At 46.5% G+C, this 461,373-nt stretch carries 364 protein-coding genes, 4 tRNA genes and 3 rRNA genes (1 of these 371 only partly in view); 118 read left to right on the top strand and 253 right to left on the bottom strand.

What is annotated here, in order from left to right:
- From ACH3Y6_RS07340 to ACH3Y6_RS07310, 7 genes are all read right to left on the bottom strand, one after another.
- Positions 1–376 carry the 5' portion of a DUF2851 family protein gene (locus ACH3Y6_RS07340; RefSeq protein ID WP_490834945.1) on the bottom strand. It extends 902 nt beyond the left edge of the window, so 376 of the gene's 1,278 nt are visible here — the first part of the coding sequence; it begins with the start codon at positions 374–376; its stop codon lies off the left edge, out of view.
- Positions 377–448: 72 nt separating this feature from the next.
- Positions 449–1,036 (bottom strand): Maf family protein, encoded by a 588-nt coding sequence (locus ACH3Y6_RS07335; RefSeq protein ID WP_490834944.1) that lies wholly within the window; start codon positions 1,034–1,036, stop codon positions 449–451.
- Between the two features lie 15 nt (positions 1,037–1,051).
- On the bottom strand, positions 1,052–1,996 hold the full coding sequence (locus ACH3Y6_RS07330) for a geranylgeranylglycerol-phosphate geranylgeranyltransferase (RefSeq protein WP_490834943.1): 945 nt from the start codon (positions 1,994–1,996) through the stop codon (positions 1,052–1,054).
- A 46-nt stretch (positions 1,997–2,042) separates the two neighbouring features.
- Entirely contained in the window at positions 2,043–2,558 is a 516-nt protein-coding gene (locus ACH3Y6_RS07325) for a KdsC family phosphatase (protein ID WP_490834942.1), read from the bottom strand.
- Between the two features lie 90 nt (positions 2,559–2,648).
- Positions 2,649–2,888 (bottom strand): Fe-S cluster assembly protein IscX, encoded by a 240-nt coding sequence (gene iscX / locus ACH3Y6_RS07320; RefSeq protein ID WP_490834941.1) that lies wholly within the window; start codon positions 2,886–2,888, stop codon positions 2,649–2,651.
- Between the two features lie 50 nt (positions 2,889–2,938).
- Positions 2,939–3,274: a 2Fe-2S iron-sulfur cluster-binding protein gene (locus ACH3Y6_RS07315; protein WP_490834940.1), complete on the bottom strand. Its 336-nt coding sequence runs from the start codon at positions 3,272–3,274 to the stop codon at positions 2,939–2,941.
- A 336-nt stretch (positions 3,275–3,610) separates the two neighbouring features.
- Complete coding sequence (locus ACH3Y6_RS07310) at positions 3,611–4,375, bottom strand: Rossmann-like and DUF2520 domain-containing protein (RefSeq protein ID WP_490834939.1); 765 nt, start codon at positions 4,373–4,375, stop codon at positions 3,611–3,613.
- Positions 4,376–4,387: 12 nt separating this feature from the next.
- Between ACH3Y6_RS07310 and ACH3Y6_RS07305 the strand changes: the two genes are divergently transcribed.
- Positions 4,388–5,260 (top strand): alpha/beta hydrolase, encoded by an 873-nt coding sequence (locus ACH3Y6_RS07305; RefSeq protein WP_490834938.1) that lies wholly within the window; start codon positions 4,388–4,390, stop codon positions 5,258–5,260.
- Positions 5,261–5,403: 143 nt separating this feature from the next.
- The gene (gene topA / locus ACH3Y6_RS07300) at positions 5,404–8,007 is read left to right on the top strand and encodes a type I DNA topoisomerase (RefSeq protein WP_490834937.1); all 2,604 of its coding nucleotides are present in this window, start codon (positions 5,404–5,406) and stop codon (positions 8,005–8,007) included.
- A 139-nt stretch (positions 8,008–8,146) separates the two neighbouring features.
- On the opposite strand, the gene ACH3Y6_RS07295 is transcribed toward topA, so the two are convergent.
- Entirely contained in the window at positions 8,147–9,229 is a 1,083-nt protein-coding gene (locus ACH3Y6_RS07295) for a fatty acid desaturase family protein (RefSeq protein ID WP_490834936.1), read from the bottom strand.
- Positions 9,230–9,469: 240 nt separating this feature from the next.
- Here ACH3Y6_RS07295 and ACH3Y6_RS07290 point away from each other — a divergent pair, with 240 nt between their 5' ends.
- Positions 9,470–10,357: a transglutaminase family protein gene (locus ACH3Y6_RS07290; RefSeq protein ID WP_490834935.1), complete on the top strand. Its 888-nt coding sequence runs from the start codon at positions 9,470–9,472 to the stop codon at positions 10,355–10,357.
- Here the strand turns inward: ACH3Y6_RS07290 and ACH3Y6_RS07285 are convergent.
- On the bottom strand, positions 10,351–10,791 hold the full coding sequence (locus ACH3Y6_RS07285) for a GNAT family N-acetyltransferase (protein ID WP_490834934.1): 441 nt from the start codon (positions 10,789–10,791) through the stop codon (positions 10,351–10,353). The genes ACH3Y6_RS07290 and ACH3Y6_RS07285 overlap by 7 nt on opposite strands.
- Before the next feature lie 116 nt (positions 10,792–10,907).
- The gene (locus ACH3Y6_RS07280; protein ID WP_490834933.1) at positions 10,908–11,318 is read right to left on the bottom strand and encodes an OsmC family protein; all 411 of its coding nucleotides are present in this window, start codon (positions 11,316–11,318) and stop codon (positions 10,908–10,910) included.
- Positions 11,319–11,446: 128 nt separating this feature from the next.
- On the opposite strand from ACH3Y6_RS07280, the gene ACH3Y6_RS07275 reads away from it, so the two are divergent.
- From ACH3Y6_RS07275 to ACH3Y6_RS07265, 3 genes are all read left to right on the top strand, one after another.
- On the top strand, positions 11,447–11,776 hold the full coding sequence (locus tag ACH3Y6_RS07275) for a tRNA-binding protein (RefSeq protein WP_490834932.1): 330 nt from the start codon (positions 11,447–11,449) through the stop codon (positions 11,774–11,776).
- Between the two features lie 2 nt (positions 11,777–11,778).
- A complete protein-coding gene (locus ACH3Y6_RS07270) occupies positions 11,779–12,276 on the top strand; it encodes a methylated-DNA--[protein]-cysteine S-methyltransferase (protein WP_490834931.1) in 498 nt (165 codons plus the stop codon).
- Between the two features lie 145 nt (positions 12,277–12,421).
- Positions 12,422–14,479, top strand: a complete 2,058-nt coding sequence (locus ACH3Y6_RS07265) for a T9SS type B sorting domain-containing protein (protein ID WP_490834930.1) — start codon at positions 12,422–12,424, stop codon at positions 14,477–14,479.
- A 38-nt stretch (positions 14,480–14,517) separates the two neighbouring features.
- Here ACH3Y6_RS07265 and ACH3Y6_RS07260 read toward each other — a convergent pair whose 3' ends face one another.
- From ACH3Y6_RS07260 to ACH3Y6_RS07235, 6 genes are all read right to left on the bottom strand, one after another.
- Positions 14,518–15,003: a cytidine deaminase gene (locus ACH3Y6_RS07260; protein ID WP_490834929.1), complete on the bottom strand. Its 486-nt coding sequence runs from the start codon at positions 15,001–15,003 to the stop codon at positions 14,518–14,520.
- A 72-nt stretch (positions 15,004–15,075) separates the two neighbouring features.
- Entirely contained in the window at positions 15,076–16,584 is a 1,509-nt protein-coding gene (lepB, locus tag ACH3Y6_RS07255; protein ID WP_490834928.1) for a signal peptidase I, read from the bottom strand.
- A 229-nt stretch (positions 16,585–16,813) separates the two neighbouring features.
- Positions 16,814–17,974, bottom strand: coding sequence for a sigma-54-dependent transcriptional regulator (locus tag ACH3Y6_RS07250; RefSeq protein WP_490834927.1), 1,161 nt, complete (start codon positions 17,972–17,974; stop codon positions 16,814–16,816).
- A gap of 77 nt (positions 17,975–18,051) precedes the next feature.
- Positions 18,052–20,130 (bottom strand): TonB-dependent receptor, encoded by a 2,079-nt coding sequence (locus ACH3Y6_RS07245; protein ID WP_490834926.1) that lies wholly within the window; start codon positions 20,128–20,130, stop codon positions 18,052–18,054.
- A gap of 75 nt (positions 20,131–20,205) precedes the next feature.
- Positions 20,206–21,192 carry a pyruvate dehydrogenase complex E1 component subunit beta gene (locus ACH3Y6_RS07240; RefSeq protein ID WP_490834925.1) on the bottom strand — a complete coding sequence of 329 codons (987 nt, stop codon included), beginning with the start codon at positions 21,190–21,192 and terminating at the stop codon, positions 20,206–20,208.
- Between the two features lie 257 nt (positions 21,193–21,449).
- Positions 21,450–24,371, bottom strand: coding sequence for a TonB-dependent receptor domain-containing protein (locus tag ACH3Y6_RS07235; protein ID WP_490834924.1), 2,922 nt, complete (start codon positions 24,369–24,371; stop codon positions 21,450–21,452).
- Positions 24,372–24,518: 147 nt separating this feature from the next.
- Between ACH3Y6_RS07235 and ACH3Y6_RS07230 the strand changes: the two genes are divergently transcribed.
- Positions 24,519–25,451 (top strand): phosphoribosylaminoimidazolesuccinocarboxamide synthase, encoded by a 933-nt coding sequence (locus tag ACH3Y6_RS07230; RefSeq protein WP_490834923.1) that lies wholly within the window; start codon positions 24,519–24,521, stop codon positions 25,449–25,451.
- 46 nt (positions 25,452–25,497) lie between these two features.
- Here the strand turns inward: ACH3Y6_RS07230 and ACH3Y6_RS07225 are convergent, their stop codons facing one another.
- The 6 genes from ACH3Y6_RS07225 to ACH3Y6_RS07200 form a co-directional block, all read right to left on the bottom strand.
- The gene (locus ACH3Y6_RS07225; protein ID WP_490834922.1) at positions 25,498–27,708 is read right to left on the bottom strand and encodes a TonB-dependent receptor plug domain-containing protein; all 2,211 of its coding nucleotides are present in this window, start codon (positions 27,706–27,708) and stop codon (positions 25,498–25,500) included.
- A gap of 48 nt (positions 27,709–27,756) precedes the next feature.
- Positions 27,757–28,290 carry a hypothetical protein gene (locus ACH3Y6_RS07220; protein WP_490834921.1) on the bottom strand — a complete coding sequence of 178 codons (534 nt, stop codon included), beginning with the start codon at positions 28,288–28,290 and terminating at the stop codon, positions 27,757–27,759.
- 103 nt (positions 28,291–28,393) lie between these two features.
- Positions 28,394–29,437, bottom strand: coding sequence for an oxygen-dependent tRNA uridine(34) hydroxylase TrhO (gene trhO, locus ACH3Y6_RS07215; RefSeq protein WP_490834920.1), 1,044 nt, complete (start codon positions 29,435–29,437; stop codon positions 28,394–28,396).
- Positions 29,438–29,635: 198 nt separating this feature from the next.
- The gene (locus tag ACH3Y6_RS07210; RefSeq protein WP_490834919.1) at positions 29,636–32,077 is read right to left on the bottom strand and encodes a DUF5686 and carboxypeptidase regulatory-like domain-containing protein; all 2,442 of its coding nucleotides are present in this window, start codon (positions 32,075–32,077) and stop codon (positions 29,636–29,638) included.
- Between the two features lie 205 nt (positions 32,078–32,282).
- Positions 32,283–32,630 carry a hypothetical protein gene (locus ACH3Y6_RS07205; protein ID WP_490834918.1) on the bottom strand — a complete coding sequence of 116 codons (348 nt, stop codon included), beginning with the start codon at positions 32,628–32,630 and terminating at the stop codon, positions 32,283–32,285.
- A gap of 9 nt (positions 32,631–32,639) precedes the next feature.
- Positions 32,640–35,105: a penicillin acylase family protein gene (locus ACH3Y6_RS07200; protein ID WP_490834917.1), complete on the bottom strand. Its 2,466-nt coding sequence runs from the start codon at positions 35,103–35,105 to the stop codon at positions 32,640–32,642.
- 142 nt (positions 35,106–35,247) lie between these two features.
- On the opposite strand from ACH3Y6_RS07200, the gene ACH3Y6_RS07195 reads away from it, so the two are divergent.
- From ACH3Y6_RS07195 to ACH3Y6_RS07165, 7 genes are all read left to right on the top strand, one after another.
- Complete coding sequence (locus ACH3Y6_RS07195) at positions 35,248–36,471, top strand: 4-hydroxy-3-methylbut-2-enyl diphosphate reductase (RefSeq protein WP_490834916.1); 1,224 nt, start codon at positions 35,248–35,250, stop codon at positions 36,469–36,471.
- 291 nt (positions 36,472–36,762) lie between these two features.
- Positions 36,763–39,261 (top strand): cation-translocating P-type ATPase, encoded by a 2,499-nt coding sequence (locus tag ACH3Y6_RS07190; protein ID WP_490834915.1) that lies wholly within the window; start codon positions 36,763–36,765, stop codon positions 39,259–39,261.
- 150 nt (positions 39,262–39,411) lie between these two features.
- Positions 39,412–39,942, top strand: coding sequence for an SRPBCC family protein (locus ACH3Y6_RS07185; RefSeq protein WP_490834914.1), 531 nt, complete (start codon positions 39,412–39,414; stop codon positions 39,940–39,942).
- 22 nt (positions 39,943–39,964) lie between these two features.
- Positions 39,965–40,174, top strand: coding sequence for a hypothetical protein (locus ACH3Y6_RS07180; protein ID WP_490834913.1), 210 nt, complete (start codon positions 39,965–39,967; stop codon positions 40,172–40,174).
- A 98-nt stretch (positions 40,175–40,272) separates the two neighbouring features.
- On the top strand, positions 40,273–41,412 hold the full coding sequence (locus ACH3Y6_RS07175; protein ID WP_490834912.1) for a Gfo/Idh/MocA family protein: 1,140 nt from the start codon (positions 40,273–40,275) through the stop codon (positions 41,410–41,412).
- A 186-nt stretch (positions 41,413–41,598) separates the two neighbouring features.
- Positions 41,599–42,453: a ChaN family lipoprotein gene (locus tag ACH3Y6_RS07170; protein WP_490834911.1), complete on the top strand. Its 855-nt coding sequence runs from the start codon at positions 41,599–41,601 to the stop codon at positions 42,451–42,453.
- A 50-nt stretch (positions 42,454–42,503) separates the two neighbouring features.
- Entirely contained in the window at positions 42,504–43,109 is a 606-nt protein-coding gene (locus ACH3Y6_RS07165) for a hypothetical protein (RefSeq protein WP_490834910.1), read from the top strand.
- Between the two features lie 10 nt (positions 43,110–43,119).
- Here the strand turns inward: ACH3Y6_RS07165 and cmk are convergent, their stop codons facing one another.
- On the bottom strand, positions 43,120–43,800 hold the full coding sequence (gene cmk / locus ACH3Y6_RS07160) for a (d)CMP kinase (RefSeq protein ID WP_490834909.1): 681 nt from the start codon (positions 43,798–43,800) through the stop codon (positions 43,120–43,122).
- Between the two features lie 487 nt (positions 43,801–44,287).
- Between cmk and katG the strand changes: the two genes are divergently transcribed.
- Positions 44,288–46,522: a catalase/peroxidase HPI gene (gene katG, locus ACH3Y6_RS07155; RefSeq protein ID WP_490834908.1), complete on the top strand. Its 2,235-nt coding sequence runs from the start codon at positions 44,288–44,290 to the stop codon at positions 46,520–46,522.
- Between the two features lie 72 nt (positions 46,523–46,594).
- On the opposite strand, the gene ACH3Y6_RS07150 is transcribed toward katG, so the two are convergent.
- The 5 genes from ACH3Y6_RS07150 to ACH3Y6_RS07130 form a co-directional block, all read right to left on the bottom strand.
- Positions 46,595–47,473: a pirin family protein gene (locus ACH3Y6_RS07150; RefSeq protein WP_490834907.1), complete on the bottom strand. Its 879-nt coding sequence runs from the start codon at positions 47,471–47,473 to the stop codon at positions 46,595–46,597.
- A gap of 96 nt (positions 47,474–47,569) precedes the next feature.
- Positions 47,570–48,139, bottom strand: a complete 570-nt coding sequence (locus ACH3Y6_RS07145) for a DUF4256 domain-containing protein (RefSeq protein ID WP_490834906.1) — start codon at positions 48,137–48,139, stop codon at positions 47,570–47,572.
- A gap of 456 nt (positions 48,140–48,595) precedes the next feature.
- Positions 48,596–49,420 carry a glycerophosphodiester phosphodiesterase gene (locus ACH3Y6_RS07140; protein WP_490835454.1) on the bottom strand — a complete coding sequence of 275 codons (825 nt, stop codon included), beginning with the start codon at positions 49,418–49,420 and terminating at the stop codon, positions 48,596–48,598.
- 77 nt (positions 49,421–49,497) lie between these two features.
- Entirely contained in the window at positions 49,498–50,127 is a 630-nt protein-coding gene (locus tag ACH3Y6_RS07135) for an FMN-binding negative transcriptional regulator (RefSeq protein WP_490834905.1), read from the bottom strand.
- A gap of 163 nt (positions 50,128–50,290) precedes the next feature.
- Positions 50,291–51,385 (bottom strand): Mrp/NBP35 family ATP-binding protein, encoded by a 1,095-nt coding sequence (locus ACH3Y6_RS07130; RefSeq protein WP_490834904.1) that lies wholly within the window; start codon positions 51,383–51,385, stop codon positions 50,291–50,293.
- A gap of 142 nt (positions 51,386–51,527) precedes the next feature.
- On the opposite strand from ACH3Y6_RS07130, the gene ACH3Y6_RS07125 reads away from it, so the two are divergent.
- The 3 genes from ACH3Y6_RS07125 (at position 51,528) to ACH3Y6_RS07115 (ending at position 54,065) form a co-directional block, all read left to right on the top strand.
- Positions 51,528–52,175, top strand: a complete 648-nt coding sequence (locus tag ACH3Y6_RS07125) for a carboxypeptidase-like regulatory domain-containing protein (RefSeq protein ID WP_490834903.1) — start codon at positions 51,528–51,530, stop codon at positions 52,173–52,175.
- A gap of 130 nt (positions 52,176–52,305) precedes the next feature.
- Positions 52,306–53,202: a 3-hydroxybutyryl-CoA dehydrogenase gene (locus ACH3Y6_RS07120; RefSeq protein WP_490834902.1), complete on the top strand. Its 897-nt coding sequence runs from the start codon at positions 52,306–52,308 to the stop codon at positions 53,200–53,202.
- A gap of 104 nt (positions 53,203–53,306) precedes the next feature.
- Positions 53,307–54,065: a YdcF family protein gene (locus tag ACH3Y6_RS07115; RefSeq protein WP_490834901.1), complete on the top strand. Its 759-nt coding sequence runs from the start codon at positions 53,307–53,309 to the stop codon at positions 54,063–54,065.
- Between the two features lie 7 nt (positions 54,066–54,072).
- On the opposite strand, the gene ACH3Y6_RS07110 is transcribed toward ACH3Y6_RS07115, so the two are convergent.
- The 3 genes from ACH3Y6_RS07110 to ribD are packed head-to-tail and all read right to left on the bottom strand — an operon-like array spanning position 54,073 to position 56,677.
- The gene (locus ACH3Y6_RS07110) at positions 54,073–54,687 is read right to left on the bottom strand and encodes an IMPACT family protein (RefSeq protein WP_490834900.1); all 615 of its coding nucleotides are present in this window, start codon (positions 54,685–54,687) and stop codon (positions 54,073–54,075) included.
- Positions 54,684–55,577 (bottom strand): EamA family transporter, encoded by an 894-nt coding sequence (locus ACH3Y6_RS07105; RefSeq protein ID WP_490834899.1) that lies wholly within the window; start codon positions 55,575–55,577, stop codon positions 54,684–54,686. Before ACH3Y6_RS07105 ends, ACH3Y6_RS07110 begins: the two co-directional genes overlap by 4 nt.
- Positions 55,578–55,588: 11 nt before the next feature.
- Positions 55,589–56,677: a bifunctional diaminohydroxyphosphoribosylaminopyrimidine deaminase/5-amino-6-(5-phosphoribosylamino)uracil reductase RibD gene (ribD, locus tag ACH3Y6_RS07100; protein ID WP_490834898.1), complete on the bottom strand. Its 1,089-nt coding sequence runs from the start codon at positions 56,675–56,677 to the stop codon at positions 55,589–55,591.
- A gap of 42 nt (positions 56,678–56,719) precedes the next feature.
- Here ribD and prmC point away from each other — a divergent pair, with 42 nt between their 5' ends.
- Positions 56,720–57,580: a peptide chain release factor N(5)-glutamine methyltransferase gene (gene prmC, locus ACH3Y6_RS07095; protein ID WP_490834897.1), complete on the top strand. Its 861-nt coding sequence runs from the start codon at positions 56,720–56,722 to the stop codon at positions 57,578–57,580.
- Positions 57,581–57,634: 54 nt separating this feature from the next.
- Here the strand turns inward: prmC and ACH3Y6_RS07090 are convergent, their stop codons facing one another.
- From ACH3Y6_RS07090 to pepT, 4 genes are all read right to left on the bottom strand, one after another.
- Positions 57,635–58,039, bottom strand: coding sequence for an ExbD/TolR family protein (locus ACH3Y6_RS07090; protein WP_490834896.1), 405 nt, complete (start codon positions 58,037–58,039; stop codon positions 57,635–57,637).
- A gap of 11 nt (positions 58,040–58,050) precedes the next feature.
- Positions 58,051–58,734 carry a MotA/TolQ/ExbB proton channel family protein gene (locus tag ACH3Y6_RS07085; RefSeq protein ID WP_490834895.1) on the bottom strand — a complete coding sequence of 228 codons (684 nt, stop codon included), beginning with the start codon at positions 58,732–58,734 and terminating at the stop codon, positions 58,051–58,053.
- Between the two features lie 193 nt (positions 58,735–58,927).
- Positions 58,928–59,857: an SPFH domain-containing protein gene (locus ACH3Y6_RS07080; protein WP_490834894.1), complete on the bottom strand. Its 930-nt coding sequence runs from the start codon at positions 59,855–59,857 to the stop codon at positions 58,928–58,930.
- A 124-nt stretch (positions 59,858–59,981) separates the two neighbouring features.
- Positions 59,982–61,232: a peptidase T gene (pepT, locus tag ACH3Y6_RS07075; protein ID WP_490834893.1), complete on the bottom strand. Its 1,251-nt coding sequence runs from the start codon at positions 61,230–61,232 to the stop codon at positions 59,982–59,984.
- Positions 61,233–61,457: 225 nt separating this feature from the next.
- Here pepT and ACH3Y6_RS07070 point away from each other — a divergent pair, with 225 nt between their 5' ends.
- Positions 61,458–62,009, top strand: coding sequence for a hypothetical protein (locus tag ACH3Y6_RS07070; RefSeq protein ID WP_490834892.1), 552 nt, complete (start codon positions 61,458–61,460; stop codon positions 62,007–62,009).
- Between the two features lie 115 nt (positions 62,010–62,124).
- Here the strand turns inward: ACH3Y6_RS07070 and ACH3Y6_RS07065 are convergent, their stop codons facing one another.
- A complete protein-coding gene (locus tag ACH3Y6_RS07065) occupies positions 62,125–62,580 on the bottom strand; it encodes an FKBP-type peptidyl-prolyl cis-trans isomerase (RefSeq protein WP_490834891.1) in 456 nt (151 codons plus the stop codon).
- Between the two features lie 213 nt (positions 62,581–62,793).
- Here ACH3Y6_RS07065 and ACH3Y6_RS07060 point away from each other — a divergent pair, with 213 nt between their 5' ends.
- Together ACH3Y6_RS07060 and fmt are read left to right on the top strand one after the other, a co-directional pair.
- Entirely contained in the window at positions 62,794–64,080 is a 1,287-nt protein-coding gene (locus ACH3Y6_RS07060; RefSeq protein WP_490834890.1) for an exo-beta-N-acetylmuramidase NamZ family protein, read from the top strand.
- Positions 64,081–64,202: 122 nt separating this feature from the next.
- A complete protein-coding gene (fmt, locus tag ACH3Y6_RS07055; protein WP_490834889.1) occupies positions 64,203–65,144 on the top strand; it encodes a methionyl-tRNA formyltransferase in 942 nt (313 codons plus the stop codon).
- An 88-nt stretch (positions 65,145–65,232) separates the two neighbouring features.
- Here the strand turns inward: fmt and ACH3Y6_RS07050 are convergent, their stop codons facing one another.
- The 8 genes from ACH3Y6_RS07050 to ACH3Y6_RS07015 all read right to left on the bottom strand — a co-directional run bounded on the left by ACH3Y6_RS07050 (position 65,233) and on the right by ACH3Y6_RS07015 (position 72,368).
- A complete protein-coding gene (locus tag ACH3Y6_RS07050) occupies positions 65,233–65,925 on the bottom strand; it encodes a rhodanese-like domain-containing protein (protein ID WP_490834888.1) in 693 nt (230 codons plus the stop codon).
- Positions 65,926–65,940: 15 nt separating this feature from the next.
- On the bottom strand, positions 65,941–66,981 hold the full coding sequence (locus tag ACH3Y6_RS07045; protein WP_490834887.1) for a LysM peptidoglycan-binding domain-containing protein: 1,041 nt from the start codon (positions 66,979–66,981) through the stop codon (positions 65,941–65,943).
- Between the two features lie 14 nt (positions 66,982–66,995).
- The gene (locus ACH3Y6_RS07040; protein WP_490834886.1) at positions 66,996–68,351 is read right to left on the bottom strand and encodes a methyltransferase RsmF C-terminal domain-like protein; all 1,356 of its coding nucleotides are present in this window, start codon (positions 68,349–68,351) and stop codon (positions 66,996–66,998) included.
- A gap of 114 nt (positions 68,352–68,465) precedes the next feature.
- A complete protein-coding gene (locus ACH3Y6_RS07035; RefSeq protein ID WP_490834885.1) occupies positions 68,466–69,263 on the bottom strand; it encodes an O-methyltransferase in 798 nt (265 codons plus the stop codon).
- A complete protein-coding gene (locus ACH3Y6_RS07030) occupies positions 69,264–69,728 on the bottom strand; it encodes a hypothetical protein (protein ID WP_490834884.1) in 465 nt (154 codons plus the stop codon).
- 9 nt (positions 69,729–69,737) lie between these two features.
- Complete coding sequence (locus tag ACH3Y6_RS07025; RefSeq protein ID WP_490834883.1) at positions 69,738–70,235, bottom strand: dihydrofolate reductase; 498 nt, start codon at positions 70,233–70,235, stop codon at positions 69,738–69,740.
- A 79-nt stretch (positions 70,236–70,314) separates the two neighbouring features.
- Positions 70,315–71,109: a thymidylate synthase gene (locus ACH3Y6_RS07020; RefSeq protein WP_490834882.1), complete on the bottom strand. Its 795-nt coding sequence runs from the start codon at positions 71,107–71,109 to the stop codon at positions 70,315–70,317.
- 71 nt (positions 71,110–71,180) lie between these two features.
- Positions 71,181–72,368 (bottom strand): proline dehydrogenase family protein, encoded by a 1,188-nt coding sequence (locus tag ACH3Y6_RS07015; protein WP_490834881.1) that lies wholly within the window; start codon positions 72,366–72,368, stop codon positions 71,181–71,183.
- Positions 72,369–72,766: 398 nt separating this feature from the next.
- Here ACH3Y6_RS07015 and ACH3Y6_RS07010 point away from each other — a divergent pair, with 398 nt between their 5' ends.
- Positions 72,767–73,864 (top strand): mandelate racemase/muconate lactonizing enzyme family protein, encoded by a 1,098-nt coding sequence (locus ACH3Y6_RS07010; RefSeq protein ID WP_490834880.1) that lies wholly within the window; start codon positions 72,767–72,769, stop codon positions 73,862–73,864.
- 34 nt (positions 73,865–73,898) lie between these two features.
- On the top strand, positions 73,899–74,414 hold the full coding sequence (locus tag ACH3Y6_RS07005) for an acyl-CoA thioesterase (RefSeq protein ID WP_490834879.1): 516 nt from the start codon (positions 73,899–73,901) through the stop codon (positions 74,412–74,414).
- A gap of 85 nt (positions 74,415–74,499) precedes the next feature.
- On the opposite strand, the gene ACH3Y6_RS07000 is transcribed toward ACH3Y6_RS07005, so the two are convergent.
- Positions 74,500–75,267, bottom strand: coding sequence for a lysophospholipid acyltransferase family protein (locus ACH3Y6_RS07000; RefSeq protein WP_490834878.1), 768 nt, complete (start codon positions 75,265–75,267; stop codon positions 74,500–74,502).
- Positions 75,268–75,395: 128 nt separating this feature from the next.
- Between ACH3Y6_RS07000 and hxpB the strand changes: the two genes are divergently transcribed.
- Entirely contained in the window at positions 75,396–76,058 is a 663-nt protein-coding gene (gene hxpB, locus ACH3Y6_RS06995) for a hexitol phosphatase HxpB (protein WP_490834877.1), read from the top strand.
- A 98-nt stretch (positions 76,059–76,156) separates the two neighbouring features.
- Here hxpB and ACH3Y6_RS06990 read toward each other — a convergent pair whose 3' ends face one another.
- Positions 76,157–77,686 carry an OmpA family protein gene (locus tag ACH3Y6_RS06990; RefSeq protein ID WP_490834876.1) on the bottom strand — a complete coding sequence of 510 codons (1,530 nt, stop codon included), beginning with the start codon at positions 77,684–77,686 and terminating at the stop codon, positions 76,157–76,159.
- A 203-nt stretch (positions 77,687–77,889) separates the two neighbouring features.
- On the opposite strand from ACH3Y6_RS06990, the gene ACH3Y6_RS06985 reads away from it, so the two are divergent.
- Positions 77,890–78,852 (top strand): polyprenyl synthetase family protein, encoded by a 963-nt coding sequence (locus ACH3Y6_RS06985; RefSeq protein WP_490834875.1) that lies wholly within the window; start codon positions 77,890–77,892, stop codon positions 78,850–78,852.
- A complete protein-coding gene (recJ, locus tag ACH3Y6_RS06980) occupies positions 78,852–80,549 on the top strand; it encodes a single-stranded-DNA-specific exonuclease RecJ (protein ID WP_490834874.1) in 1,698 nt (565 codons plus the stop codon). The genes ACH3Y6_RS06985 and recJ overlap by 1 nt, the downstream gene beginning before the upstream one ends.
- 118 nt (positions 80,550–80,667) lie before the next feature.
- On the opposite strand, the gene htpG is transcribed toward recJ, so the two are convergent.
- The 3 genes from htpG to ACH3Y6_RS06965 all read right to left on the bottom strand — a co-directional run bounded on the left by htpG (position 80,668) and on the right by ACH3Y6_RS06965 (position 86,547).
- Positions 80,668–82,518, bottom strand: a complete 1,851-nt coding sequence (gene htpG, locus ACH3Y6_RS06975) for a molecular chaperone HtpG (protein ID WP_490834873.1) — start codon at positions 82,516–82,518, stop codon at positions 80,668–80,670.
- A gap of 124 nt (positions 82,519–82,642) precedes the next feature.
- Positions 82,643–83,983, bottom strand: a complete 1,341-nt coding sequence (locus tag ACH3Y6_RS06970) for a DUF5689 domain-containing protein (RefSeq protein ID WP_490834872.1) — start codon at positions 83,981–83,983, stop codon at positions 82,643–82,645.
- The gene (locus ACH3Y6_RS06965; RefSeq protein WP_490834871.1) at positions 83,980–86,547 is read right to left on the bottom strand and encodes a TonB-dependent receptor; all 2,568 of its coding nucleotides are present in this window, start codon (positions 86,545–86,547) and stop codon (positions 83,980–83,982) included. Before ACH3Y6_RS06965 ends, ACH3Y6_RS06970 begins: the two co-directional genes overlap by 4 nt.
- A gap of 162 nt (positions 86,548–86,709) precedes the next feature.
- Between ACH3Y6_RS06965 and ACH3Y6_RS06960 the strand changes: the two genes are divergently transcribed.
- The 6 genes from ACH3Y6_RS06960 (at position 86,710) to ACH3Y6_RS06935 (ending at position 91,059) form a co-directional block, all read left to right on the top strand.
- Positions 86,710–87,741, top strand: coding sequence for an endonuclease/exonuclease/phosphatase family protein (locus tag ACH3Y6_RS06960; RefSeq protein ID WP_490834870.1), 1,032 nt, complete (start codon positions 86,710–86,712; stop codon positions 87,739–87,741).
- Between the two features lie 170 nt (positions 87,742–87,911).
- Positions 87,912–88,265 carry a 30S ribosomal protein S6 gene (gene rpsF / locus ACH3Y6_RS06955; protein WP_490834869.1) on the top strand — a complete coding sequence of 118 codons (354 nt, stop codon included), beginning with the start codon at positions 87,912–87,914 and terminating at the stop codon, positions 88,263–88,265.
- Between the two features lie 2 nt (positions 88,266–88,267).
- On the top strand, positions 88,268–88,531 hold the full coding sequence (gene rpsR, locus ACH3Y6_RS06950; protein WP_161819566.1) for a 30S ribosomal protein S18: 264 nt from the start codon (positions 88,268–88,270) through the stop codon (positions 88,529–88,531).
- A gap of 82 nt (positions 88,532–88,613) precedes the next feature.
- The gene (gene rplI, locus ACH3Y6_RS06945) at positions 88,614–89,060 is read left to right on the top strand and encodes a 50S ribosomal protein L9 (protein ID WP_490834868.1); all 447 of its coding nucleotides are present in this window, start codon (positions 88,614–88,616) and stop codon (positions 89,058–89,060) included.
- A gap of 393 nt (positions 89,061–89,453) precedes the next feature.
- The gene (gene rbp / locus ACH3Y6_RS06940; RefSeq protein ID WP_490834867.1) at positions 89,454–89,852 is read left to right on the top strand and encodes an RNA-binding regulator; all 399 of its coding nucleotides are present in this window, start codon (positions 89,454–89,456) and stop codon (positions 89,850–89,852) included.
- A 325-nt stretch (positions 89,853–90,177) separates the two neighbouring features.
- Complete coding sequence (locus ACH3Y6_RS06935) at positions 90,178–91,059, top strand: aldo/keto reductase (protein WP_490834866.1); 882 nt, start codon at positions 90,178–90,180, stop codon at positions 91,057–91,059.
- A 17-nt stretch (positions 91,060–91,076) separates the two neighbouring features.
- Here the strand turns inward: ACH3Y6_RS06935 and ACH3Y6_RS06930 are convergent, their stop codons facing one another.
- From ACH3Y6_RS06930 to ACH3Y6_RS06895, 8 genes are all read right to left on the bottom strand, one after another.
- Entirely contained in the window at positions 91,077–92,354 is a 1,278-nt protein-coding gene (locus ACH3Y6_RS06930; RefSeq protein ID WP_490834865.1) for a sensor histidine kinase, read from the bottom strand.
- Positions 92,355–92,668: 314 nt separating this feature from the next.
- Positions 92,669–92,779 (bottom strand): 5S ribosomal RNA (gene rrf, locus ACH3Y6_RS06925).
- A gap of 79 nt (positions 92,780–92,858) precedes the next feature.
- A 23S ribosomal RNA gene (locus ACH3Y6_RS06920) occupies positions 92,859–95,657 on the bottom strand.
- 264 nt (positions 95,658–95,921) lie between these two features.
- Positions 95,922–95,995 (bottom strand) — tRNA-Ala (locus ACH3Y6_RS06915).
- Between the two features lie 15 nt (positions 95,996–96,010).
- Positions 96,011–96,084: transfer RNA gene (locus ACH3Y6_RS06910), tRNA-Ile, on the bottom strand.
- 82 nt (positions 96,085–96,166) lie between these two features.
- A 16S ribosomal RNA gene (locus tag ACH3Y6_RS06905) occupies positions 96,167–97,693 on the bottom strand.
- Together the 16S, 23S and 5S rRNA genes with 2 tRNA genes alongside form the textbook arrangement of a ribosomal RNA operon.
- Positions 97,694–98,391: 698 nt before the next feature.
- Positions 98,392–99,153 (bottom strand): tRNA pseudouridine(38-40) synthase TruA, encoded by a 762-nt coding sequence (gene truA / locus ACH3Y6_RS06900; RefSeq protein WP_490834864.1) that lies wholly within the window; start codon positions 99,151–99,153, stop codon positions 98,392–98,394.
- Between the two features lie 10 nt (positions 99,154–99,163).
- Positions 99,164–99,910 (bottom strand): hypothetical protein, encoded by a 747-nt coding sequence (locus ACH3Y6_RS06895; protein WP_490834863.1) that lies wholly within the window; start codon positions 99,908–99,910, stop codon positions 99,164–99,166.
- Positions 99,911–100,049: 139 nt separating this feature from the next.
- On the opposite strand from ACH3Y6_RS06895, the gene ACH3Y6_RS06890 reads away from it, so the two are divergent.
- The gene (locus tag ACH3Y6_RS06890) at positions 100,050–102,512 is read left to right on the top strand and encodes a M1 family aminopeptidase (RefSeq protein ID WP_490834862.1); all 2,463 of its coding nucleotides are present in this window, start codon (positions 100,050–100,052) and stop codon (positions 102,510–102,512) included.
- Positions 102,513–102,659: 147 nt separating this feature from the next.
- On the opposite strand, the gene ACH3Y6_RS06885 is transcribed toward ACH3Y6_RS06890, so the two are convergent.
- The 5 genes from ACH3Y6_RS06885 to gap all read right to left on the bottom strand — a co-directional run bounded on the left by ACH3Y6_RS06885 (position 102,660) and on the right by gap (position 107,155).
- Positions 102,660–103,442: a TPM domain-containing protein gene (locus ACH3Y6_RS06885; protein WP_490834861.1), complete on the bottom strand. Its 783-nt coding sequence runs from the start codon at positions 103,440–103,442 to the stop codon at positions 102,660–102,662.
- Between the two features lie 92 nt (positions 103,443–103,534).
- On the bottom strand, positions 103,535–103,996 hold the full coding sequence (locus tag ACH3Y6_RS06880; protein ID WP_490834860.1) for a TPM domain-containing protein: 462 nt from the start codon (positions 103,994–103,996) through the stop codon (positions 103,535–103,537).
- Between the two features lie 9 nt (positions 103,997–104,005).
- Positions 104,006–104,596, bottom strand: a complete 591-nt coding sequence (locus tag ACH3Y6_RS06875; RefSeq protein WP_490834859.1) for a LemA family protein — start codon at positions 104,594–104,596, stop codon at positions 104,006–104,008.
- 226 nt (positions 104,597–104,822) lie between these two features.
- Entirely contained in the window at positions 104,823–106,022 is a 1,200-nt protein-coding gene (locus tag ACH3Y6_RS06870) for a phosphoglycerate kinase (protein ID WP_490834858.1), read from the bottom strand.
- Between the two features lie 116 nt (positions 106,023–106,138).
- Positions 106,139–107,155 carry a type I glyceraldehyde-3-phosphate dehydrogenase gene (gap, locus tag ACH3Y6_RS06865; protein ID WP_490834857.1) on the bottom strand — a complete coding sequence of 339 codons (1,017 nt, stop codon included), beginning with the start codon at positions 107,153–107,155 and terminating at the stop codon, positions 106,139–106,141.
- Positions 107,156–107,512: 357 nt separating this feature from the next.
- On the opposite strand from gap, the gene ACH3Y6_RS06860 reads away from it, so the two are divergent.
- A tRNA-Glu gene (locus ACH3Y6_RS06860) sits at positions 107,513–107,584 on the top strand.
- A 96-nt stretch (positions 107,585–107,680) separates the two neighbouring features.
- Here ACH3Y6_RS06860 and ACH3Y6_RS06855 read toward each other — a convergent pair.
- From ACH3Y6_RS06855 to ACH3Y6_RS06765, 19 genes are all read right to left on the bottom strand, one after another.
- Positions 107,681–107,989, bottom strand: a complete 309-nt coding sequence (locus tag ACH3Y6_RS06855; protein ID WP_490834856.1) for a helix-turn-helix domain-containing protein — start codon at positions 107,987–107,989, stop codon at positions 107,681–107,683.
- Positions 107,990–108,141: 152 nt separating this feature from the next.
- Complete coding sequence (locus ACH3Y6_RS06850; RefSeq protein WP_490834855.1) at positions 108,142–108,888, bottom strand: hypothetical protein; 747 nt, start codon at positions 108,886–108,888, stop codon at positions 108,142–108,144.
- Positions 108,889–109,080: 192 nt separating this feature from the next.
- Complete coding sequence (locus tag ACH3Y6_RS06845) at positions 109,081–109,653, bottom strand: hypothetical protein (RefSeq protein ID WP_490834854.1); 573 nt, start codon at positions 109,651–109,653, stop codon at positions 109,081–109,083.
- A 180-nt stretch (positions 109,654–109,833) separates the two neighbouring features.
- Complete coding sequence (locus ACH3Y6_RS06840) at positions 109,834–110,433, bottom strand: DUF4145 domain-containing protein (RefSeq protein ID WP_490834853.1); 600 nt, start codon at positions 110,431–110,433, stop codon at positions 109,834–109,836.
- Positions 110,434–110,765: 332 nt separating this feature from the next.
- A complete protein-coding gene (locus ACH3Y6_RS06835) occupies positions 110,766–111,113 on the bottom strand; it encodes a hypothetical protein (RefSeq protein ID WP_490834852.1) in 348 nt (115 codons plus the stop codon).
- A 9-nt stretch (positions 111,114–111,122) separates the two neighbouring features.
- The gene (locus tag ACH3Y6_RS06830) at positions 111,123–112,007 is read right to left on the bottom strand and encodes a rolling circle replication-associated protein (protein WP_490834851.1); all 885 of its coding nucleotides are present in this window, start codon (positions 112,005–112,007) and stop codon (positions 111,123–111,125) included.
- Positions 112,008–112,349: 342 nt separating this feature from the next.
- Entirely contained in the window at positions 112,350–112,661 is a 312-nt protein-coding gene (locus ACH3Y6_RS06825) for a helix-turn-helix domain-containing protein (protein ID WP_490834850.1), read from the bottom strand.
- 93 nt (positions 112,662–112,754) lie between these two features.
- Positions 112,755–113,726 (bottom strand): hypothetical protein, encoded by a 972-nt coding sequence (locus ACH3Y6_RS06820; protein WP_490834849.1) that lies wholly within the window; start codon positions 113,724–113,726, stop codon positions 112,755–112,757.
- A gap of 3 nt (positions 113,727–113,729) precedes the next feature.
- A complete protein-coding gene (locus ACH3Y6_RS06815) occupies positions 113,730–114,953 on the bottom strand; it encodes a site-specific integrase (protein ID WP_490834848.1) in 1,224 nt (407 codons plus the stop codon).
- Between the two features lie 272 nt (positions 114,954–115,225).
- A complete protein-coding gene (locus ACH3Y6_RS06810; RefSeq protein ID WP_490834847.1) occupies positions 115,226–116,275 on the bottom strand; it encodes an LLM class flavin-dependent oxidoreductase in 1,050 nt (349 codons plus the stop codon).
- Positions 116,276–116,308: 33 nt separating this feature from the next.
- On the bottom strand, positions 116,309–117,649 hold the full coding sequence (locus ACH3Y6_RS06805) for an alpha-L-fucosidase (protein ID WP_490834846.1): 1,341 nt from the start codon (positions 117,647–117,649) through the stop codon (positions 116,309–116,311).
- A 145-nt stretch (positions 117,650–117,794) separates the two neighbouring features.
- Positions 117,795–118,976: an AGE family epimerase/isomerase gene (locus ACH3Y6_RS06800; protein ID WP_490834845.1), complete on the bottom strand. Its 1,182-nt coding sequence runs from the start codon at positions 118,974–118,976 to the stop codon at positions 117,795–117,797.
- Between the two features lie 26 nt (positions 118,977–119,002).
- The gene (locus tag ACH3Y6_RS06795; RefSeq protein ID WP_490835453.1) at positions 119,003–120,145 is read right to left on the bottom strand and encodes an MFS transporter; all 1,143 of its coding nucleotides are present in this window, start codon (positions 120,143–120,145) and stop codon (positions 119,003–119,005) included.
- Positions 120,146–120,183: 38 nt separating this feature from the next.
- Positions 120,184–120,246, bottom strand: coding sequence for a hypothetical protein (locus ACH3Y6_RS06790; protein ID WP_490835452.1), 63 nt, complete (start codon positions 120,244–120,246; stop codon positions 120,184–120,186).
- A gap of 16 nt (positions 120,247–120,262) precedes the next feature.
- On the bottom strand, positions 120,263–121,438 hold the full coding sequence (locus tag ACH3Y6_RS06785; protein ID WP_490834844.1) for a hypothetical protein: 1,176 nt from the start codon (positions 121,436–121,438) through the stop codon (positions 120,263–120,265).
- Positions 121,439–121,447: 9 nt separating this feature from the next.
- Positions 121,448–122,389, bottom strand: coding sequence for a dihydrodipicolinate synthase family protein (locus ACH3Y6_RS06780; RefSeq protein ID WP_490834843.1), 942 nt, complete (start codon positions 122,387–122,389; stop codon positions 121,448–121,450).
- Positions 122,390–122,526: 137 nt separating this feature from the next.
- On the bottom strand, positions 122,527–124,059 hold the full coding sequence (gene nanU, locus ACH3Y6_RS06775; protein ID WP_490834842.1) for a SusD family outer membrane lipoprotein NanU: 1,533 nt from the start codon (positions 124,057–124,059) through the stop codon (positions 122,527–122,529).
- 20 nt (positions 124,060–124,079) lie between these two features.
- The gene (locus ACH3Y6_RS06770; RefSeq protein WP_490834841.1) at positions 124,080–127,379 is read right to left on the bottom strand and encodes a SusC/RagA family TonB-linked outer membrane protein; all 3,300 of its coding nucleotides are present in this window, start codon (positions 127,377–127,379) and stop codon (positions 124,080–124,082) included.
- A gap of 183 nt (positions 127,380–127,562) precedes the next feature.
- Complete coding sequence (locus ACH3Y6_RS06765) at positions 127,563–129,134, bottom strand: exo-alpha-sialidase (RefSeq protein WP_490834840.1); 1,572 nt, start codon at positions 129,132–129,134, stop codon at positions 127,563–127,565.
- Positions 129,135–129,232: 98 nt separating this feature from the next.
- Between ACH3Y6_RS06765 and ACH3Y6_RS06760 the strand changes: the two genes are divergently transcribed.
- Genes ACH3Y6_RS06760 through ACH3Y6_RS06750 form a run of 3 tightly spaced genes read left to right on the top strand, consistent with a single transcriptional unit; the run spans position 129,233 to position 134,133 of the window.
- Positions 129,233–129,967 (top strand): FadR/GntR family transcriptional regulator, encoded by a 735-nt coding sequence (locus ACH3Y6_RS06760; protein ID WP_490834839.1) that lies wholly within the window; start codon positions 129,233–129,235, stop codon positions 129,965–129,967.
- 9 nt (positions 129,968–129,976) lie between these two features.
- Complete coding sequence (locus ACH3Y6_RS06755) at positions 129,977–131,500, top strand: sialate O-acetylesterase (RefSeq protein WP_490834838.1); 1,524 nt, start codon at positions 129,977–129,979, stop codon at positions 131,498–131,500.
- A 29-nt stretch (positions 131,501–131,529) separates the two neighbouring features.
- The gene (locus tag ACH3Y6_RS06750) at positions 131,530–134,133 is read left to right on the top strand and encodes a family 20 glycosylhydrolase (RefSeq protein WP_490834837.1); all 2,604 of its coding nucleotides are present in this window, start codon (positions 131,530–131,532) and stop codon (positions 134,131–134,133) included.
- A gap of 21 nt (positions 134,134–134,154) precedes the next feature.
- Here ACH3Y6_RS06750 and ACH3Y6_RS06745 read toward each other — a convergent pair whose 3' ends face one another.
- From ACH3Y6_RS06745 to ACH3Y6_RS06700, 10 genes are all read right to left on the bottom strand, one after another.
- Positions 134,155–135,555 carry a PAS domain-containing protein gene (locus ACH3Y6_RS06745; RefSeq protein ID WP_490834836.1) on the bottom strand — a complete coding sequence of 467 codons (1,401 nt, stop codon included), beginning with the start codon at positions 135,553–135,555 and terminating at the stop codon, positions 134,155–134,157.
- A 23-nt stretch (positions 135,556–135,578) separates the two neighbouring features.
- Positions 135,579–137,018, bottom strand: coding sequence for a PAS domain-containing sensor histidine kinase (locus ACH3Y6_RS06740; protein WP_490834835.1), 1,440 nt, complete (start codon positions 137,016–137,018; stop codon positions 135,579–135,581).
- A 6-nt stretch (positions 137,019–137,024) separates the two neighbouring features.
- The gene (locus ACH3Y6_RS06735; RefSeq protein ID WP_490834834.1) at positions 137,025–137,468 is read right to left on the bottom strand and encodes a response regulator; all 444 of its coding nucleotides are present in this window, start codon (positions 137,466–137,468) and stop codon (positions 137,025–137,027) included.
- On the bottom strand, positions 137,465–140,437 hold the full coding sequence (locus ACH3Y6_RS06730) for a PAS domain-containing sensor histidine kinase (protein WP_490834833.1): 2,973 nt from the start codon (positions 140,435–140,437) through the stop codon (positions 137,465–137,467). The genes ACH3Y6_RS06735 and ACH3Y6_RS06730 overlap by 4 nt, the downstream gene beginning before the upstream one ends.
- A 287-nt stretch (positions 140,438–140,724) precedes the next feature.
- The gene (locus ACH3Y6_RS06725; protein ID WP_490834832.1) at positions 140,725–141,150 is read right to left on the bottom strand and encodes a hypothetical protein; all 426 of its coding nucleotides are present in this window, start codon (positions 141,148–141,150) and stop codon (positions 140,725–140,727) included.
- On the bottom strand, positions 141,147–141,368 hold the full coding sequence (locus ACH3Y6_RS06720) for a ferredoxin (protein WP_490834831.1): 222 nt from the start codon (positions 141,366–141,368) through the stop codon (positions 141,147–141,149). The genes ACH3Y6_RS06725 and ACH3Y6_RS06720 overlap by 4 nt, the downstream gene beginning before the upstream one ends.
- Positions 141,361–142,608: a U32 family peptidase gene (locus ACH3Y6_RS06715; protein ID WP_490834830.1), complete on the bottom strand. Its 1,248-nt coding sequence runs from the start codon at positions 142,606–142,608 to the stop codon at positions 141,361–141,363. Before ACH3Y6_RS06715 ends, ACH3Y6_RS06720 begins: the two co-directional genes overlap by 8 nt.
- Positions 142,605–143,102, bottom strand: a complete 498-nt coding sequence (locus ACH3Y6_RS06710) for an acyl-CoA thioesterase (protein WP_490834829.1) — start codon at positions 143,100–143,102, stop codon at positions 142,605–142,607. Before ACH3Y6_RS06710 ends, ACH3Y6_RS06715 begins: the two co-directional genes overlap by 4 nt.
- 4 nt (positions 143,103–143,106) lie before the next feature.
- On the bottom strand, positions 143,107–143,496 hold the full coding sequence (locus ACH3Y6_RS06705; RefSeq protein ID WP_490834828.1) for a putative zinc-binding protein: 390 nt from the start codon (positions 143,494–143,496) through the stop codon (positions 143,107–143,109).
- 60 nt (positions 143,497–143,556) lie between these two features.
- The gene (locus ACH3Y6_RS06700; RefSeq protein WP_490834827.1) at positions 143,557–145,863 is read right to left on the bottom strand and encodes a nitric-oxide reductase large subunit; all 2,307 of its coding nucleotides are present in this window, start codon (positions 145,861–145,863) and stop codon (positions 143,557–143,559) included.
- 179 nt (positions 145,864–146,042) lie between these two features.
- On the opposite strand from ACH3Y6_RS06700, the gene ACH3Y6_RS06695 reads away from it, so the two are divergent.
- Positions 146,043–146,333: a c-type cytochrome gene (locus tag ACH3Y6_RS06695; RefSeq protein WP_490834826.1), complete on the top strand. Its 291-nt coding sequence runs from the start codon at positions 146,043–146,045 to the stop codon at positions 146,331–146,333.
- Positions 146,314–147,714, top strand: coding sequence for a cbb3-type cytochrome c oxidase subunit I (locus tag ACH3Y6_RS06690; RefSeq protein ID WP_490834825.1), 1,401 nt, complete (start codon positions 146,314–146,316; stop codon positions 147,712–147,714). Before ACH3Y6_RS06695 ends, ACH3Y6_RS06690 begins: the two co-directional genes overlap by 20 nt.
- A 243-nt stretch (positions 147,715–147,957) precedes the next feature.
- Here ACH3Y6_RS06690 and ACH3Y6_RS06685 read toward each other — a convergent pair whose 3' ends face one another.
- The 21 genes from ACH3Y6_RS06685 to ACH3Y6_RS06585 all read right to left on the bottom strand — a co-directional run bounded on the left by ACH3Y6_RS06685 (position 147,958) and on the right by ACH3Y6_RS06585 (position 187,594).
- Positions 147,958–148,584: a peptidylprolyl isomerase gene (locus ACH3Y6_RS06685; protein ID WP_490834824.1), complete on the bottom strand. Its 627-nt coding sequence runs from the start codon at positions 148,582–148,584 to the stop codon at positions 147,958–147,960.
- Between the two features lie 123 nt (positions 148,585–148,707).
- The gene (locus ACH3Y6_RS06680) at positions 148,708–150,033 is read right to left on the bottom strand and encodes a Gfo/Idh/MocA family protein (RefSeq protein ID WP_490834823.1); all 1,326 of its coding nucleotides are present in this window, start codon (positions 150,031–150,033) and stop codon (positions 148,708–148,710) included.
- Positions 150,034–150,073: 40 nt separating this feature from the next.
- Positions 150,074–152,347, bottom strand: a complete 2,274-nt coding sequence (locus ACH3Y6_RS06675) for a GH92 family glycosyl hydrolase (RefSeq protein ID WP_490834822.1) — start codon at positions 152,345–152,347, stop codon at positions 150,074–150,076.
- 6 nt (positions 152,348–152,353) lie between these two features.
- A complete protein-coding gene (locus ACH3Y6_RS06670; protein ID WP_490834821.1) occupies positions 152,354–154,672 on the bottom strand; it encodes a family 78 glycoside hydrolase catalytic domain in 2,319 nt (772 codons plus the stop codon).
- Between the two features lie 7 nt (positions 154,673–154,679).
- Positions 154,680–156,050: a 3-keto-disaccharide hydrolase gene (locus ACH3Y6_RS06665; RefSeq protein WP_490834820.1), complete on the bottom strand. Its 1,371-nt coding sequence runs from the start codon at positions 156,048–156,050 to the stop codon at positions 154,680–154,682.
- 92 nt (positions 156,051–156,142) lie between these two features.
- A complete protein-coding gene (locus ACH3Y6_RS06660) occupies positions 156,143–157,861 on the bottom strand; it encodes a prenyltransferase/squalene oxidase repeat-containing protein (RefSeq protein WP_490834819.1) in 1,719 nt (572 codons plus the stop codon).
- A 31-nt stretch (positions 157,862–157,892) separates the two neighbouring features.
- Positions 157,893–159,038: a glycoside hydrolase family 88/105 protein gene (locus ACH3Y6_RS06655; protein ID WP_490834818.1), complete on the bottom strand. Its 1,146-nt coding sequence runs from the start codon at positions 159,036–159,038 to the stop codon at positions 157,893–157,895.
- Between the two features lie 184 nt (positions 159,039–159,222).
- A complete protein-coding gene (locus ACH3Y6_RS06650; protein WP_490834817.1) occupies positions 159,223–161,139 on the bottom strand; it encodes a DUF8769 domain-containing protein in 1,917 nt (638 codons plus the stop codon).
- A 76-nt stretch (positions 161,140–161,215) separates the two neighbouring features.
- A complete protein-coding gene (locus ACH3Y6_RS06645) occupies positions 161,216–163,231 on the bottom strand; it encodes an NPCBM/NEW2 domain-containing protein (RefSeq protein ID WP_490834816.1) in 2,016 nt (671 codons plus the stop codon).
- Positions 163,232–163,233: 2 nt separating this feature from the next.
- On the bottom strand, positions 163,234–165,261 hold the full coding sequence (locus tag ACH3Y6_RS06640) for an NPCBM/NEW2 domain-containing protein (RefSeq protein WP_490834815.1): 2,028 nt from the start codon (positions 165,259–165,261) through the stop codon (positions 163,234–163,236).
- 52 nt (positions 165,262–165,313) lie between these two features.
- Complete coding sequence (locus tag ACH3Y6_RS06635) at positions 165,314–167,473, bottom strand: hypothetical protein (protein ID WP_490834814.1); 2,160 nt, start codon at positions 167,471–167,473, stop codon at positions 165,314–165,316.
- A gap of 20 nt (positions 167,474–167,493) precedes the next feature.
- Positions 167,494–168,996, bottom strand: coding sequence for an alpha/beta hydrolase-fold protein (locus ACH3Y6_RS06630; RefSeq protein WP_490834813.1), 1,503 nt, complete (start codon positions 168,994–168,996; stop codon positions 167,494–167,496).
- A 42-nt stretch (positions 168,997–169,038) separates the two neighbouring features.
- Positions 169,039–170,634, bottom strand: a complete 1,596-nt coding sequence (locus ACH3Y6_RS06625) for a glycoside hydrolase family 28 protein (RefSeq protein WP_490834812.1) — start codon at positions 170,632–170,634, stop codon at positions 169,039–169,041.
- A gap of 9 nt (positions 170,635–170,643) precedes the next feature.
- On the bottom strand, positions 170,644–173,343 hold the full coding sequence (locus tag ACH3Y6_RS06620; RefSeq protein WP_490834811.1) for a glycoside hydrolase family 2 protein: 2,700 nt from the start codon (positions 173,341–173,343) through the stop codon (positions 170,644–170,646).
- Between the two features lie 75 nt (positions 173,344–173,418).
- Positions 173,419–175,593: a hypothetical protein gene (locus ACH3Y6_RS06615; RefSeq protein ID WP_490834810.1), complete on the bottom strand. Its 2,175-nt coding sequence runs from the start codon at positions 175,591–175,593 to the stop codon at positions 173,419–173,421.
- Between the two features lie 9 nt (positions 175,594–175,602).
- Positions 175,603–177,195 carry an arylsulfatase gene (locus ACH3Y6_RS06610; protein ID WP_490834809.1) on the bottom strand — a complete coding sequence of 531 codons (1,593 nt, stop codon included), beginning with the start codon at positions 177,193–177,195 and terminating at the stop codon, positions 175,603–175,605.
- A 62-nt stretch (positions 177,196–177,257) separates the two neighbouring features.
- Positions 177,258–178,829, bottom strand: coding sequence for a sulfatase family protein (locus ACH3Y6_RS06605; protein ID WP_490834808.1), 1,572 nt, complete (start codon positions 178,827–178,829; stop codon positions 177,258–177,260).
- A gap of 235 nt (positions 178,830–179,064) precedes the next feature.
- Positions 179,065–180,114, bottom strand: coding sequence for a LacI family DNA-binding transcriptional regulator (locus ACH3Y6_RS06600; RefSeq protein ID WP_490834807.1), 1,050 nt, complete (start codon positions 180,112–180,114; stop codon positions 179,065–179,067).
- Positions 180,115–180,150: 36 nt separating this feature from the next.
- Entirely contained in the window at positions 180,151–182,538 is a 2,388-nt protein-coding gene (locus ACH3Y6_RS06595; RefSeq protein ID WP_490834806.1) for a GH92 family glycosyl hydrolase, read from the bottom strand.
- 171 nt (positions 182,539–182,709) lie between these two features.
- The gene (locus tag ACH3Y6_RS06590; protein WP_490834805.1) at positions 182,710–184,581 is read right to left on the bottom strand and encodes a RagB/SusD family nutrient uptake outer membrane protein; all 1,872 of its coding nucleotides are present in this window, start codon (positions 184,579–184,581) and stop codon (positions 182,710–182,712) included.
- 22 nt (positions 184,582–184,603) lie between these two features.
- Positions 184,604–187,594 carry a SusC/RagA family TonB-linked outer membrane protein gene (locus ACH3Y6_RS06585; RefSeq protein ID WP_490834804.1) on the bottom strand — a complete coding sequence of 997 codons (2,991 nt, stop codon included), beginning with the start codon at positions 187,592–187,594 and terminating at the stop codon, positions 184,604–184,606.
- A 198-nt stretch (positions 187,595–187,792) separates the two neighbouring features.
- Here ACH3Y6_RS06585 and ACH3Y6_RS06580 point away from each other — a divergent pair, with 198 nt between their 5' ends.
- Entirely contained in the window at positions 187,793–188,587 is a 795-nt protein-coding gene (locus ACH3Y6_RS06580) for a DUF4350 domain-containing protein (RefSeq protein WP_490834803.1), read from the top strand.
- A gap of 139 nt (positions 188,588–188,726) precedes the next feature.
- Here ACH3Y6_RS06580 and ACH3Y6_RS06575 read toward each other — a convergent pair whose 3' ends face one another.
- From ACH3Y6_RS06575 to ACH3Y6_RS06505, 15 genes are all read right to left on the bottom strand, one after another.
- Complete coding sequence (locus ACH3Y6_RS06575; protein WP_490834802.1) at positions 188,727–189,134, bottom strand: hypothetical protein; 408 nt, start codon at positions 189,132–189,134, stop codon at positions 188,727–188,729.
- A 120-nt stretch (positions 189,135–189,254) separates the two neighbouring features.
- The gene (locus ACH3Y6_RS06570) at positions 189,255–189,635 is read right to left on the bottom strand and encodes a hypothetical protein (protein WP_490834801.1); all 381 of its coding nucleotides are present in this window, start codon (positions 189,633–189,635) and stop codon (positions 189,255–189,257) included.
- 11 nt (positions 189,636–189,646) lie between these two features.
- Complete coding sequence (locus tag ACH3Y6_RS06565; RefSeq protein WP_490834800.1) at positions 189,647–191,056, bottom strand: NADH-quinone oxidoreductase subunit N; 1,410 nt, start codon at positions 191,054–191,056, stop codon at positions 189,647–189,649.
- A gap of 9 nt (positions 191,057–191,065) precedes the next feature.
- The gene (locus ACH3Y6_RS06560) at positions 191,066–192,550 is read right to left on the bottom strand and encodes a complex I subunit 4 family protein (protein WP_490834799.1); all 1,485 of its coding nucleotides are present in this window, start codon (positions 192,548–192,550) and stop codon (positions 191,066–191,068) included.
- 7 nt (positions 192,551–192,557) lie between these two features.
- The gene (gene nuoL / locus ACH3Y6_RS06555) at positions 192,558–194,489 is read right to left on the bottom strand and encodes an NADH-quinone oxidoreductase subunit L (protein WP_490834798.1); all 1,932 of its coding nucleotides are present in this window, start codon (positions 194,487–194,489) and stop codon (positions 192,558–192,560) included.
- 4 nt (positions 194,490–194,493) lie between these two features.
- Positions 194,494–194,808, bottom strand: a complete 315-nt coding sequence (gene nuoK / locus ACH3Y6_RS06550; protein ID WP_490834797.1) for an NADH-quinone oxidoreductase subunit NuoK — start codon at positions 194,806–194,808, stop codon at positions 194,494–194,496.
- Between the two features lies 1 nt (position 194,809).
- A complete protein-coding gene (locus ACH3Y6_RS06545; RefSeq protein WP_490834796.1) occupies positions 194,810–195,403 on the bottom strand; it encodes an NADH-quinone oxidoreductase subunit J family protein in 594 nt (197 codons plus the stop codon).
- Positions 195,403–195,879: a 4Fe-4S binding protein gene (locus ACH3Y6_RS06540; protein WP_490834795.1), complete on the bottom strand. Its 477-nt coding sequence runs from the start codon at positions 195,877–195,879 to the stop codon at positions 195,403–195,405. Before ACH3Y6_RS06540 ends, ACH3Y6_RS06545 begins: the two co-directional genes overlap by 1 nt.
- 129 nt (positions 195,880–196,008) lie before the next feature.
- Complete coding sequence (gene nuoH / locus ACH3Y6_RS06535) at positions 196,009–197,085, bottom strand: NADH-quinone oxidoreductase subunit NuoH (RefSeq protein ID WP_490834794.1); 1,077 nt, start codon at positions 197,083–197,085, stop codon at positions 196,009–196,011.
- A 74-nt stretch (positions 197,086–197,159) separates the two neighbouring features.
- Positions 197,160–198,296: an NADH-quinone oxidoreductase subunit D gene (locus ACH3Y6_RS06530; protein WP_490834793.1), complete on the bottom strand. Its 1,137-nt coding sequence runs from the start codon at positions 198,294–198,296 to the stop codon at positions 197,160–197,162.
- Between the two features lie 5 nt (positions 198,297–198,301).
- Complete coding sequence (locus ACH3Y6_RS06525; RefSeq protein WP_490834792.1) at positions 198,302–198,754, bottom strand: NADH-quinone oxidoreductase subunit C; 453 nt, start codon at positions 198,752–198,754, stop codon at positions 198,302–198,304.
- Positions 198,755–198,768: 14 nt separating this feature from the next.
- Positions 198,769–199,314 (bottom strand): NADH-quinone oxidoreductase subunit B, encoded by a 546-nt coding sequence (locus ACH3Y6_RS06520; protein WP_490834791.1) that lies wholly within the window; start codon positions 199,312–199,314, stop codon positions 198,769–198,771.
- Complete coding sequence (locus tag ACH3Y6_RS06515) at positions 199,305–199,655, bottom strand: NADH-quinone oxidoreductase subunit A (RefSeq protein ID WP_490834790.1); 351 nt, start codon at positions 199,653–199,655, stop codon at positions 199,305–199,307. The genes ACH3Y6_RS06520 and ACH3Y6_RS06515 overlap by 10 nt, the downstream gene beginning before the upstream one ends.
- 425 nt (positions 199,656–200,080) lie before the next feature.
- Positions 200,081–200,530, bottom strand: coding sequence for a DinB family protein (locus tag ACH3Y6_RS06510; RefSeq protein ID WP_490834789.1), 450 nt, complete (start codon positions 200,528–200,530; stop codon positions 200,081–200,083).
- An 11-nt stretch (positions 200,531–200,541) separates the two neighbouring features.
- The gene (locus ACH3Y6_RS06505; protein WP_490834788.1) at positions 200,542–201,231 is read right to left on the bottom strand and encodes an SDR family NAD(P)-dependent oxidoreductase; all 690 of its coding nucleotides are present in this window, start codon (positions 201,229–201,231) and stop codon (positions 200,542–200,544) included.
- A 209-nt stretch (positions 201,232–201,440) separates the two neighbouring features.
- Between ACH3Y6_RS06505 and ACH3Y6_RS06500 the strand changes: the two genes are divergently transcribed.
- Positions 201,441–203,852: a hypothetical protein gene (locus tag ACH3Y6_RS06500; RefSeq protein WP_490834787.1), complete on the top strand. Its 2,412-nt coding sequence runs from the start codon at positions 201,441–201,443 to the stop codon at positions 203,850–203,852.
- Between the two features lie 3 nt (positions 203,853–203,855).
- On the opposite strand, the gene ACH3Y6_RS06495 is transcribed toward ACH3Y6_RS06500, so the two are convergent.
- The 12 genes from ACH3Y6_RS06495 to secA all read right to left on the bottom strand — a co-directional run bounded on the left by ACH3Y6_RS06495 (position 203,856) and on the right by secA (position 218,948).
- Positions 203,856–205,634 (bottom strand): MutS-related protein, encoded by a 1,779-nt coding sequence (locus tag ACH3Y6_RS06495; protein ID WP_490834786.1) that lies wholly within the window; start codon positions 205,632–205,634, stop codon positions 203,856–203,858.
- On the bottom strand, positions 205,631–206,800 hold the full coding sequence (gene galK / locus ACH3Y6_RS06490) for a galactokinase (RefSeq protein WP_490834785.1): 1,170 nt from the start codon (positions 206,798–206,800) through the stop codon (positions 205,631–205,633). Before galK ends, ACH3Y6_RS06495 begins: the two co-directional genes overlap by 4 nt.
- A 36-nt stretch (positions 206,801–206,836) precedes the next feature.
- Positions 206,837–208,237 carry an MBL fold metallo-hydrolase gene (locus tag ACH3Y6_RS06485; RefSeq protein WP_490834784.1) on the bottom strand — a complete coding sequence of 467 codons (1,401 nt, stop codon included), beginning with the start codon at positions 208,235–208,237 and terminating at the stop codon, positions 206,837–206,839.
- A 72-nt stretch (positions 208,238–208,309) separates the two neighbouring features.
- Positions 208,310–208,738, bottom strand: a complete 429-nt coding sequence (locus ACH3Y6_RS06480) for a DUF4442 domain-containing protein (RefSeq protein ID WP_490834783.1) — start codon at positions 208,736–208,738, stop codon at positions 208,310–208,312.
- 162 nt (positions 208,739–208,900) lie between these two features.
- Complete coding sequence (locus ACH3Y6_RS06475; RefSeq protein WP_490834782.1) at positions 208,901–209,638, bottom strand: MlaE family ABC transporter permease; 738 nt, start codon at positions 209,636–209,638, stop codon at positions 208,901–208,903.
- Between the two features lie 100 nt (positions 209,639–209,738).
- Complete coding sequence (locus tag ACH3Y6_RS06470) at positions 209,739–212,081, bottom strand: NADP-dependent malic enzyme (protein WP_490834781.1); 2,343 nt, start codon at positions 212,079–212,081, stop codon at positions 209,739–209,741.
- Positions 212,082–212,368: 287 nt separating this feature from the next.
- Positions 212,369–212,746 (bottom strand): ORF6N domain-containing protein, encoded by a 378-nt coding sequence (locus ACH3Y6_RS06465; protein WP_490834780.1) that lies wholly within the window; start codon positions 212,744–212,746, stop codon positions 212,369–212,371.
- Between the two features lie 79 nt (positions 212,747–212,825).
- Complete coding sequence (locus ACH3Y6_RS06460; RefSeq protein ID WP_490834779.1) at positions 212,826–214,001, bottom strand: M20 metallopeptidase family protein; 1,176 nt, start codon at positions 213,999–214,001, stop codon at positions 212,826–212,828.
- 6 nt (positions 214,002–214,007) lie between these two features.
- Positions 214,008–214,442 (bottom strand): SPOR domain-containing protein, encoded by a 435-nt coding sequence (locus ACH3Y6_RS06455; RefSeq protein WP_490834778.1) that lies wholly within the window; start codon positions 214,440–214,442, stop codon positions 214,008–214,010.
- Positions 214,443–214,469: 27 nt separating this feature from the next.
- Positions 214,470–215,141: a deoxyribose-phosphate aldolase gene (deoC, locus tag ACH3Y6_RS06450; protein ID WP_490834777.1), complete on the bottom strand. Its 672-nt coding sequence runs from the start codon at positions 215,139–215,141 to the stop codon at positions 214,470–214,472.
- Between the two features lie 51 nt (positions 215,142–215,192).
- Positions 215,193–215,549, bottom strand: a complete 357-nt coding sequence (locus ACH3Y6_RS06445) for a four helix bundle protein (RefSeq protein WP_490834776.1) — start codon at positions 215,547–215,549, stop codon at positions 215,193–215,195.
- A gap of 93 nt (positions 215,550–215,642) precedes the next feature.
- Positions 215,643–218,948 (bottom strand): preprotein translocase subunit SecA, encoded by a 3,306-nt coding sequence (gene secA / locus ACH3Y6_RS06440; protein WP_490834775.1) that lies wholly within the window; start codon positions 218,946–218,948, stop codon positions 215,643–215,645.
- 177 nt (positions 218,949–219,125) lie between these two features.
- Between secA and ACH3Y6_RS06435 the strand changes: the two genes are divergently transcribed.
- From ACH3Y6_RS06435 to ACH3Y6_RS06400, 8 genes are all read left to right on the top strand, one after another.
- Positions 219,126–219,734 (top strand): DUF6992 family protein, encoded by a 609-nt coding sequence (locus ACH3Y6_RS06435; protein WP_490834774.1) that lies wholly within the window; start codon positions 219,126–219,128, stop codon positions 219,732–219,734.
- Between the two features lie 247 nt (positions 219,735–219,981).
- Positions 219,982–220,863: an ATP synthase F1 subunit gamma gene (gene atpG / locus ACH3Y6_RS06430; RefSeq protein WP_490834773.1), complete on the top strand. Its 882-nt coding sequence runs from the start codon at positions 219,982–219,984 to the stop codon at positions 220,861–220,863.
- Between the two features lie 123 nt (positions 220,864–220,986).
- Complete coding sequence (scpB, locus tag ACH3Y6_RS06425; RefSeq protein ID WP_490834772.1) at positions 220,987–221,766, top strand: SMC-Scp complex subunit ScpB; 780 nt, start codon at positions 220,987–220,989, stop codon at positions 221,764–221,766.
- 143 nt (positions 221,767–221,909) lie between these two features.
- On the top strand, positions 221,910–223,124 hold the full coding sequence (gene lysA / locus ACH3Y6_RS06420) for a diaminopimelate decarboxylase (RefSeq protein WP_490834771.1): 1,215 nt from the start codon (positions 221,910–221,912) through the stop codon (positions 223,122–223,124).
- Between the two features lie 56 nt (positions 223,125–223,180).
- Positions 223,181–223,966 (top strand): ABC transporter ATP-binding protein, encoded by a 786-nt coding sequence (locus ACH3Y6_RS06415; RefSeq protein ID WP_490834770.1) that lies wholly within the window; start codon positions 223,181–223,183, stop codon positions 223,964–223,966.
- A 27-nt stretch (positions 223,967–223,993) separates the two neighbouring features.
- Positions 223,994–224,509 (top strand): TlpA family protein disulfide reductase, encoded by a 516-nt coding sequence (locus tag ACH3Y6_RS06410; protein ID WP_490834769.1) that lies wholly within the window; start codon positions 223,994–223,996, stop codon positions 224,507–224,509.
- Between the two features lie 78 nt (positions 224,510–224,587).
- Positions 224,588–225,517, top strand: coding sequence for a malate dehydrogenase (gene mdh / locus ACH3Y6_RS06405; RefSeq protein WP_490834768.1), 930 nt, complete (start codon positions 224,588–224,590; stop codon positions 225,515–225,517).
- Positions 225,518–225,710: 193 nt separating this feature from the next.
- Positions 225,711–228,134, top strand: coding sequence for a TonB-dependent receptor domain-containing protein (locus tag ACH3Y6_RS06400; RefSeq protein WP_490834767.1), 2,424 nt, complete (start codon positions 225,711–225,713; stop codon positions 228,132–228,134).
- A 100-nt stretch (positions 228,135–228,234) separates the two neighbouring features.
- Here the strand turns inward: ACH3Y6_RS06400 and ACH3Y6_RS06395 are convergent, their stop codons facing one another.
- The 4 genes from ACH3Y6_RS06395 to ACH3Y6_RS06380 all read right to left on the bottom strand — a co-directional run bounded on the left by ACH3Y6_RS06395 (position 228,235) and on the right by ACH3Y6_RS06380 (position 232,594).
- A complete protein-coding gene (locus tag ACH3Y6_RS06395) occupies positions 228,235–229,284 on the bottom strand; it encodes a glycosyltransferase family 9 protein (protein ID WP_490834766.1) in 1,050 nt (349 codons plus the stop codon).
- Positions 229,285–229,320: 36 nt separating this feature from the next.
- Positions 229,321–230,583 carry an MFS transporter gene (locus tag ACH3Y6_RS06390; RefSeq protein WP_490834765.1) on the bottom strand — a complete coding sequence of 421 codons (1,263 nt, stop codon included), beginning with the start codon at positions 230,581–230,583 and terminating at the stop codon, positions 229,321–229,323.
- A 61-nt stretch (positions 230,584–230,644) separates the two neighbouring features.
- Entirely contained in the window at positions 230,645–231,331 is a 687-nt protein-coding gene (locus ACH3Y6_RS06385) for a DedA family protein (protein WP_490834764.1), read from the bottom strand.
- Positions 231,332–231,340: 9 nt separating this feature from the next.
- Positions 231,341–232,594, bottom strand: coding sequence for a dicarboxylate/amino acid:cation symporter (locus ACH3Y6_RS06380; RefSeq protein WP_490834763.1), 1,254 nt, complete (start codon positions 232,592–232,594; stop codon positions 231,341–231,343).
- A 151-nt stretch (positions 232,595–232,745) separates the two neighbouring features.
- On the opposite strand from ACH3Y6_RS06380, the gene ACH3Y6_RS06375 reads away from it, so the two are divergent.
- The 3 genes from ACH3Y6_RS06375 (at position 232,746) to ACH3Y6_RS06365 (ending at position 235,700) form a co-directional block, all read left to right on the top strand.
- Positions 232,746–234,362 carry an amino acid permease gene (locus ACH3Y6_RS06375; protein WP_490834762.1) on the top strand — a complete coding sequence of 539 codons (1,617 nt, stop codon included), beginning with the start codon at positions 232,746–232,748 and terminating at the stop codon, positions 234,360–234,362.
- 120 nt (positions 234,363–234,482) lie between these two features.
- Positions 234,483–235,205, top strand: coding sequence for a YebC/PmpR family DNA-binding transcriptional regulator (locus ACH3Y6_RS06370; RefSeq protein WP_490834761.1), 723 nt, complete (start codon positions 234,483–234,485; stop codon positions 235,203–235,205).
- A gap of 93 nt (positions 235,206–235,298) precedes the next feature.
- Complete coding sequence (locus tag ACH3Y6_RS06365; protein WP_490834760.1) at positions 235,299–235,700, top strand: thiol-disulfide oxidoreductase DCC family protein; 402 nt, start codon at positions 235,299–235,301, stop codon at positions 235,698–235,700.
- Positions 235,701–235,702: 2 nt separating this feature from the next.
- Here the strand turns inward: ACH3Y6_RS06365 and ACH3Y6_RS06360 are convergent, their stop codons facing one another.
- Both ACH3Y6_RS06360 and ACH3Y6_RS06355 read right to left on the bottom strand, forming a co-directional pair.
- Positions 235,703–236,125, bottom strand: a complete 423-nt coding sequence (locus ACH3Y6_RS06360; RefSeq protein ID WP_490834759.1) for a DUF1801 domain-containing protein — start codon at positions 236,123–236,125, stop codon at positions 235,703–235,705.
- A gap of 39 nt (positions 236,126–236,164) precedes the next feature.
- The gene (locus ACH3Y6_RS06355) at positions 236,165–238,555 is read right to left on the bottom strand and encodes an alpha-ketoacid dehydrogenase subunit alpha/beta (RefSeq protein ID WP_490834758.1); all 2,391 of its coding nucleotides are present in this window, start codon (positions 238,553–238,555) and stop codon (positions 236,165–236,167) included.
- A 181-nt stretch (positions 238,556–238,736) separates the two neighbouring features.
- Between ACH3Y6_RS06355 and ACH3Y6_RS06350 the strand changes: the two genes are divergently transcribed.
- Together ACH3Y6_RS06350 and ACH3Y6_RS06345 are read left to right on the top strand one after the other, a co-directional pair.
- Positions 238,737–239,129, top strand: a complete 393-nt coding sequence (locus ACH3Y6_RS06350; protein ID WP_490834757.1) for a DUF1573 domain-containing protein — start codon at positions 238,737–238,739, stop codon at positions 239,127–239,129.
- A 90-nt stretch (positions 239,130–239,219) separates the two neighbouring features.
- Complete coding sequence (locus ACH3Y6_RS06345; RefSeq protein WP_490834756.1) at positions 239,220–240,413, top strand: pyridoxal phosphate-dependent aminotransferase; 1,194 nt, start codon at positions 239,220–239,222, stop codon at positions 240,411–240,413.
- A 305-nt stretch (positions 240,414–240,718) separates the two neighbouring features.
- Here the strand turns inward: ACH3Y6_RS06345 and ACH3Y6_RS06340 are convergent, their stop codons facing one another.
- From ACH3Y6_RS06340 to ACH3Y6_RS06310, 7 genes are all read right to left on the bottom strand, one after another.
- Positions 240,719–241,333 (bottom strand): toxin-antitoxin system YwqK family antitoxin, encoded by a 615-nt coding sequence (locus tag ACH3Y6_RS06340; RefSeq protein ID WP_490834755.1) that lies wholly within the window; start codon positions 241,331–241,333, stop codon positions 240,719–240,721.
- On the bottom strand, positions 241,330–241,992 hold the full coding sequence (locus tag ACH3Y6_RS06335) for an SCO family protein (RefSeq protein WP_490834754.1): 663 nt from the start codon (positions 241,990–241,992) through the stop codon (positions 241,330–241,332). The genes ACH3Y6_RS06340 and ACH3Y6_RS06335 overlap by 4 nt, the downstream gene beginning before the upstream one ends.
- Positions 241,993–241,994: 2 nt before the next feature.
- On the bottom strand, positions 241,995–242,417 hold the full coding sequence (locus ACH3Y6_RS06330) for a hypothetical protein (RefSeq protein WP_490834753.1): 423 nt from the start codon (positions 242,415–242,417) through the stop codon (positions 241,995–241,997).
- Positions 242,418–242,517: 100 nt separating this feature from the next.
- Complete coding sequence (locus ACH3Y6_RS06325) at positions 242,518–243,279, bottom strand: YHYH protein (RefSeq protein WP_490834752.1); 762 nt, start codon at positions 243,277–243,279, stop codon at positions 242,518–242,520.
- Positions 243,280–243,334: 55 nt separating this feature from the next.
- A complete protein-coding gene (locus tag ACH3Y6_RS06320; RefSeq protein WP_490834751.1) occupies positions 243,335–243,907 on the bottom strand; it encodes a Spy/CpxP family protein refolding chaperone in 573 nt (190 codons plus the stop codon).
- On the bottom strand, positions 243,904–244,242 hold the full coding sequence (locus tag ACH3Y6_RS06315) for a hypothetical protein (protein WP_490834750.1): 339 nt from the start codon (positions 244,240–244,242) through the stop codon (positions 243,904–243,906). The genes ACH3Y6_RS06320 and ACH3Y6_RS06315 overlap by 4 nt, the downstream gene beginning before the upstream one ends.
- 6 nt (positions 244,243–244,248) lie before the next feature.
- Positions 244,249–244,818 (bottom strand): RNA polymerase sigma factor, encoded by a 570-nt coding sequence (locus ACH3Y6_RS06310; protein ID WP_490834749.1) that lies wholly within the window; start codon positions 244,816–244,818, stop codon positions 244,249–244,251.
- A 211-nt stretch (positions 244,819–245,029) separates the two neighbouring features.
- Here ACH3Y6_RS06310 and ACH3Y6_RS06305 point away from each other — a divergent pair, with 211 nt between their 5' ends.
- On the top strand, positions 245,030–246,391 hold the full coding sequence (locus ACH3Y6_RS06305) for a hypothetical protein (protein ID WP_490834748.1): 1,362 nt from the start codon (positions 245,030–245,032) through the stop codon (positions 246,389–246,391).
- Between the two features lie 115 nt (positions 246,392–246,506).
- Here ACH3Y6_RS06305 and ACH3Y6_RS06300 read toward each other — a convergent pair whose 3' ends face one another.
- A complete protein-coding gene (locus tag ACH3Y6_RS06300) occupies positions 246,507–246,713 on the bottom strand; it encodes a cold-shock protein (RefSeq protein WP_490834747.1) in 207 nt (68 codons plus the stop codon).
- 204 nt (positions 246,714–246,917) lie between these two features.
- Positions 246,918–247,760 carry a sugar phosphate isomerase/epimerase family protein gene (locus ACH3Y6_RS06295; protein ID WP_490834746.1) on the bottom strand — a complete coding sequence of 281 codons (843 nt, stop codon included), beginning with the start codon at positions 247,758–247,760 and terminating at the stop codon, positions 246,918–246,920.
- 235 nt (positions 247,761–247,995) lie between these two features.
- Here ACH3Y6_RS06295 and ACH3Y6_RS06290 point away from each other — a divergent pair, with 235 nt between their 5' ends.
- Genes ACH3Y6_RS06290 through ACH3Y6_RS06280 form a run of 3 tightly spaced genes read left to right on the top strand, consistent with a single transcriptional unit; the run spans position 247,996 to position 253,256 of the window.
- On the top strand, positions 247,996–249,021 hold the full coding sequence (locus ACH3Y6_RS06290; RefSeq protein ID WP_490834745.1) for a Gfo/Idh/MocA family protein: 1,026 nt from the start codon (positions 247,996–247,998) through the stop codon (positions 249,019–249,021).
- 9 nt (positions 249,022–249,030) lie between these two features.
- On the top strand, positions 249,031–249,960 hold the full coding sequence (locus ACH3Y6_RS06285; RefSeq protein ID WP_490834744.1) for a sugar phosphate isomerase/epimerase family protein: 930 nt from the start codon (positions 249,031–249,033) through the stop codon (positions 249,958–249,960).
- 35 nt (positions 249,961–249,995) lie between these two features.
- Positions 249,996–253,256: an alkaline phosphatase family protein gene (locus ACH3Y6_RS06280; RefSeq protein ID WP_490834743.1), complete on the top strand. Its 3,261-nt coding sequence runs from the start codon at positions 249,996–249,998 to the stop codon at positions 253,254–253,256.
- A 56-nt stretch (positions 253,257–253,312) separates the two neighbouring features.
- Here the strand turns inward: ACH3Y6_RS06280 and ACH3Y6_RS06275 are convergent, their stop codons facing one another.
- From ACH3Y6_RS06275 to ACH3Y6_RS06265, 3 genes are all read right to left on the bottom strand, one after another.
- Positions 253,313–254,821 carry an arylsulfatase gene (locus tag ACH3Y6_RS06275; RefSeq protein WP_490834742.1) on the bottom strand — a complete coding sequence of 503 codons (1,509 nt, stop codon included), beginning with the start codon at positions 254,819–254,821 and terminating at the stop codon, positions 253,313–253,315.
- A gap of 501 nt (positions 254,822–255,322) precedes the next feature.
- On the bottom strand, positions 255,323–256,489 hold the full coding sequence (locus ACH3Y6_RS06270; RefSeq protein WP_490834741.1) for a sialidase family protein: 1,167 nt from the start codon (positions 256,487–256,489) through the stop codon (positions 255,323–255,325).
- A gap of 24 nt (positions 256,490–256,513) precedes the next feature.
- On the bottom strand, positions 256,514–257,455 hold the full coding sequence (locus ACH3Y6_RS06265) for a 3-keto-disaccharide hydrolase (protein ID WP_490834740.1): 942 nt from the start codon (positions 257,453–257,455) through the stop codon (positions 256,514–256,516).
- 433 nt (positions 257,456–257,888) lie between these two features.
- Between ACH3Y6_RS06265 and ACH3Y6_RS06260 the strand changes: the two genes are divergently transcribed.
- Positions 257,889–258,995 carry a serine hydrolase domain-containing protein gene (locus ACH3Y6_RS06260; protein ID WP_490834739.1) on the top strand — a complete coding sequence of 369 codons (1,107 nt, stop codon included), beginning with the start codon at positions 257,889–257,891 and terminating at the stop codon, positions 258,993–258,995.
- Between the two features lie 3 nt (positions 258,996–258,998).
- Here the strand turns inward: ACH3Y6_RS06260 and ACH3Y6_RS06255 are convergent, their stop codons facing one another.
- The gene (locus ACH3Y6_RS06255; protein WP_490834738.1) at positions 258,999–259,403 is read right to left on the bottom strand and encodes a hypothetical protein; all 405 of its coding nucleotides are present in this window, start codon (positions 259,401–259,403) and stop codon (positions 258,999–259,001) included.
- Positions 259,404–259,539: 136 nt separating this feature from the next.
- Positions 259,540–260,226 (bottom strand): PEGA domain-containing protein, encoded by a 687-nt coding sequence (locus ACH3Y6_RS06250; protein ID WP_490834737.1) that lies wholly within the window; start codon positions 260,224–260,226, stop codon positions 259,540–259,542.
- 271 nt (positions 260,227–260,497) lie between these two features.
- Between ACH3Y6_RS06250 and ACH3Y6_RS06245 the strand changes: the two genes are divergently transcribed.
- Positions 260,498–261,685, top strand: coding sequence for a phospholipase D-like domain-containing protein (locus ACH3Y6_RS06245; RefSeq protein WP_490834736.1), 1,188 nt, complete (start codon positions 260,498–260,500; stop codon positions 261,683–261,685).
- On the opposite strand, the gene ACH3Y6_RS06240 is transcribed toward ACH3Y6_RS06245, so the two are convergent.
- A complete protein-coding gene (locus ACH3Y6_RS06240; RefSeq protein WP_490834735.1) occupies positions 261,682–262,692 on the bottom strand; it encodes a metal-dependent hydrolase in 1,011 nt (336 codons plus the stop codon). The two genes, ACH3Y6_RS06245 and ACH3Y6_RS06240, sit on opposite strands and share 4 nt — an antisense overlap.
- A gap of 463 nt (positions 262,693–263,155) precedes the next feature.
- Between ACH3Y6_RS06240 and ACH3Y6_RS06235 the strand changes: the two genes are divergently transcribed.
- The 4 genes from ACH3Y6_RS06235 (at position 263,156) to ACH3Y6_RS06220 (ending at position 267,033) form a co-directional block, all read left to right on the top strand.
- Entirely contained in the window at positions 263,156–264,529 is a 1,374-nt protein-coding gene (locus ACH3Y6_RS06235; protein ID WP_490834734.1) for an alginate export family protein, read from the top strand.
- Between the two features lie 65 nt (positions 264,530–264,594).
- Positions 264,595–265,590: a copper-containing nitrite reductase gene (gene nirK, locus ACH3Y6_RS06230; protein WP_490834733.1), complete on the top strand. Its 996-nt coding sequence runs from the start codon at positions 264,595–264,597 to the stop codon at positions 265,588–265,590.
- Positions 265,591–265,627: 37 nt separating this feature from the next.
- Entirely contained in the window at positions 265,628–266,458 is an 831-nt protein-coding gene (locus ACH3Y6_RS06225) for a formylglycine-generating enzyme family protein (protein WP_490834732.1), read from the top strand.
- A complete protein-coding gene (locus tag ACH3Y6_RS06220) occupies positions 266,455–267,033 on the top strand; it encodes an SCO family protein (RefSeq protein ID WP_490834731.1) in 579 nt (192 codons plus the stop codon). Before ACH3Y6_RS06225 ends, ACH3Y6_RS06220 begins: the two co-directional genes overlap by 4 nt.
- Positions 267,034–267,382: 349 nt before the next feature.
- Here the strand turns inward: ACH3Y6_RS06220 and ACH3Y6_RS06215 are convergent.
- The 4 genes from ACH3Y6_RS06215 to pth form a co-directional block, all read right to left on the bottom strand.
- Positions 267,383–267,459, bottom strand: a tRNA-Met gene (locus ACH3Y6_RS06215).
- Positions 267,460–267,528: 69 nt separating this feature from the next.
- On the bottom strand, positions 267,529–269,595 hold the full coding sequence (locus ACH3Y6_RS06210) for an alpha-ketoacid dehydrogenase subunit alpha/beta (RefSeq protein WP_490834730.1): 2,067 nt from the start codon (positions 269,593–269,595) through the stop codon (positions 267,529–267,531).
- 41 nt (positions 269,596–269,636) lie between these two features.
- Entirely contained in the window at positions 269,637–270,248 is a 612-nt protein-coding gene (locus tag ACH3Y6_RS06205; protein WP_490834729.1) for a fumarylacetoacetate hydrolase family protein, read from the bottom strand.
- A 105-nt stretch (positions 270,249–270,353) separates the two neighbouring features.
- Complete coding sequence (pth, locus tag ACH3Y6_RS06200) at positions 270,354–270,932, bottom strand: aminoacyl-tRNA hydrolase (RefSeq protein ID WP_490834728.1); 579 nt, start codon at positions 270,930–270,932, stop codon at positions 270,354–270,356.
- A 164-nt stretch (positions 270,933–271,096) separates the two neighbouring features.
- Here pth and ACH3Y6_RS06195 point away from each other — a divergent pair, with 164 nt between their 5' ends.
- Positions 271,097–272,383, top strand: coding sequence for a sensor histidine kinase (locus ACH3Y6_RS06195; RefSeq protein ID WP_490834727.1), 1,287 nt, complete (start codon positions 271,097–271,099; stop codon positions 272,381–272,383).
- A 47-nt stretch (positions 272,384–272,430) separates the two neighbouring features.
- Here ACH3Y6_RS06195 and ACH3Y6_RS06190 read toward each other — a convergent pair whose 3' ends face one another.
- Entirely contained in the window at positions 272,431–273,021 is a 591-nt protein-coding gene (locus ACH3Y6_RS06190; RefSeq protein ID WP_490834726.1) for a 50S ribosomal protein L25, read from the bottom strand.
- A gap of 148 nt (positions 273,022–273,169) precedes the next feature.
- Positions 273,170–274,126, bottom strand: coding sequence for a ribose-phosphate pyrophosphokinase (locus ACH3Y6_RS06185; RefSeq protein WP_490834725.1), 957 nt, complete (start codon positions 274,124–274,126; stop codon positions 273,170–273,172).
- Between the two features lie 75 nt (positions 274,127–274,201).
- On the opposite strand from ACH3Y6_RS06185, the gene radC reads away from it, so the two are divergent.
- Positions 274,202–274,891, top strand: coding sequence for a RadC family protein (radC, locus tag ACH3Y6_RS06180; protein WP_490834724.1), 690 nt, complete (start codon positions 274,202–274,204; stop codon positions 274,889–274,891).
- Positions 274,892–275,170: 279 nt separating this feature from the next.
- A complete protein-coding gene (locus tag ACH3Y6_RS06175; protein WP_490834723.1) occupies positions 275,171–275,545 on the top strand; it encodes a four helix bundle protein in 375 nt (124 codons plus the stop codon).
- A gap of 104 nt (positions 275,546–275,649) precedes the next feature.
- Here ACH3Y6_RS06175 and ACH3Y6_RS06170 read toward each other — a convergent pair whose 3' ends face one another.
- The 3 genes from ACH3Y6_RS06170 to ACH3Y6_RS06160 form a co-directional block, all read right to left on the bottom strand.
- Entirely contained in the window at positions 275,650–275,955 is a 306-nt protein-coding gene (locus ACH3Y6_RS06170; protein WP_490834722.1) for a DUF3467 domain-containing protein, read from the bottom strand.
- 116 nt (positions 275,956–276,071) lie between these two features.
- The gene (locus tag ACH3Y6_RS06165) at positions 276,072–277,601 is read right to left on the bottom strand and encodes a SusD/RagB family nutrient-binding outer membrane lipoprotein (protein ID WP_490834721.1); all 1,530 of its coding nucleotides are present in this window, start codon (positions 277,599–277,601) and stop codon (positions 276,072–276,074) included.
- A gap of 29 nt (positions 277,602–277,630) precedes the next feature.
- The gene (locus ACH3Y6_RS06160; protein WP_490834720.1) at positions 277,631–280,813 is read right to left on the bottom strand and encodes a SusC/RagA family TonB-linked outer membrane protein; all 3,183 of its coding nucleotides are present in this window, start codon (positions 280,811–280,813) and stop codon (positions 277,631–277,633) included.
- Positions 280,814–281,192: 379 nt separating this feature from the next.
- On the opposite strand from ACH3Y6_RS06160, the gene ACH3Y6_RS06155 reads away from it, so the two are divergent.
- The 4 genes from ACH3Y6_RS06155 to dprA all read left to right on the top strand — a co-directional run bounded on the left by ACH3Y6_RS06155 (position 281,193) and on the right by dprA (position 285,926).
- Positions 281,193–282,074 carry a bifunctional 5,10-methylenetetrahydrofolate dehydrogenase/5,10-methenyltetrahydrofolate cyclohydrolase gene (locus ACH3Y6_RS06155; RefSeq protein ID WP_490834719.1) on the top strand — a complete coding sequence of 294 codons (882 nt, stop codon included), beginning with the start codon at positions 281,193–281,195 and terminating at the stop codon, positions 282,072–282,074.
- 126 nt (positions 282,075–282,200) lie between these two features.
- A complete protein-coding gene (locus tag ACH3Y6_RS06150) occupies positions 282,201–282,782 on the top strand; it encodes a 7-carboxy-7-deazaguanine synthase QueE (RefSeq protein WP_490834718.1) in 582 nt (193 codons plus the stop codon).
- Between the two features lie 72 nt (positions 282,783–282,854).
- Positions 282,855–284,765 (top strand): OmpA family protein, encoded by a 1,911-nt coding sequence (locus ACH3Y6_RS06145; RefSeq protein ID WP_490834717.1) that lies wholly within the window; start codon positions 282,855–282,857, stop codon positions 284,763–284,765.
- A 60-nt stretch (positions 284,766–284,825) separates the two neighbouring features.
- Entirely contained in the window at positions 284,826–285,926 is a 1,101-nt protein-coding gene (gene dprA, locus ACH3Y6_RS06140; protein ID WP_490834716.1) for a DNA-processing protein DprA, read from the top strand.
- 28 nt (positions 285,927–285,954) lie between these two features.
- Here dprA and ACH3Y6_RS06135 read toward each other — a convergent pair whose 3' ends face one another.
- Positions 285,955–287,175, bottom strand: coding sequence for an MFS transporter (locus ACH3Y6_RS06135; RefSeq protein ID WP_490834715.1), 1,221 nt, complete (start codon positions 287,173–287,175; stop codon positions 285,955–285,957).
- Positions 287,176–287,621: 446 nt separating this feature from the next.
- Here ACH3Y6_RS06135 and ACH3Y6_RS06130 point away from each other — a divergent pair, with 446 nt between their 5' ends.
- The 5 genes from ACH3Y6_RS06130 to ACH3Y6_RS06110 all read left to right on the top strand — a co-directional run bounded on the left by ACH3Y6_RS06130 (position 287,622) and on the right by ACH3Y6_RS06110 (position 294,776).
- Positions 287,622–288,185, top strand: coding sequence for an ORF6N domain-containing protein (locus ACH3Y6_RS06130; RefSeq protein WP_490834714.1), 564 nt, complete (start codon positions 287,622–287,624; stop codon positions 288,183–288,185).
- Positions 288,186–288,370: 185 nt separating this feature from the next.
- On the top strand, positions 288,371–289,870 hold the full coding sequence (gene guaB, locus ACH3Y6_RS06125; RefSeq protein ID WP_490834713.1) for an IMP dehydrogenase: 1,500 nt from the start codon (positions 288,371–288,373) through the stop codon (positions 289,868–289,870).
- A 285-nt stretch (positions 289,871–290,155) separates the two neighbouring features.
- Positions 290,156–291,301, top strand: coding sequence for an Lnb N-terminal periplasmic domain-containing protein (locus ACH3Y6_RS06120; RefSeq protein ID WP_490834712.1), 1,146 nt, complete (start codon positions 290,156–290,158; stop codon positions 291,299–291,301).
- A 36-nt stretch (positions 291,302–291,337) separates the two neighbouring features.
- Positions 291,338–292,159 (top strand): alpha/beta fold hydrolase, encoded by an 822-nt coding sequence (locus ACH3Y6_RS06115; RefSeq protein WP_490834711.1) that lies wholly within the window; start codon positions 291,338–291,340, stop codon positions 292,157–292,159.
- A 16-nt stretch (positions 292,160–292,175) separates the two neighbouring features.
- Positions 292,176–294,776, top strand: coding sequence for a PKD domain-containing protein (locus ACH3Y6_RS06110; RefSeq protein WP_490834710.1), 2,601 nt, complete (start codon positions 292,176–292,178; stop codon positions 294,774–294,776).
- 224 nt (positions 294,777–295,000) lie between these two features.
- Here ACH3Y6_RS06110 and ACH3Y6_RS06105 read toward each other — a convergent pair whose 3' ends face one another.
- On the bottom strand, positions 295,001–295,576 hold the full coding sequence (locus tag ACH3Y6_RS06105) for a dihydrofolate reductase family protein (protein ID WP_490834709.1): 576 nt from the start codon (positions 295,574–295,576) through the stop codon (positions 295,001–295,003).
- An 840-nt stretch (positions 295,577–296,416) separates the two neighbouring features.
- Here ACH3Y6_RS06105 and ACH3Y6_RS06100 point away from each other — a divergent pair.
- The 3 genes from ACH3Y6_RS06100 to ACH3Y6_RS06090 all read left to right on the top strand — a co-directional run bounded on the left by ACH3Y6_RS06100 (position 296,417) and on the right by ACH3Y6_RS06090 (position 300,395).
- Positions 296,417–299,056 (top strand): T9SS type B sorting domain-containing protein, encoded by a 2,640-nt coding sequence (locus ACH3Y6_RS06100; RefSeq protein ID WP_490834708.1) that lies wholly within the window; start codon positions 296,417–296,419, stop codon positions 299,054–299,056.
- A gap of 82 nt (positions 299,057–299,138) precedes the next feature.
- A complete protein-coding gene (locus ACH3Y6_RS06095) occupies positions 299,139–299,894 on the top strand; it encodes an SDR family NAD(P)-dependent oxidoreductase (protein ID WP_490834707.1) in 756 nt (251 codons plus the stop codon).
- Between the two features lie 9 nt (positions 299,895–299,903).
- A complete protein-coding gene (locus tag ACH3Y6_RS06090; protein WP_490834706.1) occupies positions 299,904–300,395 on the top strand; it encodes a DinB family protein in 492 nt (163 codons plus the stop codon).
- Between the two features lie 112 nt (positions 300,396–300,507).
- Here ACH3Y6_RS06090 and ACH3Y6_RS06085 read toward each other — a convergent pair whose 3' ends face one another.
- Both ACH3Y6_RS06085 and ACH3Y6_RS06080 read right to left on the bottom strand, forming a co-directional pair.
- The gene (locus tag ACH3Y6_RS06085) at positions 300,508–301,455 is read right to left on the bottom strand and encodes an NAD(P)H-dependent flavin oxidoreductase (RefSeq protein WP_490834705.1); all 948 of its coding nucleotides are present in this window, start codon (positions 301,453–301,455) and stop codon (positions 300,508–300,510) included.
- Between the two features lie 147 nt (positions 301,456–301,602).
- On the bottom strand, positions 301,603–302,595 hold the full coding sequence (locus tag ACH3Y6_RS06080) for a sugar phosphate nucleotidyltransferase (RefSeq protein WP_490834704.1): 993 nt from the start codon (positions 302,593–302,595) through the stop codon (positions 301,603–301,605).
- A 271-nt stretch (positions 302,596–302,866) separates the two neighbouring features.
- Between ACH3Y6_RS06080 and glyA the strand changes: the two genes are divergently transcribed.
- Together glyA and ACH3Y6_RS06070 are read left to right on the top strand one after the other, a co-directional pair.
- Positions 302,867–304,147: a serine hydroxymethyltransferase gene (gene glyA / locus ACH3Y6_RS06075; protein WP_490834703.1), complete on the top strand. Its 1,281-nt coding sequence runs from the start codon at positions 302,867–302,869 to the stop codon at positions 304,145–304,147.
- Positions 304,148–304,221: 74 nt separating this feature from the next.
- On the top strand, positions 304,222–304,644 hold the full coding sequence (locus ACH3Y6_RS06070; RefSeq protein ID WP_490834702.1) for a DUF4293 domain-containing protein: 423 nt from the start codon (positions 304,222–304,224) through the stop codon (positions 304,642–304,644).
- Between the two features lie 167 nt (positions 304,645–304,811).
- Here ACH3Y6_RS06070 and uvrA read toward each other — a convergent pair whose 3' ends face one another.
- Complete coding sequence (gene uvrA / locus ACH3Y6_RS06065) at positions 304,812–307,646, bottom strand: excinuclease ABC subunit UvrA (protein WP_490834701.1); 2,835 nt, start codon at positions 307,644–307,646, stop codon at positions 304,812–304,814.
- A gap of 282 nt (positions 307,647–307,928) precedes the next feature.
- Here uvrA and ACH3Y6_RS06060 point away from each other — a divergent pair, with 282 nt between their 5' ends.
- Positions 307,929–308,510 (top strand): RNA polymerase sigma factor, encoded by a 582-nt coding sequence (locus tag ACH3Y6_RS06060; protein WP_490834700.1) that lies wholly within the window; start codon positions 307,929–307,931, stop codon positions 308,508–308,510.
- Between the two features lie 66 nt (positions 308,511–308,576).
- Here the strand turns inward: ACH3Y6_RS06060 and ACH3Y6_RS06055 are convergent, their stop codons facing one another.
- The 5 genes from ACH3Y6_RS06055 to ACH3Y6_RS06035 all read right to left on the bottom strand — a co-directional run bounded on the left by ACH3Y6_RS06055 (position 308,577) and on the right by ACH3Y6_RS06035 (position 314,328).
- Positions 308,577–310,523: a protein-disulfide reductase DsbD family protein gene (locus ACH3Y6_RS06055; RefSeq protein WP_490834699.1), complete on the bottom strand. Its 1,947-nt coding sequence runs from the start codon at positions 310,521–310,523 to the stop codon at positions 308,577–308,579.
- 13 nt (positions 310,524–310,536) lie between these two features.
- Entirely contained in the window at positions 310,537–310,995 is a 459-nt protein-coding gene (locus ACH3Y6_RS06050) for a protein-disulfide reductase DsbD domain-containing protein (protein ID WP_490834698.1), read from the bottom strand.
- Between the two features lie 56 nt (positions 310,996–311,051).
- Positions 311,052–311,711 carry a phosphoribosylformylglycinamidine synthase subunit PurQ gene (gene purQ, locus ACH3Y6_RS06045; protein ID WP_490834697.1) on the bottom strand — a complete coding sequence of 220 codons (660 nt, stop codon included), beginning with the start codon at positions 311,709–311,711 and terminating at the stop codon, positions 311,052–311,054.
- 90 nt (positions 311,712–311,801) lie between these two features.
- Positions 311,802–312,788 (bottom strand): hypothetical protein, encoded by a 987-nt coding sequence (locus ACH3Y6_RS06040; RefSeq protein WP_490834696.1) that lies wholly within the window; start codon positions 312,786–312,788, stop codon positions 311,802–311,804.
- Between the two features lie 10 nt (positions 312,789–312,798).
- Positions 312,799–314,328: a hypothetical protein gene (locus tag ACH3Y6_RS06035; protein WP_490834695.1), complete on the bottom strand. Its 1,530-nt coding sequence runs from the start codon at positions 314,326–314,328 to the stop codon at positions 312,799–312,801.
- Between the two features lie 170 nt (positions 314,329–314,498).
- Between ACH3Y6_RS06035 and ACH3Y6_RS06030 the strand changes: the two genes are divergently transcribed.
- The 3 genes from ACH3Y6_RS06030 to ACH3Y6_RS06020 are packed head-to-tail and all read left to right on the top strand — an operon-like array spanning position 314,499 to position 318,168.
- The gene (locus tag ACH3Y6_RS06030) at positions 314,499–316,499 is read left to right on the top strand and encodes a KUP/HAK/KT family potassium transporter (protein WP_490834694.1); all 2,001 of its coding nucleotides are present in this window, start codon (positions 314,499–314,501) and stop codon (positions 316,497–316,499) included.
- 55 nt (positions 316,500–316,554) lie between these two features.
- The gene (locus ACH3Y6_RS06025) at positions 316,555–317,343 is read left to right on the top strand and encodes an alpha/beta hydrolase (RefSeq protein ID WP_490834693.1); all 789 of its coding nucleotides are present in this window, start codon (positions 316,555–316,557) and stop codon (positions 317,341–317,343) included.
- 15 nt (positions 317,344–317,358) lie between these two features.
- A complete protein-coding gene (locus ACH3Y6_RS06020) occupies positions 317,359–318,168 on the top strand; it encodes an alpha/beta hydrolase (protein WP_490834692.1) in 810 nt (269 codons plus the stop codon).
- 33 nt (positions 318,169–318,201) lie between these two features.
- Here the strand turns inward: ACH3Y6_RS06020 and ACH3Y6_RS06015 are convergent, their stop codons facing one another.
- Positions 318,202–318,720 (bottom strand): hypothetical protein, encoded by a 519-nt coding sequence (locus tag ACH3Y6_RS06015; RefSeq protein ID WP_490834691.1) that lies wholly within the window; start codon positions 318,718–318,720, stop codon positions 318,202–318,204.
- 155 nt (positions 318,721–318,875) lie between these two features.
- Here ACH3Y6_RS06015 and ACH3Y6_RS06010 point away from each other — a divergent pair, with 155 nt between their 5' ends.
- From ACH3Y6_RS06010 to ACH3Y6_RS06000, 3 genes are all read left to right on the top strand, one after another.
- Entirely contained in the window at positions 318,876–319,337 is a 462-nt protein-coding gene (locus tag ACH3Y6_RS06010) for a RidA family protein (protein ID WP_490834690.1), read from the top strand.
- 119 nt (positions 319,338–319,456) lie between these two features.
- A complete protein-coding gene (locus tag ACH3Y6_RS06005) occupies positions 319,457–320,563 on the top strand; it encodes a D-TA family PLP-dependent enzyme (protein ID WP_490834689.1) in 1,107 nt (368 codons plus the stop codon).
- 102 nt (positions 320,564–320,665) lie between these two features.
- Positions 320,666–321,736: a dipeptidase gene (locus ACH3Y6_RS06000; RefSeq protein ID WP_490834688.1), complete on the top strand. Its 1,071-nt coding sequence runs from the start codon at positions 320,666–320,668 to the stop codon at positions 321,734–321,736.
- A 26-nt stretch (positions 321,737–321,762) separates the two neighbouring features.
- On the opposite strand, the gene ACH3Y6_RS05995 is transcribed toward ACH3Y6_RS06000, so the two are convergent.
- On the bottom strand, positions 321,763–322,674 hold the full coding sequence (locus ACH3Y6_RS05995) for a S66 peptidase family protein (RefSeq protein WP_490834687.1): 912 nt from the start codon (positions 322,672–322,674) through the stop codon (positions 321,763–321,765).
- A gap of 232 nt (positions 322,675–322,906) precedes the next feature.
- On the opposite strand from ACH3Y6_RS05995, the gene metG reads away from it, so the two are divergent.
- A complete protein-coding gene (gene metG, locus ACH3Y6_RS05990) occupies positions 322,907–325,054 on the top strand; it encodes a methionine--tRNA ligase (protein WP_490834686.1) in 2,148 nt (715 codons plus the stop codon).
- A 135-nt stretch (positions 325,055–325,189) separates the two neighbouring features.
- Here metG and ACH3Y6_RS05985 read toward each other — a convergent pair whose 3' ends face one another.
- The 4 genes from ACH3Y6_RS05985 to ACH3Y6_RS05970 all read right to left on the bottom strand — a co-directional run bounded on the left by ACH3Y6_RS05985 (position 325,190) and on the right by ACH3Y6_RS05970 (position 332,166).
- The gene (locus ACH3Y6_RS05985) at positions 325,190–325,759 is read right to left on the bottom strand and encodes a hypothetical protein (RefSeq protein WP_490834685.1); all 570 of its coding nucleotides are present in this window, start codon (positions 325,757–325,759) and stop codon (positions 325,190–325,192) included.
- A gap of 247 nt (positions 325,760–326,006) precedes the next feature.
- Positions 326,007–326,699, bottom strand: coding sequence for a gluconate 2-dehydrogenase subunit 3 family protein (locus ACH3Y6_RS05980; protein ID WP_490834684.1), 693 nt, complete (start codon positions 326,697–326,699; stop codon positions 326,007–326,009).
- A 113-nt stretch (positions 326,700–326,812) separates the two neighbouring features.
- A complete protein-coding gene (locus tag ACH3Y6_RS05975; protein ID WP_490834683.1) occupies positions 326,813–328,555 on the bottom strand; it encodes a GMC oxidoreductase in 1,743 nt (580 codons plus the stop codon).
- Positions 328,556–328,788: 233 nt separating this feature from the next.
- A complete protein-coding gene (locus ACH3Y6_RS05970) occupies positions 328,789–332,166 on the bottom strand; it encodes a vitamin B12-dependent ribonucleotide reductase (protein ID WP_490834682.1) in 3,378 nt (1,125 codons plus the stop codon).
- 405 nt (positions 332,167–332,571) lie between these two features.
- Here ACH3Y6_RS05970 and ACH3Y6_RS05965 point away from each other — a divergent pair, with 405 nt between their 5' ends.
- Positions 332,572–333,327 (top strand): phosphoglycerol geranylgeranyltransferase, encoded by a 756-nt coding sequence (locus ACH3Y6_RS05965; protein ID WP_490834681.1) that lies wholly within the window; start codon positions 332,572–332,574, stop codon positions 333,325–333,327.
- 157 nt (positions 333,328–333,484) lie between these two features.
- Here the strand turns inward: ACH3Y6_RS05965 and ACH3Y6_RS05960 are convergent, their stop codons facing one another.
- The 3 genes from ACH3Y6_RS05960 to ACH3Y6_RS05950 all read right to left on the bottom strand — a co-directional run bounded on the left by ACH3Y6_RS05960 (position 333,485) and on the right by ACH3Y6_RS05950 (position 336,706).
- Positions 333,485–334,783, bottom strand: a complete 1,299-nt coding sequence (locus ACH3Y6_RS05960) for a M28 family metallopeptidase (protein WP_490834680.1) — start codon at positions 334,781–334,783, stop codon at positions 333,485–333,487.
- Between the two features lie 116 nt (positions 334,784–334,899).
- Entirely contained in the window at positions 334,900–335,631 is a 732-nt protein-coding gene (locus ACH3Y6_RS05955; RefSeq protein ID WP_490834679.1) for a LytR/AlgR family response regulator transcription factor, read from the bottom strand.
- Positions 335,632–335,653: 22 nt separating this feature from the next.
- A complete protein-coding gene (locus tag ACH3Y6_RS05950; RefSeq protein ID WP_490834678.1) occupies positions 335,654–336,706 on the bottom strand; it encodes a sensor histidine kinase in 1,053 nt (350 codons plus the stop codon).
- A 191-nt stretch (positions 336,707–336,897) separates the two neighbouring features.
- Between ACH3Y6_RS05950 and dxs the strand changes: the two genes are divergently transcribed.
- Positions 336,898–338,832, top strand: a complete 1,935-nt coding sequence (dxs, locus tag ACH3Y6_RS05945; protein ID WP_490834677.1) for a 1-deoxy-D-xylulose-5-phosphate synthase — start codon at positions 336,898–336,900, stop codon at positions 338,830–338,832.
- 72 nt (positions 338,833–338,904) lie between these two features.
- Here the strand turns inward: dxs and ACH3Y6_RS05940 are convergent, their stop codons facing one another.
- From ACH3Y6_RS05940 to ACH3Y6_RS05930, 3 genes are all read right to left on the bottom strand, one after another.
- Positions 338,905–339,747: a segregation and condensation protein A gene (locus ACH3Y6_RS05940; RefSeq protein ID WP_490834676.1), complete on the bottom strand. Its 843-nt coding sequence runs from the start codon at positions 339,745–339,747 to the stop codon at positions 338,905–338,907.
- A 160-nt stretch (positions 339,748–339,907) separates the two neighbouring features.
- Positions 339,908–340,357 carry a large-conductance mechanosensitive channel protein MscL gene (gene mscL, locus ACH3Y6_RS05935; protein WP_490834675.1) on the bottom strand — a complete coding sequence of 150 codons (450 nt, stop codon included), beginning with the start codon at positions 340,355–340,357 and terminating at the stop codon, positions 339,908–339,910.
- Between the two features lie 52 nt (positions 340,358–340,409).
- Complete coding sequence (locus ACH3Y6_RS05930) at positions 340,410–341,156, bottom strand: PPK2 family polyphosphate kinase (RefSeq protein WP_490834674.1); 747 nt, start codon at positions 341,154–341,156, stop codon at positions 340,410–340,412.
- 70 nt (positions 341,157–341,226) lie between these two features.
- On the opposite strand from ACH3Y6_RS05930, the gene ACH3Y6_RS05925 reads away from it, so the two are divergent.
- Together ACH3Y6_RS05925 and ACH3Y6_RS05920 are read left to right on the top strand one after the other, a co-directional pair.
- Positions 341,227–342,093, top strand: a complete 867-nt coding sequence (locus tag ACH3Y6_RS05925) for a DMT family transporter (protein WP_490834673.1) — start codon at positions 341,227–341,229, stop codon at positions 342,091–342,093.
- 25 nt (positions 342,094–342,118) lie between these two features.
- The gene (locus ACH3Y6_RS05920) at positions 342,119–342,490 is read left to right on the top strand and encodes a nucleoside triphosphate pyrophosphohydrolase family protein (RefSeq protein ID WP_490834672.1); all 372 of its coding nucleotides are present in this window, start codon (positions 342,119–342,121) and stop codon (positions 342,488–342,490) included.
- Positions 342,491–342,613: 123 nt separating this feature from the next.
- Here ACH3Y6_RS05920 and frr read toward each other — a convergent pair whose 3' ends face one another.
- Positions 342,614–343,177: a ribosome recycling factor gene (frr, locus tag ACH3Y6_RS05915; protein ID WP_490834671.1), complete on the bottom strand. Its 564-nt coding sequence runs from the start codon at positions 343,175–343,177 to the stop codon at positions 342,614–342,616.
- A gap of 154 nt (positions 343,178–343,331) precedes the next feature.
- Here frr and ACH3Y6_RS05910 point away from each other — a divergent pair, with 154 nt between their 5' ends.
- Positions 343,332–344,174, top strand: a complete 843-nt coding sequence (locus tag ACH3Y6_RS05910) for a transketolase (protein ID WP_490834670.1) — start codon at positions 343,332–343,334, stop codon at positions 344,172–344,174.
- Between the two features lie 105 nt (positions 344,175–344,279).
- Here ACH3Y6_RS05910 and ACH3Y6_RS05905 read toward each other — a convergent pair whose 3' ends face one another.
- Together ACH3Y6_RS05905 and rbfA are read right to left on the bottom strand one after the other, a co-directional pair.
- Complete coding sequence (locus tag ACH3Y6_RS05905; protein WP_490834669.1) at positions 344,280–345,494, bottom strand: FtsX-like permease family protein; 1,215 nt, start codon at positions 345,492–345,494, stop codon at positions 344,280–344,282.
- A gap of 40 nt (positions 345,495–345,534) precedes the next feature.
- Positions 345,535–345,909: a 30S ribosome-binding factor RbfA gene (gene rbfA / locus ACH3Y6_RS05900; protein WP_490834668.1), complete on the bottom strand. Its 375-nt coding sequence runs from the start codon at positions 345,907–345,909 to the stop codon at positions 345,535–345,537.
- 63 nt (positions 345,910–345,972) lie between these two features.
- Here rbfA and ACH3Y6_RS05895 point away from each other — a divergent pair, with 63 nt between their 5' ends.
- Positions 345,973–347,793 carry an ABC transporter ATP-binding protein gene (locus ACH3Y6_RS05895; protein ID WP_490834667.1) on the top strand — a complete coding sequence of 607 codons (1,821 nt, stop codon included), beginning with the start codon at positions 345,973–345,975 and terminating at the stop codon, positions 347,791–347,793.
- 260 nt (positions 347,794–348,053) lie between these two features.
- Here ACH3Y6_RS05895 and ACH3Y6_RS05890 read toward each other — a convergent pair whose 3' ends face one another.
- The 4 genes from ACH3Y6_RS05890 to hemH all read right to left on the bottom strand — a co-directional run bounded on the left by ACH3Y6_RS05890 (position 348,054) and on the right by hemH (position 354,349).
- Positions 348,054–349,043 (bottom strand): TraR/DksA family transcriptional regulator, encoded by a 990-nt coding sequence (locus tag ACH3Y6_RS05890; RefSeq protein WP_490834666.1) that lies wholly within the window; start codon positions 349,041–349,043, stop codon positions 348,054–348,056.
- A 6-nt stretch (positions 349,044–349,049) separates the two neighbouring features.
- Positions 349,050–352,403 (bottom strand): isoleucine--tRNA ligase, encoded by a 3,354-nt coding sequence (gene ileS / locus ACH3Y6_RS05885; protein ID WP_490834665.1) that lies wholly within the window; start codon positions 352,401–352,403, stop codon positions 349,050–349,052.
- Positions 352,404–352,612: 209 nt separating this feature from the next.
- Positions 352,613–353,161 carry a CopD family protein gene (locus ACH3Y6_RS05880; RefSeq protein ID WP_490834664.1) on the bottom strand — a complete coding sequence of 183 codons (549 nt, stop codon included), beginning with the start codon at positions 353,159–353,161 and terminating at the stop codon, positions 352,613–352,615.
- A 129-nt stretch (positions 353,162–353,290) separates the two neighbouring features.
- Entirely contained in the window at positions 353,291–354,349 is a 1,059-nt protein-coding gene (gene hemH / locus ACH3Y6_RS05875; protein WP_490834663.1) for a ferrochelatase, read from the bottom strand.
- 232 nt (positions 354,350–354,581) lie between these two features.
- Between hemH and hemA the strand changes: the two genes are divergently transcribed.
- The 10 genes from hemA (at position 354,582) to ACH3Y6_RS05825 (ending at position 364,502) form a co-directional block, all read left to right on the top strand.
- A complete protein-coding gene (gene hemA / locus ACH3Y6_RS05870; RefSeq protein ID WP_490834662.1) occupies positions 354,582–355,784 on the top strand; it encodes a glutamyl-tRNA reductase in 1,203 nt (400 codons plus the stop codon).
- Between the two features lie 3 nt (positions 355,785–355,787).
- Positions 355,788–356,765, top strand: a complete 978-nt coding sequence (hemC, locus tag ACH3Y6_RS05865; protein ID WP_490834661.1) for a hydroxymethylbilane synthase — start codon at positions 355,788–355,790, stop codon at positions 356,763–356,765.
- Positions 356,758–357,486 (top strand): uroporphyrinogen-III synthase, encoded by a 729-nt coding sequence (locus tag ACH3Y6_RS05860; protein WP_490834660.1) that lies wholly within the window; start codon positions 356,758–356,760, stop codon positions 357,484–357,486. The genes hemC and ACH3Y6_RS05860 overlap by 8 nt, the downstream gene beginning before the upstream one ends.
- Before the next feature lie 61 nt (positions 357,487–357,547).
- Positions 357,548–358,579: a uroporphyrinogen decarboxylase gene (gene hemE / locus ACH3Y6_RS05855; protein WP_490834659.1), complete on the top strand. Its 1,032-nt coding sequence runs from the start codon at positions 357,548–357,550 to the stop codon at positions 358,577–358,579.
- 15 nt (positions 358,580–358,594) lie between these two features.
- Positions 358,595–359,512 (top strand): oxygen-dependent coproporphyrinogen oxidase, encoded by a 918-nt coding sequence (gene hemF / locus ACH3Y6_RS05850; RefSeq protein WP_490834658.1) that lies wholly within the window; start codon positions 358,595–358,597, stop codon positions 359,510–359,512.
- Between the two features lie 6 nt (positions 359,513–359,518).
- Complete coding sequence (gene hemB / locus ACH3Y6_RS05845) at positions 359,519–360,493, top strand: porphobilinogen synthase (protein ID WP_490834657.1); 975 nt, start codon at positions 359,519–359,521, stop codon at positions 360,491–360,493.
- A 129-nt stretch (positions 360,494–360,622) separates the two neighbouring features.
- Positions 360,623–360,991: a four helix bundle protein gene (locus tag ACH3Y6_RS05840; protein WP_490834656.1), complete on the top strand. Its 369-nt coding sequence runs from the start codon at positions 360,623–360,625 to the stop codon at positions 360,989–360,991.
- A 32-nt stretch (positions 360,992–361,023) separates the two neighbouring features.
- Positions 361,024–362,310, top strand: coding sequence for a glutamate-1-semialdehyde 2,1-aminomutase (gene hemL / locus ACH3Y6_RS05835; protein WP_490834655.1), 1,287 nt, complete (start codon positions 361,024–361,026; stop codon positions 362,308–362,310).
- Between the two features lie 109 nt (positions 362,311–362,419).
- Complete coding sequence (locus tag ACH3Y6_RS05830) at positions 362,420–363,415, top strand: 2-hydroxyacid dehydrogenase (protein WP_490834654.1); 996 nt, start codon at positions 362,420–362,422, stop codon at positions 363,413–363,415.
- Positions 363,416–363,461: 46 nt separating this feature from the next.
- Complete coding sequence (locus ACH3Y6_RS05825) at positions 363,462–364,502, top strand: hypothetical protein (protein ID WP_490834653.1); 1,041 nt, start codon at positions 363,462–363,464, stop codon at positions 364,500–364,502.
- Positions 364,503–364,577: 75 nt separating this feature from the next.
- Here the strand turns inward: ACH3Y6_RS05825 and ACH3Y6_RS05820 are convergent, their stop codons facing one another.
- The 5 genes from ACH3Y6_RS05820 to gldF all read right to left on the bottom strand — a co-directional run bounded on the left by ACH3Y6_RS05820 (position 364,578) and on the right by gldF (position 371,417).
- Positions 364,578–365,255, bottom strand: coding sequence for a lipoprotein signal peptidase (locus tag ACH3Y6_RS05820; RefSeq protein ID WP_490834652.1), 678 nt, complete (start codon positions 365,253–365,255; stop codon positions 364,578–364,580).
- A gap of 110 nt (positions 365,256–365,365) precedes the next feature.
- Entirely contained in the window at positions 365,366–367,861 is a 2,496-nt protein-coding gene (locus ACH3Y6_RS05815; RefSeq protein ID WP_490834651.1) for a bifunctional UDP-N-acetylmuramoyl-tripeptide:D-alanyl-D-alanine ligase/alanine racemase, read from the bottom strand.
- 15 nt (positions 367,862–367,876) lie between these two features.
- Complete coding sequence (locus tag ACH3Y6_RS05810) at positions 367,877–368,893, bottom strand: TerC/Alx family metal homeostasis membrane protein (protein ID WP_490834650.1); 1,017 nt, start codon at positions 368,891–368,893, stop codon at positions 367,877–367,879.
- A 44-nt stretch (positions 368,894–368,937) separates the two neighbouring features.
- Entirely contained in the window at positions 368,938–370,686 is a 1,749-nt protein-coding gene (gene gldG, locus ACH3Y6_RS05805) for a gliding motility-associated ABC transporter substrate-binding protein GldG (protein ID WP_490834649.1), read from the bottom strand.
- 8 nt (positions 370,687–370,694) lie between these two features.
- Positions 370,695–371,417, bottom strand: a complete 723-nt coding sequence (gene gldF / locus ACH3Y6_RS05800; protein ID WP_490834648.1) for a gliding motility-associated ABC transporter permease subunit GldF — start codon at positions 371,415–371,417, stop codon at positions 370,695–370,697.
- A 104-nt stretch (positions 371,418–371,521) separates the two neighbouring features.
- Here gldF and ACH3Y6_RS05795 point away from each other — a divergent pair, with 104 nt between their 5' ends.
- A complete protein-coding gene (locus tag ACH3Y6_RS05795) occupies positions 371,522–371,857 on the top strand; it encodes a hypothetical protein (protein ID WP_490834647.1) in 336 nt (111 codons plus the stop codon).
- 97 nt (positions 371,858–371,954) lie between these two features.
- On the opposite strand, the gene ACH3Y6_RS05790 is transcribed toward ACH3Y6_RS05795, so the two are convergent.
- The 3 genes from ACH3Y6_RS05790 to ACH3Y6_RS05780 all read right to left on the bottom strand — a co-directional run bounded on the left by ACH3Y6_RS05790 (position 371,955) and on the right by ACH3Y6_RS05780 (position 374,129).
- Entirely contained in the window at positions 371,955–372,305 is a 351-nt protein-coding gene (locus ACH3Y6_RS05790) for a HesB/IscA family protein (protein ID WP_490834646.1), read from the bottom strand.
- Between the two features lie 67 nt (positions 372,306–372,372).
- Positions 372,373–372,789: a Fe-S cluster assembly scaffold IscU gene (iscU, locus tag ACH3Y6_RS05785; protein ID WP_490834645.1), complete on the bottom strand. Its 417-nt coding sequence runs from the start codon at positions 372,787–372,789 to the stop codon at positions 372,373–372,375.
- A 122-nt stretch (positions 372,790–372,911) separates the two neighbouring features.
- Complete coding sequence (locus ACH3Y6_RS05780) at positions 372,912–374,129, bottom strand: IscS subfamily cysteine desulfurase (RefSeq protein WP_490834644.1); 1,218 nt, start codon at positions 374,127–374,129, stop codon at positions 372,912–372,914.
- 127 nt (positions 374,130–374,256) lie between these two features.
- On the opposite strand from ACH3Y6_RS05780, the gene mce reads away from it, so the two are divergent.
- Positions 374,257–374,658, top strand: coding sequence for a methylmalonyl-CoA epimerase (mce, locus tag ACH3Y6_RS05775; RefSeq protein ID WP_490834643.1), 402 nt, complete (start codon positions 374,257–374,259; stop codon positions 374,656–374,658).
- A gap of 119 nt (positions 374,659–374,777) precedes the next feature.
- Here mce and rnc read toward each other — a convergent pair whose 3' ends face one another.
- The 3 genes from rnc to ACH3Y6_RS05760 form a co-directional block, all read right to left on the bottom strand.
- Complete coding sequence (gene rnc, locus ACH3Y6_RS05770; protein ID WP_490834642.1) at positions 374,778–375,488, bottom strand: ribonuclease III; 711 nt, start codon at positions 375,486–375,488, stop codon at positions 374,778–374,780.
- A gap of 4 nt (positions 375,489–375,492) precedes the next feature.
- Complete coding sequence (gene fabF / locus ACH3Y6_RS05765) at positions 375,493–376,746, bottom strand: beta-ketoacyl-ACP synthase II (protein WP_490834641.1); 1,254 nt, start codon at positions 376,744–376,746, stop codon at positions 375,493–375,495.
- Between the two features lie 95 nt (positions 376,747–376,841).
- Entirely contained in the window at positions 376,842–377,078 is a 237-nt protein-coding gene (locus ACH3Y6_RS05760; RefSeq protein ID WP_026751146.1) for an acyl carrier protein, read from the bottom strand.
- 167 nt (positions 377,079–377,245) lie between these two features.
- Between ACH3Y6_RS05760 and ACH3Y6_RS05755 the strand changes: the two genes are divergently transcribed.
- Entirely contained in the window at positions 377,246–377,674 is a 429-nt protein-coding gene (locus tag ACH3Y6_RS05755; protein ID WP_490834640.1) for a GNAT family N-acetyltransferase, read from the top strand.
- A 147-nt stretch (positions 377,675–377,821) separates the two neighbouring features.
- Here the strand turns inward: ACH3Y6_RS05755 and ACH3Y6_RS05750 are convergent, their stop codons facing one another.
- From ACH3Y6_RS05750 to ACH3Y6_RS05735, 4 genes are all read right to left on the bottom strand, one after another.
- A complete protein-coding gene (locus tag ACH3Y6_RS05750; RefSeq protein ID WP_490834639.1) occupies positions 377,822–378,298 on the bottom strand; it encodes a YcxB family protein in 477 nt (158 codons plus the stop codon).
- A gap of 132 nt (positions 378,299–378,430) precedes the next feature.
- Positions 378,431–379,471, bottom strand: coding sequence for a DUF6807 domain-containing protein (locus ACH3Y6_RS05745; RefSeq protein ID WP_490834638.1), 1,041 nt, complete (start codon positions 379,469–379,471; stop codon positions 378,431–378,433).
- A 39-nt stretch (positions 379,472–379,510) separates the two neighbouring features.
- Positions 379,511–381,094, bottom strand: a complete 1,584-nt coding sequence (locus tag ACH3Y6_RS05740) for an MFS transporter (RefSeq protein WP_490834637.1) — start codon at positions 381,092–381,094, stop codon at positions 379,511–379,513.
- Between the two features lie 2 nt (positions 381,095–381,096).
- Positions 381,097–381,759, bottom strand: coding sequence for a beta/alpha barrel domain-containing protein (locus ACH3Y6_RS05735; RefSeq protein WP_490834636.1), 663 nt, complete (start codon positions 381,757–381,759; stop codon positions 381,097–381,099).
- A gap of 204 nt (positions 381,760–381,963) precedes the next feature.
- Here ACH3Y6_RS05735 and ACH3Y6_RS05730 point away from each other — a divergent pair, with 204 nt between their 5' ends.
- On the top strand, positions 381,964–382,989 hold the full coding sequence (locus ACH3Y6_RS05730) for a PfkB family carbohydrate kinase (RefSeq protein WP_490834635.1): 1,026 nt from the start codon (positions 381,964–381,966) through the stop codon (positions 382,987–382,989).
- A 42-nt stretch (positions 382,990–383,031) separates the two neighbouring features.
- Entirely contained in the window at positions 383,032–383,484 is a 453-nt protein-coding gene (locus ACH3Y6_RS05725; RefSeq protein ID WP_490834634.1) for a NanQ anomerase/TabA/YiaL family protein, read from the top strand.
- 74 nt (positions 383,485–383,558) lie between these two features.
- Here the strand turns inward: ACH3Y6_RS05725 and kduI are convergent, their stop codons facing one another.
- The 5 genes from kduI to ACH3Y6_RS05700 all read right to left on the bottom strand — a co-directional run bounded on the left by kduI (position 383,559) and on the right by ACH3Y6_RS05700 (position 389,251).
- Entirely contained in the window at positions 383,559–384,389 is an 831-nt protein-coding gene (gene kduI, locus ACH3Y6_RS05720; protein WP_490834633.1) for a 5-dehydro-4-deoxy-D-glucuronate isomerase, read from the bottom strand.
- 67 nt (positions 384,390–384,456) lie between these two features.
- Entirely contained in the window at positions 384,457–385,224 is a 768-nt protein-coding gene (locus tag ACH3Y6_RS05715; RefSeq protein ID WP_490834632.1) for an SDR family NAD(P)-dependent oxidoreductase, read from the bottom strand.
- A gap of 159 nt (positions 385,225–385,383) precedes the next feature.
- Entirely contained in the window at positions 385,384–387,033 is a 1,650-nt protein-coding gene (locus ACH3Y6_RS05710) for a UxaA family hydrolase (protein ID WP_490834631.1), read from the bottom strand.
- A 5-nt stretch (positions 387,034–387,038) separates the two neighbouring features.
- A complete protein-coding gene (locus tag ACH3Y6_RS05705; RefSeq protein WP_490834630.1) occupies positions 387,039–388,556 on the bottom strand; it encodes a tagaturonate reductase in 1,518 nt (505 codons plus the stop codon).
- A gap of 263 nt (positions 388,557–388,819) precedes the next feature.
- Positions 388,820–389,251: a nuclear transport factor 2 family protein gene (locus tag ACH3Y6_RS05700; RefSeq protein ID WP_490834629.1), complete on the bottom strand. Its 432-nt coding sequence runs from the start codon at positions 389,249–389,251 to the stop codon at positions 388,820–388,822.
- A 301-nt stretch (positions 389,252–389,552) separates the two neighbouring features.
- Between ACH3Y6_RS05700 and ACH3Y6_RS05695 the strand changes: the two genes are divergently transcribed.
- The 3 genes from ACH3Y6_RS05695 to ACH3Y6_RS05685 all read left to right on the top strand — a co-directional run bounded on the left by ACH3Y6_RS05695 (position 389,553) and on the right by ACH3Y6_RS05685 (position 393,890).
- Entirely contained in the window at positions 389,553–390,893 is a 1,341-nt protein-coding gene (locus tag ACH3Y6_RS05695) for an MFS transporter (protein WP_490834628.1), read from the top strand.
- Between the two features lie 81 nt (positions 390,894–390,974).
- The gene (locus ACH3Y6_RS05690) at positions 390,975–391,925 is read left to right on the top strand and encodes a carbohydrate kinase family protein (RefSeq protein WP_490834627.1); all 951 of its coding nucleotides are present in this window, start codon (positions 390,975–390,977) and stop codon (positions 391,923–391,925) included.
- Between the two features lie 15 nt (positions 391,926–391,940).
- Positions 391,941–393,890, top strand: a complete 1,950-nt coding sequence (locus tag ACH3Y6_RS05685) for an alpha-amylase family protein (RefSeq protein ID WP_490834626.1) — start codon at positions 391,941–391,943, stop codon at positions 393,888–393,890.
- A 28-nt stretch (positions 393,891–393,918) separates the two neighbouring features.
- On the opposite strand, the gene ACH3Y6_RS05680 is transcribed toward ACH3Y6_RS05685, so the two are convergent.
- The 14 genes from ACH3Y6_RS05680 to ACH3Y6_RS05615 all read right to left on the bottom strand — a co-directional run bounded on the left by ACH3Y6_RS05680 (position 393,919) and on the right by ACH3Y6_RS05615 (position 415,718).
- A complete protein-coding gene (locus ACH3Y6_RS05680) occupies positions 393,919–395,040 on the bottom strand; it encodes a porin (RefSeq protein ID WP_490834625.1) in 1,122 nt (373 codons plus the stop codon).
- A gap of 285 nt (positions 395,041–395,325) precedes the next feature.
- Entirely contained in the window at positions 395,326–397,293 is a 1,968-nt protein-coding gene (locus ACH3Y6_RS05675; RefSeq protein WP_490834624.1) for a KUP/HAK/KT family potassium transporter, read from the bottom strand.
- 92 nt (positions 397,294–397,385) lie between these two features.
- Positions 397,386–398,063, bottom strand: a complete 678-nt coding sequence (locus tag ACH3Y6_RS05670) for a response regulator (protein WP_490834623.1) — start codon at positions 398,061–398,063, stop codon at positions 397,386–397,388.
- Positions 398,056–399,102: a sensor histidine kinase gene (locus ACH3Y6_RS05665; RefSeq protein ID WP_490834622.1), complete on the bottom strand. Its 1,047-nt coding sequence runs from the start codon at positions 399,100–399,102 to the stop codon at positions 398,056–398,058. Before ACH3Y6_RS05665 ends, ACH3Y6_RS05670 begins: the two co-directional genes overlap by 8 nt.
- Before the next feature lie 444 nt (positions 399,103–399,546).
- A complete protein-coding gene (locus tag ACH3Y6_RS05660; RefSeq protein ID WP_490834621.1) occupies positions 399,547–401,241 on the bottom strand; it encodes a glucoamylase family protein in 1,695 nt (564 codons plus the stop codon).
- An 83-nt stretch (positions 401,242–401,324) separates the two neighbouring features.
- Positions 401,325–402,275 (bottom strand): LacI family DNA-binding transcriptional regulator, encoded by a 951-nt coding sequence (locus ACH3Y6_RS05655; RefSeq protein ID WP_490834620.1) that lies wholly within the window; start codon positions 402,273–402,275, stop codon positions 401,325–401,327.
- Positions 402,276–402,450: 175 nt separating this feature from the next.
- Positions 402,451–404,643, bottom strand: a complete 2,193-nt coding sequence (locus ACH3Y6_RS05650; RefSeq protein WP_490834619.1) for a TonB-dependent receptor family protein — start codon at positions 404,641–404,643, stop codon at positions 402,451–402,453.
- A gap of 90 nt (positions 404,644–404,733) precedes the next feature.
- The gene (locus tag ACH3Y6_RS05645) at positions 404,734–406,287 is read right to left on the bottom strand and encodes a phosphatase PAP2 family protein (RefSeq protein WP_490834618.1); all 1,554 of its coding nucleotides are present in this window, start codon (positions 406,285–406,287) and stop codon (positions 404,734–404,736) included.
- A complete protein-coding gene (locus ACH3Y6_RS05640) occupies positions 406,284–407,261 on the bottom strand; it encodes a hypothetical protein (RefSeq protein ID WP_490834617.1) in 978 nt (325 codons plus the stop codon). Before ACH3Y6_RS05640 ends, ACH3Y6_RS05645 begins: the two co-directional genes overlap by 4 nt.
- Positions 407,262–407,338: 77 nt before the next feature.
- Positions 407,339–408,421: a hypothetical protein gene (locus ACH3Y6_RS05635; RefSeq protein WP_490834616.1), complete on the bottom strand. Its 1,083-nt coding sequence runs from the start codon at positions 408,419–408,421 to the stop codon at positions 407,339–407,341.
- A 41-nt stretch (positions 408,422–408,462) separates the two neighbouring features.
- A complete protein-coding gene (locus ACH3Y6_RS05630) occupies positions 408,463–409,791 on the bottom strand; it encodes a vanadium-dependent haloperoxidase (RefSeq protein ID WP_490834615.1) in 1,329 nt (442 codons plus the stop codon).
- 57 nt (positions 409,792–409,848) lie between these two features.
- Entirely contained in the window at positions 409,849–410,412 is a 564-nt protein-coding gene (locus ACH3Y6_RS05625) for a hypothetical protein (protein ID WP_490834614.1), read from the bottom strand.
- Positions 410,413–410,431: 19 nt separating this feature from the next.
- Positions 410,432–412,468 (bottom strand): kojibiose hydrolase, encoded by a 2,037-nt coding sequence (locus ACH3Y6_RS05620; protein ID WP_490834613.1) that lies wholly within the window; start codon positions 412,466–412,468, stop codon positions 410,432–410,434.
- A gap of 25 nt (positions 412,469–412,493) precedes the next feature.
- A complete protein-coding gene (locus ACH3Y6_RS05615; RefSeq protein WP_490834612.1) occupies positions 412,494–415,718 on the bottom strand; it encodes a VCBS repeat-containing protein in 3,225 nt (1,074 codons plus the stop codon).
- A 293-nt stretch (positions 415,719–416,011) separates the two neighbouring features.
- On the opposite strand from ACH3Y6_RS05615, the gene ACH3Y6_RS05610 reads away from it, so the two are divergent.
- A complete protein-coding gene (locus ACH3Y6_RS05610; protein ID WP_490834611.1) occupies positions 416,012–416,956 on the top strand; it encodes a hypothetical protein in 945 nt (314 codons plus the stop codon).
- A gap of 75 nt (positions 416,957–417,031) precedes the next feature.
- Here the strand turns inward: ACH3Y6_RS05610 and ACH3Y6_RS05605 are convergent, their stop codons facing one another.
- The 4 genes from ACH3Y6_RS05605 to ACH3Y6_RS05590 form a co-directional block, all read right to left on the bottom strand.
- Positions 417,032–420,355 (bottom strand): VCBS repeat-containing protein, encoded by a 3,324-nt coding sequence (locus ACH3Y6_RS05605; RefSeq protein WP_490834610.1) that lies wholly within the window; start codon positions 420,353–420,355, stop codon positions 417,032–417,034.
- A 6-nt stretch (positions 420,356–420,361) separates the two neighbouring features.
- A complete protein-coding gene (locus tag ACH3Y6_RS05600; RefSeq protein ID WP_490834609.1) occupies positions 420,362–423,712 on the bottom strand; it encodes a VCBS repeat-containing protein in 3,351 nt (1,116 codons plus the stop codon).
- 199 nt (positions 423,713–423,911) lie between these two features.
- The gene (locus ACH3Y6_RS05595; RefSeq protein WP_490834608.1) at positions 423,912–425,528 is read right to left on the bottom strand and encodes a RagB/SusD family nutrient uptake outer membrane protein; all 1,617 of its coding nucleotides are present in this window, start codon (positions 425,526–425,528) and stop codon (positions 423,912–423,914) included.
- Between the two features lie 47 nt (positions 425,529–425,575).
- Complete coding sequence (locus ACH3Y6_RS05590; protein WP_490834607.1) at positions 425,576–428,566, bottom strand: SusC/RagA family TonB-linked outer membrane protein; 2,991 nt, start codon at positions 428,564–428,566, stop codon at positions 425,576–425,578.
- A gap of 325 nt (positions 428,567–428,891) precedes the next feature.
- Between ACH3Y6_RS05590 and ACH3Y6_RS05585 the strand changes: the two genes are divergently transcribed.
- Entirely contained in the window at positions 428,892–429,887 is a 996-nt protein-coding gene (locus ACH3Y6_RS05585; protein WP_490834606.1) for a LacI family DNA-binding transcriptional regulator, read from the top strand.
- An 11-nt stretch (positions 429,888–429,898) separates the two neighbouring features.
- Here ACH3Y6_RS05585 and ACH3Y6_RS05580 read toward each other — a convergent pair whose 3' ends face one another.
- The 10 genes from ACH3Y6_RS05580 to ACH3Y6_RS05535 all read right to left on the bottom strand — a co-directional run bounded on the left by ACH3Y6_RS05580 (position 429,899) and on the right by ACH3Y6_RS05535 (position 448,144).
- Positions 429,899–430,762, bottom strand: a complete 864-nt coding sequence (locus ACH3Y6_RS05580; RefSeq protein ID WP_490834605.1) for a serine hydrolase — start codon at positions 430,760–430,762, stop codon at positions 429,899–429,901.
- A 67-nt stretch (positions 430,763–430,829) separates the two neighbouring features.
- Positions 430,830–432,347, bottom strand: a complete 1,518-nt coding sequence (locus ACH3Y6_RS05575; RefSeq protein ID WP_490834604.1) for an NAD(P)H-hydrate dehydratase — start codon at positions 432,345–432,347, stop codon at positions 430,830–430,832.
- Positions 432,348–432,410: 63 nt separating this feature from the next.
- Positions 432,411–433,040, bottom strand: coding sequence for a PepSY-associated TM helix domain-containing protein (locus tag ACH3Y6_RS05570; RefSeq protein ID WP_490834603.1), 630 nt, complete (start codon positions 433,038–433,040; stop codon positions 432,411–432,413).
- A 7-nt stretch (positions 433,041–433,047) separates the two neighbouring features.
- A complete protein-coding gene (locus ACH3Y6_RS05565) occupies positions 433,048–434,565 on the bottom strand; it encodes a DUF2271 domain-containing protein (RefSeq protein WP_490834602.1) in 1,518 nt (505 codons plus the stop codon).
- A 327-nt stretch (positions 434,566–434,892) separates the two neighbouring features.
- Positions 434,893–437,340, bottom strand: coding sequence for a bifunctional YncE family protein/alkaline phosphatase family protein (locus ACH3Y6_RS05560; RefSeq protein ID WP_490834601.1), 2,448 nt, complete (start codon positions 437,338–437,340; stop codon positions 434,893–434,895).
- Between the two features lie 31 nt (positions 437,341–437,371).
- The gene (locus tag ACH3Y6_RS05555; RefSeq protein WP_490834600.1) at positions 437,372–439,111 is read right to left on the bottom strand and encodes a RagB/SusD family nutrient uptake outer membrane protein; all 1,740 of its coding nucleotides are present in this window, start codon (positions 439,109–439,111) and stop codon (positions 437,372–437,374) included.
- A 19-nt stretch (positions 439,112–439,130) separates the two neighbouring features.
- Positions 439,131–442,412 carry a SusC/RagA family TonB-linked outer membrane protein gene (locus tag ACH3Y6_RS05550; protein WP_490834599.1) on the bottom strand — a complete coding sequence of 1,094 codons (3,282 nt, stop codon included), beginning with the start codon at positions 442,410–442,412 and terminating at the stop codon, positions 439,131–439,133.
- A 280-nt stretch (positions 442,413–442,692) separates the two neighbouring features.
- On the bottom strand, positions 442,693–443,601 hold the full coding sequence (locus tag ACH3Y6_RS05545) for a metallophosphoesterase (protein WP_490834598.1): 909 nt from the start codon (positions 443,599–443,601) through the stop codon (positions 442,693–442,695).
- A 10-nt stretch (positions 443,602–443,611) separates the two neighbouring features.
- The gene (locus ACH3Y6_RS05540; protein WP_490834597.1) at positions 443,612–445,105 is read right to left on the bottom strand and encodes a RagB/SusD family nutrient uptake outer membrane protein; all 1,494 of its coding nucleotides are present in this window, start codon (positions 445,103–445,105) and stop codon (positions 443,612–443,614) included.
- 18 nt (positions 445,106–445,123) lie between these two features.
- A complete protein-coding gene (locus ACH3Y6_RS05535) occupies positions 445,124–448,144 on the bottom strand; it encodes a SusC/RagA family TonB-linked outer membrane protein (RefSeq protein ID WP_490835451.1) in 3,021 nt (1,006 codons plus the stop codon).
- On the opposite strand from ACH3Y6_RS05535, the gene ACH3Y6_RS05530 reads away from it, so the two are divergent.
- Complete coding sequence (locus ACH3Y6_RS05530) at positions 448,068–448,307, top strand: hypothetical protein (RefSeq protein WP_490835458.1); 240 nt, start codon at positions 448,068–448,070, stop codon at positions 448,305–448,307. The genes ACH3Y6_RS05535 and ACH3Y6_RS05530 overlap by 77 nt on opposite strands.
- 60 nt (positions 448,308–448,367) lie before the next feature.
- Here the strand turns inward: ACH3Y6_RS05530 and ACH3Y6_RS05525 are convergent, their stop codons facing one another.
- The 3 genes from ACH3Y6_RS05525 to ACH3Y6_RS05515 all read right to left on the bottom strand — a co-directional run bounded on the left by ACH3Y6_RS05525 (position 448,368) and on the right by ACH3Y6_RS05515 (position 450,648).
- Positions 448,368–449,372 (bottom strand): FecR family protein, encoded by a 1,005-nt coding sequence (locus tag ACH3Y6_RS05525; RefSeq protein WP_490834596.1) that lies wholly within the window; start codon positions 449,370–449,372, stop codon positions 448,368–448,370.
- Positions 449,373–449,440: 68 nt separating this feature from the next.
- Positions 449,441–450,043, bottom strand: a complete 603-nt coding sequence (locus tag ACH3Y6_RS05520) for an RNA polymerase sigma factor (protein ID WP_490834595.1) — start codon at positions 450,041–450,043, stop codon at positions 449,441–449,443.
- 341 nt (positions 450,044–450,384) lie between these two features.
- The gene (locus tag ACH3Y6_RS05515) at positions 450,385–450,648 is read right to left on the bottom strand and encodes a hypothetical protein (RefSeq protein ID WP_490834594.1); all 264 of its coding nucleotides are present in this window, start codon (positions 450,646–450,648) and stop codon (positions 450,385–450,387) included.
- Positions 450,649–451,110: 462 nt separating this feature from the next.
- Between ACH3Y6_RS05515 and ACH3Y6_RS05510 the strand changes: the two genes are divergently transcribed.
- A complete protein-coding gene (locus tag ACH3Y6_RS05510; RefSeq protein WP_490834593.1) occupies positions 451,111–452,370 on the top strand; it encodes an aminotransferase class V-fold PLP-dependent enzyme in 1,260 nt (419 codons plus the stop codon).
- Between the two features lie 100 nt (positions 452,371–452,470).
- Here the strand turns inward: ACH3Y6_RS05510 and ACH3Y6_RS05505 are convergent, their stop codons facing one another.
- The 4 genes from ACH3Y6_RS05505 to ACH3Y6_RS05490 are packed head-to-tail and all read right to left on the bottom strand — an operon-like array spanning position 452,471 to position 461,360.
- Positions 452,471–453,055, bottom strand: a complete 585-nt coding sequence (locus ACH3Y6_RS05505; protein ID WP_490834592.1) for a hypothetical protein — start codon at positions 453,053–453,055, stop codon at positions 452,471–452,473.
- 23 nt (positions 453,056–453,078) lie between these two features.
- Positions 453,079–455,196 carry an OmpA family protein gene (locus ACH3Y6_RS05500; RefSeq protein WP_490834591.1) on the bottom strand — a complete coding sequence of 706 codons (2,118 nt, stop codon included), beginning with the start codon at positions 455,194–455,196 and terminating at the stop codon, positions 453,079–453,081.
- Positions 455,197–455,210: 14 nt separating this feature from the next.
- The gene (locus ACH3Y6_RS05495; RefSeq protein ID WP_490834590.1) at positions 455,211–456,188 is read right to left on the bottom strand and encodes a PorP/SprF family type IX secretion system membrane protein; all 978 of its coding nucleotides are present in this window, start codon (positions 456,186–456,188) and stop codon (positions 455,211–455,213) included.
- 3 nt (positions 456,189–456,191) lie between these two features.
- A complete protein-coding gene (locus tag ACH3Y6_RS05490; RefSeq protein ID WP_490835450.1) occupies positions 456,192–461,360 on the bottom strand; it encodes a DUF8696 domain-containing protein in 5,169 nt (1,722 codons plus the stop codon).
- Between the last annotated feature and the right edge of the window lie 13 nt (positions 461,361–461,373).

Here is a 461,373-nt window from a genome sequence, read left to right as displayed (position 1 = left end):
TTTCCATCATCTGCCTGTACCGTTCAAGGAAAAGTTTAGGGACCAGCGGCTGTAACACCAATGTGGCCACACGGTTACCTCCGTTATCATACAAGGGAAAGTCATCTTCCCAAACCACATGCAGAATGATATTTCCGTAATTGCGATCTGCCCCATGCCTGTGTTTATGCCAGTCTGAAGACCGGATATGTATTTCCACATTACCCACCCACCGGGTATTGCCTATCCGGATATCCGCTTCTGAAAAATCGGGCCCCTGATGCTGGTTCCGGATGCCTGGTTTACCCACCAGGAGTACCTCACCGGCCGTGGTCAGTAAAAACTGCTTCTGGAAATATTGGAACTGCCAGATGAACTGAAGTAATCTTTCATTCATAGCTAACCGCTTTTGTTGCGGCCAACCGAAAAATTACAAAGGATACCAACGGTATAAATACCTGATTTTTGCTTAAGAATTTATCGTATCTAAGGCTTTCACCACCCGACTGACAGGCAGCCCCATTACGTTGTAGAAATCGCCGTTGATGGACTCGATACCCACCACTCCGATCCATTCCTGGATGGCATAGGCGCCGGCTTTGTCGTAGGGTTCATATTTGTCTACATAAAAGCAGATCTGCTCTTCCGTTAACACATGAAAGCTCACTTCAGTGCAATCCGCAAAAGCAATCTCTCCTGTTTTGTGCAGTAATACAACACCTGTAATAACCTGGTGTTTCTGGCCCGACAGAGAACGAAGTATGTTAATGGCATCTTCCCTGTTCACGGGTTTGCCAATCACTTGATTGTCCAGTACCACGATCGTATCCGCCGCAAGAATGGTTTTACCTATATATTCATGATGATAGGCTTCTTTTACATGTGCCTGTACCGACAGGGCTTTATTACGGGCGATATGAATAGCAGTGTCTGTGAGACTCAACCCTTCAGGATAAGATTCATCCGTAACCTGAACTATCACTTCAAAAGGAATCTCAGCCCATTCCAATAACATTTTACGTCGTGGTGATTGAGATGCTAGTATGATATGCTGCATAAATAAAGAATTGAATTAATGCACCAGGTAGATCCTGAAAAAGAACATAGAAACAATACCGGTAAACATCACCAGTTTGACCACCGTGCTGAGTTGATGAAAATCTTCTGCCGAATGGGCCCTGTACAATTGGCGCAGCACCCATAACAAGGGAAGAATGATGAATAACAGGCAATACAGGGCACTATGCCACCAGCCAAAGGGAATTACATATACCTGCAGAATACCGAGTACGGCCACCAGCACAATTACCCATACCGCCACAAATACCTTACTGGCATTCAGGCCCCATACGATGGGCATGGTGCGACATCCATATTTTCTGTCGCCTTCCCTGTCTTCCATATCCTTGACCACTTCGCGGATCAATGAGATCACGAATGCAAAAGAGGCATACAGGATGGCATAGCGGAAAAACCTGACTTCATTTTTATCTGCCAGTAAAAGGGAATGAATGGAGAGCGGGTATTTGGAAAAAAAGATCACCAGGATCACCCAGGCCGTCAATACAGAGATCAGCACATTACCGATCAGCAATTGTTTTTTGAGGTTGGTTGAATAGAACCACAATAAAATGATGCTTGCCAGGTTGGCAAGTACCAGGTGCCAGTAATCCTGCATGGGTAATGCAGAGAACGTAAAGAATAATCCCAGTAAACTCAGGAACATATGCCAAAAGATCACCCATCTGCGACTGATGATCGTGTTCACCACCACTTTATCAGGTTTATTTACCTGGTCTATGTTCAGGTCAAAATAATCGTTGATGATATAACCGGCCGCTGCAATCAGCACAGATGCCAGCATCAGAAGAATGAAGCGGGAGGTTTCCGTGCCAACTGTATTCACTGGCGGATAAATACTACGGTAGATACAAAACTCGAACAGCACCTGCGTAAGTGCAATAAAGACCAGGTTGGGCCAGCGTATCAGTCTGAAAAATGCCGCGAGTACTTTCAAGTTCTGAATTTATACATACAAGATCCTGCCCTAAACAGCAGTATGGTTATTGTGCACGCACCGTAGTGTCTTCGCCCCAGTCGTGGCGCAGTTTCATCACTTTCTCTATCACATCCCTTACGCAACCCGCACCGCCGGAGAAAGGAGAAATATACACCGAAATCGTTTTAATTTCCCGTACAGCATCTGAAGGACAGCAGGGTAATCCAGCCAGTTGCATCACCTGCCAATCGGGGATATCATCTCCCATATACAGCACAGATTCTTTGGGTATCCCGTTATCCTGCAGGTATTGTGACAGTATTGCTGTTTTATCCGTTACCTGCATCCACACATCTGTAACACCCAGCTTGCGCAAACGCTCTTTTACTTCGGGCGAGTTTCCGCCGGAGATTACCAGTACCCGGTAGCCTCTTTTCACAGCCAGCTGCAACGCATACCCGTCTTTGATGTTCATGGTCCGGGCCATTACACCATCAGGTAATACCAGCAGGTTACCATCCGTAAGCACGCCATCTACATCAAAGACCAATGTGGTGATATGTTTGAATTTGTCGAGCAATGGATGGGGATTACCTGTTTATGGGTTGATTCGTTTATGGGATTATCGGCAGGTTAACAGTTGGTATGTGCCCTCACAAAAGTATGGTGATTATTTCTGGTTATCCCTCCACTCATATACCCAGGCACTCTGGATCATTTCCAGGTGTCCTTCGGTACTCTGTTCCCGGGTACCTGCAAAGTTGGGGATTTCCAGTATCCACTCCAGCAGTTCCGTAAAACGGATGCGGTAGATCCTGCCTTCGTTAAACTCATCGCCAAAACGTTCGTATAATTTCATGGCAATGTCTTCGTGATCGTTCCAGTGAATCGGCGGTTCAAAATGGCTCATCTCTTGTTCGGGATTTGTGGTTTGTATTTGGGAAGCTGCATTAGGCAAAGTTATTCACCTAAGAATTGGGTCTGATCGGGAAGGGTGATCTCCACTTCCCCTGAACCGGCCTGCAAGATACACTGGCAGCCCAGGCGGGAATTGATGCGGGGGTTAACGGCCCGGTCAATAAAATCTTCCTCCTTATCACCCAGCTCTTCCAGGTGGTCCATGCCTTTGTCAACATAAAGATGACAGGTACTGCAGGCACAAACTGCTCCGCAGTTATGGTGAAGTTCGATATTATTGTCCAAACAAACTTCCAGCAGGCTTTGATCGTCTGCAATATTGGTCAGGGTCACAGGTTCGAGCCCTTTTTGCTCAAATTTGATCTTGATCGTGTACATAGGTTGACAAAAGTATCTTAGAATACTTATTTAACCATTCGAGTTACGGAAAAGTTTGCGATGGCTGAAACAAAAGAAAATACAGGCCAAAAAGAGCGTGGCGATAACATATTTTAATTTTAAACTATATTTAAAGTTTATATTATTCTTTCTTCTGCCCCCGGAAAATGACCTTTGGCAGAATATAGTGCTTCGTTCGAAGAATCTGTTAGGGGGATACCCCTTGATCTAGGCAATTTTACATTGCTCACCATACAAAAAGAGATATTAAAAAGTTTTTCGGATAAAGCAGGTTGAATAGTTCGGTGCCGGTTTCTACCGGCACTTCTTTTTGTATTAACCCCTGAAACGTTTCCGGATACTTTCACTCATCATTTCATAGATCTGTTTCGCCTGGGGATAAGGCCCCAGCAGTTCCAGGTGTTTTGCCTCCGTTTGACGATCACCCCTAAAAGCCGGTCCTGCCTGTACAGAAGCCGGATGCTGCTGCTGCAGGTTCTGCACGGTTGCTTCAATGATGGGATAGAACAAACGGAAATCGATCTGCTCTGCCTCGCAGAAATCTGCCGCCAGGTGGTACAGATGATTGCTGAAATTAGAAGTAAATGCCGCCACCAGGTGCATTTTTGCCCGCAGTGCGTCATCAGCCCTAACGATATCCGCCTCAAAAACCTGTGCCAGCGTGTCAATCTCTCTTATCGCTTCTTCCGTATTGCCATCGGTGACGATCGTAACCGGTGCCAGGGTGTGCATGGACTTCCGAATCATTTTCATCGGCCACAATACCCCGTAACGGGAACTGGCTTTGGCCAACACCTGCTTGTCAACCGAGCCTGCCGTATGCACCAATAACTGGTCACCCAATGACAATTGAGCTGCGATTTCCGCCACAGCCCCATCTGATACGGCCAGCAGGTAGGTTCCCGCATGCACCTGCATCGCTGAAAGATCATTCACAACTGTTGCCTGTAACTGTTCGGCCAATGCATGGGTGGCAACCGGGTTCCTCCCAACAACCTGGCGGATGGTATGCCCTTTCCTGAAAAGTATGGTACCGATAACTGTGGCAACATTGCCAGAACCTATGATGGTAACCTGCATATCTTTGATCTTATGAAGATGAAATTAGCACAAAGACTGTTGCTGGGATATTATAAAACAAAGTTGAAGGCCATTGGCCTGGTTTCTCCCCAAAAAGCCGCAGAAATGGCTTATCGCATCTTCTGTACCCCATATGCCGGAAAAACGCCCAGGAAGATACCCCCGGTGTTCCATAAGGCCGAAAAGATCCATTTACAGTTGGATGGACTTACGATCAGGGGATTCCGCTGGGTACCGGAACATCCAAATGGAAAAAAGATACTGATCGCCCACGGGTTCAGCAGTAATGCTTACAAGTTTGAGAAATATGTTCAGCCCCTGAAAAAAGAAGGTTTTGAAGTGCTGGTGTTTGATGCACCCGCCCACGGCCAAAGCGAGGGTAAACTCATCAATGCTTATATATATAAGCAAGCCCTGTTGCAGGCAGAAGCAGCTTTTGGCCCAATCTATGGGTTCATGGGACACTCGCTGGGCGGACTGGCTGCCTCATTGGCATTTGAGGCATTACCGGATAACCAGAACCGTAAGCTGGTATTGGTGGCTCCCGCTACGGAAACCACCCGTGCCATTGACAATTTCTTCCGGATGATACCGGTTACCCCAAATGTGAAACAGGCATTCACCGGTTTGATCAATGAACTCACCGAACACCCTGTAAGTTATTATTCTGTTAGCAGAGTGGTCAAATCCCTGCAATCACCTGTATTATGGATACATGACCGGCAAGACAGCATCTGCCCTTTTGAGGATGTAAAACCTTTACTGACAAAGGATTTGCCGCATGTCCGCTTCCTGGTAACCGAAGGATTGGGGCATAGCCAGGTGTATAAGGACAACCAAATCTGTAGCGGTATTGTGCGTTTTTTTGCGGGTAACATTTCCTGATATTTTTTGTGATTTAATGGTTTCACCTAATATTGCAGGGCCAGATACCTGCTTTTCTCCCCCCAACGGGGAGAATTTTTTAGGAGGTCTGATATTTCGCAAAACCATATAAAAGAACCGTCAGAGGCGGATGAGAAGGCTGTATGGCAAAGAACTTATTGATCGTTGAGTCGCCGGCAAAGGCCAAAACCATAGAGAAGATCCTCGGCAAAGATTTCGAGGTGAAAAGCTGTTATGGTCATATTCGAGACCTGGAAAAGGATGACATGGGCATTGACGTAAACAATCATTACCAACCCAGGTACAAGGTACCCGACGACAAGGAGCGTGTGGTAAAAGAACTGCGCCAGCTTGCCAAAAAATCTGAGGAAGTATGGCTGGCATCGGATGAGGACCGTGAAGGGGAAAGCATCAGCTGGCACCTGGCGGAGGTATTGGGCCTGGATCCCAAAACCACCAAGAGAATTGTTTTTCATGAGATCACGGCTCCCGCAATCCGCAAAGCGGTAGATAATCCGCGCCGCATCAATATGGACCTGGTAAATGCCCAGCAGGCACGCCGGGTTTTGGACAGGCTGGTGGGCTTTGAACTGAGTCCCGTACTCTGGCGCAAGATCGGCATGCAGCGCAGCCTTAGCGCCGGACGCGTGCAGAGTGTAGCGGTACGCCTGATCGTAGAGAGAGAAAGAGAGATCAATCAGTTCATTCCTGAAAGCAGCTATAAAGTAGAAGCGTATTTCACCGCACCGGATATCAACGGAAAAACCGTTACATTTAAAGCGGAAGGTCCCAATAAAATGCAGACCGAGAAAGATGCCAAAGCATTTCTCGAAACCTGTAAGGACGCCCGATATTCCATAACAGACATCCAGGTAAAACCTGCCAAACGTACGCCTGCCGCACCTTTCACCACTTCTACCCTGCAGCAGGAAGCATCGCGTAAAATGGGTTACAGCGTAAGTAAGACCATGTTGCTGGCTCAAAAACTGTACGAGAGCGGTAAGATCACCTATATGCGTACCGACAGCATCAACCTGAGCGATACCGCACTGGAAGATATCCGCAATCAGGTCACCAAAGCTTACGGCAGCGAATACCACCAGCCACGAAAGTTCAAGAACAAGAACGAAAGTGCGCAGGAAGCCCACGAAGCCATCAGGCCCACTTACATGAGTAATACCACTGTGGATGATGAAGATACACGCCGCTTATACGAACTGATCTGGAAACGTACCATTGCTTCACAGATGAGCGATGCCGAGTTTGAGAAGACCACCGCTAAGATCAATGTCAGCAGCAACCAGGAAACCCTGACCGCCAATGGCGAAGTGATGAAATTCGACGGTTTCCTGAAAGTGTACCTGGAAGGAAAGGACGAAGAGGATGAAGAGAATACCGATGGTATGCTACCTCCATTGACCGTGGGTCAGCAGCTGGATTTTGCACGCATGACGGCTACGGAAAAGTTCACCCGCCCGGCAGCCCGTTATACGGAAGCTTCACTGGTGAAAAAACTGGAAGAGTTGGGAATTGGCCGGCCTTCCACTTATGCACCTACCATCTCCACCATTATGAAACGTAACTATGTGGAGAAACGCGATAAGGAAGGCGTAAAAAGAGCAATGGCTTTGCTGACACTAACCAGGAATAACCAGGTAGAAAAAGAGATCCTGCAGGAAAATACCGGGGCGGAAAAAAACAAACTGTTCCCTACCGACCTGGGTGCTGTAGTAACCGACTTCCTGAAACAATACTTTACCAAAGTGATGGATTTCGGTTTTACCGCCAAGATAGAAGAAGAATTTGACCTCATCGCCGAAGGAAAGATCGCCTGGAGCAATATGATCGACGGGTTCTATAAACCCTTCCATGAAACCATTGAACATACCCTCGAAAATGCAGAACGTGCCAAAGGCGAAAGAGAACTGGGTATCGATCCGGAATCGGGTAAAAGGGTGATCGCTAGAATGGGACGGTATGGTCCCATGGTGCAGATCGGCGATACTTCCAACGAAGAGGAAAAACCCCGTTTCGCCAAACTGAAGCAGGACCAGAGTATTGAGACCATTACCCTGGAAGAAGCCATGCACCTGTTCTCATTACCACGTACCCTCGGTGAATACCAAGGGCAGGAACTATCCGTGAACGTGGGACGTTTTGGTCCGTACATCAAACTGGGAGATCAGTTCATCTCCATCCCCAAGGGGGAGGACCTGCATACCATCGAGCTCGACAGGGCCATACAGCTGATCAACGAAAAACAGCTGGCCGACGCCCCTATCGCCTATTATAATGAGTTACCGGTAACCAAGGGCAAAGGACGCTTCGGTCCCTTTATCAAGTGGAACGATATGTACATCAATATCCCGCGGGCTTACAATTTTGATGCACTCAGCCAAAGCGATATCAATGAACTCATCGGGAAAAAGATTGATAAGGAAGCCAACCGCTTCATCAAACAATGGCCCGAAGCAAAGATCTCCATCGAGAATGGCCGCTGGGGTCCATTCATCCGCTTTAATAAAAAGATGCTGAAACTGGGTCGCAAAGCAGACTCTGACAAATACACCGCTGAAGACCTGGCCGGAATTGAGCTGGAAGAAGTGAAGAAGATGATCGAAGCCCAGGTACCCAACGCTTTTGCCAAAAAGAGCGCTGCAAAAAAAACAGCCACCAAAACGGCCACGAAGACCGTAAAGAAAGCCGCTAAGAAAGCGGCCCCAAAAAAAGCAGCGAAGAAAAAGTAAAAATTAAAAAGTCAAAAGTCAAAATCATTATAGATAAAGAGCCCGATAGCTAGCTATCGGGCTCTTTATCTATAAACCTCTTTTATTTTTGACTTTTGAATTTTTAATTTTGAATTTTTAATTTTGAATTTTTAATTCGCTAATCATATTTCCCCATCTGACGTAAGAAACGAACATGCGCCACAACAGCCCTGCGCATGGTTGGATACTCGATGTATTGCAACTGGTATTCACGGCAAACATTTCTTACGATCTCACTGATGGCAGGATAATGCACATGGGATATTTTCGGGAACAAGTGGTGCTCGATCTGGAAATTCAGACCGCCTACCAGCCAGCTGATCAGCTTATTCTTGGTGGCAAAATTGGCGGTTGTCTTGATCTGGTGAGCAGCAAATTCATCGGGCATTTTATTGGTGTCAACACTGGCCACAGGAAACTCCGTATGTTCTACGGTATGCGCCAGCTGAAAAACGATACTCAGCACAAAACCGGCGAACAGGCTCATGGTCAGGAAACCGATGATCCAGTTAACCCAACCCACTGCTGCAATCGGGATCACAATAAATACCGCAGCATGGTAAACTTTTACGCTCCAGAATTCGAAATGATCGGCAAAACTCATTTTCTTCAAAGGCACAGAACCGATCTTTTTGGAGAAATATTTCTGGTAATCGGTAAAGAAGATCCAGAACACATACAGCATCATGTACAGGAACCAGAAATAGAAATGCTGGAAACGATGCATTTTATAGCGTTTCTGGGTGGGTGCCATACGCATGAGGATACCGATCTCGATATCATCATCCACGCCATCAATATTGGTGAAACTGTGGTGGATCATGTTGTGCTTCATATTCCACATAAAATGGTTGGCGCCCAGTAAACTGATCGAAGAGGCCGCAATACGGTTCATGATCTTATTGTTACTGAAACTTCCATGGCTTCCGTCGTGCATTACGTTGAAACCGATGGCCGCAACCAGTCCGCCCAGTACCACACATTCGGCCAGGGCAAAATACCACACGGGGGTCCATACCAGCAGGTGAATATACACCAGCACAAAGCCGATGACCATGATAATGGCTTTGGTGAATAACTTGGGATTTCCGGTCGAGTCGATTCCTCTCTCATCAAAATAAGCCTGTACTCTTTTTTTCAGATCGGTGTGCAAAGATTGATGGGGAGTGGCAGGGAACTTGGGGGTGGCAAACTGTGACATAGATGACTTTAGTGATAAAATGCAAAAATACCTATTATCGGTCTTCACAAGCTGTTAATTCTCACTTTTTTACCAGCCTGACCAGCAGAACGATGTAAAACAGGGTTTATTATGTTAAAGCTTCGCCATATTTCCACACCTGTGGGATAACTTAACAGGCCTAGATCCGGAAAAATGAATTTAGTTTGAGTTTGAAACACATGGGGATCAACAGGATGTAACTGTGTTAACAGTCCCCGAATGCTGTTACCATCTATGCAGGAAACCAGAGAGATCAATGCGCTGTTCACGTTAATAGATGATCCGGATGAAGAGGTATATTCTACCGTTTCAGAGAAGATCGTAGCGTATGGCAAAAACATCATTCCCAACCTGGAACATCTCTGGGAGACCACGCTCAGTGAAGATGTACAGGAGCGTATCGAAATGATCATTCATCACCTGCATTTTACCGACCTGCAGAACGACCTGTCCGAATGGCGGGATAGCGCTTATCATGACCTGTTATTCGGGGCCTTGCTGGTGGCCAAATACCAGTATCCAGACCTGCAGACCACACCGGTTTTACAGGACGTGGAAAAGATCCGGCGGAATGTATGGCTGGAACTGAACAGTTTTTTAACACCACTGGAACAGGCCAATGTTTTATCGAGCATCATCTACAATTATTATAAGCTGAAAGGGGTAGAACTGAACTACGAACATCCCGACGAATTTTTCATCCACAAAGTACTGGAAAGTAAAAAAGGGAATGCCATCAGCAATGGTATCCTGTACCAGGTAATGTGCGACCTCCTGGAGATTAATGCGCGCATCATCAATATTCCCAGGCAGTGTATCATTGCCTTCTATCATTCAGATTATGACCCAGCCACGTATGCCGGGCATCCGCAGGACAAGATTCATTTTTATGTGGATGCCACTACCGGTCAGGCTTTCTCACATAAGGATGTAGAGAATTATTTCAAACGTTTATCCGTAGAACCGTCTCCCTCCTATTTTAAACCCAAGACACATGTTCGTATCATCCAGGTTTTACTGGAGGAACTGGCCAAATGTTTTAACAGGCCATCCAACGAATACAAACAACAGGAGTTACTGAAACTGGCCGACCTGCTGGATCAGTAGCGGTAGTAATAGGTTAAGAATTCTTCGTCTTTCTCCCATTGGTTTCGCTCATATACCCGTTGCGCGCGGTGGTTGTGACAGGCCGTCTGTAAAACCAGCCAATGACTAGAAGTATCGGCGCCCAGGTTCTGTGCCGCTTTCAGCAAAGCATCTGCAGCACCGGAACCGCGCGACTCTGTAACCACATACAGATCGTTCAGCACCCATGACCGTTTCAGGCCGATCGAAGAAAATACGGGATAGAGTTGTGTAAAACCCACCAGTTTACCATCCAGAAAAGCCAGAAAGATCTCTGACTCTTTATTCCGGATCCTGTCGGTGAGGAATTGTTTGGCAGCTTCAATGTCGGAAGGCTGTTGATAAAAGATTCTGTACTGGTCAAATAATCCGGCCAATGCATCAACATCTTCCAGCTGCGCTTTACGGATATTCATAAAATTGGTTTTAGCAACGTCGTTTCGGATACAGCTAAGCTATAGAGAAAATTACCGCCAAAGCATGAGATTTCTCATGCTTTTCTGCCCCGAAACAACGTTGGACCTTTCAGTAACTATACCAAAGCAGCTTCCAGCGTGATCTCCATCTGGTAGGCCTTGCTAACGGGACAGTTTGCCTTGGCATCTGCCGCACATTCCTGAAATTTTTCTGCACTGATACCAGGCACTTTTGCTTTTACCGAAAGAGCTGACCGGGTGATCACACCTTCTTCCAGTGAAATAACGCAGCTGGTCTCCAGACTATCGGGTGTAAAACCGGCAGCACCCAGAACAAAAGCTAATTTCATGGTAAAGCAGCCGGCATGGGCAGCGGCCATGAGTTCTTCGGGATTGGTACCCACACCTTGTTCAAAACGGGAGAGATAAGAGTATTGTGTATTGCTCAAAACCGTGCTTTGGGTAGAGAGCGTACCCTTACCTTCTTTTCCCGATCCATTCCAGATGGCAGTTGCTGTGCGTTTCATGTGTACTTGATTTTAGATGTAAAAGAGTAATTTAAAAATGTGTTAATTTGAGAATTTGAAAATGAGAATCCTTCTGTTCATTCGTCTTATTTTCAAATTTACACATTTTCAAATTTTCAAATTGACTTATGATCAACTGGGATGATTTTGAAAAAATAGAGATCCGCAGCGGAACCATACTTGAAGTTACTGATTTTCCGAAGGCAAAAAAACCTGCCTACCAGTTACGCATTGATTTCGGACCTCTGGGTGTCAAAAATTCCTCTGCCCAGGTCACCCATCATTATACCAAGGAACAATTGATTAACAGGCAGGTAATTGCGGTGGTGAACTTTCCGCCCAAACAGATCGCCAATTTTTTCAGCGAATGTTTGGTACTGGGTGTTTATGATGAGAATAATCAGGTAATTTTATTGCAGCCGGACAAACCGGTCCGGAACGGACAACGTATTGGTTAGCCATGAACGAACTGCATTACACCTATTATGAGAGCCCGATCGGCCTGCTGCAGATCGGTGGCACAGATCAGTATATTGGTGAGCTGACTTTTGTAGACAATCCAGACCAGCTGGCCCATGGAGAGCCGGGTATCACCGAAATCATGCACCAGTGTACCGAACAGCTGATCGAATACTTTCATGGTACCCGCCGGGACTTTGACATTCCTGTACACCAGGAAGGCACTGAATTCCAGACAAGGGTCTGGAGCGAACTGATGGAGATCGCCTATGGTAAAACCATCAGTTATATGGACCTCGCCAAACGACTGGGCGATCCTAAAGTGATCCGAGCGGCAGCCAGCACCAATGGCAAGAACCATGTGGCCATCATCGTTCCCTGCCACCGCGTTATCGGCAGCGACCGTTCCCTGACCGGCTACTCGGGTGGCATGTGGCGCAAGAAATGGTTACTGGGACATGAATTCAAGATTGCGCATGGGGTGCAGACGCTGTTTTGAACAGATGAACAGACGATTAAAGAACAGATGAGCAAGGAATGTATGAGATAAGTTCTGATTGCACCTGCTACCACCCACTCATTCATCAGTTCCTTGCTCATCTGTTCTTCTGTTCTTCTCCTTCGAATGCAATAATTTTACATTTATGCGCCAGGTTAGCAGAATCCTATATCTTTTATTATTGGTTTCCGGTTTCAAAATAACAAGTCATGCACAGGCATGCACGGCACTTGGGCAATTACCCACTACCGCTTTCCCTGTTTGCGGGGCAACCACTTTTACACAAAAAACAGTACCCCTTTGCAGCAATGGGAATGTTCCGGCTAAAGGCTGCGGCAACAGCAGTTTCTCTACTGCCAATCCTTACTGGTATAAGTTTACCTGTTATACCTCCGGCACACTGGGTTTTGTGATCACGCCCCTGAATACCATTCCGGAAGATTACGACTGGCAACTCTTCGATATCACCGGACACGACCCGATGGACGTGTTCAAGGATCCCTCCCTGATCATTACAGCGAACTGGGTAGGCACTTATGGCCCCACCGGTGCATCAGCAACTGGAACTTCTGTATTTTCCTGTGCTTCAGATCCGTCACAAAACTTGTCGGCATTTGCTAAAATGCCCGATCTGATCGCCGGGCATGAATACCTACTATTGGTAAGTCATTTTCTTGCCTCCGGCCAAACCAGCGAAGTAGGTTACACACTTGCGTTTTCAAACGGACAGCCTGGAGGCGGTACTGCCAGCATTGTTAACCCGGTGATACCCAAAGTTGCCAACGCCTATGCCATCTGTGATGGTACACAGGTAATGATCAAACTATCCAGCCGCGTAAACTGTAATTCCATAGCACCCAATGGTTCTGATTTTACCATCAGCGGAGCGGCATCCAGAAATATCATTGCCGCTTCAGGTGTAGGTTGCTCCCGTGGGTTTGATTCGGATTCTATCCTGGTTACACTAGACAATCCCTTATCACCCGGGACCTACACCATCACTGCCAAAACAGGAACGGACGGGAATACACTCACAGACAATTGCGAGAATGCACTGGCCCCCGGCGACAATGCGACCCTGCGTTTTATTGCGCTGGTACCAACACCCATGGACAGCATCACGCCTGTTATATGCAATAAAGACACCCTGCAACTGGTATTCAGCAAACCCATGGCCTGCAGTTCCATAGCAGCCGATGGCAGTGATTTCAGTATTACAGGTCCTGCCGCTGTGACCGTAAAAAGCGCTTCGGGTATTTGCAGCAATGGGGTCAGTACCGTGGTTCGCATCGTATTGACCGCCCCTATCCGTACCAATGGAACGTTCACCATCCTCCTGAAAAACGGATCCGATGGCAATCCGCTGATAGATGAGTGTGGTCTCATCACACCCGCCGGATCTACCCTTTCCTTTACCACTAAAAATATCACTACGGCAGATCACCAGGCCCTGGTTGCCACCGGTTGCAAATCAGACACCCTGTACCTTACCCACAATGGCTATGGTGGAACCACACAATGGCGCTGGAGCATTGACAGCCTTTCCTTCAGTAACCTGCAGAACCCGGTATACATATCAAAAGCATTCGGCACCCACCAACTGCAACTGTCCGTAAGCAATGGCTTTTGCAGCGATAGCGTACGCAGCAGTTTCCTGTTCGAAGACCATACGGTTAAAGCAGGATTTGCGGTGGCCGATACGTTATGTCCAACCGATACCCTGCATTTTACAGACAGGAGTTCAGCCAATACCACGGGCTGGTACTGGACCTTTGGTAATGGCGTTACCAGTACACTGCAGGTTCCCGGACCACAATCCTATCCCTTGACCGGAAGGCGCAATAACTACCCTGTGCGACTGGTAGCTACCAACGCATACAATTGTTCCGACACTGCCTATAAAATGATTACTGTACTGGCCAGCTGTTATATTGCAGTGCCTTCGGCCTTTACACCGAATGGGGATGGACTAAATGATTATCTCTACCCTTTGAATGCCTTTAAGGCAGATAACCTGGTATTCAGGATCTACAACCGTTTTGGACAGGTGATCTTTGAAAGCAGGGACTGGACCCGTAAATGGGACGGACGCGTAAACAGTCAACCGCAATCCAGCGGCACCTATGTATGGACGTTGGATTATACAGACCGCGATTCACAGCAGAAAATATCACTCAAAGGAACAACCGTACTGATCAGATAATTAAATCAGCAATTATTAATTACCAATTTCTAATTACGCTAGCCCAGGTCTTCTCCTGTAAAACCAAACGGCAGCAACAAGCTTGATTTAGGAAATATCCAGACCTTTCCTTCCTTGCCGCCTAGTATCAAACGGATAGGATGCTGGAAGCGGTTCTCGTACTCTGCCAATGTCTGCCGGCAGATACCGCAGGGCGAAATGGGCCGGTCACTTTTACCTGATTCAGCCTGGTAACTGATGGCGATGGTTTCAACAGGAACACCGGGATATAAAGAGGATACCGCTGACAACAGCACCCTTTCTGCACAGATGCCCACCGGATAACTTGCATTTTCCTGGTTGCTGCCCGCTACTTTCTGTCCATTGGCCAACAGGGCCATGGCACCTACCCTGAAATGCGAGTAAGGAACATAGGCAATGGCTGTGGCGGCCTGTGCATCGCGCAGTAAAGCCGCATCGGCCGCCGTAAGATCATCGATGGAGGCATACACTTCAAAATCAAAACTGAATTTCTCCTGGCTCATAACGAAACATATTTAGACAAAAAAGTCCTCACAGCGCAATGCTCTGAGGACCCTTCCGTGTTTTAAAGATAGTTATTTTATCCCATTGAACAAACGCTTCCAGCGGGGGCCTTTATCCCAGCTGAACCAGATCAGTGAAGCTTTCCCAACTACATGTGTTTCGGGAACAAAACCCCAGAAACGGCTGTCCTGGCTGCGGTGGCGGTTATCTCCCATCATCCAGTAGTAATTGTATTTGATGGTATAGGTGTTCGTCTCTTTTCCGTTGATGATGAATTTTCCGTTGGTCTCTTCCAGCTGGTTGTTTTCATAGTTAGAGATCAGACGGCGGTACAGAGCGATATTCTGCGGGCTTAGTGTGATCACGTCTCCTTTCTTGGGAACGGTGAGTGGACCATAATTATCAACCGTCCACGGGAAATTGGTTTCGTCATTGGGGAAAGTGACACCGATCTGGTTATCGGAATACGGGGCCACTGCTTTTACATTGGGTTGTTTCTTTACTTTCTGTACCTCTTCCGGAGTAAGGTTAAAGATCAGGGTTCCGGGTTTATCGATGGTACGCACCTGGTCGCCGGGATTGTCGATATCTATGCCCAGTTCCTCCCGCAGAAACTCTTCTGAAAAATTGGTACCGTTGGTCTCCACCAGGTAATCACTTTGCGATGCCGGGGGCAGGTATGCGGGCTGGTTATTTACGAAGAGGGTACCATTTTTCACCTGCAACACATCGCCACTGATCGCCACGCAACGTTTGATATAATTGTCCGTTTTATCCATCGGGTGCACCAGTAAGGGCAGACCTGATTGCGCAAAAGCTTCACGGTCTCCCCGGTAGGTGAACCGAAGCACATCATAATAAGGATTGGCACTGCCATACTCGGGCAGGTTGATGATGGTATCTCCCGCAGGGAAATTGAATACCACCACATCATTCCTTTTTACTTCGGTGAATGCCGGTAACCGTTTATACGGAAGCTGGACCTCTTTGATGTACGAAGGAACCGTTTTGGTGAAAGGCATGGTATTGTGTACAAACGGAAAAGATACCGGCGTTTGCGGTATGCGTGCCCCGTAACTCATCTTATTCACAAAAAGAAAATCATTGATGAGCAGGGTTTTCTCCATACTGCCTGTCGGGATCACATAGGCTTCAAACACAAAGGTCCGGATGATGGTGGCTGCAACAACGGCAAACACGCCCGCATCGATCCACTCGCGCGAAGCGGGTTTGTGGTAATGCTTCAGTATCTCTCCACCATACCATTTCTCCTTTTCAGAAAAACCGAGATAAGGGAAATAAATAAAAGGAAAGAAAACGGTCAGCGTATGGGCGATCAGGTCCACTTTCTTGAAGTGCATCACAAAAATGATCGTGATCCAGATGGTGATAAACTGGCCCGCTATAGGGATCAGCTGCAACCAGAACCAATATTTGCGAATGGCTGTTTTTTCAACGATCAGCCAGGTATTGTAAAAAGGCACCAACGCTTTCCAGGGCTCGATACCCGCTTTTTTGAACATCCCATACATACCCACATGCCAGCCAATAACTCCGATAATGAATACAAGTAAACCCATAGTTTGTGATTAAGTGTAACAAAAATATCCTTTTAGGGGAAAAGTAGTTAAAATGGTTAAAAGGGTTAAAGTAGTTAAAATAGTTAAAGGGGGTGAAACGAAGGGAAATCGTTGGAGGGGTAGATAAACAGGGTTGTATCGTGCCAATTAACAGTCCGCCTTTAACCCACTTTAACCATTTTAACCTCTTTAACGATTCTAACCCACTTTAACCCTTTTAACTACCCCCCTACCTCGGCAGCACATACGCCTCCACATCACTCAGGCTGATCTCTTTGCCGGAAAGGATCACCAGGCGCTCCACCACATTCCTGAGTTCACGGATATTGCCTGTCCAGTTATGTTGCTGCAGGGCTTCCAGTGCTTTTTGCTCGATGGATTTTACCGCCTGCCCGTATTCTTCGGCTATATCTGATAAAAATTTCTCTACCAGCAGCGGTATGTCCTCCCTGCGCTGATTCAGTGAAGGTACATGGATCAGGATCACGCCCAGACGATGATAGAGGTCAAGACGGAAATTTTTTGCATTGACTTCTTCCAGCAGGTCCTTATTGGTAGCGGCGATCACACGCACATCCACAGAGATCTCTTTATCGCCACCCACACGGGTGATCTTACCTTCCTGCAGGGCGCGCAACACTTTGGCCTGTGCAGACAAGCTCATATCCCCTATCTCGTCCAGGAAAAGGGTTCCGCCATGAGCCTGCTCAAACTTGCCGATGCGTTGTTTGATGGCAGATGTAAAAGATCCTTTTTCATGACCGAACAATTCACTCTCAATCAGTTCGCCCGGTATGGCCGCGCAGTTCACTTCCACAATAGGCGCCCCTGCCCGGTTACTTTTCTCATGCAGCCAGCGGGCCACGAGCTCTTTACCGCTACCATTCTCTCCGGTCACCAACACCCGCGCATCAGTGGGCGCCACTTTTTCAATAGTGTCTTTTACTTTCAGTATCCCTTCACTGGCACCGATGATCTCCTGCACGCGGGATACTTTCCGCTTCAGTACTTTGGTCTCTTTCACCAGCGTGGTCTTGTCCAGCGCATTGCGGATGGTGATGAGCAGCCTGTTCAGATCCGGTGGTTTGGAAATATAATCAAATGCACCTTTTTTCACTGCATCCACAGCTGTTTCAATATTACCGTGCCCGCTGATCATGATCACCGGGGTTTCCGACTGGGATTCGATCACTTTCTGCAGGAATTCAATCCCGTCCAGTTTAGGCATTTTGATGTCGCAAAGCACCACATCATAACTGCCGGAATTGAATTTCTTCCAGCCCTCTTCCCCGTCAGTGGCTTCCTCTACAGAAAAGCCCTCATTGCCCAGGATCTCCTTTAATACGTTCCGGATGGCTTTTTCGTCGTCGATGATCAGAATATTCGGCATATCGCTCCTATTTACTGCTAAGATAAGTGTTCATGGCTGCGGATTCATTACAGCCAAAATGTTAAGCTTTTGTTGCATCAGAACCGACATCGGACCCCGGCAAAGAAATTTCTGTCCGGGGCTGGGTTATAATACCTTTTTCCCAAGGCATTGATATCATTACCCAGGCTGTATCGCTGGTTCAGCAGGTTATCTATCCCGATGAACCAGTCGAACTGCTGTTTTTTTTGTCCGGTCCTGTATCCCAATTTCAACTGTACCAGCTGGTAAGCATCTGCCAGCACATCATTCCCATCTGTCAGGGGCAGACTACCCGTAGCATTAACGGATGCATTAAGGTACACCCCATTTCGGATTTCAATATCCATGCCAGTTACCCAGATCGTACGGGGTACACCTGTCAGATTTTTTCCGGAATAATTGATACCTGACTGCTGGTATTCTTCAAAACGGTAGGGTTGATAGCTATAACTGCTCCACAGGTTCCAATCGCGTACCAGACGTTTTCCGTCGCGTATCAAGCGGTATTTCAGCCAGGTTTCCAGGCCGTTCTGCCGGGTGCTGCCCGCATTGACAAAATACTCTGCACCAATGGCATTGGTCCGGCGGACAATGGCATTCTGCAGTCGGAAGAAATAGGCCGCTACATCAAACTGCCAACGGTTATCTGCACTGGCTCCCTTAATACCGGCTTCTATGTTCCAGCCATATTCTGCCTCCAGATTGCCATAATAGTTGCCGTCAGAAGGTCTTACTTCGGCAAGAGCGGGTGGTGAAAACCCTTTGGCAGCCAGCAGGTACACGGATACTGCTTTACTTACCCGATAGGCGATCGCCAGTCTGGGAGTTATCACGCCGCTGATCTTTTTCTGGACAAAACCGGTACTGGCCGGATCTGTTGTTCTTTGGTAACGATAGGATGAGTTGTTGATACTGACACCTGCAGTCAGTATCCATTTATCAGCCAGACTCAGCTGTGCCTGCGAAAAAGCGAACCATTGCACCGCATAGATATCATCCCGGAACTGAACGGTATCCCTATTACCGGAACGATTACCAAAATTGTCGATAAGAGAATGGTTGTGCAGGTATTCTGCCCCATTGATCCACTGAAAACGAAAGGCAGCATTGGATATAGTGTACACCAGTTGTGAACCGGCACTCAAATTTGCCTCAGCCCTTTTTTCATAATTGGTAATGAAAGGATTGGCAATGGAGGAATGATGCGCACTGAGAAAGTTCTTCCATGTCCATTGTTCACCCAACCGGATCTCCTGCTGTATGGCTGCCAGCAGGGTTTTGTTATAGATGGCCGTTTTTTGCTGAACAGCACCGGGTAAACTGCCGGCAGGTTGCCTTGCCAGTTTGGGGTTCAGCTGCATCTGTGCCAGTGTAATACCGCCGGGTGTCTGGTAATACAGGTCGGTATACCATGCCATGAACCGGATCTGCTGCCCGGCTGTTTGCCAGCTGAGTTGCCATTTCACCATATCTTTCCGGGAAGCAGATTGTTCACGGTAACCATCCGCCTGTTGGTGGCTTTGCTGTATGGAGGAGCTGATCTTCGCATGACTGTACTCCCAACCCAGGTGTTGCTGAAAAAGCCCATAGGACCCTCCCAAGATACCTGCCGTAAACCGGTGTTCCTTTTGCCGGCTATACGGAGGATCGGAACGTAACAATACAGCCCCGCCTGTACCGGCTCCATATACACTGGCGGCCGGCCCTTTGATGATCTCCACTGCCGTTAGCTGTGTCAGGTCTACCAGGTTCAGGTAAGTATTACCACCACCATCGGTAAGGGGAATACCATTCCAATATACTTTCACATTACGCACGCCAAAAGGAGAGCGTAACAGACTTCCGCGGATGGATAAACGGTAGCTGGCAGGCGATCGCTCCTCTACACGGATTCCCGGCACCATATTCATCACAGGTACCAGTGAAGCTGAGCCATATCGTACCAGCTCATTACGGCCCAGCAGTGCCACGGCAGCCGGAACAGCTTTCCATTGCAGGTTAGATTGAAAAGCCTGTACGGCCACTTCAGGTAATGCAGTATCCGTAACCGGCACTAACCGGGCAGAATCAGACCGCTGCGAAAAAAGCAACAGGGGAAAAAAAGCTACAGGCAAAAGGGGTAAGAGACGTTTCATAAAGTATCCAAAAATCGGCCGGAAAATAAAAACCCGGAGCTTTTGGTTCCGGGTCTGTGGTTGTATTGAATATCGTTATTTTTTCAGGTACATGACTTCTTTCACCAGTTTCACGGTCCTGGTCACATCTGGTATGGCCAGTGCCGCCAGGTTGGGAGCGTAGTGCATAGGTGCATCTGCACTGGTGATACGACGGATAGGTGCATCCAGGTAATCAAATCCTTCTTTCTGGATCCGGTAGCTGATCTCTGAAGAGACAGAAGCGAAGGGCCACTGCTCTTCTACAATCACCAGACGGTTGGTCTTTTTCACGCTTTCCAGGATGGTATGCCAGTCAAGCGGACGGATGGTCCTGAGATCGATCACTTCTGCGCTGATCCCTTCTTTTTCCAGTTCAGCAGCAGCAGCAAGCGCCACTTTCATCATTTTATTAAAGGACACAATGGTCACATCACGACCCTGTTTCTTCACATCCGCCTTACCGAGCGGGATATAATATTCTTCATCAGGAACATCAGACTTGTCGCCATACATCACTTCACTTTCCATGAACATAACCGGGTCCTGCTCATAACGGATAGCTTGTTTCAGCAATCCTTTGGCATCATATCCATTGGAGGGAGATACCACTTTGATACCGGGAATATTGGCGTAATAGCTTTCAAAAGCGGTAGAGTGTTGCGCCCCCAGCTGACCGGCACTTCCGTTAGGTCCGCGGAACACGATGGGGCAACCGATCTGGCCACCACTCATGGCCAGCATTTTAGATGCGGTATTCAGGATCTGGTCCATGGCCAGTACGGCAAAGTTCCAGGTCATGAATTCCACCACAGGGCGCAGACCATTTTGAGCAGCACCTACAGCTACAGCAGTAAAACCCAGTTCAGCAATCGGGGTATCAATCACACGTTTACTTCCAAATTCTGCCAGCATTCCCTGGCTTACTTTATAAGCACCATTGTATTCGGCAACTTCTTCACCCATTAAAAAGACCCTTTCGTCTCTTCTCATTTCTTCACTCATGGCTTCACGCAAAGCCTCTCTGAAAGCAATAGAACGCATTTGATCGGTTTTAAAATGAGCAGCAAAAATATAAGATTATCGGGTACAAAACCAAAAATGCTTGCAGGCATTGGCTATGAGCCGTGAGCTGATAGCTGCGAGGCGCTTATTTCTGAACTTCAGGAATAAGGATGCATAGGCCACAATAAAGATCCCCCGCCATTTCCGGCAGGGGATCCATTTGTATATTCATAGCTTAATTTACTGTGTCGCTCGTAGCTCATGGCTAACGGCTCACAGCCACCTAAGCTTCTCCCTTAAAACACATTATATCCAAAACTAATATAATACAGACCGCCGATCTGGGGATTACCCCATCCAGTACGGTAGTATTTGTTGAAGATATTGGTGCCACCGATCTTGATCAGGGATTTGGTGGAAGGCAGTTTGTAGCTTACCGATGCATCTACTGTACGGATCCAAGGCACCATACCGGCTCCGAAAGTTCCTTCGTAGTAGAAGCTGTTAGCCCACCTGTATACGATATTGAATCCGAAACGCTCGCCTTTTCCAAATCCTGAATTTGCCAGGGTTGCATTGATCCTGTATTTGGGGGTGTTGAAATAAGACACGAAACCAGCAGGCAGCGATCCGATCTCATCGTGGTAGATATTACCACTTACTGAGAAGTTTTTGGGCAACAGGTATTCTGCAGAAGCTCCCCAACCGGAAGTTTTTACATCACCCGGTGTATTCACAGAAATACTGTAGGCAATACGTTTATTGGCATCCAGTACATCATAGAAACTGGCAGGACCACTGGGTGCATTTCTTGCCTGTATTACGGTTACGCCGCTCAGGAAGTCTTTGTACCTGGCCCAGTAGGCATATACATCAATCAGTAATCGCTGAGCAATCAGGCCTTTGTAACCCACTTCAAAAGACTGGCTGGATTCTGGTTTGAATTCGCCAAACTGCTGCTGTTGTAACAGACCTGTATTAGGAGCTCCGGCTACTACGCTGGCGCCAAATGCCTGTACACTTGCCAAAGTATAGGCCGGGTTGGTGCTGAATTTATAGTAGTCACGCAGTTGTGGCAAACCACCCATCAAACGGGTGCCACCACCCACCAGCAGGTTGATCCACTGATTCTGGGTAGTTGGGAAACGATATGCCTGCTGATAAGAGAAACGCAGGTTATGGTCTTTCGCCAGTTTCAATACGGCTGAAGCCCTTGGTGTAAAGCGGCCTTTGAAATTGGAGTTCTTATCGTAACGGGAAGAAACGGTCAGTTTCAGCACGTCGTTAAACAATTTCTGGGATAACTGTGCATAAGCACCAAATTCATTGATCTTGATCGGTGAAGTGGTATCTGCAAACAGTGTACCCTGTGAATTCAGTTGGTACTGGCGTGCGCTCAGGCCAATCAGCAGGTCGGTTCCGCTTTTGGTCAGGCCAAGGTCTTCGCTCAGGTTGTACTGTCCTTCAAATACATTCAGCCTTGACCTGTCGAGGAACAGACCACCACCCTGCGAAATGGGCTTACCTGCTACACTTTTAAACAGATCGGTAGCACCGATATAACCGGTGGGTCTTCCCTGGTCTGCCACACCCCTCGCTGCATTATGGGCATCAATATTGGCAAGACCTGCATCAAGATAAGAAGAGTATGCTGCCATGTATTGAGGATACCATGAAGAACTTGCCTTCCAGGCTTCGTTGAATAAACGGGTGGTGATGGTAGCGTTGAAAGAGCTACCGGAGTTCTCATGCGTGGTATACGCTCTCATATACCAGTTCTTGCTCTTCAGTTCCAGTTTGAACTGGGCCATTTTCAGGTCTTTCAGAGAGTAGCGGTCACTACCGGTATACACGCTGTTACCGGTTCCGAAATTGGTCTGGAAGATAGCTTCCGTCCTGTCGGACAGTTTATAGTGAAGTGCACCTGACAGTTTAAAATTAACCGTATTGGGATCTACCACATCGATCTCGTTGTAACCGGTTCTGCTCACAGACTGGTTATTATAAAAATTACGGCTGGGAGATGCTCCGTATAAAAGCGGAGAAACTCCGGCTGTTACCAACGCACCGGCACCGGCAGCACTCAGGAAAGTATTAAAATTCGCAAGTCTGGCAGCAGGATTAGCGGCCAACCAACCATTGAATGCACCCAACTGGGCACTGCTTAAACCTGCTGCAGCAAACACCTGGCTCGCTATGGTGCTGATGTTCTGAGATGTTTCGTCACCATACACGTTTACGCCATCATAGTTAGGATCAGAGGTTCTCCAACCGGGAATCGCAAATCCGTTGGCTGAACCTGTACGGCTGTAGTTTTCTGTTTGGTTAGCCAGCCAGTCCTGTGCCTGTGTAAACTGAGCACCAATCTTGAAGGCGAATTTCTCTGATACTTTCTGTGCCCAGCGAACAGTCCAGTCGTAGAAAGGAGATTTAGGACGCTGGTAAGCATCAATATCCTTAATACCCTGTTTGATCTGGAAGCTCAGGCCCTGGTATTTGAAAGGGCTCTTGCTATTAATCAGCACGGTACCATTCATACCGCCTGATCCATACAGCGCTGAAGATGCACCCGGCAGCAGTTCAATATTCTCTACGTCCAGTTCCGTTAAACCTACGATGCTACCTACAGAGAAGTTCAGACCTGGGGCCTGGTTGTCCATACCGTCCACGATCTGGTTCAACCGAACGTTACCGCTGTTGTTGAATCCGCGGGTACCTACACTACGGAAAGTTAAACTGGCCGATACCACATCCACTCCTTTCAGGTTGGTGATCATATCGTAGTAGTTGGTAGCCGGTGAGTTCCGGATAGCAGCTGTACCAATTCTTTCAATGGATACGGGTGACTCAAGAATTCTTTCCGGAACCCTTGAAGCCGCTACCACCACTTCATCACCCAGGGTGAAGGAGGCATCTATATCTACATTCACTACTTCATTGTTGTTCTTAACAATTACTTCCTTGTTAAGATATCCGACAGAAGAAAATACCAGTGTAAATGGCAGCTTCTGTACGGTAGAAAACTTGAAATTACCCTTGTCATCGGTAAAGGTTCCTGTAGTCGCTCCTTTGATCGTAACCGAAACAGCTGATATGGCCTCTTTCGATTTACTGTTTTTTACACTACCGGAGACAGTAGTCGATTGCTGGGCCGTTGCTGATACACAGATCATAGCACCCACAGCCAACAACCCGTAATGGGTTAATAGTCTTCTCATATTAGGCAAGTTTTAAATGAATTGTAACTAAAAATAGCATTTGTTAGTTTTACTTGAAAATTTAATTTGTTCACAAATAACGGTCTTCTGTTGAGAAAAATTATGTTCACTACCCCTTATTTATCAAGGCACTAACTAATTTTGGGCATGTCTTCTTACCAATTTCCCTTTCAGACCAACGTATACCACGGCAAAGTCAGAGACGTATACAGCATCAAGAACGACTGGCTGGTGATGATTGCCAGTAACCGTATCTCCGCTTTTGATGTGATCCTGCCCCGCCCCATCCCTTATAAAGGACAGGTTTTAAACCAAATAGCTGCCTATATGCTGGAAGCTACGCGCGATATCTGTCCCAACTGGCTGGTAGAAGTCCCCACACCCAACGCTTCCATCGGAAAACGTTGCACCCCTTTCAAGATCGAAATGGTGGTCAGGGGTAACGTGGTAGGACATGCCTGGCGCACTTACAGCAGCGGCAAAAGAGCACTTTGCGGCGTAAGCATGCCGGAAGGACTGAGAGAGAACGATTTCTTTCCCACTCCCATCATTACCCCCTCTACCAAGGCAGATGCGGGCCATGACGAAGACATCTCTAAAGAAGAAATCATTGCTAAAGGACTGGCAACAGAAGCTGAGTGGGCCCTACTGGAAGACTATACCCTGAAACTGTTTGCCCGCGGTAAGGAAATAGCCGCTTCCAGAGGTCTGATACTGGCCGATACCAAGTATGAGTTTGGCAAGATCGGTGACACCATTTACCTGATGGATGAAGTGCATACCCCGGATTCTTCCCGTTATTTTTATGCGGAAGGATTTGAACAAAGGCAGGCCACCGGCGATAAACAAAAACAGCTGAGCAAAGAATTCGTTCGCGAGTGGCTGATTGCTAACAACTTTATGGGCAAAGAGGGACAGACCGTTCCTGAAATGACTGATGAATGGATCGACACCATCAGCAAAAGATATATTGAACTCTACGAAAAAGTGATCGGCAAAACATTTGTGCCGGAAGAGATCAGCGAGAAAGAAACTTTTGAGAAAATTCAGATCGCATTGGAGAGACTTCTACTCCCCTAATGTAAGGGATACAAAAAGGCCGGGTTTGAAGCCCGGCCTTTTCATTTTAGAAATTCACTTTCAGGCTCATGATAAAATTTCTTCCCGGAGCAGATATGCCGCTGGAAAAATAACGGTAGTTCCTGTCGAGCAGGTTTTCTACCAACAGTTGTGCACTGATGGCCCCGCCCAGTTTTACCTGTCCGCGTAAATTCAGACTGTACCAGGAAGGCATCCCTTCCGGTGTAGCATACTGCTGGTTATCTTCCCCATTGGGATTATAATCGGCTATACGTTTCCAGCCATTGAACAACACATAGGTTTCAGCCTGCCAGGTTGTTCGGATATGTTTCAACCCTACCCTGCCAAATACCGGCGGAATATGATCCAAGGGAACCGTAATACCCGCACTGCTAAATTTACCCTTGGTGTAAGTATATACAGCTTCCAGGGTTGTGTTCCTTTCCGGCTTCCATGATGCGTTCAGGCTAAAGCCGGTTACCCAGGCCCTTGCTTTGTTTTGCGGAGCAAATACACCACTGTTCACATTCTGGTAAACAATGCTGTCGCTTCCGTTAAACCGGAATTTATCCACCACAATTGCATTGCGGAACCAGGTATAAAATACAGATCCGCCAAAACTGAAACGTTCTGTGAACTGGTTCCAGTTGATCTCTGCATTATATGTATACTCTGGCTTCAGGTCTTTGTTGGGTACCACCACATAGCCCGTTTTGGTATCAAATACCTTGGTCAGATCATCTACGTTCGGAGACCGGAATCCACTGCTTAGCAGGAATGCCAGCCGGAACCTGTTGGCATTGGCATACACCAAACCCAGATTGCCGGTGACCGCTGCATGATTCTGAACAGCTTTGTTAAAAGGTAAATGCATGAGACTGGTATCTGCAAAACGGGCGTCCATATTTACCAGGTTGAAACGAAGGCCGTCATTCAATGTCCATCCATCATTGATCTTGTAAATATGCTGCGCATACAGGGCATTGGAGCTTATTTTGGTAGGCCCGTCACTGTAGCGGGTAGTGATTCGGCTAACGGCGCCTGTTACCACATTCATCCGCTCGGCAGTGGAACGTACATAATTGGTGTACGATTCAACACCAAAATGCAATTCATGTTTACCACTGTAATGTTTGGCATCCATATTAAAACCCCAGACATTCACACGCTCCCAGCGGGAATCGCGGTTATTATTTTTAAACCTGCGGGTAATGCGGCTTTCTTCAATATCCTGGTAACTGGCCACCAGTCTTATCTCCTTGAAAAATCCATCCTGCTGGTTAGCGGAGAACTGGTAAGACAACAGGTTCCTTACCTGTGGCCCATAATACCATTCGGCATACGCCGGTGTAGTGCCTGCTATTTCCGAGAGCCTGTCGTACCGCTGCACATTCCCAGAATTACTTAGCTGTATGTTCAGCAGGTGCTGGATATTGGCTTTTGGCTGAAACAGGATCTTTTGTGTGATATCCGTTTGCCGGTAATCGCTGCCGGTCTGTTTATTCGGATCAGGATTTACAAAAGCACTGTCGGTATTCCCATAACGCTGAACGATAAAATTCTTCTTGCCAAAATCAGGATACGCTGCCTGGCGACTGGCGCCCTGACGCATATCGCCAAAACTTCCATAAGTGACCGAAGTAAGCGAGGCCCACTTTGTGCCACCGATGCTTAGGTCCACATGGGCTTTGGCTTCTTCCGTTGCCGTAGCATACCGAACCGATGCCGTGCCGCCAACGACTGTTTTTCCTTTTGCGGACAGTACAGGATTCCGGGTATACATATTCACCACACCTCCCAGCGCATCGCTTCCATACAAAGTAGAAGAAGGGCCGTACAACACTTCCACCCGATCAAGGATATTGTTATCCACAGTAATGATGTTTTGCAGGTGACCGGAGCGGTAAATGGCATTGTTCATGCGAACCCCATCCACCATCAACAATACACGGCTGGCTTCAAAACCACGGATCACAGGACTGCTGCCCCCCTGCTGGCTCTTCTGCACAAACAGCGATCCGGTATTGAGCAGGATGTCACCTGTGTTGGCCTGGTTATTCAGAGTATTCTTGTCGATGATGGTTTTTATGGATTGAGTAAGATGTCTTAAAAGTTCCGGAAATTTATTGGCATATACTACCACGCTGCCCAGGTTTACGGGTTCTTTCTGCACCGTATCCTGCCAGCGTGACTGCTGCGCATGTGATATAACAGGTAGTATCATGGCAAATGCCATGATACATGATAGTTGTTTCATTCAATGATTTTTAAATACGGGATATTCTGTCAGTAAGGGTTGCTTAGTTTACACGACTTCTGGAGGTGGTGACAGGATATCGCGAACCTGGCTGATGAGTTTGCTCGGTTGCTGAGGTAATATTTTTTGGGTAAGTACCACTATTGCCGCGTTAACGGAATTCTGTTGTATGTCAAATACTGATAACAGTAGTTTCTGATATCCGGTTTTGGTGCCTGTGGATGATTTTTGTTGCCGCTCGTGCATCCCGCTGATGACAGTGAGCAGTTCTTTCTCCGCATGATCGTTCACACAATATACCGTAGCACGGGAGCCGTGTAATTCAACAGAAATGATATCATACAGGTTGCCTTTGTAACTAAATTCCTTACCGGATTCTTCCCAATGCAGTTCAGGGTCAGCTATTTGTCCGTTGGAAGCTGCAAAACTGAATACGGTATGATATGAACTTTCCCTGTGTGTGCGCAGCCAGGTCTTCATGGCTGTTTTCAGTTCCCAACGGTAACCCATAGCTACCAGCTGGTAACCTCCCATGTAGATCACCATGCAGAATAAAACGAATATGGCGGCAGTTCTCTTCACAGCAGTTAATGTGCGAAAGATAGTAAATAGTTGAAGAGAGCTATGGATAAATTGATGAACGCAGCACTGCCATCAGCAGCACTCCATTCACCGGTTCAAATGATCATTTTACCGGGGGTGATATTCTTGGGCGAAGTCTGACCTGACTTTTGTTAAAGATATTCTGTCCGTTCTCTACGCCTTTTCGGATTTCCTTTTGACGTTCTACCGGCATATGGATGGTTTCCTTGCAGGCGGTACTGCAACAGCCATCCATTGCTTCAGCACATTCCTTACACTGGATGAAAAGCAGGTGACAGCCATCATTCTTACAATTGGTATGGTTATCGCAGGGTTTGCCGCACTGGTGGCAGCTGGCAATCACGTGATCCGTAATGCGTTCTCCCAAACGATCATCAAACACAAAGTTCTTGCCGATGAATTTGCTTTCAAGAGCTGCGGCTTTGGCCTGGCGTGCATAATTGATGATACCGCCTTCGAGATGGAATACGTTCTGAAAACCCTTGTGCAGCATGTAAGCGCTGGCTTTTTCGCAACGGATACCGCCGGTGCAATACATGATGATATTCTTTTCTTCATTACCCCTCATCATATCCACGGCCATAGGTAACTGCTCACGGAAAGTATCGGAAGGGATCTCGAGCGCCTTTTCAAAATGCCCCACTTCATATTCGTAGTGGTTACGCATGTCGATCACGATGGTATCAGGATTCTGCAGCAATTCGTTCATTTGTGCTGCATTCACATACTTGCCTTTTCTTTCCATGCTGAACCCCGGATCATCAATACCATCCGCCACGATCTTCTCACGCACTTTGATCTTCAATACCCAAAAACTCTTACCGTCATCATCCACGGCAATATTCAGCCGTAAACCATTCAGCGGTTCTATAGAGTACAGAAAATTCCTGAAATCCTCAAAACGGTCAGTGGGTACACTCATCTGCGCATTGATCCCCTCTTTCGCCACATAGATCCTTCCGAATGCCTGTAAAGCATGCAGGTTTTTATAGAGGTAATCCCGGAACTCATGTGGGTTCCCGATGGGGAAATAACAGTAAAAACTAATAGTGGTACGTGGGAAAGTTTCTTCCATGAGGCGCTTCTTCAGCTCCTCGTTAGATACACGATTGTGCAGCAATGCCATAATAAATCATTTTAGACATCCCCATTACAGGAATGTTCCGTTATCAATGGAGCCACTTGCAGGGTGGCCAAAATTCGGGGCAAAGATAGGAAATTGTGAATCGTGAGGCGTCAGTCGTAAGTAGAGAGTTCTTTTAGTATTGTTTAAAACGAAGTTGCATCTGATCTCCCCCAAAAGCGCCCACTCACGATTCACGACTCACAAGAATGGCACTGCCACCCTAAACCCGCTCGGACGGGCACCGCCGGGGATAAATCCCTGCACAAAATCAACACGGATCAGCTTACCGATATTTTCAATGCCAAAAAGAAGTTCATAGTACTCCTTTCCGTTCCTGATATGTAGTGCATTGGCGCCGGTAACAAAGAACCAATTCAGTTTTTTAAATCCGGGAATCTTGTTACTCAGCAACCCATTCAGGTGGTACTCGGCATGTGCGGCAACACTGAAGCTGGCGAGATTACTGTACAGATAATACGGCGCCAGTTGAAAACTGCTGAGCTCACGTGAGGCAAAAATGGTCTGGTTACCCAGGTAATGCTGGTAATCAGGTATAAATGTTCTGGCAGCATCAAAGAACCCACTGGCGGCGATATGATAGGAAAACTTACCGGCCAGCTTCAGGTCCAGATCATCACTGATGGTCAGACGCCATTTGGTATAATCCACATCGCTTCCCAGCAGTCTGGGTATCCCCTTTGTAATAGAGGCTGAAAAAGTAGGATAATCAGACCCAAGGCTGATTGTACGATCAGGAAATTCGATGTAATCGGCACCTGGCCGCCAGGTAACCCCGGCAGTGATCACGGTAGCCTGGTTTCTTGGCATGGGTGTTTGGGTAAGATCTACGGGATAATTGGGCGTGAAACTTTTACCTGATCCTTTATTCCAGCTTACCGGATCTGCCAGGTTACCCAGCGCAAACCTGTCCTGGAACTGGAAACCGGCGTTAATGCTAAGACCATTACCGATACCGGTGGTATACACCAGTCTGACATAATTGGCCTCATATATTTTCATATGATTAGCCTGCGATAATAACGTACTTAACGTATTGATCCGGGCAGTGATGGGGTTACTGTTGTTAAATTGAAACACAGTTCTTCCTGCGGAGATATTGATGCCCTGGAAATATTTTTTACCGAAGTTGTACCCCAGGGTCAAGGAAGGATTCAGGTGACGGTTGGTAATGCCATACCTGATATCGGGGTTCACAGATAAAAAATTCCTTCCTTCGAAACGCCGGGTATACCTGGGCGAAAAAGCCACTACAGCACCTTCCACTGTATTGTAATTGAGTGTACTGAGCAGGGAAGGCAATTGTATGGTTTCTTTTCTTTTTCGCACAGTGAACGTCTGCCCGGTAAACAGCAGCCTGGAAAGCCTGATCCTGTTACGTTTGGCATCCAGTGAATCGAGATAACGGGAATCTTTCCGAACCTGCTCCAGGCTGTCTTTCTTTTTGTAATCGCGTAACTCTTCCGAAAGCAGAGGCAGTGGGCGGATACTGTCCCAATAAGCCATTGACTTTTTATTGGAACTGTCGTAGAACTTCAGGATGGTATGGTCGAAGAAGCCGGGTTTGAACTGGGGGTCCATGTTAAACTTATCATACACCTGGACAAAACTGCCAAAAAAATCAAACCCGAAAATCTTTCCGGAAGGATAGATCACCTGGTTTTTGATGACCCAAACTTTACCCGATGGCACATACAGTTGTTGTATCCGCAAGGTATCCAGCAGCTGCATTTGCTGGGCCTTTACCAACAACAGGTCTACACTCTGAATACGCCACTCATTTTCCACGATATGGATATACCCGCTGAACAGGGGTTCGTAGGCCCTTCGGGGAATTACTTTAATCCGGCTTATTTCCCGTCCGTTCTCAAAAAAAGTACCTGCAAACTGATACTTGTAAAAATTGAACGCACCGTTGGCGATCGGGGAAATAAAACCGCGTGGATTCAGGTCCTCTCCCACTGATATATTATTCTCATAAAATGAGATGATCTGTGGTTCGCTTAATCCGAATGCACCACTTCGGCCGCTTACTTTGGTAGAGACCACTTCCACTTTTTCTTTCGCAGGAAGCTGCACCGAATACCTGGCAACGGTTTCTGAAAGGAAGATCATTTTACGCTTGCTGGTATCCCCATCTTCAAAATCGATCTTTCTTCCCATGAAGGAAGCAGGGAAACTGCGTAATTGCATCTGTCCTTTGATATACACTTCGCACTGGAATTTCCTGATCTCATTCAGATGAGCCTCTCTCCTGGCGATGGCTTTCCGGATGATGGCATAAGCAGGATCTTCTGCGCCGCTTTTCACTTCTACATCTTGCAGAGTGTACCGCTGTTCTTCCAGATCAAAATCAATTGTCTGGTCTGCCTGGCTTACCTGGATCTTCTTTTCCGAACTGGCATGACCAATGTACTGGCAAAGGAGGGTATAGGAACCCGTACCTAACTGCAGAGAATAGATTCCTTTACTATTGGCTGAAACACCCTGGGTGGTACCTTTGACCAGAACAGAAGCGAATGCCAATGCCTGCCCTTTATTATCGCGTATGGTTCCGCTGATGGTAGCAGCCCTCAGGTTACTGAGACTGAAAAAGAAACAAATGAGTAGCCTTATTCTCATAACGTACGGTTGTTACGAAATTAGCGGCAAAATCCGGGCTTGAACCTGACGACCAATAAATAAACGTTGAGTTTAACGTATTCTTAAACAGCAAAAGGCTTGTAAAAAACACTCTCCCGAAAAACGGTAAAGGAATAAATGATTTTTCAGCCTGCAGTTCCTGCGGTATCAGTTCCTCGATGATAACGGTTCTGGTACAAATACATTATTTCCTCAGGTAACTACCTGTCAATGCCGCCAATCCGCTTACTAAGCCACCTACGATACCCGTTATCAGGATCAACACCAGGTAAGAACCGCCCAGTGGCAGTATGGCAGCCACTTTTGTAGAAAGGATATGTTCATTGGCCGCATCTTTGATAAAAGCCAGCGCTACCCAGAGAAGAAAAAGCCCCAGAAATCCGGATAAAAAGGATTTTCCCGGCCGCTGGTGTACCGCAGCCGATACCAACAGCGAACTGAACACAAAACACCACCAGGGAACTGTGCTGTAGATACCGAGTACATATGCAAGAAATCCGGTTAATACAATGGCTGTGATGGTCTTCTTCATATCGTTTATTTAGCTGTTAGTAAAAGTCATATGCCATTTCACACGTTCATGTTTGGCGGCAGCGGCCTGTTGCAGAAAAAGGATGCGGTAATATTTTCCGGCAGCCCAGCTGTCAACAAAACTATCATAATACTTACTGCCGGGGTTACCGCTTTGTCCACCGGGATATACACCATAGGCTTCAATCTCATCGGTTAAATGTACAATCATGCGCCAGCTGGGACCATGGGTTTCCTTAGTAGCATTGATGATGTGTTCCCCGCCACCGATAGGCAGGTGCAGCCGGCTCAATGCCGGTATCTTCAACAGGTGGTTCACTTTGGTATCTTTCATAACAGCCCATTCCAGTTTGTTTGCTGCTTCCAGTTCTTTCAGATGAGGAACGGCTTTTTTAAGGGCTTCGGCCAGGTCATCATAAATGGTCTCTACCTTACCCGGAGTATTGATATTGTCAGCAAAGCGGAACGTAGAATCTCGTAGCAGGCTCTCCAATAAGGTAGAAGCATCCGGCTTGGGAAGTGGTAGATTGACTTTTTTGATCTCGTCACCCCAAACCTGGGTTTCCAAGCTATCCCAGATGGATTTAAACACGGTAGCACCCCTGGCCCCGGGATCATTCCGCAGGTCCCAGTTTTTCAGGATATCTATGTATTTTTTTTCATCTGCGCTCAATTTTGTTTCGTCCAGATAACGCATCAATACCGGCCTGGCGTATTCGGCAAATACATTGTAATTATCTGCCTGCAATTGCTGCATATCTTCCGGTGTGATCTGGTTCATCTGTGCCAGTTTCCGGTTGATGATGATCCCCCTGTATAGTGGAAAATTACTGGGAGCACCCAGGTAATAAGGATAGGTGGAATCGGTAGACATCTGGTTGGCGCTGCTCACAAAACCACGGATAGGGTTATACATCATCGGATTCTCTTCAACCGGTATGATGCCCTGCCATGCATAGGAACTGTCTGTGCCAGGCATAATAAAATCGCCCTGCCTTTTCCAGCGTGCTACAAATGCTCCCTGTTGTTTGATGGCAATATCCCCTGTTTTGGAGGCAAAGGCAAAATTCTGCCCGGGACACTCCCATTGAGAAATAGCGCCCAGGTATTCTTCATAGTTACGGGCACGGTTCAGTTTATAGAATGTCTGCAAGCCGGTACCCGCTTTGTGGGCTGTCCATCTAACAGCCAGGTATTTTCCTTCAGTGCTGATATTCTTATATGCATTATCATACATGACAGGACCAAAAACAGTCATAGCAATATTTTCCACCAGGTCTGGCTTGCCTTTGATCCTGATCACTTCCTGGCGATGTTTGGCGGGCACCCATTCGCCATTATACCAATATTCAGATAAGGTAGAGTCCTTGAATTTGATATCGTAATAATCCAGCACATCTCTTCCGGCATTGGTTACCCCCCAGGCAATACTATCGTTAAAGCCAATGATCACAGCAGGCGATCCGGGAAAACTGGCACCATAGGTATTATGTGTGGGCGTGTGTATCTGCACTTCAAACCACAGCGAGGGAAGGTTTAGTCCCAGGTGTGGATCGTTGCTGAGTATGGGCCTGCCACTTTTGGTTTTAGAGCCGCCCACCACCCAGTTGTTACTGCCATTGTCCTTATCCGGCACCATGGGTAAAAGGGCGGTACTGCTGTTGGCTGTTTTTCCGAGGTACAAGGAGTCTTTACTGGCAGGTGCCACGGGCACGATTGCCGGTTTCGGGTAGTCCGTTCCCCTGGGTACAATCGGATCCAGCGAATCCTGCACATTAGGATACAGTTTATCAAAATCATCAAATCCGAAATAATTTTTGGCATTGGTCATCTGCAGGTCGGCAGTGGCGCCGCGTGCAGTAAGGTCATACGACATGAACATCAGGAAAAGATAGGTCTTCAGCGGTGTCCATTTCTCAGGAGTATAATCCAGCAGCTTGTATTCGAACGGGATCTCCTGTGGCTTTAATGAACTGATATAGGCATTAACTCCCTCTGAATACGCTTCCACAGTGGCTTTCATTTCGGGATTCTTTTCCATATTGGCGAGCGTTTGCTCTGCACCATATACCATGCCCAATCTTCTGAACATACGGTCAATAGGCAAACGTTCCTCGCCCAGTATCTCACTGAGTCTTCCTCCTGCCACACGGGTCTGAAACTCCATCTGCCAGAGGCGGAATTTGGCATGGATATACCCCTGCACATAATAAGCATCCAGGTCATTCTCGGCATAGATATGCGGAACCAGCCTGTCATCTACATATACATCCACTTTACCATTCAGGTTAGGTAATTTTACGTTACCGTCAAAACTGGTATTCACAGGTTCTGCATTCTGCCAGAAACCCAATTGCGGAGAAAGAAAATAACCCAGGCGCGGTGTTTTGCTGCTTCCGGCCGGCAACTGTGTATTCAAAGCCACCACCAGCCCTGCGGTGCAGATACCGGAAATCAGGAAAGGAAGAAATCGCATAGCAGTCGTTTAGGCGATGAAAATACTGATTTTTTAAGAACCCAACAGAATCTGTGCGAATAGGTGATGCGCCATTCCCATAATTAATTTTTAATTACCAATTATTCATTCCCCTCACCGAACTCCCTAATTTTGCAGTACCATGAAGCAATTCAAAGTTCCCAATATATACCGCAGCCCGCTGATCAGCGCCATCAAACAGCAAAGAAAACAGGAAGACAAACTGAAAAAGGATTTCACCCCTACTTTGATGAACCTGGGGCCGTTGCATATTTATCTGGCAAGGCATTTTGGCTTTTGTTATGGAGTGGAAAATGCGATCGAGATCGCTTTCAATACAATCGAATCCAATCCCGGCAAACGCATTTTCCTGTTAAGTGAGATGATACACAACCCTCAGGTAAACAAGGACCTCGCAGAACGTGGTGTCCAGTTCCTGCAAGACACTTATGGCAAACAGGTTATCCCTTTTGAAGAGATAACCAGCGAGGATGTGGTCATCATTCCTGCTTTCGGCACTACCCTGGAAATCGAAAAGATGCTGCAGGATAAAGGCATACCCACAGCCCAATACAATACCACCTGCCCCTTCGTGGAGAAAGTGTGGAACCGCAGTGAACAGATCGCAGAAAAAGGCTACAGCATAGTGGTGCATGGCAAACCTAAACACGAAGAGACACGTGCCACTTTTTCACATGCATCCTCGCATACACCTACGGTAGTGGTGAATGATATGGAAGAAACCATCGCGTTGGCCCAATATATTACCGGGGAAAAACCGGCAGAAGATTTTTACATCGAATTCAAGGGCCGTTATTCAAAAGGGTTTGATATTACCCGCGACCTGCAGAAGATCGGTGTTGTGAACCAAACCACGCAACTGGCCAGCGATACACAGGCGATATCCGATTACCTAAAATCTGTGTTCATACGCAAATACCAGCTCACCGCAGAAACCATCAGCGAACGTTTTGCAGACACCAGGGACACCTTATGTTATGCCACCAATGATAATCAGACAGCAGTTACCGGCATGCTGGATACCGATGCCGATATCGCCATCGTGATCGGCGGGCATAACAGCAGTAACAGCTCACACCTGGTAGAGCTTTGCGAGCATCAACTCACCACCTATTTTATCGATTCTGCCGACAGGTTACTCGATGCCACAACCATTGAGCACCGGAATTGGCGTACCAAAGAATTAAGCACCATCAGGTATTACCTGCCGGAGAAAACACCTTTACGCATCCTCATCACCAGCGGGGCCAGTTGCCCGGATGCTGTAGTAGAAAAAGTGATCCGCAAACTGGCCGGCTTTTATGCAGTGGAAGCAGCAGTTGACCTGTTCAGCAGCCAATTGTAAAACTACCATAACAACAAAGAAACCGCCTCAGTACTGAGGCGGTTTCTTTGTTCACTCATCGTTCCGGTTTATCCAAAATCAGTATAGATGAAGTCTGCTGTTATTTGCTGAGTCAAAGTTATTACGGGATACCAGCCTGCCGACTGACATTTGTCATGCCAGATCATGATTTTAAGCACTGATCAGCGCATTTCCGCCGGTCTGTACCACTCGCCTGACAATTGTCATGTACGGCAAACACATATTTCTGTAACTTACCTCCACTGATTCAGTATCACCAATACTATTTGCATGTCTGTCAACAATTTCCAGATCAGCGGTTTAACAGATGAGGAAGTGCTCCGTGCAAGGGAGTTACATGGGCAGAACAAACTGGCTTTCAAAAAAGAGAACGGTTTTACGGATGCGATCAAAAGCCTGGTCAGGGAACCCATGGTGATCCTTTTGCTGGCGGCATCCTCTATTTACCTGATCAGCGGACAAACAGGCGATGCCATTTTTCTTGCTTCTGCTATTGTACTGGTGGCCGCCATTTCCCTATACCAGGATTCCAGAAGCCGTAATGCCCTGGAAAAACTGAAGAGCCTGACACAGCCCAACTCAAAAGTAATCCGCAACGGAGAGATCAGGGAAATACCCACAGAATCATTGGTGATTGGCGATTACCTGCTGATAGAAGAAGGATGCCTGGTAGCTGCGGATGGCACCATCATCCATTCCAATGATTTTTCTGTGAACGAATCGATCCTGACAGGCGAATCCTTACCGGTATATAAGGACGCATCCAGGGAAGACAAGACCGTATACAGCGGCACAACCGTAGCCAGCGGACTTGCCATCATCATCATTCATGCCATTGGCAACGATACAGCGCTGGGCAATATCGGCAAGAGTCTGGATAGTATCGAAGAGGAAGCTACTCCACTGGAAAAACAGATCAGCCATTTTGTAAAAAAAATGGTGGTGGTGGGTGCACTCGTTTTTCTCGTTGTATGGGCTATCAATTTTGTGAAATCGCAACTGCTGCTCGACAGTCTGCTCAAGGCACTTACGCTGGCCATGAGCATCTTACCCGAAGAGATCCCGGTAGCTTTTACCACGTTTATGGCACTGGGTGCCTGGCGACTCATGAAAATGGGCATTCTTGTAAAACAGATGAAAACGGTAGAAACCCTGGGCAGTGCCACCGTGATCTGTACCGATAAAACCGGTACACTTACAGAGAACAAGATGAGCCTGGCCAAAACATTTACGCTGGCCAGTCAACAGATGCTGGACACGGATAACATCACCGAACCGGAACAGAAAGAACTCGTTAGACTGGCTATGTGGGCCAGCGAACCCATTCCGTTCGATCCAATGGAACTGGCCTTACACCAGGCATACGCCAACTTACCGGAAGAGGACGAACGTCCTCTTTTTGGCATCATCCACGAATATCCATTGGATGGAATGCCACCGATGATGACACATATTTTTGAGAACCAGCATGGTCAGCGGATTATTGCGGCAAAAGGTGCACCGGAAGCAGTAACAGCACTTTCCCATCTGTCTGAAGCAGAACAACAGCAGGTGGAGGATGCCATTGAAAAAATGGCAAAAGAGGGCTATCGCATACTGGGTGTTGCGGAAGCTTATTTTTCAGGACCCGATTTTCCGGTTACCCAGCAGGAATTGCGTTTCCAATTCAAAGGATTGGTGGCTTTTCATGATCCTCCCAAAAAGAATATTTCACAAGTGTTGCAGGATTTTTATGCGGCAGGCATATCCGTAAAAATTGTCACCGGCGATAATGCAGCAACCACCTGTTCCATAGCCAGGGAAGTTGGTTTTAAGGGATATGATACCAGCATCAGCGGTGAAGCATTGATGAAACTCAGCAACCGAGAACTGCGTGAGACCGTCATAAACACACAGCTATTCACCCGCATGTTTCCCGAAGCCAAACTCCGGATCATCAATGCCCTGAAAGAACAGCAGGAAATCGTAGCCATGACAGGAGATGGCGTAAATGACGGTCCTGCCCTGAAAGCAGCGCATATCGGTATTGCCATGGGTAAAAAAGGATCGGAGATTGCCAAACAATCGGCATCACTGATCCTGCTGGAAGACGATCTATCCAGTATGGTAAAAGCCATAGCAATGGGACGACGCATTTATACCAACCTGAAAAAAGCGATACAGTACATCATTTCCATACATATTCCCATTGTGCTGACCGTTTTCCTTCCACTTGCATTGGGATGGGTATACCCAAATATTTTTTCGCCGGTACATGTGATCTTCCTGGAACTTATCATGGGACCTACCTGTTCGATCATTTATGAGAATGAACCTATGGAACAGAATACCATGCTGCAAAAACCCAGACCCTTCTCCAACACATTTTTTAACTGGAAAGAACTGACTACCAGTATCCTGCAAGGTCTGATGATCACCGTAGGCACGCTGTTTGTTTACCAATATGCCGTTCGGGAAGGAAGTAGCGAAGCCATCACCCGCTCCATGGTATTCACCGTACTGATCAGCGCCAATATATTCCTGACACTTGTTAACCGTTCTTTCTATTATTCCGTTCTTACCACACTCAGTTATCGAAACAACCTGGTATTCCTTATTATCGGTATTACCGTTGCAGTCACCGGTTCGCTGCTTTTCATACACCCGCTGGCACAGTTTTTCCAATTTGAACCATTGCATACCTCCCAATTGCTCATCAGCATCACCATCGGTTTCATATCCGTAATCTGGTTCGAACTCGTCAAATGGCGCAAAAGAAAAACCGCCTAAACCCCATCCACTCATCCGCTCACCCACTCATTCACTCATTACTCATCGCTCCCTGTCGCATTCAGCCTTCACAAAGTCGTTTTTGCCCCCAATGGCTTCTATTTAAAAAAACTACATTTGAAATACATTTACCACACCTAACCATTACCTATGCTAATCCTCTTAGTGATCCTGGCCATCTTGGCCATACCGCTTAGTGCTGCGGCTTTTATGGACAAAAAATTTACAATCGAAGAAAAAATACTGATCCACAAACCCCTGAACGAAGTATTCACTTACCTGAAACTGCTGAGAAATGCAGAGAACTACAATAAATGGGTGATGACCGATCCCAACCTGCAGAAAGAATTCTCAGGCACTGATGGCACAGCCGGCTTTATCTATCGCTGGAAAAGCGATATGAAACAGGTGGGACAAGGTGAACAGGAGATCAAACAGATCATGGAAGGGGATCGCATCGATTACGAGATCCGCTTCATCAAACCCTTTTCAGGCATTGCTGTTTCTTCGCTGCTGACCCAGACGGCCGGTAGCGGGCAAACGGAAGTTACCTGGACATTCAGCGGCACCAGGAATTATGTGATGTGTCTTTTTCACCTGTTGTTCAATCTCTCCCGGGCGCTGGGCAAAGACCTACAGACCAGTTTACAGAACCTGAAAAAACAGGTCGAGAAATCATGACATACCTGTATCAGATAATTGTATGGTAGAAGTTTTTAAAACCAATGTAGAAGAAACCGGCGAGTCTGCCAGGATCATTGCACGTTTGCGTGACCTCTATCCCAAAGGCAGGATCAACTTTGACCTGTCTGATTGCGACAGGATCTTACGAATAGAGGCCGACCAGGTATGTGTAACAGAGATCATTAACCTGCTGACCTCCATCGGCTACTATTGTGAGGTATTGCTGTAATACATCCGGCATGCTACAACGTTTTCGCAAATAAAACGTGAATAAATAAGGTTCAACACCGTTCATAGACCTAACTTAAATGAACGAAAATGAACCATATGAAACATACTTATGCCAACCGACGCAGGTTCCTGAAAAATACAGCAACAACTGCCAGTGGCCTGTTATTACTTTCTTCCCTGCCCAAAAAAACAATAGCCGGATTCAGCGCCGAGCCGAAGATCCGTTTCTCAGTAATTAATATCAACCACAGCCATATCTTTTCCATGGTGCAGGCGGTGATCAGGGGCGGCGGACAACTGGTATCGGTATATGCCAAGGAAGCCGACCTGCTGGCAGGTTTCACCAAACAGTTTCCTCAGGCCAAAGTGGCGGCTAGTGCTAAAGAGATCCTGGAAGACAATAGCATCCAGGTAATCCTGAGTTCCGGCATACCGGATGAACGGGCACCGCTTGGTGTAGAAGTAATGAAACACGGGAAAGATTATATGGTAGACAAGCCCGGTATCATTACGCTGGAACAACTGGCCGAAGTACGCCGGGTGCAGAAAGAAACCGCGCGTATCTATTCCATCATGTACAGTGAGCGTTTCGAAAACCGGGCCACCATCAAAGCGGGAGAACTGGTGAAAGCCGGAGCCATTGGCAAAGTCATACAGACCATTGGCCTGGGGCCACACCGTATGAACCCAAAATCAAGACCTGATTGGTTCTTCGACAAAAAACGTTTTGGCGGCATCATCACCGATATAGGCTCGCACCAGTTTGATCAATACTTGTTTTTTACAGGAAGCACCCAGGCAGAAATTGTAGCTTCCCAGGTCGGCAATATGAACCACCCACAGTACCCTGCATTCGAGGATTTTGGAGATGTGATGCTGCATGGAAACGGCGGTACGGGATATATACGGGTAGACTGGTTCACACCAGACGGACTGAACAGCTGGGGCGATGGAAGACTTACCATACTCGGGACGGAGGGTTATATTGAGATCCGCAAAAACATAGATATCGCCAGCGGCCACAATGGAGGAAACCACCTGTACCTCGTCACCCAGAAAGAGACGCAATACATCGATTGTAACAAAGAACCCCTGCCTTTTGGCGAACAGTTTGTGAACGATGTGGTGAACCGAACCGAAACCGCCATGTCGCAGCAACATTGTTTCCTGGCCACAGAACTGGCTTTACGGGCCCAGAAACAGGCAAAACTGATCAGCGGTTTACCCACAAAATAACCAAGCCGGTCAGGATAGCTTTAGCCCTGCCATCTGTATATGATGGCAGGGCTAAAGCTTTTAGGCACAATGGTTGGAATCATTTCGCACATATCTTTGTAAAAACAGAATCATCAGTGAATAGTACAGGATGTACACCAGTTACTGATGGTCTGTCAACCCGATTCTAGCCTTCAACTACGCCATATGAAACAACTGTTTATACTGATCGCCTGTGTATGTTTGGGAACCCTGGGTTCCGCTCAGCAGAAACCTGCCTATATCCTTTATAATGCCAAGGGCAAAAAAGTAAGTTACGACAAGATGATCCGGGTATTGGCAGAAAAAGACATCGTTTTGTTCGGAGAATATCATAACAACCCGATTGCCCACTGGCTGCAATTGGAAGTAACCACCTCACTGAAAGAAAAAAGGGATCTGGTACTGGGTGCAGAAATGTTTGAACAGGATAACCAGGAAGCATTGGACCTCTACCTCCAGGGGAAAATCAAGGCAAAAGGACTTGATTCCATGGCACGTTTATGGAAAAATTACAATACCGATTATGCCCCCTTGGTCAATTTTGCCAAAACTAACCAGCTTGCCTTTGCCGCTACCAACGTGCCTCGTAAATATGCATCGATGGTGGCTAAAGGAGGTTTTGAAGCATTAGATACGCTGAGCTCCCGCGAAAAACAATGGATTGCTCCACTTCCGATCGCCTACGATGCAGAACTGCCTGGGTATAAAAAAATGATCGAAATGATGGGTGGTCATGGCGGAGCCAATCTGCCTAAAGCACAAGCTATCAAAGACGCTACCATGGCTTATTTCATCCTGCAATACCACAAAGCCGGCAGCCTGTTCATCCATTACAACGGCTCCTACCACTCCAACAATTACGAAGGCATTGGCTGGTACCTGAAACACAAACAACCAGGACTGAAAATAGGCACTATCACTACCGTATCGCAAAAAGAAGTGGCTACCCTACTTGAGGAGAACAAAGGATTGGCTGATTTTATCATTTGCGTTCCCGAGAATATGACCACGACCTATTGATCGATCCGAAACGGTACCGATCAATCCGGGAAAAGGCTTAATTTGTTTCTGTGAAAACTCCTTTCCGCTTAGCTAAATGTGCAACCATCCTGGTTCTGAGCTGTTTACTGAACAAGGCTGTTCATGCACAGACAAACACCATAAACGGATTCACACAACAACTGTTTTTTAATATTTATACCGGCCAGCCGGATACTTCGGTCACTGCTTTTCTTCAGGACCATATCCCTTCCTTCAACAACAAAGCGTTTACCACAGGCACTACCCACACGGGTACGAATACGGGCAACCGTATTGAAATACATACGTTCGTATTTAACAAACACCCTTATTTTGCTGCTGCTTTTGTAAATGGCAAACTTGAATTTTATTGCCGCCATTTTGCTGATGCCAGGGGCGAACAGGTATTTGATGTAAAACTCTGGTTCGAATTTGAGAACCAGCTGGAAGCTGAGATGGCTTTTTCCAAATTGGTAGAACTGTTCCTGCCCATCAGTCAGGGAAAACGATTTAGCAGCACCAACGGGTCGCAAAGGGCAGAGTTTTCAGATAATCGTCAGAAACAGGGATTCAGCAAAATACAATTCCGGTTAACCGCAGACAACCTGGATCGTAACCGGTTTAAGATCTTATTTGAAACCGGCAATGAGCTGTAAATGACCGTACCTAATTGCCTATTTTTTCTTTGGCCCATTGCAGGGCGATGGCCAGTTGCTCGTCGCGGGTAAGCTTGGTATTATCGAGTTCTACCGCATCTTCGGCCTTTCTCAGCGGACTGAATTCCCGGTTGCTATCGATGTAATCACGCATTTCGAGGTTGGTCTTCACTTCTTCCACGGTAATAGCAGGATTTTTGGCATAGAGTTCCTTGAATCTTCTCTCGACCCGTATGGCCGGATCTGCTGTTACAAATATTTTCAATTCTGCATTGGGGAAAACGGCAGTACCGATATCTCTCCCATCCATTACGATACCTTTTTTGGCCCCCATCTGCTGCTGCTGCGCCACAGCGAATTCGCGCACTTCCTTCAAAGCAGCTACTTCACTTACATGCTCACTCACCAGCATATCCCTGATCAAAGCTTCTACATTCTCATCATTCAGGAACATATCGCTTTGACCTGATTGTTCATTGTATTGAAAATCGAGTGTGATCTCTCCCAATGCTTTGTGTACTTCTTTCTCATGACGCCAGTCAACATGCTGCCGCAGGAAGTATAAAGTAATAGCCCGATACATGGCCCCACTGTCGATAAACACATAATTCAGTTCATTGGCCAGCTGGCGGGCCAGGGTACTTTTTCCGCAGGATGAGTAGCCGTCGAGAGTGATGATGATCTTTTTCATAATGCAACCATTCAGGGTAAGTGGTCGGCCCGGTGATACAGATGAAGCCTGATGAGACAGGCCATAGCCAGGTGCAAAGTTGCAGCAAATAATCGCCAATGCAAAACCTAAGTTGTTAAACAGCTAAGTGAACAACCCTGTTAAAACATCCGGATTACAGGACTGAAGAATACCCATCTGAAAAGCTTTCCAGCATCACTTCCCTGATACAATACTCTTATCATTCTGTTAACTTTTTATTTAAGCCAAGCTGAAATAGGTTATTTACACAAAAAACTCACAGACTAGGCACTCACAGTCAAAAAATGACTGTTGACGAAAACAATCCATTCATATACTTGTTATAGGGTGTTATTCAACTGAATGAAGAAGATCACAATGAAAAGTCTTTGTCTTATCTTTACTCCCCGGTTATGTAACCGCCATTCGGGTCAATCTGAACCTCGATCAATTTCTTTTAGCCATAAAATTCACAAAACAATACAATATGGGAAATAACGAACATCCAAGCACATCAGCGAACAATAATGGCGAAAGCAAGTGCCCGTTCTCTGGTGGCAGCATGAAAAAAACGGCAGGCGGCGGTACCGGTAACCGCGACTGGTGGCCAAACCAGCTGAAACTGAATATTCTCCGGCAGAATTCTTCTCTGTCTAATCCAATGGACAAGTCATTCAACTATGCCAAAGAATTCAAAAGCCTGGATTTGAATGCAGTGAAAAAAGATCTTTTTGACCTAATGACCCATTCGCAGGACTGGTGGCCTGCCGACTATGGTCATTACGGTCCTTTCTTTATCCGTATGGCATGGCACAGTGCGGGAACCTACCGTATCCATGATGGCCGTGGCGGTGCCGGTTCCGGTACACAGCGTTTTGCACCGCTGAACAGCTGGCCCGATAATGCCAATCTTGATAAAGCACGTTTACTGCTTTGGCCCATCAAAAAGAAATATGGCAAGAAGATCTCCTGGGCCGACCTCATGATCCTTGCCGGCAACTGCGCCCTTGAATCGATGGGCTTCAAGACCTTCGGTTTTGGAGGCGGACGTGAAGACGTATGGGAACCTGAAGAAGATATTTACTGGGGTTCTGAGACCGAGTGGCTGGGTGACAAACGTTATACCGGCGACCGAGACCTGGAGAATCCCCTGGCTGCCGTACAAATGGGTTTGATCTATGTGAACCCCGAAGGCCCTAACGGCAATCCCGACCCTTTGGCTGCAGCACGCGATATCCGCGAAACCTTTGGCCGTATGGCAATGAATGATAAAGAGACCGTGGCACTGATTGCCGGTGGTCACACTTTTGGTAAAACACATGGTGCCGCCGATCCCGGCAAGTATGTGGGTCGTGAACCGGCAGCAGCGCCTATTGAAGAGCAGAGCCTTGGCTGGAAGAACAGTTTTGGTACCGGTAATGCCGGCGATACCATCACCAGCGGTCTGGAAGGAGCCTGGACCACCACTCCTACCAAATGGAGTAACAACTTTTTCTGGAACCTGTTCGGCTACGAATGGGAGCTGACCAAAAGTCCTGCCGGCGCGCATCAATGGAAACCCAAACATGGTATGGGAGCCGATTCTGTACCTGATGCGCATGATCCGTCTAAACGTCATGCGCCAACCATGCTGACCACAGACCTGGCATTGCGGGTGGATCCGGTTTACGAACGTATTTCAAGACGTTTCCATGAGAACCCCGACCTGTTTGCAGATGCATTTGCGCGTGCCTGGTACAAACTTACCCATCGCGATATGGGGCCTCGTTCCCGTTACCTCGGACCTGAAGTACCTGCTGAAGAACTGATCTGGCAAGACCCGATCCCGGCTGTAACACATCAGCTGATCGACGAAAAAGATATCGCTGCCCTGAAGGGTAAATTACTGGCCAGCGGATTGTCCGTATCGGAACTGATAACGACCGCCTGGGCTTCTGCATCCACTTTCCGTGGTTCAGACAAACGCGGTGGTGCCAATGGTGCCCGCATCCGACTGGCTCCACAGAAATACTGGGAAGTGAACAATCCTTCGCAACTGTCGAAAGTGCTGGATACACTGGAAAAGATTCAGAAAGAATTCAATAGTGCGCAGAGTGGCAAGCAGGTATCACTCGCCGACCTGATCGTACTGGGTGGCGCTGCCGCCATTGAGCAGGCTGCTAAAAATGCCGGTCATGATGTGAAAGTTCCTTTCACTCCCGGACGTGCAGATGCATCGCAGGAACAAACCGATGTAGAGTCCTTTGCAGTGCTGGAACCCGTAGCCGATGGTTTCCGTAACTATAAAAAGAACCGTTCAGCAGCTTCTGCAGAAGAGATGTTGATAGACAAAGCACAACTGCTTACCCTGACAGCACCGGAAATGACCGTTCTGATCGGAGGTATGCGTGTACTGAATACCAACTATGATCACTCGCAGCACGGTGTGTTCACCAAACGCCCTGAAACATTGACCAATGATTTCTTTTTGAACCTGCTTGACCTTGGCACCAAATGGAGCGCTGTTGCGGGCTCACAGGATATTTTTGAAGGAACAGACCGTAAAAGCGGTGAGCGAAAATGGACAGGTACCCGGGTAGATCTTATCCTGGGCTCAAACTCCGAACTGCGCGCAGTGGCTGAAGTATATGCCTGTGAAGATGCACAAGAGAAGTTTGTACATGACTTTGTTGCGGCCTGGACCAAAGTGATGAACCTGGATCGTTTTGATCTGGCTTTATAAATCATCGATCCAAGGTGAACATAATAAAAAGGTGGTCTTTAGCAGACCACCTTTTTATGTATTGAATACCCCTTAATCTTCCAGGTAACCGAACTTACCGGCGTTATAATCATTGAAAGCCTGCAGCAATTCCTGCTGTGTATTCATTACAAACGGACCATGGGCGGCAATCGGCTCCTGAATGGGCTCTCCGCTTAACACCAACACTACTGCATCTTCATCCGCTATAAGAGTAAACTGTTCCCCTTCATTGGCAAACAATGCAAAGTGATTTGTGGCAACCCGATAAGTATCATTGATAGTGACATTACCTTCCAACACCAGCGCAGCCGTATTGTAGTTGGCCGGAAAACTAAAATCTGCCTGTCCGCCCTGTTTCAGTTTTACATTCAGCAGGTGTACCGGGGTAAAAGTAGCAGCCGCACCTTTCATACCTCCATATGCACCTGCGATCACTTCTATTTCACCCTTATTGTTTTCCAGGAAGACCCTGCCGATGTCTTTGTTGGCCAATGCCTGGTACTTGGGTTTCGACATTTTATCTTTTGCCGGCAGATTTACCCATAACTGAACCATCTGGAACAGTCCGCCTTTTTTACTCCATTCCTTTTCATGAAATTCCTTGTGCAATACTCCCGAAGCCGCGGTCATCCATTGCACATCTCCTTCATCGATCACACCACCGCCACCGCTGCTGTCGTGGTGCGCTACTTTTCCTTTATAAGCAATGGTAACCGTTTCAAAACCACGGTGCGGATGTACCCCAACCCCTCTTGGTATATCGCTGGCCGGAAAATGATAGGGCGAATTATAATCGAGCATGATAAAAGGACTCATCCGTTGCATGCTCAAACCCTGGCTACCCGGAATGATGTTATGTACACGGAAACCATCGCCCACAAAATGCGTTCCTCCGGGTGCAATGACTCTTTCTATTTTTTTAATTGACATGATCTTGATTTTGTATTACAAAGTTAACAATAGCTTCCTCCTCCATACATTAATCTATGTTAAGAATGGGCGGCAAGTGTCATTTCTATGTCATCATCATACAGTGAGCGAACAACGGAATCCCCTGGCGGCATAGTAAGAATCCGCTCCGTTGTGATAGAGAAAGACGGTATCGTATCTGCGATCACAGAAAACAGCGCCACCCAGTTTTCTGATGGCAGATGGCGTCTGTATCCAGCTGGAAGTCTTGGTGTCAAACTTCCCCTTTGTTTGCAGTTCCCCGTATTGTGCTTCGGTTAGTAATGACGCGCCCATTTCGGTTGCCATTTCAACAGCACTGTTTTTGGGTTTGTGTTCTTTCCGCGCTTCCAGTGCGGCAGAGTCATAACAGCAGCTCCGGCGGCCTACAGGACTTTCTGCCGAACAATCGAAAAAAATGTAGACGTCTTCCTTTTTATCATAGCCTACCACATCCGGCTCACCACCGGTATTTTCCATTTCATTCAATGACCATAACTTCTCCTGGCTGGCTTCCAGTTTAGCCTGCACTTTTGCCCAGCTTATACCTTTATGACGATCCATGTTTTTCTCAAAACGGGTTCTGAGTATGTGGAAGAGTTCTTCTCGTTGTGACGACGATAATTCTTTCTTGGTTACTTTAGCCATTTTGATTTTTCGTTTTATGGGGTTATGTGATCCCACTACTTTCAGGAAACTACAAACAGGATGGGATACAGATATTGTCAGGCTATGCAAACAGACAATCCCTGGAAACTAAATGTAGTAAAGTTGCCTCAAAAAACCTGCCACTGTATCTTTCCGGCTCCTGTATTCAGAGCAAACGCATCAATATTTCTGAAGTAGTCGCTTGGCTCCACCGAGTGACGCCTATCCCCAGGCTTCCAGCCTGAAAGTTTACAAGTCTTAAAGCCAGCATCCCCGCAACCACAGTACCGGTTATCTTTCTAGAGAATTGTATAATGCAGTCGTGAGAATTTACCATAGGTTTTTAAATCCTGGTTTACAGTCCGGGCTATAGACAATATCAACTGATACTATTTCTGTGTCATTGCATTCAAAAAATCACAATGTCTGCGCAATTATGTTATTATAAACTATCCACTACCATTGTAGAAATAAATCGGGATAATCTGTTATCACACCTGTAACGCCCATTTTCTTCAACGCCTTGATCCGCGTGAGATCGTTCACGGTCCAGGGTATCAGACCAATACCTGCATCCCTGCATTGTTTTACCAGCAAGGGTGTTACCAGTGTATGCGCCGGACTGTACACTGTTGGTATAAACCCAAGATGCTGTAACTGCCGGGCAAAAGGTTGGGCATCCTCCTCTTCCACCAGTAATGCTGTTTTGATATGAGGATATTTTCCATGGAGGTATTGCAGTGTTCGCGGATCGAAAGACTGGATAATCACCCTGTCGGTAATACCCTTCTGGTTGATCACACCCACCAGCAATTCCACAAATTCGGCAGGTTCAGGATGGTACTGTCCGTCCGTGGCAGGCTGACTCTTGGTTTCTATGTTATACTGGGGAAGTGTTTTTTTATGAATCCGGCAATAGGTTTCTACCGAATCGATCATATCTGACAACAACGGTTTGTGTACCGGCAGTTTCTGTTGCTTCGGAAAACGGGGATGGGGCTTTTGCCCTACATCGTATTTTGTTATCTCAGCATACTGCATCTGATAAATATTGAGACTTTTCTCTTCCCCTTCGCTAACCGGTGTACCATCAGGTTTTGTACTGATCTCGTGATTGAAAAAAGGCTCATGACTGAGTATCACCTGCTTGTCTCTTGTGATCACGGCATCTGTCTCCAGCGTGGTAACTCCCAGGTCAATGGCGTGCAGCATAGCGGGAATGGTATTCTCCGGCATCAGTCCGCGACAGCCACGATGGCCCTGCTTATCGAAATTTTTCACTTCCAAACGTTGTGTTTTCAAACCGCCTGTGCAGGCAGTTAATGAACAAGTCAGTAGTAGTGCTGCAAATGTTTTCATCAATCAAACAGCTGATCTTTTCTTTTACGCATTTCCCGTGCCACGGCCTGCGCACCCGGATCACCTGCTTCCAAGTTAGCCAAAATATTGTCATAGCTTTTCAGATCGCGGTTCTGGCTCAGTTTAAACACATGTTCCAGCCTAGTAACCCTTACCTCGAAAGCAACGATGGCTTTTGCTAACCGCATCACATAAGCCGGTTCCATTTCTTTATACAATGCAGGTGATGCAGGATTATTCTCGTAAAAACTGGTGGTTTCATCGAGTATTTCCAGCAGTTCCGGTTCAGTTAGAAAAACAAGCTCACCATAGGCATGAACCGTCATATAGTTCCAGGTAGAAGCCTGCTGTTTGTTTTCATACCAGCTGGCGCTTACATATGCATGCGGCCCGGTGAACAATACCAACACCTGCTGGTTCTGTTCCAGCGCTTTGTGATGGTCGGTACCTTTCATGATATGACCACGCAAATACAACTGTCCCTCCCTCTCCGCAAATAAAAAAGGGATCTGTGTGGCCTCTGGTTTTTGCGTCGCATCCACGCAGATCAGTGCGGCAAATGAATGCTGTTTCATGAATTGGAGAACTACGGCAGGATCTTTTTCTTTAAAATGAGGAAGGTTATACATAGGTTATATGTTATGGGTTTTCAGTAGTAAGTTTTAACAGGTGACAGATAACACAGTTAGATACTTTATGGGAATTCACTAAGGTATCAAATAAAAAGCTCCGTTCATTACAGGATGATGAACGGAGCGTCGCAAGTATAGATGCACAAAGAAGTGAAGCCGGTTACTGTACCACCTGTATCACTTGTGTTTGCGGCATATTGGCATTACGCATGGCGATATTGCGTACAGCGGCAGATACAAAGGTCCGGAATGCCTGCTGGCTCACCGCATCATCGCCTACCATGGCTGGTACGCCACTATCTCCGCCTTCGCGGATGGATTGCACCAATGGCACCTGACCCAGGAAAGGCAGTTCATATTCTTCAGCCAGGCGTTTGCCGCCTTCTTTACCAAACAGGTAGTATTTGTTTTCCGGTAACTCGGCCGGGGTGAAATAGGCCATATTCTCCACCAGTCCGATAATGGGCACATTGATCTGTGCCTGCCCGAACATGGCGATCGCTTTTTTGGCATCGGCAAGTGCCACGTTCTGTGGTGTGGTAACGATTACTACACCGGTTACAGGTACTGTCTGCATTAAGGTAAGATGAATATCGCCGGTACCTGGGGGCATATCAATCACCAGATAATCCAGCTCGCCCCAATCCACATCGGTAATAAACTGCCGGATAGCGCTGCTGGCCATGGGTCCACGCCAAACCACGGCATTCTTTTCATCTACCAGCAGGCCGATACTGATCAGACTGATACCGTATTTCTGCAGGGGAACGATCATGCCTTTCCCATCTACTTCCTTCATCATCGGCCGCTCACCCCGAACCCCAAACATGATGGGCACACTGGGACCATAAATATCTGCATCCATTAACCCTACTTTGGCGCCACCTTCGGCCAGGGCCAGGGCCAGGTTGGCCGATACGGTACTCTTACCTACCCCTCCTTTACCACTCACCACAGCAATGATATTTTTTACACCCGTAAGCACCTGCTGGTTGTCTTTACGTGTGGTGGATGTATTGGCTGTAAAATTCACCTGCACAACAGCGGCTTTGTTCACCAGTAGTTTAATGGCATTTTCACTGGCCGTACGCATCATATCCTTCATTGGACAGGCGGGGGTGGTTAATACAATGGTAAAACTTACCTCATTACCGTTAATGCTGATGTCTTTTACCATGTTCAGCGTTACGAGATCCTTGCCCAGATCGGGCTCCTGCACGTTACTCAGCGCCTTCAGTATATCTGCTTCTGTCATCACGAAAGTTTTTGTTAAAAAAGAATTCAGGTTGCAAAGTTAACAGTTGGCGCCCTTACTTTGTTGGAAATAGTAAGTCCCCCGGATTAAAGGGGCCCGGATGGTGAATTTTGTGTACAAACGCTTTGTATTTTTGAGCCGAATGAGGAAACCGTTACAATACCTTCTTTTACTGGTAACATTGCTTTTTGCACAGCAGGGCTGGGCCCAGCAGGTCAGCCCCTACCGCGATTCAGTGGTACAGTTGTATGGGGTTGTGATGACGGCAGACAGTCTCCAGGGCATCCCTTCCTGCAGTGTGATCGTGGAAGGAAAGGGTCGGGGTACCATTACCAGCTACGATGGGGTATTCTCCATTGCGGTGCTGAAGGGCGACCGCATCACTTTTTCCAGTATCGGTTTCAAGAACCGGAGCATCCAGATACCGCATAACCTGGATGGTAATCAATACAGTGTGATTCAACTGCTGGTGAGCGACACCGCCTATCTGCCAGCCACCATCCTGAAACCCCGCCCTACCCGCGAACAGTTTGAACGTGATTTCGTCAACAACAAAGTGGCGGATGACCTCTACGAAACCGCCCGTAAGAATACCGATGAGGCTCAGCGCCGGATACTCCTGAACAGTTTGCCGGCCGATGGCAAGGAAGCCATCAATTATCAACTGCGCCAGCAGGCCACCAAAGCCTATTATAGTGGCCAGGTGCCTCCCATGAACATCCTGAACCCTGCCGCATGGGCAGACTTCATCAAAGCCTGGAAACGGGGTGATTTCAAGAGCAAAAAATAAAGTCGATCTGCCGCTATATGGGAGTGGCTGCCAACACGCTACACCTTAAATTCTTTTGGAATAAACCCCCAATATGAATGTCCGGCCTTTTACCTTTGCCTGAAACGATTGCCAAACCAAACCTATCAGCATGTCATTGAAAAATATCACCGTCATCGGTGCGGGCACCATGGGAAATGGAATCGCCCACGTATTTGCCCAGTCAGGATTTACGGTCACCCTGGTGGATGTGAATGTGATGCAGCTTGAAAAAGCGATACAGACCATCGAAAAGAACCTGGAAAGGCAGGTGACCAAGGGTACACTTACCGCTGAACAGAAAAAACAGGCATTGGCCAACCTAACCACCCAAAGCGACCTGACAAGAGGAGTAGCAAATGCCGACCTGGTGGTGGAAGCCGCCACAGAAAATGTGGAGCTGAAACTCAAGATCTTTGCACAACTGGACGAAGCCGCACCAGCGCATACCATACTTGCCACCAATACCTCTTCCATTTCCATCACAAAGATAGCTGCGGCCACACAGCGTCCGGAGAAAGTGATCGGTATGCATTTTATGAACCCAGTCCCGGTCATGAAGCTGGTGGAGATCATCAATGGCTATGCTACCCAAAAAGAAGTGTCGGATAGCATTGTGAGCCTGAGTAAGGAACTGGGGAAGGTTCCCTGTGTGGTGAATGATTACCCCGGCTTTATTGCAAACCGGATATTGATGCCAATGATCAACGAAGCCATTTACAGCCTGTATGAAGGTGTGGCTGGTGTTGAAGCCATCGATACCGTGATGAAACTTGGCATGGCACATCCCATGGGTCCCTTGCAGTTAGCTGATTTTATTGGCCTGGATGTATGCCTGAGTATCCTGAACGTACTATACCAGGGATTCGGCAATCCCAAATACGCCCCCTGCCCTTTGCTCGTGAATATGGTAACTGCCGGTAAACTTGGGGTGAAGAGCGGGGAAGGTTTCTACAGCTATACCGCGGGAAGCAAAGAGCTGGTGGTAAGCAAAGCCTTTACAAAATAAGTTTCATCCGAATAACAGAACCGTGTCTTTGCGATCAGGTGTCACGCAAAGACGCGGTTCTGTTATTCTGGTAAGAATATGCTATCTTTTCCAAAACACGGTGTATGTTTTTTGTCCTGTCCAAAGTTTTGTACTTCCTGCTCATCCCTTTCTGGTGGATCGTGCTGTTGCTGTTACTAAGACTGGTTGTCCGTAATGCAAAATGGAAAAAGAATCTGGGGATCATGGCGATATTGATTGCGGTCGTCTTCACCAATCCTTATTTACACCGGAAAGCCAATCTTGCCTGGCAACCAGCACCGGTGGATCTGCCTGCTAACAAAAGCTATGAAGCAGGTATCTTGTTAGGAGGCATGGCCGGCTACGACAAAAACGACAGGGGCTATTTTGGAACCAGCGCCGACCGTTTTATCCAGACCGCCAATTTGTATCACCAGGGTATCATCAAAAAGATCATCGTCACCGGGGGAACGGGAAGTTTGCTTCAGAAAGAGCCGGCGGAATCCGTTTATCTGCAGGCGCAACTGGTAGCCAATGGTGTGAAAGCCGAAGATATCATCATGGAAAGCCGTTCCAGGAACACCTATGAAAATGCGGTATATACCAAACAACTCACAGATTCTTTGCACTTACAGCCACCCTTTGTATTGATCACTTCTGCCCAGCATATGAAACGTTCTGTGAGTGTATTCAACCATGCCCGGTTCCAGGTGCTGCCCTTCCCATGCGATTACAGAGAAATCCCAGTACGGGAAACAGTTATCAATACTATTGCTCCAGATGCAAGTCTTTTATATGATTGGGCGTTCCTGATCAAAGAAATTGTGGGGTTCTGCGTGTACAAACTCACTGGCAAAGCCTGAGAGGCTTTTATTTTTTTATCACCGGCGATATCTCTACGCCACGGATATCATTGAGTTTATACAAAACCTCATCCAGGCGGGCTTTGGGAACACCGACCCGGAGCAGGCAGAACAACTGCATTTCCTGGGAGGCAATGCTGCAGCCGGTTTGTTTCACCACCATCATCACATCATTCATCAGGGTATAATCAAAATGCAGCTCGTAGAACACCTCTATCGGTTTTTGTACGATCGGGATCAGTTGCAGCGCCATGGCAGTAGCTGATTTGTAAGCCTGTATCAGCCCCGGAACACCCAGTAAAGTGCCTCCGAAATATCTCACTACGATAACCTGGATATTGGTAAGCTGTTTACTATCGATCTGACCTAAAATGGGTCGTCCGGCTGTTCCCGAGGGCTCTCCATCGTCGCTTACCCTGAACTGGTTTCCCTCCCAACCCAGCCGGTAGGCAAAACAGTGATGCACGGCCTTGGGATGTTCTTTTTTCAGCAACAGCAGGTTTTGCTTACAATCTTCCAGCGTCTGTACCGGGTACACAAAGGCCAGGAACTTGCTGCCCCGGTCTTTGTACTCGGCCATTGCCGTTTTTTCGATGGTCAGGAAATAATCAGGTTCACTCATAAGGAATCACCAAATGCGATCAGGTAAATGGCCAGCAAAGATAACGCGATCCCCGCCCAGTTCCATTTGGATAGTTTTTCCTTGAACAGTAACCAGGCCACCACCGAACTGAACAGCACAATACCCATATTGTTCACTGGTATGCTGGCACTGCTTTGCCAGGGGCTCTCTTTCAGGAACCGTACCAGGCACCAGATGGAAAAATAGTTCGGAATACCGATCAGTACACCTGCCAACACGTTCCTGTAAGAGAACACCTGTTTGCCACGGGCATATTGTATCAGCAAAACCGTAATGCCGATCGATCCAGCCGAAACAAATCCACTGATCAGGTAAGCATTGTAGTTCTCATCCGCTACATAGGTCTTCTGTACATGATTGATCAGTGCATCCAGCAAACCGCTGCCGATGAAAAGGATCAATGGCAACAGGTATTCCCATTTTTTATGCGATGGATGCCTGTCACTACCCGATGATTTCCGGGTTGGGTAACAGGTTAGTACCACTGCCACCAACGCCAGTAATACCCCTGCCAGCTTCCATCCGGCCACCGTTTCCCTGTACAGGTAGACCGATAGCACAACGGGTATGATCAATGATAATTTATTGGCCACGGAAGCTACTGCCACACCGATCTTCTGAGCCGTCAGGCCCACCACGTTGAAAATAGACACAAACAATACCCCCATTACCAGGGCCCAGTGGAACCAGGGCGTCTGCACCACTTCTTCATTAATAGGAAAAGACCCATTGAACACGGAGCCCGTGATCACGCAGGTGATGTAATTGAATACGATGGCCTGGAAAATACTTACCCGGTAACGCTCACAGACCTTGAATGCCAAAGTGAGATAACTGGTGAGTATGATACTGCCGATGAGGTATAGCATGATGGAATGGGTTAGTTGTTACTGGATGCTGGGTGCTGGATAGTGGATACTGGATGCTGGATACTGGTATAGGTGGATAGGATATCTATTCCTATCTTTTCTGTTTGTTTGGGTAGATATTCTTTTAATACGGGAGATGGCAGTCCTTTCGTTATGGTAAGTAGTGGGTTGGTAATAACCCGGGCCTCGTCCCAGAGGCCTTTGTCGATAAAAGATTGCAGCAAGCCGGCACCGCCCTCAACCAGGATACTTTGCAGATTTTCCTGAAAAGCTATGGACAATACGGCCTCAACGGTATCCGCTGCGGCAGGGATCTTATGGTAACTAAGATTTTTTTTCTCTTCAGCCTTCACCGTATTGATCACAATCGTCCTTTGCTGCCGATCAAACAGTTTCAGGCTGGCAGGTAAACGCAGGTTTCTGTCTATCACCATTCTAACCGGGCTCCCCCCTGTCCATAACCGGTTGGTCAGTGAAGGATCATCCTGCAGCGCTGTATCGGTTCCAACCAGTATCGCCGCTTCCTCACTGCGCCATTGGTGTACCCGGCGATTAGTATAATCATTACTGATCAGCAAACGGTCTTTGCTATCCCCGGCAATAAATCCGTCGGCAGTTTGCGCCCATTTAAGAATGACATAAGGCCGCCTGGCCATTACAAAAGTGAAGAACCGGCGATTCAGGTTAAGACAGTTCTGTTCCATTATCCCGCAGATCACATCCACCCCTGCCCGGCGCAGTTTGTCAATACCCTTACCATCCACTTCCGGAAAAGGATCTCGGCACCCTACCACTACTTTGGGTATCTTTTTACGTATGATGAGGTCGCTGCAGGGAGGCGTTTTACCAAAATGAGCGCAGGGTTCCAGGGACACATACAGGGTAGATAATGGGATCAGCGACAGATCCTTATCATGTACACTATCGATACAGTTCACTTCTGCATGCGGACCACCATATTGCCGGTGATATCCTTCACCGATGATACGGTTTTCATACACCAGTACAGCCCCCACCATAGGGTTGGGAGCTACGGAACCTGCCCCCATCCTGGCCAGTTCCAGGCAACGGTGCATATATATCTGGTGATTATCCTGCATAGAGAATTGGCAAAAATAACCAAATGGTGCTAACATTGCAGCATGACCCTTATCCAGGCACAAACAGATATCCTTGCCCAACTGGCCTTATTGTACGATAACCGTGAAGCGGCCAATATCTGCGATTGGGTATTGGAACAGGTCACCGGACAAAAAAGGATCGACCGGCTGATCAACAAACAGGCTGCTCTGCCGGAAGAACAGGTGATCCGCCTGCAACAGATCATTGGCGAATTGCAGACCCACCGGCCCGTTCAATATGTACTCGGCGAAGCCTGGTTTGCCGGTATGCGTTTCTTTGTGAACGAGTCCGTATTGATACCCAGACCTGAGACGGAGGAACTCGTAGAATGGATCGTAGCCGAATGCGGGAAGCCAGACAGCAGAAACACAACACGCAACATTCTCGATATCGGCAGTGGCAGCGGTTGTATCCCGATCGCTTTACAAAAGAAACTGCCGCAGTACACTGTCAGTTCCATCGATATCAGCGATTCGGCTTTGAGCGTTGCCAGAAAAAATGCATCCATGCTTGATGCAGGTGTCCATTTTCAACAGTTCGATTTTTTGGAGGAACACAACTGGCCAGAACTGCCGGTGTTCGATGTGATCGTGAGCAATCCCCCCTATGTCAAACAATCAGAGCAATCTTCTATGGCAAAACATGTGCTGGATTTTGAGCCCTCACTTGCCTTGTTCGTACCGGATGAAGATGCGCTGGTATTTTATCGTAAGATAGCCGCTTTCGGCAAAACACACCTTAGCAAGGGCGGCGCCATCTTTTTAGAGATCAATGAAGCGCTGGGAAAAGAGACCGTTTCACTGTACGAACAGGAAGGCTACACAACCGAACTCAGAAAAGACCTGCAGGGAAAAGACCGGATGATCAAAGCCTCACTGTAAAAGGCTACCGATTGAACTGTTGTTACCACATGATAATATGAGGGATACCTGGCTCTATTTCTGACCGCCATTATCCACTGCCATCACCGGCGTTGCGCCTAATTTCTTGATCACCTGCATCACTCGGATAGCGGTACCAAGATGCGCAGTACTATCACCATTGATCACTACCGAAGGTTTATCGGTTTCTTTGGCCAGGTAGTTTTTCAACTCTTCTTCCAGAGCATCAATGGTAATGGGCTTCTGGGCCAGGAACAAATGTTGGTCTTTGTCTACCGTAATGACAACCGTCTGTTTCGATTTGGTGTCACTTTTGGCTTTGGGATTGGAGACCTTGATCACATTGGGATTGGCAAGGGTAGAAACGATCAGGAAGAACAACAGCAGGATGAACAGGATATCATTCAGCGCGCCGGTGTGCACTTCGGGATGAGACTTTAATCGTTTCCTTATATTCATGTGACTATTAATTAGTGTGTAGGTTCCTGCAAAATATCCATAAACTCTGCGCTGGCAGCTTCCATCTTATTGGCCGTCTTATCTATCTGGGTGGTTAATGCATTATGACCGATATACGCCAGCAACCCAATGATCAGGCCGGTACCGGATGTAATCATTTTAACATAGATACCTCCTGCAATGTCATTCAGTGTGAACTGTCCCGAGCTGGCGATACCATAGAACAGCTGTATCATACCAACAATGGTTCCCAGAAAACCGAACATAGGTGCAATACCGGCGATCAGCGAAAGGATGGAGAGGTTTTTCTCCATAGTATACATTTCCAGTTTACCCACGTTCTCCATGCTTTTTTCGATGGCATCGATGGGTTTACCGATACGCTGCAGTCCCTTATCGATCATACGGGCCACCGGGTTATTCGTATTTTTTGCCAGGTTACGGGCCGCCGCCACATTGCCGCTGATGATATTATCGCGGATGATGTTCATGAAATTAGCCTCTATGCGGGAAGCTTTCCGGATGGCGATCAGGCGTTCTATGAATACGAACACGGCACCTACGAACAGCAGGTACAGCGGATACATGATCCATCCGCCTTTTTCCAAAAGTGCCCATAAGGATATTTTTTCCGCCGCTGCCGGTATGGCCGCCGCCGCTTTCTGAAGGGTATCTACCTGGAGCAGATCGAACATCTGTAATAAGTTTAGGTGAAGCTAAAATTAGATGCTTCTACAAAAGAACAGTATGGTTGTGAATAAATATGCCCAAGAGCTGCTTTTTAGGAAAGCTTTTACACATCCCGTCAACAAAAAGTGGCTGTAGTAAACAGCCACCATAACTTTTTAACTATTTTAACCCTTTTAACTATTCTAACCACCCCAATCCTCACCTACCCGCCTCTTTCATCTTCATCATAGCCATGATCTGGCGCATGTTATTCTCCATGCCTTCCGGACTGCCATCCAGGAAGATGATATTGCCCTTGCCCACTTCTGCAAAATTCTTGATGGCTTCTGTCCACATACTGAACAGGATCACATTTGTATCCAGGTTGGCCTGTTTCATCTGTTCAGCGGCCTGGCTCATACCTTTGGCCACTTCCTCACGGAACAAAGCCACACCCTGTCCACGCAAACGGGCCGCTTCTTTTTCGGCATTGGCCGATATCTTGATGGCATTACCCTCTGCTTCAGCAGCTTTGGTCTTGGTAATGAGCAATGCCTGCCCTTCATTCTCTGCAGCGGCTTTCAGGTTATTACTGGCCACCACTTTACTCATACTCTCCATGATGAGCTGGTCGAACGTGATATCATTAATCTGCAGGTCCTGCAAATGGTAGCCCCAGCTTTCCAGCGACTGGTCGATCTGTTCTTTCACAAACTCAACGATCTCCCGGCGCAGTAACAGGATCTCTGCCTGCTTTTTGGTGGCTACGAAGCCCCGGATACTGCCCTCTACGGTCCTGATCAGGGCTTGCATCAGGTCTTTCTCGCTGATGAACTTGAAAGCCACGTTCTTGATGGTCTCTTCTTCCTGGTTGATCACCGAGTACAGTAACATGCTTTTAAAATACACATTGGCCTGGTCAAGCGTAACCGCCTGGAATTCCAGTTCCACCGAACGATTCTGGATACTCACGGTCTTGAACACCTGCTCTATCAAGGGCACTTTAAAATTCAATCCGGGACGTAAAACGCGACGGTATTTGCCAAACATGGTGATCACCGCAATGGTTCCCTGGTTAACCGTAACCAGGCCGGTGAACAGGATCAGCAAGGCTACCAATATCCACCAGTATTCTGCAAGAAAGCTCATAACAATTAATTTTGGGTAAGGTACGTAATATAAAAGGTTAGTAGTAAGAAGAGACCGAATATTACAGAAGGCACCCAAATTTATTGCGCCAGAGCCGGTAATGCCCGTTATACAGCAGTCGCGACTATACAACTGCTTTCTCTTCCCATACCTGGACCAGCGTCACCAGCATTTCTACCGCTTTCTCCATATCCCTCACCCCTATCCATTCATGTTTGCTGTGAATAGCCTGCATACCTGTGAACAGGTTAGGACAGGGCAAACCCATAAAACTCAACCGGCTGCCATCGGTTCCACCCCGGATGGGCTCTTTGATCACGGTCAGTCCCACCCGCCGGTACGCTTCTTCCGCATATTGAATGATGTGCGGATGCTGATCAAGCACTTCTTTCATATTCCGGTATTGTTCCTGAACAGAAAAATGCAGGGTAGCTTTGGGGTAAGCTGTCAATACCTGCTCGGCCAGTTGCTTCAGGCGGTTTTCGTGTACTGAGAGCTGCCGGGTATCAAAATCTCTTACTATGAATTCCAGTACTGCTTTTTCGGCGGATCCGTCTATCCGGAGCGGATGCACAAAACCCTGCTTCTTATCCGTTGTTTCCGGCGACCATTCCGTTTTAGGCAATGCTGACAGTATCTCACCAGCGATTTTCATTGCGTTTACCATTTTTCCTTTGGCATAACCGGGATGTGAGATCACACCCTGTATTGCCATCACTATCCCATCTGCGCTAAAAGTCTCATCTTCCAGTGTACCCAGCTCTCCTCCATCCAATGTGTACGCGTAATCTGCTCCCAGTTTTGCCAGGTCAAGTTTCGCAGTACCTTTTCCAACTTCCTCATCTGGTGTAAACAATAAGCGGATGGTTCCGTGTGCCAGTTCCGGATGCGTTACCAGGTAATGCGCCATATCCATGATCTCAGCCACACCGGCCTTATCATCAGCACCCAGCAGGGTAAGACCACTGGCAGTGATGATACTATTACCTATATGTTCGTTCAGGTATGGGTGATCAGACAAACGGATCACCTGTGTTGTATCATCCGGCAATACAATATCAGCACCATTATATGAGCTGTGCAGTATGGGTTTTACATGGGTGCCGCTGCAATCAGGCGCAGTATCCACATGACTGCAGAAACAGATCACCGGAACGTTTTTAGGAGATGTGGCCGGTATCGTGGCGTACACGTACCCGTATGCATCCATCTGCGCATCGCTGATTCCCATATCGATCAATTCTCGGACCAACAGTGCTGACAAATCTTTCTGCCTGGCCGAACTCGGATGGGTCTCGCTCATCGGATCACTCTGGGTATCCACCTGTACATAACGCATAAAACGGTCTACAACTGTATACGTATAACCTGTCATCGGTAGCTAATTTTCAGCAAGATACGTGCGGAAGAGGAATTGTCGTGAATGGTGAGTCGTCAATGGGCAATTGTTAATTGTGAATTACCCATTTGCGTCCATTGACCAGTCACCATTGCCAACTTCCTACTCACTCCTAATGACTGCCGATTCACGACTCTCTATTCCCCCGCTTGCAAATACAATAAGCATTTTATATTTTGTTCTCAAACCAAACACCTGCATATGAAAAAAAATATTATCGGCGCACTGGTAGGGGGCCTGCTCATATTTGTATGGCAAACGCTTTCCTGGACCGCCCTGGACCTGCACAGACCCTCGCAGGATTATACCGCCAAACAGGATACGATCCTCAGTTTCCTGAACACACAGCTTGAGAAAGAAGGGGGGTATTTATTGCCCACTGTACCCCAGGGCAGTTCTTTTGAGGAAGCCAGCAAACTGGGTGAACAAAGCCAGAACAAACCTTGGGTCACGATTCAATACCACAAATCGCTCAACAGTTCCATGAATGAAATGTACCTGAATATGGCAAGAGGTTTTGTGGCAACCGTGTTCATGGTCTGGTTACTATGCTGGATACTAAGCAAATGGGGGAAGGCAAGTTTTGCGAATATTTTCCTGGCCTGCCTGTTCATCGGGATCATCGTTTTCATCAACGAGCCATACAACCAGTTCATCTGGTACAAAATATTTGATGTACGCGCCCATCTGATCGATGCACTTGCCAGCTGGGGGCTCTGCGGCATCTGGCTGGGATGGTGGATGAGAAAATAATCAGGAATTAGTAATGAACAATTAATAAGGAAGTACTACCTATACGTAAAGAGTCCGATAGTAATCTATCGGACTCTTTAACAATTGCTAATTTTTAATTACTAATTATTAACTATTATGGCATAATGATCAAAGGTGTACCACCACTGATCTCCACCAGTTCCAGGTCGAAGATGAGATCTTCACCAGCCAGCGGATGATTGGCATCCAGGATCACGACTTCTTCCCTCACTTCTACAATCACAACAGGGAAATTCTGTCCCTGACCATTACTCATATTCAGCTGCATACCTGCTTCCGGAGTCATATCAGCAGGGAAACGGTCTTTGGGAAATTCCATGATCATCTCTTCCTGTTTTTGTCCGTATGCCTCATCTGCGGGTATCTGGATAGTTCTTTTTTCGCCAACGGTCATACCGGTAACGCCCTGGTCAAAACCCGGGATCACCATTCCGCCACCTACTTCAAACTCCAGTGGCTCACGTCCTTCAGAGCTGTCGAATGTGGTACCGTCTGTTAACTTACCATGATAATGTACTTTTACAGTATCACCTTTTTTTACTTGTTGCATAATGCATTTTTGAGTGTAAATAATGTGGAGCCAGTTTTAGATTTTCTCAGCATTCGTCGCGCAATTCCCGTTACTGGAGGGATATGGTTATTCCTCTGTGAAAAAGAAACGCAACAAGAAAAAAGAAATACCGATTTCCAGCGTCAAAAGTACAATCCAAATTCAAGAACCGGTAAGTTTTTTGGTTAACTTTCCCCTTGCAAAACCCCTCATATGAAGAAAATAATATCTCTATTACTGATCGGACTGGTATTCAACCTTTTTAACTCCCAACAAGCGATCGCCCAATCTGCTAAATCCGGCGTTTCGCAAGGCGATATATTGCCTGCAGCTTTTCGCACCCAGGTGTACGTTCCACTGTTGAAAGGAAAAAGGGTCGGTGTTTTCGCCAATCATACTGCTACCATCGGACAAAAACATCTGGTAGATAGCTTGTTGTCGCTCGGCATTACCATCACGAAAGCTTTTGGCCCGGAACACGGTTTCCGAGGTACTGCTGATGCAGGTGAAAAGGTAGAGAACTATATTGATCCAGCCACCGGAATACCTGTGGTATCACTTTATGGTAAAAAAAGAAAACCCAGTGCGGAAGATCTTGCGGATGTGGATGTGCTTCTGTTCGATATCCAGGATGTAGGTAGTCGTTTCTATACCTATATTTCCTCTCTCCAGGAATTTATGGAAGCCGCGTTCGAGAACAGCAAACCGTTGATGGTGCTTGACCGTCCTAACCCCAATGGTTTTTATGTTGACGGGCCGGTTCTTGATACTGCCTTCCGAAGTTTTGTGGGTATGCAACCTATCCCCATCGTATATGGCATGACCATGGGCGAATATGCGCTGATGCTGGCCGGTGAACGCTGGTTAACACCTAAAGCCAACGAGAAACACGATTATTACAAACACGCCAAAAACAATTCGGATACCGCTTTTCATTTTCAGGTGATCAAATGTGCCAATTATACGCACAAGAGTAAATACCAGCTGCCCATTGCTCCTTCGCCCAATCTCCCGGATATGGCATCGGTTTACTGGTATGCCAGCACCTGTATTTTTGAAGGCACCGCCCTCAGTGAAGGAAGAGGAACCGATCATCCGTTTGCGATCTTCGGACACCCTTCCCTGCCAAAAAATCTATATGCTTTTACGCCCACCAGCCGGGCAGGTGCCAAAGAGCCCAAACTGAAAGAGCAGCTTTGTTATGGCTGGAATTTATATGCGGATAATAAAAGCATCCTGAAACAACTGAATAACCAGGTACAGATCAAATACCTGCTGGAAGCTTATCAGGCTTTCCCCGACAAAGAGAAATTCTTCCTGGTACCCAAGGCAGGTAACATACAGTTCAGTTCATTCAATCGTCTTGCGGGCGGCAGTGAACTGATGGCTCAGATTAAAGCCGGTAAAACAGAAGCGGAGATCCGCAAGAGCTGGCAACCCAAGCTGGATCAGTTCAAAAAGATCCGAAAGAAATATCTGCTGTATACCGATTTTGAATAAGCTCCTGGTTGATTGTTGATTGGTTTAACCGTTCATGATGGGTTGGCTCAGGAATCTTATGCTGCTTGGAACAGCCATCCGGTAAACGGATAAACCAATCGACAAACATCTATCTTTGTCTCATGACAATGCAAGAACTCCGCATCGTATTCATGGGAACACCCGATTTTGCAGTGGCATCGCTGGATGCTTTGGTGCAGGCGGGATGTACCATTGTGGGTGTAGTTACCGCACCGGATAAACCTGCCGGCAGAGGCATGAAATTAACCGAAAGTGCTGTAAAAAAATATGCGGTTGAAAAAGGATTAAAAATTCTGCAACCTGACAAATTAAAGAACCCTGTTTTTATAGAAGAACTGCGTGCCTTACAGGCTGATCTGCAGATCGTGGTAGCTTTCCGTATGTTACCGGAGCTGGTCTGGAACATGCCGCCCATGGGCACCATTAACCTGCATGGCTCATTACTACCGCAATACCGCGGTGCTGCACCCATTCACTGGGCGGTGATCAATGGTGAAAAGGAGACCGGCGTTACTACCTTTAAGCTCAAGCATGAAATAGATACCGGCGATATCCTGTTGCAGAAAAGTTTTCCGATTGGGGAAGATGAGACCACGGGCGAAGTGCACGACAGAATGAAACTCATCGGGGCTGCTTTACTGGTGGAGACCGTAAAAGGGCTGGCAGAAGGAAGTTTACAGAAGATCGATCAGTCCGCATTGTTACAGGCCACTTCAATGGAATTGAAACACGCGCCAAAATTATTTACGGAACATTCGCAGATCAACTGGAACGATCCGGCTGAAAAAATCCACAACCTTATCCGCGGGCTTTCACCATTTCCTGGCGCACTCAGCACACTGAATGGTAAGATACTCAAGATCTACCGGGCAAAAAAAGAGTTGGTTGTGCACCCTCATCCTACAGGAAAAGTGATTACCGACGGCAAAACTTTCCTAAAGTTTGCCTGTGCCGATGGCTATATTCACCTGTTAGACCTTCAGCTGGAGGGCAAAAAGAGACTGTTGATCGAAGATTTTCTCCGCGGCTACCGGATGCTGTAACAGCTGATCCATAATAATAAAAATCGTTGTTTCTCTATACGAATGTATCGGCATAGAGAAACAACGAAATACCATCAGCAGCCAGCAACTATCTGGCTATTTTATCTTTCAGTTCAGATAATTCAACTAAGCCCTGCTTACGCCAGGTCTCTTTCCCGTTTTTATAGATAATAAATACAGGAAGCGTTTCCACGTTTTGAGATTTCATCACATCAATATCCAGTCCGCCATCTACCTTGACCAATTTAAATTTTCCAGCCAGATCTTTCTGCAGCTGTGCCAACACGGGCTCCATTTTTTTACAGGGAGGGCACCATTCTGCGCCAAAATCGACCAACACCACTTCCGCTGACTGCGTAAGGCCCTGATACTGATCAAGCGTCATTTGCGCAGAACCTGACGGTGCTTCGATTGTTTTTCCTTCCAGTTTCCAGGCAGTAAGTCCGCCTTTCAGGTTCTGCACTTCTTTAAAACCATTGCTCTGCAGGTATTTGGCAGCTGCGGCACTACGTATACCCGAGGCACAATACACCAGCAATGGTTTTGATTTATCCAGGTATTTAATGCGTTCTGCAAACTGCGCTTTATCCAGCCAGTCGGCCTGCAGAGAATTTTTCAGGTGGCCCGATTGAAACTCTCCTGCAGTCCTGACATCCAATAACTGTACCTGTCCTGTCTGAATACGTTTCTCAAAATCTGCAGGTGGCAATCCATCCTGGGCATTGCCCTGACAGGAGATCAGCAAGGCTGAGAGTGCAAAGAATGCAAGTAGTTTTTTCATGTGCTGTATTTTATCTTATTCGAAATAAGTAACGGTTACCGTGAATTTCTGGTCAACCAGACCCAAAGCTGCAGCAGCTGAATTACTGATCCTAACCAATAATCCTGATGCGCCCTTGGTCTCCTGCAACGGTCCCAGTACCATAGCGCAGATGCTTCTGTTGCCCTGACCCGTAACCCGTACAACGGTCTTAGGTGCCACATCATTCATGAGTACGTAAAATTTCCGGTCTGTCCAGCCACTGATGGTTTTGAATGTAGATGCATCTCCCGAACGGAACTGTTGTACCTGTGCTTTTTCGTGTTCGGCATATGCAGCAGCAAAATAACCCTCATCATCATCCCTGGGAACATAGTCACTATTGAGGATGGTCTCTTCTTTCTCTACTGGTTTCACAGGATCCTTGCTTTCTGCTTTTTTCTCCTGAACCAGTGTCCCCATGGTCGCCAGTGTATCGTTTTTTACAATAGGAGAAGTGATCGCTGTATTTTTCTTTCCGGTATTCTTTTTCCCGGTTGCTTCAGCCTGCTGTGCCGGTTGTTGTATTGCAGGAGACACCTCTTTAGCAACAACAGGACTGGTCTCTGATGCCGCCAGCGGTTTTGCATTTACCATATAGCCAATGACCAGTTGCTGCCCCAGTTTTACCACATCTTTTGTAAGATGGTTCCATTGGCGCAGGCTCGACATGGGTACATTGTAGTAAACTTTACTGATCCGGTATATATTTTCCCCTTTGCCGATCACATGAATCACCGGTGCGCTGTTCTCAGTTTGCCGCTGCAACAGGTTATCGTTGGTCAGAGGTATTTTGATCTTTGTTCCTTTGGGCAATACAGCAGAAGCATTGATATTAATGCGATTGTAGTCGCTGAGTTTTTTTACAGAAAATCCGAACTGACTGCTGACTGTCTGCAAGGTCTCTGATCCGCCCAGCACATACAATACATACAGATTAGGAGCTTTCCCTTTTACTTCCAATTTTTCCTGCGCTGCAGAAACCAGTGTCACCAGGCAGGCAAGTATCAAACCATATATCTTCATGTTCTTCTGCATTGAGTGCCGCAAATTTACTCTTTTAATATTCTCCATTCGGCCGGATAGTAGTTATTCAAACGATTTGGCAAAACTTTCACCCAACCCAATGGCAGGTCTTCATATGTTACCAAATGCCATCCTTGGGGAGCATCAGGTAATAACAGGTCTTTCCTGCGCAGGTATGCAAGTGCCTGCTCTTTCGTTAAAGGAATGGGTATAAAATGTCCTTCCCATAAATGGCTCATGGCCAGTTCATGCTCCGGTATCACATCTTTTCCTTTGATGGTGCCGATACCCACCCCTGCTTTTTTGATATACAATGCTTTGGCCAATACCTGCAGGTCTTTATACCAGCGTGCAGGCACTGCCCGGATCTGATCTCCCTGTTTAAATAATGAATAGGTTGCAGGTATCGGCAAAAATGATTGCACCTGCAGTAATTCCTGCCTGGAGGGGACCGGCAGTGCCAGTTCTTTCAGTCTGTGACTATCTGAACCCGGTGATTTTTTCCGAAATACAGCAATAAAGAATCCTTCTCCTTTGATCTGATCAGGATAAAACCGATAACCGCTTACCTTGTTATGTGGCGAAAGAGTTTCCACAATACCCCAGCCTGTTGGTACGGATAACGACAGGTTTTCCATTCCCATCTCTGCTACCAGCCAATCTGCAATAGCCTCATCTTCTTCCCTGGAATAAGAACAGGTCGAGTAGATCAGGACACCTTCCTCTGCAAGAGCGGGCAGCACATCGGCCAATATTCTTTGCTGACGCTGACTGCAGAGCTGTACGGCCTGCTCGCTCCATTCTTCCATAGCAGCCGGATCTTTGCGGAACATACCACTGCCACTGCAGGGAGCATCTACCATCATTACATCAAAATAACCGGACAAGGATTGAAAATGAACGGGATCATTATTGGTAACCACCACATGGTCGCTTCCCCATTTGGTCATATTCTCTACCAGCACGGCAGCTCTTTGTTTGATTACTTCATTGGCTACTACCCATCCGTTAGTGAAATAGGATGCCAGTAAACTGCTCTTACCTCCCGGAGCAGCACAGAGGTCCAGCACTTTTTTTTCGGTGTTTACACCGATCAACTGCTGTAATACATACCAGATAAACATACTGCTGGCTTCCTGCACATAATAAGCCCCGGCATGAAAAAGTGGGTCCAGTGTAAAAGAAGGTCTTTCCGGGAGATAATAACCATAAGGGCACCAGGGTACCTGCTCCCTGCCTGCCGTGTCCAGGCTCCTGTTTTTTTCGGGATTTACCCGGATAGAAGTTACCTGATCACCTGAAGTATGCACGGCTTCGAAAGACGAACGGTTAAAACCCGCCACGCCCATTAATGATTCCAAGAAAGCCTGGGGTAATGCCATCTGACAAATATACAACAGCCCCTTCATTTACTTCTTTGCCTGCCCAAACAGCAGGGTAACTACCCGGTTCTTACCATTATGGGGCAAACTGGCAAATACTGTCAACAAGGCATATCAAAAACGGATTGTGAAATGCTGTTTTACTTTCTGTTCTTTCCGGAAAAAAACAAGGCCGATAAAAAAAAGGTCGATACTTAACGTTACAGCATCATCCTGGCGGATTTCCTCCCAGGCCTGCTCCATTTCACGGCTCCAGTGAATATCATCAAAAATAAGGATTGAGCATTCATGCAGGTTAGGCATCAGTTCGCGGAAATACCGGATAGTGGGTTCGTACCGGTGATTACCATCTATAAAAGCCATATCGATTCTGCCCATACGCTGTAGGGTGGCGGTTAGTGTCTCATCAAAATTTCCCTCCACCAATTCTATATTCCGGAGTTCCAGTTTATCAAAATTATTCCGGGCCACAGATGCCACGGAAGATGCACCTTCCATAGTGACTACCCGTGTATTGCTGTTGGCTGAAGCAAGGTAGGCTGTGGTAATTCCCAAAGATGTGCCCAACTCAAGTACCTGTTTCGGTGCATAATGATCGACCATACGAAACAGCAACTGCCCAAATTTTTTGGGTTTTAAAGAGGATTGGGCAATATCTGCCACCTTACGTACATTATTTTTTTTCACCCTTGATCCTGCACCAAAATCTTCTACTACCAGCTCCTGCCGGTTCAGTAATAATAACTCCCGGAGATTCTCTATCTGCCGGTAAGCATAAAACTGCCTGTCGTCATTCATCACTTGTGTAATCAATTCAAATACAAATGGAGAATGCATGCCATGGCCCTTACCATTGGATGAGGCAAGATAATACCGGACATAACGGGCAACTAGCTGAGCAGGCGAATACATTTATGTGTTTCTGTATTGATAAGGTAATTGATTCTGCAGCCAAAGTAACGCATAACCTGAACAACATGCACTCAGGTAAACAGGTATCTTGGTAAAAAGATCATAATCATTCCAGGAAGACATGGGATCGTTCCAGTATAACAAAAGCAGCATCAACAGGCTATACCAAGGGTTTTGGCGTAAAGGACGACTGAGGAAAAACAAAGGCAAAAAAATCACCAGTAATAACCTGAGGGTTGTGGTATCGGGCCGGAACAACTGTTCCGGTTGTTTCAATTGGAACTGCCTGGATAACCGATACAGGGCAACCAGTTGTCTCACCAGAAAAATCGAATACCCGATCAGTAAGAGATTGGATACTGCCAGTATATTCGTAAATACTTTCCGGATTCTTTCCCCTGCAACCAGCGAACCCATCAACAGTAAGGGTACGGTGGTACAGTAAGCTACCTGTATAAACTGCATATGCCTCGTTTATGCTTTAATTTTCTCCCATACCTGGAAATGATAGGCAAAAGCATGTTTGGCATCGGGCTTAAATGGCTGTTCTGAGGTAAGTTGCCACTGTTCAGGATCAATATCCGGGAAAAAAGTATCGGCCTCCGGAATTGTATCTACCCGGGTAAGATAGATCTTGCTGGCAAGAGGCAATGCCTCTTTGTAAATTTCTCCACCGCCTATAACAAACACTTCTTTGTAATATGCCTTTTTAGCAACTTCCATAGCTTCTGCAAGTGAATGTACCACGATGATTCCTTCAGGCTGCCAGTGATGCTGGCGGGTAATTACGATGTTCAGTCGGCCCTGCAGGGGCTTGCCTAATGATTCATAGGTTTTACGTCCCATCAATACAGGCATGGCCCAGGTTGTGCTTTTAAAGAACTTCATATCGTTCGGTAGCGACCAGAGCAAACGATTGTCTTTACCTATGGCATTGTTTTTTGCTGCAGCTACTACCAACGAAACTTTCATACCTCGCCCCCGGGGGTATTTAAAATTATGATGAATTGAAAAGCAAAATTATACCATTTCAACTTAGGAGGTCGGGACATTATACGGCAACCGGCGCCTTGATAGGTGCATGATGCTGGTAATTTTCCAAGGTAAAATCCTCAAACCGGAAACCAAAAATATCTTTTACTTCCGGATTGATCTTGAGAGTGGGTAATGGGTAAGGCTCACGGGTAAGTTGCAGTTTTGCCTGTTCTATGTGATTGTTGTATAAATGAACATCACCGAAACTGTGCACAAAATCGCCATATTCCAGGTCACAGACCTGCGCCACCATCATTGTCAGCAGCGCATAGGAAGCAATGTTAAACGGAACACCCAGAAATACATCTGCACTGCGCTGGTACAACTGACAGCTGAGTTTACCATCGGCCACATAAAACTGGAACAGGGTATGACAAGGCATCAATGCCATCTTGGGCAGTTCTCCTACATTCCAGGCGCTTACAATCAGTCTTCTGCTGTCCGGCGTTTTTTTGATCTGGCTGATGAGATCCGTTATCTGGTCAATCACAACCCCATTGGCCCCCTGCCAGCTGCGCCATTGTTTTCCATACACAGGCCCCAGGTTCCCGTCGGCATCCGCCCATTCATCCCAGATAGTTACTTTATGCTCGTTGAGGTATTTGATGTTGGTATCCCCCTGTAAAAACCAGAGCAATTCATAAATGATACTTTTCAGGTGCAGCTTTTTTGTGGTTACCATCGGGAAGCCTTTCTGCAAATCGAACCGCATCTGGTAACCAAAACAACTGATGGTGCCGGTACCGGTACGATCGGTCTTCTGGCTGCCATTTTCCATAATATGCCTTAGTAAATCCTGGTATTGCTGCATAAGCTGCAAAATACATCCGAAAAAGGATGTGGGAAAGACAATAGTGCCAAGCTGGGGAGAATCTGTGAATTCTATGCCCTTTTCCTGCGTTTCAACTCCTGGTGGATCAGTGAAAGTTCACGACCTGTCTGGCCGCTTACACTGCTGTTCTCCTGCGCCCTGCGCATCAGGTAGGGGATTACATCCCTGATCGGACCAAAAGGCAGGTACTTGCTCACATTAAAGCCCTCTTTGGCCAGATTGAAAGTGATATTGTCGCTCATCCCATACAACTGAGAAAAATGCACATGTGGATGGTTATGGGGTAAGCCCTTCTCTTCCATCAGTCTGGCAGCAAGCAGGTTGCTCTCATCGTTATGCGATGCAACGATCACAGAGATATCCTCAACATTATTAATACAATACCTTACTGATTCATCATAATCTCTGTCTGTGGATGTTTTGTCTGGCTGGATAGGACTTACATACCCATTATCGCGGGCACGTTCTCTTTCTTTTTCCATATAAGCCCCCCGCACCAGTTTCATACCCAGCTTGAAACCTTGCTGTTGGGCAATCTTATGCGATAGTTTCAGGAAGTTCAGGCGATCATGACGGTACAACTGGATCGTATTATATACGATCACTTTTTCTTTATTGAAGATGCCCATCATTTCAATGGTAAGCCTGTCCACCGGATCCTGTATCCAGCTCTCTTCCGCATCAATCAGTACGCCAATATTTTTTTCAGCAGCAGCTTCACAGATGATATACATACGCTCGCGGACCCTGTCCCACTCAGCAATCTCCGCTTCATGATCATGGATGCCACTACGCAGACGGGGTGCTTCATTCAGGGTTTGCAACAACCCGAAACGTGCCAAACCGGTAACTTTGATACTGATAAAAGGAATATTTTGTTGTGTGGCCGCATAATTGATCACACGGATAAATTCATCGGTTGCATGGTCATAGTTGTCTTCTCCTTCCTTGCCCTCCACACCATAATCCAATATCACCTGCACGCCATATTTTCCCAATACCGAACCCACGGCTGCTGTTTCCTCGAGGGTTTCGCCCCCGACAAACTGTTTGAAAATGGTTTTCCGGATGATGCCATGTACCGGTAAACCGGTCTTCATGATGAACGGTGTTAAACGGGTACCTACCTGTACAAACCAGGGGAATTCCATGGTTTTGAACAGGAAACCAGCAGCCTTCAGTTCCGAATCGGATTTGTAGGCAAATGCATTTTCAGTGTTGTCGAAGGAAATATTCATTACTAACAAGTGTTCGTGATGCGAATATCGGTATGCCAGCGTTAAGGAAAAAAGGTTTTCGGGGAAAGTTCCATTTATTTTTGAAAAATTCACCTGTTTCCGCCGGAGCCCTCCCTGTCCTGATACCCTTTGCAACAGACCTGTCTCCCACAGGTTGGCTCCTGCTTTTTATGCTATTGCTTCTCCCCCATCCGATTCCCTGAAGCAAAATTGAAACAGGTACCAGAAAGTCAGCCATCACTTATCAAAGACCTGATACTAGCAGCTATCGCTGCATGATCTTTCCGCAATCAGGTACTCTTATCAAAACGGAATGGTAGACTGCCGGCAATAACAGTTTCAGAAAAAGAAACGTATCTGGGTGTGGCAGTATTGGCGATAAAAACGGAAATTTGTACATGACTATCACGAAAACGGAGATCTACAAATACACGATCCCCATGGTACCTTTTACGATTGCAACCGGTACTATGGCCAATGCACAGAACTTATTGGTACGCATCCATACCAGCGAAGGCATAGTTGGTGTGGGGGAATGTTCTGCATTCCCGATGATCGTTGGCGAAACCCAGGCTACCTGTTATGAGATGGCCAAAGACTTCGCCACCCAGTGGAAACATAAGGATGCTGCCGATATCAGCGCCAGAATGGAAGAGCTGGACCTGCTGACAGCCGGCAATTTCACAGCCAAAAGCGCTTTTGACCTGGCTCTCTATGATATTGCTGCCAAAGCTGCCAATCAGCCCCTGTATCAATACCTGGGCGGACAAAAAAAAATGATTGAAAGCGACCTAACCATCGGCATTGGCACACCGGAAGAGATGGCGGCTACGGCCATAACCTTCCGGGAGAAAAATGTGAAGATCATCAAGGTAAAACTTGGGAAAAAGCCTGAAGATGATATTGAGCGCATACGCCAGATCAGAAAAGCCATTGGCTACGATATCCGGCTACGCATTGACGCTAACCAGGGCTGGAGTTATGAAGGGGCTGTTACAGCTCTTACTGCTTTAGGAGAGTTTGATATCCAGTTCTGCGAGCAACCCATGCGCCGCTGGAATGATGAACTGTTACCGGACCTATGCAGCATATCTCCCATACCCATTATGGCAGATGAAAGCGTCTTTACCCATCACGATGCAGAACGGATGATCCGCCATAAAGCCTGCGCCTACATCAATATCAAATTTGCCAAAAGCGGGGGCATACACGAAGCCATCCAGATCAATGATGTGGCTGAAAAAAACCATATCCCCTGTATGATGGGCGGCATGCTCGAAAGCAGGGTGGCATTAACTGCCAAAGTGCATTTTGCCATGGCTAAGGACAATATCAAATTCTACGATCTTGACACCTGCCTGCTTGGGCACTTGGCTGATCCCGTTACCGGTGGAGTAACCTACCAGGGTATGCAGCTGCACTTACCTGATGCCATTGGTATTGGCGCCGATGTAGACCCTGCTTATCTCCAAAAACTGGAACAGATGGTTATTTGAGGTTTGTGACTGTATCTTTGTCCAAACTGAATCAATGGAACCCAAAAAAGCAAGCGAGAGTTTTGTGGTCATGAACGAACTGGTACTGCCCAACGATACCAATACTTTTGGTAACCTGATGGGGGGGCGTTTGATGTACTGGATGGATATCGCCGCCGGTATTGCGGCCGGCAGGCATTGTAATACCCCGAGCATGACGGCATCGGTAGATAACCTGAGTTTTAAGAACCCTATCAAACTGGGGAATGTGGTGCGCATAGAAGCCAAAGTGTGCCGGGCATTTAACACCTCCATGGAAATCAACATACGCGTATGGGGGGAGGACCTGCTGCATCAGTATAAGTACGAAAGCAATGAAGCTTTCTTCACTTTTGTGGCTCTGGATCCCAACGGGAAGCCCCGAAAAGTCCCACCCGTGATCCCTGAAACAGAGGAAGAGCAGCGTTTGTATGATGGCGCTATGCGCAGGAGGCAGCTGCGCCTGGTACTGGCCGGTAAAATGGCTCCGCATGATGCCAGTGAGCTGAAAGCAATTTTCTTTAAGGACTAACGGTTCTAAATAAAAAACGCCTTTGTGTATGCTGCAGGGATATTCCCGGGTAACACAAAGGCGTTCGCATATCTGAATACTGCGGCTATTTATCCAGCAAATGCATGATGTGGTGTTTACTGCGAAGCATATAGTTCTTACTCTGTTCTATAGCTTCCATCACTTGTTCCAGTATCTCTTCTACCGGCTTGCCATAATCGATCACCAGGGGTTCTTTAAAACGGATGGATAACTGGGATCCTCTTTTTTTGAAAGACAGTCCTTTTTTATTAAACGCCCGCCAAAAACCATTGATCACAACCGGCACCACCACGGGCTGGTTGTTCTTGATGATATGTGCGGTGCCTTTCCGGCCGGGTGCAAAAGGTTTTGTGGTTCCCTGCGGGAAAGTGATAACCCAGCTTTTATGCAGGGCCTGGTCAATTTTGCAGGTATCCGAATCGTCCCGCTCACGGCTGATATCCTTTCCTTCAGCCCGCCAGGTCCTTTTTACAGTCAATGCACCCGCCAGCTTGAAGAAACGGCTGATCCAGCTGCCGTTCATGGTTTCTTCCGCCGCCACGAAATATACATTGGTAAAAGGGTTCAACAGGTAATACGGAATACCTAACCTGTTCTTTTTCCGCCATTTTACTGCACAGAAAATATGGATGAACGCGATCACATCCGCAAAATAGGTCTGGTGGTTACTTACAAAAAGAACATTTTTCCGGGGAAGCTCCCGCAGGTGCTCTGTTCCTTCAATACGGATCCTATTGAACATGGCCAGGCCTGGATAAGTAATCAGCCCCACCGATCCATAGACCAATGACCGAAGTATCCTGATGTACTTAAGACGTTCAATTATCTTCATAAGGGGGTATTGCAAGCTTTGCAAAATAAGGAATTAGGAAATATACGGGCCGATTGTTTAAAAATAAGCGACCCGAAGGCTGCATACTAAGCACACGGATAATACATTTGCGGTCTGAAAAAAGCTATATGGAACTGAACACGGTGATTTTTGATATTGATGGTTTACTGATCGACAGTGAACCCCTCTGGAATGAAGCAGCAGCGGAAGTGTTCCGCCAATATGGTGTAAACCTTACTGAAGAACAATACAAAACCACAACAGGCCTGCGTACCAAAGAGTTTGTCCACTGGTGGTTCTCTTACTTCAATATCGGTGAAGCAGAGCTGGCCAGAGCTGAAAAACAGATTGTATACAGCGTACTGGATAAAATAGAAAGAAAAGGCACCATCATGCCCGGTGTACCCTATATTTTTGAATTCTTCGCCCGCAAGTCGTTTAAGATCGGATTGGCCACTTCCTCCCCTCCGGCCCTGATAGACCTGGTAGTGAAGATGACCGGTATCGGTAAATACCTGCAGGCCACTGCTTCTGCTGAAAACCTGCCCCACGGTAAACCACATCCGCAGGTATACCTGAATTGCGCGGAGCAGCTGAAGAGTCAGCCAACGGAATGTATCTGTTTCGAAGACTCTTTCAACGGCCTCATCGCCGCTAAATCAGCTCGCATGAAATGCGTGATCGTTCGGCATATTTCACAGGCCAAAGAAGAAAAATGGGGTGCCGCTGACCTGAAACTTTCCTCCCTCCAGAATTTCGGAGAACTGCACTTCAACCTCCTGACCCCCTAACCCATTCACTCATCCTATCATTCACTCATTCACTCATTAAATAAAACGCCCCGCTGAAAAATCAGCGGGGCGTTTTATTATCAAAAGAATGCCAGCAATTAGTGCTTGCTTCTCAGGTTTGGATGTGGAGCAGGTACGGTATTTGGACCTTCTTCTGTAGTTCCCTGTAAGTCTACAGTATTGGCATCGCCATCCTGTGCATACACGAACAACAGTCTGCTTTCAGAAACACCTTGCTTTTCAACCAGGTATTTGATAACAGCGTTTACTCTTTCCCAGCTCAGCTGCTGAGCAGATTTACTGGAAGCACCGTAACCGATCACTTTGATTTTACAAGTAGGGTTAGCGTTCACTTTAGCAGCTACAGAAGCCAGAGCGGTTTGTGCAGCTTTGCTCAGTTTAGCGTTGCCTTTGAACTGGATGCTGGGCAGGTTGCCAATGGCACACTCTTTTTCAGCTGGTTTCCAGTTAGCCATCATGTCTTTGATTTCTTTGCAACATGCTGGTTCAGGACAGCTGCCAACACCATCGTTGTTCACAGGGAAACAAGCTTTCGGAGTCAGTACTTCTTTGTCTTTGAAATCAGGAACACCATCACCGTCGGTATCTTTAGAAACACCATGGCTGTCAACCGGTGCACCTTTCGGAGTGTTTGGCTCCAGGTCGAACTGGTCAGTTACACCATCACCATCTGCGTCAGGCAATACCACTTTAGGCATTTTCATGTGCTTGGGTGAGTTCAGCTCGCTGTAAACAAAGTTGTTTGGATTGAGCCAGTATAAAGGTTCCACTCTCTTAGACTTGTTACCGATATTGATATTCAGTCTTGCACTGGTGTAAGAGTAGAAATCATTGCTGTTACCGCCTTTGTAAGCATCCAGGTAATCATATCCGGGAGCAGTGAAGGTGTATTTCTGCTCAAGGCCGATGTTCACCTTGTTAGACAGTTTGAAAGCAATACCTGCACCCAGGTTGATACCATGGAAGAGTGCATACGCATGGCGGTTATTGATAGTAGCACCACCAAATGTTCCAATAAGTCCTGACTGGCTGTTTTGACCATTCACACCAGTTTGTCCATAGAAATAATTGTAACCTCCCGGTTGTGCGCCTGGTAAACCTTTGTATTGAACAAGGGCTGCATTCAGGCTGTAACCTGTAACGAGGTAAACATTGGTTTTAGGGTTTCCTCTGTAATTGCTAGCGGCGTTCAATGAGGTAAGTACATCAAAACTCAACTGGTAGGTTCTGTTTTTGTAGTCAACCTGTCCTGTAGCAATACCATAGGCATTGGGAGAACCAGAGTTCCATAAACCGGTCAGGCCAGTCCTGATGGAAAACACATGGCTCAGCGCCTTACGAAGGGTAATGTTAGCACCAAAACCTGTTTTACCGTTTACATCGCCCCTGATGGAGCTGATACCTGCACCAAATCCCAGTTCCCACTGGTCACGCGGACGTGCCGGGTAAGGGTATTGGTTGTTTAAAAACTCATTGTGCTGGGGCAGATTTTTCACTGCGATTTTGGAAGTGTCCTTCCAGTCCCAACCCCAATCTGTCTGAGCTAGGCCGACCGACTGTATCAGAACGATCAGCGCTGCAACTAAAATGTACTTTTTGCTTGCCATATAGATATTTATTAGTAAAAGTGAATAATCATTTCTTGGGGGGGAGAAACATAGCAAAATTATGCATTATGAATCATTCATGCAATTTTTAGGCCAAAATTATCAGGTATTAATGCTACGTAAAGACCGCAGCAATTCAATTAACGCTGCTTCAGGGGGTTTTATTGCTGATATCAATCTTATATTGCACCATATTTCGCACCATGAAATTAGCAAAACAGGTTATCGCAGAGGAACTTAATATGTTCGAATCACACTTTAAAGAAGCTGTGAAAAGCAGGGTTGCACTGCTGGATAGGGTCATGCAATATATCGTCAAACGGAAGGGAAAACAGATGCGGCCCATGTTTGTACTATTAAGCGCCAAGCTGGGCGGGCCTGTGAATGAAAGCAGTTACCGGGCAGCCTCCCTGGTGGAACTGGTACATACGGCCACACTTGTGCATGATGATGTGGTGGATGACTCGATGGAAAGAAGGGGGTTTTTCTCGGTAAACGCCCTCTGGAAAAACAAAATTGCCATCCTGGTGGGTGATTACCTGCTTGCCAAAGGGCTGCTGTTATCGCTCAATAATAAGGACCATATGGTGCTCGAGATCCTCACCGAAGCTTTCCGGCTGATGAGCGAAGGTGAGCTGTTACAATTCGAAAAATCAAGGAAACTGAACCTTACAGAAGATATATACTACGAGATCATCAAAGGGAAAACCGCGTCGTTACTGGCTTCAGCCTGTGCTTCCGGAGCCTCCACCACGTTCTACAATGCGGAAGATGTGAACCGGATGAAATTATTCGGCGAAAAAGTGGGCATGGCCTTCCAGATCAAAGACGACCTTTTTGATTATGGTTCGCAGGATGTGGGCAAACCTACCGGCAATGACATCAAAGAGAAGAAATTGACCCTCCCTTTGATCTATACGCTCAATAATACCTCTCCCGAGATGCGGCGGAAACTGATCCATATTGTCAAGAACGACAGTACAGACAAACAGAAGGTACAGTTTGTACTGGATGAAGTCAACAGGTCAGGCGGTATCCGTTACGCTACTGAAAAAATGTATGCCTACCGCGACGAAGCCCTGGCAGTTCTTCACCAGTTCCCCGAATCGGATGTACGCAATGCCCTGGAAGAGCTGGTTCGCTACACAACCGACAGAGCCTACTGATGCAAAAAAGATGGAACATACTACAGGCCAGCGATGAAAAAACGGCTTCACTCAGGGATGCCCTGAAAATCAATCCTGTTTTATGTAAGATACTTGTTCAAAGAGGCATTGATGACTTTGACAAGGCCAAAAGATATTTCCGTCCCCAACTTACCGACCTCCATTCACCCTGGCTGATGAAAGATATGGACAAAGCGGTGGAACGTATCCTTTCGGCATTTGAAAAGGGAGAAAAGATACTCGTGTTCGGGGATTATGACGTGGATGGTACCACTTCGGTAGCGAGTATGTACCAGTTCATCCATGCTATTTACAGCGATACGGATTTTTATATCCCGCACCGTTACCGGGAAGGATATGGGGTCTCAAAAATGGGGATCGATTTTGCCAAAGAAAACGGTTTTACCCTGATCATTTCTCTTGACTGTGGCATCAAGTCAGTAGACCTGATCAGTTATGCAAAAACACTCGGTATAGATTTTATTGTTTGCGACCACCACCTGCCCGATAAGGAACTTCCTCCGGCTGTGGCCATCCTCAATGCCAAGCAGGCCGATTGCCCATATCCCTACAAAGAGCTCTGCGGCTGCGGCGTGGGATTTAAACTGATGATGGCACTCGCTGAAAAACTGGAATTGCCCGATGAATCCTATCTCGCTTACCTGGACCTGGTTGCAACAGCCATTGCAGCAGATATTGTTCCGATCACCGGCGAGAACAGGGCGCTGGCTTATTTTGGTTTACAGAAAGTGAACGAAAACCCCTGTGCCGGCATCAAAGCGCTGATGCAACTGGCCGGTGTGCAAAAACAGATGCACATTACCAATCTCGTATTTGTAATTGCCCCCAGGGTGAATGCCGCCGGCAGGATGGACGATGCCCGCAAAGCAGTACAACTCTTCATCGAAAAAGATTACAGTAAAGCTCTCGCTTTTGCAGAAATGCTGCACAGCGACAATGCCGACCGTAAAGAAGCCGACAGCAGCATTACCCAGGAGGCCCTGGAACTGATCCGCCAGGACCCGCATGCTGATACCCGCAAGACCACCGTGGTTTTCCAGGAACATTGGCACAAAGGCGTGGTTGGCATTGTGGCCAGCCGTTTGATAGAGACCTATTACCGACCTACCATCGTGTTGACCCTGAGCGGGGATTATGTTGCCGGGAGTGCCCGCAGCGTAGCAGGCTTCAATTTGTACGAAGCCATCCATGCCTGTCGTGAACACCTACTGGGCTATGGCGGTCACTTTGCCGCAGCGGGTATGACACTGCTACCCGAAAACGTGGCCAGCTTTGCCGAGGCTTTTGAACGGGAAGTGAACAAACTTATCACCGATGACCTGCTCATACCGGAGATCATCATTGATGCCGAGATCAGTTTTGCAGACATCACCCCTTCTTTTTTCAGCATCCTTTCACAGATGGAGCCATTCGGACCCGACAATATGCGGCCGGTATTCATTGCCCGCAATGTGATCGACACAGGTTTCTCCAAAATTGTGAAGGAACAGCATATCCGTTTTGTGCTGAAGCAAAACAACATCAGTTTTACCGGTATTGGTTTTAATATGGCCGATAAATTCACACTGCTCCAGGAACAAAAACCGCTCAACATCGTCTTCACCATAGATGAAAATGTATGGAACGGCGAAACCAGTTTACAGCTGAAGATGATTGATTTACGGCTCTCAGCCTAAAACCAACATGCGATCGTATTCTCTCGGTAGCATTGATTAGATATAGATACCCAACTATTTACGAGCCAATAAAAAAGCTGCTTACCAAACGATAAGCAGCTTTTACAGTAAGTATCAGTTAAGCATTCTCCTTCATCTCACCCTGCAGCAACTCCACACTTCGGTTGATAAAATTGGTGAGTTCATTTCCTTTCAGCAATCCCTGCGACAACAACGCCAGGTCTGCCAGGTTACGCACCTGCTTCTGCTGCAGATCGGCGTTCTTTTCCTGTAACAGGCTCTGGTAAATGGGATGGTTACCATTTACGGTCAGGGTCACTTCATCCGGCATCTGCGCATAAAAAGCGGTCATACCGCCACCCACAGCACCCATATCTTTCATACGCCGCATGAACTCTGGACGTGTAGCAATCACCGGGGCAGATTCCGGGCTGAGTCCCTTGATCTCCGTAGTCACATGCAGGTTATCAATCTGCAGAACAAACAGGTCTTTCAGCCTGGTTTCGTCATCCTTACTCAATACCGTATCCTGCGTATCCTGCTTGTCAATCAGGTTGTCCACGATATCCGCATCCACGCGGACAAAACTTACGTTCTCCCATTTCATTTCCATGGTATTGATGAATGCCGCGTCTACCAGCGTCTCCATCTTCACTACGGTATATCCCTTCGATTTACATGCCTGGATATAAGCATCCTGCTGAACAGGATGGGTGGTGTAAAGGATCACCTGTTTGCCATCTTTGTTTTTCTGTAAGGTTTCGGTAGCCATTTTGTATTCCTCCAGTGTATGGAACTTACCATCAGTATCTTCCATCACCAGGAACTTGTTGGCTTTCTCCAGGAACTTATCGTCAGTCATCATTCCATACTTAACGAATAAGCCAAGGCTTTCCCATTTTTCTTCGAGCGAATTCCTTTCTGTACGGAAGATCTCATCCAGCTTATCGGCCACTTTTTTGGTGATATGAGCGTTGATCTTTTTCACATTCGGATCGCCCTGCAGGTAGCTTCGGCTCACGTTCAGCGGTATATCCGGACTATCGATCACCCCCTGCAGCAACATCAGGAATTCCGGTACAATGTCTTTTACCTCATCGGTCACAAATACCTGGTTACAGTACAACTGTATCTTATCTTTCTGTATCTCGTAGCTCTGTTTGATCTTGGGGAAATACAATACACCGGTCAGGTTGAACGGATAGTCCACATTCAGGTGTATCCAGAACAATGGTGTTTCATTGAAAGGATATAATTCCTTGTAGAATTTCTCGTAATCCTCTTTTTGTAATTCGGAAGGTTTTTTAACCCAGATTGGATCGGTATTGTTAATCGGCTTCTCTTCGCCTTCTTTTTTCTCTCCTTCCTCGGAGAAATAAATGGCGATGGGCAGGAACTTACAGAACCTTTCCAGGATACTGCGGATCCTTCCGGCTTCCAGGAACTCTTTGCTCTCTTCATTGATGTGTAATACGATCTTGGTACCACGCTGGTTATAATCCACATCGTATAATTCAAATTCGGGACTTCCATCACAACTCCAGTAAACACCACTGCCTTCCTTATGACTCTTGGTGTAGATCTCCACTTTATCACTCACCATAAAAGAACTGTAGAATCCCAGACCAAAATGCCCGATAATATTCGCATCCTTGTATTTCTGCATAAACTCTTCCGCACCGCTGAAAGCAACCTGGTTGATGTATTTGTCCACCTCTTCACCAGTCATACCCACACCACGGTCAATAATGCTGAGGGTTTTCTCTTTGGCATCCAGTACCACATCAATTCTCAATTCCCCCAGTTCTCCTTTGGCTTCACCAATGGACGAAAGGGTCTTCAATTTCTGTGATGCGTCAACCGCATTGCTTACCAGCTCGCGCAGGAAGATCTCATGGTCGCTGTATAGGAATTTCTTGATGATGGGAAAAATGTTCTCGGTCTGAACCCGTATCTGGCCTTTTTGCATAGTACTCGTTTTGGCTGCAAATGAACAAATTAAATACCAAACGACCCCATGCTGACAGGTTGACAAGCCCCTGCTGCCCTGTAAAGGGGATTATTTCGTTCTGGCAGGAAAAAAATGCAGGTATTCAGTTACCCAGTACCCTGACTTCATCCAGCAGGAAGCGGGTGGTACGACGGTCAAAAACGGATACCGGATCGCCCCCTTCGTAGCGGAAAGCCAGATGAACCGTGCCCGAGAAAGCAGAGAGACTGATATCTCCGGAAGACACCCAGCCAGGATTGATCGTTGACACAGATCCTTTGGCCATGAGCGCCCGCAAGGGGGTCCATCGGGCTTTCCAGGGTGTATTGGCCCCGTCATAATTACCCGATACCAGCACCTGCAGGGTGGCCCCGTTATCGTATCCGTCTTTGGTAACAAACCGAAGGATCTCGTTGGCCGAGTTCGACAGGTTCACCGGTGGACTGATCAGCCAGGATATCACGACCGGTTTACCGGTGGCAAAAGCGCTGATTTCGGCATACCGGTTGTTCTGCATCGTATTGATGAGAAAAAGTTGATCCCCCGATTCTGCGATCGTTTTCCAGCCATGATCCTGTACAATACCATTTGCCTGCTGTTCAAAATCCTCTACCAGCAATTCTTTGATACCCGGAGGGCGGCAACGCAAGCCGGTCAGCTGTACATCTGAAGTATCCCGTATCAATAATTGTTTATCATAACGGAATACACTGTATATGGCCGTGATACTTCCATTGCCCCTGGGAACACGGGCAGACGCAAACCTGGCAAAACCACTGGTACGGACATAAGCACTACCACCGCCGCAGGCTTTTACCGTCAGGTTCGAAGACATCCGGTTTACCATATCCGCATAGGTCTTACCGGTATCGTTTACAGCAAACTCAAGCTGATCGATCCTGACCAGGCAACTCTGCAACGAGTCAGCCAGTTCATACAGTCTTACCTGTTTGGGAATAACGGGCTGATTCAATTCCTTTTTTACGAGGAAACGGTTGAACAGAGGCACAGGTATGGGCCTTATTTCCGGATATGCGGGAACGGAACGATCCACACCTGCACCCAACTGCACCATGCCTGCGTAATCGCCCATCCAAAGGTTTTTGAGTTTTACAGCCAGTCTTCTGCCTACAGGATAATCGGTGTACAGGCCAAACCCGTCGAGGCGGATGGTAATGCCTCCTGTGCTATCCTGTATTACCACCGATTTATAAAAATTATCCCGGCTGTCATCTGCCACCACAATACCTTCTATCACCTGGTCTTCGGTAAGGTACTCAAAGTTTCCCGGCGTATGCCTGTTACGCAATTCACGAATGCTTGTATTGGGATGTATATCCGGTCCCTGGTAGACAGGGGGCTCATCGAATTTTTTATTGCACTGCAGGCAAAACAGAACATATGCACTCCAGATATACATCCTATACTGTTGTTTCTTTGTCATAACCGAAAGGAAAGATTTACAGAATAATTCAATCCCATAGCATAAAAATATTTTGGGGGAAATTTGTCCACCTGCTTGGTATCAGTATCAAACCTAAGTTGTTCATACCCGCCGGACAGGATATCTTTTTTATTTAGCAGGTTATTTATTCCAACATATAAAAGGATGGTCTGAAAATGCTGACTACCCGGCAACCGCAAGCGGAAAGAACACCCCCCCGACAGATCCAGGGTCAACTGATCCGGTAATTTCTCCTGTGCGATCATGCGAGACCATTGTTCCGAACCCTCAACCACATTTTCCATTGCCTGATAAGTACGCCGTATAGGGTTGAATGCCAGCCAGTGCTCTCTGAAATAGCTGGCAAACAGGTTCAGATAGCTACTGTTGTGCTGGTAGCTAAGCCCCAAACCATAAGCTTCCTGTGGCGTTCCTTCCACACGGAAATTTTTCATGTACACCTGTCCTTTCTCCAGCACAAAAGCATCGTTATCGGCCGTTACTGAAAAAGCAGGCCGGCTGCTGTAATAGTAACGACCTGTGGAAATACCCAATTGAACCATCCATTTTCCGGTTAGTTTGTATTCAGCTCCCAGTTCGGCTCCATAATGAATTTTACTGATCCCTGATAAAGCATAATTAACCAGATTCCGGTACGCATCGTGGTAGAAAGTAAGCACATTCATACCATCATTCTGTTCGGTGATATAGGTAGAAAACCTGAATTTCAGTTTAGGTGAATTCAGAATAAGCCCTGTTTCAGCAGTAAGTATTGTTTCACTGGTCACCCTTTCCTGTTGGGTATCCCTTGTCCTGGGCGAGATAAAAATATTATCAAAGAAGGGTGCCCTGCTCATTGCCATTGCCTGCAGGTACAGGTATTTACGGCCATTGATCTTATAGTTGATCCCCGTCTTGACAGACAGATTGGTAAATGACAGCGTTGCCGATCTCCCATAAGATTGAAATGGAAATAACCCATTCCGCAGGTTACCTTCCCGTGTATACTCCGTAGTTGACAGGGATACACCGGTAAACCCATCCATTTTTTGCCAGGATGTTGTTACCGTCCCTGTTATTCCGGCCCGGGTAGTGCTCACGAGATAATCGTACCCATACCTGTCCCCCTCCCGCAATACCCGGTTCGGATGATTGAGGTCGTTCTGAATGGCGTTAGCATTTCCCGGGTAATCATTTTCTGCAAATGTGTTCCAGTCAACCGAGTACTCAGCTCCCAGCAGGTCCCGGATCCTGTTATACCGATGCGTTTGCTGCCATTGCAGGTAAGCATCCGCATTGATTGTGACCCAATTGCTGATGCGGGCTGCATAAGCCATACTGAGTTCAGCTTTCCTGGTATCGGTTACCCTTTCCGCCAACAGGTAATGTGCCCGTAAGCCGGAGAATAGATTACCCTTGATACCATCTGCATCCTGCAGCGTCTCCCGGCTGTTCCTGTTCACATCATATAACCGATGCCAGTTAATCTGTAACAATGATGGTTGATCCTGTATCTCTTCTGCCACCAGGCTCCTAAGCAAGGTATCTGTCTGATAAGAGGGCAGGTACCGGTAATAATCAGGCCTTGGATCGGGCGCATTGTACCAATCCAAGGCGGTAGCACTTCTGCTTCCCGACATCAATCCCAAAGAGACTGTATATACAGATTGGTTATCGGGATGATACTCATCCGAGAATATCAGCATCGGCAGGTGCGACCGGTTGCTATTGGCATTTCTTTTTTTATCACCCTGCCATCCCCAGTAAGGATTATAAAAAGCATTACCGTTCAGCTGCATTGACTCTTTCAGTACCGGCCCCTGACGGGCAGTGGTTACCGCATTGCCCAGCATAACCATTGAGAGTAAGTGCCCCTCCCGGGTTTGTTTGTCAAGTGCAAAATAGTAACCACTCCCCTCCTGATCCGTTGCGGGAAAATGGCTTTCTCCCACTCCCCGCCAGTTAACAGAAAAAGCAGATGCCCAGCCTTTTTTATTAAAGCTCCTGTTTCGGGTAAATGAAATGCGCCTGCGGAACATCCGGTTGCTAAAAGTGGTACTGAATAATAACTGTTCTCTTTGCCGCGAAGCGCGCAAATCCATCTGCATGGTATTACCCAGGTTGATAAATCCCAACTCTGCAGTACCCGCACCCAGTATCACACGGTTGTTTTTGGTCACTTCATTCAGTCCTGACCAGACTGTCCACTGTGGGTACCCATCTTCCGGATCGTTCAGGTGAAGACCGTTGATCTGTGCGCCAGACATATCCGAAGTATATCCGCGCAAACGAAAACGCTTCACAGAAAAGTGAAAAGCTGCCATCGTGTACAATACATCCCTGTTTGCCGTCAGGAGACCTGGTACAAAAACACCGTCTCCCGCTGCACGTTCTGTTTCATTCAGGGTGATGATGGGCAGATCGTACCATTGGTTCTCCTTCAACAACGAAGCAGCAGTACTGTCTGTAAACCTGTTTTTTTCTTTGTCTGGCCGATGATACCGCTGCGCATGCATGTTGTTGCCAACACATAGCAACAGTAAGGGCCATAGTAATCGTAACATGGCTGAACTGTTTTACCTATTTCACACGGGGAATGCAATGCAGGAGACAGACAGTGCTAAAATAATTGCCGGTACTAATAAAAGCAAGTGAATAAGTGAAGATTGCGGTAAATACGCTACCAAAGCTGGTAAAGTCACTGTAGGTTTATTAAAAACCATTCCATGAAATATGGTCTCTTCCTGTTATGGCTGATCTGCCAAACACCCGCACCGGCACAGCGATATAAAGCCTGTGTGGTTGCATTTTACAATCTCGAAAATTTATACGACACCATCGATAATCCCTTAGTGAACGATGATGACTTCACCCCTTCGGGTATCAAACATTACACAAGAAATATCTATCTCGACAAACTGGAAAAACTCGCTACCGTTATCAGCCAGATCGGTAAAGAAACCACTCCTTCCGGGCCTGCATTACTGGGCGTGGCTGAGATAGAGAATGATACCGTGCTGTATGATCTTACTCACCACCCTTTGTTGGTACAGCGACATTACCGGGTGATTCATTACGATTCCCGTGATGCCAGGGGCATTGATGTAGCTTTGCTTTACAATCCCTCCATTTTCACGCCTGAAAAAGCAGAGAAATTAGAGATACAGCTTCCCAACAACAGCAAAGAGGCATTTTTTACCAGGGATATCCTGTATGTGACAGGCTGGCTGGCCGGGGAACGGATCCATGTTTATGTAAACCACTGGCCCAGCCGGCGCGGCGGTGAAGAAAGAAGTTCTCCCGCCCGTGAACAGGCGGCACTCACCTGCAGGAAACATATTGATACGCTGCAGCAAAAAACTCCTGAAGCCAAGATCATCCTCATGGGCGACCTGAACGATGACCCCGACAGTCCCAGCATTACCCGTTCATTGGGAGCCCGGTCCGCTATCAACCAGACCCGACCCGGGGAATTGTTCAACCCCTGGGCCGAACTCTATAGCCGGGGCATTGGCACCCTGGCCAACCTGGACAGCTGGGGGCTTTTCGACCAGATTCTGCTCTCCCATTCCTGGCTGCCACCTCAGGCAACCGGTTTTTTCTTCCATAGCCGACAGGTGTTCAGTCCTGGCTACCTGAAAGAGCTTTCCGGGCGTTACAAAGGTTATCCCATGCGTACCTGGGACGGTAACAACTACCGGGGAGGGTATAGTGACCACTTCCCCACCTATATCGTATTACTAAAAAACTTAAAATAAGACGGAAAATTCAGTAAATTAAGACCTCCCGCCCCAAAAAAGCCGGAATTTCCTGCCATAAACTCCCGGTTTTTCACTACTTTTGCAGCCCCAAATCTGTTTTGGCAGATTCTTCCGCCCCGCGGATGACCATTGGGAGAAACCAAATTTAAAACCTAAAAATTCAGGTAATGAACAGTTACGAATTGATGGTGATCTTTACGCCGGTACTGTCTGAAGAAGATTTCAAGGCTTCTCAGAAAAAGTATGCCGACCTGATCGCCGAACTGGGTGGTGCTACCGTGCACAGCAACCCATGGGGCTTAAAATCCCTCGCTTACCCTATCCAGAAGAAGACAACCGGTATCTACTGGGTGTTGGAATTCCAGGGTCCTTCAGAGATCAACGAAAAATTGAAGATCCAGATGTTGCGCGATGAGCAGATCATGCGCCACATGATCACCCGTCTCGATAAATACGCCGTCGAGTACAACCACGTGAAAAGAAATGGCGGATTTGCAATGCAAGACAAACAGGAGGCTTAATCATGGCAAAGAACGAAATCAAATACCTGACCGCCATCAAACAGGAGAAGCCCAAGAAAAAATTCTGCCGCTTCAAAAAATATGGCATCAAATACGTTGACTACAAAGACATCGAGTTCCTGAAGAAATTCATCAACGAGCAGGGTAAACTGTTACCACGCCGTTTGACCGGTAACTCTCTGAAGTATCAGCGTAAAGTTCAGGACGCGGTAAAGAAAGCCCGTCAGATGGCTTTGTTACCTTATGTAACTGACTTATTGAAATAATCATCATTAGTAACCTTCCCTAATCACGCCCGGGCGTGAGACAGTCGGAAAGACTGGGCTCTTGGGGACTAAAACAACAAACATGCAAGTAATCTTAATCCAGGACGTAGATAATCTGGGTGGCCGTAATGAACTGGTAACCGTTAAAAATGGTTATGCCCGTAATTACCTGATCCCTCAGAAATTCGCTATTGAAGCCAGTCCTGCCAACCTGAAACAACACGAAGAGCGTCTGAAAGTGATCGCCAAGAAAGAAGCCCTGATGCTGGCCGAACTCAATAAAGTGATCGAAGTGCTGAAAGCTTCTGCAGTTTCTATCGGTGCTAAAACCGGTACCAGCGGAAAGATTTTCGGTAGCGTTACCTCTTTACAGATCGCACGCGCCATCCGCGACCAGAAAGGTTACGAGATCGACCGCAAGCGTATCTCTATCGTTGACGAAGTAAAAGAACTGGGTACACACAAAGCAAGCATTGATTTTGGCAACGGAAACGTGGTTGAAATTGATTTTGAAGTAGTTGCAGAGTAATTAATCCCACTAAACTGATAAAGCCTGTTCTTCGGAACAGGCTTTTTTTTGTCCATACACCCACACAAACAGCAACTCCGGTTGTGTCACTCCCTTCAGGGTCCCATTCCCTGGTCCACAGAAAAAACAACCAGAACTACCGAAATCTGATCTTATACCAGTTATAAATAAGCGTCCATCCAGGATTTTCCACTACCCAAAAACCTGAATTTGTGCGGAGAAGGCAGTTCCTGGTAAAAAATCAAAAAAAATAGGGCAATTCAACAAAATCCCTATCTTCGGGAGTCCAATGACAGTTCTTCCATATTCCAGAAGGTTTTAAACGTAAATGCTTCGAGGTTTTTGGTTACTGTTTTACTCATTGGTTTTTGATCATTTAATTTTTTTAAGAACATGAACATTTACGTTGGAAATCTGAACTGGAATATGTCCAGCGAAGACCTGCAAAACCTGTTTACCCCGTACGGAGAAGTAACCAGTGCAAAGATCGTTACCGACAAATTCAACAATGACCGCAGCAAAGGTTTCGGTTTTGTTGAAATGGCTGATGATGACGCTGCCAAAGCGGCTATCGCAGCACTGCACGACACAGAAGTTCTGGGTCGTAAGATCGTTGTGAACGAATCTACACCACGCCCAGAAGGCGAAAGAGGCGGCTTCAAGAAGAAGAGCTTCGGTGGTGGCGGCGGAAGCCGTGGCGGTTACGGTGGTGGTGGAAGCCGTGGCGGCAACGGTGGCGGATACAACCGCGATCGTGGTGGTAATGGCGGCGGATACGGTAACAGGTATTAATCCCAAAAAACAACCACAACTAACATAAGTCCGGTACGCCGGACTTTTTTTATGCCTCGCCTTAACTTTGTGTCGGTCATCCACCATAGGTATCCGGAACAGTAAACTGGCTTTGTTTTGTTAGCTTGCTGCGTCTTTTGCCTTTGCCGCGCCCTTCAGGGCGTGGAAAGGATGTTTTCTAAAGAGTAGATTGGACTTTAGTCCTGAAGGGCGCGGCAAAAGGGACTGGTAACAGTATTATACAGAATTTTCTTCCGAACACCGGCGATCATCCATCAGTGATTCGCATCAAAGCCAGCTGATCCCGGTTTCCTATATTTGGTATATGAAAAACACAGCCATCACTTCACCCGTAGCCGGCGTTATGCGCTGGGGTGTCTGGGGTGCCAACTTCAGCACCACACAATACCGCGAAATGATCGAGACCTGCCTCCAGTATGGTATTATTACTTTCGATCATGCCGATATATACGGTGATTACACTACGGAAGCGGAATTTGGTGAAGTCATAAAGGAAAGCCCCTCGCTCCGGCATCATATGAAGCTGATCAGCAAATGTGGGATCCAGATGATCAGTCCCAACCGGCCGGAACACAGCATCAAATCGTACAATACCTCCCGACAGCACATCATCCGTTCCGTTGAACACTCGCTGCAAAATCTGGTTACCGACTACCTTGATGTGCTGCTCATACATCGTCCCGATCCCTTACTCGATCCGTCAGAAATAGCAGAAGCCATTGAAATGCTGAAAGAACAGGGCAAAATACTATCTTTTGGTGTGTCCAATTTCCTGCCACACCAGGTTGATCTATTGGCCAAATACACGCTAATTGAATACAACCAGGTAGAGATCTCACTGATGCAGACCAGGTCACTGACTGATGGTACCCTGGAAAACTGTATGCGGCACCGGATCATCCCCATGGCATGGGCACCACTGGGAGGAGGACTGTTCACAGATGACAGTCACCCCCGTTTTCGGGCCATTTCTCTTGCCGCAAATGAACTGGCAGAAAAATATAATACAGGATTGAATGAAATTTTACTTGCCTGGCTGCACACACATCCTTCCGGTATACAATCGGTTATCGGAACCACCAAAATCGAAAGATTGCTTCAGGCCAAAGCTGCTGCCTCCATCAGGCTGGAAAGGGAAGACTGGTTCCGGTTACTGGCCGCTTCCACCGGAGAAGATGTTGCCTAAGATCAAGCAGAAAGTTTTTAGGATTGTACCAGAGGCAGACGGACAAAAAAACGTGTTCCTTTGTTTACTTCACTTTCCAGGGAAATGGTTCCACCGTGTTGTTCAACGATCCGTTTACAGATAGAGAGGCCGATACCATAACTTACTTCTCCTTCCGTGCCTTTTCTTCGTGCATTTGTAAACATATCAAATATTTTTCCCTGGTCGGCCTTTGCAATACCGATACCTTGGTCTGCAACAACCAGCAAAGCCTCTTTACGGTCTTTCCGTACCAGTACCTCAATAACAGAATCTGCCGGGCTGAATTTGATGGCGTTGTTTATCAGGTTCGTAATTACCCGTTCGATTTTATTCGCATCCATGTTTACAGGCAATTCCTGAGAATCCTTATCAGACTGGATACGGATATTTTTTTTGGCTGCACTTAATTCGAGCAAGGCAACCGTTTGTGCTACCAGTACAGTAAGGTCTATTTGCTGCAACAACATGTTATCATTAAGTGCATCTGTTTTGGTAAGCAGGTCATTAATCAATACCAGTGAACTTTTGGAAGAATGCAGGATCAGTGTCAGCATTTCTTTCTGACCAGCAGACAGTTGTTCATCGCCCAGCATCAGCTGTGAGATCGCAGAAATATTATTGATAGGACTTCGCAGGTCATGTGCTACTGTATTGAGAATTTTCTCTTTCTGTTCTTTTGCTATGGAAAGTTCGGTATTCGATATTTCCAGTTGCGTGTGGTTTTTAAAATAGAGATGTTTGAAATAGTACAGAGACATGATGAACAAACAAAGTGGCACTAATATTTTCAGTCCGGTGGCTATTCTTTCCAGCTTATCCATTCCCTGTACAGGAAGGTGTTCCAGGCGCAGCCATACAAATCCCAAACAAAGTAGAAATGAGAACAGAAAGTATTTCCAGTGAGTATCAAAAAAAATGAGGGCAGCGAGCATCATTACCATCAGGCGGTATTCGCTCCCGGCCTTATAAAAGTAACCGTTAGCAACAGCGATGGCTGCTACAAGTATCAGCAGCTGAGCCCGAAGGTTTCGCCATTTACCGGAATAAGATATATAGAATCCGAAAGTAAAAATGATTATCTGCACTACATTGAACGAAGCGGGTATATACGCCTGCCAGTAGAGGTTAAAGATCAGTGACAGCACAGCAAACGGCCAGGCAATCATACTGAACAGGTTGAACATATAGGTCTTCTGCCCGTCGATGAAAGTACGCTCATGTTCCATTCCCATTTTCAGGAAACGTTGCAGGTTATTACCTAAGAATCTGACCATCAAAAATGAAAAATTGGATTATTTACTAAATTAGCAGCAATCAGTATCACTGGCAAATTATGATAACAAGATACCTGATAAAGCTAATATGGAGACATTGCTCCAGCTATTTTCTAAGCCCTTTCACCGATTCCATAAGCAGTTTGGCAGGTATGGCATCATGCGATGTCATAAAAGAAAAATAAGAAGTTATCCGTAATTTAATTCATGTGCATTTCACCGGCTTTAGTTGCAGTGGCATTAGTGCATCAAGAGAAATTACTTCAATAGTTTGCAAAAAAAAACCCGATCAGTAAACTGATCGGGTTCAATAAATATGGCAGCTACCTACTCTCCCAGCGTAATGCGAGTACCATCGGCCATGGGGGACTTAACTTCTCTGTTCGGAATGGGAAGAGGTGAACACCCCCGGCAAAACCACCATAAGATCTTCATAAGTATGAGTACAAATACTCAACACTTAAATAAGTTACATATTGGGAAGCTAGAAGAATTACAAGAAAAAAAATAAAGCTTACGGGCAATTAGTACTACTTGGCTTTGTTGTTACCAACTTTACACCTATAGCCTATCAACGTCATAGTCTTTGACGACCCTTAAAAGTAAACTCATCTTGTGGAAGGTTTCACGCTTAGATGCTTTCAGCGTTTATCCTTGCCGTGCGTAGCTACTCTGCATTGCACCTGGCGGCACAACAGATACACCAGCGGCACGTACGTCCCGGTCCTCTCGTACTAAGGACATGTCCACTCAATTTACTAGCGCCCACCACAGATAGGGACCGAACTGTCTTGCGACGTTCTGAACCCAGTTCACGTGCCACTTTAATCGGCGAACAGCCGAACCCTTGGGACCTTCTCCAGCCCCAGGATGTGACGAACCGACATCGAGGTGCCAAACCTTACCGTCGATATGAGCTCTTGGGTAAGATCAGCCTGTTATCCCCGGAGTACCTTTTATCCTTTGAGCGATGGCCCTTCCATACAGAACCACCGGATCACTTTAGCCAGCTTTCGCTCCTGCTCGACGTGTTTGTCTCACAGTCAAGCACCCTTTTACTAATGCGCTCTTCGTACGATTACCAACCGTACTGAGGGTACCTTTGCGAGCCTCCGTTACTTTTTAGGAGGCGACCACCCCAGTCAAACTACCCACCATGCAATGTCCCCCGCAAGGGGTTAGGTTCTAAGCAACAAAAGGTTGGTATTTCAACGATGACTCCACAATGCCTGGCGACACTGCTTCAAAGTCTCCCAACTATCCTACACATTTGTTGCTCAAAATCAATGCAAAGTTGTAGTGAAGGTTCACGGGGTCTTTCCGTCCCGTGGCGGGTAACCGGCATCTTCACCGATACTACAATTTCACCGGGCTCGTGGAGGAGACAGTGTTCAACTCATTAGACCATTCGTGCAGGTCGGAACTTACCCGACAAGGAATTTCGCTACCTTAGGACCGTTATAGTTACGGCCGCCGTTTACTGGGGCTTCAGTCAGGAGCTTTGGCTTGCGCCGAACACCCTTCCTTAACCTTCCAGCACCGGGCAGGTTTCAGGCTCTATACGTCAACTTACGTTTTTGCAGGGCCCTGTGTTTTTGTTAAACAGTTGGTTGAACCATTTTACTGTGACCGTATCGCTACGGTACGCTTTATCCCGAAGTTACAGCGTTAATTTGCCTAGTTCCTTCTCCACGGCTCACCCGAGCGCGTTAGAATACTCATCCCGTCTACCTGTGTCGGATTCCGGTACTGGCTGCTATGCTCGCTTTTCTTGGCAGGGATTTTATGATTTCGCTTTGTCCGAAGACTCCACTCAGGCGTACACTTCCGTCCGTACGCAACCACCACGTCCCTGCGTCACTTTTAATGCATAGTAGGTGCTGGAATATTAACCAGCTTTCCATCAGATACCCCTTTCGGGTTTTCCTAAGGACCAGACTAACCCTGATCCGATTAACGTTGATCAGGAAACCTTAGACTTTTCGCGTTAAAGTTTTTCACTTTAATTATCGTTACTTATGCCTACATTTTCTTTTCAAATCGCTCCAGCATACGTCGCCGTACACCTTCTGTGCAGATTTGAATGCTCCCCTACCACTCTAGCAAGCTAGAATTTAGAACTTCGGTTCATGGTTTGATGCCCGATTATTTTCCGTGCAGGATCTCTCGACCAGTGAGCTGTTACGCACTCTTTAAATGAATGGCTGCTTCCAAGCCAACATCCTGGCTGTTATAGAAATCCCACCTCGTTTGATCAACTTAACCATGTATTAGGGACCTTAGTTGCTAATCTGGGTTATTTCCCTCTCGGCCACGGACCTTAGCGCCCGCAGCCTCACTCCCGGAGATATATGATAGCATTCGGAGTTTGTCAGGGTTTGGTAGGCGGTGAAGCCCCCTAGCCCAATCAGTAGCTCTACCTCTATCATACTTCTATATCCGAGGCTGTTCCTAAAAACATTTCGGGGAGAACGAGCTATCTCTCAGTTTGATTGGCCTTTCACCCCTATCCACAGGTCATCCCAAGACTTTTCAACGTCAACGGGTTCGGTCCTCCATTCTGTGTTACCAGAACTTCAACCTGCCCATGGATAGATCACAAAGTTTCGCGTCTACCCCGACTGACTAATCGCCCTATTTGGACTTGCTTTCGCTTCGGCTCCGTTAAATAAGAACTTAACCTCGCCAGTCAGGAGTAACTCGTAGGCTCATTATGCAAAAGGCACGCCGTCACTCATTGCTGAGCTCCGACCGCTTGTAGGCGCACGGTTTCAGGTACTATTTCACTCCCCTGTTCGGGGTGCTTTTCACCTTTCCCTTACGGTACTGGTTCACTATCGGTGTCTGAGGAGTATTTAGCCTTACCAGATGGTGCTGGCAACTTCATGCAAGATTCCTCCGGTCCCGCATTACTCAGGATACCACTCGTCCACGTTAATTTGTATCTACAGGGCTATCACCTGCTATGGCTCAACTTTCCAGTTGATTCGATTTGATAACGCTTTCTAAATGTGGTCCTATAACCCCAGATCGGCACGCCGACCTGGTTTGGGCTTTTCCCTTTTCGCTCGCCACTACTTGGGGAATCACTGTTGTTTTCTTTTCCTCCCGGTACTTAGATGTTTCAGTTCTCGGGGTTGGCTCTCTTTCGAGTGTTACGCCTTCAGCGTAACGGGTTGTCCCATTCGGAAATCTACGGATATAACGATCGTGTGCATCTCCCCGTAGCTTATCGCAGCTTACCACGTCCTTCATCGCCTCTCAGACCCTAGGCATTCACCATGCGCCCTTATTTGCTTTAAAAAATTTGTCAGTTATGATCTTGCATATAATCATAACCTTCTTGTAATTGATTTCGCTTTCCCAATATGTCAAAGAGCTAAATAATTCAAAAGTCAAAAGTGAAAAGTCAAAACGTATTTTGAATTTCGCCTTTTAAATTCTCAATTAAATGGCAGATGTTAAGGTTATGAACCTCCAGGCCTTATGCCTACATCTATTGTTTGAAAGAACTTTACTTTAACTTGTACGCTGCACCCACATCATTGTATACTTAGTACTTAAATGTGGAGGATAACGGATTCGAACCGTTGACCCCCTGCGTGCAAGGCAGGTGCTCTAGCCAGCTGAGCTAATCCCCCCGCTGTTGTTATTAGTAGACCCGACCAGAGTTGAACTGGTGACCTCTACATTATCAGTGTAGCGCTCTAACCAACTGAGCTACGGGTCTGATTCGGGTACTAACAGTACTTGTTAAAGAGCTTAAAAATTGAAAGAGTTGGAAACAACAACAACGATTTACACCGTCTCTAAAAGGAGGTATTCCAGCCGCACCTTCCGGTACGGCTACCTTGTTACGACTTAGCCCCAGTCACCGATTTTACCCTAGGCAGCTCCTTTCGGTTACCGACTTTAGGTACACCCGGCTCCCATGGCTTGACGGGCGGTGTGTGCAAGGTCCGGGAACGTATTCACCGTATCATTGCTGATATACGATTACTAGCGATTCCAGCTTCATGGAGTCGAGTTGCAGACTCCAATCTGAACTGAGAACAGGTTTTTGGGATTGGCTTCATATCGCTATGTTGCAGCCCTTTGTCCTGCCCATTGTAGCACGTGTGTAGCCCTGGGCATAAAGGCCATGATGACTTGACATCATCCCCTCCTTCCTCACGCCTTACGGCGGCAGTTTCAGTAGAGTTCCCAGCATTACCTGTTGGCAACTACTGATAGGGGTTGCGCTCGTTGCGGGACTTAACCCAACACCTCACGGCACGAGCTGACGACAGCCATGCAGCACCTTACTGGCAGTGTATTGCTACAAAAAGAGCTTTCACTCTCGGTCTCCCAGCATTCTAGCCCAGGTAAGGTTCCTCGCGTATCATCGAATTAAACCACATGCTCCACCGCTTGTGCGGACCCCCGCCAATTCCTTTGAGTTTCAACCTTGCGGTCGTACTTCCCAGGTGGATTACTTAATGCTTTCGCTCAGACACTTATAGTGTATCACAAATGTCGAGTAATCATCGTTTAGGGCGTGGACTACCAGGGTATCTAATCCTGTTTGATCCCCACGCTTTCGTGCCTCAGCGTCAATATATGCGTAGTAAGCTGCCTTCGCAATAGGTGTTCTATGTCATATCTAAGCATTTCACCGCTACATGACATATTCCGCTTACCTCCACAATATTCAAGACAGATAGTATCAATGGCAGTTCTAGAGTTAAGCTCTAGGATTTCACCACTGACTTACCTGCCCGCCTACGCACCCTTTAAACCCAGTGAATCCGGATAACGCTTGCACCCTCCGTATTACCGCGGCTGCTGGCACGGAGTTAGCCGGTGCTTATTCATCTGGTACCGTCAAGTGACGAAGAATCGCCTTTTTTCGTCCCAGATAAAAGAAGTTTACAATCCAGAGGACCTTAATCCTTCACGCGGCATGGCTGGTTCAGACTTGCGTCCATTGACCAATATTCCTTACTGCTGCCTCCCGTAGGAGTCGGGCCCGTGTCTCAGTGCCCGTGTGGCTGATCATGCTCTCACATCAGCTACTGATCGTAGACTTGGTGGGCCGTTACCCCGCCAACTATCTAATCAGCCGCACACCCATCAAGAAGCGCCGAAGCTATAATAACAATGTGATGCCACATCGTTATGTTACGGGGTATTAATCCAAATTTCTCTGGGCTATTCCCCACTTCTCGGAAGGTTGTGTACGTGTTCCGCACCCGTTTGCCGGTCGCCGCCCAGTATTGCTACCTGCGCTGCCCCACGACTTGCATGTATTAAGCCTGCCGCTAGCGTTCATCCTGAGCCAGGATCAAACTCTCCATTGTAAATGTTGTTTGATCTGACTATAATCTCAATTAATCGAAATTAACGTCGGATATGTTGTTATTTTTTGATAGCGTAAATCTTACCATAAAATTTCAAATTTTATGCTGCTGTTGTTTCCAAACTTTCAAAGATCTTTTGGCTTTACTTAGCCTCCCTTTTTATTGGGGTTGCAAAGGTAAGAGCCTTTATTTTATCAACCAAAATTATTTGAAGAAATTTCAAACTTTTTTCGTTGTAAAAACCTGTGTAAGAACTTCCGTTTTTTTCAAACGGGTTGCAAAGATAAGAGGCTTTTTTAACTCACCAAATTTTTATTCAAAATTTTTCTTTTTCTCTCCTCGTTTCTTCTTCAATGAACAACCGTTTTGTTGAACGGGCGGCGAAGATATGACTGTTAGTGTAACCACCAAATTTTTCTTCTAAAAAACCAGAAAATTTTTGTTTTCTGTTGTTCGTGAATCCTGCAAAGAACATCCTCTTTTTCTAAAAGCGGGTTGCAAAGATAACCCCGGAATCCTTATCTCCAAATCTTTTTCACAACTTATTTCAGAGCTATTGTTAAAACCCAATGGCAGTAAGGGTTTCGACTGATAAAAAAATTTACGGTTTTCCCCGGCTACATCTCCTTTCCCAAAAATCCTCTATGCCTGTAAACAGATTCAGCTGTAGTGAATATCCCCTATTGATCAAAGGTTTTTTACACAGTAGTGGTCAGTAATAGGCTCAATTGATCATTATAGAAAACGCGGTTCAGAAAAAGTCCCTGTGCAGGTGTAGTGAAATCCGCCTGCGAACAATCCCTGGCTTCTATGATCCTCTCCAGTTCTGCCTCACTGATCTGCCCTCGGCCCAGCTTTAACAGGGTGCCCACCAGCCCCCTTACCATGCCCCTTAAAAAGCGATTGGCCTTCACTTCAAAAACTAACCGATCCTGCTCCCAATACCAGCGAGCCGTTTCGATAGTGCAGTTAAAATTGGTTACCTGGGTGTTCCGCTTGGAAAAACTGGTGAAATCGCGGTAACCACGGATTATATCAGCCCCCCGCTGCAAAACATCCCTATCCAATGGATATGGGTACAACCAGCCCCTATCAGCCAAAAACGGATTCTTATGCTGAAAAATATAGTATTTGTACTCCCTGGCTACCGCATCAAAACGGCAATGGGCTGTTTCAGGCACCGGGTAGATACCCTTTACCGCAATATCCGGGGGTAAAATGGCATTCAGATTATACACGTTCCGGTGCGTGATAGCTAATCCCGTATCAAAATGGAAGAAATTCTGGTTGGCATGTACCCCGGCATCTGTGCGTGAGGAGCCTGTCAGACTGAATGCCTCCCTGAAAAGTACCTGGAGGGCTTTTTCCAGTTCCGATTGCACCGTTGCGGCATTATCCTGTACCTGAAAACCGCTGTATGCCGTGCCTTTGTAGGTAAGTTCCAGAAAATAACGGGGCATGGGATCGGTTTTAAAACGTGATTTCGGGTTTCGTGAACCATTGTCCGCTTACAGAAGGGCTCCCCTTGCCCAGTTTCTCCACCGGCCCTGAAACTGCAGCCATCTGACGATCCGGCTCCTGTAATACGGGGATAAACAGCGCAATGGTATCAGAACGATTACCGGTAATGATAACATATACCTGGTCGATACCCGCAACACTGCCCCTGTCGAATATTTTTTTGATGTCCTGAACTTTTTCCCGCAATGGCTTTCTGACCACAGCGGTTTCCCTGGTCCTGTTTTGGACAAGCGGTAATTCAGAACGTTTCTGTGCCAGAGGCTCAGCCGTTTTCTTCTCCGGTTTTGCCGGTATCCATTCTTCAAAGACCAGCTGGTTATTAGGTGTCGGCAGGATCTCTTTACCTGCAAGCTGACTCAGATCAATCATATCAACCAGGATCCACCGGTTGTTTACAGCCTGGCGGAGGAAGAAAGCCCGGGGTTTGTCGGCCAGGCGGATCGTAAAAGTATATCCATTGCCAAGACTGGAAGGAAAATCGACCTGCAGCAAATGTTCCCCGGCCGGCATCTGCGGAATCACAAGGTGGCCGGTGGATGAGGACTGGTAGGTATTGCCATTCCAGCGTACCTGGCAGGTAGTGTTATTTTCTGTCTGTAGATAGACAAAACCCGTTGGCTGGGCCTCAGCAACAGTTGCGCACAGCAGCCCGAAGCAAATAAAGAGAAGAAGGATAGTCTTTTTGAGGATGGGCATGCTGCAATGATTTGCACGAAATTACTTAATTCAGGCATTACGCCTTTACCCCATCCGCGGTAGTTCTGTTGCCATTGATAAAAATCTGCCTTTTCACTCATTACGTCCCTCTATCTTTATGTCTTATAAAAAATACCTAATGAAGAAAGTTTTATTTGTTTTTGCAGTACTGATCAGCAGTATCGTAAGTGGACAGGATGCCTGGAAAAAAATCTACCGGTCGTTCCCCACCAAGATCAATGACCTGGTGCATACCCGGCTGGATGCCCGGTTCGATTATAACAGGTCTTACCTGAATGGCAAGGTTTGGCTGACGCTGAAACCACATTTTTATGCTACAGATTCTTTACAGCTGGATGCCAAGGGCATGAACATCCATAAAGTAGAACTGGTCAGGGCAGGGAAAAATATCCCCCTGAAATACCAGTATCTTGATAGCCTGGTACTGCAGATCAAATTGGACAGGACTTATAAAAAGGATGAAAATTATGTTGTGTACATAGACTACACAGCTAAACCCGATGAGTTCAAAACGGAAGGTAGTGCGGCCATTTCGGATGCAAAGGGACTGTATTTCATCAATCCGAAAGGAGAAGAAAAAGACAAACCCACCCAGATCTGGACTCAGGGTGAAACGGAGGCAAGTTCTGTATGGATCCCTACCATTGACAAAACCAACCAGAAAACCACACAGGAGTTCATGCTCACGGTTCCCGCAAAATATGTGACTCTTTCGAATGGTAAACTCACCGCGCAGAAAAAGAATACAGACGGTACCCGAACCGATACCTGGGTGATGGAACTGCCGCATGCCCCTTACCTGTTCTTTATCGGGGTAGGTGATTTTGCAGTAGTAAAAGACAATTACAAAGGCAAGGAAGTAAACTACTATGTTGAGAAGTCTTACGAAAAAGTAGCCCGTAAAATATTCGGACTTACCCCTGAAATGATGAGGTTTTTTTCAGAAAAAGTGACCGGTGTGGAATTCCCATGGGTAAAGTATAGCCAGATGGTTGGTCGCGATTATGTGAGTGGCGCCATGGAAAATACCACTGCAACCCTTCACCAGGAAAGCGCCCAGCAGAATGCCCGTGAACTGATAGACGGCAACAGTTGGGAAGGAACCATTGCCCACGAACTGTTTCACCAGTGGTTCGGCGATTATGTAACTGCTGAAAGCTGGAGTAACCTGACGGTAAACGAAAGTTTTGCAGATTACAGTCAACTGTTGTGGCTGGAATACAAATACGGTGCAGACGAAGCCGGTTTTGAGAATTACAAAGAAATGCAGAGTTACCTGGGTAGTGCCGAAAGCCGCAGCAAGGACCTGGTAAGGTTCTTTTATCAGGATAAAGAGGACATGTTCGACCTGGTAAGTTACCAGAAAGGCGGCAGGATCCTGCATATGCTGCGTAACTATGTGGGCGACGAGGCTTTCTTCAAATCGCTCAACAAATACCTGACGACAAACAAATTCGGAAATGGAAGTGCACACAAGCTGCGTCTTGCCTTTGAAGAAGTTACCGGAAAGGACCTGAACTGGTTCTTCAACCAATGGTATTTTGGCAGTGGACATCCCAAACTGGAGATCAGTTATGGATATGATGTACCCACCCAGACAGCCAGTGTATACATCAAACAAACACAAGCGGGAGACAAACTCTTCAAACTGCCGGTATCCATAGAAATCTATCATGGCAGCAGTAAGAAACGTTACATGGTATGGGCTGAGAATGCGGCAGATACTTTCTCATTTTCCGTAGCGTCCAGACCAGACCTGATCAATATAGATGCCGACAAGGTTCTGCTGGCAGAAAAGAAAGATACCAAGACCTTATCTGAATGGATTCACCAGTACACATATGCAGGCAAATACCTGGACAGAAGGGATGCGATCGATTTTGCTGCCAGGAATACCAGCGACCCTGCAGCTTATGACCTATTGGTGAAAGCGCTTGGCGATCCTTTCTACAATATACGTATCCGTGCCATACTGGGATTGGGAAATGCCAAACCGGATGCAGCGACCATCAGCAAAATAGAGACCATCGCCAAATCAGACAAACATGCAGTAGTAAGATCCATTGCCATCGATGCGTTGGCCAAACAGAAAAATGAAGCCTACAAAGATTTCTTTGTCAAAACCACCAATGATTCATCTTACTCAGTGGCCGGTGCGGCGCTGGAAGCTTTGGGACTGCTGGATGGCAAGCAGGCTTTTGCTATTGCGAATACCTTATCCAAAGACGAAAACAAAGGAAGGCTGCTGACCGCGATCACCAATGTGATCATCAAATATGGCGACGAATCTGCTTTTGATTTTGTTACCGGCAATTTTGAAGACATGCCGCTTTCCCAAGCAAAATTCGCTGCTATCAATCCGCTGGCAGATTTCCTGAGTAAGGTTACCGACCTGGAAAGATTCAAGAAAGGGGTGGATATCATCGTAAAATTCAGGGATGAGATACCTGCTTCCATCCGTCCGCAGACCGATGCCTACATCAATGGCATGGCGCTGAAAGGGCTGGCAGATAAAAAAGAAGCCGATGGTGCGAAGGAAATGGCTGATTATGTGAGGGCAAAGATATCGGGAGGGAAATAAGCAATGATAGAATGATAGAATGAGTGGATGAGTGAATGATTTGATACGTGCTGATTAACAAAGGAGCCATCCTGCTGGTTGCGGGATGGCTCTTTTGTTGGTTGATGTTGGAGTCGAAAAAAATATAGAGAAATCGTTATGGTTGTGTTACCAGCTTCCGCCGGCTCCGCCGCCGCCGCTGCTGCCGCCGCCGAAACCACCAAAGCCGCCGCTGCTGCCTCCTCCCCAACCGCCGCCACTGTTACCCCGGCCGCTGTTCAGTAAGGATGAGAGTATAACGGCTTCTGCAATATCGCCAAAACCGCTGCGACGTCCGCCTCCCCAGCCACCGCCACCGCCACGACTGCCCCTGGCAACCACGATGATCACAATGGCCAGTATGATCAGGAATGTGAAGATGGAGCCACCGCCTTTGCCGTCGCTGCCTTTTCTTTCACGTTTCACTTTGTATTCACCAACGGCCGCTTTGGTCAATGCGTTGATGGCATTATCTATACCGCGGTAATAATTCTGCTCGCGGAACTGTGGAACAATTTCGTTCCGGTAAATACTCGAAGCCACTACATCCGGGATGGCTCCCTCCAATCCGTAACCTACTTCGATCCATACTTTCCGGTTATCGATCGCTGCAATGATGAGTACACCGTTATTGGTCTTCTTGTTACCAATGCCCCATTCACGGAATAATTTTACGGCATAGTCCTCTATTGCATAATCGCCAAGATCCTTGATCAGTACTACGGCAATTTGGTTGGAAGTACTGTCGTCCAGTGCCACCAGTTTCCTTTCCAGTATGTCTACCTGTTCGGGAGAGAGTACGCCCGCTGCATCGTTCACCAGTCTTGGCGGGTTGGGTTTAGGCAATACGTTCTGCCCAAAGCCCGCAGACATCGATAAAACAGTGATCAGTATAAATAGTATCCGCTTCATTCAGACCGGTTATACGTTTGGCAGCAAATAGTTCGTGAAATGGTTTTCAGTTGAGCTGGCAGTAAGGGCAGGATACGTCTGCATCCTGCACCCTATCTTCCAAATACGATATCATCGGGCAGTTCATTGGTGTCTGTTTCCCTGTTGAAAGGAAAATGTTTTACCAATGCCTCACCGATCTCGCGAATGATCACGGTGATGCCCTCTGCATAATCATTCCTGTTAAAAAGGGAAAGCATTTTCTGCACTTCGGCGTTCCAGAATGTATGGCCCACTTTTGTGTGTATACCTTCATCACCATAGATAGCCAGTTGCCTGTCTTTCATGGCAACATATACCAACACACCGTTACGTGCTTCGGTCTCATCCATTTTGAGTGCAAAGAAAAGCTCCCTGGCACGCATTACGGGATCCACAAAACGGCAACGGCTTTCTACATAGATCCGTACTTCGCCACTGGTGCGTTGTTCGGCTTCCTGCACTGCCGCCACGATCCGCTGCTTCTCCTCTTCAGAGAAGAAGGCCGCCGGCTTTCTTTTGAACCATCCCAGCATGCTGTAATTTTAGAATTTTACTTCAGGCGCTTTCTCTGATCCGGCTTCAGCCTTGAAGCCTTCCTTGGTTTTAAAGCCGAACATGCCGGCGAAAATATTCATCGGGAATGAACGAACTTTCACATTATAGGCCTGTACCGCATCGTTGAAGTCGTTACGCGCCACTTTGATACGGTTCTCAGTACCCTCCAGCTGCGCCTGTAATCCACGGAAAGCGTCGTTGGCACGCAGGTTAGGATACTGTTCAGACACCACCAGTAAACGGCCCAATGCCTGCGACAACTGTCCCTGGCTTGCCTGAAACTGCTGCAGTTTTTCAGGAGTCAGGTCCTTGGCATCCACTTTCATCTGTGTAGCGCTGGCTCTGGCTTCAATCACCTGGGTTAACGTAGTCTGTTCAAAATTGGCTTCGCCTTTAACGGTATTCACCAGGTTAGGGATCAGGTCAGAACGACGCTGATAGTCGCTCTGTACTTTATTCCAGGCGTTGGTCACTACTTCATCCTGTTTTACCAATCCATTGTAACCATTGCAACCCGACCAACCCAGTATCACCACAATGGCGAGGATAACGATCAGGGTAATGTTTTTTGTACTCATACAAAATTTGATTTAGCTGTAATTTACTTGTTTGTCGTAATAACGTTACAAATATTACAAAACAGGTGCCACCGGTATTGGGATGGCAATTTGGCGGGCTTTGGTTAAAGAATTGTGAAGGAATGAGTTAGCGAGTATATCGTGTAACAAAAATACCATCCAAAAGGATGGCATTCTGACTGATAAATCGATTCACTGTTGACTGATTAAGATCAGTGATTCTGGTTTATGATTGGTTGATAGCGGCAATACCTGGTAATACTTTTCCTTCAAAGTATTCTAGAAGGGCTCCGCCGCCAGTGGAAACATAACTTACCTTATCAGCAAAACCAAATTGGTTTACGGCTGCTACGCTATCGCCACCGCCTACCAGCGAAAATGCGCCGGACTGGGTAGCTGCTGCAATGGCTGTGGCCATCATTTTGGTGCCGTGCTGGAATTTTTCCATCTCGAACACACCCATGGGACCGTTCCATAAAATGGTTTTGGATTGTTTGATACAGTTGGCAAACTGCTCGCAGGCATTTTCGCCAATATCGAGTCCCATCCAGCCATCAGGAATATCGTTGCTGGGGGCTGTTGACACATTGGCATCTGCCGCAAACTTATCGGCGATCACTGAATCAGCAGGCAGATGAATGCATACGCCTTTGGCTTCGGCTTTCTGCAGCAATTCCAATGCCGTATCCAGACGATCCATCTCGCAGAGCGAACTACCGATATTGCCGCCTTTCGCCTTCATGAAAGTGTAGGCCATGCCGCCACCGATGATGATATCGGTGGCACGTTCAAGGAGGTTCTCGATGATCAGGATCTTATCGCTCACTTTGGCGCCTCCGATAATGGCGGTGAAAGGTTTCTGGCTTTGGTTCATCACTTTATCCGCACTGGATACTTCGCCTTCCATTACCAGTCCGAACATTTTCTTTTCACCGGGAAAGAACTGCGCGATCACGGCTGTGGAAGCATGGGCGCGGTGTGCGGTACCGAATGCATCATTCACGTATACATTTCCCAGTTTACTGAGTTTTTCCGCAAAAGAAATATCTCCTTTTTCTTCCTCTTTGTAAAAACGAAGGTTTTCCAGCAACAATACTTCGCCGGGCTGTAAGGCAGCGGATTTATCGTAGGCTTCCGCCCCGATACAATCATTGGCAAACTTTACGGTGGCTCCGTTCAGTAATTTGATGAGGTGATTTACCAGGTGACGCAAAGAATATTTATCCGCAGGCCCGTCTTTCGGGCGGCCCAGGTGGCTCATCAGGATCACGCTGCCACCGTCGGCCAGAATCTTGCTGATGGTTGGGATGGTTGCGCGCATACGCGTATCATCCGTTATCATAAAAGAAGCATCCAGCGGCACATTGAAGTCTACGCGGATCAGGGCTTTCTGGCCTTTGAAGTTGTGTTCGGTAAATCTGCTCATCTGAAAAATTTGAAAATTTGAAAATCCGGGAATTTGAACGTGACAAATAAAAAATGTGGTAATTCAATCATGCTTCCGCATTTTCAAATTACCACATTTTCAAATTATCAGGTTGTTTATTTAGAGATCAGACCAGCGAAATAGTGCACGGTACGTACCAGCTGGCTCACATAGCTCATTTCGTTATCGTACCAGCTTACGGTTTTCACCAACTGGACATCACCTACAGTCATCACCTTGGTTTGCGTTGCATCGAAGAGTGAACCATAGCGGATACCGATGATATCAGAGCTTACGATCTCATCTTCTGTGTAGCCGAAGCTTTCGTTGCTGGCTTCTTTCATTGCCGCATTGATCTCTTCTGCGGTTACTTTTTTAGACAGGATAGAAGTCAGCTCGGTCAATGAACCGGTGATGGTGGGTACACGCTGTGCGCTACCATCCAGTTTCCCTTTCAGTTCGGGCAGTACCAGTCCGATAGCTTTGGCAGCTCCGGTGCTGTTGGGCACAATATTGGAAGCGGCTGCACGTGCCCTGCGGAGGTCTCCTTTGGGGTGTGGTGCATCCAGTGTGTTCTGGTCATTGGTATAGGCGTGAATGGTGGTCATGATACCGGTCTGGATACCATATTTATCGTTCAGCACTTTGGCCATCGGTGCCAGGCAGTTGGTGGTGCAGGAAGCGCAGGAAATAATGGTTTCAGAGCCATCCAGGATCGCGTGGTTCACGTTGAAAACAACAGTCTTCAGGTCGCCGGTGGCCGGAGCAGAGATCACTACCCTTTTGGCACCTGCGGCCAGGTGAGCGGCAGCTTTGTCCTTATCGGTAAAGAAACCAGTTGATTCGATCACCACATCCACACCATGAGCACCCCATGGGATCTGGGAAGGATCTTTCTGAGCGTATATCTTGACGGTCTCACCGTTCACAACGATAGCATCTTCGGTAGCAGTCACGGTTGCGCCTTCAAAACGTCCCTGGGCACTGTCGTATTTTAAGAGATGTGCCAGCACTTTCGGGCTTGTCAGATCATTGATCGCTACTACGTCGATACCTTCCATGTTATAGATCTGGCGAAATACCAAACGGCCGATACGTCCGAAACCGTTGATGGCAACTTTAACTGTACTCATTGAATTCCGTATTTAAAGATGAAAAAATCGAAAACGAGCCGCAATTTACAAGGATTGTCAGGAAATCGAGGATTTTTTTAGTTAACGGTCGTTTGTTTGTAGGGAAGAGAGGGCGATCGCGAGTCGTGAGTGGTCAATAGTGAGTAGATAGTACGGAGCCAGGCAGACTTTGCCTATCGCAGTCTATCCTACCCCCTCCCACTACCTACTCATCACTAACAACTCACTGCTGCCAACTCAGGCTCGCCCACGCCAGTATTGCATTTACGGCAGCCAGGGCCAAATTTTAGCATTAATTTTCAAAAATGTTTGGCAGAAAAGATAGGGACCCCTATTTTTGCGTCCCAATAAACGAACGGCCGGTTCGTCTATCGGCTAGGACAGCCCCCTTTCACGGGGCAAAGACGGGTTCGATTCCCGTACCGGCTACTAATAAAATACGAAAACCCTTGATACCAGTGAGTTTCAAGGGTTTTTTGCTTTCTCAGGGGAACATTTAGGGGAACTGTGAGTAAGTATCTATTCTCAAAACCCACTCCGGGAGTATTTTCTGGTTCTTTGGAGGCTGGCCTCAACCTCATCACTTCGATACAAAACGCGGTTCGCAATTTTATAAGAGGTAAGCCACCCATACTTAGTATAATCGCTCAAAGTAGGTAAGCTGATCTTAAGCATACTTGCCACCTCTGCCCTTGTGAGATATTTGTACCCTTTTTGCGGAGTAGCAGCTTCTTTTAAAGCATTTTCTACCCGTTGGGCAACTATGAGATCAATCTTTTCAAGAAACTCGGCGAAAGTAGCACCGTGTACGATTACTGTTTTTTCCATTTTCATAAAATATAGAAGGTTATTAGAAATATTTCGTAATTACTTCTCGTTTTTCGTTTGGAAAATTTACAGTCTATTTTTTGAAATTATACGGCATGTGATTCCATCGATGAAATACAGATAAGCTACTCAGTTTTTAAGCATGCAAATAAATTAAATTATTCGAGTTGCCGTATAAGATTGATAATACTTATAGCACTAACAGTGCTAATGACACAAACCTCAGCCAAATGTCTTTCGGCGTCTAATTTATGTGTTGTAGTATTCATTAAATCACATGAATTTTCGACAAAATCAATTGCCGACTTTGCAAGTTTTCGAAATTCCTTATTTTTTTCTCCTGAAAGAATAGTGTCAATGTAAGAATGCAATTGATTTTTAAACTTACCGTTATGAACCACCTTTTCATTATTCATTGGCTTATGCTTTTTTAAATCAAAAACCATTCTAGCTACTTTGTCCATTATTATCCTTGCTGAATTTCCAATATTCTGATAATTGGTAGTTGTGGTACTACGTTGTAGGCTTTTTATTAATTCTTGCTGCAATTCATTAATTTCTTGCCACTCTGTCTTAACAGGTATAATTTGAGAATTTACTAGCTCTAGTTTATTGTAATCAGGTAATATTGTAAGACTATCGATAATTAGCTTTGTGGAGTTATTAATTCGTGTTTTTATTATTCGTTCCAGATCCGATATTAAGGAATAATTTTTTGTAAAAATATCAGCAGTAATAAGTATTTCCAGATTATAAGCTTCAGGAAACACATGTGCATTCCAATGAGCTTGAAATTCGAATTTTGAATGTTTTAAAAGTTCTATCAAATAATCTTCGCCACCTTTTTGTTTAGAAATTTCAATCAAAATGTATTTGATTTTATTTTCGTCATTTGCAAATGTCATATTCTAAACTTTTTTATACAGGCAACTATCACAGGCTATGGTTTCAGGAATATACTAATGTCAGCTTAACTACTTATGCGCAAAATAAGTAACATCAAATCAGTAAAAGCCAATCAGAAATAAAATCGAAGATCTATTAATTGCAACATGCAAGTTTTAGCTTTTTATTATTAACATCGATACTTAAAAAAGCTACAATGAAGTTCCTAATAATGCCCCTAATCCGATTCCCAGTGCTACACCTAAAATTATCCAACCAGTATTTTTTTTATTAGACGCAATTATTTCTCCATCTATAGTATAGACAGTAAATCTTTTCCGGTTGTTTGTCAATTTTACATATCCAATTTTATTTTTATCGATATCATAAATTGTAAAACTCCTGTCTGAACCATCAGGAACAATATATCCAATTTCTTTATTTTCATAATTTTTATTTGTATAAGTCTTTGAGAGTTCCATTCCTGAATAATTCGTACCACATAGATTTATTATATAATTGGAATAAGTCTCTGGAGAATAGTCCGAATAAATGTGATAATATCTCTTCAAATATGTATCAGGATTTCCTTTTGCATACTGCCCAGTATAAGGATTATAATTTCCCGGATAACTATAATTATTATATGGATTTCCGTCGGGTGAAGAACGGTAGTAAGGCTGAACGTATGTCCCATTTTTTCTAAAGTAACCACTAACTCTTACTTGACAAGTAGAGGCATATGTAACAGTAAGAAATATTATAAAAATGAGAAACTTTCGCATACGCTTTTTAAAATTGAAGGAAATAAAAGTATCTGAAAAGCGGGGAGATCCTTTCAGTTCCTTGACCTAAGAAACTATTGTTTACCTATCGGTAACATATAAAAGCTTATTAACAAAACTAAACATCGATATTCAAATTCTATAGTACCATTTTTACCTGTATAATTTCCTGAGCTGAGTTTATTGGGTTTTAGCGTCTTCAATTCCTCTCTGAATTCTTGAAGGCATTACAAATAAAAATTGGGCTAAAGCCATTGCAAAATCAACGGTTTTCTGAGCATCCTTTTCATTTGGCAATGTCGAATCATCGTCAGCATGTCTTTCTTCGTTCGCACCAAGCCTTACCTCATGGGCCCAATCGGCCATTTCTTTAGTTATTAAATGGTCTGATGCTGCTTTATTAATTCTACTATTTAATGACCCCTCTTTGTAACCTTTATCTTTAAGCATAGAATCTATACTACTAGCTGCGAGCATTACAGCACCCGAAGGAGCATGCAAGCTATCGATTGCTTGATCGAGATATGCTTTTGCCTTAGGGGGAATAGAACTATCCACAATTATCGGACTTGGAAACATCTGCTGAATCTCTTTATTGCCATTAAATGCCCATGCGGTAGTAACTCCTCCACATCTCTGACAAACATATGCAACCCATGTCCGATGCCTACTATTATCGTAATTAGCTGTATTAAATCTGGCAATTTGAGTCAAATTTGGATTATCGACATTACAATGTGGACATCGTTTAATAATTAGATTAGTTTCTAAACTTGTCATATGGGTGATATTTACGCACGATTCTTAAATATACGAAATATTGATAATAAGAAAGGTTGCAAATCATTCCTAATCAGAACAAAATGCGAACTCTTTCTTAATGAATAACTTATGCTCTATAAAAGGGGCTTTATTTCTTCTAAGGCATCTGGAAGTATCTTATATGTATCGCATAATTTACAATGAAGAAGGAAATGCTCACTCTTATCATAAAAATCAAAATTCACTCTTTGATCCTCCGGCAACTCATCAAATTCGATAATGAAAGAATTTAGTTTGCAGGGTTCACATTTTCTTAATTGATGCGCCAATGCTTCAATGCAATTCATAGGTTAGATATTTAAGTTGAGGTTAGATAATTTTCCCATTTTGATATATTCCAATGCTCTGTATGTAAAATCATGTTCTTCACATGGAATAGCTCTGTTTTTTTCTATGTCTATTATTAAAAGCTTGAAAAAATTAAAGACCTCAATGTTTCTTAAAAGCAGAATTGACATCATCAAAAATTCTTCCTCTCCTAAACCGGAATATAAAAGCCGGAATTCCTGTTTTGCTTCGTTACGAAAAAAAACTATTGCGTTTTTTGCTTCTCGTATAAGGTCAAAAACCTTTTCTAGTTTAACTAGTGATTCAATATTTGTTAATTGTATTCGTGGTAATTGTAATGCCGATCTCATAAGTCGTTTTTATTTAGCTATTGATTCTTGTTTCCAAACAGCTTTATTCTTTTCATCAATCTTATTGTAAAAATTTGTGGTGATTCTGTTTAGTGGGATGATGCAGATATTGCAGTATTCCTTTTTGTAAACTGTAAGCTTTCCGCCTAACTGGTCGGCCTTATCCAATCTTTCCAGATCATTGATAAATCCAATACCGGAATAAAAGGAAGTGTAAAGCCTCGAAATCCCTTTTGAGCAGTTCCAAACCTGACAGGCAAACTGGCTTTCATTCTTGGTGACATACTTGGTCAGGTAGTTACTAAGCTGTTTAATATTGCTTGTTTCCACTTTTCGTACATTCAATGCAGAACCTGGGCGATAACTCTCATCTCTTGGCAGGATGCCAAATTTGGCCTGTAAGTCTAACCAATAAGGCCACCACTTCTCAATCTTCCAAAATTTGTTGGTGATAAGGTGAAAATGGATATTGTCTTTAAATATCTCATTCTTGGTCTGCCGTTCAGCGACCCATAAATACTCAAAACCCGGGAGCCGCTTCTTGGCATTGTCCAGAAATGCCCTCAATACCTTAATAGCGACTTCGTCTTTCACCTTGTTTACGAATGTCAGGGTCAGGAATGTGAGGTTTTTATTAAGCCTAGCAAATGAAATAAGCTTAACCCTGATCTTTGACCTAGTACGTTGAGACATACTCCGCAACTTGGGCGTTGCTGATTTCTTCTCGTCTGCTAGTGGCTTTTTAAGGAGTTCCTTAATCGGATCAATCAGCTTCTCCTTTTTGGGTTTCTTTTTTCTTTCCAAAGAGGAACCACCCATTTTATTCATCATGTCAGGTGTGGTCAGTCTTGGGTTTATTACATAGCTGATGCCATACGTATTTTTAGAGATCATGCCCTAATCCCTCCTCTATGCTGGAATTGGGGTGTCCAAATCGTTGCAGTATTATTAAAATCATTTATAAAGGTGAGGGAAGCGAAGAATGAAGGTATTTTATTAAAGGTTGAATTTAATGAGTTAAGGCCCACCAATAAGATCAGAGCGAGGAAGCCCGGAACTAAATTGCCTTTATAAAATCGTTTCAAAAACCTTGCAGTTCTTCGCTCATAAACATTGAAATAAACCCATGTAGAATGAGACTTATTCAAAAATTGTGAGAATCCCCAAAGGTTGTGAACGTATGTCCATTTTTTAGGCTGCTCACCGGGGAAATAAACAATACAGGTGTAATCATTCTTATGCGCCATGATTACCTCCTTTCTTGTGCTTATTTAAAGCTAACCTGTCTATGCTGGCAATAACCTCAGATTCTTTGTAAAGAACCCTTCTGCCAACTTTGTAACATTCAATCCAGCCAAGTTTTGTCCAGTCGTGGAGAGTGGCAAGCGTAACATTTAGCAGCTTCGCCACATCTTTTCGGGTTATGTACTTGGGTTTGTTTGGTTTTTCGTGGTGGGACAAAGCTTTCTCAAGCTTTTTCTCAATAAGCTGACCAATGTTCTCTAACAGCTCATTCAGATTCATTCCCGATAGGATTATTTGACTCATTTTCTTTGTTAGGAGTGATTTGCACTTCCTGAGTCAAAAATGAACCTGAAACGGAGCTGGAGGGGGTGATGTAGGGACTACAAATTCAGAAGGTTATGATTTAGACATTTTAAAATCCCATTCTACTTCTTTTGTAAATTCTTCTAAATCAGCTTCTTTTAAACGTTTTAATACAGCCGATAAATTTTTCTTAGTCTTTAAAGAGCCTGTATGCACTTTGCCGATAGGGTCATAAGTCCCCTTGAACCCTGCACCAGTAATGGCACTTACTATTCTAGCAATTACGGTATTATCGTACTGGATATTCTGTAAAGCCTGTAAAACGCCGGTGTAATGAAGCATTAATGCAATTTGAGCATTAGTAAGCGGTTCTGATTTTGGAGAGGTTGGAAGAGAAGGATTTACTTTCTTTCTCGTCTTCTCGAATTCATTTTGCAAGTATTCATGATATAGTGCATATTGATAGCCATTATGCACTTTCAAAAGATGATTTATGTGAGGGGGTATTTTAGAATAGTCAGGAGCAAGACTGTACTTTTTATAATTATCAAATACCTCCTTAGAACCTTGAAGCATGTAGACGCTCATTTTTTTATCGAACTCAAGAAGTTCATTTTGAATGAAGCTAGCTGGATTAGAAGTTTCTGAAAACCTAAGTTCGAAATCACTTTTTAAGGTCTCAAAAGAAACAATTTTAGATTTTAGTCTATTTACATGATAAGAATCGTTAGCAACCTGATTTATTCGGTTGGAAATGTATTCTGAAGCTTTAGTGATAAGCCATTCATTTAAAGTTCCCCAATCTGATTCGGGAGCAAACAAGTCAAAATTGTGCAAATTGATTAAGACAATACCATCAAGATATTCAAGATGATAGTAGAAGTAATTTACTCCCAATCTCTTCTCCCAAAACTCAAACTGATTCTCGAAATAAAGAATATCCTTGAATTCAGGTAGATACTTATCATTTAATTTTTCATAAACTCCCCATCCTTTTTTTGAATCTTCCTGCCATTTATTTTGATCCACATAAGGAGTTTCTATCAGGTATTTCAAGTCTTTCATAAATCAATTAAAAAAGGGATGTTCGAGTAATTTGTTAGCATTATCTTCCTGCGAGATTTTTATATATTTCATAAAAGACCGTTCTGTTCTATGCCCTGTGATCTTCATTATAGAAATTGTAGGTATATCACGAAGAAATGCATTGGTAGCAAAGGAACGACGCGCAGTGTGAACAGTAACCAATTCGTGCTTCTTGAAAATCTCAGACTTCCTAACACCACCTTTTGTATATGATATCATGACATCTTCATTCAATTCTGCCGCCTGAGCCAAATCTTTCAAGTACTTATTCATTTTTACATTACTAATTAATTCAGGCACTACTCCCCCATTTTTTTCCAGTATATTTTTGATATAGGTGTTCAATGGAATGACAACCAATTCTCCGGTTTTTTCAGTCTTGATTTTGATCTTAGTCTTATTGTCAGTAAAATTTTCATCACGCAATTGCATCAAATCCGAAAAACGTAATCCGGTATAACAGGCAATGATAAATAAATCTCTGACCCGATCCAATCTTTTGTTATTAGACAGGTCTAAATCGTAAATCTTTTTTATCTCATCTTCAGTCAGGTATATATTTTCTGTCTCCTCTTCGATAATCTTAAACTTCTTATTCCGAAACTCTAAGTTTTTTGTCAGTCCTCTTTCTACTGCTTCGTTCATAAAAACCTTAATATTTTTTACAGAAGTTCCAATCGAGTTGAGACTATAATTCTTCTCCATCATGAACTTAGTAAAATCATTATAGAAATTCAAGTCGATATCGTCAAAGTTCAAATTCTTGTGTGCATGATCCTCATATGACTTCAACCTGTTAAAAGAAGTGTTATACTGTTTTATAGTATTCGGCTTCTTAGTAGATGTAGCAATGAAATCCTTAATAAATTTTTTCAGTGTGATGGAAGATTCATTTTCATCCCGGTTCAGGAAGTCAATAACAGGCTGTTTAAGATTTTGAATGGTCAATTGTCTACCATCATTCAAAAGATCGAGTTCTCTTTTGGCTATGATAGAATCCAGTTTTTTGAGGAGGGCATTAATTTGTTCATGGTTTTGAACTTCCCGGACTTTTTTAACTCTTTGGGTATCTGAGTTCCAAAATTTGGGATTTATTTTAATTCCCGTTGAAATCTTGACCCGGATTCCTTTTGTCCTGTAGAATAGATAAACGAGTGTTTCGTCAGTTGCATTTGGCGTTTTGAGTAAGAACCTTGAATCGGCCATATTTCGTTTTTTTGCCAAATATATACTCACAAAGAATATCTCAGGGGAACGTTTGGGGGAACAAACAACCGAGTCTCGTTATTTTTTAATTTTTGTTAATAACTCATGAAAGCCTTTGCTGCATTGACTTTCAGGAGAAATAAGGTACAATAAAATATACTAAAATATAAGGGAAATCATTCCCGTACCGGCTACAGAGCCCGCTTTAAAAGCGGGTTTTTTGTTTTTTCAGGTATCCGTTAAGTTTTGTTTTATTTCCGGTTATCGAAAACTTACAGGCTGGTTGCAGCCCCACCCAATGCTTTCCGCACCGCCGGCACCACTTTGTTTCCAAACAATTCTATTGAACGCATGGTCAGGGCATGGGGTACAAAACCCAGGCTGGCCTGTGCTAGGAAACGGGTATTACCGAACAGCTCGTGTTCGAACAGGATCTTTTCTACCACCTGTTCCACACTGCCCACCATCAGTGCACCACGGGGTGAACGGGCTGCTTCGTATTGCTGGCGGGTAAGTGGTGGCCAGCCCCTGTCGCGGCCAACACGGTTCATCATGGCCGCATAATAAGGAAAGAACTCATCTGCTGCCTCCTGCGAATCTTCGGCAATGAATACATGGTTATTCACCCCTAACTGCAGTTCGCAGATCTGTTTGCCGCTTTGCACGGCGGTTTGTTTATAGAGGTTCATAAACCCTGCAAACTGTTCCGGCATGCCACCGATGATGGCGAGCATTAACGGTATACCCAGCCTGGCAGCCCTTACTGCAGAAGCCGGGGTGCCTCCTGCTGCCAGCCACACAGGTAGCTGCGACTGTAATGCCCTGGGATATACACCCAGGTTCTGTATGGCAGGCCTGTGTTTACCCTGCCAGGAAACAGTTTCGTTCTGATTGATTTTGAGCAGCAGGTCCAATTTTTCTGTGAACAGCGAATCATAATCATCCAGGTTATACCCGAAAAGGGGGAACGACTCAATAAAGGAACCGCGGCCCGCCATGATCTCTGCGCGGCCTCCGGATAAAAGATCAAGCGTAGCAAATTCCTGGTATACCCTTACCGGGTCATCCGAACTGAGTACGGTAACTGCACTGGTGAGCCGTATCTTTTTAGTGATCATGGCCGCTGCCGCCAGTACGGTTGCCGGTGATGACACTGCATAATCGGGACGGTGGTGCTCGCCTAAACCAAAAACGTCAAGACCCAGCTGATCGGCAAGCTGAATCTCTTCCATCAGATTTTGTATACGCTGCCTGCCATGCGCCCCATTGCTTCCTGCCAGTTCCGGTTCCATATCGGCAAAACTCATCATACCCAGTTCCATAACGAATCGTTTTAGAAGTATTCTGCAAAGATACTACTCAGACAACCCTCCTTTCCCACTGTACAGCTGTATGGGTTTGTTCAGCTTTAGTTTCAACACGGTAACATAAGGATCCTGCACTCCTTCGGGAACATGAATATATACCAGGCCCGGAACGGGACTCCAGGAAATCTTGCCTACGATCTTATGCGAGAGACGGGTATTATTTCCTACTACCGATACCTCCTGTATTTTATTTTTCAATCCCTTGAGGGTAATATCGCCGCTGATCTTTCCCTGCAGGAAGAGAAACAGCGTGGTAGAATCTTTCGACAGTGTTGTGGCACCATAAAAATGTCCTTTGGGAATACCGGCCACTGTATTAAAAATGGCTTCCCCATTTTTGCGGTTCCATTTGCCCAGTTCTTTCAGTACCTGTACCTGTGGTTCCGGAATGGTGCCATCTTCCTTGGGTCCCATATCCAGCAACAGGTTTCCTCCGTTGGATACGGCATCTACAAAAATGGTGATCACTTCATAAGGTGTTTTCCAGTTCTCATCGTTATGAAAACCCCAGTTGTCGTTGGTGGTCATACAAAGTTCCCACCAGTTATATTGTGGTTTGGATACGGGAAAATTCTGTTCCGGTGTTTCATAATCGCCATATCCCTGCAAACGGCCATTGATAATGGCATTGGGGTTGGCAGACAAAATGATGTTGCGTACTTTTTGCGATTCCCATTCTTCTGCGCTGTGCTCCCAATCGCCGTCGAACCACCAGAGATCCGGTTTATACAATGAATTGATCTCCTGTATCTGCGATTGGAAAAAATTCCGGAAACGGTTCCAACGGTTGTAATCATATTTTACCTGGTAACGGGAACTGTCTTTTAGGAAACCCGGATAATCCGGATGCGACCAGTCGATCAGCGAATAATAAGCACCCGTTTTGATATTCCGTTTCCTCAGCTCCTCATAAAAAGGGCGGATCATATCGCGCTTAGCGGGGGTGGCTTTCACGATGCTGAGATCATTTTGACGGGTATCATACATGGATACGCCATCGTGGTGTTTGGTTGTGATGACAGCATACCTTGCACCGGATTCGCGGATCAGCTCTGCCCAATATGCGGGATTGTATTTAGCCAGAGTGAACCCCTGCAGCTGCTGCATATAGTCAGCATAACTGATCTTGCCATTGTGAAAACTCCAGGACTCATCCACTCCTTTGACACTATAGATGCCTGCGTGAATGAATATGCCCAGTTTGGCATCGGCAAACCATTGCATTTTCGGACGGATAGAAGTTGCATCGATCTTTGATTGGGCATTACCCAACCAACTCACAAAGAACAGGAGGAAAACGGAAATACCTCTTTTAACGGACGTTGGCATATGGCAGGTTGTTGTGGTGAATAGAAAAAGACAGTAGGATTTACAGATACGGTATCTGTAAACCCTGCTGCAGTAAATTTCCTGAAAATACGGCATAATCACTTCAGTACCGATTTTGACAGATCAGCGTCTTTGGGGAAAGCAATCAGTGCGTATACTCCTTCAGTACCTGCATGCAGAACCATTCCTGTCGCGGCAGGTGAAAGGGGCCTTTGAAGAGGTTGCCTTTGGCGGCCTGGGCTACGGTTCCGTCGCGGTGAAGATAACCGTACCACTCCCCATGTTCCTTGTCATGAAAATGTGCATAGGCATAGGCATGTACCTGCTGGTGCCAGTCTGCATATTTCTGATCCCCCGTAACCAGGAAGGCCAGCAGGGTTGCTATAATGACCTCATTATGCGGCCACCAGAATTTCATATCCTGCCAGTATTCCTGTACCGGTTTACCGTATACATCCCTGAAATAGAGGATGCCGCCATATTCCTTGTCCCAGCCACGCTCCCACATATAATCCAGCATTCGGCAACCAAGTCCGATCAAGTGCGGGTCATTGTTCCGGTAACGTGCTTCCTGCAGGATAAACCAGGCACCTTCTATGGCATGTCCGGGGTTAAGTGTGCGCCCATCTATATGATCGATAATGAACCCGTCTGGCGCCACCTGTTCCATCACACAACGGATATCATCTTTCACAAAATCCGTTTCTATTTCCCGGATCCATTTGCTGATCCACTCATCACAACGTTCGTCTCCAATAGTATCACGCAATTGTTGCGCGGTATTAATCATGATCATCGGAACCCCGATACCTTTGGCGGGTCTTGTACCTGTATACTTGGGTGGTAATATGCCAGGGGTGGTAGCATACGTGATGCATTTACCGAATAAGTCACGTGCTTCCGCCGCAATGGTTTCATTACCGGTGGCTTTGGCATAGGCCGCAAAAGCAATGACTGCAAATGTTTCAGAAAAAAAATACCGGCGCTTACGGATGGGTCTGCCATCTCTGGTTACGTGAAAGAACATCCGGCCATCTGTATCAAAACAATGTTTCTTCAGGAACTGATAACCAAGTTCCGCGCCTTCCAGCCATTCTTTTTTGGGTTCAACGGTATTGTATAGGGTGGCCAGCAGCCAGGTGGCCCGACCCTGTATCCATACAGCTTTATCATCATCGAGCAGAGAACCGTCTCTGTCGCGCATCAGTAAAAAACCGTCCTGTTCCCGATCAAAACTTCGGGGAAACCAGAAGGGCACCGTATCGTTCAGTAACTGATCTGTATAAAACGCCTGCAATTGATGCAGCTGCTCTTTTGTGTATGCCATTTCTGTATGAGTTTATCAATATGCTATCAATCTGAAATCGAATAGGTTTTGGGCCGGAGAAAATACAGCTGTATACAAAGTATCACCAGTACAATACCGGCCAGCATGGCAAAATCTCTTCCCAAGTTTCCTGCATCCATCGATTTGCCCAGCAGATTGGTGATCAGTGCACCGGCAAAAACACCTGCCATATTCATCAGCCCATAACCTGTAGCTCTGTTCTTGGGAGAAACGAACTGACAAAGTATCGGCATATTATTGGCATCGAACATACCATAACCAAACCCGAAACAGAAAGCCGCAGTAATCACATGTACCAGACTATGGCCAAAACCGATCAGCAATAAAGAAGGTATGGTCAGGAACAAACCGATGGCGCTGGTAAAGATCCTTCCCCTGGGATTTTTTTGCGACCACCTGTCGGATAATACACCACCCACTATCACACCCAGAAAAGAAGCTGCTGCAATGGTGATGGTAGATAAAGGACCTGCCTGTGCCATATCAATATGCAGATTATCGGAAAACAGGGTAGGTAACCAGTTCTTTACAGCCCAACCGGGAATGCTGACAACAGTGAAGTACAGCAGGATGATCCAGAAGGAAATATTGGATAATAATGCACGCAGGTTTTCCCACACAGAAGTTTTTGCGCTACCGGACGCTTGTTGATCAGCGCTTCCCCTTGCACCATTTTTTTCCCTGAGAAAAACAACCAGCACCAGGGCGTACACCATACCGATCAACCCGAAAGAATGAAAAGCAGATTGCCAGGAATAAGTAGCGGCCACTGTAGCCCCGAAACCACCTAATGCCTGTCCCATATACAAACCCGTCATATGGATACCGATGGCGAGTGATCTTGTTTTGTCTGAATGAAAATCTGCGATCAGTGATAAGGCGGCGGGTATGTAAAGAGCTTCACTAATACCCATGATGGCGCGTAACCAGTATAGTTCCTGAAAATGGGTAGCATACCCCATGGTAAATGTGACCCCGGACCAAACGAACAAACTTCCGACAATGATCCACTTACGGTTGAACTTATCTGCAAAGATGCCAGAGACAGGACTCATCAAACCATAAATCCAGAGAAATACTGCCATCAGGTAGCCGAAATTGGTAGCCGAATGCAATTCAGCAATATCTACCTGGATGGAGGGCCGCATGGTGGCCAGCATTTGCCGGTCCATATAATTCAGCAATGCTACTCCCCATAACAATGCCACCACAACCCAGGGATATTTTTTTTTGGTTTCCATGACTGCAATTTGGTTAGCCGCTGTTTATTTCTTCATAACCTGGCCAGCAATTCTTCCGATCCAGATATCCGGCGTACGAACACCTGCCCTAATTTCGCCGGACGGTAATACAATATCTATTCCCCAATTAATCGCCTGGGTGGTTACGGGCGTAGGGAATGGAAGGTCTCCTGCTTTATTCCAGACATCCGTCTCTGTATCGTACTGCAATATTTCCCTGCTGAAACCGGGATGTGTATTCTGCAGTTCATTTTTCTCTTTGATCAACCTGGCTTTGATAACGGGGTCGCTTTCTTTTTCGATGGCGGCCAGCGCTCTTTCTACTTTTCCGAATACCACTCCTTTATCGCCACCCATGACAAGAATATTTTCCGATCCATAGGCCACTCCGGTATGTGCTGACAAGGGATAAGGTAAAGGGGCACAAAGCTCCCATTTATCTGCTTCGATCGAATAGCGGTATACAGCTGCATATAATTCACTGATACCCGAAATATCTTTTCGCCGACCTCCTATCAGGTATAAATATGTCTTATTCCTGTATGATTGTGCTACCAGCAAACTATGTGATACAGCATGGGGAATATCCGCCAGTTTTTTCCATTGAGGAGTATCGCTGGCAAGATCAAGCGTAAGCAATGAACTGACAACCCCTTTTTCATTCTCTCCCCCTGCTACAAACAATCTATTTCCGGCAAATGCGCCTGCAGCGTTAGCAAGACCAGATGGGAGATCGGGCAGGTGTTCGAAAACAAGTAAACCGGGTTGCTCTGATAATTTTGTCAGGAAGACCTTTTCGGAAAATCCTGTTGCAGTTTGTCCGCCAATACAGGCTACTCCATTGGGTACACGAATACTGGTACCATATGCCACGGTAAAAGGCAACCGGCTGCGTTGCGGCAACAAAACAGTTTGCTGACTGTTCCTGTGAAAATAAAAAACAGTATCGTGCAGGACTTTGGTACCACCCTCCCAGGGTAGTCCATTACTGAAATTAGCCCCCCCGGCGATCCACAGATAGGGACCGCAGGCACCAATAAATGCACCAGCCAGTCCTGCATTCTGTCCATTCCCCGGCTGGGGTAATGTACCCAGCAATGACCAGTTAATAGAAACAGAATCCCTGCTTTGAGCAGCAAGTGTGATAGAAGAAGATATCAAAATGAGAAAGGTTGCCGTATGAAAGAATATTTTTTTCATCTGGTTATATCAGGAGCCAGCCATCTGCGGGGTTCTTGACTTGAATGTATGAAAAAGCAGCTTGTCTGCATCATCCCTGAACTTCTCAAAATCCGGAGCGCTCATATTCCGTACAGGCAACCGGAATTCCCCGCAATCGAGCCCCAGCAGTTTCATATAGGCTTTACCCACAGAAATTCCGCCATATTTGCCCAGTAGCCGGATCATATCGATCGATTTCTGCTGGAGTGAACGGGCCTGGTCTAAATCGTTGTTGTTAAAAGCATCTATGAGACGGTAATACAGGGGAGCCGCATAATTAAAGGTGCTGCCTACTGCCCCTTTGGCGCCTACAGCCAGGGCCGACAGCATATTTTCATCCCGTCCCCAAAGCATATCATACTGTCCATTTGCAAAGTTCAAACAGGATTGGAAATCCATGAAATCCTCGTGTGTGTATTTGACTCCTGCAAAATTGGGCTGTTTACCATGCAGGGCATGCAGCAGATCGATCATTGGAAAATCCACGCCATTCAGGACAGGAATATGGTAATAATAAAAGGGCATATCGGGAACGGAGTCTGCCACCGCCATACAGGCAGCTGCAAGCATACCCACGTTAGCCGGTTTAAAATAAAACGGTGCTGTAAAAGCAACTGCATACAGACCAATCTTCTTAGCATGTTGTGCCAGGTGAATACAATCCGCAATACAGGTTCCGCCCACCAAGGGCATCACTTTGAAATCAGGATCATTTTTAATACAGTCTGCCCAGGCTTCCGCCACTTCTTTTTTTTCATTGAGGGTAAGAGAAACACCTTCGCCTGTTGATCCGGTAATAAACGCACCGGTTACACCATTTTCTTTCAGTAATCCATAATAGGCGGGTATGACAGACAGGTTCAGAGAACCATCTTTGTGCATAGGAGTGAAAGGTGCCGCAATCAATCCATGCAAATGTTCAATTTTCATAATGGTAACTTAAAAATTAAAACCGAAAAAACAATAATTTAAGAAACCGGGGATAAAAATCCCCGGTTTTGCAGTCAGCTTAATAACCCAAACTGCTTCCTTGCTATGCTATAACAAACATTTTATACACCGGTATTTTAGAAACTCGGATAACCCGGGTTCTGTACCAATGATCGGTTATTAGTCAGGCTGTTTCTGTCGATCGGCCATAATAACCGGTAAGTTTCATAAGTAGGCATACTGGTATTGGCAAAAACATAACTGTCCCCTGCTCTTCTCAGATCATACCATCTCTTTCCCTCAAAAATGAATTCGAGCAACCGCTCCTGCAGCACTGCATCTTTTGGATTGGCATCTATGGTCTGGTTAGGAAACCCATACACAGCTGCTGAATAATTGCTGCCATAAGCCCTTGCCCGAACCAGGTTTAGTTCTGTTGCCGGACTTTCACCCAGGATCACTTTTGCTTCTGCCAGTAATAACAGCAGGTCAGCATAGCGGTAGATAGGGAAGTCGTTGGTGTATGAACGGGCACCCGCATTCTGTTCGCCCTGGTATTTGCTCACAAAACAACCTGCGATCACGTATTTACCGCTTACCAGATTATAGGCAGGTTGTATAGATGCCCATTTACGACTATCGGCATCGCTAAACTTCCTGAATGTAGCGATCTTGATCGGTGCGCGGAGTAAGCCACCCCAGTTATCGGTAGTTACATTGAACTTGCGGTTGCCTACAGAGTCATAGTAATTCGCGATCAATCCTGATTGTGGCAGGAAGGTTCCGGCAAAGGGAAGCGTACTTTCATTCAGCAGGTTTCTTACCGCAAATATGATCTCGCTATTACCACGATTGGTCGTAGCAAAAATATTGGCATAGTTCGATTGCAAAGTCAATCCGGCTGTATTCGTTTGTATATCGGTCAAAGCGTTTTTGGCAATCGTTGCATCTGCCGCACCGCCACCTTTTGAACTTGTCCAGAGGTATACTTCCGCTTTCAGCATCAGGCTGGCAGGTTTTGACCAGTAAGACTTGGTATTACGGAATGTATAGTTGGTTCCGAAACTGTTGATGGAATTATCAATATCATCCTTGATCAGCTTGATCACTTCTGCCTCGGTAGAAGCTGCTTTGGTCAGGCTTGCAATATCGATAGAAGTGGTGGGTTCTGTCTGAATGATCACTTTACCCCATGTTCTATACATATGGAAGTAGTAATAAGCACGCATACCATAAGCGATACCAAGATAATAACTCTTATTGGCAGGAGTCACGATATTGGTACTATTCAGTTTACTGATCAGCAGATTGATCTGCACGATATTAGAATAAAAACCACCGAATGCAGATACACCGGGATTATCCATATCCAGGTTATTCGTCCACAATCGCTCTACACCCTGTGTTGCTTCCCCTGTAAATGCCGAACTGGAACCCGGATCTGTTCCGAAGATATCGGATCTCATTTCACCCAGGCTTTGGAAAGTACCTACGCTACCTCTGAACCTGTTATGCAGTCCGGATACAAACGCGTCTACCTGCTCAGGCGTTTGCCAGAAATTGGCATCGCTGATACTGCTCACCGGTGCCAGTTCTATTTGTTTGGTACAGGCGCTGAACATCGAAACCAGCGTTAGACCTGTTGCTAATAATATGATATTCTTTTTCATAAAATGATTTGTTAGATATATTAAAAGGAAACCTGAACACCCAATACAAATGATTTAGGAGTGGGATATGTACCTGCATAGATACCGGTAACTGTACCACCTGATACAGGTGGCTCAGGAGAAGGTCCGGTAAACTTGGTGATGTAAAACAGGTTGCTCGCACTTATGTAAACCCTTGCCTGTGAGATGATCTTTGTTCTGGCCAGTAATGACTTTGCAAAATCATATGACAGCGTAATCTCGCGACAAGCCAGGTAATCTCCTTTCTCATAAAAGCGTGAGTTGTTACTCTGCAATACACTTCCGGCATTATTACTCCTGGTGTAGTTTTTCTTACCCAATGGTGCTGCCACCTGGTCTGCATAATACACTTTGGGTATATCCGTGTTTGTATTGGTGGGTGACCAGGCGTTCTTCTGCAGGTCGAAATAGTTGAAGGTACCCTGGTAGTTACCCAGTGTTCTGGCAACAAGGTCGTTGTAGATGGTATGACCCAATGCAAATTCGAAACGGGTATACAGTGAAAAACCTTTGAACGACAGGTTCGTTGTAAAACCACCGGTCCATTTTGGATTGATGTTACCGATATATACCTGGTCTCTCGAGTCAATGGTATCGTTTTTGTCTACATCCAGCCAGTTTACGTCACCGGCAGTGATCTTACCTGAACCGTATGTACTGTTGGGGCCACTGATACCAGCTACCAGATCTTTTCTGGTTCCGGCGATCTTGGCTACTTCCGCATCACTTGCAAAAATGGATACTTGCTTATAGGCATAGATATTACCCAGTGCTTCACCTTCCTGCAGACCGCCTACCCAAATCACTTTTCCGCTGGCGGGGTCATATACCTGTAAACCACCCTGTCTGTTCTTATCATTTCCGTTATTGGGCAGTTGCAGGATCTTATTTTTAACAAAAGAAGCATTCGCACCTACATCCAGGCGAAGTCCGTTGGGCTTATTGAGAATATTGGCATTCACTGAAAACTCATATCCTTTGTTCTGATAAGATCCCAGGTTGGTCCTTACAGAACCAAAGCCGATATAACTTGGTAAAGAAAGATTGGTGATCAGGTCGCTGGTGATCCTGTTGTAGTAATCGAAGGTGAACACAATCCGGTTTCTCAGGATACCCAGGTCGATACCGATATCAGTGGTCTTACTTTTTTCCCAACGAAGGTTGTTATTAATAATAGCGGTATTCAGGAAGCCGGCCGCATTATTGTACAATCCCTGAGAACCATAACCACCCTGAACTTCGTAACGGCCTAAACCAGCCACGTTACCGTTCTGACCATAGCTAAACCTTGGTTTGATGGTATTGATGAAAGAAGACAGGCCACTTTTCTGGAAAAATGATTCCCTGTGCAGGTTCCAACCGGCAGACATACCCGGGAAGAAACCAAACTTATTTCCTGTAGGCAAACTGGAAACACCATCATTCCTGAAAACCAGAGACAGCAAGTATTTCTGGTCAAAATCATAATTCAACCTGCCAAAAGATGATACGATACGATATTCTGATTTGGAGGTATAATTTGAACCTGCAGCAAAAGTGGTAGCTGCATTTACAGTGCTGATATCATCTGTAGGTGCCAATGTTCCCAGCACCTGCATATCAAACTGCCTGGTGCCATAATATTCCGCACCCAGCATGGCATTTACGTTGTGTTTATCTCCGAATGTTTTGGTATAATTCACAATAGCATTGTATTGCTGCTGGAACGAACGGGAGAAAGAAGCGTAAGATTCCCTAGTGGTATTGCTGTATGATTGAGGTGTTGTAAAGATGTTGGTATACAACTGTGTAGCACGGCTAAAGCCCTGGTCCAATCCTTCAAACAGGTATCCGGCGCCTGTGGCTTTGATATACAAGCCTGGCAGCAGGTCCCATTTAACTGAAGTATTAAAGGTAATCCTGTTCACTTCGTTAGTAACATCTCTTTTGCCCAACCAGTACAGGGTATTACCATCGGTATTACCATTGCCCGGGTTGGGTTGTGTTTTAGCAGAATCCAGCCATGGGTTGAATGTAGGCCAGATAGCCATGGTCCTGTACAAGGTATTTACTTCAGAACCGATAACACCCAATTGAGAAGAGGTAGACAGGGTTACACCGCTGCTGACTTCCAGGTTGGGTTTAATCTTGTAAGAACCATTCAGTGTTCCGGAAAAACGCTTGTAACCGGAACCGATGATTACACCATCTTCTTTGTAATAGTCAAAGCTGGCAAAATATTTACCCCTGTCATTCCCACCGGTAACATTCACATAATGATCCTGGGTATAGGTATTCCGGAAAACAAGGTTTTCAACTTCTTTGCTATGGTCCTTGAAAATAAGCGTGCCACCATAAGGATCACCTACGGTATCCCATCCTTTTGTCAGCAGATCAGAAGTTGTAGCATCATACTTGCGTATATCAAAAGAAGCCAGGTCGGCTGCGCCAGTAAGTAATCCATAACCACGTGAGCTGTTTACCTGTGCCAGCGTTCTGCCGGAATTCAGGTTACCCAGCCTGTTGTAATAGATATAATCTTTGGCATTCATATAATTGTAGCCATTTCTTCTCTTGTTATTGCCCCCTGTGAACTTGTATGTCACCTGTGCAGTACCTGCTTTACCCTGACGGGTAGTGATCAGGATAACACCATTGTTGGCACGAGCACCATAAATTGCGGTAGCGGCTGCATCTTTCAACAATTCAACAGATGCAATGTCTTCTGAAGGGATATCATTATACGCACGAATGATTCCATCCACCACTACCAGCGGTGCCCCGGGACTATTGATAGAAGCGCCCCCCCTTAACAGGATCAATGGAGAAGAACCGGGCTGACCGGTACCATTCACCACCTGTAATCCGGCAACCGTACCCTGCAAGGCTGAACCAATATTGGCCCTGGGTACACTGGCTAACACGTCTTTGTCGAGTTTGGTGATAGCGCTGGTCACATTTCTTCTAGATTGTGTTCCATATCCAATGACCACCACATCACCCAGGTTGGCAACATCAGATTTCAATTTCAGGTTCACGATATCGTTGTCAGCAACAACGACCTCTGCATTTACATAACCTGTAAAACTGAAAGTAAGCACATCGCCTTTCTGCGCCAGGATGCTGAATGCTCCATTTGCTTCGGTTTGAGTGACGGCTTTCTTTCCTTTTACGGTAACAACAACACCCTGCATGGGACTACCATCTGTTTCTGACAAAACAGTTCCCGTTATTTTCCGGGATTGTGCAGAGAGGGAAGTGACAATGAATACCGCCGCAAAAGCGAGTATACATTTCATCAGGAAAAGAGTTGATTTCATGGCAATTAATTTTGTATTATGTATGACATATATACAAACATACAAAAAAACATATCCCTTCCAAATTTCTTTTAACAAAAAATTGATATACGCACACTTCCTTGCAAAACGGCAAAAAACAGCATCGGCCGGGCATAAAAAAGCCGGCATACTGCCGGCTTTTTTATGCCCGGATCAGGTCTTTCAACGCTGGAGTATGTCCTTAACAGCCACTTTCTCAAATACCAGGTCTGCCTGGCTACCTTCATAAACAATACCGATATGTTCGTCATCAATCATCGTCAGGCTGGGATAACCGTTCCCGCGTAATTCATCCAGCAGGAGCTGTTTTTGCAGCGGCCAGCTGAGACCTCCGTCCATACTGGCTTTGATGGTCATGTGATGCCTGCCATCAGTCGCATCCGGATTTACAAAAAACAGGATGGGTTTACCCTGGTATATGTGTTTGATGATGGAGGCATTACACACAGGCTCGCGAAGTGCGGAACGGGAAGAGGCATGCTCCGTCCACGTCTCGCCAAAATCACGGGTCGTGCAGACGGTTCGGGATCCTCCCCGGTTATCACGCATGTTCAGCATTAAGGTACCAGGTTCTGATTCTACTACCTGGGCTTCTGTGGTATTGGGGTAGGCCGCTTTACCCATTTTCCAGCTTTGTCCGTGATCCTTACTATATAAAATGGTGGCATGCGGCAAACCGGCCGAATCCTTGTATTGCGCGGGGAAAACGAGGGTACCGTCTGCCATGGTTATACCGCGTCCCGGCCCCTGGAAACATAATCTCCAGGATGGATCTTTTACCTGGCGGGTGATATTGACAGGAGTACTCCATGTTTTACCATCGTCGCTGCTTTTGGACAACATCAGCTGTCCCGTTTCAGCAGGTTCCATCCCTGGTTGCGATGCATTCCATGCACGTTGCTTGGGATACCCATGCAACCAGAGTGCCGCTACCCATATATCACCCGTCTGGCGGTCTACCAATACAGCGGGATCCCCGATACCGTTCTGGTCTTCCGGTTTACCACCATATTTACCCATATCCATGATCACACGCATGGGTTCCCAGCTTTGGCCTCCATCCACACTCCTGCTCATACCCACATCAATATCTTCCTGAAGGTCTACAGCGCTGTTATACCTGATATCATACACCGCAATCAGTGTTCCCGAACGGGTAGTTTCCAGACCGGGTATCCGGTAACTGATCACTTTATCATCGCCTGCATTCCGCAGCGCCGTTCCAATGCGCTGACTGTAGCGGGCAAAATCTGCCTGGGCTGTTTGTATTTTGCCATTCAGCACCAGATTCTTTGGTACCAGATCGATGGTATGCAGCAGATTGGCGCCGGGGTTCAACTCAACTGAAACCCAGAAATAATGGTTACCCTCCTGCAATGTTTGCACACATTTCAAACTGATCTGCCCGGCAGCAGGTGCTGAACTGGCTAGTAGCTGACGGGTAGAAAATGCAGCTGATGAGCCCGTATAATATAACCTTACCTGTTTGAGTTCACGTAATTCTACCGTACCCTTCAGAAGAAGGTTTACTTCCGATAATACCTGCTCAGCCCGGCCATACACAGGTAGGTGCAGACCGATTACAGGATTGTCTTTTTTACCGGTTAAAACGGGAACCCTGTTTTGCAGTACCCCGAAAACGAAACTTCCCGATGGAGATTGAGCGCTCATACGGAAAGGCTGCAAAACCGATAATACCAGTGCGAACAGCAGTATCAGCAATTGTTGTTTCATAAAAAAATTTGCGCTAAAATATAATATGTAATACATAATACATAATTTTAGAGTGGTAATCCGAAAAGAAATATCTTTATTCAACTAAAGATATCCTTATGAGCAAAAGAGAAGGAGCAAGAAATTTACAAAGTAAGCTGAGGCCGATCATCAATTATTCGCTTACTGACCAGGTTGAAACGAAACTGCTGGAGCTTTTTAAAAAAGAAGATCTGCGGAATGGCGATGCTATTCCCAAAGAGAACGAATTGTGTGAAGCGATGGGTGTAAGCCGCACCGTCATCCGCGAGGCGCTGACCCGCTTAAAAACGATCGGACTGATAGAATCGAAGAAGAATAAGGGTATGATCCTAACAGAACCGGATTTGCTGATAGGTCTCGACAAGCTGCTACAGCCAAAAATCCTGAGCGAAGAAACACTGCAGGATATGTTTGAAATGCGCCTGGTGCTGGAAATGGGCATTGCCGAATTGCTGTTCGCCAGGATAAAACCCTCTGATATTGCAGACCTGAAAGCTATCCTCAAAACAGAAAAGGATTATCCCGCTTTGTTTGAGATGGATTTTGAAGCGAGATTTCACGGCAGGATTTATGAAATAGCCCGTAACAATACGCTGGTAAGGTTCCAGTCCATGCTACTGCCTATCTTCAAATATGTACACGACAAAGGTCTGAAACTGAAAGATGAAGAACTGCCCAAAAATTATGTTACGCATGCACTCATAGTAAAAGCTATTGAAACCGGTAATGCGGAGAAATACAGGGATGCCATGAAACGACACCTGAAAATACATTTCGATAAGACCATTAAAATGAGGAAACTCCTCGAATAATCCTTTTCTATGCAAAAAATATCGCGCCTGATTCAGGCACTCGTATTGAGCCTGATCTCTCACCAGGTGATCCTGGCAAATATTACCCTCTCCCCTCTTTTTTCCGATCACATGGTTTTACAGCGCGATGCTCCTGTTCATATATGGGGCAATTGTTCGCCCAATAGTACGATCACAATCAATTTTGCCGGACAAAAAATTCACACCCGCTCCACTCATACAACATGGGAAGCCGTATTGCAACCCATCGCTGCCGGAGGACCCTATACACTGGTCATAGAATCAACCAACCAGATTGTGGTGAAAGATATCCTGATGGGTGATGTATGGATCTGCGCAGGGCAGTCCAATATGCGCTTCAGGGTGAACCAGTCTTTTGATGGCGACATCGCAGCAATGCAGGAGCAGCATCCGAATTTGCGTTTCTCCGATTGGGAAGGCAGCCTGAATCCTATCAATAAACGTTATCCCCTGGATTTCCTGCGGCAGTTAACACCTGCAAATTTTTATACTTCCCGTGAATGGAAAATAGCTGATTCAGCCTCGACCGCCAATTTCTCTGCAGTAGGATATTTTTTTGGACGTACCCTGCAGGAAGCAACACAGGTCCCCATTGGCCTGATCAACAACTCAATCGGTGGCGTACCGCTGGAAACTTATCTGCCCTTAACAGATATTACTAATGACAGTATACTGTATCCTTTGTCAGCCCCTGGTTGGTTACAAAATCCGTTGTACCCTGCTTGGACTGCTGAACGGGTGATGCAAAACCTGGTTGCCTGGAAAGAGGAAAGCCCGCTATCACCCATGCCCATGCATCCTTATCAGCCTGGGTTCCTTTTTGATGCAGCCATTGCCCCCTTACAAAAACTGGCTGTAAAAGGCGTAATCTGGTACCAGGGCGAATCCAACGCCACTTTCACCGCTGACAGCAGTGCCATGGATCCACAGCTCAACAAACACAAACTGTCATTACTGATCCACAGCTGGCGGAAACATTTCAATAATCCCTCCTTACCGTTTGTGATTATACAGCTTCCTGCCATCAAACGAGACTGGGAACTGTACCGGGAAGTACAACTGGCTACAGCCCGCGATATCCCGGCTGTCTCGCTGGTAGTAACGCTGGATCTCGGGCATCCTACAGATGTACATCCCCGCAACAAAAAAACAGTAGGCGAACGCGCAGCAAGAGCTGCATTGGCCAATGTATACAACAGGAAACTGGTTGCAGGCGGACCTCTCTATGAATCGTTCAGAACAGAAGGGAAACATATCATTATCACCTGTAGTAATGCTTCATCAGGACTCAGCACCAGTGATGGCGCTGCATTACGGAGTATCTGGATCTGTGGAATGGATAAAAAATTCTATCCTGCCAGGGCCAGTTTCAAAAAGAACGAGATCTGGTTATCGGCCGAACAGGTGATTCATCCTGTTGCAGCCAGGTATGCCTGGGAAGACAATCCTGTTGACGCCAACCTCATCAACCAGGAAGGTTTACCTGCATCCCCTTTCCGGACAGATTTTTAATTCTTACACCATCATTTTATTCTTCTATTGTGAAAAAGACCTTACTGCTGATTACCTTTCTGTTTACGACAGCCGCTGTCAGCAACACAATTCTGGCACAGGAAACAAATACCTATTACCGGCAACGGGCTTCTCATTTTGAAAGCCTTCCGGATATAAAAGGCAGGATCGTTTTCTGCGGTAACAGCATTACGGATGGTGGTGAATGGCAGGAAATGTTCAATAACACTGAGATCCTGAACCGGGGTATCAGCGGAGATGGTACAACAGGTGTATTGCTCCGCTTGCCAAGCTTGCTGAACATGCAGCCTTCCAAATTTTTTTTGCTGATCGGCGTGAATGACCTGGCTAAAAATATTCCTGTAACACAGGTAGCAGGCAATATCCGGAATATTGTTCAACAGTTTCATGAACAAAGCCCCGTGACAAAAGTCTATTTGCAAAGTGTTTTACCCGTTAACCCGGCATTCACCCAGTTCAGGAACCATGTAAACAAAACAGATTCCATTCTTCAGCTGAACAAAATGATCCGGGACATCTGCCTTGAGGAATCAGCCATTTACGTTGATCTCTTTACGCCATTTTCAGATAAGAACCAGCACCTTGACAGCACCTTGACCAATGATGGTCTGCATCTGACTGGCAAAGGGTATCGCCGTTGGAAATCAGTGGTATTTCCCTCGGTATTCGACCTCTCAACCAAACCCGCGCTGTTACCGGCCCCCAGGGAACTGGTATGGACACCAGCATCCTTCCCGCTGCTGGAAGTGCCGGGCATCAGTACCGACAAACGTTTTACTTCGCAATTAGCGCATTTGAAATCGTTGCTGAACACGAATCACATACCTTATACTGAAGCACAGAATGCCGCTTATAACATCCGCCTCGCCTATAAAAAAATGAAAGATGCCTACCTCGCTGAGGAAGCCTATGAAATTGAAGCCGGAGCTTCGGAGATAGTACTGTATGCCCAGGCAGAAAAAGGCATCTACTACGCGCTGCAAACACTCAGGCAATTGATGCGCGACGGGATCAGTATTCCCGGATGCATCATCAAAGACCAACCCGCTTTTGCGTGGAGAGGATTGATGCACGACGTCGGGCGTAATTTCCAGAGTATCGATCAGTTGAAAATGCAACTCGATATCCTGGCACAATACAAGATGAATATCTTTCATTTTCATCTTACCGAAGATATTGCCTGGCGGCTGGAAAGTAAACGATACCCGCAACTGACAGCAGCTTCGCATATGCAACGTAACCCCGGCGAATATTATACGCTGGAAGAACTGAAAGACCTGATCCAATATTGCAAGGAGCGGTTCATTACGTTGGTACCTGAAATAGACATGCCGGGACACAGCGCTGCCTTTAAACGTGCCATGGGCGTAGATATGCAGAGTACGGAAGGTACCGCTATCTGCAAAAATATCCTGGAAGAACTGTGCCAGGAACTGGATGTGCCCTATATCCATATTGGCGGTGACGAAGTGAAGATCACCAACCGGAATTTTCTTCCGGAGATGGTTGCTACCATCAGACAAACCGGCAAACAGGTGATTGCCTGGGATCCGGGCGGAAACCTGCCACAGGGAACCGTGCTGCAGATGTGGAATGGGCAGACCGTGCCTAAAAAAAGTTACCCTTCGCTCGATTCAAGACATCTTTACCTCAATCATTTTGACCCGATCGATGGTGTTGTCAGTGTGTTCAACCACCAGATCTGTGATGTACCACGGGGCGACAGTAACCTGCTGGGTGCCATTGCCTGCGTTTGGCCCGACAGGCGTGTAAGCAATGAAAAAGACATTCTTACCATGAATCCCGTTTTCCCTGTGTTGCTTACCCTAGCTGAGCGCAGTTGGAAAGGTGGTGGATGGAAAAATTACCGATCAGATATGGACAAACCGGGAACAGAGAGGTACGCCGCATTCACAGAATTCGAGGCACGACTGCTCGATCATAAGAGTACCTATTTTTCTTCGCTTCCCTTTCCCTATGTAAAACAATCAGGCATCCATTGGAAACTGATCGGCCCATTCAACAACGAGGGTAACACCGATGCCGTATTCGCACCCGAACAGGTGATGCTTCCGGACACATCCCTATTATACCCATCGGTTTCCGTATTTGGAGGAACCATCTTCCTGAAACATTTCTGGTCGCCCATGATCGGTTCACACCTGCCGAATACAAAAGAGAACAGCACCTATTATGCATTTACCAGGCTGTATAGCGATCGTGACCAGCAGATAGGTCTTTGGATTGGATTCTATAATATCTCACGAAGTAATCATTCACCAACACCTGTAGCAGGCAAATGGGATAACAGAAACAGCCGCTTATGGCTGAACGGAAAAGAGATACCACCACCCCATTGGAGTAAAGCCGGCAGGATAAACATGGGTATGGAAGAGCCCTTGATTGATGAAGGTTACGAATACAGGCCACCCACAATAGTATGGTTAACAAAAGGCTGGAACAACTTGTTAGTGAAGGCTCCGGTAGCTTCGTTCAAATCATCTGATTGGCAAACACCGGTTAAGTGGATGTTCAGTTGCGTACCGGTAGTTCAGAAAAATGGCATGATGTATTTTCCAGATTCTATCTATACTGATCCGTTGGGAAAATAAATTCCGTTAACCTTATGCATCCTATTCGGGACGTACATTAATCTTACGGGTTTTCTCTGTAATATCAGCAATGATCTGATCCAGTTCGTTGGCCGACTGGACGATATAGTCAAGTATCTGCGTATGATCTTCACGCGGTCCCACCACTCCATCGCTCAGAAGTTTAACCAGGCCCATCAGGCGCGATAGCGGTGCCCGTACTATATGCGACTGTGTCCAGGCGATCTCTTTCAATTGCCGGTTCTGCATTTCCAGTTCCTGCATTACCCGTTTCAGGTCTGTGATATCCTGTACAACAGCTACCAGCTTAGGATGGCCTTGACCTGTTCCCTGCCGGCTGATCTGGCCCTTTGCGAAGACGTATCTTTCGGTTCCATCTTTCCTGATCAGTTTTAATTCGATCGGCTCAGGTTCAGCATTATGCTGTTTTACATAATTGTACCATTCCAGGTAACGCTGTTTTTCTTCATCGGGTAACAGTTCCAGAAACACCTTGATATCGGGTTTGATAGCCCCAGGCTCATAGCCCAGCAACCGGTAAAACTCATCGCTCCATTCTCTTTTTTCTGTTACCAGGTCTATTTCCGTACTTCCCATATGCGCCACCGTTTCGGCCTGGTTCAGGAGATGCTGACTTTTGGCAATTCTTTCCAATGCCTGTTTCCGCTCTGAAATATCTTCCACGATACTGCACTTCATCAGTTCACCATGAAGATCCCTGAAACTGATATTCGTTACCTCACAATCAAACCGGCTGCCATCTTTGCGGATGCCGGTCAATGCTGCTTTTACATCAGGAGTATCCCCAGCCATTGTCAGCTGGTTCATCAATAAAGCAACCTCAGTATCAAATAACTGCTCCCTCTTCAAAGCAAGCAGTTCCTGCTCCGTATAACCGAATAATGCCTGGGCAGCAGGATTAGACTCGATGATATTTCCCTGCGCTGGCGAAATGAATATTCCAAGGATCGCGTTATTGATGATGGCCCGATACTTTTCTTCATTTGCCCTCCGCTGTTGATCGGCCACCCTGATCTCTTGTCGCATACCGACTTCTTTGAGCTCTCTTTCGATCACTTGCCCCAAACGCATGAGATTACCTTTCATCAGGTAATCATTGGCGCCCGCTTTTACCATATTAACGGCCTGCTCTTCGCCTATGGCGCCAGACACGAGGATAAAAGGAATATCCTTTCCCGAGGCATTTACAATTTCTAAAGCCAGCGGACCACCAAAACCAGGGATATGATAATCAGAAATAATGACATCCCAGGCACTGTTTTCCAGTGCCTGGGTAAAATCATATGCATTATCTACCTGTAGACTTTTCAGCTGATAACCCTGCTTTTCCAATTGTCGCAGCAACAGCAGGGTATCTGTTTCATCATCCTCGCAAATCAGCAGTTTCAGTTCGTTCGGCATAACTTGTATTTTGAAACAGCACTTTATTTCCAACGGTTAGGCACCACAACTTCTATCAAAGTGCCCTGGTTCAATCCTGTTGTCAACTTGAGTTCTCCTTTCAATGAATGGGCTCTTTCTCTAAGGCCAATCAGTCCCAGATGGGTGGTTTTCTGGTTGGGATCAAATCCTTTGCCATTGTCTTTGATGACCAGGTGTATATCTCCCTGTTCTTCCCTGATCGATACTTCTACCAGGTTTGCCTGGGCATGACGCATCACATTGGTCATCGATTCCTGGCATATTCTGAAAAATTCTGTTTTAGCTTCAGCAGATAATTTAGTATCATCAAAATCTTCTGTAAAAATGCAGTTGATATGATGGTTTTCCTGCAATTGCTCACACTGCCATCGCAGCGCGTCGTTCAAACCCCGTTGATCCAATGCGATGGGCCTGATAGAAGTGGCGATCCGACGGATTGAAGTGATCATCATATCAGAGAGTTCCATAGAACGGTCAATTTTTTCAAGCGACGCTACACTGATATCCTGTGATTTAAGTTTCAACAGGTGCAGCTGCAGTTGTATAGCCGTTGCCAGCTGTCCGACTTCATCGTGGATCTCCCGGGCGATAAACTTCCTTTCATCCTCCCTTGCATCTTTCAGATGCTGGGAGAGTTGCTGCATTTCTTCCAGTGTATGCCGCAATTTTTGTTCAGCATTTTTCCTTGCCGAAATATCGGCGATCATAGAACAACTTACCTGTTTACCCTCTATATCATGAAATATGACCGAAGCAATCTCACAGGGGAATCTTTCCCCGTTCTTACGAATGCCTGTAAACTCTCCTTTAACACGTCCTTTCCTATCTCGTTCAATGATCTTGGCTTCGAAAAAATCATCAGTGGTATCCAGTAATGAGTAGCGATTCAGCCGGGTAAATTCTTCGCGGGTATAGCCAAACAAAGCAGATGCAGCGGCATTGGATTCCTGTATATACCCGGCGGGAGGGGCCAGAAAGATAGCATACAAAGAATTGTCAATCACCGCCCTATATTTTTCTTCGTTAGCCCTGATGATGCTTTCGGCTTCTTCTTTGGCCTTTCTTACCCTGAACTCCTCCAATTCTCTTTTAACAGCTTCACCTAACCGCTGCAGATTACCTTTCATCAGATAATCACTAGCGCCCTTCTTCATCATCTCCACAGCTGTTTCTTCACCAATAGCGCCCGATACCAAAATGAATGGAATATCCAAACCGGATTTCTTAACGATAGCCAAAGCTTCTACACCTCCAAAACCAGGAATGTTGAAATCAGACAATACTATATCCCAATGTCGTTGAGTCAATGCATCCGTTAATGTATCGGCAGTATCTACCCGCTCACATTCCACATCAAATTCCTCTTTTTCAAGCTGCCTGATCACCAGGGCTGCATCCATTTCATCGTCTTCACAAAGCAATAAACGCAACTTTTTTTTCATAAATCATTATTTAACCGGTGGAGGGGTTTCATTCAGCAATAACCAGTATACACCCAGTTGCTTGATGGCTTCTACAAATTGGTTGAAATCAACAGGTTTCCTGATATAACTGTTCACGCCCAGGTCATATCCTGCTGCCACATCCTGCTCTTCTTTGGATGTGGTTAAAATAACTACGGGAGCCCGCCGGGTAATCACATGCTCTCTTATTCTTTTTAACACTTCCAGCCCATCAATCAATGGTAGTTTCAGATCCAGCAATACCAGGGCAGGGAGGTCTTCTATATCGCGATCGCTGTATTTCCCTTCAGCAAATAAAAAGTCAAGAGCCTCTTGCCCATCTTCCACATGGACAACCGGGTTCAGCAGTTTATTTTTTTCAAATGCCCGCATTGCCAATGCAGCATCACTCGGATTATCTTCTACCAGCAAAATTGTTTTAGAACTCATAACGTATCTTTTATTGTGAAATAAAATGTAGCACCCTTACCCAGTTCAGCTTCAGCCCATACATCACCCTGGTGCAGGCTGATGATCCGTTTGACAATAGCCAGGCCAATCCCTGTTCCGGGAAATTCGCTTTGCCGGTGCATTCGCTGGAATGCACCGAATAATTTTTTTGCGGTCGCCATATCAAAACCCGCACCATTGTCTTTGATAAAAAAGACCGGTTTCCCCTCATATTTCGTTTGTCCGAAAGAGATTTCAGCCATTTCTTTTCTGGAAGTGAATTTGCACGCATTGCTCATCAGGTTGGTGCAGGCAATTTCGAGCAGTTTGGCATCCGCTTTTACCATCAGACCAGGTGCAATGGTAAAGTGAATATTCCGGCCCGGGTTCTCCTCCAACAACCGTTCTGAAATGGTCTTTATGATATCTGAGAGATTTATCCGTGCAGGTTTCAATTCTGTACGGGATATCCTTGACAGTTTTAACAGATCGTCAATCAGGTCTCCCATCCTTTGCGTTTCCGAACGCACTCGGGCAATGTATTGGTTGGCTTTTTCATCCAGCTGAGTTCCGTAATCTTCCTGCAAGGCCAGGCTCCACCCGTCGATACCCCGCAAAGGTGCACGGAGGTCGTGCGACACAGAATAGGAGAATGCCTCCAGTTCCCTATTAGCGGAAATCAGTTGTGCCGTTCTTTCTTCAATAATATGTTCAAGAGAGAGGTTCAGTTTCTTCAACTCTTTTTGCGCCTTTTTCAATTCTGTAACATCAATAATAATCACCATCACCCCATATACCCTATTTCTATCATCTTTCAGTGGAATATAGGATGACATTGTATCACATCCCGCCATACTGTCTTCAATACGCACCTGCTCCCCTGCCAATGCTCTTTTAAATATGCCCAGAATCCTCTCTTCCCGGTCAGGGGTAACAATATCCACAACCTTTTTCCCAAGCAGATCTGTTTTGTGATACCCGAACTTCTCCAGCATATCGCCTTCCAACAGGGTATACACTAGGTTCTCGTCCAGCAAACAGATGGCAGACCCGGGAATATTAGAAGCGATGGTCCGGTAAACCCTTTCACTTTTCTCCAGTAACTGTTCCGATATCTTTCGTTGGGTAATATCCTGCAGATTGGCCACAATCGCTTTTACGGCATCGTCATCCAACAGGTTCGTCAGAAAACCTTCGTGCCATATATAATGACCATCATAATGCCGGAAACGGAAACTGATGGGAATTGGAATACCCTTTTCCTTTTGTACCCGCTCAAAAGAGCGGTTGTAGGAAGGCACATCATCGGGGTGTACCCGTGAAAGCCGGTATTCGGCAGAATTATCTCCCACAAGTCCAACTGCCCTTCTGGCTGAGGGGCTTCGGTAGAAGGTAGCAAGGCTAGCATCCATCAACAGAACTATATCATGGCTGCTTTCGATCACACCACGGAAACGTTTCTCACTCTTGGCAGTAGCTTCGTTGAGCAGGCGGACTTTCTCGTCCACTTCTCTTTTTGCCGTTACATCCGCCGAAAGTACAAATATGCCTTCGGGAACCGGTTGTACACTGATCTCAAACGTCTGAACCGATTGATCCGGAAACTCAAATTTATTTTCAAGATGAATTGGCTGCCTGTCTTTCAGGCATTGCTGGTAAGACTGGTAGATGGGTGACTGTTCTACACCCGGATACAACTCGGGCAGTGTTTTCCCGATCATTTGTTCCTTGGTGAACTTGGCCTGGCTCGCGAGTTTATCATTCACATAAATAATGGTACCATCAAAGCCGATGATCTGCACGCCCTCCATCATGGTATCCAGTGTATGCCGGTAACGGGCTTCACTTCTCTGTAATTTGTCTTCCGCTTCCTTCTGGCTCGTAATATCAAGGCTCATGATAAGCCTTGCTTTTTTACCCTCGAAGTCAATATCACTGGCATTCACACCAACACGGATACGGGTACCATCTTTTTTTATATGCTCCCATATACCCCTGTTGAAAGTCTTGTGAGGATCGATCTCAGGCGATTCACTCTGAAACCGCTCCTTCTCTTTTTCTGTTCGGATATCAGCGGCAGACATACTGAGAAATTCCTCTCTTGAATAACCGTAGTTATCAATAGCAGCCTGGTTCACATCAAGGTAGCGGTAACCGGGGATCTCCACCACGAACATGGGCAATGGACTCTTTGCAAAATAATTCCGGTACTTTTCCGCTGCTTCTGCCAATATCTTCTCTTCCCGTTTCCGTAAGGTAATATCGTGTACAAGCTTGGATATGCCGATCAGCCGTCCGGCCATATCTTTTATGGGCGATAAGGAGATCGTAACCTGGATACGTTTCCCACCCTTGGTTATCCGTTCAGTTTCGTAATTTTCCACTTTTTTCCCTGACCGTATATCGGCTACCAGCTGCGCTTCTTCCATGAGCAGTTCCGGAGGTATGAGTATGGAAATTCTTTTTCCCAATAACTCCTGTTGGCTATATCCGAATAATCTTTCCGCACCGGGATTGCATCCTGTGATCTTCCCCGACAGGTCTTTACTAAGTATCGCATCATCGATGGATTCAATGATCCATTCCTGCAACTGTTGCTTTTCTTCCTTTTCTTTTTTTTCCGTGATATCTACACTGATCGATAATGATTTTGCCAGTTCGCCACTTCCTGAAAACAATGGGATGATGGTAGTGTCCATCCAGAAAAAAGAACCGTCTTTCCGTTTGTTCTTGATCTCTCCCTTCCAGATATATCCGGAATCGCTGGCTTTCCATAAATCATCAAAAAACGCCTGGTCGTGATAACCTGAAGCGAGGATTCTCCGGTTCTCTCCAAGTAGTTCTTCGGCTTGATAACCACAAACCGAACAAAACATATCGTTTACATATAAAAACACGCCCTCTTTGCTGATCAGGGCGATCATTTGTTGGGGATTTTCCAGGATAAGATCAGACAACTGTAACTCCATCTTTCAGCAATGGTTTTATATTCCTATCAAGAACAGGGCTTCCTTAATAAATATAGAATAAAAACAATATCCTTCCTATACCATTCCTGATTTTACCGATAGTTTTTATCGCTGAAACAGCTCATTCAAAACAGGCATTTATCATGGAACATATTGTTTAACAAGCACATAACTATTATCTGCCGACAGAAAGTTATGTTTCAGTCAAGTTAAACTGTTTACCGTTAAAAACATGTAATAAATTCGGCAGTTATTCTTCCACAAAAGTCTGTGTGTGAAGAGCGCTATCAGTGTTCCCGTTGCCAGAAAATCTTCTTACCAAAACCGAGGCTACTGTCTGTCATTTTGATATGATCGATCCGGATTGTCCACACAATTCCAGGCACTGCCACGGCCATTGGGTTCTGTAAATAATATTGGGCAGCTCCATTTTTTGAAAGTATATCATCTTCGGGTAACAATACTCCTTCAAACTGCGCACCTCTTACCAGTAGTTTCTGCAATTTATCGGGCAATATGGTTCCGGCAACATGTGGATTTGCGAGAAGATAATTTGAATGGCGCGTATCTGCTGAAGATTTGTAATACAGGAGATGGTCTTTACTATTGTATGCATAAAAACAGCTGAAACAATAAGGCATACCCTTTTCACCAATGCAACAAATACTGGCAGCTGTTTGTTGCGAAATAAATTTGTCGATATGATCTGTCATACGATCTTAATAATTTTTACCGGGCAGGCTTTGGCCACATCTCCTGATTGCAACAGGGCCGCACCGGTGATGTTTATCATAAAAACTCCTTTCTTATCTGTACTTCTTAACAAAGTTGCCTTACCATCCTTCTTCGACATGCGCCAGAATTCCGGCTGTTGTTCATAACACACGCCGCACCCGATACACTTATTCCTATAATGAATGATCTTAGGCATGGGTAGCATTTACAATCTTGTATAATTTATCATTGGGTGTTACCTTGGTATCAAACAGCAATGTGATTTTATCCCCCTTTACGGCTTTCTCAGCCTCTTCACCGTTGACATATAGTGTTTCTACCTGCTCTTTTACCATGCCACAGGCAGGCCCCGTTACCAGTAAGGTATCTCCCACCTGTAAGGTTCCGGATTCTACCAGGAATTCTCCCACTTTTTTTCTCGGATAATAACGTGATCCTTTACCGATGTATATTTTCTTTTCGGTAGCGGCAGATCCGGCTCCGGTTGCCCATTCACCCGTTTTTCTGCCGAGATAATAGCCTTCCCAGAATCCACGGTTATATACTTTTTCCATCTCTGCTTTCCAGTCAGCGGCTTTCGCCTGCGTAAATTTACCCTGGGCAACAGCGTCTGCCGCTTCCCGGTAACAGCGTGTCACAGTTTGCACATAATCCGGTCCTTTGGGACGGCCTTCAATTTTTAAAACTGCCACTCCGGCTGCGATTACCTGGTCCAGTATTTCAATGGTGCAAAGGTCTTTGGGCGACATGATGTATTCGTTTTCGATCATCAGCTCCTCGCCAGTTTCTGCGTCTTTCACAAGATAGGACCTGCGGCAGTTCTGCACACAAGCTCCCCGGTTGGCGGATGCATTCTGCTGGTGCAGGCTGATATAACATTTCCCCGAAACGGCCATACACAAAGCACCATGTACAAAGATCTCCACTTTTACCAGCTCTCCTGAGGGTCCTAGGATCTTTTTCCTTTTTATCTCACTGATAATATTTGCCACCTGCTTCAGAGTGAGTTCTCTGGCCAATACCACCACATCCGCAAAACGTGCAAAAAACTGTACAGACTCAATATTGCTGATATTGGCCTGCGTTGAAATATGCAAGGGTATCTGCAGCTGCTGACAATATTCGATGACCGAAAAATCAGCGGCAATGACCGCGTCTACGCCGTGTTTCTTAGCTTCCTTCAAAATGGATCGGAGTAACTGCATATCGTGTTCATACATCACCGTGTTTAAAGTAAGGTATGCTTTACAATGGTGTTTCCCGCAAGCTGCTACTATCTTCTTAATATCGCTAATGGCAAATGCGTTGGCAGAGCGACTACGCATATTCAGTTGCTCCACGCCGAAATAAATGGAATCGGCTCCCGCATTAAAAGCGGCCTGCAAACTTTCGAATGAACCCGCCGGCGCCAATACCTCTACAGTTCTTTGCTTCATACAGATTTTTTGTGCTTCTTTTTACTTTGTAATGCCAACAGAGTTTCTTTTCTTACCTGGGCAGATGTATAGGCTTCTTTTTCTTCTGCTGTTACCGGACGCACACCGATCACACTGCTCACTTTTCCTTTTTTATCCAAGGCCACAAAATGAAAATAAGCTTCACTGATCAGGTATTTTTTGGCTTTTAATACCTTACGCGCATATGCCTGAGCCTGAATCTCCATGGAACTGGTAAAAGCCCGGGTAACTTTTGCATGAATGGTTACAATATCACCCACATTGGCAGCGGAATTGAATACTACCTGGTTAATTGCGGCTGTAACACAGATCTTATCGGCATGGGTCTGTGCACATACCGCCGCTGCAATATCCATCCATTCTACCAGGCGGCCTCCCTGTAAAATACCCATTGGGTTGGTATCATTGGGACAAACCACTTCCGTTTTGGTGATGACAGAGGCCGAAGGCGGTTTTGTTTTTATTTGTTTCATATTATCAGATAGCAGAAGGTTCAGCAATGATCATTTCGATTTCTTTCTTAATCAATGATGTAATCTGGCTTGCCTGTTGTTGATCAAAATCTTCGTGTTTTCTTTTACTTACCCCCAGTGCAGAGAGATCGTAATGTGTGTCCGGCTCTACCGAATGATTACGCAGACAGGCTTTGGCACATGCCAGCGGGCATCCATCTATGACTACGATCTTTCTTCCCGACAATGCCGTTCGCACCAGGCTTTTCACATTACCACCCACTCCGGCAATACACGACATTTCTGCAATACCCATCCTGTCTAACTGAACAGCAATATCATTGGCCATTTGTGCAGCACTGGAACAACCGGAACAGGAATAGACCAGGGGTAACTCATCTTGTTTCATTTTCATAAGATTCTGTTTCACATTACGGGTTTCGTTTTCTGAAACCGCTATTGTATCATTCATTTATCAATTGCTTATGGCTGCTACGGGCTTTTCTTTTAAACCGCTACCCAACCTGGTAACAAACCATACCAATGGTATAACACCACCTACTGTAAACAAGGCTCCTCCAATGATACGTAACCAGGTCAGTGTCTGGAACCCTTTACTTCCGATAAAGACCTCACTCCTGGCAAACCACAAACCTTTTTCGGTCACCGTATTGAACTGGTAAATGCCTGCAGGAAAAAGATCGAGAAATACCATCAGCAGTAACCCTACATTAATAGACCAGAAAGCAGTACGCAATAATCGCGGGTTCCACCGCTCAGATTTAGTGATCAGCTGACAACAAAACAAAACGGCTGCAAGGGCCAGGTTTCCATATACCCCCATCAATGCGGCATGCCCGTGGTTCACCGTTAAATACGTACCATGTTCATAATAATTCGCTATTGGCAGGTTGATGATAAAACCGAGTACTCCCGCTCCAAAAAAGTTCCAGAAATTAACTGCTACCAAGAATAGGAATACTTCGGAAAAACCAAAACGTTTACCAGCATCACCGGAAATACCACTGCCATTTTCCAATAACTGTGGCAGTTTGCTGAAACGCCAGGCTTCCAGTGTAAGCAATACCAGCGGAATTACCTGTAAGGTGGAAAATACAGAACCCAGTGCCATGGTAAATACGGGTTTCGCATTCCAGTAAAAATTGTGTGAGATGCCCAGAAGGCCAGAGCCAAGGAATAATAAAGTTGCAAGATAGATGACCCGGATAACGGCCTGTTTACTCACCAATCCCATCACCACCATAAAATAACCGATGAGTACGGTAGTGAACACTTCGAAAAAAGCTTCTGCCCACATATGTACCACCATCCAGCGCCAGAAATCGGCGATCACAAAATTGGTTTTTGGTGTAGCAATGAATCCTGAAATGAGCAACAGGATGATACTGAATGTGGCATAAACCAACCAATTGGGCAATGCCCAGGGCTGTTTCAGTTTCATGACAGGTTTTATACCCTGGTAAATGGTAACGGCCCAGATGATGAAGACCACACCCAGGATGACCTGCCAGAGTTTTCCGATCTCCACATATTCCCATCCCTGGTGACCCAGCCAGTACCAGTTTTTACCGATTAAACCATGTGGCCCCAGTAATATTCCCGTGAATGATCCGCCTACCAAAAGTACCGTAAGCCAAAAAATCAGGTTGATCCGGGAAACCTGTCTGCGTGATTGCTGAGGCGAAACCAGGGACATCATAAAAAAGGAAGCCCCTATCCAGCAGGCCGATATCCAGAGGAGCGACAATTGTACATGCCAGCTTCGGGTTATTGTGATAGGCAGTGGTTCTGAAATATCAAAACCGAAATATGAAACGAAGCCCACAAAATCGTGTACGGTTAAAATACCTGCCAGTACCTGCACTGCAAACAAAAGAATTGCGACAAAGAAATATTTATAGGTTGCCCGCTGCACCGCATCCGGTTGAAATCTGGCGATCTCCCCACTGGTCATGAAGGGCTGGCTGTTTTTGGTATAGGCTTCATCATCCAGCTTTTCCAGTTTGCCATGGTAATACAAAACAATGCCCAATCCGAATATGAGGCCCAAAGAACCGATGATACTCCAGAGTATGATGGCCGGACTGGGTGTATTGCCAGCTGCCGGATCGTAAGGCCAGTTATGGGTATAACTATAGGTTTCACCAGGACGTTCTACTCCGCAAACCCAGGATCCCCAGAAGAAAAATGCCGTCAGCGCTCTTAAAGATGTTTTATCCGTAAGGTATCCGCTAGGTTTAAAAGCGCCGGGAAAACTTTTATCAGTGAATTTCCGATCATAATATTTTACCAGTTCACCGGTTGCGTATACCTGTGCATCGGTCAGTAATACCTTGTTTGTTTCTTTTTGATACCGATTGATTTTGATCTCGGCTTTTACCTGCTCCTTTGCTCCCTGTTGTAACAGAGAAGCATTGGAGTCTGTTATCATATGGGCTGCATAATAATCGTTCATGTATTGTGACACCAGGTGTAAGGCCTCGGCCGTATAATCCGGTCCGCGGTTAGCACCATCACCAAACATGCTTCCATATTCCATCAACGCGTATTTCTGAAATACAGCCTGCCCATCCAGGATCTCTTCTTTTGAAAACACAGTTTTGTTGCCACCTGTTACAAAAGAAGGAATGGGCGGCGCTTCTGTGTACGTATGCACACCAATCATAGTTACGCCTGTAATACTGATCACAAAAATTACCAGTAATGGAAGCCACCAGTTTTTGGGATTAAGTAAATAGGCAATGAAGTTTTTATTTGCCATATCTAAAATTTATTGGCGAATATAATAATAAAGGATAATTTTATCCTTAATTATTTTAACACCTCCCCATGTTCGCAGAAAGGCAAAAGATCGCTGTTCTTTCTTTATTGATAATCAGCTTTTTACTGTATTCTTTTTCCATTTACTTAAATCCCCCGCAAAAAAATCAAACGGCTTCCGTGCTGGCAAACAAGGGCAAACTGGCATGGCAGCAGTACAATTGTGTGGCTTGTCACCAGGTATATGGTCTGGGTGGTTACCTGGGTCCCGATCTTACCAATACTTATTCCCAAAAAGGAGCAGCCTATATTAAAGTATTCCTGGCCAATGGAACCGCCACCATGCCCACCTTTCATTTATCAGATGATGAGATCAGCGCTTTGACAGCGTACCTGCAACAGGTTGATGCATCAGGCTCATCCGATCCAAGAAGTTATACAATCCAACCAGATGGAACCATTCAACAGTAAACAACCTGATATACCCGGATTATTCAGTCTGACAGCCTTATTATTACTGGTTACAGGAATGGCATGGGGTGTAACGGGCGGACTGCAATACCTGATGCCAGGATTGCTGAAAACGTATTTATCCTTTGAAAAAATAAGACCCTTACATGTATCATCAGTAGTGTTCTGGATCATCCTGGGCGCCATGGGTGCCGTATTATCCTATCTGCAACAGCATACAGGAAGGAAAATCTCATCGGTAAAGCTGTTGAAGATCCAGTTTCTACTTTTTGTTGTTAGCGTTATGCTGATACTTGTCTCCTATTGTGCAGGAATATTCGGTGGAAGGGAATATTGGGAGTTCCACCCTTTGCTGTCATTACCGATCACAATCGGCTGGATTTTATTCCTCATCAATTTCCTGAGATCCGCAGGCAGCCTGAAAAATCAACCTGTATATGTATGGATGTGGTTAACCGGCATTATTTTCTTTCTCTTCACCTTCCTGGAATCATATTTATGGGTATTCCCCTATTTCAGAAATCATGTGATCACAGATATGACGATTCAATGGAAATCATACGGATCAATGGTAGGATCCTGGAATATGCTGTTGTATGGCAGTAGTATTTTTCTAATGGATAAGATTAACAACCATAAGAAATACAGCTATTCAAAAATGGCTTTCATATTATACTTCACAGGCTTATTCAATCTCATGTTCAACTGGGGGCACCATATTTATACCTTACCTACACATACCTTTATCAAACATATCAGTTATGCAGTGAGTATGACAGAACTGTTTATCCTGGGCAGGATTATTTATTTATGGAGAGCATCGCTTACAGAAGCCAGAAAGAATTTCTACCACATCAGTTACCGGTTCTTAGCAGCTGCTGACCTGTGGATATTCCTGACATTGATATTGGCTATTGCAATGTCCGTACCCGCCATTAACGTATATACACACGGCACACATATTACCGTAGCCCACACCATGGGAGCAACCATCGGCATCAACAGTTTTATCCTGCTGGCCATTTCATTTGATCTGCTGAACGATACCTGCCAGTCGTTTGAACCCTTCCAAAAACTCTTCAGGCGCGGTTATTGGGTGGCCAATATCTCATTACTGGTATTCTGGCTGAGCCTGATCGGAGCCGGTGTACTGAAAGCCAGGTGGCAAATGAGTCAGGAGCAGGAAGTATTTCAAAGCATGATGCAGCAGCTACGCCCATTTTTTGTATTGTTCTTTGTTTCCGGAACAAGCCTGTTATGCGGTATCCTGATGGTGGTATACCCGTTACTGCGAAACCAATGGGTCTGTTATTTTACAAACAATGCCGAAAAAAAGCAACGCAAGCGGTATTTCTCCGCAACACATTTCAGCATAGAGTAATTGCCCATATCTGCTAAAACTCTTTCTCTGCCATTTCACTTGCCGGCAGACTGATTTTCCGGTTCTTTTTGGTGAGATTGAAATTTACAGAGAACTGCAGCTGGTCGGGTTATAAGTATAAACAACTATTGACAACAGGAAAGTCCGACAAAAGGAAACTGCTTTTCTGGTTATTAACAAGCCGGTATCGGTAAACTGTCATTTAAACCGGTGAAAGTGATTTTGTATTGCATTACCTGGCAATCATTTCCTGATCAGGCGTACTCTTTTGACAGCGTCCAGCAGTGGATATTGTTGCAGAAATGCCTGCTTATTTCGAAGCAAAAGTTCATAGTGAGTAAATACGCTATCACCATAACCGGCATAGAGGCTGTCCACCACATCCATACCGCTGGTTACTTTACCCAGGACGGGATAACCCCTTACACCCAATACCGTAAGCGTATCCAAACGGGGAGCGTTATTCCGCAGATTGATGAACAGGTCATTACCCCTGCTTTCTTTGCCACTTCTGGCAAAACTGATGGTTCCTCTTTCATTGGGCTGTAAAACAGGCTCATCGGGTATTTTTACCAAGTTCCATTTCGCCTGTTTCAGCGAATCATCACCACCTAACTGAGCTACATAATTGGGGCGTATGCGATAAAACAAAGTATGGTCATAATACCGGTGTTTTATCTGGACATACAACCTGTCTACAGCAAGGGGTGACCATTGGCGCGTAAAATCCGCTTCAACATTTCCATGGGATGTTTCAAACAGTACACTAAAATGCTCCGGAGCCTTTTCCCGAAGCCATTTTTCACGGAACATCGGGCGCTGGCAAGCGATGGTCAGGAGACATAGACTAAAGAAAAGGAGGTATCTCATGAGACAGGTATCTTTTACCTGAAATTACACATTCGCTCCATATCAAAAGTGCCCTTGTCCCCTGGCATGAATTTTTTCACACCAGGGTACAAAGGCACGGTTCGCATTAATCAGTAAAACTGCTTATAATTGGATCGCCCATTCATTCAACATGGGTCTGCCCAGTAAAGCATTCGCTTCGGGATCGTTTTGAAACGTTTCTGCTACAGGGTCCCATTTGAGTTTTCGGTTCAGTCGGTAAGCGATATTACCGATATTACAAACAGAAGCCGTGCGATGACCGATCTCTACATCGCAGATAGGTTTACTGCGAAGCCGCATAGCGCTCAGGAAATCCTTATAGTGATCTTCGCTCTTGTAAACATGTTTCTCATTTTCACCAATACCCTTGTCTTTCAGCGAAGCTGGCGTGGTTTGCAGTTTCCCGCGCTGCACTTTCAGTTCTCCTTTTGAACCCAGGAAATGGATGGCATTGTTCCAGTCCCATTTTTCATGCGTCATGGTTATACCATTGGCATAACGGTATGTAAGAAAAAGATGTTCCTTTCCATCAGGCGCCGTCACTTCAACCGGCCCGCTGTTATCCATACCCAATGCCCACTGGACAATATCGAACATGTGCGCACCCCAATCAGTTACCATACCGCCTCCAAACTCCCTGTAATTTCTCCAGTTAGGATATACATCTTTACTGACCGGTGGTGCCAGTTCTGCATTAAAAGCCACAGGTGCGTTAGGTCCCAGCCATTTTACCCAATCCAGTCCATCCGGTATGGGTTCTGCCGGAAGGTCATAAGCTACCGGTGGAGGGCCTACATTTACTTTAATGGATTTGATATCACCGATATACCCATTACGGATCAGTTCCGCCGCTTGTCTGAACTCAGGCCAGGAACGCTGCATACTTCCTGTCTGGAAGACCCTATCGTATTTACGGGCGGCATTGACCATGGCTCGTCCCTCCTTTACGGTAAGTGCCAGGGGTTTTTCGCAGTAGATATCCTTACCGGCTTCTGCAGCACGTACAGCCATTGCAGCATGCCAGTGGTCGGGGGTGGCTATCACTACCGCATCCACATCCTTTCTTGCCAGCAATTCCCGGAAATCGTTATAGACAGGTATCTCTGCATAAGTTCCGTATTTGGGATTTTTGGCATATTCAGATTTGATCTTCTCCAATGTGAGTTCTGCTTTTGCCTGGTACACTTCACTCAATGCTACAAAACGGATCTGCTCTGTTCTCAAAAAATAAGAAGAAAGTATCTTACCTTGTTTGCCTCCACCTATCAAACCCAGGTTGATGATATCACTGGGAGGTGTATACAACATACCTGACTGACTCTTTCCTCCCAATACATATCTTGGCACAATCATGAAACCGGCCAAAGCTTTGGCTGTTGTTCCAACAAAGTCTCTCCGTGAGACGGAATTATTTTTTTCTTTTTTCATACGGGCTGTTTAATGTTATCGAAATGGTTGTAGAGTGTTGTTAGTCTGAAAATGAATACGGTCTTGCTGCTTTTGCAATACCCCTGTTGACAGCAGGTTTATTACCCATCCTGAAATGTAATACCCCTCCCTTCCTAATATCCGCATGTTCCAGGTAGTTTTTGGCATATGCTATCCCACGCAGATCTGCTGATTGAATATACAGGTTTTTATAGCTGTTCTCCGGTGCTGATATAACAAATTTTTTACCATTGGCTAATTGTAATGTGGCTTTGGTAAACAAGGGTGATCCGATCACGTATTGGTTGGTTCCGGGACATACCGGATAAAATCCCAGGGAACTGAATACGTACCAGGCACTGGTTTGACCATTGTCTTCGTCGCCACAATACCCATCAGCTGTTGGTCTGTATAGTTTCTGCATCACATCCCTGACCCGGTATTGCGCTTTCCAGGGAGCCCCGCAATAATTATAGATGTAGATCATGTGTTGAATAGGCTGGTTGCCATGCGCATACTGACCCATATTCATCACCTGCATTTCCGTCATTTCGTGTATCACGCCACCCCGATAAGCAGAACCGTCAAATACGGGCCGCTGATCAAATACACTATCAAGCATCTGCTCCATAACACGATCGCCACCCATTAATTTCGATAACCCGGCAAAATCATGAAAAACACTCCAGCTGTAGTGCCAGGCGTTCCCCTCCACGAATTCACCACCCCATTTCAGGGGGTTGAACCCATTTTGAAAACTGCCATCCTTATTACGGCCACGCATTAATTTATAGTTGGGATCAAAAAGATTTTTATAGTTTGCCAGTCTGCCGGCAAACCTTGCCACCACATCTTTGGGTTTCTTTAGTGCAAGGTTAATACGGTACAGGCAAAAATCGGCATACGCGAACTCTAATGTCTTGGCGGCACTGCCTCCATATATATCTGCCGGAACATATCCCAGCCGATTGTATTCCTGCACTCCATCCCTGCCGAGCGTATTTATTGGACCCACATTCTCTGTATTCTTCATCAATGCTTCATACAGAATATCCATATCATAACCACGGATACCTTTGAGATAGGCATCCGATATCACTGAAGCGGAATTACTGCCGATCATGGTTCTGCGATGTCCCGGACTGGCCCATTCGGGTAACCAGCCACTTTCCCGGTAGGTATTGGCTAAACCCTGCAGTATCCGTGATTCCAGTTCGGGATACATAAGTGTGAGAAACGGGAACAAAGAGCGGAAAGTATCCCAGAAACCGGTATCTGTAAAAAGATACCCCGTGTCTATATTTCCGTTATATGGACTATAATGCACTACACGGCCATGTTCATCGTACTCATAGAATTTCCGGGGAAATTGCAGCATCCTGTACAGGCAGGAATAAAATGTTTTTTGTTGTTCTTCGCTACCTCCTTCTATTTTGATCCTTGAGAGTTCGGTATTCCAGGCCTGCTTGGCTTTGAGTGATACCTGGTTGAAGTTCTGTTGCGCCACTTCCTGCTGCAGATTGCGCTCAGCCTGTTCGTAAGATATGAAGGAGGATGCGATACGGAGATGCACCTGTTCCCCTTTTTGGGTAGAGAAGCCTACCACTGCCTGTGCATGCGTGCTGCTGATCTCGTTTTTACCGGGTATCAGCAGACTGTCATCAACCACATAAGTGATGGCAAATGGTTTATCTGAATAGATCACAAAATAGTTCTTGAAATTGACAGGCACGCCTCCCCGGTTACGGGTGGTATACCCCATGATCTTGTTCTGTTCCGGGATGATTCTCAGATAAGATCCCCTGTCGAATGCATCTACCAACAAAAAAGAACTGTCGGATCTGGGGAAAGTGAGCCTGAACATGGCACAACGTTCCGTAGGTGTTATTTCTGTTAGTACATCATGATCGGCCAGGTACACGTTGTAATAATAAGGTTTGGCGGTTTCTGCCTTATGCGAGAACCAACTGGCTCTTTTTTCTTCGTTCACCTGCAGTTTTCCCGTCATGGGCATAATGGAGAACTGCCCGTAATCTCCCATCCAGGGTGAAGGTTGATGGGTTTGTTTGAATCCACGGATCTTATCGGCGGCATAAGTGTATTGCCAGCCATACCCATTGGTACCAGTCTGTGCTGTCCAGCAATTCATCCCCCATGGTAGGGTGATAGCGGGGTAAGTATTGCCGTTGGAAAAACTGTATTTTGAATCTGTTCCCATCAACGGGTTCACCATTTCTTCCGGCTGGAAAGAAGTTTGGGCCTGCGCCGAGACACAAATACAGAAAGATAAAAACCAGTAATATATTTTCCGCATATTCATTTATTGTAAAAGGATCTGGTATTTACCGGAAGCAAGTATTGGGAAACGGTAATGATCTTTGGAAACGGTGGGTGATATAAGCCTTCCATTCAGCAAGACTCTTTTATTGTCTCTTGTAACCGGTAGTAATAGTTCCGCAGATGTGCCGCCGGGAATATTGATATCATACTGATCAGCGTCTTTACTTCTTTGAAAAGCTACCGCTACTTCTCCCTTGATGGTCCTGGTTCGCAGTCTGGCAAAACGTAGAGAACCAACCTGAGGTTGTATGCGGATCGTATCCGATCCGGGCGTCAAAGGTGTTACGCCCATCAGCCTTCGTACGATAATATTGGCCGGCGCAGCCCCCCAGGCATGGTTCCAGTCGAGATTAGGTTTGTATGCCTTATCCCATGCTTCCAAAGTAACCGTAGAACCCAGCCGGATCATATGGTACCAGCTTCTTTCAGTAGTGGCTGTAAGTAAGGATAATGCATAATCCTGCTCTCCCGCTTCATACAAAGCATCCAGCAAAAACTGTGATCCGTATACGCTGCAGGCCATTTTGCGCGATTTGATAAAACTGGTCACTGCAGGTATATCCTGATCGGGTATCAATCCAAATGCCAGTGCAAACATGTTGCCATGAAGGGATGTGTGAGAAGTTGTATCCCCATCCCTGATGAGACCGGTGACCGGATCACGAAATACTTGTTGAAAGGAACGATAATGCGCTTTTGCTTTGGCCAGGTAATTCGCTGCATCCGCTTCTTTACCAACCGCCAGCGCTATGTGTTGCATCAATACCAATGTACGGTAATAGAATGCATTGACCACGGCATTGTAATCCGTAAATACAAAACCATCTGTTTCGCCACCGTATTCTTTTTCCGGACCGATATAATTACCGCGTTGCGGCCAGTCAACAATATCTTTTAACCCGCGTTTGCCATCGAATATTTTAGAGATGTGTATAGATCGCAGAAAATCATCATCCTGAAATTTAGCCGTTGTACTGATCAGCCCGTTTGGCGCTGCCAGTGGCATCAGCATCTTCTTCTGTAATTCCGGATAATAGTCACGGATAAAACGGTCATCGCCGGTATACAGGTAATCATTCCATGCCAACAGGATGTTCTGCAGACTCCACTCCGTAGGCCAGGTAGGATGAAACAACAGGTAAGCCATAGTGCGCCTGGCAAGACTGTATTCAGCATCCACGGCATAATGCGACAACTGGTTGATCAGCGCATCAGCCTCATAAGGAAGCCGTTCCCTGTCACCATCCACATAGTACCCGGCAAAACTCGTTGCCTTCATGGAATATTTACAGAGTTCCCACACCTGATTCAACACGGTATCGCTGCTTACAAAGTCTGTCGCCGTTTCATCAAAAGGATAAAACACCGCTTTTCGGGTAACAGCAGCAGCTGTAAGGGTACCCGGCAAATGCTGAATACTGACATAGCGGAAAGGAAACACTTCGCCGATATAAGCGGGCATTTGAACAGGGTTTCGTGCGTTGCGCTTGGCATCTGCGGGCCACAATAAGGTATAATCGTGTGTCCCTTGTTTCACAAACAAACCGCGTTTGGCATAACGGATATTACCCCCGTTCTTAAGCAGGTTCGAGGGTGATTGCAGGGCTTCTGCAACTTCAATCCAAACTGAATCATCTTTCTGACTGGTCAAGCGTAATTGCACCTGTCCGAATGCCGCTTTGCCGAAATCAAAGAAATAACTGTCATCTTCTTTTTTGTGCCAGCTAACAGGTTGCTGTATCTCTGTCGTTACAGGATAATGTGAAAAAAGTTCTACGGAATCTGCAGCCTGGTATACAAAAGAGCTGACAGCAGAAAAATCAGATACGGTTTTTCCCGGCCCCCATACCTGTACCCTCCAGTAATAAATGGTTCCGGGCAACAGTAATTTACCGTAATACCTGGTTTGGGTTGCAGCAGAAACTATTTTCTGCGAATCCCAAAGATCTGGTTTACCGGACTGTAGCAGTTCAACAGCAGAAGCCACCTGCACCCGGTAAGCGGTGGTAGTATGCAATGCAGCCGGCAGCTCCCATTGCAACAAGGGTTGTGCCGTACGAACGATAGGATACTGGTATGCCTGTTCTTTTTGTGCAAGAGCCAGGCTGGTATGTACCGGCAGTCCGTTTTCCCATACCTTATCTGTATGTAATAACAGGTCAGTCCTTAACCTGTATGGTTGCAGGGCAGATTGTGCATATACAGAACCTGTGGTAAGTATACATATAAAAAAGGCCAGTAAGCTTTCGCCTACTGACCTGAAACCAAACTGCCTGAAAATTTTTCTCTCGCACTGCATATATGCATTATTTGATCTCTCTGATCTTGATATTCCTGAAGTACACGGAATTATTATGGTCCTGCAACAGGATCGGGGTCTGGTCCATCTTGGCAAAATCCTTGTTCTTCGCATATTTGCTATGTGCCAGCAATACTTTATAAATATTACTATCCTTCTCATATTCCACCACCTTAAACCCATTCAGCCAGTGCTGAACCAGTTTGTTCGGATACACAACAATTTTTCCCTGATTCCATTCTCCGATTTTTTTCTGAAAACGGGGATCTACTTTATTCGAAGGGATAAGATCATACAGACTAGCCAATGTACGGTTACCTTCTGTACCCATTTTGGCATCGGGATGGTGAGCGTCATCCAGTATCTGGTATTCCAGGCCAAGGCCTGCATTCTGAAACGCTTCGGCTACAAAATACTTAACACCCGAATTGGCGCCTTCGGTCAATTTAAAATCAAAGTTCAGTTCAAATGCCTTGTATTGATTTACCGAAACCAGATCGCCATATTTACTACCTGTATTATCACTTGGTAAAATATGCAGTACGCCATCTTCAACCACCCATCCCTGTTCGGGAGGGGCCTGTTTACCTATAGCTCTCCAGCCGGCAAGGTCCTTGCCATTGAACAAAAGCTGAAAACCCTGGCCCTGTTCCTGCAGCGTCAATGTGTTTAAGGTATAGTTGGCTACTGGAGTAGAGAGGTCCAATGGTCTGGGTTTCATGGCAGCGCCGGTTTGTATGCGTATGTTCTTCCATTGGATACTTTCACCACCCTCACCTTTTACGGCATGGACCTGTAGGGCAATGAATCCTTTCAGAGTCATATCATCTACCATATAAGTAACCGGCACATCATTCACCCAGGTCCTGAATACAGGGCCGATAGCTTCTATGCGGTAATGATTCCACCCCTCTTTTTTAAATGCTTTTTTTGCAGCAGGGTTCATTTCTGTCTGATACATCCAACCTCTTCGGGCCTCGTCGTAGATTCCGCCCGACCATGCCCTGTCTGAAGGATCGATCTCTACCTGATAACCATGTACACGGCCATTATTGTATTCCGGTTTCGATAAACTCCTGATCTGGATTCCCGAATTCATATTACCTACTTTCAGATCCAATTCCAGGATAAAATCTCCATATTCCTCATCAGTTGCCAGAAAGGAATTGGGCTCTCCTTTCACAGTAGAACCAATGATGGTCCCATTCACTACTTTATATTTTGCTTTGCCATTCAGCTGATGCCAGCCTTTCAGTGTTTTTCCGTCGAACAGATTTTTCCATCCGTTGTTTTGTGCCCATATGCCGGAAGTCACCAGCAACAGGAGGATGAGGATGCTTTGTTTTTTCATGGTGATGGTTTTATGTATACGCTTCATATTGCAATCTTTTAATACTGTTTTTTTTTAGTTATTATATCTCTTTAAAGATATGTACAGTCCATGTACTCTCATGCGTTATTATACCGCTATCAGGATAATTGTATGGTATGTTTGAATGGGGTAAATCCGGTGAGATACACTGTTGGCACATCTGCCGCCGGTAAAGCCCCCCGTAACTGTACGCCCTTATGTTCCTGTTTACCCGGGCCGAAATGGATCGTGTCATTACCAACTGTATACGTCCCCTGTGCTTCTTTGAACAAATAAGCATCTGCTTTCCCAACATATGGCTGCACCCCGGTGAATTGTCCACCTCTTCGGAAGATCAGTTCCATAGACACAGGAACACCGTCAGTACCTTTCATATCGACCTCTATGCTAATACCGCCTCCCGCTTCTGTAATGGTGACGGTTGTTTCCAGGTATTGTACTTCACTTTGTTTGCGGGCCGACCTGGGCATTTTGGCCATATCGCCATCGGGCGAAATCTTTTCGGGTGGTAGCGGTTGAAAATAGGGGCCTTCCTGTTTGCGTGTCAAGACCCAGACATTGCCTTTCTGTGTGATCGTATCTGACTGGAATTGCCCCTTTCCAAAAAAAGAAGCCGCTACACGCATTGCCTGCAGTACGGCATTGCCTTTATGAAAAGTTAACCAGCCCGGATTATTCGAGAGGATCGTTGTATCCCACTCATTCCTACGGATACGTACCACACCGGAATAAGGGAATGATTTTACATAACTTACAGGAAGTGGCTTACTATCCGGAAGCTCTTTCCAAAGTGAAGGATCCTCCAGAAAATAACTCAGCGAATCGGTCAGTTTCCGGAAGGAAGTTTTTTCGATCAGTCGGCACATGGCTGCCATTTCCCCGTCGTTATCCAGCAATGCAAGATAACGGCAGGCATAATAATAGTTCTCGATAGTACCGATCTGTCCCTTGTCCTGTCGGTTCGACGCTTCCGTCACCACTTCCCCATTTGGGTGAAGGTAATAATGCATCATACGCAGGTTCTTGCGAACAGCATCCAGTAATTCAGGCTTGTGTAGCCCTTTGGAAACAGTAATGAGCACACGATCTATCACTGCAGAATATCCATAAGTACTTTTTTCCGTGTATTGTCCATCAGGGTCAAGGTCGATATGTTCAGCCAGCCACTGGTCGGCCCTATTCACATAACGGGCATCGGGCCATTTTTCATTCAGTTTGGTCAGCGCAGCCGTTACTACCCAACGGTGATTAGGCGTATGGATCCCACCTACGATCAAGGCTTCACCTGCTCTTTGAAGGAACTGCTGCAATAAAACAAGCACCCCGTCTGCGTCCTTATTACCGGAAGCCTGAAGGATATTATATGACTGCACCAATCGCTTCACCATGAAAGCGGTATCCGGTGTAGAATGAAAATTCGTATCCACCAGGTCAATGGTGCCATCGGCATGCTGCATTTTTAACAGCGCATGCAATGCCTGTTTCATATCTGTGATGATCGCTGTCGACTGATAATAAGCCGACTCAGGGCTGGCCACTGCTTCTGCTGCCTTATTAATGAATGCACAGGTACTATGCGGATTGGGGATCGACACTCCTGACATGTAACCACCAAAATATCGGTGAGCATTATCTGTGACCTTGTATTTTCGAAGCTCTGTCAGATCCTGATCATTGAATCTGATCAGGTCTACCAGCCACGGGGGTTTTACTGTTGGAGCCATATATTTTTCCCTTTGCAGCCAGGAAGCTATACCCAGGAACGGCATCAAACAAACGGAGCTGGTACCCAGTGCTACAAATTTTCTTCTATCCATACTGCTTTGAATTACTGATGTAAATGACCCCTTATTTACGTATGCCTTTGTATTGTTCGTAAGCAAGGCCGAACATGATAAATGAGCCATAACCAAAACCAGTTCCTTCGGTGATTTTACGGGTAAGATAATAGTTCTCATCGCCTACGCAGGTTCCGCCGGAAACCCTTGCGGGTATCAGGTAAGCGCCGCCAGCGCTGGCCAGACTCATCTCACGTAACCCTTTATAGGCTTTATCGACCATTGGCGCATATTTTTTAGGATTCAGCAATTTCAGCTGCAAGCCCTTGGTGATGGTATAAGCAAACATGGCCGTACAGGAACTTTCCAGAAAATTCTTTGGGTTTTCCGGCAGTGTGATCAACTGATACCAGTGACCGGATTCTTTGTGCTGCCAGGGGGCAATGCTTTCCACATAATGCAGGAATGCTTTTTCCAGAGGTTTCCGGTAGCGGGAGTTCTTAGCGATGGTTTCCAGCGCATCTGACAGGGCCATGCCCACCCAACCATTCCCTCTTGCCCAGATCTGGCTGCTCTTGCGTGTGGTTTTATCGGGCCAGCCCATGATGCTGCAGCCATCGTTGTAATCGATATTATCTGCATCCCATCCATGCACCCACAAACCGGATGCAGGATCGGTGAGTTTTTCATTATGCGCGTTGAACTGCTCAACAAAATCTGCTATATATTTTTCGTCACCTGTCAGGCGATACATCTCAAGCAGGAACATGTTGAGCATATACACGGTATCATCCCATAACTCAACGGTTTCGGCCCTGTGCGAAACTCCTCCGTTAGGTGAACGCGGCACCTGCAGGTATTGCGCATAGATCTCGTTACTCTTATCAAGGTATTTCTTATCACCGGTGATCCTGGCCAGGAAAGCCATACCATGTGCCGAAGCCACGGCATTCGGATGTTTGCCATTGGCTACTGCATACGTAGCATCCATGGCAGTTTTGATATAATCGAAATATAATTTTTTATCAGCAGGGGTTTTACTGTTGTACAGATGTACCAATGCATTCAGAAAAGTTGCCTGTCCCCAGTCCCATTTGTATTTGTCCGCAGGCATATAAACATCGCGTCCATGTTTATCTACAGAATCAACCCAGGACTGGCTATGGGAAACCGTGCATAAGAATAAAGCAACACAAAAAATAGTCATTCTTTTCATGGCAGTAGGTTTGTTCCTGTAAACGTTATCCGTTACAGTGCAATCTTTATCGGTTAGCATTGGTAAGTTAAAACGTTTTAGTAGGATTAGCAGAAAACACCCGGATGCTTTTTTGCGAAATCGTTTTCGTGTCAAAAGGATCCGGGTATTGTTCTTTCAACGGCAAGGATAAGCCGTTTACTACTTAACGATATTTCGCCATGATGGGCTTACCAAGTTCTACGCCGTCGACCATAAACAGAAAGTCTTGCGGCAATACTGATGGATTTATGTAGGAAACCCGTTTTTTATTCACCAGGTCAGTCTGAACACCCAGTTTTCCGGAAGCGGTCAGCACACAGATTTCAGTAATACCATTGGTTTCCTGTATGGTCACCGGTGCGTTCAACACAGACTGGCGGAATCTGGTAAAGTCTGCATCGGTCCGGATCCCCTCAGCGGTTTTCCACCACATAGCAATCGTGGCTTTCCCATCGTTCGGATGCTGCAGGGTGAGGCGGAGTGCTTTGTTGTGTTTGAGCGTAAACTGCTCACGGCTGGAAGTATAGGCGAAACCATCGTTATACAAGGCAGGTCTTACCCCTTCAGCAGCATTATAATGGAGGTAGCGGAAAGCAATTGCCACATCTTCGAACCTCGCAAAAAAAGTGTTGGTCTCATCCAATACCAGGCTCTCTCCTTTTGCCGGTAGCGGTTTCCTGGTTTTGCCGATCCAGATCTCATCAAATGTATCGGGAAGAATAATCGTTGAATTTAGGTATTCTTTAATGCAGTTATGGTCTTTGGTGCCCGACACCAGCATCACGAACTCTCCCTTGTTCTGTGCCGACTGCATGAAGGGCATCAGGTGTCTAGTCTTGTTCCATCCTCCATTCAACGGATAATTCGCAGGCATCAGCTGTTTCATCTTTTCTCCCATACCTGTTGCGCTCCAGGTTCCGTAGTGATCGTCCCTTCCTTCCAACACATATACGATATTGGGCATGGCCGGCTTTTGGGGACTGCTCAGGTACATCACAAAAGGTTTATCATCCGGACTGTATGCCTGGTTGGTAGATGCGATAGAAACTTTATCACCATGATAGTCGGTGGCATAGGTATGTGCCAGGCTATCCCAACGCTGAACGATGAACCGGTTCTTGCGGGTCATCAGCTCTTTCTGTGCCGGAGACAGTCCCAGCTTCTTCAGTGCATCGGTACAGATCTGGTGAAACAGATGGTTATTGTTATTGCTTCTGCCCAATAAAGGATTGAAATATTTCTCTTCCAGCAGATCCAGTCCGAATACACGGTTGTAGTCGCGGCTATGGGCCCCTTCCAGATAACCGCCACGGGCATTATAGTGTGCACTAAGATCGGTCAGAAAGAAGCGCAGTACATCAGCGGCTTTGCTTTTGATGTCCGGATCAGTGATGAAGGTATGTATCAGTAACAGGGATTCCAGGTCTACACCGCAGTACGTAGGACTATCATATTCCCGGTTCCCATAGCGTGCCACATGTTGCAGCCACAGATCGAAATATTTCCTGCCCTCATTTAAAACAGCCTGGTCTTTATATACCTGTCCGTAGGAAACAAAGTTCCAGATCCGCATCAGGTAGATATTGGTATAAGAAATGCGGATCTCCTGGTTACGGCCTCCTTTCAGGGCAAGTGCAAAAATATCATCCAATTCCTTTTGCGCACCTTCTGACAAACGATCGTTGAACAGCAGTTTTACCAGTATGCCATACTGCATGCAGAACTGTACATTATTACCATCGCCGATGTCAGTTCCTGTTTCGTGCCAGCCCCAGAAAATGTTCCCATAACTTCTGCCTGCTTTCGGGTCTGTGATCATCCGTGTCTTTACCAGTTTGAGTAACCATTCTACCTGCGCCGGCTGCAGGAAGTTAGCATCCATGGCATCTACCAGGAACAGAAAACAATCCCTAACGCCTAATTGCGGGGGTGTTCTTTGCACGGCTGCCCATTCCCGTTCCAGTGTGGCTTTTCTTACCGCCGGATCAGGCATCGACGGGATCGTATAGCCTTTCGGCATCTGCGCAACTGCCGTGAAAGAAATAAGCAGCAGCGATAAAACAATGATATATTTTTTCATTTCTCTGATTTCAATTCTGAGTAATCAATTCAAAAGCCGGTAAACGAACTAATCATCCCATCCCGGGCATTAGCACTTATGGCAACCGTTGCAAACGGAAAAAAGCAACACCATGATGTCTGATGGATGCCGACAGGACCCCATTGGATACCCCCGCATCTTTCTGGCGCCATAGATCACGCAGTTTCCACTTGCCCTGTAAACCTATTTTACCAAGCTGCAGGCGATATTTCTTCTCCTTCTCATTTCCCCACCGGAAAAAATTGCTGGGCGTTGTCCCGTATCCATCAATATTAAAGAGACCCAACGCATAAGAGCCATCAGCCAGCGGTTTCAGCCATGTTTGTACGCCATCCTCATGCAGCACCAGCCTGCCTGCTTTGCCAAGGGTATCCTGGTTCACTTCGATCACTTCGTCGTTGGAAAGCAGGTTAAGGGTGAAATCGTCCAGTCTTTCTATTGGGCAACCGATCAGCATCGGCGCTGCCAGCAGGCTGTAGATGGTAATATGGCTATATTGTTCATCCGGTGTTAGTCTCGTAGGATGCATTTCCGGGCCGATCGATACATCTCCCACGATCATCATATCCGGATCTGCCCAATGACCACGACCGGTATAAGGCGACCATTTATCGAGTGAGAACACATTCGTAAAAAGACTTGTCCAACTGTCTTTGATATCCGGCCCGGTACGATACATATGCGACAGCCGTGCCCAATCGTTCACTTTTTCAAATGGAGCATTGTTGGATAAGCTGAACACGATATCACGTCCCGACTGTTTCAGTGCATTCGACATCGCTTCTGTTGCGGCAACATCAATGCGCCAGTCGTATTTCAGGAAGTCGAAACCCCATTTGGCCCATTGCCGGGCATCATTCCTTTCAAAAAAGTAGGTTCCCTTGCGGGTAGGTTTATTGGTCAGGAAGGTTTCCCGCCGCTCACCGCCTGCAGGAAAAGCTGATGACCCGCCAACATACATACCATAACTGGAGATATAGGGTGTGGAGTAAATACCTGCTTTGAGGCCAAGTGAATGGATATGATCCACCAATCCTTTCATATCAGGGAATTTTGCATTGGGCTGCAGCGCAGTATCTGGCCCTGTGCGAATACCCTGCCAGCTATCATCGATATTGACATAAGACCAGCCATGATCACGTAATCCCTTACTCACCATGGCATTGGCTGAAGCAATGACTTTGGCCTGGTCTATTTTGGCTTCCCACGAGTTCCACCCATTCCATCCGATAGGTGGTGTGAGTGCAATGGTATCACCGATCCGGATGACAACTTTCCGCGTAGCAGTTCCCAATACATTCTTTGCCTGAACTGTGATCACATAATCTCCCCGATGTTTCACTGAACCACTGATGATGCCTGTCCTGCCGTCAACATGCAATCCATCAGGTAAACCCTTTGCCGAAAATGCCATAGGTCTTTTTCCTGTTGCAGCGATGGTATACAGTACGGGGTTACCCGGTGTGGCACCGAAAAGTTTTGGTGAATGAATCGCCGGTATTTGTTTTGCGGGTGGCGTGAGTATGTATTTCTCATCGTGCATAGGTACATGACCTGGTTTGAAATCATCTTTCATCTCCAGTTTCGCCTCCAGCCAGTTGGCGTAAGTACGTTTATTGGCCACACCACCTACCGAATCCGTGATCAACAAACCAAGTTGGCGTACACCTGTCAGGTCTACATCCACTTCCCTGGGAGCATTACCTATCCGCATGGAGGGTGTTTCGAACAATACTCTCTGATCAGCCACTACAAAAAAGCGAACGGCAATATCTTTATTACCCTTATCATCTGGTGCTACCTTGGCTGTGAATCGTGTAGCCTGTCCATCCAGGTAAAAAGACAGTAGACTGATACTGATGGCTCCTAAGCCACGTGTATAAGGCACGCCATTTACCAGAAGTGGTTCCTTACCGTAACCGGTCTTTGCCTGTACGGGACGAATGCCTTCTGAGTATGTCTGAATAGGCAAGTCGTCAAGCCAAAGGTTGTGGGCTATCTGTGCACCAACGGCTGTTGCGGAAAAAATAAATAATCCTGCAGTGATGATTCGTATACAGATCCTATGCATAATCATTTTTTATTTTTTTGTGGGAACAAGCGATACATCACCGAACCATGGTGACGAATTGTGGAACTGACCCGATCTGCTGATAAAACAAGATCCTTTTGCCGCCATACATCCCTGATTTTCCATTTTCCTTTCAAACCGATCCGGGACAGGTCCAACTCATACGTTCGGGGTTGTTCATCACCCCAGCGGAAATAGGATTGTGGTGTTTTTCCAAATCCATTGATATTGAATATGCCCACTGCATAAGAACCGTCTTCCAGCGGTCTTACCCATACCTGCATATCATTTTCTTCCAGCAACAATCTTCCGGGCTTGCCCAGCGGGTCCTGGTCTATCTCTATCACCTCACTATTGGTGAGCAGATTCAGCGTAAAATCATCCAGTTGCTCAATAGGGCAACCGATCAGTAAAGGAGCTGCCAGTAAACTGAATAGCGTAACATGGCTGTATTGTTCATCGGGTGTTAAACGGGTGGCATGCAGTTTAGAGCCCGTGGTAACATTACCCAGGATCATCATATCCGGATCGTTCCAATGCCCCGGTCCGCCATAGGGCATCCATTTATCGAGGGTAAAAGCCGACACATAGAGGCTTAACCAGTTATCGCGGATATCCGGACCCGTTCTCCATGCATTGGCAATACGGGCCCAATCCTTAGCCAGTGCGAACGGCGCTGAATTGGACAAACTGTACAGGATATCCCTTCCTGATTGCTTTAACGCAACAGACATACGTTCTGCAGAATTGAGGTCGATGCGCCAATCATATTTCAAATAATCAACACCCCATTCAGCCATCTGCAAGGCATCTTCTTTTTCAAAACGATATTTTCCCACATACCGGTTGGCTCTTTTATCCTTTTCAATGGAATCGGTATATGTGCCATCCATGAAATTGGAGGAGCCACCTACTTTACCCACATAACTGGAGATCCAGGGTGTGGAATAAAGGCCCAGTTTCAGTCCTTTGGCGTGGATCGTATCCACCATCGCCTTAAAATCAGGGAACTTATTGGGGTTGGGCTGGATGGCATTGTATTTGCCGCCCCGTTGGCCCTGCCAGGCATCATCGATATTGATGTAGGTCCATCCATGACTCTGTAATCCCATTTTCACCATAGCATTGGCAGAAGCCAGCACTTTCTCCTGATCTATATCCCTTGCCCAGGAGTTCCAGCCGTTCCACCCGATGGGAGGTGTCAGTGCAATAGTATCGCCTATTTTGATACGCAGCGTTTTGGATGCGATACCCAGTTTATTTTTGGCTTGTAGCGTAGCCGTGTAAGTACCTCTTTCTTTCACAACACCACTGATGATACCGGTAGCCGGATCCAGTTTTACGCCTTTGGGTAAACCGGATGCCGCATAAACCAGAGGTTTTTCACCGGTAGCCAGTATCGTATATAAAAAAGGGTTCCCCGGTGTAGCACCGAAGATGGCCGGAGAATTGATCTTCGGTTTGGCTGAAGGGCGGGGTGTAAGAATATATCTTTCCCCGTCGTTAGGGATCGGTTTTGGCAGTTCCTTATCCAGCATCACGAACTGTGCATTGGCCCAGTTAGCATATGCACGTTGCGATTCTTCTTTTGGCAGGATCAGCAAACCCAACCTTTTGATACCGGTGAGATCTACGCTGACTTTCCTGGCCGCATCGCCCAATTTCATTTCCCCGCTTTCGAAAAGGATCTTTTTATCACCGATCACATAGAATCGGCTGGTGATGCCTTCTACAGCCTTATCATCAACTCCCACTTCTGCAGTGAATGACCTGGCTTTGCCATCCAGGAAAAAATAAATGGCACTTGTACCGTGTATACCTAATCCACGCTCGTAACGTACCCGGTTGATCTCAATGGTGCCACCACCCGATGTCGTTTTCAGAGATACGGACGGTATGGCTTCATTAAAGGACGGAATACCCAGCTCATCCAGATATACGGCTGTTTGTGTTTGCGCTCCGGCTGATGCCAGCAATGACATTGCCAGTGAACAGGCAACTACTTTTTGAATTAACCTGTTCTTGTTCATGTTCCTTATCATAGGTTGCTTCTCATTGAATGATCTGACTAAAATTGAATCATTATTTTTTTACCGTTACAGATTTACCCGGGTCAGCGATAATGACCTCAGATCCATCTTTACACTTCTGAACAAACACGTCAGCTTCTTTTGTCAGTTCAAATATTTCTTTCCCGTTTTTATGGAGGTAAGAGAACCCGGTCGCCGCCAGTTTTTGCAGGTTCCCATTGGCATCCAGTTTCACAGCTGCCAGCCCTTTATATTGCCCGGTATACAGGTTGCCTTTATATTCGAACCGGAACATAGCGGGCCGATCACTGTCCAATGAAGCTGTATTGGTAAAAGTGAATGAACCCTCTTCGTTCACCACTCCGTCTTCCAGCTTGTTCGGTAATATACCTAACCGGGCCACATTCTCCAATGAATACCCGATGACCGTGGCTTTACCGGCGATCTGTTTCCAGGTTGTTGTAATATCCTTACCCATGAAATCATGCGTAGCATTGCCCTCCAGCAATAACCTGCCGCCTTTTTGCACATACGTCTGGAAAAAACGCGTGGTAGCGGGTTTGGCGTACTGCGGGTTCAGCAGTATGATCGCATCGAATGTATATCCATTCAATTCAGGCTTGCCGGCCGCGTTCAGATGCAGTCGGCCATCTTCTATCAGGTCTGTAGGTACAGATGCATTGAGATATCCTTTCTGCCAGAGCGCCACTGATTTCTTTTCCATTTCAAGCTTATCATTGATATCGTACATGCCCCGTCTTGAAAGATCAGGATACCAGTTATACATGGCTTCCATTCCATACACGACCAATAACCGTATCTGTGGAAAGGGTGGATTAAAGTGGTTCAGCAACCTTGCGGCATTCTCTACCTTATTAATTTTGGCCAATGCTGCAGGATCGTCGATAGAAACGCCCCAACCCTGCACGTCATTGGCAGCATGGTAGTGTGTACGGATACCGTAACGCAGATCGGTCAGGGCTTTTGTCCAGATCCGTGTAAGGTCTTTTCCATAATACATGTTATACATGGCGTTCTTCGGATAACTCATGCCGATACCCACCTGTATGGGTGTGGCCGTTTCTTCATCCGTATGCCCGTAATCCCGTTTAATGCTCCACCAGGTAACGCCGGTTTGCCAAACTTCATCTTTATCCAGGTTGTTATGAAAAGTATTGTGTAATCCAATGAATGTATTTTTGCCATACATTTTTTTACCCAGATCATACATGGCTGCTTCAACAGGCAGCGTAGCAAAGCGAACCAGCTGCATATATTGGTTGATGGCTTTCATCCGTATTTCTGGCCTTCCTTCCGGTGCATACCGCATATCCAGCAAAAATCGGGCGGGCTCTTTGCCGCTCTGGGCTGATATTTTTTTGCCCATACCGATTGAGTACAGCCGTTCCCTGAATACATCTTTTGCGGATTCCAGTACTTTCTGCTGTACGATCCGCAGGCTTTTGTATTCATCTATCCCAATGGCATCAAAGGGGATATCCGCATATGCTTTGAAGGCACCCAGGAGCATGTCCTTGACCTGCTCCGAATAATTACTGCAGGAATTATAATAATGCTGCGTCATGATGAAAGCGGTATATCCTTTCAGCAGGCTGCCTGCATTAATCGAAACAGATACCGTTTCTTTTGTAGTATCTGATTTTGCAAAAGAACTAATGTCTTTCAGACTGGCCGGATCATAGAACCCATCTCCCGTCTTGCGAAAAGCATATATTTTAAACAACTCACTCCTGAGAATAGATTTCATATCACGTGACCCCTTGGCCGCAACTCTATAACTGGCACTGCCGGCAGCATCCAGCGTTACTTCTCCATCCTGTATTAGTCTCTCTGTGTTTTCTATCCTGGTATCAAAATCACGCTTCCAGATCTGGAGACCGATCTGAAGTCCTTTCGTATGTGCATATTTCACCAGTTTCGCGAATACGGGATGCATGGTCGTAACATCATAAAAATTGCACCCATTCCTTTCTGTAAGGAAGATCAGCGTGTATTTGCTGTAGCGTGCAAAACTGTCGATTTTTCCCATCCATGCTTTCTCATCCATCATGTTGGCTGCAAAAAACCAATAAGCTACCTGGGGATGGTTGGTATTCTCAAATACATCCACGTATCTTATCCTGGATGTTTGTGCCACCGAAATGGTGATTGCAGCGAATAGTAACATTAATAATGCAGTGATCTTTTTCATATAGCGAGCTCGTTATTCCTCTAATTGTTTTTACGATCCTGATGGGCTTTTACTTTTTCTGCGACCATTCTCAATACGGCTTTGTCGCTCCATTCCTGGCTATGCCCGGCCATGGGCGTAAAATGGAGCTGCGCATCTGATTTGGGGTTCTCTGTTTTTTCTATAAACTTCTGAAAGAAACGGGCAGCAACATTCGAGTACAATCCGTCCATATCTCCCATCCACATCCATATTTTACCCTGCAGCTTGGGACCAAGCACGGGCCAGTTCTTCTCTAAGACCCTGGTGAGATCATATTTTTCCCATTGCTTTGCGATCGTATGATCGATCTTTCCCGTAACCGGATGGAACATCATCGTAGGCAGACCGTCCGTTCCCTTGGGACCGAATACAGCATTGTAAGTGCCAAACTGGCCGCCAGATATACGGTAATCGCTGGTCCTGCTATTCACATTCTCACCGTGTATCCATTCCTTCATCGAGAAGGTAGGTTCCCCATAAACCGTTCTTCTGCCCGGTTGCAGATAACCCCATTTATTATAAAACACCGAACTGTCCTCATAGATATTGATCAAACCATAATGCGAGAAATTAAGGGGGTCCGGACTATATGACCAGGTACCGTCAAAAAAGTCTGGGTAAAAGACCTGAAGTCCCATGGCCACCCACCCACCGGTGGAAGATCCAGCCAGGAATCGTTCATGACTGGCAGTGTCATAATGAACCATCTTTTCGATCGCAGGAATCAGTTCTTCTGTCAGTGCTTTCCCGCATGGACCATTGTTTTCTGAATCGACCTGGTAGGTATCTCCATAAGGTCCCTGCGAATCTAGGAACACATATACCACCTGGGGAGCTTCTTTGCTGAACCACCAGGTAGTAAAATCTGTATTATTCATCATACCATTGATAGCCGTATACCTCCCATTCAAACCGGGTATGCGATAACAGACAGGATAGGACCTGACTGGAGCATCGAAATATCCCGAAGGAAAGAGTATGGAAGCTCGCAGATAACGCGGATAACCTGAGAAGGCCGATAAGTATTCACTCCGCATCTCTACTTTTCTAACATGGGTATGTGTTATGATACCCGGCTGAGGGATCAGGTATTTGAGGGAAGCCGTTACTTTCAGCTGATCGCCTGCCACGCAGGAATCAACGGCACTGTAAAGATTACCCGGAACATTCTCATTGCCATCATCCCTATTCTGTTTATATACGAACTGATAATACAGTTTTCCTCCGGGATCGTCTTTGATCTTAGCCAACCCATTGGCCAATACCGTTTTCTCAGCGGTATTGAAAACGAAGGGTTCTTGTCCATTCCAGCTATCGGGCGTAGTTACACCAATGGTGATCTCAGACCGGTTCCTGGGCTCTTTTTCTGACTGCCGGGTAATATGCAGTAGTAAACGTCCTCCTGTCCGGAAAACATGCCGCAATGAATCGCTTACAAACAGTTTCGCCTCCACCAGGGGTACTTGCTGACTGAAAACAGCTTCTGATAAACCCAGAAGCAAAAAAATCAGTATGGTCGTTCGTTGTATCAACTGATGACAGTATTATTTATAATTGGTCCTTATAATGGCTTTCTCATCCTTAACAGGAATATTCAACCCTTTGAAGGAAACAGCTTCTGCATTATTGAGTTGTATGACAGGTAACTCCTTCACTGTTGGGATACTCACCCCTACCAGCTCAATCTTTTTTACATCATCAAACACAAAAGCTGGCCTGAAATCTTCTTCGAGATAACTCACTTTGAAATTTTTCAGTGTGATGCCTTCTGCATGGCGCATATACAAACCCCAGGCCGGCAATTCACCGAACATCGAGAACTCAGGATAGGCCGCTTCATTTTCGGGGATCCGGGTGATCTCTGTCAACGGGATATGTGCAATAGCTCTATCCGCTCTTCCCCCATAACTAATCTCAATGTTCTCCAGTGTCACATTCTGTACAGGGTAACCAGGTATCCCTACAATGGAAGAAGGCACCAGGTTATAAGGAAGATAGGGATGCCCATAGATATGATAATGAGAAGGACGCACCGGCATCTTATCAAAACCCGGACGCAAATGATCTGGCGGACCTTCGATCGGATAACCCTGGTCTGGCTTCAGCAATGGTGTCTCCACCTTCACGTTGGCGATATAGATATCTTTCAGTGTTCCCACTTTACCTCCCGTGTTTCTGTGACCACGACGGATGAAAATGGCATTACCGGTATTTTTAGCCTGTACATTCCGGATATCGATATTATCCATGAAACCGCCATCAACCGATTCCAGTGCAATAGCAGAACGATACGTATCAAATACCGTAAGATTGGTGATCTTAAAATTCCGGAACCCTCCATGGTTGGCAGTCCCGAATTTCAAACCGTTGGCACTGGAGCGCAAAATGCAATTGTCTACGTAGACATTCTCACAGGAACCATTCACATTATCTGATTTAAAACAAAGCGCATCATCGGAGGCATTGATGTAACAATTGGTGATACGGACATTCCTGGAATCGGTCACATCCAATCCATCATTGTTCCAGTAAGCAGTGCTTTGCACGGTTATCTTATCGATCACCACACCATCACATCCACGGTAGTCCTGTACCCAATCCGAGGCATTCTTCAATGTAATGCCTGTTACCCGAACGTCCTTACAGTTATTAAATAACAAGACCAGTGCGCGTCCGGGGCCTGGTCGTTTCAGCAACCAGGATGAGTCCGACTTAACTTCCCCACTTCTTAGTTTTTTGAACACATCCATCATCAGTTCCTGTCCCTGGCCATCGATGATACCTTCACCCGAAATAGAAATATTTTTTTGTCCGTCAGCCATTACCAGAGCGGCGGCACGACCACCGACCAGTTTCCGGTAATCATCTGTTACATGTGACCCCAGCAATACGGCGCCCAGGGAAACGTGCAGATCCACTCCTGATTTGAGTTCCAGTGTACCGGTCATGAAATTTCCCGGAGGAACAATCAGTTTACCTCCACCCTTTGCTGACAAGTCATCGATCAGTTTTTGGATGACCCTGGTATTAACCGTTCGCCCGTCTGCGATAGCCCCATATTGGGTGATCAGGACTTCCTGCTGTGCCTGTGTCGTATAAGAAGCAAGCAGGACTAAAAAGACGAAACATATTTTCTTCATGACATTCATTTATTTGAGTTCATAAGTGACCGCAGGAATATTCCAACCTTTTACTACCAGTTTTGCTAAATCAAGATCATCACCAATAGCTGCTGTCTCTATGCTCACGTGTTTGGTTTCACCCGGTAACAGCGAAAAGAAGTTATCGGTATAAAAAGAAGGTCGTACAGGTTTCAATGCCCCATCGAGCAACTGCAATTGTGTAAAAAAGGCGATCTGATTGCTGGTATTTTTCATATCAATGTCGACCACATGCATACTACCCTGCTTCCGAACTGTAACCGTTGACCGCAAACTGGAGGTCTTCATGGTTGCCAATGGTTCTAAACCTGCAGAAGCCGGACCAGTAAGGGTTTGCTTACCCTGATAGGCATTATTGGATCGCCAGTAAAAACTGCTGGTGACAGGTGCTCCTTTTTCGTCAGTAATTGATAATCTGATAAAATGCACAGGTGTTATCTGCTGTCCAAAATCTATGGTGATCAGGTTATTCAGCACGGCATCTTCGGGTATCGAGTCCAGGATGACCGATTTAGAGAAGACCCGCTTACTGTTCAGGTCGTATACTTCCGCTTTGAGCCGGTAGTTAACGAATGACCTGAAATAATCATTGGATACCGATACGGTATTCTTCAGGTAATCGAACTGTGCATGCAAGGGTTCCAATGCCTGTTGTGTGTAATACAAAGCAGAGGTAGGCTCCAGCGACCAATCCCACATTCTGCCACATACCTGCCGGGTAGGTGAGTTATGGTACCAGAACAGCAGGCCGGAACAATATCTGTCGCCATACCCGAATTTATTGGCGTTCCAGACCTCCCATACCGACCTGGCATTGACGGCATTCAGCAATTGTGCTTTTTTGGCGAACTCATCTATCGAATTTGAAGTGCCATAATTATCGACCAGGTCCTTGAACTTACCGGTCATTCCGTGAAAAGCATCCCCATCCAGATAATCCCATACCGCTTTATTGATGGGCCAGAGATCCTTTTCGTCCATCATCTCGCGCAGTGCTTCCACAGTTGGCAGGGATGGCGCACCATATTCAGGATTAAAACCGTCTACCCTGCTGCCCCTGGCAGACGCCGTATTTTCATAATGCTGCATGGGATTGACCTGCTGGTAAGGACTGCCATCGTGCACGCCATCTACTTCAGACTGCATCTGGTAAGGCCTCGTACCATCCAGGCTATTCAATACTTCACGGATACCCGACACTTCTGTACTTTCATTCGATGCCACATAGAAAGCAACAGAAGGGTGATTACGTATCCGTTTGATGGTAGCGGAAAGATTGCTGAAATAGAGATCCTTATCATTCGGGTGTTTGGTATCGCCGGTAAGCCAGAATTCCTGCCATACCAGCAGCCCCAATTCATCACATAGCTGATAGAAATAATCGGACTCTGCAATACCTCCACCCCATAATCGCAGAAGGTTTACACCCGATTGTCTTGTATAACGTAGCTCTGAATAAGTGCGTTCATCAGAAATGCGTAACATGGCTTCCGGTATCCAGTTGGTGCCACGGATAAAGATCTTACGGCCATTTACATAAAATGTCTTGGAACTATCCGGTGTATTCCTGTCGGCTCTGATCTCCCTGATACCAAATCGGGTTTTTACCGAGTCTCCCGGAACACCATCCACATACGCAACCAGTTTCAGTTCATACAATTCAGGTTTGCCTTTATTTACGGGCCACCACAAACGTGGCCTGGATATGCTGAGCTGAGGAAAATCCCTTGCTGTAAAAGTTATGGTCTTATCTTCTCCGCGCAACAGGTCAACGTTTTTTTCGAATTGTATGCCTTCTCCTACGATCTCTCCCTTCACCACACATTTCACCGTTTTCATGGCCACGTTAAACAGTTCTACGGAAACCGTTTCATTTGCTCTGTCATAATGCGGTTTCGCCAGCTCTGAACGCACAAAGGGATGACGCAGGGCTACTTTATTAGTGGCGTATAAGCTGATACTTTTCCAGATACCTGTATTCCTGTCGCGGATACCGTCCTTAAAAGTGAAATCCCAGCCAACAGACATCAGCATCGTTGTGTTCAACCCGATATTACCATCACCTCCGTTCCGGTTCTCTCCCCGGGCACGCCAGGGTTTTGCCTTATTGGTTCCGGGAATGTCAACCGGATATACTCTGATGGCTATGGCATTCATTTCACCCACTTTGGCAAAATCTGCGATATCGACCTGGTCCTGCCGGAACATTCCCGACAGATGCATGACCTGGTCCCCGTTTACCCAGACCTCTGCACGATAATTGATACCATCGACCTGCAACCAGATGTTCTTCTCTTTGAAAGAGGCCGGGATCATTAGTTCCGTGCGAAACCAGTAGGTATAGAAATCTCTGCCTGTTTGAGCAATATCGGGTATCAGTTTACTGGATAACTTATTATTGATACCATAATAAGGTTCCGGGTACAGTTTATTATGGACCAGGGAATTGAGTACTGTTCCGGGAACTATGGCCGGCATCCATCCAACTGTTGCGAAACCAGGCCTGGAGATCTGTTCCGGCGTTACAGTCAGCTCGGCCGACCTCTTCATCACACAGTTGAAATTTCCACCGTGCACTTCACGTGAATCAAGGTAGATCCTCTTTTCATCCTTGGCAAGATTCTTCACCTGCGCCGAAGCAGCAGTGAACAGTAACCCCATCCAGATACTATGTAAAATAATTTTCATCTTAGTTGTCCTTGGTCCTTTTAGTATGGACTTTATCTTAATTCCCTTGATAAACAGTTATGATCATCCTCAAGCCTATAATTTATTAATGACCGGCTTTTTCTTTCCGTTTCTGTCAGCAATGATGAGTTTACTGTCTTTGTCATTTTTCTCTACAAAAATGTCTGCCGGCTCTTCAAAACGCAATATTTCTTCTCCGTTACGGCGCAAGCTGGTGAAACCAGTGGCGCCCATTTTTTGCAGTCCGGTCTTTTTACCTGCCTTAATCACTGCCAGTCCGCGATACTCGCCGGTATATTCATCCCCTTCGAAATTCACGCGAAAAGTGGCTGCCTTACCAGTACGCATAGAGACCAGGTCATTAAATGTATAAGAGCCATCGGCATTACGGCAGCCATCCGGTAACAGGTTCTTCTGCAGGCCCAACTTCGGCAGATCCGCTACTGAATACCCAACCACAGTGGCCTTGTCATAGATGGCTTTAAAACGATTGGCGATCAGGTTACCCTTAAAATCGCGATCGGCCTTACCCTCGATCATCAGCTTGCCACCTTTGCCGGTATACTGTTCCAGGAATCGGATCACCGGCTCCCTGGCGTATTGGGGATTGATATATAATACGGCATCAAACTTGTGACCGTTCAATACAGGTTTTCCATCAGTGCCAACGGTGAGTTGATTATTTACGATCAGGTCTGAAGGAACCAGGGCATTCAGGTAACCTGACTTCCAGATCTCTACCGCCCTTTCTTCCACCTTCATCTTATCATTGATATCATACACACCCCTGTCAGCATAATTCGGATACCAATTGGAAAGCCCTTCCATTCCAAAGATCACGAGCAGGCGGATATCTGGTAAAGAAGGATTGAATTTATTCAACAGTCTGGCGCAATTCTCATTGGCATTAATACCCCCTATGGCATCCGGATCCTCCAGATCAAAACGAAGCGGCCTTTTATCATTCATGGCATGGTAATGCGTTCTCACACCATATCTCAGATCATTGAACGATTTAATCAGTACCGGTTCCAGTACTGCATCGTAATATTGGTTATACATTGCATTTTGGGTATGTGCCATGGCAATACCCATTTGTGTAGGCAGGAAGGTTTTTTCATCTGTCTGTCCATACGCACGCGGTGCACTCCACCAGCCGATTCCATTGGCCCAGATCTCATCATTGATGAGACTATTGTGATAGGTGTTATGGATCCCGCTGAATATATGCTTCCCATAAATTTCACGAGACGCATGGTAAACAGCTGTTTCAACCCGTAATGCTCCTCTGCGCATGAACTCCATGTATTCGTTGACGGCTCTGATACGCAGTTCGGGTTTCCCGGTGGGTGCATAACGGCCTTCGAACAGCGTTTTCTCCAATGAATTTCCGGTGGCTTTGGCATACTCCCTGGCCATTGCATTAGAATACCAGCGCCCCCTGAACGGGTTGGGAGTATTCTGGTCAAAAATGCGTTCTATGAACTTATTACCGTATTCATCCAACGAGAAACCATCGAAAGGGATATCCGCATAGGCTTTCATGGCTTCTATAAAACCATTGACCTCCACATCGTCCCAATTACTGCTCTGGCTGCAGTATTGTTGTGTCATAATGCAGGCCGTCAGACCTTTCATAGATTCCCCTGCCTTAACCTTCACTTCAACAGTGGCCTTGTCCGGCAGAACGGTTTCGCAATTCCTGGTAATATCCTTCCATGTGGCCGGGTCATAAAAGCCATCACCGGTCTTTTTGAATGCATAAACTTTAAACAGATCCGATTTCAGCAGCCGGTGTTCAAAGCGTATAAACTTAGCTTTGATCGTGGCAGATGCATTCCCTGACTGATCTAACGGAACTTCCGTTTCAATGATCATCCGTTGGGAACCTTCTATAGTTTTGTCCTTATAATTACCCCATAACTGCAATCCCACCTTCAATCCCTTTTTGTGCGCCGCTGCCACGAGGTTCTTGAACACAGGATACATTTTTTTGTAATCGTAGAAATCAGCACCTTCACGTGCCGTCAGGAAAATCAGCGTGTATTTACAATTTTCCGCTATACTGTCAATGTGTTTCTGGTAGAGGTTCTCTTCTGTGATCAGGCTTGGTGAGATAAACCAGTAGCCGATTTGTTCATGATTCTCGTTCGCGAATTCGGGCACATAGGCGGTCTTCTGCGATTGTGCATAGCTCGTATGACTCATTACGAGAAAAAAGAAAGCGATCGGAAAAATTAGTTTTTTCATCAGTTGTCGTTATTCAGATTTGTTTGTATTCTTCTTAGGTGGTTTCACATGCATATTCAGGGCCCAGGTTTCATACTCTTTTTTCATGCTGCTTACCCTATCGGGATACCGGGCTGCCAGGTTGCGGGTTTCAGAGGGATCAGATGCGATATCATACAATTCCCAGTCGGCATCTTCCAGGTCCTTCACCAGTTTCCAGTTACCCGAACGGATAGCCCGGTTGCCTTCATGCTCCCAGCAAATAATGCGTTCCACAGCTTTTTTATTTTTCCATAGATAGCTAAGGCTTTGACCCGCAATACCTGCCGGAGTTGTGGCTCCTGCCAGCTCAAGAGCAGTCGGCATCAGATCGGTCACATGGCCTGTAGAGGACAGGTAAGCTTTCTGCGGCTTGATGGCTTGAGGCCATTGCAGGATACAGGGAGTAATGATACCCCCTTCGTGCATAAAGTGCTTGTATTTTCGGAAAGGGGTATTGGAGACATTGGCCCACGGCATATCATACGTATAATACGAGCCGCGCTGACCAACCAACTTAGAAGTGTCGTTCAAATTTCGGTTATTGGTATTTTCAGCACATCCTCCGTTATCTGAAAGAAAAACAATGAGGGTATTCTCATATTGCCCATTGGCTTTCAGTGCAGTGATCAGTCGCCCGATATTCTGATCCATTCTCTCGATCATGGCTGCATATACTGCCATTTTCCGGATCCAGGTCTTTTTATCGCTGGCAGCTTCCCATGCCGAGATATCGGCGGGCCTCTCTGTGAGCTGATAACTTGCATCCACCAGACCTAACCGTTTCATTTTGGCATAACGTTCTTTACGGATCTGGTCCCACCCCTTTGCGTAGATCTTTTCATAACGGGTTATCAATGCCTCATCCGGTGAATGGATTGGAAAATGCGGGGCCGTGTAAGCGAGATACAGGAAAAAAGGCGCAGCATCTTTTCTGTTTTTTTCCGTATGCAGGTATTCCAAAGCATGATCGGTAAAAGCATCCGTCATATAAAAACCATCTTTGGGAATCATATAGTCACTGTCTTCCAGTATGAAACGACGTTTGTTACGCTCCTGTGGCAGGATCTCATAATAGCTGCTTGCCCCCGAGATCAGACCGAAGTAATGCTCAAACCCTCTTTTCCTGGGCCAGTGTTCCGGACGTTCACCAACATGCCACTTACCCGACATGTATGTGTGATATCCTTCTTTCTTCAACAGTTCCGCCACGGTAGCATAGGATGTATCCAGAAAGCCCTGGTAACTGCCTGGCTCATACGATGCAGCAGGTGCTGTGACCATTAAACCCATACCCACCTGGTGGGGAGATCTGCCGGTAAGCAGACTGGCGCGGGTTGGACAACAACGCGCATTGTTATAAAAACTACGCAGTTTGATCCCATTGCCCGCCAGTTGGTCAAGGTTGGGTGTATTGACTTCTCCACCATAGCAGCCTATATCTGAATAACCCATATCGTCCGCCATGATGTAAATGATATTAGGGCGGGAGTTCTGTGTACGGGGTAGTTGTGCCGACAAAAGATTGAAACAACCAATTACCAGCAATGAAAGCAGATTCTTTTTGTGGTAAAACATACGCATACAATTCGATTTATTCATGATGATTTCAGTACCATTATCCCTGCCATAATTCCATCGGCCTGTTAATTTGTAACCCTTTTCCCTTTGGGTGCTTTCTGGATCTTTTTTAATTCATTCAGCAGCTCTTGCACTTTCTCGGGATGTTCATTATACAGATTGTGATCTTCATGGATATCATTCGACAGATCATACAACTGGCCCACCGGCTCCCCCGGTTTGGGTTTCACATCCGATGGCACAGTAAACCCACCTGAACCAAGTTTGGTGACCAGTTTCCAAGATCCCTTACGGATATTCATGGTTCCTTTGGATGAAATATTGACGATGGCAGGTTGTTCTTTAATCACATCAGCTTTGCCCGTCAGTATCGGAAAAATAGAATAACTGTCTTCTGTTTCAAACCTTTCACTATGGTTCCCGATCAGGTCTGCACAGGTAGACATGAAATTGGCCAGTGTTGTGGTAACGGCTGATTGTGTTCCTGCTTTTACTTTACCGGGATAACGGACAATCAATGGCACCCGGTGACCTCCTTCAAACACATCGCCTTTCATGCCACGAAACTCACCTGCCGCTTTATGTCCGAACTGCTGTACAAAATTTTCTCTCCAGTAGGGGCCATTATCGCTGGTGAAGACCACCATGGTGTTGTTAGAAAGTCCCATACTATCCAACACATGTAATATTTTACCTACAGCAGCATCCACTTCCTGTACATAATCGCCATATTCTCCGGCCTGTGAGCTACCGTTATATTCTTTTGCAGGAACCCAGGGCGTATGCGGTGCCGGCATAGGAAAATACAGGAAGAAGGGATTTGATGCACCCGCCTGTTTCCTGATAAAATCGTTCGCCTTTCGGGTAAAGAAAGGAAGCACATCATAAAAATCAAAAGAGGGTGTCATCAGGCCTTCTCTCCAGAACGGGCCGGTATACCCTGATTCCAGTTTATTGCCTTTTGTATATCCGCTCAATGACCCGGTCAAGCGGTCATTCTCGAGATAACAATACGGAGGCATATCCAATGAAGCAGGCAGTATGAACGAATAGTCAAAACCCTGCGTCATGGGTCCCCGTTCAGGTGCTTTGCTGAAATCGATCTGTTCCGGTTTCATTTCATTGAGGATACCATACAGATTATTCCGGTTGTTCTCCGGTTTCAACGAATCTCTGAATGCGTCTTTGGGTACCCAATCCAGACCAAGATGCCATTTGCCCACCACAGCTGTCCGGTATGATTTTGTTTTTAACAGATCGGCCACTGTTGGCAACCCCTCTTCTATCAATGTTCTGCTATACCCACGCAATACCCCGACTGGCAACCTGCTACGCCAGGGATACCTGCCGGTAAGAATAGAATAACGGGAGGGTGTACAGACAGACGAAGTGGTATGCGCATCGGTAAAACGTATACCCTGCCTGGCCAGCATGTCTATGTTAGGAGTATTGATTTTGCTATCGGGATTATTGACTGATACATCTCCATAACCAAGATCATCTGCCAGGATATAGACAATATTGGGAAGCAGCGTTTTTTGTGCATTTAATTGATCTGCGCCCAATAACACACCACACCCAAGCATGGCAATATGCATGAATCGGCGTATTACAAAAGAGGGGATTCTATTCATCATTGTGATTTATTTTTTACTATAGTTTTCTTATATCTAACCGAAATCTGTACCCGATGTAACTATTGGTTATATGCAGTATATTTTATGCATATAGCATACCCTCTCTTTCTATAAATCAACTAACGGCATTACGCCTGAAGCGCCACCTCAATTCAGCAGAAGGATCAGAGCGCCAGCGCCAAAAACCGGGCTACCTTGCATTATCGCATACCGACCGGATAAGAGCTATCGATTTTCAGGATATTTTGGATTTGAAATTTTGCTTTTTTGGAGAAGACTCCCGGATGATGATCTGAGGTTTAATGATTTCCCCCACCGTCATAGACTGTTTCTGCTCTTTCTTGATCACTTTCAGCAGCAGGTCAATTGATTGAATCGCAATCTCTTTGATAGGCTGTGCCGCTACGGTGATAGAAGGCGAAAGTAATCTGAAAAGATCGTTGTCGTCAAAACTAACTACCGCAATATCTGCAGGTATCTTCAGGTGACACTTTTGTAGAGCATCAATACCCATTACGCCCAGGTAGTTGGTAGCAAAGAATAAGGCATCGAGTTGAGGATTAGCCTTTATGTATTTAATCATGGCTTTGATGATCTTTTCCTCGTTGTCGGAGAATTTGACCTTGAGAACATACTTGGAGTGCATCGGAAGTCCTGCATCCGCCATTGCTTTTTGAAATCCCTTTTCCCTTTCCGTCATCATCGACATCTCACTAAAGATGGAAATAAAGCCAATCTTCTTATATCCATTATCAATCAGGTGATTTGTCAGATTATAGCTACCCTGGTAATTGTCGAGTATCACATAATTGGTTTCTACTTCAGGGATTAACCTGTCTATCAGTACAAAGGGTACGTTTTCCTTTTTTAATTTGAGGATCTCATCCTTTATACCCTGGGTTGCCGTAATGATATATCCATCCACAGAACTGTTCCGCATCTTATTGATCAGCTGCCTTGCCTTATCATCATTGTTCTCAGTACTGCTGAAAAAGACACTGTATCCATTTTTATTCGCTTCTACTTCTATAATCTTAGCAACATTTCCGAAAAAATAGTTGCCGATATCTTCCACGATCAGGCCAATGGTTTTGGATTTCCCTGTACGCAAGATCCTGGCGGCGCTATTCGGATTAAAGCCTCTTTTCTTAATAAGGTCGCGTACTTTTTTTTCCGTTGCCGGACTGATACCCATTTCCGCACTTTTCCCATTGATCACAAACGAGACCGTTGTGATCGAGGTATTCAGTTCCCTGGCGATATCTTTCATTGAAATTTTCTTCATAAGAAAGCTTTTTCAGCAATTAAGAATCTCCGTATTCTATTTTAGCGTTGACATGGACGGCGGCGCTTTACGCAGATCACTTCCCCACTTCCGGTTAGGTTTTGCTCCCATATTCAATACCAGCTTTCCACCCTTTATCAATTCCTCATGTAGAAACCAGGGCTGATCCCAGGTTTTTCCATTGAGGTTTGCTGTCTGGATGTACACGTTACCCGGCCCCTGGTTCCGGGCCTCTATCACGAACTCTTTTCCGGGATAATATTGCTGGTTCAGTTTAATGGTAACCTTGTTGAAAATGGGGCTGCTGATCTCATAAAACGGTTTTTCAGATGTACCGCCATTTGTTGAGAACAGGCCGATCTTCAGCAGTACTGCCAGTGAGCCCATCAGCCCCTGGTCTTCATCGCCACTATACCCCTTTTGCGGGGAGATGCCACTATATACTGAATCAATTAATTGCCTTGTCCAATACTGTGTTAACCAGGGTTTACCTGCATAATTGAACAGGAACGGTGTTTGCATACAAGGCTGGTTACCATAATTGATATATACCCTGCGCAATAATTCCTGATCGGTTGGATTTTCAGATTTTCCTGAGACAAAGCTATGTTTCCGGGATTCCAGAAAAGAACGGTTCAGTTTATTGGTAAATATTTCTGTACCGCCCATCAGGTCTATCAAACCTTTCACGTCATGTGGCACCCACCAGGTATACTGGGCGGCATTGCCTTCTTCAAAGCCGTGTTCATACTGAAGAATATCAATAGGCTGGTTCCATTTCCCTTCTCGGTTACGCGTCCACATCCAGCCTGTATCCTTATTGAATACATTCCGGTAGTTCAATGCCCTTTTACTGAACAGTTCATAATCCTCTTTTTTACCCAATACTTTGGCCATCTGTGCCAGTGCATAATCCTGGTAGGCATATTCTAGTGTCTGGGTAGAGCCATCCATATGAAATCCATATTTGATATTGCTGAGCGGGTAGGGTACATAACCCAGCTCCATATATTCCTCTATACCTCCGCCTTTGAATGTTGTATGTTCATAACCCACTTTGCTCATCATACCTCCGGGAAAATGATCTTTACGCATCCCTTCATAGGCTTTTGCAATATCAAATCCCCTGATTCCTTTCAGATATGCACTTACAATAAAGGGAGTGGTGGCTGCACCTGTCATTACATACGTATAATTACCCCCGGAAGGACCTCTCGGTATGAGTCCTCCGTCATCATACATTAACAGAAGAGAGTTGATGAATGATTCAGTCACTTCAGGGTATACCATATGCCATAAGGTATTCAAAGACCATTGTGCACCCCAGAAAGAATCTGAATTGTATTCGTTAAACCGAGGTTTACCATCCGAACCCAGTGGTATCTGACGTTTGCGCGGCTGAAGACCTGTATTATCGATATATGTGCCACTGACATCACTAACGATCCTTCGGCCCTGCAACGCATGCCACAGGTCCGTATAAAAACGTCTTTGCTCGGTAAGTGTGCCACCTTCTACCTCTATCCGGCCGAGCCATTGGTTCCATTCTTCAGCAGATTCCTTTACCACACGTGCAAAATCCCAATGTGGCAGTTCTGCTTGCATGTTTTTCCTTGCTTCTTCAATACTCACATAAGAGATGGCCACTTTCATCTGCCTCACTTCGTTGGCAGCAGTGGCAAAACTTACATATACACCGTTTTTTGATCCCGACACCTGATCCTGCATGCCGGTAAGTTTACCATCCTGCCAGCCGTTGAATGAATCAAATGGTTTATCAAAATCAGTCACGAAATACACTGTGACAGGCTTAGGTCTGCGGATCGTTGCAGCCATCGTAACAGAACCTTCGATTGACTGGGCAGATACTTTCTTTACACTGGCGCTCTGTGTTTCGGAAGAACCCAGCATGGTGGTAAAATCGAAAAGGATATGGCTGGCTGCCGATTTTGGATAGGTGTATTTATGAAACCCTACACGGGTAGTGGAAGTGAGTTCGGCAGTAACACCATAATCTTTCAGCAGCACTTTATGATAACCAGGTTTGGCAATCTCCTGCTGGTGCGAGTAGCTGGATCCATATCTATCGGGGCCCAGCTGACCCTTGAACGGGCCTGTGGTAGGCAGTACCGGTATACCCGAAAGTTCCCAGCAATGAATATGACTGAATACCTTAATTGTATCCTGGTTATACCGGTAACCGGTATTCCAGGTCCCTTTCAATACCATATCCGGACTCAGGTTTACCATACCAAAGGGGCGGGAAGCGGAACTGAAATAAAAGAACCTTGAATTAGCCGCATCCACCATGGGTTCTACCAGGTCTGTTTTCTTTGGTTTTACTGCTTTGTTCGTCTGCGCAAACAGACCGGTCAAAGGCATCAGGACAAAGAAAAGATATGGCACATACTTACAGCCTCTCATAGGAATGATACTTTATCAGAATAAAAAATAAACAATGTATACATCTATGGTCATTAAAATTATCCACCTGCTTCCCCCATACGATCAGAGATACGATGGCGGAACATTAGAAAGGATCCGTTCAGGGATATAAAAACATACCCCGATGAACAGATCCTTTTACTTTTCAGATTAATAACCAGGGTTTTGTGTCATTGCAGGGAAAGACAGATCGATCTCACTCTGAGGAATAGGTCTCAGGTAATGTATGTCTTTGATTGTATTACTTTTCTTAGCCCAGGGGTTATACCGCAATACGCGCTCAATCAGTTTACCGGTTCTTTTCAGGTCGAACCACCTGTCATATTCTCCTAATAATTCTCTTGCTCTTTCATCCAGGATCAGGTCTACTGAAATGTTTGCAGAAGTGGCACGGTAAGAAACCGCTTCCTGCGATTTCAGATCCTCAGGAAACTTAGCACATTTAGGATCTGCACCAGCCGTTGCCATGGCACGATCCAGTACTTTGTTGTAGTATACTTCTGCGCCCCCCAGTTTTCCGCCGGTTGCTCCTTTTACAATGGCTTCAGCAGCAATCAGGTAGGCTTCCGCTACACGGAAAACACTTTCATTAAAAGTACCATAAGCATCACCATAAGGAATACCCGGCTGCCAGAATTTCCACATATTGGGTTCACCGGTGGGGAATCCTGTAGTTACTACCCCATTCACAATACTGTATCCACCACCCCATTCATCACAATTGATCACAGAATATTTACGGGTACCGCCTACATCAATACCACGCTCATTGGCTGTGGTTGCCGGCCTGTTCCATGGGCGGAAATACACCACGGTGTCACCGGCTTTGATATCGATCTTCAGGTTAGGGTTCAGTATAGGCAATGGCTTGAAGCCTGCTACAGGCAACAAAGCATAACCCACATCCAGGAAGTTATGATCGTAGCGCAGGTCTACCTGTGGATCGTACATACGATAAATCGCAGCACCCAGGGGATAGATGGGCTGTGAACGGTTATAATCGCTGGTACGTCCCTTGGTTCCGGGGAACCCTTCTCCGCCTCCACCAAAAACTGAATGCAGGTTGTTACCACCCGCTGCATCCTGTGTAAATGCAGGATCAGTTTTATTGGTAAGTACATCAGAGTTCCACTGAACAGAGAAAATGATCTCCGGGTTCTTGTCGTTCTGTGCTCCGGTATATTGTGTGAGTGGATTTTCTGAACGAATTGGGAACAGGTCTTTGTATTTGGCAGCCAGCGGATAAGTTGCAATGACTTTATCGGCATATTGTAATGCTGAGTTGAAATCAGCAGTACTGCCACCCAATGCATTCTGGAAATTCCAACCCCTTGTGAGGTATACTTTTGAGAGGAGGAATTGTGCTGCCCCCTTGGTAATCCTTCCGTAATCGGATGCTACTGCCGGCAATTTACCTTCGGCATCCAGCAGATCATCCAGTATCTGCTTGTATACATCTGCCTGGGGCACCCGTTTGGCTTCCTTACTGGCTCCCTGGATCTCAACCAGTGGCATAGGAATATCTCCCCACTGCTGTACCAGGTAAAATAAAGTAAGTGCCCGCAGGAATTTGGCTTCTGATACCCTGGTAGCTTTCAGGGTTTCGGTCATACCACTAACGGCAGAGGCACGGCTAATGACAGTATTCGTTCTTCCAAGCTCAGCATAAAGTAATGTCCAGAGAGTTCCTACATCTGCAAGCGAACCATTCAATCCTACATCATACTGGTTCAGTGAACCCGCATTGGGAGCAGAAGTTGCGAATTTGGGATCATTATATCCTCCCGGATAAAACAAGTCGGTACCATTCAGTACCAGCTGGCGTGCCTGATGAATATTGCGCAACAGCGGGTAGCAGGACTTCACCAGGTCCTCAAAACCGGTTGGCGTTTTGTAATAACTATCCGTAGTTAGTGTTGATACCGGATTTTCATCCAGGAATGTTTTTTTACAGCCGCTAACCAGTACACCAGTGAAAGCGAGTGCTACAGCTGCAGATCTTATATTGAGTATTGATTTCATAGTAATAATTTTTAAGATAAAATTAGAAGCTGACATTTACTCCCAGGGTTACGAGAATAGAAGGCACATCATCCTGATAGATCGCAGAGTTGAACTCAGGATCGAATCCGGTATACTTGGTAAAGATGAACGGATTTGAAACCTGTGCATAGAACCTTGCATTGGTGATCTTCAGGTTGTCTCTCACACGCTTAGGAAGTGTATAACCAACGGTAATATCAGATACCCTCAAGAAACTTGCATCCTGGTAATTGATGGCACTACGGTAAGGATTGGCCACATAAGGCGAGAAATAGGTGTTGGATGGATTGTCCTTTGTCCAGTAATTCAGTGAAGCCAGTGAATTGTACCTGGTTCCCAGTTCGCCGAAAGTTCCTGACAAAGTGGAGTTGCTGTACTGAACACCTTTTCTGTAATAGATAAAGAAAGACAGATCAAAATTATTAAAGTTGAAACGGTTGGTCACACCCAGCAGCCATTTAGGCAACTGTGTTCCCAGGTAAACCCTGTCGTCAATATTGTTGGAAGAAGAGATCACATTATCATTATTCTGGTCTACCACCCTAACAGCGCCCGGAACCTGCTTATATACTTTGGCCAGGTTAGAATCGGCCAGTTGCCAGATACCAGCAAACTGGTAATCGAAATTGGCACGGATAGGATAGCCTACAAACAGTTTGTTTCCTTTATCAGCTGTCTGACCATCGCCATATAATTCAATCAGTTTGTTGTTGTTCTTGGTAAAAGTCAGAGAAGTATTCCACTTGAAGTTTTCCTTGTTGATATTCACGGTGTTCAGGGTAACTTCAATACCCCTGTTCTGGATCTTACCTACATTGGCAGTAACCTGGTTAAAGCCGGTTACGGTAGGTATTTTCTGGTTCAGGATCAAATCAACGGTATTCCTGTTATAGATTTCAACAGAAGCGTTCACTCGGTTCTTCAGCACGCTGAAATCGATACCCAGGTTCAACTCTTTACTTCTTTCCCATTTCAGTGATTTGTTGGCCAGGTTCAATGGTGCAAAGCCCATAGCGGCTACACCATCAAAATCATAACCAGTATTCAGCAGGCTGGCCTGTGTGCTGTATGGGTTAACTGTAGAGTTACCTACTTCTCCATAACTCATACGCAGTTTAACATTTGAGAAGACGTTCTGCTTCATCATGAACTTCTCATCGCCCATTCTCCAGGCCACGGCCAGTGAAGGGAAGAAAGCCCATTTATTGCCTTCTGCCAGCTGAGAGGCACCGTCGGCCCTGCCAGTCAGGGTAAGTAGGTATTTATCATTGAAGGTATAGTTGATCCTTCCCATGTAAGAAGAAAGTGAACGCTCTACCAGTGAACTACCCTGTGCGGTAATAGTCCCTGTATTCAGCGCATACCAGTAAGATGTGTAAGGCAAATCCTTTACCGCGATGGTGGTAACCTCATCACGCTGGTAGAAAGCACTCTGCAGACCGGTCAGTTCAAGCCTGTGCTTGCTTCCGAAATCCCGCTTATAGTTCACAATGTTATCGATAGTGTAATTGGCAGTCTTCCTGTTATCCAGCTGTGTTCTTGGTTTGGTGCCGATCTGTGATTTTGACCACATACCCCTCCAGTCACCGATCTGCTGCGTATTATAGGATGCAGAGATAGAAGAACGGAAACTCAGCCCTTTCGCCAAAGTTATTTCCATATAGGCATTGGTGATGGCGGACAAAGTGGTTGTCTGCAGTTTGGACTGTGCAGGATCTATATCAAGCAAGGGATTGGGAACTTGTTTATCGTTGATACCCATCCATACAGCATAACCATTCACATCCAGGTCGCCATTCTGGCTGGGATTGGTGAGGTCGCTATAATATACAGTACCGGTAGGTCTTGCGCGGTAAGCACCACGCAGCGACTCCATAGAACCCCAGTTCTGTTCACTATAGGTAAGATAAGAGGTAAAACCTACTTTCACACGCTCACCCACTTTGCTGTCGAGACCTGCATTCAGGTTATACCTTTTGAACCCGGTATATAGTACATTTCCTTTTTCGTTCAGGAAACCGCCTGAGAAACGATACGTTGTTTTTTCGCTACCGCCGGATACACTGATATTATGGCTGGTCTGTAAACCCGGATCTGTGATCAGGCTGGCCCAGTCGGTGGTTTTTCCGGCATCGATATTAGCCTGCTCAGCAATGGTGAATACGGTTCCGGTCAAACCTGCAGCAACCCTGTCAGTATAAGTGAGTTTATAGAACTGAGGAGTACTCATCAGTTTAGGCACATGCGCCAGCATTTTCATACCCACATAACTATCGTAGGTTACCCTGGGTTTACCGGAAACACCTTTTTTGGTGGTAATGATCACCACACCGTTAGCACCTCGTGCTCCATAGATGGAAGTGGAGGATGCATCCTTCAATACATCCATCGACTGAATATCGTTGGGGTTAAGGTTATTGATATCGCCACCCATTAAACCATCGATCACAATCAAAGGCTGAGTAGAGTTGTTGATGGTATTCTCCCCCCGGATAGTGATACTGTAACCAGCGCCCGGCCTGTTGCTGGATTTGGTAACGGTAGCACCCGCAACCTGTCCCTGGATAGCTTTGGCAGCCTGTACAGGGTTGGCACGTACAATATCCCTCGACTGAACAGATACCAACGCACCGGTCAGATCGCGTTTTCTTCTTTCACCATAACCAACCACTACAATATCTTCCAGTGCTTTGGTTTCAGAAACAAGGCTGATGTTTAATGAAGTCTGATTGGTAACGGCAACTTCCTGACTGGCAAATCCAACAGAAGCAATTACCAGTACCGATCCACCTTTTGCAGGAATGCTGATGGTGAACTTACCATCTGCATCTGTTACCGTTCCACGGGAAGTACCCTTAACGGTAACACTGGCGCCGGTAAGAGCAGAGCCGTTCTCGTTGTTTACCACCCGGCCCGTCAGTGAACGGTTTTGCGACCAGGCAATGCTTACTATGCAAAATAGAAGCGCAGTTAGAAAAATAACTTTTCTCATAATGGCAGATTTGGTTTTAGCAATTGTTTGTATGATGGCAGGGTTCTCTAAGAACGATACAATCATAGTTAAACTTAGTTAAAAGGTTTTAGTAAAACGTTTAACCAGTTCAAAAAAAGTACGAAAACGATTTCGGGGAAAATTATCTTTTAAGGAACAGGGGGCAGGAAAACCAGCTACTTTTAGCAAAAAGACTGTATGAAATATCGCCTCCGAATGGTTACTGCCCTGCTGTTTATTTTACAGGCAAGCGGTTTCTCACAACAAAAAACGGTGACACTTGACTATTTTTTTAACAACGAGTACAAAAAGAACCCACAGGGAGAGATGGAGAGATTCCATTACACCTGGGAAGACAAAAGTATTAACGGGTACACCATCTGGGCCGAACTCTTCAAAACCAGGAATGCAAAACTTACCAGCTTACCTGCAGCCCCCTCTGTTAATAACCTAAAGGGAACAGATATCTATATTATCTGTGATCCTGATACAGAGAAAGAAACCGAATATCCCAATTATATGACTCCGGCTTACGCAACCGTAATTGCCGACTGGGTAAAAAAAGGGGGGGTGCTGGTATTAATGGCGAATGATTCTGCTAATGCAGAACTTTCCCGGTTTAACCTGTTGGCCGGCAAATTCGGGCTTCACTTTACCAATAAAACCCGCAATGCAGTAATAAAAGATATTTCGGTTGGTAAGATCATGGTTCCCGAGCAACACAATATCTTCCGAAAAGCAAAACAGTTATACCTGAAAGGCATTTCTACCCTTACCGTTCAGGGTAATGCCCAAGCGGTTTTGGAAGACAATGGAGATATTATCATGGCTTCCGCCAGGTACGGAAAAGGTATTGTTTTTGCTATCGGCGATCCCTGGATCTATAATGAATATATCGTAAATGACAGGCTGAGTCCCGATTTCCAGAACGGTATAGCCGCGGCTGAGTTCACGGATTGGTTACTCAACCAAGTACCCAGTAGAAAGCCATGAATACCTTCTTCTCGAAATCAAAAGATCCTGTTTCGGAAAACAGGATCTTTTGATTTAACCAATAACCAACTGCTGCAAAATAAATAACCCTGTTCTGCAGCTGAACAGGCGTTGAAAATGCAACTCATTTTTAAATCCACTAATCGCTGTCCTCCAGGTGCAGTTTTTGGTGATGCGCCCCAGCAGCCAGGTGCAGGGCAAAACCTGCGATCGCCGTATCGTTTAGAATATTGATCAGGGCCATTGCCTGTGTTTCGGCATTACCTGCATTGAGGTAATTGGGCAAGTGTATCACAATCACAAACACGAACAGGAGAATAGCCAACAGATAGCCGGCCATTTTGACCCATTGGTTCAGGATAAATGAGATCCCGCCAAGAATAAAGGCAGCCCCTACCACATGCACCCATAGCACACCCCCCGGAATATAATCAGGGATGTATACAACCAGGTCATGCGGTTTGAAAAGATGAATAAACCCATAGACGATCATCACCGCAGCCAACAGGTAAATGGCGATACGGGAAACAATATGATACTGTTTCATGGGAAAAGATTTGGTTTCTAAAAGTTACAACAGTTATTTACCAAATGCAATAGCTGCTGCATCTTTATTTTAACCCTATTCACAATCAGTCCTTACCCTGCGGATAAAGAGGCAAAATGCTTATTTATTCTCGTAGTAAGGGACCTGGTCGTGAGCAATTTTTTCCTGCTGGCGCCAGTAAGCCAGGGTAACTATGTGACCGTCGCCAGTCTTCAGCAAACGCCCAAACACTGCATTGGTGGCATTGAACATGACATCCGTAACACCCAACGTAAACGTTTCAGAGGCCGGTGGCGGTGGCAGAGGGGCGGCAGCACCTGCTGCAGAAGGTGCTGCCGGGGCTACTTTGGGGGGGGGACTGGCTACCACCATTACGGTATAGCCATTCAATTCCAGTAAAGGCTTCAGAAAATCAACCCGGTCTTTAGAGATATTCTTCTCTACCACAGCACATTTTACGCCATCCAGGTCTTCAAATTCATGATTTTTATTAATAGCCATGTTAATACTATTTATAAGCCGTAGCTGAATGAGTAAATATAATCATATACAAAACTGGCCAGACCGGTAAGGATGATACCTGCCAAACAGATATACAGTGACAGTTTGGGTAAACCCGGAACCGCTATCCTGTTGATAGGATGTTCGTTGCTATCCATAAAGATGGCTTTCACCACCCGCAGGTAATAATAGAAGGACACCACCATATTCAACGAAGCTATACCAATAAGCCAGTAATTACCCTTGGCTGCTCCAGCTATAAGCAGGAAGAATTTACCAAAGAACCCTGCGGTAGGTGGTACACCGGCCAATGAGAAAAGGGCGATGGTGAGTACCCAAGACAGGAATGGATTGGTTACATAGAAACCTTTGTAATCCGCCACATTTTCCTTTCCGGCTAAAGCACTGACCAGCGAGACCACACCGAATGCTGCCAGGTTAGAAAACACATACACCAAAATGAAAAACACGACAGAAGCCATACCAGCTGGCGAACCGGCTGATATACCTACCAGGATAAAACCAACCTGCGCAATGGAAGAAAAAGCCAGGAACCTTTTCAGGTTGTTCTGGCGGATGGCAAACAGGTTACCGATGATGATGGTGACCAGTGCCAGCACGAACAACACATTGTACCAGGTTCCTGCCAGGGGTTGAAAAGCCTTGTACAAAATAGGTACCAACACAAACAATACCGCTCCTTTTGACACCACTGAAAGAAAAGAAGTAACAGCCACAGGCGCCCCTTCATACACATCAGCTGTCCATAAGTGAAATGGCACCGCCGAAATCTTAAAGGCGATACCCGAAAAGAATAAAATAAAGGCCAGTATGTGTAATGGACCGGCAGACAGGTGTGCCGGGATTTCAGCAAACAATAATGTACCGCTTACACCATATATCAATGAGATACCGAACAATAGCAGGCCCGAAGAAAATGCTGATGAGATGATCATCTTCATAGCTGCTTCTGATGACTGGCGTTTGGCCAAATCGAAGTTAGCAGCCGCCGCCAACGGTATGGTTGACATTTCCAGTCCCAGGTAGAACATCAACAGATTGCCACTGGATATCATAAAGAACATACCCAGCAAAGACGTCAGTAATAAGAGGTAGAACTCGATCACGTGTTTGTGTGTTCTTAACCACGCATAGGATTGCAAAGAGATCAGCCAAAATGCAAGATTCAGGATATTCTTTTCTATCACGATCAGGTTATTGGTCCGGAACATGTCGTTGAATATTGTCCCTTCCTGGTTACCAAAGAAACCTGCAGACAGATTTACAAACAAGAGAAAATTAACAATCGTAAGGACCGATTCATTGGATCTGTCTTTACCCAATTTCAAAAATAATAACAGGAAAATGATAGCGGTGATCACCAGTTCCTGTTTCAGCAATATAAAAAATTCAGTTAGCATGGGTCAGTATCATTTTTGGGTAATCGCTTTTCCTACCTGCATCATGATGGTATCGGTTCCGGGCATAATGAGTTGGTTGATGAGAAAGGGGGCCACACCGATCAGTACAATACCAACAATGAGTATGGCTGCCGCCAGCTTTTCGTTCCAGGTGGCATCGGTGAGTGTTGCATAATGATCATCCATGGGTCCCATCACGGTTTTACCGGCAGCGCGAAGGATATACACGGCCGTCACCACAATCGACGCACAGGCAAGGATTGTTGCAAACCGATACCAGCCATCCGGGTTTTGCCAGGATCCCATGAATACGGTCATCTCTGCCACAAAACCACTGAACCCTGGAAGACCCAATGAACAAAGACCCGCAATCACAAACACTGTGGAAATGAATGGCATCACTTTTAATAGTCCACCCAATTGCTCCACCATCCGGGTATGTGTTCGGCTATAGATCATTCCGATAGCGGCAAAGAAAAGAGCTGTCATCAGACCATGCGATACCATTTGCAGTACTGCCCCATTGATTGATGTGCGGGTCAGCATCCCGATACCCAGTATCACAAATCCGCAGTGACTCACTGATGAATAAGCGTTGATGTATTTGAGGTCCGTTTGCATCATGGTAGCGAACGCACCATAAATAATGGCGATGGTAGCCAGCAGGACGATGATCCAGGAGTAGGCATGTGCCGCATCGGGCATCAGGTAAGTAGCTACCCGCAAACAACCATAACCGCCCAGTTTCATAGAGATTCCGGCCAGGAACATAGATGCAGCTGTAGGCGCAGAAGCGTGTCCATCAGGCACCCAGGTATGGAACGGGAACAAGGCCGCAAATATGCCGAAACCCAGAAAGGCAAAAGGAAAGAAGAATTTCTGCACGTCCAGCGGGATCGGTGTATTGGCGATCTGCATCAGGTCGAAGGAACCGGTCTGGTAATATACGCCCATCAACCCTACGAATACCAGGGCAGAACCGCCCATCAGCATCAATGCCAGTTTCATGGCACTGTATTCTTTTTTACCGCTGCCCCAGATACCAATGAGCAGGAATTTGGGGATCACGGCCACTTCGAGAAAGAAGAACAAAGTGAACAAATCAAGCGAGATAAAGAATCCATAAGCACCCATGCTCAACAGAATGAGCAGGAAGAAGAACTCCTTACTGAGCTTATCCATGGTCCAGGAAACCAGGATGCCCGCCACCACCACCGAAGCTGTTAACAGGATCATGGCGATGGAGATCCCATCTACTCCAATATGATAATTGATATGCAGGTTGGAGAACCATTCCTGTTTGCTTTCGAACAACATCGGGGAATGATTGCCCGCAGCCCTTTCAGCCTGGTACAATAACAACAGGCGCACCGATACGGCCAGCTGTGCCACAGAGCCCACCAGCGCTGCCACACGAACCTGCTTCAATCCGTTGCAGAAAAGGATCACCAGGGCTGTAACCAGTGGAAGTAATATGAGTAATGACAGGTTCATAATAGATCTATTTCCAGATATAAATAAATAGTACCGCCAGTGCCGCTACACCTCCAAAAAAGTATAAAGCGTAGTTCTGCACCTTACCGGACTGTAATCCCTTGATCAGTTCAGAGATCCTGGCCGTAACTGATGCCAGCCAGTTCATCAATCCGTCAACAATATTTTTATCGATCCACGCAATCGGCTGACCAACCAGCGGGAATATAATTTTTTTGGTGATGAACAGATACAGCTCATCCATATAGAATTTACGGCTGGCCGCTTTGTACAGTCCGCCCATGGTACTGGCCACTTTCGCAGGTTTATCATTCGCCACCCGGTACATCACCGATGCCAGCAGGATAGCCAGTAAGGATAAGGCAACCGGGACCACAGAAAACCCAAGGTCCATATGCGTTTCCAGCGCAACACCATCAGATGTAACAAAATGGGCGAAGGGTACAAAACCAACCACTACTGCACAGATTGCCAGTATCACCAGTGGGAACTTCATCGAAAAAGTACCTTCCCCATGATCATGCGGGTGATGGGCAGCTTCCTTGTTCCAGAAAATGGAGAAGTAGAGGCGGAACATATAGAATGAAGTAAGTGCTGCTGTGAAGAGGGCTACTCCAAAAATGAGCTTATTGGCATGGAATGCGGCCAACAGGATCTCTTCCTTACTGAAGAAACCGGCAAAAGGCGGAACACCCGCAATGGCCAGGCATCCCACCAGGAAAGCGATATGCGTAACCGGCATCAGTTTGCGTAAACCACCCATATCTTTCATATCGTTGCTGTGCACCAGGTGGATTACAGCGCCTGCACCAAGGAACAATAATGATTTGAAGAAAGCATGCGTGAACAGGTGGAACATAGAAGCCATATAACCCAGGCCCGATTCACCCCCCTGTTTGGAAACGCCCAGCGCAAACATCATATAACCGATCTGCGACATGGTTGAATAGGCCAGTACCCGTTTGATATCGGTTTGCGTACAGGCAATGATAGCCGCCAGCAAAGCAGAAAAAGCACCTACATACGTTACCAGTTGCAGCGAAACCCCATCCACCGAGAAGATCGGGAACAATCTTGCCACCAGGTATACACCAGCTACCACCATGGTAGCCGCGTGGATCAAGGCAGAAACAGGTGTAGGACCTTCCATTGCATCGGGTAGCCAGATATGCAGCGGGAACATAGCCGATTTACCGGCACCTCCGATAAACACCAGTGACAATCCCCAGGTGAGCATCGACACACCCAGAAAACCTGCAGTGGTGATTCCGGCAAATTCCGCTGACTGTGCAGAAGTCAGTCTTTCAATCAGGGTAGTGATGTCCAGGGTTTGCCCGTAGAAAGCCAGTACCAGTATACCAATCAGGAAACCCAAGTCGGCAAAACGGGTCACGATAAACGCTTTTTTAGATGCTGCAACAGCAGATGGTTTATGATAATAATATCCGATCAGCAAGTAAGAAGACACGCCTACCAGTTCCCAGAACATATAAATCTGGAAGAGATTGCCGGATAATACCAGGCCCAGCATGGAGAAAGTGAAAAGGCCGAGATAGGCATAATAAGTAGCGAAGCGCTCCTCTCCCTTCATATACCCCAGACTGAAAACATGCACCATCAGTGAAACAAAAGTGACCACTACCAGCATCATCACCGAAATGGGATCGATGATCGCACTGATATCAATGGATACATTGGGCGAAAATTCCAGCCAGGTGAATTTGAATGCGATGATCTTCTGGTAAACACCATTGAGCTGGCCATCTTGCAGGAAATACTGCCTGGCAGCCAGCAGTGATAATACAGTTGACACCAGCAGGGAACCAGAGCCCAGGATACCGGAAAAATTTTTAACGTATCTGCGCCCGAACAGTCCCAGCAGCAGAAAAGTCAGCAGCGGCAACAACGGGATCCATACGATGTAGGAATAGTTTGACATCTTTTTAATATTTCAGTTCCGTGGCATCTTCCACATCTATTGAATTATGACTTCTATACAGATTAATGATGATCGCAATCGCGATGGCAGCTTCCGCAGCAGCGATCGTGATAATGAACAGTGTAAAAAAAATACCGTCCAGTTTCTCCGGCCACAGATATTTGTTGAAAGCCACAAAATTGATGTTCACGCTATTCAGCATCAGTTCAATCGACATCAACATGGTGATCATGTTCCTCCTGGTGAACAAACCATACATGCCGATACAGAAAAGGGCAGTGCTGACAAATAAGATATGTGTTAAGGGTATGCTATTCATATCAGGCCTCCTTGTCTGTTTGGTTTGAGGTAAAATCGGCATGAATCATCAGCTTTGCTCCTGCAGGCTCCTGCAGTTCCGGGCCGATATTCCGGTTCTTCATTGCAATCACGATACAACCAATCATCGATGCCAGTAATAACATGCTCACTACTTCGAACGGCAGGATGAAACCATGGTCGGTGGTACTGAGCATTTGCGTACCGATGGCATCTACCGTAACCCCGAATGGCCGTGTAGCCTGCTCTGCAAAACCATACTGTGCAATGATACTGTAGATCAGTGCCAGGCCAAATACAACAGCAAGGGCTCCAAACAAAGCCCGACGGGCTACCGGTTTGGCCATCTCTTTACCGGACTGTTGTGTCAGGAAGATGGAGAAAATGATCAATACCACGATGCCACCGACATATACAATGATCTGCACAGCCGCGATGAACTCGACCTGTAGCCAGAAATACATGGCGGCAATGCCGACCAGCGAAAACAACAGCCAGATGGCAGAACGGAATATCTTACGTGTGGTTACAGCCAGGATCCCGGTACCCAGGATAAAGGCTGATATCAGATAGAATATAATTGCAGCAGCTTCCATTATTCAACGCCCTCCCTGACTTTTGAACCTGGTTTATTTAATCGTTTGGTAAGTTTGTTTCTGTCATATACACTATGCTCAAAATTCTGCGCCATACTGATGGCGCCTGTGGGACAGGCTTCCACACATAAATTACACATGGTACAGAGCTCGAGGTGATAGATAAATGTATCAACGGCTTTTTTCTTTTTGCCTTCCGGCGTGATATCGAACTTGGTGATGACCTTGATGGTGCCGTTAGGACAAGCCAGTTCACAGGCCGTACAGCCGGTGCAGGCATGTTCGTTGTTCTCATCATGCAACATCACTACCTCTCCACGGAAACGTTCGGCCAATTTCAAAGTGGCGCGATTATCGGGGTATTGTTCGGTGATGATCTCTTTGGTATGAAAGAAATAATAACCGGTCTTCCGCATTCCCTTCAGCAAAGAGGTTACACCCTTGTAAACATCCTTTATGTACTCTTTCAAAAACATGATGCTGTTTTTATGTTTCCTCTGTATTCCAACCCTGCTCCTGTCCGGATGATCGGTTTCCCTGATTACCGGACTGCAAAACAGGTTTTGATACAGAGAGGTTATTGAATAATAAACCTCTGAACCTCCCTAAAAATGCCACCCCATGATCGCTATCAACGTTACCAGCAGGATATTGAACAAACTGATTGGTAACAGGTATTTCCATTCCAGGTTCAGCAGCTGGTCTACACGCAAACGCGGGAAGGTCCAGCGGAACCACATGATCAGGAAAATGAGGAAGAAGGTCTTACCCATGAACCAGACCGATGAAGGAATATAATCCATCAGGTGATTGAACGATTCCCAGTTGCCGATATGCAAAGGCATCCAGCCGCCCAGGAAAAGTGTAGCTCCTATCGAACACACAATGAAAATATTGATATACTCGGCCAGGAAAAAGAACGCGAAGCGCATACCCGAATATTCGGTATGGAAACCTGCCGTCAATTCTGATTCGGCTTCTGCCAGGTCAAAAGGTGCTCGGTTGGTCTCTGCCGTAACTGCGATCAGGAAAATCACGAACGCAATGATCACCGGGATATGCCCCTTGAACAACCACCAGCCATCTTTCTGAGATTCGATGATATCGGATATCTGCAGGCTTCCGGTCAATACTACCACCGATAATATGGCAAGGCCCGCTGAAAGTTCATAACTCACGATCTGCGCACCACTGCGCATCGCACCCAGAAGCGAATACTTATTATTACTGGCCCATCCAGCCATCAGGATACCGATCACGGAAAGGGAGGATACCGCAGATACATAGAGCACACCGATATTGATGTCCCATATCTGGAAATTCTTTGCAAAAGCGATGGGGGCCAGCAGCAGCATAGCCACGATCATCACAATAAATGGCGCCAGGTTAAACAGGAACTTATCGGCCATATCCGGCGTCAATCCCTCTTTCATGATCAATTTCACCGTATCGGCCACTGTCTGGAACATACCTCCGGGTCCTACCCGGTTAGGTCCCAGCCTGATTTGGATATGCGCCGCTACTTTTCTTTCCATCAATACCAGCACCAGGCCGAGCACAGCAAACAAAGCAATCGCCAGCAGTATGATGATCGCACATTCAATGAGCAATGCAACCGTAGGACTGAAGCTGCTGAATAACCAGTCCTGTATGGTTTTTGTTATGCCTTCTAAACTGAACATTGTTTATGTATTACTTTCGTTTATGATCGCTCACGGCAGATGCAGCATCGCCCATCTGCCATTCACAATTGTCTTTATCTGTCAATATCCGGAATCACCAGATCCAGCGTACCCATAGTCGCCATCAGGTCACCGATCTTACTGCCGCGGGCCATATGCTCTAATGCGGACAGGTTAGAGAATCCCGGTGAACGGTATTTGATACGATACGGTGTGGTTCCGCCTTCGCTGACCAGGTATACACCCAGTTCTCCACGGGCCGTTTCCACCCTTGTATAGAACTCTCCTTTCGGTGGTTTCAGAACCGCTTTTGTTTTGGCCTGGAAATCGCCTTCCGGAATAGTATCGATCAGCTGTTCGATGATACGGATAGACTGGTTCATTTCTTTTACGCGAACGATATAACGGGCAAAGGAATCGCCCGCGGTATCCAGCACTTCATCAAAGTCCACTTTACCATATACTTCATAAGGATAGATCTTACGGATATCGCAGCTAACCCCGCTGGCCCTTGCCACAGGTCCACTGCAACCGTAAGAGATTGCATCTTCTTTGGACAGGTAACCCACACCCTTTGTACGGCTTTGAAAAATCACATTATTGGTAACCAGGTCTTCATATTCCGTTACCTTATCCTTGAACTGTTGTACAAATGCTTTTACTTTTTTCTGGAAATCCGGATGGATATCATACATTACCCCACCGGGCACCATATAATTCATGGTCAACCTGGCTCCACAGGAGTCTTCCATGATCTCGGTGATCATCTCTCTTTCACGGAAAGCGTAGAAGAAGGGAGTGAATGCACCCAGGTCCATTGCCATTGCACCGATCCACAATTCGTGGGAAGCGATACGGGTCAGCTCGTTCATCAATACCCGAATCACCTGGGCACGTTCAGGAACTTCTATCTGCATGGCTTTTTCAACCGTCATGGCGCAGGCCAGGTTGTTGATATGAGCCGACAGGTAATCCATCCTGCTGGTTACATAAGTAAACTGCCGGTAGGTCAGGCTCTCTGTCATCTTCTCGATAGAGCGGTGGATATAACCCAGATGGGGTTCGATTTTTTTGATGGTTTCACCGTTCAAAGTGATGACCAGGTGCAGCACACCATGTGTTGCCGGGTGCTGTGGTCCCATATTGATCACCAGTTCGCCTTCAGAACCGCTTGCAGTAGTATCTTTTATCACCTCAGTTTGCGTATACATGCCCGCTACAGTTTTATCATATTAATAGGGTCCTCAAAATCTTTTCGCAAAGGGAATCCCTCAAAATCATCGGTCAAAATCAGCCTGCGGAGATCGGGATGGTTCAGGAACACGACACCGAACAATTCAAACACTTCCCTTTCATGGAATTCTGCCGTGCGCCAGATATCACATACGGTCTCGATCTCAGGTTGACTCCTGTCAACTTTTGCTTTTACAACAATATTATGCCTGTGGGAAGTGGAGGAAAGATGGTACACCATGGTCATATGCGTTTTCCAGTCAACACAAGTCAGGCAAAACAAATAATCAAAATGCATGGCCGAGTTCCGCAGTCCCCTGGCCAGTTCTTTCCATTGGGCAGGCGCTACCTGTACATTCAGCCATTCACCTGTTTCATCAAAAGTGGCGGTGGGTTCGAGAGAAAGGATCTGTTCTTTAAGTTCTTCGTTCGTCATACAATTACTTTATGCTAAACTTTGGATCCTTCACGGATCTGTTCGCGGGTTAAGCCACTTTTGATCTTTTCCTGGAGGGTGATCAATGCATGCAATAGCGCTTCCGGCCTGGGGGGACAGCCCGGTATGTATACATCTACCGGAATGATATGGTCCGCTCCTTTTACCACAGAATAGGTATTGTAAAAGAATGGCCCACCGCTGATAGCACAGGCTCCCATGGCAATCACATATTTGGGATCGGCCATTTGGTCGTACAGGCGTTTTAAAACAGGCCCCATTTTATTCACGATGGTACCGGCAATAATGATCACATCCGCCTGACGTGGCGTAGCACGGGTCACTTCAAAACCAAATCTGGAAAAATCGTATTTGGCTGATGCGGTAGACATCATCTCAATGCCACAGCAGCTGGTTGCGAAAGTGAGAGGCCACAAAGAGTTGGAGCGCGCCCAGTTGATCAAGCCATCAAAGCTGCTCACAATAATACCGCCTCCTGCTGTTGGGTGTATCTCACCCGGAAAATCTGATTGTGCCTGTTTGGCTTCGGTTAACTCCATTTCAATGCTCCTTTTTTATGTGCATATAAAAAGCCCATGAACAGTATAAATATGAATATAAATATCTCTGCCAGCGCCAGCAGTCCCACTTTCTTAACCACCACAGCCCAGGGATACATAAAGACCAGCTCTACATCGAAAATGAGGAAGAGCAGGGCAAACAGGTAGTAGCCCACATGAAACTGGTGCCAGGGAGATGTATCGGTAGGGATACCGCATTCGTAAGGTTGGCCTTTCTGGGAGTTGCGGCTTTTCTTCAAAAGTATTTTTCCAACCAGGATCCCGCCTGCCGAAAAGAGGATGGCTGCCAGACCCAATGCAATCAATGAAATGGCTCCCATATTTTGAACGGGTTACAATTTTATACCCACATCCAAATTACGGAATTTCACATGAAAAAAATTAAGTGTACAAAGAATTGCACAGCTAATTTTAAAAAAAGCTGAAATAGTCAAAAATCATCGGAAATCTAAGAATATCAACAAATGACATAAATCAGTTTTATGCATTTTTTTTGTTTCCATTCACATTTTTTGCTAGGCGGCTGGCTCCTTTGCAACTATCATTTTCCTGGTAAAATCCAAGGCTCTGCCAGTGATCTATGAGGACTAAAAGATGCATGCTACCGAGAATACATTTTCCTGCTGTACAAATTTGTCCAAAAAATATAGTGCAAAAAGGATGCCTATTATTTAGCCTGTAAAGGCGATTACAGAATATGGGCGACATAGGCATACTCCTTCCTGACAGGGTAACTTTTATGCTATCAATGATTTCCCACCAGTCGCCGATGATAGTTGATCTGTCCCAGGTGATAATCAAGATGTGCCAGCAGATGTATCATAAAATATTGAGTGGTCATGGGGTAGTCAAATACTTTTTCAGGATATTCCGCTTCCAGTGTTTCGGCCGATAAAGAACGCAGGGTCTTTGGAATAAGTACTGCCACCTGATCCAGCTGCTGCCGTATATCAGCCAGTGGAATATTTTTGCTGCTGAATTCTTCCGGCCGGTTACGTTTATAATGACCGGCTCCCAACACAGCGCCTATATAATGCTGCAGATTACCTAACAGGTGCAGGCACAAATTTCCACCCGAATTACTGGTACCGGGTAAGGTTACCCATAACAATGCTTCATCTGTATACAAACTGATCTCGGCTTTCAGCTTCAGAATATCCCGTTCAAATAGTATAGCAAGGTTTTCGGTTAACATGGTTTATACGGTTATGCGTTATTATATACTTTATAAATCGACTCTCGCAAAGGGGCACCGGCTTCCGAAACAATGAATTCCAGTATACCAGCCAACGCTTCCGGTTTTACCCAGGTGGCCGGATCTACATCGGGCATTGACAGCCTGTTTATCGGGGTATCGAGGGTGGATGGGGCTACCACCGTTGCGGTAATATTCCTGCCCTTTGCTTCCTCGTTCAGGTATTCTGCCAGTTTGAACAGGAGAGATTTGCTGAGTCCATAAGCCAACAGGTTTTTACCGGAGGCTGCTTCCAGTGCGGGTCTGGCTCCGATAAATACCAGGCGGCCACTACCCTTTTCCAGCATATGTTTAAACAGCGGCCTGGCTACCTGATAGGCGGTTTTAAAATTCAGGGATACCTGCTGATCGATAGCGGCAGTGGAAGTGGTAGCAATCGTTCCCATGGCAAAACCTCCTACAAGCATCAGTGCCGCATCAATTGTACCATATTGTTTAATTGAACGATCAATAAAAACCTCAGATCCCTGCTCATCAGTAAGATCCACAACCTGAACATCCAGTCGCGGATCAGATGGCATATCCGCTTTCTGACTTTCATGGATTACAGTGGCCACCAACCGATAACCCTTACTAATAAAATGCCTGGTAACAGCTGTACCAAGATTGCCGTTGGCCCCTGTAATGATGACAGTTTTCATGAATATTCAAATGGTGAAGTAACAAGTAATTTACTGTTTTTTTTAGCAACTCCATTCATCCAGGTACGGGCGAGAGATAGCAAACAACACACAACTTACTTGTTAATAGCAAGTTAACGGCATTACCTTGTTAATAAAAGCGATCCGGTATCAAAAAATAAAACGGTTCTTTGTACATTGAATTTATTTTGCAAGACAATTCTACCCGGATGAAACTACTTTCTTCAGCTTTACTCGTAATGACTTTTTCTTTTCTGCTGGCACAAAAAATCCAGGCGCAGCAGGTAGACTCAATGATGGCTATATACGCTGAGCAGTATCCAACCGAAAAAATACATATACACTTTGACAAGAGCATCTATAATAAGGAGGAGACCATTTTCTATAAAGTATACCTGTTAAGTGGTACGGAGCTAAGCGGGCTGAGTAAGAATGTATACCTGGAATGGTACGACACCACCGGGAAAATGCTTAAACAGACAGTAGCGCCTTTATACCAATCTACTGCAAAAGGATCTTTTGAACTTCCCTCTGATTATATCGGTAATTTCATTCATGTAAAAGCCTTCACCCGCTGGATGCTGAATGATGACCCCGCCTTCCGTTATGAGAAAGATATCACTATCAATACCGGAACCATCAATGCCCAAAAAAAACAACCCGTTGTTTTTAAAACAAGGGTAGAGACCTTCCCCGAAGGAGGTACACTCGTGAGTGGGCTCACCACCCGGATCGCTTTCAAAGCCACCAACCAGTTTGGCTCGCCGGTATTCATAAAAGGATTCCTGGTAAATGATAAGAACAGGATACTGGACACGTTGAGAACCAAACACGATGGTATGGGCAGTTTCTGGTTATTGCCCAATCCGCAGGAGGGTTATAAGCTGAATTGGACAGATGAAAACGGGAAGACAGGCACAACCCCCATCGCTGTCACCAAAACACAGGGAGCCCGTATCAGCATCAAAACCACCAATGAAAAAGCCCTGGTACAGATAGAACGTACACAGAATGTTCCGGATAATTTCAGGAAGATGAATCTACTGGTACACATGAACCAGGTTTTGTATTATAAGGTCAGCCTGAATGCTTCAGAAAAACTGTTGCTGAATGCAGAAGTGCCGATCGATGAATTACCAACAGGCATCCTGCAATTCACTCTCTTTACATCAGACTGGTTACCCATAGCCGAAAGGATCATTTTTGTGAACAACCGCCTGCACGAGTTCAACACCAAACTGAACACAGCGCTGGTAAGCCTCGATAAAAGAGGAAAGAATGTATATGAAATATCAGTATCGGATACGGCTACCACCAATATGTCTGTCTCCATCACTGATGCCAGCATTGGCGAGCCCGATACAAGAACCATTTTTTCAGATATCCTGCTGAGCAGCGAGATCAAAGGAAAGATCCACAACCCGGGTTATTACCTCAACAGTGATGCAGATACGGTAACTGCCAATCTCGACCTGGTAATGCTTACCAATGGCTGGCGAAGATTTGACTGGGATAAGATCAAAGCAGGTGTTACCCCGGCCCTGCAATACCCGGCTGAAACAGATTTTATGAAGATCACCGGTAAAGTATTCGCAGACAGAAGTATTCTCAGCAGCAAACCACTATTGCTGAACCTGATCATCGCCGGTAAAGACAGCAGTCGGAATTTCGCGTTCCTGCCGGTAGATAAAGAAGGTAATTTTGAACAGAAAACTGCCTTCTTCTATGATACTGTTCGCATCTTTTACAGCTTCAACGGCAATGATAAACTGACAGACCTGACACAAGTGAAATTCGAGAATGGCCTTTTACGACAGACTCCCAAGAAGATACAGTTTACAGATACCTACCGGCCATTACGGTATAGCGACAGCATTGCTAAAGCAAAAATGAACTATTTCCTGAACGAGCAGGAACTATTAAAGAAGCGGATGGCATCTACTACATTACAGGAAGTAATTGTGAAAGCCAGGGCCAAAAGCAAAGAACAGCAGCTCGACGAAAAATACACAAGAGGCATGTTCACTGGCGGCGATGCCTATTCTTTTGACATGACAGATGACCCTGCTGCCAATGGTGCCATTGATGTATTGTCTTACCTGCAGGGGAAAGTGGCCGGTTTAATGATTAGCGGTGCCGGCTCCAATGCAAGCATCAGCTGGCGGGGTGCAGTTCCAAACTTATTCCTGAACGAATCTCCTGCAAGCATTGATATGGTGCAGACAATAAACGTCAGGGATATTGCCATGGTAAAGGTTTTCCGTCCCCCATTCTTTGGTGCTATCGGTGGAGGCAGTGGTGGTGCAATTGCGATTTACACCAGAAAAGGCGCTGATACCAGGGGAAACAATCCCAACAGCAAAGGACTTGAGAATACCATCCTGGGCGGTTATTCCCGTTTCAAGGAATTCTTTAACCCTTCTTACGAGAAAGCCAGCGACAATTTTGAGACCGACAACCGAACCACGATTTACTGGAATCCTTACCTGATCACCAATAAAAAGAATCCAAGGGTGCGTATCCAGTTTTATAACAATGATGTCACCAAAAAATTCCTGCTGGTTCTGGAAGGAGTCAATACAGATGGCAAGATGACAAGAGTGGTGAAACTGATCGAGTAATGTTTAAACGATGCCCATCTGTTTCATCAGGTAGGTAGCATTCCTGCTTTGGGCTACCCCCGCTTTCCTGGTAAAATCAAAGTGTAAGCCTGTTTCTGTGACCTCGCTTTCAAAACAATAATTCTCCACCTGTCCGGGATATTGCGCTGACAGTATACCCAGCTCCGTATCATGTGTAGCGATCAGAGTCAAACAGTTTTTCTGTAACAGTTTCTTTATAAGCAAAGCGGTTCCATCGTGTTTATCCACCGAATTGGTACCCCGCATCACTTCATCCAGCAATACCAATGCAGGCGTCTGTCCCTCCAATGCATGCATGATAGATTGCAGGCATTTTAATTCGGCATAGAAGTATGACGTGCTTTCTTCCAGTGAATCAATATGATGAAAGGAAGTGAGTAACCTGACCGGGCTAAACATAAACTTCTCTGCGAATACAGGTGCCCCCATCTGTGCCAGCAGCATATTCAACCCAACAGATCGCAGGAAAGTGCTTTTCCCGGACATATTGGAGCCGGTAACCAGATGTAATCTGGCAACTGTTCCGATGGAAAAATCATTCGTTACCGCTTTTCGTTCATCCATCAATGGATGACCCAGGCCGGTAGCATTGATCACAGGAGCACCCACAGCTACCTCAGGAAAAATAAAACCGGGATGATTCTGGTAAAAGCAGGCCAGCGAATTCAGCATTTCTATCTCACCCAGGGTATCAAACCATTTGTCAAACAATGGCTGGTATTTTCGGTTCCATTGCAGGTAAGCCCTGGCGCAGAGCAGATCAGATAAGAACAATCCGTTTACAAAAAAACTGAGCAGACTTACCCGGAGATCAAATACACCCATCAGGCGCGATAATTTCCGGAATGCTTCAGCGGCTTCTGCAATCCGTTCCTGTTTCTCTTGCAGGACTGGATGCTGAACCTTTTCCTCACAGATCAACTGAAAACAAGCGGCATACTGTGTAAAAAGATAACCCTTCCTGGAAATATGATGGTACAATTGAGATACCTGCCTGAGTGCCGGAGACAAAACCAGCAAACCCAGTAAAGTAAAAATCAATATATAAGAATAGGTATGGATCCAAACCGCGTAACTAATGATCAACACGCCGGTAATTGGCCATATCCAGGCCAATTGTTTCCAGGGAGATTTTTCCAGACCTGAGCCCGCTCCATCCGGCAAACCGGTGATCATTTGCGACAGGCTGACTTCTTCTTTCAATAACAAAGTATGTGCCTGCAGGTTTTGTCTGAATGCGGTCTTGCCGGATAATTCTTTTATACAAGCCTGGTAGTCGATGATCTGTTGTGGAGCCATCAGGGGATCCGTAATGGCTTTGGCCAGTTGTTTTTTACCAGAGATACTGCCGGTTCTGTTCAGTTGATGATACAGGGAATGTTTACCCAACACATTCAGATCTGTCGCGAATCCTGGTCCTGACTGTGAGGTTCCACCATCTTCAAAACAGGAAACCCCTCCTTTCAGTACGGCGATCTCATTTTCATTGATCAGGATCAGTTTCTCCACAAAAGCGATCTTCTGTTTCAGGATCCCGGCCCGCGAAACCCAATACAGGAACACAATGAAACCTCCTATAGAATACAGCAATGCATTACCCGAGAATCGTTCGCGGAATGCGGCATACAGGAACCAGCCAAACAGGATAAAAAACACCAAACGCAACAGACTATTCAACAACAGCCGGCGGCCTAATGACTCTTTCTGTGAACGAAATTCATGGGCTCTTTGCTGGTATACACTCAAAACTGCTTCATTCATATGTTTACCAGTGTAGTTCCCTCATCAATATTGACGATATAGGTTTTCAGTTCCTTGCCGAACTTTTCCCTGTAGTCTTTTTCTACGGTCGCCACCAATCCAGGTATCGCATCCTGTTGTACGATATTGATGGTGCATCCACCGAAACCACCACCCATCATACGTGCGCCCGGTACCTCAGGCCGGTTTCGTACCATATCTACCAGTGCATCAGCCTCAGGGCAGCTTACTTCATACAGATGGCTCAGACCATCATGCGTAGCGAACATTTTTTTGCCGAATGCAGCAAGATCATTATTCACCAGGTCATCACAGGCTTCCTGTAAACGCGATATCTCCTCTACTACATATTTACAGCGCTTGTATACCACCGGATCTCCCGCCTGTAAACATTCGTTTACCATAGAGATAGTTGCATCCCTTAATGAAAGTACCTGCGGATAGACTTTTTGTATGATCCGTATCCCCTCTTCACATTCCTGCCTGCGCAGGTTGTATTCAGACGAAGCCAGTGAATGTTTTACCCCGGTATCGAACAGAACGATCTTGTACGTTTCGGTTGAGAATGGCATGTAGGCATATTCCAGCGAACGGCAGTCGAGGCGAATCACCTGACCTTTTTGGCCAAACACACTGGCAAAGGGATCCATGATACCGCACTGCAGTCCCACAAATTCATTTTCTGCCTTTTGTGCCAGTTGCACCATATTCCGTTTTGACAATCCTAACTGGAAAAGTTCATTCAGTGCAAACACTGTGGCACACTCCAAAGCAGCAGAGGAGGAAAGCCCTGCACCCAAAGGAACATCTCCCAGGATCGCAGCAGAGAAACCAGCCAGCTTATGGCCTGCTTTCTGCAACTGCTGTACCACGCCAAGAATATAATCGGGCCAGTGTTGCCCGGAAATACGTACGTCTGAGAGTAATCCTTCGTACGTACTGTCAAGATCTGCGGCATAGAGATGTATGCGACCATCGTCCCTTTTCCCGATCGACACATAGATGGCTTTATCAATGGCCGCGGGTAATACAAAACCCATATTATAATCGGTATGCTCACCTATCAGGTTGATCCTGCCCGGTGATCGAACAATACAGGCAGGTGTTCCAAATCGTTGTTGGTATATTTCCCTTATGCGGGAAGAAATGGGAAGATTGTTTTCCATGTTTGCTTTTACTTGAACAATTGAATCAGGCATCGATCAGAGAGAAGTTTCATAATGCATTTCGGGAATCACCACATCTTTGAAGCCTTTGCGCACCAGCCTTCGCGCAAAATCCTGCTGTACCTCATACTCGCCATGCACCAGGAAAAGTGTCCGTACAAGAGCGGGATCCTGGCAGGCAAGAAACTGGCAAAGATCGTCGTAATCGCCATGAGCACTCATGCTGCGCATCTGTCCCACTTCAGCAATTACAGGAAACATTTCTCCAAAGATCTTCACTTCTTTGACGCCCGCCATCAACCGGCCACCCAACGAATGGGGTTCGCAATAACCTACCATCAGTATGGTATTCTTTGCATCATGTACATTATTCATGATATGATGTTTTACCCTTCCCGCATCTGCCATTCCACTGGCTGAGATGATGACACAGGGTTGTGGCAGGTTATTGAGGTTCTTGCTTTCATCTACCGTTTTGATAAAATTCAGCCCTTTGAAATCAAAGGGATCATTATCTGACTGCATGATCCGTTTGATGCGCTTATTGAAATACTGCGGATAATTCTTCACTACTGCCGTAGCCTCCCTGCTTAATGGGCTGTCTACATAATAGGGTACGGATGGCAGGCGATTCTCCACTTCCAGTTGGTTCAGTGCATAGAGGATCTCCTGTGTACGTCCTACACTGAATGCAGGTATGATCAGTTTCCCTTTTTTCTCAATACAGGTCTTATGCACCCAATCGTACAGGGTATCTACAGTGCCATGCACTTCATCGTGCAGTTTATTGCCATAAGTACTTTCCAGTATGATATAATCAGCCTGCGGAAAAATATCGGGCGATCGCAGGATGGCATCATTGTACCGTCCCACATCGCCACTGAAGCTGATACAGGTGGTCTCCCCTTTTTCTGTGATCCGGAGATGAACCGCCGCACTTCCGATAATATGGCCTGCATCGGTGAACATCACTTCAATACTTTCATCAATGCGGGTCCATAGGTTATAATTGATCGTTTTGAACTGCTCGAACGCTTTGGCTGCGTCTTCGAGATCATACATCGGTTCATAAGGGGGCAGACCTTGTTTGGCTCTTCGTTTATTGATGAAACGGGTATCATCCCGCTGTATCTGTGCCGAGTCTTCCAGTAAGATGCCCGCCAGTTCCTTCGTGGCGGGTGTTGCATAGATCGGGCCCTTGTAGCCATGTTTTACCACGTGGGGTACCTGGCCGCAATGATCTATATGTGCATGCGACAGGATAAGGTAATCCACCGAAGCGGGATCAAAACCAAAGTCTTCATTCATGGATGCCGTATCTTTCCCCAATCCCTGGAAAAGCCCGCAATCCAGCAATAATTTTTTTCCGTTCTGAAGTGTGATCAGGTGTTTGGAACCGGTAACTGTTCTGGCTGCTCCATGAAATGCTATTTTCATAATCCCTCCTATCCGCAAGGAAGAACAACTCCATTCTTACCTGCGGCATTTACAATTGATAAAAATATGTGCCTACGTATGTGATTTTGCTTTAAAACTCCAGCTAACCAGGAATTCCGATACCTGCTCGCCCGCCTCATTGGTTCCTATTGACCTGCAGGTGATCGTTCGTCCCTCACCGGTCACAATCGCGTGTTCCACTTCCCTCTCAATGGCATCACCATCGGTGCAGGTGAATGCAATCAGACCGGTTGCTTTCTTAAAAAACTTCGCCTCCAATCCTACCACCAGCATACTTACGGCGGGGTTTCTCTGGTAAACCTGACCTGATGCCAGTAAACCCGTACTCATCTCTGCGGCCATAGCCTGCACAGCAAAATACATGGAACGGAAAGGATTCTGGGTAAACCAATTATAGCGGACAGTGATGACAGCAGCCTTTTCATTAAAAGATCTGATACGAAGACCGGCAAAATAAGCCGAAGGAAGTTTCTTCAGCATGAACAGCCGAAACTTAACCGGATGAGTGATCTGTTTTTGAAAAGATGAAAATCCCGGATTCATACACTGTGTACTTTAATGAAATGTGGCATGTAAAATCGATACCCATTATCACCTTAAAAGTAACAAGTAGTGGCTTGAGTAAAAAATTTAATACAGGATTTACAACAGCAATGCAGCCAGTGCATAATCGGCCAGCAGTATGAGGATACAACTCACTACCACCGCACTGGTGCTGGCCCTTCCGATCTCCAGAGAACCGCCTTTTACATTATAGCCGAAATAAGCAGGTATGCTGCTGAGGATGAACGCAAACGTATACGATTTGTATAACGCGAAATTGATATTATAAAGGTTCAGATTCTGTCGAAGGCCGATATCATAGATATCAGTAGCCAGGATACCTGATAATGAACCCGCAAAACGTCCTCCCCAGATACCCAATACCGCCGAAATGATTATCAGGCAAGGTATCACCACCAGGGAACCCAGTATTTTGGGAAAGATCAGGTAACTCTTGGTATTGATACCCATGATCTCCAGCGCATCGATCTGCTCACTGATGCGCATATTCCCCAGTTCACTGGCGATCTTACTGCCTACCACACCCGCCAATACGATACTTACCACCGTAGGGGACAGTTCAAGGATCATACTATCGCGCACAATCTGCGCAATGGTCGATTGCGGCACCAGCGGACTAACCAGCTGGTAAGCGGTCTGTATGGTGGTTACCGCACCCAGAAACAGGGAAATGATCACCACGATCGGTAATGCCCCCACGCCAATCTCCACACACTGATGCATGAACTCTTTCCAGTACATACGCCAATTCTCGGGTTTGGTGAACATACCCTTTAACATGAGAAGATAAGTACCGAAATGTGTGAAAAACGACATATGGGATAATTAGGAATGAATAATTAGTAATTGGTAATTGCCCCCTGCATTATTGCTTGTTATGATGCGTAACCATTTGTTCCATTAGTTGCGGGTGAAATTATTTTTTACGCTTTTTCAGGCGCTTCCACCATGCGCTCCGCTGAACCACCTCGTCGGTATTGATCCGGCATTTCAATTGCGCATCTACCACGGCCACTAATGCCATATTGATAATGCTCCTTACCGTACTGCCCAATTGCAGTACATGTACCGGTTTTTTCAATCCCAGCAATATCGGTCCGATCGCATCAGCGCCACCCACTTCTTTCAGCAGGTTATAGGTTACGTTACCCGATGTCAGGTTGGGGAACATAAGCACATTCACATCTTCATCCACCAGCTCACTGAAGGGATAATTATCACGCAGTATCTCTTTGTTGAAAGCCAGGCTTCCCTGCATCTCACCATCCACTATCAGTGAAGGATTCCTTTGTTTCAATATGCGGGTAGCTTCTGCCACCAACCGGGCCTCCCGCGAATCACTGCTGCCGAAATTGCTGTAACTCAGCATGGCGATCCGGGGTACCAGGTTAAAGTTGCGCACTTCCTTGGCCACCATCATGGTGATATCTGCCAGCTCTTCTGCTGTTGGATTGAAATTGACCGTGGTATCAGCAAGGAACAAGGGACCTTTTTTAGTAAGCAATAGATACATGCCTGCTATCTTTTTCACGCCTTCTTCCGTACCAATGATCTGTAAAGCCGGGCGGATGGCTTCCGCATAATTTTTTGTCAGGCCAGACAGCATCGCATCGGCATCTCCGGTTTCTACCATCATACAACCGAAGTGGTTCCGGTCTTTCATGATCTTCAGACTCTCATATTTGTTAACGCCTTTGCGGTGACGCTTCTGGAAGAACAACTCACTGTAAAACTCACGTTTGGCTTCCATCTCATCACTTCTCGGATCTATAATCGGTATATCCGTGAGGTCAATATTATTCTCTTCTGCGATCCGGTTGATCTTAACAGGATCACCCAGCAATATGGGGTAAGCAATACCATCATCATACAAGATACTGGCCGCTTTCAGGATCTTCTGGTTATCCGCCTCGGCAAATACCAGTCGCTTAGGATCTCTCCTAGCCTTGTTACCAATCACACGGATCAGTTGGTTATCCAGTCCCAGGCGTTTATTCAGTTCCAGTGTATAAGCCTCCCAATTCGGAATATCTTTTTGCGCCACACCCGTTTCCACTGCAGCTTTTGCCACTGCTGGCGCTACGGTCGCCAACAACCTGGGATCAAGTGGTTTGGGAATGATGTATTCGGGACCGAACGACATATTATGCTGGTTATACGCCATGTTCACAATATCCGGCACAGGCGATTTGGCCAGGTCGGCCAATGCACGCACCGCCGCCAGTTTCATGGCTTCGTTGATCTGCCTGGCACGCACATCCAAAGCACCCCGGAAAATGTACGGGAAGCCCAGTACATTGTTCACCTGGTTCGGGTAATCTGTCCGGCCGGTAGCCATGATAATGTCTTTCCGAACTGCTGTCGCATCTTCATAAGTGATCTCAGGGTCAGGATTAGCCATAGCAAATACGATCGGATTTTTCGCCATACTCCTGACCATATCCTGTGTCACCACATTACCGACACTCAGGCCCAGGAACACATCCGCATCTTTCAAAGCGGTAGCCAGGGTCCAGTCACTCTTCTTTACTGCAAATTTCTCCCTGATCGGGCCCAGATCTGTCCGGCCTTCGTGTAAAACACCGTCTTTATCGAACAGGATAAAATTCTCGTATCGTGCACCCAAAGCCACGTACAACTGTATGCAAGCCATTGCTGCCGCTCCAGCACCATTGATCACAAATCTTACCTTCTCTATCTTCTTCTTCTGTAATTCCAGCGCATTCAGTAATGCAGCACTGCTGATGATCGCTGTGCCATGCTGATCATCATGCATTACCGGGATATTCATTTGTTTTCTCAGCTCCTGTTCAATATAAAAACATTCGGGCGCTTTGATGTCTTCCAGGTTAATGCCGCCAAACGTTGGCTCCAGGGATTTAACGATCTGGACAAATTTCTCAGGATCCTTTTCATTGATCTCAATATCGAACACATCTATATCAGCGAAGATCTTGAACAATACACCTTTCCCTTCCATCACGGGTTTACTGGCTTCAGGGCCAATATCACCCAGGCCCAGTACTGCCGTTCCATTACTGATCACCGCCACCAGGTTACCCTTGGCAGTGTATTTATACACTTCTTCTGTATTGGATGCAATCTCTTTACAAGGCTCAGCTACACCCGGGCTATATGCAAGTGAAAGGTCTCTTTGCGTTTTGGCTTCTTTGGTGGGAACGACTTCAATTTTTCCGGGGCGTCCGCTGGCATGGTATTCCAGGGCCTGTTCCCGTCGAAGATCTGTATGTTTGGCCATATATTTTTTTTAGGTTACCGGCAACACAACCCGGGTCGACTCCTGTTGTGTCACTCACTTGTACTGTCGGTTCGCTACTGAACGGGCGTACTTCATGAAAGGCAAAAATACGATATATTGAATGGAAAGAAGATAAGCAATTTAAGGTCTGAAACCGATCCTTTCCCGCTCCCGCCAGGTTTGCAGGTCCTGCTTTTCATCCAGCAGGTTTTCGATAGCATCATAGATCTGGGAAAGCTGTTCATTATGATTGGCCACAGAGCGTCTGATATCGACGATCTGTTCTGTCAGTTCATCATACTGATATAAAACCGGCGCATGGCTATCAAAGCCCGCATGATCGAAATATTCATAGCAATGGAACGCTCATTATGAAGTACACCACTCAACATGGCTATCCCCTGTTCGGTAAATGCAAAAGGAGCATACTTGGCATACTTTTCCCTTCCGCCGGTTTCTAAGGTCGCAAATTGCGACCTTAGAAACCGGTATTCTTCCGGGGTAAGTTCATACATAAAATCTTCCGGGAAACGGGATCGGTTTCTGCGTACAGCTTCTTTCAGCCGCCTCACTTCCACTTCATACAATGCAGCCAGGTCAAAGTCTAGCATCACTTTTTGACCGCGGATCAAATAGATACGTTCCTGGATCAGTTCAATGTCCATAGGAAGGATTTTGTCAAAAATAGCTTCCTGACAAATCAAAGGCAACCGTTTTTTCACCCATAAAACAGCGTAATTATACCTAAGTAGCCGCTCCCAGCCAGGCCATCATACCCATACCGGTTTCGATGGCCCGCTCATCAATATCAAACCGGGGCGTATGTACGTTGTGAATGATACCTTTGGCTTCATTCCTGACTCCCAGGCGGTAGAAACAACCCGGTATTACCTGGGTATAAAATCCAAAATCCTCGGCACCCATCCGGATCTCTGTTTCTTCCACCTGTTCCTTTCCCATATAGGCTTCTGCCAGTTTCCAGCCCTTTTCTGTAAGCACCGAATCATTGTCAACCGTGGGGTAGCCGATATCAATATGAAGATCTATTTCGGCTCCGGTAGCTTCGGCTATGCCTTTTACCTGGTTTCGGATCAGCTCATGAGCTTTGGTGCGCCAGGTTTCATCCATGGCCCGGAAAGTACCCATAAGTTTAACCTCGCTGGGGATCACATTCGTGGTATGGCCTCCTTGTATGGAACAGATAGACAACACTGAAGGAGAAAGTGGGTTATTATTTCTTGATATGATCTGCTGCAGGCTTTGTATCAGTTGCGCTGCCACCAGGATCGTATCCACGGTTATATGCGGTGCTGCAGCATGACCGCCTTTGCCTTTCACCGTAATATATAATTCATCCGCACTGGCCATTACCCGACCTTTCCGGAAACTCAGTTTACCCAGATCCAGGCCAGGATGTACGTGCAATCCGTAAATACCCTGCGGTTTAGGATTTTCCAGCACGCCCTCCCTGATCATATAACTGGCGCCTCCCGGATTTCTTTCCTCACCCGGCTGAAACAGCAGTTTAATGGTACCCTCCCATTCCTGCTTCAATTCCTGCAATATCTTGGCTGCACCCAACAAGATGGTCGTGTGCACGTCATGTCCGCAAGCATGCATGACACCGGGGTTCTTCGATTGATACGCAACCTCGTTTTCTTCCATAATCGGTAGCGCATCCATATCGGCCCGCAGGGCAATCACCCGGCTATCCGGATTTTTGCCCGTAATAATTCCCAGTACACCGGTCGTAGCTTTCACTTCAAAGGGTACTCCGAATGAACGCAGTTTTTCCTGCACAAACTTACTGGTCTCAAATTCCTGGTAACTCAACTCCGGATTAGCATGCAGGTGTCGCCGAACGGCAATGAATTCCTCCGCATACTGGCGGGCAAGTTCTTGTATTCTTTGTTGTAACATTTTCGGTTATTGGTTAATGATATCCTCGTCTTCTTTCAGTGTATATTCAACACCATCTTCCACTATATAGACGCCTTGCGGATATATTTTATTCAGTTGAGCCTTAAATTTTTCTACTTCTTCCCTTTTAAGAAAGTTACCGATACGTACTTTGAAATTAGGCGATTGAAAGACCACATATACTTTCTGGTCCGGGAAACGGGATAGCAGTTCTGATCGTTTCCTGAAAGCATCATCTCTTCTGGGCGTGCTGATCACCTGGATGCGGTAGCCCCGGTACAATCCATTGGGTGTCATCATGGCGCTCCGCTGGTTGGCCTGCATTTGTTTAATGCTCAGCACATCCAGCCGGGGATCTTTTTTTACCACAACGGTATCGGCAGCGTACAAAGTACTGCTGCCAATAATCGCCCATATCAGTATGATGATTCTTTGCAACATATGTACCGTTAAATTACACATTCCTGTTTAATAACCGCTTTCACCCGCCGGTTGCCCCTCTACAATGGCTACACCGGCACTGCAGCCCAGACGTGTGGCTCCGGCATCCACCAGCTGTTTGGCAAATACGTAATCGCGGATGCCCCCCGATGCTTTGATACCGATATTAGCCGGTAAATGTTGCCTGAATAACCGTACCGCTTCCACGGTAGCGCCTTTTTCAGCATAACCCGTCGAGGTTTTCAGGTAATCGATGCCCGCGGCGCCATAGATGGCACAACATTTCACGATCTCTTCATCTGTGAGTATCCCGCTTTCAATGATGATCTTGATCACTTTATCCTTGCTGCGAACGATTGGCAGAATATGGTTGATTTCGTCTGCCAGGAATCCCCAGTCATTATTTTTAATAGCCGAGATATTGATCACCACATCCAGCTCATCGGCTCCATCTACGATTGCCAGTAAAATTTCTGCAATTTTGGCTTCCACTGCCGAATATCCAAATGGGAAACCGATCACTGTTGCCACTTTCACGGCAGAGCCTTCCGTCAGTTCTTTTGCCTTTTTTACAAAATTCGGAGGCACGCAAACTGCAGCAAAACCATATTGTCTGGCTTCAGCGCAAAGTTTTTCAATATCACTCAATAAGGTTGTAGGCTTTAGTATTGTATGGTCGATATATTGATTGAGTTTCATTTTAATTAGTAATTAGTAGTTAGTAATCAGTAGTTGCATACCATATTATTATTATTGAGATGCCTTCAAAGTATTAATAATAGCTGTTAAGAGTTTTATCAGCTCTTCACAATCCTTCAGTAAAGAACCCGCAAGTTGTGAATCCAGTATATCACTATCTCTAAATAGCCTGATCCAGTATCTGGTTTCTCTTGCTTCTTTGTACGCAATGTCTAGTTTATCTTTAAAGTCCATCCTTGAGGATCCATCTGTAGCTTCCTCTATATTTGCCCCGATCGATGTTCCAGACCTGACAATTTGCGCCGAAAGATGGTACTCTTTTTTCTCACTGCGAAGATAGATATACAATTTTACGATTCGCAAAGCAAAGAGGAAACTCTTATCCAAAACCACATTCTGCTGCAACATAAAAAAGGCGTTTACTATCAAACATAGTAAACGCCTTTGTACACTTCATTAAGTATAAACCGCAAAAAATGCGAATTACTAACTACTAATTAATTATGCCTCTCGCCCATGGCAAGCCTTGAACTTCTTCCCACTACCGCAAGGACATGGATCGTTCCTGCCGATCTTGGGGCCTACATGAACAGGCTGCTGTTTAACAGGCGTAGGGTCATAATAATCGTTCTCGGTCGGAGGCGCATCCAGGTCATCCTTGCTGGCATTCATGCGGCTCATATCCGTTTTCTCCTGGCGGCCTTCTTTCAGTTCATCACCACTGTTCAAAGGAATACTGGCATGACACAGAAACTGTACAATATCCCTGTTCACTTCTGTATCCATCTTTCGGAACAGTTCAAATGCTTCCATCTTGTAGATCACCAAAGGATCTTTCTGTTCATACGTGGCCGTCTGCACACTCTGTTTAAGGTCATCCATGGAACGCAAATGCTCCTTCCATGCATCGTCTATGAAACCTAGTGTAATACTTCTTTCCAGCGAGTTCACCAGTTCAGCACCATGGGTTTCGATGGTTTTATTCAGGTTAGACAAAGCCTGCATTGCCCTTCTGCCGTCCGTGAAAGGAACAATCACGTTCTCGATATGTGCACCCTGCTGCTGGCGTATGTTCTTGAATACGGGAACAGCCTGCGCCATCAGCTCCTGCTTGCGGCGCTCATAATTGGCGGCAGCCTCGCTATAAAGTTTCTCCGACAACTGGTGTTCCGGTAATTTACCGAGCTCTTCGGCAGTGATAGAGGTATCGATACCAAAGTTCACAATGGCCGCCATACGGAAACCTTCATGATCGCCCTGCTCCTTAAATGAATTCACCAGGCCTTCTGCTACGGAATACAATGCATTATCCAGGTCAAGAGCCAGGCGTTCTCCAAACAAAGCGTGGTTACGCTTGGTATAGATCACCGTACGCTGTTTATTCATCACATCATCATATTCCAGCAAACGCTTCCGGATACCGAAGTTGTTCTCTTCCACTTTTTTCTGCGCCCGCTCGATGGATTTGGTGATCATACTGTGCTGGATCACTTCCCCTTCCTTGTAACCGGCGAAGTCCATCACTTTGGCAATACGCTCACTTCCGAACATACGCATCAGGTCATCTTCCAGCGATACAAAGAACAAGGAAGAACCCGGATCACCCTGACGACCGGCACGACCACGCAACTGCCTGTCCACACGGCGCGACTCATGCCGCTCCGTACCCAGGATCGCGAGACCGCCGGCTTCTTTTACACCAGGTCCGAGTTTGATATCCGTACCACGACCCGCCATATTGGTAGCGATCGTAACGGCACCTGCAAAACCTGCTTCGGCCACGATCTGTGCCTCACGTGCGTGCTGTTTTGCGTTCAATACGTTATGCGGTATCTGCTTTTGGCGCAGCATGCGGCTCAGCAGCTCACTCACTTCCACCGAAGTGGTACCTACGAGTACCGGTCGGCCGGCAGCTACCAGTTTCACGATCTCATCGATCACCGCACCGAATTTCTCCCGTTTGGTTTTGAACACCAGGTCCTGCTCATCTTTACGAATGGCCGGTACATTGGTGGGGATGCTTACTACGTCTAATTTATAAATGTCCCACAACTCTGCCGCTTCGGTTTCAGCGGTACCGGTCATACCTGCCAGTTTATGGTACATACGGAAATAGTTCTGCAGCGTAACCGTTGCATAGGTCTGTGTAGCTGCTTCTATCTTCACATTTTCTTTGGCTTCTATCGCCTGGTGCAGACCATCAGAATAACGGCGTCCGTCCAGGATACGACCTGTTTGCTCGTCCACGATCTTTACACCACCATCCATCACTACATACTCCACATCCTTATCGAACAAGGTGTATGCTTTCAGCAACTGCTGTACGGTATGAATGCGATCTGCTTTTACCGAATATTCGTTAATGATCGCTTCTTTCTGATGCAGTTTTTCTTCTGCAGATAAAGCGCTGTTATTATCTACTGCTGCCAGCGACACACTGATATCGGGCAATACAAAAAAGTTAGGATCTTCACCGGAACGGGTGATCAGCTGGATACCTTTATCGGTAAGTTCCACCGAATTGTTCTTCTCATCAATGTAGAAGTAAAGCTCCTCGTCTGCTTTGGGCATTTCACGTTGCTGATCGGCCAGGTAATAGTTCTCTGCTTTCTGCAGTTTAACGCGCATACCGGGCTCACTCAGGTATTTGATCAGTGCATTGTTCTTGGGCAAACCACGATGGGCACGGAACAGTGCCAGTCCGCCATCCTTAGGATCATCATTGCCTTCAGCGATCTTTTTCTTGGCCTCATTCAAAAAATGGTTGGTAGCCCTTTTCTGGGCATCTACCAGTTTCTCGATACGGGGTTTCAGTTCAAAGAATTGCTGCTCACCCGTCTGCTGTCCAATCGGACCTGAAATGATCAACGGTGTTCTGGCATCATCAATCAATACAGAGTCAACCTCATCCACCATCGCAAAATGATGTTTGCGCTGTACCATTTCCTGTGGGGTATGCACCATGTTATCCCGCAGGTAATCAAAACCAAATTCATTATTGGTACCGTAAGTGATATCTGCGAGGTAAGCATTCCTTCTCGCTTCGCTGTTGGGTTCGTGTTTGTCGATACAGTCAACACGCAGACCCAGCCATTCAAAAATGGTTCCGTTCCACTCACTGTCCCGTCGTGCCAGGTAATCATTCACGGTCACAACGTGTACGCCTTCTCCGGCCAATGCATTCAAATAGGCAGGCAGGGTGGACACGAGTGTTTTACCCTCACCCGTTGCCATTTCAGCAATCTTTCCCGCATGCAGTACACTACCACCAATCAGCTGCACATCGTAATGCACCATGTTCCAGGTAACGGCACCACCGGCTGCGGTCCAGGTATTCTTGAAAACAGACTGGTCGCCGTTGATACGTATATAATCTTTTTTTACACTCAGGTCTCGGTCAAGCTGTGTGGCAGTAGCCACGATCTCCGTATTTTCCTTGAATCGGCGGGCTGTTTCCTTCACTACGGCAAAAGCTTCCGGCTGAATTGCAGCCAAAGCTTCTTCGATCTTTTTATCGCGGTCTTTTTTCAGTTTATCCACTTCCTGGTAAATGGCATCACGCCCGTGGATGTCCACATCCGATAATGCTTCTGCAGCCTGCTTGCGTTCTTCTATGCGGGCATCGATCTCAGCCAGGTGGGCTTTGATGCGTTCACGGAATTCCTGGGTCTTGTTCCTGAGCTCATCGTTGGTCAACGACTGGTATTGCTGGAAGAACTGGTTGGTTTTTAGTACGATGGGCATGATCTGCTGCACATCTTTCTCACTCTTACTGCCCCCGAATAACTTGGAAATGAATTTCAACATATCGCTTGGTCTGGTGTATTATGAAAAATTTTAACAGTCAAAAAGGATGCGAAAAACAATTTTGAGCCAATTTGGCACCCCGATTGAGAGCCGCCAAAGGTAAAGAATTTGAACGCAGCGCCATCGTGAATTCCCGATCGGCACATCTTTATCAATTAGTTAACGAAAAATGCCCCCATGAAAAGAATATTCTTCCTTTTGTTTTCCCTGGCAGGACTTACCGCTTCTGCCCAAAGCCCTTTACAGGATTCTGTTGTCAATTTTCAGGACTCGATCGCTATTGAAAGGTCAAAACTGCTGAAAAACAATATGTGGGTCCTGGGCGCCTGGGCCGGTGCCAACATTATTCAGGGTAATATTTCTGCTGGTAATGCCCAGGGCAGCGACCAGTATTTTCACCGGATGAACGTATACTGGAATACCGTGAACCTGGCCATTGCGGGAATCGGCATGCTGGCTGCCAAAAAACAACTGGCCGGAGAACACAGCCTTAACCGAAACCTGCGGGAGCAGCAGACGCTCGAAAAATTGCTGTTATTGAATACCGGGCTGGATATGGCCTATATAGCCACCGGACTGTACCTGAAAGAGAGAGGAGCACGCACCAGCAGCGACCAGGCCACCGGTTATGGCAACAGTTTACTGCTGCAGGGTGGTTTTTTATTGGTTTTTGACCTGATCCAATACTTCGAGAACCGCCGTATCAGTAAAATCCTCGACAAAAATGCCGGCCGCTGGGAACTGGGTAGCACCCCCAATGGCATGGGACTGGCCTATCGGTTTTGAATATCGAACGCTGAACAGGGAATGTTGAATTTCGATTGATACTTCCCCGTTCAACATTCAAAATTGCCTGTTCTACGTTCAATATTCCCCCGTTTTATCCACTTCGGGGGGATTTTTGCCCCGGAGAATGGAATTTCAGGCTGATTCTGCTACTTTTGCAGCCTTAAAAGAAGACCTTGGGATCAGCAGCAAAGCCGCAGGGCTTTTCCGGTAAGCCGGGGTCAAATCAAATAGAAACTTTTACAAAATGGCAGGACAGTTAAAAGAGGTACGTAACCGCATCAAAAGTGTACAAAGCACCCAGCAGATCACCAAAGCGATGAAGATGGTTAGTGCGGCCAAATTACGCCGTGCACAGGAGTCCATCACACAGATGAGGCCCTATGCCCAGAAACTGCAGGAAATGCTGAGCAATATCGTCAGCAACCTGGATGGCAGCATGAGCCTGAAACTGGCTGAAGAAAGAGCCGTAGAGAAAGTACTGTTCATCGTGATCACCAGCGACAGGGGACTGTGCGGTGGTTACAATGCCAACATCATCAAACTGGCTAAAAGCACTATTGCCGAAAAATACGCCACGCAGTATAAGAATGGTAATGTGACCGTTTGGAACATTGGCAAAAAAGGATTTGAAGCCATGACCAAAGCGGGTTACAAAACCGATGCTACCTATAAAGACATTTACCTGAGCCTGAATTTCGAAAATGTACAGGCAGCTGCCCAGGCAGCCATGAAAGCCTTTGAAAACAAGGAATTCGATGCAGTGGAGATCGTATATAGCGAGTTCAGGAATGCCGCTACCCAGCGTTTTGTGGCAGAAGCCTTCCTGCCGATCCCGAAAACCCCGAAAAAAGCGGGTGCCAAAAAATCCGACTTCATTTTTGAGCCGGCCAAGGAAGAACTGATCGCAGAACTGATGCCCAAGATCCTGAATACCCAGTTATACAAAGCCGTTCTGGACGGTAACGCCAGTGAACACGGTGCCCGTATGACCGCGATGGATAAGGCCAGCGAGAACGCCAATGAATTACTGAAATCACTTAAGATCAGCTACAACCGTGCAAGACAGGCAGCCATTACTACCGAACTTACCGAGATCGTAAGTGGTGCCGCCGCATTGCAGGGATAGTCAATTTGAAAATTTGAAAACAGGCTAATTTGAAAATATGGCCTGACAGAGGTGCATTTTACTTATCATTGCTTCCCATTTTCCTATTTTCAAATCAGCATATTCTCAAATTTTGTTCTAACCATGGAAATCAGCCAGATCATACCACATATAGAGGTACTTATTTTCGCCAGCGAAAAACCATTGTCGTCACTGGACATTGTTGAGCTGATCAACAACACTTTCGGTTTCCTGGAAGAAAGAGTAACACTTGACCAGGTGGAAAGCGCATTGGAAGGTATCCGTGAAAAATATGATTCTGAATTCTACCCTTTCGAGGTGAAACAAAGCGGTGGGGGCTGGCAGTTCCTGACCAAAGCCACATATCATGCCACCATCGCCCAATTGAACGGTGATAAATTCCTGAAACGTTTGTCCAATGCGGCCCTCGAAACACTGGCCATTATTGCATACAAACAACCCATTACCAAGGGCGAGATCGAAGCCATCCGCGGGGTGAACAGCGATTACAGCATCCAGAAATTACTGGAAAAAGAACTGGTACTCATCAGTGGCCGTAATGAAAACATGCCGGGTAAACCGCTGGTATATTCCACTTCCAAGAATTTCATGGACTATTTCGGTATCAACTCAGCAGCCGATCTGCCCAAGATCAAAGAGGTACTGGCCGATCAGATCGTAGAAGGTACGATCATCAACCCGGAAGACTTTACAGACCAGCATGTGGCCGATACCGTAGCCGAGGAACAGGAAATCCTGCCCGGCGAAGAAGGTGACATATCTGCTATTGCTGTGAACGAAGACGGGGAACTGATCATCGAACATACAGAAGAAGAGAAGGAGACCGGCACTGAGGAAGACAATACAGAAGAACCGGAGAACAACGAAGACACACCGGAATAATTTCTGAATTTTGGTACAGGGAAGGAACAGCTGAAGCTGCTACATCCTTTTCAGAATTCCCCAGAATGCCTGTGGCCAAACAGGCGCCCCTATTTCCAAACAGCCTGTTGGCGGACAGGTTTCAAAATTCCCCGATACGCAACATGTCTACATCCCTATCAAACGAGCAACTGAACCAGATCGCCAATGAGTATGGCACTCCCGTGTATGTATACCATGCAGAAAAGATTACTGAACAGTTCGGCAAACTGAAACAGGCATTCAATCTGTGCCCCACCCGATTTTTCTATGCCAGTAAGGCATTGACCAATATCAATATCCTGAAACATATCCGTTCATTGGGTTGCAATATAGACTGCAGCTCCATCAACGAGGTAAAACTGGCCTTACACGCCGGTTTTGACAGGGATAATGTGCTCTACACCAGCAATGGCATTGCTTTCAGCGAAATTGAAGAAGCGGTGACGCTGGGCGTGAATGTGAATATCGACAGCCTTAGCAACCTGGAGAAATTCGGGAAAAAATACGGTCACTCCTATCCCGTAGGCATACGTCTTCGCCCCAATATCATGGCTGGCGGCAATCTGAAGATATCTACAGGTCATGAAAAGAGCAAGTTCGGTATCCCTATCGAACAGCTTGACCAGATATTGTCACTGGTAGAAAAAGAGAATCTGTTCATTGCGGGCCTTCACATCCATACCGGCAGTGAGATCAAGGATGTGGAAGTGTTTATGAAAGTAGCCGATATCTTTTTTGACCTGGTTCCACATTTCCCCGAACTGCGCTTCCTGGACCTGGGTGGCGGATTCAAGGTTCCTTATAAAGAAGGGGAAACCGGTACAGATGTTCCGTTGCTGGGACAAAAAGTGGCCGAGGTACTGGACAGGCTCAAACAGACCTACCAGCGCGAATTTGAAGTCTGGTTCGAGCCCGGAAAGTTCCTGGTAAGCGAATGCGGATATTTTATCACGGAAGTGAATGTGATGAAACAAAACGGCAACACCGTTTTTGCCGGGGTGAACAGTGGATTCAACCACCTGATCAGACCTATGTTTTACGAAGCCTATCACCGCATAGAAAACATCAGCAACCCGGATGCCCCCAGGCACCCGTATACCGTTGTAGGCAACATTTGCGAAACAGATACTTTTGCCACCGACCGCCCCATTGCCAAGGTCCGCGAAGGCGACCGGCTGGTGTTCTACAATGCAGGGGCTTACGGCTTTGAGATGGGCAGCAACTACAATTCCCGCTTCAGACCGGCACAGGTACTGGTTATTAATGGACAGTCACACCTGATCGGCCGCAGAGACACATTCGAGGACCTGCTGCGCAACCAGGTAGCAGTTTTATAAACCGCTTAACCTTAGTTTCTGCTCCGGGGGCAAAAAGAAAGTTATCTTGCACCAGCATGATCGAAATAAAGAACATACACAAAGAATTTAACGGCCGGGTAATCCTGGACGGGATCAGTGCCGTTATGGAAGCCGGTAAATGCAACCTGATCATTGGTAGCAGCGGCAGTGGTAAAACGGTACTCACCAAATGTATGGTAGGCTTGTTTCGTCCCGAAAGAGGTTCGATCCTGTATAATGGCGAGGAAATGCTGATGATGGATAATGAACAGCGCAAAATGCTTCGCCAGCAGATCGGCATGCTGTTCCAGGGAACGGCACTCTTTGATTCGATGACGGTGGAACAGAACGTATTGTTCCCGCTGGATATGTTCACCAACTGGACACTGGCCCAGAAAAAGAAACGGGCTGATGAAGTGCTTGCCCGCGTAAACCTGGTAGATGCCCACAAACGTTACCCTTCCGAGATCAGTGGTGGCATGAAAAAAAGGGTAGGTATTGCCCGTGCCATCGTATTGAATCCCAAATACCTGTTCTGCGACGAGCCCAACTCAGGTCTTGACCCACAAACCTCCATGGTGATCGATAAGCTCATCCTGGAAATCACACGCGAATACAATATCACTACCGTAGTGGTGTCTCACGACATGAACAGTGTAATGGAGATCGGGGACCACATCGTGTACCTGCACCAGGGCCGCAAACAATGGGAAGGAAGCAATAAGGATATCATTTTCAGTAAGGATGAGCTGTTGAATAACTTCATCTTCGCTTCAGAATTCCTGCAGGATGCGAAACAGATGCGAATGATGGAAGCCGGCGATACGCAAAAAAATAAATAACCAGGTCTTACCTAGAAACAAAGGGATATGAAACAGGTGGTCTTTTTTCTGCTTTTGATACTGACTGGCAGCACTTTATATGCCCAGGGTAAACCAGACAATCAGGCGCCCTATAAAAAAGATCCCACGATCCCGGCTTTCACGATCCAGCTTACAGACAGCACCTGGTTTACCAAAGAGCAGTTGCCTAAGTACAATCGTACCATCCTCATCTATTTTTCACCTGATTGCGGACATTGCCAGGAAGAAGCCAAAGACATTGTACAGCACATGGACAGCCTTAAGAACGCGTTTTTCGTATTCATTGCCTACAAACCACTGGAAGACATCAAAGGTTTTGCTGCATACTACGGTCTGGAGCGTTTTCCCAATGTACGTATCGGCAGGGACCCTAAGTATTTTGTTCCGGCATTCTACCGGGTAAAATATACCCCGTTCCTTGCCGTATATGATAAAAACGGCCTGCTTGAATCTGTGTTCGACACTGAAAATACCCCTGTTCCTGATGCAGCCGGCCTGGTAGCACTGGTGAACCGGAATTAATGTGTTTTTTGCACCATTCCATCCCTGTTACCCCTACCTTTGCAGCGTAAAAAATTCCTCATTTAAATACCCTTTTTTATGAAAGTAACTGTTGTAGGTGCCGGTGCCGTAGGTGCTACCTGTGCCGATAATATTGCCCGTGCCCAACTGGCGGATGAACTGGTTTTATTGGATATCAAAGAAGGTTTTGCAGAAGGTAAAGCACAGGACATGATGCAGACCGCTGCCCTGCTCGGTTTTGATACACGCATTTCCGGCAGCACCAATGATTACTCCAAAACAGCGAAATCTGACGTAGTGGTGATCACTTCCGGTTTGCCCCGTAAACCCGGCATGACCCGTGAAGAACTGATCGGCACCAATGCAGGAATTGTAAAGGGCGTTACAGAAAATATCCTGAAATATTCACCCGATGCTATCATCATCGTGATCAGCAACCCGATGGACACCATGACCTACCTGGCCCTGCAGTCTACCGGCTTACCCAAAAACCGTATCATCGGTATGGGTGGTACACTCGACAGTGCCCGTTTCAAATATCAATTGAGCCAGCACCTCGGTTGCAGCCCTGCCGACCTGAACGCAGTAGTAGTGGGTGGTCACGGTGATACAACCATGATCCCACTGATTCGCATGGCAACCTGGAACAGCGTTCCCGTTAGCAAGTTCCTGAGCGAAGAACAGCAGAAACAGATCGTGGCAGATACCATGGTAGGTGGTGCTACCCTTACCAAATTACTCGGCACTTCTGCCTGGTATGCACCTGGTGCCGCCGGAGCTGCCCTGGTAGAGAGCATTGTGCGTGATGAAAAGAAACTGTTCACCTGCTGCGTAAGCCTCGATGGCGAATACGGACAGAAAGACATCTGTCTGGGCGTTCCGGTAGTCATTGGCCGCAACGGCTGGGAGAAGATCGTTGATTTTGGTCTGAATGCAGAAGAACAGGCCGCTTTCAACAAGAGCGCTGATGCAGTACGAAGCATGAACGATGTATTGAAGACCTTATAGGAATCACACGAATATGTGATTGAAAACAGCACAATGAAAACAGGAACCGGCAGAAAAAATCTGCCGGTTTTTTTTGTCCGGATTTTTCTGCCGTTTATCCGTCGATTAACACAGCTCATCCTTAATCACATCTTTTTACTGTAACATTTCAAAGTCCTTTGCGTCACATAAGCTCAAAACAACAACCCTTCTTATGAAACAACTCGGATTAATAGCCATAATGACACTCGCCCTGACCTCAACCGGTTTTACACAGAGCGGCATTACGGTCAGCGGTAGCGTAACAGACAATACCGGCAAAGGGTTACAGGCGGTAAGCGTATCCCTGTTACAGGCAAAAGACAGCAGCCTGGTAAAAGCGGATATCACAGATACGGATGGTAAATACCAGATCAGTTCAGCAAGAACAGGAAAATTCCTGCTCAGTTATAACCTCATAGGTTATGAAATGAAATATTCAGAAATTTTTGATCTCCAGGACGGACAAAGTTTCCAGGCACCTGCAGCCTCACTAATAGTGGCAGCCAAAAAACTGCAGGACGTAACCGTGGTTTCACGTAAACCTCTGATCGAGATCAAAGCAGATAAGACCGTCTTCAATGTTGAAAGCAGCATCAATGCCACAGGAAGTAATGCGTTGGAGTTACTGCAAAAAAGTCCTGGCATACAAGTAGATAACAATGATAATATCTCCATGAAGGGAAAGACCGGGGTCAAGATCTACATCGATGGCAAACCCACACAGATGAACAGCAAAGACCTGGCAGCTTATCTCAAAGGCATCAACAGCAACGATGTAGAAGCGATAGAGATGATCAGTAACCCGAGCGCCAAATATGATGCCAGCGGTAATGCGGGTATCATCAATATCCGCTTGAAAAAGAACCGGAAATTCGGAACAAATGGCAGTGTAAGTGCCGGTTTTACACAAGGTATCACCCCTAAAGGTAATGGCTCCGTTAACCTGAACTATCGAGATAAATATGTAAACCTGTTCAGCAATGTAAGCGGTAATATTGGCAGATATGAGAATGATCTCAGCCTGTATCGCATACAGAAAGATTCCATCTATGACCAGCACAGCATCAATGCCAATTACAATAAGAATCTGAACCTGAAAGCAGGTGCCGATTATTTCATCAACAGTAAAAGCACATTGGGAGCATTGGTAACAAGCAGTTTTGGCAACTCAGAATGGACCAATAACAGCGTTACAGGCGTGTACTATCAGCCCAGCAACCAGTTTGTAAAAAGTCTGAAAGCCGCTAATGCTATTCCTGGCAGCCGTACCAATGTCAATGCCAACCTGAATTACCGGTATGCAGATACCAGTGGCCTGGAGATCAATGTGGATGCTGACTACGGACTGTTCCGTGGTGTTGGCCGCAGTTACCAGCCTAACAATTACCTGGATCAGAACGGCGCGCTCCTGTACCAGGTGATCAACCGCAACTATACCCCTACCGATATTGACATCTACACTTCTAAAATTGATGTAGAGCAAAACAAATGGAAAGGTAAACTGGGATATGGGGCCAAGTTCTCATACGTAAAAACGATCAACACCTTCGACTTCTTCAATGATGTGAATGGTGCACCGGTAAAACAGCTGAGCCGCAGCAACAGCTTCGCCTATACAGAAAATGTAAATGCAGCTTATATCAATTACCAGCGTAAGTTCAACGATAAGTGGAGCATTCAGACCGGCTTACGTGCGGAACAAACCAATAGCAAGGGTGAATTGACCCGTGCAGATGGCATCATTCAGTCCGACAATACTGTGAAAAGAAATTATATCAACCTGTTCCCAAGCGCAGCCATCACCTGGACTGTGAACCAGAAGAATACGTTGAACCTGACTTATAGCCGCAGGATCGACAGGCCAAGTTACCAGGACCTGAACCCATTTGAGAACAAACTGGATGAACTGACCTATGAGAAGGGGAATGCTTTCTTACGCCCGCAATACACCAATAATATTGAGCTTACACATACATTCAAGTCGGCCATCAATACCACAGTTGGTTACAGCCATGTAAAAGACTACGCCACTCAGATCACTGATACGGCCGGCAATGCCACCTTCCTGCAGCAGCAGAATCTGGCCACGCAGCAGATCATCAGCTTCAGCATTGGCTCTCCCCTGCCAATAGCCAAGTGGTGGAACGGTTATGCAAATGTTTGGTACAACTACCAGATATTCAACGGTAAAGTAGGTACCAAAGATGTGCATACCGAGATCCCTTTGTATGGTGCCTACATGCAGCAGACCTTCACTCTGGGTAAAGACTGGAGTGCCGAACTGAGCGGATGGTTCAGCGGGCCTTCTATCTGGGGCGCTACCTGGAAAACAAAATCACAGGGTGGTATCGACATCGGCTTCCAGAAACAGCTGATGCAGAAGAAAGCAACGATCAAAGTGACAGCCACCGATATCTTTCATACCAATCCATGGAGATCCCTGAGTGATTTTGGCGGACTGTATATCAAAGGCCGTGGAGCCTGGGAAAGCCAGACAGTTCGGGTAAACTTCACCTATCGTTTTGGAAGCAACCAGGTAAAAGCGGCCCGTCAGCGCCAGACAGGTCTTGAAAGCGAAAGCAAGCGAATAAAATAACAGTTGATATAGCAGTTGAGTTTTGAATCGGTCCCTCTGAAGCAATTCAGGGGGATCTTTTTTGAAACATACAGATGGGCTTTCCGGAAGCCATCTTATATCAGAGATATTTTTTCACAAGTGAACTCAGATGGGTCAGGTCCTGCCGCTCCATACAGCTAAAATGGCCCTTGGGGCATTTCTTATATCCGATCTTACTGCAGGGGCGGCAGCTGAGTCCGGCTACTTCGGATAACTCGCTGCTGACCATTTCAATACCGTAATAGGGTCCCATTCCAAATTCAGGTACGGTATTTCCCCAAACGCTCACAATCGGCTTTTTAAAGGCTGCGGCAATATGCATCAATCCGGTATCATGTGTGATCACGAGGTGTGCCCGATGTACAAGATCGGCACTCTCGTTCAGGCTGAACTTGCCACAAGCATTATAAACCTTGACAGGATCCACCGCAACGATCTCTTCCCCGGCAGCCCTATCTTCCGGGCCTCCCAATAAAACGATGGGGTAATGTATCTGTGCACACAATTCTTTCAGTTTATGCACCGGCAGTTTTTTGGTTGCCAGCGCTGCACCGATCACCACACCAACATAACCGAACAGGTGAGAGGCGGGCAGGTCCTTCGCTGTCACCTTGTCTTTTTCAGGCAGAAAATAATCCAGCCCCTTCCCATCATTCACCACGTCGAAACTTTTCAGGGTATCGAGGTAACGATCTACAATATGCAGATCCGGCAGCCTGTTTATTTTGAAAGCAGTGAACAACCACTTTTCAATATTCAGTTTATTAAAGGAAAAAGATCTGGCAGTCGCTAGAGCGCGTTTGATACGCAGTGTCCTCAGGTTATGGTGGAGGTCAATAATGTAATCATATTCCTCGTATGCCAGTTGGTGCATCATCAGGTCCCAACTGGCACCCAATACCTGCACTTTATCTACATAAGGGTTATTGCTAACGAGGCCACGAAAACTTTCCTTGGTGAGAAAATGTACTTGCGCACCCGGAACCTGTTGTTTCAAACACCGGATCACCGGTGAAGTGAGTACGATATCTCCGATAGAAGAAAAACGGATAATGAGGAATTTACGCCCGGACTCACCCGGAGATGAGTCTGCAGTTGATTTCCATTCTTCGTGATGATCGCCAGACATGATGGGGCAAAGATACTTTAATTAAACCACCAGGGCTCAGGGCGTCAGGGGGTACTCGGTTTCTACGTAATTCAGGTCCTTATGAAAGGTCTCTTCTGTAAAATAGAAAGCAACAATCGTGATACTCATCACCACCACACCGGTAATGATACCGCTCTGGATCAACCCCCAACCCCAAGTTTTCTGGAACAGGTCCAGGAACATCAGGTTGATCAGCGGCAAGGCTCCGCGAACCATATTGGGAATGGTGGTTGCAGCAGTAGCACGCAGGTTGGTTCCAAACTGTTCGGCCCCCATAGTGATAAAAATGGCCCAGAAACCCGTACTGAAACCCAACATGGCACAGATGGCATACATGCGGGTATCGTTATTATTAAAGGCGCTGAAGAAAAGCACCAGCGACAACATGCAAAGGATGAAAAAGCATAACAAAGCTTTTTTGCGGCTCTTGAAATACTGACTTACAAGCCCTATCAAAATATCACCCACTGCAATCCCTACATAGGCATACATGATGGCCCGGCCGCTTTCAACATGGTTCTCGCCATACAATTCCCCTGCAAAACGGTTACTCAGGTTCACCAGGATTCCGATAACATACCAGGTGGGCAAACCGATGAGTATGGCCAGAAAATATTTTTTGAATCTTTTTTTATTGGTAAAGAACATCAGGAAATTACCGCGCTGCACCCCCGCCTGCTGTTTCACCTGGTGGAACATGCCGCTCTCTGCCACAGAGATACGTAACAGCAGCAATACAATTCCCAACCCCCCTCCTATTTTATAGCAAAGACGCCAATCATTCGTTCCTTTATAAATGAAATAGGCGAATACAGCCCCAAACAGCCCGATACCAGCCACCAGCGAAGTACCCACGCCCCTTTTTTCTTTGGGCAGCAACTCGCTGACCAATGTAATGCCGGCACCGAGTTCACCTGCCAGACCCACGCCAGCCACAAACCGTGCCCACGCATACTGATCAACGGTTTGTACATATCCCGTTAAGAAATTGGCAATGGAGTATAAGGCGATCGAACCGAACAAAACACTGAGTCTTCCTTTTTTATCACCGATGGTTCCCCAGATCACACCACCAATCAGCAGACCAACCATCTGCCAGTTGATGATACGGGTACTGGCCGCAATCACCTGCGCCTTATCGGTCAATACAATGCCAATGCCCTGCAAACTGGGTTCCCGTACAATGGTAAACAGCAGCAGGTCATAGATATCTACAAAATACCCAAGAGCCGCCACAATTACCGGCACAGAGAAGATCCCAAACTTTTTTCCAGACATATATCGGTTTTAGCAAATCATCTCATCCATCCACTCATTCACTCATCCACTCATTCGCTCATTAATCAACTCCCCCCTTCTCTTTATGAAAAATGAGTTTATAAATAATGGGGAATGTGGTTACCAGAACAATTCCCAGAACAATCACTTCCAGATGGTCTTTCAGGTCAAAGCCAAACTCAGACAGGATCCATTTCTGTAAAAAATGCCCCCCGAACAGCATACTGAATACCCAGGCTACACAACCCACAATATTAAAGAAGACAAATTTTTTACGATCCATTTCCACAATACCCGCCACGATCGGTGCAAAGGTTCTGATAATGGGAATGAACCTGGCGATCACAATGGCCCCGCCACCATGTTTTTCATAAAAATCATGCGCCTGCCGCAGGTATTTTCTTTTGAAGAGCATGTTCTCTTTCCAGCCATACATGGCCGGACCCACTTTGCGCCCGAACCAGTAACCCACCATATTACCGGCAATACCGGCAGCTGAGATCAGCACCAGCAAGGTAGCCAGTCCCAGGTACTCATTATCGGTTGCAATGATCTCGTTCGCAATATTGGAACTGTAGATACCGGCAACGAACAGAAGACTATCGCCCGGCAGGAAAAAACCGGCGAACAGTCCTGTTTCTGCAAATACAACAAACAGGATCAGCCACAGACCACCGTGTTCAATATAGAACTGAGGTTGCAATAACTGACTCCAGTGAAAAGAAGATAAAAGGATATCTGCTAACATAATCTTTGCTTATTCGGTGATGGCTGCCGCCGGTTCGAGTGAATGCTCCCATTTACTCACCACGCTGGTGGCAAGTGCGTTACCCAGTACATTGGTGGCCGTCCTGAACATATCGCAGAAATGATCGATCGGCAGGATCAGTGCAATGCCTTCTGGCGGAATATTGAACATGGCGCAGGTAGCCGTTACCACTACCAGTGAAGCACGGGGTACCCCGGCTATCCCTTTACTTGTCAGCATCAATACCAGTAACATGGTAAGCTGGGTGCCCGTATCCAGGTGGATACCGTATGCCTGGGCAATGGCGATACTGGCGAAGGTCATGTACATCATACTGCCATCCAGGTTAAAGGAATAACCCAGTGGAAGAATGAAGGCAACGATCTTGTCCTTACAACCGAATTTCTCCAGCTCATCGGTCAATTTCGGAAACACAGCTTCACTGCTGGTGGTACTGAATGCAATGATCAGTGGAGGAAAAATACGTTTCAGCAGTTCGGGTAAACGTTTACCCAATACCAGGAACCCGACAAAAAGCAATACCACCCACAAACAAATAATTCCGACCAAGAAGAACAGCAGATACTTTCCATAAAAAACAAAGACTTCCAATCCTTTCGTGGCTATTACGGCCGCAATAGCTCCGAATACACCCAGCGGTGCAAAGTTCATCACATAATTCACCATACGCAGGATCACATGTGCCACCGCGTCGAGGGCTTTTACCACCACTTTGGCCTTCTCGCCCAGAGCTGCAGTAGCAATTCCGAAAAAGATACTGAAGATAACCAGTTGCAGGATCTCGTTATTGGCCATGGCCTCGACCACACTTTTCGGGAAAACGTGTTCGATAAATTTCTGGATATTGAATTCCTGCGTTTTACCCATCAGGTCCTTGGCTCCGCTTATATCCGCATTACTCAGGTCAATACCAGCACCCGGCTTAAACAGGTTCACCAGCAGCATACCCAGCAGCAAACTGGTCAATGATGCGGTAATGAACCATAACATCGCTTTTCCGCCTACCCGGCCCACTGTTTTCAGGTCGCCCAGTTTGGCAATTCCCACCACCAGCGTGGAGAATACCAGTGGAGCAATGATCATTTGCACCAACCTGAGGAAAATTGTGGTCAGCAGCTTGATATTAACGGAAAATGACTTGATGAATTCGGGGCTCGACTGTGTATGGATCAGGTAACCCAGTAATATGCCGGCGATCATGGCAAGTATTATGTATAAGGTAAGCCGGTTCGATTTCTTCATTGGCGGGTTATTCATGTCGCAATATAAGATTTCTGCAGAAATGACCTGTCGCAGAACCCCATTCACCGGTTTATAAATCTTTTGAAGCGAAAATGGCAGAAATGCCTATTTTGCCGGACCTTTTTAATTAAAGAAAACTTAACTACTTACTATGAGTTTATTCAGAAAAAAATCTCTTTCAGCGATGCTGGCCACTGCGGCCGATTCTGAAAAGGGGCTAAAACGGACCCTGGGTGCGGGCAACCTCATCGCACTGGGTATCGGTGCCATTATCGGTGCGGGATTATTTGTAAGAACAGCCGCGGCCTCCGCCGAAGCTGCCGGACCCGCGGTTACCTTATCATTTGTAGTTGCCGCCATCGGTTGTGCATTTGCCGGTTTATGTTATGCAGAGTTTGCCTCTATGATACCCATCGCCGGTAGTGCCTATGCGTACAGTTACGTGACCATGGGTGAGCTGATCGCCTGGATCATTGGTTGGGCCCTTATCATGGAATATGCTTTGGGAGCAGCCACAGTATCTATCGCCTGGAGTGAATATCTGAATAACCTGCTGGGGGGAACCATCCCGTATGAATGGTGCCATTCCCCTTTTGAAAGTTTACATAAGGTAACCGGAGAAGCAGTCAACCAGATCGTGACCACCATGCCTGAACTGACCAAATCAGTAAAAAATGGTATCCTGTTAATAAGTGAAGACCAATATAAGATGCTGCCGTCCAACCTCACCGGCCTGGTAGAATCTACACATGGTATCATGAATGCACCGGCATTGATCATCCTGTTATTGCTGACACTGCTGCTCATCAAAGGTTCCCAGGAATCTGCTTTTGTGAACATGATCATCGTATTTGTAAAAGTTGCGATCGTTCTGTTGTTCATCGGCTTTGGCTGGCAGTTTATCAGACCCGAGAACCATCTCCCTTACATGATTCCGGAAGGAACCGTAGGACACGAAGGTTTCTTCAAACATGGCTGGGGCGGCGTATTGGGTGGCGCAGCTATTGTATTCTTTGCCTTTATCGGTTTTGATGCCGTATCTACTGCCGCACAGGAAGCCAAAAACCCCAAACGCGATATGCCGATCGGTATCCTGGGATCACTGGTGGTGTGTACCATCCTCTACATCCTCTTCGGACATGTACTGACAGGTGTTGCCAATTATACCGAATTCAAGACAGCAGGTAAAGAAGCTTCTGTAGCCTATGCCATCCAGACCTATATGAAAGGATATGAATGGCTGGGTACCAGTGTAACCGTAGCCATCCTGGCCGGCTTCTCTTCTGTGATCCTGGTGATGCTGATGGGTCAGAGCCGTATCTTTTACACCATGAGTAACGACGGACTGATACCTAAAGCATTCGGCGCTTTACATCCAAAATACAAGACCCCTTATAAAGCCAACTGGATCCTGTTCATTTTTGTAGGTCTGTTTGCGGCATTTGTTCCGGGTAGCGTAGCCGGTGACCTGACCAGTTTCGGAACCCTCTTTGCTTTTGTACTGGTGAGCCTGGGTGTATGGATCTTACGCCTGAAATCACCGGAGATCGAAAGGCCTTTCAAAACGCCGCTGGTTCCCATTGTACCTATCCTCGGTGCGGTGGTTTGTACCGGTATGATCGTGGCGCTGGACCAGCAGACCTTAAAAGTGGCTTTTGGCTGGATGGCCATTGGCCTGATCGTTTATTTCGCCTATAGCCGTAAAAGAAGCAAACTGCGCAATCCGAGTGAGATTGTACCGCATGCTTCCGATTTTGAGAAGAACTAACCGAACCGGTTAAAAGCATAGAAAAAACCGCTCCGACAACAGTCTGGGCGGTTTTTTTATACCTAAGGTTGGCGGCTAAGTTTGTAAACGTTAATTTTGCCCTCCGAAATAAGATGAACCATGGGACGGATTTTTGAAGTACGTAAAGCTACCATGTTTGCCCGCTGGGACAGGATGGCCAAGCAATTTACCCGCATCGGGAAAGAGATCGTGATCGCCGTAAAAGCCGGTGGCCCCGACCCATCTACCAACCCGGCACTCAGGCGCTGTTTTCAGAATGCCAAGAGTGTGGGTATGCCCAAAGACCGTGTAGAAGCCGCTATCAAACGTGCTACCGGTAAAGACACCAGCAACTACGAAGAGATCTTATATGAAGGATATGGTCCCCATGGCGTGGCCCTGCTGGTAGAAACCGCTACCGACAACCACGTTCGCACCGTGGCCAATGTGAAAAGCCATTTCAACAAAGGCAATGGCGCACTGGGTAACAGCGGCAGTGTTAGCTTCCAGTTCAAGAAAATGGGCGTGTTCAAACTCAAACCCGAAGGTATTGACATGGACGAGATAGAGCTGGAACTCATCGATCATGGCCTGGAAGAATTGGGAGAAAGTAACGACGACCAGGGCAACCCGATCATTGTGCTGCGTTGTGCATTCGTAGACTTTGGTAACCTTCAGAAAGCATTGGAAGAAAAAGGTATCACCCCCATCAGTTCAGAACTGGAATGGATCCCCACCACTACCGTTCCCGTTACCGACGAGCAGGCTGAAGACGTAAGTAAGCTAATCGAAAAACTGGAACAGGACGAAGACGTGAACAAAGTGTTCCATAACATGGGATAACAAATCAAAAAGTCAAAAGTCAAAAGTCAAAACGTATCAGAATGATTACCCGTTTTGACTTTTGACTTTTGACTTTTTAATTTTAACTTATACATGCATACACATCCCATCCTGTTTTTCGACGGACTTTGTAACCTATGTTCGGCTAGTGTCCAGTTCATCATCCGGCATGACCCAAAACAGCAATTCCGTTTTGCTTCACTGCAATCCACCACAGCCAGGAACATGCTGGGTCAATACATTTCAGCAACAGACAAGCCTGATTCTTTTCTTTTATGGGAGAACGGGACAGTGTATTCCCGATCTGAAGCGGCGTTGCGGGTTACCAAAAGACTTTCCGGCGCCTGGCCGCTCTTATACGGGTTCAGTATAGTACCGGCAGGGATCCGCGACGGGATCTATAACATGGTGGCGCGTAACCGTTACCGTTGGTTTGGAAGAAAACATGACTGCTGGGTACCCAGTGCCGAACTGCAACAACTGTTCCTTGCATAAACTTATACAGATGTCGCTTTCAGCCAGTCCTTCACCAGTTTTTTGATCTTGTTTTTGTTTTCAGCCACTTCTTTCTGTCTGAAGAACCTGCTTATCGCCCGTTGATCGGACAACCATTCCAACAAACCGGTACTGTCTATAAAAAGCGGAGGAGCGTCCTTGGTCTCTTTTCCCTTGGCTTTAACGCCGCAATGAAACACCACCAGGATATGATCATTCCGGTGCAGGTTGAAAGTGATCCTGTCATCGCCCCTGTAGCAGAAGCTGGGAGCATTCCATTTAATATGTTCAGTGATACCTTTCTGAGCAGACAGAATCAGATCGCGCAAGAGTGCCATCGTTGTTTTCAGGGGATGATCACTGTTTTGCAGGAACAGCAATACTTGCTCCGTTCCGGTTGGTTGGGGAGAGCCGGCTTTTGCCATGGATATAGCGTTTGGTTGTAAGCTCCCGATAATCCCATCTTACTCGCACATCATCTCCTGCACCACAGTAATCACATCTTCCGAATTGGGCTTGCTGAAATAGTCGCCATCGCTGCCATAACTGGGCCGGTGCGCCTGTGCCGTAAGGGTTCTTGGCGCCACATCCAGCCAGCGGAAGGCTTTCTGCTCTTCCATCACTTTACTGAGCATATAAGCGGCGGCGCCACCAGGCACGTCCTCATCTACAAAAAGGATCCGGCTGGTTTTTTGTAACGATTCCAGTATCTTATGATGAATGTCGAAAGGCAATAAGGTCTGCACATCGATGACTTCACAACTGATGCCCAGTTGCTGCAGTCGTTCTGCTGCATCTTCTACGACACGTAAGGTAGAACCATAGGTGACCAATGTTATATCGGTTCCCTCCCGAATCACATCGGGTACACCCAATGGAACGGTGTATTCCAGCAGGTTTGCAGGCAGTTTTTCCTTCAGGCGGTAACCATTCAGGCACTCGATGACCATCGCAGGGTCATTGCCCCGCAGCAAGGTATTATAGATGCCAACAGCCTGTACCATATTTCTCGGAACACAGATATACATCCCCCTGAGCGAATTGATGATCATGCCCATTGGTGAACCGCTATGCCAGATACCTTCCAGCCTGTGGCCGCGGGTACGGATGATCACCGGACACGACTGTTGCCCCTTGGTGCGGAAATGCGTGGTGGACACATCATCGCTCAAAGGTTGCAAACCATATAATAGATAATCGAGGTATTGAATCTCTGCAATCGGGCGCAGACCGCGTAATGCCAGTCCGATGGCCTGTCCAACAATAGTCAGTTCACGAATACCGGTATCAGAGATCCTGTCCGCACCATGTTTGTCCTGCAAGCCGGCAAAGCCCTGGTTCACATCACCGATATGGCCCACGTCTTCCCCGAAAGCATATACATAAGGATTACTGGCAAAGAGGGCATCAAAATATTTATTCAGTACTTCATATCCATTGGCTAAGGTTGCATCAAAAGGGATCATTGGTTTCACTTCCGGAACCTGCAATGCGCTTTTGGGGCCTTCATTATAGAGATCACTGTTATACAATACACGGTTCTCGTCCAGCAGTTGGTTGTAATACTGTTTTAGTTCTGTTGCGGAAGGAGAATTGGGCGCAATTTCCATAGCCAGTGCCAGGGTACGTAACACATCCCTTCGCAGGGGTTCACGGTTCGATTGCAGTTCTGCGGCCAGTTTCTGTAAATGATTGTATTTCTCCATATCATTCACCATCATGGACCTGATCAGCTCTACCGAACGTTCTGCTGACGCTTTAATGGGTGCCTGGTATTTTTCCCAGGCTTTATTTCGACTGGTACGGACGTACTCTTTGGCACCAGCTTCAATATCAGACAACTCATCAGCATTCGACAAACCGGTATCGATCAGCCATTCTTTCATTTTCTTGATGCAGTCCCACTCTTTTTCCCAATCCAGTCTTTCGGGTGTTTTGTAACGTTCATGGCTACCGCTGGTAGAATGACCCTGAGGCTGGGTAACTTCCTCTACATGGAACAAAGCAGGCACATGGGTTTCGCGGATCTGCTGCAATGCTTCTTCGAATACTTCGCACATGCCGGCATAATCCCAGGCTTTTACTTTATAAATGCGGATGCCATTGGTGCTTTCCTCTTTTTCCAGTCCGCGCAATGCTTCCGAAATGGATCCCTTGGTGGTCTGGAATTTTTTGGGTACAGAAATTCCATAGCCATCATCCCATACAAACACTGCAAGCGGCACCTGCAATACACTGGCAGCATTCATGGTTTCCCAGAAATGCCCTTCAGAAGTACTGGCATCACCGATGGTGCAGAAGCAGATCTCATTACCATGATGACTTAATGGTTCAAACTGATCCGTATGGGTTGCACTGCGAAAACATTTGGAAGCCCAGGCCAGTCCCAGCGCCCTCGGCATCTGCGAAGCAGTGGGTGCCATATCGGAAGAAATATTCTTCCGGTTGGCAAGATCCAGCCAGTTACCGTTCTCATCCACAAATTTTGTAGCAAAATGTGCATTCATTTGGCGACCGGCACTGAAAGGGTCATTCTTCAGATCGGGATCTGCATATAGTTGTGCAAAAAACTGCTCCACACTGGCCAGTCCCGAAGCAAACATGAAAGTCTGATCACGGTAATAACCGCTACGGAAATCACCTGGCTGAAAAAACTTGGCCATGGCTATCTGCGCTACTTCTTTACCATCGCCGAAGATGCCGAACTTACCTTTACCGGTAAGCACTTCCCTTCTTCCCAGCAAACTCACTTCGCGGCTTATCACAGCAGTCCTGTAATCATCCAATATGGTATTACGAAAGCCCTCAAAAGACAGCATATCCGTTTTATACCCCAGTGCAGATGTTTGTTCCATAAAACAAAAATAACATTACCCACGGAGTAAAATAGCTTATCGGCTAAAAAAGCTGATTTATCCCCATTCTCAGCTGAAAAACATGGTTTCCGGGTATTTCTGTTAAAAGAAGGGCTTTGGCACAGAATTGGTGTTGCAACATTTTAGATTCTGTAATTTTATCCTCTAAATCTCACGCATTATGAAAAAATTTCTGTTTCTGGGTTGCCTGTTACTGGCAACAGCCATTCATGCGCAAAGCAATCCGGATATTGTCTTCAAGAACACTACCTTCAATTTTGGCAAGATCCGCCAGAATGTGCCCGCCACCTATATTTTCACCTTCACCAATAACGGAGCCAAACCCGTTCTGGTTGAGTTTGCCAATGCAGACTGTGGCTGTACCACACCGGAATACAGCAAGGAGCCCATCCTGAAAGGAAAATCCGGTACTATCAAAGTGACCTACAATGCTGCAAACATGGGCGCTTTCAAAAAAAATGTGAATGTAAAATTCGTCAATCAGCAACTGCCTGTTGTACTTACCATCAATGGCGAAGTGGTGGCAACATCGGCCAAGGAAAAATCGAAATAAACGAAGTAGTTATAGTTACCACCGATACGCAACCCTGACCGGTTGCGTATTTTGTTTTGAAGACGTCTGTTGCCAAACTATCTTTGCAGCATGTTACAGATTAGTCAACGCGGACAGGCCATGCCCGCCTCTCCGATACGCAAACTGGTTCCCTATGCAGAAGCTGCCAAAAAAAGAGGAACCAAAGTTTACCACCTGAATATTGGTCAGCCCGACATAGAAACACCCAAAATGGTGCTGGATGCAGTTCGACACAGTGATTTTAAGGTGCTGGAATACAGTCACAGCGCCGGTAACGAAAGTTATCGCCGCAAACTGGTGGGATATTATGAAAGTGTCGGCATTCATGTGAACCATAACGAGATCATCATTACCACCGGCGGAAGCGAAGCCATACAATTCGGTTTCATGGCCTGCCTGGATGCAGGAGATGAAGTGATCATTCCCGAACCTTTTTATGCCAATTACAACGGTTTTGCCGTAGCAGCGGGTGTTACCGTAGTGCCCATCACCTCCCATATAGAGAACGGATTTGCATTACCGCCAATCGAAGCTTTTGAGAAAAAGATCACCCCGCGCACCAAAGCCATCGTGATCTGCAATCCCAATAACCCGACAGGTTATCTATACAGCCGCGAGGAAATGGAGCAGTTAAAGCGGATCATCCTGAAGCACAACCTGTACCTTTTCTCAGATGAAGCCTACCGTGAATTCTGTTACGAAGGCACACAGGTAAGTGCCATGCACCTGGAAGGCGTAGATGATAACGTGATCATCATGGACACCATCAGCAAACGCTACAGTGCCTGTGGTGGCAGGATCGGCGCCTTTATCACCAAGAACAAGACCGTACTGGAAGCCGTGATGAAATTTGCCCAGGCCAGGCTGAGTCCGCCCAGTTTTGCGCAGATCGCCGGTGAAGCGGCTATTGATCTGCCTGCCGACTATTTTGATACGACCAAGGCAGAATACAAATCACGTCGCGACCTGATCGTAAAAAGGCTCAATGCCATGGAAGGGGTATTCTGCCCCAATCCGGGTGGTGCTTTTTATGCCATTGCCAAACTGCCCATCGATGATGCCGATACCTTCTGCCAATGGTTACTGGAAAGTTTCTCCTACCAGAACCAAACGGTGATGCTGGCACCGGCTACCGGGTTCTACGGAACTCCGGGATTGGGCAAGCAGGAAGTACGTCTTGCCTATGTATTAAATTTAAATGATATAAATAAAGCTATGGATTGCCTAGAAAAGGCTTTAGAAGAATATCCTGGCAAAAAATAGGTTGTAAATCAGCAAATTAAGAAGCTTGATAGTGGTAATAAGTAGACAAAAGTATACATATTATTAATAAATTAATATTAATTAAATGATACTAAAAACCTATAAAAAAGTGAAAATTTATAAAAATTAAATTAATTATCGGAAAAAACACTGTTTAATTGGTTTTTTTCCTAGCTTTACATCAGAAACAAAAATACGGCAATATACAAGGTAATACAGCCAGTTTCAGGTTAACGAATTGATAATTATCTCTTTTCTTATATGGCAAGCAATCGAAGACGTCCCCTGTTTCTACAGGGGACTTTTTATTGCTCATCAAGGCTATTTACGTACGCTCCTTTTTCATTACGCAATGAATAACAAAGATTGGGATTCACCAATCCATACAAACGGCCGTTACGGATCACAAAACTCATATAGGATTTCCCATTCTCCCGCCAGCCTTTGCCCCATTGTTCCTTGCCTTTGTGGTAAACAATATGTTTCATTAATTTACCCGAAGGGTACCATTCCTTATAATCACCTTCATAGTCACCATTCCGGAAATGGTATTCATATTGAAGCTGCCCATTAGACCACCATCCCCTGTGAACACTATCTTTTTCCCCCAGATGATAAAACCTCAATGCCTGTTGCCCACCATTTTCGTAATAAGCTCGCATGATCCCTTCTTCCCGACCACCATACACTTGTTGTGATATCCACAGCTGCCCGGATTCATAACGGGTTTCAATGGTGCCGCTAAAAGGATGCCTTTGTAAAAACCAAATACCGTTTACCAGCTGCAATGCAGTGTCATTCCTGCTCACTTTTACAGCAGGAATCGAGAGACGACGCTCTTCTGTTGCAGTTTTTCCCGGAGTCGATGTTTCCCGGCAGGCTACTGCCAGCACGATCAGGTATACAAACAAAAATCTCATTCTTCCTGTTTTAATATCCTGATATCCGCTATCAGGTCGTTCACGTCTTTCAGTGAAGTGCCTTTATACACGCCCCTGATACGCCGGTGCCTGTCTATCAGCAGCAGATTTTCCGTATGAAGGAAATCATTACTGCTTTTTTTTGTTCCCATATCCTCATCGGCAAAATAAGCGCTTCGGGCAAGTGTGTAAATTGAATCCCGGTTACCGGTAAGCAGCAACCATTTGTCACTTATCACCCCATGCGCAGATGCATATTGCTGCAGCCTGGCAATATCATCTGTTTCTGGGGTTACGCTATGTGAAAGTATCCGGACATCTGCATCTGTGAGATATGCTTTCTGTACAAGTGCGAGATGATTGGTCAGGCGCTTGCAAATACCCGGACAGGCTGTAAAGAAAAAACCCGCCACATATACTTTATTGTTCACACTTTTTGCCGTTACCAACACACCCCGTTGATCCATCAGCTGAAAATCCGGAATGGTATGGATGCGGGTATAGGCAGAATCGGTTGGCTCAATCCACTGCGGCGTGAAATCGGCTGTATTATAAAAAGGCAATGCATGCACAGCCTGCTTAGGTTGCACCGGGGGTGAGCAGGAAAAAAAAGTAGCAGTCGCTGAAAGTGCTAACATAAAATTCAATGCTGATGCCATATTTATTGTTTTGGCTGGGGTGGAGCTGGCCTGCCAGCTTTATTTCCCGGTCCCGGCGGACGGAGGCTTTTTTCGATCATACTATATTGTCGGTATTGCTCTTCGCTCAATACACGTTTGATTTTTTCATCACGGACCTTACTGAGTTTCTCTGCCGCCTCTCTGTTTACGGGCGGGGGCGGCGGGAGTGGTGGTATAGCAGGTTTTCCTTCTTTCGAACGAAGTTTTTCTATACCATCAAAGAACTCGCTGTAAGCAGATTCCAGTTCCATTTTCTGGGCAGCAGTTAACACGATTTCTTTATTGATCTTTTCAGTTACCTGTTTCAGCCTCTCCAAACGCGAGGGAGGTTTGGGTGACCCTGCTTGTGCAATGGCAGACATACCTGCCAGCAATGCCAGCAGTGTCAGAAAATTATTTTTCATAAAGATGATTAATAAGTAAACAATCTATGCATATCAGGAGCGAGCATATTATCCAAAATTTTCTACCGACACCTTGGATAATGCTACCCTGCTCCAGAATTTACTGCGTCACCGAGCCCTTGGTTCCATAGAAGCCGATTCCATTGATATAAGGCGCATCCGCCGTGATGTGGTAATGATAGATACCATTGGGATAATCCGCTGTAACACCCGTATGACCATGGTACACATCAAGATCTGCACTGACCAGGGTTTTGCCGTTTTCCTGTGGTCCATACACGGGAAATCCATCCAGCAGGAAACCGATGAGTGCAGTTTTGGTTTTATTCAGTGTAATGTATAAAGGCTCTACATGGTAATGGTAAGTGGCGGTCGGATCAGGATGACCGTTGTACTGATCAAAAGAATTGATCTCATTCGTCAATGGCTGGTTAGGACCGGCATATTGATTATAGATAGCCACCCCGTTAACCGCCACACCGATTGGACCCAGCGGTGTAGCTTCGTGTGCAGAGTTTACGGCTGGTGAGGCGGGAATCTTAAATGTAAAACTCTTGGTACCAATGCTGTTTGGATTTTTAGAGAAAGCAGTATTACTGCCATTATACGCCTGGTAACGACTATCTGATGCTGCAAAATAACAGCTCTTATGATCAGGTACTCCATCACTTTTGATTGTGATCGTGGTTCCGTCAGAAGAGATCGTTACATTAGTATTGAATTTCTTAAACACTTCAGGAACGACAGCTGTTGATGCAACCGTTGTTGCAGTGGTTGAAGCAGCGGCTTCCTTCTTACAGGAAAAGAAAGGAATCATGATTATCGTGAATCCTAATATACCTGCGAACTGTATTGTTTGCATAGTGATTTTTTTGATTAGATGTTATTTGTGAGGAAAAACCTTCGCAACGGGATTATTATTTCTGATGGGGCGGCGGTGCCTCCTGGCCTTCGCTGCCTGGCATTGGTGGACCGGGGTTTTGAGCCTCTCCATGCGGCGGTGGCGCCTGTGGATTACCGGGTGGAGGTGCCATCATCTGTAATACCTGTCGCAATACGGAATGGAATTTTGCTTTCTGTTCTTCATTGCACATAGACCTGATCTTCTGAAAATGCCGGAACGTAAGCATATCTGTTTCCGCATCGTACCGTACGGCCTGTTTAGCGGCCTCGGCCAATACCGAATCGGTTATTTCCTCCCGTTGTTGCAACAGGTCAAAAAAAACGTTCTTGGCGTCCCTGTTATGACGACGGATCTCCTGCATCTGCTGCCGGTGCTCGTCGCGCAGAACTATCAGTTGCTTCTCCTGAGCTGCGTCCAGTTGCAATTCTTTCACAAGGAAATCTACCATACCCGGCTGCCGACCGGCGTGATGCCGGGGTTCTTTTGCATACATCAACCAAAAAGTGGCGAGGGTAATAAGATTCAATACCACCAGCAGGACAAATGCAACAACCGTCCATTTATTCCTGTTAAAATAACTTATCATTGGTTTAGTTTTTCATGGTAGACAGATGTCGTTCCCAACGCATATTCTTCCGCAAAGTTTTGCAGTTCAGTAGTCGTTGCAGCGTTGACAGACTGCTTTGAACGCAGGAGTGAACGAATGATGGCTATATTCAGGACCAGTAATAAAGACAAGGAAATCAACGACACTGCCGGTCTTGTAAGGAACGACCAGAAAACGGCTTTTATTTGTCTTCCCTCATTCAGGCGTGCTTCCAACCGCGTATAGAAAAAAGCAGGCATTTCGGCGCGGTGGATACCGTTGATACTATCCAGAGTGCGTTCTACTTCTTCTGCAGTAGATTTATCAATATACATATGCGTTCATTTATCGATAGTGTAATAATGTAGCAATTTCTGCCGGAGCTTTTCTTTGGCACGGTGCATCAGGGCTTCCACTGCTTTGATGCTAATGTTCATCACAGCGGCTGTTTCCTCATAACTCAGGTTTTCTGCCCTGATCAGCGTGAACACGATCCGTTGGTTCTCTGGCAGCTGCCGAAGGGCTTTGAAAAGAACAGCAGCACGCTCCTTATTGTCAAGAGCCACCCCCGGATGATCGAAATGCGCCAGTTCAGCTTCCTTATCGCCCAAACCCATCCATGACCGCAGATCAGCCATCCTTTTCCGGGTTTTCTTTTTCCGTTCTGCATCCAGGGCCTTCGTGATGGCCACCCGGTATATCCAGGTAGAGAGTTTTGCCTCACCTCTGAAATCTTTTACCGACTGGAATACCTGTATGAACACCTCCTGTGACAGGTCTTCTGCTTCCTGCCAGTCCTGCACAATGCTGAGCACCGTATTGAATACCATGTTCTGCCAGCTCTCAACCAGTTCTTTAAATGCCAGCTGGTCGCCATTTTGCAGTGATCGGATAAATACCTGTTCGTTCAAATAATAGCGTATTAGTGGATTAGACGTAACAACCTACAAAAAACCTTCGCCCGGAAACAGAAAAAACTGTCGTATTTTGATTTCACACAGTATTTCTATCTTTCCGGTTTCTCATCATCAGAATCATAAAAATTACCTGTCGGGCTGCACCGTACAACCTGCAGGTATCAAAATGGATATGAACTTTAAAATTGGTTTATTCTATACAGGAGTGCTAGTTTTAATATCGGCGCACCTATTCGGACAGGGTTACCAGTCGCTACATGGCTCGGCCTATGCAGGAAGCACCGCCATTTTTAACAATCCTGCCTCCTCTGTTAATTCGGCTCACCGCTGGGATCTTACATTACTATCGGTGCAGGCAAAAATGAGTACCAACAGTGCTTTTATCCAAAACAACCAGGGAACCCGGGAACTAAGTTTACGGGAGGGACGCAACAGCAAATTTATTCATACCAATGCAGATCTCAGCCTGTTCAACCTGCTGTACAAACCGGATAATACCAAAGCGGTCAACGTAGGTATCAGGGCCAGGACCTATGCCCACTCCAAAATGATGCCTTTCAGTTATTCAGACACCATCAGCAGCCTGCACAGTTTCCTGGTGGCCAATAATAACCTGCCTTTTCTGCAAGGATTCGTAACCCAAAGCGGATGGCTGGAAGCTGACCTGAACTACTCCCAGGTATTGCATGAAGACAGCCGCTCACGTCTTACAGCTGGCATCACTTTCCAGATCATGAGGGGATTGTCTGGCACTTTTATGAAACTGAACAAAGTAAGTTATTTTGAATCCAAGAATGGAACGGATACCGTTTACTCCTTAACCGACGGAAGTGGTTCCATGGGCTACTCGGCCAATTATGACGAGAGTAGCTTCAAGAATTTTCTGAAGAAATCTCTCGGTGGTCTGGGATTGAGCATGGGTATAGAATACCTTACCTATAACAGTGAAACTACTGCCGGATCGGGTAACACTGTCCTGAATTACGACTGGAAGATCGGTCTTAGCCTGATGGATCTGGGTGCGAACCATTTTACACCGGGAACGTCTTCTGTACAACTGTTCGGACCCAATTTTGCCATTACAGATGCTACCATCGACAGAAAGCTTTCGGGTACACAGACCCTCCAGGAATTCAAAGATTCCCTGCGTTCTATTTTTACCAATAGCGCTGATATCACAGAACGTTTTACCATTGCCAACCCTACCCGCTTTATCCTGAACATTGACCGGAATCTCGGCAATCATTTCTATGTAAACGGAGAGCTGAATATGAATATTTACTCCAGCACCAGTTATACCAAATTACGCACCCGGGAACTGAACCTGCTCACCATTACCCCGCGCTGGGAAACCCTGAACCTTGGTGCTTATTTGCCAATTCAATATAATACACAGGGACAACTATGGGTGGGTATGGCCGTCAAAGCAGGCCCACTGGTGGTTGGGTTACACAACCTGGGCCTGTTGAAGAAAGCCCCCATGCTGAATGGTGGTGGTTACCTCATGTTATCGCTACATCCTTTCAACAAAAAGAAACTGAAGGATTACCTGGATTGCATGGAATAACGCAGAAGAGATACTTCCTTACATACAATATCTCCGTATCTCCAGGTTAACAGGGTTAACACGGAAATACAGAGATAGGCAAAAACCGGTTGGTCCGGTTCGGGATCAAAAAAGGTTACTCGGCAGACTGGATATTAGACGCCTGTTTTCCTTTTTTACCATCTGTTATTTCAAATGATACTTTTTGTCCTTCCTTTAATGTTTTGAATCCACCCATATTGATGGCAGAGAAGTGGGCAAACAGATCTTCACCACCATCATCCGGTGTGATGAATCCGAAACCTTTTGAATCATTGAACCATTTTACAACTCCTGTTGGCATAATATTAAAATTTAATCCTTAAATGTAAGGAATTTCAGGTGTAATGTAACATTTAGGGCCTGAAATACCCAAAAGCCGCCTTTTAGGTCTATCCTACCGCCTGCAAACCCGTTGGACTGAACCAATAACTGCCGACCGCCTGCCATAAAAATAGCCCGCAAAACCTGCGGGCTATTAACAACTATACTTGAGAAAGAGAACACTCTATTTTTCAGCGGCCACCACCCCTTTAAAATACCCGATAGATTCGGCGATACCTGCCAGGGGATCGGTCATATCTTTTTCAAACTCAATACTGCATACTCCTTTGTAACCGATCTTGTTCAGTGATTTCACCAGGGCGGGGAAATCGATCACTCCCCTGCCTATCTCGATGGCTTTCCCCTCTTTGGCTGCGATGCTCACATCCTTGATATGCAGATCAAACAGACGATCCTTATATTCCTTGACGGCTTTGTCAACAGCAGTTCCGGCGCGAACGGCATGACCGATATCGATGCACAGACCCATTCGGGGATCTCGCTGTTTGATGCGGTCATATACATCTTTCGGACCGGGATATAATGCATCTTCAGGTCCATGGTTATGAATGGCCAGTTTGATATCATATTCCTTCACTTTCTGTTCGGCATAGTCGAGCAGGTCGTAACTAGGCACTCCAACAATCATTGGCACACCACATTTTTTTGCATAGGCAAATGCCTGATCTACCGCTTCTTTCGTCCTCATGTAAATAACACCTACTGTATACACCTGTATATCGGCTGCTTTGTATTTGGCAAGTGCTGCATCAATGGTTTCCTGGCTGCTGTTCAGCGGGAGGTGTATTTCTTTTACGGACAGATGGTGCACCCCAAGTCTTTTCATCATGGCAATTGACTTATCCAGGTCAAACTTGGCAAATGTATACCCGGCAATACCTACCGGCAAGGGATCTTTACCATCGGCTGGAAAGGGTTTAGGAGCGGCACCGGCCAATAATATCACCGATAAAAAAGCAGCTGCCATAGCTGTTGTTCTCTGTAGAAATTTTCTGAATACTGACATGCAATCGTTTTTTGTGTGGAGAGGTAAGTGGTTTATGGCTGATCGGCAATCCATCACTTTTTCCGGATCAGGGCTTTACCGATATCAATGTGAATTTTGCTTTTTTTTCGCAGTAAGTGCGTTTTGAAGGAACCTAAATTTACGAAAACGATGTAGCTTGGCTTTGCAAAAATTAAAGTCTGTACAATGGTCCGTTCAGTTCAAATGAATAACTTTAACCGCATAGTCCCGATTTATGTCTATTAATCTATCCACAGAAACACCAACAGAACTGCGCTGGGGTATTATCGGTTGCGGTAATGTTACCGAGAAAAAAAGCGGACCCGCTTTTAATAAAGTACCAAATTCTTCCCTACTGGCCGTTATGCGCCGCAACGGCAACAAAGCAAAGGATTATGCTGACCGCCATGGCGTTCCCAAATGGTATGACGACGCCACCGCATTGATCAACGACCCCGACATCAATGCCATTTATGTGGCTACACCTCCTGATTCACATGAAGCTTATGCACTGGCAGCCATACAGGCAGGTAAACCGGTATACGTAGAAAAACCCATGGCAGTAACAACAGCTGCCTGTTTACGTATGCAGGAGGCGGCAGATAAGAGCAATGGCAAACTGACCATTGCACATTACCGGAGAGGACTGCCCATGTTCCGGAAAATACGTTCGTTGCTTGCAGAAAAAACGATCGGGGATATCCGAACCGTACGCATCAGCATGTTACAACAACACAGAACCGATATCGTGGCCAATACAGAAAACAACTGGCGTGTAGATCCTTCGATTGCGGGTGCCGGCTATTTCTACGATCTGGCTCCGCACCAGCTTGACTTGGTAGTTCATTTTTTCGGTAATCCGCTTGAAGCATTTGGCATGGGTGTTAACCAGGCCGGTTTTTATGAAGCAGAGGACGCGGTAACGGGCATGATGCATTTACCCGATCAGGTACTGTTCACCGGTCAATGGGCCTATACCACTGCAGCTGGCACAGAAGAAGATCTGTTTGAGATCATCGGTTCCAAAGGCAGGATCCGTTTCCCGGTCTTTGGCCATACGGTGACTGTACTCACCGGTGAACAGGAGAACATTTTATCATTCGAACCACCTGCACATATACAGCAACCCATGATCGGGGATGTGGTTCAATATTTCCTGGGCAACGCCCCTAACCCCTGCTCTGCCGCAGATGCGTTGGTATCGATGCGGGTAATGGAATGTTTCGCCTATGGCAAAAAACTTTCAGATCTTTCACACTAAAACCAGGATATGCCCGCACAGCCCAGAAGAAAATTTATCCGATCCTTACTTACCGGTTCTGTTGCCGCAACTGCGGTACCGATGAGTTGGGCAGCTAACCCCAAACCACCGAAAGATTTCTCACCAGGAAACCGCTTTAAGATCAGCCTCAATGCCTATTCTTTCCATTCACCTTTATCCGCTAAAAAAACTACGCTGGAAGAAGTGATGGATTTCTGTGTACGCGAAGGTTTTGATGCCATTGATCTCACCGGCTATTATTTTCCGGGTTATCCCGAAATACCATCGGATGCCTATATCTACCAATTAAAAAATAAAGCCCACCGTGCAGGATTGGGTATCAGTGGAACCGGTATACGCAACGAATTCGCAGATCCGGATCCAGTTAAAAGAGCTGCCGAAGTTGCTTTTGTAAAAAACTGGATCGAAGTAGCCGCAAAACTGGGAGCACCCGTTATCCGCATTTTCAGCGGGAAAACCTTACCTGCTGGTTATAACCGGGAAGAAGTGGAAAACTGGATCGTAACCTGCATCAAAAGCTGTGTGGTACATGGCCGGCAACACGGGGTAATTGTTGCGCTGCAGAACCACAACGATTTTGTAAAAACTGCCGATCAGGCAATCAGTATACTGCAGAAAGTGAACAGCGAATGGTTTGGCCTGGTACTCGATACCGGAAGTTTCGTTACGGAAGAACCCTATCATGAAATCGAAAAAACCACCTCCTGGGCCGTAAACTGGCAGATTAAGGAAAAGCTCAATTACCAGGGAAACGTATCGGATATGAACCTGGACAGGCTTTGTGATATTATACACGCATCCGGCTATCGTGGCTACTTACCCATAGAAACACTTAGTCCTGGAGACCCTTTTACACTGGTTCCACCATTTCTGCAAAAGGTAAAAGCAGCACTGGCAAAAGCGGAACACAACAGATAGCAAAAACATAACTTATGCGCTCCATCCGGTTACTCATGCTTTTATGCATTTGGTCATATTCACAAACGCTTAGTGCACAAATCAGCCATTATTCCATTGCCAATGCACATTCGCATAATGATTTTGAACAGCAACATCCTTTTTACCAGGCTTACAATGAGGGCTTCGGTTCTATAGAAGCAGATATTTTCCTGTTTTACAATCAGCTGTTGGTGGGGCATGACAGTTCACAGTTAACCCCGGCAAGGAACCTTGAAAACCTATACCTGCAACCCCTGGCAGAAAGCATCAAAAAAAATGGGGGTACTATTTATACAGACAGTAGCCGAAAACTGCAATTACTGATAGACCTGAAGACCGATGGACACAGCACTTTACCGGCACTGATCTCCTTACTTGAGAAATATCCTTCCATCATCCATAACCGAACCATACGGATCGTAATATCAGGCAACCGGCCTGCTGATTCACTATACCATCGTTACCCTTCTTATATCTGGTTTGACGGAAGACTGGGACAGCAGTATCCTGTACGGACTTTGTCGCGCATAGCCATGCTAAGCGAAAACTTCAGCAAGTATTCCAAATGGAAAGACCCGACACAACCGTTTCCGGAAGACGACAGGCAGAAGCTGCAGCAACTCATCGATCAGGCACATGCGCTCAACAAGACGGTCCGTTTCTGGGCCATTCCCGATCACACAAAAAGCTGGGAGGAAATGATGAAACTGGGGGTGGATTTCCTCAATACCGACCGCATAGCAGAGCTCGCCGATTTTCTGGGAAAACAAAATTCAAACCTTCATACCCTTCCTTATAACAGGATCATCCATTCAGCAGGCGATGTAGTTCGGTATGGCAGACCCGATCTGGAGAACCATGCACTGGATGTAGCCCTCTTGCCCACTCCCGGTTTGGCGGTGATCGAAGACAGGTACGGCATCAGCGTATTGGATACCAGGCAGAAAAAGATAAGCCACAGATGGAGTTATACCGACCTGCCCATATTTGCAAAATATATGAGTACGTACACCGGTATAAAAGTATTTACCGATAACGGCAAAACATGGATAGTTTGGAGCGCTGCTGAAAAAGAAACTGGCAAAAGCGCTTTGATGATAACCGAATGGGCCAATGGTTTTCATGATTTCTCAGCAGTCACATTTGAAAAAAAGGCTCCTTCCAAAAATGCGCTCCCCAATGATATCACGGTATCAAAAGAGCAGGGAGGAACATTTCTCTACCTGGTACTCAACGGCAATAACGAACTGGTCAAACTCCGCTGGAGCGATCGCAGCATAGTATGGAAAACCGCAACAGGAGTGGCGCCTTACGGTCTGGCAGTAGCTGCCAATAAAGTATATGTGAGCAATTGGGCCGGAAGCACCGCAATAGACAGCAGCCGTGAAAGAGCTGTCACCCCCTGGAACCTTGCCTATACCGACCCCATAACCGGCGCCACTGCCATGGGTTCGGTGAGTGTGTTCGATAGCCGAACCGGAACAAAGCTAGCAGAGATCACTGCAGGACTGCACCCCAATGCAGTGGTAGCTGCTGCCAATGGACAATACGTATATGTTTCCAATGGAAATAGTGACGAGATCACCGTTATACATAGCCAAAAAGATGTTGTTACAGAAACCATTCCTGTGGGTTTATTGAACAAAACAAAAAACTTACAGGGAAGCAGCCCCAACGCACTGCAGCTAAACAAAGAGAATACTGTGTTATATGTGGCCAATGGTATGGACAATGCAGTAGCAGTAGTAGCATTGGGTAAACAAGCGGCCAGTTCCGGAAAAGGGAAAACAAGGTTATTGGGAATGATCCCTACGGAAGCCTATCCGGGCGGACTTGCGTTAACCGGGAATACACTCATTGTTACCAATCTTGAATCCGATGGGGCCAATGTGATCGACGACAGGCGAAAAGCGAGATCCATCCATAACCAATTGGCTTCAGTAAGCATCATTCCAATCCCTGACAGAAACAGGCTGGAACAGTATACACTGGAAGTAGCCAGGCTAAACCTGATTAACCGGACAGAACAGTTTTTACCCAGACAAAATGTAGCACCGGTTCCTGTACCCGCCCGTTTAGGAGAGCCCTCTGTTTTTAAACACGTAGTATATATCATCAAGGAAAACAAAACCTATGACCAGGTATATGGGGATATGCCAACAGGAAGAGGCGATAGCTCACTGTGCATTTTCGGAAAAAAGATCACACCCAATATGCATGCATTGGCCATGCAGTTTGGCTGGATGGATAATTATTATGCCTCAGGAAAATCATCCGCAGAAGGCCATCAATGGACGGATGCGGGAATGGTATCGGATTATGTAGAGAAGAATGTACGTGCCTGGTTCCGCAGTTATCCGCACCGGCAGGAAGATGCATTGGTGTACAACAAAAGCGGTTTCATCTGGAACCAGGCCCTTGATCATGGAAAAACCGTTCGCATTTTTGGAGAAGCCTGCGAAACGGAATACGATAGAAAACTAAAGTGGCAGGATCTCTATAGAAACTACCAGGCAGGCAAGAAACCCGTTTGGCATAACGAGACCACCATTGCCCGCATACGACCGATCATTTCTGCCACTTTCCCTGATTGCGACAATATTGCCTTCAGCGACCAACAACGTGCCGATATTTTCATTGAAGAATGGAAAGAAGCGGAAAAAAACAACAACCTGCCTAACCTCATGGTAGTTTCTTTACCCAACGACCACAGCGCCGGAACCTCCCCCGATTTTCCTACACCGAATGCCATGGTAGCCGATAATGACCTTGCTGTTGGCAAAATTGTAGACATGATCAGCAAAAGCAGGTACTGGGATTCAACCGTCATTTTCATCACACAGGATGACTCGCAGAGCGGATGGGATCATATCTCGGCTTACCGGACAGTTGGATTGGTCATAAGTCCCTACAGCAGTAAAAAGCTCGTCACCACAGCGTACAACCAAACATCCATGCTGCGAACCATAGAGCAGATATTAGGTATCCCTCCTATGAATGTAATGGATGCAACGGCCAGGCTAATGACAGACTGTTTTCAAACCACAAAAAACAGTATCCCTTATCATTTCCTGCCCAATAATATTCCATTAGACGAGATGAATAAGAAACTGAACGTATTGAGCGCTAAAGAAAAAAAGATGGCTCTGCAATCGCAGTATGAGGTATTCAATGAAATCGATGGCGGCAAAGACAATATCATGAACCGTATCATCTGGCAATATGCCAAAGGAGATATACCCTATCCTTCAGAAACCCGGCAAAAAAATAAATAAGTGGTCAATAGCGCATAAAAAAACAGCTCCGGTCAGGAGCTGTTTTTTTATGCGTTTTATCGAAGGCCCTTTGTGTTGAACTTCGGATTAACAAACTCCCAATCCCGTATATGCGCATTACGATGTTCCTTTTTTACGATCTCTTCAAACTGTTGTATCAATTCAGGATGTTTATCAGCCAGGTCGTGATTTTCTTCCCTGTCTTTAGCCAGGTCAAATAACATCCATTTATTGTCAGGGTGAAGACGCACTTCTCTTTTGACAGCTTTCCAGTTACCCATCCTGATGGCCAGTTGTCCGCCATTTTCAGGGAACTCGAAATAGAGATAAGGATGTTGTTTTTGCGCTTTCTGATTACCCAGCAGTTCGGGCAGAAAAGAAATACCGTCTGTAGCCGGTATCGGCTGTTTTGTGAGTTCGGCCAATGTTGCCAGCATATCAAACTGCACAGAAATATGCTGACTCACTTTTCCGGAACTTATCTTGCCGGGCCAGCGGGCGATCAGTGGCTCGCGGATCCCGCCTTCAAACAGGTCTGTCTTGGCCCCTCGTAATCCGCCATTACTATTAAAGAAGAACCGGTCCGCCCCACCCACATCAAACGTGGCGCCATTATCACTTGAGAAAAAGATCAGTGTATTTTCATCTAGTCCCATTTTTTTGATCTTATCGAGGATGATACCTACCTGGTCATCGAGATAAGTGATCATGGCCGCATAGGTTGATAAAGGGTATCTGGTAGACGCATATCCTTTTTGCCCATAGTAGGGTTTTTCCTCAAACTGACCGATGTATTGCTTTACATAACTATCGGGTGCCTGGAGGGATAAATGCGGCAGTGTATACGGCAGATACAGGAAAAAAGGCTGGTTTGCATGCGTATCCAGGTAAGCCAGTGCTTTCTCTGTCATTTTTGCCGGAGCATAATCCTTCCCTTTAAAATAATCAAAATCCTTATCGGTGGCTTTGGTGGAATCCAGACGGGTATGCACCAGGATTTCAGGGTTATTCAATGGCACTCGGCGACCGTTCTCCCACAGATGGGTGGGATAATAATTGTGCGCCTGTTTCTGATCCAGGTAACCGTAGGCATAATCAAACCCATGCAGCTGCGGCTCTCCTGTAGTATTCACCATGCCCAGTCCCCATTTGCCAATGATGGCAGTATGATACCCGGCTTTCTTAAGCATATGTGCAATGGTAAACGTACCTTCCGGCAATGGCATCTGACCGCCTTCCAGGCTATCTGCAAATTCTCCCAATTCATAATTCCCGCGGATATAGGTATGACCCGCATGTTTACCGGTAAGCAACATGGCCCTGGCCGGTGCACATACCGGGGTACTGGTATAATGCTGGGTAAACCGTATTCCTTCCTTTGCCATCTGATCAAGATGCGGTGTTCTGATCTTCTGCTGACCATAACTACCCAGTTCACCATAACCCAGGTCATCAGCATAGATATAAATGATATTAGGTTTACGTTGTGCCAGAGAGGAAGCAGATGATAAAAGGCCACAAAAACCGATCACTGTAATGACTGTATGAATAAAATGTTTCTGCATACGATATTTTTCTTGTTGAATAATGGTAAAAATACGGAGACGACAATTGCTTAGCCTATTGCCGTTAACCCAAAACCTCATCCATTGCTGGTGAGGTTTATTGGGATCCAGATTCTCCTTTGTCATCTGGATTGCTATAACCAACGAACCAACTAATAGACATACCCGGCTCTGGCTGTAAAATGTATACAACAACAGCTATAGCATCAATTACCCGGTGCTTTTACACTTGGAGTAAATAAAAGATATACACTTACCCAAACAGGCTTTTATTTCAGAACCACACTGTCATTTATATTTTTCGTCTACATTCTTCCAGCGGGCAATCAAGCGAACACAAGAAAACGAATGGGGATTTATATTAAGGAACAACACAAAGTGCATCTGAACACAAGGCATCTGCAGCTATTTAATTAGTGTCTCTCCGACAGTTGGCGACGCAAGCCCAGTGCAGCATAGGCGGCTATTACAATTACCTGGTAGCCGCCTGACAAAAAATGATCACCACCGCAACAACCGGAAAGAGATCATACTGTACTGATCCCTTTCATATAGAATACCCAGCTCCCTTTTATTTACCGATACGATATCCGAATAAGCCGTGGCATCTCTTTTTTTATCAGAAATTCCCGCTTCTACCAGCCAGGATCTGGGCCAGGTTTTTCCTTCGTCAAAACTGATGCGAAGGGTCAGACTATCCCTGTGTTTCTCAGAAGCGTTATTACTGAAAGCAAGTACTGTTTTTTTACTTCGGGGATACAGGTTAAGTATACTTCCTTCACAAACGGGATCGGGTAATTGTTTATCAAAATAAACCGTATCCCAATGCTGTCCGCCATTACTGCTCAAAGCAACGATCCTTGACCGCTGGTCACCTTTCTGGTTACGGATATTCATCATTAAGCGACCGCCGGGTAAGGCTGTGGCACTGGCCTCATTGGAACCAGGCAGATTAACCACCTCGCTGAGATGAAAACTTTCACCGTGATCATCTGTATAAAAACCATGTGCCCTGTAATCACTGGCATCTGCCTGTGGTGGTCCGGCACTATGATTGGCAGCAACATAAATGCGCCCTTTGTATTTACCCTGCTGAAATTGTTCTGCATGGCCCGGTGTATTGGCATAACATCTCCAATCCTCTTTATAATCATAGGCCGGATTAACAGCAGGTTTGTACTGGCGATGAACCTGCAGGGTAATATCAACCGGTGCCGACCAGCTAACCCCGCCATCCACAGAAGTTACATACCAAACCTGCTTATAGCCTTTGCCTTTCCGGATATCGTTCTCTGTCACATTACCCGTGTTATAAAATAGAAAGATCCTCCCCTGCGGATAACGGGGGTCCGTAAGATCTACAACAGGCGCAGGATTCCCGGATTGCAAAGTATCATTATCCGTAACCTTCTGCAGGGCCGACCAGGTCCTGCCCTTATCCCTGCTTTTTTTCAGTACAATATCAATATCACCAAAATCAGATCCACCGGTTACCCGGCCTTCAGCAAAAGCCAGTAAGGCACCATCAGGTAGCTGAATGATGGCCGGAATGCGGAATACCCGGTATCCTTCCGCGCCCGAAACAAATACGGGTACTGCCTGTACCTGTGATCTGAGCAATCCGGTACAGGCAAGAAAACAAAGAGTTAATAACAAACCTTTCTTCATACATCAGCCTGCCATCAGCCAGGTTTATTTTGCCGGCGTTAGAACGATGTTCCTGAATTCAACAGGACCATGATCACCCTGGAAAAAGATCGGGCCGGCTTCTCCTTCTCTGCTATCAAGTGCACCACCGGTAATACCCGGTATGATCTGGTTGGCTATAATGGTTTTCCCATTTGCCACAACTGTTACCAAACGGCCAATAAGGGTAATATCATAACTCTGCCATTCACCAGCTTGTTTAGCAGCCATCTGGTTAGGCGGCAGGAAACCGTATATGGCGCCAAACCTATCGAACAGGCCCTCTTCTCCATAACTATCCTCTATCTGCACTTCATAACGCCCGCGCAGATAAACACCACTGTTGCTTCCTTTCGGATACCGGAATTCGAGGTGCAGTTTAAAATCATTGAATTTCTGGTCGCTCACCAGATTCGAACCCGATTTCGGACTACGCAGGATGCCATTCTCTGCCAACCATTGATTGTCACCGGTGGCATGCCAGCCATCCAGGTTCTTACCGTTGAATAACTGGATAGGCTTACCCCATACAGGGTCTTTCTCCCTTTTCAGCAAAGGCGCACGAACACCTGTCCACTCATATTTTTTACCATCTGTGTATACCATCGTACCAGTCAACTGATCCTTATTCAGTGTAAATTCAAATTCCATATCACGGGTACCAGGTTCCCATTGCGGAGGTATCGAAAAAGAATACGTACCGTTATTGCGTTTTACCTGTGCCACAGGCCTGGCACTACCAAAAGCATATACAAAACGGCCTACCAGGGTGTTTCTTCCCGAATGCACAACTTCCAGCCAGGAAGGCAGTTCTTTTCCATCTTGTTGGATCACCAGATCCCATCGGCCTTCTAAGGCAGCATCTACTTTGGCCTGCGACCAGGCAGCAGAAAAAGAAGCGATGAACAGTATGGCCAGCAGGCCAAAAGGTTTACACATTTGTTTCATGGGGATAATTTTAACAGGTATTGAAATTAAGCAAAAAAAACGTTCTGTCATCGCCTGTTCGACACAAGATTCCGAAATACCATCCCCACACAACCGATTTTCATTTATCGTATAGAACCAGCCTGCTGCTGCTATAAACCCAGTGGATTTCTTACACGCAGAAGGTAACGTGTCAATATTACCCTCTTAAGCGATGCATGGGAGCAATAACAGTTGAATCAGCTGGTGCAGGTAATTTACCAAAGCCCGTTTACCATGCCAATGAACATATTATATACCTATACCTTATCGGAATATCCAATTTTAATCATCACAGAATTTCGATAGCTGGCTGACTTTCGGAATCTCAAAATCATGATTTTCGTCAGGAAAAACAACTGCTGAACATTGTAGATTTACGACAGCTTTTACAAAGGAGCAGCCTGGATCTATCATGCTGAAAAAATCATCATACCTGTTCGGCATTTCTGTGCTTCTTGCATTGACAGCCTGCAGAAAAGAAACGCCCTGGAATGAAACCCAGGCCACTACCGACCAGATGCGGTTTATCGCAGACTCCGTCATTCAAACCACCAAAGTACCCGGACTGGTAGCGCTGGTGGTAGATAAAAAAAGAGGGATCAACTGGGTGTATACCGGTGGCGTGGCCAATCTGTCAGATCTAACTCCCATGAACAGCGGGTATGTTTTCAGAATCGGAAGCAATACCAAAACATTCACCGTAACCGTATTACTGCAACTGGTTCAGGAGCAAAAACTTTCGCTGGATGATAAGGTATCAAAATATTTTCCAAACTATCCCAAAGCAGGCGCCATTACGGTTGCCATGCTTTGTAACATGACAAGCGGCATTCCTGATTATACGCGTAACGCAGTTTGGGGAAATGTTATGGAAACCACACCTGCCAGGCGCTGGACCCCGCGGGAGCTGGTTGACTGGGCTTTTTCAGAAAATTTTCTGTTTGAGCCAGGAACCGAATTCAGATACTCGAATTCGAATACCATATTATTGGGTATGATCATCGAAAAGATCACAGGCAATAGCCTGGAGGCAGAGATCCGTCAGAGGATTATCCAACCCCTGCAGTTAACACAGACCGCTTTAATCACATCGGGCACCAGCTTTCCCGGACCACATGCCCGGGGATACTATGAAGGCAGTTTTGTAGCGGGTAATGACCAGACTGAAATATATGATTATTCCTATATCTGGGCAGCAGGCTCCGCTTATTCTACCCCGCGGGAACTGCAGAGATATGCAGAAGCACTGGTTGGCGGCGAATTACTAACACCCGTTATGCAAAAGAAAAGGCTGGAAGAAATGCGTGAGCTGGCGCCACGCCTTGCTTATGGGTTAGGCCTGTTTCGCCGGGGTTCCTTTTATGGACACAATGGAACCGTAACAGGATATAGCTCATCCATGTACCATAGCAACCTGCGCGGTTGTACGGTAATCATCTATTTCAATTCCATGCTGGAGCTGCATCCCGACTATCTGTTTGAACGGTTTATGTATATGTTATACGGACCGGAATATTAAAGTTTAATTACGCCAATCTGCCGTTAAGGCAACCAGGTGAAAAGCTGCAGGCGCATTGGGCAAAGTGGCTGTACAGGTAACACAACCCGGCTCCGGTATAGCTTCGCTGATGCGTTTTACTGTAACAACCAATCCCGACTTATCGGCAGTAAGGGTCTGCATTTTAGCAAGATCAGAACAGGTAAACCGGGTTGTAAACACATGTTCGTAGGTAGCGTCTGCTTTCACATACCCATTCACTCCATACGCAAAAAACGCTGTATCCTGAATCTGGACCACGGCATTACCACATACTTCGTCGATGATCTTTACCCGAAAAAGCTGGTCAGGCAATTCTGACGAAGATTTACTGCATCCCGCCACTGCCAGAAAAAAAAGGTGTACAAATACAAAAAGACTTCTTCTCATAACGATCATTTTAAGATTGACACAGGTCGTTCAGCAAACGTTGCATCACCGGGATAAAACAGCGCAACTGGCATAACATAAAAAACCACTTACGTTATTCCGTAAGTGGTTCTGTACAGGTGTCCTGTTGATTCATTTAGTTTTTTAACCTGGTGATCAATTCATCCAGAAAACCATCGTATTTTTTCAGGATACGGTTATAAGGCCTGAACTGTTCATCTGCATTATAAGGCGTGGAAGATCTTCCGGAAGCTTCGGATACGAATTTTACCTTATACGCAAGTGGTTTCTCAGAAGATTGTTTTACGATCAGGCGGATACGGATGGTATTGGCTTTGAACGACATACCTACCCATGAAGTTCGGATATAACCGGCTTTTTCATCGCTGTTCTCCAGAACATCGAATTTGTCCAGCACAGTACCAATCAGTTGTTTCCAGGCTTCTTCCCTGGATTTATCAGCATGCACATTGATCTGGATTTCCGTATTGGCAATATTTGATTCGATAGAAGAGGTATAGGACTCATCTTCCTGCAATTGTATATAATCGGTAGAAGGAGGATCTGCCATCCCTTTTTTAACACAATAGGTACGGCTCTCCGAGATATAGCCCTCTTGTTTTACCTCTACCGTGATACAGTTATTTTTGGCAACCTTTATTTCAACTTTTCCGGTACCCATCTGAACCCCATTCACGTAAATACGGGCCGTTTGCGGGGAAGTGGTGATGACCACTTTTTCAGCAGCATGTGTTTCAGTGATAAAAGAGAGGGTAACAACAAATAAAAGCAGCCAATAGGTTTTTGCAAACATTGTTTTCATGGTGGTTAGTTTAGGTTTGGTTATAGTGTACTCAGTTCTTTGTAAATAAGAAAATCATACTGCCGCAAGTTCCCTTACAAAAGATATCGTTAGTTGCCAACCCGATATACTACCACCTTTCCGGTTTCCCTGTTATTGGATAACGATAGCTGCTCGTAACGAATATAATGGTTTCAAAAGAATTTCCCTACTTTTCTGAAAAAGTTGCAGGTTTACCCTATGATTTCCGGACCAAAAGAATGGATTTGGGGATCATTTACCTGTTCAGCCCATGACCAGTATACATTCCTCCTTACCCGGCGGATTTACCGCGAACAACCAGGTTACACTGATCAGGGGAGGTCGTGCCTATTTCGATACCGTTATGCGGCTGATCGAGGAAGCCAGGCAATCTATTTATATCCGCGTATATCTTTTTGCAGAAGATCATACAGGTCAACAGGTTGCCGATGCACTGAAAAGAGCTGCACAAAGAAATGTGGCGGTGTACCTGCTGGCCGATGGTTATGTTTCGCAGGGCCTGTCCCAACATTTTATTCAGCAGTTGCGTGCTGCTGGTGTACATTTCCGGTATTTTGAACCGCTTTTCAAAAGCCGGAAGTTTTACTTCGGAAGACGTCTGCACGAAAAAGTGATCGTAACAGACCACCATTATGCACTGGTGGGTGGGGTTAATATTGCCGATCGTTACAATGATATTAACGACATACCGGCCTGGCTTGATTTTGCATTGCTGGCAGAAGGTGAAATAGCCAGGCTGCTCTGCATGCACTGCTGGAAAGGATGGCAGTTATTAACCCGAAAAAAAACCAGGAACTTCTGCCTCAGCAATACCCCATCTGTATCAGCTCCGTCACAAAACATTGACGTTGTCATACGTATGCGCCGAAACGATTGGGTGAAGCGTCGCAATGAGATCTCCCGTTCCTATGTAGCAATGCTCCGGAACGCAGAACAGGAAATCACCATCCTCTGCAGTTATTTTTTACCAGGTAAAATTATCCGGAAAAGCATGTTACAGGCGCGTAAACGCGGAGTGCGCATACGGGTGATCGCTGCCGGAAAATCGGATGTAATGATCTCAAAATATGCAGAGCGCTGGTTATACAACTGGTTATTAAGAGCCGGCATTGAATTATACGAGTACCAGGAAAGCATCCTGCACGGCAAACTGGCCGTTTGCGACGATAATTGGATGACGATTGGTTCTTACAACATCAACAATATCAGTGCCTATGCCAGTATCGAACTGAACCTGGAAGTTCGCAATCCCACATTTACTAAAAAAACAAGGAAAGAGCTTGACCAGATCATCATTAACAACTGTGTTCGCATCCTGCCCGATGAATTTGCACAGAAAACAACCCTGGTAAAACAATTGGTACGATGGCTCTCTTACCAGCTCATAAGAGTACTGCTTTACCTGTTCACTTTCCGTTATATAAAAGAAAACACTTAATTACCCCTGATGCGCTTCCATAGCGCTTCCGGCGTTTGCCAATTCCACCCGGCAAAACGGCCCCGCTGTACCACCAGCCTGTTATCATCCGGGTGTTGCAGAAAATAATGAAACACGAATCTGCCCCTCGGATCACTCCAGCCAACGATCTGTCCAAACCTCAGATCATTAAATACCAGGGTATCACCCCAGTTTTCCACCGTATAAAAATTTTGCGAAAATCGTTTCAGCAATTGTACTTCCGCATGATCGTGTACCGGGTTCAACAAAGAATCCTGACGGGGGAAGTATTGAAAATCAATTTCTTTTTTGCTGTCAAACACCGAATGAAACCCTACGTAAAAACCACTGTCATTACCCGATACCACATACCATAACCAATTCTGCAGGGGAGCAGGTGTGGTAAAATACTGTTCGTGCGGGATCTGCTGTTTCGTCAGTATTTCTTTGATAACACGATCTGTTTGTATTTTATTGGCAATGCAATAGCCCAGGTACAAAAAAGGAACCACCATACCCAGTGTATACCAGAATTTCCTCCGCTTACTATGTTTCGGCAACAGCAGTAATACGATAAAAGCAATACCCGGGACCAATGAGAAAAAAGGGTCGGCCACATACACCGTATTAAATGAAAACCGCAGGTGATGAAAAGGTTCAAGCCAACCCACACCATAATTGTTAAACCCATCCAGGAAAAGGTGTAATAACAGTTCTGTTGCAAAAAACAGCAGCCAGGTACGGAACCTGATATTATGCGGACGGTGAATAGCATTGGCCGTAAGTGCCAGCAGCGGGATCATCAACAAAACAAATAACAAAGAATGTGTAAATCCCCGGTGCGCCAGCAGGTTCTCAGCAGTGGGCAGCCAGAAAGAAGCAATAAAATCCACATCTGGGATACTTTGCGCCAAAGCACCCCAGATCATCGCTTTTTTACCAAAACCTTTCTCAAAAAAGACTTCGCCAACGCAGGCGCCCAATACAATATGTGTCAGCGAATCCATGAACCGGTATAATCTCTTTAAAAATAAGCAATTGCCGGCAAGCTGGCATCAACCAGCTAAAACACCTGCATAAAAGATCGAAAAGGACGAAAACAGGTCACCGGACCTATGCTACCTGATTTTCTTGATTGTACTGCCTCAATAGTAGTTATCCGGTGCCTGGATAGCCACCACTTCCTATTTGTCTTCCCCCTTCCTCGTTACTAAACATTTTTCTTTATCAGTTACCAGGATCAGCTGTTCACAACCGTCAGCGACTGCTGTGTTATTGATTGATTGGGCCGTAGCCCCAACAGTAAACGAGTTGATAAACAATGTTCAGGCCTCATTTTATCGTCATTTGAAACAAAACGGATTTGATGTGACAAAAAACAGACAAGGGCTATCGCATCTTTATGATGTGAATCATATAAGTAAAGTGAAATAAGGATTTCCTTTACACTCGTAATCATACTACCTATTCATGTTACGTAGGAATGTCTTATTAAAACACGTATATTTCACAGTATTTTGCGGAATTATTCTCGTAACGCCAACGATACTCGCCTATTCACAGCAATCCGGCTCAGACAGTTCGGACAGTCGCCTAACAATCACAGCGCAGTTCAGACCAAGATTTGAAATCAGAAATGGGGCATTCCGTCCATTGAACAAGGGAGAAAAGCCAGCGAAACTGATCAGTGAACGTATCCGGTTAACTTTTGATTATGAATACAAGAACATTCTAACGGTAAGAATTTCACCGCAAACCGTTGGTATCTGGGGGCAATCAAATATAGTCCAGGGCGTTGAAAACGATGGGAACAGGATCGCTCTTTTTGAAGCCTGGAGTAAACTGAAACTCTCAAAAAACTGGAGTTTGAAATTGGGAAGGCAGGTGATTTCATTAGACGATGAAAGGTTCTTTGGAGAACTGGACTGGGCCCAGGGAGCAAGGGCGCATGATGCATTATCGATTCAATTCAACAGGCAACGATGGGATGTAAAAGCCTTTGCCGCATTGAATCAGAATTACAAGTCGCTGTACGGCAACAACATCAATAATCCATCCGGGAATCTATACAGTACTTCGGATGCTTTCCCTTACAAAGAAATGCAAACAATTTGGGCAGGTTTTCAGGTAAACAAGAACACGAAACTGTCTTTACTCGCTTCAAATATAGGATTTCAAAATGCCGTTTCTGCCACCAGCGATACGGCTGTACACTATTCTCATACGATCGGTTTACATTATATTCATTCAGCTAAAAAGATCACAGCAACATTCTCCTCTTATTACCAGTTCGGCAAAAACAATACAGGTCAAAAAACCAGTGCTTATTTACTGGCAGTTTTCAGCAGTTATCAACTTACCAAAAAATGGAACCTGGGAGTAGGCAGTGATTGGGTAAGCGGCAATGATGTTGGCACTACACAAACAACGGATCATTCATTCAATCCTATGTTTCACACCGGGCATAAGTTCTATGGAAATATGGATTACTACCTGGCAGGCAACGGACATAAAAATGCCGGGATCTCTGATACTTATATGAAAATAAATTATAAGAGCGCAGGAGAAACCCTGGTCAGCCTGGTTTTTCATCAATTCTTTGCACCCGTTAGTGTTGTCAACGCATCCACACGGTATACGAAAAACCTCGGCCAGGAATGTGACTTCTCATTTATGAAAAAACTGAACAGGTTTACAAACCTTTCCGGGGGATATTCATTTTATATAACAACCCCGACATTACTGCTGTTAAAAAACGTTTCCGATGCACAAAAAATACAGCAATGGTTCTGGCTAAGTCTGCATGTTACACCCACAATAGCAAAATTCAAGTTTACATCTTAAATTACGAGATCATGAAAATTAAAAATTCCCTCCTATTTTCAACAGCAGCGCTACTGCTTCTATCTATGGTTGCCTGCAAAAACGGCATCAACCAGAAGGCCAATTCCAATGCTACGGAAATAGTGGCAGAAGGTAACCCGGAAGTGGCAGAAATCACCGGTGCCCCAAAAGTACCGGCACCCATTGGCAACCGGTCAGCCAAAAAGCTGATCGTAAACTTAGTTACGTCTGAAAAGGAAGGTATCATTGCCGATAGCATTCCTTATACTTTCTGGACATTTAACAATACCGTTCCGGGTAGTTTTATCCGTGTCAGAGTTGGCGATGAAATCACCATCAACCTGAAAAATGATGCGAATAGTGTATTACCGCATAATATAGACCTTCACGCAGTAACCGGTCCGGGTGGCGGCGCAGTGGCCAGCTCTACCGTTCCTGGTAAAGAGACCTCTTTTACCTTCAAAGCCATTAACCCGGGATTATTTGTATACCATTGTGCAGCGCCACCGGTACCTATGCATATCGGAAATGGCATGTACGGTTTGATTTTGGTTGAACCAGAAGGTGGACTTCCCAAAGTAGACCGGGAGTATTATATCATGCAAGGCGATTTTTATACCAAAGCCTCCACCATAAAAAAGGGGGTACTGGAATTTGACAATGACAAAGCTGTTGCTGAAAATCCGGATTATGTGTTGTTTAATGGTAAAAAAGGAGCACTACTGGGTGCAAATATGATCGAAGCCAAAGTGGGAGAAACAGTCCGTCTGTTCGTGGGAAATGGTGGTCCCAACCTGACCTCTTCCTTTCACGTGATCGGAGAGATTTTTGATAATGTTTATTTAGAAGGTGGCAGCACCATATCACATAACATACAAACGACCATGATACCGGCAGGAGGTGCAGCCATAGTAGAATTTAAATGTGAAGTTCCTGGTGATTACGTGCTCGTTGACCACTCATTATCCAGGGCTTTTAACAAAGGAGCTATTGGCAAACTCAGGGTAACCGGCGAGGCAAACCCTAAAGTATTTAATGCCAAAACAACTACCAAAGAATAACTAATTGAGACCGAAGTCCATTATACCGTATTGCCATGTGCTGCTGATCCTGATTTCTTTTTCCTGCAATGAGCTGAAAAGAAATGTAAAAGAAAATACCTTATCGGACCAAACAAGACCCGATACACTCATCCAAACACCCGTAACTGTAAAAATGGTTTATATTCCCGGTGGGGAGTATAAACCATTTTATGGTTCCGATTCGGTATTGGTTAAGGTCGATCCGTTTTTAATGGATGAAAGGGCGGTTACCAACAAGGAATTCCTGCAATTTGTAACGCTCAACCCCCAGTGGCGTAAATCCAATATCAAAAAGATTTTTTCCGATTCCGGCTATCTGAAAGACTGGCCATCAGACCTCTCCTTACCCCTATCAGCAAATCCGGATGCGCCCGTGTGTTATGTTTCCTGGTTTGCAGCAAAAGCATTTGCACATGCTGCCGGCAAACGATTACCCACATTAGATGAGTGGGAATTCATAGCCATGTCAGATGAAGTTTCTCCCAATGCCAGGTCTAAACGAAATTATTCTGACGCCATTATTGACTTATACCTTAAAAAAAACCGGCAATACAACCCGGTGAAACAAAGCAAACCGAATTATTGGGGTGTCTATAATATGTTCGATCTGATCTGGGAATGGACAGATGATTTCAATTCTGTACTTTCCACCAATGACTCCCGTGCAGGACAATATGATGATAAAAATTTGTTCTGCGCAGGTAACGCAACCAGCGCCACTGATATCCTGAATTATGCTGCATTCATGCGGTTTGCCATGCGTACTTCACTTAAAGCAAATTACACCGTAGCCAATTTAGGTTTTCGGTGTGCAAAAGATACTACTCACACAAAACAGGCAAGATGAAATACTTATTTTTAGTGGTTTTACCACTTCTCTTATTTTCGGCTTGTAAAGAAAATAAAAAAGTTTCGGCCGCACTCCCATCCGATTCGATATTCAACCTGAGTTCTACCTGGAAAAATCAGAATGGCGAATCGCTTCAATTGAAAGACCTGCAGAATAAAACACTGGTAGTGGTCATGATTTACACTTCCTGCAAATCTGCATGTCCGATCCTGGTTTCAAAAATGAAAAATATTGAATCCAAAATCAGCAGGAAAGATATAGACAAGGTTTCCCTGGTGCTGATTTCAATAGACCCTAAAACCGACACACCGGAACGACTGAAAGAATTTGCCAGGAATAATGCAATGGATACCCCACAATGGATCTTCCTTACTTCCAGCGAAGGATCTACACAGGAATTTGCCAATGTTCTTTCCATGAAATACAAGAAGATCTCTCCTATCGAATTTTCCCATTCAAATATCATCAGTGTGTTTAGTCCTGATGGGCAACTGGTGAGCCAGGAAGAAGGTAATATTGACGTTGAAAAAGTAGTTTCTACGGTGACTAAAACGGTAAAAGCATCTCGTTAATAGAAATTGCCTGACACAGCGCCTATGGCATTTATGTGGACAGATTATGCAGCATCAGCTTATTTCCTGTAAGCGTATGTAAGCATAGTTTGTAATTCATACCATAAGTAGACCCCATGATCAGGATAATAACCTTCCGTAACCGGAACAACATGAATACTGTATTATTCTGTTGAAAATTACATTCCGCAGATCGCATCAATAAGGCTCTCCTCCTTCATTGTGGTAGAGAACCAATCATTTATCTACTCATTTATAATAAGTGATAAGCCAAACAAACTAGCCGCCCTATATATCCGTCCGGACCAGCATACTACCACAAAAAAGCCCATCATGCATGATGGGCTTTTGGTAGCGAGATCGGGACTTGAACCCGAGACCTCAGGGTTATGAATCCTGTGCTCTAACCAACTGAGCTACCTCGCCAGGTCTGTTCCGTCAGAAATTTTCGCTAACGGGCTGCAAATATAGGAGGTTTGGTTAAAATGAGCGTCCTTAATAGGCTAAAAGTTTGGAGATCCGCTCCATCAACTTATCCGGTGTGGGTAACATGGCGGCTTCCAGGGCCGTATGGATAGGTACGGCAGGCAGGTTCCTGGCCCCCATTACCTCCACTTTGGCGTCCAGGAAATGGTAACATTGGTTGGAGATCCGGAGCGATAAGGCCTCCGCAAATGAGTTTTGCTGCTGTTCTTCGCTTAATACCAGCACTTTTCCATGACGCCGTACCGCCTCAAACACCGTTTCCTCATCCAGCGGGAACAGGGTACGCAGGTCTACGATCTCTATTTTACCGGGCATCCGGGCTTCTACGGCCTTGGCCCAGTACACGCCCATACCATAGGTGATGATACATACCGTTTCGCCTTTCCGAACCTTTTCGGGATCGGCCTGGGTCACAATACCGGCCTTCCCAAGGGGCAAAACATAGTGTTTATCCGGTTCAATACAGCGGGCATCATCGGTGCCGGGCACTTTACTCCAGTAGAGGCCCTTATGTTCCAGCATCACCACCGGATTGGGATCCAGGAAAGCCGCTTTCAACAGCCCTTTCATATCCGCTGCATTGGAGGGATATACAACTTTGATACCCTTCACAGATAACAGGGTGCTTTCAATACTGCCGCTATGGTAAGGTCCCCCGCCACCGTAAGCGCCCGTAGGTACTCTGAGCAGCATCTGCACGGGGAATTTCCCATTGCTGAGGTAACAGGATTTGGAAGCTTCCGTGATCAGCTGGTTTAGTCCCGGATAAATATAATCGGCAAACTGTACTTCCACGATCGGTTTGATACCCAGGGCTGATAAACCCACGGTAGACCCTACAATATAGGCTTCCTGTATAGCCGTATTAAATACGCGGCCTGCACCAAACTTATCACCCAGTGTGGCAGCTTCTCTGAATACACCGCCCAGGCGGGCGCCCACATCCTGGCCATACAATACCGCTTCGGGATATTCTTCCAGGATCTCTTCAATAGCGTGCAGGGCTGCATCCACCATCATCACTTTCTCTCCGTTCCTGGGCACCCGTTTCCCTTTTTCCTCCGTTACAGGCGTGGGGGCAAATACATGTTGCTCCACGGCATGGATATCCGGCTCGGCAGCCTGCTGCACCGATGCAAATTGCTCCGATACCCGTTCACGTGCAGCTGCTTCAACCTTGTTGATTTCATGCTCCGGATAACCCACGCCATTTAACAATAAACGCAGTTTGGGAGCCGGGTCATATAATCCGTGTTTCAGCAAGTCTTCCCTGCTCCGGTAAAATTCTTTTCGAACGCCGCTGGTATGATGCCCCAGCAAAGGCACTTTGGCATGTACCAAAACCGGCTTTCGTTCCGTACGGGCATAACCTACCGCCTGCTCCATGGTTTCATAACTCCTGATAAAGTCGCTGCCATCGCACTGCATGCGCTTCAGTCCTTTAAAGCCGGCGGCATAGTCGTAGGCATTACCTGTACGGATCTCTTCCTCTGTAGCACTGATGCTCCAGCCATTATCCTGCACCAGGTAAACAATGGGCAGTTCTTTCAGTACAGCAAACTGCAGGGCTTCGCTCACTTCCCCTTCCGACACGCTGCCGTCTCCCAGCGAACAAACCACTATTGGCAGCGTTCCATCCGCTGCTTTTCTGAAAAGCGGGGAACCCGAGCGCTCCAGGAACTGGATGCCCTGTGCCAATCCCGTAGTCGGTATGGCCTGCATGCCAGTGGCACTGCTCTGGTGTATGATCGAGGGTTTACCGGAATCCCGGCTGCTGGGGTGACAGTAATAAGACCTTCCACCCGAAAAAGGATCATCCCTTTTGGCCAGTAACTGCAACATCAGCTCATAGGGGGTGAAACCGATGGTGAGCAGGATGCTATCGTCACGGTAATAGGGACTTACCCAATCGCAGGGCAATAGCTGCATGCCGGCCGCGATCTGTATGGCTTCATGCCCACGGGACGTGGAATGCACATATTTACACACCTGCCTGTTGGCATCATAGGTATCACCCATTGCCCGGGCGGTAACCATGAGTTCATAAGCATGTAACAGGGTTTCGGGTGTCAGCATCTGCAGGTCGATCTTCGGGAATAAAACAAAAGGGTTCCGTATTATTTGATCTCGAGAGCGAATACCTTTTCCTTCTCATAAAAACCCTCAAGTACATCATCCGTAACACACTCTCCTACGCCCGAAGGGGTACCGGTATAGATCAGATCGCCGATATTGAGTGAGAAATATTGGGAAATATGCGATACAATCTCATCAAAAGGAAAGATCATATCGTCAGTATTACCGCTTTGCACCACTTCTTTGTTCTTCTGCAAGGAAAAATGGATCGGCTTATTCCTAAGCTCATCTGTAAAGGGTATCCATTTGCCAATGATGGCAGAATTATCCCAGGCTTTGGCCTTCTCCCAGGGTAGTCCTTTTTTCTTGAGTTCGGCCTGCAGGTCTCGCGCGGTGAAATCGATACCGATGGTAAATGCATCGTAATATTTACGTGCGGTATCCTCCGTTACATATTTGCCATTCTTGCAGATACGCAATACCACTTCCGCTTCGTAATGTAATTCATTGGAAAACTCAGGATAATAAAAAGGAGCGTTCGACTGCATCAGGGCAGTCTTGGGTTTCATAAAGATCACCGGCTCTTCCGGAACTGCATTGCCCAGTTCTTTGGCATGTTCTGCATAATTCCGGCCCACACAAAAAATTTTCATAAGGTAACAATTTAAAATACTAATTAAATAGCTTTTTGATACAGATACGGCAGCAGCTACTTAGATTATATTTCTTCCAGTGGCATAACGCCCGTTATGGCCATTTTATTGCCCGAAAACAAGGTTATTTGTCAGGTTCATTGTCCGCTCTATCCCTATGGAAGCAAAGGATTCAATGATCTCAACACATTTTTCGATCTTTTGTTGCACTACGGGGCTCTCAGCGCTTGTCCATTTACCCAGTACAAAATCTACCTGCCTGCCTTTCGGGAAATCATTGCCGATGCCAAATCGGAGCTTTGGATACTGGTCGGTACCCAGGGTGAGCTGGATATCTTTCAGGCCATTATGCCCCGCATCACTGCCCGATCCCCTTAAACGGAGTTTGTTCAGGGAAATGGCAAGATCATCCACAATAGTGAGTGTGGCGGCCAGCTCAATTTTTTCCTTATCCATCCAGTATTTGAAGGCCTTACCACTGAGGTTCATAAAAGTGGTGGGTTTGATGCAGACAAAGGTCTTCCCCTTCCATTTTACCTCGGCCACATCGGCCAGCCTGTCAGCCCTGAAAAAACAACCATGCTTCAGCACAAAAGCACTGACCACATCAAAACCGATATTATGACGGGTATGTGTATACTCGTCACCAATATTACCCAGACCAACTATTAAAAATTTGTTCATAGATAGCTCAAAATTAGCCAGGAAAAAGCATTCAAAATGCGTAACTACAGGAATTGAATCCTTACCCAAGCTGAATCCGCTAAAATATTCAGGAATTTTAGTTTCCTGTCCCATTATTTAATACCGTTGTCTTAATTTCACCCGGCAGCCCAGCGCGCCTGAATATGCAAGCATTGATCGGTCACATCAAACGTATTTTTTACTGGATAGCCAATATCGGGATATCTGACTCCATAAGTTTTTACGAACGGAAAAAAACACAGCTGATCAACCTCGCTGTGGGTTTGGGCATACCGGTCAATATTTATTTCGCTGTCAAAAATTTCGTTGAAAACAGAACAGAGCTGGGTATCATCAATGTCTGCCTTATGACCGGGGCTTTTACCATTCTGATCATCAACAGTTATCAGAAATTCCTGCTCGGCCGGAGCGTGCTCAGTTTCCTGGCGAGTATCCTGTTTTCTGCCAGTGCCATCCTGTTCCGTAATGGAAGTGAATATTATCTGCTGCTGAATGTGGTCATCATCATCACTTTTTTTTCGGATAGAAGATTCCTGATCAGTTTCACTATAGCCAATATTCTCCTGTTCATCGGTATCAAAATATTCCTGAATGGATCCATTGTATTTGACCAGGTTCCTTTCAGCAGGGTCATGTTCAACATGATCTGGGCAGTAGGTATGATGGTGCTGGCTTTACTTTTTTTTAAAAATGAACAACTCGCTTACCAGAAGCAGGTAGAAGAAAAGAACCATGAACTGGAAAACATGAATCAAACCAAAGAAAAACTGTTTTCCATCATTGCACATGATCTCCGGTCACCCATCGGCCAGCTCAAGTCCTCGCTGGAATTGGTGAATAAAGCATACATCACACCCGAACAGTTCATACAGGTAACCGGTAAATTATCTATGCAGGTAGACCAGGTATACGGCACACTCGACAATCTGTTACGATGGAGTATGAGCCAGTTCAAAGGAATAAAAGTCCTGCCGGAAAAAGTATCCCTGGATGATTTAATAGAACACCAGGCAATACAGTTCTTACAACAATCTCTCGAACAGAAAAATATACAGTTGCATACCGAAGGACTGCAACTGCAGGTATGGGCCGACCCCGACCACCTGACACTGATCTTCCGCAACCTGATAGCCAATGCCATCAAATACAGTTACCCCAATGGCAGCATCATGATTGGAGCCTATTCCGACAATAACCGGGTTGTGATAGAGATCAGGGACAACGGCATAGGTATGCCTGCCGAAGTGAGGGATTCGCTGTTCGGTTCCACGGTGATGGTTTCCAACACGGGCACATCAAATGAGAAGGGAACCGGGCTGGGACTGAAAATCTGTAAAGAATTTACCGAAAAGAACCAGGGAAAAATCTGGGTACAGAGCACACCGGGTAAAGGAAGCAGTTTTTACGTATCCTTCCCGAAAGCCCAATAAAAAACCCGGAATCAGATCCGGGTTTTTTAAGAAAGATATTCGGAAGATTATTTCTTCTTTTCGTCTTTTGCGGCAGTAGCTTCTTCCTGTTTCAGCTGACGGGTTAACACCACAGATGCAATAGGAATACGTGGAGAGTTGAGGATCTCGATACCATCCACTTTCACATCTTCTACACGGATGTTTCCGTTCAGGTCCAGGTTGGTGATATCCACTTCGATGTTCTCCCGCAGGTCTTTTGGCAACGCCTTCACTTTCAGGGCTTTGATCTTAGTGATCAGTTTACCACCACCTCTTACACCCACAGAAGTTCCTGTGAATTTGATAGGCAGAGTGGCAACCACTTTCTTGTCATTTACCAGTTCCAGCAGATCCACGTGGATCAGGGAATCATTTACTTTGTCAAACTGCAGGTCTTTCAGAATGCATTTGTACTTTTTGCCGTCTACCACTACTTCGGCCAACTGAAATTCACCAGTGTACACCAAAGGCTTGAAAGCCTTCGCAGAAGCATAAAAATTAACCTCTTCGGCACCCCCGTAAATTACACCCGGCACATTTTCCTGAGAGCGAATCTGGCGGGCGGCTTTTTTGCCATGCTCGGTCCTCAGGTGACCTTCGATTGTAATTGTTTTCATAATTATATTTTTTGGACGGCAAAGGTAGGGAAATAGCAATTAATAATGCGTAATTAATAATGAGTAATGAGATGAGGGGGCATAAAAAATAATTGCCTAATTATTTAAGAATCAGGCAATTACCAATTATTAATTACTAATTACTAATTTACTTGTCCCTTCCGCGCAATTGAGAGTGAATAAACAGGCTGGTAATGCTCTTGTTTTCGTAGGCATTCCGGATAGCGATCGCAAACAGATCGGCTACCGAAATGGCTTTGATCTTGGCGCTTTCCTTACGCAGTGGAATGGTGTCGCAAACCACCAGTTCTTCCAGCACACTGTTCTCAATATTTTCATAGGCATTGCCACTCAGAACCGGGTGGGTGATCATGGCGCGAACACTGCGGGCACCTTTTTCTTTCAGCAGACCGGCAGCTTTGGCCAGGGTTCCACCCGTATCACAGATATCATCTACCAGGATGATATCCCTGTCTGTCACATCCCCAATGACTACCATACTGGCAATTTCGTTGGCACGTTTACGGTGTTTATCGCAGATCACCATCTCGGCATTGAAATAACTGGCGATTTCACGTACCCGGTTGGTGCTGCCCACATCCGGGGCCGCAAATGAAAGATTGGGCAGTTTTAACTGTTGGATATAGGGAATAAAGATCGCAGAACTGTCCAGGTGATCCACCGGCACATCAAAGAAACCCTGGATCTGCGGAGCATGCAGGTCCATGGTGATGACCCTGTCTGCACCGGCTGCTTCTAACAACGTGGCGATCAGTTTGGCACCAATGGCAACACGGGGTTTGTCTTTCCTGTCCTGGCGTGCAAAACCATAATACGGAATTACGGCAATGATCTTGTAAGCGCTGGCTCTTTTGGCCGCATCGATCATCAACAACAGTTCCAGCAGGTTATCGGTGGGCGCATAAGTGCTTTGCACCAGGAAAACATAGTCGCCACGGATACTCTCAAGGAAGATCGGTTGAAATTCCCCGTCGCTGAATTTCTGGATGTTGATCTTTCCGATGGGGGCGCCAAAACATTGGGCAATTTTTTCTGCCAGCTTCTGAGAACCAGTGCCGGAGAATATCTTAACGGATGGGTTCATAATGTGTGGGGATGTGGCGCGAAGATAGAGATAAGGTTAAGAAATTGTAATTTGATTTTACTATAAATTTTCCTTATGCACAAATTTTCTATCAAAGAATGGCCCGCTGATGACCAGCCCCGGAAAAAGCTGTTACAGCAGGGAGCAGGCTCACTCAGCGATTCAGAACTGCTTGCCATCCTGATCAATACCGGTACTAACAACCATTCGGCTTTGGATGTGGCCAAAAACCTCCTGTTTTCCGCAGAAAATAACCTAAGTAAACTCGCAGAATGGAGCGTTCAGGGTATGCTGCAAAAAAAGATCAGGGGACTGGGCGAAGCCAAAGCCATCAGCATAGCCGCCGCCCTGGAACTGGGTATCCGCCGGAATGCTTCGGGGAGGAAAAAACATAAGATCACCAAAAGTGCGGATATCGCCGAATTTCTCCGGGCCTCACTGGAACACCGGCAAAAAGAAGTATTTGTGGTCGTATTCCTCAACCGCAGCAATACCATCACCCACCAGGAACTGATCAGTGAGGGCGGACTCACCGGTACCGTAGCCGATCCCCGTGTGATCCTGAAAAAAGCCCTGGAACACAATGCTACCGCCATCATACTCTGTCATAACCACCCCAGCGGTAACCTGCACCCCAGCCATGCAGACGAACTCATTACCCAAAAAATAAAGCAGGCCGCCAGCCTGCTCGATATCCTGCTTATGGACCATATCATTGTAGGAAATGAAGGGTATTTCAGTTTTGCGGATGAGGGGATGTTGTAAGGGGACTGGATGCTGGATACTGGATGCTGGATGCTGGATGCTGGATGCTCATAGCTCGTGGCTCAAAGCTGGATGCTGGATGCTGGATGCTCATAGCTCGTGGCTCAAAGCTGGGTGCTGGATGCTGGATGCTCATAGCTCGTGGCTCAAAGCTGGGTGCTGGATGCTGGATGCTCATAGCTCTTGGCTCAAAGCTGGGTGCTGGATGCTGGATGCTCATAGCTCTTGGCTCAAAGCTGGGTGCTGGAGATATAGGCTTATTATTAAAATGGATATTTTATGAGTTATAAGACACTTGAAATATGGACTTTGTCCAGAGAGTTAGTGATCGAGATCCATGAGATGAGTTTGCACCTGCCCAAATTTGAATTATTTGAAGAAGGTGCACAGATAAGACGGTCATCTAAAGCAGTAAAAGCATGTATTGTTGAGGGCTATGGCAGGAGGATGTATAAACAGGATTGGATAAAATTCCTCATATATGCAATATCCTCAAATGATGAGACCATGGATCACCTGGAAAATATATGGGAAACAAAATCACTGACAAACGAACAACAATACCTTTCCCTTTATCAGAAAATTGAGCAACTGGGCAAGATGCTTAACAGATTCATGCAATCAGTCCAACAACATCACGAATCCCCCAAATAACCACCCCCACCCCAAAAAAGATCCAGCATCCAGCATCCAGTATCCAGTATCCAGCATCCAGTATCCAGTATCCAGCATCCAGTATCCAGCATCCAGCATCCAGCCTACGCCTGCGCCGTAGGCCCCCCAAAATTCATCGGGATCTCAATATGTTCCAGGTCCTTGATCGGGCCATTGGCAGCTTCATAACGTTCAATATTCTCTTCCAGGGCGCGCATGAAGCGTTTGGCGTGCATGGGTGTAAAGATGATTCTTGATTTTACTTTGCTCTTGGGCGTGCCGGGCATCACATTCACAAAATCAATTACAAACTCAGCATTGCTGTGTGTGATGATGGCCAGGTTGGCATAACTGCCTTCGGCTACTTCTTCACTGATCTCTATGTTCAACTGTGCAGGTTGCTGTTCCATATAGGTTTGTTTGCCACAAATGTAGGCAAAGACACCGGTAAACCCGGCAGGTAGCAAAACAAAGCGGGTTGACAATATGTCAACCCGCTTTTATTCAGATGATCCGGTCATGCCGATTAATCAACATCCCAGAACAGTCTTGTTTTGAATACATCGATTCCGGTTGGAACATTTGAGTTAGAACCAGACTCAGTGTTAGGATAGAAGAAACGCAGTGGTCTGTCTGCTGAAGATACACCTGGAGATTGTGGTGTAACGGGCAGGTTAGACTTCCTGTATTCAGTCCAGGCTTCCAGACCGCTGAAATTAACCAGGGCCAGCCATTTCTGGATAGCGATTGCACGCAGCTTATCGGTAGAAGCGCTCCAGTCTGCATCAGCAATACCGCTGGTCAGCAGTGTGTTAGCATTGGTAGCTGCATCAGCAACACCCAGTATACGGAAAGATTGTTTAACACCTTCCTCGTAGTATGACTGAGCGGTACCAGGCAAAGTAACAGCAGGGAAACGCTGCTTGGCTTCAGCTAATGAAAACTGAATTTCAGCTGCAGTCATCAATATAACAGGTCTGTTAAATTGGCCTTTCACGATCAGGCTTGGTCCGATATAAGAGCTGGAAGGAGCAGTATAACCGGAAGCAATACCAAAGGGTACACCTACGTAATTCGAAACCACTTCCGGATTGGTGCTAATACCTGGCGTACTTCCTTTTTCACCGCCTTTAGCATAAGCAATACGCTTAAGACGGAAAGTATCATTAGCAGAAATCAGCTGATCAAAAAGGAACTTGGTAGGGCGAGGATAACGTCCTAAAGATTGAGTAGCACCATTGGCCTTATATCCCCATCTTTCATAAATGGGATTCAGTTTACCATCGCTGGCAACAAAAAAAGAAGGTCCACCTACCCCTACATCTTCACCCGTAATGAAACCGCTACCTTCAGTAACGATCTTATTGATCTCAGTGGTGATGTATGCATCACGTCCGGTAATACGTGACTGGTGCATCAGGATACGCAGCTTCAGAGAATTCGCAAAACGAACCCACTTAGTTGTATTACCACCAAACATAATATCCGTACCACTTCCGGTATAGGCACTGGTAAAAGCATTGGCTTTCAAATCTACGATCGCAGCATCCAGTTGGGTGATCAGCGATTCATAAACGGTTTTCTGGTTATCAAACTTAGGAGCCAGAGAACCCAATCCTTTCAAAGCATCTGTATAAGGAACGTCTCCATACATATCAATCAGCGCCTGGTACACATACGCTTTCATAACGCTTGCCGGGCCTTTGAAGAATTTCTGACCATTGGCTTCGGCATTGTTCAGTACATACTGATAGTCCTGCAGGTTATCATACAGACCATCCCAATAGTTAAAATCACCATTGGTGAACTGGTAGTTAAAAGTAGTGGGGCTCAGGATATATGAGCTGGACTGCGTCCATTGACCGGACCAATAGGATCCGATCTCGTTAGGGCTCACCATACGAGCGGCGGTCGTATTTAACGCATTAGTTAACACTACAGCAGGTGTAGCCGTTGGCACACTATTCGGGTTCGTATTGATATCCAGGAATGACTTCTTACATCCTGTCATCAACAACGCACCTAAAGCCAGTGGATATATTGATTTAAATTTCATAATTCAAAATTTTAAGGTGTTGTATGATCTTAGAATGTCAGGTTTAAGTTAATACCATACTGTCTAACAGGAGGAGTCTGTAAGGTATTGTTGATACCCTGACCGTTACCTGTTGTATAGCTGAATTCAGGATCTGTAAAATAGTTTGCCTTGTCTTTGATAGTAAACAGGTTCCTTCCATATACAGATATACTTGCACCAGAGAACACTTTTGTTTTTGTGATCAGAGAAGCCGGTACATTCCAGGCAAGGTTTACATCCCTTAATTTGATGAACCATCCTGGTGTAACAAAGTTCTCAGAGATCAGACGGTAGTTATCTACCCACAGACCATACTCAGCTTCACGAACATTCACATTGTTATCAACCAGTTTACCGCTGGCATCAACATACGCTGCATTCTCAAATACGTGCGGGGTACGGTTAGAAGTCCAGCCACCTGAACCGGTAAAGGTCATTTGTCTGCCCAGGTCAGAGTAGATCTTGTTACCACCACGGTATTCAAAGTTGAAGGCAAAAGAGAATGACTTATATGACAGTCTTGAACCCAGACCCATAATGTGACGGGGCAGGGTACCACCTCTTGCCACCAGGGCAGTGTTACGGATCGGGTAACCGCTGGCACTGTTCACCAGTCTTCTGCCAGAACCATCAGCTGCATATGTGTAACCGTCTGTTTTCAACGTAGGGAAACGACTTCCTTTGATTACGTTGGTATTCGCATAGCTGTAACCACCGTATTGGAACTGGTCTACACCAGGATACAGGTCGATAACTTTGTTGTCGTTATAAGAGTAACGCAGGTTGAAATCCCATTTCAGTGCACGGGCACGCAGGATCTGGATTTTCAGGTCAGCCTCATAACCCCAGTTCTTGGATTCACCCACATTGATCAGCAGGTAAGGGTAACCGGTTGTGTTAGGCACTTTTACAGTGATCACCTGGCCTTTGGATGTCTGCGTATAAGCACTCACATCCAGGTTAACGCGGTTGTTGAACAACTGCAATTCAGCACCGGCTTCGTATGAAGTTACGAACTCAGGTTTCAGGTTAACATCGGGCAATACATCACCCACTGACAGACCCACGATGTTTCCGTAAGGGAATCCACCGCCGTTAGGATAAGTCAGGTCAAGACCATATAAAGGCAGGTTATCGTTACCATTACGGTTCACGTTCAAACGAATTTTCGCATAGTTCAGGGTATTGCTCTTCAGGGAAGGCAACGCGTCTGTTGCGATGAATGACAGAGCCACACCATAATAAGGGTAAGACCAGGTATTGGTAGGTCTGTCAGGTTTGAAGAAGCGGGAAGTGGCATCATAACGGAAAGTACCGTTCAGGATCAACCAGTCTTTGTAACTGGTAGTAAGGTCGGCATAATAACCGTACTTACGCTCCAGGGTATTGGATTCTTCTCCTGTCAACTCACCCTGCCTGTTTGATATATTGTAGATATCAGGTACCACAACTGAACCTGATCCAACTGAGATAAACTTGGTTTTACGCTGGTACAAACTGTAACCGAGGATCAGCTTATTAGAGAACTGACCGAGGTCTTTCTTAAACTGTAACTGGAACTCATTGTTGATCACATTCTCAGTTCTTGAATAGTCATTTACACCACCTAAGATATCTGAATTAGCCCTGTCAATACCATCATAGTCATTGGCATAATCCCATGGAGCCGGAACATACGCACTGTTCTTGGCCCAGTCAGTATACAGGAACTTACCGGTTGTATTTTTACCGGTACGGGTATTGTTCATCACACCGATCTTATTAGAAACAGTCAACCATGAGAAAGCCCGGTAATTCAGATCCAGGTTACCCTGGATATTCGCATCATTGTAACGCTGGCGGTTATTGTCCTTATTGAAATAAGGGTTGTTGTAGTAGTCATCATAGAAACCGTTCGGATTGGCAAACTTGTTGTTTCTCCAGTCACGCATGTCGTTGATAGGAATATGCGCCGCTACGTTGATCAGGTCAAAATAGAAATCAGAAGAGGTCTTGTCGTAGTTGGCCTGCACATAAGAAGCGTTGAAACCAACACTCAGTTTACCATATTCCCTGGTAGCACCCAGTCTTACACCGGTACGCTCACTTTTATCCAAAGGAACGATACCGCTGATCTTATTGTTCTCTACAGACATGTAGAAAGTTCCGTTATCATCACCACCCTGAAAGCTTACCTGGTTATTGGTAGATAACCCAACATCAAAAGCTTTTCTGCGGGCATTGGCTACCGGAGCATAAGGGATGATGAATTTGCTGCCATCTTCCAGTACACGGCCTGCAATCCTGTCTTTACCATCATATGAATCACCATATTGCTGGTTTTCGAAAGGACGCCAGTTGTCTTTCATACGATCCAGGTAATTGGGTTTCCAGCCAGCAGTTCCAAAAGCATCGGCATAGTGAGAACCGTTACCATACGTTGTCTGGAACCAGGGCATAAAGCTGATCTGCTCCAGGTTAGTGGTATTGGAATATGATACTTTCAGTTTACCCTTACTACCTTTTTTGGTGGTGATCACGATCGCACCGTTGATACCGGCAGAACCGTACAGGGTTGCTGCCTGACCACCTTTCAGGATTGATACGTTCTCGATATCGTTCGGGTTGATCAGTGCCAGGGTGGTAGACGTGGTTTGCATACCATCTATTACTACCAGGGCTTCGTTATTACCGGTCAGAGAACGGTAACCACGTAATACCACTTTCACGGAAGGATCAACACTGTTGTTTACGTTGTATACGGCCAGACCGGATACTTTACCGGATAAAGCCTGGGCCAGCTGAGGAGAGCGACCTACGGTGATCTCTTCGTTAGAAACCCTTGCATAAGAGTAGCCGATTTCTTTGCTTTTTTTACGGATACCCTGAGCGGTAACCACCACGTTCTCCAGTTCATTCACCGTTTTAGACAGTGTAATGTTGAGAACAGAGGATTTACCAACCTTTTGCTCTACCTCGTTAAAACCAACAGCGGAGAACACCAATACAGCATTATCAGCAGCGCTGATACGGAAAGAGCCATTGGCATCTCCCACGGTGGCAGTATTGGTACCCTTGATTTTAACGGAAACGCTGGGAACCGGGGCCCCCTGGTCATCTTTTACGGTACCCGTGATCGGACGTACCTGTGCAGTAACCGCTATTGAGAAACATAGCAATGCCACTGCAAGTGTGGATACAATTTTCTTCATGTTTTTAGTTTTTGGATAAACTTTTGAGTGAACGAATATAACCAATAGCGATAAAATGTTAAAAAAAAATTAATTAAACAGATTTTACAATCAGTTAACACGCCCGGAACCCTAAGTAGACCGGATAATGCGGTTTTCTGCTGCGTAAAAACAAAAAAAATTGTTAATTAAGTAATATATTAATTTGTAAATAGATGATAATCATTTATTAAAATGTATACTATTTTCTAAGTATTAGCCCTGTCTTTGCCGGGTATTTTGCCTGTTATGTAAGTAACCCATTAGCAACCTAACAGGGAGTTTAACAAATACCCATTTCAGGTCTGGCCGGAAAAAAAATGGTTCCGACTAGGCCATTTCAGATAATTTTGTGCCAGATATGTTATTACTAGATGGAAAAACCGCTTCCGCCGCGGTTAAAAACGAGATCCGGGAAGAAACGCTGCAGTTACTGGCTGCAGGCAAAAGAGCTCCCCACCTGGCGGCCATACTGGTAGGAACCAATGGTGCCAGCGAAACCTATGTGGCCAGCAAAGTAAAGAACTGCGAGGAAGTAGGGTTCCGCTCTACCCTGATCCGGATGGATGCCGATGTGGCCGAGGCCGAATTACTCGATGCCATCGCCCGCCTGAACGCAGACCCCGAAGTGGACGGTATCCTGGTTCAGTTACCCCTGCCCAAACAGATCAGTGAGCAGAAAGTGATCGAAGCCATCAACCCGGCCAAAGATGTAGACGGATTTCATCCCAGCAGCGCCGGTAAACTGGTGCAGGGCCTGCCCAGTTTTATCCCCGCTACACCCTATGGCATCATGCTGATGCTGGAACAGTTCGATATCACCACCAAAGGCAAACATGCTGTTGTCATCGGCCGCAGCAATATCGTGGGGCGTCCCATGAGCATCCTGCTCAGCAGTAACCAGAAAAGAGGTAACTGCACCGTAACCATCTGCCATTCGCATACACCCAACCTCAAAGATATCTGCCTGCAGGCCGATATCATCGTAGCCGCTCTGGGCCGACCCGAATTTGTAAAAGCAGATATGGTGAAGGATGGTGCCGTTGTCATCGACGTAGGCATCACCCGCGTTGACGATCCTACCGCTAAAAAAGGGTTCCGCATCAAAGGCGATGTGGCTTTTGCAGAAGTAGCCCCAAAAACATCCGCCATCACCCCCGTACCCGGTGGCGTAGGATTGATGACCATTGCAGGATTATTGAAGAACACTTTACAGGCATATAAGCAGAATTTGAAAATTTGAGAATTTGAAAATGTGGACTGATCGGGCCTATGCATTTTCAAATTAGCACATTCCCAAATTTTCAAATTTCTTACCATAACCTTGTATTCCATGCTACACACGCATACAGCAACTTCATTACCTGTTATGGAGGCTTTCTACACCATCCAGGGAGAAGGTTTTCACCAGGGCCGTGCCGCCTATTTTATACGGCTGGGCGGTTGCGATGTGGGTTGTGTGTGGTGTGATGTGAAGGAAAGCTGGGATGCCTCCCAACACCCGCAGGTATCCATTGAACAGATCCTGGCAGATGCCCAACTGCACCCGGGCCGCCTCGCTGTGATCACCGGGGGTGAACCACTGCTGCACAACCTGGATGAACTGACCCGCCAGCTGCACAAAGCAGGTTTTACAACCAATATCGAAACATCGGGTTCTTCGCCATTGAGCGGTGAATGGGATTGGATCTGCCTGTCACCCAAAAAATTCAAAGCGCCCCTGCCCGACATCCTGCCCAAAGCCAGTGAACTGAAAGTGGTGATCTTCAACAAACATGATTTTGAATGGGCCGAAACCTATGCTGCCCAGGTAAATGCTGACTGCAAACTGTACCTGCAACCCGAATGGAACAAAGCCGCAGAAATGACCCCGCTGATCATCGACTACATCAAAGCCCATCCCCAATGGGAACTAAGCCTGCAGGTTCACAAATACATCAACGTACCTTAATGTGACTACAGCATGCGGACTGCTGAAATTTAACAAACCGCTGTTTCACTTTTTTACGATCTTGTTCAGACTATGAAAACAATCTTGTTGTGTTGGGCGGTATTGCTCGCGGTAACCGGTTTTTCGCAGGTATACAACCCGGAAAAGATACAGGCAAAAGCCGTAAAATCGTACGAGAAAGCATTGGAACTGTTACAGGACGGGCAAATACGCGAAGCCGTTCCCGTACTCATGCAATCCATCAAAGAAGACAGCAATTTTGTAGATGCTTATCTATCACTTGCCGGCGCACTGGGTCAGCTGAAAAGATACGAACAGTCGGTAAAACTGTATGAGAAAGCAAGGGCCAAAGACACAGCTTATTTTCTTTTATACCACCTGCCCTATTCCATCAACCTTGCCGGACAGGGCAGATTTGAAGAAGCCCTGGAAGCAGTGAAACATTTCCTGCGTTATCCCAAACTGAACGAACGCAGCATCAAAAGCGCACAATACCGGATCCGCTGTTATGAATTTGCCCTCCGTTATGCAAAAGAACACGCATCCGATTCGTATAACTTCAACCCTGTGAATCTGGGCGACAGTGTAAACACCACCGCATCTGAATATTATCCCTCGGTAACGGTCACCGACAGCCTGCTGGTATTTACCCGCCTGCAGCAACGGAGCCGCGAAGATTTTGTGGAAAGCCGCATGAGCAAACAGGGATTTGGTCAATGGAAACTGATAGATGGCGATATCAATATAGAAACCAACAAAGGTGCACTCTCCGTATCGCAGGATGGTGAATGGATGATCTTTGCGGGCGATCTCTCCACACAGGGCCACCGGAGTTTTGATATCTATATCTCCTATTTCACCCCACAGGGCTGGAGCGAACCACAAAATGCAGGCCCCAATATCAATACGGATTTTTATGAGAGCGGCCCTACGTTGAGCCCCGACAAACGGGCCCTGTACTTTATCAGCAATCGCCCGGGCGGTTATGGCGGAAGTGACCTGTATGTAAGTTATCGCCAACCCAATGGCAAATGGGGACCGGCCGTGAACATGGGACCTGATATCAACTCAGCCGGAGATGAGCAGGCGCCTTTCATCCATGCAGACAACCAGACCCTGTATTATACCTCGGATGGTTTACCCGGATATGGCGGTACGGATCTTTTTTTGATCCGTAAAAACCTGGATGGCGAATGGGGCAAACCGCAGAACCTGGGTTATCCCATCAACACCATCGAAAATGAAGGAAGCCTGGCAGTTTCTGCTGACGGACTCACCGCTTATTATGCCAGCGACCGGAGTGACAGTCGCGGCGGTCTCGACATTTACCAATTCAACCTGCGTCCCGATATCAGGCCTTACAGGACCCTGTACGTGAAAGGCAAAGTGATGGATGCAAAAACAGGCAAACCCTTACCCTCCTCTGTTGAGCTGGTGGATAACAATAACCGCCACGCACTGATGAAACTGCAAACAGATGAACTGGGTGAATATTTCATCACACTGCCCACAGGAAAAAACTATACGTTCACCGTTAACCGCAAGGGGTATCTTTTTTACAGCGAGTTATATGCCTTACAAAACAAGGAAGCCGACAGCGTATACCGGAAAGATATTTACCTGCAACCCGTAGCGTTGAATGTGGTCAGCACGTTCCGGAATATCCAATTCGCCACCAACTCATTCGAATTGCCACAGGACGCATTCATTGAACTGGACCGTTTGCTACAGGTATTGACAGAAAATCCCGGCCTGAAAATAGAAATCGGCGGACACACAGATAATATAGGCAAAGCAGAAGATAACCAGGTACTGGCTACCAACCGTGCCAAAGCCATTGCCGCTTACCTGGTAAGCAAAGGCATTGCAGAGAGCAGGATCAGCTACAAAGGGTACGGCGCTACGCAACCCATTGCCGACAACCTAACCGAATCCGGAAGGGCGCAGAACCGGAGAACTACGTTTACTATAACAGGATTATAGCGTATAAATACCTAACGGAGATACTGATCTTTTTGCAGAGCTTGGAAAAAAATCTTTCCCATGCAGGAAGAAACCCTGTACCAGGTGGCGCTTACCCTGGTACCCGATCTGGGCGTTGTGAGAGCCCGCCAGCTGGTAACACAGCTGGGATCTGCTTCGGCAGTCTTCAAAGCAAAGAAAAAAGAGATCGCCGCCGTAGAAGGTATTGGCGAAACCTGTGCCCGCTCTGTGAAAGGATGGAACGCTTTTGCAGAAGCCGAAAAAGAACTGGATTTCGCAGAAAAAAACGGCATACAGGTGCTGTTCCTGACAGACCCTGCCTATCCGCAGCGATTGCTGCATTGTTACGATCCGCCAACCGTACTGTATTACAAAGGCAGTGCCGACCTGAACCGTCCGCGTATCATCAGCATTATCGGAACCCGAAGCCATACCGATTATGGCCGGCAGGTTACCGAACAACTGGTAAGCGCTTTACAAACCCAACAGGTAACGGTTGTCAGCGGTCTCGCATTCGGGATCGATGCCATTGCCCATCGTGCCGCTTTACAAAACCAATTGCCTACCATTGGGATACTGGCTCACGGACTGGATACCCTGTACCCCATGCAACACAGGACACTGGCAAGAGACATGCTGGTAAACGGGGCATTGCTCACCGAATTCAGAAGCGGCACAGAACCCGACAAACACAATTTTCCCAAACGAAACCGTATTGCCGCCGGACTGGCCGATGTTACGGTGGTGATAGAAACGCCTGTAAAAGGCGGCAGCATGATCACCGCTGAACTGGCCTGTAATTACAACCGCGACCTGTTTGCCGTTCCGGGAAAGATCAGCGACCACAAAAGCAGTGGCTGTCTGCAACTCATCAAACAGAACAAAGCCATCATCTATACCAGCCCGGAAGAATTGCTGGATACCATGGGTTGGATAGAAAAGAAAAAAACGCCTGTCAAAAAACAGCGGGAACTCTTCCTTGAATTCACCGGTGAAGAAAAAAAGATCATCGATATCCTGTTGGAACAGGAGACCGTGCCGCTTGACCTGCTTTACCTGCAAAGCGGCTTAAGCAGCAGTACCGTAGCAGCGGTATTATTGAAACTGGAGTTGCAGAATGTGGTGATATCACTTCCGGGAAAAATGTTCCGGCTTGCCTGATTCAGTTCACATACGGCAATAGCGTAGTTCATTCGGGAAGACTGTATACCGTTTCGTGGTGCTCGCGCAGTTCATTCTCTTTCTTACGCCAGGCCAGTAACAGGATCATGGCTGCAAGGGCCAGTACACCAGGTAATAAAAACGCGTAAACAAGGCGGTCCAGCCGGTTCTGGTAGATCCATCCTGAAATGAGGGCGCCGCTGCCGATGCCCAGTTCCAGCGCAATATATACCGACGCAACGGCCCTGCCCCGGTTCCCGGGTTTACAGAGATCAACGGTCCAGGCCATGATGGTAGGCCCGTTCATACCAACACTGAGTCCGAGTATGCTGGCGCTGATGATCACCATGGTAACCGTATGCGCAAAAGAGAGCACTACCATACTGATCGCCATGGTGAACGATGACCAGATCAGCACAATGATGCGTCCGTGTTTGTCGGAAGCCTTGCCCAGCACAAAACGGATCAGCAGAGAAGCGATGGTATAACAGGCATAAAAAAAACCTTTGTTCTTCATACCCACTGATTCGCTCAGATCGGGTGACAGCGTTAACACCACCCCGATGGAGAATGTAAGCAACAACATGGTAATGGCCGGACGCACAGAGGTATTGTCGAAGATCTCATCCTTTTTGATGTGCAGGATATTCACCGAGAACTTCTGCGGGTTGGGCAGGGTTTCCCTGATGTTATACAGGATGATCACAGAACCCAGTGCAAACAGGGCGGATACGATGAACATAGTATTGTAAGAATACCCCATGACCAGGTAACTGCCCGCCAGCGGACCGATGGAGGAACCGAGGCTATACCCGATGGCCAAAGCGCCCAGCGCTTCACCCCTTCTGGATGCATGTACCACATCGGCCCCATAGGCAGACGTAGCTGTGGGTTTGAAGCCAGTAGAGAACCCGTGGAAAAAACGAAGCAGTAAAAAGCCACTCACGGTAGTAAGCACCGGATACAGGAGACTGCACACCACGCAAACCAATGAACCAAAGATCATCACCGGCACACGGCCAACCGTATCGGTCAGCTTGCCGCTGAAGGGACGTGATATGCCTGCCATCAACGTAAACAGGGAAATGATCAGTCCTTTGTATTCAGCCCCGCCCAGGCTGGTCAGGTAACCCGGCAGTTCAGGTATCATCATGCTGAAACTGGCGCTGAACAGGAAATTACTGAAGATGAGCAGTCCGAACTGGAAATTTAAATAAGGAGCGTCAGCAGCAGGAGCGGTACTTGTCATTGCCCAAAAGTAAACACAATTCATTTCCTGTGCTTGCAGAATATATACACCAAAGCCAGTACCGGGCAGACCTTCCTTCCCTTCATCGAAGAGTCTCCCCAGCGGGGGACTCTTCGTTTAGAAGCACCGCTCTACCACTGTTTCACTTATCATAGCACAGAAAACTAAGTAAGATCAATATCCTGCAACTCCATATATGTGATAACAGGATATACGCCTTGTTCACCTGTATAATAATAGCAGGTTGAACTGTGCAGGTAGCCTTCCGGCAGTCACGCCTGCAGCGGTTGATTGCGGTTTGTACGCAGAAGAATTCGCATTGCTAAAAAAGGAGGCCTGTATTTAGTATTTTGTAATTCTAAGCGGAGCCCCCCGCTGGGGAGACCCTCCGGAGAAGGAAAAAGGGAGGCAGCCAACAAAATAAAATTAGACCTATAAAAAACAATATGCAGATAATTCGAAGCATCCAAAACAGAATTTACGAAGTTCGGAACGAAAGAGTAATGCTGGACTTTGACCTTGCCCAGCTTTATGAGGTTGAAACCAAGGCGTTAAACCAAGCTGTAAAACGAAACAATAAGAGATTTCCATCCGATTTCATGTTTCGACTTACGCTCACTGAATGGCAGGCTATCCGGTCACAATCTGTGACCGCATCCGAAAGCACAGTTTCTTTGCGGCCACAATCTGTTACCGCATCCCAAAGCAAACGAAATACAAGCGTTACACCCTATGCTTTTACTGAACAGGGTGTTGCCATGCTAAGCGGTATTTTAAACAGCGACAAGGCAATAAACATGAACATTGCCATAATGCGGGCTTTTGTTGAAATACGTAAGATTTTATTAAAGCAAAGCGATCTGAAAGAACAGCTTAGAGAAATAAAGGATCGATTGGGGGAACATGATGTCCAACTGAACAGTATTTACGATGCTATGGAAAACCTATTAGATGAAAAGGCAGCTCAAAAGAAATGGGAAGATAGGGATAGGATAGGATTTATAAATTGATTAAGCATTTAAGTAAAAAGATAAATGCATACAAACGATTCCTTCTAAGCGAAGGGGCCCCGCTGGGGAGACCCTTCGGAGAAGGAAAGAAGGAATATATATCGCAAACCCGTACAGTTACAGGCGGTTATAGGGCTGTACGAAAAAGTTTTGGAGCGAATTTGCCTGCTGCGCTATCTTTGCACATGGCAACAAGAAATACTCCTCCCCGCAACAAGTCAGCACAATCCAGGTTATTCGGCGAAGGCCTAACATTCGATGATGTACTGTTAATGCCCGCCTTCAGCGAGATCTTACCGCGCGAAGTTGACATCCGTTCCCATCTTACCAAAACCATCGTACTGAACGTTCCCATGCTGTCTGCAGCCATGGACACCGTTACAGAAGCCAACCTGGCCATTGCCCTGGCACGTGAGGGTGGTTTGGGTATCCTGCACAAGAACATGAGTATTGAACGCCAGGCCGAGCAGGTACGTAAGGTGAAACGCAGCGAGAGCGGTATGATCGTTGACCCCATTACCCTGCTGGTAGATGCCACCATCGGTGACGCACTGAAACTGATGAAGGATAACAAGATCGGCGGGATCCCCATTGTGGATGCCGGGCAAAAACTGGTAGGTATCCTCACCAATCGCGACCTCCGTTTTGAAACGGACAAGAAACGGAAAGTGAAGGAAGTGATGACCAAGGAGAACCTCATCACTGCCCCCGAAGGAACCGACCTCAAAAAAGCGGAAAAAATATTACGCCAATACAAGATCGAGAAATTACCCGTGGTGAACCGCCAGGGAAAACTCATCGGCCTCATCACCTATCGCGATATCCTGCAACTGCGCAATTACCCAAACGCGGTGAAAGATGGTATCGGAAGATTACTGGTAGGTGCGGCACTCGGTATTACACAGGACCTGATGGACCGCGCTTCGGCCCTGCAGTTCGTAGGGGTGGATGTGGTTACCCTGGATAGTGCACACGGACACAGCAAAGGGGTGATACAGGCCTTGAAAGCCTTACGCAAGAACTTCAAGAACCTGCAGATCATTGCCGGTAACGTAGGCACTGCCGCCGGTGCCAAAGCACTGGCCGATGCCGGCGCTGATTGCGTGAAAGTGGGTATCGGTCCGGGCTCCATCTGTACCACCCGCATCGTTGCCGGTGCAGGTGTACCACAGCTCACAGCCATCATGGAAGCCAGCAATGCACTGAAGGGAAAGAACATACCGGTGATCGCCGATGGCGGTATCCGCTATACCGGTGATATGGTAAAAGCACTGGCCGCAGGCGCCAATGTGGTGATGATGGGTAGTGTGTTCGCAGGCGTGGAAGAAAGTCCGGGCGACACTATTATCTACGAAGGCCGTAAGTTCAAGGAATACCGCGGCATGGGCAGCCTGGGCGCCATGAGCCAGGGCAGCGGTGACCGCTACTTCCAGGACGTAGAAGCAGATATCAAAAAATATGTTCCCGAAGGCATCGAAGGTCGTGTGGCATACAAAGGATTCCTGCACGAGATCGTGTACCAGTATGTAGGTGGTTTACGTTCCGGTATGGGTTACTGCGGCGCCAAAGACATCAAAGCCCTGCAACAGGCCACTTTTGTAAAGATCACCAACGCCGGTATGAAAGAAAGCCATGCACACGATATCGATATCACCAAAGAAGCGCCGAACTACAGCAGGAAGTGAGTGGTGGATGCTGGGTGCTGGATACTGGATGCTGGATGCTGGATGCTGGATGCTGGATGCTGGGTGCTGGGTGCTGGAAGGTTACTCAACTGCATACCACAGACAGGCGTAAAAAAATCAAAAGCCAATACGCCAACCGCCAAACCTGGCTTACCAATCAATAAACTGCTCTCTCAGCTACTCCAACTCAACCAAATCGTAGCGAAGCGAAGATCCCGCTCTGCGGGAGACCAAAGACCAACAGCCAAAGACCAACAAATGAAGTACCTTTCCGAAAAATAGCCGGTGAAAAAAAACACCATTTTCGGCATACTCCTATTGTTGTGCTTCTTACATGGTAACGCACAGGATAACCATTCGGGATTACGCATTAGCGTACTTACCTGTGCTCCGGGACAAGAACTCTATTCCACTTTCGGCCATACCGCCATCCGTGTGGTAGACAGCATACAACATACAGATATCGTTTACAACTACGGCACATTCGATTTCAACGACCCGGACTTTTACAGCAAGTTCACCCGGGGTAAACTGGATTATTTTTTATCGATCGCTTCCCTGCCGGATTTCATGTACGAGTACCGGTCGGAAAACCGCGATGTGCATGAACAGGTACTGGCCCTCAGCGATCAGGCCAAAAAAGCCATCCAGCAGGCGCTGAATGAGACATTGGCAGGTGCGGCCCGTTATTACAAATACGATTTCCTCTATAACAACTGCACTTCCAGGGTGCGCGATATCATCATGAAATACGGTGGTCTGCAAGCTGATCGGCAGTTGGTACCACACGGAACCAGTTTCCGCGATATGCTGCACGAGTATCTGGACAAGGGAAACCAGGCCTGGAGTAAATTCGGGATCGACCTGGTACTGGGCAGTCCTATCGACAAAAAAGCAGGTATCGCCGAATCCATGTTCTTACCGGATTACCTGATGAAGGGGATTGACAGTTCGGTGCGCAGTAAAGACCATCCCGTGCTGGGCGAAAAAATCCTGATCAACCGGGGAACAGCCCAACCGGAACCCTTCCGCGATACCCCCCTGCTCCTGTTCAGTGTGCTGGCGGTGATACTCGGAGGACTATCCTTCCTTAAAAATAAGATCGCTGTAAAGCTGAGCACCCTATTTGATTTCATCCTGTTCCTGGGCACAGGACTGATCGGCTGTCTATTGTTGTTCATGTGGCTGGGTACCGATCATTCGGCCTGTACCGCCAATTACAACCTGTTATGGGCCATGCCGCTGAATGTGCTGGCCGCATTCGTCGTTTGGAAAAGACCCGGCTGGTTCCGGAAATACATGACCGTATATGCACTGTTGTTATTGTTGACCCTACTGGCTTGGTTCTGGCTGCCGCAGGAACTGAATATCGGTTTCTTACCCATCATACTGCTGTTACTGGCACGCAGTGTGCAGCTGAGAAAACGATAAACGGTGTATCCCATCTCTTACGTCTAAAAAACTGGTATGCGCAGATCAATTTCTTATCACGATTCCCATATATCCTACTCCGTACATGGCAGCGGAACGGCTGTGGTATTACTGCATGGTTTTGGGGAAGATAGTCGTATCTGGGATGAACAAGTGGCTTTTCTGGAGAACCATTGCCAGCTCATTGTTCCTGATATTCCGGGCTCTGGAAATTCTGCGCTGCTGCAGTTGGCCAATCTTGCTGTTCCCGGAGAGCGGGATTATGTGTCGATCGATGATTATGCAGATGTGGTAAATGCTATTTTACAGGCAGAGCAGATCAACCATTGCCTCCTATTGGGGCATAGCATGGGCGGCTACATCACCCTGGCATTTGCCGAAAAATATCCTGAGAGGTTAACAAGTTTCGGGCTGGTGCACTCCACGGCCTTTGCGGATAGTGAAGAGAAAAAACAGATGCGGACCAAAGCCATTGAAACCATTGGCCGGTATGGTGCAGCAGCTTTTCTGAAGAACACGATACCCAATTTGTTTGGGAAATCCTTCAAAGAAAAACATCCCGAAAAAATCAGCCAGCTGATCGATGCAGCTGCCGGCTTTACTGCAGAGGTCCTGCAGCAATATTACCAGGCTATGATACAAAGGCCCGATCGCTGCCAGGTACTAAAAAGCAACCGCTTACCCGTTCTATTCGTAATGGGCACCGAAGACATGGCCGCACCGATGGATGACGTGTTGAAACAGGTTTCACTGCCCGATATTTCATATATTCATATACTGCCGGATTGTGGGCATATGGGTATGTGGGAAGCGCCGGACACACTGAACCAATTGCTGCTGGCATTTATCCATCCTTAACCCTTTTACGGAATATATGAAGAAGTTCTTCTTCATATCGTTATTCGCCGTTTCTTTTCTGCCTGCTCTTGCCCGGCATGTAGCCGGAGGTGAATTGTTCTATGAATACCTCGGCGATGCAGGTGGGGGCAATAGCCAGTACCGGATCACACTGCGCCTGTTCAGGGACTGTGCTTCTTCCGGTCCTTTGCTGCAGGTGGAGAATGTAACCGTAGGTATTTTTTCAAACGATAACAATGCACTGACCGTATCATTGCCCCTTCCACTCGCAGGGCCTATCAGGGTCATATCGCTGAACACCGGCAATTTCCCCTGCCTGGTAGGCAGTGTGAACGTCTGTTACGAAATAGGTATCTATTCCAACACCGTTATATTACCGGATAATACGGCAGGTTATACACTATCCAGGACCGGCTGCTGCCGCATAGATTATATTTCAAATCTTTCTGTGGATCGGAATGTGGGCAGTAATTATGTAACCCGTATACCTGGTACCGCAACATTACCCTCCGGTCATAACAACAGTCCGCAATTCAACATACGCGATACCGCACTGGTCTGCGCCACAAAAAAATTCACCCTCGATTTTGGTGCAACGGATCCGGATGGTGATTCACTTTCTTATACCTTCTGCGAAGCCTATACAGCGCCCAGTGGTGCCAATAATACAGCACCCAACCGCACTCTCACGCTGTTTCCGCTACCCTATGCAGCACCCTATTCCGGTTCTGCACCGCTGGGCAGCAGCGTTACCATCGATCCTGGCACCGGTATCATCAATGGTATTGCACCGCCGGAAGGACAGTATGTGGTGAATGTCTGTGTTACGGAATGGAGAAAAGGCGCAGCCATCAGCCAGCACCGGAAAGACTTTATTCTGAAAGTACAGAACTGCGATTTCATTGAAGCTATCCTGCCCGACAGGATCATCCAATGCAAAGACTCCGTGGTGCATTTTGAGAACCAGTCGACCTCCAGTTCCATCACATCCTATCTATGGACCTTTGGCGACAATACCACCAACAGTTCCAGTAATCCCATGGTGAATTATCCTTACGCGGATACCGGTCGTTATATCGCCCGCCTCACCGTAACGGGGCCACAGGGTTGTATTGGAAGCGATAGTACAGAAGTGCTGGTGTATCCGGGTTTTAAACCGGATTGGCAGGTAGTAGGCAGTTGTGTACTGAATCCCTACCAGTTCAACGACCTAACCCGTTCAAAATACGGAACCGTGAACAGCTGGCGCTGGAACTTCGGCGATGAAACCAATGATGCGGACAGCTCCACCCAAAAAAATCCTTCGTACAAATACAAGACCAGTTCGACCAAAGACATCAGTCTTATAGTGAGCGACAGCAGAGGCTGCATCGACACCCTTGGCAAGACCATCACGATCGCCGACAAACCCATACTGCAACTTCCTTTCAAAGACACGCTGATCTGCAATATTGATACGCTGGCCATTCCCGTACTGAATAGCGGCACATTTACCTGGCTGCCCAACCGTAATATTTTATTTCCTAATACAGCAAGACCACTGGTATTCCCGAAAGACACCACAAAATATATTGTGACCGTCAGTGATAATGGTTGTGTCAACAGCGATACTGTAACAGTAAATGTTTTGCCTTTTATCAAAGTAACACTGGGCAGGGACACCGTGATCTGCGCCACCGACAGCGTACAGTTGCGACCGGTCAGCCAGGCGCTCAATTACCAATGGAGCAGCTCCGCAGGCAAGCCCATCAGCAATATAAAATACCCTGTGGTGCAACCCCTGGGCAATACCAGCTATTATGTAACAGCCAATCTCGGCAAATGCCAGGACCGCGATACCATAGAAATTAAAACGGTTCCCTATCCGGTAGCCAATGCCGGTGCCGATACTGCGATCTGTTTCGGTGCGCGTATACAACTACACGGAACCGTCACAGGATCCTCCGTTAGCTGGACGCCTGCCAGCTCGCTGATCAATCCCAACAGCCTATCGCCCATTGCCGGTCCTCCACGCTCCACCAATTATGTGTTGCAGGTCACCGATACACTGGGTTGTCGTAAAGTGATCACCGATACACTGTTGATACGGGTATCACCTCCTGTCATCGCCAATGCCGGAAATGATACGGCCGTGCTGCCCAACCAGCCCCTGCAGCTAAGAGCTACCGGCGGACTCCGCTATAACTGGAGTCCTGAATATGGATTAAGCGACCCATCCATCGCCACACCGATCGCTATACTGGATGCCGCCATTGATTCGATCCGTTATCGGGTAAGGGCATCGGATGATGCAGGCTGTTTCGCAGATGATGATGTATTGGTCAGGGTCTACAAAACGGGTGCTGATATACTCGTACCTTCTGCTTTTACGCCAAATGGAGATGGTAAGAATGATCTTCTGCGGCCGCTGACCGTTGGTATATCACAACTACGGTATTTCAGGATCTACAACCGCTGGGGACAACTGCTCTTCACTACAACCGAACTCGGTAAAGGATGGGATGGTATATACAATGGCACTGCCCAGCCCGCCAATACTTATGTTTTTGCAACCGAGGGTATTGATTACACAGGCAAGATCCTCTTCCGGAAAGGAACCATCGTCCTGATCAGATGATCCGCAAACTGCCAGGCAGGCTCACGGTTTCTTCACCGCAGAGCCGGAGAGAACGGGGAGTTTACGCAGAGATATTCCTGATCCAACTTCTTCATTCAAAATTCCTTGCTCAATATTCACGATTCATGCTTCCTTCGTCTGTTCCTTGCTCATCTGTTCATCTGTTCTTCACACCCTTCATCATTCAACATTCCTTGTTCAATATTCAGTATTCATTCTTCTGTTCACCTCACCACATAACTCAACGCAACCACCCCACTTGTAAATTGCTTCGTTGAAACAAGGTTCAGTTTTGTTTTGTCTTTGATGCCATCGAACAAAGGGATACCCTGCCCAAGAATAATAGGATTGATAAATAGCCAGTAGCCGTCGAGCAGATCCTGTTGCATCAGGGAATGGGTGGCTGAGGGGCTACCGAAAAGCAGGATCTCCTTATGATCACCCTGTGAAGACTGTTTGATCTCCTGTATCCTGTCTGCAAGGTTGTCGCTGATGATGGTTGTATTGGGCAGAGTAGTGCCTTTCAGGCTTTTAGACAGAACGATCTTGTGCGCCTGTTGATACCATTGGGCATGTTCTATATCGTGTTTGGATGCATTGGGTTGATCACCTGCGGTGGGCCAGTAATTTTCCATCATCTGGTAAGTTACCCGGCCGTATAAGGCAGTATCGCTTTCGCTGATCCGCTTGCCAACATGATCGAAGATCTCCTGGTCAACAGTGATCCAGTCCATTTCTCCGTTCGGACCGGCCACAAGACCATCAAGGGAGAGGTGCATGAATGAAATGATTTTTCTCATAGGTTGGGTGATTGATGATCCCTCGGTGTTTGTTATTCTTATTGACAACAACAGACTACTCCTTGTTTTACCTCTTTTTGAATATCCTGTCGCAGCCTTGTCTTTACAGCTTCGTTAACTATGGTCAAATTACAGAAACCGGCTCAGAAATCCAACAGCCGGCTACTCATTTTCCTTTTCACCGCAGAGCCACAGAGAGCGGGGAGTGTACGCAGAGATAACCCCAAACACTACTTCAACATTCCTTGCCTGTCTGCCGTCAAGCAGGTTCAATATTCATTCTTTTCTTCGTCTGTTCCCTGTTCCTTGTTCCCTGTTCCTCTGTTCTCCCCTTCCACCCAACACTTCCCAAAAAACGGAATAAAACATCCCTGTAAAGCTAAATCAGTACTATTGTGAAATACTGTAAAGCTCTGGCAGTATTTAACCCTTCTCCTGTAAAGTTTTTTCAGTACAAGACATGTAAAGCTTTTTCCGTTGTCTCTTCGTTCTTGATTCGTTATTACTTCGTTATTCCTTCGCCCCCGCTATACCTGTTTACTACCCTTTGTTCGCCCTTTCTTCGCCTTTTTCACTGATTTGCTGGCCGCGGAGCGAAGAAAAGGCGAAGCGGAAGCGAACAAAGTACGGTTTGAGTAAAAGGAAAGAAGGAACAAGAAACAAGGGTTAAGCAGCAGGTTCGACTGTTTTCCACTCTTGTAAGATGTTGTTTCTCCGTTAAAAACGAGGTAAAACCGGCGTGACAACCGTTACAAATAGTACATTCACATTTTATAGAAACCAGCTAAGAGAAGTCTCCCTAAACTACCTGTAACAGGGTAAGAATGAGTGTATAACATAATGAGAAAGTTTATCTATACCATCGCTTTCCTATTTTGTGTGTTGGCCGGTTACGGCAAACACATTACTGGCGGTGAGATCTATTATACCTACAAGGGAACCACCAATGCGGGTAAACTTGCCTACAAGATCACTTTGCTGTTGTACAAAGACACCACTGTATCCGGGGCCGGCGTTGCCTCCCTGGGAATGTCGTACCCCGTTTCTGTTTTCCGTGGCGATAATAACCTGCTGGTGACCACCGTGCCTGCCAACCGGGTGAATTATGAGTATATGAACCTGTCTTACTACAACCCCTGCCTCAACGTAAGGCCACCTGTGCGGTTTGCGGTTGCCACTTATGAGGCCGATATAGAAGTGGATCCGCTGGCAGCAGGGTATATTGTGGCCCATTCCCAATGTTGCCGTATTGACCAGATCGTCAATATCAATTCAACGAACGTGGGGGCCACCTATTGGGTGAAGATACCGGGATCGACAGAGAACCCATTCGCTCCCAATAATTCGAATGCCGTATTCAATAAACGGGATACCATTCTGGTCTGCAGAAGCTCCCCCATCGCCATCGACTTTTCGGCCATCGATCCGGACAATGATTCGCTTGTGTACAAATTCATTCCCGGTTATTCTGGTGCAAGTGTTAGCCGTCCTATCCCTATCAACGCAGATACGCCGCCGTATAATCCTGTGAATTACCTGGGCAGTTATTCTCCAAACCTGCCGTTGGATTCAGGCATTACCATCAACCCCAGAACAGGGCTGGTGACCGGTATGGCTCCCGCTACCACCGGCGTATACCTGATCGCCGTATTGGTGGAAGAATACCGGAATGGGATCAAGATATCGGAACACCGGAAGGACTTCCAGATCAGCATCAACGACTGTACTATCACGGGCGCCCAGTTAAAACCAACCTATGTTACCTGCAATGGCACTACACTGTCGTTCCAGAATGAGTCTACCAGTTCTAATATCGATTCCTATTTATGGGATTTTGGGGTGCCGGGCATCACTACCGATACCTCTACCAGTCCTACACCGGTATACGATTATCTCAAAAGCGGTAAAGACAGCGGCACATATACTGTTAAACTGAAAGTAACAGCGCTAGGTGGTTGCCAGGATTCCACCACGGCGCTGGTGAAAGTATACCCGGGGTTTCAACCGGGTTTTACCGTTACCGGTACCTGCTACCTCAATAACTACCTGTTCTCCGATACGTCCCGCACCAAATACGGCAGCATCACCACCCGATTATGGGATCTGGGCGACCTGACCACACTGGCCGATACCGCACGAAGCAAAGACACCGCATGGAAATATGCATCGGCTACATCGGCACAGGTACGACTGATTGTATCCAATAGTGTAGGATGCATTGATACGGTCAGCAGCACGGTCAATATTCTTGATAAACCCTCACTCAATTTACCTTTCCGCGATACCCTGATCTGCAGTATCGATACGCTGCCGCTGAAAGTGAACATTTCCAGTGGCACCATTGTCTGGACGCCTTCAGCAGGACCTAACAGCAGCCGTATACTCAACCGCAACAGCAATTCGCCATTGGTGTTCCCAACAGATACCACCCGGTATTATGTTTCTGTAAATGACAATGGTTGTATCAATTCCGATTCGGTAACCGTGAATGTATTGCCCTTTATTTCCGTAAAAGCCGGGGTAGATACGGGCATTTGCCGAACGGACACTATCCGGCTGCGGCCTGTCAGTTATGCATTGAGTTATCAATGGACCAGTTCTACCGGCGTGCCCATACAGAACACCAAGTACCCGCTGGTGCAGCCCTTGGTCAACACCAGATACTATGTGCTGGCCAATCTTGGCAAATGCCAGGCAAGGGATTCTGTGCTGGTTCGGGTAGCGCCTTATCCCAATGCGGGTGCAGGGGCAGATATGACCATCTGTTACGGAACACGTGTGCAGTTGAACGGATCCATAGTGGGATCGCAATTCTCATGGAGTCCCACCAACAGCCTGGTGAATGAAAACACATTAACACCAGTAGCCGGTCCCACACGCACCACCGCCTATATCCTAACGGCAACGGATACCATTGGCTGTCCCAAACCGGTAAAAGACACCATACTGATTACCGTAATACCCCCTGTACAGGCATTTGCCGGAAAAGACACTTTTGCCGTGCCTACCCAACCCTTACAAATGAATGCCAGCGGAGGAACCGCTTACCAATGGACACCCTCCGATTTTTTAAGTGATCCATCCATCGCCAACCCGGTAGCTATGTTCGATAACAAAACCGATTCCATCCGTTATACCGTAAGGGTCAGCAACGGCGCCTGTTATGCAGAGGACCAGGTATTGGTACGCATATTCCGCAATGGCCCGGATATTCTGGTGCCTTCCGCTTTCACGCCCAATGCCGATGGCCGCAACGATGTGATACGACCCGCACTGTTCGGTATCAGCAAATTCCATTACTTCAATATCTACAACCGCTGGGGGCAGCTGGTGTTCAGCACTTCGGAAGAGAACAAAGGCTGGGATGGAAATTTCAGCGGCGTGGCACAGGCCAGCGGCACGTATGTGTACCAGGCATCGGGGACCGATTACCAGGGCAACGCAATATTCAGGAAAGGAACTGTTGTACTGATCAGGTAATAACAGGGGTATATCTTTTTGCGCTTTGTTCTTTACAGACAATCCTGTTACCGTAATTTTGCCCCTCACCACTTTACATTCTATGGATAAGATCATTTTAATCACCGGCGCCACATCGGGCTTCGGTAAAGCCATTGCAGAAAAATTTGCAGCAGCAGGATGGAACTGTATCGTAACCGGCAGAAGGGCAGACAGACTAAACGCACTGGTCGATCAGTTGCAGAATCAATATAAGGTACAGGCCACGTCACTGGTGTTTGACGTGCAGGACCGGCAAGCTGTTTTTGCCGCCATCAACAGTTTACCCGAAGCCTGGAAAAATATCGATATCCTGGTGAACAATGCCGGACTGGCGCTGGGTCGCGACAGTTTTGAGAATGCCAACCTGGATGACTGGGATACGATGATCGATACCAATGTAAAAGGTATGATGTACGTGACCAAAGCCGTATTACCCGTAATGACTGCCCGCAAGAAAGGACATATCATCAACATGGGTTCCGTGGCTGCCAAACTGGTATACAAAGAAGGAAATGGTTACTGCGCCAGCAAACACGCAGTGGATGCATTGAGCAAAGCCATGCGCATTGACCTGTTACCACACCGCATCAAAGTCACCGCTATCCATCCCGGAGCTGCAGAGACAGAATTTTCCATGGTGCGATTCAAAGGAGATGAAACCAAAGCCAAACAGGTATACGACGGCTTTACGCCATTATATGCGGGAGACATAGCGGATATCGCCCTCTATTGCGCTTCCTTACCTGAGAATGTATGTATTAATGAACTTACGGTCTCATCCATCTCGCAGGCAGATGGCATTTATATTCACAAATAAAACAATCCTATGTTCAGTTCCATTCAACATTTTATCGGCGTGTGGGAGTCCGAGTCTACCGCCACCCTTTCCTGTCTGGAAAAACTGACAGACGAAAGTTTGACCCGGGACCTGGTTCATGACCACCGCTCTATCGATCGACTCGCCAACCATATCATCAACTGCGCAGCCGGTATTCCGCATGAAGCCGGGTTCCCGGTCAGCGGTTACGCAAATACACAATACCACACAGTAGCAGAAATGACCGCAGCCTACAAAAAAGCGATAGAGGCAGTCAAACAAGCCGTGTTATCCGGAACGGATGCTACTTTACAGGAAGAGACCCAGATGTATGGACAGACCTGGAAAAAAGGATTTTCGCTCTGGGTAACCGTGACACACCAGATCCACCACCGCGGACAGCTTACGGTGCTCATGCGACTTGCTGGATTGAAAGTACCGGGCATATACGGCCCCTCGAAAGAAGAATGGGAAGCGATGGGATTGCCGCAGGCGGATTGATGGTGAGTGGTCAGTAGTGAGTAGTGAGGCAATAGGCAATTGTGAATTGTGAATTTGCGCTATTACCCATTGACCATTCACAATTGCTAACTTCCTACTCACCACTGACCACTCACCCCTCACGCTTCTTCAGCAGCTCCACAGCTTCCACATATTCATTCCAGATCTCCTGGACGATCTCTCCGGCGGGTTTGATGTTCTTGATCAATGCACTTACCTGGCCCACTTCCAGTTCACCTTCTTCCAGGTCACCTTCGAACATACCGCGTTTGGCGCGGGCACGGCCGAGGATATGTTGTAATTCTTCTTCGGACGCACCACGTAATTCCGCTTCTTTTACTTCTTCAAAAAAACGGTTCTTGAGCAAACGCACCGGCATCAGTTTTTTCAGGCTCAGCTGTGTATCACCTTCCTCCGCTTTTACCACGGCCTCTTTAAAAGCGATATGCGAGGAGGCTTCGGGTGTACAGATAAACCGGCTTCCGATCTGCACACCATCCGCACCCAGTACCATTGCAGCCAGCATTTGTCTGCCCGTGGCAATACCGCCTGCAGCGATCACGGGTATGGTGACCGCTTCGCGCACCACGGGGATCAATACCAGGGTGGTGGTCTCTTCTCTTCCGTTATGCCCACCCGCTTCAAAACCTTCGGCTACTACAGCATCGCAACCTGCTTCCTGCGCTTTTTTGGCAAACTTGCTGCTGCTGACCACATGCACTACCGTAATGCCTTTTTCTTTCAGGTAACCTGTCCAGGTTTTGGGATTACCCGCACTGGTGAACACCACCGGCACTTTTTCTTCCACGATGATATCGATGAGCTCTTTGATGTCGGGATACATCAGCGGGATATTCACTCCAAAAGGTTTATCTGTGGCCACCTTACACTGTCGGATATGTTCGCGCAATACCGGCGGGTACATACTGCCCGCACCGATCAGTCCCAGGCCACCTGCATTACTCACGGCACTTGCCAGCTTCCAGCCACTGGCCCAGATCATGCCTGCCTGAACAATGGGGTATTGAATATGGAACAATTGGGTAATAGGAGAAGACATGGCAATTTGAGAATTGGTGAATTTGAAAATTTGAAAACGGGTAATACCTGCGCGCTTAATACGCTGGTATAAAGTTAGGCATTATCCGATTGAGCACTCAATCCAAAAATCATTCTCAAATTTTCAAATTCCCTAATTCTCAAATTACTACCCGAAGTCTATTTCTGTGTTGTCGCCGATATTCAGGCTGCGGCTCAGGCCTTTTACAGAGGCATCGCTGCCAATGAGGGAATTGTCGAGTACCACTTCATCGAGGTTGGTGTAAGAACCGATGATGCTGTCACGCACGATCGAGTTCCTGATGCAAGTATTGGTTCCGATGGCCACATGCGGGCCAATGATGGAGTTGGAGATGTCGCAACCCGGCGCTATGCTTACCGGGGGTATGATGATGGTTTCTTTATATGCATGCCCGTCGGTTGTATTACCGCCGAATTTCTTCAGCAAAGTGGCATTACTTTCGAGCAGGGTTTCTTTTTTACCGCAGTCGAACCAGTTTTTTACTTTGAACGATTTGAACCTGGCGCCTCTTTTGATCATACAATCCAGTGCATCGGTCAGGTTGTACTCGCCAAAAGTTTTGATATCCTGGGTAAACAGGTGGTGCAGGCACTCGAACAGGAAATGGGTTTCCTTGATCTTGTACAATCCTACCAGCGCCATATTGCTTTTGGGAATGGCGGGTTTTTCAACCACCTGCTCAATAAAACCTTCCTCATCCAGTGAAGCGACACCAAAATTGCGTGGATCGTCTACTTTTTTAATGCCCAGCATACTGTATGGACAATTCACCACTTCTTTTACATCGTATTCGCAAATGGTATCGCCCAGCGCTACGAATACTTCATCATCACCTACAATGTTTCGGGTAAGCTCAATGGCATGTCCGGTACCCTGGCGTTCGTTCTGGTACACAAAATGAGTGGTGAGGTCGGGATAGGTCTGTTTCACATAATCCTGGATCTTCTCACCCAGGTAACCTACAATAAAGATGAATTCGTTGATCCCCGCTTCTCGCAACTGATCCACAATAAAACTCAGGATGGTTTTTCCTGCAATGGGGATCAGGGCCTTGGGTTGGGTATAGGTATGGGGACGTAATTTGGTTCCGGCGCCAGCAACGGGGATGATCGCTTTCATTGGGGTCATTTAAGATACGATGTGCTGGCCAGTCTCGCTTTACCTACCTCTTCATCCAACACAAAATCAGGCGTCGAAATTAGGAAAATATGAGAATAGGGCAAGTTTTGGGGATAATAAGGGCTGATTTACAGTGATTTTTAAGCTGTTTACACCAGAATGAATAGCTGTGACGGTTTTTATTTACCTGTTATCCCCTATTTCCGACAAAAAACCTGCAACGGGCGAATAGCTTATTGACAGGGCTTATCTTTGCGGCAAATTTTATACAATGCAAAGAGATACCCTGGTCTTCGACCTCATTAAACAGGAACTGGAAAGACAACGTCATGGAATTGAGCTGATCGCTTCTGAAAATTTTACCAGTTTACAGGTAATGCAGGCCATGGGTAATGTAATGACAAACAAATACGCCGAAGGTTATCCCGGTCGCCGCTACTATGCCGGTTGCGAAATTGTTGACCAGACCGAACAGCTGGCCATCGACCGCCTGAAGCAGATCTTCAACATTGAATATGCCAACGTACAGCCCCATAGCGGCGCCCAGGCCAATGCTGCCGTAGCCCTGGCCGTATTACAACCGGGCGATCCCATACTGGGTCTTGACCTGAGCATGGGTGGCCACCTTACGCATGGTTCTGCTGTTAACTACAGCGGTAAATTATACAAACCCCATTTCTACGGTGTGACCCGCGAAGGTGGCCTGGTGGACTACGAGATGCTGGAAGCCAAAGCCCGCGAAGTAAAACCCAAAATGATCATCTGCGGCGCCAGCGCCTATAGTCGCGACTGGGATTATGCCCGCATCCGCAAAGTGGCCGATGAAGTGGGCGCATTGGTGATGGCGGATATTGCACACCCTGCCGGACTGATTGCCAAAAAATTACTGAACGATCCTTTCGATCATTGTCATTTTGTTACTTCTACCACACATAAGACCTTACGCGGGCCCCGTGGTGGTATTATCATGATGCGCAAGGATTTTGAAAATCCATTTGGACTGAAAGATGTGAAAGGGAATATCCGTATGATGAGCAACCTGCTGGACATGGCCGTATTCCCCGGTATACAGGGCGGGCCGCTGGAGCACGTGATAGCCGCCAAAGCCATCGCTTTTGGCGAGATCCTGAGCGATGAATTCACCGCTTATGCCAACCAGGTAGTTAAGAACGCACAGGCACTGGCCAAAGCGCTGGTGGCCAAAGAATACCAGATCATCAGTGGCGGTACCGATAACCACCTGGTGCTGATTGACCTCCGCAACAAGAACATCAGCGGTAAAAAAGCCGAACAGGCACTGGTATTGGCCGATATCACCGCCAACAAGAATATGGTTCCTTACGACGATAAAAGCGCTTTTGTAACTTCCGGTATCCGCCTGGGTGTTCCGGCCATCACTACCCGTGGCATGAAAGAAGAACATATGCCGTTTGTAGTGGACGCTATTGACAAAGTGCTGATGAATGCTGATGATACCGCTATCCTGAACAGTGTGAAGAAGGATGTGAATGCGTTCATGGAGCAGTTTGTGTTGTATCCTGAATTGGGTTAAAGGGAGTTAAAATAGTTAGAAAGGTCAGGGAGGGAAGGAGTGTGGAGGTTTTTCTGAAAATGTAAACTTGCTATATGCTGCAAAGAATACAGACCATCTGGTTGTTACTGGTTTCCGGCTTGGCGTTTGCTTCGCTGAAGTTGTCGTTTTTCAGCGGTAATATTCTCGTTGACAACGTAAAACAGTTTCAGAGTTTCACTGCCATGAGCCATCTGTTGATCATGATACTGACGGTAGGTGTGGGCATTGCCTCACTCATCACTGTTTTTCTTTTTAGTAACCGGCAACTGCAGATCAAGATCTGTTTTGGTGTGCTGGCAGTGGCTTTACTGAACATCCTGCTGTATTACCTGCAGACCAGGAATTTCGTTCCCAACGAATGGAGCTTCGACCTTACCTCACTGATAACCATCGCCATTCCCTTCCTGTTATTTCTTGCCATCAGAGGCATTTACAAAGACGAGCAACTGGTAAAAAGTGTAGACAGATTAAGATAGACAGAACAGATGAACAGATGAGCAAGGAATGTTGATCGGAAATGACCGTTTACTTGTTCCTCTGTTCCTTATTCCTTTCACCGCAGAGCCGCAGAGAACGCAGCGTGTCCGCAGAGTAGTGGGACTCACTTCAACATTCTTTATTCCTTGTTCATCTGTTCATCATTCTAGAGGTATTTACCTGTATAACTTTCCTTCACTTTCTTCAATCCTGCCGGTACGCCTGTATATACCAGGGTTCCGCCTGCATCACCGGCTTCGGGGCCAAGGTCGATGACCCAGTCGGCGCATTTGATGACATCGGTATTGTGTTCGATCACGATCAGGGAATGACCCTGTTCTATGAGTGCATTAAAGGATGCAAGTAGTTTCTTGATATCGTGGAAGTGTAAGCCGGTGGTGGGTTCATCGAATACGAACAGGAGATGGCCGATGCTTTTGCCTTTTCCCAGGAAACTGGCCAGTTTTACCCGCTGTGCTTCTCCACCGCTAAGGGTATCGCTACTCTGCCCCAGTTTTACATAACCCAATCCCACATCCTGCAAAGGCTGGATGGCCGACCTGATCTGTTTTTCATCAGCAAAGAATTCAATGGCATCATCCACACTCATATCCAGTACGTCGAATACATTCTTGCCTTTGTATTGCACATCCAGCACCTCATCTTTGAACCGTTTACCACCGCAGGATTCGCAGGTAAGGTGTACATCGGCCAGGAACTGCATTTCAACGATCTGCTCCCCTTCGCCCTTACAGGTATCGCAACGGCCGCCATCTACGTTAAAGGAAAAATGTTTGGGCTGGAAACCACGTGTTTTCGACAATGGCTGCCGCGAGAACAGGTCGCGTATAGGGTCATAAGCTTTGATATAGGTGATCGGGTTGCTGCGGGATGATTTACCAATGGGATTCTGATCTACCAGCTCTATCTGGGAGATATAGTCCACATCGCCCGTGAGGTTCTTATGCAGCCCCACTTTCTCCGAGAACTCTCCCTTCAGTTTACGCAGAGCGGGAACCAATACCTGTTTTACCAGTGTGGTTTTACCGCTACCGCTTACCCCGCTCACCACGCACAATGTATTGAGCGGAAATTCCACGGTGATATCTTTCAGGTTGTTCTGCCTGGCGTTCTCAACCGTAATGCTACGGTTCCATTTACGGACCTGTTCAGGCGGATCAATACTGAGTTTCCCAGTCAGGTATTTCCCGGTAAGGCTTTCAGGATTGGCCACCAGTTCCTCATAATTACCCACCGCCACCACTTCACCTCCCAGATGTGAAGCCAGCGGTCCCATATCGATGATATGGTCTGCTTCGCGCATCATCATTTCATCGTGTTCCACCACCACCACGGTATTGCCCAGGTCGCGCAGTGATTTCAATACACTGATCAAACGTGCGGTATCCCTGGAGTGAAGACCTATCGAGGGTTCATCCAGAATATATAATGAGTTGGTGAGATTGCTGCCCAGGCTACGGGTAAGCTGTATGCGCTGGCTTTCGCCGCCACTTAAAGAATTGGCAAGACGGTTCAGGGTAAGATATCCCAATCCCACATCGATCAATGTCTGCAAACGCTGGTGGATTTCAATCAGTATCCTTTTGGCCACCTGCTGGTCGTGTTGCGACAGTTTCAATGTATCAAACCATTGTTTCAGGTCTTTCACCGGCAGCTCGCATAACTGGCCGATATGTTTATTGCCAACATGGACATACAAAGCTTCTTTGCGTAAACGGTAGCCATGGCAATCCGGGCAGTTGGTACGGCCACGATAGCGGCTCAGCAATACGCGGTATTGCACTTTGTATAAGTTCTGTTCTACTTCCTTAAAGAAATCATCGATACCCAGTGCGCCGGGCCCTCCTTTCCATAACTGTTGGTATTGGTCCTTGCTGAGGTCTATCACAGGTTTGTGTATCGGGAAACCGAATTTGCCGGCATTCTTCACAAACTGTTCTTTCCACCAGCCCAGTTTCTCGCCTCTCCATGCGGCCACAGCACCTTCATACACACTCAGCCTTTTGTCTGGTATCACCAGGTCATCATCGATTCCCAATACCTGGCTGAATCCTTCGCAGGTAGGACATGCGCCATACGGGTTGTTGAATGAGAACAGGTTCGGAACCGGCTCTTCAAACACAATACCGTCCAGCTCGAACTTATTACTGAAGTGCAGCAGTTTTGTATTATTCACTTCCACGTACATCTCACCCTCTCCCTCGTAAAAAGCCGTACCGATGGAATCGGATAAGCGGTGTATATCGTCTTCATCGAATGCTTTGGTAACAATGCGGTCGATGAGCACGTGGGTGGTGAGCGGTGAGTGGTGAGTGGTGAGTTTTGGGGTTAGTTCTTTGTCTGTGAGTTCGAGCAGGTCTTCTATACGGACCAGCTCTGCAGATGCACCGCGGAAGTAGATGCGTGAAAAACCTTTCTGCATCAGGATATTCAGCTCTTCGCGTATGTCCCGTTTGGCATGCTGTTTAAAAGGGACGATGATCACCACTTTTGATCCCTCCGGTAATGACTGTATGGCCTGCATCACATCCGACACATCATCTTTTTTCACTTCTTTGCCGCTGATGGGTGAAAGGGTCTTACCGGCACGCGCATACAGCAAACGCAGGTAATCATAGATCTCCGTCATGCTTCCCACCGTACTGCGGGGGGTGCGGGTGATCACTTTCTGTTCAATGGCAATAGCGGGGCAAAGTCCCTTGATATAATCTACATCCGGTTTGGCCATTCTCGACATAAACTGGCGCGCATAAGCGCTCAGGCTCTCGGCATAACGCCGTTGTCCTTCGGCAAACAGGGTGTCGATAGTGAGAGATGATTTACCGCTGCCCGAAACACCCGTAACCACGATCAGCTGGTTTCTCGGGAAACCGACCGTTACATTCTTCAGATTATGCACACGGGCTCCTTTGACCAGGATACTGTCATTATCGTCGTCTACCACCTTCTCTGTTTTCGGGGATCTTGTCTTTGTTGCCATGGGTCAGCAATTTAAACAGATTATCGGCGCAGAGGTTTAGAAACCTGTACAGAATAAGGATTTTTTTATTTTCCGAACCGCATTTTCAAGCGCTATTCTCCCTTTACCGGAACAGCCGGAATGTGTATAACCCCAAAAGCCGGAAACATTATTTCCACAAAACTTTTCAGGCATGAAAAGATGTATAATTTGTCGTTGAAAGATAATGAGTTAGTCCCGGCTTAGTCAATAAAAACTACCATACCGGCCGGCACAGGCAGTACACAGCTCAAAAAAGATGTTATGAGAACATTAGACCATGCGTCTGATACAGAACTGATAAGGGCATTCCAGGAAGGCGACAGTAACGCTTTCGAAACCCTTATCTACCGATATAAGGACAAAATCTTCTCTTCCATCCTATTCTTTGTGAAGGACAGTTACCTTGCGGAAGATCTGTTCCAGGATGTGTTCATCAAGATCATTGATACACTGAAGAACAAACGCTATACCGAAGAAGGCAAGTTCCTTCCCTGGGCGCTGCGGATCTCGCATAATCTCTGCGTGGATTATTTCCGCAAGGTAAAACGTACACCGGCAATCCGTACCAGCGACAACCAGGATATTTTTGAAGTATTACAGATCTCTGAAGAAGGGCCAGACAGCAAGATCATGCAGGGACAGAGCCATGAGCGCGTACGCCGCATGCTGGACCTGTTGCCGGAAGAACAAAGAGAGATCATTGTGCTGAGGCATTATGCCAATATGAGTTTTAAAGAGATCGCGCTGATCACCAATTGCAGCATCAACACGGCATTGGGTCGTATGCGTTACGGTCTCATCAACCTGCGTAAGATGATGCAGGAAAAACAGATCGCGCTCTAAAAACATTTCCAATCAATGTAAAGATCATGAACCCTTCATTCCGATGAGGGGTTCTGCTTTGGGGAGCTACCTGGATCTATCAAAAGCTTCCTTGCCGCACTGCAACCATTTCAGGTATTCAGCCGCATCGGGCGTATAGCCCACAGGATGATTCATCAGCTGTTCCCTGGTATTCAGGATCCCGTATAAGGGTTGTGTGGTCTGGTTAAAATTCTCTGCCTCAAAAGTGGCCCATTTATCACCGATGGTGATGATGTCTTTCGTGTCGCCGGTTTTGGTGCTATAGTTCAGGATACGTTGTTCAGCAGGCAGTTTCTTGCGGTCATCTACGTATAAGGAGACCAGGATATAATTTTCCTTAATGTAGTTGTACACATCAGGGTTCGTCCACACATTCTCTTCCATCTTACGGCAGTTCACACAGGCCCATCCGGTGAAATCGATGAGGATGGGTTTGTTCTGTTCTTTGGACATTGCCAGTGCTTTGTCGTAATCATTCACCACATTGGCTTCCAGTCCTTTCCCGTGTACATTGTTCTGTCCGTAAATGCTATAACTCAGTGGCGGCGGAAAACCGCTCAGCAACCGCAGGTTGGCGTATTGGGTCTGGGTAACGCCGGGCAACAGGTACAGGGTGAACAAGAGTGCCAATACGCCCAGTACTTTTCTTCCGGTGCCGATCTTCATGCCCTTGTAATCATGCGGTAAACGCAGTATGCCAAACAGGTACAGGGTCAGCCCTGCGCCGATCAGGATCCAGATACCGATGAACACTTCGCGTTTGAGCAGTCCCCAGTGCATCACCAGGTCAGCATTGGAGAGAAATTTGAATGCCAGTGCCACTTCAGCAAAAGCCAGTATCTTTTTAACCGTATCGAGCCAGCCACCCGATTTGGGCAGTGACTGCAGCCAATCAGGGAAGATGGCGAACAGCGCAAAAGGCAAAGCCAGTGCCAGACCAAAACCTGCCAGGCCGGAAGTCAGCTGCCAGGCTCCCCCACTTAATGATCCCACCAATAAGGAACCGAGTATCGGGCCTGTACAGGAGAAGGAAACAATGGCCAGGGTAAGCGCCATGAAAAAGATACCTCCCATGCTACCCAACCCGCTTTTCGAATCAGCCTTACTGGCAATACCGCTGGGCAGGGTCAGTTCAAAATAACCAAAGAAAGAGATCGCAAAAAAGATGAAGATCACAAAGAAGATCACATTGAGCCAGGAGTTGGTAGAGATATTATTGAAGATCTCCGGTTGCACATTTCCCAACACATGAAAAGGTACACTGGCCAACAAATAAATCAGGAAAATGAAAAAGCCATACACCGCACCGTTCTTGATGGCATGTTTACGGCTGGATGCTCTTTTGGTGAAGAAGGATACGGTAACAGGGATCATCGGGAACACACAGGGCGTAAGCAATGCGATCAGCCCCCCGAGAAAACCCAACAGGAAAATGGAACCCAATCCGCTGCCGCTCACCACACTGCTCTTACCGCAATCTGCAGCAGGTTTGTCCAGTTCAATGGCAGGTATTTTGATCTGGGATGTAGCTGCTGCTGCAACAGCTCCCCCCTCCAGCTTTACTTCGAAAGGTTGTTCGGATACGATGAACTCATCTGCTTTTGCCAGGCTGGCGTTAATGGTTCCCTTTAACATGGCAGGAACAAACCCACTGATCTTCACCTGCTGCCTGATCTCGAGCTGGCCGGTGAACACATCTACCTTACTGAACAGGGGGTCTTCGATCGATACCGGTTTTGAACCATACCCGATCTGATCTTGCAATACCGCATTCTCGTAGGCCGGCACGAACTTAACAGGATCCAGTCCCTCCACTTTTGGATTGGTACCATACACATGCCATCCTTTGGGAATGGAGGTTTTGGCCACCAGCTCATACACCCCATCGCTGATCTTACGCGATTGCGTTTGCCAGTGCAATAAGCTGTCTGTCTGACCAAATACCAGCACAGAAATAAATACTGCCAAAAAAAGCAGGGAGAGTTGTTTCATTTGCACCGCAGTTTTATTGAAGCTTCAGGTCAAATGATTTCTTAACAGGGGGCAGACACTGGCTGTCATCACACACCATGTACTCAACGGTTCCGCTGAGATTGGTCTTGATGCGGCCGCCACCTTTCACTTTCACGGTCTGTACAAACAACACTTTATCTGAATAGTACAGTACATCGGTATTGAAGTTCTTATCGAATACTTTTTCCAGTTTACCTACTTCTTTCACTTTACCGGTTTGGGTTACCAGCGGATTGGCTTTGAACACAACGGTAGTGGGAATCGGTCCGCCTTTCCCTGTGTTCTGTGAATAGATATGCCAGGGATTTTCTACGGTTGCAGTAAGTACGATCTCGTAAGTATCGGCTGATTTTTTCTTTGCTTCATAGTTCCAGCTAACAGGGTTCTGCCTTTGTGCAAAAGAGAAAGACACAAGCATCATTGCAAAAAAGCCAAGAAAGAGTTTTTTCATACTATCGTGCTGTTTAAGGGTACTGACGCAAAGCAAAACCTATCCTTACAAACTACCTAATTCAGGCCCAGTATTTCAAATACTTTAACACCATCCAGATTGCCCAAAGAGGCAGAAGTAGCCCTTTCGGGGTGTGGCATCATACCAAATACATTGTTTTGTTTATTACGGATACCGGCAATATGGCGGGTGGCTCCATTCGGGTTAGCCGCCGCATCCAATACACCTTCTTCGGTACAGTAGCGGAAGATCACCTGGCCATTGGCTTCCAGTTCATTCAGGGTGGCTTCATCGGCATGGTACCTTCCCTCGCCATGGGCTACGGGTATTTTCAGGGCTTCACCGTTATCGTGTTTGATATAAACATTCTTGCAAACGAATTGTTGATTGGCGTTCTGCAGCAGTACACCGGGCAACAGACCACTTTCGCAAAGTATCTGGAAACCATTACATACCCCCAGCACTTTCCCACCCCGGTTGGCAAATTCGATCACACTTTGCATCATCGGGCTGAAACGGGCAATGGCCCCGCAACGCAGGTAATCGCCATAAGAGAACCCTCCTGGCAGGATGATGCAGTCATCAGTGGTGAACATACTCAGGTCTTTGTCTTTATGCCAGAGCATGATCACTTCTTTACCAAGGTCCTGCTGAAGGGAGTCCTGCATGTCTCTGTCGCAGTTAGATCCCGGGAAAACCACAACACCAAATTTCATAGGGGTTCATTTTGTACGCTGAATAGGAAATTGCTTGCGCCGCAAAGGTAACAACTGACCGGTTAAGAACCCGGCTAATTTTTCCCCCTGCTAATGGTGATACACCAACCACCAGTTATTATAGGCGATCAACCCGGCCGTAAGCCAGAAAAGGATATTGGGCAGTATCAGGCTGCGGGGGTAAGAAAATCCATTACCGGCAAAAGCGCCCAGCGGCACCAGCAGCAGCAGTCCCGATTCCAATCCTGCTTTCTGGAAAAGGAAGGGTATCAGCAACAGTATGAACAGCATAACCGCCATAACTCCCCAATTTTTACGGATCTGGATCACCATACGATTGCTGGATGCCTGCCAGTAATAAAGACCTGTTACCAGGAAAATAAACAGCAGGGACAGGCTGACCACCAACGGTATATCCATCTGCTGCATTGGCAGGTTCAACTTCAGGTAAGGCAGGTACAGGGAAAAACGCTCAAACTGGTCTTGCAGGAACAGGATGGCCCCTAGAAAATAATACGGCAATAAAGCCCCCATCAGCAGGGTAAGCCATTCAGCCAGTTTAAAAGGCCTCACCACCGCCAGGGCAAACAATACCACCGGCACCAGTATGGCTGTAGGATGATAGCAGAGTACCGACAGTCCCACGATCAGCCCCGTATTGAACAACAGGGTTTTGGGGGAAGGATGGTTATACAAACGGCAGAGTTTGATGAAGAGCCAGATCAGCAGGAAGTTGGCCAGCAAAGCGGGCGTAATACTGCACCACTGGGTAAACAGTCCCGTAAGTAATACATAGGCCATGGCCGTTGTATACGTATTGTGCTGAAACATACGCAGATCATTCAACACAATGTTCAGCCGGATGGCCTGTATTAAAACAATGGTATGGTATAACAGGAACAGCACCGTGGCAGGCAGTCCCACCACATAATTCCGCAACAGGATAGAGAATACGCCATCGCCATCGCTGGTTACCACCAAGGGTGCATTGATAAACAGGTGCAGGTGAACAGCGATACTGAGAACAACCAGAAAAAACAGGTTAGCAATCGATTTGTCTCGGAATAAAAAAACCACTGGCTACTGATTAAAATTCAATTTTCGCAAAACAGGTGAACCCCCTGTACTGGCAGGGAACAATGGCCTGACGGGCCCCTACCTGCTTGGCATGACGGGGCATAAAATCATACCCTCTGTCCAGGTTCTTGAAAGTGGGATTCCGGTCGATCTGGCCGTTGGGTGCAATGGTCTGATCGTTCAGGATCATCGTTCTTTTTTCCTGCGTGTTAAAAATAAAGTGCAACTGCTCACCTGTATTGAACAGGCCAAAACCGATGTAGTTATCGGTATTGTCATCGTACTGCGATTTACGGATCACATTGCTCCATTCCACTTTACCACCTGGTTCAAATGAGATCACTGCAATATTATCGGCAAAATAACGGGTCAGGGTATTCATATTGTTCAGGCCATACGAACGCCACCAGGGGTAATAGCCTATCGGGCTGTTCCAGGTATAATAATCCACCGGCGACCAGTAAGGCGAGCCGTAGAGGTAATCCCAGCGGTTCAGGGTATTGCCCCGCGAACTGGTATAGGCCGATTCGGCGATCACAATAAAACCGCCATCCTTACGCATGATGATATTCTTCAGGAAATAATCGTTGAATGCCGCTTTGCTGCTTCCCTCTCCTTTGGCATCTTCCCTGAACTCCGCATCAAACAGATGGGTGGCATTGAGCAGTTCCTTGTTCAGCTGTTTATCCCAGAGTACATAATACAACCCTTCAATATTGCCCCTTTTGGTCTTGCTCAGGAAAGAAGTGATCACATAATGTTTGTTGATATTGTCCACTTTGATCCGCAGGTCATCCAGAAAGATATTACCCAGTTTCAGGTCGGTAAGGGTATACGTATCCAGTGTGGCGGGTTTGGTAATCAGGCTGATCTTGTTGATATTGTCGTTGGTAGAGGTTCCCGAAGCACGGATGCAGGCCAGGTCTCCATCATTATCGAGCGAGAATTCCGACAGAAAATCATTGCGTTGCGGCATCGGCACACTGAGTCTTGATTTGCGTACCAGTGAAAGGTCTTTGTTGAACAGGCAGGTAGTGAGGATATGCGCTTTATCACTGCGGGTATTGATCTTGAATACCATGATCTTCTGCTTGTCTTCGCTGTTGACCACAGAATAGATCCTGTTACTGGCTGAGTAATTGATATTATCGGTGGAATCCAGCTGTACCGGATCACCCATGGGAGTCCCGGTACCGTCCAGTTTGATGGCCATGCAGTACATGATGTTGCGCTTCTGAAACTGGTAGATCATGTACACAAAATCGGAATACTGGATGAACTCGGTATTCAATACCCGGTAATTGATGAAATCCAGCCTTTTTTTCTCCAGCATTTTCATGTCACTGTCGTAGGTGACGATAAAATGAAGATCGCGGTAGGTCTTGTACACCAGGATCTTTCCGTTGATCCTGCCCAGCACTTCAAAATTGAGGATACGGGGATCGTCCCTGTCGGGCTCGGAATAGGTGATCCGCTGGCCCAAACCGGTGATGCAGGCAAGGAGTAAGCAGGTCAGTAACAGGGATACCGTCTTTTTCATTTGCAGGTCATCGTTTATACACCAAAAATAAGGGTTGTGGTGTTTACGGATACCTAAATTAACAGTAAAAGCACAATGTGGAACCGCGCTACGGATATTTATTTGAGGGATTGATTTTACGGCTACATTTGTTGGATATTTACAGCAACCAATCGTAATAACCACCTCGCGTGAGCAAAAATATTAATAAGGTTTCCGCTGCCGGCCTCATCATCGCCCTGGGAATCATCTACGGCGATATCGGTACTTCCCCGTTATACGTTTTAAACGAGATCATTGCAGGCAGGGCCATCAGTGAAAAACTGATCCTGGGCTCGCTTTCCTGTATTATCTGGACACTTACCCTCCAAACCACTGTCAAATACGTGATCCTTACGCTGAAAGCGGATAACAAGGGCGAAGGTGGCATTTTCAGTCTGTATGCGCTGGTACGCCGCCGCCGTAAATGGCTGGTAATACCTGCCATGCTGGGTGGCGCCGCCTTATTGGCCGACGGTATCATCACCCCTCCCATCACGGTCACTTCTGCCATTGAGGGTCTGCGGCAACTGCCCTCGCTCCGGCATATTGAACAAAGCACCATCCTTACTATTGTCATAGCCATTATTTCGGCATTGTTTTTTATGCAACAGTTCGGAACGGCTTCTATCGGCAGGTTATTCGGCCCCATCATGGGCATCTGGTTCGCCATGCTGGCCGTCCTGGGTTCCGCACATTTGCTGGATGATGTTGAGATCTTTAAGGCACTTAATCCCTACTATGCCATTGAACTGCTGGCCACTTACCCCAAAGGATTCTGGTTATTGGGAGCCGTCTTCCTCTGTACTACGGGAGCCGAAGCCCTGTATAGCGACCTGGGGCACTGTGGCCGGGGCAATATCCGCATCTCCTGGATCTTTGTAAAGACCTGTCTGATCCTGAACTACCTCGGACAGGGCGCCTGGCTGCTGGCCAATTATAAAGACCAGATCATTCCGCCACAACTAATGGCCGACGGCTTCAACCCTTTTATCAATACCATGCCACAATGGTTTAAGTTACCGGGTATCATCATTGCCACTGTTGCCGCGGTAATTGCGAGCCAGGCATTGATATCAGGTTCTTTTACACTGATCAGTGAAGCGATGCGACTGAACCTCTGGCCCAAAATGAAGATCAATTATCCTACCGAAGAAAAAGGCCAGTTATATATCCCGGGCATCAGCCTGCTGCTATATATCGGTTGTGTGGGCATTGTACTGTATTTTCAGAAATCCGCCAATATGGGCGCGGCTTATGGACTGGCCATCACTATGTGTATGATCAGCACTTCTATCCTGTTTGCCAATTTCCTGGTGAGCCGGCGGGTGAACAAGGGCTGGATCTACCTGTACCTGATCGTATACTTCTCTATAGAATCCTCCTTCCTGATCGCCAACCTGGAAAAATTCATGCATGGCGGTTATGTTACCCTGATCGTGGGTGGCGGACTGTTTGCCGTGATGTATGTATGGTTCCGCAGCCGTAAGATCAAGAACCGCTATGTGGAGTTTGTGCGCATGGAACATTATATCCCCATGATCCAGGAGCTGAGCAACGACAAAACCATCCCGAAATATGCCACTCACCTGGTATATATGACCAGTGCCAACAACCCCAAGGAGATCGAGCATAAGATCATTTATTCCATCCTGAATAAAAAACCCAAACGCGCTGATATCTACTGGTTCGTTCACGTAGATGTACTGGATGATCCGTATACCTGCGAATATTCGGTGGAACATATCATCCCCAACGATATCATCCGTGTGGAGTTCCGTCTGGGTTTCCGCGTTGAGCAGCGCATCAACCTCATGTTCCGCAAAGTGGTGCATGAACTGGTTGACAATACGGAAGTGAACATCACCAGCCGTTACGAGAGCCTGGAGAAAAACAATGTGGTGGGCGATTTCCAGTTCATTGTACTGGAGAAATACTTAAGCCAGGATAATGAGCTGCCTTTCTTTGAACGCATCATCATGAAACTCTATTTCTGGTTAAAAGAGATCAGCCTGGGTGAGGAAAGAGGTTTTGGTCTCGACCCGAGCAATGTTACCGTAGAGAAATTCCCGCTGATTGTTGCACCGGTATCTAACCTGAACCTGAAAAGGGTATACCACGAAGACCGGGAAGAAGCGGAAGAATTTGGATAGGCGCTATTGGTTTCCAGCAATAAAAAACAGAACTTAGGAAACCAAACCCTTTTACTTGCCTGTTACCCTGCTTTATATCATTATCGGATACCTGGTTGTGGCCCTGGTCATTTACCTGGTGCAGGAGAAACTCATTTTCAAACCAGAGAAACTTCCGCAGGATTTCGAATACAAATACGATGCTCCTTTTGAGGAGCTCTTCTTTCACATAGCGCCCGGTGTTCAGATTAACGGCCTGCATTTCCGTTGCAAGGAACCCAAAGGACTGATCCTTTATTTTCATGGTAATTCCCGGAGCATCAAGGGATGGGCCAAATATGCCCGCGATTTTTACCGGTATGGTTACGATGTGTTGCTGGTAGATTACCGGGGCTTTGGCAAAAGCACCGGCAAACGCAGCGAAAAAGAAATGCTGAGCGATATGCAGTTCGTATATGACAGGCTTCGCGAGCGTTACGAAGAACAGCATATATTGGTATATGGGCGCAGCATGGGCAGCGGTTTTGCCACCAGGATAGCCGCCGATAACACACCTCGTTACCTGATACTGGATGCGCCTTATTACAGTTTCATCAAAGTGGTGGAAAGGTTCACGCCCATTTTTCCGCACCGCTGGCTCTTGCGTTACCATCTCCGTACGGACCAGTGGATCCGGAAAGTGAATTGTCACACCTATATCCTGCATGGCACCCGCGACCAGCTGATCCCTATCCGCCACAGCGAAAAACTGCAGCAGATCAACCCGCACAAGATCACGCTGATCCGCATTCATGGCGGCGGTCATAACAACCTGCCGGCTTTTCCGGAATACCACAATTTCATCCGTGATATATTACAATACTGAACCTACCTTTGCGGCGTGAAAAACAAACAGAAGTTATTCCGCTGGATAAAACTGATCGTTGCCATATATGCATTGTCGGGTACCGCATTGTACTACCTGCAGGAGAAACTCCTGTTTCATCCTGTAGCGATTGCTGCCGATAGCAGTTATCATTTTTCACAGTCCTTCACCGAAGCCAATATCCTGTTGGATAAAGATACCCGCTTCAACATAGTGCAATTCATCCCTGCCGATACGCCGGCCAAACGCATAGTACTGTACTTTCATGGCAACCGTGAAAATGTAAACCACTATGCCGGTTTTGCCAACAACTTCACCAGTAAAGGTTATGAAGTATGGATGCCCGACTACCCAGGTTTCGGAAAATCGACCGGGAAACTCACAGAAGCTGTTTTATATGAGGAAGCCTTACACGTATACAAACTGGCAAGGGTCAGGTACCAGCCGGAACAGATCCTGATCTACGGGAAATCGCTGGGTACGGGCATTGCGGCGCAACTGGCTTCTGTACGTGATTGCAGACAGCTTATCCTGGAAACACCTTACTACAGCCTTACTTCACTGACCCGCCTCCTCTTCTGGATGTACCCGGTTAACCAGTTGCTTCATTTTAAAATGCCTACCAACGAATACCTGCCAAAAGTAACAGCCCCGGTGACTATTTTCCATGGCACAGCAGATGGGGTGATCCCTTACCTGAATGCGAAGCGATTGAAAAAATTATTGAAACCGGCAGACAGTTTCATCACCATTGAAGGTGGCTCACATAATGACCTGAACAGTTTTCCGCTGATGCAGGAAAAACTGGATAGCCTGCTGCGTTGATCAACCTTACTGCTTTGAGAAAAAAATAACTGCTTAATAAGAGGGAGGATTGATACCCACCCAAAACTGCAGGAAATCATCTACCCGGCAATCTACAGGAATACCATTCTGCAAAGCGGGTTTCCAGAAAGGCATTTTGGCCACCATGGCTGCGATCAGCTTATCATAATATTTCCTGTCCTCTGAAAAATATTTAAGGGTCCTGGCCGATTCCCCCCTGGCATAAGGCGTGCCCGCAATGCGCTCAAAATGCCCCTCATAGGGTGAGCCGTTTTTGTCTACAATGAAAGAAAAATAGACACGGATGTATTTGGCGGTATCCCCCTGTTCGATCACTTTGCTCAATACACTGTCGAAGCCACCAAAAACCGCATAATAGAAACGCCTGCACGAATCGGTGCCAAACGGATATTGTGGCGGCTTCTGCACATACCTGGCTTCGAACAGGCGGGAATAATGGGATTCGGCCAGCGCCGCATTGGTATTCCGCTGCGCCATAACGTTTACCATACTCAATGTCAGTAACAGCAATAACAGTGCCCTGATCTTCATAGTAACTTTTTACGACAGGAAGTTCGTGAATTTATGGCAAACAACCCGGTGACCATACCTGCTCAGTTTTGTTCTTCCTCCCTGCTGTGTGACGGCTTTTTCGTTTATCTTTAGAGAACCAAGAACAAATACCTATTCATCAATCTATTATACACATGACACCCGAAGAAAACTTTGCCAAACTGGGCCTGGTGCTGCCACCCGCCCCCAAACCCTTAGGCGTTTACAAACCCTTTCTGATCGATGGAAAACACGGATATGTTTCCGGCCATGGCACCCTGAAAGAAGATGGCAGTTTTATCACCGGCCGCGTAGGTGTTGACCTTACCCAGGAGGAAGGCAAACTGGCCGCACGCCAGGTAGGGCTGGCCATATTGGCCACACTGAAAGCCAACCTGGGTTCTCTGAACAGGATCAAACGCGTGATCAAAGTGCTGGGTATGGTCAGCTGCAGCCCCGAGTTCGATAAACACCCCTATGTAATCAATGGCTGCAGCGAATTGTTTGCCGCAGTATGGGGCGAAGAGAACGGCATCGGTGTAAGAAGCGCCGTTGGCATGGGATCTTTGCCAGGCAATATCCCTGTTGAAATTGAAGTAATGTTCGAACTGGAATAAAATTCAAAAATCAAAAGTCAAAAGTCAAAAGTCAAAAAAATTACTAAGAACAGCCACTGTTTTATTTTTTGCATTTTGACTTTTGCATTTTTAATTTTCGATAATCTAAGCCCCATAACATGTCCACTCCCTGGTATACGATAGACAACATTGATAAGATCGATTCTCCTTCGCTGGTGATCTACCCGGAGAGGATCAAAGAAAATATCCGGCAACTCATTCTCATGGCGGAAGATGTGGCACGCATACGGCCGCATGTAAAGACCAATAAGATCGCGGAAGTTTGTAAGCTGATGCAGGATGCCGGCATCCAAAAATTCAAGTGCGCCACCATTGCAGAAGCTGAAATGCTGGCTGAGATCGATGCACAGGATGTATTGCTGGCACACCAGCCCGTTGGGCCTAAAGCAGACAGGCTGTTGCAACTGGTCGCTAATTTCCCGGATACGACCTTCTCCTGCATCATTGATAACCCGATAACCGCCGGTATACTTTCTGCCTTGTTTAGCAAAAACAACCATACACTGCAGGTATTCATTGACCTGAATATCGGCATGAACCGATCGGGTATCAAACCGGAAGGTGCACTGGAACTGTACAAAAAAATAAAGGATCTGCCGGGTATCCGGGTCATTGGCCTTCACGCTTATGACGGCCATATCCGCGATACAGATCTTACCGAAAGGAACCGGCGTTCTGATGAAGCTTTCGCCAAAGTGGAATGGCTGGTAAAAGAAATTGCCGCCATTGATGATAACCACTTACAGATCGTGATAGGCGGTTCACCCAGTTTTCCCACGCATACCAAAAGGAAGAACGTGGTATATAGCCCGGGTACTTTTGTATTCTGGGACTGGGGCTACAAACACATCGTTCCCGATGAACCCTTCGAATATGCGGCACTGGTGATCACGCGTATCATTTCCGTGATTGATGAACATACGGTTTGCACCGATCTGGGCCACAAATCCGTAGCGGCAGAAAATCCTTTACCCCGCGTGCACTTCCTGAACGCTCCGGATGCAAGCCCCATCTCGCAAAGCGAAGAACACCTGGTGCTGAAAGTGCCCGACAGCAATCAGTATACCGTGGGTGATGTATTGTATGGCGTTCCCGTACATATCTGCCCGACAGTGGCCCTCTACGATCATGCCATGGTCATCGAGAACCATCAAAAAACAACCTGCTGGCGGGTGATTGCCAGATCAAGAAAAATAACTATTTAAATACGTGAGTGGTGAGTAGGCAATTGTGAATACTCCCCTGACGACTGACGATTCACGATTGTCCATTCACAATTCACAATTCACCACTCACAATCCGCCGCCATGTTCATCTTCGACGCCCACCTGGATCTCAGTATGAATGCTATGGAATGGAACCGCGATCTGCGGTTGCCGGTGCATGACATCCGCGAAACGGAAAAGGGCATGACCGATAAACCCGATCGTGCCAGAGGAACCGTTTCCCTGCCTGCTTTACGCGAGGGCAATATCGGCATCGTGGTAGCCACACAGATTGGACGGTATGTGGCACCCGGCAGCACCCTCAGTGGCTGGCACTCGCCCGAGCAGGCCTGGGCACAAACACAGGGACAGTTGCAGTGGTATCGGGCCATGGAAGAAGCGGGCGAAATGATACAGATCTGCAACCTGGCAGAACTGGAACAACACCTGTTGCTTTGGAATAACGGTGAACCGAATACACACAAGGCCATCGGTTATATCTTAAGTTTAGAAGGAGCCGATTCTTTGGTCACAATCGATCACCTGCATCGTGCCCATGCCTATGGATTACGTGCCGTAGGGCCGGGACATTATGGACCTGGCCGTTATGCCAACGGCACCAACGCCAGCGGTCACCTGAACGATATGGGCAAATCACTGCTGAAAGAAATGCAACAACTGAACATGATCCTGGATGCCACGCATTTATGCGATGAAGCGTTCTGGGATGCCATGGAATTATTTGATGGCAGTATCTGGGCCAGTCATAACCATTGTCGCAGCCTGGTGAACCATAACCGCCAGTTCAGTGATAACATGATCCGGACCCTGATCCAGAAAAAAGCGGTGATCGGCGCCGCCATGGATGCGTGGATGATTGTTCCCGGATGGCAGAAAGGAATGTCAGATCCCAAACAAATGAACTGCGGACTGGAGCAGGTGATCGACCATATGGACCATATCTGCCAGATAGCCGGAAACACCCTGCATGTAGGCATTGGAACAGACCTGGATGGGGCTTATGGTACGGAACAATGTCCCTATGATATCGACACGATCGCAGACCTGCAGCAGATGACCGGCTTACTGATGAAACGCGGATACACACAAAACGATTGCGAAAACATCATGCATGGTAACTGGCTCAGGCTTTTAAGACAGGCCTGGAAATAACCTTTCCGAAAAGTCTTCGGACCCACCTATACCAATTCCTTCAACACAGTTTTGCCGGCGGTGACCGTTAACCGGTGTATAACCCCCACTTTTAAAGCATAGTTATTTTTTTCATGACTCACCGGGAAATCAAAACAAACCGGGTATTTGAATTCCCGCACATGCGACTGAATGATCGTATACACATCGGAACCAAAAGGCAGGGTAGTGTCTTTCATTTCCGTAAAACCGCCGATCACCAGTCCGGCCAGTCCATCCAGCATGCCGCTGCGTTTCAATTGCAGGAACATGCGGTCAACATTATAGATATATTCACCCACATCTTCCAGGAACAGGATCTTTCCTTTGGTGATAAAAGAAGCACTGCTTCCCACCAAGTGTGCCACCAGGGAAAGATTACCTCCCACCAGTTCACCTTCGGCCTTTCCGGTGCGGTTCAGTTTGTGTGCCGGACAGCTATAATTCGAGGCCGTTCCCTTCAGGGCTTTTGCAAGAGATTGTACATATTCCTTTTTATGAAGTCCGTGATTGAACGCGGCCGCCATGGGAGCATGCAGGGTTGCTATGTTCAATTGGCGGTACACATGCGCATGTAACACCGTGATATCACTGAAGCCGATCAGCCATTTGGGATGTTTCTTGAATCGGGAGAAGTCAAGCCCGTCAATAATCCGGCTCATACCATACCCGCCTCTTCCGCAAAGGATGGCTTTTACTTCTTTATCGTCGAGCATGGTTTGCAGGTCTTCCAGCCGTTCCGCATCGGTTCCGGAAAAATAGTGGAACTGGTTACCCAGGGTTTTACCCACCCTTACCTGGTACCCCCATTCCTGCAGTACGCGGATGCAGGTCCTGGCTTTGGCTTTGGGCATATATCCCGATGGGCAAACGATCCCGATCAGGTCTCCTTTTTTGAGGTAAGGCGGCAATTTGATCATGCAACAATATTACTGAACTGTTGCTATATCTGAGTAGAACAGTCGCGGCTCAGTCGCTCGGCTCCGCCGAGTGAAGCCTATCCCCAGGCTTCCAGCCTGAAAACCCAAAAGTCTGAAAGTAACTAAAGCCTTACCATTTAAAAACCACAAAGCCCTTCTCCCCCCTCAAAATTGCCTTCTTACAAGGATTACTTACTTTTGCAGACTTTCCCAACCGGAAACCACTGAACCGATGAACACACCCAAAAGATATTTGATCACTTCCGCCCTCCCTTATGCGAACGGACTGAAACATATTGGTCACCTGGCTGGTGCCTACCTGCCTGCGGATATTTATGTACGTTACCTGAAAGCGCAAAAACGTGACGTGGTTTTTGTATGCGGCAGTGATGAACACGGAACGGCCATACCCATTCAGGCCACCAAAGAAGGCACTACGGCAAGAGCGATCATAGATAAGTATCACCCCATCATGGAGCAGAACTTCAGGGACCTGGGGATCGAATTCGATATTTATCACCGGACCAGCGATCCTCTGCACCATGAAACCGCACAGGAGTTCTTTACCAAACTGAACAATAACGGCGACCTGGAGATCAAGGAAAGCGAACAGTACTTTGATGAGCAGGCCAATAGTTTCCTGGCCGACAGGTATATCAAGGGTACCTGCCCCAACTGTAATTTTCCCGGTGCCTATGGCGACCAGTGCGAAAGTTGCGGTAAGAGCCTGAGCCCGGATGAGCTGATCAACCCGGTGAGTACACTCAGCGGTAATCCGCCGGTGAAGAAACTGACCAAACACTGGTACCTGCCCCTGAACAGGCACGAAGATTTTTTACGCAACTGGATCCTGAAAGAACATGCCAGCGATTGGCGCCCGACCGTAGTGGGACAGTGCAAAAGCTGGATCGATGGCGGACTGCAGCCCCGTGCCGTAACCCGTGATCTTGACTGGGGCGTAAAAGTGCCGTTGAAAGAAGCTGATGGAAAAGTATTGTACGTATGGTTCGATGCACCCATCGGTTATATCAGCGCCACCAAACAGTGGGCGCTGAACAATGAAAAGGACTGGCGCCCTTACTGGGAGGATAAAGAGACTAAACTGGTGCATTTTATCGGCAAGGACAATATCGTGTTCCACTGCCTGATCTTCCCGGTAATGCTGAAACTGCATGGGAATATCCTGCCCGATAACGTGCCTTCCAATGAGTTCATGAACCTGGAAGGAGACAAAATGAGCACCAGCCGTAACTGGAAGCTGGATATGCAGGATTACATAGACGATTTTATTAAAAAAGAGAATGGCGGCAGCCAGATGGCAGATGTACTGCGGTATTATCTGACCCTGATCGCCCCGGAAACCAAAGACAGTGAATTTACCTGGCAGGGTTTCCAGGATGCCAATAACAGCGAGCTGGTCAGTATTTTTGGCAACTATATAAACAGGAGCCTGGTACTGATGCACAAGCTCTGCAAGGGTAAGGTACCACCTTTGCATAATGATGCTTTAACGGAACTTGACAGGGCAACCATCGAAGAGATCGAAGCCTGCAAACAGAAAGTAGAGAACCTGCTGGAGCAGTATAAATTCCGCGACGCCTTGTTTGAAGTGATCAACCTGGCACGTACCGGCAACCAGTACATGCAGAAAAAAGAACCCTGGATCCAGGCCAAACAGGTGGATGCCGATGGTAATGTTATCCGTGAAGCACAACAGTCGATCGACAATACCCTGCATATCTGTTTACAGCTCTGTGCCAACCTGGCCATCCTGATCAATCCTTTCCTGCCGTTTACGGCTAAGAAAATATGTCACCTGCTGAAAGTAGTGGACAAGATGCTGGATTGGGAAAATGCCGGCAAGATGAAATTATTAAGCGTTGGTTATACATTACGGGCGCCTGAATTGCTGTTCCGCAAGATCGAGGACAGCGAGATAACCTATCAATTGGAAAAATTAAAAGCAGCAAGCGTGAATCGTGAATCGTTAGTCGTGAGTGGTCTTGTTACTGCAAAAGTGGAAGAGCCCAAAACAGCCGTCAGCCCGGTAAAACCAGAGATCGTATTTGATGATTTTGCCAAGATCGATCTGAAAGTAGGTAAAATCGTAAGTGCCGAAAAAGTGGAGAAAGCCGACAAACTGCTGAAACTCTCTGTTGACCTGGGTTTTGAGACCCGCACCATCGTATCAGGCATTGCCATGCATTTTGCACCCGAAGAGATCGTAGGTAAACAGGTGACCGTAGTCACCAATCTTGCTCCCCGTAAAATGAGGGGAATTGAAAGCAATGGTATGATCTTAATGGCAGAAGACGCCAACGGAAAACTTCATTTCATCAACCCGGAAACAGAGATCGATCCGGGTGCGGGAGTGAGTTAAGCGTTAGGTGTTGGTTAAAATAGTTAAAAGGGTTAAAGGGGGCAGGAGATATGTTACCCCTTTTAACCCTTTCGTTTTTAAGTTATCGGCATCTCAATAATAAAATAGCACAATATAACATGTCAAAAACAGAGGTCAATTAGTCATATCATATACAACTGTTTTGCCTGTTTTCCATTTTCTACTCTTATAAACGAGTGCAACTATAGCTGAAAAAACAGACTTCCCTTTATTAGCTGAATAAGAGTGATCGATAAATACCAAAGAACCACTCCGGTTTGCATACACCCCATTAAGATAAAGCCTGCCAAGAACATGTATTTTCTTATCCGAAAAAACACTGCTGTCAAAACTGATTATCTTTTCATTCTCAGCCTGTTTTAACGCTTTACTATAATCCTGGATACAAATCAGTGAATCCTTAATTAAAAAAACATTTTTTATTCTCGTCGAAGCATTTCCCTTAAATACTTCCCTTCCTGAAAGAAAAATAACAGAAGGCAACAGATTACCCTTTTTCTGAAAGGGCTCGCTTAATAAACTTCCGGTTTGCACAACAGTAGAATCGTAATATATATTCTTAAGCCAAGAATATACCGGGGCATCATATCGCTTCATATTTTGTGCCGATAGCTGGTTGCATCCCTGTATAACTATCCCAAAAAAACTGACCAGAAAAACAATCTTATTGAATTTGCTTTTCATAGATCCCTTTAAAAATTAATTTCTCACTTCTTCCTGATTTACGTGTTCTGAATAATTTCTTATAATCCACTTTACATACCAATTCAAAAAGTCTCTACCTCAATCACAAAAAAAACTATTCATATAGTTGTATTAAGCACTTAATAGCCAGGGTAAGAAGACATAAAAAGGGTTAAAGTAGTCAGAAAATCTGTTACCACTTTAACCCTTTTAACTATTTTAACCTTTTTAACCTCTTTAACGATCCCTACGCCTTATCAAAGCTCACACACTCTTTCAATTCTTTTTCCGTATACGCGTATCCGTACTGTTTCAACACATCATCCGGCACTCCATTCCACTGGTTAGGGGTATTGCCCATATAACCCAGGTCTTTTACGCCGATCTCGGATGTGTAGAAACCGGTCATTACCATGTCGCGCATTTTGTTGAAAAATGCAACACCCTGTTGCATGCCAGGTTTGATGGTTCGTTTGTTCTTACTGATGGCTCCCTCTACTTCCGGATAAGCGATATCTTCCACGATCTCTATTTGCTGTTTGTGATCAGCATCTTTGAACGCTTTTCCGAAACGCTTCAGGCTCTCCACATCCAGCCAGCGTAAACCGCCACGCAAAGGGGTCTGGTGTTCCGGCATATCTTTCACAATGAACTCCAGGAACTCATGCACTTTGGCATCAGAAGCACTGCCACTCACCTCATCTTTCGGGAGAATGATGTCTTCGAGTACGATGATCGTAGCCATTTCATGTTCGGTGAAGAACTTAGGCTCCGCCTCAATTTTCTTCAGGTAGTCCTTCTCTTCCTGCATCCGGTCTTCCAGTTTCGCATCCGGCGATGCAGCGATGGCTTTCTTGTCACTATTCTTGCAGGCTTCTACCAATACCCCCGAAGCGGCTGTACCGATCAGGAGTGCTTTGATGGATTTTCTTCTGTCCATAATGATCACAGATTGATATGGTTTATTATAATCTCTGATGGATATGATTATTAGTATGATTTCACTGAAAGAACAATCTGTGCGATCATACTAATAATCATATCAATCAGCGATCAAAGGTTTTGTTTTTTCATTTCATCAATAATATACTCCGAAGCACGCATAGAGAGCGCCAGGATCGTCCAGGTGATGTTCTTATCGGCCTGTGAGGTGAACTGGCTGCCATCCACGCAGAACAGGGTCTTGCAATCGTGTGCCTGGCTCCATTTGTTCAGGGCAGAGGTCTTACGGTCTGCACCCATACGAACGGTTCCGGCTTCGTGGATGATGTTGCCGGGGTTGTTCAGTCCCCAGTTGTTCTTTTCATCATCATCTCCGCCCCAGGTAATAACGGCTCCCATATTATGCAGGATCTCTTTAAAGGTCTCCTTCATGTGTTTGGCCTGCTTGATCTCGTACTCGGAATGATTGGTATGGAAACGCAGAACAGGGATCCCGTATTTATCAACCACTTTCGGATCTATCTCGCAATAGTTGTTGATGTTGGGAACCGCTTCACCCCTGCCGGCCATACCTACGCCTGCTCCATAGAAGAAGCGGGCATCTTCTTTCAGTCCGGCACCATAACCTCCGGCTTCCTTGGTTTTACCATTCACCATATACTTGCCGTTCTGGTATTGCATGCCCATACCGAAACCATATGCCGGCTGGCCCATGCCTCCCCAGTACTCAATATGGTAACCACGAGGGAAGTCTAATTTTTTATTGTCTAACCACCACGGCGTATACACGTGCATACCTCCTACACCGTCTTCGTTGTAACGCTTGCGGCCATACAATTGTGGCAATACACCACCTACAGCGGCACCGGTAGAATCGTGCAGGTATTTACCTACCACATTGCTATCGTTGGCCAAACCATTGGGATGGCGGGTTGATTTTGAGTTCAGCAACAGACGGGCGGTTTCGCAGGCACTGGCTGCCAGTATCACTACACGGCCGCTTACCTGGTACTCCATCATATCTGCTTTGTTCACATAAGAAATGCCTGTAGCAATACCTTCAGCATTGGTTATCACTTCACGCGCCATGGCATTGGTGATCACATCTACGTTACCAGTTGCCACAGCCGGTTTGATGAGTACGGAAGAGGACGAAAAATCGCCATACACTTTACAACTCCTGCCACACTGCGCACAATAGAAACAAGCGCCACGCTCATCATTGATTTTTTTGGTCAGGATCGATAAACGGGAGGGGATCACAGGAATACCCATACCTGTTGCCGCTTTTTTGATCATCAGCTCATGCAGCCTGGGCTTGGGCGGCGGTAAAAAAATACCATCCGGATCATTGGGCAATCCTTCATTAGATCCAAAGACCCCGATCAGCTGATCGATCTTATCGTAATAAGGTTTCACATCTTCGTAACCGATGGGCCAGTCATCACCCAATCCGTCAATACTTCTGCGTTTGAAATCTTTCGGACCAAAACGCAGGGAAATACGCCCCCAGTGATTGGTACGTCCACCGATCATACGTGCCCGCCACCAGTCCCATTTGGCACTGCCTTCGGCCATAGTATAGGGTTCTCCGTCAATTTCCCAACCCCAGTAACATCCGTCGAAATCACCGAAGGGTCTGAACTTGGTGCTGGCGCCACGGCGGGGAGAGTCCCATGGATTTTTTAACTGGGAAGAATGTTTGGCAGGATCATAATCAGGTCCTGCTTCTATCAGGCATACTTTCAGGCCCGATTTGGCCAATACATACGCAGCCATACCGCCACCCGCACCGGAGCCAACAATGACGGCATCGTATTTCTTGCTTTCTTTTTTGATCTGGAGATCGCCCATATAGCAATATTGATTTTGAGATTCGTTGAGGGAATGAAAATAAGTTATTTCGGTTGTTACAAAAAGCGTTTTAGCCGAAAGTCAAAAAAGTATCGGCAAGGGATAAGAAAAGATATTTACCTGCTATTGCCTGTATTCCATATTGTAAAACAAAATACTGTGCCTGCATACCCTACAGGCAAAAAATAAGGGCCTTTCGGCCCTTATTATATATCAGTATCTAACGGATGTTTTTAGCTGCAACCCATACTGTTACCACAGTTCAGGCATTTGTAGCAGGTACCGCTGCGGATGGTGATATGTCCGCAGGTATTACAGGCCGGCGCATCGCTCTGCATGTTTTTGGCAGCAGCGTTCACGGCGTTCATTCCATTGTCTTCATTCACCGTTGCGGCTGCGCGCTGTAATTTCTGCGGCTGGGGAGCGGCGCTGGTATTGGCAGACGGTGCTGTTACACGGATGCTGCTCAACTCAGGTTTTCCCAGGAATGTGGCATCTCCTGCATCATCCCCTTCACCGGTATTGCCGATGCTGGGTTTGTCCAGCACGTGTACAAGGTCGGTACGGCCCAGGTATTCGAAGGCAAGCGCACGGAATACAAAGTCTACCAGTGAAGTGGTGGTCTTGATATTCGGATGGTCTACCATACCGGATGGTTCGAACTTGGTGAATACGAATTTCTCTACGAATTCTTCCAATGGCACACCATACTGCAGGCCCACGGAGATCGCGATGGCGAAACAGTTCATGAAACTTCTGAGGGTAGAACCTTCTTTGGCCAGATCGATGAAGATCTCACCCAGGGTTCCATCGCTGTACTCACCGGTACGCAGGAAGATCACCTGTCCGCCGATCTTCGCTTTCTGCGTAAAACCACGGCGTTTGGCCGGTAATGATTTTTTCTCTACGATACCTGATAAAGCGCGTTTGAACTTGGTATCGGTAGAAGCCTGCATACGCTTCTGTACTTCCTCCAATAATTCATCTACAGTTAATTTGCTCAGGTCTACGATCTGTGATACAGTCTCGGCTGCTGCAGCAGGCTCGTTCTCAGCAACCGCATCCTCCCCCTTTTCGTCTGTCTTCTTTTTCTTGTCCGACTTATTGCTCAAAGGCTGGCTCAGTTTGGAACCATCGCGGTACAGGGCATTGGCTTTGAGGCCCAGCTGCCAGCTCAGCATATAACAATCTGCAATTTCCTCGATTGTTGCCTCATGCGGCAGGTTGATGGTTTTTGAAATCGCACCGCTCAGGAAAGGCTGACAGGCCGCCATCATACGGATATGTCCGTAAGCGTGGATATATCTTTCGCCTTTTTTACCGCACTTATTGGCACAGTCAAATACAGGCAGGTGTTCGTCTTTCAGGAAAGGCGCCCCTTCAATGGTCATGGTTCCGCACACATAATCATTGGCCGCATCTATCTGCTCTTCGGTGAAGCCCAATGCCTCCAGCAGGTTAAAGCTCCAGTCGGCATACTGCTCTTCGGTAAAGCCCAAACGCTGCATGCACTCATCGCCCAGGGTAAAGCGGTTAAACAGGAATCCGATCTCAAATGCAGATTTGGCTGCACCGTTCAGTTTCTCGATCTCGGGATCAGTGAATCCTTTCTCGCGCAGTGAAGTGGGGTTGATGAAAGGTGCCCCTTCAAAGCTGGCCGCTCCTACGGCATATTTTTCAATGGCTTCTGCCTGCTCCGGGTTGTAACCCAGGTTACGCAATGCCTGTGGTACTGACTGGTTGATGATCTTGAAATAACCACCACCGCTCAGCTTCTTGAATTTCACCAGGGCGAAATCGGGCTCTACACCGGTGGTATCGCAATCCATTACCAGACCAATGGTTCCGGTAGGGGCGATCACAGTGGTCTGTGCATTGCGGTAGCCGTATTTCTCTCCCAGCTGTACCGCTTCATCCCATGCTTTGGTAGCGGCTTTCAGCAGGTAATCCGGGCAGTATTTGGCATTGATGCCCTGTGGTTTGATCTCCAGACCTACATAGGCATCTTCTGCATCGTAAGCGGCAGCGCGGTGGTTGCGCATGACGCGCAGCATATCTTCTTTGTTCTCTTCGTATTTGTCGAAAGCACCCAGGAATCCGGCCATTTCAGCGGAGGTCTTGTAAGCCACACCGGTCATGATCGCAGTGATGGCGCCTGCAATACCACGGGCTTCCTCACTGTCGTAAGGGATACCGCTCACCATGAGCATGGAGCCCAGGTTGGCAAATCCAAGACCCAGTGTACGGTAATCGAACGACAGCTGTGCCACTTCTTTGGAAGGGAACTGCGCCATTAACACAGAAATCTCCAGAACAGTGGTCCACAGACGGCTGGTATATTCAAAACCTTCCACATCGAAGATATTGGTATCGTCATCGTGGAACTTACGCAGGTTGATGGATGCCAGGTTACATGCGGTGTTATCTAGGAACATGTATTCTGAGCAAGGGTTGGAAGCATTGATCCTTCCGCCTTTGGGACAGGTATGCCATTCGTTGATGGTGGTATCGTATTGGGTACCGGGATCTGCACAGCGCCATGCTGCATAAGAAATCTGCTTCCATACTTCGCGGGCCGGGATCTTTTTCATGGTACGGCCATCGGTACGGGCTTTCAGCTCCCAGTCACCATCGGCTTCCAGTACCTTGAAGAATGAGTTGGGGATACGCACCGAGTTATTGGAGTTCTGACCGGAAACAGTGGCATAGGCTTCTCCTTCGTAACTGTTGTCGTAACCGGCAGCCACCAGTGCGGCCACTTTATCTTCTTCCCCTACTTTCCAGTTAATGAATTCCATGATCTCGGGGTGATCCAGGTCAAGACAAACCATTTTGGCTGCCCTGCGGGTAGTACCGCCGCTTTTGATGGCTCCTGCAGCACGATCGCCGATCTTCAGGAAACTCATCAGACCGCTGGAAGTACCACCACCTGATAATTTCTCACCACCGCCACGGATCTGAGAGAAGTTGGTACCCACCCCTGATCCGTATTTGAAGATACGGGCTTCACGGGTCCAGAGATCCATGATACCGCCCTCATTTACCAGGTCATCATTCACACTCAGGATAAAACAGGCGTGTGGCTGAGGACGCTCATAGGCATTGGTTGATTTCTTTAATTTCTTGTCCTTGGGATCCACATAATAGTGCCCCTGGGGTTTACCGGTGATACCATAGCTCTCGTGCAGACCGGTATTGAACCACTGCGGAGAGTTAGGCACACAGGCCTGGTTCAGGATGCTGTATACCAGCTCCTCATAAAATACCTGCGCATCTGCTTTAGATGCAAAATAGCCATAACGCTCACCCCATACGCGCCAGCAGTTGGCCATACGGTGTGCTACCTGTTTCACACTGGTTTCGCGCCCAACCGACCCATCCGGCTGGGGAACACCCGCTTTACGGAAATATTTCTGTGCGAGGATATCCGTGGCAATCTGACTCCATTGCTTGGGAACCTCCACATTGTTCATTTCAAAAACTTTCTCCCCGTTGGGGTTCTTGATTACGCTGTCGCGGTAATCATATTCGAACATATCGAAAGGGCTCACACCATCTTTGGTGAAGCGGCGACTGAATTGTAAGCCTTTGGTAGCGCGAGGGTTAGACATAATGCAGGTGTATTTTTATGGGTTCTGGATAAATTCCCCCGGCCTAACAAAAAAGTTAAGCGGTTGACGAAAATATCCTTCCGTTTTCAGATATCCTGTTCTGAAATATCAACAGGTTGTGGATAAGGAATAGCGAATATTTCGCACCTCAAATCCCCATTGATTTTGAGCGAATCTGCACAGGTGTAGAAAATAATTTTTGCCCAAACAGGCTGTTAAACCAATAATTTTCCGTAAATGTGAGTAGTTAAACAGAAATAATCCTGTGGGGGAACAACTACCCCCTAACCACCCAATTCGCCCGGAATGGCTTATCTTTCCGAACGGTATCGAAAACACAGCTGAATAAGCGGTTTTAAATAAAAACTTTTTTGCATTTTTGCAACAGTATCTATCCACTACTGAATGAAACCAGGCTTGTATCAACAATTTGAGACCAATAAAAAATCGGGCAAGAAATCCTTTGCTGTACTGATTGACCCCGATAAGGTCGATAATGAAAAGATCGATCAACTGGTGACGCTGGCCACCGATGCCCGGGTAGATTATTTTTTTGTAGGTGGCAGCCTGGTCATTTCCAGTCACCTGGATGAATGTATCCAGCAGATCAAAGCCAATTGCCATATCCCCGTGTTACTGTTTCCCGGGTCTCCCTCCCAGGTTAGCAAATATGCGGATGCACTTTTATACCTGTCGCTCATTTCCGGTCGTAACCCAGAACTGTTGATCGGTCAGCACGTGATCAGTGCCCCCTTTGTTAAAAAGAGCGGTCTCGAGATCATGCCTACCGGTTATATGGTGATCGACGGTGGTGCCCCTACCACGGTATCGTATATTTCAAACGCTACGCCTATTCCTGCCGACAAGAACGAGATCGCCATGTGTACTGCCATGGCGGGAGAAATGCTCGGCATGAAACTGATATACATGGATGCCGGCAGCGGCGCCAAACGTCCCATTCCCGAGTCCATGATCGAAAAAGTGGCCCGTAACATCAGTATCCCCCTCATCATCGGCGGCGGCATTACCGAACCCGAAAAAGCTTACCACAACTGCAAAGCTGGTGCCGATGTGATCGTAGTGGGCAATGCCATCGAAAAAGACCCCTCCCTGATCAAGGAGATCAGCAACGCCATACATAGCGTGCCGGTGAGTGCGTGAATGGTGAGTGGTGAGTGGTGAGTAGGTAGTGTAATACAAATTCGTTAATGAATAAAGGGGTTGGTTTTAAACTGATATCAGTTAAAACCAACCCCTTCCTCTTTACCCCCTATTGACCATTCACCATTGACAACTGCCTACTCACCACTCACGATCCTCATCTCAATCCGGATACATCCACCCTCGAAGGTGTTTCTTTACCGCTGACAATACCGCGTGAGCTGAGCGCAATGGCGTTGATGATCATGGCCATGTTCTCCATATCCAGTGTGCCGATCTCGTCACTGGCTTTGTGGTAATTGGGTTCATTGTCCATTTTGGAAGTGGAAATGGTATGTGCCGGTACACCCAGTCTGGCCAGGGTAGCATTATCTGAACGGTAGAAAAGGTTCTGTGTGGGATAGGGATCCGGATAGAAGGTAAAACCGGTTCCTTCCAGGTTGCCCTGCAGGATCTTTCCCATATCTGTTTTTTCATACCCGGTGATATAGGCTGAATTCCTTCCCCACTTGCTCTCGGTACCGATCATCTCGATATTGAACATGGCTTTCACCTCTTCCGGGTTGAACTGGCGCGAAAAATAAGTTGCCCCGAAGCCGCCCACTTCCTCTGCGGTAAAAGCCGCGAAGATGAGCGTACGTTCGTTGTTGTTCAACGCCTTGAAATATTTGGCCAGCATGATCACTGCCGTGGTTCCGGCAGCATCATCATTGGCGCCGTTGAAGATAGAATCGGTCAGCACATTGCCCTGACGATCCTTGCTCATGATACCCAGGTGATCGTAGTGACCGGAGAAAATCACATACTCGTTCTTTTTGCTTTTACCCGGCAACACGCCCACCACATTAGCCAGCGACTGCTCGGTAAACGTATGTTTGGCACTTACCTCAAAACGTTTGGGGTTGGCAGCAGCCAGTATGAACACCGTACTGTAATCCGATTGGTACAGCTGCGATTTGGCACGGGTAAGCTGGTTGAAGGTTTTGGCGTAACTCGTATCTACCAGCACCAGGTAGTTCTTTTTGGCATTGATATACTTTCTTGCTTCGGAGAACAGATTGGCACCTGCAGCGATGGTCACTTTTTCATAACCCGAAGTTTCATCCAGTTTCAGGTCTTCCTTGCAGGTCACCACGATTACATCTCGGCTGTCTACCGATACCCCATCAAAGCTGCAGCTGGCGCTGATGAATTTGGGACGCAGCATGGCGAATGATTGCAGGTAGGTTCCGCTGTTCTGTACTGTCTGCAGACCTGTCTGTCTGAATTCATCGGCAATGAATGCTGCCGCTTTCTCGATCCCGGGTGTGAAAGTGCGGCGGCCTTGCATATCATCAGCAGACAGGATCCGTTCGATCCGCTCCACTTCTTTGGCATTGATGATGGTTTCTGCCTTTTGTGCAAAAACGCCGGCAGTCATGGCTAACAATACCAGCAGAGAAGATATTTGTTTCATATGTTGTTGATTCATGTAATGATGAGAGAACAAGATAATGACAGGAAAGGGTTTGCCCCAAATATTCTGACAAGCGGACAAACGAGCATAAAAAAAGGGCGCCGGGCGCCCTGTTATCATAAACTCATCATTTCCTTGAACTTCACTGTCTGCCTGCGGCTCACTTCTATCTTCTCGCCCCCTTTCAGGTCTACCAGCAGTCCCCCGTTGAAATAAGGCTCGATCTTTTCGATCCAGCGGAGGTTGATGATATGTTTGCGGTTGGCCCTGAAGAACATCCTTTCATCCAGTCTTTCCTCCAGCGCATTCAGCGATTTCAGGATAAGGGGTTTGTGCGTACCGAAAAACACTTTGGCGTAGTTACCAACGCTCTCGAACAGGCGGATCTCACCCAGTTTCACAAACCAGCAACGTTCGCCATCTTTCACGAACACCTGGTCGAACTCGGTCAGCGGACCGCGGTTCAGTCCATTGATACCCACATTCTCTTTAAAGATCTCTGCCTGCAGTTTCTGAATGGCATCGGCTAAGCGTTTGGGTTCTATCGGCTTTAACAGGTAATCCAGTGCATTCACCTCGAAGGCTTTGATGGCATATTCGTCATAAGCGGTGGTGAAAATGACTTTAGGAGCTTTTTCCACTTCAGCCAGCAGATCGAAACCGGTTTTGCCGGGCATCTGTATATCGAGGAAGATCAGATCGGGGTTCAGCGTTTCTATCTTCTCAATACCGTCATCCACATTGGCGGCTTCCTCGATCACTTCAATATCGGAATGATCCTGCAGCAGTTTTTTTAACTCGTTGCGGGCCAGCCTTTCATCATCAATAATAATTGCTTTGAGTGCCATACTACTAATTTATGAATAGAATTTAAGAATGCAATTCCTGTACCGGCATTTTCACCACGGCTTCCACCATGTTCTGTTCGGTATTCCGGATTTCAAATGAAGCTTTCCCGCCAAACAACAGTTTCAGTCGGTTACGGGTGCTGTTGATGCCGAAGCCATCACTGTTGCCGTTCGCATCCAGGTGACCGCTGTTCTGTACAATCAGTTCATGCTGGTCATTCCGGTAATCCGATATCACGCGGATCAGTCCTCCCCCCTTCTGTTTGCCAATACCGTGTTTGATGGCATTCTCTACCAGTGTCTGCAGCATCATCGGCGGAACGGGCTGGTCGAGGGTGTCTTCATCAATATCGTATTCCACCTGTAACCTGTCCTCAAAACGGATATATTCCAATGCCAGGTAATCTTTTACAATATTCAGTTCGCGTTCAAAAGGCACAGTTTCCATTTTCTCCGCCTGCATGCTGCTTCGCAGGATATTACTCAGTTCGGTGATAGCTGTACGCGCCCTTTCCGGATTCTCGTCTACCAGCGCACGGATACTGTTCAACGCATTAAAAATAAAATGGGGATTGATATGCGATTTGATGGTCTTGAGCTCCAGCTCTTTTACCAGGCTTTCGAGACGGGCTTTCTGGATCTCGGTTTTGGAACCCAGATCAACATAATGCCAGATATAATAGGCTGAGAACCAAACCAACACCAGGGGTGAATCGAGAATCAGGTTATAGAGAAACCTCTTTTCTACCGATACTTTGATCTTGGGATCATACATTTTCAGCCATTCCACGAGGGCGCTGTTGGCGAGGTTGAACAGGATGATGATACTGAGCACGGTAATGATCAGCAACCACCATTTCTGTACCTGTATGGGTGGCCGGAGTTTCAGCCGGACGATGAGTTCCCTGAGCAGGTGCGTAAACGTTAGCCCGATCAGAATGGTAATGGCAATGCGGGGGTACAGGATATTATTGGTCTTATTCTCGAAAATAAATGCGAAGAATACCATGGTCAACCCATAGAATAACCAACCACCCAACTGGCAAGTCCAGTATAATGAAGATTTACTTCTCATGTTGGAACAAATATAAACGGAAAGCATGCCCCAAGCCGCCCGAAATTTGATTAAAGGCAAAATCAGCCTCTGTTTGGCAGAAATTAATGTTTTGAACCGCCGAACCTTCCGGTGATCCGGCATGTTTCTATACCCGAACAAAGCCCTGTTTCCGAACAAAATGCCTATTTTTACCATATAAATCCGTCTGCATGCAGATAACCGCAGGTCCCCTGTTACAATCGATCAATAACCCCGACGATCTTAAGAAACTCAGTCGCGAACAGTTACACCAGGTTTGCGATGAACTCCGTCAGTACATTGTAGACGTAGTAAGCGTTCATGGCGGTCATTTTGCGGCCAGCCTTGGCGTGGTAGAGCTCTCTGTAGCCCTGCACTACGTATACAATACTCCCTACGATCAGCTGGTATGGGATGTGGGCCACCAGGCCTACGGACATAAGATCCTGACCGGCCGGAGAGATAATTTTGTCACTAACCGCAAATACAAAGGCATCAGCGGTTTCCCGAAACGCAGTGAGAGTGAATACGATACTTTCGGCGTGGGGCATTCCTCCACCTCTATTTCGGCTGCCCTGGGTATGGCCATGGCTGCCAGGTACAAAGGCGAGAGCCGGAAATCCGTGGCTGTGATCGGTGATGGCTCCATGACAGCCGGAATGGCATTTGAAGCCATGAACCATGCCGGCGTGGCCAATAGCGACGTGCTCATCATCCTCAACGATAACTGCATGAGCATTGACCCCAATGTAGGCGCGCTGAAAGAATACCTGACCGATATCACCACATCGCCCACTTACAATAAAATGCGCGATGATATCTGGAACCTGATGGGCAAACTACCCGTAGGCAAGAATTTCAGTCGCGATATGGCCAGCAAACTGGAAGCGGGACTGAAAAGCGTAGTAACCAAGAGCAGCAACCTGTTCGAAGCTTTGCAGATCCGATATTTCGGACCCATAGACGGGCACAATATCACCAAACTGGTAGATACCCTCAACGACCTGAAAAAGATACCCGGCCCCAAACTGTTACACATTGTGACCGTAAAAGGAAAAGGATATGCACTGGCCGAAAAAGACCAGACCAAGTGGCACGCCCCAGGCCTGTTCGATAAAGTGACCGGTGAGATATACAAGAAAAAGATCGATACGCCCCAGCCACCCAAATACCAGGATGTGTTCGGGCACACCATGATCGAACTGGCAGAACAGAACAAGCATATCATGGGTGTAACCCCTGCCATGCCAAGCGGTTCCTCACTGAAATTCATGATGGAGCAAATGCCGGACAGGGCTTTTGATGTTGGTATCTGCGAACAACATGCCGTTACCGTGAGTGCCGGACTGGCCACACAAGGCATGCGTGTTTTCTGCAATATCTATTCGTCGTTCATGCAAAGGGCCTACGACCAGGTAGTGCACGATGTGGCGATTCAGAAACTGCCTGTGGTCTTTTGTTTGGATCGCGCCGGACTGGTTGGCGAAGACGGACCTACCCACCACGGCTGTTACGATATTCCTTATATGCGCTGTATCCCCAATATGGTGATCAGTGCACCTATGAACGAACAGGAATTGCGCAACCTCATGTATACTGCACAGCTGGATAAAAATAACTATCCCTTTGTGATCCGCTATCCGAGAGGGGAAGGCATGATGCCGGAATGGAGAACCCCCTTTGAGGAATTACCGATCGGCAAAGGAAGAAAATTAAAGGATGGAGAAGAGATCGCTATCTTAAGTTTCGGACATCCCGGCAATTTTGCACAGGCCGCCATACGTGAACTGCGGACCCAGGGCATCAACCCCGCACATTACGATCTGCGGTTTGTAAAACCCATTGACGAAGACCTGTTACACGAAGCGTTCAGCAGGTACAGCAAAATTGTGACCGTAGAAGATGGAACCGTTGTAGGCGGATTTGGCAGCGCCATTCTTGAGTTCATGAACCGGCATAATTACAAAGCGGATGTAACCATACTGGGTATTCCCGACAGGCTGGTAGAACACGGAACCCCCAAGGAGCTGCACCGCGAATGTGCCTACGATGCACAGGGTATTGCGGATGCCGTCAGAGAACTGATGAAAGAAAAGATCACTGTCCGCAGCGCTATCGTAGGATAAACGAATATAAAAGACAATAAAAAAATCCGGTTCAGTTTGAACCGGATTTTTTTATTTGACCGAAAGCAAGAACTATTCTTCCGGCAGTGACGTATCTTCTTCGCCAATGGCATTATCGCCGATGATATCCGAATCACCCACATTACCTTCTGCTTCCAGGTCTTCTTCGCGGTGTTCATTCCATTCTACGATGAAATTGTTCATACCTGGACCTACCAGCAGTTTCATGAATTTCTGCTGCGAAAGTTCCAGCAGCGAAAGGAACAGGAAGAGGGCATGGATCCGGTCGTTACACACTTCAAACACTTTTTCGAAAGAGACCGTTTTTTCTCTTTGTACCACATTCAGCATATAGTCGCGACTGCCCTCCATGGTGTAGTTATACCTCACCACAGTATGCACGGGTTTGTTCTGGCGCTGTTGTACACGCAGCATCACTTTCTCAAAAGCTTTCATCAGCTTGAAGAGAGTAATGTTCTGTATCTCGGTGCCCTCTGAAGCCTCTTCGCCGATCATGGATATTTCGCGCTGCAGATTGCCGCGTTTGATCATCAGCATGCGCTCTGCTTCCATTTCGGCCATTTTAGCGGCAGCTTCCTTAAAGCGTTTGTATTCGAGGATCTTGTCGATCAATTCCTGGCGCGGATCGATCTCGTTACCCTGCGCATCCACTTCCTTACGTGGCAGCAATAACCTGGCTTTGATCCGCATCAGGGTGGATACGAACAGGATGAACTCACTGCTCAGCTCAATATTCAGTTTCTCTCCCTGGTGAATGAACTCCAGGAAATCATTAATGATCTTGGTGATGGGAATATTATAGATATCCAGTTCATCCCTCTCGATAAAAAACAATAACAGGTCGAAGGGGCCCTCAAACTGGTCCAACTTGATCTGGTAACTCACATTATTCACGGGTCATAGCTTTAGCTGCAAAGAAAACTGAATAAGGCATATAACGGGCACCCGGGGAACAATAGTTATCCACCGGCGAGGGGCTGTGAGGCGTCAGTCGTGAGTAGGGAGTAGGTGGCTCATTAAGGTTTTCCCATTCACCACTCACACCTCACGAACGTCAATCCTTCGTTTCCGCCCTTTTCAGCGAATCGCGGATCTCGGCCAGTAGTTTATCGGCATTGGAGGGTTCCGGCGGGGCAGCGGGTTTGGCTGGTTCCTCGCGTTTTAGTTTATTGATGGCTTTAATCACCAGGAAGACGGAAAAAGCCACTATGATAAAATCGAAGAGGTTGGTGATGAATGCGCCATATTTTACGGCCACTTCGGCCACTCCGGGAGTTACGACCGTACCGGCAGCATCCTTCACTTCGGGAACGGCATCTTTTAACACCCATACCTTATCATTGAAATTGACCCCACCGGTAAGCATGCCCACCAGTGGCATCACGATACCATCTACAAAAGAAGTGACGATCTTTCCGAAGGAAGCACCCATTACAAAGGCAACGGCAATGTCTACGAGGTTGCCCTTCATGGCAAACTCCTTGAATTCTTTCAGCATTCCCATAGTAGGATATTTTATTTTCGTTAAAATACGACAATGCCTCCAACCCGCAAAGCTATTTTTTCAATCCGGGGTATTGCATTTTTAAAGAACTGAGCAGGTCATGCAGGGCTTTTGCCACCAGGTATTCCTTGTACCAGTTCTGGTCGGCCGGTATGATATGCCAGGGTATTTTGTTGCAATGTGTGAAACAGTCCTGGTACATTTTCATATACAGGTCCCAGAGTTTGGCCTCTTCAAAATCCCGTTCGTTGTATTTCCACTGTTTCTTGGGGTCACGGATCCTTTCCTGCAAACGCTGTTGCTGTTCTTCCGGTGAAATATGCAGGTAAAATTTCAGGATATGCGTATGATTGTGTTTCACCAGCAATTCTTCAAAATCGTTGATAGCTTTCATGCGTTCGATAGCCAGCTTATCGCTGCACCACCCATGTACGCGGGTAACCAGCACGTCTTCATAATGCGACCGGTTGAATACCTGTATCACGCCTTTCGGAGGTACGTGCTGATGAACACGCCAGAGAAAATCGTGCGACAGCTCTTCCGGTGTAGGCGCTTTGAAAGGACGCACCCAGACACCCTGGGGATTCAGCTTGCCGAGTACATTGCGTATCAATCCGTCTTTGCCACTGGCGTCCATTCCCTGTATCACAATCAGTACGGCATGTTTGGATTGTGCAAACAGGAGGTTCTGCAGGTCGTCAAGTTCTGCCAGCAGTTTGGCTGTTTTTATCCGGGTCCGTTCCTTACTCCATCCCTTGGGAGCCCGGGTAGTCATCTTTTTGATATGCTCGGTTGCCATAGGTTACGTTTCCATAAATTTATTCCTTTGCTTTTGTAAAAACACCAACTTTGGCCAAATTAGTCGGGCATTGAAAGACAAACTCATCCACTGGTCACTTTTTCTCGTGTTATCCCTGATCTGGGGCAGCTCCTTTATCCTGATGAAAGAAGGCATGCGCGTGCTTACACCCTACCAGGTAGCCTCGTTAAGAATACTCAGCGCCGGAGTGATCCTGATACCCTTTGCCCGCAAAGCGTTGAAGGAAGTACCCAAAGACAAATTATTCCTGGTGATCCTATCCGGTTTATTGGGGAGTTTTTTCCCTGCTTATCTTTTTTGTATTGCCGAAACCCGGATAGACAGTTCGCTGGCGGGCATCCTGAATGCGTTAACGCCTTTGTTCACCATCCTGCTGGGTATGGCTTTTTTCCAGTTACAGGCCGGCAGCCGGAAGATCATCGGTGTGCTGGTGGGTTTTGCTGGGCTGTGCCTGCTCATCGCCCCCAAAGGAAATTTTCGTTTTGAAGATTTTTCCTATTCCCTGCTGGTATTGCTGGCCACGCTCTTTTATGGCATCAATGTGAACATGGTAGGCAGGCATATGCAGGGCGTGGGTTCGCTCAATATCGCTTCACTGGCATTTGTGTTTCTCATCATACCCACCCTGATCATTTTACAGATCACCGGTTATTTTGCCTTACCGTTATTGCATACCGACGTGCTATTGTCAACACTCGCGTCCGTTGTATTGGGTGTATTCGGAACAGCCATAGCGTCTATCCTGTTCTACATGCTGGTAAAAAAAGCCGGGACCCTGTTCGCTTCCATGGTCACTTACGGTATCCCGTTCATTGCAGTGATGTGGGGACTGTGGAGCGGCGAAACCATTACCTGGCTGCAGGTGGGTTGTCTGGGCATCATCCTCGTAGGCGTATACCTCGTTAATAAAAAATAATGCTGTTCATCATACTTATCAATCTATGAAACTTGATCTGGAAAAATTCAGGGAACTGAATGTACAAAGGGCGAAAGAAGGTTTTAAAACCTACGATAACCAACCCCTCACTTACTGGACCACTGCACTGGCAGGCGAAGTAGGCGAACTCTGCAATATGATCAAAAAAATGCAGCGCGTAGCCTTAGGCGGTGTGGATGGCGGCAGCAGTTATACGGCCAAAGACATTACACCGGAAATGTTACAGGAAGAGATCGGCGGTATCGCCATTTACCTGGACCTGCTGGCTTCTTTGCTGGGGATCTCACTGGAGCAGGCGATCGTGCAGACTTTTAACGAGAAATCGGAAAAATACGGGTTTACACAATATTGGAAGGAGGAGCAGGCTGGAGGCTAGATACTAGATGCTGGATGCTGGATGCTAGATCCTGGATACTAGATACTAGATACTAGATGCTGGATATTGGATACTTATTCCTACCAGTATCCAGCATCTAGCATCCAGCATCTAGTCCCCATCCTACACTGTCATGATTTCTTTTTCTTTGATGGACAGGTGTTTCTCTACCAGGCCAATGAACTTATCTGTCAGTTCCTGGATGGTTTTTTCACCATCTTTAGCCGCGTCTTCACTCAGGCCGTCTTTCTGCAGTTTTTTTACCTGTTCAATGGCATCGCGGCGGATACTGCGGATGGCCACTTTGGATTGTTCCCCTTCTCCGCTGGCTTTTTTTACCAGTTCTTTTCGTCTTTCTTCTGTCAACGGGGGCAGGAACAGACGGATCTGCATACCATCGTTCTGTGGGGTGATGCCGATGTTGGCCTGCATAATGGCTTTTTCAATAGCCTGCAGCATATTCTTTTCCCATGGCTGGATGCTGATGGTACGGGCATCCAGTACGCTCACATTGGCCACCTGGGCAATGGGGGTTGGGGCACCATAATATTCTACATTCACGCCATCCAGCATACCGGGGTTGGCTTTTCCCGCCCGGATCCTGGTCAGTTCTGTTTCCAGGTGGGCGATCGCTTTCTGCATACCATCTTCCCCTTCCTGGATAATCATATGTAATTCGTCCGACATAACTATTGTTTAAAGTGGGGCGAAATTAATGAATAGTTTGGAGTTGGGAGCCTGTAGTTGGCGCCTGGTTTTTCCAGGGTCGAACATCTATACCCGGCTCCGCATTCCAGACTTTTAACTTTCCCCTATCTTCGCAGCCATAATCAACAGCTTTATGGCAAGTATACAGGAGTTAAAAAACGTAGCCTCTCAATTAAGGCGCGATACCGTTAGAATGGTGCATGGTGTTCAGAGTGGTCACCCCGGTGGGTCACTGGGTTGTGCCGATTTCCTGGCCGCCCTGTATTTCCACATCATGAAACACGATACCCATTTTACCATGGACGGAAAAAATGAAGACCTGTTCTTCCTTTCCAATGGCCATATTTCTCCTGTATTCTACTCAGTATTGGCCCGTTCCGGTTATTTTGATGTAAAGGAACTGGCCAGTTTCCGTAAGCTGAATACCCGTTTGCAGGGACACCCCACCACCCATGAACATTTACCGGGTGTACGCGTGGCCAGCGGTTCACTGGGCCAGGGTATGAGTGTTGCTATCGGCGCCGCACTGACCAAAAAACTAAATGGCGATAACCACCTTGTATTCTCCCTGCATGGGGATGGTGAACTGGATGAAGGACAGAACTGGGAAGCCATCATGTTCGCTTCGCATAACAAAGTGGATAACCTGATCGCTACCATTGACTGGAACGGACAGCAGATCGATGGACCTACAGAAAAAGTGATGGCATTGGGTAACCTGCGCGCTAAATTCGAAGCTTTTGACTGGACCGTTCTGGAAATGGACGGCAACGATATGGACGATATCATTAAGACAATGGATAAGGCCAAATCAATGACCGGCCAGGGCAAACCCATCTGCATACTCATGAGAACTGAAATGGGTAAAGGCGTTGATTTCATGGAAGGCAGTCATGAATGGCATGGCATTGCCCCGAGTGATGAACAACTGGCCAAAGCACTGGCGCAGTTGCCTGAGACGCTGGGCGATTATTGATCCACCCTGTTTGAAAAATAACCGGAGCCCATCCTTTGTGATGGGTTCTTTTTTAGATATCGATGTGAAGATGGCTCGCAGCGGTGCGAAGGTGCGGAGCGGAACCTAACTTTTTAAAGAGAACAATTGTTGTCCTGCTTTGCGGGCGGGTATCCAGGCAGCCAGTACGGCAATGAAAGCGATGGTAGCGATGACCAGGAGAAAATCGCCTGCCACCATTTTAACGGGGTAATAATCGATGATGAAAGTGTTGCCACCTAATTTGATGAAATGAAACCGGATCTGTAACCAGCAAATCAGGCTCGCAAGTAACATACCAGTCCCACCACCCAATGCTGCCAATAGCAGTCCTTCACTTAAAAAGATGCCCTGTACCGCCTGGTTACTGGCACCCATGGCTTTGAGTACAGCAATGTCTTTCTGCTTTTCCAGCACCAGCATGGTCAGTGCGCCGATCATATTAAATGCCGCAACCACCAGTATCAGTGACAGAATACCGTAGATCACCCATTTTTCCACCTGCATAACAGCGTACAGGCTCCGGTTCTGTTCATATCGGGTCTCTACCAAAAAATCTTTCCCCAACTGTGCCTGCAATTGTTGTTTCACTTTGTCGGGGTTGTCGGATATTTTCATTTCAATGGCACTGTATTCATCAGCATCCATATTCAGCATGTATTTTACAAAACCAAGGTTGGTGAATACATACTTATTGTCGAAATCCTGCTGCACCATGAATGTGCCTGCGGGTGTGATATTGAAAGCATTAAGGCCATCATCGGCGCTTAACCGGGCGGCCTGGCGGTTGGGCAGGTAGAGGGTGGCTCCGTAACCGGGTTTCTCTACATCAATGCCCGCAGCATTTTCTATGCCGGCGCCTACCACCAGTTGTGGTTCGGCCACCGTGCCCAATGCAAATTTGCCGCGAGGGATATGTTCGGGTGTATTGATGTGGTTAACCGAAGTATACTGTTCATCCACCCCTTTCACAGACACGATGGTTTGCAGAGCCCCACTGAGCACAGCTTTTTCCTCTACTACAAAACTGATCACGGCAATACCCGGCGTGCTTTTCAGTTGCTGCATTTTATCACCGGGAAAATGAAAGGTTTTACCACGTGCCGGAGTAACACGTATATCGGCATAGAAATCGGCATAGAGGCCTTTCACCAGGTCCTCAAAACCATTGAACACGCTCAACACTATGATCAACGCCGCACTGCCCACCGCGATGGCCGTAACGCTGATCCAGGCGATCACGTTGATGGCATTGGTAGATTTGTTGGAGCGGAAATAGCGCCAGGCAAAAAGAAAATTCATTGGATGGGCGGATTAACGAATTAGCGAATTAGCCAATCAGCTAATTCTCCTCTCCCGGAGGTTTGTCCTGTTTGATCTGTTTAAAAATCTCTTCCATCTTAAACACATAATCAAGTGTGTCATCCAGGTAAAAATGCAATACAGGGATCCGGCGCAGCTGGTGTTTTACACGGTCGGCCAGTTCTTTCTTGATTTCCCATGCCCTGGATTCGATCGTTTTCATCACTGCCTGGGTATCTTTTACCTGGAACAGGCTCAGGTAAATACGTGCTTCCAGCAGGTCGGGCGTCACTTTTACGGAAGAAATGGATACCATTCCGCCATCGATCATGGCCAGGTTCAAACGCCTGAAAATATCGTTCAGTTCCTCCTGTAAAGCACCTGCCACCTGTCTTTGCCGTTTTCCTTCCTCCATATTCTAACATTTGATTGACTGCAAAATTAGTTACTTTGCTGCGTTTTAAAGGTTTTACATTTTATGAAGCGATTTTCCCGCATACTTTTTTACCTGAGAAGCCAGAAACGGAACATAGTGCTTTATGTCCTGTTTAACCTGCTCTCCATCGTTTTTTCGCTGGTATCGCTGGCCATGCTGGCCCCTTTTCTGCAGATGCTGTTCGGGAAAGAGAAATTTCTGAATGTACAGCCCGGCCTCTCTTTTTCAGCCGAAAGCATCCTCAACTACCTAAAATACTATATCGGCAGATTAATTTCCGACCATGGTGAGATCTACGCTTTGGGAGCCATTTGCCTGATCATCATCATTGCCATTTTTTTCAAGAACCTATTCACTTACCTCTCTTTCCGGGTACTGGCACCCATGCGTAACTACGTGATGACCAAACTCCGTTCCGACCTGTATGCCAAGATACTGGAACTTCCCATTGGCTTTTTTACAGAGCAGCGCAAGGGCGATATCATCAGCCGTATGAGCAACGATGCCAATGAAGTGGAATGGAGCGTGATGAGTACCCTGGAAGGACTGATCCGTGATCCCTTGAACATCCTCATCATCCTGGTGTCGCTGGTATACCTGAGTCCAGCCTTATCCCTGTTCCTGCTGGTATTATTACCTCTGACCGGTTTTATCATCGGCCGCGTAAGCCGATCGCTCAAGAAACAATCCACCGCCTCACAAGAAACACTGGGCACCCTGATGTCGATACTGGATGAAACACTGGGTGGCCTGCGGGTGATCAAAGCTTTTAACGCTGAAAAGATCCTGCGCGGTAAATTCTTTCAAACCAATGATACGCTGAACCATATCCGCAACCGGATGAATTTCCGCCGCGACCTGGCTTCGCCTATGTCGGAATTCCTGGGTGTGTTGGTTTTAAGCTGTATCCTGTGGTTTGGCGGTAAACTGGTACTAAACCAGGAAGTGGGACTGAGCCCCGAGAGTTTCATCACGTATATCGTATTCTTTACTCAGATCATCAATCCCGCCAAATCCTTATCCACTGCCTTTTACAACGCGCAGCGCGGCAGTGCAGCCATTCAACGCATTGAGGAGATATTACAGGCTCCGATCACTGTTACCGATAAAAAGGACGCTGCTGAGATCATCTCCTTCAATAAAAGCATTGAGTTCAGGAACGTCTCTTTCGCATATGAGGACAAAATGATCCTGAAGAACATCAACCTGGTGATCGAAAAGGGTAAGACCGTTGCCCTGGTGGGTTCTTCCGGTGCAGGTAAGAGTTCACTGGCCGACCTGGTACCCCGTTTTCATGATGTAACAGAAGGTGAACTGCTGATCGACGGCGTCAATATCAAAGATTACCAGCTGCACTCGGTACGCAACCTGATGGGTATCGTGACACAGGAGCCGATCCTGTTCAATGATACCATTTCGAACAATATTGCTTTGGGGGTTGACCATGTAACACGCGAACAGATCGAACACGCTGCCACGGTGGCCAATGCCCTGTATTTTATCCGCCACAAAGAGGAGGGATTTGACACCAATATCGGCGACAGGGGCAGTAAACTGAGCGGTGGCGAAAGACAGCGCCTGACCATTGCCCGTGCGGTACTGAAAAACCCACCGATCCTGATCCTGGATGAAGCCACTTCCTCGCTCGACACCGAAAGCGAACGATTGGTGCAGGATGCCATCAATAACATGATGCAGAACCGGACATCACTTGTTATCGCCCACCGCCTATCCACCATCCGTCATGCCGATGAGATCATTGTACTCCAGAAAGGAGAGATCGTTGAACGTGGCAACCACGACCAGTTACTGGCCCATAACGGTATCTATAAAAAGCTGGTGGATATGCAGGAAGTGAGGTGAATATTGAACAGACGAACAAGGAACAGATGAATGATGATCGGAGTGATTCTGCAATATCCATCATTCCTATCCATGACGGGATTCCTTGCCGGATATTCTGGGGTCTATTCACCGCAGAGCCGCAGAGAACGTGGAGTTTTCGCAGAGATTAATCAAAAACCACTTCGTCATTCCTTGTTCGTCTGTTCATCTGTTCAATATTCAATATTAAAAAAGGCCTCCGTTGAACGGGAGGCCTTTTTACTTATTTACAGTTTTTTTTATTGTTGTTCAGGAGCCGGTTTCACCAGTCCCAGTTTGGCTTCCAGGCTGAGGGTGGCATGGGGTACGGCACGTAAACGGGCTTTATCGATCAGTTTACCGGTAACACGGCAGATACCGTAGGTCTTGTTCTCGATACGCATCATGGCTTTTTCCAGGTGATCGATATAAGTGATCTGTCGACTGGCCATCTGGCTCAGTTGCTCCCTTTCCATACTCATGCTGCCGTCTTCCATGGTCATGTAACGGGCATCGTCGTTATCGCCGCCCATTTCATCCTTGCGGGTGATCAGGCCCTGCAGATAGGCCAGTTCTTTTTTGGCTGCTTCCAGCTTTTTGCTGATGAGTTCACGGAATTCGTTCAGGTCGCTGTCGCTATATTTCACCAGGGGTTCGCCATTAGTCCTGGCGGCGTCAGCCCTTTTTTCCAACTGGGTATAACCGGGCTGGTAAGGAACGCTGGTCTTGGTGCTGATCTTAGGTACTTTAACGTCTTTGATGGGTTCTGGTTGTTTTTTCACAGGCTTCACGGGTGGAACCGGTTGTGGTTTCACTTCTACTTTTGGTTTAATGGGAGCCGGCGCTGGTTTAGGAGCCGGCGCTGCTGCTTTGGCAGGAGCGGCGGGTTTGGACGCGGGTTTCGCAGCCGCTTTTCCTGCCTTTGCCGGAGCTGGTTTAGGAGTGGGTTTGGCAATTGCTTTCACCGGAGCCGCTTTTTTGGCGGGTTTAGCAGCTACTTTCTTAGGGGCTGGTTTAGGAGCAGGCTTCGCAGCCGCTTTCTTTGCCGGAACTGCTTTCTTAGGAGCTGGCTTAGCAGCCGCTTTCTTCGCCGGAGCCGCTTTTTTGGCGGGTTTGGGCGCAGGTTTGGGAGCCGCTTTTTTAGCCGGAGCCGCTTTCCCCGCCTTTGTCGGGGCAGGTTTAGGAGCTGGCCTGGCAGCCACTTTCTTGGCTGGAGCCGCCTTTTTCGGAGCAGGTTTCTTTGTTGGCATACAGTTTTATCCTTTTTTGTTTACAACCACTTTCAACAGCGCATCATTGATCTCAATTTCAGTGCCATCCGCTATTTCGGAGGCCCAATCAATGGTATCTGCCAAAATTTCGCGGCAAATATAATCGTTATATTTAATAATGGACGGCTTGAGGCCAGTGGCATCAAGCACGGTTACGAATATACGGTCTGTCAGTTCAAAACCGCTTTCTTTTCTGATATTTTGCACACGATTGACGAATTCACGTGCATCCCCCTCCTGCTTCAGTTCCTCGGTCAGGGTAATATCCAATGCCACGGTCAGACTGCCTTTTCCGGCCACACTCCAGCCGGGAATATCCTCAGCCACAATATCCACATCCGATAATTCTATTGCAACTTGTTCATTATCAATGTTTAATGTAAACTTTCCTTCCTTCTCTATTGTTGCGATATCCACCTGGCTAAAATTACTGATAGCCGCGCTGACCGCTTTCATTTTGGCCCCCATCCGGGTACCCAGGGCCTTGAAATTGGCTTTGATCTTCTTACTGATCACTCCTTCCGTTTCAGTGATGTACTGCATTTCCTTCACGTTCACTTCGGCCTTGATCAGGTCTTCGATCTTCTCCAGCTGGGTCTTCATCCGCGCATCCAGCACCGGAATCATCACTTTCTGGAGTGGCTGACGGACCTTGATATTCACTTTTTTGCGGAGCGACAGCACCAGCGAGCAAACATCCTGTGCCAGCTGCATCCTTTCTTCCAGGGCTGTATCAATGGCAGCTTCATTGGCTACCGGGAAATCGGCATGGTGTACAGATGCTACGGTGAATTTTCCGGTAACCGAATTCAGGTTACGGAACACCGCATCGCTGAAAAACGGCGAAATGGGCGCCATCAGGCGTACGATGGTCTCCAGGCATTCATACAGGGTCTGGTAAGCACTGATCTTATCCTGCTCATACTCTCCTTTCCAGAAACGACGGCGGCAGAGGCGTACATACCAGTTGCTCAGGTGTTCATCTACGAATTCTTCAATGGCCCTGCCCGCCAGGGTTGGTTCATACTCATCCATCGAGCGGGTCACGTTCTTCACCAGTGTATTCAGCGAAGAAAGGATCCAACGGTCGATCTCAGGACGATCTGCCAATGGAACAGGAGCCTGCTCAAAGGCAAAACCATCTACGTTGGCATACAGCGCAAAGAACTGGTAGGTATTATACAGGGTTCCGAAGAACTTACGTTGCACTTCCTGAATACCGGCCAGGTCGAACTTGAGGTTATCCCAGGGCGATGCATTGGTGATGAGGTACCAGCGGGTGGCATCAGCACCATATTTTTCGATGGTCTCAAAAGGATTCACCACGTTGCCGAGGCGTTTGCTCATCTTGTTGCCATCCTTGTCCAGCACCAGGCCGTTACTCACTACCGCCTTGTAGGCTACGCTGTCGAACAGCATCACACCCAGTGCGTGCAGGGTATAGAACCAGCCACGGGTCTGGTCAACCCCCTCACAGATGAAATCTGCAGGGAAGACCTGGCCCTTATCTATATATTCCTTGTTCTCAAAAGGATAATGCCACTGTGCATACGGCATGGCACCGCTATCGAACCAAACGTCGATCAGGTCCGGCACTCGTTTCATGGGTTTACCCGAAGCGCTCACCAGTATGATATCATCCACAAAAGGTTTGTGCAGGTCGAGTATGCCTTTGTGCAGGTAATGTTTATTCACGTCACCGCCCAGCACTTCATTGGCTTTGCGGATACCCTCGTTCAGTTCTTCAATGGAACCAATGCAGATCTCTTCGGCGCCATCTTCCGTTCTCCAGACCGGTAAAGGTGTTCCCCAGTAACGGCTGCGGCTGAGGTTCCAGTCCACCATGTTCTCCAGCCAGTTGCCAAAACGTCCCTCTCCGGTAGATCTCGGTTTCCAGTTGATGGTCTTATTCAACTCCACCATACGGTCTTTCACGGCAGTGGTCCTGATGAACCAGGCATCCAGCGGATAATAGAGAATGGGTTTGTCTGTTCTCCAGCAATGCGGGTAACTGTGCTCGTATTTTTCTACTTTGAATGCTCGGTTCTCTTTTTTCAGTTTTACGCTGATGTCCACGTTCACATCCACATAATCTTTCTCATCCTTGTAGTTCTTTACATAACGGTTGCTGAACTCACCCAGGCCATCCACGAATTTACCCTGCCTGTCTACCATGGTCAGGATACCGATATTGTATTTCTTTCCTACACGGTAGTCATCTGCACCAAAAGCAGGGGCGGTATGAACGATACCGGTACCATCTTCGGTCGTAACGAAATCTCCCAGGATCACACGGAATGGTTTTGCATCGGGGGTGATCTCTTTAATGGCTGTCAATGAGTTCGCTTCATAAGGCAGCAGCTGCTCGTATTCGCAGTTTTCGATCTGTGATCCCTTGCATTCGGCCAGTATTTTCCAGGGCAGCAGTTTTGCTTTTTCGTTGTATCCCGCAAAATCCCCATTCTCTGCTTCCGGTTTGAAATACTTGCCCAGCAAGGCTTTGGCCAGCACTACGTTGATGGGAAGATGGGTGTACGGGTTGAATGTGTTCACCAACACATAATCAATATTAGGTCCCACTGTTAACCCCAGGTTGGAAGGCAGTGTCCACGGTGTGGTGGTCCATGCCATGAAGAAGACCTCTTCGGATCCGGCTGCATCGAACAGGAACTGACTCTTCGCATTCTTCACCGCCTTGAACATGGCCACGGCAGATGTATCTTTCACATCCTTGTAGGTTCCCGGCTGGTTCAGTTCATGTGAGCTTAGACCGGTTCCGGCAGCGGGTGAATAGGGCTGGATACTCACACTCTCGTAGAGGTATCCTTTTTTATACAATTCACTCAGGATCCACCAGAGCGTTTCAATGTATTTGTTATCGTAGGTGATGTAGGGATCGTTCAGGTCTACCCAGTAACCCATTTTCATGGTCAGCTCATCCCATTTGCCCTTGTAACGGAGCACGGCTTCGCGGCATTTCTGGTTGTATTCCTCTACGGAGATCTTCTTGCCAATATCTTCTTTGGTGATACCCAATTCTTTCTCCACACCTAATTCAATGGGCAGCCCGTGCGTATCCCATCCTCCCTTACGTTTTACCTGGAAGCCCTGCATGGTCTTGTAGCGGCAGACCATGTCTTTCAGTGTACGTGAGATCACGTGGTGGATACCCGGCATACCGTTGGCACTGGGGGGACCTTCGTAAAACACAAAGGGTGTCTTGCCCTCTCGCAGTGAAACACTTTGTTCAAATGCCTGTCCTTCGTTCCATTTGGCCAGGATCTCCTGCTCAATAGCCGGGAGGTTCAATCCGGAAAATTCTGGGTATTTAACGCTCATAACCTGAAAATCGCTTGAAAGGTACTACCCACCGGGTAAAAGGCGGGTTTTAAAGGCTGCAAAGGTACGAAATATAAGGACGTGAGTCGTGAGTGGTCAGTGGTGAGTAGGGAGTAAGAGGATTGGTAAGTCATTCGTTCCGGGTACCTATCATTCGGACCCATTCACAATTCACCATTGTCAATTTCCCACTCACGACTCACCACTCACTACTTCCTGTTTCTCAACACCTTATACATCCGTATTGCGCTCATCAGCAGGCCGATGAACAGGAGCAGTCCTACCAGCCCCCATACCAGGCTGATGCTCTGTTTGACAACCACCAGCATTACAATGGCGATGAGCAACACGGTGGCCGCTTCGTTCCAGATCCGCAGTTGCTGGGAACTGTACCGGTAAATACCCTTGCTTTCCTGTTGCAGGATCAGGTGCAGGCTCCAATGGTAGACATAAAGCAGCACCACAAAAGAAAGTTTGATGAGCAGCCAACGGCCTTCGGGAGAAAAAACCTGCGTGTACCAGTTGCCGTTGATGAGCACCCATGTGCCAAAGATCAGGGTGAGTATGGCTGAGGGCCAGGTGATACCGTACCAGAGCCTTTTCATCATGATACCAAGCTGGCTGCGGAGGGCGTTTTTCTCTGCTTCCGGTCGTTCTCCTGCTTCGGTTGCATAGATAAACAGGCGGGGCATGTAGAACAGTCCGGCAAACCAGGTCACGATAAAGATGATATGAAGGGCCTTGAGATATGCGTACATGGAGAGGGAAAAATGAAAAATTAAAAATTAAAAACGCCGAACAGTAGATGGGTTTTGGTCTTTGGTCTTTAGTGAGAACCATTCATTTCATTCATCTGTTCCTTGTTCTTCTGTTCCTTGCTCTTCTGTTCATCCGTTCAAAACCATCTCTCTGCTTCCTGCATTATGGGCTTGTACCCATTTTGCCAGGGTTTCTACCCACAGGGGATGAATATTCAGGCAGGGGATCATTTCGTAGGATTCACCACCTGCTTCCATAAAGGTCTCTTTACCTCTTTCGGCGATCTCTTCGAGGGTTTCCAGGCAATCGCTGATGAAGGCCGGACAGATGACCAGCAGCTTCTTAATACCTTCTTTCGGCATCTGCTCCAGGCGAACATCCGTAAAGGGTTGCAGCCAACCTCTGCCCAGGCGCGACTGGAAAGAAATACTGTATTTGTCTTTGGGCAGACCCAGTTTTTCTGCTACCAGCCGGGTAGTGGTGAATACCTGGTGTCGGTAGCAGGTGTCGTGTGCCATCGTGTTCACTTCACAGCAATTGGGCACTTTCATACAATTGCATCCATTACCACCCCCTGTTTTACGCAGGTGGCGTTCGGGTATCCCATGGTAGCTGAAAAGGATATGGTCGTATTCTTTTTCCAGCCAGGGCTGCATGCTGGCAGCCAGGGCATTCAGGTAGTTCTCCTCGTTATAAAAAGGCTTGATGAAAGAAATGCGGAACGGATAGTTGCCGGTTGCATGATGTTCCTTCGCCTGAACGATCGCCGTTTCATAACTGCTCATGGCATAATGCGGATACAGTGGCACAATAATCACTTCTTGCAGCTCAGGGTTCTCTTTCAGCAGTTCATCAAAAGCCTGCCTGGGAGACGGGTTGCCATAACGCATGGCAATGGCCACGGGTTCGGCTATCTGCTGCTGCAGTGATTGTTGCAATTGTTTGGTGAGCACGATCAGCGGGGAACCTTGTTCGGTCCAGATGGTTTGATACGCTTCTGCCGATTTGGGTGCACGGAAAGGAACAATGATGCCCCGCACTAGGAGAGCCCTGCTGATCAGCGGCATATCGATCACACGGCCATCCATTAAAAACTCATTCAGGTATCTTCTCACGTCTTTCACAGCAGTTGAATCTGGCGAGCCCAGGTTCATTAACAGGACGGCTTTTTGTGCAGGTTGTGGCATAGTTCAATTGTGTTTGCAAAGGTATAGTAACAGAACACATACGTAAAAGTTTTAGCGAATAACGGTTAGCCGGCGCAAACGGGCACCAACCAAGCATTTCGAAGGATCGGGGGTAATTGTCATGACAAAACGTGACAGAGAAATGACAATCGAATGACGTATCTCATGTTTTTTAAGAAAGTGTCTAAGATACCTTTGCGTTCATAAGACCAATACCGAAAAGAGCAGTTACATGGAGATGAAGCAATTTTTCACAGTGGGGATCAATTACAAAAAAACTGATGCGGCCATCCGTGGAGAGTTTGCGATTGGTTCCGAGCAATATGCTTCCCTGCTGGAAAAAGCGACCCGCAAGGGCATCAAAGAGGTATTTGTACTGAGCACCTGTAACCGTACCGAGATCTACGGCATTGCCGACAACGTCCAGGTGCTGATCGACCTGCTCTGCCAGGAAACCGCAGGTGACGCAGCTACTTTCCAACAGTTATGTTATATCAAACAGGGCAGCGATGCCATCCAGCATATTTTTGAGGTTGGCGCCGGTCTGGACTCACAGATCCTGGGCGACTATGAAATTGTAGGGCAGATGAAACTGGCGGTGAAATTTGCCAGGGAGAGAGGATGTATCGGCGCTTTCATGGAGCGTTTGTTCAATACGGTACTGCAATCATCCAAAGCCATCAAAAACGAGACCGCTCTCAGTGGTGGTACCATTTCCGTTTCTTTTGCCGCCATCCAGTTCCTGAAACAACAGCTATCTGATACCCGTAATAAAAAGATCGTGCTGCTGGGCACCGGTAAGATCGGCCGTAATACCTGTAAGAACCTGGTAGATTACCTGAACACCACCGATATTACCCTGATCAACCGCACCGACGACAAAGCCATTGAACTGGCAGCAGAACTCGGTCTGAAAGCAGCACCATTCGCTGCCATGCAGGCAGAAGTGAATGCCGCCGATATTGTGATCGTTGCAACCAATGCAGAAAAACCCATGATCACCCGGCAAGACCTGCTGCACAGCGGACCCAAGATATTGATCGACCTCTCTATCCCCAATAATATAGAGCCGGCAGCCGGCACATTACCGCAGATCACCCTGGCCAATGTAGATGACCTTTCAGTGATCAACGACATCACACTGCAGAAAAGAATAGCAGAAGTTCCCAAAGCAAGGACCATTATCCAACAGCACAGGCAGGAATTCGCAGAATGGTGGTTGTTACGCAGTCATGTGCCGGTTTTAAAAGCCGTAAAACAAAAATTACACGACATGCACTCATGTAGCATGTTCCAATCCATCAGCCAGGTAAGCAGCATCGACAAGGCTGCCATCCAGAAAGTGGTGAATACGGTAGCCGTAAAAATGCGCAGCCAGCATCAGCCGGGATGTTACTATATTGAGGCTATCAACGATTTCATGACCAGCAATTAACCCATGACAAAGCCTTTACGAATCGGCACCCGCGACAGCCAGCTGGCCGTGTGGCAGGCCACATTAGTGCAAAACGAGCTAAGCCGCAAAGGCATCGCTTCCGAGCTGGTATACATTAAAAGCGATGGGGGTATTGACCTGGTAACCCCTCTGTACGAACTGGGCGTACAGGGCATTTTTACCAAAACGCTGGATGCCGCCCTGTTAAACAACCGGATCGATATCGCCGTTCATTCGATGAAAGACGTTCCTACACAACTGGCGAAGGGCCTTCAGCAATCAGCCGTATTACCGAGAGCTTCTTTTAAAGATATTCTGGTATACAAAGGTGATAAAGAACATTTATTGGAAATATTGGGCTCCGTGAATGGTGAGTGGTCAGTGTTGAGTGAAGAGGCACAACTCAGGTCTCACGTCTCAAGCCTCACGATCGCCACCAGCAGCGTTCGCCGCAAGGCACAATGGCTGAACCGTTATCCGAACCATATTTTAGACAACCTGCGTGGTAACGTAAATACCCGGATGCGCAAACTGGAAGAAAGCAACTGGAACGGCGCCATTTTTGCCGGAGCCGGCCTGGAGCGGATCGGGTTACGGCCATCCAACTCCATCGACCTGGACTGGATGTTACCTGCCCCATCACAGGGTGCCATTATGATTGCCTGTCGTGAGAAGGACCCACAGGCATTCGATGCCACCCACCAGTTGAACGATACGGCAACGGCCACCTGCACCAAAATTGAAAAAAAATTTTTACGTGTGCTGATGGGAGGCTGTACCACACCGATCAGTGCATTGGCCACCATACAGGAGAACACAGTGCATTTCCGTGGGAACGTTCTGTCGCTTGATGGAAAACAAAAAGCGGAAATAGAAAAAATCGTACCTGTTTCAGAAGCAGGTGCATTGGGAGAACTGGCAGCCGAAGAACTCTTGCAGAAAGGCGGTGCCACCATTATTGAATCGATCAGAAATGCCTAAGAACCCTGTTACCATATTATCAACCCGGCCGGTATCCGGCAAACAGCTGGACAATACCCTGGCAAAAGGGGTAAGTATTTCCGTACGATCCTTCATTGAAACCTCACCGGTGCAGAACATAGAGGTACAACAGGAGCTGGAATCTATATCGGTACAGGAAGCCATTGTTGTGTTTACCAGTATGAATGCGGTGGAAGCGGTCATAGGTATGCTCGATGGCCATATACCCGATTGGCGCATTTACTGTATGGGCAATACCACGCAACAACTGGTGGTTGACTATTTTGGTGAAGATGCCATAGCCGGAACAGGCAACAACGCAGTTGAACTGGCGGAAACACTGATAGAAAATGAAGTACCGGATGAAGTGATCTTTTTCTGCGGCAACCTTCGTCGGGATGAACTTCCGGCAAGGCTGCATCAAGAAAGGATCGATGTACAGGAGATCGTCGTTTACGAAACAACTGCCATTCATCACAAAGTGGAAGAAACGTATGACGGCATCCTGTTCTTCAGCCCGAGTGCGGCTGAAAGTTTTTTTGCCACGAACCAACTGCCCCCGCATACTGTTTTATTTGCGATCGGCACAACCACCCGTGATGCCATTGCCCGGTTCACCCAAAACAGGATCCTGGTCAGCGGGCAGCCCGGCAAAGATGAACTGGTAGAACAGGCAGTGAACTATTTCACCGGCAGCAAACAACCGGGAAACAAACAATAAAGCAAAATAGGAATACAAAGAGAATTGTGCAACGAACTTTCACAATTCACAACTCAGCAATATGTTACAAAACGACCTACTACTTAGAGCCCTTCGTGGCGAAGTTACCGAGAGAACACCCGTATGGATGATGCGCCAGGCTGGCCGTTACCTGCCCGAATACAGGGTGCTGCGTGAAAAATATGGCTTCTTCGAAAGATGCCAGACACCCGAACTTGCCTGTGAGATCACCCTGCAGCCGGTAGATATCGTAGGGGTTGATGCAGCCATCCTGTTCTCGGATATCCTGGTGGTACCACAGGCCATGGGACTGGAAGTGCAACTGATCGAAAGCAAGGGTCCCGTATTACCCGATCCCATCAAAACAGCGAACGACCTGAACCGTGTACGTGTACCGGATGTGAACGAGACCCTGGGATATGTATTTGATGCCATCAGACTCATCAAGCAGGAACTCAATGGCCGTGTACCGCTGATCGGTTTTGCCGGCGCTCCCTGGACGCTGCTTTGTTATATGGTGCAGGGGAAGGGATCCAAAACCTTTGATGAAGCCAAAGCTTTCTGTTACACAGAACCCGAACTGGCACACCAGTTACTGCAGATGATCACCGATACCACCATCGCCTACCTGAAAGAGCAGGTAAAAGCCGGTGCCGATACGGTGCAGATCTTCGACAGCTGGGGAGGTTTGCTGGGTCCCGATGATTTTGAAAACCTTTCTTTACGTTATATCCGCCAGATCGTTGCCGCACTCAAAGACACGGCACCTACCATCATCTTTGCCAAAGGAGCCTGGCATAGCCTGGATAATATGGCAGCAACCGGTGCGCATGGACTGGGTATCGACTGGTGCATCAAACCACAGATGGCTCGCCAATTGGCAGGCAATCATGTGACCCTGCAGGGCAATTTTGATCCTGCCAAACTGTTGTCACCCATCCCCGTGATCAAAAAAGAAGTGACCGCGATGCTGGATGCATTTGGCCCAGGCCATCATATTGCCAACCTGGGGCATGGCATTTTGCCGAATGTTCCGGTAGACCATGCCCGGGCATTTGTGGATACCGTAAAAGAATACCGGCACAAAATATAACGACGCATAACTGTCATGGAAGATATCAAAACACAATGGATCAATCTTATTCACCAGCTACAGGATGATATCTGCCTGGCTTTGGAAACCTGCGATGGTAAGTCCCGATTTATCGAAGACAAATGGGAAAGACCTGAAGGCGGTGGCGGGAAAACCCGCGTGATCAGTAACGGAAACGTGTTTGAGAAGGGAGGTGTCAATACTTCTGTGGTCTTTGGCAGTGTTACTGACACCATGCGCAGCCAGCTTAAAATCGATGGCGACAAATGGTTTGCCTGCGGTATGAGCATTGTGATACACCCGCTGAATCCTTTTGTACCTACGGTGCATTGCAATTACCGCATGTTCGAATTGTATGACGCGAATGATCATGTGATCGATCGTTGGTTTGGTGGCGGCACCGACCTCACACCATATTACCTGTTTGAAGAGGATGCCCGCCATTTTCACCGGACCTATCAAAGCATCTGTGACGGTTTTGACACAAGTTTCTACCCGCGTTTCAAAGCAGAGTGTGATAACTATTTTGTGAACCGTCACCGGAACAATGAACGCCGTGGCATTGGTGGTATTTTTTACGATCACCAACGGCCCGATGCAGACAGGGATGTTCAGTTCTGGATCCGTTTTGCGAAAGCCTGCGGATATGCATTCATAGATTCGTATATTCCGATAGCGGATAAACGGAAACAGACCGTTTACCAGCCGGAACATAAATACTGGCAGGAGATCAGGCGTGGCCGATACACCGAGTTCAACCTGGTGCATGACCGCGGAACCATTTTTGGACTGAAAACGAATGGCAGAACAGAAAGCATTTTAATGAGCTTACCGCCAACGGTAAGATTTGAATACAATCATCAACCGGCTGAAGGAAGTGCAGAAGCAGCATTATTGGATGCATGCCTGCACCCCCGCAACTGGGTCAATTAACTAGTTATGTACCTGCAAAGAAGAAACAGGATCTTACGCAGATCGGCCGCTATCCGTTCAATGGTGGCGGAAACCATTTTACGCCCCGCAGATTTCATTGCACCCTTATTCATTGATGAGGGAGAAAACGTTGCAACGGAGATCGCTTCCATGCAGGGTTATTACCGGCGTTCCCTGGACCTGACCGTGAAAGAAGTGAAGGAACTCTGGAGCATGGGGATCCGATCCGTTCTCCTGTTCATCAAATGCAAGGACGAGTGGAAAGACAATACCGGCAAAGAAGCCTGGAACCCCGATGGTCTGATGCAACGAAGCATAAAAGCCATCAAGGATGCGGTTCCGGAAATGGTGGTGATGACCGATGTGGCCCTGGACCCTTACTCCTCCTACGGACATGACGGCATTGTAAAAGATGGCGAGATCGTAAATGATGAGACCGTAGAAGCTTTGGTGAAGATGAGTATCAGTCACGCCCGCTCCGGTGCTGATTTTGTGGCACCCAGCGATATGATGGATGGACGCATCGGCGCCATACGCAGCGGACTGGAAGAAAACGGCTTTACCCAAACCGGCATCATGAGTTACAGCGCCAAATACGCGTCCTGTTTTTATGGGCCGTTCCGCGATGCACTGGACAGCGCTCCCGGCTTTGGTGACAAGAAGACGTACCAGATGGATTATGCCAACCGTACAGAAGCCATCAAGGAAACACTCATGGATGTGGAAGAAGGTGCAGATATAGTAATGATAAAACCAGCCATGGCCTACCTCGATATCATCCGTGAGATCAAAAACACGGTGGATGTACCGGTAAGCGCTTATCATGTTAGTGGTGAATATGCCATGATCAAAGCCGCAGCCAAAATGGGCTGGCTGGATGAGAACAAAGCGGTGATCGAGAGCCTCACGTCCATCAAACGTGCCGGTGCCGACCTGATCGCCACATACTTTGCAAAAGATGCAGTGAGGTTGATGGGGTAGTAATTGGAAGGGTAAGTAGTTATACTTGTGAGAGGATGAGTTTTTTAACGGAATTTTGTCGGGAGTAGTCAGTGGTGAGTAGGAAGTGAAAAGATCGCGCTTATATTGCGGTATAGTAAATAGGCTGCAATGTTTTTAGGTCTATCCCATACAAAACTAATAGCATTCCAACATTCTAAATTGTTGCTGTTGGAATGCTATAGAATCACAAGGTATTTTCCTTCAGATGAGAGATTTGCAATGACTCAGCAGATCAGGCGGGCAGCATTATCTATTCACCTGAATTTGGCAGAAGGGGCTTCCAGGAGGTCCGATAAAGAAAGAATAAGATTTTTTGAAATCTCAAGAGGATCATTAGTTGAGTTGGATACTGCATTTGATATTGCTATATCGCTCAATTATGTTACTGATAAAGAATTATACAACTTAGGCGAATTAATTATTAAAACGTTCAAATTACTAACAGGACTGATCGGAAGATCAGGTACTCCGAAATAGAACTCCCTACTGACCACTCACAACTCACAAAAATGTACGAAAAAAGCAAACAACTCTTCACCCGCGCCCAGCAATCCATCCCTGGCGGTGTGAACTCACCGGTACGGGCATTTAAAAGCGTGGGCGGAACGCCTTTGTTTATCGAAAAAGCAAAGGGCGCTTATTTATACGATGCTGACGGCAACGCATATATTGACTATATCGCTTCCTGGGGCCCCATGATCCTGGGACATGCCTACGAACCTGTAGTGAAAGCCATCCAGGAAAAAGCCCTATTATCCACCTCGTATGGTGCTCCTACCGAGTTGGAGATACAGATGGCCGAACTGATCAAGAGCATGGCCCCGAACGTAGACCTGGTAAGGATGGTGAGCAGCGGAACGGAAGCCTGTATGAGCGCGCTGCGGTTGGCAAGAGGGTATACCGGAAAGAACAAGTTCATCAAATTTGAAGGATGTTACCATGGACATGCAGATGCATTCCTGGTGAAGGCCGGCAGCGGACTGGCCACATTCAACATACAGACCGTTCCGGGTGTCACCGGCGGTGTGGCCAACGATACCCTCACCTGTGCTTTCAACGACCTGGAAGCGGTAGAACAACTGGTAAAAGAAAATAAGAACGAGATCGCAGCCATCATCACCGAACCTGTGGTAGGCAATATGGGTTGCATATTACCTGAGCCCGGTTTCCTGGAAGGATTGCGCAAGATCTGCGACAGGGAAGGCATTGTTTTCATTTTTGATGAGGTCATGACCGGTTTCCGGCTGGCCGCCGGTGGCGCACAACAGCATTTGAAGATAGATGCGGACCTGGTAACCTATGGCAAGGTAATTGGTGGAGGAATGCCTGTGGGTGCCTTTGGCGGCAAACGCGAGATCATGGAAAAGATCGCTCCACTGGGCAATGTATACCAGGCCGGTACCCTCAGTGGCAACCCGATCGCCATGGTGGCCGGTTTTACCATGCTCACCGAATTAAAGAACAACCCGGGGATCTATACCGAACTCGAAGACAAGACCGCTTACCTGCACAAAGGGCTGGACGCCGTACTCAAGGCCTCCGGCACCCCTTATGTGATCAACCGCCTGGGTTCCATGATCAGCCTGCATTTCAGCGATCACCTGGTCAGGGATTTTGCCACTGCCGCATCGGCCAACAACGAACTCTTCAAAAAATATTTTCATGCCATGCTGCAACGCGGCGTTTACCTGCCACCTTCCGCTTTTGAAAGTTGGTTCCTGAACAATGCTTTGTCCTATGCCGACCTTGACAAGACCATTCAGGCAACCGAAGAAAGTCTGAAAGAGATCCTGTGAATCGTGGTGGTGAGTGGTGAGTAGGGAGTGAGTGTAATACCCTCCCTACTCACCACTCACTACTGACGATTCACCCCGATTCCCCAAGCCTACGTATCTTTAGCGCATTATGAAAATCATATTCTTTTCCGCGCAACCGTACGATAAGGATTTCTTCAACAGCCAAAATACCGACCTGGGTTTTGAGCTGGTGTATCATAAATCGCAACTGAATGAACAGACCGTCGGCTTGGTTGATCATGCCGAAGCTGTATGTGTTTTTGTGAACGATAAAGTAACTGCATTGGTATGCCGGCAACTGGCCGACAAAGGTGTTAAGATCATTGCTCTGCGCTGTGCCGGTTTCAACAATGTAGACCTGGAAGCTGCCAAAGCACTGGGCATCAAAGTATGCAGGGTACCTGCCTACTCGCCCGAAGCGGTAGCGGAACATGCATTGGCGCTGATCATGACACTGAACCGGAAAACACACAAAGCCTATAACCGGGTAAGGGAACAGAATTTTTCATTGAACGGATTACTGGGTTTTAACCTGCATGGAAAGACCATTGGTGTGATCGGGACCGGTAATATCGGAAGAGCCTTCTGCCGGATGATGATGGGCCTGGGTTGCCAGGTAAAAGCATTCGATGTGATCGCCAATACGGAACTGGAAGCTATTGGTGTTACCTATCATCCGCTAACCGATGTATTAAATACGGATATCATTTCGCTACACTGCCCATTGAACGAACAGACCAGATACCTGATCAATACAACTACCATAGAAATGATGAAACCCGGGGCAATGTTGATCAATACCAGCCGGGGCGGACTGATTGATACCAAAGCCGCTATTCAGGGGCTTAAATCGGGCCAGATCGGCTACCTGGGCATTGATGTGTACGAACAGGAGGAGCACCTGTTTTTTCGTGATCTGAGTGGCACCGTAATACAGGACGATGAAATTCAACGCTTAATGAGTTTCCCCAATGTGCTGATCACTGCTCACCAGGCCTTTTTCACCGATGAAGCCCTCTCCCAGATCGCTACAACAACGTTAAATAATGTGGATCAGTTATTAAAAAATGGTAATTTGACCAGCCGGGCAGCGTTATTAGTATAAATTTTATCTGATATTCGTATACAGCCAGTAAATGCAAAAACCAACCATGATCAAATTAACCCTTCGACTCAGCGTTATCCTCGCTGTGTTCATAGCTTTCCAGGCATGTAAAAAAGAATACAGCGTGGAAAAAGGTGGATTCAATGGTATCGCCCAGGGAGAGCTGGTAGACTCACTGGGAAACTGCAAATCTTCCGAAGTACTGGGGGAATATAAAGTGGACACCCCACTGATAGCCACCTATAACTACGTGAACATCAATGTCAACTTTACTGCACAGGGTAAATACAAGATCTATTCCGATACGGTGAACGGTATGTGGTTCATAGATTCCGGTTTTGCCGTAAGTACCGGCCCCTCCGTGATCAAACTGAAAGGTTATGGAACGCCCATCCTTCCCAAAACCACCGATTTTGTGCTGATCTTCAATAACAATATCTGTAGTTTCTCCATTCCGGTATCAGGAAGTGGTTCAGGTAGTGGCAGTGGTACAGGGGGTGATTATTTCCCTACCACGATCGGTTCCAGCTGGGTATACCAATACATTCCCAAACTCGGCAATATCGATACGTTCACGGTAAGTGTGGCTCCTGGCCAGATCATACGTGATACCCTCAGCTATGCGCAGTTTGCCACAAGACTGCAGGACACTTTCTATTTTGCCAAAGACGGCAAGGGCAACTATTACGCATTAAGTACCGTTGATTTCGATTATACATTGATCTTCGATACCATACCGAATTCGTTCATCAGTTATCCTTTCCTGAAAGAAAGCGCCAATGTAGGCGAGAGCTGGTCCTCTACCGCACAACCCGGTTACTGGACAAATGGCGTCAGAGGAACAGCTAAAGCGGTATTCACCATCATCACAAAAAATACTTCCCCGTATACCATTGGTGGCAGGCAATACTCCAACGTCATCAATGTAAAACGGGAGATCCAGTTCCTTCCTGATAATGGCACTAGTTATCAAACCCTTTTTTCAGGCAACAGCTTTTATGCCAAGGGATACGGTCTGATAGACCAGGTATTCAATACCACATCGACACAAAGTGTTTCGCTCTTCGGCATACCAGTGATCAAGTAGAAAGTTAAATACTTCTTTATAATACAAAAAGCCCCGACACATAGTATCGGGGCTTTGTATTTACCTTATTTTCTTTTAGAATATCTGTGTTTTATCATTGACCACACTATCTGTCTCAATCGTCTGATGTTGCAGTTCCTCATGTTTTTTAAAGAAACGGTTCTGGAAAACCAGGATCGCAATGACGCCGGCAGAAATAGAAGCATCGGCCAGGTTAAATACGGGGCGGAAGAACTCGAATTCATCACCTCCTACCCAGGGTATCCACGAAGGAAAATGGGCATTGGTAATAATGGGGAAATAGAACATATCCACCACTTTACCATGCAGGAAACTGGCATAACCACCTCCCGGAGGAAAAAAGCGGGCCACATTCTGTGAAAAAGGATTGCTTTGCTCGAAGATCAGTCCGTAAAACAAACTGTCAATCAGGTTACCCAGTGCCCCGGCATAGATCAATGCGGCACAAACGATAAATCCCCGATGGTATTTTTTACGGATGAAATCTCGCAGCAAAAAGCTACCCCAGATTACGGCCACCAGCCGGAACAGGGTAAGAATGATCTTACCAAAATCGCCGCCGAATTTCCAGCCCCAGGCCATGCCCTCATTCTCTACAAAATGCAGGCGGAACCAGTTGCCAATCACTGTATGCTCCTCACCGGCATAATAATTCAACTTGATGTAAAACTTCAGCGCCTGGTCGGCGAAAATGATCAGCAGAATAAGAAATACGATTTGTCTGGCTTTCACTGCATGTTTTTTATGGTGGGCAAAGATAGGGCTTTGTATTATTTGGGGATTTGAACGCCGGTGATTTGGGAATTTCTTACAACTTATGGTTTTATCCGGTACTACCCCGCTCACTCTTCCAGGTATACCCGTTTAACCCGCTGGCTGATACCTGTCATGATCTCATAAGCAATGGTATCTCCCCATTTAGCCAGTTGTTGCACGGGCAGGTGTTTACCGAACAGTTCTACTTCCATCCCCTCTTTCACGTCCGGAATATCCGTTATATCCAGCATGGTCATATCCATACAGACATTTCCGATTACCGGGGCCAGTTGACCATTTACATACACACTGGCTTTACCGTTACCCAGTTTCCTGCCAAAACCATCGGCGTAACCGATGCGGATGGTCGCTATCAGACTATCGCGCTCCACTACCCCTTTTCGGTTATACCCTACACTTTCTCCTTTTTTTACTTTCCGGATCTGCGCAATCGTAGAACGTAGGGTAGCTACTGTATGGAGGTTCAATTGTTCTCCGTCGGCACTGTCCACTCCATAGAGGCCAATGCCCAGACGAACCATGTCAAACTGGTATTCAGGTTGGCGGAAAATAGCCGCTGTATTGGCAATATGCCGGGTAAAATGATACCCCAGTTTCTGCTGCAGTATCTCACAGGCATTTATAAAACCTGTAACCTGGATTTGCGTAAACCCATCGTGTATCGCGGTTTCGCTACCTACCAGGTGACTGAATACCGATTTTACAGCCATGGTCTGGCGTGTGTGCAACCATTCGGCAACCGCTGCTGCTTCTTCCACTTCAAAACCCAGGCGATTCATACCGGTGTTGAATTTAATGTGGACCGGGAATTGCTGTATACCCTGTTGATCAAGATAATGATGAAACGCATGATAAATGGGGAAAGAATAGATCTCCGGTTCGAGGTTATGTGTTACCAGCGAATCAAAACCTGCGGGGTCTACATTCATCACCATAATGGGAAGGCTGATACCGGCATTACGCAATTCCACCCCTTCATCTGCATAAGCCACTGCCAGGTAATCCACCTTATGAAACTGCAGTACCCGCGCCACTTCAACACTGCCGCTACCATAACTGAAAGCTTTCACCATGGCCATCAGTTTGGTTGAGGGTTTCAACCGCTGCTGGTATTGCCGGAGATTATGCCCCATGGCCGTAAGATTGATCTCCATCACCGTCTGGTGCACTTGCTGTTCCAGCCAGGCCGAGATCCGTTCAAATGCAAAAACACGGGCACCCTTCAACAGGATATATTCATTGAGAAAATCGTGCGTGGTAGCCTGTTGTAGGAAAGCTTCCGTGGAAGGATAAAAAGCCAGACTTTCTAAGGATCCGGATACACCGAACAAATGTTGGTAACGCATAATAGACGGACCAATACCGATCAGCCGGTGTATACCCCGGATCACCAATTGTTCCGCAATATCACGGTACAATGCTTCTTCATATTGTCCGGACTGCAGGATATCAGAGAGTATCAGCGTGGTACGATGAGAACCTGCCTGCTGTTGCAGGTAATCAATGGCAAGATCAAGAGAAGACAGATCATTGCTGTAACTATCATTGAGCAGGTAACAATTGTTGATGGCTTTTTTTAGTTGCATCCGCATGTCCACCGGCTCCAGTAATAACATTCTTTCCCGGATCAGAGATATTGCATAATTCATCTGCAGCATTACAGACCAGCAGGTGATCGCATTATCGATCGAGACCCTGTCTGTAAAAGGTATGGTTATATCAATGGTTTCGCCTTTATACTCTGCACTGATGCGTGTCGTATTATCAGTTCTCTCTTCCGAAACAACAACCAGCGTGGCATCAGATTCGCGGCTCCAGGAAAAAAAATCCCGGGTACCAGCGAACAGGACTTTGTCTTTACCGTCCGGATCAAGCTGGTTTTGCAGTGCTTCTCTGCCAAATACGAGAGAATCGCTGTTATGGAACAAACCTGCTTTTTCCAAAGCCTTTTGCCGGATGCTTTCAAAACCTTCATTATGCGCATCGGCCAGATTGGTAAATACGCCGGCTGTGGGTTGAATAATCTTTTCCAGCCGCTGCATCTCATGATGGGTAGAGATGCCGGCTTCAAAGATCGCCAGCGTATGTTGTTCATTCAGCTGCCAGACACTCAGTGGTACACCTATCTGCGAGTTGTAACTGCGCGGGCTTCGTACAATCACAAAATCTTTTTGCAGCAACTGGTACAACCATTCTTTTACGATGGTCTTGCCGTTACTTCCCGTGATCCCGATCACCGGTATCGAAAACCGGCTACGATGGTGAGCTGCCAGTTGCTGAAGGGCTTCCAGCACATCAGGCACTGTTAAAAAAATAGCTCCGGCTAAACCTTCCGGAGGCGTATACCCTTTTCGCACCACAAAATGCCGGACTCCCCGTTCATACACCTCTTTGATGAATTGGTGCCCATCGCGCCTCGGACCGCTGATAGCGAAAAAAAGGGATGTTTCGGGAAATACGATCTTACGGCTGTCGATAAGCAAGTGCTCTATAACAGTATCGACCTGTATAGCTGCTGCTGCCTGCAGGATATGTACAATATCTCGTATGCGGTATGTCAAGTAGTTAAGTTAAGGTTAGAGAGAACCATCGTTCACATCTTTTGGTACGCCTTTTTTACTCATGAACATAGAATAAAATATCGAACCGGAGATACAGAGCATGATCACGCCCAACGACAGGAAGACCTGCGTGGATTTGGGCATCCACTCATTCAGGTAATGTTCGCCCAGCATCTTTGCACCAATGAACACCAGCACAATGGCGATACCCTGCTGCAGGTAATCGAACTTGGTTACAGCCCCCCTCAATAAAAAGAAAAGAGAACGCAGGCCCAATACAGCGAAAATATTGGACGTGTATATCACCAGTGGATCCTTGGAAATACCCATCACCGCAGGAATGGAATCGAGTGCAAATACCAGGTCAATAGCCGCCAGCAATACTACCACTACGAACAGAGAGGTATAAACCGGTCTACCGTTCTCACGCATTACATATTTGCCATCACCGTCATGGTTTACCAGGGGCAAAAACTTTTTCAGAAAGCGGTACACTTTGGAATCATGCGGATCGAATTCCTCATCTTCGGTACTCGTGAACATTTTATACCCGGTATATACCAGGAATACACCAAAAAGGTACAGTATCCAGGAGAACTTAGCCACCAGCACTACCCCTACGGTAATAAAAATGATACGGAACAGAATGGCCATCAGTATCCCTACCAGCAATACGCGGGGATAATGTTTTTCTTTTACACCAAACGAGGTAAAGATGAGAATGAACACAAAAATATTATCAATACTCAGGCTCCACTCCATCAGGTAAGCGCTCAGGAATTCCAGCGCCAGTTGCGAACCCGTTGCTGTACTGGTTACTCCATTAGATACAGATTCGGCCGCCAGCGATGGACCTTCGATCCACATGAACACAAAGAATACCAATGCCAGTCCTACCCAAAATGCAGTCTGATAAAAAGCCTGTTTGATGGTAACAGTCTTGTTCTTTTTACTGAGTAACCCCAGATCGAAAACAAGCGCTATAACCAGTACTATGGCAAAAACTAAATAAACAAGTTGGTGGGTAGACATGCGGCAGGTTTAATATGTAAATATAGTCAGGCTGGCAGGATAAATCAGGCCTGGTACTTGTTTTTCCTTTGCCACTGGAAAAAAACACCGAACAGGATGATCAACAAAATAGGCAGTACAATATTCAACATCTGCCAAAGCCCTCTTTGCGCTTCTACTTTGGTCTTATCCAGCAGGCGTAGTACAAAATCCTTGTTACGGCTTTCATACAGCTTATTCCTGCTGACCAGGTAATCGATAGAATTCAGGAAGAACTCGCGGTTGGCAAAACGGTAGTTTTCCAGCGGCAACAATCCCATGGGCAGCGGACCTGTCGTTTGACTGATGGCATTTGTCACGATATCTGCGTCAGCCACCACAATCTGTTTGCTTTCCTTGTTCGCCTGCGCCAGGTAAGGTCTGCCGGTGACACGCTGCACTGAGTCCATCACCTGCTGACTAATACGGTTACTGTATAAAGAACTGAATTTTCCTTCGAGCAGAACAGCCACCGGAACATAACTTTGATTGAACGATAAAAGATCTTCATCGCTTTTAACGCTGTTGATAGATACGATAGCCGGCGAACTGATACGGCGGCTGTTGGTATCGCTGGTCAGCAGTATGGTCTTTATAATGCCCGGAGCTTTCACCGTATCAATGCTGGAAGGAAAAATAGGCAATACCCGCTCCAGGTTCTTGCTGATGGGATTATCACCGTGAGCGGAAAGAAACGGATAATAAGGCCAGGGAACCCGTTGCATTTTAGGACTGCCATCTGTATTCTGTCCTATCACGATGGGGATTTTGGAACAGTTCAGATCCTGCAACAAATCTGGATTGATGCGGACACCATATTTGAAAAGGATATCGTCGATATCCAGTCCCCTGTCGAATGCCGTATATTCTGCCTGGCTCCGCATGAGGCTGTCCAGTTCTGCATGCAGTTTATCAATCAGCCAGATGATCTTACCACCATTCATCACATACTGATCCAGTTTCAGTTTTTCTTCCTCAGTAAAAGGCTGTGTTGGCTTTACGATCATCAATGCGTCGATCATGGCAGGGTCGGGATATCCCTTTTTGATATCGAAGACCGCCAAACGGTACTCGTTACGCAGACTTTCACCCAGGTCGTTCACTTTAAAATCAATAGGCTCCCCATTACCTACCAGATAAGCAACGGTAGGGACATACTTACGTGTAAGTTTATCGATGGCATCGGCGAACTTGAATTCGAGCAGGGCTTCAGCAGCATTGCGGGTGGCTTCCACATCTTCCTGCGGACTATTATCGTTCACCACATTGAACTGCTTAAAGATCTTACGGCTGCTGCGCAGGTCAATAGCGATGGGCTTTTGCCCCTTCCGGAAACTCACCAGTGCAGAAGGTATGATCAGCTGGTTGGTTTCTTTTTCAGACTGCACGGTTTCTGATCTTTCGAAAACAACACCGAGTCGCGACAGACTATCATACAAAGCAACTTTTGCCGTATCATTGGTAATCTCTTCGCCAGGTTTTTCAAAACTGACCTGCACACGGTTACCGGATAAGGAACGGAATTCATCCAACAGGTCCCTGGTGGCAATGCTCAGTTTTTTATAATCTGCCGGCAGGTCACCGGTCAGGAATACTTTGACCGTGATTACGCTATCCATCTCCTGCAATAAGGTTCTGGTGGCGGGTGTTACACTATATCTTTTTTCTGCGGTAAGATCTACACGATAAAAAACAAGGGTCGACAGGTACACCAATGCCACAAAAGCGGCTATCAGCCCCCATACACCATACTTATGTTGCCCTATTTTCTGCATGGATGCGTTTATCGTTTGATGAGGTTTCTTTGTGTGATGAACATGGCCAGGAAGATGACACTGATAAAGTAGACGAGGTCCCGGCTATCAATTACGCCGCGACTGATACTCCGGTAGTGAAAATTGATACCCAGCATTTCGATATAATAATCCGGTCCGGCCTTGAATACCGGCAGTTTACTGATGGCATCAAACCCATTATATAAGGCGAAACATAGAAAAGCGGCAGCGATGAATGCCACAACCGTGTTGTTGGTATAGCTGCTGGTACAGATGCCGATGGCTGTGAATACCGCACCCAGAAAAATAAGGCCTATATAACTGCCGGCAGTAGCTCCTGTATCGATACCACCGGTAACGCTCAACTGCTGTACAGAAACCGCATAAATCAGTGTAGGCAAAAGTGCCGTAACAACGATGATCAGCGAACCGAAGAATTTACCCCAAACGATCTGGAAGGGTGTTACAGGAAAGGTCTTCATCAGTTCAAAGGTACCGGTCTTGTATTCATCCGCCAGGCTGCGCATGGTGATGGTAGGTACCAGGAAAAGCAGGATCCAGGGGGCTAGGCTGAAAAAACTGCCTAGTGAAGCATACCCAAAATCAAGAATACTGGTATCGGGGAACACAAAAAGAAACAGCCCGTTGAGCAACAAAAAAACAACCAATGCTATATAACCCGTTAGGCTGCTGAAAAATTGTTGCCATTCTTTTTTGCAGATCATCCACATGGCTTCAAAACTAAATGTTATTGGTCAATCGCCCTATTCCGGCGATTATTTTACCTGCACTTTATGGATTTTCTCACATTTCGCGTCCCAGTATAAACATGATTATGAAACTAAGACTAAGCCTGCTCCTCTATTTCCTGCTGGGTATTGGCATGTTCAGTCATGCACAGGACAAGCCCAAAACACCACCCAAACCGCCAAAAGTAGAGAACGGACCGAATGCCCTGCCTGTGGTGGTCAAAAACCATAAAAAAGGGCAGAAACTGCCACCGCCTCCTCCACCTCCCAAAGTGGCAGCCATGGACAATCCCGGTGCGCCCAAAAGCCTCAAGCATTCGGCTCCCACGCCACCACCGCCATTGGCACATCCCCGTAAGGTAAAAACTGAGAAACCACCCAAACCGGACGCACCACCTTTACCGGATGATAAGGCACATTAGCGTTAACCGATAGCAACTGACCAGAAACGATTTATAATAGAATAGCCGACCATTGCAATGGTCGGCTATTCTATTATTTTTTGGAAACCGGTAATGATTATACTGCAAAACTCTCTCCACAACCACAGCTTCTGCTGGCATTGGGGTTGTTGAAATAAAAACCTTTACCATTCAGTCCATCTGAAAAATCAAGCTCTGTATTTACGAGGTATAAAAAACTTTTCAGGTCCGTCACTACTTTAATCCCGTTGTCTTCGAACACCTGGTCCATAGGTTTTATCTCATTGTCGAAGTCCAATTTGTAACTCAGACCAGAACAACCGCCGCCTACAACACCAACGCGCAGGAAATAAGTATCATCTCCCAACACACCGGCATCTTCCATCAGCTGGAGCACTTTCTTCTTGGCTTTCTCGCTTACGTAAATACTATTCTCTGTTGCTACCATATCATCAGTAGTTAGCAATTAGCAGTTGATCATTATTAATTACCAACGACTAATTATTCATTTAATTCTAGTGGATCCTTTCTTCAAACACCAGTTCTTCGAGGCCGTTCTTTTTACGGTAGTCGTTGATGGCGGATTTGATGGCGTCTTCGGCCAGTACAGAACAGTGGATCTTAACGGGTGGCAGGTTCAATTCTTCCACCAGGTCCATATTATCGATCTGCACTGCCTGGTCAACGGTTTTGCCCTTCAGCCATTCTGTGGCCAGAGAGGATGAAGCAATGGCTGATCCGCAACCAAAGGTTTTGAATTTTGCATCGGTGATGACACCGGTAGCATCATCCACTTCGATCTGCAGGCGCATTACGTCGCCACATTCAGGCGCACCTACCAGACCGGTACCTACGTTTTTCTTTGATTTATCCAGCGTTCCCACGTTTTTGGGGTTGCTGTAGTGATCGATCACTTTTTCTGAATATGCCATGGTTATAATTTGAAAATTTGAAAATTGGTTAATGTGTAAATGAGGAAACCCTTTTACTGTGTTAATCTGACCTCATTTTCTCCCGCTATAGCGGGATCAAATTAACACATGCTCAAATTGATCTAGTGGTGTGCCCACTCGATTTTATCCATATCCACGCCTTCTTTAAACATTTCCCAAAGCGGGCTCATCTCTCTCAGTTTCAGAACCGTATCGCTTACCGCCTTGATGGTGTAATCGATTTGTTCTTCAGTGGTAAAACGTCCCAATCCAAAACGCAGCGAACTGTGTGCCAGATCGTCGCCCAGGCCCAGTGCTTTTAACACATAACTGGGTTCCAGTGAGGCGGAGGTACAGGCAGAACCGGAAGACAATGCGATATTTTTGTTAAAGCCCATCATCAATCCCTCCCCTTCCACATATTTGAAAGAGATATTGCTCACGTGTGGCAGACGGTGTTCACGACTTCCGTTCACATAGGCTTCTTCCAGTTTCAGGAGAGCGTTCTCCAGTTTATCGCGAAGTTGACTCAAACGAACCGCTTCCTCTGCCATTTCCAGGCGGGCCAGTTCGCAGGCTTTTCCGAAACCAACAATACCGGGAACGTTCAGCGTACCGCTACGCATGCCCCTTTCGTGGCCACCGCCATCCATCTGTGCGGTAACTTTCACGCGTGGGTTCTTACGGCGAACGTACAATGCGCCAATCCCTTTGGGACCATACATTTTGTGTGCAGAGAATGCCATGATATCAATGCCGTCCTTAGTCACATCCACCGGGATCTTACCCACGGCCTGCGTTGCATCTGTAAAGAACAGAACGCCGTTCTTACGTGCCAGGGCACTGATCTCCTTTACGGGCTGAATAACGCCGATCTCATTGTTGGCATACATGATAGCAATAAGGATGGTAGTGGGTTTGATGGCCGCTTCCAGCTCTTTTAGGTCTATAAGACCATCAGCTTTCACTTCCAGATAAGTTACTTCACCGCCCTGGCGCTCGATATGTTTGCAGGTATCCAGTACCGCTTTGTGTTCTGTGGTACAGGTAATGATATGGTTACCTTTGCTGGCATACATTTCAAACACTCCTTTGATACCCAGGTTATCACCTTCGGTGGCACCAGAAGTGAAAATGATCTCTTTGGCATCGGCGCCAACCAGTTTGGCTACCTGCTCACGGGCATAATCAACCGCTTCTTCTGCCTCCCAGCCAAAAGGGTGGTTACGGCTGGCCGCGTTACCAAAATGCTCGGTAAAATAAGGTATCATCGCTTCCAGCACACGCGGGTCCATCGGCGTGGTGGCATTGTTATCCAGGTAAATCGGTAATTTCAACATATACACTAACTATTTATAACTCTGTTAAACACAAAAATATGGCAATAGGTTCTATAATTTTGGCCATTCGGGGCCACTGACATTGTTTTTCCGACTTTCGTAAAGGTTTTATATAAAATTAAGATATATGTTAAAAGTTGAACATATTGGTATTGCAGTAAAAGGCCTCGAGCAGGCCATCCCCCTTTATGAGAGACTGCTGAATACCCCCTGTTACAAGACCGAAGGCGTTGATTCTGAGAAAGTGAACACCGCTTTTTTCCGCCAGGGTGATACCAAGATCGAGCTGCTGGAAAGTACCGACCCGGAAGGAGTCATTACCCGTTTTATTGAGAAAAAGGGGGAAGGCATTCACCATATCGCTTTTGAGGTAGTGGATATTGAGGCCGAAATGGCCCGTTTGCGTGCCGAAGGTTTTACCCTGCTGAATGAGACCCCGAAAAAAGGGGCAGATAATAAGCTGGTCTGTTTTCTTCACCCGAAGGGTACCAATGGTGTGTTGGTGGAACTGTGCCAGGAAATCAGGTAGTCGGGACAGGAAGGATTATTTTCTGAGTCCGAAATAAAGAATGGCCAGAATCCCGATCAGCAGGATGCTGCCGAACAGTATCCCTTTTTTCTTGAGTTGGAAGTTAAACTGATCGTTGCTCATTGCAGGCCCAGTTTTTCTACGGCCACCTGGGCAGCTACCTGGCTGGCATCTTTTTTATTGTAACCTTTGCCCATGGCCAGTAATTGACCATCCAGCATGGCATTGATGGTGAAGAGACGGCGGCTGCCCTCCATTTTTTCCTCAGCCAGCTCGAAAGTGAGGGTTTTTCCGTTTTTATTGGCCCAGCCTATGAGTTTGTTCTTCAGGTTGATGTCAATCGCTTCCAGATCGTCCACGAACATGTGCGGGATCACGATCTGCCGAAGCACCCAGTTATGGGTTTTCTTGTAACCTTTATCAAGGTAAACGGCACCTACCAGGGCTTCCAGGGTATTACCAAAGATCTGGCTGCCTTTCAGGGCGTTATCGAACTTGTTGTAGAAAGTCAGTTTGCGTAGTCCCATTTTCAGGGCGATGTCGTTCAGCTGCTGGCGGTTCACCATCTTGCTGCGCATCTCGGTCAGGAAACCTTCGCCTTTGTATGGGTAACGTTTGAACAGGTAATCGGCAACAATGGCACTCAGAACGGCATCTCCCAGGTATTCCAGTCGTTCATTGTTCTCATCCGGGGTCTCTTTCACCGAGCGGTGGCTCATTGCGGTACGGTACAAAGTGGTATTACCTGTCTGGATACCCAGCACGTTTTTCAGTTGCTTCTCAAAAGAAGAATCGTCGGCCTTCTTAAAAATCTTTTTGAGGAATTGCACAAACTTAAGCTACGTATTTTTTAACAATCACACAAGCGTTGTGACCGCCAAAACCGAAAGTATTGCTCAAAGCCGCCCGTACGGTTCTTTTCTGGGCCTGGTTGAACGTGAAATTCAGTCTGGGATCCAGGGTCGGATCATCGGTGAAGTGATTGATAGTAGGCGGAACGATATCATGTATCACACTCTGGATACAGGCGATGGCTTCTATCACGCCAGCAGCTCCGAGACAGTGGCCTGTCATGGATTTGGTGGCACTGATATTCAGATTATAGGCATGTTCACCAAACACATCGGTGATCGCTTTGGCCTCAGCGCCATCTCCCAGCGGAGTTGAGGTTCCATGGGTGTTGATATAATCAATTTCATCGGCACGCATACCGGCATCTTTCAATGCGGCCATCATTACGTTACGGGCTCCCAATCCTTCGGGATGCGGTGCCGTTAAATGGTAGGCATCGGCTGTTGCGCCGCCACCTGCGATTTCGCAATAAATTTTGGCCCCTCTTTTAACAGCGTGTTCATATTCTTCCAGGACCACCACGCCGGCAGCTTCGCCCATAACAAAACCGTCGCGGTCTTTATCATAAGGTCTGCTGGCAGTCTTAGGATCGTCGTTACGTTCGCTCATGGCCTTCATGGCGTTGAAACCACCTACACCGGCCTGGCTGATCACCGCTTCGGATCCGCCGCTGATGATGATATCGGCTTTACCCAAACGAATGGTATCCACCCCGGCTATCATGCCATTGGTACTGGATGCACAGGCGCTTACCACGGCATAGTTAGGACCGCGGAAACCATGGCGCATGGAGATCTGGCCGGCAGCAATATCCAGGATCATTTTAGGGATGAAGAAAGGATTGAACCTTGGCGTACCATCTCCCTGGGCAAAGTTGATCACTTCATCCTGGAAAGTGGTTAACCCACCGATACCGCTGGCGAAAATGACGCCGGTACGGTCGATGTCTACATTGTCCTTACTGATTCCGGCATCCTGAACGGCCATGTCGCTGGCAACAATAGCCAGCTGTGCAAAACGGTCTAATTTGCGGGCTTCTTTCTTATCCATGAACTGGGTAGGATCGAATCCCTTTACCTCACAGGCAAAGCGGGTTTTGAATTTGGAGGCATCAAACAAAGTAATGTTATCAGCTCCGGATACACCGTTCAATAACCCGTTCCAATAATCCGTGAGATTATTGCCGAGTGGTGTCAGTGTTCCGATTCCTGTAACAACGACTCTTTTTAACTGCATATTCATAACCTGTTTCAAGTGATAATCCGCCTTTCGTGGCACTGTAGGCCGCAAAAAGGCGGATTAAAATTATTCCATTTAGGAGGAGTAAGTTCTTACTTGGCGTGCTCTTCAAGGTAAGCTACAGCCTGACCAACAGTGGTGATGGTTTCAGCCTGCTCATCAGGGATGGAGATATTGAATTCTTTTTCGAATTCCATAATCAACTCAACGGTATCCAAAGAATCGGCACCGAGGTCGTTGGTAAAAGAAGCTTCATTGGTTACTTCAGCTTCATCAACACCTAACTTGTCAACTATGATTTTCTTAACTCTTGTAGCGATGTCTGACATTGTAAAAAGTTTTTGTTACAGGCGCAAAAATATACTTTTTGTCAAATAAGCAATCTTTTCGGGCATTTTTGTTTTCACAGCCCGTTAACGGGCATTCCGGCCGATTTCTGCTTTTGTGCATAATTTTTATGAAAATGATCATTATCTTGTCATCCTAGTATTAACACATGGCATTAAAACTAATAGATCACGGCTCCCCGGAATACCAGCAAATGGTGGATCTCCGCTTCCAGATACTGCGGAAACCCCTGGGATTATCCTTTTCTGAGGAGGATCTGGCCGCAGAACTGCACGATATACTGCTGGGTTGTTTCGAAGATGACCGGCTGGAAGCTTGCTGTATCCTGACCAAAACCGACCCAAAAACGGTTCGTTTACGGCAAATGGCCGTTAGTTCCAACCTCCAGGGAAAAGGAATCGGCCGGGTATTGATGAGTTTTGCCGAAAATGTGGCCCGCGATCATGGCTACCGCCGCTTAACCATGCACGCCCGAAAATCCGCCTTAGGCTTTTACGAAAAGAACGGCTACCGCATCTGCAGCGATGAATTCCTGGAAGTAACCATCCCTCATTATGTGATGGAAAAGGAATTATAAGTCAAAAATCAAAAGTAAAAATTCAAAATTCAAAAGTTATCCATATAGGGGGCGGCAAACCTGCCAGTTCAAAGGATCCATCCACCAACATCTACCACTTTTGACTTTCGACTTTTGAATTTTTACTTTTGATTTTTGACTTGCCACTCATTTCCCACCTATCTTACTATTGAGCAGGGCCCTTAATTCATGCCTGAACGCATCGCTCATGCCTTCTTTGGGTATGAGGAAAAAAGATTTTCCGTCGAAATAGAGGTGAAAAAAATGCGGGCTCTCGAAAAAGCGGCTGAACTTCTTCCAGGGCCATTCTACCGTACCTCTTTCATTTTCAAGCGTTACCCGCACATCCGTGAAACCAATGATAAACGAGTCGCGGAATGTTGAGGCTTTTTTATAGATACTATTGGGCAGGATATACCAGAACGTGGCCATCAGCAATAACCAGATCAGCGATCCCAGCAAAAAGGGTTCGGGACGTATCTTCTTCATATAAAAGAGTACGGCCGACAGTATGGCAAATACATTCACCATAATGATCAATACCCTTACTTCCGGTCTCTGCACAAAATGATAGCGGAGCGCCTGTATCACTTTCTTCTTATCGTAGGAAAAACTATGCTGCATACAATTGAATGACAGCAAAAGTATAGAATAATCTCCTGGCTACGCTAACGGGAATTGCACTGCTTTACTATTCTTGCAACACATCAAGGTATAAAGACACGGTTGCGGAAGATGTTATGCCGTAAGCAGCTTCTATTTCTGTTCTGCGAAGCCGTTCACCAGTTTGTCCAGCTCAGCCATGGCCAGGCGTTCTTTTCCGGAAGCGATCACTACGCGGTAACGGAAGCTGGCGTGCTTACCTTTCGCTAATGCGAAGTTCAATACCTGTTTGCCCTGTGAGAATACTTTCTGACCAAGTGGATTGGCAGAGAATAAACCATAATTACGGGCATGCCAGTAAGTGGGGTATCCGATATTCTCCGGATGGTCTATCATCACTATGCTGATCGTATCTCCTCCTTTTTTACCATATAACATGCACCAATTTCCCCGTGTGGCCCAGGCAGCATCGCCCTGTTTACCTTCTGAAGTAAGGTAATTACCGGTTACGGAAGCATCTTTTGTGGCTTTCACTTTCGTTACAATGCCTTTATCGTCTTTGTATTCTTTGGTTTCCAATACCGGCAGTTCCAGCTCATGTGCTACACGTAAGCCCAGCATGCCGTCTTTGACATCCGGGAAAGACACATCCTGTACAGCAGTAAGTTCTGTAGTACGGTCGATCACGCGGTTGCCGTTGATCACGGAAAAAATATAGGTTGTTTTTTCAGTAAGTAATACATTTTTCTGCTGATCCGTCCAGTTGGCGAGATACACCAATTTGCCCTTAGCGCCACTTGCTGTTTCCAGGATCTTCTGTGTGCGGATCCAACCGTATTGCTGTTTCTTTTCGGCCGGTATGTTATACGAGTTGTTCCAGAAATCCAGTCCGTTCACATTTTCATAGTTGAACCAGAGGCCAATATGGTGCGGATGATCGGTGGGATCGTTGGGTTGCGGATTCCAGGGAAAACCGCGTGTAATGGTTTGACCATTCGGCGCCATAATGGGGTACAGGAATGGTTTCTCCATGGTATCGGTGAAAATGAATTCAGTGAAAAGTTGCCTGCCTACCGAGATCGTTATCTTCTGCCGGAGTGGATCTTGCTGTACACGGATCTTCTCCTGCGCATGCAACGCAGAGAATGACAGGATCATTCCCAAACCCCAAAGAACAAAGGACCTTTTTTTCATACCCATGGATTTCATGTAGTTGTATACAAAGGTTACTTCTTATAAGCGCACTTGTTTTTCTTCAGGCACCAACGCTTTCATGATCGCCCAGGCGATCAGGTAGGCAATGGCACAGAAAGAGAACATGAGGGTATAGGATGTTGACATGGAAGCCAGTACCACTTGTTTCTGGAGTCCCAGGAACTGGGCAAAATGTTCCGGATTCACCTGTTGCAATTGTGCCTGCATGTCTTTCGACAGGTTGAATACCTCTTTATGAGTGATATCGATCACATCGCCATACTTATCGGTCAGGCGCAGGAGCTTGATCTTATCGAGATAGGCACCCAGGCCATTGGCACCGGCTTCATCCCACGACTGTTTGATGCCGGCCAGCTTATAGCTGTCGAACATCCAGCCACCGATCTTGGAAACGATCACGCCTCCGATACCACCGGCCATGCCGCCGATACCGATAACGGATGCGATTGCTTTCTTGGGAAACATGTCGGAGACCGTTGTAAAGATATTGGCCGACCATGCCTGGTGTGCAGATGTTCCGATACCGATCAGCAGCACGGGCACCCAGAAACTATATCCACCCAGTGGCTGTGAAGCCAGCACTACCAGGGGGATACAGGCGATCACCAGCATCGCTTTCATCCTGCCATCATAAGGTTTGTATCCTTTATTGATGAAATAGGTAGGGAACCAGCCACCGCCAACACTTCCCACCATCGTCATGCTGTACAGTACGGCAAGGGGCAGCATAACCTGCGTACCCTCCATCGCATACTGGTCTTTCAGGTATCCGGGCAACCAGAAAAGATAAAACCACCATACGCCGTCTGTCATGAACTTGCCGATCACAAAAGCCCATGTCTGTTTAAAACCCAACAACACCATCCAGGGCGTTCTTGCTGCAGACCGCTCATTCTCCGTTTCATCTTCTACCTTGTCGCTATTGATGTATTCCAGTTCCTCTTTTGTCAGGCGTTTCTGTTTGTCAGGTGTCTCATAATACACGAACCAGAACAGCAACCAGATAAAACCGATGGCACCGATGATGACAAAAGCGGATTCCCATCCCCAGTGTTTGGCGATCCAGGGCACAGACAATGGCGCCAGAACGGCACCGATATTGGCTCCGGAATTAAAGATACCGGTTGCGAAAGACCTCTCTTTTTTGGGAAAATATTCGGCTGTGGCTTTGATCGCTGCAGGAAAGTTACCGGCTTCACCAAAACCCAGGATCGCCCGCGAGATCATGAATCCGAGTATGGAAACCGGTACGGCAGTAATACCCACCAAGCCCAAAACGGCAGCCACGCCCGTACCCAGTGGAACCGCATACGCATGTATGATGGCACCCAACGACCAGATGATGATGGCCCAGGCATAGCCCCACTTGGTTCCCAGTTTGTCAACTATGCGGCCGGCGAACAACATGGAAATGGCGTATACGAACTGGAACACGGATGCGATGTTGGCATAATCCGAATTTGTCCAGTTGAACTCACTCTCCAAAGTGGTCTTGAGCAGACTCAATACCTGCCTGTCGAGATAGTTCACCGTGGTTGCAAAAAACAGCAAGGCACAAACTGTCCACCTGTACTTACCGATTTTTTCCGCTATAGCTGTCATGGTTATGATTTGATGGATTGAATAATAGCCAGTACTTTTTCCGTGTCTTTGGTGATCTGTGTATAATCCTTCGCCTCGAGTAATTGTTTGGTGATGAGTTTACTGCCCATACCCACGGCACAGACACCCGCTTTGAACCATGCGGAAATATTGTCCTTGTCCAGCTCTACCCCGCCGGTAGGCATGAATGAAAGGCCGGGGAAGAGTTCTTTGATCGCCGACATGAAACCAGGCCCCAGGATATTACCGGGAAAGAGTTTGATCATGCTGGCACCCAGGGTTTCGGCCCGGATGATCTCGGTGGGTGTCATACAACCGGGTACCCAGAGCATCCTGTTCTTATCGGCCACAGCTGCCACCGATTCGATCAGGCCGGGGCAGATGATGTAGTCGGTACCTGCATCGATGAAGGTCTGGGCCATTTCACCGTTCTTGATGGTGCCGATACCGAGGTACATGCCTTTCAGTTCTGAATCGCACACTTTACGCATTTCCTTGAAATTCTGGAGGGCCGCTTCTCCGCGGTTGGTATATTCCACAGCCCGGATACCCGCGCTGTATAAGGCTTTCAACACTTCAATGCTTACGGGTGCATCTTTATAAAAATAGAGGGGAAGGATCCCCTGCTGCGGGATCAGCGACAGAATCGTCTCTTTCTTTTCCATATGGCAGATTTTCTTCTAGCAATGTTATCTGAAAAGAGTAAAACACCCGCATTTTCTTACGCAAACGTTTGCGTATTTTTCCGGCAGAAAACAGGGCCGATTTCTTTTCTCCCCACCGATTATTAACCAACTTCGCAAGAAGGGCTTTGAATACCATTGCTTACCATTTAATAAACCGATCCTAATTTAAAAATACGATTGACCATGTCAAAAAAAGTAGTTACCCTCGGAGAGATCATGATGCGCCTCTCCACTCCCGGATTTGAAAGGTTTGTTCAGAGCGACAGCTTTGATGTTACCTATGGCGGTGGTGAAGCCAATGTGGCCGTAGCGCTTGCTAACTACGGACTGGAAGGTGTGTTTGTGACCAAGGTTCCGGACAATGCGCTGGGACAGGCGGCCATTAACCATATCCGCCGTTATGGCGTAGATACGCAGTTCATTGCCCGGGGTGGAAAAAGGCTGGGCATCTATTTCCTGGAAACGGGTGCTTCCATGCGTGCTTCGCAGGTAATTTACGATCGTGCCGGCGCCTCAATCGCCGATGTGGAGACCAGCGAATTCGATTTTGACAAGATCCTGGAAGGCGCCAGCTGGTTCCATACCACCGGTATCACACCTGCACTGAGCGATAAGGCCGCAGCCCTGACCGAAGCCGCACTGAAAGCCGCCAAAGCCAAAGGCATTACCACCAGTATCGATCTGAACTACCGCAAAAAACTCTGGAGCAAGGAAAAAGCGAGAGAAGTGATGACCCGCCTTTGCCAATATGTGGATGTCTGTATCGGCAATGAAGAAGATGCGGATACCACCCTCGGCTTCAAGGCCGAAGGTACCGATGTGACCAAGGGTGAACTGAACCTGGACGGTTATAAAAGCGTGTTCAAACAAATGAAGGACAAGTTCGGATTCAAATACATCGCTTCCACTTTACGCGAGAGCCATAGCGCATCGGACAATGGCTGGAGTGCACTGGTATATGATGGTACCGAATTCTATCACACCCGTCAGTATGAAGTGCGCATTGTAGACCGCGTGGGTAGTGGTGATTCGTTTGCCAGCGGTTTCATCTACGGGCTGGTCAGCGGCATGCCCATGCCAGAAGCTGCAGAGTTCGGCGTAGCTGCTTCTGCCATCAAACACACCATCCCAGGCGACTTGAACCATGCCACCCTGCATGAAGTGAAAGAACTGATGAAGGGTGACGGATCGGGACGTGTGCAAAGGTAAATTCGATAATATGCCAATTTGAAAATTTGAAAATCAGAGAATATGATTTTAGATAGTATAAAGAATTCGGACAAATATGCAGGGTTGAATCCTTTGTTCGCAAAGGCTTTTGCCTATATCCATTCTGTAGACCTGGCTTCTCTGGAAATAGGGAAATTTGATATTGACGGGGAGAACCTCCGTGGGATCGTGTCAGACAAAAATGGGGTTCCGGCAGAAGAGTCGACCGCAAAGTTCGAGTGCCACAATGCACATATCGATATCCAGGTTTGCATCCGTGGCAATGAGACCATCGGCTGGAAACCCCGAAATGCCTGCGTTTCACCCAGGGGTGAATACAATGCAGAAAAAGATGTGCTGTTCTATAACGACGCACCGGATATGTTCTTTGGTATGACGGATAACCAGTTTTGCATCTTTTACCCCGACGACGTGCATGCTCCGATGATCGGTGAAGGGATGATCAAGAAGCTGGTGATCAAAGTGAAGATCTGATCAACCTGATCCAACTATAAAAAAGAAGCCGCACCCTGAAAAGATGCGGCTTCTTTTATTGCAGAACTATCTACTTATTTGATCTCAGCAATGGCAACCGGGTCCATATCGGTGAAGGTATAGTTCTCGCCTGCCATGGCCCAGATAAACCCGTAATTCGTAGTGCCCGGGCCACAGTGAATGGACCAGGGTGGCGAGATCACGGCTTCATGATTGGCCATCACGATATGGCGGGTTTCGGTAGGTTCACCCATCAAATGGAATACACGCTGTTGTTCAGGAACATCAAAGTAAAAATATACTTCCATCCTGCGGGTATGCGTATGTGGCGGAACAGAGTTCCAGACACTTCCTTCGCGCAATACGGTCAGCCCCATTACCAGCTGGCAGCTTTGAATGCCATCCTGGTGAATGTATTTATAAATGGTACGCTCATTGGCTGTTGCCTTTTCGCCCATATTCACCGGCGAAGCTTCCTCCTTGGTCATTATACGGTTTGGATACGTTTGGTGTGCCGTAGCGGACATCAGGAAAAAATGAGCTGGTTCTGCCGCTGACCTGCCGGCAAAGAAAACCTCTTTGGTTCCCTTACCCAGGTATACCGTATCCAGTTTGTTCAGTTCAAACACAACACCATCGGCAGTTACGGTACCTGCCCCACCCACATTAATGATCCCCATCTCCCTCCGCTCAAGAAAACAGGTTGCTCGTAATTCCGGTTCATTATGCAGTTGCACGGTATGCTGCACCGGTTTCACCCCGCCGATGATCACACGGTCGTAGTGAGAGTATACCAGTGTAAGTTCATCCACCTTCATCAACTCCGTAACTAAGAAATTAGCACGCAGTTCTGCAGTGGTCATCCCTTTTACCTCTTTGGGACTTGATTGAAACCTGATTTCCATATGGTCGATTTATTAGCGAATTAAGGATGCAATGAAATGTTGTTCAAATATTCGGTTTTCTGAAGCGTCAACGGCCCATCCATCCTCCGTCGACAACTAAAATGGTCCCATTCACATAGGCGGATGCTTCTGAAGCAAGGAACACGGCCGGTCCTTTGAAATCGGCCGGTTCACCCCAACGGGCAGCCGGTATGCGGGAGAGGATGGAGACACTTCTTTCCGGATCATTACGCAGGGCTTCGGTATTATCTGTGGCGATATAACCCGGCGCAATTCCATTGACCGTAACACCTTTCGATGCCCACTCGTTGGCCAAAGCTTTTACCAGGCTGCTTAAAGCACCTTTACTGGCCGCATAACCCGGAACATTGATCCCTCCCTGGAAACTCAGCAAGGAACAGGTGAAAATGATTTTCCCGGTCCCTCTCTCGATCATCTTCTTACCGATCTCACGTGCCAGGATAAATGGCGCGTCCAGGTTTAAAGCCAATACATCATCCCAGTATTCATCAGGATGTTCTGCAGCGGGCTTACGCAAAATGGTACCGGCATTGTTAACCAGGATATCGATCACGGGATTGTCATGTTGTACCTGTCGGATAAACGCATACAGTGCCTCCCTGTCTGAAAGGTTGGCCGCATAGGCTTTGAATGATCTGCCCAAAGCAGTTACTTCCTGCCCGATCTCGCTGCCGGAAAGTTGCATCGATCCGCTTACACCAATGATATCGGCACCCGCTTCCGCCAAACCAAGGGCCATGGCTTTACCGATTCCCTTGTTGCAGCCTGTTACCAGTGCCACTTTACCTGTAAGGTCAAATAATGAAACTGCCATATCATCGATTTTTCAAACCGGCCTGGTTACCAGATGTGTTTACAAAGTTTGTCATTTCCAAAGCAAGTTCCACAAGAAGTTACGAAAACGTTTACATAACGGAATTACCTGCCATCTGGCAGTACCGAATACCCCAAAAACAGGTGTGAGATGTGTTACTTAGAGGCTTACTCCTCTTTTCCATGGGATAAAATCATCCTGATTCAGCAGCACCGCTTTGGGTATCACTTCGCCGCTGGCAGCTTTGATGCAGTATTCCAGGATCTCTTCTCCCATCTGCCGGATCGTTTTCTCACCCTCAATGATGCCACCGGTATTGATATCGATGATGTCCGACATTCGTGTTGCCAGTGCAGAATTAGTGGCCACTTTGATGGTGGGACAAACCGGGTTGCCCGTTGGTGTACCCAATCCTGTGGTGAACAAGATCAGTGTGGCGCCACTGGCGGCTTTACCCGTGGTGGCTTCCACATCGTTACCGGGTGTGCAAACCAGGCTGAGGCCGGGTTTGGTGGCCGGCTCTGTATAATCCAAGACATCCACAACAGGAGATTCACCCCCTTTTTTAGCAGCACCATTGCTTTTAATGGCATCGGTGATCAGTCCGTCTTTGATATTGCCGGGCGAAGGGTTCATATCAAAACCAGAACCCGCTTTTTCAGCAGCTTCGCTGTAGGTCTGCATCAGGTGTATGAATTTTTTAGCCGCGGCTTCATCTTTTGTCCTGTCAATGAGCTGCTGCTCGGCACCACAGAGTTCAGGGAATTCCGCCAGCAATATTTTTCCGCCCAGTGCCACCAGCAGGTCTGAGCAATACCCTACAGCAGGATTGGCCGAAATACCGCTGAAACCGTCACTGCCACCACATTTTACACCAATGCATAATTTATCGAGAGATGCCGGTTTACGTTCCAACTGGTTGATCTGTATCAGTCCTGAAAAAGTTTTGCGGATAGCTTCGGTGATCAGCTGTTCCTCACTTTTCGATTGCTGCTGTTCGAATACATAAAGCGGTTTGTCAAAGCCTGGATTACGTTTCTTAATATCCTGCAGTAGTTCCTGCGTTTGCAGGTGTTGGCAGCCCAGGCTTAGAATCGTTACCCCGGCCACGTTGGGATGATCGGCATAGGCGGCCAACAGGCTGCTGAGCGTTGCTGCATCCTGTCTTGTACCGCCACAACCACCCTGGTGATTCAGGAACTTGATGCCATCCACATTCGGGAACACCCGTTGGGTCTTCACCATGGATTCTCGTATGGCAAGATCTGCATTGGGAATATCTGCCCCGTTTTTATATAGCTCAACCAGTAGTTGTGTCTTCTGTTTGTACTTATCGGTGACCGCGTAACCCAGCTGCGTATGAAGCGCTTCCCTGATCACATCCAGGTTACGGTTCTCACAGAACACGGTAGGTATGAACAGCCAGTAATTGGCAGTACCTACTCTTCCATCGGAGCGATGATACCCGAGAAAGGTTCGATTGGCAAAACGCGATATATCAGGTGCTTCCCAGGTATAATGGCTTGGCCTGTATGCATAAGGCTCTGCCGCATGTCTGGTATTTTCGGTGCTCATCCTGCTTCCCCTGGCCACAGCGGTCTGCGCCTTACCCACCAACACACCATACATGATAATACTATCACCGGCCTGCAGGTCCTGCATGAAGAATTTGTGTTTGGCGGCAATATCTTCCGTCAGCATGTAACGTTCTCCGTTGAATAACAGTTCTTCTCCTTTGCGGAGATCCGTTAAAGCAACCAGTACATTATCATTCGGGTTTACCTGTAGTATCCGTTGTTTCTGACTCATGCCAATCATTTTTTTGCTAAGATAGAACGAACTGTTTTCTCCGGACCCTGCGCCAATAATAAACCCAGTGTCTCACATACGGCTTCTGCAAAACCAGGGTAGATCGTAAGGTCATCGCCGAATATGTCCACATTATGGAAACCGTTTTGCACCAGTTGCAGCGAGTCCGGCGTTTGCCATTGGGTCGCCAGCAATGCGGCTTTATCATCGTTGATACGATATGACTGCCCATTGGCCTTCCCCCAGTAAACAGGGTTCTTCATTTCTTCAGGGCGCATAAACAACAGGAACCCTGCAAAACCTGCAGCGATACACTGCGGTATCCCTTTTTCCTGCAGATAATGTTTTTGCAGCAATGGAACCACCCGCATCTGCATTTTGGAAGTGTACTGCGCGGTAATACTCAGCCAGAGATGTTCAATATGCGGGTTGCGGAAACGATCCAACACCTGTGTACCAAATGCAATGGCTTCCTCTTTTGAAATCTGGTGACTTACCACCAATGGTACGATCTCGTCAAACACCAACCGGCTGATAAAAGATTCGAACAGCGCATCCTGCATGGCTGCTTTCACTGTGGCAAATCCCCAGAGATGTGCCAGTCCGCAGGTAAGGGTATGTGTCGCATTTAATAATCGTAATTTCAGTTCCCTGAATTTATTGATGTCGTCTGCGATCACTATGCCTTCATTGCAGGCAGCGAAAGAAAGCAGTGAAAGTGTGGCCGGCCTGGTCGTTTCAATGGCCCATAAACAGTATGGCTCCGACATAATCATCAATTCGTCATGGTAAGTCAGTTGTTGCTCGATTGCAGCCTGTTCTGTTACCGGCAGTTTGCCGGGTACAATACGATCGACCAGTGAATTACAGAAATCATTGGCGTTTGTCAGCCAGCTCATAAAGGTTTCGGAAAGACCTTTCCTTATGGCAAGTCGGGTAACAATATCCCGCAAGCGGGCCCCGTTATCAACGATCAGTTCTGTGGGAATAATGACCATGCCCGCTTCTTCAGCTCCGTTAAATTTGCGAAACCGTTCTTCCAGGAAAGCCAATAGCCTGCCAGGAAACGAGACCGGTACAGAAGCATAGACATCTGATTCTTCCCATACGATGCCCACTTCTGTGGTATTGGAAATGATCAATTGCAGCGAAGGATTGGCGGCGGCCGTAAGGATCTGGTCCCAATCATCTGCTGCTGACAATACACGGCTGATGGATGCGTTCACAAACACATGCTCCTCATGTTTTCCATTCACCAGACCGCGTTCAAGCAGGGTGTACATACCATCCTGCCTGGCAAAATTATCCGAACCACCCGTGTTGGTGGATTTTACTACCAGTATCCTTCCGTTGAACAGATTCTGCTTGTTGGCTACATCGATAAAATGATCGGGCAACCCCCGCAACAGTACCCCTGTACCAAACTGCAATACCTTCTCGGGCAGGCTGAACACATCAACCGGGGGAACAGAGATCCCAACGGAAGGTATTTGTGAAAGTATTTGTTTTGATAATGTCGTCATCAGTCTCTTTCAATTACCTGAAATATTTTTTACTCAGACAGGGTACCCTGTTTCAGTAAGGTATCGGTCCATATACCATGTCCTGCATACCAGGATCCAAATACCGGATCACACAGTAAGGATCAGTTCTGAATCTGGATCAGATCGATCTGCTCTCACCTTCCTTATCTATGGCAGACAGTAAAGCATACAACCCGTGCAGAACCTTGGCAAAGACTCCTGCCTTCCCAATCATGCATCTTTATGGATCGACCGGCAACCCTCTAATTGGCTAATTTAACTGCCTGCCTGGCCAATAATTTCCATTCACCCTTTTCTTTGACCCAGACCAGTAATATTTTCAGTTTAATACTGGCCGGTTTACCGCCATCGTTGGTATCGGCATGTAATGTGTGGCGAACAATGGCATTTTTGTTCACCACAGAAATGGTCTGCTCAGAAAGTTCGATCTTAACGAAATCCGATTTCCCGGAAGCAATATTCTCAACAAACGAGGTCCTGTTCTCAGCCTTTCCTCCGGAATGTCCATAACTAAGGCTATCTGCGGTCAGGCTTTCCAGAACGGCCCTGTCTTTACTGATCATTGCCTGGCGGAGTTTTTCAACCGCACCTGCTACTGCCTGTTGATCTTTCGACTGTGCAATGGATGCAAAAGAAAACAGGGTCAGGACCCCTAAAAGATATAAGTATCTCATATTGTTTTTTTAGTCTACTAAAAATAAACCATTCAAACCAGCCTCCCCCGCGTAAAGTACGCAAACGTTATCGTTCGTTGCCATGCTCAGCATTACCTATGCTGTCAGATCCTTAAGTGGTGCCCTATCCACAAAACCTTATCACTGAATAGGACGATGCGCACAGCGAACCCAACTTTTTTTCTACGCAATCGTTCCCGGTAACGTTACCAGCTAAACTAATTTGGCTGAATCCCTTGACAGCCGTGTATTTTACTGCCGGTTTTCCCTATTTTTAGTCATATCTAACTAACTGCTTGCCATGTCGTCATCGAAACCACGCCTCAGTTTCATGCAGATCATCAACATGAACGTCGGATTTTTCGGGATCCAGTACAGTTTTGGTCTGCAACAAAGTGCCGTAAACCCCATTTATGACTTCCTGGGCGCCAAACCCGACGAAATTCCCCTGCTGAACCTGGCCGGACCGATGACGGGACTGCTGATCCAACCCATTATTGGTGCATTGAGCGATAAAACCTGGCACCCGCGCTGGGGACGCCGTAAACCCTATTTCTTTATCGGGGCGTTGTTCTGCAGCCTTTGCCTGTTCCTCTACCCATTCAGCAGCACACTCTGGATGGCAGCTGGTCTGTTATGGGTACTGGATGCAGCCAATAATACGGCCATGGAACCTTATCGCGCTTTCATTGCAGATAAACTGCCTGCTTCACAAATGCCTACCGGTTTTCTGACGCAAAGTTTTTTTACAGGGCTGGGAATTACTCTGGCCAACGTATCGCTCTTTGCTTTTCAACAGGTAGGGTTCCTGAAACAGACTCATGGACAGATCCCGTACTGGGTATTCGGATCCTTCTTCCTGGGCTCCTTATGTTCCATAAGCTCCGTGTTATGGTCTATCTCCAAAACACCGGAGATCCCTCCCACTGCCGAGGAACTGGCAGTCCTGAAAGCCAACAAAAGAACCGTATTTGAACCCTTTCTCGAGATCGCCCATGCCATCAAGGATATGCCCAAAGTAATGTGGCAGCTGGCGCTGGTGTACCTGTTCCAATGGTATGCCCTGTTCTGCTACTGGCAAAATGCTTCCAAGAGCATTGCGCAGTCAGTCTGGAAGACATCTCCCTCGCAGGATCCCAAATTATACGAAGAAGCTGTAGGTTGGGCAGGACTGGTTAACGGCTGGTATAACGTGGTCACTTTCCTGTCCGCTTTCGGACTGGTGATGCTGGCTAAAAAATACAGCGCCAAAGCTGTACATATCAGCTGTTTGCTGATGGCCGGTGTAGGGCTGCTCATCTTCCCGCATATTGAGAACAAATATACCCTGTTTGCACCGATGACCGGTTTCGGTATTGCCTGGGCCAGCATGATGGGCGTACCCTACCTGATGGTGGTGAACAATATCCCCAAAGAAAGATACGGTGTATACATGGGCATCATCAACATGATGATCGTGATACCCATGATCCTGCAGACCACGACTTTTGGCTTTGTTCTGGAACATTTTTTGAACAATGATCCGGGTAAAGCCATCAGTTTCGGAGGTGTGCTATTACTGATCGCCTGCGCCGCCACTTTCCTCATCAAAACAACCAAACTGACTGATGAAGAAGTGTTATTACAGGCAGGTGGACATTAGAATGATGAATGTTGAGCAAGGAATGATGAATGTTGACTGAATGATGAATGCGTAATTTATTTTTATACCGAAGTCTGACATATGAAAATTCTCTGTATTGGTGAGGCATTGATCGATATGATCTGTACGGATAAAGGCAGGTCCTTATCCGAAGGCAACCATTTTCTAAAAAAGACCGGCGGGGCTCCTACCAATGTGGCCGCAGCCATTGCTGCGCTGGGCGGCGCTGTTGAACTGTCGGCCAAAGTAGGTAATGACCCTTTTGGCAAACAGCTGATCCAGGTAATGCAGGAGTTCGGCGTGTCTACCCGCTGGATGCTGGTTGATGATACCCATTTCACCACTTTCGCATTTGTATCACTGATGGAAGACGGTGAAAGGGATTTTGTATTTAACCGGGGTGCCGATGGACAGCTGAGCCGGGAAGAAGTAGATGAGATCCCGCTTGATGATATATCGATCATTCATTTTGGCTCAGCCACCGGTTTCCTGCCTGGCCCGTTACAGGCAGCTTACCAGAGCCTGCTGCAGAAAGCATTGCAGAAAAACATCTTTATCAGTTTTGATCCCAATTACCGACACCTGCTGTTTCCGAACAATACTCAGACATTTATTGACCAGTCCTGGAATTTTCTGAAAGCCTGTCACTTTTATAAACTCAGCGATGAAGAAGCCATGCTGATCACCGGAGCCGTAACCTTAAACGATGCGGCAGCCGTACTGCTGGAAAAAACAAATGCGGTGTTCACCATTACACTGGGCAAAGAAGGTACCCTGTTGGGTTATGGGGGGAACACACATATCATCCCCAGTATCCCCATCCAGCCAGTGGATACCACAGGTGCAGGTGATGCTTTTGTAGGAGCCGTCTTGTACCAGTTAGGCAACTTATCTGCCGAAACCATGAAAGCCCTGTCAGCCGATGAATGGACAAGGATCATTACCAACGGAAACAAGGCCGGTGCCCGCACCTGTGAATACCTGGGCGCCATGGAAGCATTTAAACATTTGAATAACCAGTTTTTTCAATAAAGAAAATAATTCAGCGTGTACCAATATTCCCTGCACAACCGGATCGATGAAGCCTGTGAAAAAAACAAACTGGCCGTTGGTGGCCAGGACCAGCTTTTTTATACCAGACTCATCGCCAATACCGCCGCTATCCGCAGCCTGTATACGGAACTGTATGGTAACCATGTGAATGGAGAAGCGGGGTTCGACAAACTGGTACAGACACTTATCCAGGCTCATCAGCAGAGAAGCCCGATCCTGCAGCAGAAAGACAATACGAAAGCCCAAAAAGGCAACTGGTTTCTCAGCAATGAGATCAACGGTATGAGTTTATATGTTGACCGGTTCTGCGGCAAACTGGCCGATCTGCCGGCCAAACTGCCTTATCTGAAAGATCTTGGGGTGAACTTTCTGCACCTGATGCCTGTATTCCAAAGCCCTGAAGGGGAAAGCGATGGCGGATATGCAGTTTCGGATTTCAGGAAAGTGGACGAACGTTTTGGTACGCTGGATGACCTGCAGAAACTGCAGCTGAGAATGCAGCAGGAACAGATGTACCTGATGATCGATATTGTGCTGAACCATACCTCGTACCATCATGAATGGGCGCAAAAAGCCAAAGCAGGCGACCCGGTATACCAGGATTATTTTTACATGTACGACGACCGTTCCCTGCCCGACCAGTTCGACAGCACCATGCCAGAGATCTTCCCCGAAAGCTCTCCAGGCAGTTTCACCTATGTGAAAGAGTGTAGCAAATGGGTGATGACGGTGTTCCATCATTACCAGTGGGACCTGAACTATACTAACCCCGCGGTATTCAATGCCATGCTGGATACTATTTTCTTTTATGCCAATCTGGGTGTAGATATTCTGCGCATCGATGCTCCGGCATTTATCTGGAAACAACTGGGCACTACCTGTCAGAACTTACCTCAGGCCCACACCCTGTTACAACTTATCAGGCAGTGTGTGCAGGTGGCCGCACCCGGCATGGCTTTGCTGGGTGAAGCGATCGTGGCGCCCAAAGAGATCATGAAATATTTTGGCACCGGCCTCTACTACGGGAAAGAATGTGATGTGGCCTATAACGCCACACAAATGGCCCTGCAGTGGGATGCGTTGGCAACAGGGGACACGCGTGTCATGCTGGCCGCACAGCACGACCTGTTACAAAAACCCTATGGCTGCACCTGGCTCACGTACACCCGCTGTCATGATGATATCGGTTTAGGATATGAAGACGCTTCCATTTTGGCTGCCGGCTTCAATGCTTATGGCCATCGTAAATATTTAAAGGATTACTATTCCGGTACGCATCCCGGCTCTCCGGCAAGCGGAGCCCTGTTCTCGGTGAATCCGAAAACACAGGATGCACGTATCAGTGGTTCACTGGCATCCCTCTGCGGACTGGAAAGAGCCATGGAAGCCTACGATGAGAACGAGATCGAAATGTCTGTACGTAAGATCTTGCTGATGCAGGCACAAACCTTTTTCATCGGTGGCATACCAATGCTTTTTTACGGGGATGAAGTTGGATACACCAACGATTACAGCTACCTGAACGATGCCGGCAAAAGCTACGATAACCGCTGGATGCATCGTCCGGTTATCAACTGGGAAAAAAATGCCAGGGCCAAAGAAAACGGAACGCTGGAACAGAAGATCTTCAGTGCCACTCAACGCCTGCTGCAGATACGGAAAAGTTTACCGGTACTGGCTGACAGGAAGGACCTGACCTGGTTAACCCCGCACAATATCCATGTAGCCGGATTCCTCAGGCAAGATCATGAGAAAAGATTGTACTGCCTTTTCAATTACTCTTCCCGGGCTTCCTATCTTACCTGGTACGCGTTCAAAGAACAGGGCAATAACCCTGCACGCCTTTATGATCATTGGAACGATAAAAAACTGACCGTAGGTTCTGATTACGAATACCTGGTGATTGGGCCGTATGGATTTTGTTTGCTGGAAGTAGTAGGATAATAGAGATAAGCCATTCTAAATACTAAAATTAATGAAATTTGACTGCAACAGATGCTCCAAGAAAAAGGTTACTGGCAGTAGGTATCCCATTTTTAAGAAAGACAGGTTCTGTACTGGCCAACCACCTTCCTTCTATCCTGTAAACAATAGTGGGAAGCGGAAAATAATCCACGTTCAATGAAAACCCTAAAGTAGAAAATCCATTTACAGTGACAGCAGGTATAATGACTCCATTTTTATCCTGATAATATTCTGCACGAACACAGGATGCCAACTTATCTGTTATGGCATACCTAGCCACCAGTACCGGGCTGTACCAGGAATTGTAATAAGAACTGTTTTTTTCTTTTTGTTGTAACCCTATATCAAAACCAGCTATCAATCCTACTTTAGGCGAAAATTGATATTGCAGATAAAGATTATTAAAAATACGTACTCGTCTGGTGCTATCAGGGTCATCAGATCCAATGAAGCTGCTCCAGTTGAAAACTGTATTCTGATCAGGGGTAAATTTTACTTGCGTACCAAATGAAGGCATGCTATTTCCAACAGTCTTCCGGATATGCTGCCAGCCATTACAAACCAAGGTAGCAAATTCCCATTTCGGATTGACGTTATAAGTAAGCTTTACCCCAGTTAAATAATACGGAGAATTTTCGGCCAGAAGTGAACGGGTCAGAGTCCAGTTATCAATAGAAACTGCCGACTCAAATCCAATATGAGAAGCAAAAACTCCTGCATCCAGCCAAAGGGTATTTTTTGAGTTAAGGGAGATACCGGAATTAGCTTCAAACAAATGTTTTAGTATGCCGGGTTCTGATGAATAATTATCAACAGCGTATGTACCCAACTGCAAAGCCAGGTTAGCCCTGTATTTGGGATGTTGCACCGAAAATTTCAGATAACCAAGATTAAGGTTGACCTGATTGTGCCGATTAAAATGATAGAAATAAGCCTGTCGATTTTTTGTTTGGGGGTGGTTAAAATCGTATACATAATAAATATCAGCAAATCCACTTAGCTGAGTAACCGGCCGAACCCTCCAACCGGTATCTTTCTGTGCATAAGAAGCAAGGGAGATAAATTCCGAAATGAACATTATAAAAACTAAAATACCTATTTTTCGTATCGGGGTAATGCCTGTTTTCATAAACATCTCATAATGATATTATCCTGATGAAAGTATATCTCAACAATATTTCTTTGATCAACATGCATGCCGATTAAAAACTTTCCATCTACGACGAATAGCTATCGGCATATTACTCAGATGGGATTGGGAAATATTTGTATCGCCTGCTCTTTCATCACTCTGACAGAATTTAAAAAACATCGTTAACAACGCCTTCCGTTTCTCAAAATTACGCCTATCTCCTTTTAGTCGAATGAAAATAGATGCCATACCATAACTTTCTAAAATTGTCGCCTAAATTTATTATATAGTAGGGCATTGCTCGTTACGTCTTAATTCAATTTTTCCAATTGCATGGTATACCAGTGGAACCTGCTCCACTTCTACGTCACTCTTATCAAGTCCAAAAGCTTTCTCATCACTCAATCCAAGGTTCTTCAAGAAAAAATAGGCATTCAGCAACAAACCCTCCCTAAGGGCAAATTCGTTTTCAACTGAAAGAAATTTTTCAAGTACTACAAACCTGTAATCTGGTTCCGGATTATAGCGTGTACTTCCGTCGGGACGGATATGAAGGTTCAGTTCTTTATTGACTATTAATTCCTGCACGATGATTTTGAAATACAATTCTGTGCGTAATTGTACACGAAACCCTACGTTGATGGTCACTTTGATCATTCTGTCATCAATCAGTTCAGATACATCATAAGTAAGGGTGTATGGCTCTTCAGTTCGATGAATATGTACAAACCAATAAACATCAGCGCGTTTGGGTCTTTTGGATAAAATGGAGCGAATAATCTTTTCCTCTATCTGATGCCTGGTGTTGGCTTTGGTGAGATAAACAAGGTGTGTAGAAAATTGAGGAATACTTTCGTCTCCACTCAATTCTTTAATTTGAGGTATATACCGTCCAAGATCGACGAACTTAGTAAGGCGATTATTAATTTTTCTTGCATAGTACCACACATACATAGTCATAAAAATGAATAGCTCGAAAAAAAGGAACATCCATCTTTCTTTAATTTTAGCAGCATTAGCAATAAAAAAAGATATTTCAACCACAGAAAATACAAGCACAATCATAAAAACCAGATAACCGTTCCATTTCAACTTGTAATAAAGAAAATGTGCCAGCAGGAATGTTGTCATCATCATCGCAATAGTAATACTGAAGCCATACGCCGCTTCCATGTGTGTGGAACTACGGAAATATAAGATCATGAGAATACAGCCTACCCAGAGAATAGTGTTAACAGAAGGTATATAAATTTGCCCTTTTAAGTTAGTAGGTTGTTTTATTGTTACTCTTGGCCAGAAATTCAAATTCATAGCTTCACTAATCAATGTATAACTTCCACTAATCATTGCCTGTGATGCAATGATGGTCGCTACTGTAGCGATCATAATTCCGGTTAGCAAAAACCATTGTGGCATAATCTCAAAAAAAGGATTACGTGCCATCAAGAACAAATGCTCCCCCTGACTCATGAGCCAGGCCGCCTGCCCCATATAATTAATCATCAAACATGCTTTTACCCCGATCCAGGTAATCCGGATATTTTTCCTTCCACAATGTCCCAGATCAGAATAAAGAGCTTCTGCACCGGTAGTGGCTAGGAAAACAGCACCCAGCAGCCAAAAACCATGTGGGTAGTTTACCAGAAATCGATATGCATACACAGGGTTCAGCGATTTAATAATACCAGGATGATGCAGTATCTGCAATAAGCCCAAAGTAGCCAGCATAGTAAACCATACCAACATAGCAGGTCCAAAAGTGAATCCTACTTTTTGGGTCCCGAAGCGCTGAAAGAAAAATAAAGCGGAAAGAATGACAATAACTATCGGAACTGTAGGCAAATGCTCCCATCCGTGGATAATAGTGAGGCCTTCTACAGCCGAAGCAACTGAAATAGGAGGCGTAATAATACCATCCGCTAATAAAGTAGTAGCCCCTAATATAGTAGGTATTACCAGATATTTTCCATATCTGCGTATTGAAGCATAAAGCGAAAAGATACCGCCTTCCCCATGATTATCCGCCTTTAATGTCAAATAGATGTATTTAAAAGTGGTGAGAAAGGTAATGGTCCAGAAAATACAGGATACCCCACCGTAAACCAAGCTCTCCGTAATGGGCCTATCGCCGATGATGGCTTTCAGTACATACAAAGGACTTGTTCCAATATCGCCATAAATAATACCCAAAGCCACCAGTAATGTGGCTGTGGTAACTTTCCCGTTTATACCTTGTTGCTGAGATTCCATTTGTACTTTTTTGATCAGACAAAAATGGATTGAAAATTATCAGCAAAACGTAAATAAACAGGGCCAGATATAAAAGATTTATAAAGAGCATATTACACAAATCGGTATCCTACACCACTTTCAGTAATAATATGGCGGGGATGGTTAGCATCATCTTCAATTTTTTTACGAAGACTTGCCACAAAAACCCGCAAGTATTGTGTTTCAGTCTGATATCCCAGTCCCCAGATGTCTTTCAGAATATATTGATGGGTTAAAACCCTACCTTCATTTCTGGCAAACAATGCCAGCAGATTATACTCAGTAGCAGTCAATTTAACAACCTCATTATTTCGTTTAACAGTTCGGGCCAATAAATTTATCTGCAGATTGCCACAAGCCAGAATAGGGCTCACTTCCTCAGAAGTATTTCTACGCATAGCTGAACGGATGCGTGCCAGCAACTCACCCGTACGAAAAGGTTTGGTTAGGTAATCCGATGCACCACTGTCCAAGGCAGTTACAATATCACTTTCACTGTTTTGTACCGTTAACATAATGATAGATTTACTGAACCAACCTCGCAGCTCTTTCAATATTTCCTGCCCATTAGCATCGGGCAGCCCTATATCAAGCAAAATCAAATCTGGTGGATGATTGGCTGCCTGAATAATCCCCTCCCTTCCTGTTGCGGATTCTCTAACAAGGTAGCCATTGCTTTCAAGTGCTATCTGCAATAGCTTCCGTATCTGCGGCTCATCATCGATAATCAGAATTTCTGGCTTACTCATTTTTAAGGTTATTGATAAAAGATACTTCCACAGGCAACGTAATCGAAAACAATGCTCCGCCATTTTTTTGGTTCACCAGCGTAACTGTCCCATTATGCGCTTCGGTAAACCCCTTCGCGATAGACAGTCCAAGTCCACTTCCCCCTGTTTGCGTATGTGGCACCCGATAGAATTTATCAAAAACAAAAGGTAAATCTTCCTCTAGGAAGCCCTTCCCATTATCCGAAATCGTTATCACAAGAACTTCTGCAAGCAGTTTCGCTTCAATATTAATCATAGAGTTTTCCGGTGTATATAGTGTGGCATTATAGATGATATTATGTAACACATGTTCCATCAAGCCCGCATCTACTCTGAACAAAGGCAGATGCTCCTGGGGTTTAAATAGAATCCTATTCGTGAGTGCTGTAGGGGGTAATTTCTGAATAACAGAAAAAATGAGTTCATTCAGATCACACCAATCCAATTGCAACTTCAACATGCCGCTTTCCAAACGGCTCATATTTAAGAGATTTTCTACCTGCCGGTTTAATCGCAGGCTTGCCGTATCAATCTGCTCGAGCAGCTCCTGCCGATTCGCTTCAGTTAATTTGTACCTGCTTTCCTGCAAAGTATCTACTGCACCTAAAATAGTGGAAACAGGTGTTCGGAATTCATGTGACAACGAATTGAGTAAAGTATTATACAAACAAATAGTTTTTTCTCTACCTTCTTTATCTCTTGCTTTTTTTTCAGCCGAACGGATATTGAATGTGAGAACCGTGTTTACCATTGCAATAACAAAATATAGAATAAACATCAACATATCTTCTGCCGTGGCAATATGAAAAGTATACAGAGGAGGTATGAAAAAAATGTTCCAAATCAAGGCACTTAACAGAGCAGTTGTTACAACTGGCAGTATATCAAATAACATGGCCACTATCGAAACCGTCATCAACAGAACCAATGCTACTACCCTATACCCAATGATGCCGGCAAAAAGAAAACAGACTGCCGAAACCAGTAATACCATACCAATACTGATCAAGTATTGCATTGACTGACTATATCTTCTTGTAGCGGTGAGTTCCAAAGGAGTGGATACTTTACTTATCAAAGTTACAATGTGGAGTATAAAGATTTTGTAAAAAGTAGGCCATCAATTTGACTTATCAGGTAATTTAACTACATCAGGTCAGGAAATTACAATAGCAAACTATACTCTCTTCAGTCCTAATAGTGTTACTTGCTTATCATAATTAGTCCTTATGATAAGCAATTAACACCATTAGGCATAGTTCTTTATCAGATTGTTTTCTTAAAAAAGTCTATTTCTCAGATCTAAACACTCCTCAAGAGGAGGAGGGGGATAAGAATTAAGGAGTACATGCTCGCAAGACATGTTCATCTGTCGCATTACATTCTCTACTGCATATACATGGTTTACAACTTCCGCCGGTATGTATATGCTTCCAACCGAATTAACAAGGGGGGGTGCGCATTACAGATAAGGTGCCGTAAAACCCAGCTGTTTCATCCCCCTTTTGATCTCAGGGCAACCTGTCAGTAAATTCCATACCAGCTGGCTCCGGTAATTCTCGATCATGATGATCTGCGGACCCTGGTCGATGGCCAGAAAGGAATCGGCATACCATAGGTTTTGCAGGCTGAAAGCATCTGTAAACCCATAGTTGCGAAACAGTTTATCTCCCAGCGTATAATAAAAGAATTTCAGGGCACGCATACTTTCCTCCGGCGTATAGGGAAATGAAGACAAGGCCGCCGTAGGCGAGATCACGCCAATATCATTATTGGGATGACTGGCCGCATACCCATTCGGAATATCGCTCGCTGTCAGGCCCCAGCAGGCATTGCTGTAACCGTAATAAGTTTTGGGATTACTAACGCAATAAGTGTAGTTGATTTTGGTATGGTTCACTACCTGCGTCTGGTAATTGGCATAGGCATCACTCAAGCCGTTAGGATTGATCCCCAGGAACGAATAGTGCGCCAGGAACAGCGGTCCGCCGGTAGCAGGCCCCAGGGGTAAGGGATAATTCCAGTAGCTGGCTCCATTGATCATGGCGCCACTACGTGTAAAACCAGTATGATATACGGCCGCCGGAATGGAATCCGTATTGGCAGAAGCTGCCAGTATATAAGTGATCAATGCCTCGTTCCAACCCTGGATCTTCAGGTTCATCTCCCAGTTGTATTTGGGGCTCCAGTGCCAGTACAATACGTTCTGCCCGCCCTGCCTGAACCAGTTCCACTCCACTGCGTTCCACAGTGTGTTGATGTCTGCTCTGAGTGCCGTTTCAGCTGCATCGGCCCCATCAAAATATTGCCTGGCAGTAAGCAGGCCAGCCATTAAAAAGGAGGTTTCTACAAGATCGGCCCCGTCATCTTTCTGACTGAATGGGATCACGGTACCATCCGTGCCATTGAGCCAGTGCGGAAATACTCCATGAAATTTCTGTGCCTTATTTTTCAGGAAGGCCACGATGGTCTGCATCCTGGCAAGGCCCTGTGCACGGGTAATAAAACTCCTGTTTACCGCCACGGGGATGGACATGATACCAAAACCAGAGCCACCTGTTGTAACCGTTTCTGTGTTACCGTTGGATCGTTCCCTTGCCAGCCCGCTCACGGGATGTCCGTAATCCCAGAAATAGGCGAAACTCCGTTTCTGCACCAGATCCAGCAATTCGTTGTCACTGATCCGGGGGAACTTATCGGCAGAATCGATCTGCGTGATCAGAGGAGTATTCAGTGTTGCGGAAAGTTTTGCTTTCTGGGTCGACAACAAACCGGTGTTTGCATTGATGAAATAACGGGTGAGTCCTTTCAGTGGAGCGGCCGGTGTTATTACCAGGGTACTGTCACTCCGCTCATAACTCATATTGGCAGCAACCACGGCTCCTGTGTTCTCAGTGACCGAAACCGAAGCAGCAACCGTAGTCCTGTCAACCGGCGCCGTAAACTGTAGCCTGATCACCACCCCCGAACGGACGCCATAATTGATCGTTGTGCCGGAAGCGGTCATATTATCGAGCTGTACCTTGTCAATACTGAAACTGGGCGGTGTTACAACCGGGGGTTGCGAATTTCCTGAGGAGGATTGTTTACTGCAGGCAAAGAGCAGGCAGCTGGCCAATAAACTAAGAAATAAAGGTGGTCTGTTACACTGAATCATAAGAGAAAGATATACCAAGCCCGGAATCTTTTCAAAAGCTTGTTTAAAAAATTAACAATCCTGGTCTCTGGAATCACCTGTTGCTATATAGATCCACCCTCCACCAGAACAGACCTCACAAATACCTCTTCAACAGTTTCCGTTCCATGTAACCTGCTGAGCATCTGCTCAAAGGCTTTTTTGCCCAGCTTATACCCGCTGGTTTCCACATGCGTAATTTTAGGATCGTACACGGTTGGCAGTAAGCCATTACTGATGCTGATCACCGCAATGTCTTCCGGCACCCGCAACTTAGAGGCATGGATAGCGGACATCACCCCCATCAATATCAGGTCGCCCATGCAAAAAATGGCGTCGGGCCTATCCGCATTATTCAAGGCTGCCAGTGTTTCTTCCTGGGCAGGCAACGATTGTTCGGGAAATCCATAAGTGATCCTTGTATCCGGAGCCTGGCTGGCAAAGGTTTCCTTGAACGCATCCAGCCTTTTCCGAGTGATACTCAGATGCGGATGACCGAACAATGCAAGTACGTTTTTCTTCTTCCTGCCAATAATGGTCTCTGCAGCAACCCTGGCGGTGGCCTCATCTTCAAAACATACCTTATTGCATACATCTTTCACAGGTACCCGGTCAAAGAACACCAGCGGGATCTGCAGTTCGTTGAATTTCTGAAACGGTGTGATATTTTCGGTGGCAACTGAAATAGAAGCGAAGAGGCCTGCCACCCTGTTCTTTCGGAACAGGTTCAGGTTATTTTTCTCGAGAGTGAGGTCATCCCTCGACTGCATGATCAATACCGAATAGTCATGCGCCCGCGCCTCTTCTTCTACAGCTGCGATAAAGGAGTCATAAAAAAAATTGTTGATCGTAGGCACCAGAATGCCCAGCACATTGTTATGCCTGGTTCGCAACTGAACAGCCAGGCTGTTAGGTTCATATTCCATGGCAGTAGCCAGTGCCCGAACGCGTTCTTTGGTCTTCTCAGCAATATCCGGGTGGTCTTTCAACGCACGCGACACTGTTGAGATACTCAATCCCAGCGTTTCCGATAATAGCTTCAGTGTACTTGGCTGTATCATTAACAGATCTCTAACTTATTCAGGGTTATAGTAACACATGGCGAGCGCTAAAACATTTAATTGTACTTCTGAATTGCCACTTCCAATCATCATGGAAAGATACTGCTTAGAAGAATAGCACTCGTATTTCTTACAAACGTATCGTCAGGGTAGTACTGATATTTCTTCCTTCCGACGGCCAGATACCCGGCCCTGGATAAAACATAGGCCGTTTGGTAAAATACTGCAGATTAGCCAGGTTACTGATCGTCATTTTCAGTCCCAGCGAAGCAGAGAACCGGAGGCCAGTTGCAAGGTCCCAGATTGCATAAGCAGGCACCAACCCTACCGCGCCTGTGGCTGTAGGCGGCTGTACCGTATTCAATGCATCGGCATAGGTTGACGAGGTGTAACTGTACAATACAGATATGCTGAGTTTTCGATAGTTCAGAGTAGCACCATTCCTGCTGGTCAACGCTGGCGCACTTTCTACTTTGTTACCGGATATGTCTACATTATTGTTCCCCGACTTAACTGTGGCTTCCGTATAACGAGCCTGTAAAAAAGAAGTAGAGGTGAACACAGTGATATTCATCCTGTTCCCTGTTAACCAGTTTCCCTGGATAAAGATCTCGGCTCCTTTACTGGTTGAGTTACCGATATTGGTACGATAAAGATATAATGTTCCCGTATTATCGGTCTCAGCCAAAGTACCAAACCGGTTCTTATCTCGCAGCAGAAATGCTGTTACGTCCCATTTCAGGAAACGCCAGCTGCCCCTTACGCCGATCTCTGCATTATAACCCGAAGCATCCCGGATATTGGGATCTACTTTATCATATAAAGATGCCGGCACCAGGTCTTTAAAGATCATGGGCCTGTATGCCTGCGACCAGCCACCATAAAACTGGAGGTTCTCGGAGGATTTGTAAGCTATAGCAGCGGCATACAAAGGAAAATGATGGCTGATATTAACCGGTATCTTATTATCGGGATAATAACTTATGGCACCACTCAGATCTGTCTGACCGCTTTCAACCCTGGTCCCGAATGTAACGGCCAGTTTATCCGACACCTGCCATTTATTCTCTGCAAATACGGCTATATTTTTTGTTCTGAAGTGCAGATCTCTTCCCCATCCGGATGTTACACGCGTAAGATCATAATCACTGCCTGTAGTTCCCTGGCCCATCTGTGCCCTGTGCAGATCGTTGTTCATATATTGAATACCAGCAACAATTATACTGGTCTGTTTACCTGTATGGTATTCATGTCGCATTCGCAACTCTGTGGTGTAACTATTGAAATAATCAATATCTACCTGGCGTGGATTGTACTGCAGCGTGTTGGCATTGATCGTGTCATTTACATTAGTAGGCTTATCAAACATTACACTATTACGTTCTCCCAACACAGCCGAAACACCCAATTTTAATTGGGTTTGATCTGTCAGTCGCCAATCCACCGTTATAGAAGGCACATGAATATTGGGATTAAAATAATTTCTTACGCGGGTAGCCTGTGTAGGGTCTTCAGAAAACTGTTTGTCTGTCAAAGCCCCCGGTATACGGTATAGATAACCGGATCTTGCCCACTCCAGTCTCACAGAAAGATTATGCCAGGGTTCATAAGTGATCATCACTGCTTCAGATCCGGCATTGGTTTGTTCATTCTTCCGGTAGCCCTGCCTCGATTTCCTGTTCATATACGCATAATAGCTGAATTTTCCTGTACGCCCGCCAATGGCCAGATATTGATTCAGTAATTGGTAGGATCCTACCGTGCTGATACTTTCTACTCCAATAGGCCGTGAAGAATCTCCCCGTTTGCTGATATAGTTCAACATACCCCCAAATTGTGCCCCGTACTGCAGGGACCCCGTACCACGCACCAGCTCAATTCTTTCAATACTCTCCAGCGGCATATTAAAATGGCTGGCAGGATATCCATACATATCTGAATTGGTAATCACCCCGTCTTTCCGGATATTGAACTCCCATCCCCTGTGGGGATCAAGTCCACGTACGGCAATATTTACCTGGTTGCCTGCGCCATCCATATCATATACAAACACGCCCGGTACTTTGGCAAATACCTGCCTGCCTATTTTATTAGCCATATCTGCATCTGTATGCAACAGGTTTAATTGCTCCGTTTTCTTACCTGCATAAAGATAGGTTCCCTGTACATCGGGCAGGTATGTTCTCTGTGAAGAAGATATAAAGGTATTTACCACAACACTATCCAACACTTTAACCCGTATCGAATCAGCTATTGTTTTGTTTTGTGCAGTCAGGCCGCTGGCATTTAACAAGAATGCCATCAGTAAAAATATCGTTCTCATTACTTTTTTTTTAAAGGCCCCCGGTAGACACCAGGGGCGTTCCTAACAATAAACTGCCATTTATTGTTTCCTTTAACAATATGATTTGTGTTATTCTGCGCCATCTGTTTTGGCTCTTGCAATAGCATAAGCGCCTACTTTCTGACCTGTAGTGATCCCAACTTCACAATCGCTCCGGTAATGGATGCCCCCATACATGCGCGATAAGGATGCTTCTAACGCCATGGCCTCGTAGGCATTCGCTTTTTCTGGCACAAGATGTCCCAATATGGTTGCTGCTGCCCCACTGAAGGTAGAATGCCCGGAAATGTATGAAGGAAAATTAGGGATACCTGTCAACGTTTTAATAGCTCCGTTCAGTTGGGTGGGTCGTGCATTAAAATAATAATACTTGGTATCCCAGCAAACAATGGCTGCATCCATTAAGGTCATATTCAGCAATGCCATATTTCTTGCCCATCTTACTTCACTATAGTTTTTAGTGATAAAATCTTCCGCAGCAATAGCATCCCAATGCCCGGGTGGCGTATGCGTAGCTACCCCATCCGCCCAAAAATGTACTATACGGATACGTTCACGTGTTGGATGATCAATAAAATCTTTGATCTCAGCCGTTTCTTTTCTCATCTGGTCGCCTATGGTTGCCGGCGGCGGGCCCGGGCGTAATGCAATAGTTGTATTTGCATCAAACAGGAAAGGCGTCACTCGCCCAAATAATGGTAACATAGGTGGTCTTTTTGGCACATCCAGGCTGATCCAGGGTGTTTCTCCACGAGCGGTGGTTGTGGTTTCCAGCGCTGTCCAATCAGCCTGTGTACCTATGGCCGCGCCTGCTTTATCTGTTCTGGCACGTGCCGTAAATTTCTGGGCAACTGCTCTACCCAACGCCTCCCCTGCTTCAATATCACTACGTGTTGCTGAACCTGCGGTAATAGCCGCCAGTTCCTGCTCTTCCAGTTTTTGTTGTACAAATGCAATCTCACCGGGAAATAATAATTTCATCATCTCTGCAGTTACGCCAGCCAACACAGCCGCTTCTGATGGATAGGAAGGCAGATCTGTTTGGGGTAATTTGGCAATAATACCTGCGTCTGTTTTATACGGTGCTGCACGATTATATAGTTTCTTGTAATGCCAGGCTGCCACCAACGCATCATATTGTGCTGCGCTGATATAGGCATAAGCCCTTGCTGCATACGGTGGATTTGCAAAAGGGAACAGCGGGTATGCAAAGGGGTTGGCAGCACTTGGTGCAGGATAACTGCCATCCGCATTCTGATAGGGTGGCAGGTTGTATTTGGCAACCAGTTCGCGCATCAGTTCATTCCAGCGTAATACCCCTCCTGCACCCCAATAGGCAATCTTTTTTTCCTGCTCTCCCGAGATGTTTTTCTGTAATGCCTTGATCTCATTCAATTCAGCCACATAACCCGGTGTATTTATCGATGCAGGTGCAGCTACCGGGAACTCCGTTGGACCTGTCAACAGAACAGGTTTCCATAAACCGGCATCAATATCTGTTTGCGCAGGAGTTAAAGGCCCTGCATTACCGGTCCGGCCTGAAGTAGTTTTGTTACATGATAGCTGAGCAATGATCACCAATACTATCATAAGGGTGATATACAGTATGATTATTTTTTTCATTTGTTGGCTTTTTTCTGGTGAATGGGAGTATTGGTCTTCTTCGCTTTTTTAGTAAAATCGAGGATATAAAAGACGCCACCATTGATACTACTTGCCTGTCCTGCATTGCGTCCGGCCAGTGTAATACTTCCTCCTCCTATCAGTGATAAACCATCTACTGCATGGATATTATACTTGACATTGATACCCGCAGTGGTGGCATTCATCTGGTTGCTGGGAAAAGGCATATTGTTCCGGGTAATATCAAAACCTCCCTGTGTATTGGATTGGTTCAGTATCGCTTCAGCGATCATCCGGCCGCTACGCCAACCTGTTCTCAGCTGGTAGTTTGCCATATTCGGCATGAACACTTCATTCGTAAGGTAACTTTCGGTAGTATAATATGAATCACGGTCGATCGTGATATTACTTCTGTACACATAGGTACCGGAAACCGTGACGAAGAAATTCTTCACCTGGTAATCCAGCATGGCCCGTAACGACAGGTTGGTACTGTGCAGTCCGATAGACATGGGCAGGAAATCAGGCGTATAATTTGAAACAGGAAAAGAGATACCTCCAAGACCATATACAGAAAAAAGGCCCTTACCCAGTTTGGTCTCTACCGGCATCCATTTGGCCCAAAGGGAAAGGTCCTGCATGCCCTTCATACCATGCAATGTTCCCGCTGAGGCTTTGGTGGTTACATACGGAAGTCCGAACAACAGGTTGAGTTTATCAGACACCCCGTAATTACCCATAACTGCATACATATTGGCAGACACGGCACCAAGATTATCGTTATTACGTTTCAGGGTTCCTTCCCAGTAATTGCTCCAGGCTGAATGATTGTACATAAATCCTGTGCAGAAATTATTCTTGCTCATCATGATCGCATCCATGTCCGTCTGGGCAGAAAGTGACAAACAGGAACTAACAGCAAATATTACAAGCAGGCTGTATTTTTTGTAACGGCCTGTTATTGATCGTATCATAACAGAATTTTTTTAGGTGCACAGCATAGTATACCCGACTGATCGGGCAGTATACGCTGTAAAAAAGATATCCTTACTTAGAACCGCAGTGAGAAACCGATGTTCACTGCATAATCTGCAAAAGCAGCATCGCCTTTGGTGTACTTACCCGTGAGGTCCGTTGTGATCTTATCGGCCATGCTTTGTGTACGGTTGCGCGTGATAGCGATAGGCACAAAAGCATATACATTGATCTTTTTGAACGCATAGGTAACCCCCGGCTCAGCGGAAATGATATAACCGGGCCTTCTGAAACCCAGGCTACCGCCAATCAGGTCGTGTACGGGCAGACACTCGTTCCGCAGTCCCGCAGAAAAAGTGAAGCGTTTTACCATCACGTTCACGCCTCCGCGTAACATCAGCTGATCGGGTACGCTCATGACATCACTACCATTGGCCAGTGCGGTAGCCGAAGGTGTTCCGCCGCGTGCGGTTGAAGTTCCGTTCTGCTCCCTGGGATTGATGAGATAATAGAAATTAGTGTACAGGCTGATATTGTGTGTGAGGTTATAGTAGGCGTTCAGCTCTGTAGTAATGCCGGTACCACCATCTCCCAGCTGGATAGACTGGTCTACCGGCCCGGTCAGGGTTGTTCCCGGTGTGGCTGTATAAAAACGGCCTGTGTACCTGTAATCGCCCGTGGCGAGTTTCAGGCCTAAGCCTACCTGAACATTACCCCTGCTGTGTTTGGCAGGATCCAGTAACCAATACGATGCCCAAACCCTGATATCGCCGAGTCCAAAGGAAGAAGTGGTATGCCTTTCTTTTCCGCCATGTTCATATAAGGAAGAGCGGGTATTGGAGATGATGGGGAGGTCAGCAGAAACAGACCAGCGACTGTTCAGGATGCGGGTTACCGCAACATCCATGGTATACGCGTGGTTGATCACCTGCGTGCCGGCATCCACCCTTTGCTTCTGTTCAACGTCCCCTACAAAATGTTTGTAGGAATTGAAATAACGGTTATTGATATTGAGGATCCATTTTTTATCCGAAGAATCGGTACCATGTTCCATCGAAGTGCACAAACCTCCCACACTTTTAATGGCAACACAGCCCTGGGCCTCTGCCCGCGACGAAAGTGCAAGCAATAGGGTAATTACAATGAAATATGATTTCATACAGTCTTTTTAAGCGATGAGTAATGGTTGTGAAAAAGAATCTATTTCTTTTTCATCTTCAAGCGATCGGCCACCAGCTGGCCAACCCTGGCTCCTATATCGGTACTGATGATACAGGAGTTGTGAAAATGCAAACCACCATAAAAGCGCGCCCAGTTATTCTCGAGGGCAGCATCACGGAAGGATTTAAAGGACCGGTTCTTGATACCGAATTCCAGTTCCGTAGAGTCTGTATAGGCAAAATTGTCGCCATACACACTGGTCAGTGCTTCGGCGGCAGCAGAAGAAATGGTTGAGTGCCCGCAGGTATATTCAGGGAACGCGGGGGTTTGCAGGTAAGGGCGCCAGTTAGGATCAAGGTACTTGTTGATCACCGTTTCGGGCCTTACCGTATTGTATTCATATTTAACATACCAGCATTGTATGAAAGCATCAAACAAGGCAATACTGGTTTTGGCAAATGCATACACGGTCTCCGGGTAATCGGATTTGGCCTGCTTGGCGGCAATTCCTATCACACTCATCCAGTGGCCGGATGGCGAGAATTTTTTACTACCGTACATCACGTGACCAGTAACATTCATTTTAAAAGGATTGTCATCCCAGAATTCAGCAATATGTTTCTGTTCATCCGTCAGGCTGTCGACCGCATTTTTAATCGCCATCACCTCTTTGTAATATTTACTGTTCTTGTCAGTAATATTAAAATCCGGTGGCGGGGGCGGTGCAAAAATGGAGGCGCTGTCGAGCACCATCGTGCGTATCTCCTGCCAATGAGGCTCTGCAGCTGAAGCATACATAGGCGGTGTTGGTACCCATCTTCCGGGTATGTCTTTCACCGTGTATTTCTCAGCGCCCCTGGTTTCCAGGTAGTTGTCTTTTTTACTCCAGCGGATGATGGACGCAGATACACTGTCGGCCAGCACCTGTGAGGCTTTCTCTACCTTCGAAGGCAAACCCTTGTCACGGGCTATCTGTAAAATACTGTCCTTGTAAGTTTGCAGGCTCCCTTCCGGAAACGTAACCGATTCTCCCACTTTCATGTAAGCCAGCAAAGCGGCCAGTTCCGTATCCACCTCTTTATTTGCGGGTGGAATGGATACCATGTCAAAACCTTTTAACTGTCCTACCAGCGATTGGTACTGATCGGGATGGGCTGATGCCATGATCTCGTAAGCGGCCACGGCTGCATATACATAATTACGTGCTGCCACCATTGGCGGAAAATTATTTCCCATTACTACGGTGTTCAACTCATGAACTGTCTGACTGAATAATTCCGGATTGTGCAGATAGGTTTTGTACTCATTGCTCTGACGACAGGCATACAAACACAATACTGCACAAAGACCCATAACGAGTCTTTTCATATGCTATAAATTAAAGGAAACAAAAATAAGGTGATACAGATGCTTAATGAACCAACATCAGGCTTGTGGCGGCTTGTCCAGCCGGCTGAGGTACACAGACTTCATGTCAGCAGAAACCACCGTGTTCCAGGTTCCAGACAGATCAGAATCCCTAAACTGCCAGGAAAAGAAATCGTGATCATTGGTGAAATCCTGGATCTGGAATTTCGCCGAATGATGGTTGTGCGACGGAGCCTTCTTGGAAGAAGTATTGTTGGTTACAAAATCGTTGGCTAAACTGGCGAACTGGTCGCGTGCATTTTTGATCCCTGTTTTCGCCATATTGGGAATACAGAGCAATTCCAGTGAATCCTGGTAAAAACGACGCTTTACATAGGTATAGGTAACACCTTTGATCTCTATGCTACCTTCTACCCTTTCAAATTTTTCGGAACTGCTTCCGTAAGGCAGGCTGGCCGGTACTTTGATGCGTAGCAGGTCTGCTTCATCATACAGATCCCTGTCCAATGCTGCCTGCAAATGCCGCTCTGCCCTCTCCTCGAAATAGTTGGTGAGCAGGCGGTAACCTCCCCAGTTAAAGAGAAGCATCCCCAATAGCAGTATGGAAGCAATTCGTTTCAATCCGTGTGAAAATAACACATTATTTTTTAACGGAAAATATTTTCTTTTCCACGCCAACCCCTGTGATGGTAAGGCTTTTCCACTGTTTGGGCAGGGCAGATTTTACCTGGGTAATTCCCTGCGGAGTGATCTCAAGGCCGCCAAAACCCATTAACATGCTCTGTATCAATCCTCCCGCACCGGTGGCAAAATAGGGGTTGGTGCCTCCCTTGGTCTCTGCGATCACCCGGAACGGCGGATTCAGGTTGGGCAGGTACCCGTCTTTGAAAAAATGAAGGGCCTTCTCTCCATCACCCAACCTGGCATACAATAAAGCAAAAACGGCCTGTGTCATGGCCGGCGTACCTTCATTGGGTACACGGGTCTCATAGTACTCAAGGTCTTTCCGTATCTGTTGGGGATCTGAGATCTCTTTCAACGGGTACGACAACAGGTTCACATCCGCCTGTTTGATGCCTTCGCCTTGATAGCTGGCATGTTCCTGTGTTACCCCGTTCTTCATTTTCAATATGGGGATATTGGCCGCTACACTCATCCAGTCGGGATCTGCAGCAATGCCCAATAATTTTGCAGCGGCCGTAGCATGTTGCAGAACGGCTTTGGCCGAAGCATTGGTCCAAGCATTGTTATCTACATTCTCCGCCCATTCATCTGCTGCTACCACATTCCTGATCTCGTATTTACCCGGCCCGTTCCGCTCTACCCTGCTGGCCCAGAAATCGGCAGTCTCTTTCAGGATAGGCCAGCCCCTTTCTTTCAGCCATTCCTTATCCTGGGTCACACAATAATAGTTCCAGGCCGCAATACCCACACAGGCTGTGATATGGTGTTCAAAAGGACCACTCAATGCCCATACCGGTGTTTCCTCCACTCCTGTAGCCGCGCTCTCCCAGGGGAACATGGCTCCTTTATATCCATGGTTGAATGCATTGCGTTTGGCAGCCGCCAAACGGTTATAGCGGTACTCTACCAGGCTTTTCGCCATTTCGGGATGTAATACCAGGATCGATGGAAACATCCACAGCTCCGTATCCCAGAACACATGGCCATTGTATCCCAATCCGCTCAGTCCCATGGGCGACGGGCTCATATCCGTTCCTTCCCGAACAAAGGAATAGAGGTGGTACAACATACTGTGCACATCCTGCTGCGACTGTTCATCACCTTCGATCTTGATATCGCTTTCCCATAATTTATCCCAGGCTTTGTTATGAAAATCGATCAGCCGCTCCCTGCCTTCCAGTTTGGCAAAAATGGTCATACGCTCGGCCTCATTCAATGGGTCGTCGTGATGCGCCGAAGTAATGGATGATCCGGCAACAGAGAACCGATAGGTTTCCCCCGCTTTGATCTTACGGCTGAATTTCATGAGGTGCATATTGTTGTCCCACATCTCATGGATCACCCGGGGCTCCTGGCCATGCGGTTCGCTGAACAGGAACGTATTGGATGCGCTCATCAGCAATTTCCCCGTAGGGCTTTTGGCCGATGATGTGAGCAGGCTGATCACCACATGCGGACGATCGATCTCGTTATAATAATTCTGTACCTCTTTCAATGCGTCGGGGGCTTCCATTACACTGGCGCCGCCGATGGTGATGTCTTTTTTTGCGGTGATACTTACATCCATCAGCACTGTAAAGGGAAGCTGGCGCAAAGAATAATATGTATAGGAAACCGTTGCCTTATCGCTGTAATCGAAGGAAGTGGTGAAACTGGCATGCCGCATATCCAGCTGCTGTTGCATACCACTGACATCCGCCGCACCGATCCGCCGGCCATCAATATCCAGCTGCATATTCAGCAGGTTAAAACTGCGGAGGAAATTGCTTACCCTGCCACGGCCATACAGATCATAGGCGCCGGCCAGCACCACATCCTTCACTTTAAATGGTTCAGGTGAAGAAACGATACCGATCATCCCGTTGGCTACCGTGATGCCATAGTATTCCGAAGGTTTGATATTACCGGACTTGATCTTCCAGGGGTCTGCCTGTTGGGCCATGGCTACTCCCAACAGCATGGAAGCAAACAAAATAGGTCTTAGCATTTTCATATAATATCGTTTACAGTAAACAGGATTATTTTTTCTTACGGAACAGGTGCAGTTTATCATTATTCATACCTACCAGGAGGTAATTACCTCCGTTGGCCGATCTTATCACCGCGGCACTTCTGGCTTCTCCTTTTACGAACAGACCGGAGTGCTTAGGTTTCACATATCGGAAGCCATTCCTGCCATCGTTTAACAAAGTAGTGCCATAACTGGCATCCAGTCGGCCGGTCTGTGGTTTTAATCCATAAAAATTTCCTGCCAGAAACAGGTCTTTCTTGCCATCGCCATCCAGGTCGGTAACGGCGATACCGAATATCGGCGAGAGCTGGGCCATTATTGGCAGTACCTGCATTCTGAAATCAGCTTTGCCGTTATTCAGGAAAACGGAGGTCTGTGTTTGCTCAACCGTTAATACTGCAGCATGCTCGTATTGTTCTTTACTCAGTATCTTTTCGATCGGCTGACCGGCGTATGTTTCATATTGAAGGAATTTCTTTTTAAGAACCGGTAATTGCGATTCCAGTTCATCTTTCAGGTAATACGGATAGGCTTTCCCGTCTGTTTTATAGTATACGGGAATACATTCTGTTTGCCCGTTCTTATCAAAATCATCTACCACTAACCTGGCGGGATGTTTTGCATCGGCTTTGATATTGGAGTTCAAGCCAAAGTTGCCTGCCACCAGGTCAAGAGTTCCATTACCGTCGATATCTGCCACGGCAAGCCTGTTCCACCAACCGGATGATTGCGGTATCTCCTGTATTTTCTGCAGCTTTTGGTCACGGTATGCATAAATGGTCACCGGCATCCAGTCTCCAACCAGCACCAGTTCCTTTTTGTTATCACCGTTCAGATCTGCCCAGGCAGCATCTGTAACCATACCGCCTTTTTGCAGTTCCGGCGCAACCGTTGCCGTTACGTTAACAAAGGTTCCATTACCTGTATTGTGGAGCAACACGCTTGCCGGAGAAATGCCATAACTTCCAGGTACATTCCTTGCACCTATAAATATATCCGGTCTACCATCACCGTCATAATCGCCTACGGCCACAGAAGAAGCGTTCACGGATACTGCCGGCCATGCTTTGGTGGAGGATGAAAATTCCCCTTTCCCATTATTGATATATAAACGGCTGTAAAGATAGGGTGAGCCTGGTTTTGCTTCATTACCGCCGGAAGCCGCCACCAGGTCAAGGTCTCCGTCGCCTTCTGCATCTATAAAAGCCGCCGCAGTAGTTTCGTAAAACAGGTCTACACCGAATATTTGCTGTATCCTGTTCTCGAACTTTCCATCCCTGCGTTGTATAAACAGCTTGTCTGCATCACCCGCCGCCGAACCTACAAAAAAATCTTCCAGTCCATCCCCATTCACATCGCCCACAGCGATTGCCGGACCTTCAGTAGAAAGCAGTTTGGGTATCAGCCGTTCCACATCAAAATCTACAAAGTCATTTTCTTTATGCAGCGTGTTGCCTGCAATATCTGTAGCTGCAACTTCTTCATACATCACCTGAACGCCTGCAGCAGCACCGGGCTTTACCATCACCGCATTCTTCTGATCCAATACCAGCAACGTATCAGCCACAGGCATTTTGATAACCTGTCTTTTCTGGTCGGGCCACCGGACTACCAGGCTGTCTATTTTTGCGTTATTACCAAGACCGAATAATAAAACGGGATCCACACTACTCTGAAACCCCCTTGTGGGCATTTGTTCCAGCACCTGTTCCTGCATACCGGAAAAAAGGGAAACACGGGCCCCGTAACCAAGGGTATTGGGGGCCGTTCCGTTCAGTTTCACTTTCAGGTAATGATGTTTTTTCTTTTCGCTTGTATGGTTCCTGTAAACAGAAGCTTCTGCATTTTCATTGTTGATGATGAGGTCCAGGTCACCATCCCCATCCAGATCTGCATAAGCGGCGCCGCTGCTGAAAGTGGGTTTCCCAAAACCCAGTTGCACTGATTCATTTTTGAACAACAGATTCTTCTGGTTGGTAAACGCGAAATTGGGGATAGGGACAGAAGGCATTTTATTCAAGAGGTCCAGAAAATCGAAACCTCCCTGGCGAATGCGGTTAAGATTTTCCTGGCTATTGAAATAAGCCAGAAAATCCTGGTTGGTCAGATCGCGGCGGATGCCGTTACAGACAAAAATATCTTTCCATCCGTCATTGTCAAAATCAAAACTCAGGGTTCCCCAGCTCCATCCGGTAGCGTCTACACCGGCGAGTTGCGCTATTTCGCTGAAGGTACCATCCTGGTTATTCAGTTGCAGGGTATTTGCCGTAAACTGGTGGTGAAGGTCTAATTTGTTTCTTGCATTTTGTACATCGTAGCCATCGAATTTGATCGTTGTTTTCAAGCGGTAATCATTTTCGGGTAACATTTCCGCGGTAAACAGGTCAAGGTATCCATCGTTATTAATATCCGCCATATCAGTTCCCATGGCGCCATTACTCATATGGCCCATTGCTTCTGTACTCTTTTCCCTGAAAGTACCATTGCCCTGGTTTATGTAGAGATAATCGTGTTCAAAAAAATCATTGGCCACATACAGATCTTCCCAGCCATCGTTATTCAGATCTCCTACCGTAACCCCCAAACCGAAAGCTATTTCTGACCCGTATATTCCTGCCTGTACGCTTACATCCGTAAATTTTCCACTGTCATTCCGGTACAGGCGATCCCCATCCACCGCATCACGGATATAACGGATATCGCTTTTGTATCCAAAATTGTCGATCGATTTAGGACTGTTATTCAACACAAAACAGTCCAAGTCACCATCATGGTCGTAATCAAAAAAAATAGCCTGCGTAGAAGATCCCTTATCATCTAATCCATACACACCGGCTTCTTCCGTAAAGGTTCCATTCTTCTGGTTAATATATAGTTCATTGGCGCGGTCATCGCCTTTTGCTATACCCGCATTGCAGACATAGATATCGAGCCAGCCATCTGCATTAATATCCACCATGGTCACGCCCGTATGCCATTGCCGTTTACTGCTAATCTTTGCCTGCATGGTAATATCTTCAAATACAAGGTTACCTTTATTTAGGTACAGTTTATTTTCACCCTGATTAGCTGTAAAAAAAATATCGGGTCTGCCATCATTATTAATATCTCCCACAGCTACCCCGCCACCATTATAAAAATTATGGTAGTTCAGAATATTCATTTCTTTGGTATCGGTCACAAGATTAGCAAAACGGATACCGGTTCGAGATGCGGGAAGCAGCTCAAACAAACTGTCTGCCCCATTATTTCTGCCTGAAGACGAACAGGCAGACAACCCCAAAAAAAAGGTCCACAAACATCCGGACACTATAAGAGAACGCTTGAACATAGGCAAACTGCTTCAATAAAACTGAGTTGAAAAGTACAGCAAATTAGCCCTTTTATACACGCATTCAAAATGAGAATCTACCCCTGACCAGCCTCAGAATTTTAGGAAATTCTTAGAAACATCTACGCTCTGAAATATCCGGTTTCTGGCCCAATATGCCTTATTTTGCAATGCTTTTTAACCGATGTAGCACCATGAGAAAACTGATCCTCATTTTACTAGTCATCCTGGCTTTTTGTATAGCAAGTATTTACCTCTTGATTCCTGCCAGCATTCCTGTTTCCAGTGCAGAAGTGGTAAAAACGCCAGATGTTGCTGCCGAAAGATATATCATTGATGAACACCAATGGAGCCGCTGGTGGAACTACGGTGAATTCAATACCGCCAGTCCCAAAGGTACTGCCTACCGAAACCAGGATTATTCGTACAGACAAACAGGCAAATTCTACAAGTCCATTGATATTGCTATCGAAAAAGATGGCCGGAAATTATCCTCTAAATTACTGCTCATTCCGCTGTCGGTTGATTCTACGGGTATTGAATGGAAAACCGAATTGCCCACAGGCGCCAATCCGGCAGCCCGTTTGATGCATTATTTTGAAGCAAAGAAACTGAAACAGAATATGGACGGGATAATGGATAACCTGAAATCATTTCTATCCAAAACGGAAAATGTGTACGGTATCAGTATTGAGAAGAGCCGTCTGAAAGACACCCTGTATGTCAGCACCAAACAACTTTTCACTACATACCCATCCATCAAAGACATTTACCAGCTGGTGGATAAGATAAAAAACTACATCGCACAAAACGGCACACAGGCAACAGGGAGCCCTATTTACAATATTACCCGCATGGACAAAGACCGTTACCAGTTAATGACTGCCGTACCTACCGACAGATCATTGAAAGAAACCGGTGTTTTTTCAATGAAGTACATGGTAAAAGGAAGTTTTATGATCACAGAAGTATTGGGTGGCGAGAACCAGGTTCATGAAGCTTCCAGGAATATGCAGCAGTATTTTCAGGACTACCGCAAAACCTCCATGGCCATGAATTTCACCATGCTGGTTACCGACAGGATGTTACAACCAGACAGCAGCAAGTGGGTTACCAAACTATGTATGCCGGTCTATTAGAAGCAGGCGTGAGTAATTAGTAATAAGTGGGTTTGTAAGGCTGTTACACCAGATTGACCATTCACGCCTACCCCCTTACTTTGCATCCGCAAAAGCGATCACGATAGCGGCATCATTATTTCTTGCCAGCACAAAAGCTTCTTTACCGTTAATGCGGATCTTTTGGATATGCCGAACTTCTCCTTTTACCTGCAGTCCATTGATATTTTCTGCCGAGAAATTTCCTTTGCCTTTATTCAGGAGTATGGTCCCAAAGTCTGCATCGTATCTCCCCATCTGGATATTGCTTTTATAATAATTACCCACCATCAGGATGTCAGGAAGTGAATCGTGGTTGGCATCTACCACCACCGCATCACGATAAGGACTCAGTTGTGCCTGCCAGGGTAAGGCCTGAACACGAAACTTACCATTTCCCTCGTTCAGGATAATGGCGTTGGAAAAATAAGTTGCTGTCAGTAATTGGGATGTTTGCAGCTTCTCTTTCGGAAAAATAGCTTCAAGGTCTGCTTTGGCAAAATCCTCTGCATATAAAAATTTCTTTTTCAATGCCGGGATCTGTCTTTGCAGTTCATCCTTGTTGGCAAAAACAAGTTCGCGTTTGTTCAGAAAATAAGTAAGTACCTGCTCCTTCCTGCCATTATCATCAAAGTCATTGTAATACAACTTCACCGGTTCCTGTTCACTGGCTTTTAATCGGCTGTTCAGGCCCAGGTTACCTGCTATAAAATCAATATCGCCATCATTATCGATGTCAACGGGTTGTACAAAATTCCACCATCCTTTTTTATCAGTCAGTACTTTTCTGGCAAAAGATCCTTTGTTATTCAGGTAAACAAAAATACCATCCCATTCCGTACAGATCAGGAGGTCTTTATCTCCATCTTTGTCTATATCAAACCACTGGGCCTGTGTAACCATACCAATCTCAGCCAACCCTTTGGCCAATGTAGCAGTAACATCTGTAAAATGCCCCTTACCATCGTTTTGCAATAAATACGAACGGGGAATTTTCCCATACTCGGCAGGAACTGTTCTGCCGGCAATAAACAGGTCTTCTGCTCCATCTCCGTTAAAATCGCTGGCTGCAACGGAAGATGCATTTACGAATACATTATCAAATGCATGCTCCATTTTCACCAGTTGCCCTTTAGCATTATTCAGATACACACGTGGCTGCATTTTAGGATCTGGACCAAAAAACTCATTACCACCCGAAGCCACTACCAGATCAGGGTTACCGTCTTTGTTTACATCTGTCCATATGGCACCTACATCTTCAAATGAGCTATCTGCTTCAATGGCGGGTTGTATGGTTTTTACAAACCTGCCCGAAGCTGTTTGACTAAAAACAGCACTGTGTTTATCGCGGGCAGATCCTATGAAAACATCTTCCAGTCCATCCCGGTTAATATCAGCCACCGCCAATGCAGGCCCCTCTGTTGAAATCATATGCGGTATCAGGGGTTCCCGGTCAAACTCTCCGAATACATTTTCCTCATGTATAAAATTCAATGCTGTTGCCGCAGTAATATCCTGCATGGGCCTGGTAGGCTCGGGCCAGTGTCTGGTGATCTTTTGATAATCAAATACAGGAAGACCTTTCCGGTAAGCAAATGTTTGTGTATGCTGTTGGGAGGTCAACCGAACCGGCTCAAAAGTATTATCGGGCCAGATCAGGAAAGCTGAATCCACATTGGTTTTATCAAGCCCAACATGTATCGGTATTTCCATACTCGACTGAAAGCCGCGAACCGGATTTTTTTCGTAGGTACGAATCCCCTTGTTGGCAAACAGTACCAGTTTGGCGCCGATAGCCTGCGTGTTTTTTTCCGGCCCTTTGAGCCAGATCTCCGTAAATGGTTTTTCTTGTTTATCGTTGCTGGTATTGCGATATACCATAGCTGCTTCATCAATATTATTGACTACAATATCAAGATCTCCGTCATTATCCAGATCGGCATAAATGGCGCCGTTGGAGAATGTAGGTTTATCGTTGCTGATCTGCGAAGCAATATCGTTGAAAGACAGATTACCTGTATTGCGATATAATTTGTTGGGGATCTTGATCTCGGGGAACTTATTCACCAGCGCCATATCTTTCTCCCCCATTTTATTGGATGATATCTTGTTCTGTATTTCGTCGTTGGATACAAAATTCACATAATCCATATCATTCATCCGCTTGGGTATGCCATTGGAGATGAAGAGATCCTTTAATCCATCATTGTCGAAATCCATCCATAAGGATGCCCAGCTCCAATCAGTGGCATATATACCGGCATAAAGACCCAGTTCACTGAACATGCCGTTACGCCGGTTAAACTGAAGATTGTTCCGGGTATACTGGTGCTGGTATCCTGCGCCAATTTTATAGAGAAAAATATCATACTCATCTTCTCCGAGCGAACGTTTCAGGATATACGGATCAGAGGGAAGCATGTCCATGGATACGATCTCTGGGAAACCATCATTATTGACATCTGCCGCATCAACACCCATGGAGTATTGGCTGGTATGCATCAGGTGTTCCGTGGCTTCTTCCCGGAATGTGCCATTCTTCTGGTTGATGTAGAGATAATCGTTTTCATGAAAATCGTTGCCCATATACAGGTCCGGATAACCATCCAGGTTAAGGTCCGATACTACTATCCCCAAGCCATAACTGATGGAAGAACTGTTGATTTTAGAAGATTGGGTAACATCTACAAAACGGTTACCATCGTTACGAAACAGACGGTCACCGGAAAGCGGATGATAGGTTCCCAAAAAATCTTTGCGTGGTGCAAAAGACCCGTTTCTGTGTACAGAATGGTTCAGAAGAAAACAATCCAGATCACCATCCATATCATAATCTACGAATACTGCCTGCGTACTGAAGCCGGAAAAATCCAGTCCGTAGTTTTTGGCTTCATCCCGATACGTTGGTATCCCGTTTTTATCAATACCCTGATTGATCAGCAACTGATTGCGGCCATGCAGGGTTTCAAACTCCCCTACCCGGCAAACATATATATCCAATAAGCCATCATGATTAATATCCACTACCGACACACCGGTTGACCAGGCACCATCTTGGGGAATATTGGCTTTCGTAGTGATATCTTCAAATTTCAGGTTGCCTTTGTTCAGGTATAGGGTATTGTTACCCTGATTGGCGCTCATGAACAGATCTATCAGTCCGTCGTTATTAAAATCACCGGCTCCCACACCTGCACCATTGTAGAAGTACATGTATTTAAACATATTGAACTCCTGGGTTGGTTTCAGTTTATTGGAGAACAGCAAACCCGTTCTGCTGCTATCGAGTATTTCGAACATAGGTGGCAGCTGAACAGAAGAAGGTCGGCAGGCAGCCAACAGCACCAAAAACAGGGATCGTATAACCCACTTTATCATACGCATTTATTTCTTTGTTGGGGGTATTGGCGTTACTGCATGGTTTGTTTTGCTGAATTGTAAAAGTACCGGGTGCATATCATTCCGTAGGAAAAGAATCTGTTTCTCATTGCCTTTTCGGATCTCCTGTATATCCCGAACCTGTCCATTGATCTCTACCCCCGACTGCTGAGCATCCATTAGCCTGAATGCACCATTGCCCATATTCATCATCACGGCACCGCGACCCGCATCCAACCGTTCGAACTGGGGAAGAAAACCGTATTCATTGCCACCCAATATCATATCTGGTTTTCCATCACCATCCAGATCGGTAATATGAACCGCATTCACAGATGTCAGCTGCAGCATTGCCGGCATTTTTTGTATTCTAAACCTCCCATTACCCTCATTAATCGCTATGACCGATGCGCAATAATTGAACTGTTTGATCTGGCAAGTTTTGATGATATCGGATGAAAACAGTTGTTGTATGGGTTTATCCGCATAATCCCTGTGTTTCAGGTTCTTTTTCTTCAAAGAGGGCACTTGATCCTCCATATCATGTTTCATGAACACCGGCATATCCCTGCCATTGATGGTACTGGTCAGTATCCTGTCGCTGGATTGATTCTGGTCAAAATCATTCAACCATAATTTGACCGGTTGTTCCTTACCGGGATGGAGATAAAAATTCTCGCCGATATTTCCCAGCACCAGGTCGTTTTTACCATCGCCGTTCAGGTCTGCTACTTTAACTGTTTGCCACCAGCCCAGCATATCCTGCAGGTTGGTGTTTAGCTCTTCAAACCGATCCTTATTAAAACGGCAGATCCGGGTTGCCATCCATTCTCCGGTAATGATCAGTTCTTTTGCAGCATCGCCTGTTACATCGGCCCAGGCGACTCCGGTAACCATTCCGATATGGGCAATATCCGGGTTCTTTGTTTGCGCAATCTCAGTAAAATGTCCCTTACCATCATTGATAAAAATATAACTCGCCGGATCAACTCCATAATTCCTTGGATCACTTCTGCCACCGATGAAAAGATCCATATTCCCATCACCGTTAAAATCACCTGCTACTGCTGCATTGATATTCATACCAGCATTGGGAAAAGCAGCTACATCTATGCTGAAATTTCCCTTGCCATCGTTTTTGTATAAACGCAACTGCATCTGCCGGCTATCCGGTTTATTGTTGTTGCCTCCGGGACAAACCAGCAGGTCCAGATCATTGTCTTTGTCTGCATCAAAGAAAAGTGTTGCCACATCTTCAAAGTCTTTGAACTGATCGAATACCGGCTGCATTTTTTTTACAAAAGCACCGCTTGCCTGCTGCAGGTACAATGCTCCGGCATAACCCGTAGCGCCACCGATATACACATCTTCCAGTCCATCCCCATTCACATCGCCCACTGCCGCTTTAGGGCCTTCGCGTGAAATCAGTTTAGGCAGGTTACGTTCGTAATAAAAATCAATGTTATCGTCTTCGATATGTTTATCAAAAACGGTGACTACCGAATCAAATAAATGTGGTACGGCTTGTTGTAACCGGGACCGGAAAACCGGGTTAGCTGTCAGCTGACTGATGGTATGTACGGTATCAATTACCGGTCTGTTGATTTTGGATACCGACAGATCGGGCCAGGTTATGACCATGGAATCTATTACCGGGTTGGTACCAAGCCCGATCACCAGTTTATAATCCATGGACGACTGGAAGCCTCGGCTGGGAACCTGTTCCCGCGTAATGATCTCTTCTCCGCGGTACAGGTCTATCTTGGTGCCGATCGCAAACCTGTTCTGTTCTTTTCCCTGAAGTTTGATACTGATATAATGATTCCCGTTTAGCTGGCGGCTGTTATTGCGATACACAAAAGCCGGCTGGTTCTCGTTATTCACTACCAGGTCAAGGTCGCCATCATTATCAAGGTCACCATAAGCCGCTCCATTGGAAAAAGTTGGCTGTGTAAATCCCCATTCAACCGCCTTGTCTTTAAAACGCAGATCGTGTTGATTATGGTAAGCTTTGTTCACAAGCGGGTTCTGTGGTATGTGTTTCAGCACTTCATCCACATCCTGCTTCTGTCCCGTGAGTACCATTTTCTGTATTACGTCATTGGCAAAGAACTCTATAAAATCAAGGTCTGTCACATCCCTGTTTACACCATTGCACACATAGATATCGTTATAACCATCGTTATCCATATCAAACAATAAAGCTCCCCAGCTCCAGTCTGATGCAGATACTCCACTATAATTACCTGTTTCAATAAACTTCCCTTTTTTGTTATTGATCTGCAGACAGTTCTTTACGTACTGGTAGTAAAAGCCGGTCTTCAGTTTGGTATTAAACAGGTCTATATTATCAAAAGCCCCTGTTGTCTTTAAACGGTAATCATCATCCGGAAGCATATCAGTATTAAAAATATCCGGCAGACCATCGTTATTAATATCGGCCAGGTCTGAACCCATTGAAGAAAAACTGGTATGATCGAACCGTTGTTCAAATTCATCAACAAAAGTGCCGTTTTTCTGGTTTACGTAGAGATAGTCTCTTTCATAAGAATCATTGGAAACATAGATATCAGGGTACCCATCACTATTGATATCGCCAACGGATACTCCCAGGCCAAAACTGATCAGGCTGCTGTGAATACCCGATATACTGGTAACATCGGTAAACTTTCCATTATCATTCCTGTAAAGATGGTTTCCACCTCCTTTCAGGAAGTCGGCTACATTCCATTTGTTGTCCGGGAGATCGCGGTTGTTGTTATAGCCCAGCTGGTTTACCGGTATAGGGCTGTTATCGATCATAAAACAATCCAGGTCACCATCAAGATCATAATCAAAGAAAGTGACCTGTGTAGAATAGCCTTTATGATCCAGTCCATACTTTGCTGCCGATTCGGTAAAGCTGAGATCATGGTTGTTGATGTACAGCTTATTCAACCGGTTACCGGTTGACATATGTCCGGAATTACAAACATAAATATCCAGCCAGCCATCGTTATTGATGTCTACAAAAGTGGCACCTGTGCTCCACATGCTGTCCTGCCTGAACCCGGCTTTCGCGGTAATATCCTCAAACGAAAAAGATCCTTTGTTCAGGTACATCTTGTTATCACCCATATTGGATGTCAGAAAAACATCGGCCAGTCCATCATTGTTGATATCCCCGATTGCCACGCCACCACCATTGTAAAAATTCCGGAACAGAAAACTGTTTTCTTTTTTTCCATCGGCCACATCATTTCTGAAATTGATACCGGTATTTTCTACCAATTCAAATAAGGTTTGTTCCTTTTTTTTACCACAGGAAAGCAGTACAACGCACACCACAATAGCCGATAAAAACTTGTTATACCTCATTATGCAATGATTGAAAAACATTCGTTAGATGAAGACTAAAAATAAAGAAAAAGCAGGGTAAGTTCAACGATAATCTCTTAACAGCAAGTTATAAAATCCATTTGTGCTAAGCCACCTACAAAGGCTTTCACGGACAGGCATAAAAAAAGTAAAAGGCCTTACGGCCTTTTACTTTTATGTGTTGACTCACAGATACTGATTAGTAACCAGGATTCTGTTTCAGGTTTGGATTGGCAGCCAAAGCTGAATTAGGAATCGGGAAGATGAGGTTTTTAGGATCATCAGTTGGTTTGTACTGCCATGGTTTCAGGTATACACCAAAACGCTGAAGGTCAGTTCTTCTTACACTCTCCCAGTACAGTTCACGACCTCTTTCGGCCAGTAATGTCAGCGGATCGTTTACGTTATTGGTATTTACCAGGGTCATGGTAGCCAGAGGAGCGGCATTTCTTGCAGCACGCAGTCCATTCACCAGGGTAAGTGCCGCAGCGTTATTGCCTGATCTCATCTGGGCTTCGGCAACCATCAATACCACATCAGGATAGCGGAAGATCATCAGGTCATTACCTGCAGGACCGCCACCATACTGGGTGTAATCCGGTACATATTTTACCACACGGATACCGGTAACCTCAAGGTTAGAACCCGTTTCGATCATATTTGAAGCAATGGTTTTATCGTAAGCCAGCGGGTTACCCTTTCTGTCTTTCAAAGCAACTCCGTTTTCATTGTACTGCTGGTTAACCAGGAAGCCCGGGTTGATACCGGAAATGGTTTTAGAGTTGTTATAGTTACGTCCACCAATCCTTCCATCGAACAGGGTATCGGTTGGACCATACGCTGTTGGAGCACCAGTGGTGTTGAATGATGCATAAAAATCACCGATGGTTGAGAAACCGTTCCAACCTGCGTTAGGGTTATTGGGGGTATATGAATTGTAGTGCAATGTCATATTCCAGCGTGAACCGATACCAGAGTTGTTGGCAGATACACCTGCGGTGTTATCATAGCGGAAGATGGCTTCTTTAGAATTATCGTTACCTGGTTTGAAGTTATCAAAGTAAGAAGCTTCATAAGAGTACTTACCGCTATTGATGATGGCATTACCTAATGTAATTACCTGGTTCAGGTCAGCAGCAGCAAAAGTAGGCGCAGCCCTGTTGGCCCATACCCCTTTCTGCAGGTAACACTTCATCAGCAGGGTTCTTGCCGCATCAGGATTAGCCTTGTTGCTACCATTGCTGGCAGGCAGGTTAGGCAATGCCGCGGTCAATTCTGCAATAATGAAATCAGCAGCTTCAGCACCAGATTTTACTGTTGGCGCCAGCAGCAGGTTATCACCTGGATTCCTTACCGGGAACTGTCCGTACAGATCCAGCAGGTAGTACAGAGAAAGCGCCCTGATAAACTTGGCTTCAGCGGCCTGGGCGGCACTTGGTCCGTAGCCCAGTACGTTGGTAGCATCAAAGTTGATCTTGTTCAGTGCATTGAACACATTACGGATCTGATCATGGTCAGCGTTCCAGGTATGATTGTGCATCACCCTCCACACACCATTATCGTCCCAGTCACCCCCACGGGTAGGCACCAGCGATTCATCGGTAGTGTTCTCCATCAGTGAAAATACAAGGTCCTGGCTGGTAAGCGGGCCACCCAGATCGGCATAAGCAGCAGAGAGCAACAAACCAACGCCCTCGCTACCCAGCGCAGTAGATACCTGGCTGCTGGTCAGCGTACTTCCCAGGTTTTCTTCCAGTTTGGTACAGCCAGCCATTGCAAGAACTGCAACAAATGGGACTGTAATTTTTTTAATCATATTATATGGTTTCATACTTCTATTTTTTGTTGTTGTGTTGGATGTGATTATAAACTGAAGTTAACTCCGAAAGAAATGGCTCTTGGTGTTGGATAAGGCACATACTCGATAGACCTTGAAGGATATGAGTTGTTGCTCTTGTCGATATTCACCTCTGGGTCAAATCCTGTGAACTTAGTGATCACGAACAGGTTGCTGCCGGTAACGAAAGCGCTCATGTTCTTGATGTATTTACCCCAACTTCCGATATTGTAACGAACAGTCAGGTTTCTCAGTTTCAGGTAATCACCTTTTTCCAGGAACCTGGTAGAAGCACCTACACCACTTGCAATACCTTCTGGTGAGTTGTAAGCAGCCCTGTCGATATTCCTACCCTGGGCAATACCAGCGATATTGGTAACTGAAGTAGCGGTGTTATTGTAGATCAGGAATCCACTTGCTCCACCCATGTTCAGGCTGAAAGTTAATTTTTTGTAACGCAGCGTACTTCCCAGACCAAACAGGTTGTGTGGGTTAGGATCGCCTGCCAGACCAGCGGTTCCGCCAATCTGCTGGTTACCACTTGCATCAAATCCATTGAAAGGTTTCAGGTAGTAAACGTTGATCGGCTGGTTGTTGGTGATCACCTGTGCCAGTGTACCAGATACACCCTGACCACTGATGAAACCGGTTTGAACCTGCAGATCTAATCCTGTAAGAGGATCTTTAAAATTCTCTACCTTATTCTTGTTATAAGCATAGTTGGCATTCACATCCCAGGTTACGTTCTCATTGTCAACCAGGGTAGCTCCCAAAGCCAGTTCAAAACCTTTGTTTACAATGTTCGCATCTTTCAGGTTCACGAATGAAATAGAAGATGGAGCCGGCTGGATAGCGATGGTCTGGAACAGGATATCAGAGGTTCTCTTAGTATAGTAATCCAATGAACCATAGATCTTACCGCCTGCCAGTGTGAATTCAGCACCCAGGTTCAAAGACTTTGTTCTTTCCCATTTCAGGTCAGGGTTACCATTCACCACCTGTGGTGCATTGTTATAAGAGTTCAAAGCAAACTGCTCTTTTGAAGACCCTGCAGGATATTCCTGGTTACCGGTGATACCGTAAGAGGCGCGAAATGCCAGGTTAGCAAATACCTTATTGTTCTTCATAAAGCTTTCGTTGGTAGCTACCCATTTCAGACCTGCTGAAGGGAAGTAACCATAACGGTTATTAGCACCGAATTTGCTGGAGCCATCCGCACGCATGGTTACGGTCAGCAACAGTTTATCCTGATAGTTAAGAGTAGCCCTTCCGAAATAAGACTGTAATTCAGCCTGTGGATTTGCATAAGAATAGAAAGGATTCTGGTTTTTAGCGTTGCTCATGATCTTGGTGTAAGGAATATTGATCCTTGAAGCCTGATTCAGGTTGGTATTAAAACCACTGGCAGAAATACCATTACCGGAGAAATTGGTTTTGAAGTATTCAAAACCGGCCAACGCATCCAGCGAGAAGCTCTTATTAAGATCGGTACGGTAGTTCAGTGTATGTGTGATGGTCTGGCTGTTCAGTTTTGCATTGGCAACTGCCGCAGAACCCAGACCAGATACGCCGGGGATACCCTGTAACCATCCTTCAATGTTCATTTCCCTGCTACCGGTGCTGCTGTTAAGACCGAACAGGAGTTTATAATCCAGTTTTTCACTGATCTTATAGGTGGCAGAGATGCTACCCAGAATGCTGAACACACTGCTCAGGTCAGAGTAAGCTTCCTGGAATGCTATTGGGTTACCAGAACCGTTGGCTGGGAAGTTCATCAGACCGGAAGCGTTCTTCAACGGCATGGTTGGGTTCCAGCTCAGTGCTGATGATATGATATTACCGGAAGAACCTGCAGTATTCGAAACGCTGGTCAGTGTTTCGGCATAGTTACCGGTGATCAGGTTAAAGTCTAAAGTCAAACGTTTGTCAAGGAACTTATAAGTACCTCCAAAAGTGGCCAGGTATTTATCCAGTGCAGATTTTTTCAGGAAACCTTTGTTATTGGAAGCCAAGAAAGAAGCACGGAACTTACCCAGGTCGTTTCCACCGCTGAGTGCCAGTGAATAGTTCTGAGAGAAGGTTTTTTGTGTAATTTCTTTAACAGCATCAACTGTTTGACCACCATCGTAAGTGGCCGGCTGGCTGTATTTTTTCAGCGCGCTTCTGTATTCGCCTGCATCCAGAATGGCGAATCTTCTCATAAAGCCGATATTGGAACCATAGTTGATACCAACATCTACTTTCATCGGTCCGGCAGTTGCTTTTTTAGTAGTGATCACGATCACACCATTGGCACCACGAGAACCGTAGATCGCTGCGGAGGAAGCATCTTTCAATACATCGATCTGTGCAATGCTGTTGGGGTCAATGTACAGCAGTGGGTTGGAAGCCGGAGTGCTACCGAAAGCATTTCCGATATTGGGCCTGGCAGTACCGCCATCCAATGGAACTCCATCCACTACATACAGTGGGTTGTTGTTAGAACGGATAGAAGAAGTACCACGGATTTGAATGGTAGTTGCCGCACCGGGCTGACCACTCTGGTTGGTAACTTCCAGACCAGCTACTTTGTTCTGCAGCAATTGGTCGGGGGCGTTGATCACACCCTGGTTAAAGTTTTTAGCCTGTACCGATACAACAGAACCGGTCAGGTCTTTTTTCCTCGCAGTACCATAACCGATTACAACTACTTCATTCAGTTGGTCGTTGGTAGCCGATAAAGCAACATCTACAGAGGTTCTGCTCTGTACGTTTACTTCCTGGTTAGCATAGCCTACTGAAGAAATCACCAAAGTAGTCGTTGAAGAAGGCACGGTAATTTTAAAAGTACCGTCAGCACCGGTTTGTGTACCAGCTTTCGATCCTTTTACTACTACAGAAGCACCTACCAGAACGGAACCGTCTTTGGCATCAGTCACTTTACCTGTAATGGTTTTGTTTTGGGCTTGCGCGGAGATAATGCACAAGCAAGCAAATAAACCCATGAGCATGGGTCTGACAAGCTTCGAAAAATTCATAAATGGCAGTTTATTGGTTATTAAGCGTGTACAAAATACACATTTTTATTTCTAAAAAAATATTTTGTTAATTTTTTTTGAGATTTTTTACCGAACCTCCTATCTATGCTTGTAACCAGCAATCGGTTTACATAGACCCGGGCTTTCAGCAAAACGATGCATTTACTGCAAGATTATTTTTTGGGTGGAAAGCCTTATCTATCAGTTAAATGTAGCCGTATCGACGATTCTGCATAGTAGTACTTTTTTTTTCGGCAACTGCAAACGTTTGCGGTATCCTTTGCTGTGGAAAGTTTTTTACCTTGTTACTCTGATAATCAAGAACATGACCAGTCCTACCCTCAAAAAGATCGCACAAACATTGGGCATCAGTGTGTCTACCGCTTCCCGCGCCCTGAAACAACACCCCGATATTTCTGCAGCTACCCGCCAGAAAGTGCTCGACTTGGCCAAAACACTTGATTATGAGCCCAATGCCAACGCGGTACAACTGAGAACCCGCAACAGCAAATTGTTTGGCATACTGGTTCCCACTATTGCCAATCATTTTTACGACTCCTTTATCGCTTCGCTGGAAGAAATCTGCCGTAAAAACGGTTACTCTATTATTATACTGCAAAGTGCCAATGACCCTGATATAGAAGCAGAGAACCTGAAACTGTTCCGGCAGAACCGCATCAGCGGTCTGTTTGCCTGTATCACAGCAGGCACACATGAGCTTTCAGCTTATCAGAAGATGGATGAGGTAGATATTCCCGTAATCTTCTTCGACAAAGTACCACCCGATGAACACCTGCATACGGTTTGCCTGGCCGACAGCGCCGCCGGTGAAATGGCTGCCGATACCATCATCCGTAAAAAGAAACGGAAAGTGCTGGCCCTGTTCGGAGATCCGAAAATGTCGATCACCAAAAAAAGGCTGAACGCATTCACCGACCGTATAAAAGAAAAAGCACCCACTATCGAAGTGCAAACGATACATGCCATCAGTAGTGAGGAAGCCCGGATCAAAACAACAGCCGCGATACAAGATCCAGGAAACAGGCCCGACACCCTGTTCTGTATGAGCGATGAGATCCTGATCGGCGTGATGAAAGCACTGCAGATAAACGGTTTACGAACACCGGAAGACATAGCCCTGATCGCCATCAGCAACGGCTTCATACCCAAACTGTTTCATCCAGAGATCACGTATGTAGAGACCAGCGGACAAAAACTGGCCGAACAGGCTTTTGCCAACATGCAATTATACCTGGCAAATCAGCTGCCCGAAGGCCCCAGTATCGTATCATCTGTGCTGGTAGAAGGTGGCACCATCTGAGTTGCCCGGGGTCAATTTTTCTGTGCAACAGATCGCCAGATCATTTCAGACACACGTGCCATGGCTTCAGTGGCGGCGTCGCTGTCTTCCAGTTTCCGGGAAAGGATCACCAGTACATATTTTCTTCCATCGGGTAAATACACGATCCCTGAATCGTGGTGTACGCCGGTGATAGATCCTGTTTTGTGCGCCACTTTCACATCCTTCGGTAAATATGCGGGTATGATGGTGTTGTGCTGTTGGTCCAGCAGTATGCGGATCATCTGGTCGCAGGCTTCGCGGTTCACCAGCCTGCCTTCTGCCAATGCAGTATAGATCAGCATCAGGTCATAAGCTGTCACCACATTGTTCAGGCCTTTCGCAAAGGCTTTGCCATCTTCCACGCCCCGTAATACCTGTATATCGTTGCCGCCCAGTTCGCGCATGGTCTGCGTCACCTGTTTTCCATCCACCATCTCTATCACCATATTCGTGGCCAGGTTGCTGCTCTGGATGATCATCTGGTACACCAGCTCGGATAAGGTAACTTTTGTTCCTGTCTTTTTGTACAATTCCAGTTCGCTGTCATCCGCCGGATTCAACTGGTACGGACTGCCATCTACAATACTTTTGAAGGCATTCTTTACCGTAATGGAATCCTGCAGTGATAATTTTCCTGCAGCTGCCTGTTTGAACACTTCTATCATCACAGGGGTCTTCATGGTGCTGGCGGCATGGAATATCGTTTTCTCATTCCACAACAACTGTTCACCGGTCTGCAGGTCACGGAAAGCAACTGCGAACTCCCCTTTTTCGGAAGCCAGCCGGTCCTGTATCTTTTGCAGCAGTCCACCGGCCGCCTGATCTGTCTGCGCTTGCGCCATACTTATTGTCATACAAAAAAGGATTAAACAACCCAACCATACCCGGATACTGCTGTTGTTGGTATACATGAACTGTGTTTTATTGAAGGGATATAAAAGCTTCCGGCAAATAACGAACAATATCTCCAGCCAGCATAGCGGTTTCTCCCAATTGTCTGCAGGCCAGATCGCCGGCCAGCCCGTGAAGGTACACACCCTGCAAACAGGTCTCTTGGGGCGTATAGCCCTGCGCCAGCAAACTGGTCAGTACGCCCGTAAGCACATCCCCGCTACCGCCTTTTGCCATGCCGGGATTGCCGGTGGTATTAAAATAACTCTCACCCTGTGGTGTGGTGATGCAGGTAAACGCCCCTTTCAGCACCACATATACTTTGTATCTCTCTGAGAATCTTTTTTGTGTTTCGTAACGGGCAAAATCATGCTCCGTTTTACCGGCCAGCCGCTCAAATTCTTTGGGATGGGGTGTCAGTATACTGTTCTCCGGTATCAGCGAAGGCCCGTTCTCCAGTAAAGAGATCAGGTTCAACGCATCTGCATCCAGTACCAGCGGACCGGTGGTGTTCTGCAGCAACTGCAGCAAAGCCTGCTGGGTCACCGGATCGGTTCCGATACCTGGCCCAACGCCTGTTGCCGTAAAGCGCCCCGCTACCAGCATATTGGTGAGCAGGTGTTCACCCCGATCAACAGATACCATGGCTTCGGGATGTGTGCTCTGCAAGATCGGATAACCGGCGCCGGGCACATGCACCGTAAGCAAACCCACGCCCGAACGCAAACAGGCTTCTGTGGCCAGTAAGGCCGCTCCCATTTTTCCATAGGCCCCGGCGATCAACAATGCATGTCCGAAAGTTCCTTTGTGCGAGAACCTGGGTCTGCTTTTCCGCAAGCTTTTGATATATGATGCTGTAAGAAAATATTGGTGGGTAGGTTCCGCATCCATGAACTTCTTACTAAGACCAATATCCAGTACCTGCCAGTCGCCCAGATAGGCAGCGTTGGAAGGAAAAAAGAAAGCCAGTTTGGGAAATTGAAAACTCAGAGTAATGCTTGCCCTTACAATAGCCGATGCCGGGTCCGTATACCCATCGGTCAGCAAACCCGATGGCATATCAATGGAGAGCACTGTGAGCCCTGCAGCATTGATGTCACGGATACATTCCGCGATCGCTCCCGTAATGGGCCTCGAAAGACCCGTTCCGAAAATGGCATCTATGATCACGGTTCCTGCAGTAAAAGAAGGTGATTGATTTTTGTCGGCCTGGCAATGATACGCCGCCGGCGCTATCGCCAGCCAGCGTTCCAGATTCACCCGAAAATCGTCTGTGTTCTGTGAGGTGCCGGTAAGGTCATATACGGTAACGGAATAATTCCGTGCATGCAGTAAACGCGCAATCGCCAGTCCATCGCCCCCGTTGTTACCCGGTCCGCAGAAGATCGCAAAAGAAGTATCCGTAGTATACCGTTGTACGATCCAGTTCACACAGGCACTGGCCGCACGTTCCATCAGGTCAATCGAAGCAATGGGTTCTGTTTTGATCGTGTCCTGGTCGGCCCTGCGGATCTGTTCGGCCGAAAATATTTTTGCGGGTGTTTGCATATGTTTGCCTCAATGCCATATTAAATTTACCGCATTTAGCGTAAACAGGGTAATGTTGGCAGGTCACTGTCCCCAGATCCGGTAAAACAGGCACACCAGCACCGTACCCACGGCCAGGATCAGCAGTCCGCTCAGCCTTTTCTTTTTGATGAACAGCAGCAGTATCAGTCCCGTCAGTGAGATCAGTGTCATCAGTATCGCCGATATATCAATGACCCATAACCAGGGTCTGCCGGTATCGCGCCCTTTGTGCAGATCGTTCAGGAAACCCACCCAGCCGGTTCGGGTCTGTGTAAGTTCGTATACGCCATTGGCACGGTCAATGAAAGCCACCGCTTCATAACCTGGCCCCTTATAGGCAATGCTGACCTGTGTTTCATCTATTCGCAGATCGGCCACCGCACCTTTTACCTGGTGCTGGTTGCGGAAATATTCGGCGATCTTCAATTTCTGTACCTGGTTGGTGTCAGCATGGTTCACCCAGGCTTCATCCAGCTTGCCTTTGATCTCAGTGGTCTCTGTTTTGCCCTGAAGTGCATCTGCATGGTTCAGCGTTAAACCCGTTACAGAAAAGAAAAGTACGATGGCAAAACTCACCATCGACAAATAGATATGCAACCATCGCGATACCTGCGCCAGTTTCCGTTTGGAATTACCGGCCCCGGGTTCTGTTCTTTTGATCTCCTGGTTCATTGTGTTCTCAGTTCACGGTTCTTTTCCTGTATTCCAGCGAGGCACCTGCCACTTCGGTATTACCCGGCAAGGATACCTGCTGCGGTTTTTTGGCACAGTTGATCTCTTCGCTCATCAACTGGTAACTGCCGTGTTCGCGCACCACTTCTATGTTCACGGTATATTTTCCGGGTTTCACATAATTGCCCTTATCATCTTTTCCATCCCATTTCAGCGAATATTTTCCGGCAGAACGTGTGGCGCTTGATATCGTGCGCATATCTCCCGCGTCTCCTGTATACGCATCGTGATTGGCGCTGTACCAGGCACGTAATTCATGCAGCCAGCGATCCTTATTGTACCATACGGCAATGGTGCGTACCGTTTTCTTATCCTTATCGGTGATCCAGATAGCGGCAAAGGGTCTGCGGGCAAAACCAGGCAGCTGAGCCAGTTCCAGGTTGATCAGCAGTTCAAAATTCTCATCCCACTGGTCTGCAGCAGGCCTTACCGCAATGGGTGCAGGTGCTTCAGGTATCGTTAATGCATCCCATCCGGCGCTTTTGATCTGCTTCCCCTCCTTTGTCACCAGCAGGTATTCTGTTCCAGGTATCCCTGCCGCCAGTACGGCACTTTCTTCGGGCTTCAATACATTCATGGCCGTAGCCAATGCGCCGGCATCCGTTGCCCGTGGCGATACCACGGTGGCACTGATCACTTCACCCACCGGCATCCCTGTACGCGGATCAACAATATGTGAGTACCAGCGGCCCTGGATGTTCTCACCTCTCCGGTAATTACCACTGGTGGCTACAGCCTTGTTATTGAGCAGCAGCTGGTTCAGCGGTGCATCGTTCTCGGCATCCGCTTTGGGGTCGCTTACACGGATGGTTTCAGTGTGACTACCACTGATAACAATATCACCGCCAATATTCACCAGTACTGCTTCCACGCCGTTCACCGACATGGCGGCATCTGATGCATGCTGAATGATATAACTCTTGGCAAAGGAATTCAATACCAGCGGCGTCTGGCTGGTATGTGTTGCGGTCTGCGCATGGGCATCCAGTTGCCAGTGTGTGGTGCGCACCTGTGCTACGGCCTGCACTATCGTTTCTTTAGAAGGAAGGTTTTGACTCACCGCCGCCTCTTTCCAGATCTTGCTGATCAGCTGCGCCGATGCATCCAATGCGCCGTTGCTTCTGGCACGCCATTGATCGAACAGATCCAGCACTTCAAACAATTCCCGCGATACAGACACCGGTTTGCCCGTTGTCTGCATCCAACGGCTGAATTCACTTGTTGCGTCATAACCACTGAGTATATGCGACAACCTCTCTATCTCATGCAAGGCCGCTGCTTCTGCTGCAGCTGCCTGTTTCTCTGAGCCCGTTTTCACTTTGATCTGCAGTGATGTGCCCAGCACATGCTCGTAGTGCGACACATAGAGGCCCGTTCTTTTATCCAATAAAGGAGCTGCTTTCAGCGATACAGTAGCTAACCCAACAAAGAGGGCACAAAAAAGGAATCTTCTTGTCAACTTCATGTCTTCGGTTTTATGATACCTGCTTCAAAATAAGACGATCCACCATTCGATGGATACCGGCCATCAATTTCTTATTCTTTCGGGTTTTGTGCAGAGATAATAGGTGATGGAGGGGTTTTTGCCGGTCACCCGAGATTAATGAGTGAATGAGTGGATGAGAGGATGAGTGAATGGCAATGGAGGGGGGATCATGTATTGGAGCTGCCCGTGAGCGAATTGCCCACCAAACAGATCTGCGCATAACAAGCCAGACAATTGGCAGGACCCTTTCAAAAAAATACGCCTCATGGGTTAGATGAGGCGCATTGTGCAGGCTGTAAATAAGTATTATTTCTCTTTGGATTCTTTCTTATCCGTATTCAAAAAAGCAGCACGGACCGGTGATGGTGCAGGTTTACCTTTGATACCCTGCCAGAGGATCTCATTGAATACAAGGTCAGGTACGGCATCTTCCTTGCTCCAGTTGTATTTGGCCGATACATTCGCCATTTTGGTGTTGGATGGGTTCCTATCTTTCAGGTTAACATTCGACGGTAAATGGGTAAATGTGCTGTAATCCGGCTTACTGGTAAAGGAGCGCCACATAGGTGTGGCAGCCGCATCATATTGTGTCATGGGTGGCAGACCAAGGATCAGCTCCATGGTACGTAACATCCCGGATGTGGTGTACATGGTATGGTCCACATAGTTCCTTTTTACATAAGGTCCGATCACATAGGCCGGGCTCCTGTGTGCATCCACATGGTCCGGGCCATTTTGCGCATCATCTTCCAATATGAAGACCACACTTTCTTTCCATACAGGGCTTTTGCTCAGATGATCGATCAGCATACCCACGGCCAGGTCATTGTCTGCCACATGTGCAAATGGAGTAGGCCTTCCCGCCTGCATACCTTCCGTATGATCGTTGCCCAGGCGGATGGTAGAGAAACTGGGCAGCACATTCAACGCTACCAATGAATCAAAATCCCTCTTCCATTGAAAAAAACGGGTGGTATCCGGTATGGTCAGGGTATACGGTGCATATACGGCTGAATGGTCTTTCAACACATCTATCCTGGGTTTTTTACCCTGGTAATCCGCTACAAATTCTCCATAGGTTCGGTAGCTGACATTGTAACGTGCACACTGGTCCCAGATAAACCCATCGCGGTTATTACCGATCTTCAGCGTTCCGGATGTGCCATGGGTACCGCCTCTTCCGCCATAACTCGACTGCCAGTTCTTTTCTACATAATCCGTAGCATAGGCGCCCATGCTCCAGTTGTGGCCGTCGGCGCTTACTTCCGCATCTACATAAAAATTATCGAGCAGAACATAATCCCTCGCCAGTTTATGCTGGTTGGGAGTGATCTTCTCCCCGAACAGCAACAGGCTGGTATCTCCGTTACCTCCCTTCACATCACTCAACACCTGGTCAAAGGTTCTGTTTTCCTTGATGATATAGAACACATATTTGATCGGTGACTTTTCTCCCACTTTACGGGGAATGGGGTTACCCTCCTCTCCTTCTGCCACCAATTCCTTCGCCTTATTGTAGGGTGTATTCTTATAAACAGCTTTGGTATACACAGCCAGTTGTTCAGCAGAAGGTGTTTTGATGATGCTTAAGGTACCCAGGAACAGACCACCGATGTACTGTACATTGGCTGGTTTGGTACTATCGCCCTGGTGACTGATCACCACCTGCTTCTTGCTGACAGGGTTAGGGCCATGTGGGTTGGCATACGAGGTTAGGCCTTTGCCATTGGTCACGTATATATTGGCACCCACCACTTTCACATTCGTAGGGAACCAACCAACCGGAATAAATCCTTTCGACCTGCTTTTTGACACCACCGATACATCAAATACCGCGAGGCAATTATTATCGGCATTAGCGATATACAGTGTTTTCTCATCCTCGCTCAACGCCACCCCATTGCTGGTAGAACCGCTGGGCGCATTGGGATACAATGCAGCATTCAATGTCTCTACCACAGAAAGACTCCTGGTATCTATCACAGAGACCGAGTTATCGTTGGCATTGGCCACATACAGGTAGTTGCCATTTTTGGTAAGGCAAAGTTCATTGGGATGATCACCAACAGCAACCTCTCCGATGATCTTGACTTCGCGGATCCCATATACCAATACCTTCTTATCGCCCCAGAGGCTGATGTACAGTTTTTTCCGGTCGGGAGAAACTTTACAGGTATAGGCTTCCGAACCGAGGTTTACTTTTTTCAGCAGCGCTTTTGTTGACAGGTCGAATACGTACAGGCTTTTATCTTCTTTGGTGACCACGAACAGTTGGTTATGCTCCGTGTCTTCCACGTCCAAACCTGCGGTACCAATGGCATTGGGCCATGATTTACCCAGCACAAAGGAATCTACCAACTGCAGTTTATGCTCATTGATCGCATAACGGATCACACGATTATCATGTCCGCCCGAAGCGTACAGGAACTGGTCATTCTTTCCGAATGCCAGTCCATACCAGGATTTTGCGATCTCGATACTGTCCAGCTTAGTGCCTTTCTGTACATCGAACAATTCGATCGATTGTGTACTTTGCCCGTTGTTGGTAACGGCCATGTATTTCCGGGTATTACTTACCACCAGGTTCAGTGGCAGGTCGCCCAGGGGCAGTTGTTTACCAACCGGAGTCAGGTACCATCCGTTAGGCAGCAGCACCCGTTTCTTGTCGAGTTCAGACAATGTTTGGGAGAACGCTACCGCTGCAAAGCACAAGGGCAGCAGCATCAAGCCAAAGGAAATCAGTCTTTTTTTCATTTTGCCATATTTATTGTGTATGCCACAGCGGTTATTGCCAGCCGGCATTCTGTATCAGTTTGGGATTCAGCAACAATTCTGTTGCCGGAATAGGATACAGGTATTTTTTATCATCAAAGTTCTTGGATGTATTGTTCAACCAGAGCAGGTTACCTTTACTTCCCTGGGATAATTTCGAAGTAACATTATCCAGCAGGAAATAGGTGACACCGGGTACCCGCGTAGCAGGCACTTTATCTACAAACGCCACATCAAATTTACTGTCTTCGTTAAGATCGAGTAATTTATCTTTTGCCGGAACATAAATGCCATCATATCCTTTCTCAAGCAGTTTGCCTGCTTTCCAGCGCCTGAGGTCATCAAAGCGGTTACCTTCAACGGCCAGTTCCACAGCCCGCTCGCGCCTGATCTCCAGCAGTACCGCACTGGTAAGATCCGGGTACAGTTGTTTCATGTATGGATCCGAAGTAATGGGCATGGCAGTATTGGTGATACCTGCCCTGCTGCGCAATGCACCGATGGTCTGGTTCCAGTCCGCTGCGGTAAGTGCACCCATCTCTTCTTTTGCTTCGGCATAGTTCAAGAGCACTTCTGCATAACGCATGATCGGAATAGAGTTATAACTCTCTGTACGGGTATCGTAATATTTATCATCCAGTGAAAATTTCTGGATCTGGTATCCTGAGTAGGTCACGGTGAAATCCGGAGGCGCCGGTGTTCCGTCGGTACGTTTGTAATTACCGGCACGGATGGTACCCTTCAATCTTGCATCACGGTTCTTTACCTCATCCTGGAACTGCAGGGTATCATAACCCGCCTTATCGGTGAACCTGGTCCCATCAATGTTCAGGTAGGTATTCACGAATGTTTTGGACAGGCCCAGTCTGGCTCCCAGTGTGGCGCTGTTGAACCACCAGGCCGCATCGTGCCATTTTTTCAGCGAATTGTTATAGACAGATGCCAGTAACACTTCGTTGGAAACAGGGTTCTCGCTGATGAAAAGTGACCGGTAATCTTTATCAGGCGCACCGGTATTCTGCAGTTTATACTGACCACTGGCCATTACCTTGGATGCCGCATCGGCCGCCTGCTGAAACCACTGTGTGGCAGTGGGCTGAAAGCTGATCTCTGTATGATACTTACGGAAAGTTCCTTCAAACAGACAGATCCTTGACTTATAGGCCAATGCTACCCATTTGGTGATCTGTGTGGCAGAATTGTCTTTGGTTTCGTAGATATTGTTACAGGCAAAATCCAGATCGGCCAGTACAGAATCCATGACCAGTGTTCTGGAATCCTGTGTTTTGTACAGGGCCGAATCTTCCACACCCAGTGTTTTACTGTACCAGGGCACATTACCAAATCGCTTCACCATATCAAAGTAAAAAGTGGCACGGAAAAAACGGGCGATACCGGCATAATGATTCCTGGCCTTTACAGGGATGGCCGGGTTATTGTAACGCTCCAGGAAATAATTGATGTTCCTGAGATCCGTCCAGGTCCAGCCGGATGACTGCTGGCTTCCGAATACCCCGCCAACATACTGCGGAACGGCATTGGGTACGGTGATGTCAGACATCACATCTCCTTTGTATATGTCCGGACCGGTAGGCAGTCCCCTTACATAAAACGAATTGGCATACAGCTGAAGTGTATTCTCACTTCCGAATGCCTGGTCGGGCGTTAATTTATCCAACGGGGATTTATCAAGAAACTTGGTACAGGAGGCCAATGCCATCACAGCCACCAGGTATATAACTGTCTTCTTCATATAATTTCGTTTGTGTTCTTTAGAAAGTAATGTTGAAACCGAATGTGTAACTCTTCTGCATAGGATAAGAGAAGCCATCGCCACCACCTGCATTGATCTCCAGGTCCGATGCTTCGATCACTTCAGGATCAAAGTTTTTCGTCACCTTATACATGGGAGAGAATGTGAGCAGGTTCTGACCGGTAAAATAGAAACGGATACTGTTCACTTTTAAACGGCCGATCACACTCTTGGGCAATGAGTAACCGATGGTCAGGTTTTTCAGACGCAGGTAACTGGCATTTTGCAGATAACGGGTTTGCTGTACCGCCAATTCACGTGTACCGGATAAGGCCGTATAACCGCGATACCTGGGGAAATACGCATCCTGGCTTGGATTCTCCTCCGTCCACCTGTTCAGGTTAAATGCCGGCAGGAAACTGTAGGGTCGATTACTCTGTCCCCAGAAGTACGCTGCTTCCGTAGAAGGATACCAATCTCTTTTACCCACACCCTGGAAGAATACAGACAGGCTGATATTGTTCCACTCAACATTACCGGTAATTCCATAAGGCAAACGGATAGACGTGTTACCAATCACTTTCTGGTCACCCGGATCAGCAAGGGTATTTTTACCCCTGTTTACCACACCGTCTCCATTGAGGTCTCTGAACTTGAGGTCACCAGGCAACAGTTTGTTGGCATTGGATACCACGAAATAACTCTGGTTGGCATGTTTGGCAATATCATCCTGTGATGTAAAGAACCCCATGGTTTCAAAACCCCAGATATCACCCAGGCGCTGACCTTCGTAGTAGCTGGACAACAGCTGTGTTGGATTATAGAACTTGGTGATGCGTGCAATATTATCTGCCAATGTAAAACGAACGCTATAGGTTAAGGGTTTACCGGCCAGTTTGGTCTGGTCGTTCCAGGTAAGTGAAAGTTCCCACCCTTTGGTTACCAGGTCGGCATAGTTACCTCTGGGTACGGTTGCTCCGAACACAGAAGGCAGTGGCTGACCGGTGGTGATCATACCAGTAGTATTACGCTGGTACCAGTCACCGCTGAACACTAATCGCCTGTTCAATACTTCTACATCAAGACCCATATCGAAAGTGGTTGATTTTTCCCAGGTAAGTCCATTCGGTATCACACCCGGCATTTGTATATAGTTTGGGAACACACCATTCAGGATGGTAGATGCCGTAGCGGAAGAGATTGTTTCGGCAAATGTGTACGGTGCAATATTACCGTTACCCAATGAACCGTAAGAAGCACGGAGTTTCAGGTTATCCAGCCAGCCACTTGTTTTTTCCATGAACTTCTCTTCAGAGATCTTCCAGCCAGCTGAGGCAGAAGGGAAGAAACCAAAACGCTGGTTGGTGGGAAACTTAGACGATCCGTCATAACGACCGTTCAATTCAAACAGGTAACGATTATTGAAGGAATAATTCAATCGGTAAAAAGCACCTACGGTTGACCATTGTGAGCCACCACCCGTTACACGATAGTTCAACCCGGTAGCCAGGTTAAAATCAGGCAGATTGTCTATCAGCAAACCATCCCGCTGTACAAACTGGTTTTTGATCTGGTCATACTCTATGTTCACACCACCCAGGAGCTTGAACGCATGTTTGCCAAAATTCTGTGTATAATCTGCATAGATATTACCCACATAATATTGCTCCTTCACATCGCTATTGGAAAGATAATTCAGTCCGGATGTGATCAATTCGCCGGGTTTGATACTGTATGGTGTAGTGAAGAACTTACGTGTTTCTCCGGTAGTCGTATACAGGTAGGAAAAATCGCCTTTCAGGTTCAACTTGTTTTTGATGATAGACGCATTAAATCCAAGCGTATTACGCAGGAAATTCTGCGAAGCCACCGACTTACTTTTTCCATAATAAAAATCACCTACAGAATAGGCGCCCACAATGGTCATGGTTCCATCCGGGTTCAGCATGGGCGATACAGGAAATGCAGTTACCGCCATCAAACGCCAGATCGCATTTACACCACCCACCGAAGTAAGCGGGTAGGAATAACTATAGGTAGAATAATCCGTATTGGTATTTACGGTAAGCCAGTCAGTCACTTTGATGCTTCCTTTGAACCTGAGATTGTAGCGGTTGAACTTATCGGTATTGTAACGGAAGATCCCATCCTGGAAATAATATCTTCCGGAAAGTGAGAAGTTCACTTTTTCACTTCCTCCGGATATACTGAGTGAATGTTCTGTGGTACCGTTATTGTCTTTGTAGAGTTCTTTGAACCAATCCGTATTGGCAAAATATTGGTACTTGCCCGTCAGCGGATCGATAGTTGTCTGCGGCAGACTGGGGTTTTCGGCATGTGCTTTTAAAGAATCCAGGTATGCCAAAGAAAACCCAAGTTGCGAGTTGATGGTTTGTGGATGCGAAAGATAATCGTTCCATGAGTAGAACGACTCATCAAAGTTCTTGGCCCATGTATAAGAATCGGATACCAGGTCGGGGGTAGTGGTACGCTGGTTGATGGCGTAATTGGCACTGTAACTCACCTGTATCTTATCACGCTTCGGAGATTTGGTAGTGATCAGGATAACGCCGAATGCACCCCTGGCACCATAAATAGCGGCAGAAGAAGCATCTTTCAGTACGGATACACTTTCTATATCGTTCGGATTCAGTGTAGCCGGGTCACCCGGCACTCCATCAATCAGCACCAGTGCACTTCCGCCGGAGCCGATAGAAGTGGTACCACGTACATTGTAGGTTGCCGTACGGGTAGGTTTACCGTCAACGATTTTAATATTCAGGTTAGGGATAGCGCCCTGTAAACTACGGGTGATATTGGCATTGGGCCTGTCTTCAAAATATTCATTTCCCACCTGGTCAACCGCACCGGTCAGGTTCACTTTCTTCTGTGTGCCATACCCCACCACCACTACCTCGTTGAGGTCGTTCTGTGAGGCAGTGAGCACAACCGACAATTGTGCGGTCTCTCCCGACCGTACCTGCACGGTCTGCTTAACTGTTTTGTAATTGATATAACTGATGCTAATGGAATAATTGCCAGGAGCAAGAGATACCGTGAATTTTCCATCATTACCGGTCACGATTACTTTACCCGATTTTTCAATGACCAGATTGGCACCTGCCAGTGGCATTCCGCTCTGGTCCTTTACTACTCCGGTAATCTTTCCGTCGGAAAAAGGTGTAATAATTTTTCCACGATTACCTGCAAAAAGTTGTGTAACCGGAATCATACTGCACATTGCAGCAATGGCAATACAAATGAGTCTGAATGACCCATTCAGGGATAGAGGTTTCTTCATAATGCTAATTAGTTTCTTACATGAGGGGTTGTGAATACTCGTTCACATTTCTTGTGCAAGGTAGTCGGCCAAAACACATTTCATACGTTGACAAAAAGAAGAAATTGTTAAGTTAGTATTAACACATTTCTGCAAGAAATGATTAATAAAATCTGACTGATCAAAACGCGATATACAAATATTCTTTCTTCACAAAAAACAATACCCGGCATCATTCGATACCGGGTATTTCAAACGCATACATAAAAACTAACAACCTGCTATATGAAAATAGTCATAACTACTTTTCAATATATGGATGTTCCTGTATCTGGTCTAGCTGATTCGGAACTGCATTGAGATCATAATAATTATGCCTCACTTGTTTCCCCTTTATGGTAACGATCCGGAAACCGGAAGGGTCTTTTCCCAAAGGTTTACCAACAGGGCCCGTTGTGATCATATGTATTCCATTCCCCTTTCCAAAAGCATTCCTGTGATAATGGCCGGCAAATACATAACGGACACCGTACTTCTTAAAAATGGACAGATACCTCTTTCTGGTTAACAGGGGTATGTTGAAATATCCATCTTTTTCATCCGGTGTTTCGAGGAACAAGGGATGATGCAGAAATACCATGATTTGCTTGCGCTTCCATTCCTGCCGCGCAGAGTCTAATACACGGATCAACCAGCTCTCCTGCTCCAATGCCTTTTCTTTCACATTATTGGGAGCAGACAGATACAAAGAATTCAATACAATACCCAGCATCGGGCCTTTTGTAAAAGAATAAAAATCAGGTCCGAACTCCTTATTATATGCCATGATGTTCTCTAGCGAAGGAGTATTGCCCACATCATGGTTTCCTGCCACACTATACAACGGTATGCCCGGTGCTATTCCACCGACAATGGAATGATACGCCCGCACCTGTGCGGTATCAAACGGACGATTCACCAGGTCGCCGGTAACGATCACAAAAGAAGGCCGTAAACGATTGGCTTCCTGTATGGCTTTGGTAAAATTTTGGGTTTCTTTTTCAAAAGATCTGTTTTCATTGAAAAATCCAAACTGTGGGTCAGACATTTGTATGAAAGAAAAGGCTTCTTCCCTCGCATTTCTGGCACTTATACAGCCTGAGAAAAACGTTATACCCAATAAGGCGATAACCAATGACCGCTTACTGACGGTTGTGTGTATTCTTTTCATGCAACAGATTTTAGTAGCCCGGGTTCTGTGGTTTCAGATTGATATTGGCATCCATTTCTTTCTGCGGAATCGGCCAGAGCAGTTGATTTTGAGTGAACTTTATACCCAGCTCATTTACAAAAGTCAGTACATCCTCAAAACGGCCCGTTTTAAGATTATACGCTTTCCTGGTTCGCTGAATATCAAAGAATGACTTATTCTCATAAGCAAGTTCATGGTATCTCTCTCTCCAGATAGCTTCGCGAAAATCTTCCCTGGTCAAGCCCTGCAGTTTAGGTAATTCGGCTCTTGTGCGGATCTTGTTAACCTGATCATACGCAAACGTGGTAGGCCCGTCTACTTCATTGGAAGCTTCTGCATACGTAAGCAATACTTCCGGCAAACGTAACAAGGTCCAGTTTTCATCTGAATTTTTATCACCATTGGCACCGGCAGCTTCTTCCAGGTAGAACTTATATAAAGCATGGGGGAACTTGACAATTTTAGTTGTGCTTCCTGCAGCAAAATCTTCAGTGAAATAAAACTGTTTTTGTTTCACCCGCTTATCATTAGGTTCATACGAGTTAATAAACTCCGGAATCGGAGAAACCGTATTCAGTGAACTTGACAATTTGGAGATGTCATTGGGGCTTACAAATTCTGTAATCCTGTTTGTAGCAACCCCCGCCAAATATTGAACCTGGAAAATCAGTTCTCCCTGGTTTTTATTGGCCCTGTTATGCAGGTACAGATAATTATCAAACAGACTATAATAATTAGCATCAATAACTTCTTTTGCTTTAGACGCTGCTAATACATAATACTCTCTCCCTTTATTCAAAGGATAGCCCGCCATAGTAAGATAAACAGAAGCAAGCAAGGACTTGGTAGCACCAATAGATGCTTTGCCCGTTTTACTAGTTGCAGGCATTCCTGATTTTTCAGCCGTTTGCAGATCAGCAACAATCAATTCATAAATCTTTTCTTTGGGAGATCTTGCAGGATATAAATCCGGACTGGAAAAGTTAATCGGTTCAGTAAGCAAGGGTATGTCACCAAATAGACGAACTAAATAATAATAATACAAGGCACGCAGAAAATGCGCTTCCCCGAGTAATGATTGTTTGGTTGCCGGATTCATTTCAATCGCAGGTATCTTCTGAATGGCCAGATTGGCGTTAGAGATACCCCTGTAGAAACCCGACCAGATCGTGTAAAAAGCAGGCTCGTTTGCCGAATTGGTATGTGTAATCGTGTTTTCCTTGTACTGTGACCCACCCCTATTCACATGTCCTGCAGGCATTTCCATAAGTGACCATACTGCATCACCCCGAAATTCGATTTCCTGTGTAAAGGTCTGTAAAGCGGGGTAAATGCCTACAATCGCCGCATTTGCCTGGCTGGCAGTAGTAAAGTAAGCCTCCTGTGTAAGGGCAGATTGATTGTTTTCATTCAAAAACTCTTTTTGACAGGATACCGACAATAAAGCAAAACAAAAAGCAAGTATATATGTATTCTTTTTCATTGTATTTCAGGATTTAACTTAGAAAGTAACGTTTAACCCAAACATAAAAGTCCTGGGTTTGGGATAGTTGGTATAAGTAATACCTTGTGAAAAAGCAGTGTTATAATTATTCAGTTCCGGATCGTAACCAAAATAATCGGTAATCAGGAAAAAGTTCTGAACAGAAGCAAATACACGTAACGCGCTGATCCGCATTCTGTCTGTGACCGTTTTGTTGAACTGATAGGCAAGCATCAGATTTTTACCCCTTATAAAAGACCCGTCAGTCAGTTTCCGGGTATCCATGAAATAACTGTAACCGGTTGGTCTCAACTGCTCCAGCACCGCATTCTGATTGGCAGGTGTCCATGAATTCAGTACTGTAGCATAGTTATTGGCTATCCCAAAACGGCCTTCGCTGGAGTTACGTGTATTATTAAAGATTTGGTTCCCTTTCTGGTACTGTAATTCAACTGTAAAAGAAAAGTTTTTATACGTAACATTATTGGAAAGTGTTCCATAAAAATCAGGTATACCCTTGCCGATAATTGCACGGTCGTTGGCGTTGATTTTACCATCATTATTCAGATCCCTGATAATAACATCACCCGGAAGTTTGCCATAAAGCTTGGCTTGTGCAGCCTGGTCTGTACTGTAAATTCCATCTCGTATATAACCAAAGATAGAACCTACCGACTCTCCAACCCGAATGATCTGGTTTTCTTTGAACCCATAAATGATATCTTCATTGTTACCACCTAATGCAGTTACCTTGTTCTTCAACCATGAAAAATTGAAATTGGTAGACCAGTTAAAATTTTTCTGTTGTATGTTGGTGGTATTCAGGGTGATCTCCAACCCCTTGTTCTCCATATTCCCGATATTTTTGGTAACGGTCGTAAATCCGCTTGAAGAAGGAACAGGCGCATCTAACAGAAGATCGACAGTATTCTTGTAATATACATCGACAATCAGGTTAATCCGGTTATCGAACAATCCTAACTCAGATCCAATATTAAATTGTCGAGTCTTCTCCCATTTCAGATCCGGGTTGGCCAGTCTTCCAATAGAAGCACCCGTTGTTCTGGCTCCGAATATATAGGTATTGGTGCTGAGGTTGGCAAGTGAACGGTAAGAGCCAATAGCTGAGTTTCCGGTTAAACCGTAGCTGATACGCAGTTTGAGATTGGAAACCGTTTTGCTGTTCTTCAGAAAATCCTCATCAGATACCTTCCATGCAAAAGCGCCGGAAGGGAAAAATGCAAACTTATTATTGTCACCAAAACGAGATGAACCATCAAATCGTCCTGTTACCGTAAAAAGAAATTTATTCTTCAATGTATAGTTCACCCTGCTGAAATAAGATTCCATCTGGTAAGCACTTGATGAAGAACCGGGCGCCAAAGGTATTGCACCCGCACCAAGGTTAAAATACTGGTAATAATCGTCCGGCATTAATGTGGTAGATGCGGTCCAGCCCAGGAAATTCTGTTTTTGTTTTTCCGTACCCAGCACAAGGTTCAGGCTGTGATTTTCATTGAAGCGCTTGTTATAGTTAAGCCTGTTAGACCATACCCAAAAAGATGTTTCATTACTATTGATACTGGAACTGTTTTGCCTGGTACCACCCTGCAATTTAGAACTGTTAAACCTGGGATTTACCTCATTGATAACATTAGCGCCAAAAGTGGAAGTAAATTCAAGCCCGTTCATAAATTTAAAAGTTGCATAAGCGTTTCCATTAAAAGCACCCGTTTTATTAAGGATCTGGTTCTCGTAAACCTCGGACAGGGGGTTATCCAGTTTTTCCAGGCCCGCGTAATCTCCGCCATACCCATAGACGCCATCAGTATATTTGAACGGCACAAAAGGAACCATTTCCACAATATTCCTGATCACATTATAAGAGCCATTGGAATCGTCCACACCTCCTTCTGCTTTTTTACCATATGCTACAGTAGCTCCTACTTTCAACCAGGGTTTTACGTTTTGATCAATCGTTGCTCTTACATTGTATCGTTTCTGATAACTGCCTCTGATAATACCATTATCCTCTGCGTAACCAAGGAAAAAACCATAGTTCGTATTGTTATTGGAACCCGTAACCGATAAATTATGATTCTGGCTGACTGATACCCTGAACACTTCTTTACTCCAGTCTATATCATAAATGGGCTGCGGTATACCATTGTTATCAAGTGAAAACAGTTCCCTGTTTCCCAGGCTATTTCCTACGAGGTAATTTTTTCTTTTAATAACAGGATCAACATACTTGCCCGCCCTGAACCCGGCCGAGTCAAATTTCTGTGCATTCTGGTAAACCACTTCTTCCAGATCAAGCCACTGCCTGGCATTCAATACCTTCAGGTTCCTGGAAGGAGGCAATTGATTAAGACTGATATACGTATCGTAACTGATAACATTCTTGCTTTTGGCACCGCGTTTAGTGGTTACGATAATAACTCCATTAGAGCCACGTGTACCATAAATAGCCGTAGCAGAAGCATCTTTCAGCACATCAATCGTTTCAATATCATTCGGATTTATGTTCGACAGACCTTCCGTCCATTCTATACCGTCTACAATATATAAGGGATCGTTAGATGCGTTAATAGAACTGAAGCCCCGGATGGAAACCGAGGTTCTTCCTCCAGGTTTTCCTGAATTAGTCGCTACATTCACTCCGGCAATTTTACCCGCCAGTGATTGTTCTGCATTAATTGCCGGCCGCTGCATCAGGTCCTGCGACTTAACACTACCTACCACCCCTGTGAGATCTGCTTTTTTAACAGTACCATATCCCACTACTACAATATTACCAAGGTCGTTAGAAGAAGCTTTCATACGAATCAACAGGGAATTACCATTCCCCTCTTTCAGTAAAAAGTTGTTGATTGTTTGATTTTCATACCCTACGTAATTAAATAAAATCTTATAAGAAACACCCGGCCTGAGTTTATCAAGCCGAAACCAACCTTCTTTATTGGTAGAAGCAAAAAAAGTTTCTGAAGCTTGCGTAGCGGAAGCAGATGAACTGACTCTAACGGAAACACCTTCCAGAAGGTCACCTGATTCAGATACAACAGTTCCTGTAAGTATGTTGGATTTAACAACATCCTGTGCAGAAACGCTGCCACATACAACCATTATTAGTGCGAAAGAAGATAATAATAGTTTGAAAGAGAACATCCTTAATCGTTTCATATTTTATAGCTGTGTTTAGACAATACCTTTCCTGTACCTGATTTTATCAGGCATTCACTTATACCATTACTCTGGTTGATTATTTTTTCCGGATCACAAAATGATCATCAACATATGTAGCAACAAGTCCATTCATGTTTGCTATCAATGTCAGGATATTATTAAGTTGATCTGTAGGCAAAACCGAGCCGGTGAAATAAAGTCCCTCTATTTGTTCGGCATCATACCTGACAGGCGTGTTATATATCACACTCAACTTATTAAAGACACTGGCCAATGGTTCGTTTTGGAAATTCAGATCATTTAATTTCTTCACTGTAACCTTCTCTTTGGCAAGCTGCAAATCATCCGTAGTAAACTCACGTTTTACATTCACAGAACGGTCTTTGGTATTAATCGAAACCTGTTCTCCCGGCGTCAGATATATCGCATCAAAAGAACTGATATAATCCGGGGCATACACTTTTACCTTACCGGTGAAAAGGCGTACAACCAGTTTATTATGACCGAATGTGTTTACTTCAAACTCAGTACCAAGCGCCATTGTAGAAAAATCAGCTGTAAGAACAGAAAAAGGTTTTGCCGGATTTTTCTTCACATTAAAATAGGCTTTACCTGTAAGGTATACATCACGCTTTTCAGCATCGAACTGTTTTTTATACCGGATGGAACTACCCTCGGATAGTGTCACTTCTGACCCGTCTGGCAACTGAATGTTCATATCAGCAGCAGCACTGTTCTTTCGATATACGTATTCAGGAGCAGATGTATGTACAACCCTATCAGCGGTAATAAGCTGGGGTTCGGTCATTCTATCCCTTGAAAAGAAAAATTCCATTAGTAATAAAGCTGCCAATAGAGATGCAGCCACCTGCCAATACCATTTCCGGAAAGGGATTATTTTTGCCGAACCTGAACGAATAGCCTGCTTTCCCTTTTTGTCAATGTCCGAATAGAACTGCTTTTCAAGATCCTTGCGAAAATCACCACTATCCTGATTAATCAAATCTTCCAGTTCCCTGGATTCTGCTGAAGAAATTTTTCCTTCCCACAGTTTTTTAATTAATTCTTTAATTCTGGTCATCCGTAATATAAAAACGTGAAGGGAGTGTGATAGGAGGGTATGTTCTATGTTACCTTAATGTTAACAAACTACAGGTGCCCAAAAATGATATACAATAACAAACTGTACGATGATTGGGAGTATTTTGTAAGTACGTGTTTTTTGATCGACTTATTAGATTCTATAATATAATCTTTTACTGTTGATTTCGCAATATTCAACGCTTCACTGACTTCTGCATAGCTTTTACCTTCTAATTTGCAGAGCTCAAACACCTGTCTTTTTTTGGGGGGCAGCATACTTATTGCCTCCTGGAGTAAGGCTTCTTTATGATAAACTTCATGCAAAAGTTCCTGCTGATTTTCCATTTTGCCCTCCTCTTCTAACAATAAAGAAGTTTCAGTTTTCAGCTTGGCACGCAACATGCCCCTGATATGGTCAATGGAACTATGATAACTTACCCTGAAAAGCCATGCAGCCACAGATTGCTTATCACTAAACCTGCTGCGATTTTCCCAAAGTTTCACAAACGTATCCTGCAGGATATCTTCGGCAATATGGGGTTGATGAATAATTTTAAGAATATTTGCCAAAACCGCGTCTTTGAAATAGGTATATATTTTCCCGAACGCTTCTGAATCTCCGTTTGAAAAATCTGCAAATACATATTTCTCAGGCACACCCGTCGACATGGTCTTTTTTGGCCGAAATTAGGCGTCTGTTTTATAGAAATCATTACAAGCATTATTAAGTAATCTTTAAGAAAACCTTTTATATCAAAAGTTTCGTGTATAATTATTATGAAAAGTCACTATACAACAAACGTAATCTTACTATTAAAATTAGTAAAGGAGAGACTTTAGATAGTGCTATCCGGTTGATAAATCCACAAATTTCAGCAGCAAAGTACATGTGCTCATTGCCAATGTATACAATCGATATGATTTTTGCAAAGCCGATAACAGGCTCTCTAACATTTCTGTCCCCCCTGATCTTACTCCCTCGGTTGTTGACAGTCGGCGTAACAGCATTCTTATTCTTCAGATATCCTCACGCACCGATCGTCATTTTCTTTATCACGCAATAGCGATTTTTTTCCTGCACCCTTATGAGATATTTTCCTGAAAAGAGCTTTCACTATCTGATCATCGGCACCACTGATCACAATGGTCATCAGGATCAGGTAAAAAAATTCGGACTTCTCACCTTTTGGGAATAATAGATAGGTTCCAGCCAAAATGATGATAACCAAACATATCATGATGAAAGCAGGAGATATTTTGTTTAGGTATTTCATAATCTCTATTAAATAATCGTACTTACTATTTTGACCCTAATTTCTTATAATACACTATATACAGAGTACTTGCAACAGCAATTGTCAGGATAGTAATCAGCAAGTTTCCTATATCAGTAATTGGCGATAAAATATGATTGCTCTTTAGGAAAAGAACCAACACAAATACTAAAATCCCTAAAAGGAATGGCAGGTATTTGGCACTATGCATCCTAAGTAGTAAGAAAACCAGTAACAGTATGAACGGCAGCAATAGTAAAGTAATCATACTTACTCTTTGTTCTATGAATATACTTAAGATAATCATTTAATTGCTCCATGTATGCTCTCAACGAAACTATTTCGGCTCTTTGCCGGCAGCTTCTCCACTTTCTATTTAACAGAAATCTCATCATATCCATCAATAATTTACCTCCTCATTCCCGTTTTTTTGTACATTCAATATCACCTGAAACCTGCCATATGAAAAAAAGATCCTTCTTAAAAAGCCTGGCGCTGGCCGGGATTAGTGCTCCTTTTTCTGCCAGTGCATTGGATCAATGGATGCAAGTGGCCGCAAAGAAACCCAGTGCTGAACTGGCAGCTGATGATGATTTTTGGCTGGGCATTCGTGGACAGTATCGCCTGAAACCGGATTATATCAACCTGGAAAACGGGTATTACAATATCCTTCCCCAGGAAATTCTGGAAGCCTATATCGGCCATATACGGGAGGTGAATTACCAGGGCGCTTATTATATGCGTACGGTACAGTTTGAGAACAAGAAAAAAATGGCCGCGAAACTTGCTGGTCTGACAGGATGCAGCACAGAAGAACTCATCCTTACCAGGAACACCACCGAATCACTGGATACGATCATCAGCGGTTTTCCCTGGCAAGCCGGCGATGAAGCCCTGATGGCGGAACAGGATTACGGCGCCATGCTCGACATGTTCAAACAGGTAAGCAAACGGCATGGGGTGGTGAACACAGTGTTATCCGTACCCCATCACCCTGCATCAGACGAAGAGATTGTTTCTCTGTATGCCAATGCCATCACCCCAAAAACAAAACTGCTGATGATCTGTCACATGATCAATATCACCGGCCAGATCTTACCTGTTCGTAAAATCTGCGATATGGCGCACAGCAAGGGGGTACAGGTGATGGTTGATGGTGCACATGCCATTGCCCATATCCGTTTCAATATCCCCGACCTGCATTGCGATTATTATGGTGCCAGTCTGCACAAATGGCTTTGCGTTCCCTTGGGTGTGGGTATGCTGTACGTGAAGAAAGAACATATCCCTACTATCTGGCCCCTGCTGGCAGAGAGCGGCAGGAAAGATGATGATATCGGAAGGTTGAACCACCTGGGCACCCACCCTGTGCACACCGACCTGGCCATCAGCAATGCCATTGACTTTTACCAGCAACTGGGTCCTGAGAAAAAAGAGGAAAGACTTCGTTACCTGCAACAATACTGGACCAGCAAAGTGCGTAACCTGCCACATATCATCATGCATACGCCGGCCGATTCCCAGCGTTCCTGTGCCATTGCCAATGTGGGCATCAAGGGTATGAAACCTGCCGACATGGCCGCCACACTGCTAAAAAAATATGGTATCTACACTGTAGCCATTGATGGCGCCAATGTACATGGCTGCCGGATCACACCCAATATCTATACCACTACGGCCGAACTGGATATATTGGTGAAAGCCTTAACGGAAATGGGATAAACTGCTGCCCCTACAAACGGAAAGGCCGATCACAGAGGATCGGCCCTTTTTCATAGGATCTGACTTTTGTATACCTGTTTATACTAGTAAACAACCGGGTTTACTGGCTACTATCGGCGAATGTGACCTTGTTAAATTCTATACGGTAGGTATTACCCTCTTTTCTGATGAGCTTTCCACCCCAATTATTGCTTTTGAACATACCCCCCAGCCATTCGATGGTTTGGGTGTCCTCATGAAACAGGTAAGTTCCGGTTTCATCATAATTAGCTTCATCATTATCAAATGCCACTTTATACCTGCCATCGGCCAGTAACAGGAAATGCCCGAGATACATACTGGGGAGTCCGGAATACAACTCATACCTGCCCAGGTGAAGCGACGAAATAGCTACTTTTACGGCAACTACAGCAGTGGCATTCGTAACAGCCGGTAACTGTGCCCTGAGTTGATCAGCAGGTACCCGAATGATATTTTTTAACGTTGTTGACAGTTTAGCACCAGTCCATAACTGCACTTCATAAGTAGTTGGTTTACCCGCGACGGGTTTCCTGATCACCACCTGTTTCCACTGGTGGTCAATGAAAGCCTCCGCTTTATCGCCGGCTTTGAATGACTGCGCCATCAGGCAAGCGACATGCAAGGAAGCGATCAACAGGAGAACAAACGATTTCAGATTCGGCATATATGATGGTTTATACAAATAGTTTATTGAGAAATGGCTTTGATCACTACCCTCCTGTTCTTTGCCCTGCCCTCCTCGGTATCATTGCCGGCTACGGGTTGTTCCAGTCCAAACCCCACTGCGGTGAAACGGCTTTCGCTGTACCCTTTCTTCACAAAAAATGCCTTGACCGAATTTGCTCTGCGCAGCGAAAGATCCTTGTTATATGCTGCCGGTGCTTTATTATCGGTATGCCCTTCTATAGAAAGGGACAGGTTGGGATATTTCGTCAGGTAATCGCACAACTCCCGTAAAGGGGTTATGGCTGCAGCAGTAAGTTCGGCACTGGCCGTTTTGAAAAAGATCATTTTGGCCAATGCATCAATCCGCGACTGGATATTGGTTTGCTCCGGCAGTTGCCGGTTAGTTTTGTGATCCTGCGCAACAGGTCGATGTTTCACGGTATCATCCGTCACTACCGGTACAGGCGCCAGCAAAACGGGAGCTGTTGGCAGTATCCGGTCTGTCGGTACGCGTTCTATCCTGACTGAATCCTGCAGATAACCGTTCCTTTTGAATGTGATCACATAACTGGCTGCAGGTTTTAGTCTGAAAGAATAATTACCTGTGATATCCGTTAGCAATGAATCAGTCCCATCTGCATATACATCCAGCGAACGCAGCACTACGGTTACACTATCCAATCTTCTTTGTGTAACCCTGCTCAGCACGGTTCCTTGTAACTGAGCAGCAAAAGGCTGGTACGCGAACAGGAAAATATCATCGGTACCCAAACGGTTGCTGCTAAAAAGCCCTTTTGAGCTGCCGGGAAAACAGATCATCCCGAAATCATCAAAACTTGTATTAATGGGGTATCCGATGTTCTGCGGCATTGTCCAGGAACCTTTTTGCAGCCAGGTCCGGTATACATCCAACCCACCCAGCCCCGGATGACCGTCAGAACTAAACAATAAAGTATCACCCTGTACAGTAGGGAACAGTTCATTACCGGCCGTATTGATCCGGTGATCTACATTTAGCGGTACGGATATACGGCCATCAGGTCCCAGTAACACATAATAGATATCACTACCCCCATAGCCACCTGGCTGGTTACTACAGAAATACAAACGTGATCCATCCGCACTCAGCGCGGGATGGTAATAATCATAGCCTTTTTGTACAAAGGGCATTACGGCAACCTGGCTCCATAAACCATTCTGCAAAGTAGCCATACAGATCTCCAGATGATAACTGTGCTTGTCGGCCTTTAGTTTGTTGCGGGTAAAATAAACCGTATCGCCTGTCCGGTTAAAACAGAGAGGTCCATAATTGTATTTACCGTTCAGGTCATTGCTGAATTTCTCCAGCCGGTGTATGGTGCTGTTATAATGGGTGCGTGCACCGCTGAGCAGGATAACATCATTATCGTTGCTGGTGAAACGGGTATAATCGTCATTAGGTCGCACAAGATCACTGTTTCTTTCTGCGTCATAACCCAGAATAGAATCTGTGGTGTACAGATCGGCGGTATCCCTTACCCGGTAGATGGCTGCATATGGCAAACCATCCCAGCCGAATTCCTTTTCAGATTGTTTTTGGGAATAACGGTTGGAAGCAAACACGATACCCCTGCCATACAATTGCGGACTGAATTCCTGTTGCGCCGTATTCAGTTTCAACAGCCTGACGGAATAATCCAATGAATCTTTCAGAAAACTACCGGGATCAGAAAACCCCTGTTTACGCGCAGCAAAAAAAGATTTTTCCAGGCCAGATGATTTCTCCAGTAACTGCTGGTAGATCCTTACAGCTTCTCCATATTGTTTTTTACTGGCCGATAATTCTGCTATGCGTTTACGCGTATGCAGCTGCAACATATAATTACGCTCATACAAACGATAATAATACAGGGCAGAGTCATAATTGCGCACATACCAGTAAGCATCAGCCAGGTGAAGGCTGGCTAAGGAATCATGCTTACCGGTAGCACGCAGGCTTGCCTTATAAAAAGGGATGGCATACATATAACGCTGCTCTCCGTATTCCTTTTCTGCATTCTGAAAATACAGGATGGCTTTGCGGGATGTTTTGGGTTGCGCAAAACTGTTCTGTTGAAAAACAGAGAAGAGCATCAGGCTATATAAAATACATTTCTTCATTATACATTGATATATCAGAAGTACCTGGGCGATGCCACTTTACCACCGGTTGATCCGAATTCATAACGCAACATCAGTTCATGTGTTCCGGTATGGTAGGTGTTCAGGCTGGAGATAGTTTTATCGTAAGCATATCCCAGTCTCAGTTGTTTATTCAGCTGCAGTTCAGCCATACCCACCACTGCATCTCCTGTTCTGTAGGAAAGTCCAAGGGCGATCGTGTTCTGTATCCAGCAATTGGCGTTGAGGTCATATTCAATAGGGGCGCCACTTACGGCTTTTACCAGCAGGGATGGTTTTAATACCAGGTCCTGGTTCAGGTTGACCACAAAACCAGAAGCCAGGTAAAGATGCAGATCACGGCCGGAGGCGGAAGCCACTTCTCCCGTATTATCATACCTGATCTTTGTTTTTAATAGGGCCGGCGTTGATAATCCGATATAGAACCGGTCAGAGTTATAATAAATACCCGCTGCCGCTGCCGGGAGAAACCCATTCAGGTTCTGGCTAAATGCAGGATCGTTCGACTGAAAGGTCCTGACCTTACTGAAGTTTGCCTGGTAATTGAGCAGACCTGCCTGTAATCCCAGGCTCAAAGTACCCGACTCGGCCAGCTGTATGCGAAAAGCGTAGGAAGCGTTGAAACCCGTAGTACGTTCTACTCCCAGCTGATCATCGTAGAGTTGAAATCCCAGTCCGATCCTTTTGTTCTGCACAGGCATATCAAACCCCACAGAAGCCGTTTTGGGAGCGCCATCCATACCCACCCACTGATTACGGTATAAAGCGGTAACCGTTCCCACACCTCTGCTTCCTGCATACGCCGGATTAATGTTCAGCATATTGAACATGTACTGCGAGTACATCGGCTGCTGCTGAGCCCTGGCTATGGCAGACAAAGCCAGTACAGCAACCAGCATTATCCAGCGTATTTTACACATTCTTTCTGTCATGTTGCACAGGTTCGTTTTACCGGTTTGATTTTGGCTCATGCTTTATCGTTTCAGTGTGATCATTCCGGAGAATCTTCTTACTGAACCGGTTGTTTTATCCGTTGCCAGTACGGAATAATAATAAGTGCCATCAGGCAGTTCATCACCTGTTACACGGCCTGGCTGGTTTCCTTTTCCATCCCATGTGTTTTTGTAGTCCATCGACTTATATACCGGATTACCCCAGCGGTTAAACACTTCCAGGCTGATGGTAGTGTTGAACGGACGGATAATCACAAACAGGTCATTGGTACCATCCCGGTTGGGAGAGAATCCTGACGGGATAAAAATATCCACCAATGGGATCATGAATTTTGTAGCAAGTCGCACTGCTGAACCATTCGGATTATTCACCGGATCGTTTGAGTTCAGGGTGAAGTTTCCGTAAGGCGATCTTGCCTGCAGGGTTGCCACATTGTTCAGCGTGCCGCTGTACCCGTTCGGGAACAGTTTTACCGTGATCTGTACTGAGTCTGCATGCAGACCTTCCAGCTGACTTACATCATTCAACAGGTCAACCTGTGTTTTACCGTCATACGACGCATTGGATTTCAGCTTACCACTGGCCCTGATATCCACTACACTATAGGCTGCATAGGATGGAAATATTTTTGACAGGTCATCCCTGATCTTCAGACTATCCAGCAATTCTGCGCGCAGGTTGGTGGCAACGATGTTAAATGAGAACAGGTAACTTCCATCCTCCTGCAATACCGGCGCTTTGCTCAGGGTCTTCTGTATATCCGCTACTTTTTCGGGAGCCAGGGAAGTGACCGTATAATTATCTGAAGTAGCGGTACAGCCATTAGCATCCGTAATGGTCACCTGGTAATTACCGGGATCTGTCACCAGTATGCTTCTGTACGCCTGGCTGTTAGACCAGTTATACGCCGCCGCCGCCGTAGCCGTGAGTGTGATATTACCTTTTCCAACGACCTGCGTCGCAGTTCCGGTGATCACCGGTTTCGCGGGCAGGTTGAATACCTGAACATACACCGGAGCACCGTACTTGATCTGGCTGCCCGATATGGTTCCCCTGCGCAGGTAGATACTCTTGTCAATGGTACCGATGATATACACACTGTCTTCTGCACCGATGATATCGGTATAGTTATTATTGTCTGTAGCGCTTTGCCACTGGTAATCGTAATTCGCATCCAGTCCGCCTGTATTCAGACTAACCGGTAAAATGGTTACATTATTGGCCACACCGCAATAACCTTTTGAAGTTACAGTAGCATTGGCACCTGTTTTTATGGCAATATTGCCTGGCACCAACGTTGGCAGTGACCGGTTGATCATGATCTCGGTAACCAGTTTCTCGCTCGGGATCTTATTGCCATCCGGATCGGGCTCCAGTCCATCCGTAGACAGGTCTGTAACATTGGTAGACAGGTCATCACTATAGGCAACTGCCGTTGCCTGTAAACGATAGATGGCATTTAACTGGTTAGGCGCGATATTGATAACGAACTGCACGGTAGCTTCCTGGTGTAATCCGAGGATACTGTTGGGTGCCAGCAGATTGGTATCCGACTTGCCATTATACCCTGGGTTAGGCAGTAAGGTATTCGTGGTTACCACTGGCCCAACTACATTGAATATGGCCGGTGATGGTACCATGTGTAACAGGTTCAGGAATAGTTTGACGTTATTCAGGTTGACAGTTCCATAGTTTTTCAGTTTGGCTGATACTGCTACGTTATAAGTACCATCAGGCTGTACCACCGGTGCACCGGTAGACAGGGCTGTTCCCACGACCGCACTTGGAAACAGGTTCAGCGTGGTGGCTACCGGCTCACCCTGTTTGGTGAGTTCGGGATGCGCGGATACATCATTGTTATCATTCGAAAGACTGGTGGCTAATATCGTTGCACCCTCTGTTTTTCCGGTACCCAGTGCCACTGCCTGCATCACAAATGGTTCCGTATAACCATTAGGTCTTACATGCAACCACAATACCACTGAGGCCGATCCATTTACCGGAAGTGTAGACAATGGGCCAAACATATATACACTGTGCCCATCATCCACTACCGTAAATTCTTCTTCAGTAGTTTCGATTTCTGTTTGCGACTGCCGGCTGCTGAATGTCATATCAACAGCGCCATCGGCACTGCTGGCATTCATCATATCCGGTTCTATGTTTGGTTCCGCTTCTGCAGACAGGGTGGTGAACTTTTCTATCCTGGTTTTACGAACACCGGCAAACAGGTCCTGGCTATTTACCCCATCATAATTCCGGTTAGGCACAATGGTGGTACCTGAGAAATGTACACTATCGAGCACATAAGTTACCGGACTGGGGAACACATCGCGCAGGTTTAATCTGGCCTGGGAATTGAACAGGTCAAGATCGCCCACATTTTTGGTATTCACTACAATACGGGTAGCCCAGCTGCTGTCTTTCTCCAACCTGGCAGGGTCCGCTTTCAGGGTGATCACCACTTTAGGCGCGAGTACTACGATAGAAGCCGTATCGCGGGTAAAATTATTAACCCTCGTTTCACCATTGGCATCTGTTACGGACAACAATGTATACAGGGTGGTTGAAGCGATCTGAGCAACCGGAATAGCTGTACCACTTCTGTAATTGGTAACCGTATCGTTCTTATTACTCTTTGCAGAGCGATACACTAAAGTGAACGGCTCCCTGCCGGCTGTGGCATTGAATACGAGCTTGGGTGTTTCCGTCGTCAGTATAGGACCATTCCCTTTAACAGAGCCCTGTGGACCGGTGAACGTCACTTTGGTTGTTTGCTGGATCGGTATGCCCGCAACCGTTCCACAGATGGTTACATCATTGGCTGTTGAAGTAAGCAGCGACGTATAGGTTCCATCGCCCTTATCCACCACCGGACTGAAACTGCCCGAGTTCGTACATAAGGTAGCCACGCCACCACTGCAATGGATCTTGTTACCATTGCCATCATATAACTGGATCGTTACCGTAATCGGATTATTGTTATTTCCCGATGCCGTAACAGGCACACCCGTGATGGTTACCTGCGCATAGTCAATAACGGCAACCTGGTAGCTGACCGTATTACCCACGCAGCTGCCATTATAAGGAGTCACGCTGATGATACCATTCTTTGCACCAGCACGTATACTGATACTATTAGTGCTGGAACTGCCCGTATAACCTGCCGGCAAATTCCAGGTATAACCGGTGGCTTCCGGTACTGCAGGTAGCACCGTAAAGGTTTTGACACTGTCCTTAGGCATGGCACAAGGTCCTGTGATACCGGATACCTGTGGTGCCGCCACTGTGGCAATGCTAATGATATTGGAATATGCCGTAGCACTTCCGCTGCTGGAAGCGGCCCTGCGATAATATTTTTTCTGGGAAACAGCAGCAGGCTGATAGGTGGCTGAGATAGCACCTGAAACTGCAGTGAACGTAAGACTATCACTGCTTTCTTCCCACTGGTAACTGATCGTACCATTACCGCCGGTGGCTGCTGTTACCGAAGTGAGCATGGCTGGAGTAGCACCCGTACAAATCACCTGGTTTACTCCGATACTTCCCGGCAATACCAGCGTAACGGTTACCGGAGGTGCCGCATTACAGGCAGGGGTTGCCGGAGGATAACTTACCCTGATGGTATCGGTAGGATTCACACTGATCACCAGGTATGCATCCGGCCTTGTTTTTTCAAAACCGTCAGCACCCTGGATCCACTGGCCGTTGAGCAAATACCATCCGGGCCAGTCAGTACCATTACCCTGCGCGTCCACAGTGGCGCCGGGCCATAATACTTCTGCCTGTAATGCCAGGCTGTTGGTAACAGGTTTCGCGGTAACCAGGGTCTTATCAGCATTCAACCAGGTAAGGGTAACCGGGTTTACACCTGCTGTAAAATTGGGAACTACGGTATACTGCACATAAGGGACATCGTTTTTACAAACGGCCGTAGCAGTTATGCCCAGTCCTCTTTCTATCCTTACGAATACGGAGGCCTGACTACAGTTGGCCGGCACCACTTTTTCGCAGATACGGTAGGTGATGGTATATGTGCCTTCCCATGTATTGGCTGGAATGATCAACTCCCCTGCCCCCGTGAAACTGAGGCCATTGATACCACCATTGGAGACCAGGCTAAGATCAACCAGGGAGATAGCTGCAGTCACGTTATTCAATTTGTCGTTATCCAGCACAGACCTGGTAATAGTGCCTTTTGCGCCATTGATGGGAGTGCCGGTAAGGTCATCGTCCACAGCCGATATCGGTTGATTCACCACAGATACCCTATAGGTGGCGGAACTGATACAACCTGCCAGGCTGGCACCGGTGACCGTATAGGTAACGGTGGTCAATGGAGCAGCTATTACAGTGGCGGTATTGGTTGCAGAAAGGCCGGTTGCAGGACTCCACACATAACTATTGGCGCCGCTGACCGTTACAGAAAGACTGCCATTCGTCTGGATCGTTGCTGAAGCAGGTATAAAGACAAGAGCAGGTAATGCATTTACCACAATGGTTCCGATAGCACTGTTCACGGTCTGACAAACGCCGTTGGCCACAGCCGCACGGTAATAAGTGGTACTGGTGAGGTTCGACACAGTAATCACCTGTGTTGTTGCGGGTATATCATTTACCTGACCCGAAAAATCGGAAGCCGGTGAGGACTGCCATTTCAGGATGCTTCCGGCATAGCCCTGCAAACTTAATGTACTGCTATTGGTACCGGCACATACTGCACCTGTAACACTGATATTTCCGCCCATACTCACTGCAGTAACTGCCACCAATGTACTGGCAGAGGCAGCGGCAGTACATACCCCACTGGTTACTACTGCACGGTAATAGGTGGATGATGCCAGATTCGATGCTGTATAGGAGACACCAGTCTGACCTACGATATTATTGAAGCTGTTATTATCAATAGATGACTGCCATTGGATCGTTCCGGTATAACCAGTCAAGGTCAAGGTAGTACTATTCGAACCCGAACACACCGTCACTCCTCCGCCACTGATCGTTCCAGCAACGCTGACTGCTGTAACCGTAATAGCAGTACTTGAGCTAACTGCAGAAGTACATACTCCACTGCTCACTACTGCTCTGTAATAAGTCGTAGGTGTTAAATTAGCAGCAGTGTAAGTTGCACCTGTCTGACCAACAATATTATTGAAGCTATTATTATCCGTAGAGGACTGCCACTGGATCGAACCCGTATAA

Source organism: Sediminibacterium sp. FW305-C-269 (genome assembly GCF_058231045.1).
This window is presented reverse-complemented; position numbering and strand designations above follow the sequence as displayed.

Bases quoted from the DNA above. Each gene is read 5' to 3' on its own strand.
- ACH3Y6_RS05495 (WP_490834590.1), bottom strand. From the start codon at position 456,188: ATGAGCCAAAATCAAACCGGTAAAACGAACCTGTGCAACATGACAGAA.
- ACH3Y6_RS06190 (WP_490834726.1), bottom strand. From the start codon at position 273,021: ATGAAAACAATTACAATCGAAGGTCACCTGAGGACCGAGCATGGCAAA.
- ACH3Y6_RS05515 (WP_490834594.1), bottom strand. From the start codon at position 450,648: ATGAAATACCTAAACAAAATATCTCCTGCTTTCATCATGATATGTTTG.
- ACH3Y6_RS07265 (WP_490834930.1), top strand. From the start codon at position 12,422: ATGCGCCAGGTTAGCAGAATCCTATATCTTTTATTATTGGTTTCCGGT.
- ACH3Y6_RS05580 (WP_490834605.1), bottom strand. From the start codon at position 430,762: ATGACAATAAGTATGGCGCAAGCGCAGACAGATCAGGCGGCCGGTGGA.
- galK (WP_490834785.1), bottom strand. From the start codon at position 206,800: ATGGAAAACAATCTTCCCATTTCTTCCCGCATAAGGGAAATATACCAA.
- ACH3Y6_RS05825 (WP_490834653.1), top strand. From the start codon at position 363,462: ATGATCAAATTAACCCTTCGACTCAGCGTTATCCTCGCTGTGTTCATA.
- ACH3Y6_RS06010 (WP_490834690.1), top strand. From the start codon at position 318,876: ATGACACCCGAAGAAAACTTTGCCAAACTGGGCCTGGTGCTGCCACCC.
- ACH3Y6_RS06875 (WP_490834859.1), bottom strand. From the start codon at position 104,596: ATGAGTACAAAAAACATTACCCTGATCGTTATCCTCGCCATTGTGGTG.
- ACH3Y6_RS06300 (WP_490834747.1), bottom strand. From the start codon at position 246,713: ATGCCAACAGGAGTTGTAAAATGGTTCAATGATTCAAAAGGTTTCGGA.
- ACH3Y6_RS06385 (WP_490834764.1), bottom strand. From the start codon at position 231,331: ATGTTAGCAGATATCCTTTTATCTTCTTTTCACTGGAGTCAGTTATTG.
- ACH3Y6_RS05670 (WP_490834623.1), bottom strand. From the start codon at position 398,063: ATGAGTAAGCCAGAAATTCTGATTATCGATGATGAGCCGCAGATACGG.
- ACH3Y6_RS06680 (WP_490834823.1), bottom strand. From the start codon at position 150,033: ATGAAAAAAGAAAAAAATAATTCCGTCTCACGGAGAGACTTTGTTGGA.
- ACH3Y6_RS06110 (WP_490834710.1), top strand. From the start codon at position 292,176: ATGAAGAAGTTCTTCTTCATATCGTTATTCGCCGTTTCTTTTCTGCCT.
- ACH3Y6_RS06730 (WP_490834833.1), bottom strand. From the start codon at position 140,437: ATGGAGTTACAGTTGTCTGATCTTATCCTGGAAAATCCCCAACAAATG.
- ACH3Y6_RS06985 (WP_490834875.1), top strand. From the start codon at position 77,890: ATGAAATTAGCAAAACAGGTTATCGCAGAGGAACTTAATATGTTCGAA.
- ACH3Y6_RS06285 (WP_490834744.1), top strand. From the start codon at position 249,031: ATGCCCGCACAGCCCAGAAGAAAATTTATCCGATCCTTACTTACCGGT.
- pth (WP_490834728.1), bottom strand. From the start codon at position 270,932: ATGAACAAATTTTTAATAGTTGGTCTGGGTAATATTGGTGACGAGTAT.
- ACH3Y6_RS06570 (WP_490834801.1), bottom strand. From the start codon at position 189,635: ATGGCTATTAATAAAAATCATGAATTTGAAGACCTGGATGGCGTAAAA.
- ACH3Y6_RS05545 (WP_490834598.1), bottom strand. From the start codon at position 443,601: ATGAAAAGAATACACACAACCGTCAGTAAGCGGTCATTGGTTATCGCC.
- nanU (WP_490834842.1), bottom strand. From the start codon at position 124,059: ATGAAAAAGAATATCATATTATTAGCAACAGGTCTAACGCTGGTTTCG.
- ACH3Y6_RS06380 (WP_490834763.1), bottom strand. From the start codon at position 232,594: ATGAAGAAATCGAACCGGCTTACCTTATACATAATACTTGCCATGATC.
- ACH3Y6_RS05605 (WP_490834610.1), bottom strand. From the start codon at position 420,355: ATGATAAAGTGGGTTATACGATCCCTGTTTTTGGTGCTGTTGGCTGCC.
- uvrA (WP_490834701.1), bottom strand. From the start codon at position 307,646: ATGGCAACAAAGACAAGATCCCCGAAAACAGAGAAGGTGGTAGACGAC.
- ACH3Y6_RS07285 (WP_490834934.1), bottom strand. From the start codon at position 10,791: ATGAATATCCGTAAAGCGCAGCTGGAAGATGTTGATGCATTGGCCGGA.
- scpB (WP_490834772.1), top strand. From the start codon at position 220,987: ATGGAAATCAGCCAGATCATACCACATATAGAGGTACTTATTTTCGCC.
- ACH3Y6_RS06845 (WP_490834854.1), bottom strand. From the start codon at position 109,653: ATGCGAAAGTTTCTCATTTTTATAATATTTCTTACTGTTACATATGCC.
- iscU (WP_490834645.1), bottom strand. From the start codon at position 372,789: ATGGCATATTCAGAAAAAGTGATCGATCACTACAGCAACCCCAAAAAC.
- ACH3Y6_RS06935 (WP_490834866.1), top strand. From the start codon at position 90,178: ATGAAAAACACAGCCATCACTTCACCCGTAGCCGGCGTTATGCGCTGG.
- ACH3Y6_RS07020 (WP_490834882.1), bottom strand. From the start codon at position 71,109: ATGCAGCAATACCAGGATTTACTAAGGCATATTATGGAAAATGGCAGC.
- ACH3Y6_RS06240 (WP_490834735.1), bottom strand. From the start codon at position 262,692: ATGGATTCGCTGACACATATTGTATTGGGCGCCTGCGTTGGCGAAGTC.
- ACH3Y6_RS06100 (WP_490834708.1), top strand. From the start codon at position 296,417: ATGAGAAAGTTTATCTATACCATCGCTTTCCTATTTTGTGTGTTGGCC.
- ACH3Y6_RS07110 (WP_490834900.1), bottom strand. From the start codon at position 54,687: ATGAGTGAACCTGATTATTTCCTGACCATCGAAAAAACGGCAATGGCC.
- rbp (WP_490834867.1), top strand. From the start codon at position 89,454: ATGAACATTTACGTTGGAAATCTGAACTGGAATATGTCCAGCGAAGAC.
- ACH3Y6_RS07225 (WP_490834922.1), bottom strand. From the start codon at position 27,708: ATGAAACAACTATCATGTATCATGGCATTTGCCATGATACTACCTGTT.
- ACH3Y6_RS06445 (WP_490834776.1), bottom strand. From the start codon at position 215,549: ATGTTGCAGCAGAATGTGGTTTTGGATAAGAGTTTCCTCTTTGCTTTG.
- ACH3Y6_RS06500 (WP_490834787.1), top strand. From the start codon at position 201,441: ATGAAACTACTTTCTTCAGCTTTACTCGTAATGACTTTTTCTTTTCTG.
- hxpB (WP_490834877.1), top strand. From the start codon at position 75,396: ATGGAACTGAACACGGTGATTTTTGATATTGATGGTTTACTGATCGAC.
- ACH3Y6_RS06220 (WP_490834731.1), top strand. From the start codon at position 266,455: ATGAAATACTTATTTTTAGTGGTTTTACCACTTCTCTTATTTTCGGCT.
- ACH3Y6_RS05905 (WP_490834669.1), bottom strand. From the start codon at position 345,494: ATGAATTTTCTTTTTGCCTGGCGCTATTTCCGCTCCAACAAATCTACC.
- ACH3Y6_RS06150 (WP_490834718.1), top strand. From the start codon at position 282,201: ATGGAGGCTTTCTACACCATCCAGGGAGAAGGTTTTCACCAGGGCCGT.
- ACH3Y6_RS06780 (WP_490834843.1), bottom strand. From the start codon at position 122,389: ATGAAAATTGAACATTTGCATGGATTGATTGCGGCACCTTTCACTCCT.
- glyA (WP_490834703.1), top strand. From the start codon at position 302,867: ATGCAAAGAGATACCCTGGTCTTCGACCTCATTAAACAGGAACTGGAA.
- ACH3Y6_RS06965 (WP_490834871.1), bottom strand. From the start codon at position 86,547: ATGTTACGATTACTATGGCCCTTACTGTTGCTATGTGTTGGCAACAAC.
- ACH3Y6_RS06890 (WP_490834862.1), top strand. From the start codon at position 100,050: ATGAAGAAAGTTTTATTTGTTTTTGCAGTACTGATCAGCAGTATCGTA.
- ACH3Y6_RS06510 (WP_490834789.1), bottom strand. From the start codon at position 200,530: ATGTTAACCGAAAACCTTGCTATACTATTTGAACGGGATATTCTGAAG.
- ACH3Y6_RS06835 (WP_490834852.1), bottom strand. From the start codon at position 111,113: ATGAGATCGGCATTACAATTACCACGAATACAATTAACAAATATTGAA.
- ACH3Y6_RS06585 (WP_490834804.1), bottom strand. From the start codon at position 187,594: ATGAGAAAAGTTATTTTTCTAACTGCGCTTCTATTTTGCATAGTAAGC.
- ACH3Y6_RS05995 (WP_490834687.1), bottom strand. From the start codon at position 322,674: ATGATCAAATTGCCGCCTTACCTCAAAAAAGGAGACCTGATCGGGATC.
- ACH3Y6_RS06185 (WP_490834725.1), bottom strand. From the start codon at position 274,126: ATGAACCCATCCGTTAAGATATTCTCCGGCACTGGTTCTCAGAAGCTG.
- ACH3Y6_RS06165 (WP_490834721.1), bottom strand. From the start codon at position 277,601: ATGAAATTTAAATCAATATATCCACTGGCTTTAGGTGCGTTGTTGATG.
- gap (WP_490834857.1), bottom strand. From the start codon at position 107,155: ATGAGTACAGTTAAAGTTGCCATCAACGGTTTCGGACGTATCGGCCGT.
- ACH3Y6_RS06170 (WP_490834722.1), bottom strand. From the start codon at position 275,955: ATGGAACAGCAACCTGCACAGTTGAACATAGAGATCAGTGAAGAAGTA.
- ACH3Y6_RS06540 (WP_490834795.1), bottom strand. From the start codon at position 195,879: ATGTTTTTGAAAGAGTACATAAAGGATGTTTACAAGGGTGTAACCTCT.
- ACH3Y6_RS06815 (WP_490834848.1), bottom strand. From the start codon at position 114,953: ATGGCCGATTCAAGGTTCTTACTCAAAACGCCAAATGCAACTGACGAA.
- ACH3Y6_RS05795 (WP_490834647.1), top strand. From the start codon at position 371,522: ATGAAACTAAGACTAAGCCTGCTCCTCTATTTCCTGCTGGGTATTGGC.
- guaB (WP_490834713.1), top strand. From the start codon at position 288,371: ATGGCAACAAGAAATACTCCTCCCCGCAACAAGTCAGCACAATCCAGG.
- ACH3Y6_RS06765 (WP_490834840.1), bottom strand. From the start codon at position 129,134: ATGAAACAACAATTGCTGATACTGCTGTTCGCACTGGTATTATCGGTT.
- ACH3Y6_RS06720 (WP_490834831.1), bottom strand. From the start codon at position 141,368: ATGCCTAAGATCATTCATTATAGGAATAAGTGTATCGGGTGCGGCGTG.
- ACH3Y6_RS05840 (WP_490834656.1), top strand. From the start codon at position 360,623: ATGTTTTTAGGTCTATCCCATACAAAACTAATAGCATTCCAACATTCT.
- ACH3Y6_RS06175 (WP_490834723.1), top strand. From the start codon at position 275,171: ATGAGTTATAAGACACTTGAAATATGGACTTTGTCCAGAGAGTTAGTG.
- ACH3Y6_RS07275 (WP_490834932.1), top strand. From the start codon at position 11,447: ATGATCAACTGGGATGATTTTGAAAAAATAGAGATCCGCAGCGGAACC.
- ACH3Y6_RS07305 (WP_490834938.1), top strand. From the start codon at position 4,388: ATGAAGATGAAATTAGCACAAAGACTGTTGCTGGGATATTATAAAACA.
- ACH3Y6_RS07335 (WP_490834944.1), bottom strand. From the start codon at position 1,036: ATGCAGCATATCATACTAGCATCTCAATCACCACGACGTAAAATGTTA.
- ACH3Y6_RS06485 (WP_490834784.1), bottom strand. From the start codon at position 208,237: ATGAAAATAGCATTTCATGGAGCAGCCAGAACAGTTACCGGTTCCAAA.
- ACH3Y6_RS06660 (WP_490834819.1), bottom strand. From the start codon at position 157,861: ATGGATAGAAGAAAATTTGTAGCACTGGGTACCAGCTCCGTTTGTTTG.
- ACH3Y6_RS06270 (WP_490834741.1), bottom strand. From the start codon at position 256,489: ATGAAGAAAGGTTTGTTATTAACTCTTTGTTTTCTTGCCTGTACCGGA.
- ACH3Y6_RS05595 (WP_490834608.1), bottom strand. From the start codon at position 425,528: ATGATTAAAAAAATTACAGTCCCATTTGTTGCAGTTCTTGCAATGGCT.
- ACH3Y6_RS07030 (WP_490834884.1), bottom strand. From the start codon at position 69,728: ATGCAGTTTATACAGGTAGCTTACTGTACCACCGTACCCTTACTGTTG.
- ACH3Y6_RS05500 (WP_490834591.1), bottom strand. From the start codon at position 455,196: ATGAAGAAATGTATTTTATATAGCCTGATGCTCTTCTCTGTTTTTCAA.
- rbfA (WP_490834668.1), bottom strand. From the start codon at position 345,909: ATGGAGGAAGGAAAACGGCAAAGACAGGTGGCAGGTGCTTTACAGGAG.
- ACH3Y6_RS06800 (WP_490834845.1), bottom strand. From the start codon at position 118,976: ATGGCATACACAAAAGAGCAGCTGCATCAATTGCAGGCGTTTTATACA.
- ACH3Y6_RS05780 (WP_490834644.1), bottom strand. From the start codon at position 374,129: ATGTTGAAATTACCGATTTACCTGGATAACAATGCCACCACGCCGATG.
- ACH3Y6_RS06345 (WP_490834756.1), top strand. From the start codon at position 239,220: ATGTTACAGATTAGTCAACGCGGACAGGCCATGCCCGCCTCTCCGATA.
- ACH3Y6_RS06295 (WP_490834746.1), bottom strand. From the start codon at position 247,760: ATGTCAGTATTCAGAAAATTTCTACAGAGAACAACAGCTATGGCAGCT.
- ACH3Y6_RS05725 (WP_490834634.1), top strand. From the start codon at position 383,032: ATGATTTTAGATAGTATAAAGAATTCGGACAAATATGCAGGGTTGAAT.
- ACH3Y6_RS05575 (WP_490834604.1), bottom strand. From the start codon at position 432,347: ATGCAAACACCCGCAAAAATATTTTCGGCCGAACAGATCCGCAGGGCC.
- dprA (WP_490834716.1), top strand. From the start codon at position 284,826: ATGCAGGAAGAAACCCTGTACCAGGTGGCGCTTACCCTGGTACCCGAT.
- ACH3Y6_RS05730 (WP_490834635.1), top strand. From the start codon at position 381,964: ATGTCAAAAAAAGTAGTTACCCTCGGAGAGATCATGATGCGCCTCTCC.
- ACH3Y6_RS06315 (WP_490834750.1), bottom strand. From the start codon at position 244,242: ATGTATATTGATAAATCTACTGCAGAAGAAGTAGAACGCACTCTGGAT.
- ACH3Y6_RS06390 (WP_490834765.1), bottom strand. From the start codon at position 230,583: ATGTCTGGAAAAAAGTTTGGGATCTTCTCTGTGCCGGTAATTGTGGCG.
- ACH3Y6_RS06005 (WP_490834689.1), top strand. From the start codon at position 319,457: ATGTCCACTCCCTGGTATACGATAGACAACATTGATAAGATCGATTCT.
- prmC (WP_490834897.1), top strand. From the start codon at position 56,720: ATGACCCTTATCCAGGCACAAACAGATATCCTTGCCCAACTGGCCTTA.
- ACH3Y6_RS05585 (WP_490834606.1), top strand. From the start codon at position 428,892: ATGACCAGTCCTACCCTCAAAAAGATCGCACAAACATTGGGCATCAGT.
- ACH3Y6_RS07280 (WP_490834933.1), bottom strand. From the start codon at position 11,318: ATGAAACGCACAGCAACTGCCATCTGGAATGGATCGGGAAAAGAAGGT.
- ACH3Y6_RS06795 (WP_490835453.1), bottom strand. From the start codon at position 120,145: ATGCGGCCCTCCATCCAGGTAGATATTGCTGAATTGCATTCGGCTACC.
- ACH3Y6_RS05540 (WP_490834597.1), bottom strand. From the start codon at position 445,105: ATGAAAAAGAATACATATATACTTGCTTTTTGTTTTGCTTTATTGTCG.
- hemF (WP_490834658.1), top strand. From the start codon at position 358,595: ATGGAAGATATCAAAACACAATGGATCAATCTTATTCACCAGCTACAG.
- ACH3Y6_RS06505 (WP_490834788.1), bottom strand. From the start codon at position 201,231: ATGAAAACTGTCATCATTACAGGGGCCAACGGCAATCTTGGTACAGCT.
- ACH3Y6_RS07130 (WP_490834904.1), bottom strand. From the start codon at position 51,385: ATGACAGAAGCAGATATACTGAAGGCGCTGAGTAACGTGCAGGAGCCC.
- ACH3Y6_RS06080 (WP_490834704.1), bottom strand. From the start codon at position 302,595: ATGAAAGCGATCATCCCCGTTGCTGGCGCCGGAACCAAATTACGTCCC.
- fabF (WP_490834641.1), bottom strand. From the start codon at position 376,746: ATGCAGTTAAAAAGAGTCGTTGTTACAGGAATCGGAACACTGACACCA.
- ACH3Y6_RS06115 (WP_490834711.1), top strand. From the start codon at position 291,338: ATGCGCAGATCAATTTCTTATCACGATTCCCATATATCCTACTCCGTA.
- ACH3Y6_RS07170 (WP_490834911.1), top strand. From the start codon at position 41,599: ATGAAACAACTGTTTATACTGATCGCCTGTGTATGTTTGGGAACCCTG.
- ACH3Y6_RS05745 (WP_490834638.1), bottom strand. From the start codon at position 379,471: ATGAAAAAAAGGTCCTTTGTTCTTTGGGGTTTGGGAATGATCCTGTCA.
- ACH3Y6_RS05520 (WP_490834595.1), bottom strand. From the start codon at position 450,043: ATGTCGACGGGTGTGCCTGAGAAATATGTATTTGCAGATTTTTCAAAC.
- ACH3Y6_RS06410 (WP_490834769.1), top strand. From the start codon at position 223,994: ATGAAACAGGTGGTCTTTTTTCTGCTTTTGATACTGACTGGCAGCACT.
- ACH3Y6_RS06825 (WP_490834850.1), bottom strand. From the start codon at position 112,661: ATGAGTCAAATAATCCTATCGGGAATGAATCTGAATGAGCTGTTAGAG.
- ACH3Y6_RS06250 (WP_490834737.1), bottom strand. From the start codon at position 260,226: ATGAAAACAATGTTTGCAAAAACCTATTGGCTGCTTTTATTTGTTGTT.
- ACH3Y6_RS06830 (WP_490834851.1), bottom strand. From the start codon at position 112,007: ATGATCTCTAAAAATACGTATGGCATCAGCTATGTAATAAACCCAAGA.
- ACH3Y6_RS05985 (WP_490834685.1), bottom strand. From the start codon at position 325,759: ATGAAAAGCAAATTCAATAAGATTGTTTTTCTGGTCAGTTTTTTTGGG.
- ACH3Y6_RS06740 (WP_490834835.1), bottom strand. From the start codon at position 137,018: ATGAAAAAAAAGTTGCGTTTATTGCTTTGTGAAGACGATGAAATGGAT.
- fmt (WP_490834889.1), top strand. From the start codon at position 64,203: ATGACAATGCAAGAACTCCGCATCGTATTCATGGGAACACCCGATTTT.
- ACH3Y6_RS05675 (WP_490834624.1), bottom strand. From the start codon at position 397,293: ATGGAATCTCAGCAACAAGGTATAAACGGGAAAGTTACCACAGCCACA.
- mdh (WP_490834768.1), top strand. From the start codon at position 224,588: ATGAAAGTAACTGTTGTAGGTGCCGGTGCCGTAGGTGCTACCTGTGCC.
- hemB (WP_490834657.1), top strand. From the start codon at position 359,519: ATGTACCTGCAAAGAAGAAACAGGATCTTACGCAGATCGGCCGCTATC.
- gldF (WP_490834648.1), bottom strand. From the start codon at position 371,417: ATGTGGATGATCTGCAAAAAAGAATGGCAACAATTTTTCAGCAGCCTA.
- ACH3Y6_RS07235 (WP_490834924.1), bottom strand. From the start codon at position 24,371: ATGAGAAGACTATTAACCCATTACGGGTTGTTGGCTGTGGGTGCTATG.
- rpsF (WP_490834869.1), top strand. From the start codon at position 87,912: ATGAACAGTTACGAATTGATGGTGATCTTTACGCCGGTACTGTCTGAA.
- ACH3Y6_RS06275 (WP_490834742.1), bottom strand. From the start codon at position 254,821: ATGCAGAAACATTTTATTCATACAGTCATTACAGTGATCGGTTTTTGT.
- ACH3Y6_RS06155 (WP_490834719.1), top strand. From the start codon at position 281,193: ATGTTATTACTAGATGGAAAAACCGCTTCCGCCGCGGTTAAAAACGAG.
- ACH3Y6_RS07125 (WP_490834903.1), top strand. From the start codon at position 51,528: ATGAGGAAACCGTTACAATACCTTCTTTTACTGGTAACATTGCTTTTT.
- ACH3Y6_RS06840 (WP_490834853.1), bottom strand. From the start codon at position 110,433: ATGACAAGTTTAGAAACTAATCTAATTATTAAACGATGTCCACATTGT.
- ACH3Y6_RS06060 (WP_490834700.1), top strand. From the start codon at position 307,929: ATGAGAACATTAGACCATGCGTCTGATACAGAACTGATAAGGGCATTC.
- ACH3Y6_RS05890 (WP_490834666.1), bottom strand. From the start codon at position 349,043: ATGCCAACAAAGAAACCTGCTCCGAAAAAGGCGGCTCCAGCCAAGAAA.
- ACH3Y6_RS06370 (WP_490834761.1), top strand. From the start codon at position 234,483: ATGGGACGGATTTTTGAAGTACGTAAAGCTACCATGTTTGCCCGCTGG.
- ACH3Y6_RS07210 (WP_490834919.1), bottom strand. From the start codon at position 32,077: ATGAGAATAAGGCTACTCATTTGTTTCTTTTTCAGTCTCAGTAACCTG.
- ACH3Y6_RS06685 (WP_490834824.1), bottom strand. From the start codon at position 148,584: ATGAGATACCTCCTTTTCTTTAGTCTATGTCTCCTGACCATCGCTTGC.
- ACH3Y6_RS06615 (WP_490834810.1), bottom strand. From the start codon at position 175,593: ATGAAAAAACTAATTTTTCCGATCGCTTTCTTTTTTCTCGTAATGAGT.
- ACH3Y6_RS05590 (WP_490834607.1), bottom strand. From the start codon at position 428,566: ATGAATTTTTCGAAGCTTGTCAGACCCATGCTCATGGGTTTATTTGCT.
- ACH3Y6_RS05665 (WP_490834622.1), bottom strand. From the start codon at position 399,102: ATGCAATACTTGATCAGTATTGGTATGGTATTACTGGTTTCGGCAGTC.
- ACH3Y6_RS06575 (WP_490834802.1), bottom strand. From the start codon at position 189,134: ATGAAACAGTATCATATTGTTTCCCGTATCGCCATTTACCTGTTGGCT.
- ACH3Y6_RS07035 (WP_490834885.1), bottom strand. From the start codon at position 69,263: ATGTATTCGCCTGCTCAGCTAGTTGCCCGTTATGTCCGGTATTATCTT.
- iscX (WP_490834941.1), bottom strand. From the start codon at position 2,888: ATGAGCCATTTTGAACCGCCGATTCACTGGAACGATCACGAAGACATT.
- ACH3Y6_RS06455 (WP_490834778.1), bottom strand. From the start codon at position 214,442: ATGTTGCAAAGAATCATCATACTGATATGGGCGATTATTGGCAGCAGT.
- ACH3Y6_RS05650 (WP_490834619.1), bottom strand. From the start codon at position 404,643: ATGAGAACGATATTTTTACTGATGGCATTCTTGTTAAATGCCAGCGGC.
- hemC (WP_490834661.1), top strand. From the start codon at position 355,788: ATGACAAAGCCTTTACGAATCGGCACCCGCGACAGCCAGCTGGCCGTG.
- ACH3Y6_RS06595 (WP_490834806.1), bottom strand. From the start codon at position 182,538: ATGAGAGGCTGTAAGTATGTGCCATATCTTTTCTTTGTCCTGATGCCT.
- ribD (WP_490834898.1), bottom strand. From the start codon at position 56,677: ATGCAGGATAATCACCAGATATATATGCACCGTTGCCTGGAACTGGCC.
- ACH3Y6_RS06195 (WP_490834727.1), top strand. From the start codon at position 271,097: ATGCAAGCATTGATCGGTCACATCAAACGTATTTTTTACTGGATAGCC.
- lepB (WP_490834928.1), bottom strand. From the start codon at position 16,584: ATGGGTTTACTTGTATTCATTATCGGAGTTATTGGCTGGCATGTGGGT.
- ACH3Y6_RS07005 (WP_490834879.1), top strand. From the start codon at position 73,899: ATGGAACCCAAAAAAGCAAGCGAGAGTTTTGTGGTCATGAACGAACTG.
- ACH3Y6_RS07270 (WP_490834931.1), top strand. From the start codon at position 11,779: ATGAACGAACTGCATTACACCTATTATGAGAGCCCGATCGGCCTGCTG.
- pepT (WP_490834893.1), bottom strand. From the start codon at position 61,232: ATGACAGGTTATACGTATACAGTTGTAGACCGTTTTATGCGTTATGTA.
- ACH3Y6_RS07185 (WP_490834914.1), top strand. From the start codon at position 39,412: ATGCTAATCCTCTTAGTGATCCTGGCCATCTTGGCCATACCGCTTAGT.
- ACH3Y6_RS05680 (WP_490834625.1), bottom strand. From the start codon at position 395,040: ATGAAAACAGGCATTACCCCGATACGAAAAATAGGTATTTTAGTTTTT.
- ACH3Y6_RS06645 (WP_490834816.1), bottom strand. From the start codon at position 163,231: ATGCATAGGATCTGTATACGAATCATCACTGCAGGATTATTTATTTTT.
- ACH3Y6_RS05550 (WP_490834599.1), bottom strand. From the start codon at position 442,412: ATGAAGAAACCTCTATCCCTGAATGGGTCATTCAGACTCATTTGTATT.
- ACH3Y6_RS06260 (WP_490834739.1), top strand. From the start codon at position 257,889: ATGCTGAAAAAATCATCATACCTGTTCGGCATTTCTGTGCTTCTTGCA.
- ACH3Y6_RS07175 (WP_490834912.1), top strand. From the start codon at position 40,273: ATGAAACATACTTATGCCAACCGACGCAGGTTCCTGAAAAATACAGCA.
- ACH3Y6_RS05570 (WP_490834603.1), bottom strand. From the start codon at position 433,040: ATGAACCAGGAGATCAAAAGAACAGAACCCGGGGCCGGTAATTCCAAA.
- trhO (WP_490834920.1), bottom strand. From the start codon at position 29,437: ATGGCATTGCTGCACAATCGTGTATCTAACGAGGAGCTGAAGAAGCGC.
- ACH3Y6_RS07150 (WP_490834907.1), bottom strand. From the start codon at position 47,473: ATGTCAATTAAAAAAATAGAAAGAGTCATTGCACCCGGAGGAACGCAT.
- ACH3Y6_RS06495 (WP_490834786.1), bottom strand. From the start codon at position 205,634: ATGAATGAAGCAGTTTTGAGTGTATACCAGCAAAGAGCCCATGAATTT.
- ACH3Y6_RS06070 (WP_490834702.1), top strand. From the start codon at position 304,222: ATGCTGCAAAGAATACAGACCATCTGGTTGTTACTGGTTTCCGGCTTG.
- ACH3Y6_RS05690 (WP_490834627.1), top strand. From the start codon at position 390,975: ATGAAAATTCTCTGTATTGGTGAGGCATTGATCGATATGATCTGTACG.
- ACH3Y6_RS06035 (WP_490834695.1), bottom strand. From the start codon at position 314,328: ATGAAAAAGACGGTATCCCTGTTACTGACCTGCTTACTCCTTGCCTGC.
- ACH3Y6_RS06290 (WP_490834745.1), top strand. From the start codon at position 247,996: ATGTCTATTAATCTATCCACAGAAACACCAACAGAACTGCGCTGGGGT.
- ACH3Y6_RS07080 (WP_490834894.1), bottom strand. From the start codon at position 59,857: ATGAGCTTTCTTGCAGAATACTGGTGGATATTGGTAGCCTTGCTGATC.
- ACH3Y6_RS06990 (WP_490834876.1), bottom strand. From the start codon at position 77,686: ATGGCAAGCAAAAAGTACATTTTAGTTGCAGCGCTGATCGTTCTGATA.
- ACH3Y6_RS06805 (WP_490834846.1), bottom strand. From the start codon at position 117,649: ATGCCAACGTCCGTTAAAAGAGGTATTTCCGTTTTCCTCCTGTTCTTT.
- topA (WP_490834937.1), top strand. From the start codon at position 5,404: ATGGCAAAGAACTTATTGATCGTTGAGTCGCCGGCAAAGGCCAAAACC.
- ACH3Y6_RS05880 (WP_490834664.1), bottom strand. From the start codon at position 353,161: ATGTACGCATATCTCAAGGCCCTTCATATCATCTTTATCGTGACCTGG.
- ACH3Y6_RS05620 (WP_490834613.1), bottom strand. From the start codon at position 412,468: ATGAAAATGCTAAGACCTATTTTGTTTGCTTCCATGCTGTTGGGAGTA.
- radC (WP_490834724.1), top strand. From the start codon at position 274,202: ATGCACAAATTTTCTATCAAAGAATGGCCCGCTGATGACCAGCCCCGG.
- ACH3Y6_RS06395 (WP_490834766.1), bottom strand. From the start codon at position 229,284: ATGTCTGGCGATCATCACGAAGAATGGAAATCAACTGCAGACTCATCT.
- ileS (WP_490834665.1), bottom strand. From the start codon at position 352,403: ATGAGCGTTAAATACCCAGAATTTTCCGGATTGAACCTCCCGGCTATT.
- ACH3Y6_RS06355 (WP_490834758.1), bottom strand. From the start codon at position 238,555: ATGGAACAAACATCTGCACTGGGGTATAAAACGGATATGCTGTCTTTT.
- ACH3Y6_RS06810 (WP_490834847.1), bottom strand. From the start codon at position 116,275: ATGGAACTGGGTATGATGAGTTTTGCCGATATGGAACCGGAACTGGCA.
- ACH3Y6_RS05635 (WP_490834616.1), bottom strand. From the start codon at position 408,421: ATGAAATCATATTTCATTGTAATTACCCTATTGCTTGCACTTTCGTCG.
- ACH3Y6_RS06465 (WP_490834780.1), bottom strand. From the start codon at position 212,746: ATGGACATTGAACTGATCCAGGAACGTATCTATTTGATCCGCGGTCAA.
- ACH3Y6_RS06565 (WP_490834800.1), bottom strand. From the start codon at position 191,056: ATGCTAACTGAATTTTTTATATTGCTGAAACAGGAACTGGTGATCACC.
- ACH3Y6_RS07045 (WP_490834887.1), bottom strand. From the start codon at position 66,981: ATGCAGAAGAACATGAAGATATATGGTTTGATACTTGCCTGCCTGGTG.
- ACH3Y6_RS07245 (WP_490834926.1), bottom strand. From the start codon at position 20,130: ATGAAACGTCTCTTACCCCTTTTGCCTGTAGCTTTTTTTCCCCTGTTG.
- ACH3Y6_RS06625 (WP_490834812.1), bottom strand. From the start codon at position 170,634: ATGAAGAAAATATGTTTCGTCTTTTTAGTCCTGCTTGCTTCTTATACG.
- ACH3Y6_RS05830 (WP_490834654.1), top strand. From the start codon at position 362,420: ATGAAAATCATATTCTTTTCCGCGCAACCGTACGATAAGGATTTCTTC.
- ACH3Y6_RS06745 (WP_490834836.1), bottom strand. From the start codon at position 135,555: ATGCCGAACGAACTGAAACTGCTGATTTGCGAGGATGATGAAACAGAT.
- ACH3Y6_RS06655 (WP_490834818.1), bottom strand. From the start codon at position 159,038: ATGAAAAGAATGACTATTTTTTGTGTTGCTTTATTCTTATGCACGGTT.
- ACH3Y6_RS05505 (WP_490834592.1), bottom strand. From the start codon at position 453,055: ATGCCGAATCTGAAATCGTTTGTTCTCCTGTTGATCGCTTCCTTGCAT.
- ACH3Y6_RS06820 (WP_490834849.1), bottom strand. From the start codon at position 113,726: ATGAAAGACTTGAAATACCTGATAGAAACTCCTTATGTGGATCAAAAT.
- ACH3Y6_RS05715 (WP_490834632.1), bottom strand. From the start codon at position 385,224: ATGGCAGTTTCATTATTTGACCTTACAGGTAAAGTGGCACTGGTAACA.
- ACH3Y6_RS06245 (WP_490834736.1), top strand. From the start codon at position 260,498: ATGACCAGTATACATTCCTCCTTACCCGGCGGATTTACCGCGAACAAC.
- ACH3Y6_RS06530 (WP_490834793.1), bottom strand. From the start codon at position 198,296: ATGTATACGCAAACTGAGGTGATAAAAGATACTACTGCAAGCGGTTCT.
- ACH3Y6_RS06600 (WP_490834807.1), bottom strand. From the start codon at position 180,114: ATGAAGAAAATTTCAATGAAAGATATCGCCAGGGAACTGAATACCTCG.
- ACH3Y6_RS07250 (WP_490834927.1), bottom strand. From the start codon at position 17,974: ATGCCGAATATTCTGATCATCGACGACGAAAAAGCCATCCGGAACGTA.
- ACH3Y6_RS06545 (WP_490834796.1), bottom strand. From the start codon at position 195,403: ATGGAAGCTGCTGCAATTATATTCTATCTGATATCAGCCTTTATCCTG.
- ACH3Y6_RS05705 (WP_490834630.1), bottom strand. From the start codon at position 388,556: ATGACGACATTATCAAAACAAATACTTTCACAAATACCTTCCGTTGGG.
- ACH3Y6_RS05630 (WP_490834615.1), bottom strand. From the start codon at position 409,791: ATGAAAAGACTCGTTATGGGTCTTTGTGCAGTATTGTGTTTGTATGCC.
- hemL (WP_490834655.1), top strand. From the start codon at position 361,024: ATGTACGAAAAAAGCAAACAACTCTTCACCCGCGCCCAGCAATCCATC.
- ACH3Y6_RS07060 (WP_490834890.1), top strand. From the start codon at position 62,794: ATGAAGAAAATAATATCTCTATTACTGATCGGACTGGTATTCAACCTT.
- ACH3Y6_RS06520 (WP_490834791.1), bottom strand. From the start codon at position 199,314: ATGGAGTTAACCGAAGCCAAACAGGCACAATCAGATTTTCCGGGTGAG.
- ACH3Y6_RS07015 (WP_490834881.1), bottom strand. From the start codon at position 72,368: ATGAATATTTCCTTCGACAACACTGAAAATGCATTTGCCTACAAATCC.
- ACH3Y6_RS07050 (WP_490834888.1), bottom strand. From the start codon at position 65,925: ATGAAAAAACTACTTGCATTCTTTGCACTCTCAGCCTTGCTGATCTCC.
- ACH3Y6_RS05645 (WP_490834618.1), bottom strand. From the start codon at position 406,287: ATGAAAAAAATAATCATACTGTATATCACCCTTATGATAGTATTGGTG.
- kduI (WP_490834633.1), bottom strand. From the start codon at position 384,389: ATGGAAATCAGGTTTCAATCAAGTCCCAAAGAGGTAAAAGGGATGACC.
- ACH3Y6_RS05960 (WP_490834680.1), bottom strand. From the start codon at position 334,783: ATGAAACAAATATCTTCTCTGCTGGTATTGTTAGCCATGACTGCCGGC.
- ACH3Y6_RS06055 (WP_490834699.1), bottom strand. From the start codon at position 310,523: ATGAAACAACTCTCCCTGCTTTTTTTGGCAGTATTTATTTCTGTGCTG.
- ACH3Y6_RS07040 (WP_490834886.1), bottom strand. From the start codon at position 68,351: ATGGCATTACCCCAGGCTTTCTTGGAATCATTAATGGGCGTGGCGGGT.
- htpG (WP_490834873.1), bottom strand. From the start codon at position 82,518: ATGCAAAAAGGCCAGATACGGGTTCAGACCGAGAACATTTTTCCCATC.
- ACH3Y6_RS06265 (WP_490834740.1), bottom strand. From the start codon at position 257,455: ATGAAACAAATGTGTAAACCTTTTGGCCTGCTGGCCATACTGTTCATC.
- purQ (WP_490834697.1), bottom strand. From the start codon at position 311,711: ATGAAATTTGGTGTTGTGGTTTTCCCGGGATCTAACTGCGACAGAGAC.
- ACH3Y6_RS07190 (WP_490834915.1), top strand. From the start codon at position 36,763: ATGTCTGTCAACAATTTCCAGATCAGCGGTTTAACAGATGAGGAAGTG.
- ACH3Y6_RS05965 (WP_490834681.1), top strand. From the start codon at position 332,572: ATGAAACCAGGCTTGTATCAACAATTTGAGACCAATAAAAAATCGGGC.
- ACH3Y6_RS05970 (WP_490834682.1), bottom strand. From the start codon at position 332,166: ATGTCTAACCCTCGCGCTACCAAAGGCTTACAATTCAGTCGCCGCTTC.
- ACH3Y6_RS06675 (WP_490834822.1), bottom strand. From the start codon at position 152,347: ATGCGGAAAATATATTACTGGTTTTTATCTTTCTGTATTTGTGTCTCG.
- ACH3Y6_RS06760 (WP_490834839.1), top strand. From the start codon at position 129,233: ATGAGCAAAAGAGAAGGAGCAAGAAATTTACAAAGTAAGCTGAGGCCG.
- ACH3Y6_RS06400 (WP_490834767.1), top strand. From the start codon at position 225,711: ATGAAACAACTCGGATTAATAGCCATAATGACACTCGCCCTGACCTCA.
- ACH3Y6_RS06580 (WP_490834803.1), top strand. From the start codon at position 187,793: ATGAAATATCGCCTCCGAATGGTTACTGCCCTGCTGTTTATTTTACAG.
- ACH3Y6_RS06135 (WP_490834715.1), bottom strand. From the start codon at position 287,175: ATGACAAGTACCGCTCCTGCTGCTGACGCTCCTTATTTAAATTTCCAG.
- mce (WP_490834643.1), top strand. From the start codon at position 374,257: ATGTTAAAAGTTGAACATATTGGTATTGCAGTAAAAGGCCTCGAGCAG.
- gldG (WP_490834649.1), bottom strand. From the start codon at position 370,686: ATGCAGAAAATAGGGCAACATAAGTATGGTGTATGGGGGCTGATAGCC.
- dxs (WP_490834677.1), top strand. From the start codon at position 336,898: ATGCAGATAACCGCAGGTCCCCTGTTACAATCGATCAATAACCCCGAC.
- ACH3Y6_RS07195 (WP_490834916.1), top strand. From the start codon at position 35,248: ATGAAGCAATTCAAAGTTCCCAATATATACCGCAGCCCGCTGATCAGC.
- ACH3Y6_RS06325 (WP_490834752.1), bottom strand. From the start codon at position 243,279: ATGCAAACAATACAGTTCGCAGGTATATTAGGATTCACGATAATCATG.
- ACH3Y6_RS06880 (WP_490834860.1), bottom strand. From the start codon at position 103,996: ATGCTGGGATGGTTCAAAAGAAAGCCGGCGGCCTTCTTCTCTGAAGAG.
- ACH3Y6_RS06350 (WP_490834757.1), top strand. From the start codon at position 238,737: ATGAAAAAATTTCTGTTTCTGGGTTGCCTGTTACTGGCAACAGCCATT.
- cmk (WP_490834909.1), bottom strand. From the start codon at position 43,800: ATGAAAAAGATCATCATCACTCTCGACGGCTACTCATCCTGCGGAAAA.
- ACH3Y6_RS06015 (WP_490834691.1), bottom strand. From the start codon at position 318,720: ATGAAGATCAGGGCACTGTTATTGCTGTTACTGACATTGAGTATGGTA.
- deoC (WP_490834777.1), bottom strand. From the start codon at position 215,141: ATGAAACTCAATCAATATATCGACCATACAATACTAAAGCCTACAACC.
- ACH3Y6_RS05920 (WP_490834672.1), top strand. From the start codon at position 342,119: ATGAAACTTGATCTGGAAAAATTCAGGGAACTGAATGTACAAAGGGCG.
- hemE (WP_490834659.1), top strand. From the start codon at position 357,548: ATGTTACAAAACGACCTACTACTTAGAGCCCTTCGTGGCGAAGTTACC.
- ACH3Y6_RS06560 (WP_490834799.1), bottom strand. From the start codon at position 192,550: ATGAACCTGTCATTACTCATATTACTTCCACTGGTTACAGCCCTGGTG.
- ACH3Y6_RS05860 (WP_490834660.1), top strand. From the start codon at position 356,758: ATGCCTAAGAACCCTGTTACCATATTATCAACCCGGCCGGTATCCGGC.
- ACH3Y6_RS05700 (WP_490834629.1), bottom strand. From the start codon at position 389,251: ATGAGATACTTATATCTTTTAGGGGTCCTGACCCTGTTTTCTTTTGCA.
- ACH3Y6_RS06280 (WP_490834743.1), top strand. From the start codon at position 249,996: ATGCTTTTATGCATTTGGTCATATTCACAAACGCTTAGTGCACAAATC.
- ACH3Y6_RS05760 (WP_026751146.1), bottom strand. From the start codon at position 377,078: ATGTCAGACATCGCTACAAGAGTTAAGAAAATCATAGTTGACAAGTTA.
- ACH3Y6_RS06725 (WP_490834832.1), bottom strand. From the start codon at position 141,150: ATGACAGATCATATCGACAAATTTATTTCGCAACAAACAGCTGCCAGT.
- ACH3Y6_RS06785 (WP_490834844.1), bottom strand. From the start codon at position 121,438: ATGAAAAAAATATTCTTTCATACGGCAACCTTTCTCATTTTGATATCT.
- frr (WP_490834671.1), bottom strand. From the start codon at position 343,177: ATGTCGGACGAATTACATATGATTATCCAGGAAGGGGAAGATGGTATG.
- ACH3Y6_RS06960 (WP_490834870.1), top strand. From the start codon at position 86,710: ATGAAATATGGTCTCTTCCTGTTATGGCTGATCTGCCAAACACCCGCA.
- secA (WP_490834775.1), bottom strand. From the start codon at position 218,948: ATGTTGAAATTCATTTCCAAGTTATTCGGGGGCAGTAAGAGTGAGAAA.
- ACH3Y6_RS05810 (WP_490834650.1), bottom strand. From the start codon at position 368,893: ATGTCTACCCACCAACTTGTTTATTTAGTTTTTGCCATAGTACTGGTT.
- ACH3Y6_RS06460 (WP_490834779.1), bottom strand. From the start codon at position 214,001: ATGTTACAACAAAGAATACAAGAACTTGCCCGCCAGTATGCGGAGGAA.
- nuoH (WP_490834794.1), bottom strand. From the start codon at position 197,085: ATGTTCAGTTTAGAAGGCATAACAAAAACCATACAGGACTGGTTATTC.
- ACH3Y6_RS06475 (WP_490834782.1), bottom strand. From the start codon at position 209,638: ATGTCGTTTTTCACACATTTCGGTACTTATCTTCTCATGTTAAAGGGT.
- ACH3Y6_RS05565 (WP_490834602.1), bottom strand. From the start codon at position 434,565: ATGAAGTTGACAAGAAGATTCCTTTTTTGTGCCCTCTTTGTTGGGTTA.
- ACH3Y6_RS06105 (WP_490834709.1), bottom strand. From the start codon at position 295,576: ATGAGAAAAATCATTTCATTCATGCACCTCTCCCTTGATGGTCTTGTG.
- hemH (WP_490834663.1), bottom strand. From the start codon at position 354,349: ATGCCACAACCTGCACAAAAAGCCGTCCTGTTAATGAACCTGGGCTCG.
- ACH3Y6_RS06160 (WP_490834720.1), bottom strand. From the start codon at position 280,813: ATGAAGAAAATTGTATCCACACTTGCAGTGGCATTGCTATGTTTCTCA.
- ACH3Y6_RS07260 (WP_490834929.1), bottom strand. From the start codon at position 15,003: ATGAGCCAGGAGAAATTCAGTTTTGATTTTGAAGTGTATGCCTCCATC.
- ACH3Y6_RS05660 (WP_490834621.1), bottom strand. From the start codon at position 401,241: ATGATTCAGTGTAACAGACCACCTTTATTTCTTAGTTTATTGGCCAGC.
- ACH3Y6_RS06360 (WP_490834759.1), bottom strand. From the start codon at position 236,125: ATGGCAAAAGCCGGCTCTCCCCAACCAACCGGAACGGAGCAAGTATTG.
- mscL (WP_490834675.1), bottom strand. From the start codon at position 340,357: ATGGGAATGCTGAAAGAATTCAAGGAGTTTGCCATGAAGGGCAACCTC.
- ACH3Y6_RS06670 (WP_490834821.1), bottom strand. From the start codon at position 154,672: ATGCAGTGCGAGAGAAAAATTTTCAGGCAGTTTGGTTTCAGGTCAGTA.
- ACH3Y6_RS06620 (WP_490834811.1), bottom strand. From the start codon at position 173,343: ATGAAAATTATTTTACATAGTATCTGGATGGGGTTACTGTTCACTGCT.
- ACH3Y6_RS06470 (WP_490834781.1), bottom strand. From the start codon at position 212,081: ATGGCCAAACATACAGATCTTCGACGGGAACAGGCCCTGGAATACCAT.
- nirK (WP_490834733.1), top strand. From the start codon at position 264,595: ATGGTTGCCTGCAAAAACGGCATCAACCAGAAGGCCAATTCCAATGCT.
- ACH3Y6_RS07115 (WP_490834901.1), top strand. From the start codon at position 53,307: ATGTTTTTTGTCCTGTCCAAAGTTTTGTACTTCCTGCTCATCCCTTTC.
- katG (WP_490834908.1), top strand. From the start codon at position 44,288: ATGGGAAATAACGAACATCCAAGCACATCAGCGAACAATAATGGCGAA.
- ACH3Y6_RS06320 (WP_490834751.1), bottom strand. From the start codon at position 243,907: ATGATAAGTTATTTTAACAGGAATAAATGGACGGTTGTTGCATTTGTC.
- ACH3Y6_RS06255 (WP_490834738.1), bottom strand. From the start codon at position 259,403: ATGAGAAGAAGTCTTTTTGTATTTGTACACCTTTTTTTTCTGGCAGTG.
- nuoK (WP_490834797.1), bottom strand. From the start codon at position 194,808: ATGAATAGCATACCCTTAACACATATCTTATTTGTCAGCACTGCCCTT.
- ACH3Y6_RS05930 (WP_490834674.1), bottom strand. From the start codon at position 341,156: ATGGCAACCGAGCATATCAAAAAGATGACTACCCGGGCTCCCAAGGGA.
- ACH3Y6_RS06870 (WP_490834858.1), bottom strand. From the start codon at position 106,022: ATGAGCAGATTTACCGAACACAACTTCAAAGGCCAGAAAGCCCTGATC.
- ACH3Y6_RS07200 (WP_490834917.1), bottom strand. From the start codon at position 35,105: ATGCGATTTCTTCCTTTCCTGATTTCCGGTATCTGCACCGCAGGGCTG.
- ACH3Y6_RS06050 (WP_490834698.1), bottom strand. From the start codon at position 310,995: ATGAAAAAACTCTTTCTTGGCTTTTTTGCAATGATGCTTGTGTCTTTC.
- ACH3Y6_RS06930 (WP_490834865.1), bottom strand. From the start codon at position 92,354: ATGGTCAGATTCTTAGGTAATAACCTGCAACGTTTCCTGAAAATGGGA.
- ACH3Y6_RS07145 (WP_490834906.1), bottom strand. From the start codon at position 48,139: ATGGCTAAAGTAACCAAGAAAGAATTATCGTCGTCACAACGAGAAGAA.
- ACH3Y6_RS05975 (WP_490834683.1), bottom strand. From the start codon at position 328,555: ATGGGCGATCTCCAGATCAAAAAAGAAAGCAAGAAATACGATGCCGTC.
- ACH3Y6_RS05955 (WP_490834679.1), bottom strand. From the start codon at position 335,631: ATGGCACTCAAAGCAATTATTATTGATGATGAAAGGCTGGCCCGCAAC.
- ACH3Y6_RS05610 (WP_490834611.1), top strand. From the start codon at position 416,012: ATGAGAAAACTGATCCTCATTTTACTAGTCATCCTGGCTTTTTGTATA.
- ACH3Y6_RS06205 (WP_490834729.1), bottom strand. From the start codon at position 270,248: ATGAAAATTTTTTGTGTGGGCCGGAATTATGCAGAACATGCCAAAGAA.
- ACH3Y6_RS06715 (WP_490834830.1), bottom strand. From the start codon at position 142,608: ATGAAGCAAAGAACTGTAGAGGTATTGGCGCCGGCGGGTTCATTCGAA.
- ACH3Y6_RS05600 (WP_490834609.1), bottom strand. From the start codon at position 423,712: ATGAGGTATAACAAGTTTTTATCGGCTATTGTGGTGTGCGTTGTACTG.
- ACH3Y6_RS06735 (WP_490834834.1), bottom strand. From the start codon at position 137,468: ATGAGTTCTAAAACAATTTTGCTGGTAGAAGATAATCCGAGTGATGCT.
- ACH3Y6_RS06145 (WP_490834717.1), top strand. From the start codon at position 282,855: ATGAAAACAATCTTGTTGTGTTGGGCGGTATTGCTCGCGGTAACCGGT.
- recJ (WP_490834874.1), top strand. From the start codon at position 78,852: ATGCAAAAAAGATGGAACATACTACAGGCCAGCGATGAAAAAACGGCT.
- ACH3Y6_RS05510 (WP_490834593.1), top strand. From the start codon at position 451,111: ATGAAAAAAAGATCCTTCTTAAAAAGCCTGGCGCTGGCCGGGATTAGT.
- ACH3Y6_RS06365 (WP_490834760.1), top strand. From the start codon at position 235,299: ATGCATACACATCCCATCCTGTTTTTCGACGGACTTTGTAACCTATGT.
- ACH3Y6_RS07010 (WP_490834880.1), top strand. From the start codon at position 72,767: ATGACTATCACGAAAACGGAGATCTACAAATACACGATCCCCATGGTA.
- ACH3Y6_RS06770 (WP_490834841.1), bottom strand. From the start codon at position 127,379: ATGAAATCAACTCTTTTCCTGATGAAATGTATACTCGCTTTTGCGGCG.
- ACH3Y6_RS06000 (WP_490834688.1), top strand. From the start codon at position 320,666: ATGTTCATCTTCGACGCCCACCTGGATCTCAGTATGAATGCTATGGAA.
- ACH3Y6_RS06340 (WP_490834755.1), bottom strand. From the start codon at position 241,333: ATGAGATTTTTGTTTGTATACCTGATCGTGCTGGCAGTAGCCTGCCGG.
- ACH3Y6_RS06855 (WP_490834856.1), bottom strand. From the start codon at position 107,989: ATGAAAATGGAAAAAACAGTAATCGTACACGGTGCTACTTTCGCCGAG.
- ACH3Y6_RS05555 (WP_490834600.1), bottom strand. From the start codon at position 439,111: ATGAAGAAGACAGTTATATACCTGGTGGCTGTGATGGCATTGGCCTCC.
- ACH3Y6_RS07310 (WP_490834939.1), bottom strand. From the start codon at position 4,375: ATGCAGGTTACCATCATAGGTTCTGGCAATGTTGCCACAGTTATCGGT.
- ACH3Y6_RS06085 (WP_490834705.1), bottom strand. From the start codon at position 301,455: ATGTCTTCTCCTATTACCCAATTGTTCCATATTCAATACCCCATTGTT.
- ACH3Y6_RS05560 (WP_490834601.1), bottom strand. From the start codon at position 437,340: ATGAAAAAAAGACTGATTTCCTTTGGCTTGATGCTGCTGCCCTTGTGC.
- ACH3Y6_RS06640 (WP_490834815.1), bottom strand. From the start codon at position 165,261: ATGAACAAGAACAGGTTAATTCAAAAAGTAGTTGCCTGTTCACTGGCA.
- ACH3Y6_RS06525 (WP_490834792.1), bottom strand. From the start codon at position 198,754: ATGACGAACGAAGAACTTAAAGAACAGATCCTTTCTCTCGAACCCACC.
- ACH3Y6_RS07315 (WP_490834940.1), bottom strand. From the start codon at position 3,274: ATGTACACGATCAAGATCAAATTTGAGCAAAAAGGGCTCGAACCTGTG.
- ACH3Y6_RS07295 (WP_490834936.1), bottom strand. From the start codon at position 9,229: ATGTCACAGTTTGCCACCCCCAAGTTCCCTGCCACTCCCCATCAATCT.
- ACH3Y6_RS05755 (WP_490834640.1), top strand. From the start codon at position 377,246: ATGGCATTAAAACTAATAGATCACGGCTCCCCGGAATACCAGCAAATG.
- ACH3Y6_RS05710 (WP_490834631.1), bottom strand. From the start codon at position 387,033: ATGAGTCAGAAACAACGGATACTACAGGTAAACCCGAATGATAATGTA.
- ACH3Y6_RS06635 (WP_490834814.1), bottom strand. From the start codon at position 167,473: ATGAAAAAGATCACTGCATTATTAATGTTACTATTCGCTGCAATCACC.
- ACH3Y6_RS07120 (WP_490834902.1), top strand. From the start codon at position 52,306: ATGTCATTGAAAAATATCACCGTCATCGGTGCGGGCACCATGGGAAAT.
- ACH3Y6_RS06610 (WP_490834809.1), bottom strand. From the start codon at position 177,195: ATGCGTATGTTTTACCACAAAAAGAATCTGCTTTCATTGCTGGTAATT.
- ACH3Y6_RS06335 (WP_490834754.1), bottom strand. From the start codon at position 241,992: ATGGCATCAGCATTGAATTTTATGTTAGCACTTTCAGCGACTGCTACT.
- ACH3Y6_RS06235 (WP_490834734.1), top strand. From the start codon at position 263,156: ATGTTACGTAGGAATGTCTTATTAAAACACGTATATTTCACAGTATTT.
- truA (WP_490834864.1), bottom strand. From the start codon at position 99,153: ATGCCCCGTTATTTTCTGGAACTTACCTACAAAGGCACGGCATACAGC.
- ACH3Y6_RS07090 (WP_490834896.1), bottom strand. From the start codon at position 58,039: ATGAATATAAGGAAACGATTAAAGTCTCATCCCGAAGTGCACACCGGC.
- ACH3Y6_RS06755 (WP_490834838.1), top strand. From the start codon at position 129,977: ATGCAAAAAATATCGCGCCTGATTCAGGCACTCGTATTGAGCCTGATC.
- ACH3Y6_RS06210 (WP_490834730.1), bottom strand. From the start codon at position 269,595: ATGCTGACACCCGAAACCCTGTTACATGCTTATGAACTCATGGTTACC.
- ACH3Y6_RS07000 (WP_490834878.1), bottom strand. From the start codon at position 75,267: ATGAAGATAATTGAACGTCTTAAGTACATCAGGATACTTCGGTCATTG.
- ACH3Y6_RS06130 (WP_490834714.1), top strand. From the start codon at position 287,622: ATGCAGATAATTCGAAGCATCCAAAACAGAATTTACGAAGTTCGGAAC.
- ACH3Y6_RS07205 (WP_490834918.1), bottom strand. From the start codon at position 32,630: ATGAAGAAGACCATCACAGCCATTGTATTAACCGGATTTCTTGCATAT.
- ACH3Y6_RS07065 (WP_490834891.1), bottom strand. From the start codon at position 62,580: ATGCAACAAGTAAAAAAAGGTGATACTGTAAAAGTACATTATCATGGT.
- ACH3Y6_RS07070 (WP_490834892.1), top strand. From the start codon at position 61,458: ATGAAAAAAAATATTATCGGCGCACTGGTAGGGGGCCTGCTCATATTT.
- ACH3Y6_RS07085 (WP_490834895.1), bottom strand. From the start codon at position 58,734: ATGTTCGATCTGCTCCAGGTAGATACCCTTCAGAAAGCGGCGGCGGCC.
- ACH3Y6_RS06415 (WP_490834770.1), top strand. From the start codon at position 223,181: ATGATCGAAATAAAGAACATACACAAAGAATTTAACGGCCGGGTAATC.
- ACH3Y6_RS05980 (WP_490834684.1), bottom strand. From the start codon at position 326,699: ATGGACAGAAGAAAATCCATCAAAGCACTCCTGATCGGTACAGCCGCT.
- ACH3Y6_RS07230 (WP_490834923.1), top strand. From the start codon at position 24,519: ATGTCTTCTTACCAATTTCCCTTTCAGACCAACGTATACCACGGCAAA.
- ACH3Y6_RS05740 (WP_490834637.1), bottom strand. From the start codon at position 381,094: ATGACAGCTATAGCGGAAAAAATCGGTAAGTACAGGTGGACAGTTTGT.
- ACH3Y6_RS06705 (WP_490834828.1), bottom strand. From the start codon at position 143,496: ATGAAAATGAAACAAGATGAGTTACCCCTGGTCTATTCCTGTTCCGGT.
- ACH3Y6_RS07025 (WP_490834883.1), bottom strand. From the start codon at position 70,235: ATGAAAGTTTCGTTGGTAGTAGCTGCAGCAAAAAACAATGCCATAGGT.
- hemA (WP_490834662.1), top strand. From the start codon at position 354,582: ATGGAGATGAAGCAATTTTTCACAGTGGGGATCAATTACAAAAAAACT.
- ACH3Y6_RS05695 (WP_490834628.1), top strand. From the start codon at position 389,553: ATGTCGTCATCGAAACCACGCCTCAGTTTCATGCAGATCATCAACATG.
- ACH3Y6_RS06970 (WP_490834872.1), bottom strand. From the start codon at position 83,983: ATGACAAAGAAACAACAGTATAGGATGTATATCTGGAGTGCATATGTT.
- ACH3Y6_RS06435 (WP_490834774.1), top strand. From the start codon at position 219,126: ATGAAAAGAATATTCTTCCTTTTGTTTTCCCTGGCAGGACTTACCGCT.
- ACH3Y6_RS05640 (WP_490834617.1), bottom strand. From the start codon at position 407,261: ATGATACGATCAATAACAGGCCGTTACAAAAAATACAGCCTGCTTGTA.
- ACH3Y6_RS07290 (WP_490834935.1), top strand. From the start codon at position 9,470: ATGCTGTTACCATCTATGCAGGAAACCAGAGAGATCAATGCGCTGTTC.
- ACH3Y6_RS06375 (WP_490834762.1), top strand. From the start codon at position 232,746: ATGAGTTTATTCAGAAAAAAATCTCTTTCAGCGATGCTGGCCACTGCG.
- ACH3Y6_RS06690 (WP_490834825.1), top strand. From the start codon at position 146,314: ATGGAACCATTCAACAGTAAACAACCTGATATACCCGGATTATTCAGT.
- ACH3Y6_RS06090 (WP_490834706.1), top strand. From the start codon at position 299,904: ATGTTCAGTTCCATTCAACATTTTATCGGCGTGTGGGAGTCCGAGTCT.
- ACH3Y6_RS05950 (WP_490834678.1), bottom strand. From the start codon at position 336,706: ATGAGAAGTAAATCTTCATTATACTGGACTTGCCAGTTGGGTGGTTGG.
- ACH3Y6_RS07105 (WP_490834899.1), bottom strand. From the start codon at position 55,577: ATGCTATACCTCATCGGCAGTATCATACTCACCAGTTATCTCACTTTG.
- ACH3Y6_RS06480 (WP_490834783.1), bottom strand. From the start codon at position 208,738: ATGCTGAAGAAACTTCCTTCGGCTTATTTTGCCGGTCTTCGTATCAGA.
- ACH3Y6_RS06515 (WP_490834790.1), bottom strand. From the start codon at position 199,655: ATGGGAGCCATTTCATTGATTGCATTGGGTCTGGCAGCCATCCTCTTT.
- ACH3Y6_RS07240 (WP_490834925.1), bottom strand. From the start codon at position 21,192: ATGCGTTCTATTGCTTTCAGAGAGGCTTTGCGTGAAGCCATGAGTGAA.
- ACH3Y6_RS06850 (WP_490834855.1), bottom strand. From the start codon at position 108,888: ATGACATTTGCAAATGACGAAAATAAAATCAAATACATTTTGATTGAA.
- ACH3Y6_RS07135 (WP_490834905.1), bottom strand. From the start codon at position 50,127: ATGTATAACCTTCCTCATTTTAAAGAAAAAGATCCTGCCGTAGTTCTC.
- ACH3Y6_RS06605 (WP_490834808.1), bottom strand. From the start codon at position 178,829: ATGATGAATAGAATCCCCTCTTTTGTAATACGCCGATTCATGCATATT.
- nuoL (WP_490834798.1), bottom strand. From the start codon at position 194,489: ATGTCAAACTATTCCTACATCGTATGGATCCCGTTGTTGCCGCTGCTG.
- ACH3Y6_RS06330 (WP_490834753.1), bottom strand. From the start codon at position 242,417: ATGAAAAATAATTTTCTGACACTGCTGGCATTGCTGGCAGGTATGTCT.
- ACH3Y6_RS06710 (WP_490834829.1), bottom strand. From the start codon at position 143,102: ATGAAACAAATAAAAACAAAACCGCCTTCGGCCTCTGTCATCACCAAA.
- ACH3Y6_RS06650 (WP_490834817.1), bottom strand. From the start codon at position 161,139: ATGAAAAAATATATCATTGTTTTATCGCTGCTGCTTATTTCTTTCACG.
- metG (WP_490834686.1), top strand. From the start codon at position 322,907: ATGAACACACCCAAAAGATATTTGATCACTTCCGCCCTCCCTTATGCG.
- lysA (WP_490834771.1), top strand. From the start codon at position 221,910: ATGTCTACATCCCTATCAAACGAGCAACTGAACCAGATCGCCAATGAG.
- ACH3Y6_RS05735 (WP_490834636.1), bottom strand. From the start codon at position 381,759: ATGGAAAAGAAAGAGACGATTCTGTCGCTGATCCCGCAGCAGGGGATC.
- ACH3Y6_RS05895 (WP_490834667.1), top strand. From the start codon at position 345,973: ATGAAGCGATTTTCCCGCATACTTTTTTACCTGAGAAGCCAGAAACGG.
- rplI (WP_490834868.1), top strand. From the start codon at position 88,614: ATGCAAGTAATCTTAATCCAGGACGTAGATAATCTGGGTGGCCGTAAT.
- ACH3Y6_RS06590 (WP_490834805.1), bottom strand. From the start codon at position 184,581: ATGAAATCAATACTCAATATAAGATCTGCAGCTGTAGCACTCGCTTTC.
- ACH3Y6_RS05750 (WP_490834639.1), bottom strand. From the start codon at position 378,298: ATGCAGCATAGTTTTTCCTACGATAAGAAGAAAGTGATACAGGCGCTC.
- rpsR (WP_161819566.1), top strand. From the start codon at position 88,268: ATGGCAAAGAACGAAATCAAATACCTGACCGCCATCAAACAGGAGAAG.
- ACH3Y6_RS06895 (WP_490834863.1), bottom strand. From the start codon at position 99,910: ATGCCCATCCTCAAAAAGACTATCCTTCTTCTCTTTATTTGCTTCGGG.
- ACH3Y6_RS06700 (WP_490834827.1), bottom strand. From the start codon at position 145,863: ATGGCAAATAAAAACTTCATTGCCTATTTACTTAATCCCAAAAACTGG.
- ACH3Y6_RS05790 (WP_490834646.1), bottom strand. From the start codon at position 372,305: ATGGTAGCAACAGAGAATAGTATTTACGTAAGCGAGAAAGCCAAGAAG.
- ACH3Y6_RS05910 (WP_490834670.1), top strand. From the start codon at position 343,332: ATGGCAAGTATACAGGAGTTAAAAAACGTAGCCTCTCAATTAAGGCGC.
- ACH3Y6_RS06665 (WP_490834820.1), bottom strand. From the start codon at position 156,050: ATGAAGCGTATACATAAAACCATCACCATGAAAAAACAAAGCATCCTC.
- ACH3Y6_RS06095 (WP_490834707.1), top strand. From the start codon at position 299,139: ATGGATAAGATCATTTTAATCACCGGCGCCACATCGGGCTTCGGTAAA.
- ACH3Y6_RS06885 (WP_490834861.1), bottom strand. From the start codon at position 103,442: ATGAAGCGGATACTATTTATACTGATCACTGTTTTATCGATGTCTGCG.
- ACH3Y6_RS05525 (WP_490834596.1), bottom strand. From the start codon at position 449,372: ATGACCAGAATTAAAGAATTAATTAAAAAACTGTGGGAAGGAAAAATT.
- atpG (WP_490834773.1), top strand. From the start codon at position 219,982: ATGGCAGGACAGTTAAAAGAGGTACGTAACCGCATCAAAAGTGTACAA.
- ACH3Y6_RS07180 (WP_490834913.1), top strand. From the start codon at position 39,965: ATGGTAGAAGTTTTTAAAACCAATGTAGAAGAAACCGGCGAGTCTGCC.